Source organism: Plantactinospora veratri, assembly GCF_036421995.1.
GTDB classification, from domain to species: Bacteria; Actinomycetota; Actinomycetes; order Mycobacteriales; family Micromonosporaceae; genus Plantactinospora; species Plantactinospora veratri.
Genome location: NZ_JAZGQL010000012.1, coordinates 57,672 through 393,316 on the forward strand (window position 1 = coordinate 57,672; position 335,645 = coordinate 393,316).

A 335,645-nucleotide genomic window follows, 5' to 3' on the forward strand; every position below is an offset into this window, starting at 1 on the left:
CCAGAACCCGGCGGTGTCGTGCACCGGGATGCCCTCGGTGAGCACCACGGCCAGGCCGAGGCGGGCGTCGACCGCCTCCACCACGGCCGCCTTGGCGAACCGGGGCGGTACGAAGACCACCGTGACGTCGGCGCCGGTCGCCCTGACCGCCTCGGCGCAGTTGTCGAAGACCGGGATGCCGTCGACGTCCCGGCCGCCCTTGCCCGGGGTGACCCCGGCGACGATGTTGGTGCCGGCGGCGACCATCCGGCGGGTGTGTCTGGTGCCCTCGGTGCCGGTGATGCCCTGGACCAGCACCCGGCTCTTCTCGGTGAGGAAGATTGCCATCGTCGTCACGCCCCCTTGCCGGCGAGTTCGGCGGCGAGCCGCGCCGCACCGTCCATCGTGTCCACCAGCCGTACGCCCGGCAGCGCCGCCTCGGTGAGGATCTGCCGCCCCTGCGCGGCGTTGTTGCCGTCGAGCCGGACGACCAGCGGCTTGCTGATCGTCTCGCCCCGGCCGGTGAGCAGCCCGACCGCCGCGACGATGCCGTCGGCGACCGCGTCGCACGCGGTGATCCCGCCGAAGACGTTGACGAAGACGCTGCCTACGTCGGGATCACCGAGGATGATCTCCAGGCCGTTCGCCATCACCTCGGCCGAGGCGCCGCCGCCGATGTCGAGGAAGTTGGCCGGCCTCACCCCGCCGTACTGCTCGCCGGCGTAGGCGACCACGTCGAGGGTGCTCATCACCAGACCGGCGCCGTTTCCGATCACTCCGACGGAGCCGTCCAGCTTGACGTAGTTGAGGTGTTTCTCGGCGGCCCTGGCCTCCAGCGGGTCGGTGGCGCTGACGTCGACGTACTGCGGGTGCCCGGGCTGGCGGAACCGGGCGTTGTCGTCCAGCGTCACCTTGCCGTCCAGCGCCCGTACGCTGCCGTCGGCCAGCCGGGCCAGCGGGTTGATCTCGACCAGGGTGGCGTCCTCGGAACGGAACACGTGCCAGAGCCGGACGAGCACCCGGGCCACGTCCTCGCGTACCTCGTCGGGCAGGCCGGCGTCGGCGGCCAACCGGCGCGCGCTGTCCAGGTCGAACCCGTCGCCCGGGTCCACCCGGGCCCGGGCCAGCGCCGCCGGGTTCTCCGCCGCCACCTGCTCGATCTCGACGCCGCCCTGCGCGGAGGCGAGGGCCAGGAACGACCGGTCGGACCGGTCGAGCAGGAACGACACGTAGTACTCGTCGACGATGTCGCTGGCCTCGGTGACCAGTACCCGGTGCACGGTGTGGCCCTTGATGTCCATGCCGAGGATCCGGGTGGCGACCTCCCGGGCCGCGTCCGGTCCGTCGGCCAGTTTGACTCCGCCGGCCTTGCCCCGGCCGCCGGTCTTGACCTGTGCCTTGACCACCACCCGGCCACCGATCTCGGTGGCGGCGGCGTGTGCCTCGTCGGGGGTGCTGGCCACCCGGTTGCGGCTGACCGGTACGCCGTGCTTGGCGAAGAGTTCCTGTGCCTGGTGCTCCAACAGGTCCACCGGGCCTCCCTTCTTCTCGACCTTCGGTGGGTTGCCTCCGACGGCCCGCCGGTGGCTGCCGGCCGGGCGGGCGGAGAGACGGGGGAGTGGAGAACGGACCGGGTGTGGAGATCGGACCGGGGTTGGGGTGCCGGGGAGCGGATCGGGCTCTGGCCCGCGCTGATGAACCGGGGGGTCGCACCGCCTGGGCCTCGCTGACTTCGGCGGAAAACGTCCCGCTACCCCCTAGACACCCCGCTGTTACATGCGCCACGATATTGCCTACCCCATACGGTATGCAATCCCGAGGAGGGGCGGACCGGGTCACCGGTCCACGGCAACCGCTACGGCAGGGCAACCGAGGCATCAGCTCCACGGCCGGCAGTGCCGGGCGGGGCGCGCACAGGAGGTTGGAATGGGTAAGGCGCTGGAGGGCGTACGGGTCCTCGACATGACACACGTACAGTCCGGCCCCTCGTCCACGCAGATCCTGGCGTGGCTGGGCGCGGACGTGATCAAGTTGGAGGCACCGGGCCAGGGTGACATCACCCGGACCCAGCTACGTGACATCCCGGACGTCGACAGCCTCTACTTCACCATGCTCAACGGCAACAAGCGCAGCATCACGCTGAACATGAAGCACGAGCAGGGCAAGGAGGTCTTCACCCGGCTGGTCTCCGGAGTGGACATCCTGGTGGAGAACTTCGGCCCCGGCGTGGTGGAGCGGTTCGGCTTCCCCTGGGAGCGGCTACAGGAGATCAACCCCGGCCTGGTCTACGCCTCGATCAAGGGCTTCGGGCCGGGCCGATACGCCAACTTCAAGGCGTACGAGGTGATCGCCCAGGCGATGGGCGGTGCGATGAGCACCACCGGCTTCGAGGACGGGCCGCCGACCGCGACCGGAGCGCAGATCGGCGACTCCGGCACCGGCATCCACCTGGTCGCCGGCATCCTCGCCGCGCTCTACCAGCGCACCCACACCGGGCGGGGCCAGCGGGTGCAGGTCGCCATGCAGGACGCGGTGCTCAACCTCTGCCGGGTCAAGCTGCGCGACCAGCAGCGGCTGGCGCACGGCCCGCTGGGGGAGTACCCGAACGAGACCTTCGGCGACGAGGTGCCGCGCTCCGGCAACGCCTCCGGCGGCGGCCAGCCCGGCTGGGCGGTGCGCTGTGCCCCCGGCGGGCCGAACGACTACATCTACGTGATCATCCAACCGGTGGGCTGGAAGCCGCTCTGCGAACTGATCGGCAAGCCCGAGCTGGCCGACGACCCCGCCTGGAACACCCCGCAGGTGCGCCTCTCCAAACTCGACAAGGCGTTCGCGCTGATCGAGGAGTGGACCGAGCGGCACACCAAGCAGGAGGTGATGGAGAAGCTCAACGCGTACAACATCCCGTGCGGGCCGATTCTGTCGACCAGGGAGCTGATCGAGGACGAGACCCTCGCCCAGCTCGGCTCGGTGGTCGAGGTGGCACACCCCGCGCGGGGGGCGTACAAGACCGTCGGCAACCCGATCAAGCTCTCCGACTCGCACGTCGAGGTGGAGCGCTCGCCGCTGCTCGGCGAGCACACCGTCCAGGTCCTCGGCGAGCTGGGCTACTCCGAGGAGCAGGTCGGGGAGCTGCGCGCCGCCGGCGCCGTCTGAGCGGCCGGGCGCCGCGCCGACGGCGCCCGGCCACCCGCACCGCCACCACCGCTCGCGTCCGACCAGAACCCGCACGTTCCCGGCCCGCCGGCCCCGCCGGCACCGGCGTTGTTGAAGGAGACGACGTAATGCCAACCAACGACAGCAGCTACGACCGCGAGGCAGTGCGGCGGGTGCTGGACCAGGCCGCCGCGGAGGGCCGCAGTTCGCTGACCGCCCCCGAGGGGCGGCTGGTGGTCGAGGCGTACGGGATCGCCACCCCGGGTGAGGGTCTGGCCGGCAGCGCCGAGGAGGCGGTGGCGCTGGCCGAGCGGATCGGCCTGCCGGTGGTACTGAAGATCGTCTCACCGGACATCCTGCACAAGACCGAGGCCGGCGGCGTGCTGGTCGGCCTGCGCACCGCCGAGGAGGTGGCTTCCGGGTACGACACGATCCTCGGAAACGCGCGGGCGTACAAGGCGGATGCCAAGATCGTCGGGGTGCAGGTGCAGCAGCAGCTCGACTCCGGCCACGAGGTCATCGTCGGTACGGTCACCGACCCGACCTTCGGCAAGGTGGTCGCGTTCGGGCTCGGCGGCGTACTCGTCGAGGTGCTCAAGGACGTCCAGTTCCGGCTCGCCCCGACCGACACCGACACCGCGCTGTCGATGATCGACGGGATCGCCGCGGCCGAGATCCTGCGCGGCGTACGCGGCGCCGAGCCGGCCAACCGGGAGGTGCTGGCCGACCTGGTCGTCCGGCTGTCGAACCTGGTCACCGACTTCCCCGAGCTGGCCGAGGTGGACCTGAACCCGGTGCTGGCCACCGCCGCCGGTGCGACCGCGGTCGACGTGCGGATCCTGGTCGACCCGGCCGCCGCCGTGCAGCCCGAGCGGTTCACCGACGAGGAGATCCTGGCCAGCATGAACCGGATCATGCGGCCCGCCTCGGTCGCCGTGATCGGTGCCTCCGCCGAGGCCGGCAAGATCGGCAACTCGGTGATGAAGAACCTGGTCAACGGCGGCTACCAGGGCGAGATCTACCCGATCAACCCGAAGGCCAGCGAGATCCTCGACCGCAAGGCGTTCAGGAGCATCGCCGACGTGCCCGGCCCGGTCGACGTGGCGGTCTTCGCCATCCCGGCCAAGTTCGTGCCGCAGGCGCTGGCCGAGGTCGGCGCCAAGGGCGTGGCCGGGGCGATCCTGATCCCGTCCGGCTTCGGCGAGACCGGCAACCACGAGTTGCAGGCCGAGGTCGTCAGGATCGCTCGCGAACACGGGGTACGCATCCTCGGGCCGAACATCTACGGCTACTACTACACCCCGGAGAACCTCTCGGCGACATTCTGCACCCCGTACGACGTCAAGGGCGGGGTGGCGCTCTCCTCGCAGAGCGGCGGCATCGGGATGGCGATCCTCGGCTTCAGCCGGGCCGCCCGGATGGGCGTCTCCGCGATCGTCGGGGTCGGCAACAAGGCCGACATCGACGAGGACGACCTGCTGACCTTCTTCGAGAGCGACCCGAACACCCAGCTCATCGCCATGCACCTGGAGGACCTCAAGGACGGCCGCTCGTTCGCCGACACCGCCCGCCGGGTCTCGAAGACCAAGCCGGTGGTGGTGCTCAAGGCGGGCCGCACCGACCAGGGCGCCAAGGCGGCCAGCTCGCACACCGGCGCGCTGGCCGGCAACGACAAGGTCTACGACGACATCCTGCGCTCCAACGGCGTGATCCGGGCCCCCGGCCTGAACGACCTGCTGGAGTACGCCCGGGGCATCCCGCTGCTGCCCACCCCGCAGGGCGAGAACGTCGTCATCATCACCGGCGCCGGCGGTTCCGGGGTACTGCTCTCGGACGCCTGCGTGGACAACAAGCTCACCCTGATGGAGATCCCGCCGGACCTGGACGAGGCGTTCCGCAAGTTCATCCCGCCGTTCGGCGCGGCCGGCAACCCGGTGGACATCACCGGCGGCGAGCCGCCCTCCACCTACCGCAACACCATCGCCCTGGGTCTGTCCGACCCCCGCATCCACTCGCTGATCCTCGGCTACTGGCACACCATCGTCACCCCGCCGATGGTCTTCGCCGAGCTGGTCGTCGACGTGGTCGAGGAGTTCCGGGCCAAGGGCATCCACAAGCCGGTGGTCGCCTCCCTCGCCGGGGACGTCGAGGTCGAGGAGGCCAGCGAGCACCTGTACCGGCACGGGATCGTCGCCTATCCGTACACCACGGAGAAGCCGGTCGCGGTGCTCGGCGCCAAGTACCGGTGGGCACGTTCCGCCGGTCTGCTGGGCGGCCAACCGGACGGCCGCTGAGCGATGCACGACAGTTCCACCCGACCGGGCAGTTGGAGGGGCCACTAAGCGACACGGCGACCCGCTCCGCGGCCAAGGGTCAACGGACACAAGCGTCGGAACCGGCCCGTCCTCCGGTTCCGTACGACGTCACAGTCCCCAGGAGGTCCAGCGTGGACGCTTCGAACAGCCCTTACCCAACTCAGCCGACAAGTACCACCCCGGCGGCCGGCACCGCCCACCGAGGAACGGGTGTGGCGGGCCGGAAAACTCGAACCGATGCCGATCCGGGAGCTGCCCAAGGCTCCGCCCTCGGTCCACCTGCTCGGCCCGACGGTGTTCCTCGTCGCGCTCGGCGTGGGCATGGGCGAGTCGTACATGTGGCCCCGGCTGGTCCTGATCTTCGGACCGGAGATCCGGTGGCTCTTCCTGATCGGTGTCACCCTGCAGGCCTTCGTGATGCTGGAGATGGCCCGGTACGCGATGGCCACCGGAGAGAGCATCTTCTTCGGGGCCGCCCGGGTCTTCAAACCACTGATGTGGTTCTTCTTCAGCGTGGCGATCCTGGTCTACATCTGGCCCGGACACCTCTCCACCGGCGCCGCCGCCTTCGAGGAGGTGACCGGAATACCCTGGACGGTCAGTGCCTGTGTCGGGCTGATCCTCGTCGGCGTGGTGTTCAGCCTGGCAAAGGTGATCTACCCGCTGCTGGAGAGCCTGCTCGGTCTCCTGATCGGCGTACTCGTGGTCGGCACCTCGGTGGTCGCCTCGATCGTCGGTCAGTGGAGCGACGTCACCTCGACCCTCGCCGGGATGTTCCACTTCGGCTACCTGCCCAGCGAGGCGATGTCGGCGGCCTGGTTCCCGGTGATCGTCGGTGCGATCGCCTTCGCCGGCCCGTCCGGGATGCAGCAGATGTGGTACACGCTGCACCTGCGGGACTCCGGTGCCGGCATGGGCGCGCACATCCCGAAGATCCGCGGCCTGCGGCACGCGGGTGAGCAGGAGGAGATGCCCTCCCGCGGCTTCATGTTCGACACCGACAACCCAGAGGAGATGAAGAAGTGGAAGGGCTGGCGGCGCTGGGTCACCTTCGACGCCCTGCTGCTCTTCTGGGGCGTCACGATGCTGGTCACCATCTCCTTCACGGTGCTGGCCCAGACCGCCGTCCGGGAGAACCCGGGCGTCGGGGACGTGATCCGCGACGGTGAGCGGGAGGCGGCGCTGACCGCGATGGCCGACGCGTTCGCCTCGGCCGGAGCGCCGGTGCTGCACGGGGTCTTCCTCGGGTTCATCGCGCTGATCGGTCTCAACGCCACGCTCGGCCTCTTCGACTCGTTCTCCCGGGGCCAGGCGGACATGACCTACCACTTCGTACCCGGGGCCAAGCGGTTCAGCATGTCGAAGCTGTACGCCGGGTTCCTCTGGGGCGTCATCACGTTCGGCATCCTGATCCTGAACTTCGGTCCGGCGGACGGCCCGGGGGCGATCCTCGACGTCCTGGCCTTCCTCTCCACCTTCGCGATGGGCGCGTACTGCGTCGTCCTGCTGCTGGTGAACAACCGGATGTTGCCGAAGCCGATCCGGCCGGGCATCGTGCAGAACGCGGTGATCGGGTTCGGCGCGGTGTTCTATCTCGGCATGCTGATCTACAGCCTCGTCCGGTTCGGCGTGGTCATCGACTGAGGTGGCCGGGAGGAGTTGTCATGACCAAGCGGATTGAGAGGACGCCATGACCGGCGGCAAAGTACGCCACCTCGGTGAGCTCGCCCTGCCGGGAGCCGGCATCGGGGCGACCGCCGGGGTGGCGGCCGGCGGGCTCGCCCTGCTCGCCGGCCAGCCGGTCGGCTGGGCCCTGGCCACCGGCCTGGGGCTCGGCCTGCCGCTGGTGTTGCTCGGCGGCGGCTTCGGGCTGCTGCTGGGCAGCGGAGTCGCCTCACCGGGCGTCTTCGCCCCGGCGGCGCTCTACTGGTTCATCGGGTTCCCGGTGGCCCGGGTCACCCACGAGATGCTGGTCGGCCTGATGGTCGTCGGCCGGCCGGCGCTGCCGCCGGACCTGCCCGGCTTCCTGGCCTACCAGGCGATCGTGAGCCTCGGCTTCGCGATCGGGTTCAGCTGGCTGCACGAGCGGATCGCACCGGGCTGGCTGCGCCGGATCCGGCACCGCAACCCGGCCGCCGACCGGTTGTACGCCTTCTACCTGCGGCACGCCGAGGCGCAGTGGAAGGCCCGGGAGAGTCGTCGGCGGGCCCGGGCCGCCGGTCGGGGTAACGGCCGACCGGCCCTGATCCGAGCAAAGGGAGAGTCATGAACCTGCCGGTCTGGGTATGGGCCGTGACGATCGTCGGCTTCCTCGCGATGATCGCCTTCGACTTCTACCTGGTCGCCCGCAATCCGCGCGAGCCGGCCTTCCGGGAGTGCGTGGCCTGGGTGAGCTTCTACGTGCTGGCCGCGATCGCCTTCGGGTTCGTCGTGATGGGGACGGCCGGGGTCAGCTACGGAGGGCAGTTCTTCGCCGGCTGGCTCACCGAGTACTCGCTCAGCGTCGACAACCTGTTCGTCTTCATCATCATCATGAGCCGGTTCGCGGTGCCGGTCCGGTACCGGCAGAAGGTGCTGCTGATCGGCATCGTGCTGGCGCTGCTGATGCGGGGCATCTTCATCGCGGCGGGCGCCCAGGCGGTTGCCCGGTTCGACTGGCTCTTCTACCTGTTCGGCGCGTTCCTGATCTACACCGCGATCAAGTTGGTCGGTCCGCAGCAGGAGGACGAGTTCTCCGAGAACCTCGCCCTCCGTACGGCGAAGCGGATCCTGCCGACCACGGAGTCGTACCGGGGCGCGTCGGTCTTCGTCCGGGTGAACGGTCGGCGGATGGTGACGCCGATGTTGATCGTCATGATCGCCATCGGCACCACCGACCTGCTGTTCGCGCTCGACTCGATCCCGGCGATCTTCGGCCTGACCCAGGAGCCGTACCTGGTCTTCACCGCGAACACGTTCGCGCTGATGGGCCTGCGGCAGCTCTACTTCCTGCTCGGTGGCCTGCTCGACCGGTTGGTGTACCTCAGCAAGGGCCTGGCGTTCATCCTGGCCTTCATCGGCGTCAAGCTCGTGCTGGAGGCGGCGCACCACGACGGGGTCTCCTGGGCACCGTCGGTGCCGATCGCCGTCTCGCTCGGGGTCATCGTCGGTACGCTGCTGGTCACCACCGTGGCGAGCCTGGCGAAGTCCCGGCGGGACGAGTCGCGACGGCTGTCCGCCGCCACGGAGGGGGTGGGGGCCGAGGCCCCCGATGCCCGCGACACCGTGACGGCGGACCGGGACGGGCTCTGACCGGTCGTCAGACCTTGATCAGGTCTTCGTCCGAAGCGGAGCCACGGAGGAAGCGCTCGATCTCCTCGTCGCTCGGCCGGGCGGCCCGACGCTGGTTCTCCAGCGCGGCCGCCAGGCCGAGCCCGAGGGAGCGGCCGTCAGCCGGGAATCCGGTCGGCAGGGCCAGCCGGTCGGAGAGTCGGGTCAGGGAACGTGCGAACGTTCGCCAGGTGGTCATGACAGCATCACTCCTGCTTGTCGGTCTTCCCGGGAAACGACGCTTCCCGGGACCGTGCGCACCGGACCGGACGGCTTGAGACCGTCCGGGACGGTGGTCCGGCAGGACACCCGGGTGTGCCTGGTGGGGCCGGGCACACCCCGGGTCGCCGGATCTTCGCCGTCACGCCTCGTCGCGTGGCGGCCGGTTCTATGTCTGTCGCCGGAGCGATGACCGGCGGGGGTCGCCCGCGGCGGCCGTGCGGGGCCGCAGCCTGGCGGCCCGGTCGGTGGTGAGAACGGTATGCCGGCCTCTCCTCTGTGGAGCTACCCGGTGCCGTATCACCACAAACCCTCTGCTCGTCCTGTCCGGCGACAGGTCCTTGTTCGACGGTTCCAGGATACCGCCTTCGGTATACAAAAAACCGATCCAGTGACCAAAGCCACCGCGTCGCCGCCCGGTCCACGACCGCCAGCTCGACGCCGGTACGGGCCGGGCTGCCCGGAAAACGTCTCTGCCACCCCTAGACACCCCGCTGTCACATGGTCCACGATTATTGCCTACCCCATACGGTATGCACTTCTCGGGACGGCGAGGGGAAGGACGTCGCTTCCCGCGCGCACGACGATGATGGAGGACTCTGATCATGACCATCGCTTCCCTCCGGGAGTCAGAAGCCGACGGCCTGGTAAGTGCCAAGCAGCTCACCGACGGGATCCACCTGGTCGTCGACGCGCTCAAGCTCAACGAGGTTGACGCCATCTACGGCGTCGTCGGCATCCCGATCACCGACCTGGCCCGCCTGGCGCAGGCGTCCGGCATCCGCTTCATCGGCTTCCGGCACGAGAGCGCTGCCGGACACGCGGCGGCGGCGGCCGGGTTCCTGACGAAGAAGCCGGGAATCTGCCTGACGGTCTCCGCTCCGGGGTTCCTCAACGGGCTGGTGGCCCTGGCCAACGCCACGGTGAACTGCTTCCCGATGGTGCAGATCTCCGGCTCCAGCGAGCGGCACCTCGTCGACCTGCAACGGGGCGACTACGAGGAGATGGACCAGCTGGCGGCGGCGCGGCAGTTCGCCAAGGCGGCATACCGGGTACACCGGGCGGAGGACATCGGCCGCGGCGTGGCCCGCGCGATCCGCACCGCCGTCTCCGGACGACCGGGCGGGGTCTACCTCGACATCCCGGCCGCGGTCCTCGGCGAGGTCATCGACGCGGACCTGGGCGCGGCGTCGCTGTGGCGGGTCGTCGACCCGGCACCGCGCCAGGTGCCCGAACCCGCGGCCCTGGACCGGGCGATCGAACTGCTCGCCAGCGCGGAGCGGCCGCTCGTCGTGCTCGGCAAGGGCGCCGCGTACGCGCAGGCGGACGAGCAGATCCGGCAGTTCGTCGAACTTACCGGCGTGCCCTACCTGCCCATGTCGATGGCGAAGGGCCTGCTGCCGGACGACCACCCGCAGTCGGTAGCCAGCACCCGGTCACTGGCCCTGCGCCGGGCCGACGTCGTGCTGCTGGTCGGTGCGCGCCTGAACTGGCTGCTCGGACACGGCGACGCACCGCAGTGGAACCCGGACGCCAAGTTCATCCAGGTGGACATCGCCAGCACCGAGCTGGACAGCAACCAGCCCATCGCGGCGCCGCTCGTCGGTGACGTCGGCTCGGTGATGCAGGCTCTGATCGACCGGACCAAGCCCGGCCAGATCGCCGTTCCGGCACAGTGGCGGGACGAGCTTTCGGCCCGCTCCGCGGAGAACGTCGGCAAGATGGCCAAGCGCCTCAAGGCCGCCGAGACGGCACACCCGATGAAGTTCCTCGGCGCCTTGCAGGCCATCCGGGACGTCCTGCGGGAGAACCCGCAGACGTACGTGGTCAACGAGGGCGCGAACGCGCTCGACCTGGCCCGCAACACGATCGGTATGCAGGTGCCGCGACACCGCCTGGACAGCGGCACCTGGGGCGTGATGGGCATCGGCATGGGGTACGCGATCGCCGCCGCGGTCGAGAGCGGAGATCCGGTCGTCGCCATCGAGGGCGACAGCGCGTTCGGGTTCAGCGGCATGGAGCTGGAGACGATCTGCCGCTACGGCCTGCCCGTCGTCACGATCGTGCTGAACAACAGCGGCGTCTACCGCGGCGACGAGGGGTCGACCTCCGCGGACCCGGCACCGACCGCGCTGCGGGCCCGGCACGATCTCATGATCGCCGCATTCGGCGGGAAGGGCTATCGGGCGACGACGCCGGCAGAGGTCACCGCCGCCCTGCGCGAGGCCCTGGCGCTGGGCAAGCCCGCGCTCATCGACTGTGTCATCGACCCCACCGACGGAACCGAGAGCGGCAACATCGCCCACCTCAACCCCAAGGGCATCACGGTACAGCGGTGAGGACGAGCGCCACCCCCGCACCGCACGGTGCGGGGGCGACGACTGGGCGGCACCGTACCGCCCCGGCCGCCGACGAACGTCCCGCTCGGCTGCCTCGGCCGGCTCACGCATCCTGAGCAACGACAACTCCAGCCACCGCTCCGACGAACCCGCGGCGTGGGTGGGCGCCCCGCCGATGCGCGATCGCGTACTCGCCGTGGCGCGGAGGGCGTCCCCGCATCGTGGTCGGGCCGCCCGGCGAACCGCCGCCCGGATGCCGACCGCCCGTGCCGATCCGTACGGGCGGCCGGCGAAGCCTCGCATCCGGCAAGCCTGTGCACAGCATGCAGGCGTAATCACAGAGTGTCCCGGCACAGCGCTGGTAGAGAACGGAGGCGTGGATCCCTATGTACACAGTTACCGACCCGGCGACAGGTGAACTGATCGAGAAGATCGAGAACGCGACCGAGGCGGAGGTGCGTGCGGCGATCGAGCGCGTCCACCGTGGGTACCTGGCGTGGCGGCGCCGGCCGGTCGCCGAGCGGGCCAGCATCGTGTCCCGGGCGGCGGACCTGTTCGCCGAGCGCGCCGACGAGCTGGCGGCGACGATGACGCTGGAGATGGGTAAGCGGGTCAACGAGGGCCGCGGTGAGATCGGCGTCGTCGTCGACATCTTCCGGTACTACGCCGACAACGGTCCCGCGCTGCTGGCCGACGAGCCGCTGGAGATCAAGGGTGGCAGGGCCGTCATCACCAAGAACCCCATCGGGCCGCTGCTCGGCGTCATGCCGTGGAACTTCCCCTGCTATCAGATCGCCAGGTTCGCGGCACCGAACCTGGTCCTCGGGAACACGATCCTGCTGAAACATGCCTCGATCTGCCCCCGGTCGGCCGTCGCGATCGAGCGGATCCTGCACGACGCCGGGGTGCCCGAGGACGTGTACGTGAACATCTTCGCGTCCAGCGCGCAGGTCCCGCGGATACTCGCGGACCCCCGCATCCAGGGGGTTTCGCTGACCGGCAGCGAGCGGGCGGGCATCTCGGTCGCCGCCGAGGCCGGGAAGAACCTGAAGCGGGTCGTCCTGGAGTTGGGTGGTTCCGACCCGCTGATCCTGCTGGACACCGACGACATGGAGCAGACGGTGCGGGCCACCGCGACCGCCCGGATGCGCAACTGCGGGCAGTCGTGCAACTCGCCGAAGCGGATGATCGTGCTCGCCGACATCTACGAGGAGTTCGTCGAGCGGCTGACCGCGCATGTGGCCGAGACCTATCTGCCGGGTGACCCCGGCGATCCCGCCACGAAGTTGCCGCCGCTGGCCTCGGTCGCGGCGGCCGACGAGGTCGCCGGTCAGGTCGAGAAGGCGGTCCGGCAGGGCGCGACGCTGCGTACCGGTGGACGTCGCATCGACCGCCCCGGCGCCTATCTCGAAGCCACCGTACTCACCGACGTGACCCGCGACATGGACGCCTACTACGAGGAGATCTTCGGCCCGGTGGTGCTGGTCTTCCGCGCGGAGACCGAGGAGGAAGCGGTCGCGATCGCGAACGACTCGCCGTTCGGGCTCGGCGCCAGCGTCTGGGGTACGGATCCCGAGCGGTTGCGCCGGGTTGCCGGGCAGATCGAGTCCGGCATGGTGTATCTGAACAGCGCCGGAGGGTCGCAGGCCGACCTGCCGTTCGGCGGGATCAAGCGCTCCGGGATGGGCCGGGAACTCGGCCCGGCGGGCATCGAGGAGTTCATGAACAAGAAATCCATCCGGCTGTGAAAGGGTGCCGGCCGGGTTAGGACACCGGCCACCGCCCAGACAGCGGTCCGCCGGAAACGCCGCACGTCCCGTCGGGAGTCGACGGGACGTGCGGCGCGACTGTGCGGGGGAGCGGGTCAGCCCAGCGCTTCCCGCTCGGCGGCCTCCTTGCGGCGCTGGTGGTAGCTCTCCCGGGTGCGCTCGGTGTGCTTGCGCATCAGCTCGCCGGCCCGCCGGCCGTTGCGGCTGGCGATCACCTCGATCAGCTCCGCGTGCTCGTCCCAGGCCTCCCGGCCCCGGGACCGGGCGATCGGGGAGTAATACCACCGCACCCGCCGGTCGACCATCGCGATCAGTTCGGCGAGGACCTTGTTGCCGGACATCTCCACCACGTACGCGTGCAGCGCCGCGTTCGCGTCGACCAGCTCCACCTGGTCGTCGTCGTGCAGCGCCTTCTCGCCGGCGGCCTGCAGCTCGCGCAGCCGCTCGATCTGCTCCGGCGTGGCCTGCCGGGCCGCCAGCCGGGCCGACTCGGATTCCAGCAGGGTACGGGTGGCGAGGAGCTGGTCGGCCTCCTCCTCGGTCGGCACGTGCACGAACGCGCCGAGCGCCGGGCGCAGGTCCACCCAGCCCTCGCTCTGCAACCGTTGCAGCGCCTCCCGGACCGGTTGCCGGCTGACCCCGAGCTGGGCCGCGAGTTCGTTCTCGACCAGGTGCTCGCCGGGCCGCAGCTCGCGGTTGATGATCATCTCAGCGATGACGTCGTAGACCGCCTGGCGCAGCGGTGCGGGCCGTTCCAGGGGCTGCCGGGCGGCCCGTGGCTCGCGACGGGCCGAGGCGAGCCGTCGTCGACCACCATTGCCGCCGGCGGGCGAGGCCGAGCCTCCCCATTCGGTCATGGACTACCTCCGGCTGCGAGAATCGATCGGGCGCTGGCGCCCCATTGTGGGTTATAGCATACAGTAGTCCAGATGCACTTCTCTGTCGGCAAGGTGCATTGACCGGCAGCGATCTGATTCCGTGATCCGGCCGACGGGGTGGTTCGGGGGATCGGGCAGCAGACCTGACCGGTCGGACCCGACCGCGACCGCCGCTACGGCAAGCGCGCCCCGACCGCAGGCCGGGACGCGCTTGCTCCGCTCCGCCACAGGTCCCGCTCCCGGGACCACCGGGCCGGCTCAGCCCGAGACCGCGTCCCGGTACTCGACCTCCGGCACCGGCTCGAACTCGTTGACCTGCGCGATGGAGAGCCCGTGCGCGGTGTTCGCCTCCCGCTCGATCATCACCTCGACCAGCACCGGACGGCTGGTCCGCCGGGCCTCCTTGCTGGCCCAGGCCAGGGCGTCGGCGATCTCGTCGGGCCGCAGCACCCGGCGGCCGGCGCAGCCGTACGCCTCCATGATTTTGACGTTGTCCGTGCCGTACTCGTCGTAGTGGATGTCCACCTCGTAGTTCATTTCGTAGCCGATCTCCGCCTGCCGGATCAGCCCGAGATACTCGTTGTTCAGCATCACCAGTACGAAGGGGATGTTGTACTGCGCGGCGACCGCGAGTTCCTCGACCAGGAACTGGAACGAGTAGTCGCCGACCACCCCGACCACCTCGGCGTCGGGTCGGGCGGACTTCACCCCGATCGCCGCCGGGATCTCCCAGCCCAGCGGGCCGGCCTGGCCGCAGACCTGGTAGTGCCGGGGCTTGAAGACCTGCTGGAACTGCCCGGACCAGATCTGGTAGAGGCCGATCGCCGTGACGAAGTAGGTGTCCGGGCCGAAGAACTCGTTGATCTCCTTGAAGACCCGGGGCGCCTTGACCGGTACGGAGTCGAAGTCGTCCCGGCGGACCAGCGTCTCGCGCAGCTTGCGGACCAGCGAGACCCATTCGGCACGGTCCCGCCGCACCCCCCGGCGCCGTACGGCGTCGAGCAGCGCGGCGAGGAAGGCACCGGTGTCCGAGACGATCCCGAGGTCCGGGCCGAACACCTTGCCGAGCTGGGTCGGTTCGATGTCGACGTGGACGAACTTGCGGTCACCCCGGTAGGTCGGCAGGTCCCCGGTGTGCCGGTCGCCGAACCGGGCGCCGAGCGCGAGCACCAGGTCGGATTCCAGGAAGGACGCGTTGCCCCACCGCTGGGTGGTCTGGATGCCGGTCATCCCGGCGAAGAGGTCGTGGTCCTCCGGGATCGCGCCCTTGCCCATCAGGGTGACCTGGACCGGGATGTTCAGCGTCTCGGCGACCTCCCGGAGCAGGTCGGTGGCCTCGCCGATGATCACTCCGCCGCCGGCCAGGATCAGCGGTCGCTCGGCGGCGAGCAGCATGTCCAGGGCCCGCTCGACCCGGGGCAGGTGGGGTTCGACCCGGGGCACCGGCAGCGGGGCGTCGATCGAGGCGTCCCACTCGATCTCCTGCCGCGCCACGTCGATCGGCAGGTCGATCAGTACCGGTCCGGGGCGCCCGGAGCGGGCGATCCGGAACGCCTCCCGGAAGATCCAGGGCGCCTGGGCGGCCTCCTTGACCTGGACCGCCCACTTCGTCACCGGCTTGGCGATCTCGACGATGTCGACCGCCTGGAACGCCTCCTGGTGCAGCTTGCTGGTCGGCGCCTGGCCGGTGATGCAGACCATCGGGATCGAGTCCGCCTGTGCCGTGTAGAGGCCGGTGATCATGTTGGTGCCGGCCGGGCCGGAGGTGCCGATCGCGACGCCGACCCGGCCGTTGGTCCGGGCCCAGCCGTCGGCCATGTGGGTGGCGCCCTCCTCGTGCCGGACGATCAGGTGCCGGATGTCGCTGCGCCGCAGCGCCGCGTAGAGCGGCAGGATCGCGGCGCCGGGGCAGCCGAAGGCGATGTCCACGCCCTCCGAGGCGAGCACCGAGACGACCGCGTCCATGCAGGGAATCTTGGCCATGCGTTCAGACCTCCGGGTAGTGGCGTAGGTCGGGAAGTTGTCCTGTGGATTGGCGAGATCGCCGGGCCGGGACGGGGATCGGTGCGTCCGGTGCGTCCCCTCGGCTGACCGGCACCGGATCCCGGTGCCCGGCAGGACCGTCAGGAGGTCTGCATACAGTATTCTGTCGGCAGTACCAGTGCAATACCTGCCCGGCGTCTCGCCGGTACGCCGGTGGTGGTGGCGTACCGGTCAGGCCGCCGTCGCGCTGGGGGTCGGCGCCGGCCGGGCCATGGTCTTGGCCAGCAGCTCGGTCGCGGCGTAGATGGTGCGCAGCGTGGGTGCCGGCGCACCGGTGATGTCGGCGATCTCCACCACGGCGGCGACGACCGCGTCGAGTTCCATCTCCTTGCCCGCCTCGAGGTCCTGCAACATCGAGGTCTTGTGGTGGCCGACCCGCCGGGCGCCCTCGACCCGCTTGCTGATCGAGATCTCCGGCGTGCTGCCGACCCGGTTGGCGATGTCGAGCGTCTCGGCCATCATCTGCTCGACCACTCGGCGGGTGCCCGGGCTCTCGCAGATCTCCGCCATGGTTGCCCTGGTCAGGGCGCTGATCGGGTTCAGCGAGACGTTGCCCATCAACTTGATCCAGATATCGTCCCGCAGCCGCGGCTCGACCGGACACTTCAGCCCGCCGGCCACCATCGCGTCGCTGAACCGCTGGCACCGCTGCGAGATTGTGCCGTCCGGCTCCCCGATGGAGAACCGGGTCCCCTCCAGGTGCCGGATCACCCCGGGCGACTCGATCACGGTGGCCGGGTAGACCACGCAACCGATCGCCCGTTCCGGGGCCATCACCGCCGAGGTCGCCCCGCCCGGGTCGACGGCCTCGATCCGCTGGCCCTGGTACGGCCCCGGGAGCTTGTGGAAGTACCACCACGGGATGCCGTTCTGCCCCGCGATGAGGGCGGTCCCCGGGCCGAGCAGCGGTTCGAGCAGCGGCCCCGCCGAGGCGTAGGAATGCGCCTTGAGGCCGAGGAACACGTAGTCCACCGGGCCGACCTCGCGCGGGTCGTCGGTGGCGTGCGGGTGCGCCGAGAAGTCTCCCCGGGGGCTGTGCACCCGTACCCCGTGTGCCCGCAGCGCGGCCAGGTGTGCGCCGCGGGCGATCAGTTGGACGTCCACCCCGGCCCGGCACAGGGACGCACCGACGTACGCGCCGATGGCGCCGGCTCCGAGCACTGCAACTCGCACGGGCTGCTCCCTTCTCGTACGACGTCCGCGCGGCGCCGAGGCGACGCGGCAGCGGCGTGCCCTTCCGTATGCGTTATGCTGACTACAGTATGCAATCTGGGTTCGGGCTGACAAGCCTCGAGGGTGCCTGGGAGGCCATCCGGCCAACGCTCTATCCGGTGAGCGAAGCCTGGAACTGATCATGAGGACGGCTGAGAAATGGACCTGACCACCGCCCCGAACTGGCGCAAGTCGACTCGCAGCGACAGCGGAACCTGTGTCGAGGTGGCCGACAACCTTCCCGGCCGGGTCCTCGTCCGGACAAGCAAGGACCCGCGCGGGCCGGTCCTGACGTTCACTCCTCGACAGTGGTGCGGCTTCGTCGACCTGGACACGCAGCCAGACGTCAATCCCGGCCGCTAGTCGGCGGAGCAAGCCGGTGTCAGGCCGGCGCGATCCGGGGGATCGTCGGGGCGTCGTGGTTGACGTCCGGGCCGAAGAACTTGAAGACCACCAGATCCCCGTCGCCGGTGTTCTCCACCAGGTGCGGCGCGGTCGCCACGTCGTGCGAGACGAGCAGCTCGTCCCGGTCGGCGTCGCCGCCGCGTACGTCGTGGCCGCAGTACCGTCCGTCACCCGACCAGACCAGGATCGAGTACACCCCGCGCTCCGTCGACCGGTGGGTCCGTCCCGGCGGCACCACGAGCTTCTTGCCGCTGAACTTCGGCGTGTTGTAGAAGATCCACCACTCCTGGCCGCCGTCGGCCGCGCCGGTCGGCTCGACCGGGCGCGGTGCCAGGTGGTTGTGCTCGTAGAAGTACGGGTCACCGTTGAGTTCCCACTCGACGAACCCGAGCGGGACCCGCTCGCCCTGCGCCTGCCGGTCCTCGGGCCGGACGTCCTTGAAGAGCAGTTCCTTGGAGATGATCCGGCCGGCGTTGAGCGCCTGGAACATGGCGAAGACGTCGGAGTCCTCCTGTAGCTCCACGGTCAGCGCGGTGCCGGGACCGTGCAGCACCCCGGACGGTACCTGGAAACCGTCGTCGGGCACCTGGAGGTAGGCCCGGGAGTGCCGGAGGATCAGGTCACTGTCCCAGTCGACCAGGTACGGCAGCAGCACGTCGTACGCCCGCTCCCGGACGATCCACGGATGCACCCCGAAGAACGTCTCCGGGTGCGGGCCGGTCTCCACCCCGGCGGGGAAGTAGTAGGCCTCGTCCTTCGAGCGCCGCCCGACCAGCTCGGCGAAGCGTTGCGGCGGATGGATGTGGTACGGGATCCGCGCGCCGTAGTCGAGCAGCTTGGCGAGCCGGCCGAGCCCCTCCGGATGGCTCGCCGCGTAGGCCGTACCCATGATCGCGGCCGGGTCGGCCCGTACCGCGTCCCGCAGCGTCAGCCGGGGCCGCCCGTCCCGGTCGACGACGTGGCCGAGCCCCTCGTCGGGCGGGCCGATCCGGTTGTCGGCCCGGGTGGTCGAGCCGAGCCAGCGTTCGCAGACGAAGCCCCGCTCGCCGAGGTCGTAGGCGTCCCCGGCGAGGCCGAGCCGCCGGCCGGGCGGGACCAGGTCGCGGGCGACGAAGGCCGGCGCGAGCCGGAGCACGCCGTTGCCGTCGCCCAGGAGTTCCTCGACCAGCGCCCTGGTCGCGCCGTTCTCCGCCCCGGTCGGGCCGCTGCCGTTCTCGGTCATCCTTTTAGTCCGCTCATCGATATGCCCTGGATGAACCGGCGTTGGAACACCAGGAAGGTCACGATCATGGGCAGGGTGGCGACGACCGAGCCGGCCATCAGCAGGTTCCAGGATGTCCGATTCTTCACGACGAACAGGGCCAAACCGAGCGGAGCGGTGTATTTGTCGGAGCTGGAGATGACGATCAGCGGCCAGAGGAAGTCTTCCCAGGCGTAGGTGAAGGTGAAGATCGCCGTGGCGGCGAGGGCGGGGCCGCAGAGCGGCAGCACCACCCGCCAGAAGACCCGGAACTCGCCGGCACCGTCGATCCGGGCCGCGTCCAGCAGTTCGTCGGGGATCGCCAGCATGTACTGGCGGAGCAGGAAGATGCCGAACGCGCTGACCGCCCCGGGCAGGATCAGCCCCCAGTACGAGTCGAGCCAGCCGTGCCCGCCGGCGCCGAGCGCGTCGTTGCCGCCGAAGAACGGTATGTGCTTGAGCACCAGGTAGTTCGGGATCAGGGTCACCTGCGGCGGCACCATCATGGTGGCCAGGAAGAGCAGGAAGATCGCGTCCCGGCCGGGGAACTTCCGCTTCGCGAAGGTGTAGGCGGCCAGCGAGTTGAAGAACAGTTGCAGCAGGGTCACCGAGGTGGCCACGAAGGCACTGTTCAGGAACCAGCGCCAGGCGCCCTCGCTGCCCTGGGCCAGCTCGCCGGCCTTGCCGATGCCGAAGAAGCCCTTGTAGCCGTCGAGGGTCGGATTCTCCGGGATCCACTGCGGCGGCCAGGAGAAGATGTCGCCGACGTGCTGGAACGAGGCGCTGACCAGCCAGGCGAAGGGCGCGACGAAGAGGATCGCCCCGGGTACCAGGATCAGGTAGCAGACGGCGAGCCAGAGCCGGCGTCCGAGCACCGGCCGGCGGGCCGGTCCGGAGGCCGGGCTCGGGACCCGGTCCGGTCCGGTCGGGGCGGGTGGCGGGTCCTGCACGCTGGTGGTCACGACGGCTCCTCGGTTTCCTCGACTCACAGGTCCGCCTTCCGGTAGAGCCGGAGCTGGATCGCCGTGAAGACCAGCAGGAGTACGAACAGCCCGTAGGCGAGGGTGCTGGCGTACCCCATCTCGTAGAACTTGAAGGCGGCCTCGTAGATGTAATAGACCATCGTGGTGGTCCGGTTGACCGGGCCGCCGCCGGTCATGATGTAGATCTGGGTGAAGACCTGGAACGAGCCGATGATGCCCATCACCATCAGGAACAGCGTCGAGGGGGCCAGCATCGGCAGCGTCACGTAGCGGAACCGGGCCCACGGCCCGGCGCCGTCGATCCGGGCCGACTCGTAGAGCTGGTGGGGGATGGCCTGTAGGGCCGCCAGGTAGACCACCATCGAGAAGCCGGTGCTGGCCCAGACGCTCATCAGCACCACGGCCGGCATCGCCAGGTTCTTGTCCGAGAGCCAGACCAGCGGCTCCCTGATCAGGTGGGTCTTCAGCAGGTAGAAGTTGATCGGGCCGAAGTCACCGTTGTAGAGCCACTTCCAGACGATCGCCGCCACCACGAACGGGGTGATGTTGGGCAGGAAGTAGAGGGTACGCAGCAGGCCCCGACCCCGGATCGGCTGGTTGAGCAGCAGGGCGACGCCGAGCCCGACGGCCATGCCGAGCGGCACCGAGGCGCCGGTGAAGTAGGCGGTGTTGATGATAGAACGGCGGAAGTCCTCGTCCTGCACCATGTCCCGGTAGTTCTGCAGGCCGACGAAGGGCTTCTCCGGCTCCAGGATGTTCCACTCCCGGAACGTCAGGTAGAAGGCGAAGCCGAGCGCGAAGACGGTGAAGACGGAGAAGAGGATCAGGCCGGGGGCCAGGAAGGCGTACGCCGACCGCTCCCGCCAGGCCCGCCAGAGCGTTCCCCGTACGCCGCGTCGCCGTCGGCCGGGTCCCGGGCCGGGCCGACGGGTTTCCCCGTTCCGGTCCGGAGCCGGGGTCCGGGATGCGGTCAGCGCCGCCATACCGTTGCCACCACCATTCCTCGCTCGCCCTCCCTGCCCGAAGAGTTGCCGGGCCGGCCGCGCAGGGCGGCCGGCCCGGTTCCTCACCTGATGATCTTCTCGGCCTCCGCCGCGGCCGCGTCCAGTGCCTGGTCGGCCGTCTGCTCGCCGTACATGGCCTTGGCGAGCTGCTCGTTCAGGGCCTCCTCGATCTTCGGCCAGTCGGGGTTGGCGACCACGTTGCTGACCCCACACGGCATGGCCTCGGCGAAGCCCTTCAGCACCGGCTTGGTCGCCACCAGGTCGGGCGACTCCAGCAGGCTGGTGATCGGCGGGAGGGTGGTGCCGTCCTCGGACTTGTAGGTCCACTGCGCGACGTTGTCGGGCTTGGAGAGGAACTCGATGAACTTCCAGGCGGCGTCGGTCTGCTTGCTCTGGCTGAAGATGACCAGGGCGTCACCGGCGATGGTGGTGCCGCAGCCGGCCGAGCCCTTCGGCAGCGGCGCCGTGGCCCACTTGCCCTCGATCGCCGGGAACTCGTCGGCGAGGGTGCCGGCGAACCACGAGCCCGCGACGTACATCCCGACCTGACCGTTGGCGAAGGCCTGGCGGCCGTCGTACGAGTTGGAGTTGAGGTAGTCCTTGGGGGCGTACTTCGCCAGGTTGACGTAGAACTCGGCGGCCTTCTTCCCCTCGGCCTTGTTGAACAGCACCTCCTTGCCGTCGTCGGAGAGCAGGTGGCCGCCGTTCTGCCAGAGCCAGGGATACCAGTAGTACGCCGCCTCGGGCGAGCTGGCGAACATCGCGTGCCCGTAGGTCCGCTTCGCCGGGTCGGTCAGCGCCTTCGCCGCCGCCTCGTACTGCTCCCAGGTGGTGGGCGGGCCGCTCAGCCCGGCGGCGGCGAAGAGGTCGGTCCGGTAGAAGAGCGCGGTCGACTCGCCGTCGAAGGGCAGCCCGTACATGCTGCCGTCGTAGGTGGTGAAGGTCTTGAACGCCGGTACGTAGGCGTCGGCCTTCACGATCTCGCTGCGCCGCAGGTAGTTGTCGAGGTTGACCAGCGCCTTGCGGGAGGCGAAGTTGGCCGTGGTGCTGGCGTCGATGAAGGCCACGTCCGGCGGGTTCCCCCCGGCGATCTGCGCGGTCAGCTTCTCGTTCGCCTCCTCGGCGGGTACGTTCTGTAGTTCGATCTTGATGTTGGGATGCTCGGTCTGGAACTGCTGGACCAGCTTCTTCATCTCCGGCTGCTCGCCGACCCAGGAGGCGAACGAGATGGTGACCGGCGCGGTCGGCTCGGGGACCGGTCCCTCGCCGGCACCGTGGTCGGTGGCGGACGAACCGCCGCTGGAACAGCCGACCAGGGCCGAGGCGGCGATGGTGGCCGTCGCGACCACCGCCAGGATTCCGCGGGGCGAGCGATGCTTCATCGGATCAGCTCCCTATGTCGTTGCCGCCAATGTGGTGGGGTCACGGCTACCTAGGTGCAAAACGTTTGGCATGCTGCGGCTAGGGTCATCCGCCCGGCCAGGGATGTCAAGAGATCTCGGGTAACAAACGCAACGGGTTGGTAATCGGTGGTTAACCGGCCACGGTCAGCCCGGATCGGGCGACCCCGGCTCGCCCGGCGGTGACGGTCTCGGGTTACGCCCGGCCGACGGCGCCTGACCGAACCGGCGCCGGTACGCCCGCCCGAAGTGCGACGGGCTGTTGAAGCCGGCCGCGTGGCAGATCTCGGTGACCCCGAGATCCGTCGAGGCGAGCAGCGACCGGGCGAAGCGCAGCCGGCGAGCCTGCAGATAGGACTGGAAGGAGACCCCGACCACCTGGCCGAACCGCTCGCTGAAGTAGTTCGGCGACAGGTGCACGTACCCCGCCACCTCGGCCAGGGTCAGCGGCTCGCGGAACCGTCGCTCGATGTACTGCACCGCCCGCCGGATGTCGCCGCCGGCCGGATCGGCACCGCCGCGCGGCTCCGGACCGGACTCCGCCGCGACCGGCTCCGCGCAGCGCCGGGCGAGTTCGATCAGGATGCAACCGAGCACGGCGTCGGCCAGCGCCGCCGCTCCCGGCCGCCGGCCGGCGGAGGACTCGCGCCAGAGCCGGTCGAAGTCGGGGCCGAACGACGGGTCGTCGGTCAGCCAGGGCGGCCCGGCGACCCCGGCCGGGACCGGCAGGGCCCGGTCCAGCCACCGCTCCGCCACGTCCGGCTCGATCACGACGTTGTAGCAGCTCAGCGGCGTGGCCGAGGAAACGTGCAGCTCGTGGAAGTCGGTGGGGGTGAGCAGGAAGACGCCGCCCGGCCGGAGCGGCCGGGACACCCCGTTCACCACGTGCCGGGCGGTCCCGTCGAGGACGTAGCCGAGTTCGTAGTAGTCGTGCCAGTGCGCCGGCACGTCCCGCAGGTCCGGGCGCATCACCTGTACGCCGGAACCGCCCGGGACCAGCCCGTCGGCGACCAGCCCGTCGATCATGTACCGGTCGAGGAGTCGGGTCATCCGGGTTCCTCCGTCGATCCCGCAGGAAAACGTTTTGCTACGGTACGGACCGACACCGCAGCGGTCAACGACGCGAGAGGGCGAGGTCGATGTCGCAGACACGGCCGCCGGCACCCGGTCCCGACGAGACCCGGGTGACCCTGGTCCAGGTGGCGAAGCTGGCCGGGGTGAGTCCGACCACCGTCTCCCACGTGCTCTCCGGCAAGCGCTGGGTCGCCGAGGCCACCCAGGAGACCGTCCGGGAGGTGATCCGACAGCTCGGCTACCGCCCCAACAACGTGGCCCGGAGCCTGCGTACCCGGCGGTCCCGGATGGTCGCCGTGGTCGTACCGGACATCACCAACCCGTTCTACGCGGTGCTCACCCGAGGGCTCGCCGACGCGGTCGACGGCGCCGGCTACGGCAGCTACGTCTGCAACACCGACGGCGTCCCCGAACGCGAGGACGCCTTCCTGGCCGACGTACGCGACCGGGGGGTGGACGGGGTGGTGATGGCGGCCGGCGACGTCACCGCCGAGCTGCGGACCGGCCCGGCCGGCCTCGGCATCCCGGCCGTCTGCGTCGGCGGCGCCCTCGACGACGACCCGCACGTCGACCTGGTCACCCCGGACGACGGCGTCGGCTCGCACGCCGCCGTGAGCCACCTGATCCGGCGGGGCGCCCGCCGGATCGGCATGATCGAAGGGCCGGAGGCGACCGGCTCGGCCCGTGACGAGGGATACCGGCGGGCCCTGCGCGAGCACGGGTTCACGGTCCAGCCGGAGCTGATGGTGCGCGGCGACTGGACCCGGCCGGGTGGCCGGGCCGCGATGGACCGGCTGCTGGCGCTGCCGTCGGACCGCCGTCCGGACGCGGTGTTCTGCGCCAACGACCTGACCGCGATCGGTGCCATCGACGCCGTACACGAGCGGGACCTGACCGTGCCGGACGACATCGCCGTGGTCGGCTTCGACGACGTGGACGCCGCCACCATCGTCAACCCGCCGCTCACCACCGTGCGCAACCCGGCGTACCAGACCGGGCAGAGCGCCGGTGAGCTGTTGCTCAGCCGGATGACCGGCGAGTACACCGGGGAGGGCCGGACCATCGTGCTGCCCTGCCCCCTGGTGGTCCGGCGCTCCGCCTGAGCGATCAGCGACCCGCTTCGAGCAGGCAGTGACCCGCTTCGAGCAGGCAGTGACCCGCTTCGAGCAGGCTCAGTCGAACGTCACCGTCGCCTTCGCGAAGCCCGGCGGCTTCTCCCGGGCGGCCCGGAACGCGGCGTCGACCTCCGCCAGCGGGAACCGGTGCGTGACCAGGCCGCGCAGCGAGACGGCCCCGGAGACGAGCAGCCGCATGCCGACCGTCATCCCGCGCATGATGGTGCCGACGTCCCGGTAGTGCGCGTTGACGATGCCGAAGGCCATCCAGTTCCAGTGCGCCAGGTTGATCTGGCGCGGCGCCCCCTGGTGGAAGCCGACCAGCACGATCCTGCCGCTCATCCGGGTCACCTTGCCGACCGCGTCCAGCGCCGCCTGCCCGCCGGTGCACTCGAACGTCAGGTCGGCGCCGCGCCCGCCGGTCAGCTCGCCGACCACCTCGGCCAGCGACTCGTGCCGGACGTCCACCACCCGGGTCGCGCCGAGCGCCCTGGCCCGGTCCAGCGCGTCCGGCCGGGTGTCGGCCACCACGAGCTGCCGCACCCCGCGCAGCCGGACCAGCGACTGCACCAGGTTGCCCATGAAGCCGGCGCCGATCAGCACCACGTCGTCGCCGAGCCGCACGTCGGCCTCCTCCACCGCGTTGACCGCGCAGGCCAGCGGCTCGGCCAGCACCTCGGCCAGGGGTACGTCGCCGGCCGGCCGGCAGTGCGCGGCCTTCGCCGCCACGTACTCGGCGAAGCCGTGCGAGGTGACCCAGACCCCGACCGGGTCACCGACGGCGAACGAGTCGACGTCGGCGCCGACCGCGGCCACCGTGCCGCTCACCTCGTGGCCGAGGTGGCGCGGGTAGTCGACCGGCGGATCACCGGCCCAGGTGGCCAGCTCCGACGCGCAGACCCCGCTGGCCGCGACCCGGACCAGCAGCTCGTCCGGGCCGATCTCCGGCGGCGGTACCTCGGCGATCTCGAACCGCTCCGGACCGGTCAACACCGCTATCCGCATCCCTGCACCCCCCTGCTCAGTCCGCTGCGAAGACGACGACGGCGTACGGGCCGAGCGCGTCGAGCCGTACCGCGTGGAACCCGGCGCCGTCGACCCGTACGTCGAGCGGGGTGACCGTGCCGTCGCAGCCGTACGCGGTGGCCGCCGGCAGCCGCTCCGGCAGCCGTACCCGAAGCTCCAGGTCGGCGACCGGGCGTACCCGGTCGTCCTCGCTCCGGTAGTCGTAGTTGACCAGGTGGACGGCGGCCGACCCGTCCGCCAGGCCGGCGATGTTGGCCGCGACCGAGCCGGTGCCGGCGGGCGCGGCGAGTTCGACCTGCCGGCCGTGCGGCAGCAGCGTCGCCAGGTCGTCCGAGGTCGAGCCGGTCAGCCCCGGATGGCCGAGCAGCGCCGCCCGGTCCGCGTCGCCGAGGTTGTCGCCGAGCCCGCCGACCCGGACCACCCGGCCGCCGCCGTCGAGGTAGCCGCGCACCGCCGCGAGCTGGGCCGGGGTCAGGTGGGTGCAGGCCGGCAGCAGCACTGTGGCGTAGCGCCGCAGCACGTCGGCGGTGAGCCGGTCCGGCGCCGTGCGGTCGTCGGGGAAGAGCAGCACGTCGAAGGGTACGGCGGCGCCGGCCAGCGCCGAGGTCACCTCCCGGTACGGCACCCGCACGCTCTCGTCCCGGGCGTTGCGCAGGTTGTCGCCGATGTCGGCCCGGGCCACCAGGTCCCGGTTGCTCTCCACGCTGTAGACCACCGCCACCTCGTTGCGGCTGCCCCGGGCGAAGAGCCGCTCGCGGTCGGCGAGGAAGCCCTGGATCTCGGCCGCCAGCTCGTGCGGGGCGTAGAAGGAGTCCTCGATCGTCGCGCCCATCCAGGAGCCGTACGGCACCGCCATGTTCACCCCGAACGCCGCCGCCTCGTAGCAGGAGAGCCGCAACAGGTCGTGCCCCCGGCCGTTCTTCAGCAGCTCGACCAGCTCGGGCACCACCCCGCCGTACGGGTTCTCCACCACGATGACGTCCTTGTCCCCGGCGAAGCCGGCGACGTAGCGGTACCACTCCGGCTGCCGGTACGTGGTGTTGCGCATCTCGGTGACGATCACGTCGACGTCGTCGGCGAGCCCGAGGTACTGCGGGTCCATGTTGAAGAAGTTGCCGGAGACCAGCACCTTCCGTCCCCTGCTCGCCGCGTAGGACCGGGCGTGCGCGGCCAGCTCGGCGAAGTGCCGGCGGATCGCGTCGCACTGGAACCGGTAGTACGCCCCGAACAGCGGTGTCGCGTCGTGCCGGTCGGTGAAGTCGTAGCCGCGCTCCAGCAGCCAGTCGCCGTAGTGGAAGGTGTCGAGGTCGACCCCGTCGAGCAGCGGGTCGCGTTCGGCGGGCGGCAGCGCGGCCAGGTACGCCCGGAAGCCCTTCATGCAGTCCTTGCAGAAGCAGCCGCCGTACTGGAGTGAGCCGAGCGGCAACTCCGTCTCGTCGAGCTGTACCCCGTCCACGCCCGCGTCGATCTGGATCCGGATGACCGCCTTGAGGTACTCCCGCCAGACCGGGTTGTTCCGGTCCATGTAGAAGCACTGGTGTTCGCGGTCCGGGCACTCGACCCAGCGGGCGTGCAGGGCGGTCTGCCGGATGTCCCGGGCGCAGCACTCCTCGATCAGGTCGGTGACCGGTTCGCCGTCGCTGTTGACCAGGCCGCCCGGGAAATAGTGCTCGACCGGCTTCCAGAGCAACGGGTAGCGGTTCTGGCCGAACTCCCGCAGCCCGAGCCAGTCCCGGTGCCCGACCCCGCGCAGCTCGTTGAGGGCGAGGATCTCGTCCTCGGAGGCGGAGAGTTCGACAGGGAACTCCCAGCCCTGCGCCTCGAAGATGATCCCGAAGACCTTGATCCCCCGGGCCTGGGCGGCGGCGATGAACTCGCTGTCGTTGACGAAGCCGTAGAACCGGGCCCGCGCGTCGACCGGGCCGAACGCCTCCTGTTCCAGGTAGGGCAGCGAGATCGAGCCGCCGCCGAGGGAGGCCCAGACCAGGGTGGTGGCCCGGTAGTCGACCAGGTCGTCGATCATCCGGAGCCGTCGGGGTGGCAGGCTCGGGTGGTAGCAGTGCTGTCGGGGGAACCAGGCGTCGAAGTACACGCCACGTTGCATGCCTCGGGCTCCTTGCGCTGGGGTGGGGGGGGGTGGGTGCGGTGCCGGCGGTCCGGTCTCAGGCGACCAGCAGCGGGTTGAGGGTGCGTTCGGCGATCACCAGGCCCTGCCGGACCCGTTCCGGCGTACCGGACCAGACCGGGTCCTCGTGTTCCACCGAGACGAAGCCGGAGTATCCGCCCTCGTAGAGGACGTCGACCAGCCGGCGCCAGTCCACCTCGCCGAGGCCGGGGACCCGGTACCGCCACCAGCCGCTGCTCCACGCCGACGGCTTGCCGACGAGCTGGCCGAAGACCCCGAACCGGTTCCGGGCGGCGGGGTCGACCTGGACGTCCTTCGCCTGCACGTGCCGGACCAGGTCGAGGTGCCCGGTCAGCGCCGCGACCGGGTCGATGCCGAGCCAGACCAGGTGGGACGGGTCGAAGTTGAGGAAGAGGCCGAGCCCGCCCAGCCAGTCCCACAGCTCCGGCGAGTACGCCAGGTTGGCCGGGTAGCCGTCCGGGTGCCAGCCCTCCATCGGGCAGTTCTCCACGACGAGCCGTACGCCCCGGTCCGCCGCGTACGCCACCAGCGGCGGCAGCACCTCCGCGCCGAGCCGCAGGTTCTCGGTCACCGTCCGGGTGACGTCCCGGCCGACGAAGGTGCCGACGTGTTCGCAGCCGAGCAGCGCGGCGGCGTCCACGCAGCGGCGCAGGTGCCGGTGCACCCGTTCCCGGGTGGCCGGGTCGGCGTGCAGGTTGTTCTCGTAGTAGGCGACCGCCGAGACGGTGAGGCCGTGCCCGTCCAGCAGGGCGCGGACCCGCTCCGCCGCGCCCGCGTCGAAGCCGTCGACGTCGAGGTGGCTCGCCTGCCACGGCCGGTCCGGCTCGCGGGGCCAGGCGGCCACCTCCAGCCCCCGGTAGCCGTGCCCGGCCGCCCACCCGGCGATCGCGTCGAGCGGTTCGCCGGGCAGGCAGGCGGTGAGCAGCCCGAGCCTCACCGCGGGTCCGGCTGGTAGGTGTTGCCGGCGCTGTCCCGGCCCCGGGCCAGCCAGATCTGCCAGCCCTCGTTCTCCGGCACCGGCAGCACCTTCACCGAGGCCGGGAAGTACCGCATCGTGTAGCCGGTCCGGCGGACGTCGCTGGTGTTCGGGCGGGCGCCGTGGATGATCCGCCCGTCGTGCAGCGAGCACTGCCCGCGCTCCAGCTCGAAGTAGACCGCCCGGCTCTCGTCGACGCCGGGGATCTCGGCGTGGAAGGTCTGCACGGTCTTGTCGGTCGGCACGTACTCGGAGAAGCCGCCGCCGTCGTGACTGCCCGGGATGACCCGCATGCAGCCGTTCTCCCGGTTGCTCGGGCCGAGCGCGAGCCAGACGGTGACGATCCGGTCGTACTCGCTGAGCCGGCCGTTCCAGTAGGCGCTGTCCTCGTGCCAGGGGGTGGCCCGGCCGACCAGCGGGTCCTTGGAGATGAAGTGGCTGGTCCAGAGCGCGATGTCCGGCCCGACCAGCGGCTCGACCAGGTCCAGCACCTCGTCGGCGAGGAGGAAGTCCAGCAGGCGGGGGTCGCGGAAGTGCGGGGTGTCCAGCTCGTCGGAGAGCTTCTCCCCCCTGTCGGCGAGATGCTCGGTGAAGATCTGTTCGAGCGCGTCCAGCTTCTCGGCGGAGAAGAGCTGGTCGCGGTTGAGGTAGTAGCCGTTGGTCTGGTAGAAGTCGACATCCTGTGCGGTCAGCACACCGAACACCTCCTGTTTGCCGTCGGTCGCCCGGGGGTGGCGACCGGTCGTGGCCGCCGTCTCGGGCGGTGACCTCGTCGGATCCGACGCTAGGCGAGTGGCCGGGACCGGCGCGGCGACTATCCCCGGCGGGACTCGACCTATCTTCGGCTCTGCCTCACGGCCGGCTCTCCGGCTGGGCCGCCATCACCCGGATCAGCTCGGCGAAGAGTTCCAGATCCTCGACGAAGTCCTCCGGTCCGGTCTTCGGCTGACCGCCCCTGGTGACGATCTCGTGGAAGTACTCCAGCTCGTGCGTGTAGGGGTCCTTCAGGTGCGGGCGGGACACCGACCGGTGCAGTCCGTCGCCCCGGGTCTCCTCGATGACCAGGGTGGTGGGGAAGTGCCGGACGTACGGGGTGTCGTACTGCACCCGCATGCAGGCGTGTTCGCCGTAGACCTCGATGTGCGCGTCGAACCGGAGCTGGGAGTCGACGCCGGTCTCGTAGGTGACCAGGAAGTCGTCGTACTCCAGCAGCGCGGCGAGGAAGCGGCCGTCCCGCCACTGCCGGGCGGCGGCCACTCCGCGCGGGCGGCCGAGCAGCTCGCGCATTGCCGAGAGGTCGTGGCTGCCCAGCCCGCAGAGCAGCCGGTACGCCCCGGCGAGCACCTCGGGCACCTCGCCCAGCGCGTCGGCGACCAGGGCCCGGCCCCTGGCCCAGCGCGCCTCGACCGCCGAGCGGGGGATGTCGGTCGGGCGGTCGACCCGCACCGTCTGGTCGATGATCAGTTGGTTGCGGCCGATGATGTCGTGCACCCGGACGTAGTTGATCTGGCCCAGTTCGCCGATCCGGCGGGTCGCCTCGACGAAGGCGGGGGCGAACCGCCGCATGTAGCCGACCATGACGCATGCGCCGGAGCGGTCCCGGGCGGCGATGATGCGCTCCGCCTCCCGCGGGCTGAGGCACATCGGCTTCTCCACCAGCACGTGCACGCCCCGGTCGAGCGCCGCGACCACCGCCTCGGCGTGGTACTCGTCGCTGTTGAGCACGAGTACGCAGTCCAGGTCGTTCCGGTCGAGCATCTCGGTGAAGTCGGCGTGCCGGTGCGGTACGCCGTATGCGCCGCCGACCCGGTCGAGCAGGCCGGGGGAGATGTCGCAGACGGCGGTGACGTCGTAGAGCTCGGGCAGCGACCGCAGGACCGGGAGGTGGACGACCTGGGCCACCTCACCCAGTCCGATCACCCCCAGGGAAAGCCGACTCACGCTGGACCCCTTCCGGTATGCAAAACGTTTGGCTACGGGTCGCGGGCAGCGTAACCGGTCGTCGACGAGCCGGGCAACAGATCCGCTGCCGGTCCCTTGCCGCCACTGCGGGCCGGCCGTAGGCTCCTGCCACACGTCGAACAAATCGTTTTGCAACTCCCGAGGCACCGTCCCAGCACCGTCCCTGCGAGGAGGGCAATCCCATGAACGACACCACCCTGTCCCGCCGATCCCTGATCCTCGGCGCGGCCGGAGCCGCCGGCCTGGCCAGTGGTGCCCTCGGCGTCACCGGCCCGGCCTCCGCCGGACCCGGCAGCCGACCCCGCGCACCCCACCCGCCACTGTGGAAACTCGCCAGGCCGAACGGCCTCGCCTTCGGCACCTCGCTGGCGACCTGGCACATGCCCGACACCGACTACCTCGACCTGGTCGGCCGGGAGGCGACCCTGCTCTTCACCGAGGACGACCTGCTCTGGTACCGGCTCAAGCCCACCCCGGACGCCGAACTCGACTTCAGCTACGCCGACCAGATCATCGGGTACGCCGAGAGCCAGCGGATGCGGGTCTTCGGCGCACACCTGGTCTGGGACGAGGGCTTCGGCGAGGGCTGGACCGAGGACGACCTCTGGGGCATGGGCGAGCAGCAGGCCCGGGAACTGCTCTTCGGCACCGCCGAGGCGGTGGTCAAGCGCTACCGTGGCCGGGTCGACGCCTGGAGCGTGGCCAACGAGGTCACCAGCCCCGAGGGGCAGCGCGGATTCCGCACCGACGTGCCGTGGTGGGAGACGATCGGGCCGTCGTACGTCGCCGAGGCGTTCCAGGTCGCGCACGACGCCGACCCGTCGGCGGTGCTCGTACTCAACGAGTTCGGCTTCGAGACCGTCAACGAGTACGGCGACGAACCCGGCCCCCGACGCCGGGCCACCCTCCAGGTCATCGACCGGCTACTCGCCGACGGCGTCCCGGTGCACGCCCTCGGGGTGCAGGCACACCTGCTCGCCGACCGGTTCGCCGACCGCTTCGCGGCCCGGGCCTACCTGAACTGGTTCTCCGAGGTCGCCGACCGGGGACTGGACATCCTCATCACCGAACTGGACGTACTCGACGACGGCCTGCCCGCCGACGTCACCGTCCGGGACGCCGCCGTCGCCGACGTCTACCGGCGATACCTCGACGTGGCGCTCTCGCACCGCGCGGTGAAGGCGGTGATGGCGTTCGGACTAACCGACCGCTACACCTGGCTGGAGGAGGACTACCCGCGTGAGGACGGTGCGCCCCGCCGGCCGCTCGCCTACGACGACGAACTCGCGGCCAAGCCGGCGTACCGGGCCATCGCGAACAGGCTCGACGCCGCACCCCGACGCGATCCACTCTGGACAGTGCCGGCCTGACCGTCGACCACCGCCCCTGCCGGGGGAGTGCTCAGCCGGCGGCGTCGACCACCTCGAAGTAGTGGTCGAGGGCGGCCCGCGGGCGTACCTCGACGGCGACCTCGTGCGGCGCCGACCCGGCAGCCGGGCTGTTCCCGCCGGCCGCCGGCCGGAAGGTGGTGTTCCCGGCGGCCGGCCCGCCGCCGGTGTCGACGGCGACCCCGCCCGGGGCGAAGGTGCACAGCGCCGGTGCGAAGAGCGTCATCGCGGCCAGCGGGTCGTGGAAGGTGACCTCCGGCCGCTCCGCGAACCAGGACGCCGCCATGTCGGCGACCGGCCGCAGCAGCGGGTTGGCGCACCGCTCCAGGAACGCGTCGGCGTCCATCCGCACCCGGGTGGTGACGTCCAGGCCGACCGAGCGGTGCACCGGCACCGGTGTGGCGTAGACCCGGGCGGCGGCGTACGGGTCGCAGTGGATGTTCCACTCCGGGCCGGGTACGGAGGTGAAGGCGCCGCCCATCAGCACCAGCGAGCGCAGCAGCGCGGGAACCTCCGGGTCGACCGCGAAGAGCAGTGCCACGTTCGTCAGCGGGCCGATCGCCAGCAGGGTCACCTCGCCCGGATGGGCGCGGATGGTCTGCCGCAGGAACTCCACCGCCGCGCCGGTCGGAAACGAGGTCTCGTGCTCCCACCGGGCCAGCGCGGCGGCCTGCGGCGGCGGGCCCTGCACCGGCGGACTCGCGAGCGGCTCGGCGGCTCCGGGGTAGATCGGCACGCTTCGTCCGGCCGCCCGGCACAGTGCGCTGGCCAGCGCCGCCCGGGCCGCCGGTTCGGCGCTGACCGTGGTGATGCCGAGCAGGTCGCAGTCGGGCTGCGCGAGCAGGTACGCGAGGCAGACGGCATCGTCGATGTCGTTGCCGATGTCGGTGTCCAGCAGGACGAGGCTTCGTTCGGCCATGATCGGTCCATTATCCAGTTCGTCCGGCCGTCAGCGCAGGGTGGAGCCGGTGACGGTGGGGTTGCGGGCACCGAGGAAGAAGATGCCGGGCAGACCACGTGTCTCGAACCCGTCGCTGGGATTGCGGCGCAGCGTCGAACTTTCGATCCGCATCGTCCCGGTCCGGTCGTTGCTGACGAAGAAGACCGCTCCGCCGCCCTCGTTGGCCCGGTTGTCCGTCACGACGCTGCCGGCGATCGTCACGGCGAACCGGTTGCCGTCGGTGTAGATGGCGCCGCCGCTGCCGCCGCCGGGCGTACCGCCCCGGGCCGGGTTGGCGCCCCGGCCGACGGCCCGGTTGTGGGTCAGCACGCTGTTGAGCACCACCCAGGAAACCCCGATGCTGCTCAGCGCGCCCCCGTTGGCGCAACTGCCGCCCTGTCCGGCGGCGCCGCCGAAGGTGCTGTTGACGACGTACACCGGCAGGCCCCTGTGCTGGCTCAGTACCCGGATCGCCGCGCCGCCCAGGTCCGGGCCGGTCTGGTCGCAGCGGTTGCGGACGAACCGCGAGTTGACCACCTTGAACCGCCCGCCCCGGACGAAGATGGCACCGCCACCGCCGCCCTCGGTCCGCTCACCGGTCGAGTTGCCGTCGGCGAAGGTGAGGTTCTGCACGGTGAGCTGCGGGTGATCCTGGTCCTGGCAGTGCGAGGTGGTCCAGCCCTGTGCCTGGTCGCAGGTGTTCATGTAGAGGATCCGGCGCTTGCCGCCGCCGCTGAGCGTGACCTTGCGGCCGCCGTCCAGCACGATCCGGGGCCCGGTCGAGTTCCGGATCTTCGCGGTCGCCTTCATCGTGATGGTCACCGGGGCCGGACCGCAGGAGAAGGTGATGACGCCGCCCTTGGCGACCGCCGCCACCACCGCCTCGGAGGTGCAGCTCGCCGGGGTACCGGTGCCGATCACCCGGGTCGGCTTCGCGGTGTTCACCGCGCGGGCCTCGGCCGGGACGCTGGCCCGGCCCTTCGGGTTGCCCGGTCGGGGCAGCGCCGGCACCGGCCGGCCCGAGGCGGACGGCCGCGCGGTCGGCGACCCGGTGGGCGAGGCGGACGGTGGCGGTGGCGCCGAACCCGTGCCGGCGGCCGTCGGAGCCCACTGCGGGGCGGCCGACTGCTCGGCCGGCGACGAGCCGCAGCCGGCCAGCCCGACGGCGGCCACCAGCGCCGTCGTGATCAGCGCGGAGGTGAGCCTGGTACGCACCGGCAGATCGTAGGTCCCGGCACCCGGTAGGCCGAGGTCGGGCCGGTCGGCTTGAGGAACTCTTCAGACCGGCGCAGCCGTCGGCGTCAACCACCCACGATCCTGGCGTCAGGTAGGACGAACCCGGCCGAGTCCCTCGGGTTGGATCAGGTCCTGTCGGGCGTCTCTCCCGAGGTGAGTGCGTCGGCGAAGTGGTCGTGGAACAGCCGGGCGACGAGGTCGCCGCGGGATGCGCTGCCTGATTTCGTGAAGATCGATTTGAGGTGGTCCTGCACGGTGTAGGCGGAGAGGTGCAGCCGATCGGCGATCTGCTTCGTCGACAAGCCCTGGGCCACCAGTTCGGTGACTCGGCGCTCCTGTGTGGAGAACCCGTAGGCATCGGCCATCAGCGGCGCCATCTCGGCCTGCCGGGCCTCCTCGATCAGCACCGCGACCGGCGCGTCCGGGGCGGAACCCAGCACCGAGCCGCGCACGATCAGCCATTCGCCCGACGCGGTGCGCACGCGGGCCCGGGCCGGCCGGGCCTCGGTCGGTCCGGGTGCCAGCCGGGACAGGGCACGGGCCTGGCGGGCGACGGCGGGAACGACCAGCGGCAGGCGGGAGCGAGGGCGTTCGCCGGTGCCCAACGCGTCGAGCCAGCGCTGCGCGGAGGGGTTCGCCATGCTCACCTCGTCGGCAGCGTCCAGGACGAGCATGCCGATATCCCCGTCCCCGCGCCGTGCCTCCCCGAGCAGCATCGCCCGCCGCAGCCCGTCGGCGACGAGCCCGGCGACCGACGACACGAGGTGCACGTCGTCGTCGACGAAGAAAGGGCGCCGAGCCGCGCGGAACAGCGTCAGCTGGCCCCACGTACCCGTGCCGCTGGCGAGGACCACCCGGAGTTCGTCGGCGAAGCCCCCTGGCCGCCGGATCTCCCGCTGGCGCAGACTGCGGTCCAGGTCGCCCGCGGTGACGTCGCTCAGACTGGCCGCCGGGCACTTCGGAGCCAGGTGTACCCATTTGTTGTAGTCCGGCTCACGCAGTTCGATGTCGATCATCCGCAGCAGCGTCGGCGCCGGCAGGCCGTTCTCCACGAACTCGGCCGTCGGGAGCATCGTTGCCGGGTCGACGGTCATCAGGCAACTACCCTCGGCCGCGACCGCCCGGCTCAACGTCGCACCGACGAGCCGCGCGTACTCGGCGACCGACAACCCGCGGTGGGCGAGGCGCACGATGTCGCCACGGAGGCGCTCGCGCGTCAGCCCGGGGTGAATCATCAGCCGACGATACCGCTGTCGGTGCGAGGTCCCCAGGATTCTGGGATAGCCCGCCGCGCCCACATCGTGCAGGTTGGATGAATGCCGTCAGGACTGCACAGACCATCAGCGGGTAGGGCCTCATGACCAAGATCGTGTTGTACATGTCGATGTCGGTCGACGGCTTCATCGCCGGACCGGACGACTCGATGGAACACGGGCTCGGCGTCAACGGTGCGCGGCTACACGATTGGCTGCGCGACGGCGACGGCTCTCCCGGCTCACATCGGCCGACGACCGGCCCCAGCGTGGACGCCTTCGACGAGGCGATGGGCACCGGCGCGGTGATCGTCGGGCGGCGCACCTTCGAGTTCGCGCAGGGCTGGGGCGGCGACCACCACAACGGCGTGCCCATCTTCGTCCTGACCCGCAAGGCACCGGCCGAACCCGCACCCGGGCACGCCCGCTACGTCGTCGACGGCATCGAATCCTGCGTCGCGCAGGCACGATCGGCCGCCGGCGGCCGCGACGTCCTCGTGCACGGTGCCGCGACCGGACAGGCGTTGCTGCGCGCGGGCCTTCTCGACGAGTTGCAGCTGCATCTCGTGCCGGTGCTGCTCGGACAGGGCCGGCGGCTGTTCGACGACTCCCCGGCCGAAACCATCGAGCTGGACCCGGTACGGGCCGTGGAAGCGCCGGGCGTACTGCACCTTCGTTATCGCGTGAAGAAGGAGCGCTGACACATGGGGAACATCCGACTGGACATGAGCGTCTCCCTCGACGGTTTCGTCGCAGGCCCTCGGGACAGCAGGACCGATCCGATGGGTATCGGTGGATTTCGGCTCTTCAACTGGCTTGACCACCGTGACGAGCCGGGCCCGCACCGCGAGGTGTACGCCGAGCACGTAGCCACCCGCGCGTTCATCTCCGGCCGCCGCACCTACGAGCTCGCCGACCACTGGCAGGGCGACCACCACGACGGTGTCCCGATCTTCATCCTCACCCACGACGTCCCCGACGAGCCGCCGCCGGGCACCGTCCGCTTCGTCACCGACGCGCGCGAGTGCGCCGAACTGGCCCGCGCGGCCGCCGGTGACGCCGACATCTCGGTGCACGGGGCAGGCGCGGCCCGGTCACTGCTGCGCGCCGGCGAACTCGACGAGTTGCAACTGCATGTCGTGCCCGTCCTGCTGGGTACGGGACGGCGGCTGTTCGACCACCTGTCCGCCGATCACGTCGAACTCGAGCTGGTACGCCGGTTCAGCACCCCGGAGGTCACGCACCTGCGTTACCGGGTCACCGGCGGGATCCGACGGTGACCCAGAGGACCTTCGACGGAACGACTTCCGACGTTGGCGTGGTCGCGTGGCCGAGGCTCACCGGATCCGGGCGACCGCGCCGTACATGCAGATGTCGACCGGGTCCGGTGGCTGGCTGCCGGGTGCCGGCCGCCAGTTGGCGATCGGCACGACCCCCGGGGCGACCAGGTCCAGCCCGGTGAAGAACCGGGTGAACTCGTCCCGGCTGCGGGGCCGACTGAGCCCGCCGGTGGCGGCGTTCGCCTCCTCCAGCCTCGTGACGGCCTCCGCCGGCAGCCCGTCGTAGGTGCCGTGTGACATCACCAGGTAGCTGCCGGAGGGGAGTGCGGCGACGAGCCGGGCGACGACGCCGTACGGGTCCTCGAAGTCGCGTACGAAATGCAGGATCGCGACCAGCGTCAACCCGACCGGCTGCCGCAGGTCGAGGGTGGCGTGCAGTTCCGGGGCGTCCAGGATGGACTCGGGCTCCCGCAGGTCCCGTTCGATGTAGGCGCTCCTGCCCTCCGGCGAGGAGGTCAGCAGGGCTCGGGCGTGCGCCATCACCAGCGGGTCGTTGTCCACGTAGACGACCCGGGACTCGGGTGCGATCCGCTGGGCGACCTCGTGGGTGTTGTCGGCCGTCGGCAGCCCGGTGCCGATGTCGAGGAACTGCCGGATGCCGGCCTCGCCGGCCAGGAACCCGACCGCACGGCGCAGGAACCCGCGGTTCTCCTGGGCGGCCCGCTTCACCGTCGGGAAGACGGCGGCCACCTGGTCGCCGGAGAGCCGGTCGGCGGCGAAGTTGTCCTTGCCGCCCAGCCAGTAGTTGTAGCGGCGGGCGGGATGCGCCACGTTCGTGTCCAGCTTGCCGACCGGACTGGTCGTGTCGCTCACGGCACCTCCGAGGAGTCGGGCACCGGTCGGATCGGTGGGACGGCCGAGGCCGTCGATCCGGCGCGGATGGAGGTGCCGCCGTACGGCACCGCACCGATTATGGACCAAGCGATCGCTTCCATGTCCCGCAGCGGCTGGTTGACGGTGCTGAGTGGTCGGGGCGGCGCTCAGCCCGGGCTGCCCGCCGGGACGGGTAGTCCCCAGCCCTCCGGCACCGCCAGCCCGGCCGCCCGGCGAGCCAGGATGGCCGCACCGACCTGGGCCGCCTGGGCGCCGAAGGCGGAGGGCACCACCTCGGGCGCGGCCCGCCAGGCCAGCGCCGCACGCAGCGCGTCGCGTACCGGGTCGAAGAGCTGGGCACCGGCCTCGGCCAGGCCACCGCCGAGCACGATCCGGGCCGGGTCCAGGGTCAGGGTCAGGGTGGCGAGGGCGATCCCGAGCGCCTGGGTCGCGGTGTCCCACACCGAGCCGGCCAGCGGATCGGTCGACGCGGCAGCGGCGATGCCCCGGCTGTCCAGCCCCGGGGTGCCGCCCAGCCGGGCGTAGCGTCGGGCCAGTCCACCGGCCGACGCGTACACCTCCAGGCAGCCGCGCTGGCCGCAACTGCACGGCTCGCCACCCGGGTGTACCGGCATGTGTCCGACCTCCCCGGCCGACCACGCGGTACCCGGTACCGGCTCGCCGTGCAGTACCACGGTGGCGGCGATGCCGGTGCCGAGCGGCAGCAGCACGAAGTTGGCGAGTCCCCGGCCGGCTCCGGCCACCGCCTCGGCGACACCGGCCGCCCGGGCGTCGTGTCCGATCGCCACCGGCAACCCGAGGTCGTCCTGCACCAGCGCGCGCAGCGGTACGTCCCGGAACCGGATGTTGGAGGCGTACCGCACCAGGCCGGCGGCCTCGTCGACGATGCCCGGGGTGACCACGCCGATCCCGGCCGGCTCGACGCCGTCGTCGAGGGCGGTGTCGTGCAGCCGCCGGCACAGCTCCCGGAGCGCGCCGACCGGGTCGCCGTCGGCCCGGGACGGCACCACGACCGAGTGCCGGACCTGGCCGTCCTCGCCGAAGACCGCACCCTTCATGGTCGTCCCGCCGACGTCGACCGCGAGGACGCAGCGACCGGTGGACGGTCGCGCGGGAGGCGAGGTGCCGGACCGCGCGCTGGCGACGGGCGGAATCACCGGGTCGCCACGGTCAGGTCCGCGACGAAGTCGCGGTCCAGCGGGAACACCGGCCGCAGCAGGTGCCGGTACGGCAGCCGCTCGATGTCCTGGTCGACCCCGCCCGGGGTCAACGCCAGCAGCCAGTCCCCGGCCGCCTCGAACAGCTCCGGTTCGAGATAGCCGATCTTCACCACCACCAGGTCGACGTCGTGCACCCGCACGCCCAGCCGGGCGTACGAGGCGAGTTGGCGGTACTGCATCCGCCGCGAGGTGACGAAGACGCTCAGCCCACCCACCCGTACGCTCACGCACCGCCCGCCGTCGGGGTCCTCGGCGACCGCCTCCAGTACGCCGTCGAGGCGTACCGGACCGGGGTCCCGGGTGTCGATCCGGCCGCCGACCGGGACGCTGACCGGGGTGCCGGTCGGCTGGTCGGCGACCCGCGCCACGGCGTCCGGGTCGACCAGCGAGGCGTACACCGCGCGGACCTCGCCGTGGCGGATCTGCGGTCGGGCCAGCATCCGGGCCAGCGCGTAGGTGACGTCGTCGGCGCCGCCGGCCCCCGGGTTGTCACCGGAGTCGCTGATGAAGAAGGGGCGCCGGGCCGACTCGGCGACGGCGGCCAGTGCCGTGTCGAGGCACTCGTCCAGGCTGCCGGTCGGTGCGACGAAGGCGAACTCGTCGCGGGCCGCCCAGAAGTGCTCGCCGAGTTCCCGGGCCGCCCCGCTCGCGGCGGCGGCGTCGGTGCCGGTGACCACCACCGCACCCCGGCAGCGGGGCTGGTCGGCCCAAGCGAAGCCGATCCAGATCGCGGCGTCCACGATCCCGTCCCGGGCCTCGATCTCGGGAATCCGGGCGTAGAGGCCGCGGGCCGGTTCGACCCGGGTACTCGTCATCTCGCCGGGCAGCAGGATCGGCACGTGCACCAGGGCCCTGTGCGGGCGCTGCCCCCGGCGCAGCGCCTCGACCAGGTTGCGGGCCGCCCGCTCGCGGGTTTCCCAGACGTCGACGTGCGGCGCGGTGCGGTAGCAGGTGAGCAGGTCGCAGCCGGCGAAGAGTACCGGCGAGACGTTGCCGTGCAGGTCCATCGCGGCCGAGACGTACGGCCGCGGCCCGATCACGGACCGGATGGCGGTGACCAGGTCACCCTCGGCGTCCTCGCGGCCGACCACGCTCATCGCGCCGTGGATGTCCAGCAGTACGCCGTCGACCGGGCCGAGCCGGGTGAGCCCGTCGACGATCTCGGCCGTCCAGGCGTCGTAGCTGGCGGCGTCGACCGCCCCGCCGGGCAGCGCCCGGGCGTGTACCAGCGGCAGCCATTCGACGTCGGCGGCCCACGGCTGGGTCGGGGAGAGCCAGGCGTAGCGGGCCAGCAGCGCGTCGCCCCGGGTGACCTCGAAGTCGTCGGCGGTGCTCAGGTGCGGCGAGAAGGTGCTGGACTCGATGTGGATGCCGCCGATGGCGATCCGCAGGGGACGGTGCACGGGTGGAGCTCCTCAGGCGGGTCGGGCGTCGGCCGCGGCGCGGACCAGATGCCCGAGGCCGACCAGGCCGGCATCCGGGCCGGCGACGCTGGCCTCGATGGAAAGGGACTGGGTCATCGACGGCAGACACCGTTCGTAGAGCATGCCCCGGGCCGCCGCGACGTAGACGTCGAGGCTGGAGAGGGCTCCGCCGATGACCACGGCGTCGGGGTTGAGGAAGTTGACCAGTCCGGAGAGGGCCACCCCGAGCAGCCCGCCGGCCCGGCGTACCAGCGTCACCGCGGCCGGCTCGGCGTCGACGACCGCGCCGATCACGTCCCGGGTGCCGGTGATCGGTCGGCCCTGCTCGGCGAGTTGGGCGGCGAGCGCGGCGCCGCTGGCGACGGTCTCCAGGCAGCCCCGGCTGCCGCAGGAGCACTGCCGCTCGCCGCTGTCCGCCACCCGTACGTGGGTGACGTCGCCGCTGAGTCCACGGCCGCCCCGGTAGACCTGACCGCCGCTGACCAGGCAGCCGCCGATGCCGGTACCGGCCTTGACGTAGATCATGTCGCCGGTGTCCCGGCCCCGGGTGACGTACTCGCCGATCGCCGCCGCCTTGGCGTCGTTGTCGACCACCACCGGTACGTCGAAGCGGGCCCCGAGTTCGGCCTGGGCGTCGACGCCGCTCCAGCCCGGCATCCGGGCGGGGCCGACCAGCCGGCCCCGGGGGAACTCGACCGGGCCGGGCATGGCGGCGCCGATGCCGAGCAGCGCCTGACCGGGTGCGGCCGCCGTGCGGAGCCGATCGAAGGCGGTGCCGACCACCTCGAAGACCTCGCCGGGGCCGGCGGCGATGTCGATGGCGACCTCCTCGGTCGCGAGCAGCCGGCCGTTCGGGGTGCTGAGGCCGACCCGGGCGTGCCGGGCGCCGAGTTCGGCGACCGCGAAGACGCCCGACGGCTCCCGCAGTCGGAGGATCCGGGGCCGCCGCCCGCCGGTGGACCGGCCGACGCCCTCCTCCAGGATGGCGCCCTCCTCCAGCAGCCGGCGCACCACCCCGGTGACGGTCGAGGGCGCCACCTGCAACGCCTCGACGAGGTCGGCCCGGGAGGTGGCCTCGCCGCTGGCCAGCAGGTTGAGCGTCTGGTCGCGCAGGGTGGCGGAGATCGACGGGTCCGACATACCTCTCCTTCTTCCAGCCGGATCGTCCGGGTTCCCTCGCGGCTACCGCCAGGCACGGGACGGGATCACCGCGAAGGGTAGCGGTCGGCGAACTGTCGACGATGCTTCGGCGGCTTTGATCCTATCCTGAAGAAAGTCTTCGAAGGAAGTGGGTTAGTTTCGTTGACGCGAAACTTAATCGCCTATACATTCTCCGCATTGATCGCTCGGGAAGCGCAGGCTGGACGCGCGCCGCTCACGCCCGGCGACGCGGGCACGTGCACATTGATCGAGGAGACTCATGAGGAGCAGATTCCACCGGGGCGCACTGCGCGGCACCATCGCCGTGGCCAGTGCGCTCGCCCTCGGGTTGGGCCTCGCCGCCTGCGGCGGCGACGACAGTTCGTCGGGGAAGGGCGGGAGCCAGGGCAAGGACACCGCGACCGTCGCCTTCCGGACCCCGAACTGGATCCTGCCCATCTCGGCCCCCGGCTTCACCCAGGGCGAGAACGCCATCTTCGGCAACGCCCAGTACCGGCCGCTCTACCAGTACAGGCTCGACGGGTCGGCGAAGTACAACATCGACACCGAGCGCTCGCTGGCCAACCCGCCCGAGCTGAGCGACGGCGGCAAGACCCTGACCATCACGCTGAAGGACAACACCTGGTCCGACGGCAAGCCGATCACCACCCGGGACATCGACTTCTGGTGGAACGTCGTCACGGCGAACAAGGACAAGTGGGCGTCCTACCGCAAGGGCGGCTTCCCGGACAACATCGCCGCCTGGACGATCAAGGACGCCAAGACCTTCTCGGTGACGACCACCCAGGTCTACAACACCGCCTGGTTCGTCGGAAACCAGCTCAACCGGATCGTCCCGATGCCGCAGCACGTCTGGGACAAGGACTCCGCCACCGCGAGCGTCAGCGACCTGGACAAGACCCCGGAGGGGGCCAGGAAGGTCTTCGACTTCCTGGTCGCGGCCTCGAAGGACCCCAAGACGTACGCGACGAACGACCTCTGGAAGGTCAACAGCGGTCCGTGGAAGCTGGAGAAGTACGTCCCGAACGGCGAGGTCGTGCTCGCCGCCCAGCCGACCTACTCCGGTACCGACAAGCCGAAGCTGTCGAAGGTCGTGCTGCGGCCGTTCACCAGCGACGACGCCGAGTTCAACGTGCTCCGGGCCGGTGAGATCGACTACGGCTACGTGCCGGCGGCCAACCTCTCCCAGAAGTCGTACCTGGAGTCCAAGGACTACAGGGTCGCGCCCTGGTACGGCTGGTCCGTCACCTACCTCCAGCTCAACTTCAACAACCCGAAGACGGGCGTGCTCTTCAAGCAGGACTACCTGCGCCAGGCGATGCAGATGCTGATCGACCAGCCGACCATCAACAAGGTCATCTGGTCCGGCATGGCCGAGCCGACCTGCGGCCCGGTGCCGCTCAAGCCTGGCACCGCCGGTTCCGCCGAGAACGGCTGCGTCTACTCCTTCGACCCGACCAAAGCGAAGGAACTCCTGGAGAGCCACGGTTGGAAGGTCGCCCCCGACGGGCAGACCACCTGCCAGACGCCGGGCACCGGGGCGAACCAGTGCGGCCAGGGCATCGCCGCCGGTACGCCGCTGGCCTTCACGGTCACCAGCCAGAGCGGCTTCGCCGCCACCACCAAGATGTTCGCCGAGATCAAGTCCCAGATGGCCAAGCTCGGCATCGAGCTGACCATCAAGGAGGTGCCGGACTCGGTCGCGGTCACCCCGGCCTGCAAGCCGACCGAGGCGACCTGCTCGTGGGACATGTCCTTCTTCGGCTCCCAGGGCAGCTGGTACTACCCGGCCTTCGCCAGCGGCGAGCGGCTCTTCGCCACCGACGCGCCGGTCAACCTGGGCAGCTACAGCAACCCGCAGGCCGACCAGCTCATCGAGGCGACCCAGTTCAGCGGCGACGACACCGCGCTGAAGGCGTACAACGACTTCCTCGCCAGGGACCTGCCGGTGCTCTGGATGCCGAACCCGGTGTTCCAGATCTCGGCGTACAAGTCCGGTCTGCAGGGCGTCGAGCCGCAGGACCCGATGAACAACATGTACTTCCAGGACTGGTCCTGGAAGTAGTCGGCAGTCACTGACCGTCCGGCTCCGGCGGTGCCCCCAGCGGGTGCCGCCGGAGCCCCCGACCGGGGAGGGATCCGCCGGTGGTCCGGTACCTCGTCACGCGCCTGGGCCAGGCACTCATCGTCGTCGTGCTCGTCACCGTGATCGCGTTCGTCCTGCTGCACCTGCTGCCCGGCGGTGCGGCCCGGGCGACGCTGGGCAAGGAGGCGACGCTGGAGCAGTTGGCCGCGTTCAACCACGAGATGGGCTACGACCGGCCCTGGATCCAGCAGTACGGCATGTACGTGCAACGCCTGCTGCACGGCGACCTCGGCTACTCGTTCCAGCTCAACCAGTCGGTCACCGAGGCGATCACCCAGCGGTTGCCGAAGACCATGGTGCTGTCGCTGCTCTCCACCCTGCTGGCGATCGTGGTGGCGATCCCGCTCGGGGTGGTCCAGGCGGTACGCCGCAACCGCTGGCCGGACTACACCATCACCTCGCTGTCGCTGCTGGCGTACGCCACCCCGATCTTCTTCATGGGCCTGATGCTGATCATCCTCTTCTCCCAGGTCTGGCCGATCCTGCCGCCGGAGGCGCCGCAGGGCTTCACCGTCGGCGAGGTGCTGGCCGATCCCGCCGGGCTGGTGCTGCCGACCGTCACCCTGGCGATCGTCACCATCGCGGTCTACTCGCGCTACGTCCGCTCCTCGATGGTCGACAACCTCAACGAGAACTACGTCCGGACGGCCCGCAGCAAGGGCCTCTCCGAGCGGCGGGTGGTGGTCCGGCACACCCTGCGCAACGGGCTCTTCCCCGTCATCACCCTGCTCGGGATGTACCTGCCGGCACTGTTCAGCGGTGCCCTGGTGGTGGAGTCGCTGTTCAACTTCCCCGGCATGGGACAGCTCTTCTGGCAGGCGGCGCTCAAGCGTGACTTCCCGATCCTGCTCGGGGTCACCCTGATCATCTCGGTGGCGACGGTGCTCGGCGCGCTGATCGCCGACCTGCTCTACGCCGCGGTCGACCCGCGGGTACGACTCCGGGGGAGCACGTCGTGACCACCCTGACCGAACTGGCCGCCACCCCACCGGTGGGCGCACCGCAGCCGGCCGCCCCCGACGACGCCCCGGTACGCGGCCTCTGGCGGCAGGGCGTGGCGGTCTTCTGCGAGAACCGGCTGGCCCTGGTCGGCCTCGGCCTCTTCGTGCTGCTCGCCGGGGTCTGCTTCCTCGGACCGATCTTCTACCACACCGACCAGGTGCACACCGACCTCACCCAGGTGCACCTGGCACCGGGCGCCGGGCACCCGCTCGGCACCGACGGGGTCGGCTACGACCAGCTCGGCCGACTGATGCTCGGCGGGCAGACCTCGATCGTGGTCGGGCTGGCGGCGGGGATCCTCGCCACCTTCCTCGGCACGCTCTGGGGCGCCGTCGCCGGGTTCGTCGGCGGCTGGGTGGATGCCGCGATGATGCGGGTGGTCGACGCGATGATGTCGATCCCGTCGCTCTTCCTCTTCATGCTGCTGGCCGCGATCGTGACGCCGAGCGTACCGATGCTGATCCTCATCATCGGCGCCTTCGCCTGGCTCGGCCCGGCCCGGCTGGTCCGGGGCGAGGCGCTGACCCTCCGCTCCCGGGAGTACGTCCAGGCGATGCGGGCGATGGGCGGCACCGGCGGCCGGGCGGTACGCCGGCACATCGTGCCGAACGCCATCGGCACGGTGATCGTGAACGCGACCTTCCAGGTCGCCGACGCGATCCTCTACGTCGCCTACCTCTCCTTCCTCGGCCTCGGCGTCCCGCCACCGGCCGCGAACTGGGGCGGGATGCTCTCCGACGGGCTGGCGGACACCTACAGCGGTCACTGGTGGCTGCTGTATCCGCCCGGAATCGCCATCATCCTCATCGTGCTCGCCTTCAACTTCATGGGCGACGGGTTGAGGGACGCCTTCGAGGTCCGCCTCCGGCGACGCTAGGGGGAGTGGGGGAATGAGCGCACCGATCGACTCGACCGTCGCCACGGCAGGGGCGTCCGGGGAATCCGGCCCGCTGCTGGAACTGCGGCACCTGCGTACCGACATCGCGCTGCGGCGCGGCGTCGTGCACGCCCTGGACGACGTCAGCCTGGAGGTCCGGCCGGGGGAGACCCTCGGCATCGTGGGCGAGTCGGGCAGCGGCAAGACGATGACCGCGCTGTCGGTGATGGGCCTGCTGCCGTCCGGCGGCGAGGTCGTCGGCGGGGAGATCCTCTTCGAGGGCCGCGACCTGCGGTCGCTGCCACCGCAGCAGGTACGCCGGATCCGTGGCGTCCGGATGGGGATGGTCTTCCAGGACCCGCTGACCTCGCTGAACCCGACGATGCGGATCGGCGTCCAGGTCGCCGAGCCGCTGCGGGTGCACCAGGGGGTCGGTAAGGCCCAGGCCCGGGAGCAGGCGATCGACATCCTGCGGCGGGTCGGGATGCCCCGCCCGGACAAGGTGGTCGACAACTATCCGCACGAACTCTCCGGCGGGATGCGGCAGCGGGTCGCCATCGCGATGGCGCTGGTCTGCTCGCCCCGGCTGCTCATCGCGGACGAGCCGACCACCGCGCTCGACGTGACCACCCAGCGGCAGATCCTCGAACTCATCGACGACCTGCGGGAAGACTTCGGGATGGCGGTCGTGCTGGTCACCCACGACCTGGGTGTGATCGCCGGTCGGGCCGACCGGGTCGCGGTGATGTACGCCGGCCGGGTGGTCGAGACCGCCACCACCGGCGAGCTGTTCCGGTCGCCCCGGCACCGCTACACCGAGGCGCTGATGGAGGCGCTGCCGGAGTCGGCGACCCGGGAGCCGGACGCCCGGCTCTACAGCATCCCCGGCCTGCCGCCGGACCTGTCCCGGCCGCTCACCGGCTGCCGGTTCGCCCCCCGGTGCCGGTACGCCACCGAGGAGTGCCGGACCACCGAGGTCGCCCTGACCGCCGGCCGGCACCAGTACGCCTGCCTGCACCCGGTGGCCCTGCCGACGGTCACCCCGAACGGTGTCCCGGCGGACCGGGCCGAGCCGCTCGCCGGGTCCGGGTCCGAGCCGGTCGAGCCGGCCGCTCCGGTCTCCGTCGAGCTGAGCGCCGCTGGCTCGGGCGAACCCGTCGCGGCCTTCGCCGAGCCGGTCACCCGGGCTCCGGTGGCGGCGCCGCGACCGGTCGAACCGGCCGGGGCAGCCGACTCCCGGTCGGCCGCACCGGAGCCGATCCTCTCGGTCCGCGAGCTGGTCAAGGACTACCCGGCGGGCGGTGCCGGGTTGCTGCGCCGGGCCGCCGGGCAGGTGAGCGCGGTTGCCGGGGTGTCGCTGGACGTGCACCCCGGCGAAACCTTCGGTCTGGTGGGCGAATCCGGGTGCGGCAAGTCGACCGTGGGTCGGCTGGTGGTCGGGCTGGAGCGGCCGACGGCGGGACAGATCGTGCTGGACGGTACCGACATCGCGACCCTCGACCGGCGGGAGCGGCGCCGGATGCACCGGCAGGTCCAGCTGATGTTCCAGGACAGCTACGCGGCGATGAACCCCCGGATGCGGGTCGACGCCATCCTGGCCGAGCCGCTGGAGATCCAGCAGGTGGGCGACGGGGCGGCCCGGCGGGCCCGGATCGCCACCCTGCTCGACCAGGTCGGGCTCTCCCGGCGGGTACTGGAGCGCTATCCGCACGAGTTCTCCGGCGGTCAGTTGCAGCGCATCGGGCTGGCCCGGTCGCTGGCCCTGCAACCCCGGTTGATCGTCGGGGACGAGCCGGTCAGCGCGCTCGACGTGTCGATCCAGGCGCAGGTGCTCAACCTGATGCGGGACCTGCAACGCGAACTCGGCCTGGCGTACGTCTTCATCAGCCACGACCTCTCCGTCGTCGACTACATGTCGGACCGGATCGGGGTGATGTACCTGGGCAAGCTCGTCGAGGTCGGTCCGGCCCACGACGTGGTCCGGTCGGCCCGGCACCCGTACACCCAGGCGCTGATCGACGCGGTCCCGTCGGCCAGTCCCGATGCTGCCGCCACGGACCGGGAGAGCATGACGATCCGGGGTGAGCTGCCGAGTGCGCTGAATCCGCCGACGGGGTGCCGGTTCCGTACCCGCTGCCCGATCGCGGCCGAGATCTGTCGGACGGAGCCGCCACTGGCCGGCGACGTGCATCAGGTGGCGTGCCACTTTCCGCTGCGCCCGGAGTCGAGCGCCGCGCCCGCCCGGGCCGGCGCGGCCGGATAGCCGGAGCCGGGAGCCCGCCCTCGCGGGGGTTCTCCGGCCGCCGGGTTCAGCCGTCCCGGTGCCGGAGTCCTCCGGGGTTCGGTCAGGTGCTGGGAAAGCCGTACCGGGCGGCGTGCTCGGGGTCGGCGGGGTCGATCTGCCGGATCCCCTCGTCGGCGAGCCGCTTGTTCACCTCGTCGAGGTGGTCGCGCACCAACCGCGCCTCTTCCTCGGTGACCCGGCCCCGGTGCGGCCTGCCGGCGTGCTCCAGGGTGGCGTAGTCGACGCGGTCCCGGTTCGCCTTGGCCGGACGTACCCGTTCGGCGGTCCGCAGCAGCTGGGCCATCGGCACGTCGGTGGCGAGCGAGTCGAACTCGCTGGCGGTGAGCACCACCCGGCGGGGAGCCTCGCCCGGCCGGCCGTCGTGGATCTCCACGACCGCGACGTCGAGCGCGGCGTCGTCGATGCCCTCGACCTCGGTCGGCTCGGCCTCCAACTGCACCGGCCCGGCGACCAGGTCGGGGTGGTCCAGCACCACGATCCGGACCACCTCGTCGGCGGACTGGACCACCTTGCCACTGAAGTCGGAGACGTGAACCGTCCGCTTACCCATACCTGCGCTATCTCCTGTCCGGGCGGGGCCGCCTGGCGCCAGCTCCTCGGCGGGCGACGGCCAGCCACTGAAATTACCCGACAGGTGTGCGAACTGCCCGGCTGGGGCGGGGGGCGTGTCGGGCGCAAATGCCTGGTCTGGGGGGATCTCCGTCGACTGTGCGGACTCCGGTGAATGTCCGCCCCGCTCGCTCTCCCCGCGGCCCGGTGGGGAATATCTGTACTCCGTATAGCGTACAATGTAAGGAGATACTCGACCGCCAGGGAGCCGCTTGTGAAAATCACCTCCTCCGCCGTCTCGCTGAACGTGGCGGACGTCGTCGCCTCCAGCCGTTTCCTCGTCACCCACTTCGGGTTCCGCGAGGCGATGGCCGCCGACGGCTTCGCGTCGCTGACCAGGGACGACGTCGGGATGAACGTCGTCTTCCTGCGTCAGGGCCTGCCGACGCTGCCGGCCGACCAGCGTGACGAGCACGCCCGTGGGCTGATCCTGGCCTTCGTCGTCGACGACCTGGAGGGCGAACTCGCCCGCCTCCAGGCCGAGGGCGTGACGATCACCATGCCGCTCACCGTCGAGGAGTGGGGCGAGCGGGCCTTCCAGGTCCGCGACCCCAACGGCGTGATCGTGCAGCTCGTCGACTGGAACGGTGCCGCAGAGTAGACCGCGCCCCGCCCTACGGTGGCCCGTCGACCCGGTCGGCGGGCCACCGTACCCTCGGCGACTCGCCCGTCGGGCCGGCGGTCAGTTCCCGGCTCCGCCCCGGGTGCGGCCCCGGGAGACGATCGGCGCGCTGTAGAGGCCGCCACTGGTGAAGCCGTAGAACGCCGGCAGGAGGATGAAGATCACCAGGCTGGCCAGCGGCGTGACCAGGGCGCCGAGCAGACCAGCCACGGTGTACAGCACCAGCCCGATCACCGCCCGAAACCGTTCGCTGGGAAAGAACCGCTCGTCGACCCCGTCCACCAGCAGGTCCCGGTGAGTGGCCAGATAGTGGTAGAACGCCAGCCAACTCGCGGAGAGCAGCGCCCCGACCAGCGCGTACAGCGCGGCGGCGACCCGCTGGTCGGCAAGGTCGTGTTCCTGTAGTGCCCGCGAGAGAACCGAGGTCGGAAACGGCAGCAGCGCGGTACTGAACAGGACGAGCAGGTTCATCCAGTACAGCCCTCGATCGGCCCGGCGGACCCGGCCGAAGGTGGCCTTGTGGTTCAGCCAGACGACGGCGATGTACAGGTACGACGCCACGTACGCCGCGTAGCTGGGCCACTGCTCCAGCAGTTCGGCGAGGAGCCGGCCAGGCTCGACCTCCGGCATCCGCAGGTCGAGCACGAGCAGGGTGATGACGATCGCGAGCACGCCGTCGCTGAAGCCCTCGGCGCGGCCGGTGTCCGTCTCTGCCCCGATGTCGCCGGTTGGCCCGCCCACGGCGACCGGCTACCCAGGAGCGGTACCGGTAATCGCCGCCGCCGCGCCCCGTCCGCTCCCGGCACCCGGCCGGCTTCGGACGAACCGGCGGAGACGACCTCGGGACGCCCTGCCGGCGACCGGTCCGGGCGGGACCGGCCGCCGCCTCCGGGTCGTTTCAGTTCAGGCCGCGCGGGATCCGCCAGAAGGCGAACCCGGCCAGCAGCGCGGCGAGCGCCAGGTACAGCCCGAGCTCCAGCCACTGGAAGGTCCAGTACCGGTCGGCGGGCTGGTACGACAGGACCATGTGGAAGCCCTTCGACTCCACGCACGCCTTGTGCGCGTCCGGCGAGGTGTGCGGGCAGTCCTCGAACTGCTCCCGGCTCGCCGGCTTTCCGGAGGCGTCGAACAGTTGCGGGTCGCCGGTCAACACCCAGGCGCCGGGTACGGCGAACCCCTCGGTCCGGACCTCGCCCGCCCCGTTGAGCTGTAGCCCCCTGGCGTTGGCGGCGGTCCAGGCGACGGTCTCGGTGACGGCGGGTTGCAGGTACGGGCGGACCGTGGTCGGGATCAGGATCTGCAACAGGACGAAGCCGGCGAGCAGGATGGCCATCGCGGGGAGGGTCCGGCGGACCAGCAACCCGACGGTGATCCCGGCGACGACCGCGAAGACGGCGTAGCCGAGCGGGGCGATGTTGCGGGTGGGGAAGAGCAACGGGTCGAACCGGCCTTCGAAGAGCTTGTCGTACGGGCTGGCGGCCCAGGTCAGCAAGAGGCTCAGCGCACCGGTGAGGATCACCCCGGCCAGGGTGACGAAACCCAGTTTGACGGCGAGCCAGCGGGTGCGGGTGACGCTCTGGTTCCAGACCAGACGGTGGGTGCCGGTCTCGAACTCGCGAGCGAGCAGCGGCGCGCCCCAGAACGCCCCGAGGATGCCGGGCACCAGCACGACCAGGAAGCCGGTCAGCAGCAGCGGCGTGAAGTAGGCGTTCTCGAGGGCGTGCTTGGCCGCCTCGACGTCGCACCCGGCGCAGCCGGCGTTCACCTCGTAGGCGTCGCGGATCCGTAGCCCGAGCACGACCAGGTAGGTGGCGAGGGCGACCAGTACCGCGACGGCGGCCAGGGCCTGGCCGCGGAACTGACGCCAGGTCAGCCAGATCATCGGGAGACCTCCAGGGGCTGTGCCGGGGGCAGGGTGCCGGCGGGTTCGGCGGCCCGGACGAGGTAGGCGAGGACCATCTCCTCCAGGTCGAGGTGTTCGGCGGCGGGCAGGCGGTCGGGCAGCGTACCGGTGGTGTCGCGGACGATCAGCGTGGTCTGCCGGGCCGTGTGCGTCGCCTGGATGACCTCGGTCCCCGGCGGCGGTGGATCGAGGTCGGCGCGCGTCGCGACCAGCCGGTAGTGGGCGGCGAGCAGTTCCTCCACGTCGCCGGCGAGCTGGACCCGGGAGGCGGCCAGCACGATCAGGTGGTCGCAGACCCGTTCCAGGTCACCGAGCAGGTGCGAGGAGAGCACGACACTGACCTCGAGTTCGGCGACGAACTCCATCAGGCTCTGCAGGAAGGTCCGCCGGGCGAGCGGGTCGAGGGCGGCCACCGGCTCGTCGAACATCAGCAGTTGGGGCCGCTTGGCGGCGGCGAGGGTCAGGGCGAGCTGGGCGCGCTGGCCCCCGGAGAGCCGACCGGCCTTCTGGGTGGGGTCGAGGCCGACCTGGCTGATCCGCTGCTGTGCCAGCCGGTCGTCCCAGCCGGGGTTCAGCCGGGCGCCCAACCGCAGGTGGTCGCCGACGGAGAGGCCCGAGTAGACCGGGGTGTCCTGGGCGACGAAGCCGACCCTGGCCAGTTGTGCGGTGTTGGCGGCGGGTCGCGATCCGAGCACCTCGATCGTCCCTGAGGTCGGCGCGATCATGCCAGAGGCGAGGTTGAGCAGGGTGGACTTGCCGGCGCCGTTGGGACCGACCAGGCCGACCACCCGCCCGGCGGGGATGCTCAGGGTCACGTCCGTGAGGGCTGGGCGTCGACCGTAGCGCTTGCCGAGTGCGTCGGTCCGCAGGACCGGGGTCATGGTTTCACCTCTGTGGCCTTTCGGAATGTGGTCATGAAGAGGGCTTCGATGCTTTCCGCGTCCAGGCCGGCGCGCTGGGCCCGGGACAGCCACTCGACGAGGTCCGCCCGGAGTGACTCGTGCGCGGCGAGGGAGTCGTCGGTCAGCGTCCGGGTCACGAACGTCCCCACCCCCGGGCGGGGTGAGACCAGACCCTGGTGCTCCAGCTCCCGGTAGGCCTTGAGGACCGTGTTCGGGTTGATCGCCAACCGCGCCACGACCTCCTTGACCGTCGGGAGCTGGTCGCCGGTGGAAAGCAGGCCGAGTCGCAGCGCCTGCTGGACCTGCTGGACCAGTTGGAGATACGGCGCGAGGCCCGAGCGGCCGTCCAGGTGGAATTCGATCACTGCTACCTCTATTTATCTAGTCTCCTAGCACTATAGGTGTACGGCACTGACGGTTGTCAAGGAGGACACCGACCGGCGCGCCGACCCGGACGACGTTCGGGCGTACGCCCGGAAACCGCCGTTGGTCCGATAGGCACATCAAGCGACGCTGATCTAAGTTCGACGGCAGTGGGCGCCGCACCGGATCACCCGCGCGCGGCGGCTGGTGGACGGAGGGCGGGGGGCGCTCGTGCGGATTCAGCTGCTCGGTCCGGTGCGGGCCTGGCGCGACGGCGAATCGCTCGACCTGGGGCCGGCGGCCCGACGGGTGGTGCTCGGCCTGCTGGCGCTGGCCGGCGGCAAACCACTGCAACGCGCCGAACTGATGAGCGGCCTCTGGTACGACCGGGAACCACCGACCAGCGCGGCGAACGTCATCCAGACCCACGTCAAGCACCTGCGCCGGCTACTCGAGCCGGAGCGGCGACCCCGGGACCAGGGCACCGTGCTGCGACTGGTCGGCGACGGCTACGCGCTGCACCTGCCCGACGCCGGGCTGGACGTCACAAGGTTCCGGCAGCGGATCGACGCCGCCACGACCGCGCAACGGCGTGGGCAACTGGACGCGGCGGCGGAACTGCTCGGCGAGGCACTGGCGCTGTGGCACGGTGCACCGCTGGCCGACGTACCCACCCTGGCCAGCCATCCGAAGGTGGTCGCGCTACTCGGCGAGCGGCAGTCGGCACTCGGCCGGTACGGCGAGGTGATGATCGCCGCCGGCCGGGCGGCCGAGGGACTGCCGATCCTGGCGGAGGCCGCGGTCGCCGCGCCACTGGACGAGGCCGCGCACGCGCGGCTGATCCGGGCGTACCACGCGGCCGGGCGGCGGGGGCAGGCGTTCGCCGCGTACCACGAGGTGCGCCGCCGGCTCGCCGACGACCTCGGCGTGGCCCCCGGGCCGGCGCTGGCGGCGGCGCACGCGGCGCTGCTGCACGACGAGGAGCCGACCGGCCGACCGGCCCGGGCGGAGACCGTGACCCTGCCGGCGGCGGCCCGCAGCGCCCCCAGGCCGGCGCAGCTTCCGGCGGACCTGACCGAGTTCACCGGCCGGACCGCCGAGCTGTCCCGGCTCGACGGTCTGCTGGACCGGGCGACCCGGCCGCCCGGACCGGGCGCGACGGTGATCGCCGTGGTCTCCGGCACGGCCGGGGTCGGCAAGACCACCCTGGCGGTGCACTGGGCGCACCAGGTGGCGCACCGGTTCCCGGACGGCCAGCTCTACGTCAACCTGCGCGGCTTCGACCCCGCCGGCCCGGCGGTGGATCCGGCCGAGGCGGTGCGGCAGTTCCTCGACGCGCTCGCGGTGCCCGCCAGGCGGATCCCGACCGACCTGGACGCCCAGGCGGCGCTCTACCGCAGCCAGATGTTCCACCGGCGGATGCTGGTGCTGCTGGACAACGCCCGGGACGCCGCCCAGGTCCGCCCGCTGCTGCCCGGCGGTCCCGGCTGCCTCGCCGTGGTCACCAGCCGGGCCCGGCTGGCAGACCTGGTCGCCATCGAGGGTGCCGGACCGGTACCGGTCGAACCGCTGCCGGCCCGGGAGGCCCGCGAACTGCTGCTGCGTCGAATCGGCGGGTCCCCGACCGGTGACGAGCCGCAGGCGGTGGCCGAGATCCTGGCCCGGTGCGCCGGGCTGCCGCTGGCGCTGGCGATCGTGGCCGCCCGGGTCGCCACCAGCCGGAACCTCTCCCTCGGCGAGCTGGCCGGCCAGTTGCGCCGGGGTGCCGACCGGTTGGACGCGTTGAGCACCGGTGACCCGACCACCGACCTGCGGGCGGTCTTCTCCTGGTCGTACCGGTCGCTCAGCCCCGCCGCCGCGCGACTCTTCCGGCTGCTCGGCCTGCACCCCGGGCCGGACCTCTCGGCCGCCGCCGCTGCCAGCCTCGCCGGCCGGCCGCTCGCCGAGACCCGCGAGACGCTGGCCGAACTGACCCGGTCCAACCTGGTCGGACAACGGTCCAACGGCCGGTACGCCCCGCACGACCTGCTGCGGGCGTACGCGGCCGAGGTGGCCGAACGGGTCGACTCGGAGCGGCGGCGCCGGGCCGCCGTCGACCGGCTGCTCGACCACTACCTGCACAGCGGGGACGCCGCCGACGCCCTGCTGCGGACCGAGCCGGCGCCCCTTCCGCTCGGCCGGATCCGTCCCGGGGTCACCCGGGAGCAACCGGTGGACCACCAGCGGGCGCTGGACTGGTTCGCCACCGAGCGTCTCGTGCTGCTGGCCGTCCTCGAGTACGCCGCCAGCACCGGGCGGGACGCCCGGACGTGGCAGCTCGGCTGGATCCTCGCCACCTATCTGGACCGCAGCAGCCACTGGTACGACCTGGTCGCCACCCAGCGCGCCGCGGTGACCGCCGCGCGCCGGCTGGCCGACCCGGCGGCCGAGGCCGTCGCACACCGGTTTCTCGCCCGGGCCTACACCCGGTTGGCCCGGCTCGACGACGCGGATGCCCAGCTCCGCAACGCGCTGGAGCTGTACGGCGATGCCGGTGACCAGGTCGGGCAGGGCCACACGCACCTGAACCTGGCGCTGATGTGGGAACGGCGGGGTCGGCTCTCCGAGGCGCTCGACCACGCCCGGCGGGGGCTCGGACTGCTCGAGGCGGCCGGCAATCGGCACGGGGAGGCGCGGGCGCGCAACGCGGTCGGCTGGTGCCTCACCCTGCTGGACGACCACTCCTCGGCACTGGCCTACTGCGAGCAGGCCCTCGCCCAGCTCCAGGAACTCGACGACCGCAACGGTCAGGCCAACACCTGGGGGAGTCTCGGGCGGGCGCACCACCACCTCGGCCACCGGGACCGGTCGCTGCGCTGCTACGACCAGGCGCTGCGGCTCTACCGGGCGATCGGTGACCGCCACCTGGAGGGCATCACGCTGTCGCATCTCGGCGACACCCACCACGCCTTCGGTGACCTGCGCGCCGCCGCCGACGTCTGGCGGGAGGCGCTGGAGGTGCTCGGCGAGGTCGACCACATCGAGGCGGGGGAGGTGCGCAGCAAGCTCGCCAGGCTCGACCATCCGGGCCAGGTCGTCGGGACCGTCGTCGGCGCCGAAGGGGCGGCCCACCGGTGGTGAGCCGGCCGTCGCCGGTGGTTCCGGCTCGGGTGCCCGGACCCGGAACCCGCCGGGCGCACCGGCCCGACCGCCCCCGAGCGGGTGCCCCGGACCACCCACGGCGCGGCCAGGGTTTCCGGCGCCGCCGGCCGGGTAGCAAACTCCGGCTCTGCCGCCCGCGCGACCAGCGCCGGCCGGTGGTGGTGCAGTGCCCGGCGTACCCGTCCGGGCAGGATCCGGGCAAGGAGGACTGGTGGTGTCGAAGGAGTACCGCAAGGACCCGGAGGCCATTTCCCGGCTGTCCGAGCAGCAGTACCACGTCACCCAGGAGAGCGGCACGGAACCGCCGTTCCGGAACGCCTACTGGGACACCAAGGAACCCGGCATCTACGTCGACGTCGTCTCCGGCGAGCCGCTGTTCGCCTCCGTCGACAAGTACGACAGCGGCACCGGCTGGCCGAGTTTCACCGCGCCGATCGAACCGGCGAACGTGGTGCAGATCGACGACACGACTCTCGGGATGGTGCGTACCGAGGTGCGGTCGGCGCACGGGGACAGCCACCTCGGCCATCTCTTCGACGACGGCCCACGGGACCGGGGCGGGATGCGGTACTGCATGAACTCCGCCTCGTTGCGCTTCGTACCGCTGGCCGACCTCGAACGCGAGGGCTACGGCGAGTACCGCCGACTCTTCGACGGCGCCGACGGGAGCTGACCCGCGCCGGCAATGGGCCGACGGGGTCGTCACGGCCAGCGGGGCGCGGACGGGACCTGATAGTGTCCGCCGCCGTGACTCTGCCGAGCGACATGAACCTGGCCTGGTCCGACCCGGTGCTGCAACACGCGGTCGACGCCCTGGCCTCCGGCGACCCGATCCCGGCGTACCGGGCCCTGGCCGAGAGCGCCGGTGGCCCGGAACGCCGTGAACTCTACGTCGACGTACTGGGCGACGCCGGGATCGCGCAGCTCGGCACCCTGCGGGCCGAGGCGGAACGGGCCGCCGACGACCCGCACTGGTGGCTGTTGTCCGGCTCGGCCATGCGCTCCGCCGCGTGGGCCGCGCGCGGCGCGGCTCAGCTGAAGTACACCTCGGAACGGCAGGTACGCGGATTGCTGGAGCTGTCCCGCGAGTCCCGGGACATGTTGCGACTGGCGGCGAAACTGGCGCCGGACGACCCGGCGCCGTGGACGGTCATGCAGAGTGTCGCCAAGGCGGCCCCGATCCACCCGGACGAGCCGCACGCGATCTGGAACCGGCTGCTCGCGCTCGCTCCGGACTCGTTCCTCGGCAACCACCAGCGGCTGAGCATCCTGTGCCGCAAGTGGTACGGCAGCACCGACCAGATGCTCGGCTTCACGCGTGAGCGCCGCACCACCCTGCCGGACGGGCACCCGCTGTGGTCGCTCGCGCCGCAGGCGTACATCGAGGTCTGGGTCGACGGCTGGATGGTCGGCAACCTGGCGACGCGGATGTACCGGGTGATGACCAGCGGCCCGTTGAAGAAGCGCGGCGCGCGGGCCGAGGTCGACGCGGCGTCGGACCGGTTCCTCGCCGGTGCCGCCGCCTACGCCGACCATCCCTGGCTGATGGTGGCGCACCAGATGTTCGGCGCCTACTACAGCAGGGCGGGAGTACGCGACCGGGCCCGGACCCACCTGGAGCGCGGCGGCGAGCGGGCGTCGTCCTGGCCGTGGGGCTACTTCCCGGGGGAGCAGCAGGCCGCGTTGACCAGTGCCAGGCGCTCGGTGGGGCTCCAGTAGGCCCGCGTCGCCCCCACATCTGCTCGGCCCGGGTGCCGGCTATCGACCCCGGCCGGACGGCCGGCGGCGGGCCCGCCAGATGGCGAATCCGCCGACCGCCACCAGGAACAGCAGGGTCAGTGCGACCGCGCCGACGAACCGGCCGGTCACCTCCTGGCTCGACTCCGCCGCCCGGTCCCGGTCGAGACGAGTGTCGTCCGGCGACGCCGGGGCGGCGGCACCGGCCGACGAGGAGGGCTTGGGCTCCCGGTTCGCCAACGGATAGCGCAGCAGCACCGGGTCGGCGGCGGACTCGCCCTCGGCCTTCTCCGAGAGGGTCAGCAGGGTCGTCCCGTCCGGGCCGTACGTCACCGTCTCACCCTGCGGTTCGTCGGGCAGCGGGATGATCCGGGGCGTCCCCTCGGTGACGGCGCGGACCACGTCGCCGTCGGTGACGTCGAACTCCAGGGCGTCGGCGTAGGTGCGCAGTACCACCCGGCTGCCGTCCGGGGCGACCGCGCCGCCGGTGACGAGCTGCCGGCCGAAGATCGAGAAGGGGTTGCTGGTGCTGCTCCTCGGCAGGGTGAACTGGCCGACCTTGCGCAGCGGGGTGGTCTGTCCGGCCCGCAGGCTCCGGGCCGGGGCGTAGAGCCCCGGGGTGCCGGAGTCCTTGGTGACGATGATCGGGGTGCCGTCGCCGGAGAGCAGCAACGCCTCCGCGTCGTGCGCGCCGTCCGGATAGCTGACCCGGTGCAGTACCGGCGACCGGGCACCCGGGGCCAGTTTCCAGAGCGCCACCGTCTCGCGTACCCGGTCGTTGTCGCCGATGTCACCGATCCAGATCGTGCCGTCCGGCGCCCGAACCAGGTCCTCGGTGTCCCGGGGGCGCGACGGGTAGCGGACGGTGCGGGTGACCGAACAGTCCCGGTCGAGGAAGAAGATCCGTCGCCGACTGTCCACATCGGAGCTGTCGTTGACCACCACGTAGCCGTCGTCGGTGGCGGCCAGCCCGGACACCTCGGGCAACCGCTCGTCGTCGACCGTGCAGACCGGGGTGCCGGCGGTGGCCCGGCTGCCGGCCGGCACCTGCCCGGCGGCGGCCGGCTCGCCCGCCGCGCCCCCCGCCGGAAGCGCCAGCACCGCCGCAGCCACGAGGATCACCAGGCGCCGCATCCGGCAAGTGTGGCACGGGGTTTCACGTTCCGGGCCGGTACCCGGCGGGGTCAGCCCATCGCGGGACCGCCGCCCGTCACACCACCTCCTGCGGTACCGGAAGGGTCTCCTCCCGTCCTGCCGGGGGCACCTGGCCGGTGCCTGGCTGCGGTCGTGTCCCGGCCGGTCCGGTGGCCCCGCCGGGCAGCCGTGACCCGTCGGCGGAGCCGGTGACGGTCGATCCGTTCCGGGGCGCGGCACCCGGGGCCGGGCCGGTGCCGGCGGCGCCGCGCGGCACGACGTAGGTTCCGTTCTCGTTCTCGCTCTCGGCGTGGTGGACGAAGTCGACCACCCGGCGTACGACCTCGGGATCGGCCAGGATGCGTGCGTGCCCGAGCCCGGTGGTGCGGTGCAGCCGGCCGGGCCAGGCGGTGGCCATGGTGACGCCGTCGGCCGGGTCCACCTCACGGTCCTTGCGGTCCTGCACGACCAGCAGCGGCGGCAGTTGACCCGCCGCGCGGGCCCGCGCTCCGAGGTCGTAGTCGGCGATCGGCCGGTCGACCAGCGACTCCATCCGGGCGATGAGCCGGGCACCGACCCGCGGGCCGATGCCGAGCGTCCGCTGGAACGCCTGGATGTAGGGGAGGGGGTCGGCCATCGGCGCGACCATCACCAGCCGGCGTACCGGCAGCCCGTCGAGGACGGCGAGCCCGGTCGCGCTGGCACCGAGCGAGTGGGCGATCACGGCGTGCGCCGGACCGTGGGCCCGGACGACCGCCACCAGCGCGTCGGCGAACTCGGCGAGTGTGCTGCGGTGTGGGCCGAGCGCGCCCGGTCCGGACCGGCCGTGGCTGGGCGCGTCCCAGGCGACCACCCGGTATCCGGCCGCCACCAGCGTGGGGACGAAGCCGTGCATCTGGCTGGCCGAACCGCCCCAGCCGTGTGCCAGGTAGACGAAGGGGCCGCTGCCCCAGGCCCGGCCGGTGACCGTACCGCCGGTGACGTCGACGGTGAAGGGGGCGCCGTCGTACGGGCCGGTGAAGGTGGCGGCTCCGGCGGGTCCGGCCGGCAGGGTGGGTGCGGTGGTGCGGCGGCGGGGCGGGGTGCACCAGAGCCGCAGCGCGAGCCGGCCGCCGGCCTCCGGCGCGAGGTGTTCGAGGTGTTCGAGGTGTTCGAGGGTACCGAAGAGGGCCCGGAACGTACCGACGACGGCGGCTCGGCGAAAGGAACGAACGATCGTGCTTTTTTTGCTCCGGACGTGTGGACTGGGCATGACGGCTCCTCGGGGTTGTGGTCGTTCAGCCGGACTTCGGTCGTGCGGCGTCGAGCAGGGCCTCGAAGGCCTGCCGGGTCCAGGTCTCGGTGCGCGGGTCGTTCAGCAGGCGCTGCGCGTGGAAAGCGCCGAGCATGACGCTGTGCAGGTCGTGGGCGAACCGCTCCGGATCGGCGGCCTCGTCGAACTGGCCCTCGGCGATCCCGGTCCGGAAGATCTGCGCGATGACGTCGGCGAGGTCCTTGTGGTCGGCGACCAGTTGGTCCCGGACCGCGCCCGGCTGGTCGTCGAACTCGGTGGAGGCCGAGACGAAAAGGCAGCCGGCGGCGACATCGACGCTGTTTATCCAATTCTCGAAGAGGGCCCGCAGTCGGGCCTCTCCCCGGGGGGCGCGCAGCGCGGGACGGACCACCTCGGCGCTGAAGGCGTCCCGGGCGTAGGCGAGCACCTGGAGGTGCAGCGCCTCCTTGGAGCGGAAGTGCGCGAAGAGCCCGCTCTTGGACATGTCGAGCCGGGCGGCGAGCGAGCCGATCGTCAGGCCGCCGAGACCGAGCCGGCTGGCGACCTCGGTCGCCTCCGCCAGCACCGCCTGTCGGGTGGCCGCACCCTTGCTCACCCCGCATTGATAGCACGGTCGTTCGCCTTCCGCCAAGGGTTTCCACAGGGAAGGACTCGCCCTGCCGGTCCGCGCGGCGCCGGTGGCGCGATATATCCAAAACCCCATCGGCTTAGTAGGTTGTCGGCGCCGGCTCGCCGTCTTCGACATCGTCGAAGTCACATCGTTGTTTAGCTGCTGTTACACGGATAAGGCCACGAGCGTTACCGATGTTTCGCGCCTGGTGCCCGTCCCGCTGACGGCTCGACTACGGTCGATTCTCACACTCTGGAAGGGCGTTGACCGGTTCCTGAGGGCGCCGCAGGATGGATCACATGCAGCGGCGATTCATCCTCCACCTCGTCAGCCGGCTGCACATCGACCTGGCGCGTCACGCCAGCGCGGGCTGTCCCCGCTGACCTCGACCCCCCGGCTCCCCGCCGGTCGCGGCGCCGGGCCGCCCGCGCATCCCGCCGCCCGCTGATCCGTCGCACGTCACCCCGCCGCACACCGTCGTGCGGGCGACCGCGCGCTGGCCGGCCCGGCGGCTGCCGGGTCTGCTCCGGCCGCGCCGGCTGAGCACCACACGCCCTCGCACGCCCTCGTGCGCCGATGCACACCTGCACGCACCACCGCACATCCCTTCCGGCCACCCGATGTCGGTACCACCCTCCGGAGTGGACCAGCAGCGGGGATGGTCGCTGCCCATCTGCCGCCGTCGGCGGCCGGACGGCTAGGAGAGACGTCATGACAATCACCCACGCGACGCCGATCGACGTACCTGCGCACAGCCCGATCGACGGGACGCGGTTCCGGGCACTGCTGCGCCGGCAGGCCGCCGCGGTGACCGTGGTGACCGCGGCCGGAGAACCACCGGTCGGCTTCACCGCCACCTCGTTCACCTCGGTCTCGCTGCACCCGCCGCTGGTCTCCTTCTGCCTGTCCCGGACGTCGTCGAGCTGGCCGACGGTGGCCCGTACCGGACACGTCGCCGTACACCTGCTGGCGCGTGGGCAGCACGAGGTGGCCCGTACCTTCGCGACCAGCGGCATCGACCGGTTCGCCCAGCATCCCGGCTGGCGACCCGGCCCGTACGGCGTGCCGCTGCTGGACGGGCCGGTGGCCTGGCTGGTCTGCCGGGTCGCCGAGCGGGTGGTCGCCGGTGACCACGCGATCGTGCTGGCCGAGCCGCTGGCCGGTGCACACACCGAGGACGGCGACGCGCCGCTGCTCTACCACATGGGGCGTTACGCCTCCCTCGCCGCCTGAACACCCCGCCGCCCCACCTTCGATCCAGTCCGCCGGCCCGACCGGGCCCGTCGCGCAGGAGTCCGCCATGCCATCTCCGCCCCATCCCGCCCTCCTCCGCCAGGGGCCGCCGGTACTCCGCCGGCGTACCCTCCTCGGCGCCGCCCTCGGGGTGGCCGCCGCCGGGCTCGCCGGCTGTGCCGGCGACGACGCCCCCACGGTCCGGCTCGCCTTCGACGCGCCCCTGCCCGCCGAGGTACCCGACGGCACGGTGCTGCGGGTCGGCGACAAGGAGATCCAGAAGGCGATCGAGTTCTCCGGCGAGGCGGAGAGGTTCAGCTTCGAGGTCTCCTGGGCGAACCTCAGCGGCGGCCCGGAAACCCTGGAGGCGTTCCGCGCCGACGCGCTCGACGTCGGCGCGGTCGCCGACATCCCGCCGATCCACGCCGCCTGGACCGGGCTGCCGACCCGGATCGTCGCGGCCAAGTTCCGGCAGGACCCGGTCAACCACCCGATCTACCAGCTCGGCGTCGCCCCCGGTGCCGGCGTCGGCAGCCTCGCCGACCTGCGCGGCAAGCGGATCGCCTACAGTCCCGGGCAGGCGCAGGGCGCGCTGGTGCTGCGGGTGCTGCACCGGGCCGGACTGGCCAGGGACGACGTCAAGCTGGTGGAACTGGCCAGCACCGGTGACGTGTACCCGACCGCGCTGGCCAGCCGGCAGGTCGACGTGGCGCCGATCGGCGGCATCAACATCAAGCGCTACCTGTCGAAGTACGGCAGGGACGGCGCCACCGCCATCCCGCACGGCCTGCGCGACGACCCCGGCCACCTCTACGCCCCGGAGCGGGTACTCCAGGATTCCGCGAAGGCGGCGGCGATCCGCGAGTACGTGCAGCGCTGGGCGCGGGCCTGGGTGTGGATCGCGCAGAACCCGGACGAGTGGATCGACCGGTACTACGTCAGGGACCAGGGACTGTCCGAACAGGACGGACGATGGCTGGTCGAGAACGCCGGGGTGCCGGAGATCCCGGCCGGGTGGTCCGAGGTGATCGCCCGGCACCAGCAGACCGTCGACCTGCTCGCGAAGGAGACCGGAAACAGGCCGCTGGACGCGGCCGACCTGTACGACCGGCGCTACGAGCCGCTCGGCGCCGCCGCGTTCCGGGAGGGAGTGAAGTGACCACCCAGGTTGATCCGGTGACCACCCGACCGGGTCCGGCGACGGTCCGCAGACCGCGGCGCAGGCCGTCGGCTCCCGCCGTACCCCGATCGGAGGCCCGTCGTCGACGCCGGCTCGGACCGGGCCGGCCGATCCCGTTCGGCGCGGCCGTCGGACCGCTGCTGCTGCTCGCGGTCTGGTCGGTCGGGTCGCTGACCGGCCTGCTCGACGAGCGGACCCTGTCGGCGCCGTGGACGGTGCTGGCCACCACCGGCGACCTGATCGCCAGCGGTCGGCTCCAGGAGAGCCTGCTGATCTCCACGCAGCGGGCCGGACTCGGCCTGGTCTTCGGGGTGCTGATCGGCACGGTGCTCGCCCTGGTCGCCGGGCTGAGCCGGTGGGGCGAGGCGATCATCGACGGGCCGGTCCAGATCAAGCGGGCCATCCCCGCACTCGCGCTGCTGCCGCTGCTGATCCTCTGGCTCGGCATCGACGAGCGGATGAAGGTCGTCACCATCGTGCTCGGCGTCCTCGTACCGGTCTACATCCACACCCACAACGGACTGCGCGGCATCGACGCGCGCTATGTGGAACTGGCCGAGTCGCTGCGGCTGCGCCCCGCCGAGTTCGTCCGCCGGGTGGTGCTGCCGGGCGCGCTCCCCGGCTTCCTGCTCGGGCTGCGCTTCGCGGTGGTCTCCGCCTGGCTCGCCCTGGTGGTGGTCGAACAGATCAACTCGACCAGCGGGATCGGCTACCTGATGGAGCTGGCCCGACAGTACGGCCAGACCGACATCATCATCGTCGGTCTGGTGCTCTACGGCATCCTCGGACTGCTCTCCGACGGCGCCGTCCGGCTCGTGCAGAGGAGGGCACTGTCATGGCGACGCACCCTGGCGGACTGACCGTCGACACCCGGGACGATCCCGGTACCCGGCGGGTGGTCCGGGTGCGGGGCCTGAGCCGGCGCTTCGGCGGGCGTACCGTGCTCGACGGGCTCGACCTGGAGATCGGCGAGAACGAGTTCGTCGCCCTGCTGGGCCGCAGCGGCTCGGGCAAGAGCACCCTGCTGCGGGCGCTGGCCGGGCTCGACCCGGACGTGTCCGGTGCCGGAGAGGTCGACGTACCGGCGAACTCCTCGGTGATCTTCCAGGACGCCCGGCTGCTGCCCTGGCAGCGGGTACTGGCCAACGTGGTCCTCGGGTCGAGGGGCGCGGCGGCGTACCGGCGCGGCCGGGAACGGCTCGCCGAGGTCGGGCTGGCCGGCCGGGAACGGGCCTGGCCCAACCAGCTCTCCGGCGGCGAGCAGCAGCGGGTCGCGCTGGCCCGCGCGCTGGTCGGCGAGCCGAGGCTGCTGCTCGCCGACGAGCCGTTCGGCGCGCTGGACGCACTGACCCGGATCCGGATGCACCGCCTGCTCCGGGAACTCTGCCAGCGGCACCGGCCGGCGGTGCTGCTGGTCACCCACGACGTGGACGAGGCGGTCGCGCTCGCCGACCGGGTACTGGTGCTCGAGGAGGGCCGGATCACCGTGGACATCCCGATCGATCTGCCGGCGCCGCGCCAGCACCGGCACCCGCGTTTCCTGGAACACCGCGAGCGGCTGCTCGCCGCCCTGGGCGTCACCTCCACCGAGGAGGGCCCCCGATGAGTCGACGGCCGGGCACCCTGCACCTGAACGCGTTCCTGATGGGGGTCGGGCATCACGAGGCGGCCTGGCGGCTGCCGGAGAGCGACCCGTTCGCGCACACCGACGTCCGGCACTTCCAGGAACTGGCCCGGATCGCCGAGCGCGGCAAGCTCGACTCGGTGTTCCTGGCCGACAGCCCGGTGCTGTGGAACAACGTCGGCCGCCGGCCGTCGGGGGCGCTGGAGCCGACCGTACTGCTCACCGCGCTGGCCGGGGTGACCGAGCAGATCGGACTGATCGCCACCGCGTCCACGACCTACAACGAGCCGTTCAACCTGGCCCGGCGGTTCGCCTCGGTGGACCACGTCAGCGGCGGCCGGGCCGGCTGGAACATCGTCACCACCGCCGGTGCGGACGCGGCCCGCAACTTCAACCTGGACGAGTTGCCCGCACACCGGGACCGCTACGAGCGCGCCGCCGAGTTCATCGAGGTGTCCCGCAAGCTCTGGGACAGCTGGGCCGACGACGCCGCGCTGGGCGACAAGGCGGCCGGGGTCTGGGGCGACCAGGACCGGATCTTCCCACCCGGGCACGTCGGGCGCTTCTTCAAGGTGGCCGGGGCGCTCAACGTGCCGCGCCCGCCGCAGGGCTATCCGCTGCTGGTCCAGGCCGGCTCATCCGCCGACGGCAGGGAACTGGCCGCCCGGTACGCCGAGGCGGTCTTCACCGCCCAGCAGACCCTGGCCGAGGCGCGCGCGTTCTACGCCGAGCTGAAGGCCCGGACCCGGGCGCTGGGGCGGGACCCGGAGGGGATCAAGATCCTCCCCGGCATCGTGCCGGTACTCGGCGGCACCGAGGCCCAGGCGCACGCCCTGGCGGACGAGCTGGACCGGCTGATCGTCCCGGAGCACGCCAGGCGGCAGCTCGCGATCACGCTCGGCATCTCCCCGGACGACCTGCACCTGGACCGGGAACTGCCGGCAGACCTGCCGGACGAGGAGCAGATCGAGGGGGCGAAGAGCCGCCGTGCCCTGATCGTCGCGCTGGCCCGCCGGGAGCGGCTGACCGTACGCCAGCTCATCGGTCGGCTCGGCGGTGGTCGCGGGCACCGCACCTTCGCCGGTACGCCGGAGCAGGTCGCCGACGCGATCGAGGAGTGGTGGCAGCACGGGGCCGCGGACGGCTTCAACGTGATGCCGCCGGTGCTCCCCTCCGGGCTGGTCGCCTTCGTCGAGCAGGTGGTGCCGATCCTGCAACGGCGGGGGCTGTTCCGTACCGCCTACCCCGGTCGTACCCTGCGGGACAACTACGGCCTGCCCCGCCCCGCCAACCGGTTCCGCGCCGGGGCGCTCGCGGGCGCCGTCCCGCCGGACTGACCCCGGTTCCGTCGCCGACCGGCTCGGCCCGCCGCTCCGGCACTGCCTGGCCGGGCGGCGGGAAGCTGGAGTGCTGTTCCGGTGGCGCCGCCGCGTCAGGGCGTGCGTCGGGCGACGAAGACGAACTCCCGGCCGGGACGGTCCGGTGCGTCGCGCACGTCGAGGACCCGGTAGCCGTTGGCGGCAAGGCTCGCCGTCACCTCGTCGCGCTGCCGGAACCGGAGGGTGGAGTCCGAGGTGACGACCGTGCCGTGCGCCAGGAACCGGTAGACGTACCGGAAGGAGACGAACGGAAGGCTGACGTCGGTGACCTCCAGGCGCCGCTGCACCGGACCGGTGCCCGGGATTTCCAGGGTGACCGGGTGCACCGTGCCCGCCGACTCCTGCCAGGCACGGCGTTCCGGCCGCCGGGTCTCGAAGACGAGGTGGCCGTCCGGGCGGAGCGCGGCGTGGATGCCCTGGAGGGTCCGCGCCCAGTCGTCGTCGGTCAGGAAGACCTGGGCGACGTTACCGGTCATCGTCGCCAGATCGGCCTCGATCGGTGGCAGCGCCGTGCAGTCACCGTGGATCCAGCGGACCTGTCCCGCCCGGTCCTTGCTTCGCGCGACCCGCAACGACGCCTCGGCCGGGTCGACGCCCACCACCGAACGGCCGTGCCGAGCGAGCAGGATCGCCAGCGATCCGGTGCCGCAACCGACGTCGAGCACCGTACCCGCGGCCAGCTCGTCGGCGATCGCGAGATAGCCGGGCAGGTCGTCGCGGTCTCCGTCGAAGGCGTCGTAGACGGGTGCGAGCAGCGGGTGGGCAAAGATCGCGTCCGGCATCCGGCGACGGTATCGGCCGTCGTGCCGGCCGGGTAACGCCCACCTCGGCCGCTCTTGGTCAACGATCGGTTGCCGAGTGTGAGGTCCGGGTGTGGCATCGGCGCCGGGTTGCTCCGCCCGGTGCTCCGGTGCAGGTCGCGGCGGTGAGATCCGTCATCCCGGTTAGGCGCGCCAGGTCGGGAATCGTAAGGTTAGCCGAACCTAATTCGAAGGGTGCGGGGAAACATCGTGACGACGGTAGCGGCCGAGGTCACCAGGACCGGAACCCGGCCGAGCCGCCGGGTCGGCCGGCGCGTCGCGGTCACCGGTGCGGTGGGCGTACTGCTGGTCCTGACGGTACTGGCCAGTCTCGCACTCGGCAGCAAGCCGCTCGCACCCGCCCAGGTGTGGCACGCGCTCATCGCACCGGACGGCGGCGAGGCGAGCACCATCGTCCGGGAACTGCGCGTCCCGCGTACCCTGCTCGGCCTCGTGGTGGGTCCCGCGCTCGCGCTGGCCGGGGTACTGCTCCAGGCGCTGACCCGCAACCCGTTGGCCGAGCCACGGATCCTCGGGGTCAGCGCCGGCGCGTCCCTCGGCGTGGTGCTCGCCATCGCGGTGTTCGGGGTTGCCAGCCTGGCCGGGTACGTCTGGTTCGGTGTCGTCGGTGCACTCCTCGCCGGCCTGCTCGTCTTCGGCATCGCCAACCGGGCCCGCGAGGGTGCCAGCCCGGTGACCCTGGCCCTGGTCGGCGTCGCCCTGGACGCCAGCCTCGGCGCGACGGTGATCGCCCTGCTCACCGTCGACGCCCGCACCTTCGAGGAGTACCGCTTCTGGGTCGTCGGCGGTCTGACCGGCCGGGACGCCGCCGTCGCCGGCCAGGTCGCACCGTTCGTGGTCGCCGGCGTCCTGCTGGCCCTCTTCGCCGCCCGTGGCCTCGACGCGCTCGCGCTCGGCGACGACGTCGCCCGCGGGCTCGGCCACCGGATCGGGCTGGTCCGGCTCGCCGGGGGAGCGGGTGCCGTACTCATGATCGGGGCGGCGGTCGCCGCGGCCGGGCCGATCGCGTTCGTCGGGCTCGCCGTGCCGCACCTGGCCCGCGCCCTGGTTGGCGCCGACCATCGCTGGACCCTCGCGGTGGCGGCACTGCTCGGGCCGGCGCTGCTGCTCTCCGCCGACGTCATCGGCCGGCTCGTCGCGCCGCCCGGCGAGGTCCCGGCCGGCATCGTCACCGCGCTGCTCGGCGCGCCGCTGCTGGTCGTGCTGATCCGTCGGGCCCGGGTGGTGACCGCGTGACCGGCCGGAGCGAGACGACGACGGCGGTGCCGCTGGGGCGTACCCAGCTCCGGCTCGGCCCCACCCGGCTGGTCGTACGGCACCGGCCGCTGCTGGTCGGCGGGGTCCTGGTCGTGCTGCTCGCCGCCGCCGTGGTGCTGGCGCTGTCGCTCGGCACCCCGTACGTCGCCCCGCAGGACGTACTCGCGTCGCTGCTCGGTACCGGCACCCGCTACGACCTCGTCGTCCTCGAACTGCGGCTGCCCCGGGTGGTCCTGGCGGTGGCGGTCGGGGCGGTCTTCGGCATCGCCGGCACGCTGATCCAGACCGTCGCCCGCAACCCGCTGGCCAGTCCCGACGTCATCGGCGTCAGCCAGGGGGCCGGACTCGCCGCCACAGTGGCGCTGACCACCGGGGCGAGCGCCGCACTGATCGCCCCCGCCGCGCTCGCCGGTGGACTCCTCGCGGCGGTCGCGGTGCTGCTGCTCGGTCTGCGGCACGGGCTCGCCGCACAGCGGTTCGTGCTGGCCGGGGTCGCCGTCGCGGTGGCGCTGCGGGCGCTGACCGAGGTGGTGATGCTCTCGGCGGACCCGATCGACGGGATCCGGGCGCAGATCTGGCTGGTCGGCACGCTGGCCGGCAAGGGCTGGACGGAGGCGGCGTACCTCGGGGTGACCCTGCTGGTGCTGCTGCCGGTGCTGGCCTGGGCCGGCTGGGCGCTCAACGGCAGCGCACTCGACGACGACACCGCGCGGGGAATCGGGCTGCGCCCGGTCGCCCGCCGGGTCGGCCTGGCCACCACCGGGGTACTGGCCGCCGCGATGGTCACCGCGCAGGTCGGCGCGGTGGACTTCGTGGCCCTGGCCGCCCCGCAGATGGCCCGGCGGCTGGTCCGGGCCGAACGGCCGCCGCTGTTCTGCGCCGCCCTGGTCGGGGCTCTGCTGGTGGTCCTCGCCGATCTCGCCGGCCGCCGGCTCTTCGCCCCCACCCAGCTTCCGGCCGGGGTACTGACCGCCGCCCTCGGCGGGCCGTACCTGATCTACCTGCTGCTCCGTGGCCGACGGAAGGTCTCCTAGATGCTCTCCACCCGCGATCTCACGGTCGGGTACGAGGACCGGACCGTCCTCGACGGTCTCGACCTGGAACTGCCCGCCGACGCGTTCACCGTCATCGTCGGACCGAACGCCTGCGGCAAGTCGACGCTGCTGCGGACCATGGCCCGGCTGCTCACCCCGCGCCGGGGTGCGGTGCTGCTCGACGGGGAGGCGATCCGGGACCTGCCGACCCGGGCGGTCGCCCGCCGGCTGGGCGTACTGCCGCAGAGCCCGCTGGTGCCGGAGGGGGTGACCGTGCTCGACCTGGTCGGCCGGGGGCGGCAGCCGTACCAGCGGTGGTGGCGGCAGTGGTCCCCGGAGGACGAGGTCGCGGTCCGCGAGGCGATGGTGCTGGCCGACGTCGCGGCGCTGGCGCAGCGCCCCGTGGACACCCTCTCCGGCGGGCAGCGGCAGCGGGTCTGGATCGCCATGACGCTGGCCCAGGACACCGAGGCGCTGCTGCTCGACGAGCCGACCACCTTCCTCGACCTGGCCCATCAGGTGGAGGTGCTCGACCTGCTGCACCGGCTGCGTACCGAACGCGGCCGGACCGTCGTCGCCGTCCTGCACGACCTCAACCAGGCCGCCCGGTACGCCGACCACCTGGTCGCGATGCGGGACGGCGCGGTGGTCGCGGCCGGGCCGCCCCGGCAGATCCTCACCGCGGACCTGGTCCGCGACGTCTTCGGGCTCGACTGCGTCGTCGTGCCCTGCCCGGTGACCGGGGCGCCACTGGTCGTCCCGGCCCTGGGCACGCTGTCCCTGCAGAAAGGTTCCTCATGCGCCGCACAGTCATAACCCTGCTCACCGTCGCCGCCCTCGGCGCCGGCCTGGCCGGCTGCACCAGCAGCGACCCGGTGGTCGGGGAGGAGGCCGGGGCAGCCACCCGGACCGTCACCCACGCGATGGGCAGCACCGAGGTGCCGGCGCAGCCGAAGCGGGTCGTCGTACTCGACTCCGACAAGATCGACACCGCTCTCTCGCTCGGGGTGGTGCCCATCGGCGCCGCGCAGGCCGGCGAGGTGGCCGGCTGGCCCTCGTACTTCGGTGCGGAGAAGGTCGCCGGGATCAAGCAGGTCGGCCTGCTCACCGAGCCAGACCTGGAGGCGATCACCGCGCTCCAGCCGGACCTGATCCTCGGCAGCAAGTTCCGGCAGGAGAAGTTCTACGACGAGCTGTCCGCCATCGCCCCGACCGTCTTCACCGAGCGGGTCGGGATCACCTGGAAGGAGAACTTCCTCCTCGACGGGCAGGCGCTCGGCAAGGAGCAGGAGGCCAAGGACCTGCTGGCCGCGTACGAGAAGCGGGCGAAGGACCTCGGTGCCAAGCTCGGCGACCCCGCCGCCCGGAAGATCTCGATCGTCCGTTTCCGGCCCACCGAGATCCGGGTGTACGGCCCGGAGTCCTTCTCCGGCCTCGTCCTCGGTGACGTCGGACTGGGCCGGCCGGAGCGCCAACTGCTGGCGAACAAGGAGGACAAGCGGTTCGACAAGGTGAGCCCGGAACGGATCTCCGAGGTCGACGGGGACATCATCTTCGTCACCGCGTTCGGCGAGAAGGCCGCCGCCGAGCAGGCGAAGGTGACCGGCGGCAGCCTCTGGAAGAACCTCCCGGCGGTCAAGGCCGGCAAGGCGTACGTGGTGGCCGACGAGACCTGGATGACCGGGATCGGTGTCACCGCGGCCGGCAAGATCCTCGACGACCTGGAGAAGCACGTCCCGGCCGCCTGACCCCGACCGCCCGGCCGGGACCGTCGCCCGGCGACAGCGCGGATCCCGGTGACGCGCGTACGATCAGCGACATCGACAAGCTTCAGGACGTCCTCCGCCGCCCGCTCGACCCGATGGCGGCGGCGGAGGGCGGGCGCCCCGGCGTACACCCGCCGGAGTGACCCGGACCCCGGCCGACGGATGGGACCGATGTGGCTCGTGACGCTCGCGCTGCTGGCCGGTGGTTTCACCGGCGCGGGTCTGATGGCGCTGCGCGGCCGTCGCAGCCGCGCCCGGCTCCGGGCCGAACTCGTCGAGTTGGAGCAGTCGGTGCAGCGGCGGGCCGACCAGGTGACCTCGCTCAGCCACGAACTGCGAACCCCGCTCAGCATGATCAAAGGGGCGGTGGACCTGCTCCGAGAGGGGATGCCGGGTCCGCTGACTCCGGCGCAGGGCCGGCTACTCCAGGTGCTCGACCACCAGTCCACCCAGGTGATCGGGCTCTGTGAGAGCCTGCTGACCCAGGCGAAGATCGAGGCGGGGCTCTTCGTCCCGAAACTGGAACGGGTGGACCTGTCGGTGGTCGCCCGGGACGTCGTCACCGCGATGCGTCCACTCTGCGCGCAGCGGCAACAGCGGATCAGCCTGGACGCCCCGCAGGTGACGCCGAGGATCGAGGCCGACCCGATGCTGCTGGCCCAGGCCATGACCAACCTGCTCTCCAACGCCAGCCGGTTCACCACCACCGGTGGCAGCATCGACGTCAGGGTGACGCCGATCGACACCGGGATCGCCGTCTACGTGACCGACGACGGGGCCGGGATGAGCCGGGAGGAGCGGCACCGGCTGTTCCACCGGTTCGCCACCGGCCGACCGCTGGCCGACGGGACCGGGCTCGGCCTGGTCATCACCAAGACGATAGTGGAGCTACACGGAGGCGAGATCATGGTGCACACCGCGTCGCAGCGGGGAACCACGTTCCTCTTCACCCTGCCCCGGACCGCGCCGGCCGGTAGCGGGTCGTGACCGCTCCGGTCGAAGCCGGGTCCGATCGTTCGGGCCCGACGGCCCTGGTCGTCGACGACGAACCGCAGATGACGGTGATCGTCGAGTTCGCCCTGCAGACCCAGGGGTTCTCCGTGCTCGTCGCGCACGACGGCGCGACCGCGCTGCACCTGCTGCGGACCCGGCCGATCGACCTGGTCGTGCTGGACGTGCTCATGCCGACCATGGACGGGTTGAGCCTCTGCCAGCGCATCCGCGCCCGGTCCGAGGTCCCGATCATGCTGCTCACCGCCCTCTCCCAACAGGACGACGTGATCGCCGGGCTGGAGCACGGAGCCGACGACTACGTGACGAAGCCGTTCCACCCCCGGGAGGTGGCGCTGCGGGCCCAGGCGCTGGTACGCCGCCGCCGCGACACCGGCTCCGCTATCCGGGTCGACAAGCTGGTGGTCGACCTGACCAACCGGACCGTCGTACTCGCCGGTCGTCAGCTCGACCTGCCGTACACCGAGTTCCAGCTGCTCGCCCACCTCGCGGCCCGACGCGGCACCCCGCAGTCCTGGCAGGACCTGCTCCGCGAGGTGTGGGGGACGACCGACCTGATCGGCGGCCGGGACGTGGTCAAGTCCACCGTCTACCGGCTGCGCTCCCGGTTGGCGGCGACCCCGGACGGAGCGGGATACATCCGTACCCTGCGCGGTGTCGGCTATCTGATGCCGGACTCCCTGGGTGACACCCTCGGGGGCGGATCCGGGTAACAGCGGTGTCACCAGGGCTCACGGACGTGTTACCGGAGTCGCTGCCGCCCGCCCCTAACCTGGCCGCAACACTGCGACAACCTGGGAGGTCGGGCTCCGATGACGAGTCGATTTCGGCGCGGCGTGAGCTGGCTGGGGTGCGCGGCGGTGCTCGTCCTGGCCGCCGGCTGCGCCCGGGAGCCGGGCAACGGCTCCGGTGGTACGACCGACGGCGGCGTCGTGCACGTCGTGTGCGGCGGGACGGAGGAGTGGTGCGCGGCGACCACGGCCCGGTTCAGCAAGACGACCGGGCTCAGGGCCGACTTCGTGCGGCTCTCCAGCGGCGAGGCGCTGGCCCGGATCAAGGCCGGTAGGGGCAACGCCGAGTTCGACGTCTGGTACGGCGGCCCGGCCGACGGCTACGCGGCCGGCGCTGCCGAGGGGATGCTGGAGGCGTACGTCTCGCCGAACGCCGGGGCGATCCCGGCCAGGTACAAGGACGCGTCCGGGCTCTGGACCGGCGTCTACGTCGGGGCGCTCGGGTTCTGCGCCAACCCGAAGCTGCTGCGAGAGGCCGGGGTCGAGGTGCCGGACTCCTGGGCCGACCTGCTCGATCCGTTGCTCGCCAAGGACATCGGTATCGCCCATCCGTCCACCTCGGGCACCGCGTACACGGCGCTCTGGACCCAGGTGCTGCTTGCCGACGGCGACCAGGGCAAGGCGCTGGAGTACATGCGCCGGCTGCACCCGAACGTGTTGCAGTACACCAAGTCCGGTGCGGCACCCGCCCAGATGACGGCCCGGGGCGAGGTGGCGGTCGGGGTCATCTTCTCCCACGACTGCGTGGCGGCCAAGGAGGCGGGCTTCCCCGACCTGGTGGTCTCCTTTCCGGAAGAGGGAACCGGCTACGAGACCGGTGGGGTGGCGTTGGTCGGTGGCGCCAAGAACCCTGACAGCGGCCGGAAGTTCATCGACTGGGCGCTGACGGTCGAGGCACAGGAGATCGGGCCGACGGTGAAGTCGTACCAGTTCCCGACCAATCCGGGCGCGAAGGTCTCGGACAGGGTCGTCGACCTCAGCACGATCAGGCTGGTCGAATACGACCCGGGGGCGGCGGGCGCGGCGAAGACCGCGCTGAACCGGCGGTTCGACGCCGAAGTGGCCCAGGCGCCGAAGTCATGACCACCATGATCCACGATCCGGAGCTGGCCCCCGGCCCGGCGGCGCCACCGCGTCGCCGGCGGCGGCGGCTCGACCTCGGCATCCGGCTGCTGCTCGTCGCCTGCGTCGGGCTGGTGACCATCGGCAGCGTCGTCCCGCTCGTCGCCGTCCTCGCGGCGGCGTTCGGTCCGGAGGCGTTGCCGCGCTACGCACGCTTCCTCAGCTCCCCGGTCGACCTGGCGATCCTGCGCAACACGCTGGTCCTGGGCGTACTGGTCGGGTTCTGCGGGACGGCGCTCGGCTTCCTCTTCGCCTTCGTCCAGACCCGCCTCGCCGTACCGGGCAAGCGGATCCTGCACGTGGTGGCGCTGGTGCCGATCGTCAGTCCGCCGTTCGCGGTCGCCACCGCAACCGTCGTGCTCTACGGCCGGCGGGGCGTGATCAGCAACGGCCTCCTCGGCCTGGAGTACGACATCTACGGGCTCGACGGACTGGTCTTCGTGCTCTCCCTGTCGCTCTTCCCGGTGGCGTACCTCGGTCTGCTCGGCATGCTCCGCGGGTTGGACCCGGCGCTGGAGGAGGCCGCGATGAACCTCGGGGCCAGCCGGTGGCGGACCCTGCGCACGGTCATCCTGCCGCTGCTGGCACCGGGGCTGGTGGCGCCCTTCCTGCTGCTCTTCGTGGAGGCGATCGCCGACCTGGCCAACCCGCTCGTTCTGGGCGGCGACCACACGGTGCTGGCCAGCCGGGCTTACCTGGCGGTCACCGGCGAGTACGACACCACCAGCGCCGCCGTCTACTGTGTCATCCTGCTCGTGCCCTCGTTCGGGTTGTACGTCGCGCAGCGGTACTGGCTGAACCGCAAGGTCCGGACCACCATCACCGGGCGGCCGTCGGGCCGGGTACACCTGATCGACAACTGGGTACGGTGGCCGATCTTCGGTCTCGCGCTGCTGGCCGCGGCTCTCATCGTCAGCGTCTACGGCACGATGCTGCTCGGTTCGGTGACCCGGGTCTTCGGGGTGGACAACACGTTGACCCTGGAGTACCTCCGGGAGGTGGTCGCCGGGGTGGGGCAGGAAGCCGTGCGCGACACCGTCGTGTTCGCGGCTCTCGCCACCCCGGTCGCGGCGGTCTTCGGGCTGGTCATCTCCTGGCTCGTGGTCCGGCACCTGCGCCGGGCCGCCGGGCTGCTGGACTTCGCCGGCACGCTCGGGGTCGCCGTACCCGGCACGGTGCTGGGCATCGGTTTCGTGCTCGCGTACCGGCCGGAGCGGTGGCTCGGCCCGGTCGAGGTCTTTCCCAGCCTGGTCGGCGGCAGCGCCGTCGCCGGTGGGGCGGCGGCGATCGTGGTCGCGTACGTCATCCGGAGCCTCCCCGCCGGCCAGCGCACCGCGGTCGCGGCCCTGACCCAGATCCACCCGCAGATCGAGCAGGCCTCGACGGACCTCGGAGCGGGCCCGCTGCACACCTTCCGGCGGGTGACCCTGCCGCTGATCCGGCCCGCGCTGCTGACCGGCCTGAGCTACAGCTTCGCCCGCAGCATGACCTCGATCTCGACGATCGTCCTGCTGGTCACACCGGAGACGAAGATCATCACCTCCCAGGTGCTGAGCGCCGCCAGCACCGGCCGGTACGGGGTGGCCTTCGCCTACTGCACCGTGCTGACCGCCATCGTGCTGGCGGCCTTCGCGCTCATCCGTCTCGTCGTCGGCGCGGGGGCCAGCCTGAACCGCGTCGCCACCGACACCGAAAGGCCGAAACGATGACCACAGTGGTGCCCGACCTGGCCGTCGCCGCGCCCGCCGGTGCCGGCAGCGGACGGCTGCGCCTGGCGGCGCTGACCAAGACGTTCGCCAGCCGTACCGGCCCGGTCACCGCCGTCGAGGCGGTCGACCTCGATGTCGCGCCGGGCGAGTTCATCACGCTGCTCGGGCCGTCCGGGTGCGGCAAGACCACCACGCTGCGGATGGTCGCGGGCTTCGAGGACGCCACCGGCGGGCAGATCCGGCTCGACGACAAGGTGATCGACTCGATGCCACCGCAGCGGCGCCCGATGGCGATGGTGTTCCAGAGCTACGCGCTCTTTCCGCACCTCACGGTCGGCGAGAACATCGCGTACGGGCTCAGGTTGCGGCGACGCAGCCGCCAGGAGGTTGCCACCAGCATGCGGATGGCGCTGACCAGCATGAATCTGGTCGGTCTGGAGGACCGGAGCCCGCACGAACTCTCCGGCGGCCAGCAACAGCGGGTCGCCCTGGCCCGAGCCCTGGTCGTGCAGCCGAAGGTGCTGCTCTTCGACGAACCTCTGTCCAATCTGGATGCCAAGTTGCGGGGTTCGATGCGCGCGGAGATCCGGCGCATCCAGCGGATGTTCGGGATCACCAGCATCTACGTCACGCACGACCAGGACGAGGCGATGAGCATGTCGGACCGGATCGTGGTGATGAACCGGGGACGGGTCGAGCAGGTGGCCGTGCCGGGAGAGATCTACCTGCGCCCGGCGAGCGTCTTCGTCGCGGACTTCATCGGGCGGGCCAACTTCGTCGAGGTGGTGCCGGAGAGTGTCAGCGACGGCCGGGCGGTGGTGCACGCCCTCGGGCAGCGGTTGACCGCGGCGGCCCACCCGGCAGTGTCGGCGAACGGCGACAACACCTATCTGATGGCCCGGCCGGAGACCATGAGGCTGACGCCGGTCACCGACGGCGGGACCGGCATCGGCCTGGTGCTCCGCTCGACGTTCCACGGACCGGCCGTGGACTACGAGATCGAGACCACCAGCGGCACGTTGACCGTGACCGATCCCGGCGCCGACCCCCGGGAGGCTCTCGCCGAGGGCACCAGCGTCAACGTGCGGATCGACCCGGATCGGGCCTATCTGCTGACCCGGGACTGAGGTGGCTCATGGCCGAACCCGAACCGATCCTGATCAGCCGCCGTCCCGGCGCCCCGGTAGCCGGTCTCGACCCGGTCTGGTACGCCGCGTACGGGTCGAACCTGGACGCCGACCGGTTCGGCTGCTACCTCGGTGGTGGCCGACCGGTGGGCGGTCAGCGTGACCATCCAGGGTGCCGGGACGGCAGCCCGCCCCAAGCCGACCGCCCGGTTCTGCTTCCCGGCGCGATCTACTTCGCGCTCGAATCACGGACCTGGTCCGGTGGGATGGCCTTCTACGACCCGGGGCTGCCCGGTGTGGTCGCGGCCCGGGCGTACCTGCTCTCCGCCGACCAGTTCGCGGACGTCGCCGCGCAGGAGATGCACCGGCTGCCGAAGGGTCCGCTGGACCTGGTCGCCGCTGCCGTCGCCGCCGGTCGGGCCAGTGCCGGGCCGGGCCGGTACGAGACGGTGATCTGCGCCGGCATCCTCGACGGGCACCCGGTGCTCACCCTCACCGCGCCCTGGCGGGCCGGGGACGTGTCGTCGAACCCACCGGCCCCGGCGTACCTCGCCACCATCGCCCGTGGCCTGCGGACCAGCCACGGCTGGACCGACGAGCAGATCTCCGGCTACCTGACCGGTTGCCGGGGCGTCGGTGGCCGGGCGGCGGAGGACCGGCTGCGGGCATAATGCCCGGGTGTCGCATGCCGATCTCACGTTGTCCGCCTGGTTGGACCTCTCCGACGAGGGTGCCGGCCGTACCGCCGCCGCCATCGCCCGGAGCACCGACGCCCGGCTCACCGGCACCGCCCCGCACGGGTACGCCGGCCGTACCGGCCGGGTCGCCTTCTTCGACCGCGACGGTATCCGCTACGCCCTGGTGCCGGGCGGTACGGTGCAGCTCGGCCATGACGCGGAGCGCCTGCGCCCCACCGCCCGGCAGCTCGCCGACTTCGCCGAGGCTGCCGACGAGTACGGGCTGACCGGGCCGCTCCAGAGCTTCGTCGCCGAGAGCACCTCGCCGCCGCGTCGGGTCTCCGTTCCGGCTCGGCTCGTCGCCGTGCGCTCGGTGGAGACCGGGACGCTGCTGGCGGTCGACGACGAGGCCGATCCCGACGACGGCGAGGGGGAGTACGACCACGCCTGGCTGATGGCCGGGCTCGCCCGCCGGGGCCTTCGACCACCGACCCCGGACGAGTGGGAGTACGCCTGCGGCGCCGGAGCCGCCACCCTGTTCCGCTGGGGCGACGAGTATCCCGAGGGCGAGCCGTACGGCGAGGTGCCGCTGATCCAGGAGCCGAACCTGTTCGGTCTGGTCATCGGCGACGACCCGTACCGCTCCGAGTTCACCACCGAGCCGGCCGTGCTCTGCGGCGGTGACGGCGGCTCGGCGCTCTGCGGCGGGTACGGCAGCTTCCTGAGCTGGCTCACCCTCGCCACCGCCTACCGGGAGGCGGAGCTGGCCGAGGTCGTCTACGACGGCGGCCTCACCGACGAGACCCCGGTGCGACCGGTGCTGTCGATCCCCTGACCGCACGTCGGCCCGGGTGTCGACAGTGGACCATCGGCGGCCGGAGGCCGTGCACCGGCGGCCCGGCGGCCGGGGCGTTCAGTTCGCCGGTCGGTAGTGGCCGGTGAGCCGGCCGAGTTTCAGCGCCAGGTGCAGGCAGAGCCGCTCGTTGCCGTCCTTGAGGTCGGTCTCGGCGAGCTGCTCCACCCGGTGCAGCCGGTAGTAGAGCGTGGTGCGGTGCAGCCGTAGCTGCTCGGCCGTGGCGTGCGCGTTCCCGGCCAGGTCGAGGTACGCCTCCAGCGTCTCCAGCAGCACCTGGTTGGAGTCGTCGCGCAGCAGTCGCTCCAGCCCGGGATGCACGCCCGCGACGTCGAGGTGCTGGCCGTTCATCCGGGACAGCATCCGGTAGATGCCGAGGTTCGACCAGGCGATGATCGGGCCGAGCGCGGAGAGCTGCCCACCCACCCGGGCGGACTGGAGCGCCTCGTCGTAGGCGTGCACCACGTCGGCCAGCCGGGGTCGCGGCTCGCCGATCCCGACCACCACCCGGGCCACCGAGGGCAGGCTCCGGGTCGCCTTGTGCAGCGCCTCGCTCAGGTGCCTCGCGGTCGCCTCGGCGGACGGCCGGCCGGCACCCTGGGCACCGCAGGTCAGCAGTACGCCCTGGTCGTGCCGGACCAGGTGCAGCGCCTCGCGTACCCCGACCCAGCGGCGGGTGGCCACCAGCACCTGTTCCAGGGCGATCCGGGCCACCTCGTCGAGTACCTGCCCCCGGGCCGGCACGAGCTGCGCCACCACCGCGTTGGCCGGCCCGTCGGCCGCGACCACCCCCTCGGCGAGCAGCGAACGGACCGCCTCGGCGCGGATCTCCGGACTGTCCACCAGCAGTGTCCGGGCCGCCTCCGCCTCCCGCTGCGAGGCCAGCTCGCCGAGCAGGTTCTCCCGGTAGAGGGCCAGGGAGAGGTCGGACATCGCCCGGGTCACCGCCTCGATGTCGGCGTCGGTCATGCCGCCGTCGGCGTCGATGAACCAGACGAAGCCGAGCAGCAGGTCGTGGTGGGTGATCGGCACGCAGAGCCGGGGCAGCAGGTCCAGCTCCGGGCAGGCCGGGGTGCGGACCGGGGTACGGGCCTTCATGATGCCGACGTCGTGGAACCAGGAGATGACCTCGGGCGTGGTGTGCCGGCGCAGGATGGAGGTCCGGCGTACGTCGTCCATCAGTCCGGTGTGCTCGCTGTACACGACCACCCGCTGCCGGCGGTCCTCGATCAGCGCCGGCCGGCCCACCCGGGCCGCCACCGCGTCGACGATCCGTTGCAGCTCCGTGTGCATGCCTTCCCCTGATCCTCCCCCGTGGCCGGCCGGCGGCCCACCCCGCCGGATCGCCGACGTGGTGCACCACCGGTCCTCACCCTCCGACGGCACCGGCCCGGTACGCAAGTGCTTCGGGGCGTACGGCACAAGTCCCGACAGAAGTCCTGATCCGCCCAGCGGGCTTCCTGCATCTGTCCGAAGACCCGGAAACGTCGATGTCCTTACCGTGCTTGCGACATCCGCCGACCGTGGCGCGACCTCCCGCGCCCCGGCCGGTCCGAACACCCCGGCCGGTCCGAACACCCGAGCATCCCGGCAGCCGAGCACCCCGACCCGAAGGAGATGCGTTGCGCCGCGCCACCCGCACAGACCAGCTCCGCAGGGCGTTCGCCGCGGTCGTCGCGGTCGTCGCCGCGTCCGCCCTGCTGCCCGGCCCCGCGGCCGGACCGGCCCAGGCCGGCCCGGGCACCGCAGCCGCGTCACTGGACCCGGTCGACCCGCAGACCTGGCAGGACCAGGAGACGATGACCTGGGACGACTACCGGGCGGTGCCCGGCGCGAACTGGGCCGACCCGGGCCGCCAGCCGAGCCGGCGCAAGCTGCGGATCGCCCTGGTCGCCGCCGACCATCCCGACCAGTCGTTCGTGATCACCCAGAACCGGGGCTCGGACCCGTTCCGCAACCCCCAGGTCAACCCGGTGGCCAGGGCCGACGTGGCCCGGTTCTACGCCGACTTCTGGGGTACGCCGAGCGCGCTCAACCACGGCCACACGGTGCACGAGTACTGGATGGAGCAGACCAACGGGCGGGTCGGAGTCGAGTTCACCCCGTTCGGGCCGTACCGGCTGCCCCGCAAGCAGTTCGAGTACGGGCTCAACGACATCGGGCAGAACGGCAGCGGCTGCCCGGCCGGCTCCACCTGCAACGGCAATCTCGACGCCGACGTGGACGCGCTGTGGCGGGCGGCGGAGGGAGCCGACGTACGCAACCGGTTCGACCTGGTGCTGCGGGTCTACGCCGGCTACGACGAGACGTCGGTCTGGCAGGAGTTCGGCGAGATGATGTTCCAGACCCGCGAGGACGTACCGGACGCCTGGGGCCCGCCGGACCCGAACCTGCCGAACTGGGTGCGGTCCCGCTATGTCGACTGGACCTCCTGGAAGGCCGGCTCCCAGCTCTGGGGCTCGTCCAGCATGCGGCAGGGCGAGAGTTCCGGCACCATCACGCACGAGATCGCGCACACCTTCGGGATCGCCGACAACAACAACAATCCGTACGTGTCGCCGTACCGGCGGGTCGGGTCGGGGACCTGGGACGTGATGGACCGGGGCTCGTTCAACGGCCCGGGCGGCCCGCACAACCGCTGGGTGGTGCCGGCGGCACAGGGCGCGGCGATGCCGGCCGGGCAGACCCTGCGCAGCAAGCTCAAGCTCGGGCACATCGACGAGGCGCAGGTGCTGCGGCTCTCCCGGGAGGCGCTGCGGACCACCGGTGTCGCGGTGGTGACCGTCAAGGCGCGTACGGCGGTACCGGCGGCCCGGGACATCCAGGGAGTCCGGATCGGGATGGACCGGGACCTCACCCCGGCCTGTGACATCAACGCCGACCCGCTCTGCCCGGGCACTCCGGTCTACAACTGGTACAGCCTGGAGACCGTGCAGCGGATCGGCGCGGACTCGTTCACCCCGGACAACGGGGTGTTGCTGGCCAAGAACAAGGACGCCGAGACGAACACCTGCGGCTACACCTGCTTCACCTGGGTCGTCGACGCCAACCCGCAGGACATCGACATGGTCGACTACTACCGGCCGGACGGTACCCCGGTGAAGCGGACGATCGCCGACTACCGGCAGCTCAACGACGCGCTGTTCCACGCCGGCACCCGCTCCGGCAGCGAGTACGAGTACGTCGACACCGCCAACCGGCTGCACTTCTACGTCATCGACCGGAGGGTCGGCGCGGACGGTGTGCTGTCGTACACCCTGGGCGTGCGGCACCTCGACGGGGCCGGCAGTTCGGTGCGCGGCGTCGGGGCCGCCGCCTCGGGCAGCCCCACCGGCAGCCCGACCGCCGGGGGCGCGACCTGCACCTTCGCCGTCACCAACACCGGCCGGTACGTCGCCGGTGGCCAGGCACATCCGGAGGACGCCTCGGCATACCTGCGCGCGGACGTCTACCGGCTCTCCGCCTCGGTCAACGGGGCGGGCTGGACGGTCACCCTGCCCAACGCCTTGACCACGGCCGAGTTCGGCCGGACCGTGAACGTGCCGGCGGTGGCCACCGCCACCGCCGGGGCGACCCAGGTCGGCCGGATCACCCTGACGGCCCGGTCGGAGAGCGATCCGAGCCGGACGGCGACGGCCACCTGCCGGGTGAACCGGTAACGGAACGGACCGCCGGACCACCTCCCGCGCCCGACCGGCGTGCGGGAGGTGGTCCGGCCGGGCGACGGAGGGAAGGGCATGGCGGGCAGCTTCGACGTGGTGGTGGTCGGCGCCGGTGTCGTCGGCGCGGCCTGCGCGTACGCCTGCGCCCGGCGGGGGCTGGCCGTCGTCGTACTGGAGCGGGCCGGCCTGCTCGCCGGTGCCACCGGTTCCGGCGAGGGCAACCTGCTGGTCTCGGACAAGCTGCCCGGCCCGGAACTGGAGTTGGCGCTCTTCAGCAACGCTCTCTGGCGGCGCTGGACGGCCGAGCTCGGCGACCGGTACGGCGACATCGAGCTGGAGCCCAAGGGCGGCCTGGTGGTCACCGGGGTGGGTCCGGGCGCCGACGGCGCGGCCGGGCTCGCCGCACTGCGGGCGACCGCGCGGGCGCAGGCGGGCGCGGGCGTACTGGTCGAGCTGCTGGATCCGGCCGGGGTGCGCGAGCGCGAGCCGGCGATCACCCCGGAGCTGGCCGGCGGCCTCTTCTACCCACAGGACATGCAGCTCATGCCGGCGAAGGCGACCGCCGCGCTGCTGGCCGCCGCCCGGGAGCGCGGCGCCGAGGTGCGGCTGCGCACCGAGGTCACCGCGATGCTCCGGGACGGTGCCGGCCGGGTGGTCGGGGTGCGGACCGGTGCCGGTCCGGTGGCCGCCGGACACGTGGTGAACGCGGCCGGCGCCTGGGCCGGCCGGCTCGCCGGGCTGGCCGGCGCCGACACCCCGGTCGCGCCGCGCCGGGGCTTCATCCTGGTCACCGAGCCGGTCCCGCCGCTGGTCCGGCACAAGGTCTACTCGGCCGACTACCTCGACAACGTGGCCAGCGGCGACGCCGGATTGCAGACCTCGACGGTCGTCGAGGGTACCCCGGCGGGCACCGTCCTGATCGGCGCCAGCCGGGAACTCGTCGACTTCGACCGGCGTCACAACGCCGAGGCGGTCCGCCGGCTGGCGCAGGGCGCGGTACGGCTCTTCCCACCGCTGGCCGCGGTCCGGGCGATGCGGGTCTACCACGGCTTCCGGCCCTTCTCCCCGGACCACCTGCCGGTGATCGGCGCCGACCCGCGGGTCCCCGGCCTGGTGCACGCGCACGGGCACGAGGGTGCCGGCATCGGGCTGGCGCCGGCCACCGGGCACCTGGTCGCCCAGGTGGTGACCGGCGAGCCGCCCGACCTGCCCCTGGACCCGTTCGACCCGGCCCGCTTCTCGTCCGATGTGGAGACCGCCGGTGCCGCCGCCTGAACCCGCCGACGGCCGGGCCGGCGGTCCGGACGGCTTCACGATCAGCGTCGACGGCGAGGACGTACCGGTGCGCAGCGGCCAGACGCTGGCGGCGGCGCTGCTGGCCGCCGGTCGCCGGACCACCCGGCGGACCAGGTTCGCCGGCCGGCCGCGCGGCGTCTTCTGCGGCATCGGGATCTGCTTCGACTGCCTGGTCGTCTGCAACGGCGAGCCGGGCGTGCGGGCCTGCCTGCGCCCGGCCGAGCCCGGCGACGTCGTGCGGGCCGGCGAGGTCGTGCGGGCCGGCGGCGTGCCCGACGACGTCGTGCGGGCCGGCGAGGTCGTGCGGGCCGGCGGCGTGCCCGGCGCGGAACCCGGGGACGAGCCCGGAAGCGGTGCCGGGGAGGGAGTCCGATGAGCGGCGGCGGAACCGGTCGGCTGGCCGTGGTCGGCGCCGGCCCGGCCGGACTCGCCGCCGCGCTCGCGGCGGCGCAGGCCGGTGCCGAGGTCACCGTGGTCGACCTGGGCCAGCGAGCCGGCGGGCAGTACCTGCGCCAGCCGAGCGTGCCCGGGGTCCGGCCGGCCCGGCAGCCGGCCCGCTTCGCCGACCTGCTGCGCCGGGCCGGCACCCATCCGCGGATCAGCGTCCGCTCCGGCGTCCAGGTCTGGTCCGCCGAACCGGGCGGCGGTGCCGCCGGTGGGGCGACGCTGCGGCTCTCCGGCCCGGCCGGGCCGACCACCCTGGCGGCGCCCGTCGTGGTGCTGGCCCCCGGCGGGTACGACCGGGTGGTGCCCTTCCCCGGCTGGGACCTGCCGGGCGTGGTCACCGCCGGCGCCGCCCAGGCGCTCGCCAAGGGGCAGGGCGTGCTGGTGGGCCGGCGGGTGCTCCTCGCCGGTACCGGCCCGTTCCTGCTCGTCGTCGCCGCCGGGCTCGCCTCGGCCGGCGCGGAGGTCGCCGGGGTGGTCGAGGCGGCACCGCTGCGCCGCTGGTACCGGCATCCGCTGGCGGTCGCCGGGGCACCGGGCAAGCTCGCCGAGGCGGCCCGGTACCTCGGGGCGCTGCGCCGGCACCGGATACCGCTCTGGCGCGGCCAGGCGGTCACCGAGGTGGTCGAGGACGGCACCGGGCTGCGCGCCACGGTGCGTCGGGTGGACGCCGACTGGCGGGCCGGCGAGGTGACCCGGAACGTCCCGGTCGACGCGGTCTGCGTCGGGTACGGCTTCACCCCGTCGGTCGACCTCGCCGTCGCGCTCGGCTGCGCCACCCGGACCGACCCGGCCGACGGCAGCCTGGTGGTCGCCGTGGACGAGCTGGGCCGCAGCGGCGTACCAGGGGTGCTGGTGGCCGGGGAGGCGACCGGGATCGGCGGTGCCGACCTCGCCGTCGACGAGGGCCGGCTGGCCGGACTCGCCGCCGCGCACCGGCTGGGGCTGCTCGACGACGCCGGGCTGGCCCGGGCCACCGCGCCGGTCGTACGCCGCACCGCCCGGCAGCGCCGCTTCGCCGCCGCCATGCACCGGGTGCACCGGGTCCCGGACGGCTGGACGGAGTGGCTGCGCGACGAGACCGTGGTCTGCCGGTGCGAGGAGGTCACCGCCGGCCGGATCCGCGCCGACGTCGCCGGCTACGGCCTGGACGACATCCGCGCGCTGAAGCTCGTCACCCGGGTCGGGATGGGGCTGTGCCAGGGCCGGGTCTGCGGCCGGGCCGCCGCCCGCCTGCTCGCCACCGCCTGCGGCCGGGAACAGCCGCTCGAAGACTTCGCCAAGCGTCAGATCGTCATGCCGGTACCCCTGGGTGCCGTCGCCGAGGAAGGACCAGCCCAGTGACAGCTCGCAAACCATGGCAGGGTGTCGTCGTCGCCATCCCAACCCCGTTCCGCGACGACCTCTCCGTCGACTTCGACCGGTTGCAGGAGCACGTCCGGTGGCTGGCCGAGGAGGGCTGCCACGGCGTGACCCCCTGCGGTTCGCTGGGGGAGTACCAGAACCTCTCCGACGCCGAACGGGCCGACGTGGTACGCGCCACCGTCGAGGCGGCCCCGGACGGCTTCTCGGTGGTCCCCGGCGTCGGCGGGTACGGCAGCCGGCAGTCCCGGCACTGGGCCGAGCAGGCACAGGCGGCCGGCGCGCACGCCGTACTGGCGCTGCCGCCGAACACCTACGCGGCCCGGGACGTCGACGTGCTCGCGCACTACCGGGAGGTGGCCGCGGTCGGGCTGCCGGTGGTGGCGTACAACAACCCGTTCGACACCAAGGTGGACCTCACCCCGGAACTGCTGGCGGCGGTCGCCGAGACCGACGGTGTGGTGGCGGTCAAGGAGTTCAGCGGGGACGTACGCCGGCTGCACCGCATCCGCGACCTCGTCCCGCACCTGGACGTACTGGCCGGCGCCGACGACGTACTGCTGGAGTTGGTGGTCTGCGGGGCCACCGGCTGGATCGCCGGTTTCCCGAACGCGCTGCCCCGGCTCTCGGTACGCCTCTACGAGCGGTGCCGGGCCGGCGACCTGGCGGCGGCGCTGCCGCTCTACACCGAGCTGCACCCGATCTTCGGCTGGGACTCCAGGCCGGAGTTCGTCCAGGCGATCAAGCTCGGCATGGAGCTGGCCGGCCGGTACGGCGGCCCGTGCCGGCCGCCCCGGGGCGCCCTCGCGGAGCCGGTCCGGATCCAGGTGACCAAGGACATGGAGCGGGCGTTGAAGGCCGACGCCGATGCGTAGCCGGCTGGTACTGCACGCCGTCGACTCGCACACCGAGGGGATGCCGACCCGGGTGATCACCGGTGGCGTCGGGGTGCTGCCCGGCGACACCATGCTGGAGCGCAAGCGGCTCTTCGAGCGGGACCGGGACGGGCTGCGCCGGCTGCTGATGTCCGAGCCGCGCGGCCACTCGGCGATGTCCGGGGCGATCCTCCAGCCGCCGACCCGGTCGGACGCCGACGTCGGGGTGCTGTTCATCGAGGTATCCGGCTGCCTGCCGATGTGCGGGCACGGCACCATCGGAGTGGCCACCGTGCTGGTCGAGACCGGGATGGTGCCGGTGGTCGAGCCGGTCACCACCATCGCGTTGGACACCCCGGCCGGGCTGGTCAGCGTGGACGTCGCGGTCCGGGACGGCCGGGCGACCGGGGTGACGCTGCGCAACGTGCCCTCGTTCCTGCTCGCCGCCGACCGGAAGGTCGAGGTTGGCGGGGAGATCGGCACCATCCGCTACGACATGGCCTTCGGCGGCAACTTCTACGCCATCGTGGACGCCGTCGACCTCGGGCTGCCGGTCGAGCCGGCGGCGGTGCCGGAGCTGATCGCGCGCGGGCTGCGGATCATGGACGCGATCAACGAGCAGGCGCCGCCCCGGCACCCGACGATCCCGGCGATCGACGACTGCCGGCACGTCCAGGTGGTGCAGGACGGCACCGACGGTGCGGACGCCCGCAACGCGGTGGTGATCCACCCCGGCTGGGTGGACCGGTCACCGTGCGGCACCGGTACCTCGGCCCGGATGGCCCAGCGGCACGCGCGTGGCCTGCTCGGGCTGGAGATGCCGTTCGTCAACGAGTCGGTGATCGGGACCCGGTTCACCGGCCGGCTGGTCGGGACCACCACGGTCGGCGACCTGCCGGCGGTGGTGCCGACGGTCACCGGCCGGGCCTGGATCACCGGTACCGCGCAGTACCTGCTCGACCCGGAGGATCCGTTCCCGGAGGGCTTCCAGATCTGACCCGACCGGTCCCGGCCGTCCGATCTGGTCGGTCCGGAGCGGACGGCTTCGGCAGGTGTCGGAACCGGTCGGGGTACCCGCCGACATCTGTAGGGTGACGCTGCGAGCCGTGGCGCATAGATTCGCGTCGGCAAGATCACGGATGCTCACGCCAGAGGTGTTAGGAAGGGCCCCCGCATCTACAGAATGCGATAAGAAGGGGCCCTTCCTTACGAACGAGAGGTGACTGGATGCACCTACTGTCCACCAGACACACCGCGTGGCGGTCGGCGCTGGCGGCGACGCTCGCGGCGGCACTGGTCGCCGGTGTCGCCACGACGCCGGCCTCGGCCGCACCGGGCAACCCGGCTGGCGGCACCGGCCCGTTCGACGTACTCGACCCGCAGGCCTGGGAGAACCCGGACGGCATGACCTGGGACGACTACGTCACGCCGCCGAACACGAACTGGGCCGACCCGACGGTCGGCGGTTCGGTCCGCAACTTCAAGATCGCTCTGGTCACCCTCGACTACCCGGACCAGCCGTTCGTGGTCACCCAGCGGGCCCGGTCGACGGTCTTCGGCAACCCCCAGTCGACGGCGGCGAACATCCCGCGCGACCAGGTCGCGACCTTCTACACCGACTTCCTGAACAAGCCGAACGAGCTGAACAGGGGCCACACCCTGCACGAGTACTGGATGCAGGACTCGAACGGCCGGTACGGGGTGGACCTGACCGGCTTCGGCCCGTACGAGATGCCGGCGAAGTCCTACCAGTACGGCATCGACAACGGCTTCAACCCGGGCGCCTGCCCGAGCGGCGAGCAGTGTGCGAAGAACATCCGCACCGACGGGCTGGGCGCCTGGCGGGCGGCGGTCGGCGACGAGGTGGCCGACTCGTTCGAGTTGGTCTTCATCCTCTCCGCCGGGCAGGACGAGTCGTCCACCTGGCAGGAGTTCGGCCAGATGATGTTCCAGACCAAGGAGGACGTGCCGGACGCCTGGGGCCCACCGGACCCGAACCTGCCGAACTACGCGCGTACCCGGTATGTCGAGTGGACCTCCTGGAAGGCGGCGTCGACCATCTGGCCGAACGCCGGTGGCGGCTCCTCGACCCAGGCCGAGAGCTCCGGCATGGGCGTGTACGCGCACGAGCTGAGCCACCTGCTCAGCATCGGCGACAACTACAACAACCCGTACGGCACACCGCTGCGGCGGGCCTACACCGGCATCTGGAGCATGATGTCGCGCGGCTCGTTCAACGGGCCCGGCGGTCCGCACACCCGGTGGCAGATCCCGCCGGTGAACGGCGGTTCGATGGGTTCGCTGCACACCGTCCGGGACAAGATGAAGATCGGTCTGCTCGGTGAGGAACACCTGCTGCGGCTGAGCCGGGAGGCGCTGGCCACCTCCGGCATGGTGGTGGCGACGGTGACCGCCCGGGCGGTGGACGCCGGTCCGAAGGGGCTCACCGGGATCAACATCGCGATGAACCGGGACCGGTCGCCGGGCTGCGACACCAGCACCGACCCGCTCTGCGACGGCGGCAACTTCAACAACTACACCGTCGAGGTCGTGGACCGGATGGGTGCGGACTCGTTCACCCCGGACAGCGGCGTGCTGCTCTCCAAGACGAAGAACGCCGACAGCGCTCCCTTCGTCTGGGTGGTCGACGCCAACCCGCAGGACATCGACATGATCGACTTCTACCGGCCGGACGGCACCCCGCAGAAGATCACCATGGGGGACTACCGGCAGCTATCCGACGCGCTGTTCCACGCCGGCACCCGGTCGGGCAGCGAGTACGAGTACGTGGACGAGGCCAACCGGCTGCACTTCTACGTCCTCGACCTGAAGCGCAGCGGTGACGGCGTGCTGTCGTACACGGTGGCGGTGCGCTCGCTCGACGGCGCCGGACCGAGCGGTCACGGCGTGGCGCTTACGGCCGGCGAGGTGACCACCGCGACCCGGCCGACCAACCGGGGCGTCACCTGCTCGTTCACCCTGACCAACACCGGCGCCTTTGCTGCCGGCGGCCAGGCGCACCCGGAGAACGCGACGGCCTACCTCAAGTCGGACGTCTACCGGCTCTCCGCCGAGGTGAACGGCAAGGGCTGGCGGGTCGAGGTGCCGAACGCGCTGGCCACGGCCGGGTTCGGCAAGTCCACCCCGGTCCGGGTCTCGGTCGGGGCGACCCCGTCGGCCACCCAGACCGGCGTCGTCAAGCTAACCGCCACCTCGGAGAGCGACCCGACGAAGACCGTCACCAAGCAGTGCCGCGTCCAGAAGTCCTGACGCGCCCGGCGGTACGCCCGGGAGGTGGTGCGCCCCGCGCCACCTCCCGGGCACCTCGCTCCGACCACCCGAGGAGGGGAAGATGCGGCGGGTCCGCTACCGCCACCTGCCGGCGGTACTGCCGCTGCTGCTGCTCGCACCGCTGGCCGGCTGCGGCGCCGACGAGGAATCACGTTCCGCGCTGACCGTCCGGGTGCTGGTCCGGGACATCAACATCCGGCCCGAGGGCGTCGAGTGCGCCGGCACCGGGCCGTACACCCACTTCCACAACAGGGCGGCCTACCGGGTGGTGGACGGTGACGGCGAGACCCTGGCCGAGGGCGAACTGCCGCCCGGCACGTCGGTCCGGACCTTTTCCGAGGACCTCGAAGTGCAGCGCATCCCGACCTTCTGCGAGTTCGCCGTCCCGGTCTCGGTGGCCGACCGGAACGCCTACCGGCTGATCGTCGACGACCGCCGGCCGATCCCGTTGACCAGGGACGACAGCGAGGGACCCGCGCTGGTCGCGGTGGTGCCGTCGTGACCGCCCGGAAACCTCCCGGGCCTGCCGTCGCCGTGCCGCGCCGGGCCGGTCGGCCGCGCCGGGGCCGCCTCGCCGCCCTCCTCGGGTTCGCCGTCACGGTCGCGGTGCTCGCCGCCGGCTGCACCGGCGACGGCGCGGATTCCGAACCGGCCCCGCCGGTGGCCGGCGGTGCTGCCGTACTGCCCGGTCCGGTGCCGGCCGACCTGACGCTGCGACCGGCCCCGACCGGCCTGCCGGGCGCGCCGAAGGTCACGGGTACGCTGACTGACGGCAGCTCGCTGGCGGTGGCGGAGCTGTGGGCCGACCGGCCGGTGGTGCTGACCTTCTTCAGCTCCTGGTGCAACACCTGCGCCGAACGGCAGGACGGCCTCGGCGAGCTGGCCCGCGACCTCCGCGACCGGGTGGTCTTCGTCGGGGTGGCCGGCGAGGACGAACCGGACGCCCTCCAGGACTACCTGCGCCGGCACCGGGTGGAATATCCGGTACTGGTCGACGGGGACCAGCGCATCGCGCGGGCGTACGCGGTCCGGGAGCCACCGGCGGTGGTCGTCGTCGCCAAGGGCGGCACGCTGCTGCGGGGTTGGCCCGGCGGGGTGGACGCCGCCACCCTCGACAGCATGCTGCGGAAACTGGTACTCGCCCCGTGACCCACACTGGACCGACGGAGACTGGCATGGACACCGACCAGCCGATGAACCCCTACACCGGCGCGCCGACCGGTCATCCGGTGCCGCACACCGGTACCGACGGACTGGACGCGGTCTGCCGACTGGCGGCCGCCGCCGCACCCGCGTACGCGGCGCTGCCGCTGACCACCCGCGCGGACCTGCTCCGCCGGATCGGCGTCGCGCTGGAGGGTTCCCGGGACGAGATCGTCGCGCTCGGCGACGCCGAGACCGGCCTCGGCACCGCCCGGCTGCACTCCGAGCTGACCCGGACCCGGGTGCAGTTGGAGATGTTCGCCGACGCCGTGGCGGAAGGGTCGTTCCTGGAGGCGGTGATCGACCTGCCCGATCCGGACGCGCTGCCGGCGCCCCGGCCGGACCTGCGCCGGATGCTGGTCCCGGTCGGCCCGGTGGCGGTCTACGCGGCGTCGAACTTCCCGCTCGCCTTCTCGGTGCCGGGCGGCGACACGGCCAGCGCGCTGGCCGCCGGCTGCCCGGTGGTGGTGAAGGCGCACCCCGGCCACCCCGGACTCTCCGACCTGTGCGGCGCGCTGGTCGCCAACGCGCTCGCCGAGGGGGGTGCCCCGGTCGGCACCTTCGCCGTGGTCCGGGGGATGGAGGCCGGCCGGGCCCTGATCACCCATCCGGCGATCGCGGCCGGCTCCTTCACCGGCTCCGCCACCGGTGGCCGGGCGCTGGCCGACCTCGCCGCCGGCCGCCCCGACCCGATCCCGTTCTACGGTGAACTCGGCTCGCTGAACCCGACCGTGGTCACCCCGGCGGCGTTGGCCGCCCGGGGCAACACGATCGCCGAGGCGTTCGTCGGCTCGGTCACCCTCGGTTCGGGGCAGTTCTGCACCAAGCCGGGCCTGCTCTTCCTGCCCGCCGGCCACCAACTGGAGGGGGTACTCGGCAAGGCGGTCGGCGCGGCGTCGTTCGGCCCGCTGCTCAACGCCCGGATCCGCGACGCGTACCAGGACGGGGCCGCCGCCCTGGCCGAGGTGCCCGGGGTACGGACGGTCGTCCCACCCGCCCCGGTCGACGAGCCCGGATACCGGGCCGGTGCCCAACTGCTGGCGGTCTCGGCCGGTGACCTCGTCCGGCATGCCGAACGGCTGCTGGAGGAGTGCTTCGGCCCGGCCGCCCTGCTGGTCGAGTACGCCGACGAGGCGGAGCTGCTGGCGGCGCTGGCCGTCGTACCCGGCGCGCTGACCGCCACCGTGCACGGCGAGGGCGCCGACGATCCGGTGGCGGCCCGGGTGGTCGACCTCGCGGCCCGGCGGGCCGGCCGGGTGATCTGGAACGGCTGGCCGACCGGGGTCGCGGTGACCTGGGCGATGCAGCACGGCGGGCCGTGGCCGGCCACCACCGGCTCGCTGCACACCTCGGTCGGGGTGACCGCGGTGCGCCGTTTCCTGCGTCCCGTCGCCTACCAGGGGATGCCCGACGAGCTGCTGCCGGCGGCGCTGCGGGCGGCCAACCCGCTGCGCATTCCGCGCCGGGTCAACGGGGAACTGCTGACCTGACCCTCGGGGCCGGCGCGGCCGCGACGGACCGTTCGATGATCGCGGCGAGCCGGGTGGCGGCGGCCGTGCTGTCGAAGAGTGCCACGGCGCGGCGTCGGGCGTTGGTACCCCGGGCCGCGAGGCGTCCGGCGAGGAACTCCTGCCCGGCGGTGTCGAGCGCCGATTCGAGTGCGGTGGCGTCGTCGGCCGGGACCACCCAGCCGGCGTACTCGTCGACGGTCTCGGGTAGCCCCCCGGCGTCGCTGACGATGCTCGGTACCCCCATCGCGCTGGCCTCGACGACCGCGCCGTGGCCTTCGGAGAGCGACGGGCTGACGCTCAGGTCGGCGGCGGCGTACACCTCGCGGACCTCGGTGACCGAATCGGTCCAGGTGACGTCGGCGCGCTCCGCCACCCGGAAGCGCCGGATCAGTTCGGCCCGGTGCGCCCGGCCGGCCTGGTTCCAGCCACCCCCGACCAGCAGCAGGTGGGAGCGCGGGTGGCGGGCGTGGAACCGGTCCCAGGCCGTCAGCAGGATGTCGTGCCCCTTGATGCCCCGGCCCCGGTGGACCAGGTGGCGCGGCGGGTAGACGAAGGCGACCATGACGACCAGCAGCACGTCCTCGGCCACTCCGAGTTCGGCGCGGACCTTCCTGCGCAGCTCCGTGTGTGCCGGCCGGTGTGTGGGCTGGCCGCGCTCGCGCAGCAGGTGGTCGACGCTGAACCGTTCGGTGTCCACCCCGTAGGTGACCACCGGTCGCCGGCCCGGGGGGCAGCCGAGTCGCCCGTAGAGCCGGGAGGTGAACTCGGTGCCGCAGACGACGAGATCGTCCGTCCGCCAGAGGAGTCGCTCGACCCGCCGGATGATCGGCGATTCGAGGAAGAGCGGTCCGGCGACCATGTGGACCTTGCGGACTCCCAGTCCGGCGGCGGCGAGCCGGGTGGCCATCGCCGAGGCGTACAGGTGGTAGTGGACGACGTCCGGGCGTAGGTCGCGCAGCAGCCGGCGCAGCCGCCACAGTGCCCGCAGTACGCCGGGCGTCGGCCGGAACCGGAAGTCGAAAGGGGAGGGAAGCACCTGGAAGCCCCGGGCCGCGAGTTCCGCCGTCAGCCGGCCCTGGCCGGGTGGGAGGACGATCCGCACGTCGTGGCCGCGTGCCCGGAGGGCCTCGACCTGCGGGACGGTCCAGAGACCGCCGGTGTTCGTCTTCAACACCACGACGATGCGCAGCCGCGCTGACGCGGCGGGTTCGTCGGTCACGGACGTGCTCTCCACCGGCGACCTCCTCAGGCTATCGTTGGACCATAACGGACGTATATGCGGCTTCCGTGCTAAGGTGGACATAACTGGGCGCGTCGCGTCCGATCGGTTCGATGCCGGCGTGCTCGCCAGGACCAGGAGGGGCCGCAGTGACAGTGCGGGTGGCGCACGTCGTCGGTTCCCTGGACCGGGGTGGCGCCGAGACCGTCTCCCTGGACATCTGCCGTGCGGTGCCCGCCGACGAGTTCGCGCAGACCTTCGTCACGCTGGGCGGCACGGAGGGCAGCCTCGCCCACCTGTTCCGGGTCGCCGGGGCGCAGGTCAGCCAGTGTCCACTGCGGCCCGCGCGGCTCTTCCTGCCGAGACTCTGGCGCTGCCTGCGAACGCTGCGCCCCGACGTCGTCGTCGCGCACGTCAGCCTCAGCAGCGCCGTCGTGCTCGGCGTGGCCCGGGTGCTCGGCGTCCCGGTCCGGGTGGCCCGGATGTGGAGCGAGGGTGACGGCCGGGCCGACCGGGCGGGCCGCCGGCTGCGCCGGGCCGTGCTGCGACTCCTGCTGCGCCAGGTCAGCACCGACGTGGTCGGGGTGACCGAGGCGGCTCTCGCGTTCGCCGGGCCCCGCCCCGGCGACCGCCGCTACCGGGTGCTCTACAACAGTGTGGACGTCACCCGTCTGGCCGGCGGCGACCGGGCCGCCGCCCGCCGCCGGTGGGGAATCGCGCCGGAGACACCGGTACTGCTGCACGTCGGCCGTGCGGCCGAGGCGAAGAACCGGCCGTACCTGGTCGAGATCCTCCGCGCGGCCCGCCGGATCCGCCCGGACAGCACACTGCTGCTGGCCGGCCCGGGCGGGATCGCCGATCTCACCTCGGCGTACCCGGAGTGCCCGGCCGAGCCCGGGATCGTCCTGGCCGGCGAGGTCGACGAGGTGACCGAGGTGCTGGCCGCGGCCGACGTCTTCGTGCTGCCGTCCCGGCGGGAAGGGCTGCCCGGCGTGGTGCTCGAGGCGCTGGCCCTCGGCCTGCCGGTGCTGGCCAGTGACCTGGCGTGCCTGCGCGAGGTCGGTGACCAGGTGGACGGCGTCACGCTGCTGCCGCTGGCCGCCGGGCCCGAGCGGTGGGCGCGGGGCGCGCTGGACCTCGCGGAGATCTCCGCGACGCAGCGGCACCGCATCCGGCACAGCCTGCTCGGTTCACCCTTCGTACTGCCCCGCGCGGTGGCCGAGTGGACCCGGATGTGGGCCCGCTGAACCGGCTGCGCTCCTCCCCGCTGGTCGGGCTGACCAGTTTCGGCGCGCTGCGCGCGGCGCTGGTGGCCGGCGGTGCGGTGGTGGCGACGTGGCTGCTCGGCCCGCACGACCGGGGGCTGATGGTGCTCGGGGTGACGTTCGGCAGCGTCGCCGCCCTGCTGGTCGGGATGGGCACCGGGTCGGCGCTGCGGTCGCGGGTCCCCGGCGCGGACGCCGGTGGGCGGCAACTCCTGGTCGCCTCGTTCGCCTGGTGGACGCTGCTGTCGGCCGGTGCCGCCGGGACACTGGCCGTGCTGCTCTGCGCCCTCTCCGCCCCGTTGATCGGTCCCGAACTGACCGGCCCGGCCCTGCTGGTCGGCGTCTTCGTCAACGCCGCCGGTCAGGTCGCGCTCACCCAGTTGCCCGACGCCTGGTACGCGGGCGGCCGGTTCCGCGCCGGCAGCGGTTGGGCGGCGCTGGTCGCATTGACCGGCGCGCTCGGCGTGGTCGGTGCGGCCGCCCTGGACCGTACGGCCTGGGCGCTGCTGCTCGGCCAGGGGCTGCTGATGGCGGTGGCCGGTGGTTGGCAGGCCGTGCACCTGCGCAGGGTCGGGCTCTTCGCGCTCCCGCCGCTGCCGTGGCGCCGCCTCCTGGAGCTGCCCGGCGCCGGCGTGCGCGCCCTGGGCATGACCCTGGGGCTGGTGGTCGTGATGCGGCTGGACCGCTACGTGCTCGGTGCCGTCACCGGCCCGGCCGACGTCGCCGTCTACTCGCTGGCGGTGACGATCAGTGGACTGCCCGCCCTGGTGCCGGCTGCCATGGGGCAGCTCGCGCTCCGGGAGGTGGCGGCGGGTCGTGGCCTGGACTTCGTCCGGCGTGCCGCGTGGCGGGCGGTCCGCTGGGCGGCCGCGTTCAGCGTGCCGGTGGCGGTGGCCGGCTGGGTGCTGGTCGTACCGGTCTTCGGTCCGGAGTTCGCCCCGGTGCGGGTCCTGCTGCCCGTACTGCTGGGCGCGGGGGTGATCCTGGCGCCGTTCGAGGTGGCGAGCCGGGGACTGCTCGGTGGCGGCTGGATGGGTACCGCCGGGTTGCTGGGTGCGGCCGGCTGCGTGCTGGCGGTGCTGGCGTACACCTCGCTGGTCACAGTGCTCGGGCTGGCCGGCGCGGCGCTGGCCTGCTGCGTGTTGTACGCGGCACTCTCCGCCGGAGCCTGGACACTGTTGCGGTGGCGGCTGGTACGACGAGCAGCCGACGAGGCGGAGAATAGTATAAACATGCTCAAAATCACCGTAAAGGGTTAATGACGACGGTAGCCTGACGTCGTCAACGCTGCCGCTCCCGGTACCTCACCCCTCCGTCCGGGAGCCGGAGACCGAGCGCACCCGTCCAGCGGTGCCGCGCCGGTGGAGTGGGAGGGGGCCGTGCGATGCGACTTCTCGTGACCGGCGGAGCCGGATTCATCGGGTCCAACCTGGTCGAGGCCGCACTCGCCGATCCGGCGATCACCGACGTCCGGGTCATCGACGACCTCTCCACCGGCCGGGCAGGCAACCTGCACGGCCAGGACGTCGAACTCGTCGAGGCGTCCATCCTCGACCCGGCGGCGCTGGACCGGGCGACGGCCGGCCGGGACGCCGTCGTGCACCTGGCGGCCCTGCCCAGCGTGCCGCGTTCGGTGCGGTACCCGCTCGACTCGCACGCCGCCAACGCCACCGGGACGGTGATGGTGCTGGAGGCGGCCCGCCGGCACGAGGTCGGCCAGGTGGTCGTCGCCTCCTCCTCCTCGGTCTACGGGGCGAACCCGGGACTGCCCAAGAACGAGCTGGACTGGACCAGACCGCTGAGCCCGTACGCGGCGAGCAAGCTCGCCACCGAGGCGTACACGCTGGCCTACCAGGCGTCGTACGGGCTCGCCGCGCTCGCCTTCCGGTTCTTCAACGTGTACGGCCCCCGGCAGCGGCACGACCACCCGTACGCCGCGGTGATCCCCCGGTTCGTCCACGCGGCACTCTCCGGCGAGCCCGTGCTCTTCTACGGCGACGGCAACCAGTCCCGCGACTTCACCCACGTGGACACGGTCTCCGCCGTCCTGCTCGACGCCGTCCGGCGCGGCGTGCGGCACGACCAGCCGGTCAACCTCGCCTTCGAGACCCGGACCAGCCTGCGTGACCTGGTCGCGGCCCTGGAGACCGTGCTCGGCCGGCCGATTCCCCGACAGGTCGCCGCGCCGCGCCCGGGGGACGTGCGACATTCCCAGGCGGACAGTGCGCTGCTCCGCGAACTCTTTCCCGGCGTCGAGCCGGCACCGCTGCTCGACGGGCTGCGCTCGACGGTGGCCTGGTTCGAGATCGAACTCGCGGGCGGTCGGGGTGTCGCCCCGGCGGCACCGGTGCTCGTGCCGGCGCAGGGCGCGGCTGGTGGACAGGGGGCGACATGCATGTAGTGATCATGGCGGGCGGCAAGGGTGTCCGGCTGCGGCCGTACACGACCGCGCTGCCCAAGCCGCTGGTGCCGATCGGGGACAGCTACGCCGTACTGGAGATCGTGCTGCGGCAGCTCGCCGCGCGCGGCTTCACCCGGGCGACGCTGGCGATCAACCACCTGGGTTCGCTGGTCCGGGCCTTCGTCGGGGACGGCTCCCGGTTCGGCATCGAGGTGGAGTACCTCGAGGAACACGTGCCGCTGTCGACGGTCGGCCCGCTGTTCATGATGCGCGACCGGCTGCCGGAGCACTTCCTCGTGATGAACGGCGACATCCTGACCGACCTGGACTACGCCGACCTGCTGCGGGTGCACGCCGGCTCCGGCGCCCCGCTCACCGTCGCCACGTTCCGGCGTACCGTCAAGATCGACTTTGGGGTGCTCGCCACGGAGCACGGCCGGGTGGTGCGGTTCGAGGAGAAGCCCACCCTCGACTACCGGGTCAGCATGGGCGTCTACGGCCTCTCCGCCGCCGCGATCGAGTCCTACCCGGCCGGACTCGCGTTCGGGTTCGACCAGCTCATGCTGGACCTGATCGCCCAGGAGCGGCTCCCGGCCAGCTACGACTTCGACGGCTACTGGCTGGACATCGGCCGGCCCGAGGACTACGACGAGGCCAACCGGTCGTTCGAGATGCTCCGGCCGCTGCTGCTGCCCTCGACCGTGCCGGAGCCGGTGTGAGCACCGTACTGCTCTTCGGGGCGTCGGGGTTCGTCGGGCGGCAGGTCCGGGCCGTACTCGCACCCGATGCCGAGCTGCGCTGCCCGGGACGCGCCGACTGCGACCTCGGCACCGTCGAACTCCGGGAGCTGACCCGGCTGGTCCGGGCGGTCGCACCGGACGCGGTCGTCAACTGTACGGGTGCGCTGGACGGCACCGACGACGAACTCGTGCTGGCCAACACGCTGGTGACGGCGAAACTCGTCGAGGCGGTCGCCGCCGGCGCGCCAGGCGCCCGGCTCGTCCGGATCGGCTCGGCCGGCGAGTACGGCCCGATGCCACCGGGTGAGGCGGCCGACGAATCCGCGACCGGCCGCCCGACCGGCGCGTACGGCGTCAGCCACCTGGCCGGTACCCGGCTCGTCGAGCTGGCCTGCCGGGCCGGCCGGGTCGACGGGGTGGTGCTGCGGGTCTTCAACCCGGTCGGCCCCGGCCTGCCCACCGGCAACGTCCTCGGCCGCGCCGCCCTACTGCTGCGTCAGGCGCTGGCCCGGGGCGAGGACCGGATCGTACTGGGCAGCCTCGACGCCCACCGCGACTTCGTCGACGTGCGGGACGTGGCGCTCGCGGTCCGGGCCGCGGTCCGGATCCGCGCCCTGCCGGAACGGATCTTCAACATCGGCAGCGGTCGTGCCGTGCCGACCCGGACCGCGGTGCAACTGCTGGCCCGGGCCGCCGGTTTCACCGGCCGGATCGTGGAGGAGGCGGGCCCGCCCGGCACCTCGCGATCGGGCGGCGTCGCCTGGGCGTGCGCCGACATCCGCGCCGCCGCCGACCTGCTCGGCTGGCGGCCCAGCTACGACCTCCCGGCCTCCGTCTCGGCGCTGTGGTACGCCACCGCCGGCATCCAGCTCCCGGACCGGGGCGTGGTCCCGTCCGTCACCCCGCCAGCACAGCCAAAGGAGTCGGCGTGTATCCAAGAATCGGCGTCGTAGGCCTCGGTTACGTCGGGCTGACGCTCAGCGCGGTCCTGGCCGAGCGGGGCTACCGGGTCTGCGGCGTGGACGCGAACCCCGAGGTGCTGGAGTCGCTGCGACGCGGCCGGCTGCATCTCTTCGAGCCCGGCCTGGAACGGATCCTCGGCGCCGCGGTCGGCGACTCGCTCACCCTGCGGACCGAACCCGATCCCGCCGTCGACGCCGTCATCATCTGCGTCTCCACCCCGGTCGACCCGCACACGCACCGACCCGACCTGACGAACCTGGCCCGGGCGGCCGCCGACGTCGCCCGCACCTGCGCCCCGGACACGCTGGTGGTGGTACGCAGCACCGTGCCGGTCGGGACGTGCCGCCGGGTGGTGCTGCCGGCGCTGACCCGCAGCTGGGGGACGGCCCGCCTGGTCATGGCGCCGGAACGCACCATCCAGGGGCAGGCGCTGCGCGAACTCGTCGAACTGCCGCAGGTGGTCGGCGGGCTCGACGAGGAGAGCCTGAAAGCCGGCCAGGACCTCTTCGCCGGAATCGTCCGGCAGCTCGTGCCGGTCTCCAGCCTGGAGGCGGCCGAACTGGTCAAGCTCGCCAACAACTGCCACACCGACCTGATCTACGCCTACGGCAACGAGGTGGCCCTGGTCGCCGAGCGGCACGGGCTCGACCCGCTGGAGGTGATCCGGGCCGCCAACCTCGACTACCCGCGCCCCGACCTCGCCCGGCCCGGGTACGTCGGCGGCGGCTGCCTCTCCAAGGACCCGTACCTGATGGTCGCCAGCGCCGGGGACGCGCCGCCCTTCCTGGTCGGTGCGGCACGCCGGCTCAACGAACGGCTGCCCGGGCACGTGGCCGAGACGGTGGTGGAGCTGCTCCGCCAGGAGCGGGGACAGACCGCCGGTGCCCGGTTGGCCGTGCTGGGTTGGGCGTACAAGGGCTGGCCGCCCACCGACGACATGCGCGGCGCTCCGATCGACACCATGATGCCGATCTTCCAGGCCGCCGGGCTGACCGTCTCCGGACACGACGCGCTGGTCCCGCCCGAGGTCATCCGGCGGCACGGCGGCGAGCCGGTCAGCCTGGACGAGGCGTTCCGGAACTCCGACGCCGTGCTGGTGCTGACCGATCACCCGGACTACTGCGCCATCCAGGTCGAGAAGCTGCTCGGCGAGGTCCGTCCGGCGGTGGTCTACGACTCGTGGCGGATCCTGGACGAGGCGGCACTCGTCGCGGCCGGTGTCCGGTACGCCGGGATCGGCTACCGGCCGGCGCGCGAGCGGGCCGGCGTCCGGACGCTGCCGGCGGTGTCGTCATGAGCCGTGCTCTCGTGCTCGGCGGAGCCGGGTTCATCGGACTGCACCTGGCCCGCCGGCTCGTCGCCGAGGGCCACGAGGTGACCTGCGTCGACGACTTCTCCCGGGGACGCTGGGACGACGAGTTGGCCGAGGTGGTCTCCTCGGCCGGCGTCGAGGTCGTCTCGGCCGACCTGACCCGCCCCTCGGCCTGGGCCGCACTGCCGCACGGGTACGACCAGATCTACCTGCTGGCGGCGGTCGTCGGCGTACGCAACGTCGCGGCGGACCCGAGCCGGGTGGTCCGGGTGAACACGTTGACCGCGCTGCACCTGCTGGACTGGCTGGCCCCCGGTGACCGGGTCTTCTTCAGCTCCACCAGCGAGGTCTACGCCGGCGGGGTGACCGCCGGGGTGGTGCCGGTGCCGACCGACGAGCGGGTGCCGGTACTGGTGCCGAACGTGGCCGCACCGAGGTTCGCGTACGGGATCAGCAAGCTGCTCGGCGAGACCGCCCTGCTGCACGGCGCCGCCGCGAAGGGCTGCCACCTGGTGGTGGGCCGCTTCCACAACGTCTACGGCGCACGGATGGGTGCCGACCACGTCATCCCGGAGATGGTGCTGCGGGCGCTGGGTGCCGAGAACCCGTTCCGGGTCTGGGGCGCCGACCAGTCGCGGGCCTTCTGCCACGTCGACGACGCGGTCGAGGCGGTGTTGCGGCTGATGCGGCTGCCGGAGGCACCCGGCGTGGTCAACATCGGCAACGACGCCGAGGAGACCAACATCGCGGACCTGGCCAAGCTGGTGCTGCGGATAGCCGGGGTCGACACCGCGCTGGCCGCGCTGCCCGCCCCGGCCGACTCGGTCGCCCGGCGCTGCCCGGACCTCACCCTGCTGCGTCGGTTGACCGGCTTCGAGCCGGAGGTGCCGCTGGAGGAGGGCGTCCGCCGGACCTTCGAGTGGTACCGCGACCACGTCGGGGCGTCCGCCGGTCCGACCCGACCGGGGCTGGACCGATGAGCCTGCGGAGTCGGCTGGGCGGCATCGTCCGGACCGGGCTGGACCCCCGGCTGACCGCGCTGATCGGCTCCGGCTACCTGTCGGTCCGGGCGGGTGGCCGCTGCGTGCTGCGCCACGACGACGGCGACTGGATCCACCGGTACCGCGACGGGGTGCTGGTGAACACCCGGGTCGGTGGCCCGACACCGGCGATGCAGGACCGGGCGACCACCGACGTCTTCCTCCACGACTACCAGCCGCGACCCGGCGACACGGTGCTGGACATCGGCGCCGGGGTCGGCGGCGAGGTGCGGCTCTTCTCCCGGCTGGTCGGTCCACGGGGTCGGGTGGTCAGCGTCGAGGCGCATCCGCGCACCTTCCGCTGCCTGGCCCGCACGGTGACGGAGAACGGGCTGACCAACGTGACGACGCTACAGTGCGCGGTGGTCGGCCGGCCGGGGCCGGTGCTCATCGAGGACGATCCGGAACTGCACATCCGCAACGGCCTGACCTCGGACCCGGCCGCCGGGGTGCTGGTGCCCGGGCGGACCCTGGAGGAGATCCTGACGACGCTCGACGTGCGGCGGGTCGACCTGCTCAAGATGAACATCGAGGGGGCGGAGGCGGCCGTGCTGGCCGGCTCGACCGGGGCGCTGGACCGGGTACGCCACCTGGTGGTCTCCTGCCACGACTTCCTGGCGGATCTGCCGGGGCGGAGCTGGCAGCGCACCTTCGACGAGGTCACGGCGCTGTTGAGCGCGGCCGGGTACACCATCCGGACCCGTCCCCGGGACCCTCGGCCGTGGATCCCGTACTACGTGTACGCGTCCCGGCCGGAGCCGTCCGCGCTCGTCCCGCCAGCGCGCGGTGTCGCGGCGGAACCCGAACCGAGCGGTGGACCGTCGTGAGCGGCCGCGTGTCGCGGGGACGGCCCGGCCGCGGTCGTCGTCCCGGCGGCCCGGCGGCGACGGCCCGGCAGTGCCGGACGTCGTGGTCCCGGTGATGCCCGGCGGCGTGCGGCGGGCCGCCTCCGACCTCCAGGGCGACCTGCTGCTCGCCGCCGCCCTGGTGGGGACGATCACCGCGGTACTGCTGGCCGTCGAGCCGCTGCTCTGGCATCCGTTCGTCGTCCCGGTCGCCCTCTGCGGGGTGCTGGTCGGCGTGGACGTCGCGGCCTGGCTGCGCCGCCGGCTGGACATCTTCGACCCGCGGGCGATGCTGGGCCTGCTGGGGTTCCACTTCTTCTTCCTGGCCCCGCTGCTGCACGTCATGCTCGACTACTGGCCGGCGATGGTGCAGCCGCCGACGAGCTGGCGGGACGCGCTCGGCGCGATGGCCGTACTGAACTGCATCGGGCTGCTGCTCTACCGGATCGTCCTGGTGCTGCCGGCATACCGGCAGCGCCGGGCCGGGGGCGCGCGGTTCCGGGTGGACGAGAAGCGGCTGGTGCGGGTCGTGGCCGTCGCCGTGGCGCTCGGGGTGCTGGCCTTCGGTGTCGAGATCGTCATGTTCGGCGGGTTCGGCGGCTATCTGAACGCGATGACCGGTGAGCGCGGCGTTCTCTCCGGGACGGGCTGGCTGCTGATCCTGGCCGAGTCGTTCCCGCTGCTGACCTTCCTGCTCGTGCTGCTGCGCTGGCGTCGTACCCTCGCCGGCCGGCCCGCCGTGGTGGCGCTGCTGCTGGTCGGGCTGGCGGTGGTGCAGTTCCTGGTCGGTGGGCTGCGCGGCAGCCGGAGCAACACGGTCTGGCCGGTACTGCTCGGCCTGATCCTGGTGCACCTGCTGGTCGTCCAGGTCTCCCGCAAGGCGCTGGCGATCGTCGCACTCTTCTTCGTCTGCTTCATGTACCTGTACGGCATCTACAAGAGCGGCGGTACCGAGGCGGTCGACGCGGTCCGCAGTGGCCGCAGCGTCACGCAGCTCTCCGCCGAGACCGGCCGGGACGTGCCCACGCTGCTCCTGGGCGACCTGGCCCGGGCCGACATCCAGGCGGTACTGCTGGATCGCAAGCACCAGGGCGTCGGTGAACTCGGCTACGGCCTGTCCTATCTCGGCGACCTGACGACGGTGATTCCCCGGGCGCTGCTGCCCGAGCGCGTGCCGAGCAAGATCGATTTTGGTACCGAGGTGATCGCCGGCCCGGGGACGTTCGACTACGAGTCGGGACGGTGGGTCAGCCGGGTCTACGGCATCGCCGGGGAGGCGATGCTGAACTTCGGTCCGGCCGGCGCCATCGCCTCGTTCCTGGTGCTGGGCCTGCTGATCCGCGGGGTCACCGCGCTCTACCTGCGGGCCCGGGACAGCGACCGGTTGGCACCCAGGATCCTGGCGCCCTCGTTGTGCCTGGCGGCCGTACTCATGCTCAGCAGCGATCTCGACAACATCACCATCGTCCTGCTCACCCGCTTCGCGCCGGTGGGCCTGGCGGTGCTGTTCGCCACCACGGTGCTGCGGGCGACGCCCGGTCCGGCGGTCGCCGCCGCTCAGCGTCCGCCCGAGGCGGCGAGGTCGACGGCGTCCCGGACCTCACGGTAGAACCCGTCACGGCGGCGGGTGAGTTCCTCGTCCAGGTAGGCCCGGGACCGGGCGAGGTTGCGGGCCGAGGCAATCGACATCCGGTCGGGTCGGGTCAGGTGGGCGCCGATCAGCCGGGCGAGGCCGGCGACGTCGTCCGCGGCCACCAGGTCCTCCGGGGGGAGCAGTTCGGGGATGCCACCGACCGAGGTGGCGACGGCGGGCAGTCCCCGGGCCATCGCCTCGATGAGGGCCTTCGGCAGCCCTTCCGTGCGGGAGGGCATGACGAAGAGGTCGGCGGCGTCGAGCTGTCGGCGTACCTCGGTGGCGGCGCTGATCGTGCCGGTGAAGTGCACCTGCCGGCGTACGCCGAGGTCGGTGGCGAGCCGTTCCAGCCGGGGCCGGTACCGGCCGTCGCCGAGATGCACCAGCCGTACCGGCGGGCCGGCGGCGGCGAGCGGGGGAAGTGCCCGGATCAGGGTGTCGATCCCCTTGTACATCTGCTCCAGCGAACCGACCGAGATGAGTGTGCGGGCCTGGCGGCAGCGGTCGACGCCGCGCGGCGCGGGCACGTACGCCTCGGCCGGTAGGTCCACGCTGGAGTAGCTGGCGGTGACGGCGCCGGGGGCGGCCGGATAGCGGGCCTGGAGGTACGCCTCGGTCACGTAGGCCACCCCGGTCGCGGTGGCGCAGTGCTGGCGCATCGCCGCCACGTACCGGCGGCGGAGCAGCGGTCGCAGCGGGTGCTCCACCACTCCGGGAGCGAAGACGTCGAACGGGTCCCCCACCACCTCGATCGCGTACGGCGAGCCGATCCGTCGGCGGGCCGAGACCAGCAGGGTGCCGATCGGCGAGGGTGCCCGGACGATCACCGCGTCGGCGCTGGCGGCGGCCTGCCGGACGGCGCGCAGGATCGCCGCCCGACGGCGCAGGTACTGCCGGGGGCCGACGTAGTACGGCACCGGGCAGACCGAGATGCCGTCGCCGTCCACCCGGCGGGCGTCGTCCGGGGGAGCGGTCACCTCGGCGACCCGGGCCAGCACCCCTACCTGGTCGAAGCTGGAGAGGTAGCGGGCGAAGAATCGCCGTGTCGGACCGTCGTGGGTCCAGACGGCCCCGTCCGGGGTGCGGACGAACCGGGATTCGGTGGAGACGATCACCTTCACTGGCAGTTCCTCGCTGTCGCGGCCCAGCCGTGCCGGCTCTGATACGAGCAGAGCCACTTTACCGCGTTTGTCGTTTTTGAGACTCTCTATGGTGCCGACGGTCCACCGGGTCCGACCCCGCCTCCCGCCCGGGGTCGACCGCTCAGCCCGGCCGGCGCGGTCGGGGCCGCCACCGCCACCGGGACGGCCTGGAGCGCGGCCCGCAGGTTCGGCAGCGGCCCGATCCGCTGGGCGGTGTCGCCACCCTGCGGGGTACCGGTGCTCCTCAACAGGTTGCTCACCGCCGAGGCGGTCAGCACCGGTCGACCGGTCGCCTTGAGATAGGACTGGATCGCCACCACCGCACCGGTGACGATCGGCCCGGCGCCGGAGGTGCCGCCGAACGACCGGGTGTAGCGGATGTCGCGGTTCGCCGGGCTGGTGCCGCCCTGGAGGTTGCCGTTGCTGCCGGTGGTGGTGATGTTCTGTCCCCAGCCCTGGAGGTCGAGCCGGGAGCCGTAGACCGAGAAGTTCAGCCGGGACCGGTTCGTGGAGGAACCGGCGCCGACCATGATCGCCCCGGAGTCCCGTACCGAACGGTCGAACCGGCCCTGGAACTCCGGCGCGTCGAGGTTCTCGCCCCCGTTGCCGCCGGTCGCCACCACCACCGCACCGAGCTGGGTGAGCAGCAGCGTCGCGTCGAAGACCGACTGCACCCACTCGGCCGGCACGTACCGGGTACCGCCGTTCGGGCCGGAGGTCTGCTGCTCGATCAGCACCGCGTCGCCGGGCCGGAGGAACTGGGCGAGGTGCGACAGCGCGGCGGCCGGCCGGTAACTGGTCTGGCCGCTGCTGAGCCGCTGCATCGGCGAGATGCCGAACATCTCGGCGTCCGGTACGCCACCGGTCACCCCGTACCCGTTCTGCCGGGCCACGAGTTCGCCGAAGACCGCCGTGCCGTGCTCGTCGGCGAAGCTGGTGTTGCGGGGGAACTGGCTGCCGCCGAGGTCGCTGGACCAGTCGAGCTGAAGGTCCTCGTGGAAGGGGTTCCAGTCGTATTCCAGGTCGACGATCCGGATCCCCGCTCCCCGGGCCCGCGGGTCCTGCCGGGCGTGGTCGGCATCGACCCCCTGCGGCGCCGGCCGCTGGTAGCCCTGCATCGCGGTGAAGTCGGGGGTGGCCGGTGGCGGTGCAGGCTCCGGTGCCGGATAGGCGTACGCCACGTCGGGCAGGGCCCGCAGGTCGCGCAGTGCTGCCGACACGTCCGCCCCGGCGGGCAGGGTCAGGTGATACCAGGAGGCCATGTCCGGAGTGGCCCGACCGGAGCGGGCTCGCGCCGTCGCCGCCGCACCGGCGACCCGGGCCAGGGTCTGCGCCGGCAGCAGCGGGCTGAGTTCGACGGCCCGGTGCCGGTCCAGGACGGTCCGGACCGGGGCGAGGTCGCGACCCCGCTCGCTGCGCAGGGCACGGTCCGTGCCGCGTACCGCCGCCGGCTCCGCGAACTTGACCTCGAGTACGACGCCGGGCGCCACGCTGTCCGAGCCGCGCACCTGCCGGCCGTCGGGGAGCCGTCCGGTGACGGTCAGCGCGGTGGTGGCGGCGCTGAGCTGCCCGCCGTCCCGCAGCACCTCCTTGTCGAAGAAAAGCCTCAGGTCCGGCCGGCCGTCGGCGTTCACCTCGGCCACGGTGCTGAGGAATCCACCGCCGACCCACCGGGCGACCGTGGCGCCGTCACCGGCGTCGACCGACCCGGTCGGGCCGAGCCGTACGCTGCCGGGGTCGATCCGGCTGGCGTCCACGCTGGCGGTACTGAACAGGGTCACCGCGAGTTGTCCCTGGCCGGCGAGATTGGGGGTCTCGGGCGCGGCCATCGGGATGACGACGGTGCCGGCCGGGGGACCGTCGGCATGTGCGGCGGTGCCGACCCCCTGACCCGTTACGACGAGGGCGCCCACGAGAAGCGCGGTCAATCGCCTGGACATGCCGAACCTCCGAGACAGACCGATGGGGCAGCAGTGAAAAGCTACCGACGACAGTGAAGTCGGTCTATCTACAGGTGTCGTGACATCGACGATCCGGGGTCGAACTCCTGTCGGAGGCACCGCTGGTCGGGCTCGCCGACCAGCGGTGGTCAGCCCCGCTACGACCCGACGGACCCGGGTGGCGTCCGCGGTTCCCGCACCCGGGAGAAGTGCGCGGCCAGCAGGAAGACCGCGAAGATGACCAGGTTGAGCATCCAGCGAGGGTCGTCGACGTGCAGGGCCGAGCCGAGCCGCTCGCGTTCCGCCTCGGTCAGCGGCGTCGTCGAGCGCTCCGTCTCGGCGAAGTCCAGTCGGTCCGAGGAGAAGACCAGATAGGTCCAGATTCGGTGTACGAAGTACAGCGCCGCGGCGGCGAGGATGAGGATCCGCCGTCCCCCCGGTCGCCATCCGAGGACGAGCAGCACCGGAATGACGAGCAGTTCCGTCGGGACGTTCCCCATGATCGCCACCGGGATGCTCGGCAGGAACATCAGGACCAGGGTCTGTCCGGTCAGCGTGGGACTGTCCAGCGCGGCGTCGAGCATCAGGAGTCCGGCCGCGCCGCCGAAGGCGAACAGCGCCATCGTCACGACGCCGAGGGCGACGAGGCCATCCTCCAGCCAGGCAGCCAGCGTCGCCCTGCCGCGCGGCCAGACGGCGAGCAGGCCGATGCCGATCCCCCAGCCGACCGCGACGAGCAGGGCGACCGGCAGCGGTAGGAACTCCACCAGGGACAGTCCCTCGACGACGGCGACGAACCCCACGGCCAGCGCGAGCGGTCGCAGCGATTCCCGGGTACCCCTGGCGAGGGTGACCGGCCTCATCGTGGTTCTCCCGACCCGTCTCCGGGTGGTGGCGCCGACCCGGCGGCGACGGTCCCGCCGCCCGGTGACCCGGGCGCGGCGGGTACGGCGGCGGGGCGCCCGAAGGTCTCCGGTGGGCGTGCGGGGTGCTGGCTCGGCTCGGTATCGCATCTCATGGTGGCGGCAGGGCTCCTTGTCTTCCGGTCGCCCGGAGCGGTCGCGATCCGCCTCGGCGGACCGTGCTCCGGTGGGATCGAACGGAGGGGCCCGAGGTTAGGCAGCCGTCGGGGTGCGCGGCCTCTGCCGAATGGCCATGTCGGGGGTTTAGCGGGGGTTTATCTTTCCGTCGTCGACCCCCTCGAGCAGGCCCGCCTGCCGGGCGTGCAGGACCGCCTGGAGTCGGCTCGCGGCCTCCAGCTTGCGGAAGATGCGGTTGAGGTGTGCCTTGACGGTGCCGGGGGCGACGTACAGGGCGTTGGCGATCTCCCGGTTGGATCGGCCGGCGGCGAGTTCGGCCAGCACCTGTAGTTCCCGGCGGCTCAGCGGCTCGACCGGCAGCCGGCCGGACGAGCCGTCCGGCGGTACCGGTGCGGCTGCCGGCGCCTGGGCGGAATCGCCGTCGGTCCCGGCCGCCGGCACGCCGGTCTCTTCGGCCGGTGCGGCCTGGCCGTGCCGGACCGACGGCGCCGCCGAGGGCCGGACCGGCCCGGAGGGCCGGGTGGTGGACCGGGCAACGGTCGGGACGGCGCGTACGGCGGCCAGCGCGACCACCGGGACGAGCAGGCCGAAGGGGAGCATCAGCCACCAGTGCCGCGCGCCGTGTTCGACCAGGGCGAAGGAGAATCCGACCACGGCCATGGCCCAGGCGAAGCAGCCGCTGAGTACCGCGCTCACCAGTACGGCCCGCCGGACGCTCGGCACCCGGAGCCATCCGGCGATCCGTCCGCCCGTGCCCCGCCACCGGGAGCGACCTGTCGTCTCGAACACCGACGCCCACCCTCGTTCCGTCGTCTGGTCCGGCCGTCCCCGAAGCGACCCGCCGGAACGCCCCGCACCACGACAACCCGGGGGAGGGGCGCGGCGGTCGGACGACGGGCCCGGCACCGGACCGGTCGTCGCCTGCGCCACACATCATGCCGAGCGCGACGGGCACCGGGTAGCGCGACCGGCCCTCGCCGCCCGCGCCGCCGTCGAGTACCGGACCGGCCACTTCCTGATTAGTTACTTATGCCAGATTTGTGCCGATTAGAATCGTCGCAGTGCGGAGCAAATGGGTGGTGCCACGGTCGGCGAGCAGCGGACCCGGAAGACCGACCGTGCTGATCATCGCGGCAGCGGGGCGGCCGTGAGCGGCCCGAGCGTCTCGGTGTTGCTGGTCAACTGGAACAGCCGGGACGAGACCCGTCGCTGCCTGGACGCGCTCTGGGCCGCCCGCACCGATGCCGTCCCGGTGGAGGTGGTGGCGGTCGACAACGCGTCGACGGACGGGTCGGCCGAGATGCTGGCCGGTGACCCCCGGGTACGGCTCATCCGCAACGAGCGCAACGTCGGCTACGCGGCGGCGGTGAACCAGGCGTACCGGCAGTCCGACGGGGAGCTGATCCTGCTGCTCACCAGCGCCGTCAAACTCCGTCCCGGCGCACTGGACATCATGGTCGACTTTCTCCGTGACCGCGCAGACGTGGCCGGGGTCAGCCCGCGCTGTCCACACCCGGACGGTGCGGCGCGGCAGCACTACCTCCAGGTGCCGAGCTTCCCCGCCGTACTCGCCCGGTGCACCTCGGCAGGTCGGCTCCCGGGTTTCCGCTCTGCGTCCGACCGGTTCGGGCCGGGTGCCGACGACCTGTCCCGGGCCCGGCCGCTCGCCACCCGTGGCTGCCTGCTGGTCCGCCGCGAGGTGCTGGAGCCGGACCGGGTCCTCGACGAGCGCTTTCCCCTCTACGGGCACGACCTGATGCTCGCCCGCTCGCTGTGGGACGCCGGGCACCAACTCCGGCTGGTCCCCGAGGCGGTCGCCAGCCGTGCCCCGGGCGACTCCGGCCGGCTGCTCGGCACCCCGTCACGCACCCGGCACCGCATCGGTGGACTGGTCCGCTACCTGCGGTCGACCGAGCCCCGGCACCGCCTGGCGGTGTTCCGGCTCGTGCTGCTGGCCGACCATCTCGGCCGGCGGATCGCCCGTCGTCGGACAGCCCTCGGCCTGCGCGAGCTGGGCGCGGCACTGCGCGGCGACGTCGGCGTACTGCCCGACGGCGACGTGCGGCCGTGGTCGGTGCTCTCCGGTGACGGCCAGTGGGCCGCCGAGCACTACTTCCGGATAGTCACCGGCCAGCGGGTGCCCGACCAGCGGATCCTGCTGGTGCACCGGCCACGCCGGTTGCGCGGCCGGCGGCTGCGCGTCCAGTTCGACGGCTCCTCGGTCTGGCACGCCACGCCACCGGTCCTGCTGCCCCTCGGTTGGAGTCTGGCACCGGTACGCCGGGTCAACCGGTGGTTCGCCGCCGCCACGGTACGGCGCTGGCTGCACGACCGGCCCGGGGTCCGGGTGCTGCGGCTCGACGACACCAGCCGGTACCTGCTCGGCCGGATCGGCGAGGACGAGGTCGTCTCCGCGACGCCGCCCCGGTTGCCGGCGCTTCCCGCCGACCGGCCCGGGCGGCTCCCTGGGCACGCCCCGCTGTCGGGCGCCGAGGACGCATTGCCCTCTGCCCTGACCTGAGCGGCCCCGCGCCTTCCCGGCCGACAGTCCGTGCCCGGCTCACCTTCAGCAGGACGTGGCACTGTATGGTTTGCGCACCCGCTGGCAACCCCGGGCCGGCACGCCGAGACGTCGAGGGTGACATGGAGTTCTTGAGCAGCCCCGAGCTGTGGGTGGCGTTCGCGACGCTGCTGCTGCTGGAGGTCGTACTGGGCATCGACAACGTGGTGTTCATCTCGATCCTGGCCGGCCGGTTGCCCGAGCACCAGCAGGCGCGTGCCCGCACCATCGGCCTGTCGCTGGCCCTGGTGACCCGGCTGTTGCTGCTGGCCTCACTGTCCTGGGTGATCGGACTGACCGCACCGCTCTTCACGGTGCTCGGGCAGGAGATCTCCGGCCGTGACCTGATCCTCTTGCTCGGTGGGCTGTTCCTGCTCGGCAAGGCGACCTACGAGATCCACGAGCACCTGGAGGGTGCGGAACACGGCCGCTCGGCCCGGGCCACGTCGTCGTTCGCGGCCGTGATCACCCAGATCCTCATCCTCGACATCGTCTTCTCGCTCGACTCGGTGATCACCGCGGTCGGCATGGTGGACCAGTTGTTCATCATGGTGGCGGCGGTGGTCGTCGCGATGGTGATCATGCTGATCTCGGCCGGTGCCGTCAGCCGGTTCGTCAACACGCACCCGACGGTCAAGATGCTGGCCCTGTCGTTCCTGCTGCTCATCGGTGCCAGCCTGATCGCCGAGGGCTTCGACCAGCACATCCCCAAGGGATACGTGTACGGCCCGATCGCGTTCTCCATCTTCGTCGAGTTCCTCAACCTACGGGTACGGGCCCGTCAGCAGCGGAGCGGAGCGCGGCCGGTGCACCTGCACCCCACCTACGTCAAGTCGTCCGGGACGGACGAGAACACGCCCGCGTCGAACGGCTGAGTACGCCGCCCGTGGCCGCCGGTCAGCGGATCTCGCCGGTCGGTTCCGCCTGCCGCTTGTACAGTTTCCACAGTGCCGGACGAGGCTAGGAGGTGCACCGTCGACGCGACCTTGTTGCGGATCGGGGAGGTGGCCGCGCAGGCTGGCGTCTCGCCGCGCACCGTCGACTTCTACACCAGCCTCGACCTCATCGCCCCCGCTGCCCGCTCCGGCGGGAACTACCGGCTCTACCACCCGGAGGTGATCGAGCGGATCGCCACGGTCCGTGCCCTGGAGGCGCACGGTGTGCCGTTGCAGGAGATCGCGGCGGCGCTGCGTCACCCCGTGGCCGAGGACCTCGACGCCAAGCTCGACCAACTCGACAACGCTCTGCACGCCCTCCAGGCTGCCGCCCGGCACAGCGACGAACACGCCCACGGCCTGCTCACCGCGCTCACCGCCCGCGCCCACGCCCTCATCGCGACCGCCCTCGACCTCACGTCCGGGCTACCCCCGGTCTGACCGGCCGGTCCACCGCGCCGCGAGGCGGCCGACGATCCGCCGGCCTGGACCGGGCGGCCCGGACCCCTCGCCGGACCGTCGGTTGGTTGTCGTCGTCGGTCGACTGTGCACAGGCGGAGGCGGGAACGCGCGCGGAAAAGCCGGCGGCGATCCGTGACCCGCCCGCTAGCGTGGGGCGATGAACCTTGACCCGGTGATGCACAACCGAGCCGCGTGGGACCGGCAGGTCGAGAAGGGCAACGAATGGTCCCGCCCGGTCTCGGCGGAGACCATCGCCAGGGCGCGGGCCGGGGACTGGTCCGTCGTACTGATCGGCTACCAGCCGGTCGACCGGGCCTGGTTCCCGGCCGACCTCGCGGGCACGGACGTGCTGTGCCTGGCCTCCGGTGGCGGGCAGCAGGGCCCGACGCTCGCGGCCGCCGGAGCCCGCGTCACCGTCTTCGACAACTCACCACGCCAGCTCGAACAGGACGCGACGGTGGCCGGCCGGGACGGCCTCGCGCTGCGGACCGTCCTCGGCGACATGCGCGACCTGTCGGCCTTCGCCGACTCCTCCTTCGACCTGGTCTTCAATCCGGTCTCGAACCTGTTCGTACCCGAACTCGCCCCGGTGTGGCGGGAGTGCTTCCGGGTGTTGCGTCCGGGCGGCGCGCTGCTGTGCGGCTTCGTCAACCCCGACGTCTTCCTCTTCGACCACGAGGCGTTGGACGGGCGCGGTGAGCTGGTGGTACGGCACCGGTTGCCGTACAGCGATCTCACGCACGTACCGGCGGAGGAGCGCGAGCGGCTCTGGGGAACGGACGCCCCGTTGGAATACAGCCACACGCTGGCCGAGCAGATCGGCGGACAGCTCGCCGCCGGATTCGTCGTCGTCGGGTTCGCGGAGGCACCGCACCACTCCGACGCCACCGCCGGCTGGCTGCCCGGCTACTTCGCCACCCGGGCGGTCAAGCCGGCCCCGCGCTGACGAGGTGCGGACGGGACCCGGCAGGTCCGCCCACCCGACCCGACGAACCGGGCACCGACGGTAGCCGCCCCGGTCCGCCTCAGGGATTGGTGGCGAGGAACAGGAACGCGGCGCAGACGGAGACGTGCACGGCGCCTTGCAGCACGGTGGCCCGGCCGGGCATCACGGTCAGCACGCTGACGGCGGCGGTCAGCGCCAGCAGGACGATCTGGGTCGGGCCGAGGCCGAGCAGAAGTGGGCCGTCGAGCCAGATCGAGGCGATCGCGATGGCCGGGATCGTCAGGCCGATGCTGGCCATCCCGGAGCCGAGGGCGAGGTTGAGGCTGATCTGGACCCGTCTGCGGTGGGCGTTGCGGGCCGCGGCGATGGTCTCCGGCAGCAGGATCAGCAGGGCGATCAGCACCCCGACGACCGCGTGCGGCAGGCCGGCGCCGGTGACGGCGCTCTCGATGGTGCTGGACTCCACCTTGGCCAGGCCGACCACGGCGACGAGGGCGGCGATGAGCAACCCGAGGCTGGCCAGCGTGGTACGCGTGGACGGTGCGGCCGCATGCTCGTCGTCCGGCTCGGTGTCGTCCGGCTCGGTGTCGTCCGGCTCGGTGTCGGCGACCGGCGGCACGGGCTTGCGGCGCCGCTGGGTGGGTACGTCGTCCACCGGCAGGAAGTAGTCCCGGTGGCGGACGTTCTGCACCACGACGAAGAGCGCGTAGAGGACCAGCGACGCCACTGCGGCGAACGCCAGTTGGGCGCCGGTGAACTCCGGCCCCGGCGTGCTGGTGGTGAAGGTGGGCAGCACAAGGCTGAGTACGGCGAGCGTGAGGACGGTCGCCAGCGCCGCGCCGGTACCCTCGGCGTTGAACGCCGTCACCCCGCCGCGCGCGGTGGCCACCAGCAGCGACAGCCCGACGATGCCGTTACAGGTGATCATCACAGCCGCGAAAACGGTGTCCCGGGCCAGCGAGGCCGTACCCGGACCTCCGGAGATCATGAGCGTGATGATCAGGCCCACCTCGATGACGGTCACGGCGACCGCCAGGATCAACGAGCCGAACGGCTCGCCGACCCGGTGTGCGACGACCTCCGCATGGTGCACCGCGGCGAGCACCGAGCCGGCCAGCAGGAGCACCACGACGACCTCGACCGCGGCCGGCAGGTCACGCCCCCAGACCGCGACCAGCGCCACCACCGCGAGCAGCGGGAGAGCAATGGCCGAACGGTTGATCGACGTACCCGACGTGGTGGCCGGTGGCGGTGTCAATGCAGTCCCTTCCGGTGGCGGTCGACGGCCGCTTGTGCCGGCACGACGGCCACTTTACCCGGTGGCCTCGGTGGCCATGACCAGCACGGACCTACCTCCTGGAGATCGATTGGCGGACCGACGACTCCGGGACGGCCGGTCGTCCGCACGGGTTCGAGGTGCCGGTCGAGCGGACGCGGACGCGGTGACTTCCGTCGTCCGTCCACTCGGCCGCCCCGCGCGGCATGCCCCGGCCGGGCGGGCGTCCCGGGCTATTACGTGCGCTGGAGGAGAGCGTCGCGATCAGTACGCCGTACCGCCCACCTGGCTGACCACGGTCCCGCCGCTTCCCGACCAGGCCCAGCGCGATGCCGATGGCCAGGGCCACGATGACGCCGGTCTGCCACGGACCGCTGCCCAGGACGTAGAGCAGGACGTCGGCCGGGGCGCCACGGCGCCTACTACCCCTCCGTGACCGGACCAACCCATTGGCCCGCAACGGCATCCGCCGCAACGACACTGCCCCGCTGACGTGTTTGGCCGGTGGCGCAGCGGGTAGGCGGCGGCACCGGCTGGCGACCCGCTGTCGTCAGCACGGGTTCGCACGCTTTCCCGGGAGGCCCAGGTGACCGTCGTGATGCCCGCGATCACGCTGCCGTCGGGCCGGACGATGCCGGTACTCGGTCAGGGGACGTGGTATCTGGGGGAGAGCCCCGGGAAGCGGCAGGACGAGATCGCGGCGCTGCGTACCGGGTTGGACCTCGGGATGACGATGATCGACACCGCCGAGATGTACGGCGGCGGCTCCGCGGAGGAACTCGTCGCGGCGGCGATCGCCGGGCGTCGCCACGAGGTCTTCCTGGTCGACAAGGTGCTGCCGGTGAACGCCACCCGCCAGGGCACGGTACAGGCGTGCCGGCGGAGCCTGCGACGGCTCGGCACCGACCACATCGACCTCTATCTGCTGCACTGGCGCGGCAACCATCCGCTGGCCGGGACGATCGAGGCGTTCGCCGAGCTGGTGGAGGCGGGCGACATCGGGCAGTGGGGGGTGAGCAACTTCGACCTGTCGGACATGGTCGACCTGATGGCGGCGGGTGGCGTCGACTGCGCGGCGAACCAGGTCCTCTACAACCTGACCCGGCGCGGTCCGGAGTACGACCTGCTGCCGTGGCTGGCGGAGCACCGGGTGCCGGTGCTGGCGTACTCGCCGATCGAGCAGGGCCGGCTGCTGGGTGACGGCCAGCTCTCGGAGATCGCGGTCCGGCACCAGGTCACGCCGGCACAGGTGGCGCTGGCCTGGGTGCTGCGGCAGGAGTCGGTCGCCGCCATTCCCCGCTCGTCGGATCCGGGGCACACCCGGGAGAACGCCGGGGCGCTCGAGCTGCGTCTCGGCGACGAGGACCTGGCCGTCCTCGACACGGTCTTCCCGCCGCCGAGCGGTCCGCAGCCGTTGGAGATGCTCTAACCGCCGCCGCTCAACGCTTCCACTGGGCCGACCCGGCGTCCCACTCGGTGTACGTGTACGGGTTGTCCCGCACCTTCGTCTCCGGCACGTCCGGGTTCATGCCCTTCGCCCAGGCGTCCTGCCCCATCGACTCGACCAGGTACTCGACGGTGCGCTCCACCGCGCGCCGCGCCTGGTCGAGGTCGACGCCGACCAGCCGGTGCCGGTGTTTGACGAGCCGGCCGTCGACCAGGACGGTGTGCACGTCGCCGCGCTGCGCCTGGAAGGCCACGTGGCCGTACGGGTGGAGGATCGGGAACATCACCGGCGAGTCGTCGTTCTTGATCAGTACGATGTCCGCCTTCCTGCCCGGTGTCAGGCTGCCCACCCTGTCGTCCAGGCCGAGGGCGCGGCTGCCGCCCCGGGTGGCCCACTCGACCACCTGCTCGGCGCGCAGGTGGCAGTGCGTGATCGTGTCCTGCCGGCCGTGCGCCTCCAGGTGTTCCCGGGAGCGGTCCGCGCCCAGGGTGGCGCGCATGGCGGTGAAGAGGTCGCCGCTCCACCAGACGCTGGTGTCCATGGAGAGCGAGACCGGGATGTCGTGGTGGCGTAGCTGCCAGGTGGGCGGGTAGCCCTGGCCGGCGCTCTGTTCGCTCTCGGTGGAGACCGAGACCGATCCGCCGGTGGCGGCGATCCGGTTGTACGAGTCCCGGGTCAGGGTGGCCGCGTGCACGTAGACGGTGGTCGGGGTCATGAAGCCGTTCTCGTGCATCAGCCGGATGCCGTCGTCGTTGGTGGCCCCCCAGACCCCGGCGTGGGTGGTGACCGGTACGCCGAGTTCGCGGGCGACCTCGAAGGCGGCCCGCTCCGGAAAGGCGGGGTCGCCGGTGACGTCGAAGGCCATCTGGAAGCCGAGCATGTCGCCCTTGCCGGTGATGCGGCGCTCGACGAAGTCGCGGAACTCCGGGCTGGTCGCCCACTCCCACGGCCCCTGCTGGATGTTGCCGTAGGCGAGGACGAAGCGGCCGGGTACCGCCTCCAGGGCGTCGACGGCGGCGTCGGCGTGCTGCGGGGTCTGTAGCCCGTGCGACCAGTCGACGGTGGTGGTGACCCCGGCGTCGATCGCCTCGATGGCGGCGAGCAGGTTGCCGGCGTAGATGTCCTCGGGCCGGAAGAGCTTGCCGGACTCCAGGTAGTACCAGACGAAGTACTGGGTGAGCGTCCAGTCGGCGCCGTAGCCGCGCATCGCGGTCTGCCACATGTGCCGGTGGGTGTCGATCATTCCGGGCATCACGATGCCGCCGCTGGCGTCGATCTCCAGCGCGCCGTCCGGAGCGGTCAGCCCGACGCCCACCTCGGCGATGCGGTCGCCGATCACGAGTACGTCGCCGCCGGCCAGCACGGTGTGCGCGTCGTCCATGGTCAGCACCAGCCCGTCGCGCAGCAGCACCGGGCGGTCGGACTCGGTCGTGGCCATCGCCAACTCCTATCGGCGGAGCGATCTACGTGGACGTTCGTCCGTATAGCGGGCGCAACAGGTGGCGCAATTATTGTCCCGGCGTTTCGCGCCTGTCAACGAGCAGTATTCGTTCTCTGCTGGTTGACAGCGGTGGTGACCGCGAACAGACTGTCGATGACGGACAAACGTCCGCGAGACGGACGGAGGCAGGAGCATGGCGGATCAGCCGGGTGCCGGTGACACGCCGGGACCGCTGGCCGGGCTGGTGGTGGCGGACTTCTCCCGGATCCTCGCCGGCCCGTACGCCACGATGCTGTTGGCGGACCTCGGCGCCGACGTGATCAAGGTGGAGGGACCGGCCGGGGACGACACCCGCACCTGGATGCCGCCGGTCCGGGACGGGGTGGCCACCTACTACCTCGGGATCAACCGGAACAAGCGGTCCATCACCCTGGACCTGCGGTCGCCGGAGGACCTCGCCGTGGCCCGCGCCCTCGCCGCCCGCGCCGACGTCATGATCGAGAACTTCAAGCCCGGCGGCATGCGGCGGTTCGGCCTCGACTACGAGTCGGTGGCGGCGGAGAACTCCGGCATCGTCTACGCCTCGATCAGCGGCTTCGGCACCGGAGCCGGCGCCTCGCTGCCCGGCTACGACCTGATGGTGCAGGCGATCTCCGGACTGATGAGCCTCACCGGCGACCCGGACGGCTCGCCCTACCGGGCCGGCATCTCGGTCTTCGACGTGATGGCCGGGATGCACGCCAACATCGGCATCCTGGCCGCGCTGCACCACCGGACGGCCAGCGGTCGGGGTCAGCACGTCGAGGTCAACCTGCTCTCCTCGGCGCTGTCCGGGCTGGTCAACCACAGCAGCGGCTACGTCGCCGGCGGGGTGGTGCCGTACCGGATGGGCAACGCCCACCCGAGCCTCTTCCCGTACGAGCCGCTGCCGGTCGCCGACGGCGAACTGATCGTCATCGCCGGCAACGACGGCCAGTTCCGCAAACTCTGCGAGGTGCTGGGGCTGCCGGAACTGGTCGACGACCCCCGGTTCGGGCGCAACCAGGACCGCACCGCCAACCGCGAGGAACTCCGCCCGCTGCTGGTCGAACGGCTCCGCACCCGGACCCGGGACGAGTGGTTCGCCGACCTGATCGCCGCCGGGGTGCCGTGCGCGCCGATCAACACCATCGACCGCGGGGTCGCCTTCGCCGAGCAGGTCGGCCTCGACCCGGTGGTGACGCTGGGGGAGGGGACCGACGCGGTGCCGATGGTCCGCAACCCGATCACCTTCTCGGCCACCCGGCCCCGGTACGACCTGCCCCCACCGGGGCTCGACGAGCACGGCGAGGAGATCCGCGCGTGGCTGACCAAGAACTGAGCTTCCCCACCTCGATCGGCACCTCCGACGCCGACACGATCCGGCTGCTCGGCCACGACCTCGCCACCGAGCTGATCGGTCAGGTGGGCTTCGGCGAACTCGCCTTCTGGCTGGTCGCCGGGCGCCGCCCCACCCCGGCCCAGGTACGCGTCTTCGAGGCGGTCCTCGTCTCGCTCGCCGACCACGGCTTCACCCCGACCGCGATCGCCGCCCGGGTCACGTACCAGAGCGCGCCGGAGGCGTTGCAGGGGGCGCTCGCCGCCGGGCTGCTCGGCGGCGGCTCCCGGTTCCTCGGCGTCACCGAGGACTGCGGCCGGTTCCTCGCCGACACCCTGGCCGAGTCGACCGAACTCACCGAACTGACCGAGCTGCCGACCGACGACGCCGGCTGGGACACCCTCGCCCTGGCCGCCGTCACCCGGGCCCGGGCCGAGCGCCGGCTCGTCCCCGGACTCGGGCACCCGGTGCACAGGGTGCACGATCCGCGTACCCCGGTGTTGATCGCGCTCGCCGAGCGGGAGGGGCTGCGCGGCCCGCACCTGCGGCTATTCGAGGCGATCGGCCGGGTCCATCCCCGGGTGCTCGGTCGTACCCTGCCGTTGAACGGTGCCGGGGTCTGCGGCGCCGCCCTGGCCGACCTCGGGCTGCCGCCGGAGCTGCTGCGCGGCTTCGCGCTGCTGGCCCGGGCCGCCGGGCTGCTGGGCCACCTGGCCGAGGAACGCCGCACCGGCGTCGGGATGGAGATCTACCGCACCGTCGACCGCAACGCCCGCTACACACCCCCCGACCCCGCCTGAGAGGAGCCGCGATGGCCACCATCGCCGCGGTGATCGCCTCCACCCACCATCCGTTCTACTACCGGGCCAGCACCGCACAGGGCGAGGACCGGCCACCCTTCGCGGACGAGTGGGTACGCAAGATCCTGGCCTTCCGGGAGACGCTCACCCGGGCCAACCCCGACGTGCTGGTGATGGTCGGCTCGGACCACTTCCACCAGCTCTGGCTGGACAACATGCCGCAGTTCCTGATCGGCAAGGCCCCGTTCTACGACGCGAACTGGTACAACGAGGAACGCGAGTTCGGGCTGCCCCGGATGCTGCTGCGGGGCCAGGAGGAACTCTCCGCACACCTGCTGCGCGAGGGTCTGGACGCCGGCTTCGACCTGGCGTTCAGCAACGAACTGCGGATCGACCACAGCATCACCTGCCCGATCATCACGCTGCGTCCGGAGGCGGACCTGCCGATCGTGCCGATCTACACCAACATCTTCGCGCCGCCGCTGCCGCAGCCGAAGCGGTTCGTGCAGCTCGGCCAGACCGTCCGGGAACTGGTCGAGTCCTGGCCGAGCGACCTGCGGGTGGCGATCGTCGGCACCGGCCACCTGTCGCTGGAACTCGGCGGCCCCCGCCAGTTCGGGCCGCACGGCCCCGATCCCGAGTTCGACCGGAAGGCGGTGGAGTGGATCGCCACCGGCGACCTGGAGCGCTGCCTGGCCGAGGTGACCCTGGAGAGCCTGCACTCGCCCGGCAACGCCACGCACGGCTTCATGGACTTCATGCTGATGATGGGGGTGGCCGGGGCGGGCGCCAAGGCGGACCACGTCGACACCCTCGACCTGTTCCACACCATGGAGGCGTACTTCACCTGGTATCCGAACGGCGTACCGGGCGGGACGGGGGTGGCGTCGTGAGCAGGTACCTGCTGAACAAGTTCCTCTACACCGTGGACCGGGACGCCGAACTCGTCGAGCGGTACCGGGAAGACCCGCGCGGCACCGTCACCTGGTGGGAGGCGGAACGGGCCAACGCGGTGCTGAACTGCCACACCGGCGAGGCGAGTACCTGGCTGCGCTTCACCGACACCGAGCGGGAGGCGCTGGCCAGCCACGACTACGTCAAGCTCTTCGAGCTGGGCGCGCACCCGTTCCTGACCCTGACCCTGTTCATCGCGATGTTCGAGCGGGACCACCCCGAACCGCTCGCCTTCCAGAAGCACTACGCTGCCCGGCTGGCGCACTTCGCACTGCCGTACCCGGACATCGCGACCTGAGCCCCGGCGCCGCCGCCCGGGTCAGTGCCGGGCGGCGGTGGGTCAGTGCCGGGCGGCGGTGGCGGCGTCGGCCACCTCGACCTGCGGCCGGGACTGCCAGCGGGCCCAGTCGGCGCTGATCGCGCTGGCCGCCCGGATGAGCTGGGGCAGATGCTGCTCGACCAGCACCTTGACGCTGGTCTCGGCCGAGTTGACGGTGACGTTCATCGCGGCCCGGACCGTGCCCTGGCCGTCCCGGATCGGCACCGCCACCGAGCGGATGCCCGGGGCGAGTTCGTCGTCGGCGAGCGCCCAGCCCCGGGCCCGGACCTCCCGGAGCATGGCGTCCAGCGCGGTCCGGGTGTGCCGGACCTTCGGCTGGACCCCCGAGCGGCTGGGCTGGGCCAGCGCCGTGCCGAGCGCGTCCGGGTCGAGCGCGGCGAGCAGCACCTTGCCCTGCGAGGTCACGCTCGCCGGGAACCGGGTGCCGATCTGCACCCGCAGCGCGATGATCTTCGGTACCGCGACCCGGGCCATGTAGACGATGTCCGAGCCGTCGAGCTGGGCCATCGAGCTGGATTCCCCGGTGGCGGCGACCAGGTCCTGCATGTGCGGGCGGGCGATGTCCCAGAGCGAGAGCGCCCCGACGTACGCCATGCCGAGTTCCAGCACCCGGGGCGTGAGTTCGTAGCTGCCGGCCTCGGCCCGGACGTAGCCGAGTTCCTCCAGGGTGAGCAGGAAGCGCCGGGCGGTGGGTCGGGCCAGTCCGGCCGCGGCGGCGACCTCGCTGAGGGTCAGTCGGGGATGGTCGGCGTGGAAGACGGTGATGACCTTCAGTCCTCGGGCCAGGGCCTCGATGAAGTCGGGTCCTTCGCCACGCTGTGCCATCGTCCGCCTCTATCCGTCGTCGCCGTCTCGGTCCCACCCCCGGGTCGCCGTACCGGCGGGCGGGCGCCCACAAGTTCACCATGCGGCCCACCGGGGTGCCGGAAAGGTGCCCCCGGCCCGTCCGGCTCGGGTGTGGTGGCGTCGTCCGGGTGCCGGCTCCCGCCACCATCTGACCGTCAAGCGAACACCAGTCCGGACTCAGGTGCAAATGTTTCCAGCTTGAGTCTTGACATCTTTCAGGCACGGGCGGAGATTGTGATGTGCGCCGCGTCCGTGTAGCGGACGGGCGTCCGCAAATGTGGACGCTCAGGGCTCAGTCCTCGGAGGAGCAAGTTATGGCGCCGCCGACCGCAGTCCCAGATCACGCTTCCACCGGTCCCGTCCAGACCCGACGGTCCGCCGGCCGCGCTGCCCGGTCGGCGTCCACCGCCCGGTCGGCCCCGGCCACCTGGTGGGTCCCCGCCGCCCGGACCGGCCGGCCGTCGGCGCCGGGTTGGGCAGGTGCGGCGTGAACCTCGGGCTGCTGCTGCTCCGGCTGCTCCTCGCGGGGCTGCTCTTCGGCCACGCCAGCCAGAAACTCTTCGGCTGGTTCCGCGGCCAGGGTCCCGCCGGCACCGGCACCACCTTCCACACCTGGGGCTTCCGGCCCGGCCGGCAGATGGCACTGCTGGCCGGCGTCGCCGAATTGGTCGGCGCGGCACTGATCGCGCTCGGCCTGGCCACCCCGCTCGGCGCGGCGATCGTCCTCGGCACGATGGTGGTGGCCGCCTCGGTCAACCTGCCGAACGGGCTCTGGGCACACCTCGGCGGCTGCGAGGTCGCCGCCGTCTACGGTGCGCTGGCCGTCGTGCTGGCGTACACCGGGCCGGGTGCCTGGTCCCTCGACCACCTGGTCGGGCTGGACGGGTTCGCCGGCTACGGCTGGGGCACCCTCGCCCTGGCCGTCGGGCTGCTCGGCAGCGTACCGCCGTTGCTGCGGCGCCGCCGGGTCCTCGCCGCCGGCGACTGACCGCCCTCGACAGACCTCGACCGACCGGACCGCACCACGGGCGCCGATCCGGCGCCGGCCGCCACCCGCGGCCGACAACCAGGTCGGCGACCCCGGCCGTACCCGCGCCGACCGTCCCGCGACGCTACGAAAGGTACCCGACAATGCGCAGGCGCTCCCTCGCCGCCGTCGCCACCGTGATGGCGCTCGGCACGGCGGCCACCGGATGCGGCAACGGCTCCGGATCCGGCTCCACCGACGGCCCGATCGTGGTCGGCTCGACCCTCTCCCTGACCGGCGCGTTCGCCGCCACCGGGCAGATCCACAAGATCGCCGGTGAGGCGTACGTCGCCCGGCTCAACGCCGCCGGTGGACTGCTCGGCCGCCAGGTCGAGTGGAAGGTCGTCGACGACCAGTCCGACCAGTCCAAGGTCAGCCAGCTCTACGAGCGGCTGATCAGCCAGGACCGGGTCGACCTGGTCATCGGCCCGTACGCCACCCCGAACATCCTCTCCGCGATGGCGGTCGCCCAGCGGCACGGGTACGTGATGCCGCAGCACACCGCCGTACTCGCCCCGCAGCTCACGTACGAGTGCCAGTTCCCGGCCTGGTCGATCGGGCCCACCCCGAACCGGTTCATCCCGACCCAGCTCTTCGACGCGCTGGCCGCCCAGCCCCGGCCGCCGAAGAGGGTCGCCGTGCTGACCAGCCAGAGTGGATCGGCCGCCTTCGTCTCCGACGGCTACGGCGCGGACAAGTCCGGTGCGCTGAGCATCGCCCGGGAGCGTGGCCTCGACGTGGTGGTCGACGTGCACTACCCGCCGACGACCACCGACTGGGCGCCGATCGCCGCCCAGGTACGCGACGCCGACCCCGACCTGGTGATCAACAACGGGCTCGGCGTGGACGCGGTGAACATCCTCCAGGCGATGGCGCAGCTCAACTACCGGCCGAAGCGGCTGTTCAGCCTCTTCCCGGCGCCCGGACCCCTGCTCGACCTCGGCGAGGTCTCCGAGGGCGTGCTCTCGGTGTCGATGTTCGAGCCGAACAAGCCGACCCTGGACCGGCTCGGCCCGGCGGCCACCGAGATCGTGGACGACTTCACCGCGCGGGCGAAGGCGACCAAGCTGCCGTACCCGGTCTTCGAGACCCAGGCCGCCGCCTCGTGGAACGCCTGGGAGATCCTGACCGCCGCCGTCCGGGACACCGGCGGCACCGACCACCGGAAGATGTGCGACTCCCTGCACGGCAAGGGCGCCGACACCACGTTCAGCGGGCACCTCAGCTTCGACCCGAAGGTGCGGAACTTCTGGCCGACCACCCAGGCCATCAAGCAGATCCAGCAGGGCGACTGGGTCACGGTGTGGCCGGCCGACCGGGCCGCCGCGCCGTTCGCCCCGGCCCGCTCCTGACCGCGCGTCCGGGCCCAGGCGCCCCCGTCCGGGCCCGGACGCGCCCACCCCCTGACCGCGTCGTCGCGCCACCCGGCCCGCCGCCGGGTGGCCCCGCCGACCCGACCAGACAGGCGATGCCCCGCATGAACGTCATCCAGGCCGCCCTCACCGGAGCGCTGATCGGTGGCCTCTACGCCCTGATGGCCACCGGCCTCTCCGTCACCTGGGGGGTGTTGCGCGTCATCAACCTGGCCCACTTCGGCCTGATCCTCCTCGGCGCGTACCTCACCTTCCAGATCGCCACCTCGTGGCGGCTCGACCCGATCCTCACCCTGGTGGTGACGGTGCCGCTGATGTTCGTGGCCGGCGCCGCGATCCAGTGGCTCTTCGACCGGCTGCGGCTGAGCGAGTTCAACTCGCTGCTGGTCAGCTTCGGACTGCTGAGCATCACCATCCAGGTGGTCAGCAACGTCTGGAGCGCCGACTTCCAGCGGATGCCGGCGACGGTCAACCCGTACGCCACCGGGTCGGTCGCGCTCGGCCGGCTGGTCTTCCCGGTCACCACCCTGCTGGCGTTCGGCCTCGCCGTGGTGGTGGTGGTCGGCGCGCACCTGGTGCTCCGGCGTACCTTCGTCGGCCGGGCGATGCGGGCGATCGCCCAGGACCGGGCGGTCGCGGGTGCCTTCGGGGTCGACCACCGCCGGCTCAGCGTCCTGCTCGGCGGGGTGGTCGGGGCCACCGCCGCACTGGCCGGGATGGTCTTCGCACTGTCGAACGCGCTCACCCCGGAGACCGCGTACGAGTGGTTCGGCACCGTCTTCGCGGTGGTGATCCTCGGCGGGATCGGCGAGGTGGTCGGCACCTTCGCCTCCGGCATCCTGGTCGGGGTGCTCTCCGGCGTCGTCTCGGCGGTCTGGTCCCCGGCGGCCGCGCCGTTCGTGCTCTTCTCGGCGATCATCCTGGCCCTGCTGCTGCGGCCGCAGGGACTCTTCGCCGTCGGGGGCGTCCGGTGATCCGCCGGGGCGGCGTCGGGCTGCTGGTGGCGTTCCTGGTGCTCGCCGTGCTGGGCGCCTCCGCCGACCAGCTCGGGATCGGGTCGTTCTATCTGGTGCTGCTCGGCTCGGTCTGCTTCTGGATCGCCCAGGCGACGAGCTGGAACCTGCTCTCCGGGTACAGCGGCTACTTCAGTTTCGGCCAGGCCGCGTACGTCGGGATCGGCGCCTACACCACGGCGGTGCTCAGCGGGCGGCACGGCGTCGACTTCTTCCTCACCCTGCCGATCGCGGCGGTGCTCTCCGGACTGCTCGCCCTCGGGGTCGGCGCGGTGGCGTTCCGGCTGGGGTCGCTGCGGGGTGAGATCTTCGCGCTGCTGACCCTCGCCGTGCCGTTCATCCTGGCCGCGTTCGCCCGGATCAACCGGTCGATCGACGGGGGACAGGGCGCGAGTGTGCCGGTGCCCGAGCTGCCCGGGCCGGTCAGCTCCTTCCAGCAGTTCCAGTTCCTGCTGGCGCTGCTGGTGGCGACGCTCGCGGTCGCGGTCGCCTACGTCGTCCAGCACACCCGATCGGGTTCCGCGCTCGCCGCGATCCGGGACGCCGAGGACGTCGCCGAGGTGACCGGGGTGGCGACGTTCCGGTACAAGATGCTGGCGATGCTGCTCAGCGGCGTGCTCGGTGGGGTGGCGGGGAGCGTCTACGCGCTCCAGATCGGCTTCGTCACCGTGGAGAGCGTCTTCGGGCTGACCATCCCGCTCTTCGTGATCGTGATGGGGGTGCTCGGCGGCCGGAGCCACTGGCTCGGTCCGGTGATCGGCGCGGTGCTGATCGTGACGCTCCAGGACCGGCTCTCGTCGTACGGCCTGGACGCGTACAACATGATCATTCTGGGTGGCATTCTCGCCCTGCTGGTCGCGCTCGCCCCCGACGGCCTCTACGCGCGGCTGCGGGCCCGCCCGCTGGTCGCCCTCGGCACCCTGGTCGGGGTGAGCGGCGCCCTGGCGGTGCTCCGGGTCTGGGGCGAACTGCTGGACTGGCTGGTCGTCGGGATGCTCGCCGCCAGCCTGGTCGCCATCGTGCTCGGCTCGCCCCGGATCTCCGCCCGACTCGGACTGCGCCCACCCGGCCACCGGACGGAGGCGGCGCCCCGGACCGAATCGGCGCCCCGGACGGAGGCGGCGCCCCGAACCGCTTCGCCGGACCCCGCGCCCGATCCCGCTTCGCCTGCCTCCGCTTCGGCTGACGTCGCGCCGCCCGAACCCGTTCCGGCCGATGCCGCCGCGACCGGCTCCGCCGCGACCCACCTGCCGACCGTCATGGACACCCGCCGGGTTCCGGTCCAGGTCGCCGGGCCGCGAGCGGGCGAGTCCGGCGCGGTACTGGTCGAATGCCGTGGCGTGGCCCGGTACTTCGGCGGGGTGCACGCGCTGGAGGACGTGACCCTGGAGATCCGGGAGGGTGAACTCGTCGGGCTCGTCGGCCCGAACGGATCCGGCAAGACCACCCTGGTCAACCTGCTCTCCGGGACGATCCGACCGACCAGGGGCACGATCCGGATCGGCGGGCGGGACACCACCCGGCTGGCGCCGCACCGCATCGCCCACGTCGGGATGGCCCGGACCTACCAGATCCCCCGGCCGTTCGACTCGATGACCGTCCGGGACAACGTGGCGATGGCCATCATGTTCGGGCGTACCCCGATGTCGCTGCGCCGGGCCCGGCCGATCGCCGAACGGCACCTGGAGACGGTCGCGCTCGGGCACCTGGCCGACGCGTACCCGAATGGTTTGAACCTGCACCAGCGGCAACTGCTGGAGATGGCCCGGGCGGTCGCCGCCAACCCCCGGGTGCTGCTGCTGGACGAGGCGCTGGCCGGGCTGAACCCGGCCGAGGTGGACAACGCGGTCCAGGTGGTCCGGCGCATCCACGACAGCGGGATCACCATCGTGATCGTCGAGCACCTGCTGCGGGTACTCAACCAGCTCGCCACCCGGCTCGTGGTGCTCGACCGGGGCAGTTGCCTGGCCGACGGCGACCCGCAGACCGTGCTGAACGATCCGGCCGTGGTCCGCGCCTACCTGGGGAGGCAAGCCCATGTCTGAGCCGCTGCTGCGGGTCCGCGACCTCGAGGTGCGCTACGGCGACGCGCAGGCCCTCTGGGACGTCACGCTGGACGTGCGCCAGGGGGAGACGGTCTGCGTCGTCGGCCCGAACGGGGCTGGCAAGTCCACTCTGGTCAACGCGGTGGCCGGGATCCATCCGGCGCACCGGGGGCAGATCAGCGTCGGCGGTACCGACATCACCCGGCTGCGGGGCCACCGGGTCTGCACGCACGGGGTCGCGGTCGTCCCGGAGGGACGGCGGATCTTCCCCCGGATGACGGTGCTGGACAACCTGATCCTCGGCGCCTACCGGCGGGAGGCCCGTCGGGAACACCGGGCCACCCTGGCCGAGGTCTACGAGATCTTCCCCCGGCTCGCCGAACGCGCCGGCCAGGGCGCCGGCAGCCTGAGCGGGGGAGAGCAGCAGATGCTGGCGATCGGCCGGGCGCTGATGGCCCGGCCGCGCCTGCTGCTGCTCGACGAGCCGTCGCTGGGGCTCGCGCCGGTCCGGGTCGACGAGGTGTACGACGCCATCGTGCGGATCAACGCGGGCGGGGTGAGCGTGCTCGTGGTGGAGCAGGACGTGCAGCGGGCCTTGGACGTGGCGAGTCGGGCGTACCTGCTCGGCGAGGGGCGGGTGGTGTTGACCGGCTCGGCCGACGAGTTGCGGGACAGCGCCGAGGTACGGCGCAGCGTACTGGGGTTGTGAGGCGGGGCCAGGCCCGGATCGGCGCCGCTCGGCACCGATCCCACGGCCGCCGGGTCATCCCACTCGCTCCACGGCATCTGCCGGAGTACGCCGGTACGCGAGCCAGCCCATCGCCACGAACCAGGCGTGCAGTTCGAGTATGCCGATCCGCTGTACGAGCCCGGCGACGCCCTGCTCGGCCCCGTCGGCGGTCGGCTGGAACGTGGCGAAGAAACCGACCAGCAGGATCAGCGTCAGCGGGCTGCCGAGCAGCAGCCAACTGCCGAACCGCCGCCAGCCGGGTACGCCCCGGAAGTAGTGACCGGCGACCAGGAAGCCGGCGACCGGTGCGCCGATGGCGAGGACGAAGCCGAAGGTGTGCGGCAGTACCGCCTCCAGGTTGAAGATCCCGCAGACGGCCTGCCCGATCCCGCTGCATCCGAGCAGTACCACCGACCAGCGGCGCAGGGCGGGCCGGCCGGTGGGAACCGCGCGGAACACCGCGACCACCCCGACGAGCAGGATCAGCCCCGTGACGACGAAGGCGCTGTTCATGTACGGCGCGGTCGCGCCCATGCCGAGCCCGCTGATCGGCTGGCTGACCGGCGAGTAGTCGGTGAACCGGTGGCCGAAGAGGGTGTACCCGTCGCTCACGGCGCCGAGGACGAGCCAGGCGAGGGTGAAGAGCGCCGGCCCGACGACGGCGCCCAGGGCGAGCCGCCGGGCGAGCGGGTGTCCGGGCTGGACGCTGGGCTCTGTCCCGGAACGAGTGGCAGGAACGGTACGAGGGGACGTGGTCATAAACTGACTATACATCTTATGGCTAATCCGAAGGTCTGGATAGGCTCGGTACGTGCCCGAATCACGCCGATCCGTCCTTGCGATGGCCGTGCTGTCGATGCTCACCGAGGAGCCGATGCACGCGTACCGGATGCAGCAGTTGATCAAAACGCGCCGCAAGGACGACGTGGTCAACGTCAGCCAGCGCAACAGCGTCTACCAGACGATCCAGCGGCTGGTCCGGGACGGGCTCGTCGCCGTCGCCGCGACCGAACGCGCCGAGAACCGGCCGGAGCGCACGACGTACCGGATCACCGATTCCGGACGGACGACCCTGGCCAACTGGCTCCGCACGATGCTCGCCAGCCCGACCGCGGAGTATCCCGAGTTCCCGGCCGCGCTGTCGTTCCTGCCGAACCTCTCCCCGGCCGACGCGGTCGAGGCGCTGACGCTGCGGGTGGCCCGGCTGGAGGAGCGGCTCGCCGCCCTGGACCGGGAGATCGCCGAGGTCGCCACGTTCCTGCCCCGACTCTTCGGGATCGAGACGGAATACCGGCGCCAGGTCGTCGACGCGGAACTGCGCTACGTGCGCGACCTGGTGGCCGACCTGCGGGCGGAGCGGATCACCTGGCCGTTCGTCGACGGCGCACCCGGCCGCTTCGGCTGAACCTCGGCGTTGCCGACCGGGTGCCCCTGCCGGCCGCCGCTGCCGCAGGGAAACCGCTCAGGACCGCTGGCGCAGGGAAAACCGGTCAGGACCGGCGGCCCCACTGTCCTCGGTGGATCACCTCGTCGCGGTCCCGGCGGCGTCCGGCGATGGTGGGATTCTGCGGCGGCAGGTCGTCGGCGCGGTAGCCGACACAGATGCCGCCGATCGGCGAGTACTCGTCGGGGATGCCGAACTCCGCCTTGAACGCGGCCGTGTGCGCGGGAACGTCCACCACGGGATCGAAGTCGTCGCCGGCCATCGGCATGATGCCGAAGAAGCAGGCGCCGAGCCCCTCGTCCACCGCGGTCAGCAGCATCATCAGGGTGGCCATCCCGGTGTCGACGTACCAGTACGGTGCCGACCAGCGTGCCTCGGAGCGGTCGGTCCAGCCCTTGTCGGCCTCGGCGTACCGGGCGAGGTACGCGGCCTTGTGTGCGAGCGGCACCACGACCAGCGGCGCGTCCTGCATGGTCGGGGTCTGGGCGACCCGGGTGGGGACGAAGGGCCAGAACCTGGCCCGGTCGGCCGGGTCGGTCAGCGCGAGGAAGGCCCAGCCCTGCGAGAATCCGGCCGACGGTGCGCGCAGCGCACTGGCCAGGATCCTGTCGACGACCTCGGGACTGAGCGGCCGGTCGGCATAGTGGCGCACCATCCGGCGGCGGCGGATCACCTCGGCGAACTCCATGGGCGTAGATCCTGCCACCCGTCGAGCGGTCAGGCCGAGTTGACCTGCGTCGAGTACGGGCCGGTGGGGTCGGAGGACTCCCGGCCTTCCCGAAGCGACAGTCGGCGGGCCAGGATGGTGGCGCCGGCGAGCGCGGCCAGCACGATGGCGATCTCCGTGATCACGACCTCGGGTGCCGTGCTGTAATCCGTCAACGAGGCGAACCACATGGTGAGCGGCGTGACGAGCAGACCGGCGACCGGCAGCAGCAGCCCCATCATCCGCGACGTCCTCCTGATCTGCGGCACGTCGGGCATCCCCAACCGGACCGCGACGACCGCGCCGGTCACCACGACAGCGGCCGGCACGCCGTAGAAGACGGCGACGGCGAGCTGGACCGGTATCTCGATCGAGCGGGGTATGTCCACCGCCTGCACGAACACCGGATGCAGCAGGGCCAGGACGGCGTAACCGAGCAGGCTGCCGAGCACCGCACCGATCAGCGCGGTGCCGAGCAGCGGGCCGTAGTGCGGGCGTACCCGTTGGACGCCGGCCTCGTCGGCGAGCCGCCGGGCGAACCCGGTCACGTCGCCGCCGAGCAACTGTGCCGGGTCGCCGCCGTCCGCGGCCGCGGCCTCCAGGTCGAGGCGGAGGTCGGCGGCGAGTGTGGCCCGATCGGCCGGGCCGACCCCGTAGGCCTGCCAGGCCCGCTCGGCTTCGGCCATGACGCTGTCGATGGTGTCCACGGTCAACTCCTGCTGGGGTCGTGGTCGGCTGGGCCGAGGAGGGCGCCGACGGTGTCGGCGAAGTGGTTCCACTGCTTCTGCCAGGCGTCCAGGTGTGCCCGGCCGAGGTCGGTCAGCGCGTAGACCTTCCGGGGCGGGCCGTTCGGGCTCGGCTGCTGCTCGTTGGCGACCAGGCCCAGTCGACGCATCCGGGTCAGCAGCGGATAGATGGTGCCGTAGCTGATCGCGCCGAGGTCGGCGGTCTCCATCCGGCGGACCAGCTCGTAGCCGTGGGCCGGTTGCCGGGCCAGGAGTGCCAGCAGGCACATGTCGAGCACCCCGCGCAGCAGTTGGGTGTGCCGGTCGTTGTCGTCGGTCGGCTGGTGCTCCGCCGCTATCATGCGGAACATAATACCAAGCTATTTGGTCGAGCGATATACCGAATCCGTGATCAGGGAGCGGCCGCCACCCGCCCGGCCCGCCAACAGGACCGGACCAGGAAGGGGTACGGGGATGAGCGGGTCTATCCGGCCCGCGCGACGTGACGGCGCAGCAGATAGGTGTCCATGATCCAGCCCTTGCGCTCCCGCGCGGCCCGGCGTACCTCGACGATCTCCGGGCCGACCTCGGCGAGCGGGCCGGCGACCAGGATCTCGTCGGCGGTACCGAGGTAGGCACCCCAGAAGATCTGCACGTCGGGCTCCTCCACCCGCAGGAACGTGCAGTGCGCGTCGAGCATCACCACCAGGTCGTCCACCCCGGCCGGCCAACCCTGGGCCAGCAGCCGGCCGGTGGTGACCTGGAACGGCCGCCCGACCCGGTTCAGCCCGATCCGGTGCCGGGCGGCCAACGTCGACACGCTGCTCACCCCCGGGATCACCGCGTAGTCGAACTCGACCGACCCGTCCGCCAGCATCTCCTCGATGACCCCGAGCGTGCTGTCGTAGAGCGCCGGATCGCCCCAGACCAGGAAGGCGCCGCAGCCGTCGACCGGCACCTCGTCGCGGACCAGCGCCCGCAACAGCTCGGCCCGGCGGCGACGCCACTCGTCCACCGCGTGCACATAGTCCGGTGCGCTCCGGTCCCGGTCCGGGTCGCGTACCTCGACCACCCGGTGTCCCGGTTTCGTCGGGTGCCGGCGCAGGATCTCCTGCCGCAGCCCGAGCAGGTCCTGCTTCGCGGCGCCCTTGTCCAGGACGAAGAAGACGTCGACCCCGGCGATCGCCCGGACCGCCTCCAGGGTCAACTGGGCGGGATCGCCCGCCCCGATGCCGATAACCAGGATCTTCCGCACGACCGGCCGCCCCCTAGCGCTTCGCCGACCGGTCACGGCCGGCGGAGTAGAGGTGGGAGTCCGGGAAACCCTCGGCGGCCAGCACCCGGCCCACCACGATCACGGCGGTCCGGCGTACCCCGGCCTGCTCGACCTGGTCGGCGATGTCGGCGAGGGTACCGCGCAGCACCAGCTCGTCGGGGCGGCTGGCCCGGGCCACCACCGCGACCGGACAGTCCGCGCCGTAGTGCGGAACAAGCTGCTCGGCCAGCTCTCGGGTCCGGCCGACCGCCAGATGCAGCACCAGGGTCGCCCGGCTGGCGCCGAGCACGGCGAGATCCTCGGTCTCCGGCATCACCGTCGACCGGGCGCGGACCCTGGTCAGCACCACCGTCTGACCCACCGTCGGCACGGTCAGCTCCCGGCCCAGCGTCGCGGCGGCGGCGGCGAAGGCCGGCACCCCGGGCACGATCTCGTACGGTACGCCCGCCTCGTCGAGCCGGCGCAACTGCTCGGCCACCGCGCTGTAGATCGACGGGTCGCCGGAGCAGAGCCGGGCCACCTCGTGGCCGGCCCGATGGGCGTCGACCATCCGGGCCACGATCTCGTCCAATGTGAGGTCGGCGGTGTCCACCAGTTCCGCGCCCGGCGGGCACGACTCCAGCAGTTCCGCCGGGACCAGGCTGCCGGCGTAGAGGCAGACCTGGACGCGGGCCAGCACCCGCTGACCGCGTACGGTGATCAGGTCGGCGGCGCCCGGTCCGGCGCCGATGAAGGTCACCGGCACGGCTTGACCACCGCCCACTGCACCAGGGAGCGGGCCGGCTTCCACGCGGTGAAACCGCCCAGCGGTGCGGCCCGCTCCACGCCGAGCCGGGTCAGGTCGCCGCCGAGGCGATCGGCACGGATGGTCAACTCGCGTTCCCCCTCGATCGTCACCGCGTGCGCGACCAGCCGGCCACCCGGGGCCAGCGCCGCCCAGCACGCGTCCAGGACACCGTCGGCGGAGAGTCCGCCGCCGACGAAGACCGCCGTCGGGGTGGGCAGCCCGGCCAGTACCGCCGGAGCCCGGCCGACCACCACCGCCAGCTCCGGTACCCCGAGCGCCGACGCGTTGCCGACGATCCGCTCGGCCCGGTCCGCCCGCGCCTCGACCGCCACCGCCCGAGCAGTCGGCTCGGCCCGCAGCCACTCGATGCCGATGCTGCCCGAACCGGCGCCGACATCCCAGAGCAGCTCGTCCGGGGCCGGGGCGAGCCGGGCCAGCGCGAGCGCCCTCGCCTCCCGCTTGGTCAACGCCCCGTCGTGCGCGTACGCCTCGTCGGGCAGCCCCGGCACCGTCGACCGGAGTACGGCGTCCGGTCCGGCCGTGGCGTGCACCGCCACCACGTTCAACGGATCAGCCGGCGGATGCGACCACTCCTCGGCCGTCCCGTCGAGCCGGTGCTCCTGCCCGGTGCCGAGAGACGAGAACACGACCAGTGGGCTCGTTCCGTAGCCGGCGTCGGTGAGCAGGGCGGCCAGGGCCGACGGCGTGGACGCGTCCGCGCTGAGTACCAGGATCCGCCGGCCGGGGGCGAGCACCCGGCGTACCCGGGCCAGGTCACGGCCGACCGCGCTGACCACGGCGACCCGCTCGACCGGCCAGCCGAGCCGGGCACAGGCCAGGCTGATCGACGACGGGTGCGGCAGCACCCGCACCCGGTCCGGGCCGACCAGTTCGACGATCCGCGCCCCGATCCCGAACCACATCGGATCGCCGCTGGCCAGGACGGCGAGCCGGCGTCCGGCGTACCCGTCGAGCAGGCCGGGCAGCGCCGGCAGCAGCGGACTCGGCCAGCTCACCCGCTGCGCCGGCAGCTCCGCCGGAAGCAGGTCGAGCTGCCGGCGTCCGCCGAGCACGACCTCGGCGTCGTGTAACGCGCGCCGGCCGGCCTCGCCGAGCCCGACCCAACCGTCCGCGCCGATGCCGACCACGGTCAGCCCAGGTCTGGCACTCGTCGCGGTCACGAGCCGGAACGTTAGCCGACCCGCCGCCGCCGGCGCGCCACCGGGTGAGCCGGGTCATCGCCGGACGCGCCCCGGCGTTCCCCCGTCGCCGACGCGCCACCGGGTGAGCCCGGTCATCGCCGGACCTGCCGGGTCCGGCTGCCGACCGTGCCCGGGCGGCCGGGCTGTGTCATCATCGGCGGCGACGGTGCGGCGAGGAACACCGGTGGGTCGGTCCGACAGGACCGGCGACTCCGGGGCGGTCCCGCCACTGTGACCGGCCGACGGCCGGGAGCCAGACACTCCGCCCCCGTCCCGGGTCGGCCCTCCGGGCGGCCCGGTACCGGACCGGTCGCGGGCGTGGACACCCGCGAGGCAGGAGGTTGGCCCCGTGCGGTCGTACCCGTTCTCCGCCGTCGTCGGAATGGACGACATGGCCCTCGCCCTCACCCTCAGCGCCGTCTCGCCGGCCATCGGCGGGGTGCTGATCCGGGGCGAGAAGGGGACCGCGAAGTCCACCATCGTCCGGGCGCTGACCGCACTGCTGCCACCGGTGACCGTCGTCACCGGCTGCCGCTTCTCCTGCGATCCGAGTGCACCGGACCCGGACTGCCCGGACGGGCCGCACGATCCGGCGGCACCGTCGACGACCCGACCGGCCCGGCTGGTCGAGCTGCCGGTCGGCGCCACCGAGGACCGGGTACTCGGCGCCCTGCACCTGGAACGGGCGCTGCGCGACGGCGTCACCGCGTACGAGCCGGGGCTGCTCGCCTCGGCGCACCGTGGACTGCTCTACGTCGACGAGGTCAACCTGCTGCACGACCACCTGGTCGACGTACTGCTGGACGCGGCGGCGATGGGCCGGGCCACGGTGGAACGGGAAGGCGTATCGATCGCCCACGCCGCCCGGTTCGTGCTGGTCGGCACGATGAACCCGGAGGAGGGGGAACTCCGCCCGCAGCTGCTGGACCGGTTCGGCCTGACCGTCGAGGTGGCGGCCAGCCGCGCCCCGGCGGTACGCGCCGAGGTGACCCGGCGGCGACTCGGCTACGAGGCCGACCCGGACGGGTTCGCCGGCCGGTACGCGGCGGTGGACGCCGAGCGCGCCGCCCGGATCGCCCGAGCCCGCCGACTCCTCCCCGAGGTACGGCTCGACGACGACACCCTGTACCGGATCGCGATGGTCTGCGCCTCGTTCGAGGTGGACGGGATGCGCGCCGACCTGGTGACCGCGCGGACCGCGATGGCGCACGCCGCGTGGTGCGGGCGTACCACCGTCACCGGGGTGGACATCCGCGCCGCCGCCCGGCTGGCGCTGCCGCACCGGCGTCGGCGGGACCCGTTCGACCCGCCCGGCATCGAGCAGGAGCGGCTCGACCAGGCGCTCGCCGACGCCGGGCTCGACCAGCCGGCCGAGCCGCCGCCGGACGGCGGCCCGCCGCCGCGGGGCCCCGGCCCGGACGAGCCCGACCCGGGTGGGCCGGGCGGTGCGCCGCCACCCGACGACGGCCCGGCGCCGGGGAGCCCGCCGGGCACCGGTCCCGCCCCGGAGGCCGGTGCCGCGCCGGACGGCACGGCCGAGGGCACCGGATCCGAGCGACCGGGCCGGGTCCCGGTGCCGGCCGCACCGCACGGCTCGGCGGCACCGGACGGACCGGCGGGCGGGGCGCCCGGTGGCAGCCGGACCCTCGCCGCCGGGCGGCCGTACCGGGCCCGGCTGCTGGTCGTACCGGGCGTCGGGGCGGGCGTCGCCGGGCGCCGCTCACCGGCGGTCACCACCGTCGGGCAGACCATCCGGACCACGCCGGCCGGAGCGGCTGCCGGCGGCCGGCCGCACCTGGTCGCCACGCTCTGGGCGGCCGCACCGCACCAGCGGGTACGCGGGCGGCGCGGCCCGGGGCTGGAGCTGCGGCCGCAGGACCTCCGGGTGCCGGTACGGCAGGGCCGGGAGGGGAACCTGATCCTGTTCTGCGTCGACGCCTCCGGCTCGATGGCGGCGCGGCAGCGGATGCGGGAGGTGAAGACCGCCGTACTGTCACTGCTGCTCGACGCCTACCAGCGGCGGGACAAGGTGGGCCTGGTGACCTTCCGGGGCAGCGCTGCCGAACTCGCGCTGCCACCGACCTCCAGTGTGGACGTCGCCGCCACCCGGCTGGCCGGGCTGCCGACCGGTGGCCGTACCCCGCTGGCCGAGGGACTGCTCCGGGCCGGTGCGGTGCTGCGGGTGGAACGGATCCGGGACCCGCGCCGCCGCCCGCTGCTGGTGGTGCTGACCGACGGCCGGGCCACCGCCGGCCCGGACGCGGTCGCCCGCTCCCGGTACGCCGCCCGGCTGCTCGCCGCCAGCGGTGTCCGCTCGGTGGTGGTCGACTGCGAGGCGGGACGGATCCGGCTCGGCCTCGCCGTCGAACTCGCCGAGGTGCTCGGTGCCGAACACCTGCCGCTGGAGCGGGTCGCCGCCGCCACCCTGACCGGTGCGGTACGCGACCGCACCGGTACGCGTACCCGAAACGACCTCGGCCCGGACCGCTCCGGCGGCGTCGGGAGCCGGTGGGGGAGGGCCGCCTGATGCCGCAGGGACAACCGGAGACGGTACCCGCCGACGGGCTGACCACCCGGCAGCGCCGCAACCGCCCACTGCTGATGGTGCACACCGGCGCGATGAAGGGTAAGTCGACGGCCGCCTTCGGGCTGGCCATGCGGGGCTGGCACCAGGGCTGGTCGATCGCGGTCTTCCAGTTCGTCAAGTCGGCCCGCTGGCGGGTCGGCGAGGAGTCCGCGCTGCTCGCGCTCGGCCGGCTGCACGAGCAGACCGGTGAGGGCGGCCCGGTGCAGTGGCACAAGATGGGCGCCGGCTGGAGCTGGAGCCGCCGGCCGGGCAGCGAGGCCGACCACGCCGCCGACGCCCTGGAGGGCTGGCGGGAGATCCGGCGCCGGATCGCCGAGGAACGGCACCAGCTCTACGTGCTCGACGAGTTCACCTATCCGATGAAGTGGGGCTGGGTGGACGTGGCCGAGGTGGTCGACACCCTGCGGAACCGACCCGGCCACCAGCACGTGGTCGTCACCGGCCGGGACGCCGACCCCCGGCTGGTCGAGGCGGCCGACCTGGTGGTCGAGATGACCAAGGTGAAGCACCCGATGGACACCGGCCAGAAGGGACAGCGGGGGATCGAGTGGTGACCCGGCTGCCCCGGGTGGTGATCGCCGCGCCCGCCTCCGGGCAGGGCAAGACCACGGTGGCGACCGGGCTGATGGCGGCGCTGCGCGCCCGGGGCCTGGCGGTCAGCGGTCACAAGGTCGGTCCCGACTACATCGACCCCGGCTACCACGCGGTGGCGGCCGGCCGGCCGGGCCGCAACCTCGACCCGCACCTACAGGGTGAGGAGCGGATCGTCCCGCTGCTGCGGCACGGCGCGAGCGTCCCGGTGCCGGCCGAGATCGCGGTGATCGAGGGCGTGATGGGGCTGCACGACGGCGCCATCGGCCGGGAGGGCTTCGCCTCCACCGCGCACGTCGCCCGGCTGACCCGCAGCCCGGTGCTGCTGGTGGTCGACGTCTCCGGCGCCTCCCGCAGCATCGGCGCGCTGGTGCACGGCTTCGCCGGCTACGACCCGGAGCTGACCGTCGCCGGGGTCATCCTGAACAAGGTCGGTTCGGAGACGCACGAGGCGGAGGTGCGGCAGGCGGTCGCCCGGACCGGCGTACCGGTGCTCGGGGCGCTGCGCCGGGACGCCGCCCTGGACACCCCGAGCCGACACCTCGGGCTCGTACCGGCCGCCGAGCGCGGGGCGGCGGCCCGGAGTACGGTCGACGCGCTCGCCGCCCGGCTGGCCGAAGCGGTGGACCTGGACGCCGTGCTCGCCGTGGCCCGCCAGGCACCGGAGCTGCCGGCCGGACAGTGGCGACCCGTCGAGGAGGTGCCCCGGCTGCCTCCGGTGACGGTCGCGGTCGCCGGTGGTTCGGCGTTCACCTTCCGGTACGCCGAGACCGACGAACTCCTGGCGGCTGCCGGCGTCCGGGTCGTACCCGTCGATCCGCTGCGGGACGAGGAGCTGCCGCCGGACTGCGCGGGCCTCTACCTCGGCGGCGGCTTTCCCGAGGTCTACGCGGCCGAGCTCTCCGCCAACGCCCGGCTGCGCGACGCGGTCGGCCGGGCGGCCCGGGCCGGGATGCCGGTGGTCGCCGAGTGCGCCGGGCTGCTCTACCTCTGCCGGGACCTCGACGGCCATCCGATGACCGGGGTGCTGGACGCCTCGGCCCGGATGACCGGCCGGCTCACCCTCGGCTACCGCGAGGCGGTCGCGGCCGGTGCCAGCCTGCTGGCCGGGGCGGGAACCGTGGTGACCGGGCACGAGTTCCACCGCACCCGGATCGATTACGCCGCCGGGCGGGTGCCGGCGTGGCGGTTCCGGCCCCGGCCCTCTCGCCCGCACGGGCTCGACGCGGCGGTCGAGGAGGGCGCGGTCGACGGTAACGTGCACGCCTCCTACCTGCACGTGCACTGGGCCGGACATCCGGCGCTGGCCGGCCGGTTCGGCGCGGCGGCGGCCCGGTACGCCGGAGCGCCGACCGGGCGGCCCGTCACCCGGTAGGCCCAGAGCGCGGTCCGGCCCCGGCTGATGTGCCATGAGCACGACGGCCACCCGCCTGCCGGACCGGCGACGGCAGCGAGCCGGAGCCTCTGGTGCCTACTCCCGCGCGTTCACGGGTTGAGGTAGGCGAGGACGGCGAGGACCCGGCGGTTGTCGTCGTCGGAGGGCGGCATCTCGAGTTTGGTGAGGATGTTGTTGATGTGCTTGCTCACGGCTTTCTCGGTGATCCGGAGTTTGGCCGCGATGGCGGCGTTGGAGCGGCCCTCGGCCATCACGCCGAGCACCTCGCGCTCCCGGGCGGTGAGCACCGCGAGTGGCTCCTGGCGGGCGAGTAGTTGCGAGATCACCTCCGGGTCCATGGCGGTGCCGCCTCCGGCGACCCGGCGGACGGCGTCGACGAACTCGCCGACGTTCGACACGCGGTCCTTGAGGAGGTAGCCGACACCGCCGTTCGGGGTGCCGAGCAGTTCGCGGGCGTAGAGGGGCTCGACGTGCTGGGAGAGCATGAGGATCGGCAGGCCGGGGATCTGGGCCCGAGCCGCGACCGCGGCCTGCAACCCTTCGTCGGTGAACGTCGGCGGCAGACGGACGTCGATGACCGCCACCTGCGGCCGGTGCGTGATCAGGGCGGGCAGCAGCGCCGGGCCGTTGTCGACCGCCGCGACCACCTCGAAGTCGAAGGCCTGTAGGAGGCGGGTCAGTCCGTCACGGAGGAGGGCATGGTCCTCGGCGATGACAACGCGCACGGCACCTCCATGGTGACGACGGTGGGCCCTCCGGGCGGGCTCGACAGCGTGATCGTGCCATCGAACGCGGCGAGGCGGCGTTCGATGCCGCGCAGACCCGTGCCGGAGGCCGGGTCGGCACCTCCCGCGCCGTCGTCCGTGACGACCATCGCCAGGAGACCGTCGGTGTGCCGTAACGATACCGATGCGGTGTGCGCGCGGCTGTGCCGGATCATGTTGGTCAGCGTCTCGGCAACCGCGAAGTACGCCGCGGACTCCACGGGTGTGTCGGGCCGGCCGGAGAGGTCGGCATCGACCGTGATCGGTATCGGAAGGCTGAGCGCCAACGCGCGGACCGCGCCGTCGAGGCCGCGTTCGGCGAGCACCGGCGGGTGAATGCCGCGGACCAGGTGCCGCAGTTCGACGAGGGCTGTTCCGCTGGACTCACGCGCTTCGGCGAGCAGTTGGTGAGCCGCCACCGGGTTGTGGTCGATCAACTCGTCGGCCAGGCCGATCATCATGCCCAGCGAGACCAGGCGCGCCTGGACGCCGTCGTGCAGGTCGCGTTCGATGCGGCGCAGCTCCGCCGCCTGGGCACCCACGGTGTCAGCACGCGTCTCCGTCAGCTGGGTGACGCGCAGCCGGAGCTCGGCAGCCCTGGTCGGTGCGAGGAAGAGTCGGGCGAAGTACGCGTCGACGCGGCCCAACCACGGCGCGGCCCACAGGCCGCCGGCGAAGATGACGGCGCCTTGCGGCAGGCAGAGCAGCGCCGCGCTGAGCGTGTCGACGGACCAGATGACGCCGTAGCCGTACCAGCCGGTGCCGAGCCAGATCCACAACGGCGTCAGTGTCAGGCCCACGAGCCCGTACAACGGCAGGACCACCCGGATCGTCCCGAGCGCGAAGCCGACGAGCGCGCCGGGCAGGAGCCAGGCAAGATCGCGCCAGGTGGCCGGGTCCGTGACGATCCACCGGAAGCGCCGCCAGCCACCGGCCAAGGCGCCGTCCGGAGGCGGATGGTACGGCCGCGTCACCAGGACACCGGTCCGTGAGGCACGTCTGCGCTCGAGATCGGCGCGCATCCGGACCAGCGTCATCGTCCAGGGCACCAGCGCCAGACCGAGGAACGGCACCGGAGTCAGGGCCAGCACGACGACGGAGACGGCGAGCAGCGGCACGTTGGTCAAGGCCAGCCCGGCCCCGGCCATGCCCGACAGCACGGAACGCAGCCCATCTCGGACCCATCGGCCCAACCGCTCGCCAGTCCCGGCCACGTCCACGGGTCCTATTGTGCCCGCGGATTCACAGCTCAATCGTGGTGCTAGCACCTCCGTGCTGGAGGACGTAGCGCTCCTGACTATCCGGACGCCGCACGGTTTGATAGAAGCATGACGATCACCATGACGCCGTCGCGGACAACGACCGGCAGCGACTTCGCCGTCCTGTCCCGGCGGATCAGCGGCGAAGGGCTGATGCAGCGCCGGCCCGCCTACTACATCGTCCGACTGACTGTCGTCGCGCTCATGCTCGTCGGCGGTTGGACCGCCTTCTTCGTCATCGGCTCCTCCTGGTGGCAGTTGCTGACGGCCGCGTTCCTCGCCGTCACGTTCACCCAGGTGGCGCTCGTGGCGCATGATCTGGCGCACCGCCAGGTGTTCCGCACCAAACGCCCCGGCGAATTCGCCGGACGGCTGGCCGGGAACCTCGCGGTCGGGATGAGTTACGGCTGGTGGATGGATAAGCACACCCGCCACCACAACAACCCCAACCACGACGATCTCGACCCGGACGTGGCGCCCGAGGTGCTCATCTGGGCCACGGAGTCGGCCATCGGCCGGCGCGGGCTGAAGGGCTTCATCACCCGGCACCAGGCCGCGCTGTTCTTCCCGCTCCTCACGCTGCTCGCCGTCGATCTGAAGGTGTCCAGCATCAAGGCGTTGCGCAACGGCACCGTGAAGCGCCCCGCCCTGGAAACCACGCTGCTGATCCTGCACGCCGTCGGCTATCTCGCGGCACTGCTGATCGTCCTCTCGCCGCTGCAGGCCGTCGCCTTCCTGCTGGTACACCAAGCACTGTTCGGCGTCTACCTCGGCATGACATTCGCACCCAACCACAAGGGCATGCCGCACCCGACCGGTGAGGAGGACTACCTCCGCAAGCAGGTGCTCACCTCCCGCAACGTCCGCGGCGGCTGGCTGACCGACGCGGCACTCGGTGGCCTGAACTACCAGATCGAGCACCACCTCTTCCCCGGCATGCCGACCCCCAACCTGCGCAAGGCCCAGCCGATCGTGCAGGCGTACTGCGCCGAGATCGGCGTCGGCTACGAACAGACCAGCCTCGTCACCTCCTACCGCCAGGCCCTGCGACACCTGCACGAGGTGGGCGCACCGGCCCGCGCCGAACACGCGGCACGTTGAGCCAGCCTCGGCAGAGAACCGGGCGCCGCAGCCGCCTGGCGGAGGACGGGTGCCAGTTCGCGTGACGGGAGCGCACCGCGAGGACGCGGTCGCCGGTTACCCGGGCCGCTCCGGCTCCGCGCCGAAGGGGGATTTTGGGTGTAACCTCGAGGTAGCCGCGCCGCACGGACGTGCGCAGCTTGTCGAGCCTGCAACGGCCACCGATTCCGACACAGGCGTTGCTTCCCGGCCCAGGGCCCAGCCCTCGCCCGCACTTCGAGCGATTCCTGCCTGTAGTTGATCTGAAGGAGCACCATGGCTCCCAATCTTTCGCCTGTGACCGCGCTCACCCGGCTATCCGTCGACACACGTTACCCGCAGCCAGCGACGGCCCGGGTCGGCGTGGCCGGAGAGATCGACCTGGCCACCGCGCCGGTACTCCGGGACAAGCTGCTCACCCTGCTGTGGGATCAGACTCCCACGGTTCTCCTCGTGGACTTCGCCGGGGTTGCCTTCCTGGACTGCGCCGGCATCGGCGCGCTCCTCGCGGTACGCAACGCCGCCGGCGAGGCCGGGTGCGAGATGCGGATCGTTGATCCGCAGCCCTTCGTCCGTCGCGTCCTGGAGGTGACCGAGTTGCTGGGGATCTTCACCGCTCCCATCGAGCAGCCGCAGCGCCTCCGCCCGAGATCGGCGTACCTGTCCGGGACGAGGGCCGCCCCGGCGATCGCGGCGGAGCCACCCGGCGTGGTGGCTGCCGCCTGACGGGCGCCTCCGCTGTCGGTGGCAAAGGCTCAGGGAATCACCCGGATTCCTCCAGGTCACCCTCGAGCTGGAGGTACGTCTCCCGCAGCGCCGCCATCGTCGCCGGGTCGGGCTTCGCCCACAGTCCCCGGTCGGCCGCCTCGGAGAGCCGCTCGATGATGTTCCGCAGCGCCCACGGGTTGGACCGGCGCAGGAACTCCTGGTTCTCCGCGTCGAGGGCGTACGTCCGCGCCAGGTCCTCGTACATCCAGTCGGCGACGACGCCGGCCGTGGCGTCGTACCCGAAGAGGTAGTCCACGGTGGCGGCCAGCTCGAACGCGCCCTTGTAGCCGTGCCGGCGCATCGCCGCCAGCCAGCGCGGGTTCACCACCCGGGCCCGGAACACCCGGGCGGTCTCCTCGGTCAGCGAGCGGGTCCGCACCGCGTCCGGGGTCGTGCTGTCCCCGATGTACGCCCGGGGCGCCTGCCCGGTCAGCGCCCGCACCGTGGCGATCATCCCGCCGTGGTACTGGAAGTAGTCGTCGGAGTCGGCGATGTCGTGCTCCCGGGTGTCGGTGTTCTTCGCCGCCACCGCGATCCGCCGGTACGCGTCCTCCATCTCCTCCCGGGCCGGCCGGCCGTCCAGCCCGCGCCCGTAGGCGAAGCCGCCCCAGACCGTGTAGACCTCGGCCAGGTCGGCGTCGTCCCGCCAGTTGCCGCTGTCGATCAGCGGCAGCAGTCCGGCACCGTACGCGCCCGGCTTGGAGCCGAAGATCCGGCTGGTTGCCCTGCGCTCGTCGCCGTGCCGGGCGGCGTCGGCCCGGACGTGTGCGCGGAGGAAGTTCTGCTCCTCCGGCTCGTCGAGCGCGGCCACCGCCCGGATCGCGTCGTCGAGCAGCAGCACCACGTGCGGGAAGGCGTCCCGGAAGAAGCCACTGATCCGTACCGTCACGTCGATGCGCGGCCGGCCCAGCTCGGCCAGCGGCACCACCTCGAAGCCGTTGACCCGGCGGGACGCCTCGTCCCAGGTCGGTGTCACGCCGATCAGCGCCAGCACCTCGGCCACGTCGTCCCCGGCGGTCCGCATCGCCGAGGTGCCCCAGGCGGAGAGCCCGACCGAACGCGGCCACTCCCCGGTGTCCCGCCGGTAGCGCTCGACCAGCGAGGTCGCCATCGCCTGCCCGGTGGCGTACGCCAGCCGGCTCGGGATCGCCTTCGGGTCCACGGTGTAGAAGTTCCGGCCGGTCGGCAGCACGTTGACCAGTCCGCGCAGCGGCGACCCGCTCGGCCCGGCCGGAACGTAGCCGCCGTCGAGGGCGTGCAGCAGGTGGGACAGTTCGTCGGTGGTCCGGGCCAGCCGGGGCACCACCTCGGTGGCGGCGAACTCCAGCACCGGGCGTACCGCCGAGGCGCGCGGGTCGTCGTCGCCGAGCACGTCGCGCAGCACCGCCGGTACCGCCCCGACCGCCCAGTCCCGGGCCTGGAGCGCCTCGACCAGCGCTCGGGCCACCGCCTCGACCCGGTCCACCTCGGCGGTGCCCTGCTCCTCGCCGCCCTCGGTCAGGCCGAGCGCGGCCCGCAGCCCGTCGACGGCACCGGCCCGCCCGCCCCAGACCTGCCGGGCGCGCAGGATCGACAGCACCAGGTTCAGTTGCGCCTCGCCGCTCGGCGGTTCGCCGAGCACGTGCAGGCCGTCGCGGATCTGCGCGTCCTTGACCTCGCAGAGCCAGCCGTCCACGTGCAGCAGGAACTCGTCGAACTCGGCGTCGTGCGGGCGCTGCTCCAGACCGAGGTCGTGGTCGAGCCGGGCGGCCTGGATCAGCGTCCAGATCTGTCCCCGGATCGCCGGCAGCTTGGCCGGGTCCATCGCGGCGATGTTGGCGTACTCGTCGAGGAGCTGCTCCAGCCGGGCGATGTCGCCGTAGCTCTCCGCCCGGGCCATCGGCGGCACCAGGTGGTCGACGATCACCGCGTGCGCCCGCCGCTTCGCCTGCGCTCCCTCGCCCGGATCGTTGACCAGGAACGGATAGACCAGCGGCAGCGAGCCGAGCACCGCGTCCGGGCCGCAGGAGGCGGAGAGCCCGACGGTCTTGCCGGGCAGCCACTCCAGCGAGCCGTGCTTGCCCAGGTGCACCACGGCGTCCGCGCCGAACTCCTCGTCCAGCCACCGGTACGCGGCCAGGTAGTGGTGCGTCGGCGGCAGGTCGGGGTCGTGGTAGATCGCGACGGGGTTCTCACCGAAGCCGCGCGGCGGCTGGATCATCAACACCACGTTGCCGGCCCGCAGGCAGGCGAGCACGATCTCGCCGTCCGGGTCCCGGGAGGTGTCGACGTAGAGCTGCCCGGGCGGCGGCCCCCAGTGTGCGACCATCGCCTCGCGCAGCTCCGCCGGCAGCGCGTCGAACCAGCGCCGGTACCGGGCCAGTGGGATCCGCGCCGGGTTGGCGGCGAGCTGCTCCTCGGTCAGGAACTCCTGGTCCTGGCCGCCGGCCGCGATCAGTGCGTGGATCAGCCGGTCACCGTCGGGCAGCCCGGCGTCGGGTGAGCCGGCGTCGGGTGAGCCGGCGTCGGGGGAGCCGACGTCGGACCGGGATTCGCCGGGCCGGGGCGGGACGAGTCCGGGCAGCGCGTCCGGGCCGTCGACCGGGCCGACGTCGTAGCCGAGGTCGCGCATCGTCCGGAGCAGGCGTACCGCGCTGGCCGGGGTGTCCAGCCCGACCGCGTTGCCGACCCGGGCGTGCTTGGTCGGATAGGCCGACAGCACCAGGGCGATCCGGCGCCGCTCGGCCGGGGTGTGCCGGAGTCGGGCCAACCGGACGGCGGTGCCGGCGACCCGGGCGGCCCGCTCCGGGTCGGCGACGTAGCGCGGCAGCCCGTCGGTGTCGGTCTCCTTGAACGAGAACGGCACCGTGATCAGCCGCCCGTCGAACTCCGGCACCGCCACCTGGGTCGCCGCGTCCAGCGGGGAGAGGCCGTCGTCACTGTCCGACCAGGCCGTCCGGGAGGAGGTGAGGCAGAGCGCCTGGAGGATCGGCACGTCCAGCGCGGCCAACGCCCCGACGTCCCAGGCCTCCTCGGTGCCGCCGGCGGCGGCGTCCGCCGGCCGGGTGCCGCCGGCAGCCAGCACCGTGACCAGCAGCGCGTCGGCCGCACCGAGCGTCGCCAGCAGCTCCGGTTCCGGGGTACGCAGGCTGGCGCAGAAGACCGGCAGCGCCCGGCCGCCCGCCTCCTCGACGGCGGCGGCGAGCGCGTCGACGAAACCGGTGTTCCCGCTGAGCTGGTGCGCCCGGTAGTAGAGGATCCCGACCACCGGCCCGGTCGCCGGGCCGGCCGGGCGGGGCCGGACGCCCCAGTTCGGCTGCGCGACCGGCGGGGCGAAGCCGTGCCCGGTCAGCAGCACCGTGTCGGAGAGGAAGGCGTGCAGTTCGCGCAGGTTCTCCGGCCCGCCCTGGGCCAGGTAGGCGTGCGCCTGCGCGGCGGTGCCGGCCGGCACCGTGGAGCGGGCCATCAGCTCCGCGTCCGGGGTCTGCTCGCCGCCGAGCGCCACCACCGGCCGGGTGCCGGCCCGCAGCGCCGCCAGCCCCTCGGCCCACATCCGGGCGCCGCCGAGGATCCGCACCACCACCAGGTCGACGCCGTCGACCAGGTCGGCCAGCTCGGCCGGGTCGATCCGGGCCGGGTTCGCCAGCCGGTACGCCGCACCGCTGGCCCGGGCGGAGAGCAGATCGGTGTCCGAAGTAGACAGGAGCAGGATGGTGGCAGCGTCCGCCGCAGGCATGGGTGGCTCCTCCCCGGGTCCGCGCCCGTGGTCGTGGTCCGTGTCGACGGTGCTCCGGAGTGTCTGGCTCCCGACCCGTACGCAGGTCGGTGACAGTGGCGGGACCGCCCCGGACTCGCACCGGGTTCCTCCGGGTCCACCGCGTGATGCTTTTCTCGCCGCCGGCCGGCGCCGAGGACCACGACTCTACGATGAGCCCGTGTCCGCCCTCGCCACCCCGTCCCCCCGGCCGCCCGAGGACCGCTGTCCCGGTGCGCTGCGGGCGCATCAGGCGGCCGACGGCCTGCTGGTGCGGGTACGGCTGCCCGGCGGTCAACTGCGCCCCGGCCAACTGCGGGTCCTCGCCGACCTCGCCCGGGTCGAGTCCGACGGCGCGCTGGAGCTGACCTCCCGGGCGAACCTCCAACTCCGCCGCCTCGCCGACGACGCCTCGGTACGCCGGGTCGCCGACCGGGTCGCCGAGGCCGGGCTGCTGCCCACCGCCACCCACGAACGGGTACGCAATCTGCTGGCCTCCCCGCTGAGCGGGCGGGACCGGGCCGGGCGGCTCGACGTACGCCCGATGGTGCGGGACCTCGACGCGGCGCTGCGTGGCGCCGCCGACCTGGCGTCGCTCAGCGGGCGGTTCCTGTTCGCCCTCGACGACGGCCGGCACGACGTCGCCACCCTCGGTGCGGACCTCTGCTGGACCGGCGGCTCGCAGGTTCTGTGGCTGGCCGGCACCGACACCGGGTTGCGGGCCGGCCCGGACGACGCCGTCGCGCTGCTGATCGCGGCCGCCCGCGCCTTCCTGCGGCTACGCGGCGACCGCCGGGACCTGTGGCGGCTGGCGGACCTGCCGGACGGGCCGGCCCGGGTGACGGCCGCGCTCGACCGCCCCACCGCCGCTGTGAACGGTTCGGACCTCCTGCACCGGACGGCGCAGGACGGGGCACCGGCCGAGCGGGCCCCGGTCGGGACATCCGATGTCGGCACCGTGCCGGGTCGTCGTCCCGAGGCGGGGGCACCGGTGGTCGGCCTCCACCCGAACGGCGTGCTGGTGGCCGGGACCCGGTTCGGCCGGTTGACCGCCGACCAGGCAGACCTGCTGGCCGATCTCGCCGGCACGGACGAGATCGTCGTCACGCCGTGGCGCAGCCTGGTGCTCGACGCCGAGGGACCCGATATCGTCGGCCGGCTGGCCACGGCCGGCCTGCTGGTCGACCCGGACTCGCCCTGGCTCGGCGTGACCGCCTGCACCGGCCGGCCCGGCTGCGCCAGCGCGCTCGCCGACGTACGGCGGGACGTCACCGAGGCGCTGGCCGACGCCGGTACGGCGGGCGGGGCGGCCCTTCCGGTGCACGTGGTGGGTTGCGAGCGGGGCTGCGGCCGACCGGCCGGACCGGCCGTACTGGCGGTCGCCACCGGCACCGGGTACCGGATCGAGGCCGGCGGCACCAGTCGACCGGGCACCCCGGCGGCGGCCCTGGCCGCACGGGCAGGAAGGCAGAAGTGAGCTACGAGTACATCCGCGACGGTGCGGAGATCTACCGGCGGTCGTTCGCGACCATCCGGGCCGAGGCCGACCTCTCCGCGCTGCTGCCGGAGCTCGCGCCGGTGGTGGTCCGGATGATCCACGCCAGTGGCAGCGTCGACCTGGTCGACGACGTCGAGGCCGCGCCCGACCTGGTCCGCGCCGGTCGGGCCGCGCTGCGGGCCGGTGCGCCGATCCTCTGCGACGCGGTGATGGTGGCCGCCGGCATCACCCGGGCCCGGCTGCCCCGCGACAACGAGGTGCTCTGCACGCTGCGCGACCCGGAGGTGCCCGAGCTGGCCCGCCGGCTCGGCACCACCCGCAGCGCCGCCGCCCTCGAACTGTGGCGGGACCGGCTCGACGGTGCCGTGGTGGCGATCGGCAACGCCCCCACCGCGCTGTTCCGGCTGCTGGAGATGATCGACGAGGGCGCCGCCCGGCCGGCGGCGGTCGTCGGGGTACCGGTGGGTTTCATCGGGGCGGCCGAGTCGAAGCAGGCGCTGGCCGGGCACGGCGCCGGCATCCCGTACCTGGTGGTGCACGGCCGGCGCGGCGGCAGCGCCGTCACCGCCGCCGCCGTCAACGCGATCGCGAGCGAGGTCGAATGAGCGCGACCGAGTTGGCCGGCGGGTCGACCGGGACCGGTGGCCGGGTGGGGACGCTCCGTGGCGTCGGCGTTGGTCCGGGCGACCCCGAACTGGTGACGGTGAAGGCGGCCCGGGTGATCGGCGCCGCCGACGTGGTCGCCTACTACTCGGCCCGGCACGGCCGGAGCATCGCCCGGTCCATCGCCGCGCCCTACCTCCGGGACGGCCAGCTGACCGAGCCACTCGTCTACCCGGTCACCACCGAGACCACGGACCATCCGGGCGGCTACGAGGCGGCGATCACCGAGTTCTACGACGCCAGCGCCGAGCGGCTCGCCGCGCACCTGTCGGCCGGTCGGGACGTGGTGGTGATCTGTGCCGGCGACCCGATGTTCTACGGCTCCTACATGTACCTGCACGAGCGGCTCGCGCACCGGTTCCCCGCCGAGGTGGTGCCGGGAGTCACCTCGATCAGCGCCGCCACCGCCGTACTGGGCCGGCCGCTGGTGGAGCGGGACGAGGTGCTCACCGTACTGCCCGGGACGTTGCCGGCCGACGAGCTGACCCGCCGGCTGGCCGACACCGACGCCGCCGCCGTACTCAAGCTGGGGCGGACGTTTCCGCAGGTACGGGCGGCGTTCGCCGATGCTGGGCGGCTGGCCGACGCCTGGTACGTCGAGCGGGCCACCACGCCGACCGGCCGGGAGCTGCCGCTGGCCGAGGTCGACCCGGACGGGGTGCCGTACTTCTCCCTGGCCGTGCTGACCAGCCCGACCGGCGACGCCGTGGCGGCCGGTCTCGGCGCGGAACCCGGCGCGGCGGCGGAGCCCGGCCCGATGGCGTCGACCGGCCCGACGGCGCAGCCCGGGGGCGGGGCACCGGCCGGCGGGGTGACCGTGGTCGGCCTCGGTCCCGCCGGCACCCGCTGGCTCACCCCGGAGACCAGCCAGGCGCTGCGCGAGGCGGAGCACCTGGTCGGCTACGGCCCGTACGTCGACCGGGTGCCGCACCGCCCCGGACAGCACCGGCACACCTCCGGCAACCAGGTCGAGATCGACCGGGCCCGGCACGCCCTGGAACTCGCCCTGGCCGGCGCCCGGGTGGCCGTGGTCTCCTCCGGTGACCCGGGAGTCTTCGCGATGGCCACGGCGGTGCTGGAGGTCGCCACCACCGACGAGCGGTTCGGCGCCGTACCGGTACGGGTGCTGCCCGGGTTGACCGCGGCGCAGGCGGCGGCGAGCCGGATCGGTGCCCCGCTCGGCCACGACTTCGCGGTGCTCTCGCTCTCGGACCGGTTGAAGCCGTGGGCCGTGATCGAGCAGCGGCTGGCCGGTGCGGCCGCCGCCGACCTGGTGCTGGCGCTCTACAACCCGGCCTCGGCCAGCCGGCGGTGGCAGGTCGAGGCGGCCCGGAAGGTCCTGCTGCGGCACCGGAGCGCCGACACGCCGGTGGTGATCGCCCGGGACGTGGGCCGGCCGGGGGAGCGGATCACCGTGGTACCGCTGGCCGAACTCGATCCGTCCGATGTGGACATGCGCTGCCTGCTGATCGTCGGCTCCTCCACCACCCGGACCGACCGGCGGGCGGACGGTTCGACCGTGGTCTGGACACCGCGGACCTACCCCGGCTGAGCACCGCCGGCCCGGCCAGGCTCCCGGCCCGCTCCGGGCCGGCTAGCCTGCCGGCAGCGCCCGCTCCAGCCAGGCCAGCGCGGTGGCCACCTCGCCGACCGTCGCCGGCAGGGCGACCGGCGCCGGCCGGTCCACCAGCACCACCGGCAGCCCCAGCTCGCGGGCGGCGGCCAGCTTCGCCATCGTGTACGTCCCGCCGCTGTCCTTGCTGACCAGCACGTCGATCCGGTGCGCGGTCAGCAGTTCCCGCTCCGTCGCCACCTGATAGGGCCCCCGGTCGCGGAGCAGGGTGACGTTGCCCGGCAACGGGACCGTCGGTTCGTCGACCACCCGGACCAGCAGCCAGGTGCCGGTCAGGTGCAGGAAGGCGCCGAGTCCCTGCCGGCCGGTGGTGACGAAGGCCCGGCGGCCCAGCCGGGGCAGCAGCTCGGCGGCGGCGGCGAGATCCGGTACCCGGTGCCACCGGTCCCCGGGGCCTTCCGTCCAACCCGGACGCTCCAGCCGCAGGTACGGCACCCCGGTCGCCTCGGCCGCCTGCACCGCCGACGACCTCATCCGGGCCGCGTACGGGTGCGTGGCGTCGACGAGTACGTCGATCCGGTGCTCTGTCAGCCAGCGGGCGAGTCCGGCCGGTCCACCGAACCCGCCGATCCGCACCTCGCCGACCGGCAGCCGGGGATCGGCGACCCGCCCGGCCAGCGAGGAGACCACCACGGTGTCGGGGCGGCCGGCCAGCGCGGCGGCCAGTTCGCGCGCCTCGGCGGTGCCGCCGAGCAGCAGCACCCGGGTCGTCACGGGCGCGACGGTATCGGCCGACCCTGGCCGGCACAACCGGACGGTGCTCCGGCGGTGACCTCCGACACCCGGAGCGGGCGGTACGCCGTACCGGCCGACCGTGGGCGGGCCGCCGCACCGGTGCCCCGGTTGACCGGCGGGTACCACCCGGTTACGGTCGACTGGCCATCTGCGGCGGTACGAGGGAAGCCGGTGAAAGTCCGGCGCGGTCGCGCCACTGTGAGCGGTCCCGACCCGGTCGGGGTCCCGCGAGCCAGGACGCTCGGTCGTCGCAGCCTGTCGACGGGGACGCGTCATCCCCGAGGAGGTTCTACGCGCATGTCCAGCCCTGTTCCGGCCCGTCCGCTCTCCCACCCGGTCGTCTCCGTCCGGCTACTGTGGACCGCCCTTGCCGTCGTCGCGCTGCTCGCCCTGCTGGTCTACCTGGTCGCCTTCGACCAGGGGGCCGTCTCACGCAGCGGCACGTACCTGCACGAGCTGATGCACGACGGTCGGCACCTGCTCGGCGTCCCCTGCCACTGATCGACTCGACGCCGTGCCGACGTTCCTGTCCGTACTGCTGCGTGGCCTGCTCGCAGGCCTGGTCGCCGGTCTGGTCGCCGGGACCTTCGCCTATTTCGTCGGCGAGCCGCGGATCGACGCCGCGATCGCGATCGAGGAAGCGGCGACCCACGGCACACCCGGGGTCGAGGCCGACCACCACGCCGAGGAACTGGTCGGCCGGGACGGTCAGCGCGCCGGGCTCTTCCTCGCCACCGGACTGTTCGGTGCCGCGATGGGCGGCCTGCTTGCCATCGGGTACGTCCTGCTGCGCCGTCGACTGCACAGCACCGACGACGGCCGGGCGGCACTGCTGCTGGCCGGCGCGGCACTGCTCGGGGCGGTCGTCGTGCCGTTCGGCAAGTATCCGGCGAACCCTCCGGCGGTCGGCAACCCGGACACCATCGACCAGCGGACCGGCAGTTACCTGCTGCTGGTGGTGCTCGGCCTGGTGGCCGTCTGGGCCGGTGCGCTCGCCCACCGTTCGGTCGCCCCGCACACCCCGTACGCGCTGCGGGCAGCGGCGGCGGTCGGCGGCTTCCTGCTGGTAACCGTGGTCGCCTACATCGTGCTGCCGTCGTACCCGGAGGTGCCGGACGGCTTCCCGGCGACCCTGTTGTGGGAGTTCCGGCTCGCCTCGCTGGGTACCCAGGTGGTGCTCTGGACCGGGATCGGCCTGCTCTTCGCCGTGCTGCTCGGCTGGCGGGGCCGGGAGCGGCGGCGGCCTGTCGATGGTGGGCCGGGGCAGTCCGCCGGGACGCCGGACGGTGCCGGGGTCCCGGCCGGACGGTGAGCCCGACCAGTCTGCACCTGGTGGCCCACGCGCACACCGCCGCCCTGCGCCGGACGGTCTTCGGCGGCGGCGACGAGAGCCTGGATCGCGCCGGTCTGGCGGCGGCCCGCGCCCTGGCCCACACCGGGTCGGGTCGGCGCGGGCCGTTCGGCCGGGTCGACGCCTGTCTCAGCACTCCGGCCGAGGCGGGCCGGCAGACCGGGTACGCGCTGGGCCTGCGGCCGACCGCCGTGCCCGAGCTGGCCGACTGCGACTACGGGCGGTGGACCGGGCTGTCCCTGGCCGAGGTCGCCGCCCGGGAGCCCGACGCGCTGCGGGACTGGCTCGATGTCACCGGGGCGGCCCCGCACGGCGGCGAGTCCGTCGAGGCGCTGCTCGACCGGGTCGGCCGCTGGCTGGCCGGAGAGCGCGACCGGGGTGGCCGGATCGTCGCCGTCACCCATCCGGTGGTGGTCCGGGCCGCGCTGGTCCGGGCACTGGGGCTGCCGGTCGCCACCTTCTGGCGGCTTGAGGTGGCGCCGCTGGCGGTGGTGCGGCTGACCGGGCGCGGCCCGGGGTGGCAGCTCCGGCTCACCGCGCCCGGCGTCGGGCCCGACGGTGCCGAGCCGGAGTAACCGGCGGGCCGACCCGGTTGCCCGGGTATACTTGACGCGTCAACGAGACGGGGGAGGGTCGTGCGGACACAGCGGGGTCTGATCCGTCGGCACGCTCCCGCCGTCGCCGCCGTGCCGGTGACGCGGCCGGAGCGCCCCCGTCGGGTGCCGGCGGCTCTCGCCGCGAGGACTTCCCGATCATGAACGGTTCGGCGCTGCCCCGGATCGCCGTACTCGGTGCCGGACACGTCGGCCCGGTGATCGCCCGGGTCGCGCTCGCGGCCGGCCATCGGGTGACGATCGCCGCCTCCGGTGACCCCGAGAGGATCGCCCTGATCACCCAGATCCTGGTGCCGGGCGTCGAGCCACGGTGGGCCGCCGACGCCGTACGCGACGCCGACCTCGTGGTACTGGCGATCCCGCTGCACCGGTTTCCGGACTTCGACCCGGGACTCGTCGCCGGCAAGCTGGTCGTGGACACGATGAACTACTGGCCGCCGACCGACGGCGTACAGGAGATGTTCGAAGACCCCCGGTACGGCAGCAGCGAGATCGTGGCCCGGCGGCTCGACCGCTCGACGGTGGTGAAGACGTTCAACCACGCCGGCTACCACCAGATCGAGGAGGAGCGCCGACCGGCGGGGGACCCGGACCGGCGCGCGCTCGGGGTCGCCGGCGACGACAGGGCGGCGACGAACCTGGTGGCCGGGGTCGTCGAGCGGATCGGCTACGACGCCGTACGGCTGGAGAGCCTCGCCGCCGGGCGGCTGCTCGAACCCGGCGGCCCCGTCTTCGGCGCCTCGCTGCGCCGCCCCGAGTTCGAACTGGCCGTCCGGGGCGTACTGCGGTAGGTCGCCCCCGCCGGGACTACGGGGCGTGCTCCGGCGACCGGCCGGTGTCGTCGGGAACCGCGATGGTCACCCGGTCGAGCCGGTCCCGGTCGCCGATCACGTCGACGGCGCAGATCCGCCCCGCCTCGACGGTCAGCCGCAGCACGGCGCTGAGCCGACCGCGCGGAGCGATCACGATCCCCGGGCTGCCGTCGACCCAGGCGGTACCACCGAGCCGGGCCCGCGCGGCGAAGTGCCGGGTCTCCTCCGCCACCGCCCGCGCCCCGCGCAGTTCGGTCGGCATCCCGGCGGGCAGCAGCACCGGATCGGCCCTGCGCACGACATCGGGTGCCAGCAGGTCGAGCAGGGTGTCCAGATCGCCGCCCCGGGACGCGGCGAGGAAGGCCGCCACGAGCGGGAGGTGCCGGGCGGCGAGCCGGCGCTGTCTGGGAGCCGGCCCGCGCACTCGCTCCCGCGCCCGGCTCGCCAGCTTCTTCGCTGTCGCCGGGGAGCGGTCCAGCACCCGGCCGACCTCCTCGAACGGTACCGAGAAGAGGTCGTGCAGCACGAAGGCGACCCGCTGCGCCGGTGAGAGCCGGTCCAGTACCACCAGCAGCGCCAGCCCCACCGACTCGGCGAGCAGCACCTCCTCCTCCGCGGTCCGTTCCGGGGCGGTCAGCGGGGTCGCGCCCGGTGCCGGGAACTCCGGGTCGGGGAGGGCGACCTCGGCCCGGCGGCTCCGGGCCCGCAGCATGTCCAGGCACTCCCGGGCGGTGACGGTGGTCAGCCAGCCGCTCAGGTTGCGTACCTCGCGCAGGTCGGCCTGGTCGGCCTTCAGCCAGGCCCGCTGTACGGCGTCCTCCGCGTCGGGCAGCGAACCGAGCAGGCGGTAGGCGACCGCCCGCAGGTGCTGCCGGTCGCGGGCGAACCGGTCGGCGAGGAATTCGTCGGGGCTCACGGGTCACCTTCTCCAGGCATCAGACGTCATGGGGGTGACCAGCCCGAGACGACCGTGTCCGTGAGAGCCGAGGGGAGCGACCCCGTGAGACTACCGATGGTGCCCCGCGCCAGCCGCCCGGCCCTGCCCGTCCACCGGCAGCCCGCAGGTGCGCCGTGCTGACCGCGTACGTCGTGGTGGCCCTGCTGACCATCGTGGCCTGTGCCTGGAGTGCCGCCGTCGACCTGGCCCGGACGGAGTTCGTGCTCGCCAACTCCGCCCGGGTGGGTGTGCCGCCGTCCTGGCTGCCGCCGCTCGCCGCGCTCAAGGCCGCCGGGGCGGCCGGGCTGCTGCTCGGCCTGCTCGGGGTGCCGGCGGTCGGGCTCGCCGCGGCGACCGGCCTGGTGCTGTTCTTCGTCGGGGCGGTGACCGTGCACCTGCGGGCCCGGGTCTTCGGCACCGTTGGTTACGCCGGCAGCTTCCTGGCGCTCGCCCTCGCCTGCCTGGTGCTGGAGATCGCGGTGTCCGGCTGAAACGCCGCCGTTCGGGGCGGGTGCGACCTTGACAAGCCGGCCCGGGATCCAGAATTCTCAGTGGGTTGTATCGTTTCAGCCCGGTCGCGTTCGTCCCACCGGCAGGATCGGGTCGGACCCACATTGGAGACCCATGAGATCTCGAACCAGGGGCGGCCGGAGATTCGCCTCGCTGTCGCGGGCGGCCGTCGCGGCCCTCTCGGTGACCGTGTTGCTGGTCGGCAGTCCGGCGGCGGTCTCCGCCGGCCAGGGCGGCGGCGGACACGGCGCCGGACCCCACCTCGAACGCCTCGACCGCGGGCTCGTCGCGGTCGCCACCCCCGACGGGGTGTTCCTCAGCTGGCGACTCCTCGGCGCCGAGGCGACCGGCCGGAGCCGTACCGGCCTGACCGGGGCCGACTTCGCCGTCTACCGGGACGGGCGGCGGATCGGCACCGTCACCGACAGCACCAACTATCTCGACCGGGCCGGCACCGGCACCGCCGCCTACCAGGTCGCGGCGGTGGTCCGGGGCCGGACGGGCGCCCGGAGCGCGGCCGTGACCCCGTGGGCCGAGGGCCACCGGGACCTGCCGCTGCGCAAGCCGGCCGACGGGGTGACCCCGACCGGTGAGGCGTACACCTACTCGGCGTCCGACCTGAGCGTCGGCGACGTCGACGGCGACGGGCAGTACGAGTACGTGGTCAAGTGGGATCCGTCGAACTCCAAGGACGTCTCCCAGGTCGGCTACACCGGCGAGGTCTACCTCGACACCTACGAACTCGACGGCACCCTGCTGCACCGCGTCTCGCTCGGGGTCAACATCCGGGCCGGGGCGCACTACACGCAGTTCCTGGTCTACGACTTCGACGGCGACAACCGGGCCGAGATGATGCTCAAGACGGCCCCCGGCACCAAGGTCACCCGGTACGACCGGCAGGGCCGGATCGTCTCGGAGCGGTACGTCACGATGCCCCGCGAGGACGTCCGGGCCGGGTACGCGCACACCGACGACTACCGGCTGACCCCGGAGAAGTACCGGCAGAAGCTCGTCGACCTCTTCCTCGGCTGGCACCGGCACCCCGAGGTGGTCGCCGGGCGGTGGCCGGCCACCCTGGAGCAGGCCTTCGGACTCGCCCCGACCTACACCTACCCGCTCTCCCGGCCGGACGCCGAGGCGCTGGTCGACCACTTCCTCGACGTCTACGCCCCGGCGCGCAGCGCCCGCAACGCGCTGCGGGCGTTCCAGGGCTTCATCGTGGACGGGCCGGAATACCTGACCGTCTTCGACGGGGGGACCGGCCGCGAGCTGCAGACCATCCACTACAAGCCCGGCCGGCACGACGACGGGCTGATGTGGGGCGACTACGCGATGAGCCGGATCGAGCCGGGCAACCGGGTGGACCGGTTCCTCGCCGGAGTGGCCTACCTGGACGGCCGGCACCCGTCGGCGGTCTTCGCCCGGGGCTACTACACCCGGGCCACGCTGGTCGCCTACCGCTGGGACGGCCGGCGGCTGCGCGAGGGCTGGTACGTCGACAGCGGCTGGGTACCGATGAGCAACCCGTTCAACGACGGCCCGCACGGCCGGGAGGGCACCGACCCGGAGTACGGCACCCTGACCACCCAGGGCGCGCACTCGCTCAGCGTCGCCGACGTGGACGCCGACGGCAAGCAGGAGATCGTCTACGGCGGCGCCACCATCGACCACGACGGCAGCCTGCTCTACAGCTCCTACGGCATCCTGCCCCCGGGCAGCGCCAACCCGGGTGCCCGGGCCAAGGTCGGGCACGGCGACGCCCTGCACGTCACCGACATCGACCCGGCCCGTCCCGGGCTGGAGATCTTCATGGTGCACGAGGGCGCGACCGGTGCGCCGTACGGCTACGCGCTGCGGGACGCCCGTACCGGTGAGGTGATATACGGCGGTTACACCGGCGTGGACACCGGACGTGGCATGGTCGGCGACGTCGTACCCGCCGAGCCGGGCCTGGAGACCTGGGCGACCGTGGTCGGCGGCCAGCCGGACGGGCCCGGTCTGCGTACCGCCGACGGCGACCTGCTCGGCACCGTCATCCCGGGCACCAACCAGAGCATCCGATGGGCGGCCGACATGACCACCCAGATCGTCAACGGTGCCCAGGAGGTGACCCCGACCATCGACGACTGGCAGCGGGGCCGGCTGCTCACCGCCGAGGGAACCCGGACCAACAACGGGACGAAGGGCAACCCGGGCCTGGTCGCCGACGTCCTCGGGGACTGGCGTGAGGAGCTGCTCGTCCGCACGGTGGACAGTTCGGCGATCCGGATCTACCTGAGCACCGAGCTGACCGACCGCAAGCTCTACACGCTGATGCACGATCCGCAGTACCGGGTCGAAGTGGCCCGGCAGCAGACGACGTACAACCAGCCGTCGTATCCGAGCTTCTATCTGGGCTCGGACATCGACTGGTCCCGGGTGCCGCTGCCCGGCCGCTGACCGGCGGCGGGACCACCGCGCGACGCCGGACGGACCCGGCGCTCCACCCGGAGTGCCGGGTCCGTCGGCGTCCGGGGACTTTCCGGCGTACCGGCGGGGCCGGGAACCGGGCGGCGGGGACGCGGCTCGTCCTCGGTGGAGGTGGTCAACGATGCGCACCCGTCGCATGCTCGCCGCCGTCGCCGCGACCCTGGTCGCGCTGGCCGGCACCCTACTGCTCGCCCCGACGCCCGCTCAGGCCGGCAACTGGGCGGCCACCCTGCTGGACCCGCTGCCGGAGCGGCTGGAACCGGGCCGGGGCTACACGATCGGGCTCTGGGTGCTCCAGCACGGTTTCCACCCCTACGAGGGTGATCTCGGCCGGGTGGCGTTGCGGCTGGAGGACGGAAAGGGCGCCTCACTGTCGTTCCCGGCTACGGCACTGCCGGAGCCGGCGCACTACGCGGCGGCCGTCGCGGTACCGCACGCCGGTGCCTGGACGGTGACCGCCGTACAGGGCCGGTTCACCGACTACCGGATCGGCACCCTCACCGTGCCCGGCGGGCTGGCGCTGCTCGGCGTGCCGGCGCCGCTCCAGGCGGCCGAGACCGAGAAGTACTGGCCCGGCGCGATCCGGCCGCCGACGGTCCCGGTCGACCCGGACCGGAACCCGTTCGAGGTGGCGGCCGCCCCGGCACCGGTCGACGACCGGAGTGCCGCGGCCGGGCCGGCCGGCTCGGAAGCGGCGCCGGATCAGGCGACGAGCACGTCCCGGCGGGCGTTGCTGGTCGCCGGCACGCTGCTGGTCGTGGCGCTCGCCGGGCTCGGACTCGTCGCCGGATACCGGTGGCGGCGGCCCCGCCGTGCCGACCGACCCAGCACCGTCTGAGCGGATCCGGACGATCCCGCGCCCGCTCCGGGTCCGGGTGCGTCCGGTGCGACGGACGGTCGGCCCCCGCGCGGCTCAGTCCGGGTCGGGGAGCAGGCCCTGCTCGCGCAGTTGCTGGCAGTGCAGCTCCGGCGGCGGCTCCGGATCCCAGTCGGAGGGTCGGGGACCCTCCGGGCCGTCCGGGCCGACCCGGACGAACCGCTCGACCCGGGTCACCCGGCAGCGGACGCCCCGGATCTCGAACTCGTCCGTACGGGGTGCCTCGAACTCCTCCAGCGCCCGGGTGTACGCGGCCCGGATCTCCTCCAGCGACGCGTCCTCGTGCGGGACGATGTCGCTGAACCGGAAGGCGGCCGAGTCGCGGGCGGCCTGCGGTGTCGGGTACGTGCTGAACGACCGGGGTTGCCAGCTCCCGCGCACGTACTCGCCGATGGTGAAGCCGACCGGCAGCAGCACCACGTTCGGGTGGGTGACCAGCGCCCGGCGGGAGTCGGCCCGGACGTCGTCGGGGACGATGCCGGCCTTGTAGAACGCGGGGACCATCTCTATCCGCAGTAGCCCGTCGGAGAGCCCGGTGCTCGCGGTCGGGTCGATGACGAAGCCCTCCTCCTGGGACCGGACGCCGCGCGTCTTGCCCGGCGGGTACGGGTCCGGGTCGGTGGGTCGGGGCGGTTCGGGCCCGTCCGGCCCCATCCGGATGAACGGCTGGGCGCGGATGATCCGGTAACGCCGCCCGTGCACGGTGAGATCGTCGACCACCTCCCAGTCGAGCAGCCGGATCGCCTCCCGGTACTCGCGGCGTCGCGTCGCGTGTCCGGCGGTCTCCGGCGTCTCGCTGAGCAGCCGGCGGAAGTGCGAGCCGAGCCCGTCCCGGCTGCCCTGCGGCTGGTCGCCGCCGAGGCTGAGGATCCGCCACCGGCCGGCCACCTCCTCGGCGTACCCGAAGACCGGTGCTCCCCACATCAGCTTCGGATAGGCGAGCGACCGGCGCCGGGCGTCGTCCTCGGAGACCGCCGATACCGGATCGTTCCGTTGGGTGATCCGGATCAGCAGATGATCCGGCACCTGCCTACCGTGATGAGTCATGCACGCAGTGTGCCCCGGTCGTACCTGATCCGCAGCCCACCGCGCTCGTACCGTTCTGGTACAGATGCCGGCGGCGCCGGGTGGGAGCGCGACCCGTCGACACGGCGGGCGGAGGGCCAGCCGAGCGGACCTTCGCCGTACCCGCGACCGTCCACCAAGGTTGTCCTAGGATGCTTTACGGGGAGTGCGACACGCCATCCTGCTGGCTCGGCCACCTGCCCGAGCCGGGGACATCCCTTCGGGGCGAACACCGATGTGGACACATCGACCGGCTTCCTAGGGTGGGGCCAGGTGGTCGGAGGGGGAGGAGACCAACGTGTCCAGAAAGCTCGGTCGAGGCACTCGGCGCCTGACGGTCGCGGTGTTGGTGACCGCGATGCTCGGCGTCGCCGTCGCGCCACCGGCGTCCGCGTCCGTATCCGTCAACAGTGGACGGTGGTTGCGGGTCGGCGTGACCGACCTGCACGCCCTCGGCATCGCCGGGGTGCAAGGGCTGGCCCGGGACGGCGTACGCGACAGCTATGCCCGGGCCGGAACGGCAGACCTGGCCACGGGTGCGCCGGTACCCCGGGACGGGTATTTCCGGATCGGCAGCAACACCAAGACCTTCGCCGCGGTGATAGTGCTGCAACTGGTCGGCGAGGGTCGGCTCCGGCTCGACGACACCGTCGACCGCTGGCTGCCCGGCGTGGTGGCGGGCAACGGCAACGACGGCCGGCGGATCACCGTCCGGCAGCTCCTCCAGCACACCAGCGGCCTCTACAACTACACCCGGGATCTGCCCGGACTCGCCTCCGCCGAGGGGTACGCCCGGCACCGGTTCGACCACCACGAGCCCGAGGAACTGGTCGCGCTGGCCATGGCGCACCCGCCGATGTTCGCCCCCGGCACAAGCTGGGACTACTCGAACACCAACTACATCCTCGCCGGGATGCTGATCGAGCGGGTGACCGGCCGGAGCTGGGCGGCCGAACTGCGGGACCGCATCCTGCGGCCGCTGCGGCTGACCGAGACCTCCACGCCGGGGGACCGGGTGCACCTGCCGGGGCCGCACGCCAGGGGTTACCAGCAGTGGGAGCCGGGCGGGCCGCTGGACGACACCACCCTGTTCAACACCACCATGGCCTACACGGCCGGTGACCTGGTCAGCACCCCATCCGACCTGGTCCGATTCTGGCAGGCCCTGCAACAGGGCCGGCTGCTCGCCCCGGCCCAGCTGGCCGAGATGCGCCGCACCGTGCTCGCCGAAACCGTCCAGGACTACCTGCCGGGCGCCCGTTACGGGCTCGGCATCATGTGGAGTCCGAACGCCTGCGGCGGCTACTGGAGCCACGGCGGCGACGTGCCCGGGATGAGCACGATCAACGGCGTCACCACGGATGGCCGGCGGGCGATCGTGCTCTCCCTGACCACCCAGTTGGCCGGGGACGAGGCCGCAACGGCGGTGCTGCGCCGCGCGGACGGGATCGTGGCGGAGGCGCTCTGCGGCAGCGCCGGGTAGCCGCGCCGCGATCGCGCCGGTAGCCGGCGTACCCCACCCGCCCCGTGACCGCCGGTCGCGGGGCGGGTGGCTGTGTGTCGGGCCGGTGGCCTTTCCCGGTACCGGCATCGATCGGGGTGGAAGCGTTGACGCGCCGGTAGCACGCCGGTAACCTTTGGCCAACCTCCTGCAAGAACAGAACAGATAGCTGCTCTGTTTAACACTGACAGGCGGAACTTTCATACAGGCCGCTCCTCCTGCTGGTGGTCCGGCAGCACTTCACCCCCACCTCCACCGCGCTGACCCGGCAAACCGATCCGGCCGCCACCGACCCCGACGCGGCCGGACCGCCGCCCACCCCCGCCGCCGCGACCGTGGCCCCCGCCACCCGTGGCACCGTCCCTCAGCGAAAAGGACAGTGATGAGACGCTCCGATCTGGTCCCGGCGACGGCGACGACGGTCGCCGCCGCCGTGATCGCCACCCTCGCGTTGTGGGTGCCCGCCGCGCACGCGGCCGGCCCGGCGCAGCTCACCCACCAACCGACCGTCGCGGCCGACCCAGTGGCCCGGCCGAACCCGGCCGCCGCCCCGGCCGAGGGGAACCTCGCGCAGGGCCGCCCCACCCAGGAAAGCGGCCACGCCGATGTCTACGACTCGTCCCGGGCCGTCGACGGCAACCAGGGCAGCTACTGGGAGAGCGTCAACAACGCCTTCCCGGAGTGGCTCCAGGTCGACCTCGGCTCGGCCGTCCCGGTCGACCGGGTCGTACTGAAGCTGCCGACCGCCGGCTGGGGCACCCGTACCCAGACGCTGAGCGTGCAGGGAAGTACCAACGGCTCGTCCTTCGGCGACCTGGCCGCGTCCCGGGCGTACACCTTCAACCCGGCGGTCGACGGCAATTCCGTGACGATCACCTTCGGGCAGACCAGCACCCGCTACGTCCGGATCACCATCACCGCGAACAGCGGCTGGCCGGCCGGGCAGATCTCCGAGCTGGAGGTCTACGGCCCGGACGGCGGCGGCACCGACACCACCCCGCCGGGCGTGCCCGGCACGCTCTCCTACACCCAGTCCGGTACGACGATCGCGCTGAGCTGGGGTGCCGCCACCGACAACCCCGGCGGCAGCGGCCTGGCCGGCTACAACGTCTACCGCAACGGCGCACAGGTCGCCTCGCTCGGCAACGTGACCAGCTTCAACGACACCCAGCCGACCGACACCACCGTCTCGTACTTCGTCCGGGCCCGCGACGTGGCCGGCAACCTCTCCGGCAACAGCAACACCGTCACCCGGACCGGCAGCCAACCGCCCGGCTGCGTCAACGTGGCCCGGGGCAGGCCGGCCACCGCCAGCGGCTCCACCTTCACCTTCGTGCCGGCGAACGCCGTCGACGGGTCGCTCGGCACGTACTGGGAGGGGGCGCCCGGATATCCGCAGCACCTGACGGTGGCGCTCGGCGCCAACCACGCGATCACGGCGGTGCGGGTGAAGCTGAACCCGGATCCCGCCTGGGGCACCCGTACCCAGAACTTCCAGGTGCTCGGCCGGGACCAGGCGGCGACGACCTACACCAGCCTGGTGCCGGCGGCGAACCACCAGTTCGTGGCGGGCAGCAACGCGGTGGTGATCCCGGTCAGCGCGACCACGGCGGACGTGCAGCTCCGGTTCAACTCCAACACCGGTGCCCCGTCCGGCCAGGTCGCCGAGCTGGAGGTCTGCGGCACCCCCGCGCCCAACCCGGACCTGGTGGTCACCTCGACCGGTTGGACGCCGGCCGCGCCGAGCGAGACCACCCCGGTCACCCTCTCGGCCACGGTCCGCAACAACGGCTCGGCGGCGGCCGCCGCGACCACGGTCAACATCAGCCTCGGCGGCACGGTCGCCGGCAGCGCCCCGGTGCCCGCGCTGGCCGCCGGTGCCTCGACGACCGTCACGGTGAACGCCGGCACCCGGCCGATGGGCAGCTACCCGGTCGTCGCGGTGGTCGACCCGACCAACACGATCGTCGAGCAGAACGACGCCAACAACAGCTTCACCGCGCCGTCGCCGCTGGTCGTGGGCCAGGCACCCGGCCCGGACCTCCAGGTGACCGGCATCGCCTCGAACCCGCCGAACCCGGCGGTCGGGGCCGCGGTGACCTTCACGGTGTCGGTGCAGAACAGGGGTACCGCCGCGACCGGCGCGACCACGGTCACCCGGGTCACGGTCGGCGGCACCACGCTGAACACCAACACCCCGTCGATCGCGGCGGGTGCGACCAGCACCGTGGCGATCAGCGGAAGCTGGACCGCCACCAGTGGCGGGGCCACCATCACCGCCACCGCCGACGCGACCGGTGTGGTCGCGGAGACGAACGAGGGCAACAACGTACGCACCCAGTCGATCGTCGTCGGGCGCGGTGCGGCGGTGCCGTACGTGTCGTACGAGGCGGAGGCCGGTCGCTACCAGGGCACCCTGCTGGAGGCCGACCCGCTGCGTACCTTCGGGCACACCAACTTCGGCACCGAGTCCTCGGGGCGCAGGTCGGTCCGGCTGAACAGCACCGGCCAGTTCGTCGAGTTCACCTCGACCAACGCGGCGAACTCGATCGTGGTGCGCAACTCCATCCCGGACGCGCCGGGCGGCGGCGGCATCGAGGCCACCATCAGCCTGTACGTCAACGACACCTTCCTGCGGAAGCTGACCCTCTCCTCCCGGCACAGCTGGCTGTACGGCAACACCGACGACCCGGAGGGGTTGTCGAACAGCCCGGGTGGCGACGCGCGGCGGCTCTTCGACGAGGCGAACGCGCTGCTGGCCCAGTCGTACCCGGCCGGCACCCGGTTCCGGCTCCAGCGGGACGCGGGCGACACGGCCGCGTTCTACATCATCGACCTGGTCGACCTGGAGCAGGTTGCCCCGGCGGCGAGCCAGCCGGCCGGCTGCACGTCGATCACGCAGTACGGCGCGGTGCCGAACGACGGTCTCGACGACACCGCCGCGATCCAGCGGGCGGTCACCGACGACCAGAACGGTGTGATCGGCTGTGTCTGGATCCCGCCGGGCCAGTGGCGCCAGGAGCAGAAGATCCTCACCGACGACCCGCTGAACCGGGGCCAGTGGAACCAGGTCGGGATCAGCAACGTCACCATCCGGGGTGCCGGGATGTGGCACTCGCAGCTCTACACGCTGACCGAACCGCACCTGGTGGTCGGCGGGATCAACCACCCGCACGAAGGCAACTTCGGCTTCGACATCGACGCCAACACCCAGATCTCGGACATCGCCATCTTCGGCTCGGGCCGGATCCGGGGCGGGCCGGGCGGTGCCGAGGGTGGCGTCGGGCTCAACGGCCGGTTCGGTGTCGGCACCCGGATCAGCAACGTCTGGATCGAGCACGCCAACGTCGGCGTCTGGGTGGGCCGGGACTACGAGAACATCCCGGCGCTCTGGGGTCCCGGTGACGGGCTGGAGTTCACCGGGATGCGGATCCGCAACACGTACGCCGACGGGATCAACTTCACCAACGGCACCCGGAACTCGCGGGTCTTCAACTCGTCGTTCCGGAACACCGGTGACGACGCCCTGGCGGTCTGGGCCAGCCGCTACGTCCGGGACACCTCGGTCGACATCGGCCACTCCAACGCCTTCGTCAACAACACGATCCAGCTGCCGTGGCGGGCCAACGGCATCGCCGTCTACGGCGGGTACGGCAACCGGATCGAGAACAACCTGATCTACGACACGATGAACTACCCCGGGATCATGCTCGCCACCGACCACGACCCGCTGCCGTTCTCCGGGCAGACGCTGATCGCGAACAACGGGCTCTACCGCACCGGCGGCGCCTTCTGGGGCGAGCAGCAGAAGTTCGGAGCGATCACGCTCTTCCCGGCGACCCGGGACATCGTCGGGGTCACCATCCGGGACACCGAGATCGTCGACTCGACGTACGACGGCATCCAGTTCAAGACCGGTGGCGGCAACATGCCGGGCGTCGTGATCAGCAACGTCCGGATCGACCGGTCCAACAACGGCGCCGGCATCCTGGCGATGAACGGGGCGCGCGGCAGCGCGACGCTGTCGAACGTGACCATCACCAACTCGGCCACCGGCAACATCGTGGTCGAGCCGGGGTCGAGTTTCACCATCACCGGTGGGCAGCCGGCCCTCCGGCAACCGCGCAAACCGGCCGTCGACTGAACCTGCGCCGAGGTATCGGCTCCGGGCCTGACCGGCCACGGGCGTACCTCCCGGGCACCGGGAGCCGCCCGTGGCCGGTCGGCGCATCTCCTCCGGCCGGCGGCGGGGCGGTGTCCGCGCCCCGGGCCGGTCGGCGGAGCCGTAACCTGGGCGGGTGATCCGCACCCTGGCCGTGCAGAACTACCGGTCGCTGCGCAGCCTGGTCGTGGAGTTGGGCCGGCTGACGGTGGTGACCGGGGCGAACGGCACCGGCAAGTCGAGCCTCTACCGGGCGTTGCGGCTGCTGGCCGATTCGGCCCGCAACGGGGCGGTCGCGGCGCTGGCCCGGGAGGGCGGGTTGCCGTCGACGCTCTGGGCGGGGCCGGAGACGATCGGCCGGGCGGTCCGGGCCGGTGAGCATCCGGTGCAGGGTACGGTCCGGCGCGGCCCGGTCAGCCTGCGCCTCGGCTTCGCCGGGGACGATTTCGGCTACGCCGTCGACTTCGGGCTGCCTCCGCCGTCGCAGAACTCGGCCTTCACCCGGGATCCGGAGGTCAAGCGGGAGGCGGTCTGGTCCGGGCCGCTGCTGCGCCCGTCGACGCTGCTCGCCGAACGCGCCGGGACCGCGCTGCGGCTCCGCGACGGCGGCTCGTGGCTGGCGGTGCCGGACGCGGTGCACCCGTTCGACAGCATGCTCAGCGAGTACACCGATCCGCAGCGCGCTCCGGAGCTGCTCACCGTACGCGAGCGGATTCGCTCCTGGCGCTTCTACGACCATCTGCGTACCGACGTGGCCGCACCGGCCCGGCAGCCGCAGGTCGGTACCCGGACCCCGGTGCTCGGCCCGGACGGCGCCGACCTGGCCGCCGCGTTGCAGACGATCCGGGAGACCGGTGACGCCTCGGCGCTGGCGTCCGCCGTGGACACGGCGTTTCCCGGCACCGAGCTGGCGATCGGGGTCGAGTCCGGGCGGTTCGAGGTGCGGCTGCACCAGCCGGGCCTGCTGCGCCCGCTCGGCGGTGCGGAACTCTCCGACGGCACGCTGCGGTACCTGCTCTGGGTCGCCGCGCTGCTCAGTCCGCGACCTCCGGCGCTGCTGGTACTCAACGAGCCGGAGACGAGCCTGCATCCGGAGCTGCTGCGGCCGCTGGCCGGGCTGATCCTGGCGGGCTCGGCACGTACCCAGGTGGTGGTGGTCAGCCACTCCCGGGCGTTGACCGGCGCGCTGGAGCACGACGCGGCCGAACTGAGCACGATCGAGCTGGTGAAGGAGTTCGGCGAGACCCGGGTGGCCGGGCGGGGGCGTCTGGACGAACCGGCATGGCAGTGGCCGAAGCGCTAGGCAGCGGGCGTTTTCCCGCAGGGGTGGGGAGGTGACGACGTGTCGAGGCGCGGCACCGCGAGCTATGCCGGGGTGACCGGGCTGCCGCCGATCGTGTCGGCGGCGGTGGCGCTCGCCGAGGAGCTGGGGTTCGGGTGCTCGTGCCGGCTGGAACAGGGGCGGTTGCTCTCCGCGCTGGCGGCCGGCGCGACCACCGTCATCGGCGAGACCGGTACGGGCTGCGGCGTCGGGTTGGCCTGGCTGGTCGCCGGCCGGCGGCCCGGGGTCCGGGTGGTCAGCGTCGAGCGGGATGCCGAGCGGGCCGAACGCGTGGCCGGGCTCTTCGCCGACGTCCCGGAGGTCGAGGTGGTCTCCGGTGACTGGACCCGCATCGAGGCGTACGGCCCGTTCGACCTGCTGGTCCTCGACGGTGGTGGCAACGGCAAGCAGGGTGTGGCGGCGGATCCCGAGCGGCTGCTCCGGCCGGCCGGGTCGGTGGTGGTCGACGACTTCACGCCGCTGACCGGGTGGCCGCCGATGCTCGGTCCCGCGCCGGACGCGGCCCGGCTGGGCTGGCTCGACCATCCGGCGCTGCTCGCCACCGAGGTCCGGCTGGCGCCGGATCTCTCGACGGTGATCGGCACCCGCCGCCCCTGACCGGCCTCCGCCGACCGGCTGTGTGGGGGGCCGGCGCCATCCGGTCCGGGCACGCCGACCCTGGCGCGACCACTATCTCGTCTGCTTATCATAAGAGTTAGTCGATGTCTTCGACGAGCATCAGCCGCCGCCGGGTCCGCCGGGATGCCGGCCACGAAGGGTCTAGAGTTTCGCCGTGAAGCGCACCTCCAGGGACATCCGGATCGCCAACCGTTTCGAGGTGCTGCGCCGGATCATCGGCGTACCGATGGTGTCGCGGCAGCAGATCGCCCAGGACACCGGGCTCAGCCTCGCCACCGCGGCCAACCTGATCGGCGAGTTGCTGGAGCTGGGGCTGCTGGTCGAGGTGGGCTACCAGGACTCCGGCGGAGGGCGGCCCCGGGGTGTGGTCTCGGTCAACCCGGCCGGCGGCGCGCTGGTCGGCGTCGACGTGGCCGAGACGTACGTGCACGTCGACCTCTTCGACGCCGGGCTGGGAGTGCTGGCCAGCGTCGAGGAGGAGTTGCACCCGACGGAGAATCGGCCCGAGCAGGTGGTGACGCACATCGCCTCGGCGGTCGGCGCGGCGTTCGCCGAGGGCGGCGTCGACCCGGATCGGGTACTCGGGGTCGGGGTCAGCGTGCCCGGCCAGGTCGACCGCGAGGGCGGGGTCTCGGTGTACGCCCCGAACTGGGACTGGCACGACGTACCGCTGCGCGACCTGCTCGCCGGTTCGCTGGACCTGCCGCTCTATCTGGACAACCCGCTGCGCGCCTGCGTGGTCGCCGAGCTGTGGTTCGGGGCCGGCCGGGGGCGCGACGACGTGGTGGTGGTCAACCTCGGCACCGGGGTCGGCGCCGGCCTGGCCTTCGGCGGGACGCTCTACCGGGGCGCCACCAACAGTGCGGGGGAGTGGGGGCACACCACGCTGGTGGTCGACGGGCGGCTCTGCCACTGCGGCAGCCGTGGCTGCGTCGAGACGTACGTCGGGGCACCCGGCATCATGCAGACGCTGCGCGACCTGGCGCCGGACAGCGCGCTGCTGCACCCCGAGGACCAGACCTCGACCATCGAGGCGCTCGCCGCCGGGGTCGCCGCCGGAGATCCGGTGGCCGCCAAGGTGGTCACCGAGACCGCCCGCTATCTCGGCGTCGCCGTCGCCGACCTGGTCAACCTGGTCAACCCGGAGGTGATCGTGCTCAGCAGCTGGGTCGCGGCCCGGCTCGGCGAGGCGTTGCTGCCGGAGGTACGGGCGGTGGTGACCCAGCACGCGCTGAGCCGCCCGCTGGCGGCGACCGAGATCACGCTCTGCCGGATCCCCGGCAACCCGGTCAGTCTCGGGGCGGCGACCTTCGCCCTCAAACGGTTCCTCGCCGGCATCGGCACCACCGCCGGCGGCCTCATCCGGCAACGCTGACGTCCCGGCGGCGGATCTGCGCGCCCGATTGCTCGCCGCGTTCGACCGGGTCGACGCCACTACCTGCCACAGAGCCGCGTCCGTATATTCCCTGGGGTGACCTCACCCCTTCCCAGCACCGGCAACCAGCCTCCCCCGTTCGACCCACGCCGCGATGTCGGCCCGGTCTGGCTGCTGATCGGGCCGGCACTCGCCGCGTCGCTGGGTGCCTTCATGCTCGCCGTCATCATCGGGCCGGCATGGATCGCGATCCAGCGGGACATGGATCTGCCGGCGTCGGTACCACTCTGGATCTTCGTCGCCTACCTGCTGCCGGCGGTGCTGGCGGTTCCGGTCGGTGCCCTGGTCGGCCGGCGCTGGCCGACCGCCGTCACGTTGCCCGCGATCGTGCTGCTGACTTCCGGATCGCTGCTGACGGCGCTGGCCCCGGGGAGCGGTCCGCTGCTGGTCGGCCGCGCGGTGACCGGGTTCGGGGCCGCTCTGGCCTGGGGTGTCACGGCCGCACTGGTTGCGCGGGTGCGGGCACGGCGGGCGTGGACGGTGCCACTCGTCGCCGGCGCGGTGGTGGTGGGGCTGGCTCTCGGACCCGTGGCTGGGGCGCTGCTGGGCCAGACGCTCGGTTGGCGGTGGCCTGTCATGTTGGCCGTGCCGTTCGGGGCGGCGGCGTTGCTGGCCACCGCGGTGAGCGGGATCGTCGTGCTGGTGCGGCACGCGTCCCCGCCGGCTCAGCCGCCGGCCGTACCGTTGGCATGACGAAACGGGCGGTGTAGGGCAGTCCGGCCAGACCGATGGAACCGCTCGATCCGGCGATGCAACCGGCGCCGCTCGGCGGGCCACCGCTCAACGTCGACATTCGCCACCGGCTGTCCGAGGCACCCGAGCACCACTCGACGCGCCCGGTGCCGTCGCGGCGCTAGCCGGCCCGGAGCACGGCGAAGCCGCGCGGGGGGATCCGGACGCCGCCCGGCACCGGCTCGGCGCCGCGCAGCACCCGGCCGTCGACGGTCACCTCGACCGGGCCGTCGGTGTCGTTGGCCAGAAAGGTGTAGCGGCGGCCGTCGGGATGCCGGCGCTGGACCGCCTCGACCCCGGCCGGCGGGGCGGCCAGCACCGGCACCACGCCGGCCCGGCCGGCGAGCCGGGTCAGCAGCCGCCCGAGGTCGGCGTCGGCGAGGTGGGTACCGAGGTAGTGGGCGGTGCCCAGGCCGTGCCGCCGCCGGGTCAGCGCCGGAGCGCCGGCCAGCGGTCCGGCGGCGTACGTCAACAGCACCTCGGCGGTCTGCGCGGTGGCCAGCTCCGTCCAGAGTCGACCGTACGTGCCGTCGTCGAGCGGTACCCGCTGGCCGTCGTCGAGCGGGAAGAACTCCTCGACCCGTACGCCGAGCAGTTCAGCCCAGGCGCCGTACCCGCCGAGCCGGATCCGGTCGTCGGGGTCCACCACCCCGGCGTACGGGCCGATGAGCACGGTGCCGCCGTCGGCGACGTACCGGGCCAGGTTGTCGGCGTCGGCGTCGCTGACCAGGTGCAGCGCCGGGACCAGCACCAGCCGGTACCGGCGCAGGTCGCCGCCGGGCCGGGCGAAGTCGCAGGTGACGGTGGCGGTACGCAGCACCCGGTGCCACTGCTCCAGCAGCGCCACCGGTTCGGCGTCCACGCTGGGCTGGCTGGGATGCTGCTGGGCCCAGATACTCGACCAGTCGAGCAGTATGGCGACGTCGGCGACGACCTCGCTGCCGACGATCTCGGCCAGCTCGTCGAGTTCGGTGCCGAGCGCGACCACCTCGCGCCAGACCTTGGTGTCGGTGCCGGCGTGCGGCACCATGCCGGAGTGCCACTTCTCGGCCCCTGACCGGGAGGCCCGCCACTGGAAGTAGAGCACCGAGTCGGCGCCCCGGGCCACGTGTGCCAGCGAGTCCCGGCGCAGCCGTCCGGGCGGCTTGGCGAGGTTGCGCGGCTGCCAGTTGACGGCACTGGCGGCGTGCTCCATCAGCGCCCAGGGCCGGCCGCCGGCCAGCGACCGGGCCAGGTCGGCGATGAAGGCGAGATCGGCGTACGGGTCGGCGCGGTCGGCGCTCAGGTAGTGGTCCATGGCGACCACGTCGACCTCGCCGGCCCAGGCCCAGAAGTCCACACTCCAGCGGTCGACGAGGAAGTTCGTCGTCACCGGTACGCCCGGACTGAGCCGGCGCAGGACGTCGCGTTCGGCCCGGTAGCAGGACAGCAGTTCGGCCGAGGAGAAGCGGTGGAAGTCGAGCTGCTGGGTGGGGTTGGTGAAGCTCGGGGTCTGCCGGGGCGGGAGGATCTGCGCCCAGTCGGTGTAGCGCTGCGACCAGAACGCGGTACCCCAGGCGGTGTTGAGCGCGTCCAGGGTGGCGTACCGGTCGCGCAGCCAGCTCCGGAACGCCTCGGCCGAGGTGTCGCACCAGCAGCGGGCGACGTGGCAGCCGTACTCGTTGTTGACGTGCCACATGGCCAGTGCGGGGTGGTCGGCGTAGCGGGTGGCGAGCCGCTCGACCAGCGCCACCGCCGCCGCCCGGTACGCCGGTGAGCTGGGGCAGAACGCCTGCCGGCTGCCCCACCAGAGCCGACTGCCGTCCGGGCCGACCGGCAGCGACTCCGGGTGGGCGTGGCTGAACCAGGGCGGCGGGGCGGCGGTGGCGGTGGCCAGGTCGGCGGCGATGCCGTGCCGGGCGAGCAGGTCGAGCAGGCGGTCGAGCCAGTCGAAGTCGTAGCGGCCGGGCTCGGTCTCCAGCATCGCCCAGGCGAAGACGCCGACGGTGACCAGGCCGACCCGGGCGTCCTTCATCAGCCGGACGTCGGTGGCCCAGACCTGCTCCGGCCACTGCTCGGCGTTGTAGTCGCCGCCGAAGGCGAAGCCGGGCAGGGCCGGGAGATCGAAGGCCATGGCTAGATCGTCCGACCTGGACGCCGGGGCCGTCAACCGACCACAGAGGCTTATTCTTTGTCCTTGACGAAGTAGTTGCAGAAGCCTAGGCTACGGCTCACCCCAGCGACGCCATCCACCAGCTCCAATGCCCGCGCCGTTGCCGCGCGAGAAGGAGGGCGCACCATGAGCGGTACCCGTTCCGGCCTGTCCCGACGGCGCTTCCTCGGCGGCTCGCTGCTGGTCGTCGGCGGCGCCGTACTGCCGGCCTGCCAGTCCGACCCGACCGGCGGCGGGGGGTCGGCCAAGGTCACCCTCAACCACTGGTACCACGAGTACGGCGAGCAGGGCACCCGGGAGGCCGCGCTGCGCTACGCCGCCGACTACACCAAGCAGAACCCGGACGTCGCGGTCAAGGTGACCTGGGTGCCGGGCGACTACAAGACGAAGTGGCAGTCGTCGGTGCTCACCCCGGAGGGCCCCGACGTGTACGAGATCAACGAGGTCACCCCGGACATGGTGGCGCAGCAGCAGGTCGCCGTCCTCGACGACATCCTCGGCCCGGCCAAGGCGGAACTCAACCCGCACGCGCTCAGCCCGCTCACCCACGGCGGCAAGGCGTACGGCGTACCGATGATCATCGACGTGATGCTGCTCTACTACCGCAAGAGCCTGCTCGCCGGGGCCGGTCTCGCGGCACCGGCCACCCTCACCGACCTGGTCGCCGCGGCGAAGGCGCTCACCAAGGGCAAGACCAAGGGCATCTTCGTCGGCAACGACGGCCTCGCCGGGATGCGCGGGGTGCTGCCGTTCTCGGTCGGCCAGGCCGTGCTCACCGACCGGAAGGTCAGCTACGCCACCCCGGAGATCGCCGACGCCTTCGCCGTCGCCCGCCGGATGTTCACCGAGAAGTCGATGCTGCTCGGCTACGCCACCGAGTGGTACGACCCCGGCGCCCTGATCACCGGCGCCACCGCGATCGCCTGGGGCGGGCTCTGGGCGCTGCCCCGGATCAGCAAGGAACTCGGCGACGACTTCGACCTCGTCCCGTGGCCGGCGCACGGCCCGACCGGCAAGCCGGTGGTGATCCTCGGCGGCTGGTCCCAGGTGGTCAACGGCAAGAGCAAGCACGTCGACGAGGCCAAGAAGTACGTGCAGTGGCTCTGGTTGCAGAACAACGAGGTGCAGCAGGACTGGGCGCTGAGCTACGGCTTCCACGTGCCGCCCCGGGCCGGCCTGGCCGCCCAGGCCGAGCCGTTGCGGACCGGGCCGGCGAAGAAGGTGGTGGACCTGCTCAACCAGTACGGCACCCGGACCACCGCGCTCTGGGCGCCGACGGTCAGCAAGCCGTACGACGATGCCGCCTCCGACATCATCCGCAAGAACGCCGACCCGCTGGCGACGCTGACCGCCGCGGCGGGCCGCTCCCAGGAGGCGCTCGACAAGCTGCCCACGGTCTGAGGCCCGGTGTCCGTGCGTACCGGTCCACTCCAGACCGACACCGGGCCGGCGGCCCGGCCGGCGCCCGCGCCGGCCGGGCGCCGCCGGGTCGACTGGTCGGCCTGGCGGGCCTTCGTGCTGCTGACCGCGCCACTGGTGGTCGGGCTGCTGCTCTTCAGGTACGTCGCGATGGGCTGGGGACTGCTGCTCAGCTTCAGCAACGCCCGGGGCACCATCGCGCTCGGCGACTGGGCCGGGCTGGCGAACTACCGGACCCTCTTCGGCGATCCGCGGTTCCGCACCTCGCTGTCGATGATCGTGGTCTTCACCCTGGTGATCGTGCCGCTGACCTTCGCGATCGCGCTCGGGCTGGCCGTACTGGTCAACCGGCTGCGCCGGGGTCGGGCACTGTTCCGGACCACCTTCTTCCTGCCGGCCGCCGTCTCCTACGTGGTCGCCTCGCTGATCTGGAAGATGAGCCTGTTCAGCGGCGTACCGTCCAGCGCGGCCAACTCGCTGGCCGCCCTCTTCGGCCAGGAGCCGACCGCGTGGATCGCCACCGTCGACCCGCCGCTGTACTGGATCGTGCTGATCACCGTCCGGCTCTGGTTGCAGATCGGCCTCTACATGATCCTGTTCCTGGCCGGCATGCAGGAGATCCCCGGCGAGCTGTACGAGGCGGCCCGGGTCGACGGCGCGGCGGGCGAGTGGCGGCTGTTCCGGCACATCACCTTCCCGCTGCTGCGCAACACCTCGGTCGCGGTGACCCTGCTGCTGGTGATCGCGGCATTCCAGGCGTTCGACGAGTTCTACAACCTGCTCAGTACCGGCCTGGCCGGCGCGCCCGGTCCGGACGGCCGCCCGCCGCTGGTCTACCTCTACGACGTCTCGCTGGTGCAGCAGGACTACGGCCTGGGCTCGGCCGGCGCGTTCGTGGTCACCCTGCTGATCGTGCTGGTGACCCTGGTGCAGGGCCGGCTGGTCGGCTTCGGCCGGAGGGACGGATGATGAGCGACGACCGCCTCCCGCGCCGCCGTACCGCCCGTCCGATCGGCCGGGCCCGGATCGGCAGTTACCTGGCGGCCGTCGTCTTCGCGGTGCCGTTCCTGCTGCCGTTCTATCTGCTGCTGCGCAACTCGTTGATGACGCAGGCCGAACTCGGCGCCCTGGAGTGGCGCTGGTGGCCGGAGCGGATCGACCTGACCGGCTTCACCGACGCGTTCACCAACAGCAGCGCCCCGCTGGGCCGGGCACTGCTCAACTCGGCAGTGGTCGCGATCGTCTCGGCGCCGATCTCCACGCTGTTCGCCTCGATGGCCGGCTACGCGGTGGCCCGGATCCGGGTCGCCGCGGCAAGACCGGTCTTCCTGCTGGTCGTGGCAACCATGATGGTGCCCGGCGCGGCCACCTTCGTGCCGACCTTCGTGGTGGTCGGTTCGCTGGGCGGGGTGAACACGCTGTGGGGACTGATCGTGCCGGGGCTGTTCAACGCCCTCGCCGTGCTGCTCTTCCGCGGCTTCTACCTGCGTTTCCCACAGGAGATCGAGGACGCCGGCCGGATCGACGGGCTCGGCCACCTCGGCGTCTACCTGCGGCTGGCGCTGCCCAACTCGGCGGGGCTGCTCGCCGCGCTCGGCGTACTCTCCTTCATCGAGCACTGGAACTCGTTCCTCTGGCCGCTGGTGATCGGGCAGGACCCGGCACTCTGGACCGTCCAGGTGGCGATGTCGACCAACCTGACCGCCCAGGCGATCAACCTGCCGGCGCTCTTCGCCAGCGCGGTCGTCTCGGTCGTCCCGCTGGCCCTGGTCTTCCTGGTCGCCCAACGCTGGATCGTGCGCGGGATCATGGCGACCGGGATCAAGGGCTGACCGACGCCCGGCCCACCAACTCCCGGGGCATGGGGATCGGCATCACTTCGATGTCGGGAAATGTGTGACGGCAGGCCATGTCGGCGGATCGTCTGCGGGTCGTAACGTCGCGGCAACTTCCACCGTGATCCAGCCCACACCGCCGCCGGAGGTCCACCATGCGCCACAGATCCCGTCCTCGCCGCAGACCTCTCCTGGCCCGCCTGGTGCGGGCCGCCCTGGTGCCCGTACTGGCCGCGGTCGGCGTACTCGCCGCCACCGGACCCGCCCAGGCCGCCACCTTCGGCCAGGTGACCGGCTTCGGCTCCAACCCCGGCAACCTCACCATGTACGCGTACCGGCCGGACAACCTGCCCGGCAACGCTCCCGCGGTGGTGCTGCTGCACGGCTGCGCGCAGAACGCCAACGGCTACTTCGGCAACTCGGGCTGGCGCAAGTACGCCGACCAGTGGGGATTCGCGCTGATCGTGCCGGAGCAGAAATCGGCGAACAACTCGACCTCCTGCTTCAACTGGTTCGAGCCGGGTGACACCGCCCGGGGCCAGGGCGAGGCGCTCTCCATCAAGCAGATGGTCGAGCACGCCCGGAGCAGCTTCGGCATCGCCGCCAACCGGGTCTACGTCAGCGGGCTCTCCGCCGGTGGGGCGATGGCGGCGACGATGCTCGCCACCTACCCGGACACCTTCGCGGCCGGGTCGATCGTCGCCGGCATCCCCTACCGCTGCGCCACCAGCATGGTCAACGCGTTCAGCTGCATGAACCCGGGCGTCGACCGGAGCCCGGCCCAGTGGGGCGACCTGGTCCGGCAGGCGTACCCGGGCTACTCCGGCGCCCGGCCGAAGGTGGCGATCTGGCACGGCACCGCCGACTACACGGTCGGCACCGCCAACGCCACCGAGTCCCGGGACCAGTGGACCAACGTACTCGGCCTCCCGCAGACCCCGACCGGCACCTCGACCCTGCCCGGCGGCACCACCCTGGAGACGTACGGCGCCGACCAGGTACGCCTCTACCGGGTCGCCGGCATGGGGCACGGCACCCCGGTCGACCCGGGCTCCGGGGCCGAGCAGTGCGGCACCGCCGCCGCGTACTTCCTGGACACCATCTGCTCGGCATACCGGGACGCGCTCTTCTTCGGCCTCGGCACCGGTACCGACCCCGGCGACCCGGGGGATCCGGGAGATCCCGGTGACCCGGGCGAGGACCCGGTCTGCGTCACCGCCAGCAACTACGCGCACGTCCAGGCGGGGCGCGCCTACCAGTCCGGCGGGTACGCCTACGCGCTCGGCTCGGGCGCCCGGATGGGCCTCTACAACGTCTTCGCCACCACGACCCTGCGGCAGACCGGTCCCGCCCACTGGGTGATCGGCTGCTGAACGGACCCGTCCGGCGTCCTCCCCTGGCGGCGCCGGACAGCCGGTGGACTCCGGCCGGTCGGACACCTCGGCCGGAGCCACCGGGCCGGCGACTCAGCCCGCCGGGTCGGTCTCGCCCAGCTCCTGGGTCAGGTTGACCATGTTGCCGTCCGGGTCGTGCAGGTGGACCACCCGCTGGCCCCACGGCATGTCGTTCGGCGGACCCAGCACCCGCCCGCCGAGCGGCGCCACCTCGTCCAGCAGCCCGTCGACGTCCGGCACGGCCACGCTGAGGGCGATCCTCGACGGGGTCGAAAGGTCGACCTCCGCCTCGCTGACCACCCCGAGGTCGGAGTCGCCCAGTCGCAGGGAGACGTAGAAGACCGGCCCCTCGTCCGGGAACCGGCGTACCTCCACCGCGCCGAGCAACCCCTGGTAGAAACGCAGCAGGCGGGGCAGGTCGGGGGTGACGACGATCGGCTGCACGGTGGTCATGTCAGTCTCCTCGGGATCCGTCGTAGCACTCTCATCGAGAGGTACGGGGCGGAACGCCGGAACTCATCGGTCGACCGGCGGCACCTCGGCCGGCTGCCCGAAGAGGGTCACCAGCCGATCGGCGTCGAGGAACGTGGTCACACCCGTCACCAGCCCGTCGGCCACGTCGAGCAGGACCAGCCCGAACGGCCGGTACCCGCCCTCGGGAGCCGGCCGGAGCTGCCAGAACGCCGGGGAGCCGTTCGCCGCGACCGGGACGAGCCGGGCACCCGCGCACGACGCGGCCGGATCCAGCAGGGCCAGCCGGATCTGGTCCCGGCCCCGCAACCAGAACCGGACCGGCGGCATCGACATCGTGGCGTCCTCGTGCAGCAACGCCACCATCGCCTCGACGTCGTGGCGCTCGAACGCGTCGCAGTACCGGGCGAGCAGGTCCCGCTGGCCCGGGTCGGCCGGCCGGAACGGTTCGCCGGGGGCCCGGTCCACGGTCCGCAGCGTCGCCCTCGCCCGCTGCAACGCACTGGTCACCGACGCGACCGTGCTCTCCAGCAGTTGGGCGACCTCCTCGGCCCGCCAGCAGAGCACGTCGCGCAGGATCAGTACCGCCCGCTGCCGGGGCGGCAGGTGCTGCAACGCGGCCACGAACGCCAGCCGGATCGTCTCCCGGCGTAGCGCCAGATCGGCGGGATCGCCCTGCATCGACAGCGCGACACCGTCCGGGACCGGCTGGACGAAGACCCGCTCCGGTGCCGGTGCGCCGATGCCCGGCCCGTCGGCGGCCGGCCCGAGGTCCATGGCCAGCGCCCGGCGTTGCGGGCTGCGCAGCATGTCGAGGCAGATGTTCGTCGCGATGCGGTAGAGCCAGGTCCGCAGCGAACCGCGCCGCTCGTCGTACCGGTCGAACGACCGCCAGGCCCGCAGCATGGTCTCCTGGACGGCGTCCTCGGCCTCGAACCCCGAGCCGAGCATCCGGTAGCAGTAACCGGTCAGCTCCGTCCGGAACGGCTCCAGCCGGGACGTCTGCGCGTCCAGCCGGGATGTGCCCACCGGCGTCGTCTCCACCACCGGTCCGACCATACCCACCCCGGCCCGCACGGCCACCCGGAGGAACTGCCCGGGGACCGATGAGTTTCCCGCGCCCACCTCGTATCACCGGTAGGAGCGCCGGGGCGATGCGGCCGGACTGGAGGAGAGTTGATGAGTGAAGATCATTTGTGGGCCGAGGTACGGGCGGAACGCCAGGAACAGGTGGAACTGCTCGCCACGCTCCGCCCGGAGCAGTGGGACGCCTCCACGCTCTGCGCCGGCTGGCGGGTACGCGAGGTCGTCGCACACACCACGTTGCCGTTCCGGAACTCGTTCGGGCGTTTCGTCGTGGACCTGGTCAGGGCCCGGGGAAGCTTCGACCGGATGGCCGACCGGCGCGCCCGGCGCGACGCCGCCGAACTACCCGCCGAGCACCTGCTCGGATCGCTGCGGGACAACGTCGCGCACACCTGGACACCACCCGGCGGCGGCGTGCACGGCGCGCTGTCGCACGACGTGATCCACGGACTCGACATCACCGTCGGACTCGGGCTGGACCGCCGGGTACCACCGGACCGGGTCGGCCTGGTGCTGTCCCGGATGCGGCCGAGAAACATCCGGTACTTCGGAGTGGACCTGCGCGGGGTGGCGCTGCACGCCACCGACCTGGACTGGAGCTACGGCACCGGCAGCCCGCTCCGGGGTCTCGCCCAGGATCTGCTGCTGGTGATCTGCGGGCGTCGGCTGCCACCCGGCCGGCTCGACGGCGAGCACGCGGCCCGGTTCTCCGCGCAGCCCACACCCCACTGACCCGCCCCCCGCCGGGACGGTGCCGCCGTCGACCAGGGCCACCGGTGCTGGATTGGCCCGGCCGGCAACCGGTCGACCGTCGGTAGCATCGGGCCTCCCGCCGGTGGCGCGAGATCACCACCGAACCGCATCCGACCAGGGAGGAAACCCTCGTGCGTGACGCCTTCGCCGAGCTGTCAACGCCGTTGGTCGCCGACGCCTGCGTACGCCTCGGTGTGCCGCTGCGGATCGCCCCGCCCGGCATCGCCGCCGTCGTACCCGGGCAGCGGCTCGCCGGACGCGTACTGCCGGCCCGGCACTACGGCAGCGTCGACGTGTTCCTGGAGGCTCTGGAGGCTGCCGACCGGGACGACGTCCTGGTCGTCGACAACGGCGGACGGGCCGACGAGGCGTGTGTCGGTGACCTGGTGGTGCTGGAGGCCCGGGCGGCCGGGCTGGCCGGTCTGGTGGTCTGGGGCCTGCACCGCGACACGCCGGACCTGGTGGAGATCGGTCTGCCCGTCTTCAGCTACGGCAGCTACCCGGCCGGTCCGGTACGCCTCGACGAACCCGAGCCGGCGGCCCTGGCCAGCGCGCGCTTCGGTGCGCACTCCGTCGGCGCGGCCGATGCCGTCTTCGCCGACGACGACGGGGTGCTCTTCGTCGCCGTCGACCGGACCGAGGAGGTGCTGACGACCGCGCGGCAGATCCGGCGGACCGAACGCGACCAGGCCGCGCGGATCCGGGCCGGGCGGTCCCTGCGCGAGCAGACCCGCTTTGCCGACTATCTGGCCCGGCGGGCCGCCGATCCGGCGTACAGCTTCCGCCGGCACCTGCGCCGGATCGGCGGCGCCATCGAGGAGTAGGTCGATGGGGGAGTGGGCCCACCAGGGTCGGGGTCGGTCGGCGAGCCGGACGGCCCGAGGGGTCGGACCCCGCCAGGCGGTCGCTGTTGCGACGGGTTGGCACCTGCTGCGTTGTCGCGTGCGTACATGAGCACGTAATCTCGGCGGAGACGCCCGTACCGGGCCGCCACCGCAACCGGCCAGCCCGGCCGACAGGGAGGCAGCGGCGGATGACCGACAGCCACGACCACGGTCGCGACCACCTCCAAAGCCACCGCCACCATCCCGACCACGGCCACGGCCACGGCCACGGAGGCCGGTGGCGGGGGCTGTGGCACCGCCTCGGTCACCTCCTCACCCCGCACGCGCACGACACCGCGGACAAGGTCGACGGCGCCCTGGAGACCTCCCGGGCCGGCCTGCGGGCACTGTGGATCTCGCTGGCCGTCCTCGGCGTGACCGCCGGGTTGCAGGCGCTCGTCGTGGCGATGTCAGATTCGGTGGCGCTGCTCGGCGACACCCTGCACAACGTCGCCGACGCGCTCACCGCCGTACCCCTGGGCATCGCCTTCCTCCTCGGCCGACGCGCCGCGACCCGCGCCTACACCTACGGCTACGGCCGGGCCGAGGACCTCGCCGGAATCGCCATCGTCGCGACCATCGCCGCCTCCGCCGCCTTCGCCGGGTACGAGGCCGTCCGTCGGCTGCTGGATCCGCAGGACGTCCGGCACCTGCCGTACGTCGCCGCCGCCGCGCTCGTCGGCTTCCTCGGCAACGAGCTGGTCGCCCGCTACCGGATGGCCGTCGGTCGGCGGATCGGCTCCGCCGCGCTGGTCGCGGACGGGTTGCACGCCCGCGCCGACGGCTTCACCTCGCTGGCCGTGTTGCTCGGCGCCGGTGGTGCCGCGCTCGGCTGGCGGTGGGCGGACCCGGTGGTCGGACTGCTGATCACCGCCGCGATCCTGCTGGTGCTCAAGGACGCCGCGCGGGAGGTCTACCGGCGGCTGATGGATGCCGTCGACCCGGTTCTGGTCGACCGGGCCGAGGCGACCCTGCGGGCCGTGCCGGGCGTCCGGCAGGTGACAGCGGTACGGATGCGCTGGATCGGCCATCGGCTGCACGCCGAGGCGACCCTCGTGGTCGACGCCGACCTGACCCTGTTGCAGGCCCACGAGGTCGCCGCCGACGCCGAACACCAGCTCGGACACGCCGTACCACGGCTCGGTGGTGCCACCGTGCACACCGACCCGGCCAGCCACCCCGGCGACCATCACCATGCCGAGCTGTCACACCGGCGGCGCGGTCAGGACGGCCGCCCGAGCATGGCCAGCCGATCCGGGGACCCGGCCGCCTCGGGCACCCCGAGCATCCGGTAGAGGGCGTGGGCGGCATCCCAGTGCGTCTCGGCCCGCCCGTCGTCACCGGCCGTCCGGTACGCCCGGCTGAGTCCGGCGTGCGCCCGGGCCTGCTCGTACGCGTCCCCGATCTCGGTGGCCAGGCTGAGCGCGCTGCTGTGCTGCACCCGCGCCGGGTCGGGCCGGCCCAGCCGGTGCAGGATCTCGCCGAGACTGTTCGTGGACGAGGCCTCGCCGGCCCGCTCACCGACCCGACGCAGCAACGTGAGCGCCTGCTCGACCAGCTCCAGTGCGGACTCGTGGTCTCCCTGCCACAGGCGTACCCGGCCGAGCCCGTCCAGCGCGAGCGCCCTGCCGGCCTGGTCGCCGACCGCCTCGAACAACGCCAGTGCCCGCCGGTGCCGGCCGGCGGCGGTGAGCAGCCGTCCGGCGCGCAGGTGCAGCTCGCCGAGACTGGTCAGCGCGTACGCCTCGCCGGTCGCGTCGGCGATCCGCCGGCAGAGCACGGCGGCGGTACGCAGGTGCACCCCCGCCTCCCGGTAGTTGCCCTGGCGCAGCAGTACGTGCCCCAGGTTGCCGCCGGCCCGGGCTTCGCCGGCCGGGTCGGCGGCCCGTCGGCAGAGCGGCAGCGCGGCGCGCAGTGCCTCGGCCGCCTCGTCGTACCGGCCCTGCCGCTGCTGGACGTGGCCGAGGTTGCCCAGCGCCCGCGCCTCACCCGCACTGTCGCCGTTCTCCCGGCTCAGCGCCACCGCCTCACGTAGCCGGGCGATCGAGGGCGCGTACCGGCCCTGCTGGGCGTACATCACGGCGAGCCCGGTCAGCAGGTGCGCCTCGGTGACCCGGTCACCGTCCTGCCGGGCCGCCGCCAGGGCGTGCGTGTGCATCCGTTCGGCGTCGGCGAAGTATCCGCCGCTCTCCAGATAGCGCAGCAGGGTCAGGGTCAGCCGTACCGCGTGGGCCGACCGGCCGCGTTCGGCGGCCCGGACCGCCGTCGCCACCAGGGTGGGCCGTTCCGCGTCCAGCCAATCCCGGGCCGCCTGCGGGTCCGGCATCGGCGGTGGCGGGACCGGCGGCCGGTGCACCGGTGCCCGGCGGTGCCGTTCCGCCGGATAGAGCGTGTCGATCGCCGCCGTCGCGGCGGCCAGTTCGTAGTCGAAGAGGCGGTCGGCGGCGGCGTCGGCCGCCGAGGCCGGCTCGTCGGCGGCACAGCGTTCGGTCGCGTACGCCCGGAGCAGGTCGTGGAAGGTGTACCGGTGGTTGCCCGCCGTCTGCACGAGGTTCGCCCGGGCGAGCGTGTCGAGCAGGTGCCGGGCCTGCTCCGGCTCGGTGTCGAAGAGCGCCGCCGCGGCGTACCGGTCGACGTCCGGTCCGGGATGCGGCCCGAGCATCCGGAAGGCCCGGGCGGCGGCGGACGGCAGTTGCTGGTACGACCAGGAGAGCACCGCTCGGACGCCGGTACGCGGGTCGCCGCCGGCGTCGAGCAGCCGGAGCCGGTGCTGCTGGTCGGCCAGCTCGGCGACGAGGACCGCCAGCGGTGCGGTCGGCCGGGTGAGCACGAGTTCGGCGGCGACCCGCAGCGCCAGTGGCAGGTGGGCGCAGCGCTCGGCGAGCGCTGCGGCGGCCGCCGGTTCCCGGGCGACCCGCTCGCCGAGGGTGCGCCAGAGCAGCTCGACCGAGTCGGCGCTGGAGAGCAGGCCGAGTTCGATTCGCTCGGCGCCGTCCCGGGCGACCAGCCCGGCCAGGGTGTCCCGGCTGGTGACCAGCACCGCGCAGGAGGCGCTGCCGGGCAGCAGCGGCCGGGCCTGCGCCACCGAGGCGGCGTTGTCCAGCACGATCAGCATCCGCCGGCCGTCCAGCGCGCTGCGGTAGCGCGCCGCGCACTCGTCGAGCTCGAACGGCACCTCGGTGCCGGGCACCCCCAGCGCGCGGAGGAACCCGGCCAGCGCCTCCTGCGGCGGCATCGGCCGGTCGACGTCGTAGCCGCGCAGGTTGACGTAGAGCTGCCCGTCGGGGAACCGGTGCCGGGCGTGGTGCCCCCAGCGCAGTGCGAGGGCGGTCTTGCCGACTCCGGCGGTGCCGGCGAGCACGACGACGGGGACGGTCGACGGGTCCGGCCGGGTGTGGTGATCGGAGCGCACCAGCAGCCTGTCCAGCCTGGCGAGTTCGGCCGAGCGGCCGCAGAACCCGGGTACGTCGGCGGGGAGCTGCGCGGGAACGGCCGGCGACTCGTCCGGCGCGCCGCCGGTACCGGTCGGGATCGCCGGTGCCGCTGTCTCGGCGGCCCGCAGCGCGTCCCGGTAGGCGCCGGCCAGCTCGGGGCCGGGTTCGACTCCCAATTCCTCGACGAGTCGCCGACGGGCCGTGCGGTAGACCGTGACGGCCCGGTCCCGGCGTCCGAGCGCGTGGTAGGCCCGGATCAGCAGTGCCTGGGCGGTCTCGTCCAGCGGGTTGCCGGCAGCGAGTTCCTCCAGCGCCGGGAGCACGTCGGCGGCCCCGCCGGCAGCGATCATGACCTCGCCGTACCTGCGTACCGCCGCGCGGCGTTCCTCGGCCAGCGCGACGACCTTGGGGTGCCGGGCGAGTGAGGGGACGTCGACCAGCGGTTCGGCCCGCCACAGCGCGAGCGCCCGCTGCCAGAGCCGGACCGAACCGGCCAGGTCGTCCCGGCGGTACGCGTCGGACGCCGCGCCGGCGAGTTCCCGGAACACGCAGAGGTCGAGGTTGCGGGCGGGTACGCCGACCGCGTACCCGTCGCCGACCCGGGGCAGGACGGCGCTGGCGGTGTGCGTGCGCCGGTCGGGTTCGAGCAGTCGGCGAAGGTTCTTGACGTGCGTCTGGATCACGTTGGTGGCCGTCGCGGGCGGCGCGCTGTCGTCCCAGAGCACGTCGATGATCTCGGATCGGGTCATCGGCCGGCCGGCGGCGAGCGCGAGCAGGCCGAGCACGGCCCGCTGCCCGGGTGAGGAGAAGGCGATCTGTTGCCCACCGCGCCAGGCCCGCACCGAGCCGAGGATCTCCAGCCGTACCGTGTCGACGCCGCCGTCGCCGGACTCCCCGAAAGCGCTGACACCGTATGCGCTTTCGTGAGCTACGACCATGCCGCCCCCATGTCTAACAGGGTGGCGTGCGGACGAAACCCAGGCAAGGGCCCGAATGCCTGAAGCGGTGATCCGACACGGGAGGTGAACCGCGGAGTGGCCGGTCCGCCGTACCGGCCATCCGATGTTCAGCGGTAGACGCGTACGTAGTCGACGAGCATCCGGGACGGGAACGGCGTACTCGAGTCGACCGGTCCGGGGAAGTCACCGCCGACGGCGAGGTTGAGGATCAGGTAGAAGGGGTGGTCGAAGACCCACGGGCCGCGGGTCGTCTCCACCGTCTCCTTGCTGGCGTAGAAGACCGTCTGGCCGTCCACCTTGAACGTGATGCCCCGGCTGTCCCACTCCGCCGCCCAGACGTGGAAGCCGGCGGCGAAGTCGACCCCGCCCGGCGCGGGATACTTCTGCCCGTAGCCGCCACCGCCGTTGTACTGCGGTGCGTGCAGCGTCGAGTATCCCTCCAGGGTGTTCCGGCCGAGCACCTCCATGATGTCGATCTCCCCGTTGTACGGCCACGGCCGCCCGGCGAGGAAGTCGGCGCCCATCATCCAGAACGCCGGCCAGAGGCCGTTGCCCTTCGGCACCTGGATCCGAGCCTCGATCCGGCCGTACTGGACGTGGAACTTGTTGCCGGTGTTCATTCGGTGCGAGGTGTAGTCGCGTCCGCCGGCCGTCTCCCGACGTGCCTCGATCACCAGGGCGCCGGTGCCGTTCATCGAGGCGTTGTTGTTGTTCGTGTAGTACTGGATCTCGTTGTTCTGCCCGGTGCCCGGGTCGATCGTCCACTTCGCCGGATCCGGCTTGCTGCCGGCGGCGCCGTTGAACTCGTCGCTCCAGACGAGGTTGTTGGCCGGGAAGGTCGGGTCGGGCGGCATCGCCGGTGGCGCCGTCGGGTTGCCCCCGGTGCCGTAGACCTTGAACTCGTAGAGCGAGTAGCCGTACGGGCCGACCCGGGCGGTGCCGTACATCCGGACGTACCGGCCGGTGCCGGTGACGTTCAGCGTCTCCTTGAAACCCCGGCCACTGGTGGTGGAGTAGATCGGGGTCCAGGTGCTGGCGTTCGCGGAGACCTGGATCTGGTAGGCGGTCGCGTAGGCCGGGTCCCACTGCAACACCACCTGGGTGATGCTGGCGGTGGCGCCGAGGTCGACGTAGATCCAGCCGGGGTCGACCCATCCGGTGGTGGTGCTGGTCGCCCACCGGCTGGCCGGGTCGTTGTCGAAGGCGCGAGCGGGCAGGCACTCGAAGCAGGTGCCGTCGTTCTGGTTGCTGGAGGCGACCGCCGGCTTCTGGTAGGAGAGCAGCACGCTGCCGCCGGGCGGCGGGGTGGTGGTGGGCGGGGGAGTGGTGGTCGGCGGGGTGGTCGGGCCGCTGCCGGTCCGCACCGCCAGTTCCCAGAGCGAGTAGCCCCACCCGGTCGCCCGGGCGGTGCCGTACATCCGGACGTACCGGCCGGTGCCGCTGACGGTCAGGTTCTGCGTTCCGCCCGTGCCGGTGGTGCTGGTGTGCACGGTGGTCCAGGTCGAGCCGTCGGTCGAGGTCTGGATCTGGAACGCGGTGGCGTAGGCGGCCTCCCAGACCAGGGTGATCCCGCAGATCGACCGGGTGCTGCCGAGGTCGACCCGGAGCCACTGCGGGTCGGCGGCGGCGCTGGCCCAGCGGGTACCGCTGTTGCCGTCGACCGCGGCCGAGGCCGGGTAGGCGGCGGATTCGGTGGAGGAGGCGGTCGCCGGCCGGCCCTGGGCGGCGTTTCCGGTGTCGCAGGCGGTGGTGCCGGTCTCGCCGTACACCTGGAACTCCCAGAGCGACACCCCGTACGCGGTGCCCCGCTGGGTGGCGTGCAGCCGGACGTACCGCCCGGTGCCGGTGACGCCGATCTCCTGGTTGCCGCCGGTGCCGGTGGTGCTGGTGTGCACGGTGGTCCAGGTCGAGCCGTTGGCGGAGGTCTCGATGGTGAAGGCGCGGGCGTAGGCGCCCTCCCAGTTCAGCACGATCCGGCTGACCGGGGTGACGGCGCCGAGGTCGACCTGTATCCACTGCGGGTCGGCGGCGGCGCTGGACCAGCGGGTGCCGGTGTTGCCGTCGACCGCGGCCGAGGCCGGGTAGCTGGCGGACTGGGTCGAGGAGGCGGTGGCGGGCCGGCCCTGCGAGAGCAGGGTCTCGGCGGCGCCGGCCGACGTACCGGAGATGGCGAGATAGCCGGCGAGCAGCGCCGGGATCGCGACGGCCGAGCCGGCCAGGACGCGCCAGCGGCGGGCCCGGGATGGTCGGCGGCGGGGTGGGGACAGAGCGCTGTCCATCAGTGCTCCCTGAGGTGAGGCCCGCGACGGTTTCGGGCCGGTTGCGGGCGGGTGACGATCGGATGAGAGAGCGCTCTCCCGATACTGTGAATCAATCAGCGAGAGCTGTCAATGTCGCCCGGATCGCCGGCTCCGTCGCGGGTCTGTCGCGATCCGGCGGCGCCTGAAGTGTAAGGACTCTTTACAGTTGTGCTCTCCGGTCCCTATCATTCGGCGGACGCACCTTCGTCGATGACCCTGATCCGTGGCGATCGCCCGCCGTCCGCGCCCGCACCGCCCCGGGCCACCGGGGACGAGCCGGTGCCCGGCGGGCGCCCGCCCCAGCCGCAGCAGGAGGGCGTGACAATGCAGAGGCCGGACCCGTCGACACCACCACCCCGCGACAGGCGTACCGCAGCCAGGGGCCGGGCCCGGCTCGGCCGGGCCGCCCTCGGGATAACCCTCGTGGCCCAGAGCCTCGTGCTGGCGGGTCTCGGCACCCCGGCCGCCCGAGCGACCGCCGCGCCGAGTGAGGCCGCCCAGGTCCCGGTGGCCGGCCAGGTCGTCCCGGTACCGGTCAGCGCGGTCCCGGTGCCGGGGGAGACCTTCACGCTCGGCCGGGAGAGCCGGATCGTCGTCGCCCCGGGCGGCGGCGCCGAGACCAGCTCGGTGGCCGACGGACTGGCCGCGCTGTTGCGGCCACCCACCGGCTATCCGATGCCCGTCAGCGTCGCCGCGCCACGCGTCGGCGACATCGAACTGCGGCTGGTGGCCGCCGCCGAACTCGGCGCCGAGGGCTACCGGCTCGACGTCACCACCGCCGGGGTACGCCTGGCGGCGGCCCGACCGGCCGGGCTCTTCTACGGGGTACAGACGCTGCGGCAGTTGCTCCCACCGTGGATCGAGAGCCGGACCCTCCGACCCGGACCGTGGACGGTGCCGGGGGTGCGGATCGAGGACGTCCCCCGGTACGGCTACCGGGGCGTGATGCTCGACATCGCCCGGCACTTCCAGTCGCCGGCCGTGGTCAAGCGGCTCATCGACCAGGCCGCGGCATACAAAATCAACACGCTGCACCTGCACGTCGGCGATGACCAGGGCTTCCGGATCGCCATCGACGGCCGCCCCGAACTCACCGAGATCGGGGCGCAGTTCTCCATCAACAACGACCCGGGCGGCCACTGGACCCAGGCCGAGTACGTCGACGTCGTCGACTACGCGGCGGAACGCTTCGTGACCGTCATCCCCGAGGTCGACACGCCCGGCCACACCAACGCGATCATCATGTCGTACGCCGGCCCGGAGGCGGACCCGGTGCTGCCGGACGTCAACTGCAGCAACCGTACGCCGCCGGTGTGGAACCTCAGCACGGACGTCGGCTACAGCGCGCTCTGCCCGGAGAGCCCGAACACCTGGGCGATCCTCACCGACATCGTCGCGCAGCTCAGCGCACTGACCCCCGGCCCGTACTACCACTTCGGCGGCGACGAGGTGCCGGCCTCCATCCTCTCGCACGAGCGCTTCGTCGACTTCGTCGACCGCAAGGCCGACCTCGTCGCGGCGCACGGCAAGACCGCGATCGGCTGGGCCGAGATCTCCCAGGCGAACTTCGACCGGCCCGGTGCCGCCCCGGCCATCGCCCAGTTCTGGAACAACGGCAACCCGGCCGGTGCCGGCGGCGACACCGCCCGGCGGGCCGTGCAGAAGGGCATGAAGGTCGTGATGTCCCCGGCCAACCACACCTACCTGGACATGCGGCAGTGGCCAGGCAGCCCGCTCGGGCTCGGCTGGGCCGGCATCCTGGACGTGTCGCACTTCTACCACTGGTCCGGCACCAGCAGCGACCCGGGCAGCTACATCCCGGCCCGTACGCTCAACGGCGAGACCCTGCCGGCGGTGACCGACGAGCACATCCTCGGGGTCGAGGCGCCGATGTGGTCGGAGACGCTGCTCACCGGCGCCGACATCGAGTTCCAGGCGTTCCCCCGGATGCCGGCGACGGCGGAGATCGGCTGGTCGCCGAACGTCCACCCGGAACGCAGTCTCGACTCCTTCGTGCACCGGCTGGCCGGGCACGGCCTGCGCTGGCAGCTTCGGGGACAGAACTTCCACGCCTCGCCGCAGGTGCCGTGGCGGGTCGACGTGACGGCCCCGGACGTCGCCCGCGACACGCGTACCGTCGACGGCGCGCTCGCCACGATCTCCGCGCCGGGTGTCGCCCCCGATCAGGTGACCGCGACCGTCGACTGGGGCGACGGCACCACCTCCCCGGCCACCGTCAGCGGCACGGCCGGCAGCGTCACCAGGATCAACGGCCTCTACACCGCCACCGCCAGCCACCGGTACGCCCGGGACGGCGTCTACCGGGCCACCGTCACCGCGACCCGGCCGGGCGGTGTCACCAGCAGCGCCGAGTTCACCGTCACCGTCGACACCTGCACCACCCGGGTCTCCGGCCAGCACCGGGGCGCCCTGGTGGTCGGGGCCGGCGTGACCTGCCTGGCCGGCGCCACCGTCACCGGCCCGGTCACCGTACGGCCCGGCGGCTCGCTGATCGCCACGGCGGCCTCGGTGCGCGGGCCGGTACAGGCCACCGGTGCGGCCACCGTGGAACTGCTCGGTGGTTCGGTCGCCGGCCCGGTGAGCCTGACCGGCACCACCGGACAGCTCGTCGTCGAGGGCGTACGGGTCGGCGGCCCGCTCGTGGTCACCGGCACCGGTACCGCCCCGGCACCGGTGATCGCCGGCAACACCGTCGGCGGCCCGCTGGTCTGCACCGGCAACACCCCGGCACCGGTCGACAACGGCGTACCGAACACGGTGCGGGGCCCGGCCACCGGGCAGTGCCGGGGACTCTGACCCGCGAAGCCGGCCCCCGGGCGTGTCCCGGGGGCCGGTGACGTCGACCGGTCGGGCGGCGATCTCCGACATACCGCCCAGCGGACGCGATCCGGCCGTGCCTGGCCCGGACGTCCCGGCCGCCCCGGACGGGCGGAGCGCGCCCACGGACGACAGGGTGGTCGTCCGGTACCAGTCCGGCCGGTTCAGCCCGCCGGGCCCGGCCGACCTGCGGCGCCGGCTCGGCATGAGCCGGGTACGCCGGGGTAGGTCAACAGTCGGGACGTCGAGAGGAGACCGCGATGAGCAACATCCAGCAGCCGGAGATGCGCCGCAGCGGCGAGACGGCGACGACCAAGCAGCGGATTCAGGACGCCAACCCGACCGACCCGCCGGGCGGCAGCCACGACAAGACGGCGAAGCGTCCGGTACCGAAGGGGCAGACCTCACCGTACGGGCCGGGCGGCAAGGTGGCCGACGACGAGTCCTGACGACGACGCGCGCCGGGGAGGGCCGCTTCCGGCAGCGACAGCTTCGAGTCGCGCCGGAGGGGCCCTCCCCGGCACCAGATGGGTCGTCCGGCGGGGTCGTCGGAGGCAGACGGGCCGGCTCGGCCGCTCCGCTACCCGCCGCCAGGGCTGACCAGGCCGGTCTCGTAGGCGACGACGACGGCCTGAACCCGGTCCCGGAGCCCGAGTTTGCCGAGGATGCGGGCGACATGGGTCTTGACGGTCGCCTCGGAGAGGTGGAGGCGGGCGGCGAGTTCGGCGTTGCTCAGCCCCTGGGCCAGCAGTCGCAGCACCTCGAGTTCACGTGGCGTCAACGTGGACAGGTCGCGGTGCGGTGCGGCCGGGTCGGCGCTGCGGCTGGCGAACCGCTCGACGAGCCGCCGGGTGATGGCCGGGGCCAACAGCGCGTCGCCGGACCGGACCATCCGGACGGCGGCGACCAGATGCTCCGGAGTGACGTCCTTGAGCAGGAAGCCGCTGGCACCGGCGGAGAGCGCCGCGTAGACGTAGTGGTCCAGGTCGAACGTGGTCAGGATGATCACCTGTGGATCGCCGGTGGCACCGGTGAGGATGCGCCGGGTGGCCTCCAACCCGTCCATCTCCGGCATCCGGACATCCATCAGTACGACGTCCGGCAGGGTACGCCGGACCGCGTCGACGGCCTCGGTCCCGTTGGTCGCCTCGGCCACCACGTCGATGCCGTCGGCAGTCAGAATCATCCGGAAACCGGTACGGACCAGCGCCTGGTCGTCGGCGACGACGACCCGCAGCGGTGCGGTCATGGCGCCTCCAGCGGAATCCGCGCGGTGACCGAATAGCCCCCGCTGAGTCGTCGTCCGGCCTGCAGGGTGCCACCGTAGACGGCCAGCCGCTCGCGTAGACCGATCAGACCGTGCCCGTCGCCGGTCGCCGCGGCGACGCCGGGGGTGCCGCCGGTGTCGGTCGCCTCGACCCGCAGCTCGTCGGTGCCGTACTCGACGAGGACCCGGGCGGTCGCCCCGGTGGCGTGTTTGACCGTGTTCGTCAGCGCCTCCTGGATCACCCGGTAGGCGGTCAGCTCGATTCCGGAGAGCAGGGGGCGGGGCTCGCCGGTCACGGCCAGCTCGACCGGTATCCCGGTGTCGCGTACCCGCTGCACCAGCGCCTCGACCCGGTCGAGGCCCGGCTGCGGGGTCAGTCCGCTGGTGGCCGCCGGGTCGGCGCCGTCGCTGTCCATGGTCAGCAGCCCCATGACGTGCCGGAGTTCGGCCATCGCGGCCCGGCCACCGGCCTCGACGGAGAGCAGCGCGTCCCGGGCCTGGTCGGGATCGGCCCGCATCACCTTACGGGCGGCGCCGGCCTGGATGACCATGACGCTCACGTTGTGCGTCACCACGTCGTGCAGTTCGCGGGCGATGCGGGCGCGTTCGTGCTCGGCGGCCCGGCGCAGCGCCTCGGCCTGCTCGTGTTCCAGCGCGGCCAGCCGGGCCCGGTCCTCGTCGGCACGCCGTTTCCACCGCCGCAGTCCGTTGGCGGCGAGGACGATCGGGATGAGGATCAGGAACGGGACGGCGTTGTCCGGCACGGTGGGCACCGCCGGCTCCCGGAGCTGGGTGTAGATGAACGCCGCCACCGGCAGGCTGGCCAGCGCGGGCAACCGGTACGGGCTGTAGACGGCGGCCGTGTAGGCGGCGATGACGCAGGCGTAGAAGGAGACCCGCAACGCGGCGTTGAAGTCGCTGGCCAGCGGAGCCGTGGCGAGGACGACCCAGAGTACGGCGAGCGGGTACCGGCGGCGGAGGACCAGCGGCACCACCACCACGAGGAGCATGAGGATCGTCCCGGCGATCTCGTAGTCCTCGATCGGCAGGAAGGGCTCGGGCACTTCCCGGCGCCGGAACGGATCGGGCGGGATCGGCGGCAGATCCGGCTCGGGTGGCGTCGGGGGTGGAAACGGCTCGGAGCGGTCCCGGTGGTCGAACCCGACGACCGACGCCTGCCCGCCCCGGTCCTGACTGTCACCCTCGACGATCGCGGCGAGGAGGAGGCCCAGCGCCAGCAACCCGTCGAAGATCTGGCCGCGCCAGGAGAGGGTCGGCAGCGGACCGGACGGCTGTAGCAGCAGCCTGACCCGGGCCCAGAGCCGGCTGGGCAGCGCTCCGCTCCTCACCGGGTCATTCTCACCCACCGTCTCCGGCCCGCGATATCCGCCGAGCTGACCACCCGGCTACCTCCGTCGACTACGTCGCAGGGATGACCCCGGGTCCGCTCATCCCGGGGCGGTACCGGATTTGCCTCCGGCGGCCGACGCCCGCGATCCCGGGCCGGACCTAGCGTCGACCGGCCAGAGGCGCAACGAGCAGGAGAGGATTCACCATGACGGCACCGGTGATCGAGCTGAACGACGTGAGCCGCAGGTACGACGAGGGTCCGCCGGCCCTGGACGCCGTGTCGCTGCGGATCGCGGCCGGGGAGGCGGTCGCGATCCTCGGTCCGTCCGGCAGTGGCAAGTCCACCCTGCTGAACCTCGTCGCCGGGCTGGACCGGCCGAGCAGCGGCACGGTGACCGTGGACGGTGTCCGGGTCGACGAGTTGGGTGAGGCGGGCTCCGCCCGCTACCGACGGGCGAAGATCGGCATGGTCTTCCAGTTCTTCAACCTGCTCGACGACCTGACCGTGGTGGACAACGTCATGTTGCCGGCGCAACTGGTCGGCACGGCCCGTACCGCCGCGCGGCGTCGCGCGATGGACCTGCTCGGCCTGCTCGGCATCGACCGGCACGCCGCCGCCTACCCCGGCCGGCTCTCCGGCGGTGAGCGGCAGCGGGTCGCGGTGGCCAGAGCGCTGATGAACCGACCGGCGCTGCTGCTCGCCGACGAACCGACCGGCGCGCTGGACACCGCCTCCGGAGAGGAGGTCCGGCACCTGCTCACCGCCCTGCACGCCGAGGGCCAGACCATCGTCCTGGTCACCCACGACCTGACCCTGGCGCAGTCCTGCGCCACCCGCACGGTCCAGCTCGTCGACGGCCGGATCGCCGCCGACAGCAGGATGGAGCCGGTCCGATGAGTGCGCTGGGCGGGGTGATCCGGTCCGGGGTGGGGCGTCGGCGGGTACAGACGGTGGTGATCGGGCTGGTGGTGATGATCGCGGTGACCGCCGCCGTGCTCGGCGGATCGCTGATGGTGGCCTCCACGGCACCGTTCGAGCGGGCCTTCACCCAGCAGCGCGGCGCGCACCTGACCGCACAGTTCGACGGGACCCGGAGCACGGCGGCGCAACTGTCGGCGTCCGCGCAAGCGGCCGGGGTGACCGCTGCCGCCGGCCCGTTCCCGACCACGACGATCACGCCGGCCGAGGACCGGGGACCGGTACGACCGATCACGGTGGTCGGGCGGGACGATCCCGGCGGACCCGTGGACGCCGTCACGCTGACCGCGGGGCGGTGGGTGACCGGCCCCGGCGAGATCGTGGTGCAGGGCGACATCCGGCGTCCGCCCAGCATGCAGCCGCGGGTCGGTGACGTGCTGTCGCTGCCGGACCTGCCCGGTGGCCCGACCCTGACCGTGGTGGGGGTGGCCCGCTCGGTCAGCGAGACCGCCGGCGGCTGGGTGGTCCCGGAACAGATCGCGGCGTTGACCGCGCCGGGCGCGACCGCCGACTACCAGATGCTCTACCGGTTCGCGGCGAGCGGCACCGCCGCGCAGGTCGACGCCGGCCGGGCGGCGGTGCAGGCGAGCGTGCCCGCCGAGGCGCTGACCGGAGCCCGGTCCTGGCTCACCACCAGGACCAACAGCGCCGGCAGCACCGTGCTGTTCGTACCGTTCCTGCTCGCGTTCGGGGTGCTCGGCGTACTCATGGCGGTGCTGATCATCGGCAACGTCATCGCCGGGGCGGTCGGCACCGGTACGCACCGGATCGGCATCCTCAAGGCGCTCGGGTTCACCCCGGGCCAGGTGGTCCGGGCGTACACGGTCCAGGCGCTGGTTCCCGCCGTGGCCGGTGCCGTTCTCGGCGTCGCCGCCGGCAACCTCCTGGTCCTTCCGGTGCTGGCGCAGACCAACGAGGTCTACGGCACGACCGACAGCGGGGTCTCCCCGTGGGTCGACGCCGTGGTGCTCGCCGGGGCGCTGGCCCTGGTCGCCGGGACCGCGTGGGCGGCGGCGTCCCGGGCCGGACGGCTGCGCACCGTCGAGGTGCTGGCCGTCGGCCGTACCCCGGGGCCGGGGCGGGGTCAGTGGGCGGCCCGGCTGGCCGCCCGGCTGCCACTGCCCCGGCCGGTGACCCTCGGTCTGGCCCAGCCGTTCGCCCGCGCCCTCCGGTCGGCGACCGTGGTCGCGGCGATCGCGTTCGGCGCCGCCGCCGCGACCTTCGCCGTCGGCCTGGGTGCCTCCCTGAACGAGGTCCGGGCCACCGAGAAGCACGGCGACGTCGTCATCCATCCGGGTCACGCGATGTCCGGGCCGCCGCCCGAGGGTGGGCGACCGGCAGAGGGCGGGCCGAGGGTCGCGCCGGGGCCGCCGCCCGCACCGGACCCGGTCGCGGTCGTCAACGCGATCACCGCACAGGCCGGTACCGACGGTTACAGCGGTGTCGCGCAGACGGAGGTGACCACCCCGGGGCTGACCAGCTCCCTGGAGATCCTCGCCTTCACCGGCGACGGCTCCGCGCAGAGCTATCAGATGATCTCCGGTAGCTGGTTCAGCGGGCCCGGGGAGATCGTGGTGGCCACACCGTTCCTGACCGCCACCGGCACCCGGGTCGGCGACAGCATCGTGCTGACCGACCACGGTACGCAGATCCCGGTCCGCATCGTCGGTGAGGTCTTCAACATCGAGTCCAGAGGCATGCAGGTGCTCACCGCCGCCGCGACCCTCGCGGCCGCCCAGCCGGACCTGCGGGCCCTCGAGTACCACATCACGCTCACCCCCGGCACCGACCCGGCGGCGTACGTCGAGGCGCTGAACACCGCGCTGGGGTCGGTGGAGGCGACCGCGGAGGTCGTCGAGCAGGAGGCCGAGGAGGTGATCATCGTGATCAACACGCTCACCACCCTGCTCACCCTGATGCTGGTCACGGTGGCCGCACTGGGCGTACTCAACATGGTCGTGCTGGAGACCCGGGAACGCGTGCACGACCTCGGCGTGCACAAGGCGCTGGGCATGACCCCACGGCAGACCGTCATGATGGTCATCGCCTCGGTCGTCGTGACGGGGCTGATCGGCGGCGCCGTCGGCGTACCCGTCGGCGTGCTCATGCAGAGGGTGATCGTCGGTGAGATGGGCCGGGTCACGGGCTTCACCATGCCGGCCTCGGTCCTGGACATCTACCACCCCGCCGAGCTGGTGCTCTTCGGCCTCGGCGGCCTGCTCATCGCCGTGCTCGGCGCGCTGCTGCCGGCCGGCTGGGCCGCCCGTACCCGTACCGCCACCGCACTGCGCACCGAATAGTCTGCAAGGAAGGGCCCCCTCTTATCGCTTTTTGTATAAGAGGGGGCCCTTCCTTGCACCTGTGGCGGGGTCAGCCGGGGGCTGGGCCGGTCGAGTCGCGGATCACCAGCGCGTGTCCCGTCGGCCGGCGCCGTGGTCGCTTCGACCTGGGCCTGAGGGCCAACTCCAGGGCCATCCGACCCATGTCGGTCATCGGCAGTCGGACCGTGGTGAGGCCGGGCGCCAGGTCCGCGGCGACCGAGACGTCGTTGAAACCGACCACCGAGACCCGCTCCGGTACGCCGACCCGGTGCGCCCGCAGCGTCGAGAGCACTCCGATCGCCATCGAGTCGTTCAGCGCCACGATGGCCGTGCTGTCCGGGTGGTCCCGCAGGATCCGTTCGGCGGCGATCCGGCCGCCGTCGCGGGTGAAGTCGGTGTGTACGACCGGCAGATCGTCGAGGGCCAGCCCGTGCCGGCGCAGTGCCGCCGCCACCCCGGCGAGCCGGTCGATGACGGTGGTGAGCCCGCCGGTGGCGGCGACGACCGAGATCCGGCGGTGCCCCAGCGCCAGCAGGTGTTCGCCGAGGGCCCGCCCGCCGGCCTGGTTGTCCGGCAGCACCGCGTCCACCCCGAGGGGATGCCGGCCGATCACCGCGACCCGGCCGCCGAGGCTCTGGTATGCCGCCAGTTCCCGCCGCGCCTCGGCCTGCACGCGCGGGTCGTCGTAGCCGGAGCCGGCGATCAGGATGATGCCGACCCGCTGGGCGATGAGGTGCCGCAGTTGCCGCAGCTCGTGCTCGGGGTCGCGGCCGGAGTGGCAGATCTGCACCAGCAGGCCCTGTTCGTCGGCGACCCCGATGACCCCGCCGGCTATCTCGGAGAAGTACGGGTCGTCGACCTGGTGCACGACGAGTCCGACGGTCGAGCTGACGCCCCCGGCCAGGGTGCGGGCGTACGGGTTGGCCACGTAGCCGAGTTCCCGGGAGACCTGCCGGACCCGGTCGGCGACGGCTGGGCTGACCCCGTCGCGGCCGGCGAGTGCCCGGGAGGCGGTCGCCAGCGACACACCGGCCTGTTCGGCGACGTCGACGAGGCGCAACCGCCCGCCAGGCTTCGGCATCGACAACTCCCGGAACAACATCAACTACCGCGGCGGTACCTATTGCGAGTGACGCAGGACACAGCCTATGGTACGAAAGCGCTTACGAAAGCGCTTTCCTCACCCTCTGCAGAGGAGCGTCAGGAATGACATCCCGAGCGACACGTGCACGACGGGCAACGGCCCTCGGTGCGGCGGTGGCACTTCTGCTGGCGGGCTGCGGCGACGACGGCGGGTCGGGCTCCTCCGACGATCCGATCGTCGTCGGGATCTCGCTCCCGCTGACCGGGGACTTCTCCGAGCCCGGCAAGGGTGTGCAACGCGGCTACGAGGCCTGGGCCAAGATCACCAATGACAACGGCGGACTGCTCGGCCGGCAGGTCGAGCTGAAGATTCTCGACGACCAGTCCAGCGCCGACCGGGTGGTCGCCGACTACGAGCAGTTGATCGGCAAGGACAACGTGGACATCGTGGTGGGTCCCTTCTCGACCCGCCTCGTCGTCCCGGCCGCCCGGGTGGCCGAGGAGTACGGCATGCTCTTCGTCGAGCCGGCCGGCGCGGCGAAGGAGGTCTTCGCACAGGGCTTCAAGAACCTCTTCTACGCGGCACCGGCGGTCGCCGACGACCACTACAACCACCTCGCCGAATACCTGCTGGCCCTGCCACCCGGCCAACGGCCGACGACCGTCGCGTACGCCGCGATGGACGACCCGTTCGCCCAGGGCACCGCGTACGGGCTCAAGGCGAAGCTGGAGGCGGGCGGGGTGCGTACCGTCGTCGACGAGGTGTACCCGCCGAACACCACCGACTTCGGCACCATCGCCGCCAAGATCGCGGCCTCCAGGGCGGACATGGTGGTGGGCGGCTCGCAGTACCAGGACGGCGTGAACCTGATCGTCGCGCTGCAACAGCTCAGGTACCAGCCCAAGCTGGCGGCCTTCTCGACCGCGCCGACCAGCCCCGAGTTCGCCGCCGCGATCGGCAACAAGACCGAGGGCATCCTCGCGCCGACCGGCTACACCCAGAAGGCGCCCTACCCGAGCAACGTCGAGTTCGTGCAGAAGTACACCGCCCAGTTCGGCTCGCCACCGGAGGAGGACGAGGCGAACGCGTACACGACCGGCCAGGTGGTGGCCGCCGCCGTCACCGCGGTCGGCTGCGCCGAGCAGGGGGAGTGCCAGCAGAAGCTGGTCGACTGGATCCGCGGCAACAAGGTGGAGACCGTCGTCGGGCCGCTCACCTGGGACGCCACCGGCAAGCCGCAGGGCGCGCACATGATCCAGCAGTGGGTCGGCGGGCAGATCCAGATCGTCCTGCCCACCGAGGCGAAGGAAGTCGACCTCGTCTACCCGAAGCCGGCGTGGTGAGGTAGCGGATGCCGTCCGGCGCCCTGCTCTTCCAGAGCGTCATCCTGGGCCTGCTGCTGGGTGGGCTGTACGCCCTCCTGGCGGCGGGCCTGACCCTCTACTTCGGCATCATGCGGGTGGTGATGATCGCCCACTCGGCGTTCCTCATCCTCGCCGCCTACCTCGCCTGGTGGTCGCACGCCAGGCTGGGCGTCGACCCGCTGCTGTCGATGGTCGTCACCGTCCCGCTCTTCTTCGGCCTCGGCGTGCTGCTGCAACGGCTGCTGCTGGCCCGGCTGCGCCCGGTGACCCTCACCATGATGTCGGTACTGCTCACCTTCGCGATCGCCGTACTCATCGAGGGGCTGCTCGGCTACGCCTTCACCGGTACCCAGCGGCGGATCCAGCTCGGCTACGGCTCGGCCAGCCTCGGCCTCTTCGGCGCCCGGATCGCGGTGGTCAAACTGATCGCCTTCGGGCTCGCCGCGGTCGCGCTGCTCACGCTCTACCTGCTGCTCAAGCGGACCAGGTTCGGCTGGGCGCTGCGGGCGACGATCCAGCACCCCGACGCCGCCCGGCTGCTCGGGATCGATACCGACCGGGTCGCCGGCTTCGGCTTCGGTGTCGGGCTGGCCACCGCCGCCGTCGGCGGTACGGCGCTGGCCCTGGACACCACCATCTACCCGTCGCTGCACTGGCACTGGATCGGCCCACTGATGGCGATCATCGTGGTCGGCGGGCTGGGCAGCGTACCGGGGGCGGCCGTCGCCGCGATGCTGCTCGGGCTGGTGCAGAGCCTGTTGCAGATCCCGCTCGGCACCACCTGGGCACAGACGACCTTCTATCTGGCCCTTTTCGCGACGCTGGCGTTCCGCCCGCAGGGATTCTTCGGAGGCCGGCTTGCCCAGCGCTTCTGAGCTTTCACCGGCACCGGCACCGGCCCCGGCCCCGGCCCCGGCCCCGGCACCGGCTACGGCTACGGCCCCGGCACAGCGGTTCGCCGGGCCGCTCCGGGTGGTCGTGATCGTGGCCCTCGCCGCCGCCGTACTCTCCTTCCCGTCCTGGGCGCCGAACCCGTACATCCTCTCTGCCGGCATCGTGGTGCTGAACTACGCGGTGCTCTCGACGGCGTGGAACTTCGTCGGCGGCTTCACCGGGTACATCTCGCTCGGGCACGGCGCGCTGGCCGGGCTCGGCGGCTACGCCACCGGCCTGCTGGTGGTCCGGGCCGGACTGCCGAGCTTCGTCGCGCTCGCCGTGGCGACGCTGCTGGTCGCGGCGTTCGCGGTCCCGGTCGGGTACGCGGCGCTGCGGGTGCGCGGTGCGTCGTTCGTGATCGTGTCGATCGCCCTGGTGCTGATCCTGCTGCTGGTCTTCCAGAGCTGGGCGTCGTTCACCGGCGGGTCGCGCGGGCTGGTCGTGCCGCGCCCGTTCCCGGGACTGCTCCGGCCGGAGCACCACCGGGTCTTCTTCTATCTGTTCGCCGCCCTGCTCGCGGTCGCGCTGCTGGTCTGGTGGCTGGTCGACCGGTCCCGTTTCGGGCTCGGCCTCAAGGCGATCCGGGAGGACGAGGACAAGGCGGAGTCGCTCGGCACCCCGACCTTCGGGTACAAGCTGGTGGTCTTCGTGGTCTCGGCCGGCTTCACCGGCCTGGCCGGCGGCCTCTACGCGCTCTGGTTCGGCGACCTCGACCCGGTCTTCCAGTTCTCCATCCTGACCGGCGCCTACCTGGTGCTGATGGCGCTGCTCGGCGGGGTACGCCACCTCTTCGGCCCGCTGGCCGGCGCACTGATCGTCGGCATCGGACTGGAGTACTTCAAGGTGGAGTTCGGCAACACCCCGCTGCACCTGGTCGCCACCGGACTGCTGCTGGCCCTGGTGGTGATGTTCATGCCCGACGGGGTGCTGCCGGCGGTGGGCGCCCTGCTCGACCGGTTCCTGCGGCCGGCGCAGAGTTCGATCCGCGAGGTGACGGCTGCCGAGTTGCGCGACCGCGCCACCAGCGGCCCGGGCGGTGGCCCGGCGACGGACCCGCCGGCCACGGTTCCGGTCGGTGCCCCCGACGACCGGGCGAGGGAGGAGCGGCCGTGACCGGAGAGCAGACCGGGCCGACGGGTCCCGCGACGAGCGGCACGTCGAGGGCGGAGCGGGCGGGCGGCCCGGAGAGCCTGGCCACCGTCGGGCTGACCAAGGCGTTCGGCGGGGTCACCGCGCTGGACGCGGCCACCGTGGCGTTCCGGCACGGGCAGGTCAACGCGCTGATCGGGCCGAACGGCTCCGGCAAGACGACCTTCTTCAACTGCGTCACCGGGATGATCCGGCCGGACAGCGGGCGGACGTCGTACCGGGGCGAGGAGATCACCCGGCGGAGCCCGCACGCGATAGCCCGGGCCGGCATCGGTCGTACCTTCCAGCTCTGCCGGGTCTTCCCCCGGATGTCGGCGCTGGACAACGTCCTCGCGGCGGCCCGCCCGGTCGGGTTCCTCGGCCAGCTGCGGGGGGCCCGGCGCCGGGCCGAACTGGACCGGGCCCGGGGCTGGCTGACCCGGCTCGGCATCGAGCACCTGGCCGACGTCGAGGCCCGGAACATGTCCTGGGGGCAGCAGAAACTCCTGGAACTCGCCGGGGTGCTGATGAGCGGCCCGGAGACCGTGCTCCTCGACGAGCCGGCCGGCGGGGTCAACCCGGCACTGCTGGACCGGATCGGCGCGCTCGTGCGCGAGCTCAACGCCGAGGGGAGGACCTTCGTGATCGTCGAGCACAACATGGACCTGGTGATGGGCATCAGCGACCACATCGTGGTCTTCGACCGGGGACGGCCGATCGCCGAGGGACCGCCGTCGGTGATCCGCTCCGACGAGCGGGTGCTGGGGGCGTACCTTGGCGTCTGAGATCGAACTCGTCGACGTCCAGGCCGGGTACGGGCGGGCGGCCCCGGTGCTGCGCGGGCTCTCCGTCTCGGTCGAAGCCGGCTCGATCGTCTGCCTCGTCGGTCCCAACGGCGCCGGCAAGTCCACGGTGCTCAAGGTGGCCAGCGGGCTGCTCAAGCCCCGGTCCGGCCGGATCCTCGTCGGCGGGGTCGACGTCACCGGCCAGGGGCCGCAGCGGATGCTCGCCGCCGGGGTGGCGCACGTGCTCCAGGGGCACAGCGTGTTCCGGGAGATGACGGTGGCCGAGAACGTGCTGCTCGGCGGCTACACCCTGCGGGACAAGGCGCTGCTGGCGCGGCGGGCCGACTTCGTCCGGGACGTCTTCCCGGTGGTCGCGCAGCGCTGGGGCAGCCTCGCCGGACTGCTCTCCGGCGGGCAGCAGAAGCAGGTCGAGTTCGCCCGGTCGCTGATGGTCGAACCCCGGGTGGTGCTTCTCGACGAGCCGTCGATGGGGCTGGACCCGAAGGCGACCAGCACGGTCTTCGAGCAGGTCATCCGGATGCGCGACGCCGGCACGGCGGTGCTGCTGGTCGAGCAGAACGCCCGGCGGGCGCTGGAGGCCGCCGACCTCGGCTGCGTGCTCGACCTCGGCCGGGTGCACATCGCCGGCCCGGCGGCCGAGCTGCTGGCCGACCCGCAGCTCGGCGACCTCTACCTCGGCGGCCGGCCCGGCGAGTCGCCACCCGCCGTCGGCACGGCGGCCCGCAGCTCCACCGACCAGGCGGGTGACGACGGCACCGGCGACCCCACCGGTTAGGGCTGGCGCGGAACCGACCCGCCGGCGTCAGCTCGCCGCGACGCACAGAGAGGTGTACGCGATGTCGAGACCGAAACGTACCGTCGTGGCCGGCACCGCCGCCGTCCTGGCCGCGCTGCTGGTGGCGACCGGCACGGCGACACCGGCCCACGGGTACGGCGACCGCCACCGCGCCGTCCACCCCGAACTGCGGCACCGGCTCGTCGCGCACTACGACTTCGACCACCCGCTGCGCGGCGACCCGGCCCGGGAACGCGACCTCGGCCGTTCCGGCACCACCCTCGACCTGGTCAACGGGGGCGCCGCGATGCGGGTGCCGGACCGGGCCCACCGGGGCAGCGGCCGGGCGGTGCAGACCCGGCAGGTCGCTCCGGCGGTGGCCGGCAACGACGACTGGAAGGCCGGCGTCTACGCGCCGACCGGGCTGCCCAGCCTGCACGCCTTCAACGGCGCCGCCGGGGCGAGCGTGCTGGGCTGGTTCAAGATGCTCGGCGACGGGCCGGCGCCGAACTCCAACACCGCCGACCCCGGCGACCGGTTCAACGCCGTCGGGCTGGCCGGGATACTCACCGGCGACTCGGACGGGCACGCCGTCCGGGCGCTGCTCGAACTCATCACCGTCGACGGTGAACTGCGGCTGGTCGCCCTCGGCCGGCGGCTCGACGGGGGCGAGTCGCAGACCTTCGCGGCGGCCGCGGACTGGCGGACCCTGCTACCGGTCGGCGAGTGGGTCTTCCTCGCCGCCACCTTCGACTTCACCGACGGCAGCATGGCGCTCTATCGCAACGGCCGACCGCTCGACGGCTTCTACACCCGTACCGACGACCCGTGGCAGGTCGCCGGCCCGGGGCGGCACCGCAGCACCGCCACCGACCCCCGGGGCATCAAGATCGGCGGCAGTTTCCCGCAGGACACCCGGGAGCAGAACCCCTGCGACTGCCGGATGGACTCGCTGATGTTCCTCGACCGCGTCGTCCCGGCGCGCCAGGTCGAGAAGCAGTACCGCCACGTGACCGGAGGACGTTGACCCCCATCCGCCGAAGTTCCCTCCCGAGAACGGAGTGACCCCGCGTGCGTACTTCCACCCGTCGGCTCCGCAGGCCGCTCGGCACCGCCTCGCTCGCCACCGCCGCGCTCGTACTCTCCACCCTGGTCGGTGCGGCACCGGCCCGGGCCGCCGACGCGGTCTACGATCCCGTACCCGAACAGCAGATCCAGTCGCGGCTCGGGCTGGTCCTGACCGAGTACGCGGCGTTCCCGAAGTCGGAGCCGACGCCGGCACCCACCGATCCGCGGTTGATGCGGCAGGCCCGGATCAACACCATCATGGAGCTGCCGGACGGGTCGGGCCGGCGGGCGGTACCCGACCTCAACGGCAGCCTCTATCTGGTCTCCGACGGCGTGCCGCACGTCTACCTCGACGTGGCCGGCACCTTCGCGCCGCGCTTCTTCTCCGGTCAGGGCCTCGGGCAGGGCTTCGGATACGTCGCCTTCCACCCTGACTTCGGGCGCAACGGCCGGTTCTACACGGTGCACACGGAGTCGGCTCCGTCGACGACGGTGGTGCCGGACTACAGCCAGCCCGACACCGTCTTCCACGGGATCATCACCGAGTGGACCGCCGTCGACCCGGCCGCCGACACCTTCGCCGGCAGCCGGCGCGAGGTGCTGCGGATCGGTTTCGGCGGTCGGGTACACGGCATCCAGGAGATCAACTTCAACCCGACCGCCCGGCGCGGCGACGCCGACTACGGCCTGCTCTACATCGCGGCCGGCGACGGCGGCGTCGGGGTGCGCAACACCGACCCGCAGAACCTGGCGATGCCGCACGGCAAGCTGCTCCGGATCGACCCGGCCGGCAGCAACGCCCCGAACGGCCGGTACGGCATCCCGCCGTCGAACCCCTTCGTCGGCCGGGCCGGCGCGCTCGGCGAGATCTACGCGGTCGGCATGCGGGATCCGCACCGGTTCAGTTGGGACCGGGCCACCGGCAGGATGTATCTCGGGCACATCGGCGAGCACGCCATCGAGGCGATCTACGAGGTGCGGGCCGGCGACAACTTCGGCTGGAGCGAGCGCGAGGGCGCCTTCGTCTTCGACCGGACGCCGGCCGACCCGTGTGACCGGATCTTCCCGCTGCCGCCGGACGACGCCAGCTACGGCTACACGTACCCGGTCGCCGCCTACGACCACGAACCGGCACCAGGCTGGAACTGCACCTCGGACATCGGCGTCGCAGTGGCCGGCGGTTTCGTCTACCGGGGCCGGGACGTACCGGCGCTGCGCGGCAAGTACGTCTTCGGCGACCTCGTCGACGGCCGGGTGCTCTACACCGAGGTCGACCAGATGCGGCGGGGTGCCGACCTGGCGCCGATCCACCGGCTCGCCCTCTTCGACGCGGCCGGCACCCCGGTGCGGATGCAGGACCTGTCCGGTCCCGGTGCGCCCGGTGACCCGAACCGGGTGGACCTGCGGTTCGGCACCGACACACAGGGCGAGTTGTACGTCCTGGCCAAGGCCAACGGGAAGATCTGGAAGGTCACCGGCACCCGGGAGTACGCCGGTGGACCGGTCGGCACCACCAGGGTCCGGGACACCATGCGGCCGACCAACTGGGCTCCGGTCACTCCGGAGAAGTGGCGGTTCACCGGCAGCCAGGTGATCCTGGCCGAGGCGGGTGCCCAGCGCCCCGGCCCGCGCCGCCCGTACGAGTACGCGGTGCTGACCGCCGGGCCCGAGTTCGGCGCGGTGGAGGTCAACGCGGAGGTACGCCTCGACACGCCGGTCGAGGAGCCCAACCGGGACGTGATCATCGTCTTCGGCTGGCGGTCGGACGCGGAGTTCTACTACGCGCACCTCTCCACCGACAACACGATCTATCCACACAACGGCATCTTCAAGGTGGACAACGCCGACCGGGAGCGGATCGACCACCAGTGGAACGGGCGCTCCGAAGGGGCTGCCCCGGCGATCACCGACGACCGCTGGCACCGGGTCCGTCTGGTCCACCGGCCGGCGACCGGTGAGATCGCGGTCTATCTCGACGGTTCCCGGGATCCGCTGATGACCGCTGCGGACCGCACCTTCGGCTCCGGCCGGGTCGGCTTCGGCTCGTTCGACAACGTCGGCCGGCTGCGCGACCTGACCGTACGCGGCACGCCCCGCTGATCCGCCCGGCGAACCCCCTCCGGCCGTTCCGGTAGCGCGGGAGGGGGTCCGCCGGCCGGCGGACCGGGCATGGTCGCCGGCCGAACCGGTCCGCCGGATCAGCCCCGAGGGCCTAGACTGCCGGGATGACCGAGCCTTGGACGCCGTCCGACCCGGGTGTGCTGCGCCTCCCGTCGGGTCGGCTGGTGCGCGGGCGCGGCCTGCGCCGGCCCCTGCCGCCCGGACCCGTGCCGACGTTCGGGGTGTACCTGCTGGGCGACACCCCGCCGGAGACCCCGTGGCAGAGCCGCTGGGTGCGCTGGCCGGACTTCTGGCTGCCCCGCGACGGCGCGGGGTTCCAGGCCACTCTCCGGGAGGCGTGGGAGCGGGCGGCGGACGAGCGGGTGGAGTTCGCCTGTGGTGGCGGCAAGGGCCGGACCGGCACCGCGCTGGCCTGCCTCGCCGTGCTCGACGGCGTACCGGCCGAGCAGGCGGTCGCCTTCGTGCGCCAGCACTACGCCCGGGGCGCGGTCGAGACGCCGTGGCAGCGCCGCTACGTCGCCCGGTTCGCCCCGATCCCGGCCTGACCGGGCTCGCCGAGGAGCGGACCGCCGCCGACGTCAGCCGCTCTGCCTCCGGCACCGGGCCGCGGATCCTGCTGGCGGTGGCGATCCTCGGCGCCACCGGCAACGCCTGAGCCGCCCTGGAGCCGGGCCCGCACCGAGGGCTCGGCTCCCGGGCATGTGAACGCTAACGAAGCAGAGGACGCGATCGCCGCATGGTTGACAGCCAATAACGATCTATCTATGTTAACGCTCATCCATGTCGGCCGCCGCCTTGACGCGGCGGGCGGCTACCGGGCCGACCGGCAGCGGACGGAGGAGCGATGTCCCGATCCCGCCCGACCCGTGCGCTCGCGGGCGCCCTGGCGCTGACCGGTGTGCTCGGCACCGTCCCCGCCGCCGCCTCCACCGCCTCGGCCGCACCCGGCACCGGCTACACCGTCGAGGTCGACGCCGCGGGGACCGGCCCGGCGATCTCCGACACCATGTACGGGGTGTTCTTCGAGGACATCAACCGGGCCGCCGACGGCGGGCTCTACGCCGAACTCGTACAGAACCGGTCCTTCGAGTACGACCCGGCGGACAACGCCGCCTACACCGGCATGACCTCCTGGGCCCCGACCGCGCCGGACGGGGTCCGGGGCACCGTGGCGGTGGTCGACGACACCGGACGGCTCAACGAGCGCAACCGCCGCTACCTGCGGCTGGAGCTGCCGGCGGGCGGCCAGAGCTACGGCGTGGTCAACGCGGGATACAACTCCGGCATCCGGCTCGACCGGCAGCGGTACTACGACTTCTCGCTCTGGGCCCGTACCAGCGCCGCCGCCGGCACCCCGCTGACCGTCCGGCTCACCGACCCGGGCGGCGCCGACCTCGCGGCACCGCTGCGGATCGTGGTCCGGGGCGACGGCTGGACGAAGTACACCGGCAGCTTCCGGGCCAGCGTGACCAGCGGCACCGGCCGGCTGGCGGTGACCGGGACCGGCGGCGGCACCGTACGCCTCGACATGGTCTCGCTCTTCCCCCGGGACACCTTCAAGGGCCGGCCGAACGGGATGCGCCGCGACCTGGCCGAGAAGGTCGCCGCGCTGCGCCCGGGATTCCTGCGCTTCCCCGGCGGCTGCCTGGTCAACACCGGCAGCCACTACGGCTACACCGCGCCGGACTACGAGCGGCGCCGCTCCTACCAGTGGAAGGACACCGTCGGGCCGGTCGAGGAACGGGCCACCAACGCCAACTTCTGGGGCTACAACCAGTCCTACGGCCTCGGCTACTACGAGTACTTCCAGTTCGCCGAGGACATCGGCGCGATGCCGCTGCCGGTGGTGCCGGCGCTGGTCACCGGCTGCGGGCAGAACCGGGCCACCGAGGACCCGGAACTGCTGCGCCGGCACATCCAGGACACCCTGGACCTGATCGAGTTCGCCAACGGCCCGGCGACCTCGCGGTGGGGCGGCCTGCGGGCCCGGATGGGTCACCCGGCGCCGTTCGGGCTGACCCACCTCGGGGTCGGCAACGAGGAGAACCTGCCGGACGAGTTCTTCATCCGCTTCCAGCAGTTCCGGGCGGCGATCGAGGCCGCGTACCCGGAGATCACCGTGATCAGCAACTCGGGGCCGGACGACGCGGGCGGCACCTTCGACCGGCTCTGGCAGCTCAACCGGGATGCCGGGGTCGAGATGGTCGACGAGCACTACTACAACAGCCCCGAGTGGTTCCTCCAGCACAACGACCGGTACGACTCCTACGACCGCAACGGTCCGAAGGTCTTCCTCGGCGAGTACGCCTCGCAGGACAACCGGTTCTACAACGCGCTCGCCGAGGCGGCGTACATGACCGGGCTGGAGCGCAACGCCGACGTGGTGAGACTGGCGTCGTACGCGCCGCTGCTGGCGAACGAGGACTACGTGCAGTGGCGGCCGGACCTGATCTGGTTCAACAACAACACCTCCTGGCCGTCGGCGAGCTACCAGGTGCAGAAGCTGTTCATGACCAACGTCGGCGACGAGGTGGTGCCGAGCCGCGCCTCCGGGACACCGGGCACCACGGTCCCGATCACCGGTGCGGTGGGTCTGTCGACCTGGGCCACCAGTGCGGCGTACGACGACGTCACGGTCACCTCCGCCGACGGCACCACCCTGCTCCGGGACGACTTCTCGGGCGGCGCCGGGCAGTGGAGCCACCCCACCGGGCGGGGCTCGTGGTCTGTCGTGGACGGCGCGTACGTGCAGTCCGACGAGGTCGCCGAGGACACCATGGTGACGGCCGGCGACCCGGGCTGGCGCGACTACGACCTGCGGGTCACCGCCACCAAGCGGTCCGGCCGCGAGGGCTTCCTGGTCGCCTTCGGGGTGCGGGACACCGGCAACTTCTACTGGTGGAACGTCGGCGGCTGGAACAACACCCAGACGGCGGTGGAGAAGGCCAGCGGCGGCGGCAAGCAGACGATGATCGCCAAGCCCGGCAGCGTCGAGACCGGCCGCGCCTACGACCTGCGGATCTCGGTCCGGAACCGGACGGTGACCCTCTATCTGGACGGTCAGGAGTGGGGCAGCTTCACCGACGACCGGGTCGCCGAGCCGTTCCGTCAGGTGGTCACCCGGGACCGGTCCACCGGCGAACTGGTGCTGAAGGTGGTCAACGCGCAGGCGTCCGCGGCGGCGACCCGGATCGACCTCGGTGACCGGGTGCGGGTCGCCGGCACCGCCCGGGTGACGACCCTGACCGGCGGGCCGGACGACGTCAACACCGCCTCGTTCACGCCGATCCAGCCCCGCGAGTCCCGGCTGACCGGCGTCCGGAACACCTTCGCGTACACCTTCCCGGCGTACTCGGTGACGTTCATCCGGCTCGGCGTCGCGGAAGCAGGAACCGGAAGCGGAGCGGTGGAGAGGACAGCGCGGTGAGCACTGACGGAGTCAGCCGGCGTGGACTGCTGCACGCCGCCGGGAGCGGCCTGGTCGTCGCCGGAGCGGCCGGTGCACTGCCGCTGGCCGCCGGGGACGCGGCCTGGGCGGCGCCCGACACCGGCCCGGCACCCGGCACCGACCGGCGGGCCGAGTCGGCCGGCCTGACCACCCGGAACCCGCTGGTCGCCCAGCGCGCCGACCCGTTCATCACCCGACCGGTACGCGGCATGTACTACCTGACCGGCTCGGTGCCGGAGTACGACCGGATCGTGGTGCGCGGCGCGTCGACGCTGGACGGGCTGGCCGACGCGCGGGAGCGTACCGTCTGGCGGCGCCCGGCCGCCGGCCCGATGGGTGGCTACATCTGGGCGCCGGAGCTGCACCACATCGACGGGCGCTGGTACATCTACTTCGCCGCCGGAGACTCCGACAACCCGTTCCGGATCCGTACCTACGTGCTGGAGTCCGCCGAGCCCGACCCCCGCACGGCGGCCGGCTGGGTGCTGCGCGGCCAACTCGTCACCGCCTGGGACACCTTCACCCTGGACGCCACCACCTTCGCGCACCGTGGGGTCCGCTACCTCCTCTGGGCGCAGAGCGAGCCGGGGATCGCCACCAACAGCAACCTCTACATCGCCGCGATGGCCTCCCCGCTGGCGATCCAGGGCGACCCGGTGCGGATAGCCGTGCCGACGCTGCCCTGGGAGGTGCAGGGTTTCCGGGTGAACGAGGGTCCGGCGGTGCTGGTCCGCAACGGCCGGGTCTTCGTCACCTTCTCGGCCAGCGCCACCGACGCCCGCTACTGCATGGGGCTGCTCACCGCCGACGAGAACGCCGACCTGCTCGACGCCCGCTCGTGGACCAAGTCGGCGCAGCCGGTCTTCGCCACCAACGAGAACACCCGCCGGTACGGCCCGGGGCACAACTCGTTCACCGTCGCCGAGGACGGCGAGACGGACGTGCTCGTCTACCATGCCCGGGACTACCGCGACATCACCGGCGACCCGCTCTTCGACCCGAACCGGCACACCCGGGTGCAGCGGCTGTACTGGAACACCGACGGTACGCCCAGCTTCGGGGTACCGGTCGGGGACGGCGGGCCGGTGCTCCGGTTCTCCCCGCTCGACGCGCCGGAGGCGTACGTCCGGCACTTCGGCTATCTGCTCCGGGTCGAGGGCGGGGTGCGGGACGTCGCCGACACACAGTTCCGGCTCGTGCCCGGGTTCACCGGTCCGGACCGGGTGGCGGTGCAGTCGGTCAACTTCCCCGACCGGTACGCCCGGCTCGACGGCACCGTGCTGCGGATCGACCCGTACGAGGACAGCGACGCGTACGCCGCCGCGGCGAGCTTCGTCAGAGTGCGTGGGCTCGCCGACCGGGGGGCGGTGTCGCTGCGGCTCGCCGAGGACCCCGACCGGTACGTCACGCACGACGGCAACGGGCGGCTGACCGTCGGCCGGCCCGGCAACCGCCGCGCCGACCGGGAACGGGCCACGTTCCGGATCAGGTGACCGGCGGTGACGGCTGCGGTTGCCCGCCGCCGCGAGGCGACGAGGTCCGGGTGCTCCGCTCCGACCGCCACCCGGCCGCTCAGCCGACCAGCAGCGGCAGCAGGTTCAGCGAGTTGACCGCCGTGTGCAGTGCGACGATGGCCCAGACGTTGCGGTGGCGGGCCCACAGATAGCCGGCGAGAAGGCCGAATCCGCCGTTCCAGGCGAGCATCACCGCGACCATCTCCCACAGTGGACCGTCACCGATCCGGTGCACGTGCATCGCGGCGAAGAGTAGCGAGGTGGCGACGATCGCGGGCCAGCGTCCGTACAGCGCCTCCAGGCGGGTCTGCAACAGCGCCCGGTAGAAGATCTCCTCGGCGAGGCTCGCGGTGACGAAGGTCAGCAGGGTGGCGGCGAGCAGGTAGATCCGGTCGTACTGGCGGTAGCCCGACATGTCCTGGCTGCCGGCGAGCGGGCTGTAGTAGAGCAGGTACGCCCAGCCGACCAGGGCGGGCAGCGGTCCGAGCCAGTACCAGCGGCTCGGCAGGACGCGTCGGTGTGCCCGGCCGCCCCGCCACTCGGTCGGCCAGCACCTCAGCACCAGCGCGGCGCCGCCGAAGAAGAGGAGGAGCTTGATCGGCGCGTACCAGATGCCGGGGTCGACGGCGAGCACCACGGCGGGGAGCAGCAGGGCGATCCCGACCAGTCCGATCGCCTGCCGGCCGAGTGCGGGCCGCTCGGCGGCCCCGGCGGCCGGCATGGCCGGTAGCCGGAGCGGGACGAGCCGGACCAGCAGCAGGCCGACCAGGGTGGCGGCGACGATCCCGGCCAGCGGCTTGGCCGGGGCCTCGGCGTCGGCGGAGGTCCGCACCTCCGCCCCGCTGAACAGGGCCAGTGCCACCGGGGCGGCGATCAGCAGTGCGACACCGACGCCGGTGAGGATCCGTCTGGGCATGGTGCCAGCGTGCCGACCGGCTCGGTCTTTCTCCTCGCCCGCCATGACGATTCGTCGCTACATCCTTTGATCCATGCTGTCGCCCGCGCCGCGCTCGCCGGGCGTTCCGCCGTGCGCGCTGTCACCTCGACGTCGCGCGGTCATCCGGACGCCGGCGATCATCCAGACGGCGTGCGGCCTGCTCAGCGGCGTCCCGGCCGGGGACAGCGGGCTGGGCGCCGCCGTTCGGCCCGGGAAATGTCGGAGGTGCCGACGACAATGGCGCAGGGCTCCCGGTCAGGGGACCCAGGCTGGTCCGCCGACCCTGGGCTGGTCCGCCGACCCGGGGCTGGTCCGCCGACCCGGACGGTGACGGGGCCGGCGGGTTCGGGCAGTGACATCATCGAGCGGTCGTGACACGAGGGGGACGGGGATGGACGGCGCCACGGGGGAGAGCCAACCGGGCTGGCTGCGCGGGCCGCTGCGCCCGTTCCGCAACGGGCAGTACCAGCTCCTCGCCGGTGCCCTGACGATGTCGCTCTTCGCCGCCGGGGTGTGGATGATCGCCGTCGTCTGGCAGGTCATCGAGATGGACGGCGGGCCGGGCGAACTCTCCTTCGTCTCCGCCGCGATGGCGGCCGGCATGCTGGTCACCACGCTACTCGGCGGGGTACTGGCGGACCGCGTCCCGCAGCGCCGCATCCTGCTGGCGGTGGCCGGCGGCCGTACCGTCGCGATCGGCCTGGTCTCGGTGCTGGCCGTGACCGATCAGCTCCGGCTGTGGCAGCTCGCGGCGGTGGCGCTGCTGATCGGGGTCGGGAACGGCTTCCACTTTCCGGCATATTCGGCACTGCTGCCCTCGATCCTGCCGCCCGAGGACCTGATGCCGGCCAACGGTGTCGAGGGGATGCTGCGGCCGACGATCATGCAGGCCGCCGGGCCCGCCCTGGCGAGCGTGCTGATCGCCGCCTGGTCACCCGGTGCCGCGCTGCTGGTGGTGACCGTGCTGGAGGTCGTCGGTGTGGCGTTCCTGCTGGCGTTGCGTCCGGTGCCGCTGCGGCACCACCAGGCCGCACCGGCGGCCCATCCGGTCCGCTCGACGCTGATCGACCTGCGCGACGGCTTCGCCTACATGGGCCGTACTCCCTGGCTGCTCGCCACGCTCCTCTACGCCTCCATCCTGATCCTGCTGATCATGGGGCCGATCGAGGTGCTGATCCCGTTCGTGATCAAGGACCGGGCCGGTGGCGGCCCCGGCGACCACGCGTTGGTGATGGCCGCGTTCGGCATCGGCGGCGCGATCGGCTCACTGGGGATGGCCGCGTTCCGGATGCCCCGGCGGTACCTGACCATCATGAACCTCCTCTGGGGGCTGGGCTGCCTGCCGCTGGCCGTGGTCGGCGTCGCCGGCCAGGTCTGGGTGATCGCCGTGGCGGTCTTCGCCGTCGGGATCTGCTTCTCCGCCCCGATGGTCATCTGGGGCACCCTGCTCCAGCGCCGGGTTCCGCCGCACATGCTCGGTCGGGTCTCCAGCCTCGACTTCTTCGTCTCGCTGGTCTTCATGCCGCTGTCGATGGCCGTCGCCGGCCCGGTCAGCACCGGCATCGGCCTCGGTACGACATTCGCGCTCGCCGGCCTGCTGCCCGCCGCGCTCGCCGGGCTGGCGATCGTGCTGGCCCGGATGCCGCAGGACGAACTGGCGCACCCACTCGACGTACCGACGGAGCCGGTCGACGTACCGGCAGAGTCGCTCGACGTACCAGCGGAGCCAACCGGTGCGGCGACGGGGCCGGCCGACCCCGCCATCCCGGAGCCGGTCGTCCGGGTCTGACCAGCCCTGCCCCGCCGTCGTCCCGCGCTGGCCTGTCGCCGCGCCCCGCCCCGGGTGCCCCGGCCCGGCCCCGGGGCGGCGCGTCACCCGGACCAGATCCCGGTCGCGGCGGCCCGCCGGGCGAAGTCGCGGAAGTCCCGGGGCTCGCGGCCGAGCGCCCGCCGCACCCCGTCGCCCAGCCGCGCGTTGCGCCCGTCCAGCACCTCCACGAAGAGGTACGTCAACAGTGCTGCCACCTCCGCCGGCAGCTTCTGCTCCGCCAGCATTGCGGCGTACTCCTCGACGGGGATCGTCCGGAACCGGATCTCCCGGCCGGCCGCCTCGGCGATCTCGGCGACGGCCTCGGCGAAGGTCAACAGCCGGGGGCGGCCAGCTCGTAGAGCTGGCCCACGTGACCGTCCCCGGTCAGCGCCGCCTCGGCCACCTCGGCGATGTCGTCGGCGTCGACGAAGGGCTCTCCGACGTCACCGACCGGCAGCAGGAGTTCGCCGTCGCGCAGCGGCGCCAGCAACTCGCCTTCGTCGAAGCTCTGGTTGAACCACACGCCTGCGGCGGTCGGCCGTCAGCGGTCGTCGAGCTGGTCGTCGAACGGGTCGTGCCCGAGGAGTTCGAGGAACGCCTCCCGGACGTCGATCCGGGTCGACTCGCCGCGCGCGGCATGGTCGCGGAGGCGCTGGAACAGCGGCATCAACTGGCGGATCTCGTCGGCCGAGACGACCGTCACCAGCGGAGCGAGGTGCTCCGCGCGGTCGATCTCGATGCTGACGATGCCGGTCGCGGGGATCGCCGAGAACCGGAACGGGCCGAGCCGGTCCACCGTCACGGCGGGGGTACCGCTGCCGGTGCGCGCGGCCCGCAGCGCGGCGATCCGCTCAAGCTGGTACCGGGCCAGCTCCCGGAGCGTCGTCGACTTCTCCGGGTCGTCCCGGATCGCGCGTAGCCGGCGCTCGACGTCGTCGAGTTCGGCCGAACCGTCGTCTTCCCGCGAGCCTCGCATGACCGAAGGCTATCGATCCGCCAGGTGCGGCAGTCGCACACGAGGTGCGAAGCCGTTCGGATAGGAAAGCGCTTGCCCACGCAGTGCGGGTCGCCGACGACCCGCCGGTGCCTAGAGCGCCGCGACGATGCGGTCGGCGGTGATCGGCAGGTCGCGTACCCGGACCGAGAGCGCGTCCGCGACCGCGTTGGCGATGGCGGCCGCCGTCGGGCCCTGTGCCGCCTCGCCGGCGCCGACCGACGGCTCCGACGGGCGATCCACCAGGTGTACGTCGACCTGCGGCACCTCACCGAAGCGCAGGATCGGATAGTTCTCCCAGTCCGCGCTGGTGACCCGCCAGCGGTCGAACCGGACCCGTTCCTTCAGCGTCCAACTGGTCGCCTGGACGGCACCCCCCTCGATCTGGTTACGGACCCCGTCCGGGTTGACCACCCGACCCACGTCGACGACCAGCGTCAGCCGGCGTACCCGTACCTCGTGCCGGGCCTCCACCTCCGCCAGCACCGCGCAGTACGCACCCCGGTCCTTGTAGCGGGCGAAGCCGATGCCGTAGCCGACACTCTCCTCCGTACCGCGTCGCTGCCAGCCGCCGAGCGCGGCGGCGGTGGAGACCACCTCCCGGGCCCGGGGGTCGACGAGCTGGGCCAGCCGGTACGCCACCGGGTCCGTACCGGCCGCCAGGGCCAACTCGTCCATGAAGGACTCGATGGCGAAGACGTTGGTGAACGCGCCGAGCGAGCGCAGCGACGAGGAGCGCAGCGCGGTCCGCAGCACCCGGTGGCCGTGAATCCGGCGCTCCGGGAAGGTGTAGATCGGCCAGGCGTTGCGGGTCGTCCCGCCGCCGCCCCAGGCCGGTGGATCGGCCGCCGGTGGCGTCGGGCGGGACCGGTCCCGGTGCGTGGAGGCGAGCAGTCCGGGGCTGCCGGCGTAACCGGGCCGAGCCGTGTGCCCCTGACTCCACACGTCGTAGCTCCAGGTCAGCACCGTACCGTCGGCGCCGACACCGGCCTGGACCTCGGCCACCATCGCCGAGCCGAACGGTGCCCAGGTCAGCTCGTCGCGGCGGCTCCACCGCACGTGCACGGGCCGGCCGGGAACCGCCCGGGCGAGCAGTACGGCGTCGAAGGCGGCGTCGTCCGCGCCGTTGTGGCCGTAGCTGCCGGCGCTCTCGACGTGTCGCACGTCGACCCGGTCGGCGTCGAGTTCCAGGGCCGCGCCGATCGCCCGACCCAGCCCGTGGATGCCCTGGCTGTGGCTCCAGACGGCGACCGCCGTACCGTCCTCGGCCCAGCGGGCGGCACCGCAGCTCGGCGCCATCGACGCGTGGGCCAGGAACGGCCGGCTGTAGCTCGCCCGCAACCGCCGGACGACCGGCCCGCCGGCATGTCCTACCGCTGCGCCCTGCCGGGCGGCGCCGCCGGGCTCGGGTACCGGGATCGACTCGGCCGGACCCTCCCGGAGGAAGTTGGAGATGTCGTCCTCGTCCGGCAGGGTCGGCTCCTCGTGCCAGCGCGCCCCCTCGGCAAGTGCCGAGGCGGCCCGTTCGGCGTTCGCCTCGCCCTCGGCGACCACGCCGAGGAAGTCGCCGTCCCGGACCACCGCCTGCACGCCGGGCAACTCGCGGGCGGCGGCGGTGTCGACCTCGACCAGGGTCGCCGCCGGTGACGGCGGCCGCACCACCCGGCCGGAGAGCTGCCCCGGCAGGGCGAGATCCTGGATGAAGCGTGGCCGGCCGGCGAGCTTGTCGGGCAGGTCCAGCCGGGGCACGCTGGTACCCGCCCAGCGGGCCTGCCGCACCGGCTTCGGCCGGACCGCCCCGGTCGCTTCCCGAGCCAGGTCGACCCGCTCGGACAGTTCCCCGTAGGACGTGCGTCGTACGCCGGCCGCGTCGGTGATCACCCCGTCCTGGACCGTGACGGTCTCCGGATCGAGGGGGAGGGTCAGCACCGCCTCGGCGACGAAGCGGGCCCGTACCTCGGCACACACCTGGCGGACCGCGGCACCGGAGTCGGCGACGGAGAGGCTGCCGGCGGTGAGTCCCTCGTCCGGCCCCTCGGCGGTGCTGGCCGCCGCCATCCGGACGGCGGCGATGTCGACGTCGAGTTCGTCGGCGGCGAGCTGGGCCAGCGCGGTGAGGATGCCCTGGCCGACTTCGACCTTGCCGACCCGGACCGTGACGGTACCGTCCCGGTGCACGGTGATCCAGCGGGCGAGCCGTGGGTTGGCCAGCACCCCCCGGGGCAGCGGTGGCAGGTCGGGGGCGACCTCCGGACCGTCGGCGCTCACCGTTGGGCCGCCGTTCCCGTCGGCGCTCATCGCTCGACCGCCGTTGCCGCCACCCCGTCGCCTCGGTCAGCAGGATCCGCCCCGGTGCCACCGGCGTCGCCCGTGCCTGCCTGGCTGGTGCTGGTCCTGTTCGCGGCGGAGCCGTCGACCATGGACTGTCCGGCCCGGACCACGGCGCGGATCATCCGCCGCTGGGCGCCGCAGCGGCACAGGTGTCGGTCGAGCGCGGCGGCGACCGTCGCCTCGTCCGGCTGCGGCTGCGCGGCGAGCAGGGCCGCCGCGCTGACCAGGATCCCCGAGACGCAGTATCCGCACTGTGCGGCCTGCTCGTCGAGGAACGCCCGTTGGACCGGATGCGGTACGTCGCCGTCGGCGAGCCCTTCGACGGTGGTGACCGCTCGGCCGGCGACCGACCAGAGCGGGGTGTCGCAGGACGGCACGGGGCGGCCGTCCAACAGGACGAGGCAGGCGCCGCAGAGGCCCTGACCGCAGCCGAAGCGGGAGCCCTTGAGGCCGAGTACCTCGCGCAGCACGTGCAGCAGGGAGCTGTCGGCGTCGGCGTCGACCTTCCGGCGTTCGCCGTTGACGGTCAACTCGAATGTCTGTTCCATGCCCCAGGCTTCCCGGCGTCTCGGGTGTCCCGCACACCCTCGGGACGATGATCCACAATCGGTTGCAGCAGCCTCGCCTACGTCGGGGCGGACGTCAACCCGGCCACCGCCGGTCCGCCCGCCGCGGATCGGATTGTGCGAACGTGGCCGGTATGGGTTTCTTCGACCGTCCGGCCGTCGCACCGGATCCACAGCCGGAACCGCCCGCGCCACCCCGTCCGGCCTGGATGAAGCCCGAGGCCGTGTTTCCAGGCGTCGTGGCCGAGCATCGCCTGCTGGCACACACCGACAGCGCCGCGATCGCGATCACCGGCCTGCTCGCGTACCCCGAGGGCTTCGAGTTCACCGTGACCGCCGTGCTCCGGACGCCGGATCGCCGCCCCGGCCTTCGACAGTGTCCGGTCCACTTGAAGCTGGCACCGTCCACGGTTGTTGGCACCAGCGGTGGCACCGTCCGGATTGTGTTGGCACTGGTCTCCGGTCTCCGACATCTGGCGTCTGTCTCGCTGTAGCTGGTGACGGCCAGAGCGGTGTCAAACCTCGAAGGTGGGTGCTCGGTTCACCGAAGTTGGCTTGGAGACTGGTAGCGTGCGCGGCTTCCGAGACCTACGCGTCCGCGCCAGTTCATGAGGAGGAGCCGAACGATGACGGATACCGGAACGCGGTTGGAAGGCGGCGGCACTTCTGGGTCACGGAGCAGGCGAGCGGACGACTGGTTGGCAGACATCCGGATCTCCTACGACACGGTCGCCGACAGCTACTCCGACTACACACGGGTGGCTTTGGCTGGGGAGCCCTATCTGCTCGCGGCGTTGGCGTTGTTCGCCGATCTGGTCCACGCCGCCGGCGGTGGCCCGGTGGCGGACGTGGGCTGCGGACCAGGCCATGTCACTGCCCACCTGCATAAGCTGGGCGTCGATGCCTTCGGCGTCGATTTGTCACCCGCGATGATCGACATCGCTCGGCGGGAGCACCCCGACCTGCGGTTCGAGGTGGGTTCGATGACGGACCTACAACTCGCTGACGCCTCGATCACTGCCCTGCTCGCCTTCTGGTCGTTGATCCACATCCCCGACGACGAGATCCCGGCGGTTCTTGGCCACTTTCGGCGGGTGCTGCGTCCCGATGGACCTCTGTTGCTCGGCTTTCACGTCGGAGATGAGTCACGGCTGAAGACGGAAGGCTACGGCGGTCATCCGATGAAGGTCTACGTGCACCGCCGTCAGCCGGACCGGATGGCGACCTGGCTGCGCGATGCCGGATTCACGGTCAAGGCCCAGATGCTGCTCGGCCTCGACGAGAGCCTTCCAGGAGCGGTCCTCTTTGCACACCGCCGGCCCTAGCATCCCGGCCAAGTCCACTGACCCAGGCATCGGTGGTGATGCCGTTCGGATGTAGTTGGCACCGGTTTCGGTAGGGTGCCGGGGTGCTGCACGTGGTACGAGATCTTCACGGTCGGCTGGCGGCTGAGTTCGGGGTTGGGGCTGACGGCGCCGAAGGAGCGCCGGTCTCGACCGGATGACGGCTGATGGAGGCGGCTCCCGGCAGGGGCGGAACCGGCAGCGCTTGTCCACGGGTCGTCAGCGTCGGGTGAGTGTGCGGCTCGGCGAGGACGAGCACGACGATTTGGTTGCTGCGGCGCGGTTGGCGGGTTTGACGCCGACGGGGTACGTGGCGCAGGCGGCTGCGCGGGGGCGGCGGCCGAGTTGGGCGAGCCGGTGGTGGAGGGTGTGAGCCGGGCCGAGTTGGCGCAGGTGCAGCGGGAGTTGTTCGCGGCTCGGACGGCGGTGAATCGGCTTAGCGCGGACCTGGATCAGACCGTGGCGGACGGCGGGCCAGCGACGGACGGCGTGATCGGGTTGTGCGTGCGGTCGGTGCAGCGCTTGGACGATGCTGCTGTCGTGCTCGATCGGCTGCTACGTCGGGTCGGGAGGCGGGGCTGATCCCGAAGGTGCACCGGCGGGGGACGTCGGTGGGTTGGTTGCTGCGTTACCTGTTCGGCCCCGGTGAGAGTGGGGATCATCGGGATCCGCGTCTGGTGGCGGCGTGGGCCTTCGCCGGGGACCTGGCGGGGCTGCGACCGGTCATGGACGCTGCGGGCCGGCGTGAGGTGCGGCGTTTGATCGGGCTGTTGGAGCAGCCGGTGCACGCGGGGGTGAACCCGCCACCGTTGCCGGTCTGGCACTGCTCGGTTCACAACCACGGTGACGACCCGGTTCTGTCGGACGGGCAGTGGCGGGAAATCGCTGCCGAGATCATGGCCGGGGTCGGGCTGGCGCCGCACGGCGACGAGGCCGCGGTGCGGCGGGTGGCGGTGCGGCACGCCGAGAACCACGTGCACTTGGTGGCGACGTTGGTGCGGCAGGACGGTCGGACGGAGTGGGGGTGGCATGACCATGTGCGGGCGCAGGCGACCGCCAGGGATCTGGAGAGGCGGTTTGGGCTGCATCGGGTGGCGCCCAGGGGGCATTCCGCCGGGCGCCCTCCTGAGCCGGCGGAGCTGAACAAGGCGGCACGGCAGGGACGGGAGGAGGTTCCTCGGGACCGGCTGCGGCGAGAGGTCCGGACGGCGGCGGGTTTGGCCGTGGACGAGGCGAGCTTCTTCGACCGGTTGCGGGTGGCAGGGCTGCTGGTCCAGCCGCGTCGTGGTCGGCGCGGCGGGCCTGACGGGTACGCGGTGGCGACGGCGGATCACCGCAGCGCGGTCGGTGCCGTGATCTGGTACGGCGGGGGCCGGTTGGCGCGGGATCTGACTCTGCCGGCTTTGCGGCGCCGGTGGCGTGGGTCAGCGGGTTGAGGCTGTCGGCTCGGTACGGTGCCGGGGTGCTGCGTGTGGTGCCGGGCTCGGGCGACCGGTTGACTGCTGAGTTCGAGGTGGCGTTCGTCGATGGGGACGGGGTGGAGGTTCGGGCGTCGCTGGCGGACGCGGCGGGGGTGCCGTTCGAGGCGGTCGCACCGGTACGCCGGTTTCCCTCCTACAAGCGGCAGCGGCACTTTCCGGGGCTTTGGTGGTCGTCGAGCACCGGTGGACACGTCGGCTACGAGTCCTGGTTGGAGCGTGACCACCTGATGATGCTGGACTACGAGTCGGCGGTGGTCGGGCTCGCGTCGCAGCCGCTCTGGCTGTTCTGGGAGCACGAGGGACGAACCCGTTCGCACGCCCCGGACTATTTCGCCCGGTTGGCCGGTGGTGGTGGGCTAGTGGTCGACTGCCGGCCGGTGCGGCGGATCAAGCCGCGGGACGCGGTCGCGTTCGAGGCCACTCGGCGGGCGTGTGAGCTGGTCGGGTGGGAGTACCGGCTGGTCGGGGCGTTGGACCCGGTGCTGGCGGCGAACCTGCGATGGCTGGCCGGTTACCGCCATCCCCGCCACGAGTTGCCGGAGATGGCGGCGGCGTTGCGGGCGGTGTTCGCGGATCCGACGCCGTTGATGGCCGGAGCGGCGGTGGTGGGCGACCCGGTGGCGGTGCTGCCGGTGTTGTTCCACCTGCTCTGGCGCCATGACCTTGTCACCGATCTGTCCACGCCGCTGAGTGGGGACACGACGGTGGCCACGGCCGGGGCGGTGTGATGGGCGGGCGTCCGCCGGTGCTGCGGGTCGGGGACTGGGTGCGGTTCGACGGCGGCGAGCACCAGGTGGTGGCGTTGGCCGGTACGTCGGTGCGGCTGGTGGCCCGCTCGGGCGTCTCGCAGGTGGTGCTGCTGCCGTTCCTGCTCGCCGCTGCGGACTTCGCGCTGGTCGACGGGCCAGCGCCGGTGGGGGTGGAGCCGTTCGGGCTGCTGGACAGTTTGCCGGCGGAGACGGTGGCCCGTGCCCGGGAGTGGGAACGGCACCTGGTCGAGGTGATCACCGGGCTGCCGCCGGACCCGGCGCCGGGAGCCTTCCCTCGGCCGGGGTTCGACCCGGCGTCGACCACGATGAAGCAGCGCGACGCGGCGAAGGCCGAAGAGCTGACCGCTGGCGGCAAGCCGGTGTCCGCCCGCACCGTGATGCGGATGCGGGTGCGGTATGCCGAGCAGGGGTTGTGGGGGTTGGTTGACCAGCGGGCGGCCCGGGGCGGGGAGCCGACCGGGCGGGCGGATCCACGGCTGGTCGCGGCGATCCGCGCCGAGCTGGACGCGCAAACGCACGTCTCGACCGGCACCCGGGAGCGGCTGATGCGCAAGGCCGTCGCCGCGGTGGAGGCCGAACACGGCGCCGGGGTGGTGCCGCTGCCAGGCCGCAGCGCCTTCTACAAGCTGATCGGCGCGTTGTCGGCGGGGCGGCACTCGTTCGGGGCGGCGACGACCCGCCGGTCGCTGGCCAACCGTCCGGACGGGCCGTTCACCCCGACCGTCGCGGCCCGACCCGGCGAGCTGGTGCAGATCGACTCCACCCCGTTGGACGTGATGGTGCTGCTCGACTCCGGGGTCGTCGGCCGACCGGAGTTGACGATGGTGGTTGACGTCGCCACCCGCACGATCGCGGCGGCAGTGCTGCGCCCGGCCGGGACGAAGGCGGTCGACGCCGCATTGCTGCTGGCCCGGATGCTCGTTCCGGAGCCGATGCGGCCGGGCTGGTCGCCGTCGCTACGGATGTCGGCCTCCCGGCTGCCGCACGCCCGGCTGGTCGACATCGACACGCGGCTGACGCTGGCGGCGGCCAAGCCGGTGATCGCGCCGGAGACGATCGTGATCGATCACGGGAAGGTGTTCGTCTCCGAGGTGTTCCTGCGGGCCTGCGCCACGCTGGGCATCTCGGTCCAGCCGGCCCGGCCGCACACCCCGACCGACAAGGCGATCGCGGAACGCACCTTCTCCTCGATCAACACCCTGTTCTGCCAGTACGTCGCCGGCTACACCGGCGGCAACGTCACCCGACGGGGCGACCGGGTCGCCGACGAGGCGGTCTGGAGCCTGGCCGAGTTGCAGGACCTCCTGGACGAGTGGATCGTCGCCGGCTGGCAGTCCCGCCCGCACGAGGGCCTGCACGACCCACACACCCCCGGCCGGCCGCTGTCGCCCAACGACGCCTACGCCGCCATGATCGCCACAGCCGGCTACCTGCCGATGGCCCTGTCCGGCAACGACTACCTGGAACTCCTGCCGGTCCAGTGGCGGCAGATCAACGACTACGGCATCCGCATCGAGCACCGCACCTACGACAGCCCGGACCTGGCCCCTGGCGTCGGCAGCACTCAGGGGTGACCGCCCGACGCGGGCTCTGGGAGGTCCACTACGACCCCTACGACCTGTCGCACGTATTCGTCCGCACGCCGGACGGCTGGGTCACCGCCACATGGACCCAACTGCCAATGATCTCCGCCCCGTTCGCTGACTTCATCTGGCGCCACGCCCGCCGCCTCGCCGCCGACCAGGGCCTCGACCCGACCAACGAAACCGAGGTCGCCCGCGTCCTGGACGACCTGCTCACCCGCGCCGGAACCGGACCAGCACCAGACCGGAGCACCGCCCGGGTCGTCGCCCGCACCCGCGCATCACGCCCGGCCGTCCCCGACGCGCAGGTCATCGAGCTGCCAGTCCAGGAGCCGGCCGCCGACGCGCCGGTGGTCGCGTTCGGGATCTTCGATGCCGACGCCGAAGCCGAAAGGTGGCCATGACCGACCCCGCGCCGCAGCACCTGCGCATCGGCCCCGACATCGACGACCAGGACAAGGCGGCCGACCACCCGCTGACCACCAAGGAAGGCTGGGGACGGTTCGTCAACCACCGCCCGACCCCACCAGCCGGCGACGACGACGCCCGCATCGACTACCTGTCCGAGCTGGTCATGGTCAACACCCCGACCGTCGCCGAGGTCATCGCCTGCGCCCGTCGTCTCGTGTTACTCAACCGCCGGCAGGTCTCCGCCCGACGCGGGCTGATCGTCACCGGCGTCCCCGGCACCGGCAAGACCACCGCCATCACCGCCCTGGGCCGCGCCCACGAACTCGCGGTCCGCCGCCGCCACTCCCATGAACGCGACCGGCTGCCGGTCGTCTACGTCACCGTCCCACCCGCCGCCACCCCGAGATTGCTCGCCGTCGAGTTCGCCCGCTTCCTCGGCCTGCCCGCCGCGACCAACCGCGCCAACAACCTCACCGAGGTCGTCAACGCGGTCTGTGTCACCGCCACCAGGGTCGGCGTCGACCTGGTCCTCGTCGATGAGGTGCACAACCTCAACCTCGCCACGCGATCCGGCGCCGAGGTCTCCGACCAGCTCAAATACTTCGCCGAGCGGCTACCCGCGACGTTCGTCTACGCCGGCGTCGACGTCGAACGCGCCGGCCTGTTCGCCGGCCCCCGGGGCCGGCAGATCGCCAGCCGGTTCACCAGCATCCCCGCCGCCGGCTTCGCCTACGGCAGCCCCGACCAGCGCACCGCCTGGCGAGCCCTGGTCACCGGCCTGGAAGCCACCCTGCCCCTGCGTCAACAGATCCCCGGCAGCCTCGCCAAGCACGACGAATACCTGCACCGTCGCACCGCCGGGATGATCGGCAGCCTGTCGCACCTGGTCCGCGGCGCGGCGATCGATGCGATCCTCGACGGCACCGAACGCATCACCCGCTCCCACCTCGACGCCATCCGGCTCGACCACGCCGCCGAGTCCTACCACGCCACCCGACCCGCAGCAGCACGGCAACGGCCCAGCACGGCCAAGATCGGATGACGCAGCCCCTGCCGCCCCGGCTGCCGATCCGGATCCGTCCCGCCCACCACGAAACGCTCAACTCCTACGTCGCCCGCCTGGCCGCCGTCCACGGCCTGCGCTACGAAGACCTCTGGACCAACCTCAGCGCCCGGCGGCTATCAGGCACGCGACGGCTGATCGTGCTCAACCGGATCGCCGCCGCCACCGGCCACCCCCGGCAGGCACTCGAACGAGCGCTGCCGGAACTATCCGACCCGGCACCCGACTGGCAACAACTCCGCCACTACCCACAACACGCCTGCCCGGCCTGCACCGCCGGACACCCGGGCGGCCCGGTGCGCAGGCTCCACCGCCACCACCAGTTCCTCTGCACCCGCCACGGCTACTGGATCGGCCCGGCCTACCTCTTCGACAACCCACCACGACGACTCGCCACACAGATCCCCGAGCTGGTCCACAGCCAACGTCGTCACGACCGGCTGGTCCGCCGCCACGGCTGGCGCACCACCTACAACGCGATCTCCCGATCGTTCGTGTTCACCATCGACCTGCACTTCTACGGCGGCGCGTTCACCCCAGGCAACCCGCACGACCCGCGCATCTACCGACTCTTCCCCACCGGGCAGCCATTCATTACCACCCACTACATCGCAGCCTTCTACCCCGAGATCGTCCGCCTCGCCGAACTGTTCTGCACTACGCGTTGGCGCCCCGCCGCCGAACAAGCCCTCCCGTGGTTCCGCCGCCCCCTGGACTCGCCAGAGCCAACCAACGCCACCAGCCGCGACGCCGTCATCGCAGCCATAGCCACAGCAATCCGCTGCTCACCTGACCTGATCAGCCACCCCGACCACAGCCTGCGCATGGCGAACTGGCTCGAAAACATGATCGACGGGCCACGCCTCGTCCCCGACAAGACCTTCCCCGACACCCGCGTCCCCACCACCCTCGACGGCACTCCCAGCACCGACAACCAAGACGAACTGAAACGCGTACGCCAGGCAAGGCGACAATTCCAGACCAACGGGCCAATCGTCTCCTGGCTCCTCCCGACCAACGACCGAACCGAGCCAGACACAACGGCAGCACGGCACTGCACCACCCGAGGCCCTCACTGGATCAAGCTCGACGAGGACGACATCGCCGCGCTCGGCCACCCCGCTCAAGAAGGTGCCAACTAAACCTGGACGAAAACGCTTCCGCCGTCCGCACCTAGTTGGCACCGCAACTGCTCAAGCGCGACGATTAGTGCCACCTTCACGTGGACCGGACATACGGCGTTCCCGAGTCACGGGTGCAGCTCGACGGCCGCTTGATACTCGACGCCGCCGTCCGGGCGGTCCGGCTCTGGCCCCCCGCCGACAGGACGCCCGACTGACCGGGTCAGTCGTCGGCGCCGGCCGCCGGATCGGTCGCGCGCCGGAACCGATCGCTCCACTCCCGGAGCTGGTCGGTCAGCTCGGGCGGGGAAAGCACCTCGAACTCCGCGCCGAGCGCGCCGAGCGCCATGGTCGGCCAGTCCAGGGTGTCGGTGGTCATCACCATCCGGCAGTGCCGCTCGTCGACGTACTCGATGGTGGCCCAGCGGGACAGCCGCTCCTGCACGACGGCCAGCGGTGCCCGGACCAGCACCTCGACCCGGTACGGCGCGGGCAGGTTCTCGATGCCGGCCCGGACGAACGTGGCGGCGTCCTCGGCGGGGAGTTGCCGGGGATGGAACCGGGCGCCGGTGCCGCGCGGCTCGTGCAGCCGGTCGAGCCGGAAGCTGCGCCAGTCGTGCCGGGTCAGGTCGTAGCCGACCAGATACCACCGCCGGCCGAGCGAGACCAGCCGGTACGGCTCGACGTGCCGTTCGGTCCGCTGCCCGTCCCGGGCGGTGTAGCCGAAGTGCAGCCGTTCGGTGTCCCGGCAGGCCTGGGCGACGGTGGTGAGGACCGCCGCCTCGACGGTCGGCCCGCCACCGTCGCCCCAGAACGCCGGTACGGTCATCGCGCGCAGCGCGTCGACCCGACGCCGCAGCCGGGCCGGCATCACCTGGACGACCTTGGTGAAGGCCCGGATCGACGACTCCTGGATGCCGGCGACCGCCCCGTGTGCGGCGGCCTGCAACCCGACGGCGAGTGCGACGGCCTCCTCGTCGTCGACCACCAGTGGGGGCAGGGCGGCGCCCGGGGCGAGCTGGTATCCGCCGTCGACGCCACGGTGCGCGTCGACCGGGTAGCCGAGTTCGCGCAGCCGGTCGACGTCGCGGCGGAGGGTACGGACCGAGACGCCGAGTCGGTCGGCGAGTTCGGTGCCGGGCCAGTAGCGGTGGGTCTGCAAGAGGGAGAGCAGGCGGAGGGTCCGGGAGCTGGTGTTCGCCATGCCGGCAAGTCTGCCCGACATTCAGGCCAGAAAGTGGCCGCTATGCGACCTAGCGTTTCGGGCATGACAGAACCGATCCTCCGACCGGGGGAGCAACCGATGATCGACGCCCGCTCGCTCACCCGGGATTTCGTCGTGAGCAGCACCCAGACCGTGCACGCCGTCCGGGGCGTCAACCTGCGGATCGAACCCGGCGAACTGGTCGCGCTGCTCGGCCCGAACGGCGCCGGCAAGACGACCACGATGCGGATGCTCACCACGCTGATCGCCCCGACCTCCGGCACCGCCACCGTCGCCGGCCACGACGTGGTACGCGACCCGGGCAAGGTCCGCCGGCACATCGGGTACGTCGGCCAGGGCAACGGGGCCGGGCACAGCCAGCGGGTCCGCGACGAGTTGCGTACCCAGGGCGCGATCTACGGCCTGGACCGGCGTGCCGCCCGGCGACGGGCCGACGAGCTGCTGGACAACCTCGACCTCGCCGACCTCGCCGACCGGAAGGTCTCGGCCCTCTCCGGCGGGCAGCGTCGCCGGCTGGACGTGGCGATGGGCCTGGTGCACGCGCCGTCCCTGCTCTTCCTCGACGAGCCCTCGACCGGGCTGGACCCGCAGAACCGGGCGAACCTCTGGGAGCACATCCTGCGGATGCGCGCCGAGGCCACGATGACGGTGGTGCTCAGCACGCACTACCTCGACGAGGCGGACTCGATGGCCGAGCGGGTTGTCATCGTCGACCACGGCGAGATCATCGCCGACGAGTCTGCGGCGGCGCTGAAGGCGAAGCTCGCCGGGGACCGGATCGTGGTCACCGTCGCCGGGGACGACGCCGCGCCACTGGCCCGGCTCGTCGACCGGCTCCCCGGCGCCCGGGACGTGGTCCGTGCCGGATCCCGGGTCGAGGCGCACGTCGCCGACGGGCCGGCGGCGCTGCCGGAACTGCTCCGGGCCGCGGTCTCCGCAGGGGTACCGGTCGGCACCGCCCAGGCGCACCAACCCACCCTCGACGACGTGTTCCTCACCCTCACCGGCCGCAGCCTGCGCGAGGCCGCGCACGACACCCCGACCGCGCAGGACGGCCCGCAGGACCCGCAGACCCGGAAGGACCTCCCATGACCGCCATCGGTGCCACCGCCCCCTCGCCGATCCCGGTTCCGGCGGAACGCCGGACGGGTCCGGCCGGCCTGCTCCGGGACACCGGCATCGTGCTGGCCCGGGAACTGCGTCCGCTGCGGCACGACCCGTTCTCGCTCATCTTCGGCATGGTGCAACCGCTGGTCTTCCTCGGCCTGTTCGGGCCGCTGCTGGTCGGCTCGCTCGGCGGCCAGGCCGGTACCGCCCTCGGCGCCGGTGGCGTGTGGCAGTGGTTCGTACCGGCCATCCTGGTGATGACCGCCCTGTTCGGCACCTCGGCCACCGGAGCGAACCTGCTCTTCGAGTTCCAGACCGGTGCGCACGAGCGGATGCTGGTCACCCCGCTGTCCCGCCCGTCGCTGCTGGTCGGTCGGGCGCTCAAGGAGATGGTGCCGCTTGCCGGGCAGGCGGCGATCATCGTCGCGGTGATGATCCCGTTCGGCTTCCGGCTCTATCCGGTCGGCGCGCTGGTCGGGTTGGCACTGCTCGCGGTCTTCGGCGTCGGGCTCGGCGCGCTGAGCTACTCGCTCGCGATCGCCGTACGCAAGCAGGACTGGATGTTCTGGGCCGTGCAGCAGACCCTGATCTTCCCGCTGATGCTGCTCTCCGGGATCCTGCTGCCGTTGGAGACCGGCCCGGGGTGGATGCGGGTCGCCGCGCACTTCAACCCGTTGGCCTATCTGGTCGACGCCGAGCGCGCGCTCTTCGCCGGTGAGATCGGTTCGTCGACCGTGCTCTGGGGCTGGGTCGCGGCGCTGGTCACCGCCGCCGTCGGCCTGGCCGTCGGGGTACGGGCGATGGCCCGCAGCGCCGGCTGAGCAGACTGGCCCGCCGGGGCGGGTACGGCGGTCGCACGCCACCCCGCCCCGGTGGAGGCCGCCACTGCCGAAAGGTCGTACCGCCACCGCCGGACGTCCACGTTGGATGCGCCACCGCGGCCCTGTCCAGGGCTCCGTCCGGGCGCGGCGGAAAATGTCGCCGCGCCCGTCTATCTTCTCGGGGCATCGAACGAGAAGGGCGGGGGTCGTGGGAACGATCGAGGACGGGTGGGAGCGGCGCAGTGTCGCCCGGGTGCTGCCGGCGGTGCGGCCCCGCAAGCTGGCGAAGGTCCCCTTCGTCGAGTTGGCGGACGGTCGGTTGCAGGGTGTCGTGTCGAGCGGTTCGGACATCGAGCGGGTCTACGTCTCGTCGATCGTCGCCGGCAGCCACGCCTTCAACTGCAGCACCAACAACAACCGCCCCTGCGGCGGGTTGCGTGGCGCGCCCTGCAAGCACCTGCACGCGCTGCTGGACGAGGCCACCGTGCAGTACGGCGTCGAGCGGGTCGCCCGCTATCTGCGGATCGACGCGGCCGACGGGGCGTCCTCCGGTGCCGACCTGGCGGCCCGGCTGACCGGCGGTCCCGAGCCGACACCGGCGGCCGTGGTCTTCAGCCGGTTCCTCCGGCACCTGGCCTATCTGGAGGTGCCGGGCAGCACCGAGCCGCTGCCCGAACTGCACTGGTTTCCGGCGATGGGGACGGTCGGCTGATGCTCGCCACCCAACTGGCCGGGCTCGCCACCGTCGAGCCCGGGGTCGAGGAGGCGCTCGACCTGGTCGGCGGCTTCGACGACGGTTTCAGCCACGGTTTCACCCGGCTGGGTGAGCAGCCCCGGGCGGCGCTGGCCGCGCTGGCCGACACCCTCACGGTGACGCCACTCGGCGAGCGGGTCCGGGAAGCCGTGGCGAAGGTGGTGGCGGGTTCTCTCGCCGACGAGCACCTGACCGCGCTGGCCGGCGGACGTGCCGCACTGCTCGGCGCGGTGCACGACGCGCTGCTCGCCCGGCTGGACAGCGCGCTCGGCCGCACCCGGGCGGACCGGACGGCACCCGAGCCGGCCGGCACCGCCGGGTCCGTGCCCGACAACGTGCTGGCCGGATGCCGGTCCTGGCTGCGGGAGCTGGCCATCGCGGGCTGGCGCGGCGTCGACCACGACCTGGTCGCCGCCGCGGCGCCGACCCTCGACGCGGCGCTGGCCGTGCCGGCGCTGCGCCGGCTGGCGGTACTCCTCGACGGCCTGGCGGCCGAGCTGCGCGGCTGCTGCCCGGTGTCGACAATGGACCGGCTGCCGGCCCGGCGCTGGGCGGACCTGTGGACCCGGGCCCTGCTGCTGGCCCAGCCCGGTGCCCTGCCGGACGGGCCGGTCGCCGGCACGCCGGTCTCCGGACGGCTGCTGCCGCTCGGTGCCGACGTGCACGAGCACGGCACCGCGATCCAGGTGCAGGTGCACGCCGTACTCGAACCGGCCGGCGGTGCGCCGGCCCGGCTGGTCCGGACGAGCGTCTCGGCCGCGAAGGTGGAGACCATCGTCGGCCCGGCGGTCTGGCGACTGCTCGGCAGCCACCGGGTGCTGCTCGGCGCGCTCGCCCAGCGGCACGCCGTGGAGGTCACCGACCTGCCGCTGCTGCCCGGTGGCGACCTGGTCTGGCGGGACGACCAGGCCCGGCCGGCCGAGCCGGCCGACCCGTTCGCCACCGCCCGGCTGCGGCTTCCCGAGGCGGTCGCCCCGGCGGTCGCACCGCTGGACCGCCATCCGGTACGCATCGCCGAACCCGTCCTCCTGGAGGGCTATTCCGCCACCGCCGACGACCGGGGCGGAGTCACCCTGGAACTCGGTGGGCAGTCCCTGCCGGTCGACGTGTCCCGGCTGCCCAGCTGTGCGCCGCTGACCCCGGAGCTGGTCGCCAGGTCGTCGGCCTGTCTCGGCCTGCTCCGCTGGGACGCCGGCCGCTGGCTGTTGCAACCGCTCGCAGTGCGACACACCTCGAAACGCGCGACGGCGGAGGCGCACACCGGTGACTGGGCGCTCGGCCCGACCGATCCCAGGGTGGTCAAGGCGGAGGCGAAGTCCGGCGACGCGGTGGCCGTACTCCGCGAGCGGGCGGGACGGTTGCTGCGGCGATGAGCGGGCAGAGAGCAGAGTCGAGCGGCGGTGCCCGAACCCACGCCAACCGGCGGCAGGTGCTCTACTGGCGCCTGCTGGCCAGGCTTTTCGACGGGGACGAGCAGCCGGCGCTGGAGTCGGCCAGCGTGGCGATCGTCGACGACCTCGGCCTGCCGGCGGCACTGCTGGATCCGGCGGTCTCGGTCGACACCATCGTGCAGCGCTTCCCCGAGCTCGCCGCCGACCTGCGGGACCTGATGACGGCGCCACCCGCCGAGGAGGACTCCACCGGCGCTCCGGCGTCGCCCGGCGGCTCCGACGAGCAGGTCGGCAACGCGGAGGTACGCCGGGCCGCCCTGGTGTCGAAGTTGCTGCTCAACGTCTTCGCGACCGGTACGGGCAACGTCACCGCCACCGAACTGGCCCGCTGGCAGTCCGACGCCGGCTGGTTCGAGCAGGCGCTCGGGCTGGAGCCGGGGCAGCTGCGTGGCGGTCGGCCAGGCGCCACCGGCGGGCCCGGCGTCGGGACCCAGCCCGGCACCGGCGAACTGGCCGGGGTGCTGGCCGGGATCGAGGGCGACCTGGTGCGCCGGATGCGGTTGCGCGAGGTGCTCGGCAACAGCGCGCTGGCCAGCAAGCTGACCCCGAGCATGTCGCTGATCGAGCAACTGCTGCGGGACAAGCACAACCTGTCGGGTGTGGCGCTGGCGAACGCCAAGGCGCTGATCCGGCGCTTCGTCGACGAGGTCGCCGAGGTGCTGCGTACCCAGGTGCAGCAGACCAGCGTCGGCACCATCGACCGCTCCGTGCCGCCGAAGCGGGCGTTCCGCAACCTCGACCTGGAACGCACCATCTGGAAGAACCTCACCAACTGGAACCCGGAGGACCAGCGGCTCTACGTCGACCGGCTCTACTACCGGCAGACCGCCCGGCGGACCACCCCGGCCCGGTTGATCGTGGTGGTCGACCAGTCCGGGTCGATGGTCGACGCGATGGTGAACTGCACCATCCTGGCCTCGATCTTCGCCGGGCTGCCCAAGGTCGACGTGCACCTGGTGGCGTACGACACCCGCGCGCTGGACCTGACGCCGTGGGTGCACGACCCCTTCGAGGTGCTGCTGCGGACCAAGCTGGGCGGCGGGACGGACGGCACCGCCGCGCTCACCCTGGTACGACCGAAGATCGCCGAGCCGCGCAACACCGTACTGGTGTGGATCTCGGACTACTACGAGGCGAATCCGCAGGGCGTCTTCGACGGCCTCGCGGCGGCGCACCGCAGCGGGGTACGGGTGATCCCGGTCGGCTCGGTCAACAGCGGCGGCCAGCAGAGCGTGAACCCGTGGTTCCGGCAGCGTTTCAAGGATCTCGGTGCGCCGGTCCTCTCCGGGCACATCCGCAAGCTCGTCTTCGAACTCAAGAACTTCCTCAGCTAGGAGACCCACCGAATGACCGACATGTTGCGTGCCCCCGCCGAGGTGAAGTACGCCGAGGAACTCGACTGGCTGGAGTCGGTCGACGACGGACCCAGGCCGTTCTCCTGGCGGCTCAGCCCGCGGATGGTCCGGCTCTTCGTGCTCGGCTCCGAGCGGGCCGACGGCCTCGACCGGGAGATCTCGCAGAAGTGGTTCGGCGACCGGAGTTTCGTCGAGCGCAGCATCGTGACCCTGGCCTCGGACCGGGGCCTGCTGCTGATCGGTGACCCCGGCACCGGCAAGAGCTGGCTCGCCGAGCTGCTCGCCGCCGCGATCTGCCGCAACTCCACGCTGGTGGTGCAGGGCACCGCCGGCACCACCGAGGACCACATCAAATACTCGTGGAACGTCTCGATGGTGATCGCCCGGGGCCAGTCCCGGGAGTCGATGATCCCGTCGCCGATCATGACGGCGATGGAGCAGGGGGTGATCGGGCGGTTCGAGGAGCTGACCCGGTCGACCAGCGACGTCCAGGACGCGTTGATCTCCATTCTCTCCGAGAAGTACGTCTCCATCCCGGAGCTGGACGACGACAACATCGTCTTCGCCCAGCCGGGCTTCTCGATCATCGCCACCGCGAACAGCCGGGACCGGGGCGTGAACGACCTCTCCTCGGCACTCAAGCGCCGGTTCAACTTCGTCCGGATCCCGGTGGTGACGAACAAGCGCAGCGAGGCGGAGATCGTCCGGTTCCGTACCACCGAACTGCTGCGCCGGCACCGGATCGAACTGGACGTGCCGCCGACGCTGCTGGACATCCTGTTGCAGAGCTTCGCGGACCTGCGGGCGGCGGCGGCCGCGGCCGGCAGCGACGACGAGAAGTTGGAGTCGGCGCTCTCCACCGCCGAGCAGATCGGTGTGCTGGAGGACGCGATCCTGCACAGCCACTTCTTCGGCGACCGGACGCTGCGGGCCGGCACGCTGGCCGGCTCACTGGTCGGCTCGCTGGCCCGGCGTGCACCGGAGGACCTGGCGATCCTGAACAAGTACTGGCACGGCGTGGTCGAGCCGCGCAGCAAGGCCGACGGCGGGTCGTGGCCGGAGTTCCTCGAGGGCGGTCGCGAGGCGATCGCGACGCTGTCGTGAGCGGGCGGGTATCCGTTCCCCCGGACCGGTCGGCGGGCACGTTCGCCCCGCTGCGCGCGCAGCTTGAGGCGGCGGCGACCACGTTCGCCGGTGGTCCGGGCGCGGTGGCCGAGATCCTCACCGGGATCGTCGACGACGTCGACCGGGCACTGGGGGAGGAGTTGGAGATCTTCCCGGTCTGCCACCACTCACCCGCCTCCGCGCTGGCGATGGCCCGCCGGCTCCGCGAGAAGCAGCCCGCCGTCATCTACCTGGAACTCTGCGAGGACCTGCGACCGCTGCTGGAGGAGCTGCGCAACTGCCGGCTGCCGGTGGCGTTGCAGGCGTTCGCGTCCGATCTCGACGGGTTCCCGTCGGCCTGGGCACCGCTCAACATCGTCGCCCCGATCAGCGAGGCGTCGGCGGAATACCAGGCCATCGCGTACGCGCTGGACACCCCGGGCGTCGAGCTGGTCCTGGTGGACCGGTCGGCGGACCACGTCTTCCAGTGGACGTCGACCGATCCGGCATCCGGCGTCGGGCCCGAGTCCGGCGACTCCGATGCGACCCCGGACGGATCCGGCGGGCAGCCGGCGGAGGAGGCGGCCCTGCACGGGGAGGCGGTCGGGATCGGCATCGGCGACCTGCGTCCCCGGTTCGCCGAACTCCGCTCCTACCTGCTGCACCACGGTAGGGTGCGGCACTGGTCCGAGTGGTGGGACCAGTACGTCGAGCAGCCGCTCGCCGACGCCGACTACGACACGTACCGGCAGGTCATGGTCCTGATCGGCAGCCTGTTCCGGCGACTGCGTCCACCGGCCGACCCCGGTCACGACGACCGGGACTCCGACCGCGAGCGCCACATGTGGACCCGGATGCGCCAGCACCTGGCGGCCACCGGCGTCGACCGGTCCCGCTGCCTCTACGTCTGCGGCGCCTTCCACGCGGCCAGCCCGGTCGAGGAGTTCGGCACCGCACCCGGCACCCCCGACTGGGAGATCAGCCCACCCACCGCCACCCGCTGGCTGTACGGGCTCATCCCGTCCAGCCACTCGGCGATCGAGCGGCAGTTCGACCTCGCTCCCGGGTCGGTGTCGATCGCCCAGGCCGGCTGGGCGAAGGCGGTGGGCCGGGGCGGTGTCACGCCGTACCAGCTGGCGGGGCAGCAGGCGGGCCGTAAGCGGGGAAGGGCGAAGAAGCAGCCTGCGGCGGCGCCGGCACCGGTCACCGACCGGCTCTCCGGGTTTCTCTCCCGGCCGCCGGTGCTGGACGAGGTCGACGAGGCGGAGTTGCTCGGCTGGTGCGTCGACATCGTGCGGCTGGCCCGCCGCAACGGCTACCTGGCCAGCACGGCCGACGCGATCGCGGTCTTCGAGACCTCGATCCTGCTGGCCGGGATCCGCAACCGGGCCCGACCGACGCCCTACGACTTCTCGGACGCGGCGGTCACCTGTATCGAGAAGGACGTCGTCCCCGGCCGGCGGGACGTACGCCGGCTCTGCGAGATCCTGCTCGGCGGCGACCGGATCGGCCAGGTCGGCTACGACGCGCTGCCGCCGCTGGCCCGGGACGTCTTCGACCGGCTCGCGCCGCTGGGGCTCGCCCTGGAGACCCGCACCATCCAGCGGGCCCTGCTGGACCTGACCGCCCGCCCTGAGTTGGCGCCCTGCTCGGATCTGCTCTGGGTGCTGCACCGCCTGCTGCCCGACGGCGTCGTCCGGCCGATCATGGGGGATCGGCGGCTCGGCGAGCGTTCCATCCAGGAGAGCTGGGATCTGGGGCTGGGCCGGCACCAGCGCGCGGTGATCGAGCTGGGCTACGAGGGCATCACCGTCGAACAGGTGCTGGAGAAGCGGCTGCGTCGCTCGGTCTGGGCTCCGGACGCCACCGCCGCGGTCGCGCTGGCGGCGGTGGAGGACGCGATCCTGTTCCTGCCCAGCCGGCGCTTCGTCGACGAACTCGGCTGCCGGGCCGTCGAACTGCTCTCCGCCGAGCGCACCCTGGACGAGGCGCCGGAGGTGCTGCGCCGGATCCGCCGGCTGCTGGCGCACCACCGCACCACCGAGCCGGAGCTGCCGGCCTGGTGCGAGTCCTTCGTGACGACCGGGTACGCGCACTACTGCACCCTGCTGCCGACCGCCTTCACCGACGACGAGACCGGGGTACGCCAGGTCGGGGCGATGCTCGGCTTCCTCTTCTCCATGGAGAGCCTGGCGTTGTCCCTCGGCTGCGACCGTGCCCAACTGGAGCTGGCGGTGCGCCAGTCGCACCCGGAGGCACCGGCGAAGGTGGCGCTGCTCTGGGCCGCCCAGTCCCAACTGGGGCTGCTGTCGATGGCACAGCTCCGGTCCCGCTGTGCCGAACTGTTGACGAATCCGCTCGTCGTGCCGGCGTTCCCGCACTACCTGAGCGGCTTCGTACAGGCGCTGGAGCCGGTGCCGTCACTGGCCTCGTTCGTCGTGGAGGTGATCTCCGAGGCGTTCGCCCGGCTGCCCGATCCGGTGCTGCTGCCCTGGCTGCCCAAGCTGATCACGACGCTGCGGGAGCAGGCCTGCGAACTCGTCCCGCTGCTGGTCCGGGAGGCGGGCCGGACCTTCCCGGCCGGTCTCGCCGCGCTCGATTCCTGGGTGCCGCCCTGGGCGTCCGACCCGACCGCCTCGCCCGCGCCGGATGCCCTGGCTGGTAGCCCGGTGTCGTCGTCCGGGCCTGCGGTCGGGTTGCTGCGTGAGCATCCCGCCGCCTGCGACGCCGTTGCCGAACTGCTCGGCTGCGACGCCGGTTGGCAGCCGGCCGGGGCGGGCGGGGGCGAGTCACCGCCGAGCGGGCCGGCGTTGCTGCTACGCGCGCATCCGGCGACCGCGGCTGCCGTCGTCGAGTTGCTCGCCGAGACGGCCGGCTCCCGGTGAACCGGAACCGGGCGACCGCCCCGGGGCTGCGGCGTGGATCCTCCCCACCAGGGACGAGCGCCGGCCGGACCGCCACCTGTACCGGCGCTGTAGCTGCTTCTGGAGGTGGCGTCCGTACCCTCGCGCAATGATCAGCATCGCCCGGACCGCCCGGGCCGTCGCGGTGGTCTGGCGGTCCGGGCGGGCCAACCTGGCGGCGTACGTGCTGCTCGCGCCGATCGCGGGCGCGTTGCCGGTACTGGCGGCCTGGCTCACCAAACTCGTTCTCGACCGGATCGCGAACGCCTCCGGCGGCCCGATCCTCGGGGTGGCGAGCGCGTTGGCGGGAGTCTCCGTCGGCCTCGCCCTGGTGCCGCACCTGATGAACTACCTGCGGGCGGACCTCGGCCGCTCGGCCGCCATCGTCGCGCTGGACCAGCTGTATGCCGCCACCGACCGCCTCGCCGGCCTGCGCCGGCTGGAGGAACCGGCCTTCCAGAACACGCTCCGGCTCGCCGAGCAGGCCGGGCGGGACGGGCCCGGCCGCTGCGTCGACGGGCTGCTCGGCCTGGTGCAGGGCACGGTGCTGCTGACCGGCTTCATCGGCACCCTCGTGGTGATCAACCCGGTGATGGCCCTGCTGGTGGCGGCCGGCGGCGTACCGGCGCTGGTGGCGGAGGTCCGGCTGAGCCGCCGCCGGGCGAACCTGCTGTGGGAGATCGGGCCCGGCGAGCGGCGCGAGATGTTCTACGCCAGCCTGCTGACCAGCTTGTCCGCGGCCAAGGAGATCCGCCTGCTGCGACTGGGCGGGCTGTTCCGGCGCCGGATGCTCGCCGAGCTGGGTACCGCGAGTGCCGCCCGCCGGTCCCTCGAACGCCGGGAGGTACGCGTCCAGGCGCTGCTGGCGATACTGAGCGCGACGCTCTCCGGCGGCGGCCTGGTGTGGGCCGTCGCCACCGCCCGGTCCGGCGGGCTCACCGTGGGCGACGTGGCCGTCTTCGTCGCCGCCGTCGCCGGGGTGCAGAGCAGCCTGACCACCCTGATCGACCACATTGCCGGCATCCACCAGGCGATGCTGCTGCTCGCCCACTACGAGCAGATCGTCACCTGCCCGCCGGACCTGCCGGAGCCGACCCGGCCGCGACCGGTACCGCCGCTGAAGCGGGGCATCGAGTTGCGCGACGTCTGGTTCCGCTACGGTCCGGACCATCCGTGGGTGCTGCGGGGCGTGCACCTGTTCATCCCGGCCGGCCAGGCGGTGGCCCTGGTCGGCCACAACGGCGCCGGCAAGAGCACCCTGGTCAAGCTCCTGTGCCGGTTCTACGACCCGACCCGGGGTGCGATTCTCTGGGACGGCCTCGACCTCCGCGAGCTGCCGGTAGCGGAGCTGCGGGCCCGGATCGGCGCGGTGTTCCAGGACTACATGACCTACGACCTGACGGCCGCGGAGAACATCTGGCTCGGCGACGTCGACCCGTCCGGCCCGGACCAGGTGCCTGCCGAGGATGTCGCCCGGATCGCCGACGCCGCCCGCCGGGCCGGCATCCACGAGACCATCGAGGCCCTGCCCCGGGGGTACCAGACGATGCTGTCCCGGGTCTTCGAACTGGACGGCGATCCGGCGGACGCCGGCGTCCTGCTCTCCGGTGGGCAGTGGCAGCGGGTGGCGATCGCCCGCTCGGTGCTGCCCCCGGCGCGGGACCTGCTGATCCTCGACGAGCCGAGTGCCGGCCTGGACGCCGAGGCCGAGCGCGACATCCAGCTCCGGCTGGGCCACTACCGGGCCGACCGGACCAGCGTGCTGATCTCGCACCGGCTGGGTACGCTGCGGGATGCCGACCTGATCGTGGTGCTGTCGGGCGGGCGGGTCGTCGAGGCGGGCCGGCACGGGGAGCTGTTGGCGGCCGACGGCACCTACGCCACGCTGTTCCGGATGCAGGCGTCGGGTTACGCCCCGGCCGAGGTGGAGGCGGAGGCGGAGACGACACCGGCCGGCTGACCCGGGCCGACCAGGAACGTTTCGAGTACGCCGTCCCGCTGGCCGGGCAGGTCGGCGAAGAGCAGGTTGGCCCGTCGGGCGTACCCGTCCGCCGCCGCCCGCTCGCCACGGCGCTCCCGTACCCGGCCGAGCTGCCGGAGCGCTGCCGCCTCGCCGTACCGGTCGCCGGCCGCCCTGGCCAGGGTCAGCGCCTCCTCGCCGTCCTGGTGGGCCAGCGCCACGTCGCCGATCCGCAGGTACACCTCCGAGCGGCTGAGCAGCGCCTCCCACTCGTCCTCCCGGTTGCCGGTCCGCCGGCACAGTCGCAGCCCGGCGGTGAGCGCCGTGAGCGCGTCGGGATGCCGCCCGAGTTGGCTCTGCGTCCGGCCGAGCGCGACCAGCGTGATCGCCTCGCCGACGGCGTCGCCGTCTTCGCGCCGCATCGCCAGGCAGCGGGTGAGGTGCAGTCCGGCGGCCGGGAAGTCGCCGAGTTCGAACTCGATCTCCGCCAGGTTGTGCAGTGCCATGGCGAGCCATACCGGCTTCGCCTCGGCGAGCAGCCCGACGGCCGCCCGGACGAGTTCCGCCGCCCGGCGGGGCGAACCCGTCCGGTGGTGGAACCAGCCGAGGTTCTGGAGTGCCCGCCCCTCGCCCTCGCGGTCACCCAGCCGGCGCCACAGCCCCAGCGCCGACTCCAACGCGCCGCACGCCGCCTCCGGGGATCCGGTACGCCAAAGCAGCGTCGCCCGCAGCGGAAGCACGGTGGCCCGGGCGGCGTCGTCCCGGGTCAGGCCCGCCGCCTGCTCGCAGACGGTGACCAGCGCATCGGCCTCCGCCCAACGGTTGTGCTTCTGCAACCACACCGCCACCGACGGAATCGCCTCCACGCAGAGCCGGCTCAGCGGTGGCGCCGCGTCGCAGGCCTGACGTGCTGCGGCGATGATCCCGGCCAGCTCGCCGTCGACCCAGCGCACGGCGTCGTCGAGCGTGCCAAGTTCGGTGATGGTCGGCCCGGCGGCGAGTTCGGCCACCCGCTGCGGGCGCAACAGTTGGCCCGCGCGCAGCACCGTGGTCAGATACGCGGTGAGCCCGCGCCGTACCGCGCGTTGCCGCTCGGCGGCCGGATCCACCTCCTCGGCCAGCTCCGCGCCGAAGAGCCGGAGCAGGTCGTGGAAGCGGAACCGGGCCGGCCCGACCGCGTCCAGCAGGTGCGTCTCGGTGAGCCGGTCCAGCAGGGTCAGGGCGCGCCGTTGCGGGACACCGATGGTGACCGCCGCGAGCGGCAGCGGCAGTTCCGGCACCCGCAGCAGCGACAGCGACCGGAAGGCGGCTGCCGCCGTGCGGTCGTCCGGATCGGCGCTGTCCAACAGTTGGCGGTAGGTGTTCCAGAAGCTGGACCGGATGGCGAGGTCCTCCGCGCGGAGTTCGTCCAGGCGCTCCCGCTCGTCGTCCAGCCGGTCCGCGAGTATCGCGACGGACCAGTCGGGGCGGGCCGCGAGCCGGGCTCCGGCGATGCGCAGCGCCAGCGGGTGCCCGTCGCAGAGTGTCACGAGCTGTTCGGTCGCGTCCGGGTCGACCGCCACCCGGCCGTCCCCGCAGAGGGTGTCGAGGAGTTGCCGCGCCTCGGCGTCGCTGAGTCGATCCGGCCGCAGCCGGAGGGCGTCGAGGGTGCTCGCCGGCCGGCGGCTGGTGACGAGGACCGCGCAGTCCCGGCCGGCCGGCAGCAGGGGCCTGATCTGCGGCGCCCCGGTCGCGCCGTCCAGGAGGATCAGCAACCGCCGGGCGGCCGTCTCGGACCGGAACCGCGCGGCCGCCTCGCCCAGTTCGAGCGGTACGTCCCTGGCCGGTACGCCGAGCGCGCGCAGTAGCTGGCCGAGCGCCGACAGCGGGTCCAGACCGGGCATCCCGGGAGCCCCGCCCTGTAGGTCGAGGTAGAGCTGCCCGTCGGGGTAGTGGCCCGCGAGCAGGTGCGCGGCGCGTACCGCCAGGGTGGTCTTGCCCATCCCGCCGGGGCCGTGCAACACCACCACCGACGGACCCGTCCGCGGCCCGTTCCCGGTGGTGCAGGCCCGCTCGATGGCACGCAGTTCGTCGACCCGACCGACGAACGCGGCCGGGTCCGGCGGCAACTGCCGGGGCGGCCCGGGCGGATCGCCGGGCACGGCGGCCGGTGGCGGGTCGACGGGTTCCGTGCTCGCGTCCGCCGTGGACAGCTCCGGGGCCCGGCGCAGGATGGCCTGGTGCAGCCGGGACAGCTCCGTGCCGGGTTCGAGGCCGAGCTGGTCGGCGAAGACCGCGCGGGTCTCCGCGTACGCGGCCAGCGCCGCCGGGGCGTCGCCGGACCGGTACAGCGCCAGCATGAGCTGGTGACGCAGCCGCTCCCGGTACGGGTGGACGGTGATCAGCAGCCGCAGTTCGCCGGTGACCGAGGCGTGCTCGCCGCGCGCCAGGCGTACCTGGATCAGATCCTCGACCAGCGACAGGTGCTGCTCCTCGAGCAGGGTGATCCGGGCGGCCAGTTCCGGCCCCGGGCGGACGTCCTCGGCCGGCCGGCCCCGCCACAGCTCCAGCGCCGCCCGCAGCCGTGCGGTGGCGGTGGCGTGGTCGCCCCGGGCCAGCGCCGCCCGGCCCAGCTCGATCGCGCTCTGGAAGCGGTGCAGGTCCAACTCCTCCGGGTCGACCCGCAGCCGGTACCCGGCGGCACCGGCGACCAACCGGTCGTCGTCGGCGGGTCCGCCCTCCAGCTCGGCCAGCAACCGGCGCAGCCCGCTGGCATAGGTGCGCAGGTTCGCCACCGCCGAGCGGGGCGGCTGGTCCCACAGCTCGCCGACGAGGCGGTCCAGCGAGACCCGCTCGTTGGCCGACAGCAACAGGATGGCCAGCATCGCCCGCTGCTTCTGCGGGCCGACCGGCACGGCCCGACGGGCGGCGGTGATCCGGAGTGGGCCGAGTAGCTGGAATCGCAGGCTCAAGGCACCTCTACCAGTTTGTATCGATGTTGTAGGTCGCCGTGTAGCACGGCCGGCTACCGTCCGCGATCAGTCTAGAGATCCAGATTGGAGGTACGCGATGACCCGTCACGTCGGCACCCTGGCGGACCGGTTCCTGGCGCTGATGCTGCCCAGGACCACCGCCTCGGCGGTCTGCCAGCCGCTCTGCAGCAACGTCCCGATGTGCTGCCGGTTCACCAACACCCGGTTCAAGTGGCGCACCTGTAACAGCCAGTGCCAGTGCTGGTGGGGTACCGAGTGCTGAAGTAACCGCCCGTGAGAGCGTCGCGGCCGGACACCCCCCCGGCCGCGACGCGCTCGTGCCATTCCCGTCAGGAGCGAAGCCATGTCCATCGTCGTCGCCGTACTCGTCGTCCTCAGCACACTCACGCTGCTGAACCTGCTGCTCACCTTCGGCGTCGTCCGGAAGCTGCGCGAGCACACCCAGGAGTTGGCCGCCGTCCGCCCGCCGGCGACCCTCACCGTCGGCGCGCAGGTGCCGGACTTCACCGCGTCGACCGCCGGCGGCGAGGTGGTCTCCGTCGCCTCGCTGCGCACGGCGGGCGCCCTGGTGGCGTTCCTCGCCCCCGACTGTGCGGGATGCCGGGAGCAGCTTCCCTCGGTACGGTCGACGCTCGCCGAGGCGCTGGAGACCCCGGCGGCGGTGCTCGTCGTGCTCACCAGGCTGCGCCCGGAGCAACCGGACCGGGAGGAGCGCGAGCGCGCCGAGCTGGTGGCGGCGCTGGGCGTGCTCGACACCCGGGCGGCGATCGTCCACGAGCCGCTCGACGGGGCGCTCCAGTCGACCTTCCAGGTCGCCGCCTTCCCCGCGTTCTACCTGGTCGGCACCGACGGGCGGGTGACCGGGGTCAGCAACAGCGCCGCCCAGCTAGCCGAGCTCCTGCCGGGACGCGACGTCGTGCCCGCCGGACGATGACTCCACGGCGGACCGCAGCCGTCGGATGACCACGCCCCGGACCAGCTCCGGTGCGAGCGCGCCGAAGGCCCGGGAGTCGAGGCTGTGTCGCGGCGCGTCACCGAGGACGTAGACCTCTCCCTCCGGCAGCGCCGCCACCCGCTTGACCATCAACTGCGTGGCGGCGTCGACGTCGCCCGAGGTGATCCTGACGCCGGGCGGCGGCAGGCAGACGACGACGGCGCCGACCCGCAGCCGGCGCCGGAATCCCCGCCGTAACACGAGGAGCTGGTCGCCGTCCCGGTACGTCGGGGTCATGCTGTCGCCGTTGACCCCGACGACCTGGAGCAGGGCACGGGCAACCAGGACGGCGATCGCGAGCGTCACGAACACGAACGAGCCGGCGACGATCAGCAGCGTGGGTCGAGGCACCGCGCCACGGTAGCCCCTCGCGGGGCGGGCGGTGACAGGAGGCGGGAGAGGATGTCGTACGCGTTGGAGTTCAGCCGGTGGTTGCTCGTACTGGTCTTCCTGGCCTCGGCCGGCAGCAAGTTGCGCGGGCGGGCCTCGTTCCGGGCGTTCGCCGACTCGTTGCGGGCGATGGCACTGCTGCCGTCGCGGGTGGTCGGGCCGGTGGCGGTGGCGGTGACGACGGCCGAGGCGGCGGTGCCGGTGCTGCTGGTACCGCTGCCCGTGGCCGGGCTGACCACGGTCGGGTTCGCGCTGGCGGCGGCCCTGTTGGCGGCGTTCACGGTGGCGGTCGCGGCGGTGCTCCGCCGTGGTACCCCGGTCTCCTGCCGGTGCTTCGGGGAAGCCGCCGCGGCCCCGTTCGGCCGGCATCACCTCGCCCGCAACGTCGTGCTGACCGCGCTCGCCGGTGCCGGTGGGTACGCCTCGCTCGGTGGTCCCGGCACGACGGTCGGGACCGTCGTGCTCGCCGTGCCGCTGGCCGTGGTGGGGGCGCTCGTCGTCGTCCGGCTCGACGACATCGCCGCGCTGTTCCGGCCCGGCACCCCGGCCGGGCAAGCGGCCCGGCGCGGTACCGCCGTCCGGGGCGGCCGTCCGGGCGGCTGAGCCGGCCGGGCTCGGAACGAGGTGGATCTCGGGTCCGCACGTAGTCTTCGCCGGGTGAGGGAGATCGTGACGTATCTGGAGATGACCGCCCGCGACCAGCTCGTCCCGGCCGATCCGGTGCCCGGCCTGGCGTTGCAGCCGTTGGACCGGGACTCGCCGTTGGTCGTCGAGTTGCAGGTCGAGATCGGTGCTCCGCACGGGTGGCCGTGCGCGCGCCGCACCGGGGACGACTGGACCGCGTGGTTCGCCCGGCATCCGGACCGGGTGTTCTGGCTGCTCTCCTTCGACGGCGAGCCTGCGGGACTGGTGGCCTACGATCTCCATCCCGGCGACGAGGTGGAGATCGAGACCTTCGGGCTGGTGCCGAGGTTCGTCGGCCGGCGCCTGGGCGGGTACGCGTTGACGCTCGGGGTCCAGCGGGCCTGGGAGCTGGCGCCCACGGTACGGCGGATCTGGCTGCACACCTCGTCGGTGGACCACCCGCACGCCCTGCCCAACTATCACCGCCGAGGTTTCCGCACCTTCCGGACCGAAGAGGGCGAACGCGGCTGAGCCGCCGCTCGCAATCTCGACAATCGAACGATCCCCGTGACATCGTCGGTGTCCGCCACCATCCGGGGCTGCCGGGCTCCGGGGGGAGGAGACGGAGAGACGATGTCCGCGCTCAGCTTCCTCGCTCGCCGTCGGCGTACCGCTGACGGCACCGTCCACACCGGTCGGCTCGGCCGGCGGAGCCGCTCCGTCCCGCCCGCCGGGGCCGGTGGCAGGTCCGCCGGATCCCGTGTCCGCCGGGGCCTCACCGGTGGGCTCGGGATCGCCCTGACCGCCGTACTCGGCGCCGGACTGGCGACACCGGCCGCCGCCTGGACCGGCGGTGCCGGGCAGCGGCTCGACATCGAGGTCCTCTCCAGCCGGGCCGATCAGGTCACCGGGGGCGACGCGCTGGTCCGGGTCACCGTCGACGGCCGGATCGACCCGCGCGCGGTCCGGGTCACCCGCAACGGCGCCGACGTCACCCGCGCGTTCCAGGTCGACGGCCGGGCGCTGCGCGGCGTCGTCGACGGGCTCCGGGACGGCGCGAACCTGCTCCGGGCGGGCGCCCGGTCGGCGCGTACCGCGACCCTTGCCGTACGCAACCATCCGATCTCCGGTCCGATCTTCTCCGGGCCGCAGCAGTATCCGTTCCTCTGCCGCACCGAACAGAACGGGCTCGGCGCACCGCTGGTGGACAACCAGGACGGGCAGGGGATGCGGGTGCCCGGCCCGGACGGCGCGATCACCGGCTGGAGCCGGGACTGTGCCGCCCCGACCGTCGTCGACCGGCTCTACCGGGCCGCCGACGGCACGTTCAAGCCGATGCCGCCGGACGGCACCCGCCCGGCCGACCTGACCACCACCCGCACCCTGGACGGCCAGACCGTCGACTACGTCGTACGCCGGGAACGCGGCACCATCAACCGGTTCGTCTACTCGATCGCCGTGCTGGAGGGGAACTGGAACCGCCGGGTCGTCTACCGCTTCGACGGCGGGGTGGCGATCGGACACGACCAGGGCCGGCTCCCCGGCGGGCATCTCTACCACGAGGGTCTCTCGCTCGGTTACGCCGTCCTCTACTCCACCGGCACCCGCACGGCCACCCACTACAACCTGGTGCTCGGCGGCGAGACCGCGCTGATGCTGAAGGAGCACTTCGTCGAGGAGTACGGCGTTCCGCTCTACACGGTCGGGGTCGGCGGCTCCGGCGGCGGCATCCAGCAGTACGTCTACGGCCAGAACCACGGCAACCGGGTGATCGACGCGGCGATCCCGCAGTACTCGTACCCGGACATGGCCACCCAGACGATCCACGTCGGCGACTGCGAACTGCTCGAGTACTACATGGACGTCACCGACCGGGCGAACCCGAAGTGGCGGGACTGGGAGAACCGGACCTGGCTGATCGGCATGAACGCCAGCGCCACGGTGCCGAACCCGTACCTCGGCGGTGCGCCCGGCTCCACCGAGTGCATCGAGGGCTGGCGCGGCCTGACCCCGCTGGCGTTGAACCCGCGCTGGTTCCCCGGCGACCCGCTCTGGGACCGGATGGACCCACCCGGGGTGGCCGGGACGGTGCAGTGGTCGCACTGGGGCGACCTGGTGAACATCTACGGCACCGGCCCGGACGGGTACGCCCGGTCCACCTGGGACAATGTCGGCGTCCAGTACGGCCTGTCGGCGCTGACCTCGGGCCGGATCACCCCGGCCGAGTTCCTCGACCTGAACGCCCGGGTCGGCTCCTGGAAGCCGCAGCCGGAGATGGTGCAGGAGGGCTGCCCGTTCACCCCGGCGGCCTGTGCCGACCCGGCCCAGTTCGACCCCTGGTCGTCGCGGAACATGCGACTGTCGCCGGACGGCGGCCGGACGCCGGCGCCGCGTACCACGGGCGACCGGCGGGCGATCCGGGCCGCGTACGAGTCGGGGATCGTCTTCACCGGTGACATCGACATCCCGATCATCGACTGGCGGCACTACCTCGAAGAGCAGCTGGACATGCACAACTCGCACCAGTCCTTCGCGTCCCGGCAGCGGATGCGCGAACACGACCGGGACGCCGGCAACCAGGTCATCTGGTTCACCGACGCCCGGCCGGCCGAGGCGTTCGACCAGACCCCGGAGGCGCTCGCGGTGATCGACGACTGGATGGCCAACCTGCGGCTGCGGCCGTGGCGGGGCGTGCAGGGCAACAGGCCGGCGCTTGCCGTGGACCGCTGCTTCGACACCGCCGGTACGGAGATCGCCCGGGGGGACCACGTCTGGGACGGCATCCTCGACAACCGGGCCGACGGCGCATGCACCCGACAGTTCCCGCTCTACGGGACGTCCAGGACGGTCGCCGGTGGACCGATCGAGGGCGGCGTCTACGCCTGCGACCGGCAGCCGGTCCGGGTGGCGATCGCCCGGGGACTCTACGGATCGTGGCGCCCGACCGACGCCGAGCGGCGGCGCCTGGAACAGATCTTCCCGACCGGGGTCTGCGACTACCGCTGACGCACCGCCGGCCACGGGCCGGCGCCCGACCGGCAGGCCGGGCCGAGCGGACCGCCTCACGTCGAAACTGTCGTGGTGCGGCCGAGCGGCCCGGCTGCCGCCTGTCCGGGAACCGCTCCGGGCATCGCCAGCGAGAATTCCGTTTCCGGAAACGCGGTCACATATCAGGGTGCACGGCCGTCCGGGTCGCAAGCGTTGAGTCGGCAATCCAACCAATTGACACCGCCGACCAATTCTGCCGTGTCCCGGACGTCGTTCTCCGGTTGGACGTACCGACATCCCACAGCCCCCGGTCCTGGTCAGCGGCGGCGGCCGACCAGGTCGCCGGGCGCGGCCCGGAAGGAGCGATGACGGTGCGCGGAGCGGCGGGCGCGGAGGAGAACCTGATTTTCGAGCGTCGGGAATCGGCGGTACGGAGCTACTGCCGCCGATTCGACTGCGTATTCGACACGGCGGAGGGGAGCGTGGTCCGGGACGTCACCGGCCGCGACTATCTCGACTTCGTCGCCGGTGCGGGTTCGTTGAACTACGGGCACAACGACCCGGACATGCGGAAGGCGTTGATCGTCCACCTGGAACAGCGGGGGATGTCGCACAGCCTCGACCTGTCCAGCTCGGCCAAGAGCGCCTTCCTCACCGCGTTCGAGTCGATCGTCCTGCTGCCCCGGGAGCTGGACTACCGGGTGCAGTTCACCGGGCCGACCGGGGCGAACGCCGTCGAGGCGGCACTCAAGCTGGCCCGCAAGGTGACCGGGCGGACCAACGTCGTCGCCTTCACCAACGGCTTCCACGGCGTCTCGCTGGGCGCGCTGGCCGCGACCGGGAACCGGCACCACCGGATCGGCCCGCAACTTCCGCTGCCCGGCGTGACCCGGATGCCGTTCGACGGCTACCAGGGCGACGGGATCGACACCGCCGACCTGCTGGAGCGGATGTTGCGGGATCCGTCCAGCGGGCTGGACGCCCCCGCCGCGATCCTGCTGGAGACCGTGCAGGGTGAGGGCGGCCTGAACGTCGCCTCGGCCGCCTGGTTGCGGCGGATCGCCGAGCTGGCCCGGAGCAGCGGGGCGCTGCTGGTCGTCGACGACGTGCAGGCGGGCTGTGGGCGTACCGGCACGTTCTTCAGCTTCGAGCCGTACGACGTCGTCCCGGACCTGGTCGTGCTCTCGAAGTCGATCTCCGGGTACGGCCTGCCGATGGCGCTGCTGCTGATCCGCCCCGAGTACGACGTCTGGCAGCCCGGCGAGCACAACGGGACGTTCCGCGGCAACGTGCACGCCTTCGTCACCGCCCGGGTGGCGCTGACGAAGTTCTGGGCCGGCACCGGGTTCGCCGCCGACGTGGCCCGCCGCGCGGACCTGCTGGCCGCCCGGCTGGCCGAGGTGGCCGAGACCGTTCCGGGCGCCGTGGTGAAGGGGCGCGGGATGATGCGTGGCGTCGACGTCGGCTCGGGCGAGTTGGCCGAGGCGATCAGCCGGCGCTGCTTCGCCGACGGACTGATGCTGGAGACGGCCGGCTCGTACGACCAGGTGGTCAAGGTGCTGGCGCCGCTGACCACTCCGGACGACCTGCTCGACGACGGCCTCGACATCCTGCTGGCGGCGACCCGGGCCAGCGCGCCGGCCGGCGCCGTCGGGCCGGGGTCGGGCGGCGGGTCGGCGCGGGACGCGCGGGGCTCCTCCGGCCTGGTGCCGGCGTGACCGGGCCGACACCGGTGGCGCCGGGCGCCGCCGCACCCACCGTCGCGCCCCGTACCCCGACCCGGGTCACCCGGCCCGACGCCGGCCTGGTGCTGGCGGCGCGGGGCGTGGACAACCGGATCCGCTGGCGACCGGGTGAGCGCCTGCACCACCTCTTCGAGGAGCGCTGCGACCGGTTCGCCGTCGAGGGCGATCCGGGGCACCTGGCCGTGGACGACGGCGAGCACCGGCTGACCTTCGCCGAGCTGGACGCCCGGGCGAACCAGTTCGGTCGGCTGCTGTCGGCCCGGGGGGTACGGCCGGGAGATCGGGTCGGACTGCTGCTCGACCGGTCGGCCTACGCCTATCTGGCAATGCTCGCGGTGTCGAAGATCCATGCGGTGTACGTCCCGGTGGACGCCAACTTTCCGGCCGACCGGCTCGGCTTCGTGTTCGCCGACGCCCGGGTCGGGACGGTCGTCACGCTCTCGACGCTGGCCGACCGGCTCGACGGCGTCGCCGGCACCGTGATCCTGATCGACACCGACCCGGATCTCGACCGGTACCCACGGCACCGGATCGGACCGGACGAGCGGGGACCGGCCACGGACGAGCTGGCCTATCTCATCTACACCTCCGGCAGTACCGGCCGGCCCAAGGGCGTCGCCATCGACCAGGCGAACATCTGCAACTTCGTCCGGGTAGCGGTGGAGTGTTACGGGCTGCGCCCGGACGACCGGGTCTACCAGGGGATGACGATCGCCTTCGACTTCTCGGTCGAGGAGATCTGGGTGCCGCTGGTCTCCGGCGCGACGCTGGTGCCGAGCACCGCCCCCGGTGCGCTGGTCGGCAGCGACCTCGCCGGCTTCCTCGCCCGGCACCGGGTCACCGCGCTCTGCTGCGTACCGACGCTGCTGGCCACGATCGAGGAGGAGTTGCCGGAACTGCGGTTCGTGCTGGTCTCCGGCGAGGCGTGTCCGGCACACCTGGTGCAGCGGTGGCACCGGCCGGGCCGCACGCTGCTCAACGTCTACGGGCCGACCGAGACGTCGGTCACCGCCACCTGGACCCGGTTGGAACCCGACCGGCCGGTGACGATCGGGGTGCCGCTGCCGACGTACTCGGTGGTGATCCTGGACTCCGGGCACCGGCTCCTGCCGGCCGGTCAGACCGGGGAGATCGGCGTCGCCGGGGTCGGCCTCTCCCCGGGGTACGTCAACCGGCCCGACCTGACCGAGCGGGCCTTCATCCCGGACCCGGTCGGCATCCCGCACAACCCGTCGGGACGGATCTACCGGACCGGGGACCTCGGCCGGGTCACCCCCGACGGGCAGCTCGAATATCTGGGCCGGATCGACAGCCAGGTCAAGGTGCGCGGGTACCGGATCGAGCTGACCGAGATCGAGTCTGTGCTGCTGCGGCTGCCGGAGGTGGCCCAGGCGGCGGTGACGACGTACCAGCCGGAGCCCGGCGTCGTCGAACTCGCCGCCTTCTACACCCGGCGGGCCGGTGCGGCGGCGCTGGACCACGCGGCGGCGCTGGCCGCGCTGCGGACCCGGCTGCCCGGCTACATGGTCCCGGCCTATCTGGAGGAGCTGCCGGAGCTGCCGACGCTGCCCAGCGACAAGGTGGACCGCAAGCGCCTGCCCGCGCCGCGGTCACGTGCGCTGCCGACGACGCCGGTGGTCGCTCCGGTCGGGCCCACCGAGTCGGCCCTCGCGGACCTCCTCGCCGAGCTGCTGCGGGTGGACCGGGTCTCGGTCCGGGACGACTTCTTCACCGACCTCGGCGCCGACTCGCTGGTGATGGCCCGGTTCTGCACCCGGCTGCGGGAGCGGCTCCGTGCCGACGTCTCGATCAAGGACGTGTACCTGAATCCGACCGTCCGCGACCTCGCCACCGTCGTCGGGGCGGAGACCCCGCAGGCGCCGCCCGAGCCGCCGCGCCCGGTCCACCGCGTGCCGAGCAACCTGGAGTGGTACGGCTGCGCGGTCTTCCAGACCCTCTTCGGCCTGGGCTTTCTGGTCCTGCTCGCCGCGGTGGCACTGGCCGGGTACACCTGGATCTCCGACGGTGCCGGCGCGGTCGACGTCATCCTCCGGTCGCTGGGCTTCGGGGCGGCCTGGTTCGCCGTGCTGGCGGTGCTGCCGGTGGCACTGAAGTGGCTGCTGGTCGGGCGGTGGCGGGCCGGCACCTTCCCCATCTGGGGGTGGCGATACCTCCGGTTCTGGGTCGTCAAGCGGATGATCCGGGCCAACCCGCTGGTGCTCTTCGTCGGGTCGCCGGTCTACAACCTCTACCTGCGCGCGCTCGGCGCGAAGATCGGCCCGGGTGCCCTGCTGCTCTCCCGGTCGGTGCCGGTCTGCACCGACCTGATCGAGATCGGCGCCGGCACCGTCGTCGGCCGGGGCACGAGCTTCCTCGGCTACCGGGCCGAGGCCGGCTGGATCACCACCGGCCCGGTCCGGCTCGGCCGGGACGTCCAGGTCGGCGAGGGCAGCGTGCTCGACCTCGACACCGTACTCGGTGACGGCGCCCAGCTCGGGCACGCCTCGTCGCCGCGTGCCGGGCAGGTCGTACCGGCCGGGGCCCGCTTCCACGGTTCACCCGCGGTGCCCGGCGGGAGCGGCAATCCCGCGGCGGAGCCCCGGCACTGCTCGACGGCGCGCCGGGGGGCGTACGGCGCCGCTCAACTCCTCGGCCGGGTGGTGGTCGACACCCAGTTGCTGGTCGTACTCGCCGCGGTGGCCCTCGCGCTGGACGTCAGCACGGTCCCCGGGTCGCTGCTGCTGTACTTCGGCGCCGTGCTGCTCGGCGTGCTGCTGGTGCTCGCGGTGCCCCGGCTGGCGAACCTCTTCCTGGCCGCCGACCGGGCGTACCCGCTCTACGGCTGGCGCTGGATCTGCTTCCAGACCGTCTCCCGGTTCAGCAACGTCCCGTACTTCAACCTGCTCTTCGGAGACAGCTCCTACGTGGTCGGCTATCTCCGGGCCGTCGGTTGGCGGTTCCACCAGTTGCGCCAGACCGGGTCGAACTTCGGCTGCGGGCAGCGGCACGACACGCCGTTCCTCTGCGAGGTGCGCGGCGGGGTACTGGTCTCCGACGGGCTCTCCATGGGCAACGCCCGGTACTCGTCCTCCTCGTTCGCGCTGTCCCGGGTCACCATCGGCGCGGAGAACTTCCTCGGCAACCGGGTCGTCTTCCCGGCCGGGGCGCGGGTCGGCGACAACTGTCTGCTGGCGACGAAGGTGATGGTGCCGGTCGACGGGCCCGTCCGGTCCGGCGTCGGGCTGCTGGGGTCACCGCCGTTCGAGATCCCCCGGTCGGTACGCCGGGACGCCGGCTTCGACGAGCTGCGGACCGGGGACGAGTTCCGCCGCCGGCTGGCCCGGAAGAACCGTTCGAACCTGCACACCATGGGCTGGTACCTGCTCAGCGGCTGGCTGCTCTTCCACCTCTCGATCCAGATCGTGGTGCGGGTCGAGGGCATCCACGACGGTGCCCGGCCGAACCTCTGGACCTTCAGCGCCGGGATCCTGCTCGCCCTGCTGCTGATCGTCGGCTACTCGGCCCTGGTGGACTGGCTCTGCCTCGGCTTCCGCCGCCTGCGGCCGCTCTGTTGTTCGATCTACGACCCCCGGTACTGGCGGCACGAGCGGTACTGGAAGCTCACCGGGGTGGGGCACCTCGGCCTGTTCAACGGCACCCCGCTGAAGCCGCTGCTGCTGCGCCTGCACGGCGTACGGGTCGGCCGGCGGGTCTTCGACGACGGCTGCGGGATGCCGGAGCGGACCCTGGTGCGGATCGGCGACCACTGCACGCTGAGCGAGGGGTCGACGCTGCACTCCCACTCGCTGGAGGACGGGACGTTCAAGACGGACCGGATCCGGCTGGGCCGCGGCTGTTCGGTCGGTACGGGCGCACTGGTGCACTACGGGGTCGAGTTGGCCGACGGGGTGGTGGTGGCGCCCGACTCGTTCGTGATGAAGGGCAGCAGCCTGCCGGCCGGCACCGTCTGGCGGGGCAACCCGGCCCGCCGGGTGTCGACCGGCGTCGCCGTCGCGGACGGCGAGCGGCGGGCGGAGTAGCCGGAACGCCGACCGGCCGCCGGTGGACGTCGCCGTGGCCGGTCGTGCGGTCGCCGGTCCTGTTCGGAGGGCGTTGACAGCCTATACATAACCGTTAAGCTCTAACCGTTATGTATAGGCGGCCGGGGTTCGCGCACGGGCCGGCACCGCCGCGCCAGGGGGAGGGGCGACCCATGACCGAGCACGCCGTCCAACCGGCCGCGACCGCCGCGCCGCCGGACGTACCCGAGCCGGCCGCGACCACCGACGGCGGGCGGCTCGCGCCGCCCCCGCTCGCCTGGCGACCGCTCGGCGCCGTCGCCGCCCTGGTCGCCGCGCTGCTGCTGGCCACCAACGGCGGCTACGGCTACCACCGCGACGAGCTCTACTTCCTGCTGCTCCGCCCCGACTGGGGCTACCGGGACCAGCCGCCGCTCACCCCGGCGATCGCCCGGCTGGCCGACGCCATCTCCGGGGGCTCGCTCTGGGGGCTGCGGGTGCCGGCCACCCTCTGCGTACTGGCGGCACTGCTGCTGGCCGCCCTGCTCGCCCGGGAACTCGGCGGCGGCGCGCTCGCCCAGACCCTGGCCGCGTTCGGCCTCGGCACCGGGGCGGCCACGCTGATCTTCGGACACGTGCTGCTCACCGCCGGGTTCGACCTGGTGGTCTGGCTCGGCATCGTCCTCTGTGCCGCCCGGGCGCTGCTGCGCGACCAGCCGCGCTGGTGGCTGGCCGCCGGGGCGGTGCTCGGGATCGGGCTCTACAACAAACTGCTCGTGGCGCTGCTGCTGGTCGGGCTCGGCGTCGGGCTGCTGGCGGTGGGGCCGCGCCGGGTCCTGGCCAACCGGTGGCTCTGGGCGGGCGTGGCCCTCGCCCTGCTGGTCGGCGCGCCCAACCTGGTCTACCAGCTCGGCCACGAGCTGCCCCAGGCCGACATGGCCGGCGCGATCGCCGAGAACAAGGGCGCCGAGTCGCGGAGCACCTTCGTGCCCTTCCAGTTCCTGCTGATCGGGCCGCCACTGGCGGCGGTCTGGCTCGCCGGCCTGGTCGGGCTGCTGCGTCGCCGACCGTGGCGACCGGTACGCGCGCTCGCCGTCGCGTACCTGGCGGTCTGCGTACTGGTACTCGTCTCCGGCGGCCAGCCCTACTACTCGTACGGATTGCTCGGCGTGCTCTTCGCCGCCGGCTGCGTACTGGTCGCCGAGTGGCTGCGGCGGGGGCGACGGCGGGTCCGCGCGGTCGTGGTCGGCGCGGCGTACCTGCTCAACGCGGTGACGAGCGCGGTGATCGCGCTGCCGCTGCTCCCGGTCGAGGTGCTCGGCGGCACACCCGTGCCCGGGATCAACATCACCGCCGCCGACTCGGTCGGCTGGCCCCGCTACGTCGACCAGGTGGTCCGGGCGTACGACGAACTCGCGCCCGCCGACCGGGCCGCGGCGGTCGTGCTGACCGCCAACTACGGCGAGGCCGGTGCGCTCACCCGACTCGGTGCCGACCGGCTGCCGCCGATCTACAGCGGACACAACGAGCTGGGCTACTACGGACCGCCGCCGGAGTCGGCGACCGTGCTGATCGGGGTCGGCGTGGGGGAGGCGGCGGACCTGCACCGCTACTTCGGCACCTGTCGGACCGCCGGACGGCTCGACAACGGGGTAGGGGTCGACAACGAGGAGCAGGGCGTGCCGATCGTGGTCTGCCAGGACCGGCGGCCGGCCTGGGCCGAGCTGTGGCCCCGAATCCGGCACTTCGACTGATGCCCCGGCAGAGCGCCGGGCGGCGGGCGGGACAATGCCGGTGCGGCCGTTCTGGTTTGATACGGCGGTAGCGGTGCGGACCACGCACACCGCCACCTTGCCGGTTGTTCGTCGCGAATCATCCGTCCCAGAGGCAACCGATGACCGGCAGGGTGCGTCTTGTCAAATGTCGGTCCAGGACTACGTCGGTGAGGGGTGCCGGTGCGAAGGCGACTGCTGCTGCGTTCGTGCGTGCTCGTGTTGCTCGTCGGTGCGGGTGCCGCTTGCAGCGAGTCGGATCCGGAGGCCGAGACCCCCGGACTGGCGGCCCGGGGCACCACCATGACCACGGCGAAGCCGGCCCGACAGAATCTCGACAACCGGGTCAGCCTGACCGGCAGGGTCACCATGAACCCGGTCTTCGGCGTGGTGGCACCGGTCGCCGGGCAGATCCGCTACCGCGACGTCGACCCGCCGCAGAGCACGCCGACCAAGGCGACGCGGGTGGCCAGCGTCTGGGCGAAGGGCAAGTCCCACCGGGTCGACGTCCCGGCCGGTGCCGTCTTCGCCGGTCGGCTGGTGGACGACCGCTCCAACGTCACCGCCGGGATGCCGGTGGTGTCGGCGAAGCGCATCGGGTACGGGCTGGTCGCGGAGATCGACGGCGCTCAGGCGTACCAGATCTCGGATTCGCTGGCGACCGTGCAGGCCCAGATCAAGAACGGTCCCGGCCCGTTCGCCTGCAAGGTCCTCGGCACCATCGCCGCGCTCCCGGCCGGGACGATCCCGGACCCGCCGGCCCCGGAGCCGTCGACCGACCCGTCCGCCGGCCCGGGTGCGCGCCCGGTCGTACCGGTCGGCCCGCCACCGGACCCGAGGCAGCCGGTCGAACCCTCCGAGCCGACCGGCATGCGGCTGGTCTGCACGGCGCCCGCCAACGTCAAACTGATCAACGGTGCCACCGCCACCCTCCAGGTGGTGACCGCCCGGGCGAAGAACGCACTCGTGCTCCCGGTCGAGGCGGTCGCCGGAGGTCAGGGCAGCGGCAAGGTGGACGTGGTCGGCCCGGACGGCAACCGGGAGACCCGGGACGTGGTACTGGGGCTCAGCGACGGCAAGGTCGTGCAGATCAAGTCCGGGCTGACCGGTGACGAGACGGTCGCCGTACCCGGCCCCAACCTGCCGCCGGCGAAACCGGCGCCGGGACAGCCCGGCGGCCCGGCCGACCCGATGGGCGGGAAATGACGGCGCTGCTGGAGTTGCACGGCATCACCAAGACGTTGAAGGGGCAGCGCACGCCACGGACGATCCTCGACGGCGTCGACCTCACCGTCGCCGAGGGGGAGAGCGTGGCGATCCTCGGCCGGTCCGGCTCCGGCAAGAGCACCCTGCTCAGCCTGATCGGCCTCTTCGACCGTCCGGACGGCGGCCGCTATCTGCTCGGCGGCCGGGACATCACCCGGCTGCCCGAACGCCGGGCGGCCGCCCTGCGCAGCGCCGAGTTCGGCTTCGTCTTCCAACGGTTCTTCCTGCTGGGGCACCTCACCGCCGCCCAGAACGTGGCGATGGCCCTGGTCAACGGGCAGGGCTGGCTACCGCGCCGCAAGCGCCGGGCCCGCACCATGGCCGCGCTCGACCAGGTCGGCATCGCCCATCTGGCGAAGCACCGCCCGGCCCGGCTCTCCGGCGGCGAACAGCAGCGGGTGGCGGTGGCCCGGGCCCTGGTCCGGGAACCCCGCCTGCTGCTGGCCGACGAGCCGACCGGCGCGCTCGACACCGAGACCGGCAACCTGGTGATCGAGGTGATGCGCTCGGCCACCGAACGGGGCTGCGGGCTGATCCTGGTCACCCATGACCGGGACCACGCCGACAAGATGCGCCGGGTGCTGCGGCTGCGCGACGGGGTGCTCGAACCGGCGACCTCCACCGCGGACCCGGCGTGGAGCACGCAACCCGCCCAGTCCGAGTCCGCCCGGTCCGAGTCCGCCCAGTCCGAGACCCTGCCGTTCGGGGCGGTTGCGGCGCCGGAAGGGGCGAGCCGGTGATCCGGCTCTCCGGGCGGTTCCGCTCCGCGCTGATCATCGGCGCCCAGGGCATCCGGGCCCGCAAGATGCGTACCTTCCTGTCGATGGTCAGCCTCTTCCTCGGCGTACTGGCCGTGGTGGTGGTGCAGGCCGGCGCCGAGACCCTCGAACAGGCCCAACTGACCAACCTCGCGCTACAGGTGGGCAAGGACGGCACTCGGCAGGCGTACCTGCCGGGCGGCCGGGAGGCCGTCCGGGCCAGCTCGGAGACGCTGGCGAACCGGCCGGACGCGGTCGCGATCGTCACCCGGCAGGCGACCGTCGGCGAGCCCGGAGTCGCCCCGGTCAACCCCGGCGGGGCCCCGTTCGACCAGGCCGGCGGCTACGGCGGCCCAGGCGGCCCGATGTACTGCGACCAGTACGGCTGCCGCCCGATCTCGCCGGGCGGTGACGGCGGGACACCGGTGCCCGGTCAGGCGATCGAGTTGACCCTGACCACGTTGACCGGCGACATCCGCCAGTTCAAGCCCTTCCGGGAGGTTTCCGGGGAGTGGCTCGACTTCACCTCGGCGCCCTCCCTGGCACCCCGGCTGGTGCTCAACCTGGAGGCGGCGAAGGGCTTCAACCGGCACCAGGTGCCGGCCGAGATGCGCATCGACGGGGCGACGGCCAACCCGACGCCCCGAATCATCGGTGTGGTCGACGACGGCAGCCCGCAGCCGGTCGCCTACTCCCGGGCCGACGAACTGGCGACCTGGATGGCTCCGGCGGCCGAGTCGAGCGAGTTCGGGCCGGGCCTCCAGGTGATGATGGCCCCGACGGCGGGCGAACTGGAGCGGCTGCTGGTGCTCCGGCTCACCGCGACCGGGATACCGGCGGACCAGATCCACTTCGAGACGATCGAGGCCCGTCAGCAGATCGCCCGGGACCTGGCCCTGATCCGCTGGATCTTTCTCGGCATGGCCAGCCTGGTCCTGCTGATCGGGGTCGCGGGAATCCTCAACGTCGGGCTGGCGACGGTGGGGGAGCGGGTCGAGGAGTTCGCGCTGCGCCGGGCGGTGGGCACCTCGCGCCTGCTGCTGGCCGGCATCGTCCTCGCCGAGACCCTGCTCACCGGCCTGCTGACCGCGGCCGCCGCCATCGGGGTGTCCGCGCTCGCCCTGAACGTGGCCGGCACCCTCTTCGCCGACCAGGCGCCGTTCCTGGCGGACACGGTGTTCCCGTGGCGCGCGGGAGTCGCCGGAGTCATCGCCGGCCTGGTGGCCGGGCTGCTCGGCGGTCTCATTCCGGCCATCCGGGCCGCCCGCATCCCGATCGCGACCGTCATGCGCGCCTGACGAAGGCGCCGGGCCGGGCCGAGCCGGGCAGCCGGTCGACGTCGGCCCGGACGTCCGGTAGACGGCTATACCCCGGCCAGGCTGCTCCAACCCCTGTTCCCGGCCGGCACTCGCCGCAGCGGCGGCTGGCGGACGCCGCCCCGGAGAGGTCTACCCGAGATCCCTTCCGGTCCGGCCGCATGTCTTGCCGTCGGCCGGGAACCGCACACGCACCGGACGACCGGGCGGGACGACTCGGCAGCGAGGGTGGTGGGGATGGGCGCGAAGAGGCGACCGGCGGACCAGGATCCGGGCGGACAGCTCCGGCCGGCCGACGCCGACGGCGGTCAGGCGGCCCCGGACGGGCAAAACCGTGGACCGCAGTCGGTCGGACCGTGGGGGACCACCGGCGGTACGGAGGATCGGGACGCGCCGTGGGGCGCGGCCGAGGACTCGCCGCTGGACGAGGGAAGCGAGGAGGCCGGCCTGCCACCCGCGCGACGTGCCGAACGGCGGGCCGACGCGCAGCCGCCCCAACCGTGGCCGCAGGGGGCGGGCAGACACGGGTTCGGTTCGGTCGAGCCGAGCCGTACCCCGGAAGCGGGACCCGGTGGCGCACCCTCCGACCCCGGGCCGGGCCGCCGGTTCTTTCCCGACGACACCGCGCTCGACGACCTCCGCAACAACCCGCTGGAGGAGGAGACCGGCATGCACTCCGAGGGCGTCAGCCGGCACGAGTAGCGCGACCCCGGCCGCACCCCCGCCCGGCCGCCCCGGGGACCGGAGGAGGGGTCAGGGCGTCGGGCCGGGCTCGGTGAGGGTCAGGGCCTGGCTGGGGCAGATCCGGACCGCTTCGTGTACCCGGCGGACCGTTTCGGCGTCCTCGGGTGCGGCACGGAGGATGATCACGGTGCCGTCGTCGTCGCTCTGGTCGAAGACGGCGGGTTCGGTGAGTACGCACTGGCCGGCACCGACGCAACGCTCCAGGTCGGCTGTTATCCGCATCCCGCCGCCTACCAGGTGACCGGGAGCGAGTGCAGGCCGTAGACGGTGGAGTCGTCCTTGAAGGACAGCTCGTCGACCGGCACGGCCAGCTTGAGGTCGGGAATGCGGGCGAAGAGACTGTCGAAGACGATCTGGAGTTCGACCCTGGCGAGGTTCTGCCCCAGGCACTGGTGGGCACCGAAGCCGAACGCGATGTGGTGGCGGGCGGCGCGGTCGATGTCGAAGGTGTCGCCGTCGGTGAACGCCGCCGGGTCCCGGTTCGCCGCGTTGGCGAGCGTGACGACGCCCTCGCCGGCCCGGATGAGCACCCCGCCGATCTCGACATCCTCGACGGCGATCCGCGAGGTGACGTACTCGGCGATCGTGAAGTACCGGAGCAGTTCCTCGACGACCTGCGGTGTGACGGCCGGGTCCCGTTTCAGCGCGGCCAGCGCCTCCGGCCGCTCCAGCAGGGTCATCGTGCCGAGCGAGATCATGTTTCCGGTGGTCTCGTGCCCGGCGAGCAGCAGCAGGAAGCCTAGGCCCGCCAGGTCCTCGTGATCGGCTCCCCTGCCGAGCTGCCGGCTGAGCAGGTCGTCACCGGGTGTCTTCGCCTTCTCCGCGATCAGCGTGGCCATGTATTCGCGGATCTCCTGGGCGGCGGCGAAACGTTCCTGCGCCGGGGCCGACCGGAGCAGCAGGTTCGCCGAGCGGCTCTGGAAGAAGTCGTGGTCGGCGTAGGGCACGCCGAGCAGCTCGCAGATGACCAGCGACGGTACCGGCAGAGCCAGCGTCGACACGAGGTCGGTCGGGCGCGGCCCGGCGAGGATGGCGTCGAGGCAGTCGTCGACGATCTGCTGGATGCGCGGGCGCAGCGCGTTCATCCGCTTGATGGTGAACTCACCGACGACGGCGCGACGGGCCGTGCCGTGCTCCGGCGGGTCGAGCTCGATCAGCACCGGCCGTTGATTGGCACGCTGCTGTCCGGGGGACTGCAACGGATAGCCGTCGCGTTGCCGGTCGGAGCTGAACCGTGGGTCGGTGAGCATGGCGCGGATGTCTTCGAGCCGGCTCAGCGCCCATGCCGTCGAGCCGTCCGGCAGGGTCACCCGGGCCACCGGCTCCTGCTGTTGCAACCGCAGGTGTTCGGCGGGTGGCGCGTACGGGCAGGTGCGCTTCAGGGGGAGTATCGGAGAAGCGGTCATCGTGTCCTCTCCCATCGCAAAGGATGATCAAGCAGACGAACTTCCTCCGCCGCAGCGAGCGTACCGTGATCCGTGGGGCCGCTGTCCACCGTGGTGGGTACGGCCCCACGGTCTCAACCGGCCGGGCCCATGGTGACGACGATGTTGCCGTACTTGCCACGGTCCAGGTGGCGGTGCGCCTGCGCGATCCGCTCCAAGGGATAGCGGTCCGCGATGACCGGCCGGAGCGCGCCGGCCTCGGCCAGCTCCCGCACCAGCAGCAGGTCGCGGGTCTTCTCCGCCGCCTTCCGCAGCCCGGTGAACGAGACGACCGCCTTCCGCCGGCCGAACGCGGCCGTCCACGGTGTCAGGAGCAGCAGGCTCGGCGACGGTACCGGGCTGAGGTAGCGTCCGGCCGGGTTGAGTATCCGGCGGCAGCGCCCGAACGTACTGGTGCCGGCCACGTCGAAGACGACGTCGTAGGTCTGGCCGGTGCGGGTGAAGTCCTCCCTGGTGTAGTCGAGCACCGTCTCGGCGCCGAGTTCGCGTACCAGGTCGAGGTGGGGTGTGCTGCACACCCCGGTGACCCGGGCGCCGAAGTGTCTGCCGAGTTGCACGGCGGTGCTCCCGACGCTCCCGGAGGCGCCGTTGACCAGGATCGTCTGGCCGGAGCGCAGCCGGGCCCGGTCGCGCAGGAACGCCAGCGCGGTGCCGTCGATCAGCGCGACCGCCTCGGCGAAGTCGAGGTTGGCCGGCTTGGGTGCGAGGGCGCCGTCCTGGCGGACGCGGACGTATTCGGCGTGCGCGCCGAAGTCCGGCCCGGTGACCCCGACCACCTCGTCGCCGACCCGCAGCCGGGTCACGCCCGCCCCGACCGCCGAGACCACACCGGCGAAGTCGGATCCCAGCACGTTCCACCTCGGGCGGCGGAGCCCGAAGAAGAGCCGGGCGTAGCCCGGTGAGCCGCGCCGGGCGGTACCGTCGGTCACGCCGAGCGTCGCGGCGCGGACCTGGACGACGACGTCCTGGTCGCCGGGGACGGGGGTCGGGACCTCCTCGACCCGGACCACGTCCGGTGGGCCGTACGTCCGGTACACCGCTGCTCTCATGGCTGCTCTCCTCCGGAGTCGGGGTACTGGAACACCTCGTCGAGCGGCACCGCGAAGACCCGGGCGATCTGGAACGCCATCTCCAGTGACGGCGAGTATCTGCCCTGCTCGATCGCGATGATCGTCTGGCGGGTCACCCCGATCCGCTCGGCGAGCTGGGCCTGCGTCATCTCGCCGGCGGCGAAGCGCAGGGCGCGGATCGAGTTGGTGACCCTGGTGGGCTTGACCACGGCTAGATACCCCTGCGGTAGGCGCGGAGCTTGACCACGGATCCGACCACCGAGGAGGCGACGAAGCCGAGATAGAGCACGTTCGCGATCCAGAAGTGCTCGGCCTCGAAGAGCGCCAGGCCGAGTGCCCCGAGCGCGGCGGTCATCAGCAGCCGCTGTCCCACGCGTTCACCGAACCAGTGGATCTCCCTGTCCCGGACGTCGCCGGAGTGGCTGTCGCTGGGGCGGGCGATCTCGACCGCGATGCGGGCCACGATCGACGCGACGATCGAGACGCCGATGGCCAGCAGCAGGGCCGGCACGTATGCCACCGCTGCCACGGGCGTGCCGGCCAGCCGGCCCAGGACGACCGCGAGATAGCCGAGGTAGACGGTGACGCCGACCGTCAGGGCCACCCAGGTGCCCTTTTCCTCGTACGACATGGTTGCCGCCTTCGAGAGGTAAAGAATTCTTGACACAGCGAAGAGTAAAGAGCCGTAGACATCATGTCAAGTTTTCTAGACACGGTGCGGCCCGGCGTCCCGATGGCGTGCTGCTCTGGTGGGCGTGGCCTGCGGGCCTTGGCCTACGGGCCTTGGCCTACGGGCCTTGGCCTGCGGAGCCGCCCGGCCCGACCGCACCGCTGCCGGCGCGGCGCCTCAGCGCGGTAGCGGCCGGTTGGTGTAGACCGTGATGCCGTAACCGGTGCCCTGCCGGATCCAGCCCACCGCGTCGTAGAAGGCGGTGGCGCCGGCGACCTGCGGAACGGTCAGCAGCCACGCCGGCCGGTCCTCGGTGAGCGCGGCCAGCAGGCGCCGGCCGAGTCCGGCCCGCCGGGCCGCCGGACGTACGGCCAGCTCGGCGACCTCCAGCCAGCCGGAGAGCGCCTCCGTGGCCGGCCCGAGGAGCCGGCGTACCTGCCCGTAGGCGCGGTCGGCGGGGAACGGGTGCCCAGTGGTGAACCCGAGCGCGAAGGCGGGAACCGTCCCGTCGTCGGCACCGGATCCGGCGGGTCCGGCGTCGTCGGCCAGGACGGCGACGAAGCCCGGCTGCCCGGCCCACTCGGCCAGCAGTTCGCCGAACCGGGCGGCCCGCTCGGGAGAGTCGTTCCACGGCGGCGCGCAGAACACCGCCGCGTACGTCTCGACCAGCCGGTCACGCAGCACCAGCGCCTCCGGCCCGGTCAACCGGCGCAGTACCGGGGTGCCGGTCGGCTCCCGGCCGGTCATGCGGCCGGCCGGTGAAGTTCGGCGCTCCGGGGCGGATTCGTCGCGGCGTAGCGGCGGTCCGGGCCCGAGGCGTCCATGATCCGGCAGCCTACCCGCCGTCGGTGGCGCCCTCGGCCCGGCCGGCCCACGGATCCGCCGCCCGACCGGGTGCGCGGGAGTGGTTTCGCGCGGTCCCGGCCGGGGTCAGCCGGGCGTAGACGTCGCCGGACCGGCCCAGCGGGCGGAAGCGGTCGAGCAGGCTCACCAGGCCGGAGGCGTCCAGCCAGCGCTCGCTGGCGAACCGCATCGTCTCGACCGGCGAGTAGTTGTAGCGGTACCCGCCGACGGGCGCACCCAGGTCGTCCACGATGTCCAGTGCGGTGAGTGCGGCGTCGTGCGCCGACGGAAGGTACTCGAACGACAGCGCGGCCAGCGGTCGGCCGAGTCCGGCGAGGACGTTCGCCTCGAAGCCCTCGACGTCGATCTTGCAGAACGCCGGTACGCCGTACGCCCCGATGAGTTCGTCGAGGGTGGTCACCTCCACCTGCACCGCCCGGTCCCATCTCACCCGCGCGAAGCCGCGGTCCGTGGCCACCGACCGGATCCAGTCGGCCGACATCGTCGACACCGTCGGGGTGGCGGTGGAGAGCGCCATCGTCGCCCGACCGGATCGAGCGCCGAGCGCCGCCGGGACGATGGTGACGTCGTGGTCCCGGCGGAACGCCCAGCGCAGCAGGCGTAGACAGTCCGGCTGTGGTTCGACGGCGACGACCCGGGCGCCCAGCCGCCGCCAGATCCGCACCCGGCCGCCCACGTGCGCGCCGATGTCGAACCCGACGTCTCCCGGGCGCAGGAACTGCCCGTAGAGTCGCGCGGCCCGGCGCTGGGTGGCCGGCCGGCAGTGGTAGAGCAGCAGGGACCGGGCGATACCTCTGGCCCGGATGAACATGTTTTCAACCTAGCAGCGGCAATTGTCCCTCCGCTTCCGTTCGGCGGTGCCGGACAGCTCCGGTTCAGGCGCTCGACGGAGGTGGAACCCGTATCCGGCTGGGGCGATGATCGCGCGTTCGGTAGGGTGGGAGCCGGTGTGCCGGGAAGTCTGGTCGGCGGTTCATTCGTCGACCCACCGGAGGCACACTGATGGCCACCCCCGGCAGCCGCATGCCGAACCTCTTCTCCCGGGGCAGTTGGCCCGAGGTTCGGCGCATCGGTGACATCCTGCGTGCCGAGACCGTCGGTGGGGTGTTGCTGCTGGCCGCCGCCGTAGTCGCGCTGGCCTGGGCGAACTCGCCGTGGTCCGGGGCGTACCGGTCGCTCGGTGACCTCAAGGTCGGCCCCGCCGCCCTGCACCTGGACCTCTCCCTGGCGACCTGGGCGGCCGACGGCCTGCTGGCGATCTTCTTCTTCGTCGCCGGGTTGGAACTCAAGCGCGAGTTCGTCGCCGGGGACCTTCGGGAACCCCGCCGGGCGGTGCTGCCCGTCGCGGCCGCCGTCGGCGGCATGGCGGTGCCGGCCCTGATCTACGCCGCGTTCAACCTCCGCACCGGGGACGGGGCGCTGGCGGGTTGGGCGATCCCGACCGCCACCGACATCGCGTTCGCGCTCGCCGTACTGAGCGTGATCAACACCCACCTGCCGGCCGCGATGCGGACGTTCCTGCTGACCCTCGCGGTCGTCGACGACCTGCTGGCGATCATGATCATCGCGTTCTTCTACACCAGCGCCCTGCACCTCGGCTGGCTGCTCCTGGCACTGGTCCCGCTGGTGCTGTTCGGCCTGCTGGTCCAGCGACGGGTCCGGTCCTGGTGGCTGCTGCTCCCGCTCGCGGCGGTGACCTGGGCGCTGGTGCACGCCTCCGGAGTGCACGCCACGGTCGCCGGGGTGGCGCTCGCCTTCACCGTACCGGTGTCGCGGCGCAAGCCGGGGCCCGGACCGGGGCTGGCCGAGCACTTCGAGCACCGGTTCCGGCCACTCTCCGCCGGGATCGCGGTGCCGGTCTTCGCGTTCTTCGCCGCCGGGGTGTCGGTGGTCGGCGCGGGTGGTCTGGGTGCCTCCCTCACCGACTCGGTCGCCGTCGGGGTGGTGGTCGGGCTGGTCGTGGGCAAGGGCGTCGGGGTCTTCGGCGCGACCTGGCTGGTGCAGCGGTTCACCCGGGCCAGGCTCGCCGAGGGGCTGAGCTGGTGGGACGTGTTCGGGCTGGCGCTGCTGGCCGGGATCGGCTTCACCGTGTCGTTGCTGATCGGCGAGCTGGCGTTCGGCGCCGGCACTGAGCGCGACGACCACACCAAGATCGGCGTACTGCTCGGCTCACTCATCTCGGCGCTGCTGGCCGCGGTCGTGCTCCGCGCCCGCAACCGGCACTACCAGCGGCTCCGCACGGTGGAGGAGCACGACGGCGACGGCGACGGGGTGCCGGACGTCTACCAGGAGAAGGACCAGAGCCCCCGGGGATGATCCGGGCCCGCCGCTCCACCCCGGCCGGGACGTGCGACCCTCGACGCCGCAACCCGAGCGCCGGCTACGGCGGCAGGTCCGGTGCCAGCGCGGCGGCCAGCCGGTCGAGCCAGGGCGTCGGGTCGACCCCGGCCGGCGGATGCCGGTCGGCCAGGTCGGACCAGTCCACGGCCCAGCCCCGGACCGCCGCCGGTCGCAGCAGCTCCGGGTCGGGGATCCGGCGCAGCACAGTACGGAGCAGCCGGGCCGAGAGTCTCACCTCGGGCAGCTCGGCGAGCAGCACCGCGTCGTAGAGGTCCTTTCCGGCGCAGTGCCCGTCGGTCGCCTGGTCGGTGCAGAGCCACTGGAGTTTCCAGCCGAGCGAGAGCTGTGGCGTCGCCGCCCACAGCACCGTCGGCGGGTCGGTGCCGTCCTGCCGGGGCACCGCGAGCAGTCGGGGTGGCTCGGGCAGCCGCTCGTCGTACGCGAAATCGAGCCGGACCGTGCCGGCGAGCGCGTCGCCGGCCCGCCAGGGCACGACGAGCCGGCTTCCCCCGCCGCCCTCCCCGGCGGGGTCGCGGTAACCGGAGTCGTACGAGTAGCCCCAGGTGCTGTCCTCGACGATGCCGTCCGGGTCGACCCGGAGGTCGCCGACGGCCGTGGGATGCCGGCGCAGCAGTTCGACGACGTCCCGGTGCGGGCTCGGCAGCAGCGCGGTCTCGGCGGCCTCGACCCAGTGCAGCCCCTCCGGCGGCAGCCGCGCCGGCAGCCCGCCGGTGTCGAAGTCCTCGAACATCCAGGGCTCGTCCCGGGGCACCCCGTGCACCGCCTCCGGCCAGAGCCGGACCGGGTCGAGGCGGTCGAGGTAGGGGTGCGGGTGCAGGTCGTCCAGCGGGACCGGTGCGCCGGGCCGCACCACCCAGTCGAGGTCGCCCGGCTCGCGTGCCCGGTCACCGACCCAGGACCGCATCGTCATGCTGCCGCGCAGCACCAGGGCGTCGCCGCAGGGTGCCGCCGCGACCAGCGCGAGTATGTGGTCGAGCACGGCAAGCCGGGCCGCCCGCTCGTCGGTCAGCCCGGGGCCGGCCCCCGCAGGGCTGTTCACGCCGGGCAGGCTACCGGGCCGGTGCGACGCCTACCGCCCGCCCGTCCAGGTCCGCCGGCTCCGCCCGGGAGCGTCGGGCCGAAACCGGCGGGTGCGGACCGGTCAGGCCGGTCGGCGGTGCGGCCGCTCGGCCAGGGCGCGGAGCCGGTCGTCGAGGGCGTCGAGATCCGGTACGAACCAGATGTGGTCGGCCCGGTTCGACTCCTCGACCAGGGCGCGCAGCGCGGAACTGGTCGCGAGGGGCCCGGAGATGTCGCCGACCACCGCCAGCCGCAGCCGGTAGTTGACGAACTTCTGCATGACCTCACCGGCGAAGCGGGTGCCGAGGGTGAAGAAGCTCGGGTCGAGCCGGCTCGCCGGCACCGCCACCACCGTGGCGCCGAGGAAGGCCGCGCCGATCAGGTCCAGCGCGTCCTGCTCGGTGCTGATCGGCGGGCCGGCCGGGTCGCAGACCAGCACCGACTCGCCGGCTCGGTCCTGGATCTCGTCAGGCATCCGACACCTCCCCGCTGAGCAGGCCGTTGTCGCCGTGCAGTACGGCGTCGAGCAGGCGCAGCAGCTCGGCGGTGGCGGCGGCGTCGCCGAGTATCACGATCTTCATCCGGTCTCGTTCCTCGTCGTGGACGATCTGCACCCGCAGCGGATGCCCGGGAGCGTGGTTGGTGTTCGCCCCGGCGAGCAGGAGGGTGCCGAGCCGGTCGACTCCGGACCGGTCGATGCCGTCGACCTGCACGATGCTCGACACCTCGACCGTGGCGCGGCCGGCGGGCCGGGCCGGGCCGGCGCCGCCGGTCAACGCGTCGAGGTCGGCCCGGGCGATCCGGTACTGCTTGCCGATCCGTACCGCCCGGAGCCGGCCGGAGCGGATGTAGCCGCGTACGGTCCGGACGTGCAGGCCGAGCCGCTCGGCCACCTGCTCGACCGAGTACATCTCCTCACTCATCGGCACCTAACCTACCCTCGATAGGGAGTGATAGGGAAGTTTGTTGCCGACGTCACCTCTGCGAGTTGACCCCGGTCGAGCGGAGACGCCTCGATCATGCGGGGGTGAGGACGAGGCTCGCGGTGCGGTTGCGGGCCGGTTCGCGGAACGGGCCCTGCGACTGGTCGGCGGAGCGCAGGGTGAACGCGGTCAGTGGCAGGTCGCCGGCCTCCGCCAGCTCCCGCGCCGCGACCCGGGCCCGGCTCAGTGCCGTACCCGAGCCGCCGCTGGTGCGTCCGCCCGGCACCGGCACGCTGTGCCCGACCACGGTCACGGCCACGTCGAGGTCGGGCAGGCGGCGGCCGACGTCGGCGAGCACGTCGGCGCCGTTCGCGGTCAGCCAGGCGTCGCGGCTGAACAGACCCCTCCGGAAGTAGACCTCCACCGCATCCGGCCGGCGCTTCACCACGACGCCGGGCAGGGTGACGCCGCGCGCTATCGCGTCGAGCCGGGCGGCCAACGCCCGAGCGGCCGCCGCCTGCTCCGCCTCGATCTGCGCGAGCCGGCCCTGCAACTCCGCGGCACGGCGCCGCTCCGCGTCCAGCGCCGCCGCGTCCGGCGTCGGGGTGGTCACGGACGCGGCCGGCCTGGCGGGCGGCGACGCTGACAGCGACGGGAGCACGACCACGGTACCGGCGACGACCGCGACCACCACCGCGCCGGCCGCCGCGAGGCGCACCGGCGGAGCGACCGGGCGTGCCCGGCGGTCACCGGCGAGGATGGCGGCGACCGCCCGCCGGCCGGCGGCGGCGCCCTCGTGGCCCGGGTCGATCGCCTGGACCGCCGCCCAGCACTCGTCCGCCTCCCGCCAGCGCCCCTGCTGGGCACGGATCCGGGCGAGCAGGTCGAGGACGGCCGGCTCGTCGCCGTCCAACGCGACCAGAGCCTCGGCGGCACCGTCCAGATCGCCGCGCCGAGCCGCGGCCGTGGCCCGGCTCAGCGCCAGGTCGGTGCTCAGGGCCGGCGCGGTCACCGGCCGACCAGCCCGATGATCTTCGGCTGCTCGTCGCGCGGCAGCAGCCGGACCAGCCGCGAGTTGACCGCGTCGAGCGCGCGCTCGTCGCCAGCGGCCAGCGCCTCCTTGCCCTCCCGGACGAGCCCGCGGGCCTCACCGGACGGCTGCATCCGGCCCTGCTGCTCGCAGAGCGCGTAGAAGAGGCGTACCGACCAGCCCGGCTGCCGCCGTTCCAGCTCGATGAGGAACTCGGTGACCCGCTCGGTCTCCGCCTTGATCCGCGCCGAGCTGCCGCTCTCGATGGCCTCGTTCGCGCGCTGCTCGAACTCGGCCAGCGCCGACCGGTCGGCGGGGTGCCCCACCTCGGACACCAGCCGACCCGTCTCGGCGAGCAGGTCACGCAGCTCCCGTACCAGCGCCGGCCGGTCGGCCGCCTCCTCGATGTCGTCGAGCTGCGCCTGCACCTCACGTAGCCGGTCCTCGGCGGTGGCGGCCGCGCCCGCGTCCACGCCGGCGGCCCGGACCTGTTCCCGCGCGGTGGTCAGCGTGCCCTCGTCGTCGAGCCGCGCAAGCTGGTCGCGCACCTCCGGTACGTCCGACGCGCGCGACTCCCGCAGCGCGGCCATCCGCTGCTCGGCCTCGGCCAGCGCGGTCGCGAGTTCGGCCGGCTGTGGCGTGCGGACCTCGTCGAGGTTGATCTCCGCCTCGAACTGGGCCTGGATCAGCGGCACGTCGGCGACCACGGTGACCAGGCTGGAGGTGTCCACCTCGAACGTCACCTCGACCTCGGCTCCGGCCGGCAGGTCGATCCGCACGTCCAGCGGGCGGATCTCCAGCATGCCGACCGGCCGGTTGCGGTCGGCGCGGTCCCGTTCGCCCTGCACCACCGGGATCCGGACCACCGCCTCGGTGTCCGAGCGGCGCAGCGCGGCGGCGGTACGGAACACGTCGCGCGCCCGGGTCGGCAGCGTCGCGCCCTTGCGCAGCAGCGGCGCGAACGCCCGGTCGGCGAGCTGGATGCCGAGCGAGTGGGTCAGCCGGGCACCGCCGAACTCGACATCCCGGTGCGTGATGGAGAGCGAGTCGGGGGACACCTGCTGCGGCACGCCGGACCCGTCGGTGAGTTCCACCGTGAACCGCGACGTCCGATGCGGATCCACCGCGACCTCGGTCAGGAAGGCGCCCTCGGCGTTCAGCTCGACCCGTCCGGTGCGGAACGGCGGCTGCCCGTCCGGGTTGCGCAGCGTCACGCCGTACCCGGTCCAGTCCATCGGTGCGGCGGCGTGCACCTTGCCGGCGACCACCGGCGTGGTGGTCGTGACGCTCGGCTCGTACGCGAGTTGCAGGGCGAACTCGCCGGCTGCCGGTTGGAACGACGGTGGGTCGGGGCGCCGGACGGTACTGGCGAAGATGGCGGCACCCCGGGCGACCACGGTGGTCGGATCGAGGCTGGTGTCGAGCACGATGCCGAGACCGTCGCGGCTGTCGGCGAGGCGCTCCCGCAGACCGGGCGCGAGGGTGGTGCCGCCGACGAGCAGCAGTCGGTCGATGTCGCCCGCGTCCAGTCCGCCGTCGGCGAGCGCGCTGCGGCACAGGTTCATCGCCCGGGCGTAGAACGGCTCGGCGACCCGGTCGAGCTCGTCCCGGCGGAGCGTGTACTCGAACGTCTCGATGTCACCTCCGACCGTCAGTTCCACCACCAGCTCGATCGCGTTCCGGCGGGAAAGCTCAATCTTGCCCTCCTCGGCGAGCCACTTCAGCTTGGCGAAGTGCACGCGCCACTCGGGGTTGTCGCGGCGGAAGTCGGCGAAGCCGAACTCGGCCGCGGCGGCGGGGGCCAGGACCCGCTCCACCACCGCCCAGTCGATGAGCTTGCCGCCGAGGTACGGGTCACCGGCGTGGTTCAGCACCCGCAGGTCGCCGTCACGCTTGCTCACCACGGCCGCGTCGAACGTGCCGCCGCCGAAGTCGAACACCATCCAGTACGCCCGGTCGTCGGCGTCGTGGAAGCCGTACGCGAAGGCCGCCGCGGTGGGCTCCTGGACGAGCGGGCAGGCGGCGCTGAGCCCGGCGAGCGCCGCCGCCTCCAGGGTCGCCTTGTTCTGGTTGAGCGAGAAGGCGGCCGGCACGGTGATGACCGCCGCCTCCGGTGGGCTGCCGCTGTGGTGCGCGGCGTCCGCCCGCAGCGACTTGAGCACCTCGGCGGAGAGCTGCGGCGGCGTCAGCGTCGTGCCGGCCCGGCCGAACCGCTTGCCGGCGTCGGCCAGTCCCATCTCCAGCTTGAATTCGGCGGTCGCGTTCTCCGGGTCGCTCTGCACCCGCTCGCGCGCCCGGCGCCCGACGTGCACCACACCGGGCTTCGGAATCCACACCGCCGAGGGCGTGATGTCCCAGCCGTCGTTGTTCTTGATGACGGCGACGCCGCCGTCCTCCTCCACCACCGCGATCGCGCTGTTGGTGGTGCCGAGGTCGATGCCGAAGTCGATGGTGTCACGCATGGTCGTTCCCTCCGTCAACGGGCTGGGTGGGGGTGCCGACGATGACCTGCCCCACCTGGATGAGCCGCCCGTGCAGATAGACGGACGGCCGTACGGTCTCGATGACTGTCTCGGCGGTCAGGGCGGGGTTCTCCTGGTACACCAGGACTTCGAGTTCCCGCCCCGCGTCGAAGACGTCGTCGTCGTGGTCCTGGACGACCAGGCCGGCGTCGGCCAGCGCCTCGGTGGAGGTACGCAGGTAGCGGCCGGCCTGCCGGTCCCGGGGCGACGGCCGCTCGCCGGTCGCGGCGAGCTTCCGCTGGGCCCGCCACAGGTTCGTCACGGCTGTCGCCAGGGCCGCCTCGTCCGGCTGGGCGGGCGGCGCTTCCTTCTCGGCCGGCGACGCTTCCTTCTCGGCCGGCTTCGCGTCCCGGACCGCAGTCAGCAGCTCCTCCAGGCGGGCCCGCTGCGCCTCCGTCCACATCGGAGGCGGGATCCGGAACTCCCGATGGTGCCGGCGCTGGCGAAACTCCTCGCGCAGTCTGGTCATGCGGTTCACATCGTCACCCCTCGTCGCCACAGGTTCAGCTTGGGCAGGTAGCGCGCGCGCAGCTCCGGCGACAGGTCCAGCGCCTGCGCCATGAGACCCGCCGCACGGTCGAGTTGGCCGGCGTGCCGGGCCAGCGCCAGCGCCTGGTCGGCAAGCCGCCGGGCCCGGGCGTCGGCCGGCTCGCCCCGGCTGGGGGCGGAACCGCCGCCGAGTCGTCGACCGCGCAGTTCGGCGGCCAGCACACCCGCGGTGGCCGGCCGGTTGGCCGGGTCCGTCTCCAGTGTGGACAGGAGGATCCGGTCCAGCTCCGGGTCCACCTCGGGGTGGTAGCGGCTCGGCGGCAGCGGTACCCGGGCGAACCGGCCCGGCGAGTACGACGACAGGGGTGCACCGTCGTCGTAGGGCAGGCGGTTGGTCAGCAGCAGGTACACGATGGTGCCCACCGACCACACATCGCTGGCCCGGGAGTACCCTTCGCGGCGCAGCACCTCCGGTGCCATGAAGGCGAACGTGCCCTGGGCGCTGGCCAGCATCGTGAACGGGTCGGCGCGCTTGGCCAGCCCGAAGTCGCTGATCCGGATCCGCAGGCCGCTGCCGTCGTATCCGACGAGGATGTTCGCCAGCGTGAGGTCACGGTGCAGGATCGGCGGGTCCTGTTCGTGCGCGGCGGTCAGCCCGGAGGCGATCTGCTCGGCCACCTCGACCGCCAGCTCGACCGGAATCGTGGGGCCGTGTGCGCGGATCAGCCGCTCCAGGCTGCCCCCGGCCACGTACTCCATGGTGAAGAACCCCCGGACCCCCTGCGGTGTCCGCACGGTGCCGGCGTCGAACACCCGGACGATGTTCGGGTGACCCAGTGTGGACAGCAGTCGGGCCTCCTCCAGCAGGGTCCGGGTCTCGTCGAGCGAGGCGACCCGCTTGAAGACCTTCATGGCCTGCCAGCCGAGGTACTCGTGGCGCACCCGGTGCACCTCGGCGAACGCGCCCTCCCCGAGCAGCCGGTCCACCACGAGCGTCTCGGTGACCCGGTCGCCGCTCTCCAGCAGGCTCACGAGTCGTCCTCGGGGTTCGTGACGTTGAGCCGGTACCCGATGCCGGTGATGGTCTCCAGGATGCGCGGCGCGGACGGGTCCGCCTCGATGGCGCGACGCACCGCGCGTACGACGCCGGCCAGGTCGGCGCGGGTGTAGGCACGGCCCGCCGGCCACTCCTCCCGGGGCCCCCAGAGCGCGGTGACGAGTTCCTCGTGCCCGCAGGCGACCGCCGCACCGGCGCTGCTGCGACCCACCATGTACCGCAACAGTTGGTGCCCCTGCGGCCGCAGTCCGCTGACCGGGGTCTCACCGTGCTCGTCGACGCGGTACGCCCGCGCGGCCACCCAGTCGTACCGCAGGGCCGCCCCGCGCGTCGGCACCGGCGGTGGCGGCTCGAACGGCGCGGCCTGGGTGGTGTGCGGGTCGAGCAGCGTCAGTTCCCAGTACAGCGGTTCGCCGTCCGGGGACATGTCGCCGAGGATCAGGAGCGTGTCGCCGTGCCGCAGGCGGCGGCTTCCCACCAGGCGCTGGGTGCGCCCGTCCAGGCAACGCAGCAGCGTGCCGTTGACACTCGCGTTGTCGGTGACCGCCCAGCCACCGTCGCTCAGGTCCAGGGTGCAGTGTAGGCGACCGACCCAGCGCTGTGGGTCCGGCTCCAGCGCCACGTGCGGCGCGTGGTCCGGCGCGGTCCGTCCGACCGTGACGGGCCCGTCCGTCAGCTCGACGCCCCGGGTCCGCCCCTCCGGGGAAGTGATGCGCAACGTCACGCTCCCGTCGGCTCGGGTCTTCTCACCCACCGTCGACTCCTTGTCCGGCGTCATGTGCCCGGCTACCGGGCTCGCCCGTCGAAGGGCTGGTGGTCCTTGCGGTGTGCCACGCAGGCCGCGTACATCCGCTCCTGACTCTGCTCGGTCCACCATTCGGACGGGATCGCCGAGATCGAGAACGTGTCGGGCACCCGTAGCTCGCTCGCCAACTGCCGGCACGCCCGGCCGGCCTCCTGCACGAGCCGCTCCCGGGTCGTGTCCGCCGTGGGCCGCGCACCGGGCGGGGGCCAGGCCAGGCGCTGGTAGCCGAGGATCTCGGCCCAGTGCGGGTTGTCGCAGCGCACGATCGGCCACACGTTGTCCGCACCGTCGTGCTCCTGTCTGTGTTCCACGCAGTATCCGGCCGGTGCGTTGTGGTCCCGGCCCTCCCGGGACGTCAGCGGCCGCGGTACGGGGAGCTGGGCCCCGGTCTGCCGGACGGCCGCCCGGAACGACCAACGCTCGACGTCGGTACGCCGAACCAGGCATGTCGCGTAGTTGGACGGTGAATCCGCCCGCATGATGATGTCCGGGGCGGGCAGGATGACGTCGGTCGTGTACCTGCTGCTCGCCGACAGGCCGAAGTGGTTCGCCTGCTCGCCGCAGCTGAATCGGGCGAGGCCGGCCAGGTAGTCGTAGTCCGCGCCCCGGTCGGAGACCGCGCTCTGCAACCTCAGATAGGCGATCACCTCGGCGGCGTGCTCCTGCCCGCAGTCCACCTCCACCACCGTCGAGTCGCCGTCGCGCCAGTCGTCCGCGCTCCGGACGCAGATGATCTCCTGCGCGACGTCGTTGTAGTCGGCCGGGTGGATGTCGACCCCGCTCTCGTCCGGGCCGGTCACGGCGTTGATCAACATCACCAGCGCCACGACCACGACCGCGCAGGCGACGAGGGTGGCCACCGCCCGGCGGCGTTGCCGCCTGACCTGAGCCTCCCAGTCGGACAGCTCGAGCCGAGAGCCGTACCGGACCGACCGCTTGGGTGTGCGGTACGAGATCGGCGCGCCCTCGTCCAGATCGGAGAGCATCTCGCGGACGGCCGCCAGGAGCGCCTCGTCGGTCGCCTCGGAGAGGATGCTGCGCAGGAACGCCGCGGCCGCGTACCGCCCGCGGTTCCGCCGGATCTCGTCGACCCTGAACCGGAGCTGGTTGAGCGCCTCGTCCGCCTCGTCGAAGCCCCGCAGGTTCTCCCGGACCCGACGCCGGGTCTCCGGATCGGTGGCGAGCTTCGCCGCTTCCGCCAGCCAGCCCTTGACCTTGCCCTCGTACTGCCCGGTGGCCCGGTTCCGGGCGAGTGCGCAGTTGTTGAGCAGCACCGCGACCTTGTCGCGGGCGGCGTCCGTGCGGCGGTGCTCGTCACGCGGCGCCAACCCTTCCAGCCGGGCCAGCAGCGGATTCACCCGGGCGCGCATCTCGGTCACGATCTCGTCGGCGTCGCCGGAGTCCAGCCGGGTGTGCAGGTCGCGCACGGCGGACTCCAGCTCCGTGTACAGCGGCTCGGCGGCCTCCTCGATCAGCCGGTCGCGTTCCCGGGTCGGCACCGGCCACTCGGCCAGGTTCTTCCGGATCGGCGCCGGATAGGCGGCGGAGGCGGCCAACCGCAGCAGCGGGCGCACCAGCGCCACCGGCAGTTCCGCGCGCAGCGCATCCACGGCGGACACGTCGAGTTGCCTGTCGTCCAGCCGCTGCACGCGGTGGTGCAGGTGCCGCCAGAACGACGCCGATCGCAGCGTCTTCGTCCAGGCCGCCGCCGCCGCCGTCCACTGGCCCGGCAGCGCGCCGGAGATGGTCGAGGCCAGCAGGTCGGTCGGGCCGACGTCGAGCGCCCCGGCGTGCGCGCGTACGGCGGCGTCGTGGTCGTGGTGCACACCCGCCGGACATTCGCAGCCGTCCGGCGGGCCCCACTCGGCGAACACCTCGTGCACCAGGCGGCGGCGCGGATCGCCCAACACGTCGAACGCGGCGCGCACATCCTCGGTGGTCGCCGAGGAACCCTGCCAGTCCACGTCGGCGCCGACCCGCAACGCCGCCGTCAACTGGTGCTGCCGCGCTCGCGCGGTGCGCCGGTCCACGTCCACCGGCAGGCCGGTGACCCGGAAGGCGTTGCGCCGGTAAAGGTCCGGCCCGGCCAGCTCCCGCAGGCTGGCGATCGCCACCTCACTCACTCGAGCTCCCCAGGACGACGCGAGTCCGAATCAGGTCAATCTGGCTTCCAGGATCGTCGCGGCACGCGCCGCACACCACAGAAGACAGTTGGAAATTGGATGTACGGCCTAGGACAGATCCCCGCGGATCGGATCTTCGCCGACGCGCTTCAGGTAGTCACCCGGATTGGTGATGGGTCGCCCCTGGTCTCGGTATTTCTGCCGGACCCGTTCCAGGTGGGTCTTCACGGTGCTTTTCTCGATGCCGAGCCGTCGCGCGATGGCGGCGTGCGTCATGCCCTCCGCCACCCCCAGCAGGATCTGCCGTTCCCGGGGTGTCAGCGACGGACCGCGCCGGTCGTCGTCGCTGAGCAGGAACGCGTGCTCCGGCGAGGTCGGTGTCTCCCCGCGGTGCACCGCCCGGATCGCGCCCGCCAGATCGTTGAGGTCGCGCTCCTTGGGGATGTAGGCCACCGCGCCGGCCTCGGTCGCGGAGACCACCCAGCGGCGGTCCTTCACCACCGAGATGACGATCACCTGGCGGCCGGTGGCGGTCAGTTGCGCGACGTTGTGCGCCGGGTCGGTGAAGTTGCCGAGGTCGAGATCCAGCAGCACGATCGTCGGCGCGTCGGGTCCGGCGAGATACTCGTCCACCGAGGCGGCCAGCGCCGTCAGACGGATGTCGGGCGTGCTGCCGAACCAGTTCGCGAACGACTGGAGCAGCATCTTCTCGTCGTCGATCGCACCGATGGTTATGACGGTTTCCATGTGATCTCCACGGTGGTGCCCTCGCCGGGCGTACTGGTGATGTCGCACTGGCCGCCGACCTCGACCACGCGGTGCCGGATCGAGCCCAGCAGGCCGTAGCCGGCCCGCGCGGCCGCGGGCACGAAGCCGGCGCCCCGGTCGACGACGGTGATCCGCACCCCGCCGGCGCCGTCGCAGCGGCTCGTCAGCCACGCCTGCCCGGTGCCCGAGTGCTTGCGGGCGTTGTTGAGCGCCTCCCGGGTCGCGCCCAGCAGCGCCTCGGTGACGTGCCCGGGCACGCCCGCCGGCAGTTCCGCCGCGTTGTGGTCGATCCGCAGCCCGAGAGCCGCCAGGTCGCGCACGACGCGCCCGAGCCCGGTGCCGAGGTCCGTCGACACCGCGTCGTCCGACCCGGTGATCAACGAACGCAGGTACCTCGCGTCGCGTTCGCACTGGCTGCGGAACTGCTCGGTGTTGAGGTCGATCTGCCCCATCGCGCCCACGGTCAGCGTGGACAGCACCGTGTCGTGCAGGTTCCGGTACTGTCGCCGCCGCTCCCAGTCCCGGGCCTCGACCGACGCCATCCGGGCGGCCGCGTCGGCTGCCTGGCGCTGGGCCGCCAGCGCCGACGCGTGCGCCTCGTCCGCGACCCGGGCCGACGCGCGTACCCAGGTCGCGGCGAGTCCGGCGGCGACGGTGAACAGGACCAGCGAGCCGATGTTGCCGGTCACCGACGCGAGGAGCGAGGAGTCGGCGGCGAGATCCCGCCACACGCCGACGAGGTAGCAGCCGGACAGCAGCAGGATCGACGGTACGGCCAGCCAGCCCGGGCCGAACACGACGGCGAGTACCCCGGCCGCGTTCGCCGGCGCGACGGTCCAGTTCGCCCACCCGATCGCGTGGCCGGGCGCGGTCAGCCGGCCGATGACAACGAGCGCGACCCCGATCAGCAGGAGGTCGGCGACGACGGCGACCCAGGTGATGCGCCGTCCCCGCAGCGCGCCTCCGTAGAGCAGGAGCGACCAGACGGCGGCGACGGCGTAGAAGCCGAACACGACGCCCGGCCGCAGGTACGCCGACCGGTCGGTGGTAACGGCGGCTACCCCGGCCGCGGTGTACTGCGCGAGGCGTACCGCCCCGAATCCGCGGACCAGCACGCGCTCGGCCTGCTCTCGCCCGTTGACCGCCGACACGCTCCCAACATTCCAGAACCCGGGGATACCCGGAAGTCCGCTCTGCGGCGGACCTCCCACGATCAGGAGGGGGCCACGGCCGGCAGGTCGAACGCCGCGACAACGCCGCCGTGCAGGCTGCCCAGCCAGACGGTGTCACCGTGCCGGCGTACTCCGGTGACCATCGAGAAGCCCGGGGCGGTGGCCTGGAGGTCGTACCGGATCCGGCCCTCGGCGTCCAGCGCCTGCACCCAGGCGGTGTTCGCCGGCTTCGGTTGCAGGAGGTCCGGCAGGGCCCAGACCACCCGCCGCACGGCGGGATGCCACGGCGAGACCCGGTCCAGCAGCGCGTTGCGGGGCGAGCCCATCGCGATCCAGAGCAGCCCGTCGTCGTCCCGGGCGAGGTTGTCGGGGAAGGCCGGCAGGTTGTCGGCGAGCCGGTCCACCTCGCCGGTACGCGGCCCGGCCAGCCACCGCCGGGTCAGCCGGTACGCTCCGGTCTCGGCCACCACCACGTACGACTCGTCGGCGGCCAGCGCCACCCCGTTGGCGAAGTGGAGCCCGGTCAGCACCTCCTCGGTTCGCCCGTCCGGACACCACCGGAGCAGGCGCCCGGTGCCGGAGTGTTCGAGCAGGTCCGCCTTCCAGTGCGCCAGGGCGAAGCGCTGGGACGAGTCGCTGAACCAGATCGAACCGTCGCCGGCCACCGCCGCGTTGTTGCAGAGCCGCAGCGGTGCCGAGCCGACCGGCGTGCCGGCGGCGACCAGGGTGTCGATCCGGCCGGTGTCGGGTTCGACCCGGAGCAGCCCGCGCGCGGCGTCGCAGACCACGAGTCGGTCGGCGCGGTCCACCTCGATGCCGAGTGGCCGGCCGCCGGTCTCGGCGACCACCCGTGCTCCGGCGCCGTCCGCCGCCAGCCGCACCAGCCGGCCGTCGGCGAGGCCGGTGTGGATCCGGCCGGCGGAGTCGACCGCGACGTCCTCCGGCCCGTGGCCGGGCACAGGGTGCAGGCGTACCGGTGGCATCGGGTGGCTGCCGCTGCGCTGGCGGGCCCGGGCCGGTGCCCGCTCCGGCCGCCACACGACGGGGTCGATCCGGGGTCTGGCCATGGCCCATGCTATCCATCCGGATCGCTGCCGGCGCCGGTCCAGCTCCGTCCACGATGGACGGCAGCTCGGGCGGGTCGGCTTGACGCCCCCGGCCGGGCCGCGGTATAAACCATCTGGTTATAGAACTGAAAGGTTACGAAACATGAGTGCGGATCTGCTCGACGCGACCTTCGCGGCCCTGGCCGACCCGACCAGGCGGGCCATCCTCGCCCGGCTGGCCACCGGCGAGGCCAGCGTCACCGAGCTGGCCGCGCCGTTCGCGATGAGCCAGCCCGCCGTCTCCAAGCACCTCAAGGTGCTGGAACGGGCCGGGCTCGTCTCCCGGGGCCGGGACGCGCAACGCCGGCCGTGCCGGTTGGAGGCCCGGCCGCTCAAGGCCGCGCTGGACTGGCTGGAGAACTACCGCGACTACTGGGCCGAGAGCTACCAGCGGCTCGACGGACTGCTCGCCGAACTCCAGGCCGAGGGCGGCGAGGGGCGCACCCGGTGAGCGGCGGCGGCCGGGAGCTGACCGTCACCACCCCGACGGACCGGGAGATAGTGCTGACCCGGGCCTTCGACGCCCCGGCCGGGCTGGTCTTCGACGCGCTCACCCGCCCCGACCTGCTCCGCCGCTGGTTCGGCGCGCGGGGCTGGCAGCTCGTCGACTGCCAGCTCGACCTGCGGGTCGGCGGCGCGTGGCGGTTCGTCTCCCGGGGCCCGGGAGACGAGGAGATGGCACACGGCGGGACCTACCAGGTGATCGAGCCGGCCCGACGGCTGGTCTACACCGAGCGGTACGACGACCAGTCCTATCCCGGCGACACCCTGATCGACCACCGGCTCGTCGAACGGGCCGGGGTGACCACCCTGACCAGCACGATCCGGTACGCGACCCCGGAAGGCCGGGACCGGGTGCTCCGCTACCCGATGCGGCGCGGCGTGACCGAGGGCTACCGCCGGCTCGACCACCTGCTCGCGGAGCGGGTCGAGTCCCCCTGACCGCCGATCACCACGGTGCCCGGCGATCGTCCCGGCACCGGCCGGACACCGATCTCCACCTAGGCAGAGAGGCAACAACCGTGAACTGGACCCTGGAAGTGGTGGTGGTCCCCGTCTCCGACGTGGACCGGGCCAAGACCTTCTACGCCGACCAGCTCGGTTTCCACGTCGACCACGACACCCGGGTCGGCGACCAGGTACGCATCGTCCAGCTCACCCCGCCGGGCTCGGGCTGCTCCATCGTGATCGGCACCGGAGTCGTACCGGACATGCCGCCGCCCGGGTCGCTGCGCGGGCTGCAACTCGTCGTCGCCGATCTGGCCAAGGCGCGGGCGCAGCTCGTCGAGCGGGGTGTCGAGGTCAGCGAGATCCAGGTGCTCGGCGAGAACCCGAGGCCGGTCCCGGAGCCGCTGGACAACGTCGGATTCGTCTTCTTCAGCGACCCGGACGGCAACGGCTGGGCCGTGCAGCAGATCTCCTCCCGGGGCTAGTAGCCCAGCCGCACCAGCGGGCATTGGGATCTCCGCAGGTGGTGACAGCACAGAGGTGGCACGGCGACCCCGGCCGCCGTGCCACCTGTGCTGAAGGATCGCCTGTCGAGCACCCGGAGTGTGCCGGTGGAGCCGAATATCGTTGTTACACGGACCGACGTCCGACGCGAATCAGCGAGGACTGGTTGTCACGGTTCATGCGGCGGGACCGCAGTGATGAGCGGGACTGTTGGTGTTCGTCAGGCAGGCCCGGACGTACAGGCTGTTGATACTGGTGAGTGTCATCCCGCCGGCCTCGGTCTCACCGTATTCCCAGGCGCGCATGTGGTTTTCCGGGACTCTGTAGTGCTTCCTGTCGTTGAAGTCCAGCCATTCAAGTCGAATGGTGGCTCCGGCGCCGTTGGCGGCGTTATCGGTGATCCGCCAATAGGTGTAGGTGTGGTACATTCCCGGGCTGCCGCCGAGCGGCTGCCAACACAGGGTTGCGGCGAGGTGGGCGCCATTGCCGTTCTTGGCGTTGTTGGTGGAAACGTAGCGGCCGTTGGTGAAGCCCAATCCCGTGCAGAGGGAGGGCGGTGCTGCGGCGGCGGGATTGGCGACCGTGACGATGCCGACGGCGGCAAGCGCCACCGTCAGCAGGTAACTCAGGAAACGACGGCGTCTCATGTAATACAGCCTCCCCAGATCTGTCCACTGTGGCTAAAAGAAGTTGATCTTCGTGTCCAAACCGGTGGGAAGCAAGGGAACCGTGGCGTCTAGGCCACCTGCATGTTTATCACCACCGGGCGGTGATCCGACAGCCGGGTGTCCAGCACGTCGCCGCTGGTCACCGTAACGGCGCGAGAAAAAACGAAATCGATGCGTGCGGTGCCCAGCGTGGGTTCGTTGGCGTACCGGCCGCCGGTGTCCAGGAAACCGGCACCAACGAACCATCTGTGGATGGTGCTCCCCGGCACGTCGTTGATGTCACCGGTGAACAACAGCGGCCCACTCTGCGAGAGGTAGTCCACGACGGTGCGGGCCTGCTGCTGGCGCAGCGCCACCGCGGCGGCCGAGTGACCGGGCGTGAAGTGCGAGGTGAAGACCCGGATCGTGCGGTTGCCACCGAGGTCAAGTTTGACGCCGGCCATCGAACGCCGGACGGGACAGTCCTGGTTGACCGGCGACAGCGGCTTGGTGACCCGCTCGGCGATCCGGAACGAGGTCAGAATGGCGTTGCCGGCCTGGCCCTCCCACTCGTCGTCGCACGGTCCCGGGCTGTCAGCAGGTCCGAAATGGACGTTGGTGGTGAGCTGCCACCCCAACTCGTCGGCGAGCTGCTGCACCTGGTCCCGGGACGGCCGGCGGTGGACCTCCTGGACCGTCAGCACGTTCACGCCGTTGGCTTGGACGAAGTCGGCGATGGCGGGGATGTCAGCGCTCTCGCCGTGGATGTTCCACGTCATCACCCGCAGGTTCACGGGCGCGAGAGGGGCGGAACCGGCGTGGGCGGAACCCGCGTCGGCGGAGGTGGCGAAGGATGCCACGAGCACCGGCGTCAGCGCCAACGCCACGGCGTACCGCTCAAGGGCATTTAACATCATCGAAGACTAGTACTCCGGTCGCACCTGAGCGCGTGGGTGTTACCGCAACGTACGGCAGCAGGATCTGCTACGCGGAGAAGCATCGCTCCCCGGATGTCGGTAGGGCCACGTAGCATCCGCTGCCGTGACCGCCGTCCAGACGTACCGGTATCTCGGCCCCTCCGCGCTCCGAGCCGATGGTCTCGCCCTACAGACCAGCGGCGGGCCGGCGGCCAACCCCCGGTTCTTCTCCGGGTTCCTGACCACGCCACGGGCGGCCGCCGCCGGTCTGCTCGCGGTGGCCGAGGTCGCCCGCAGCCGCTACTACCGGCCGGCCGATCCGGCCAGCCTCGACCCGGTGGTGACCGGCGGCCGCGACCGGTTGCGCTTCGAGTCCTTCTCCGGCTGCTGCGGTGTCTACGCCCGGTTGGACGCCCTGCCGGCCGGGATCGACGGCGAGATCCTCGCGCACGGCACCACCAACGTCGACGTCAACCCGCCGCTGCGGGCGGCGCTGGCCCGGGTCGGCGGGCTCGACCCGCTGCACCTCTCGGTCGGGCCGGACGACCTCACCGTCTCCACAATGGACGGGTCGGTGGTGGAGCGGAAGGTCCCGCTGCCGGGGCGCTGGCTGCGCGGTTTCGCCGAGGTGCACGTGCTGGCGGCGGCCTTCGAGCCACGGGCCGAGATACCGGCCGCCGAGGCAGCCGCCTTCCTGCGCCGGCTGCCCGGCGCCGGAGACCGGTCGGTGCTCTGGGCGGTGCCGGCCGGGCGGTCGTTGCGACTGACCGGGCGACCGGTGCCGGGCGCGGTCTGCCTGGCCGGGGCCGACCGGCTGGCGACGCTGCGCGGTCTGCTGCGCCACGCGAAGACCCTCCGGGTGTACGGCCCGACCGCCGCGGCCGGCGCCCCGCCGCTGCCGAGCAGTTGGGAACTGGACACCGGTGAGTTGCGACTGTCGCTGACCCTCTCGCCGGAGCCGTATCGGGGCTTCTCCGGGGAGGGGGCGAGCCTCGCCGCGCTGGCCGGCGACGATGTCGTGGACGACGCCGAGCTGGTCGGCGCGCTGCTCTCCTGGGACCCGACGATCGACGTCGACACCCTCGCCGAGGGGGCCGGAATCGGCACCGGCCGGGTTCGTGCCGCGCTGGCCCAGCTCGGCACCGCCGGTCGGGTCGGCTTCGACGTGTCGCAGGCGGCGTACTTCCACCGCGTGCTGCCGTACGAAGCCGGCCGGGCCGAGCGGGACAACCCCCGGCTGCTCGGCGCCCGGGCCCTGGTCGAGGCGGGTGCGGTGCAGGTCGACGGCTCCACCGCGACCGTGTGCAACGGTGCGGAGGTCTACCGGGTGCGCAGCCACCCGGGCGGCCGGTACACCTGTTCCTGTCCCTGGTGGGCCCGGCACCGGGGCGAGCGCGGGCCGTGCAAGCACGCCCTCGCCGTGTCGATGGTCGGCGCGCGGGCGGAGGTTCCGGCGTGACCGAGAGCATCTTCGACCTGATTCACAAGCGCGCGGTCGAGGCGGTCGCCGACGCGCTCGCCGGGCTGCCCGAGCCGGACCGCCGGCAGCTCGGCGTCGAACTGGTCGCCTTCGTCCGCCGGCTCAAGGACAACTGGTGGGCCGGCCGGGAGGCGGCGGCGCTCGCGGTGGCGGTGGTCGGTTGCCTGCCCAGCGCGGCGAAGGCGGCCGAGATCCTCGGGCGGCGCGCGGTCGAGCTGGACATGGCGGCCGGGCCACCGGTGGTGGCGGCGGCGCGGGACCGGGGCATCGACTGGCTGCCCGACCTCGCCCGGCGGCTGGCGGACCGGCTCACCGGGACTCCGCCGCGCAGCTGGGGTCTGGTCGCCTACCTCTTCGCGGAGGAGAAGCTGACGCCGCCGACCGGAGACCGGTTCGTCGAGGGGTGGCTCGACGAACTCTCCTGGGCGTCCGGCGGGCGGCAGGCACCCCCACTGCCTGACCGGTTGCGCGCCGACCCGTTCCTCGACACGTTGCTGCCGCGACTCTTCGAAATCGACGGGCTGGGCAGCAGGGTCGGCTTCGAGGACTACTACACGGAGACGGCGATGGCCCTGCCGCACGCCCTCGTCCAGCTCGCCGCCGAGGGCCGGGTGGACCGGGCGGTGCTGCTCGGCGGCTGCGTCGACCGGCTGGTCCGGGGCGACCGGGCGGCCGCGCTGCGCCCGTTCCTCGTCCTGCACGACCTGCTCGCCCCGACTCCGGCCGAGCGCGCCGACCGGGCCGGCGACTACCTCCGGCTGCTCGCCGACGGCCCGGGTCCGGTGGCGTCGATGGCGCAGAAGGCGCTGCGTGGTGCCGCAGATGTCGAGCTGGAGGAGCTGCTCGACACGTCCAGGGCGGTGCTGATCCGCCCCGAGAAGGGGCTGGTACGCGCCCAGCTCGGCTGGCTGGACCAGCTCGCCCGGCAGCGACCCGAGGCAGCGGCGGAGATCGCCGACGTGTTCGGCGCGGCGGCCGAGCACCCGGCGGTGGAGCTGCGGGACCGGGCCGCCGCACTGGCCGCCAGGCACGGCGCGGCACCGGCGCCGGTCGGTGTGGTGGTGCGCTCCGGCGACGAGCTGCCGCCCGTGCCCGCGCCGACGCCCGTCCCGGCCCCGATCACGGATCCGGACGAACTGGCCGAGGAGGTCGCGGCGCTGCTCAGCACCGGGATCACCGCCCTGCCGCTGGAGCGGGTGCTGGACGCGGTGGTCCGGTTGACCGCCACCGACCAGCCGGGCCTGACCCAGGCACTGGCACCGGTACTGGACCGGCACGGCTCCGGCGAGCACCGCTGGTCGCCGTCCTGCCTGCACGGCCCGTTAGAGGACCTGCTGCGCGCGGCCGCCGGTCCGGCCCAGATCGGTGTGCTGCGCCGGTGGTGGGTGGGTCTGCTCTCGGCCGCGCACAGGTCCCAACTGGCCAGTGACCCCCGGGTCGCCCCGGCGCACCGGCTGCTCCGGGTCCGGCTCGCCGAGATCGGCACCTACCTCGGCCGGTCCCAGAGCGCGGGGCTGCTCGCCGCACCCACCTCGACGAACGGCGCGCTCGACCCGTCCGCGCTCTACGACCGGCTGGCCGCGCTCGGCGAGGCACATCCGTGGCGCTGGGACCTGACCCAGGCGCTGCTGCGGCTGCCGCCCGGCGGTGACGACGCCTTGGCGGGACGTGCCTCGGCACTGGGCACCCCCGGTGGGGACCGGCTCGCCGCCTGGCTGCGCTCCGGTGGGCTGCCGCGGCCGACGTTCCGGCCGGTCAGGGTGAGCTTCAGGCAGGCCCCCTCCTACCACTCCGGCCAACCCGGTACCTCCATCGAGCGGGTGCAGGTCGAGGTCGGCGCGGCGCAGGAGGCCGGGGCGGAGCGGTTCGAGGATCCGCTCGGGCTGCTCACCGGTCGGGTGGCCCGGTTCGACAACCACTGCGCGCGATGGTCCCGCCTCTGGCCGTCGGTACTGCCCGGTCACCGGGGGTTGGTCGCCGCGTACGCGTTGAACGACATCGCCGGCTCCGCCGACCAGGATCACCGGGGCGGCGCCGAGCTACTGCCACTGCTCGCCGAGAGCACCGGAGAGGGTGGGGTGGCGCTCGACATCGCCCTGGCGTACGGGCTCGGCGCCCGGCACCGGGCCGACCGGGTGGCCGCCGTCGACGCCCTGCTGGCACTCGCCGCCGCCGGTGAGCTGGACGCCGCCTCCGTGGGTCGGCAACTCGGTGAGCTGGCCTCGGGCGGGATGGTCACCCTGACCCGGACGGTCGAGCCGCTGCGGGACCTGACCCTGGCCGGTGCCCGGCTCAGCACCTGGCGACTGCTCGCCGCCGCCCTGCCGGCCCTGCTGACCGCGCCGAAGCCGCGCCCCGGGCTACCCGATCTGCTGACCCTGGCGGCGGAGACGGCGGCCGCCACCGGCGTCCCGATCGTCGTTTCCGGGCTGGCCGAGGTGGCGGCCCGCCGGGGGTCGAGTCGGCTGACGACCGAGGCCCGCCGCCTCGTCGCCGCGCTCGACAACCCGGCCGCCGCACTGACCGGATAGCCCCGCCCGCGCGCCGGGGGCGCTGCTCGAGGCACGCCGCACTGACCGGATAGCCCCGCCCGCGCGCCGGGGGCGCTGCTCGAGGCACCCGCTCCGGCACGGCGAGCCTCGAGCCGGACTGCCTCCGGCCTCGGCTGCCGGGCGGATCCCGGTTACTGCTCCTCCGCCCGGCACCGCCGGCAGGCCGGTCAGTCCTTCGGGCTGCCCTTGGGAGCGGTGTTCCACTCCGGGTTGCCGAGCGTGGTGACCCAGCTCCGCACCTGGGCCACGTCGGCCGGTGCGAAGGCGAGACTGAGCATCAGCAGCAGCCGGGCCTTCTGCGGCAGCAGGTCGTCCCCGGCGATGATCGGCGAGGTGGTGCTGCCGCCGTAGACGGAGCCGGAGCCGGTCCGGGTGGTGCTGACGAAGAGGACTCCCTTCGCCGCCGCCGCGCTCCGGGCGCTGCTCTGCGCCGAGGAGATGCCGCCGGCGCCGGTACCGGCGGTGACGATGCCCCGCACCCCGGCGTCCGCGAAGGCGGTGATGGCCTCCCCACCGGCCTGCTGGTAGCCGTAGACCACCTCGACCCGGGGCACCGAGGTCGGCGCGATCTTCGACAGGTCGAACGGGGTCAGCCAACGCTTCTTCGCGTCACACTCCTCGACCCGGGCCGGTGCCCGGCCGACCTTGATGTTCGGTCCGTCGACCCAGCCCAGTACGCCCAGTTCCCGGGACTGGAAGGTGTCCATCCGGTAGGAGCTGGTCTTGGTGACGTCCCGGGCGGCGTGGAACTCGTCGCCGAGCAGCAGCACGGTGCCGTAGCAGTAGGTGGACTGGCTGGCCGCCAGCACGATCGAGTTGTAGAGGTTGGCGGGTCCGTCGGCGCCGATCACCTGCGGCCCGTCCGGGGTGCCGGCCGCCCACGGTCGCATGGCACCGGTGAGCACCACCGGCTTGCGGCTCTGCACGGTCAGGTCCAGCCAGTACGCGAACTCCTCCATCGTGTCGGTGCCGCTGGTCACCACCACCGCGTCCGACTTCGTCAGGGCAGCTTCGACAGCCAGGGTGAGGGCGTGGAACTCGGCGATGGTGTAGCCGCCGGAGCCCTTGTTGCCGAACTGCACCGTCGAGACGTCGGCGACCTGGCCGATCTCCGGCTGGAGCCGGGCGACCAGGTCGCCGATGGCGATCCGGCCGGACTGGTAGTCGGTGAAGCTGCTCCGCGAGGTGGCGACGCCGGAGATCGTGCCGCCGGTGCCGATCACGGTGACCTTGGGCTTCTTCGCCTTGGCCCCGGCGACCGCCTGGGCGTACGCGACGCTGCGGATCTCGGTCGGTCCGGTGACCCCGGAGACCGCGCCGCTGATCGGGGGGAGCGCCATCGCCGTCGGCTCGGGGGCGCGGTTGAGCACCGAGACGACGGTGGCGGTGAGTGCCGCGGTGAGGACCGGGACCAGTACGGCGGTCAGGCGCCGAGGTGTCGGCCGGAGTCGACCGGGAAGGCTGGACAATGCGACCTCCAGTTGCGGGATGGGGGTGACGGCGATGGTGCGAGTTCCGGTTTTCCTCGGCGTTACAAGATCATTTCCCGTTGCCGCCTTTCGGAGCGGATCCGGTCGATCGCCGATGTCGATCAATCTTCCGGGGTGGTAACTGCCGGTTCGACCGCCTTCGCCGCCGGATTCGGTAAAGCCTGCTGTGACGAGCGGCACATTCCGCACCGGGACGTGAACCCGGGCGGGTCGGGCGGCTACCCAGGACGGGATGAATGACGTCGACCACGGGCTGTTGCAGCGGGTGGCCGCCGGTGACCAGCGGGCATTCGAGGAGCTGTACACCCGGCACGGCCAGCCGCTGCTGGCGTACGCCGAGGGGTTGCTCGGCGGCGACCGTGGGCGGGCCGAGGAGGCGCTCCAGGACACCTTCCTGGCCACCTGGCGGGGTGCCGGCTCGTTCGAGGGACGGTCCTCGGTGCGTACCTGGCTCTTCGGCATCTGCCGACGGCAGGCGCTGAGCCGGATGGACGGACGCCGGCCGGCGCCGCTGCCGATGGAGGCCGCCGCCGAGGTACCGGCCGGCGAGCCCGGTCCGGAGGCGGTGGCCCTGGCCCGGGCCGACGCCCGGGCGGTGGCCGTCGCCCTGGCCGAGCTGGCTCCGGCGCACCGGGAGGTGCTGGACCTCGCGTTCGGCGCCGGGCTCGCGCACGCCGAGATCGCCGAGGTACTCGGCATCCCGGTCGGCACCGTGAAGAGTCGGCTGTTCCATGCCCGGGCGGGGCTCGCCCGGGCGCTGCCCGACGACGCCGAGGCGGTCGGGCTTTCCGGACGGGAGGCGGGACGATGACCCACCCGGGTGACCTGCTGGCGGCCTTCGCCGCCGGCACGCTCGCAGACGACCGGGCCGACCAGGTGGCCCGGCACGTCGCGCAATGCCCCGGCTGCGCCGCCGAACTGGCGGCCTGGCGGCGGGTGGCCGACGCCGTCGGGGACCGCGTCGCGGCGGTCGCGGCACCGCCGGCCAGACTGCGCGACACGCTGCTGTCCCGGATCACGTCGGCCCGGTCGGTGGTCGGCGCGTCGACCGTACCCCGGTATGCGGCACCGATCGGCGGCGCCGCCGGGCGCCGCGCAGCGCGGATCCTGGCCGCGCAGCGACGCCTGGTCGACCGGCGGATCTGGCTGGTCGCCGCCGTGGTGCTGGCGGCCGGCACCGGCGTCGCCGGCTGGGCGCCGCCGGGAATCTCCGAGCAGGTCCTGGCCATCGTGGTACCCCTGGTCGCGGCCCTCGGCGTGGCCGGCGCCTGCGGCAGCGGCGCCGATCCGGCCGGCGAACTGGTCGCGGCGAGCCTGACCGGGGTACGCGCGGTGCTGCTGGCCCGGCTCACCCTGGTGCTCGGGGCGATCTTCGGCGCCTCCTCGCTCGCCTCCCTCGGCCTGGTCTGGGTCGACGCCGGAGCGCCGCTGGCGCTCTTCGCCGCCTGGCTCGGACCGATGGCGCTGCTCTCGGCGGTCAGTTTCGCACTCTCGGTGCTCTGGCGACCGGCGGTCGGGATCGGGGTCGCCATGGGCCTCTGGGTGCTCCGGCTGCTCGCCGGCTCCAGCGCCCTGGACGGGACCGTGGACCGGCTGGTCGAACCGCTCTGGCGGACCAGCGGGCCGTTGCTGCTGGTGGCGGCGCTGCTGATGGCCGGCACCGTCGTACTGCTGCCGCACCTGCCGGCCGGAGTCGGACGCCGCGCGTCACTGCGGTGACCGACCCCGGAATGTGGTCCGGGTCACCGGCCGCAGCGTGAACCCCGGCGGCCCGCCGGCCCACCCAGTTGCGTGATGGCCCAACATTCCTGGCACGTTCCCCTGCGGCGGGCCGAGTCCCGCCAACTGTGGCGGTACGAGGCGCGGCGAGCCGGCTGGGCGGCCGCCGCCACGCCACCGGCGGCACTGCTGGTCGCGGTGACCATGGCACTGCTCGCCGGCAACGGCGGGGCCGGGCGGCGGCAGGTCGGCGACCTGCTGCTCACCGGCCTGGAGGCCGTGCTGCCGCTGGCCGTGGCGATGAGCGCGGTGACCCTGGTCGCCCGGGACGGCTGCCGCGAACTGCAACTCGCGCTCCCCACCCGGTACGCCCGCACGCTCGGCCGCCGGCTCGGGGTACTGGCGCTGGCCACCGCGCTCTCCGCGCTGGTCTACTCCGCCGGGCTCGGCCTCACCGGCTGGTGGACCGGCCCGCACCTGCTCGCCTCGGCCCTGGTCTGGGCCCCGCCGACGCTCTGGCTCGCCGCCCTGGCGGTGCTGCTCGCCGTACTCGGCCGCAGCGTCGTACTCGCCACCAGCGCGGTCGCCGGGCTGTGGCTCTGCGAGCAGGTCCTCGCGAGCCTGCTGGTCGGTTACGAGTGGAGCCGTCCGCTCTACCTCTTCACCACCAGCCGGGTCGGTACCGGGGAGGGCTGGCTGACGAACCGGCTGGCGCTGACGCTCACCGGGCTGCTGCTCGCCGGTGCCGTCGCGCTGCTGCTGCGCCGGCCCCATCTGCTGTTGTCCGAGGAAGAGGAGTGAGCGGGATGTCGGAACTGTTCGCGGTCGGCCGGTACGAGTTCCGGATGCAGGCCCGCAAGCGGTCGCTGTGGCTGGCGACGCTGCTCCTGGCGGCGGTGATCACCCTCTTCCAGGGGCCGCGCGGGCCCCGCTACCTGCCGGCGGACGCCACGGCGCCGGAGGTGATGGCCGGCTGGGCGCTGCTGTTCGGCATCGTCGTGCCGCTCGGCTTGGGCATGGTGCTGGCGGACCGGCTGGTCCGGGACCGTCGGCTCGGCACCGCCGCGCTGCTGGAGAGCCTGCCGGTCCGGCCGGGACTGCTGCTGGCCGGGAAATACCTCGGCGGGCTCGCCGCGACCGCGCTGCCGGCGCTACTGGCGATGGTGGTCGCCGGAGGGTACGAGACCGTGCACCGGGGCGATCCGCTGATGCTCGGCTGGGCGGTACTGGCGTTCGCCGTGATCATGCTGCCCGGACTCGCCTTCGTCGCCGGGTTCGCCCTCACCTGCCCGCTGGCGATCTCCGCGCCGCTGTTCCGGGTGCTCTTCGTCGGCTACTGGTTCTGGGGCAACATGCTCGCCCCGGACTTCCTGCCCTCGCTGACCGGCACGCTGATCACACCGATCGGCGACTACCAGGCGAGCTGGCTCTCCGGCGAGCTGGCGTTCTTCGCCGGCGTACCCGGTTGGCTCTCCTTCCTGCGCCCCGAGCCCGGCGCCGGTAGCGCGCTGCTCAGCGTCGCCCTGCTCGTCCTGCTCGGCGTGGCGCCCCTGCTGGTCACGCACACCCTCCTGTCCCGTCGCCGGCACGCCGCCTGACGCGTCCGCCTGTCGAAAGGCTCACCTCGCATGGACATCCAGACCACCGGTCTGACCCGCCGGTTCGGCAAAGTGACCGCGCTGCACTCGGTCGACCTCGACATCCCGGGCGGCATGTACGGCCTGCTCGGCGCGAACGGTGCCGGCAAGACCACGCTGATGCGGATCCTCGCCGGAGTACTGCCACCCAGCGGCGGCCGGGTGCGGGTCGGCGGGCAGGACCTGACCACCGGCGCGGGGCGGCTGGCGGTGCAACGCCGGCTCGGCTACCTGCCGCAGGACCTCGGTCTCTATCCCGACCTGTCACCTCGGGAGTTCCTGGACTACGTCGGGCTGCTCAAGGGACTCGACGACACCCGGGCGCGGCGGCGGCAGGTCGACGAGCTGCTGGAACTGGTGGCGTTGACCGACGTCGCCGGCCGGCGGATGAAGGGCTTCTCCGGTGGCATGCGACGCCGCGTCGGCATCGCGCAGGCGCTGCTCGGCGACCCGGCGCTGATCGTCGTGGACGAGCCGACCGCCGGGCTGGACCCCGAGGAGCGGGTACGCTTCCGGACCCTGCTGGCCGGGCTGGCCGGGCATCGTACGGTGCTGCTGAGCACGCACATCGTCGAGGACGTGGCGCAGACCTGCCAGCACGCGGCGGTGATGGCGGCCGGTCGGGTGGTCTACACCGGGATGGTCACCGATCTGGTCCGGGTCGGTGAGGGTGCCACCTGGGAGGTGACCAGTTCCGGTCCGGCGCCGACGGTCGGGGTGGTGGTCTCGGCGATCGGCCGGACCGACGGCACGCACTACCGGGTGGTCAGCCCGACCCGGCCGAGTCCGGACGCGACGCCGGTGGCGCCCTCCCTTGAGGACGGTTATGTCGCGCTGATGCAGCGGGCCACGGTGTTGTCGACCACGACCGCTGCCGGCTGACGTCCGGCCGGGTCGCCGGTCATCGTGGCGAGGGCCCGCAGCATCGGTGGCATGGTCGGGTCCACGCCGGCCTCGTCGAGCAGGTCGAGTCGTTCCAACTCGTCGAGGACGGCCGTCAGATGCTCGGCCGTCGGTGTCCCCGGCCGTGGGTGATTCCGCTCCACCAGCAGGTCCGGCAGGAGGTGCCGTAAGAGCTGGGCCAGCTCCCGATCGACGTCCTCGTGCCGACCCAGCCACACCCGGACGCAGCGCAGGTACGGCTCGGGCGGCAGCGGGCGCGCCTGGAAGTACCCCTGGCGCGCCTGCCCCGTCGCGCTGGAGAGGATCGTGGCCGCGACCGGCGCCGGTAGGCCGGTGTCGGCGGCGAGCCGCTCCAGCAGCAGCGTCAGCGGCAGCGTTTCGAAGGGCCGGAACTCGCACACCCGGAGCCACCGCTGGTACACGGAGAGACGCTCCGTCGGGGTGGTCTCGGAGAGCGGGGTCAGCAGGAGCGCGACCAGCTCGTGCGCCTCGGAACGCAACTGCGCTGCGGGCCCGACCCTAGCCACCTTGACGGCGTCGGGTTGGCGGGCGATCAGCGGGTCGAGCGCGTGTTGGGTCATGTCCTCGCCGACCCCGCAGAGCAGGTTGACCTCCCGGGCACCCCACCGGAAGGTGACAACCCGGGGGACATGCTCCGGCTGCTGGTCGGGCCAGGCCTGGCCCATCGTCCAGCCGAGATCGATCGGTGGTGGCGTCTCGTCCGGTCCGGCCAGCCGCAGCTGGATGTCCCGGTTCTCGCCGATACCGATCCGGTCGAGCGCGATGGTCCGGACAAAGCTGGTCCAGTCGGCCGAGAGCAGTTGCGAACGCCACAGCAACACGTGCCGGTGCCAGGACGGCACGACGCTGGTGCCGACGCCGTACAGGGTGCTGCCGGGGAGCGTACCGGCGGCGCAGACGGTGAGCAGCAACAGGTTGACCGAGTATGCCGCGTGCCGGGCCGGCACCGGCACCGGACGGGGCTGGTACCTGTCGTACCGGTGTTCGGCGCGCGCCCAGTTGGCCGCCCGGAACAGGCCGATCAGTAGCTCGACCAGGCAGTCCCGGCGCTGCTGATCCACAGTGGACATCATTCCCGCCAGGAATTCGACCACCGGCGCCCGGCCGCACAGCGCGGCCCAGGAGGTGAGCGCGTGCAGTCGGCCGTCGTCCACCGGCTGCGGGTCGCCGAACGGCATCCCGAAGGGCGCGACGGCCGCCGCCTGCCGAGCGGCCACCATGCCAGCCAAGACGTGCCAGACGAGGCGGGCCACCAGATATTCGCCGAAGGTCGCGTGCAGAAACTCGTACGTCTCCAGCTCGTCGTCGCCGGCTGTCGCGTTGTCGGCCACCCGGGAACGGTGCACGAAGAAGAACCGACCGAGCACGATCTCGGCCGGGCGCAGCGGAGCGCGCCGGTGCTCGGTGGGTGGGCTGGACGGAGCCGGGCCGAGCAGCGCGCCGAGGTCGTCGTCCAACTCCTTCTTGGTGACCCACTGCGCGCCCCGGTTGAAGAGCGCGAACGCGACCACCGACAGCCGGTACAGCTCGGCCGCGACCGCCGCGTCCAGCTCCGACCGGTCCAGTCCCGCCCGGTGTTTGGTCACCTCGCGGCGGGCGAACCGGTCCAGCAGCCGCTCGTACAACTCGTCGCGGCGGAGTTGGCCCGCGGCGCGCAGCGCGTTGCCGTCCGCGTCGTAGAGCGCGAGCATGAGCAGCAGCAGGGGTTGCTCGGCCAGCCTCCCGTGCGCGAGCACGGTGTCGGGGGCCAGCGGTGCCACGCCGCGCCGGGCGAAGTTCTCGGCGTTCACGGCGTTCCACACGTCCAGCCAGGCCGACACCCGTTCGGCGTCGAACGGCTCCAGCCGGACCGCGACCGTACCGTCCGGCGGCACCGCCCGGTCCGCCACGCTGGTCCGGCTGGTCACCACGACGACCGCCGGCCGGCCCTGGACCGCTTCCCGGCGCTGGAACCGGGCCACCCGGTCCAGATAGTCGGTCTGGCTGATCCCGGTGGCCTGCAACAGTTCGTCGAAACCGTCGAGCAGCACCACCGGCAGGGCACCGCCGGCCGCGCCGGCCAGCGCCGGCCAGTCCATCCGCTCACCGGTGACGTCCCGGACCGCGCGCTCGATCTGGTCCTGGAGGTCGGTGAGGGCCGACACGTTCCGCAGTTCGACCCGGACCACCAGGAAGTCGGCGGCCGGCAGCCGTGCCGCGAGCGTCCGGGTCAGCACGGACTTGCCGGAGCCGGGCTGGCCCAGCACCAGCAGCGGCGTCCGGGTGGCTCGCGGCGAGGTGAGGTAGCCCAACAGGAACTCCGGCAGGTCGTCCCGGACCGGCTGCTGCGTCCACCACCACTCGTCGCTGGGCCTGGCGTCGTCACCGACCAACTCCGCGACCCGACACAGCGGCGGCACGTACGCCTGGCCGAGGGCGGGCACCGAGAGCCAGTCCGGCACCTCACCGGACTCGACGACGGAGTCGTCGAGGGTGTCGGTGTAGGCGCGACGCAGGGCCGCCGGCAGGTCGGCGGCGGTCCGGCCGGCCGCGATCCGGGCGAGCGCCCGTTCCAGCCCGGCGAGCGAGATGCCCAACTCCCGTACGTCGGCCCGCGCGTCGCGCAGCACCGCCAGGACCCCGCGCACCTCGGCCCGGGTCCCCTCGTGCTCGCGGAGCTGCGACCAGAACGCCACCTCGGGGAAGTCGGTCGCGAGCTGCCCGAACAGCTCGTCGTACCGGCGCATCGCCCGCTCGGGCAGCGGCTCCACGCCCATCAGGAAGGCGGTCCGAGCCGAGGGTCGCAGCCGCTCCCAGGCGGCGAGACCGGGCAGGAAACCCACCAGTCGTACCGTGACAGCCTCGTACATCAGGCGGAGCGGGCCGCGGAATTCCCCGTACGGTTCGTGCGGTGCCGGCCGAGGCACCGGAGAGGCGAACAACGCCGTGAGCGGTGAGCGTACGGCGCCCTGGATCTTGTGACCGGTGAGGAGCAACTGCTCGTCGCGGGTCAGCTCCAGCTCGGCGAAGGAGATCGGCAGGTCGAGTTCGGCCAGCGCCTCGAAGTAGGCGGTCACCACGAGCACGGAGTGCGCGGCAGCCAGCCGCTCGGTACGGTCGTACCTGCCCAACCGGTGCCACTGCTCGCTGGCCTTGCTGACGAGTTCCCGGCTCAGCCGGGCGAACTCCGCCTTGGCATCGAAGAGCGCGAGCAGTCCGGGCACCAGCAGCGACCCGCCGAGCAGCAGCCCGCCGGCCAGATTGTCCAGGGCGGTGACGACCCGGCTGCGCCCGCCGCCGAGCAGACGCACGGCGTCGGCATACGAGAACGTGTCAGCCACCGGGCCATCATCGTCGAACGGACAGCCGGACGGGTATCGCCGGGGTGTCCCGAACCCGTCAGTCCGGCACGGTTACCGGTGTGCCAGGCCATGACTGCCCAGCTCCCACAGCACGTGGTCATCCGGATGGCCAGTCGCTCACCGACGTATGCAGATAGCCCGCCGTTCCGTCGGTGAGGGCAGTCAGTGCCCGATCGAGCCGCTTCCAGACGTACGGCCTGAGTAACGTCGCCGCCTGGTCCACGGAGACGAATCCGAAAGCCCTGATCTCCGGATCCGCCACGTGGAGCGAAGTGATCTGTCGATCGTCGAGGACTCCGCCGTCGAAGACGAACATGAGGCTGTCGTCCCAGGGACCGTGCGGCGCGACCCAATCGACCACCAGCACCGTGTTGAGCGAAAGCTCCAAACCCAACTCTTCCCGCAGTTCACGCTCAGCAGCCTGGTGCGGCGGTTCGTTCTGCTCGGCCATGCCGCCCGGCAGATCCCAGTCTGGTTTGTAGCTCGGATCCACCAGCAGGATCTCACCCCGACCGTTCCGGATGAGGGCGTCCGCGCCGACCCGTTTGCGGGCCTGCCTGGAGTTACCCTCGGCGAGGTGCTCACGCCAGGCTGCCCGGTCGCGTTCGTACAGTGGCCGTTCTTCGCTGGTCATCGCGGCCGACGTACTGCTGGTGGCTCGTGCAAGGCCCCGGTGGTGCCGATCCACGCGCGGTCGAGCACAGCTTGTCGAAGCCGCTCGATCAACTCCGGAACGTCGCCGCACTGCCCGGTTTGGGACCTGAGCAGCAACGCCACATGTTTCAGCCGGTCGAGGAGTACTGCCGAGCCGAGGTTCGTGGTGTTTGCGAGCACCTCGCGGACAAGAGCACACGCCTCGTCCGGCCGCCCTTGGCCAAGCAGGGCGGTGGCAAGCGTGATCTGGGCGAGAGCACGGCTACGTACGTGACCGTGCTTGCGACCTGCGAGGGCCTGGTGTAGTTGTCGGGCCGCCTCAGCGAAGTCGCCTATCTGGAGAAAACACCGGGCCGCCTCCGAGGCGAGGGATGCTTCGTCGAATGGGCTCAACCAGGGTGAGGAGGAGACAACTGTGCCCTGGAATGCAGTCTCGGCGGCCATGACCGCCGCTACGGCGTCGACGGGGCGGCCACCTGCCGCCAACCCGGACGCGCGGACTGCCTGTAGCCGAGCTTCAAGAGGGCCGTGTGGTGGTCCCTTCCGGAGATGTACCAGCCCGGCGTCGGCGTGTGCCACCGCATCCTGCGCGTTGCCATCCTGGCGAGCGAAGTGACTGAGACTCGCACAGACCTGGGCAGCGAGTTGGCTGTCACCGCTGGCGACGGCGTTGGCAACCGCGTAGGACAGATGCCGGTGGGCCATCGTCCTGGCGCCGCTTTCCAACGCCATCCAGGCCGCCATTTCGGCAAGGGACGCCACGGATTCTGATCCGGGGTGCGTTCGTGAACTCGCACCGGTCGATGGAAGCGCGGACGGGTACTGAGCGAGGTGGGCCGCGACTGTTGCGTAAAGGTGAGCGCCGCCGACCTCTCGATCGACGGCACGGAGCACGTGCACGAAGGGAAGCGCGATGCCGTCCGGTCCAGGCTGGGACTGTGCTGGTGCACTGCTGGGCAGCGCGAACCACAGTATCTCTGCGGGCATGCCGAGTAGCAGCGCCCAGTCGACCAGCCGATCGAGGTCGCGTAACGCTGGCCCGTTTTCCAGACGGCTGAGCTGAGCCTGCGACAGGTTCATCCAGCCAGCGACGAGGTCCTGGGGCAGCGGTCGTGGTCCGTGGTGGGGATGATGCCGGTAGGCCCTGATCACGTGGCCGATGTGGCGCTCGGAAAAAGCGTCGCGTAACTCCCTGGCCCGCCAGAACCCGGACGGCAATGGTGGCGGAGCGAAGAGATAACCACTGGCCTCGCCGCCGCATCGCCGACAGACGTTCGTGCGATTGTCTTTCGCCAGCCGCGTGCCACACCGGCCACAGATTGGCGGGGCTTTGCTGGACATGTCAGGACCCCCACGAGGGTTGCCGGTTCGCGTCGGACAGATACCGACGAGGTTATCGAACCAATGAGCTTTGCGTATATGTCGTACCAACGTTGCGTCATTCTGGCGGGGTGCGTCCTCCGTACAGGATCCACTCACGGCCCGGGGCGGGTGCTGTGGCCACCGGTCTCCGCGATGTACGTCCTTCCGACCGACCCCGCCCGCCTCGGTGCCGATCCAGTCGACAGGTGCGGACGACGTCGGGAGGGCACAGGTGTCTTGGTCTGCGAGAGCCGCCCGGAGGGCGGGGTGGGGTGGTGTTGCGGTTGGGGCGCTGGTCGGCGTACCCGGTCGAGCTGGTGGTGGTCGGCGGTGACGGATCGACCGGTCGATCGGCCGTCTGCGGCCGTCGAGGTCTCCGACGAGATGGCGGCGCACTTCCGGGACACGATGCGGACGCACGCCAACGATCCCGACCTCGGGGTCTGCGTGCGCTGTGGCCGGAGCCGGTGCGACGAGTGGCGGTGGGCATACGAGCGGCTGGTCCTGGCCGGCCGGCTCGACGACCTGCCCCGACCCGCTTGGCCGGGTGATGGTGGGGCGTCCTCGGCGGATGCGGGAGCCGCCGGGTGATGGTGGCGGTGGGGTGGGGGCTGGGCAGCTGGCGAGCGGTGGGCGACGCCGCCGAGTTGGATGCCCTGCTGGCCGGACTGGCGGTGATCTCGACCGGGCCACAGGTGGTCGGGCTGTATTCGCCGAGGTTCCTGGAGCCGGGTTTCCGGCCGGGCAGGCCGCCGGGGCTGCCGTCGTTGCAGCTCGGGCTCGGGCATCCGGTGCGAGGATTGCTCTACTGGACCGGGCCTCACCCCAGTCTGGGCTATGAGCCGGAGTTGCCGTCGTGGCCGGCCGAGGTGGAACGGATCGAGTTCGACTACGGCGGCGATCCGATCGCCTGCGGTCCGAAGCTCGCCAGCGTGACCCCGGGCGCGGTCCGCGACGCTGCCCTGGAGTACGCGGCCACCGGCGCCCGCCCGACCCGGGTCCGCTGGCGCGACAGCTAGCCCGGGGAGGTGCTCGCCCGGACGAGAACGTCGATGATCCCGAGCCGTCTGCGACGATACCCGGCAACCGTGTCGTCAATGCCCCGGTACTGACCCCATTGGAGTGCCTATGCCGAGCGGTAGACCTCTGCTGACCGCGACGTTGATGGTCATGGCGCTGTCGGGTTGCTCCGGCAGCGGAGAGCAGACGTGCCATCTGATTGGAGTCCCCGAGGGGATCGGCCTCACCGTCGACGCGGCGATTGCAGGACGGGTGGAAACAGGGGAGTTGACGCTGTGCTGGAGCGGCTCCTGCCAGACGCGGCCGGTCACGCTACGGCCGAGTTCCCGAATCGCGGACGAAGCCTGTACCGGGAACGAGTCTGACTCCGTCTGTGCCGCACGCGCAGAGCCGACGGGCGAGGAATCGGGCTTCGTCGACATTCCCGACATGCCGTCCGGCCCGGTCGAGGTGACCGTGGACCTGAAAGATCCGGCAGGGAGCCGGATAGTCAACCAGACCCTGACGGTTGACACGAAGATGGTGGACTCTCCCGGGGAGTGCGGGGGAGTAAGGCCGCAGGGCCGGATCGCGGTCGGCGCCGATGGGAAGGCGTACGCGGTCGGCTAGGCGGTCGAGCGCATCGCGGCTCGCCTCCGGCGCCGCCAGCGCAGCAGCACCAGGACGGTGGGCAGCAACCCGACGGCGAGAGCGGTGACCAGCCACGGCGGCGCGGCGAACGGGGAGGGACGCGGATCCGAACCGCGGAACGCGGCCCGGACCAGCAGGTCACCGGGTACCTCCAGGTCGCTGACCCCGGCCGGGGCGGTCAGCAGGACCTGCTCCGGACCGCCTGCGGTGACCGCCGCGAGCGCCGTCTGTCGCTTCTCGTGGTCCGCTTCCGGCGACTGCCGCTCCACCACCGGGTCCGCGCCGCGCCAGGAGACCAGTTCGGTGGCCGAGCCGGTGACCGGGACGGGGTCGCCCACCGGGCGGCCGGTGGTGGCGTCGAGGAACTCGATTCGCCAGGAGCGGCGGAGCGTCTCGGCGGTGTCGGCGCAGCGGGTCGTGCAGCCGTCGTGGGTCAGCAGGGCGATCCGCCGGCCGTCCGGGGTCCAGGCGGCCCGGCCGGCCAGCCGCTGCCGCTCGCCCAGCTCGACCCGCCAGCGCACCGCGGCACTGATCGGATCAAGCACCGTCAGCCACTCCCGCTCGGCCAGTTGCGCGGTCGGGTCCACCGGCCCGGTCACCGCCAGGGACGAGCCGTCGGGCGACCAGGCCGCCGCACTGTGGCTGGCGAAGACGCCGACCGGCAGTACCCGCTCCACCCCGCTCCACGGGTCGACGACGAGGAGGTCGTCCGGCTTCGCCGGATCGTTGAGCTGCTGGTTGTCCGGCCCGTACGTGATCACCTGGTCGTCGTTGTTCCGGGTGGCGACCACCGACCTGCCGTCCGGGGACCAGGCCAGCGGGCGGGACCCCGGCCGGTGCGTACGCCGTTGGTCGCCGCTGCGCAGGTCGAGCAGGAGGCCGGTGCCGGGACGCAGATACCAGCGGCCGTCCGGTGAGAGCAGCCCATGCCCCTCGCCGACGTTGATCGGCAGCAGCCGGTAGCCGCCGTCGCGGCCGACCACGACACCGGTGGACTCGAGATAGCGGGTGTTCGCGGTGAAGAAGAGCACCGAGGCAGGTCCGACCGGATGTTGGCCGACGGTCGCCTGCCAGAGCCACGGATTCCGTACCTGGCCAGGGACGATCTCGGCCGGGGCGGCGTCGCGGCGCGCGGCGAGCCAGCCGGGCGCCTGCGCCGCTACGGCGAGGGCAGCGGCGGCGGCGAGATACACCAGGACTCGGGTACGGCGCGTCGGCACAGGACCATTAAAGCCGAACCGGGGTGGCGAGCGAGTCCTCTCCCGCTGTGCCGCGATGACAGCGAGCCCGCCTCCGGCAGCTGGCCGGGGGCGGGCTCGCGGCGTGCGTCGGCTCCGGATCCGCTCCGCCTCGCCATCGAGCGGCGCGTCGGGCTCCAGCCCGCGCAAGCCGGCACTCTTCAGGAGAGGAAGGCGCCGTACCGTCCGCTGAGGATCCTGTCCTTCTGCGCCTGGCTGAAGTGCGTGTTCGGGTAGTTGTAGAAGGACGCCGACATCGGTGTGCCGTCGGTGTAGGTGGAGTCCGGCAGGCCCAGGGCGTGACCGAGTTCGTGCACCATGCCGCCGTACCAGCGGTTCATGTTGCCGTTGATCCCCGCCGCGCCGTCGGCGTCGTGGCCGCTGAGGATGACCCAGCCGTTGCCGCCGCCGCCTCCGGCGCCCTCGCCTTCGGCGCTGATCTCACCGACGTTGATCCAGCGGTTGTCCGGTGCGCCCAATCCGAACTTGCGCCTGAGTTCGGCCTGCATGTTGCAGACGGTCCACCAGTATTTCGCGCCGCAGGCCGGGGTGTTCTCGTACCAGGTGCGCAGCTGGTCCCCGGTGACGACCTCGACCACCGGATCGTTCAGCCGGAACGTCCGGCCCAGTTCCTGCCGGTAGTACCGCTGGGCCTCCCGCATCACGTTCGCGATGCCGTCCGGATAGCGCTGGTCGTACGCCACGTCGGCGGGCTTTAGCCAGAAGACCCGTACGGTTCCGTTCGGCGGGGCGGCGGACGCGGCCGGTGGTGCGACGGTGGCCGCGGCGAGGACGGTCGCCACCACCACACCGATCGTCAGGCCGATGCGCCAGCCACGGCGTCTCGACCGTGCCGGTGGTCGCCTCTGTTCGGTTGCCATCTCGGTCGTCCTTCCGTTGTCCGGGCCGGAGGTGGCGGAGGCGGGCCGGTGTGGAACATGCGCCTCGACACTCCCCGGCGTACTGGAGCCCGGCGATCGGGCACCGACGGCGGGACGGTCCGATGGGGGCGGTCAGCGGCCTGTGTCGTCGTCGGGGCGCTGTCGGAACCGGCGGTCCGGAGGGTGTGGTCGCGGGGCTCACATCACACCATGGCGGACGAAAACCTTTTCGGCAATGCTTCGAGCAATATCAATGTCTTGCTCAGCTCATCAACCTGAGCAGTGGAATCGACAACCGGCCGCACCGAAAAGGTTAGCGGTCGAGCTTGTCCCGGACCGTCCCGGCCTCCGGACGGCCGAGGCGGTCGAAGATCGCCAGCGCCGCCCGCCACGCCAGGCGGGCTTCGGGTACGGCTCCGGCGGCGTACTGGGCGTCGCCGAGGCGGTGCAGGGATTCCGCCTCCTGCGTCCACTGGCCGAGTTCCCGGCACAGCTCGACCGCCTGCCGCAGATAGCCGACCGCCGCCGCGTGGTCGCCGAGGAGGTGGTGGGCGTAGCCGAGGCTGTCCAGGGCACTGGCCTCGCCGCCCCGGTTGCCGTTCTTGCGGTGCAGCAGCAGCGCCTGTTCGCAGTGCTCGATCGCCTCCCGGTGCCGGCCCAGCAACGCCTGGCACCAGCCGACCGAGTTGAGTGCACTGGCCTGGCCGTCCAGGTGGCCGACCTGCTGGAACAGCCGCAGCGCCCGCAGGTCGGCGCGGAGCGCGCCCGCGGGATCGCCCTGCCGTTCGGCCAGCCAGCCGAGGCTGCGATGGGTGAACGCCTCGCCGACGGTGTCACCGAGTTCGCCGAAGAGGTCCAGCGCCCGCCGGTACGCCGCCCGCGCGTCGTCGTGGCGCCGCAACCGCACGTACGCGGCGCCGAGGAGCCGGTGCGCGTGTGCCTGGGCGGACCGGTCACCGAGGCGGTCGAGCGCCGGCATCACCCGACCGACGGTGGCCAACCAGTCGTCCCAGTGTCCACGATGGTCGAAAAAGTTCACCAGGGTCCAGGCGAGCTGCCAGGCGGGGGCGTCGGAACCGGTGTCGACAGCCCGGGCCACCACGTCCAGCAGTACGGCGTGTTCGGCGGCGAACCAGGCCAGTGCCGACTGCTGGTCGACGAGCCGTTCGGCGACCACACCGTCGCAGGGCGGCGCGATGGCGATCGGGTCCCGCTGCGGCCAGAGCAGCCGGTCGGCGGCGCGGGCCGTGTGCAGGTAGTGGTCGAGCAGCCGGCGTTCGGCGGCCTGCCGTTCCTCCGCCGGATCGCCGCCGGCCAGCTCGACCGCGTACGCCCGCAGCAGGTCGTGCCAGGCGTACCGGCCGGGCGCCACCTCGGCGACCAGGTGGGCGGCGGCCAGCTCGGCGAGGGCCGGCCGGAGCCGGTCCGCCGGCTCGGCGGCGAGACTGGCCGCGGCCGGTGCGGTGATGCTGGGGCCGGGCGTCAGGGCGAGCAGCCGGAACAGCCGGGCCGCCGCCGGGCTGAGGGTGTGGTAGGACCAGGAGAAGACGGTACGGATGTTGGTGGCCGGGCTGCCGGCCCGGAACCCGTCCAGGCCCTGATCGGCGTGGCGCAGCTCGGCGGCGAAGGATTCGAGCGGGAAGCGCGGGTTGCCGGCGGCCCGGGCGGCCACGATCGCCAGCGCCAGCGGGAGCCGACTGCACCGGTCCACGATCTCCGCCACCGCCACGGGTTCGTCGGCCACCCGCTGGTCGCCGAGGCGACGAGCCAGCAGCTGCCGGGCCTCCGGCTCGGAGAGCAGATCCAGGCCGAGCGGGTGCGCTCCCTCGGCGGCGACCAGGTCGGCGAGCTGGTTGCGGCTGGTGACGAGTACGGCGCAGCCCGGCGACCCGACGAGCAGTGGGCGTACCTGGTCGGCGTCGCGGGCGTTGTCCAGCACCACCAGCATCCGCCGGCCGGCCAGCCTCGCCCGGTAGAGGCCGGCCTGGGCCGCCTCGGTCACCGGAAACTGCTGCTGCGGTACGCCGAGCGCGTCGAGGAACCCCCGGATCGCCTCACCGGGGCCGAGCACCGAGCCGGTCTGGTCGAAGCCGCGCAGGTTGACGTACAACTGGCCGTCGGGAAACCGGTCCGCCACCGCGTGCCCGGCCCGGATCGCCAGGCTGGACTTGCCCACCCCCGGCGGCCCGGTGATGACCAGGGTTTCGGCCCGGTCGGTCAGGTCGTCGAGCCGGCGCCGGATGTCGTCGAGTTCCGCCTCGCGGCCGACGAAGCGGGCCGGGTCCGGCGGCAGCAGGTGCGGCGCGACCGACCCGGCCGAGACCCGTTCCCCGCTCCCGCCACCGGTCTCGATTCCGCTGGCCGTGCCGGGCGGGGTGGCCGGAGTTGGTGCCGGTCCGGTCGCGGCGGGCTCCGGGACCACGGCAGCGGTGCCGGCGGCGCTGCCCGGCGGCCGGTGCAGCGGCACGTCACGCCGCAGGATCTGGCGCTGCAACTCCTGAAGTCCCGGGGCGTCGATGCCGCGCTGGCGGAGCAGGAGCAGACCGGCCCGGCAGAGCCCGGCGGCCTCGTCCACCCGCTGCTCGGCATAGAGGGCGACAGCGAGCAGCCGGCGCAATCCCTCGTCGTACGGCTCCTCGGCCACCACGCCGGAGAGTTCGACGACCACCTCGCCGTACCGGCCGAGCGAGGCGAGCGCCTCGGCGTGGGCGAGCCGGGCCGAGCGGTGCAGTGCGCCGAGCCGGGCGACCTCGTTCAGCGCGAACGGCCGGTCGGCCACGTCGGCGAAGGCCGGGCCGCGCCAGAGCCCCAGGGCGTCGTGCAGGACGGTCACCGCCCGGGCCGTCGCCTCGGCGTCGTTCGCACCCAAAAGTTGGCGGGCCTGCGCGTACTCCTGCTCGAACCGGTGCGCGTCGAGCCGGTCCGGAGCCAGGTCCAGCCGGTACCCCCGGCCCGAGGCGTTGCCGGCGCCACTGATGATGGCGGAGGCGCCGGGGGAGTCCGGTCGCAGGGCCCGGCGTAGGTGCGACACGTGGCTGCGCAGCGTGGCCGGTGCCCCGGGCGGAACTCCGTCGCCCCAGAGCAGGTTCACCATCCGGTTGGCCGGCACCGACGTACCCCGGTTGAGCAGCAGGATCGACAGCACCTCGACCTGTCGCGGCCCGAGCCGGACCGGGATGCCGTCGCGCAGCACCCGCAGCGGTCCCAGCACCGAAACCAACAGCATCCCGACCTCGCACTTCGAAGGCTTCTCGGCCCGGCAGTGGAACTTGTTGATGTTACCGGGGCGGCTCCACGTCCCTTCCACGCTTCTTCCACGCCCCCGGTGTGATCCTTAACGGACGGTGCTCTGCGGCAACGGGGGAGGGAGCGGTCGCGATGGAACTCGCGGTCGGACTGTTGGGGCCGTTGGACATCCGTCAGGACGGGGAGCCTGTCACAGCGCCGGTCGGCAACCGGCGCCGCATCCTCGCCCTGATGCTGCTCGACGGCGGCGCCGTGTCACGTACCAGGTTGGTGGCCGAACTGTGGGGCCGGGAGGCACCACGGTCGGCAGCGGCAAACCTGCGCACCTACCTGTCCGGGCTGCGGGCGTGGCTGGCCGACCGCGCCGACCTGGTGCGTGACGATTCCGGATGGCGGATCGTCCCGCCGTCCCGGGTCCGCTTCACTCTCGACGTGACGAGCTTCCGGGCCGCGCTGGCGCAGGGGCGGCGCGCGGCCGAGGTCGGTGATCTGGCGGGGGCGGGCGGAGCCCTGCGGTGTGCTGTCGGGTACTGGCGGGGAGCGCCCCTGGAGGACGTGTCGCAGGGTGGCCCGCTGGCCGCCCGTGCCGCCGTACTGGAGGCGGAGCGGTTCGCCGCCACCGAGGAGTACGCGGACGTGCTGGTCCGGGCGGGAGAGTACGAGGCGGCCCGGGCGCTGCTGCACGAGTTCCTCGGCGACCATCCGCATCGGGAGCGCGCCTGGGGGCAGCTCATGGTCGCCTGCTACCGCAGTGGTGACCTGGCGGGGTCGCTCGCCGCCTACCGCAGCGCGCGGGTCGCGTTGATCACCGGGTACGGGATGGAGCCGGGCGACGAGCTGACGGCCCTGCACCGCGCGATCCTGCAACGCAAGCTGCCCGTTGAGGCGGCCCAGCCGACTCCGTATCCGCCTGAGCAGTTGCCACACCGCCATCCGGTGCGCGTGCCAGCCCGGATCGTGCGTCGCCGGGCGGCGGCCGGGTCGGTGGAACGCTCCTGACCCGGCGGTCCATCGTGAGCCCACGTCCGCTCTGCTCTGCGTCCTGGCAACCGTGGCGAACACGTCTGCATGGCCGGCTTCGCAACTGTTGCCGCGAGAAGCGAGGAGGAAAAGTATTACGGTTCGACGGTGAGCGCTTCAGTTCCTGTGGTTCCGCATGTCGCGTACGGGCCTGGCGGGCTCGTTGCAGTGCGCGTGCAAGTCGAGGCGGCAGTGAATCAGCGCCCATAGTCGCGACGCTCAGAATCGCGGCGGAGCAAGAACGGACGCACGCTGTTCTCCCAGACCTGATATGCAATGAACGAGGTCAAGACAAGGCCAACCGACCAAACGATCAGGAGACCCACGCCTTGAGCCTTGGAGGACTCCACTAGTTCCTCAAATATCGCGGGTGTCGCAGCCGTGAGTGCCAGTGCCGATATTCCTGGGAACGCAATGAAAGTTGGCTGCAGAAGGCCCACCGAACTCCTTCGAGAACGTAGCCGGTTGAACTCTTCCCAGTTGAGGCCGCCGGGCGCCCGAGGGGAGAGCTCGGTTTCGATGTATCGGCCGAGGCGAGCAATATCTCGCCTCATAAGCACATACCGCGAATACAGCAAGTATGTCGAGACGGGTAGGATTAGCAAGAGGGTCGTCCGGTTCGCGCCGGATAAGGCGAATCCGAAAAGTGCCCCCGCTGTCGTGATCTGGTAGATGAGCAGATTGTGTCGTTGGGCGCTGAGATCAAGGATCTCTTGTCGTAGTGCGGCGAATTCAGCTAAAAGTGCTTGCAGATTCGAATCGCTGCCGCTGTCGTCGGACATGCAATCAGGATAGTGTTCCAGTGCAACGGGGTTTCCAGTGAATCAATGGTCGCGGTCGACCTTTTGATGGATCTTGACACGGTAGGACCCCATGCACAACCTTGATCGAGGCCGTCGGTGCATTGATCTCGGCATGAGCGGGCGCTGCAGGAATGACTAGCCCGTTAGATGTGCGGCCCGAGGCGTTACGGCGCGTAACAAGCCTGATCTGCCCCTGGTATTACTGGATCATAGTTGCGGCGCGGCGGTCAGCGGGGAGGACGCCGGTCTTGACTCCGACGACGAAGGCGGACCAGGCGTACGGCGGGAAGGCGAGGACCGGTCCGACCTCGTCCTTGCTGTCGCGCACGGCGACGACGCCGGTCAGGTTGTCAGCGACCTCGACGCACTCGCCACCGTTGTCGCCGCTGCGGGTGCTCTCGCGCCACTGAACACCGGTCATGTTAACCATGATGGACCTCGCCGGCGAGCGACCCCGCCGACCCTGGCCGGAGCGATCGCATACGCCCTCGATCATCTGCCGAGTGCGCTGGCCGAGGCGGTACCCGACGACCCCGCACGACCACTCGGCGCGTCGCAGGCGGCGATCGGGGAGCCGATCGCCGATCCGGAGCCGATGTTGTTCCGGCCTCGCCGCGCACCAGCCCGGCGAGTGGGTGACCGGGCGTTTCGACGCGGCCGGCCGTCGGGTCGAGCTGTGCGAGTGCGGCATCCGTCATCTGGTTGGCGCCGCCGACTTCGCCACCGCGCTCGGCGTTCTCGGCCTGGCAACCCACTGACCTGCTGGTGGGTGTGGCTGCCGCGCCCGCCCGCGTGCCGGCGGTGCAATCATGATGCGGTGGTCGTCTGGCTGCCCACCCCGCTCGATGCCGGCCCCGTGCTTCTCCGTCGGCCCGCTGCCGAGGATCTGGCCGGGCTGACCGGGCTCTACACGGATGGTGAGGTGCGGCGTTTCCTCGGTGGAGCGCTCGACCCGGCGACCGCGGCGTCGAGGGCCGCTCGGCTCCTGGCCGAACGGGCCTGGGGGCGGTTCGTGATCATCGACCGGTCCACCGGCGAGTTGGCCGGCAGCGGCGACCTGGCTCGCAAGCGCGGCCCCTGGGAGATCTCCTACCAGCTGCGGCCGGCCTTCTGGGGTAGGGGCCTGGCGTCCGCGACGATCAACGCCTTGGTCGGCTGGTTCTTTTCGCAAATGGAAGAGGAGATCCTGATCGCGGTGACCCAGGACGCCAACGAACGCTCGACGAGGCTTCTGGAGCGCAACGGCGCGACGCTTCAGCACCGGTTCGTGGAGTACGGAGCACTCCAGCGGCAGTACGAGTTCCGGCGCACGTCCCGCCGACCGGGTGACCGTCAGTAGCGGACGAGGTGCGGCCAGCGGGCGCGGCCGTGGTCCGGGAGGTAGGGTCGAACGGTCGTCGCGTCGAGATCCTCGCCGTGGCGGGTCGGGTCGGATGCTCCCGGTGATGGTGGTCGTCGCCCGCGACCTGGGCTTATGTCGAAGGCGTCGTTGTTTGCCGGATCGCCACAGACCGTCGCAACCCGACAGACTAGGCTGCACTAGCGGCGACTCCGGCGAACTGGACCCACGGCGGCACTAATAGACGATCGTTGATATTTCGTTTCGTAGCTGTAATACTTCTGGAAGCGCTCCCAGACCGATCTTGAGCGCCGATGAAGGAGGATGTACAGTGCGTTCACACCACCACGACCAGTCCGGCCGGCGACCCCGGTCCGCCGCCCACCAGTCCCTCCGAGCGCTCGTCCTGGTGCTCGCCATGGTGGCCGGCTCGCTGGCCTGGACCGGCGCGGCCCAAGCTCACGGCACGATCGTCAACCCGGCATCTCGCGCCTACAAGTGCTGGCAGGCATGGGGAAGCAACCACACCAACCCGGCCATGCAGCAACAGGACCCGATGTGCTACCAGGCGTTCCAGGCCAACCCCGACACCATGTGGAACTGGATGAGCGCGCTGCGGGACGGCCTGGGCGGCAACTTCCAGGGCAGTACCCCCGATGGCCAGCTGTGCAGCAACGGCCTCTCCAGGAACAACAGCCTGAACCAGCCCGGAGCGTGGAAGACGACCAACGTCGGCCGCAGCTTCACCGTCCAGCTGTACGACCAGGCCAGCCACGGCGCTGACTACTTCCGGGCCTACGTCACCAAGCAGGGGTTCAACCCGGCCACCCAGCGCCTCGGTTGGGGGAACCTCGACCTGATCACCACGACCGGCCGGTACGCGCCCGCCCAGAACATCTCGTTCAACGTCTCGACCTCGGGACGCACGGGACACCACATCCTCTTCGTGATCTGGCAGGCGTCGCACCTCGACCAGGCCTACATGTGGTGCAGCGACATCAACATCGCCTGATCGGCACGACCGACAGTCGAGTCTGAACCGGCCCAGGACATCGTCCTGGGCCGGTTCGGTTTTTTCCGGAACGTTGCCGCGCCGGGCGGGAACCGAGCGAGCTGACGGAGCGTAACCGTTCCTCTGTGGTCGGTGATTGACAAGACGATCACGACAGCTTCAAGATTATCCAGCCCGGGCAGTAGGCAACGATCGCCGCCGGTCCCGGCGGCTGTTGCATCCTGCGTGTCATCCAGCGGTCCGCCGTCTCCCCGGCGGCCGGTCCCACAAGGGGAGAACTGCGCAGAAAGGGTTGCAACGCGATGTCAGATCTTCCTGGCCCCGGCTGGCGACGCCGCGTCGTCGTCGCGGCATCGGCCGCCCTCGCCGGCCTGCTCCTGGTCAGCCCGGCCACGGCGGGCGCGCCGACCCCGACCCCATCCGGATCCGACACCAGCGGACACCCCGATCTCGGCCGGCTCGCGGGCGAGGCGACGAGCGTGGTGGAGGTCCTGCTCGCCGACAGCGACGAGCTGGACAGGCTGGTCGCCACCGGCGTCGACCTCGACCACCACGTGAGCCGGACCGCGAGCGGCATCGTGGTGCACGCCGTCGTCACCCCGAACGAGGTCGCCACGTTGCGGGCGAGCGGCTACCGGCTCGGCGAGGTGCTCTTCACCCCCGCCGACTCGGCCCGACGGATCGCCGAGCGTGACGCGACCATCGCCGCCCACGCGGCGGAGAACGAGGCGCTGCGCGAGACCCAGTCCCGCCGGGGCGCCCAGGCACCCGCCGACGTCAAAATCATCCGGGCCGACTACTACACCTCCGGCACCGACCAGGTGTTGTCGGTGGAGGCGAAGTGGGCGCAGGGGCAGACCGCCACCGACGCCCTCACCGTCACCCGGGACAGCGGTCCCGGCACCCCGATGGGCTCCGGCGGCACCCAGACCATCTCCCGCTTCGTGGATGCCGGGGTGTACCTCTACCACCGTGGCGCCTCGACGGTGACGGCCCGGCCGAACTACATCCAGATCACCAGCCCGAGCGGCGACGTGGCGGTGGCCAAGGTGAACCAGTGGCTGCCCATCCCGAGGGAGAACCCGGAGGGTCCCGGCTACCAGAAGGACTTCGTCTCCAGCTACCTGACCCCGACCGAACTCTACGACCGGATCCACCAGCTCGCCGAGCAGTACCCGAGACTGGCCGAGATCGTCGAGTTGCCGCACAAGACGAACGGCTACCGGCGTAAGGCGCAGGCGGTGCTCGGCGCCGCCAACTCGAGCCGGGTCGCGGTCGACTCCAAGGCGTGGGGGCACGAGGGCGGCAACGACATCACCGTCGAGTTCGCCGACCCCGGCGCCGCCGACCAGGCGCTGTCGGTGCAGGTGACCGGCAACGCCATCCGGGTCAGCCTCGGCACCGACGCCTCCGGCGCGGTGACCAGCACCGCCGCCGAGGTCGTCGCGGCGCTGAACGCCACCGCCGGATCGCTGGTCGTCGCGTACACCTATCGGGGCGACACCGGCGGCGGTGTGGTGGCGCCGGCCGCGTCGACGCCGCTGACCGACGGCCTGAGCGCGCCGGCCAGCGTCTCGCGTGACCCGCACCCGGTGTACGCGATCCGGATCGGCAAGCACCGCAACAGCTCCAAGCTGGGTGTCCTCGCGTACGCCCAGGAGCACGCCCGGGAGTGGGTGCCGCCGCTGGTCACGATCGAGACCGCCGAACGGCTGCTGCGCAACTACGGCCACGACCGCCGGACCCGGGACCTGCTGGACAACCTCGACATCTGGATCGCCCCGTCGATCAACCCCGACGGCGGGCACTACTCGTTCTACGACTTCAACTCGCAGCGCAAGAACATGACGAACCACTGCCCGCAGACCGGGTCGGCGGACGCGCTCGGCCGCAACTCCTGGGGCGTGGACAACAACCGGAACTACACCGAGTACAGCCTCTTCGACGGCTACTCGGGCGCGTCGCCGAGCTGCACCAGCGGCACCTACGCGGGCCCCGGCGAGCTGTCCGAGCCGGAGAACCGGAACCTCGACTGGCTCGCCTCCCGACCGAACATCAAGTTCTCGATGAACCTGCACTCCTCCGGCAACTACTTCATGTGGTCGCCGGGCGCGTACGCCACACCGGGCCGCATCTCGGCGCCCCGGCCGACCCTCGGCGAGGAGTCGTTCTTCTGGGGCGCCTCGTCGCGGATCCTGACCTCGATCAAGCGGCACCGGAACATGGCGGTCACGCCGGCCCGTACCGGCCCGATCTCCGACGTGCTCTACTCGGCCGCCGGGAACTCCGGCGACATGCTCTGGTACAAGTACGGCATCTACGCCTGGAACTTCGAGGTCGGCACGTCGTTCCAGCCGGAGTGGGCCGAGGCGCACGACGAGACGATGGAGTTCGCCAACGGACTCGTCGAGCTGATGCGGGTGGCGCGGGACTTCGACACCGACCGCAGGCGACCGGAGAGCGGCCTCTCGGTCACCCGCAGCGCCACGCCTGGAATGGTGGACGTCAGGTTCGAGGTGAGCGAGCCGGCGGCGGTCTTCTACACCCTGGACGGCCGCAAGCCGACGTACTCGTCCACGCTCTACGGCTCGGCCGGCATCCGGGAGGGCGGCGAGACCCTGACCGTGCGCTACGGGACCAGGATCCACTGGTTCTCGGTGGACGCGGCCGGCAACGTCGAGAACAACTACCGTCCGGACGGCCGGGGCAAGAACTACCGCAAGGGCGTTGCCATCCCGCCCCGGCGGTGACGACGGCTCCGACACGACCACGTGGCGGCCGCGGCTCCTCCGGGTGCCACGGCCGCCGCGTCGCGTCGGGCGGGTGTGCTGCGGTTCCGGACGCTGGCGCGTACCGGTGCGGTCGCGGCGGGGCTGTCGATCACCTGACGGACCGGGCGAGCAGGTCCGCCACGGCGGCGCGTACCGGGTCGGGGTCCGCCCAGCTCCAGTTGGGGTGGGCCCGGTTGGTGAGCAGGGCGAGCACGAGTTTGCGGGCGGGGTCGACCAGCAGCGAGGGGCCGGCGAAGCCGGTGTGGCCGAAGGTGTGCGGGGAGGAGAGCCCGCCCATGAACCAGGGCTGGTCGAGGACGACGCCGAGGCCGTGCGCGGAGGTGCGGTGCGGGCGGTCGGGGTCGACCGCGGGTTTGCCGGCGTTGTGGTTGCGCAGCATCCGGGCCACGGTCTCGGCGGCCAGGATCCGGGTACCCCGGTAGGTGCCGCCGCCCAACAGGAGTTGGCCGATCGCGGCGACGTCGGTGGCGGAGGCGAAGATGCCGGCGTGTCCCGCGATCCCGCCGAGGTGGTTGGCGACGTCGTCGTGCACCGTGCCGCGCAGCAGACCTCGGGAGGATCGGGCGTCGGTGGCGACCAGCCGGGTGGATCTGGCGGTGGCGGAGAGCCAGGTGTTGGGGTTGAAGCCGGTGTCGCGCAGGCCGAGCGGCCCGGTGAGGTTGGTCTTCAGGGCCTGGTCGAGGCGCTGGCCGGTGACCTTCTCCACGATCTTGCCGGCGACCATCAGGCCGACGCTGGAATAGCGGAACGTGTCGCCGGGTGTCGCGCCGGCGAGCAGCGGGGTGCTCAGCACGGCGTTCCAGCGGGCGGTGTTGTCGGGCAGGCCGGTGACCTTGGCGCCGACCGGGAGGCCACTGGTGTGGGTGAGCAGCATCTCGACGGTGACCCTGTCCTTGCCGGTACCGCTGAAGTCCGGCAGGTAGCGGCGGACCGGGGCGTCGAGGTCGACCCGGCCCTGGTCCACCTGCTGGAGCAGCAGGATGGCGGTGTAGACCTTGGTGACCGAGGCGAGGTCGAAGATCGAGTCGGGGCGCATCGGGACCCGTTGACCAGCCGGGAGAAGCTTCGGCCCGGCGCCGTAGCGCAGCGCCTCGCCGACCGCGGTGTGCACGGTGGCGACCCCTCGGACCAGGACCGTGGCGACCGCGCCGGGGAAGCCGCTGTGCTGGAAGGTGTTCGCGGTGGCGGGTAGCTGCCGCTTGAGCAGGGCGGTCACGTCCGCCGCGTAGCCGAGGCGGTTGCCGGGCACCGGTTCCGGCGCGCTCGCCGGCCCGGGGGCGCCGCCGGGGGTCGACGTACCGGTCGGCGCGGTGCCGGCGGCCCCTCCGCTCCCGCCTCCGGTCGTGCGCGTCCTGCTGCCGGCGCCGCCCCACGCCGCGTCCGACCCGGCCCCGTCGGGGCGGTCGCAGCCGGCGAGGGTGGCGGTGGCGGCGGCGAGACCGGCGCTGACCAGGGTACGACGGGTGATGCCCATGGCGGTGATCCTGACAGCCGGGGATGCTTTGCACCACCGACCCGCCGGCCCTCGGTGACGAGTCCGCCCGTTGCCGGGTCGGCGCACGACGGCGAGGCGGGTTCGCGGGGCCCGGGGAAACTCCCGCAATGAGATTCACATATTTAGATGTATCTAGTACGATCATCGCGGGAGCCACCCCGCCGCCGCAGGCAGCGCAGTCGTCCTGCCCGCGGTTCCGAGATCAATGACGTTGGTGTCGGCGCGTGTTTCCTCGTGGGCCAGGGCATCCCGTCGAGCGACACAGGCGTCGGCGGAATGCTGGAGCACAGATGAAAGCTGCACGAAGAGCCCGCCGTCTGATATTCGGTGCGGTCGCTGTCCTCGTCACCGGGCTCACGATGGTCGTGGTCAACCAGGCCGGCCCGGCCTCGGCGCACGGATCGGTCACCAACCCGCCGTCCCGGAACTACGGGTGCTGGGAGCGCTGGGGTGACGACCACCTCAACCCCAACATGGCGCAGACCGACCCGATGTGCGCCCAGGCCTGGCAGGCCAACCCGAACACCATGTGGAACTGGAACGGCCTGTTCCGGGAGAACGTCGGCGGCAACCACCAGGCCGCCGTCCCGGACGGGCAGCTCTGCAGCGGCGGTCGTACCCAGGGCGGGCTGTACGCCTCGCTCGACGCGGTCGGCGCATGGGTCGCGAAGCCGATGCCGAACAACTTCACGCTGACGCTGACCGACGGGGCCCGGCACGGTGCCGACTACATGCTGATCTACATCACCAAGCAGGGCTTCGACCCGACCACGCAGCCGCTCACCTGGGGCAGCCTGGACCTGGTGCTGCGCACCGGCAGCTACCCGACCACCGGGCTGTACGAGGCCCAGGTGAACGCGGGCAACCGCACCGGGCGGCACGTCGTCTACACGATCTGGCAGGCGAGCCACCTCGACCAGCCGTACTACCTGTGCAGTGACGTGATCTTCGGCGGTGGCGGCAACCCGACCAACCCGCCGCCGACCACCCCACCCCCCACGAACCCGCCCCCGACCACCCCGCCGCCGACCACCCCGCCGCCGTCGGGCAACGGCGGCTGCACCGCGACGTACGCGAAGACCAACGAGTGGTCGGGTGGCTTCGGCGCCCAGGTCACCGTTCGGGCCGGCAACGCCGCGATCTCCGGATGGACGGTGAACTGGACCTGGCCCAACAGCCAGAGCATCACCAACTCGTGGAACGCGACGATAACTTCGTCGGGGTCGTCGGTGACGGCCACGAACGCCGGTCACAACGGCGCGCTGAGCGCCAACGGCAGCACCAGTTTCGGGTTCAACGGTTCCTGGAACGGCACGAACACCGCACCGACCCTGACCTGTACGGCCAGGTAGCAGCAACCGCGACGGGGGTGGCGCCGACCGGTGCCGCCCCCGTTCCGCTGCCCCGGATCAGCCGACCATGCGGTCGCACATCCGCCACAACCGGTCGGCCTTCTCCGGGTCGATCGCGTAGTCGGCGACGGACGAGGCGAGTTCCGCCTGGTCGGTGGGCGGGACGCTGACCGGCCTCGCCTCGGCGCAGTCGTTGAAGTAGCGGCCGGTGACGCCGGAGAGCAGCGGTGAGGTGGCCAGCAGTACGGAGGTGGCCGCGCCCTGCTGCGGGCTCTTCTGTAGATCGACCGGAACACCCAGGTCGCCGCCGATGTACTGCTGAAGTCCGGTGGCGATCGCGCCCGGGTTGAGGGCGTTGGCGGTTATCCCCAGCCGGGCCCAGCGACTGCCGGCGCCGACGGCGAAGAGGGCCACGGCGGTCTTGGCCTGCCCGTACGCCTGTTGCGGGTGGTAGGGGCGGGAGAGGTAGTGGATGTCCTGGAATACCACGGGGGAGAGGTGGTGGGCAGCCGAACTGACCGACACGATGCGGGCGCCCTCGGCCCGGGCCAGCGCGTCACGCAGTCCGACGGCGAGCAGGTGGTGGCCGAGGTGGTTGACGGCGAACTGTTCCTCCCAGCCCTGCGGTGTCCGGTGCAGTTCGGGCAGGGCCATGATGCCGGCGTTGTTGACCAGGATGTGCAACGGTCCGTCCCAGTCGTCGACGAAGGTCCGGATCGACGAGACGCTGGTCAGTTCCAGGGGTACCACCCGCACGTCGGGGTTTCCGGTCGACGCCGCGATGTCGGCGGCGGCATGGGCGGCGTTGTCGTCCCGGGCCGTCACCGTCACCTGCGCCCCCGCGCCGGCCAGCGCCCGCGCCGTCTCCAGACCGATGCCGGAGACGCCTCCGGTGACGACGGCTCGGCGTCCGGACAGGTCGATCCCGGCGATGACCTCCTCGGCGGTGGAGTGCCGCCCGTACGGTGTGACGATCCGTGCCATGATCCGTCTCTCGGTTGGTTCACTCCTGGGTGGTTTCGCCCGGCAACCGTCCGCACCCGCCGCAGCGCGCTCCCCGTGCGCCGCGCGGCGGGCAGTCCGCGCGGTGCTGCCGGTACCGGTCGCGCTCACGCTTCGCTCGTCATGATCGTCCGCCTACCGGCCCAGCATTCCCGCCCGGCACCACTTCAAGCGCTGGTCGGCGGCGCTGCTTCGCCGGCCGACTCTTTGGCGACCGGCCCGCGGGGACGAGGAGATTTCGACTCCGGGCCCGGAAAGGGACTACCTGACCGGATCGGCCGCTCTCGTCGGGTACGCGGTTGCCATATGACAGATCAGCCCGCTGCCGTCATATTTCCTTCCTATTGTGGCAACTGTGGTGGCCCGCAGACCGTCCGGGTGGCGGTGATGAGCACCCGGCGGGTCCGGAAGTTTCGCGGCGCGCTGGTCGAACGGTGGCGCCAACTGCGGGCGATCGAGGTGGTCGTGGTGCAGAGCGCCGTGGCGGCGGCGCTGGCCTGGTTCCTGGCCGCGGAACTGGTCGGCAACCCGCAGCCCGTGTTCGCCCCGATCGCGGCCATGGTCACCCTGGGGATCTCGTCCGGCCAGCGCCTGCGCCGGGCGGTGGAACTGGTGCTGGGGGTGACCGCCGGCATCGCCGTCGGCGACGGGCTCATCTATCTGATCGGCACCGGTTCGTGGCAGATCGGCGTGGGGGTCGCCCTGGTCATGATGGTGACGATCCTGGCCGGCGGGTCGGCGGGTGTGGTCTCCCAGGCGGCCACCTCGTCGGTACTGGTGGCCACGCTGCGGCCGCCGACCGAGGGCATCTACTTCACCCGGCTGATCGACGCGCTGATCGGCGGCACGGTGGCTTTGGCGGTGATGGCCCTGCTCCTGCCGGTGAATCCGGTGACCGTGGTGTCGCGGGTGGCTCGGCCGGCTCTCGACGTACTCGTCGACAGCCTGACGGGGACGGCGCGCGGCCTGGCGGAGCGCGACCAGGACCGCGTGCAGGAGGCGCTGGCCGCGTTGACCCGTGGTGAGGAGAAGCTCGACGAGTTCTACGACGTCCTGCCCGAGGGTCGGGAGGCCGCCACCATCGCACCGCTGCGCTGGCGGTCGCGGGCCGCGTTGCAGCGGTACGTGAAGGCCGCCGAATACCTCGAACGGGCGGTACGCAACGCCCGGGTGCTCACCCGGCGGGCGGTGACGCTGCTCCGCGACGACGAGCCGGCGCCGGCCGAACTCGTGGCCTCGCTCTGCGGGCTGGCGGAGGCGGCGAGGGTGGTGCAACGCGATCTCCGCCGTGGGTCGCTGCCGAAGGCGTCGCACCTGGTGTGCCAAGCCGTCGAGCAGGCGAGCGCCGCCTACCGGCAGGGGCTGGGCTTCTCCGGGAGCGTGGTGGTCGCACAGGTCCGCGCGATCGGCACCGACCTGCTCGGGACGACCGGGCTGCCACACGACGACGCGGAGCGGGAGGTACGCCGGGCCGGCGGCAGGCCGGGAGACAGCTTCGAGGCCACGAACTCCGCCGGTGGTGCGGCGGACCCGTCCGGTGCCGACCGGCGTCCCGACGGCGGCGGCACCGGCTGAGCGGAGCGCCGTGCCCGGCCGGCGGGGTGGTTGAGGGTGCCGACATGACACTCCTGGAGCCGTCGGTTCCACCGCCGCGTCGGGCAGCGCCGATGGAATCGCCGCACGATACGATTGGCCGTTGGTGAGCGCATCGTCGCGGTGGGCTATCCGAGAGGACGCGGAGACCCGATGTCGGGGACGTCGCTTGGGATCGGCTTCGTGCTGGTGCTGCTCGCGTTCGTCGGCTGGACCGGATACCGGGCGGCCAGCGTTGGTGGCACCTGCCTGCTCCTGGCCGGTGTCGGACTGGTCCTTGAGGAAGCCGTCGGATGGATGCCCGCCGACCAGGAGGCGGTGCTGACCTATCAGCTCGGGGTCGTCGTCGTGGCGGCGGCCGTCGCCATCCCGTTCGGCCTGCGTCGCCGCCTCGACGGTGCCGGCGGCATCGTGGTCGCCCTGGTGTTCGCGCTGACGTCGCTCGCGGCATCCCGGTTCGCCGACCCCGACTCGGCACTGCGGATCGTACTGGGGGCGTTGACGGCCGCCCTGGTGCTGATCGCGCTGCACATCCTCGCCGACCTGTGGGTGCTGCGACCGTACGTCGCCGTGGGGACGTACCTGCCGATCCGGCGGTTGTGCCGGGGGGTGATGCTGACCGCGCTGGCGGGAATCCTGGTCAATGCCGCGAGTCTCCTGGTGCCATGGCTCTGGCCCGCGCTCGGCCTGCTGTTTCTCAGCTTCACCTGCTTCGTCGTCGCGCTGCAACTCACGACCTTCGTGGTGATCCTCGTCCGCAACGGCCCGTTCGCGAAGGCGTGGGCCCGGCGGTGGTCGCGGACCAGGCGAGCGGCCAACGTCGAACTGGTCGGCTGGGGTGCGGCGGGCGCCGGTGCGTTGACGTCGCTGGGGATTCCGGTCGCGATCCCGGATGTTCTCCGGCCACCCGCGCCGGTCACGGTCGCGCTCCTCGTCCTCGGCGCGGGCTGCGTGGTGGCCGGCGGCGAGATGCTGCGCAGGGTGCTGGACCGGGCCGCTTCGCACCGGTACCGCCCGGAGCCGCCGGAGAGCCCGCACGTCGCCTCGGCGCTGCGCGGACTCGTCGAGTCGGAGCCGGTCTACCGGCTGCTGCCGGGCATCGTACGGAGGTGGTGAGGGTCGTGCGGGACGCGATTCAGACCGGCACGCTGGTGCTGGTGGCGTGGCTGCTCGTGGGCGCCCTGTTCCGTGGCGACGCCGTCGTGCAGGCCGCGCTGTCGCTGGCCCTGGTCACCGGTGGACTGCTCTGGGAGTCGGTCTCGCCCTGGATGCCGCCGGACCTGCGGCCCGCGCTGCTGAACTCCGCCGTGACCCTGGTGGGCTCGGCGGTGGTGGCGATCATGATCAGCGTGCGCAGCGACGACCGCTGGCGCGCCTGGGTGGCGCTGCTCGGCGCCGCGGCGGTCACCGGTGCGGTGCTGCGATACGACGTCGGCGAGCATCAGTCCTCGCTGATCATGACTGCGACGGTGCTCGCCGTCGTGGCGGCCGGGGTGGCCGTGCACATCCCGCTCGTGCGACACGTGCTGCGCCGCGAAGAACCGCAGGCGGCGAGGAGTGTGCACGGGCTCTGGACGACCGGGATGATGTGGGCCGTGCTGCTGGCCGTCGGCGTCGTCGCGCTGTGGCGGCAGACGATGCCGGGCTGGGCGGTGTCGCTGCTGGCGACCGGGTCGACCGCTGCCGGGATCGCGGCGTTGACGATCGGCCACACCATCGCACTGATGTGGCGCCACCCCGGGTTCGCCGGGGCGTACGCGGTGCCGATGTCCCAGACCCGGATCGACGTCCGGGCCGTCCTGCTCGGTGGCGTCCTGCTCTTCTCCCCGATAGTCGCCCTGCCCGGCCTCGTGCGGGCCCTGGGCGGCGGTCCCGAGTGGGCGGACGCGCTGAGTTGGACGGGCGGAGCGGTCGTGCTGGGCGGGGTGTCGAACGTCATGCGGGTGATCCGGCGCGAGGCGCTCCGACAACACCGGAACGCGCTGGCCGATCGGGGCTCCGCCGCCGTCCGGGACCGGGCGCTGGAGGAACCCGTCTACCGGCTGCTGCCCGGGTTGGTGAGCGAACGCGACTGAGGCCGGTTCAGAGTCCCTGCAACGCGGCCTGTACGGCGCGGCGGTCGGCGACCGGTAGGCCACGCTTGCGCAACATCCCCCTGAGTACGCTGCGCGCCTGATCGGCGTACCCGTGACCGGCGAGCTCGGCCACCGCGGCGGTCTGGGCCTGCACCGGCAACCCGCTCGCGGACAACCAGATCGCCATCATCAGTCCCCACAGCGCATCCGGGTCGTCGGTGCTGCCGACGTCCCAGGAGTCGACGAGTTCCGCCGCCCAGATCCGGTTCTCCGCCACCAGCGAGCTGAACTCGCGCATCCTCTTCAGCACCTGGTGCAGATCACCGTCGACGCCGAGGTCGCGGAGTGTCTCCAGGGCGCTTCCGGTCTCGCCGAGGTGGTCGAGTTCGGCCGCCATCCGCAGCCGTGCCAGCGCCGGCCAGCGCCGGTCCCGGGCGGCCTCGCGGAGTACGAACCGGTCCCGACCCTCCTCGCCGGCCCGGCGTACCAGGAGGTCGACGTGCCGGAACGGATCCCCCTGCGGACCGGTGGACGGTGACACCGGATCGGCGCGGAGGTAGGCGGCGTTGTGCACCAGCGCGAGGTCGCTGGCCGTGTCGCTGTGCACCTGCCTGGGTGCCGGCAGGCCGCTGCCGCGCATCCTGCGCAGCAGGTGCCGGTATACCGCGTCGACCGACAACAGCGGGGCCCCGTCGGGGATGCCGTTTCGCAGGGTGGCGATCAGCTCCCCGGTGAAGACGGTGTAGCGCTCGCCCTCGTGGAACAGCGCCTGGAGGTCGCCCGGCACCGAGGCGAGGGTGTAGGTGCCGGAGACCTCCACCTGGCCGAGCAGGTCGGCGTCGGCACCGCCGAGGGCCCGGATCGCCCGTCCGGAGTAGCAGCAGTCGAGGACGAGCACCCTGGTCCGGGCCGGGCTCGCCTGTACTGCCTTACGCAGCAGGCCGATCGGCAGCGCGGTGTACTCGGCCATTTCGGGATCGGTGTCGGCGCAGGCGAGCAGCAGTTCGCCGTCCTCGCCGACCAGGCCGTGCCCGGAGAAGTAGACGACGAGCACGTCGTCGGCTTCCCGGCACCACGCCGCGACCTGCCGGATCGCGAGGTCCTTGCTGGGGTCGACCAGGGTGTGGCAGCTCTCCTCGCCGAGTCCGCCCAGCCGGGGGTCGCGGAAGACCCGGGCCAGACCCTCCACGTTGCCGGTCACCGGCGGGATCTCCGGCAGCCCGTACCGGTAGTTCGCCGTACCGACGAGGATCACCCGGGACCGGTCCGGGTCGGCGAGCCGGAGTTCCCTGCTCGGCATCGTTCGGCTCAGCCCTCGTCCAGGGTGCGGGAGAACTCCGCCACCATCTCCTTCAACTGGGCGAGGTCCGCCGCCCGGACCCGGTCCGCGGTGATCGTGACGCTCCGGTTGCCCTTCTTGACGGTCGCGGTGATCTTGGCGTTACGGTGGCGCATCCACACCGACATCGTGCCGAGCAGAGCGGTCACCGCACCGCCGCCGCCCGCGGCGATCGTGATCGTGTCGAGCACCGCGCCCATCTGCCCCGGCCCCGGTTCGTGCCGCAGCAACCGCGTCCGACCGGCGAAGTCGTCCTGCTCGCCGAGCCACCGCTGTAACGACAGCACCTCGTCGAGGCTGCCGTCCACTGTCACCCGCAGGTCGGTCGGATCGTCAACCGTCACGGTGTCTGACGCTAGCAGCCGGTCGGTGGGCCAGTCACCGACCGGCAGCTCGGTCGATCGCCGTCGGCCGGTGCGCCGTCGGCGTCAGTTCCGGCCGCCGGAGCAACCCGGCTGGCAGCCGCACGCGTCGCCGGTGGTGGCGACGACGGCCCGGTCGGTCCCCGGCGGCGCGCTGAACGGTACGGCGCAGCAGGTGTCGCCGCGCCAGGCCTCCCGTCCCTCCCTGACCGCGACGGCGGCGATGACCAGCGCGGCGACCGGGTCGGCCCAGGACCAGCCGAAGAGGCTGTTCAGGCCGAGCCCGACCAGGAGTACCGCCGACAGGTAGGTGCAGAGCAGGGTCTGCTTGGAGTCGGCGACCGCCGAGCGGGAGCCGAGTTCCCGGCCGGTGCGTCGCTGCGCATAGGACAGCAGTGGCATGACGGCCAGCGAGAGCGCGGCCAGGACGAGACCGATGGTGGAGTGCGCTGCCTCGGCGCCACCGACGAGGGCGCGTACCGACTCGACCGTGACGTAGCCGGCGAGGGCGAAGAAGGAGATCGCGATGATCCGCAACGCGACCCTCTCCCGGGACTGCGGGTCCCGGCCGGCGAACTGCCAGGCCACGGCCGCCGCCGAGGAAACCTCGATCACCGAGTCCAGACCGAATCCGATCAGGGCGGTCGACGAGGCGAGCGTGCCGGCGGTGATCGCCACCACCGCCTCGACGACGTTGTAGGTGATGGTCGCGGCGACCAGCAGCCGGATCCGCCGGGCGAGCAGGGCGCGGCGGGCCGGTGCCGGGCCGGCCGGCTGCGACCGCAGCGGCGCGGCCATCAGCAGCAACCCCGGGTCGCGGCGTCGGGACAGGTGGCCGGGTCCACCGCCAGCACCAGGCCGAGCAGGTCGCCGAGGGCGTGCGCCAGCCGGGCGTCGGCCAGCTCGTAACGGGTCCGGCGGCCCTCCGGTACGGCGACCACCAGGCCGCAGCCGCGCAGGCAGCCGAGGTGGTTCGACAGGTTCTGTCGGCTGGTGCCGAGCAGGTCGGCCAGTTCGGCCGGGTAACCCGGGCCGTCGCGCAGGGCCAGCAGGAGTCGTGCCCGGGTCGGATCCGACAGTGCGTGACCGAATCGGGCCAGCACCTGTCCATGCGTGAGTGTCTCCACGACGCGATAGTACATTCACCGCTGTACTGTGGGCGGCCCAACCGAGGTACCCGCTGGGTGAACGCCGCAGGTACCCGCAGTGGCGGCCCGGTGTCCACTTGGCGCCATGTCGCCTCTGCGGCACCGCAGGGTGCTGACCGGGCAAATGCTCCGGCCACAGACTCCGACTGTCGCCGTTGACGGCGTCTTCGAAAGAGTCGAAGGAGACCCCGCCATGTCATCTCCGCTGCGCCGTACCGCTGCCGTGCTGGCAGCCGTACTCGCGCTCACCGCCGCCGGGCCGCCGCCGGCGAGCGCCGCGCCGCCGTCCGCCCCGGCGACCGGGCCGGTGGCCGCGCCCGGTACGGCCGGCGCAGGGTCGCGGGTCACCCTGGTCACCGGCGACGTCGTCGAGGTCTCGCCGGCCGGCGACGGCCGGTACGCGGCCTCGGTCCGCCCGGCGGCCGGACGTGAACGGATCACCTTCCACACCCAGGAGGTGGACGGCGGGCTGCGGGTACTGCCCAGCGACGTCGTGCCGTACGTCTCGGCCGGCATCCTGGACGAGGACCTCTTCGACGTGCAGGAGCTGATCGTCGACGGGTACGCCGACGGCGCGACGGCCAGCCTGCCGCTGATCGTCCGCTACCAGGACCCGACAGCCGACACCGTCCGCGCCCTCGCCGGTACGACCGACGCCCGGCCGCTGCCCAGCATCGGCGGCGCCGCGCTGGCCGCCGGGAAGGACTCGCTGGCCGGTCTCTGGCGGACGGTCGCACCGGCCGATCCGGGCTCGGCCCGCTCCGCAGCCGCCCTCGGTGGCGGGATCAGCCGGATCTGGCTGGACGGCCGGGTCCGGCCGGTACTCGACCGCAGCGTCGCCCAGATCGGCGCCCCGACCGCCTGGCGGGCCGGCCTGGACGGTGCCGGGGTGAAGGTCGCGGTGCTGGACACCGGGGTCGACCAGACGCACCCGGACCTGACCGGCCGGGTGACGGCGGCCCGGAACTTCAGCGACAGCCCGGACCCCACCGACCGGCACGGCCACGGTACGCACGTCGCGGCGACCGTGGCCGGCACCGGCGCGGGATCCGGCGGCACCCGCCAGGGGGTGGCCCCCGGCGCGAGCCTGCTCGCCGGCAAGGTGCTCGGCGACGACGGCAGCGGTTACGACTCCTGGATCATCGCCGGGATGGAGTGGGCCGCCGAGCAGGGCGCGGCGGTGGTCAACCTGAGCCTCGGCGGCGGCCCGACCGACGGCACCGACCCGCTCAGCGAGGCACTGGACCGGATCACCGCAGACACCGGCACCCTCTTCGTGGTCGCCGCCGGTAACGAGGGCGCGGACTACACCGTCGGGACGCCCGGCGCGGCCCCGTCCGCGCTCACCGTCGGTGCGGTGGACCGGGACGAGTCGCTCGCCGAGTTCTCCAGCCGGGGCCCGCGACTCGGCGACGAGGGACTGAAGCCGGAGATCACCGCCCCGGGCGTGGGTATCGTGGCGGCCCGCGCCGCCGGCACCACCATGGGGCGCCCGGTCGACGAGCGGTACACCGCCGCCTCCGGCACCTCGATGGCGACCCCGCACGTGGCGGGCGCGGCGGCGCTGCTGGCCCAGGCCCATCCGGACTGGTCGGCGGCACGGCTGAAGGACGCGCTGGTCAGCACCGCCCGGAGCAACCCGGAACTGTCGGTGTTCGAGGAGGGCACCGGCCGGGTGGACGTCGCCCGGGCGACCGGCCAGCGGGTGTACGCCAGCGGCCAGGTCGACTTCGGCCTGCACACCGACCCGGACGGCGCCGCCACCGCCCGGGCCGGTACGGCGGCGGTGCCGGTCGGCAAGGTCGTCACGTACACCAACGACGGGCCGGCGCCGGTGACCCTCGACCTCGCCGTCGAGCTGGAGAACGTCACCACCGAGGTGCCGGAGACCGATGCCGTCACGACCGGTTCCCGCACCGTGACCGTGCCGGCCGGAGGCTCGGTGCAGGTGCCGGTCACGGCCGACCTGGCGAAACTGGACCGGGGACTCTTCGGCGGCTGGATCACCGCGACCGGCCCGGGCGGCATGCTCGTCAGCACGGCGGTGGGGATCAGCCTGGACGGCCCCCGGCACCGGGTCACCCTCCGCGCGGTCGGCCGGGCCGGCCAGCCGGTGTCGGTGCCGGTCGTCGCGCTGATGGGTGACAGCTACCGCTGGGACAACCTGAACTTCCTGTGGGAGGGGGAGACCAAGACCATCGAGGTCGGCGAGGGTACCTACCTGCTGCACGCGCTGATCGAGGACGGCGGCGTACTCGACGAGCAGGCCACCCTGATCACCGACCCGGAACTGCGGGTCGACCGGGACCTCGAGGTACTGCTCGACGCCCGCCGGGGCACCCCGATCCGGATCGAGACACCCCGACCGGCCGAACAGCAGTCGGTACTGAGCTACTACTCGCACCGGGTCACCGGCACCGGTCGGCAGATCAGCCACGGCACCATGCACTTCAGCACGGTCCAACAGGTCAACGTCACCCCGACCAGGAGACTGACCAGCGGCCGGTACGAGTTCTCGTCGCGGTGGCAGCTCGTCGCGCCGATGGTGCGTGCCGAGGTCGCCGGAGTCGCCGGCCCACTCGACGTCAACCTGACCGGGCAGTCCCCGGCGTACGACGGCACCCGCCGGTTCCCGCTCGTCTACGCCGGCCGGGGCACCCCGGAGGAGTTGGCCGAGGCGAAGGTGCGCGGCGCGGCCGTACTCGTCGAGTCGGCCAACGAACCGGGCGGCGAGGACGCGCCGAGCGAGAGCGAGGTGACCGCGGCGGCGGCCCGGGCCGGTGCGGCGGCGACCCTGATGGTGCGTCCGGCGGACTGGTCGGCGTGGACCGTGTGGCGGCCCACCGGTGACCGGGAGCCGATCCCGATGCTGGCGGTGGCGAACGACGACGGCCGGCGGCTCATCGGGCGGGCGCAGCGCGGCGGGGCGACGCTGGCCCTGACCCTCACCACCTCCAGCCCCTACCTCTACGACGTACAGCACGTGGAACGGAACCGGATCCCGGACCGGATCGTCTACCGGGTTACCCCGGCCAACTCGACACGGATCACCACCCGGTACGCCGACAACGGCGGATTCCCCTGGGCGAAGGAGCAGCGGTTCGGATGGCGCCCCTGGCAGACCTATGCATGGAACGACACGTCCCGGTTCGTGGCGACACCGAAGGAGCGCGAGGAGTGGGTGACCACCGGCGACTCGGTCTGGCAGCACCGGGTGAGCCACGAGTGGCCGTGGAACGACTTCGGCGCGCTACAGAGCGGGATGGCCGAGCGGCCCACCAGCTACCGTGCCCGTAGCGCCGAGCAGACCTGGCTCGCCCCGGTGGTCCGCCCGGCCTCGCCGCGCGGGATACCGGAGCTGGTCTCCACCCGCACCGGTGACACTCTCGGGCTGCGGGTCCCCGAGTTCGTCGACGCCGAGGGCCACTACACGATCGGCGAGGCGTCCCGGGTCGGTGCCACGCTGTGGCGCGACGGGAAGCTGCTCGCCGAGCTGCCCGACGCCCGCCGGGACGTACCCACCACCGGGCCGGACGCCGGCTACCGGCTGGCCCTGACCACCGAGCGCACCGGCGAGGAGTGGGTCTGGGGCACCCGTACCGAGACGGTGTGGCAGTTCCGTTCCGGTCAGCGGCCCGGCGACGAGGCTCGACCGCTGCCGTTGTTGCAGGTCGACTACGCCGCGCCCGTCGACCTGACCGGACGGGCCAGCGGCCGGCCGCACACCGTCGGGCTGACCGTCCGGCACCAGGACGGTCACGCCACCGCGAAGGGGACCAGCCTGACCGCCGAGGTCTCGTTCGACGAGGGCGCCACCTGGCGGACCGTCCGGGTCACCGGGCACGGCAACGCCTACCGGGCGAGCGTTCCGGCCGGGAAGGGCACGGTCTCGCTGCGGGTCCGGGCCGCCGACCGGTCCGGCAACGCGGTCACCCAGACCGTGATCCGGGCGTACGGCCTGCGCTGAGCGGGTTCCGGGCGGGACGGCAGGGTGCCGTCCCGCCCCGGACCGGTCAGAGCCAGCCCCGGCGGGCGGCCTGGAAGGCCAACCCGGTGCGGGTGTCCACCCCGGCCAGTGCCATCAACCGCTCCAGCCGGCGCTGCACGGTCCGCCGGCTGACGCCGAGCTGCGACGCGATCGACTTGTCGGGAAAGCCGGCCACGAAGAGCGACAGCAGGAAACGCTCGCCGTCCTCCAGGGCGTCGTCGGGTGCCGCGTCGGCGAGTCCACCCCGGTCGGCGTCCCAGCGGATCGGCGTGGCCCGGTCCCAGTGGCTCTCGAAGAGCGCCAGCAGGGCATCCAGCAGCTCGCTGCGCCGGATCAGTGCGGCGGTCGGCTCCCCGACGTCGCGCTCGTCGTCCGGCACCAGCGGGCAGATCGCGGTCGACCGGTCGGCGATGGCGATCCGGACCGGCAACGTCGGCAGGGTACGGGCCTCCTCACCGGCGCGGACACTCTCCGCGATGCTCTCCAGTTCACCGGGTGCCTCCAGCAGGGCTCGCTCGTAGATCGCCCGGTAGCGCACCCCACGGGCCAGCGCCCCGGACTCCTCGGCGTTCTCCGAGCCGGACATCGCCAGCGGATTGGCCCGGCAGAACCAGAGGATCTCCTCCCGGGCCGAGTCCTGGAGGTCACGCAGCCGGTCACGCAACGCGGCCGCACCGACCACCACCTCGACCAGATGGTCGGCGTTGCGGCGCCGGGCGCTGCTCCGGTACTCCTCGGTCAGCGCCGCCACCGCCTGGCGGGCGCTCTCCAGCGACTCCTGCCGGCGCAGCAGGGTGTTGCCGAGCGCGACGTCCGGCGGCAGCGGCTCGAACACCGGGTCCGGGCCGGGTCGGGCCATGGCCAGTCCCTTGCCCCGCAGGCCCTCCAACACTCCGGTGGCCTCGTCGAGCGGCACGTCGGCCAGTCGGGCGAGATCGGCGGGCCGGGCCGCGGAGAGGCGCAGCAGCAGCCGGTACGCCCGCTCCTCCTGCGGTCGCAGCAGTCCGGTGTCGTCGAACATGCCCGTCTCCCCACTCCCCGTCGACTGCGAAGACTCTACGAAGCCACGGCCCGGTCGGCTGGCGTGGTGGCACGGGGACGTCATGGTCGTCGACGCCACCTGACTACGGTGGTGTGATGGCGAACCGGCTGAAGGTGTTGATCTCCGCCGACCTGGAGGGTGTCTCCGGGATCGTGCATCCCACCGAGACGAACCCGGGCGGCTACGACTACGAGCGCGGACGGGCGCTGATGACGGCCGAGGTGAACGCGGCGATCGCCGGGGTGCTGGACGCCGAGCCGAGCGCCGAGGTCCGCGTCGCGGACTCGCACGGCCCGTTCCGCAACCTGCTGCCCGAGGAACTCGACCGGCGGGCCCGGCTGATCCGTGGCAAGCCGCGCCCGCTGGGCATGGTGGCCGGGCTCGAAGCCGGGGCGGACGCGCTGCTCTTCGTCGGGTACCACGCCCGCGCCGGTGCCGGGCCGGCCGTGCTCGGCCACACCATCAGCGACGCCGTACTCGACGTGCGGCTCGACGGAGGGTCGGTGGGCGAGATCGGGCTCAACGCCGCCGTGGCCGGCCACTACGGCGTACCGGTGGTGCTGCTCAGCGGCGACGACGCGGCCTGCGCCGAACTCCGGGACCTGGTGCCGGAGGTGGTCACCGTCGAGGTCAAACGGGCGCTGGGCCAGGCGGCGGCGGAGACGCTGCACCCCCAGGAGGCCCGGGACCGGATCCGCCGGGGTGCCGCCGAGGCGGTCCGGGGGCGCCAGCGGGTCCGCCCCGTGCCGACCCGCACTCCGGTACGGGTGGAGCTGGACCTGTACGGCCCGTACACCGTCGACCTGGCCACCCTGGTGCCCGGCGTCACCCGGGCGGCCGGTGGCCGTACGCTCGCCTTCACCGCGCAGGACATGGCCGAGGCGTACCGGCTGGTTCAACTCCTGGTGCAGCTCGCGCAGATCAAGCCCGGCTGACCGGTCCGGCCGTCGAGGGTCGGGGTTCAGTCGGTCGGCAGGAGCGGACGCATGAAGGTCCGCTCGTACCGCACGACACAACCGGATTCGTCGCGGATCCGGTCCGCCGCGACGAACTCCGGATCGACACCGAACCGCGCCCGGTAGCGTTCGTAGGCGGCCAGGCTCTCGAAGCTGAACAGGGCCTCGGCCCGGTCGCTGGCCCCCTCGGCGGGCAGGAAGTAACCGTGGTGCACACCTCCGTGCTCGGCCACGAGCCGCATCCACGCGCGGGCGAAGCGTTCGAACGCCTCGATCTGCGCGGGGTCGATGGTGTAGTGCACGACGCAGGTGATCACGGCACCCACCGTACGGGCCGACGCCGGATCGCGGCTGGCCGTCAGCGCCGGAGCTGCCCGGTGATGGTGGGGTCGGTGATCTGGGTGTCCTTCGCGAGCATCAGCGCCTTGCTGAGGATGACGGCGAGCACCCGGTCCCCCTCGAACGGCAGGAAGACGTCGCCGGTCGAGGAGCCGGCGGTCTGCTTCGGCACGATGCAGAGATATTGGTCGTTCGGGCTCATCAGGATGTTGCCCGAGCCGAGGTGGATCTTGTAGGTGCGCAGGTCGCCCCGGACCACCAGGAAACGGCCCTCCACCTGCGCCCGCTCGGCGACGGCCAACCGGGGGACGAGGCGTTCGAGCATCTCCCGACGGGTCTGCGCGGTGCCGCTGAGTTCGCCGAAGCTGTAGGACGCCCAGTATTCCCGGAACCGTCCGCCGGGCCCGCCGTCCTGCCAGGTCGGGTCGTTGCCGACGCTGGCGACGCCGACGAACAGGTCGACGTCGCGGAGAATCTCGCTGAGCACCAGCGGCGGAATCTCGGCCAGCGGCACCGGGTCGGTCGGCTGCGCGTCCTGGGACACCCACTGCTCGTAGCCGCCGCCACCGGCGTGCGCGTAGTGCTCGGGTGCGCCGATCGGATAGAACCGGACCTGGTCGGTGGCGATCCGCAGGTATGCCCCCGACTCGGTGGTGTCGTCCTGCCACTCGTCGCCGATGCCCTCGATCCAGAACTCCGCGCGCAGCCCCCACTGCGGCAACTCGCGGGTGGCCGGCTCGTACGCGTCGTCGACCATCATCCGCAGCCTGTTGCGCCAGCCCCGGGCCGCGGCCAGGGCGTGGAACTGGTGCTGGCGCAGCACGTGCGCGGCGTACCGGTTGGAATAGACCCGGGTGTTCTCCTCGGCGGCGGTCAGCAGGTAGACCTCGCGGTGTGCCTGCTTGAACGGCTGGGTGACCCGGTGGGTCTCCAGCCAGGCGCGCCAGGCGAGCACCTCGGCCACCTCGCGGCCGATCGGGTGCCAGAGCCGGACCGTCTCGCCGGCCACGATCTCCTTCTCCTCGTGGGTGCGCAGGGCACCGTCGGCGAAGGCACACGGCACGTCGTCGACGAGCCAGATCAGCCGGCGGGCCAGCGTACCGACCAGTGGGTGGTCGAGGTAGCGGGCGCGCCAGGCGCCGAACGGCCAGACCCGCTGGGCGAGAAGCTGGCGGTCGAGGCGTTCCGCCTGGGCGGAGAGCATCTTCTCGACGTCCTTGACGGCGGCTTTGAAATCGGCGAGTTCCTCGGGGTGGGCGGACCGCACCGAGGCCGGTACCGCCTTGACGGTCTTTCCGGCGGCGTTGCGCCAGGTGACCGTGACCGTCCCGGAGGTGGCGTCCAGGGTCGCCGAGGCGTCGCCGAAGTGCGCGACGCGCACCCCCACCTCGGTCAGCCCGTACGCCGGCACGGCGAGTTCCTCGACCTCGTCCCGGGTCAACCCCAGCGCCGCCGCCCGGGCGTCGAGTGCCGAGTTCAGCTCCTTGAGGGTGCCCTTGAAGGTGACCCGGGCGGCGAGCCGGGCGATCTGGGCGAGCGCCTCCTCGGTCGGAATCCGCGACAGCGCGTGGACCGCCGCGTTGGCGATCTTTGGGCTGCGCGGGCCGAGCCCGGCGACCTTGCGCAGCGACGTCTCGACGAGCGCGCCGAGCAGCCGCGCGGTCTCGGGGTGCTCGGGCAGGAAGGAGAGCAGCCAGACCAGTCCACGCAGCGGCGTCGTGTTGAACTGGTCGAAGGACTCGTTGACGTCGTGTTCCCACTGGGTGCGGTTGAGCCGGAGGGTGCGCGGCTGCCCGACCAGCGCGAGCCAGCGCCGTAGCCGGGCACCGGGCTCGGCCAGCCCGTCGAGCAGTTCGCGGGCCGCCGCCTCCCATTTCTGCGACGGTCTGGCGCTCGTCGCGGTCGCCGCGCGCCGGAACAGCACGTGCCAGCGACGGGCCTGGTCCGCCTCGAGCGAGGCGACGTCGGCGAGGGCGCGGTCGGCCCACGCCTCGCCGGGGTTGAGCGCCGGTGCGTCGAGCTTGTCGAGCAGCGGCTTGAGCGCGTCGGCCGAGCCCCAGTAGCCGTGCGCGACGGTCCGGCGCATCACGGCGACGACCTCCGGCGGCAGCGACCGCCCGGTTTCGCGCAGGAGTTCGGCCATCTGCCGCAGCTCGTCGCCACCGAAGAAGGCGGTGTGCCGGGCGGCGAAGGCGAGCGCGACGGCGGCCGATTCCGGGCTGTCGATCTTGCCGTAGGGCTTGACCAGGATCTTCAACAGCTCGTTGGTGACCCGGCGCTGCTCGGCTTCGCTGACCAGGCAGCAACGGTCGAGGATCGCCATCAGCAGCTCGGGCTTGCGCTCGGGCGCGACGAGACCGAGCGCGTCGGTGACGTGCCGGCTCTCCCTGCCCCAGTCGCCGGTGTAGCCGGCGGTGTAGGCCATGGTCTCGTCAACGAGGCCCTCGACGTCACCGCGCCGGGCCAGCTCCGCCATCCGTTCGCCGGCTTCGGTCGCCGGCCGGTCCGGTCCGCAGTGGAGCATCGGCACCGGCATCAGCCACCGACCAGCGGTACGAGCTTGAGGAAGGTGATCCGGGTGCCCCGGGCCAGCTCCACCACCGCGTCCAGCTCGTCGACCTGCCGGTCGTCGACGAGGACGATGAAACCGTTGCGGGAGAACGCCTCCAGCGCACGATCGGCCTGCTCGTCCGGGTCGATCCGCCGGGGCTGCCGGAGCTTGAAACCGTTGAGCGTCCGCTCGGTGTCGGTCGGCTGCACCAGACCCCGGAAGAGGTCGCCGCCCTTCGCGTTGTGCTCGGCGACCTCCTGGAAGACGCGTCGCCGGATCACCTCCCGCAGCGGCAGGCGCTCCTCGAAGATCTCCAGGTGCCATGCGGCGCCGCGCTCGCCCGCGGTCGTCTCGTCGACGAAACTCACCATCGCCATGGCGCCGCAGTCTAGGGCCGCCCACCGACAGCGTGTCGGCGGTGCGGCCCACCGGAGCACCGGACGGTCAGGAGGTAAGGACGTTCGGCGGCGGGACGAGGCGCCGGAAGGACTCGGCCGCCCGGGCGATCTCCACCCCGGCGCCGGTCAGCACCGGCTCGCCGTGGCCGGGGAGCAGTACGTCGACCCGGTGCCCGGCGAGTGCGACCACCGTCTCGGCGTACCGGTCGAGCCGGCAGTCGTGGATCGCCTGCATGCTCACCCGCCCACCGGCGAAGAGGCAGTCCCCGCTGAACAGGATGGTGCGGCCGGCGCGCCGCAGCAGTACGACGAGGTGGCCGTCGCAGTGCCCGGGTGCGTCGACGATCCGGATGTCGAGGTCGCCGGCCCGGACGACGTCACCGCCGGCCAGCACCCGGTCCACCGTGGCCGGCGCGAGCCGGTAGTCGGACGGGTAGACCCCGGCCGCCCGGGCCACCGCCAGGGAACTGCGCGACTCGTCGGCGGTGGCGAGCGCGGCCGAGGTCTCGGCGCTGGCCAGCAGGGGCAGCCCGGCGGCCCGCGCGGCGGCGGCGCCGCCGGCGTGGTCGGCGTGGTAGTGCGTGACGACGACGCCGGCCAGGGCGGCCGGGTCGCAGACCTCGGCGACGGCGGCCAGCCAGGCCCGCGCACCCAGGCCGGTCCCGGTGTCGACCAGTACGCCGCCCGTGCCGTCCCAGATCAGGTAGCAGTGGCAGTCGTGCGGGTCGGTGCGGGCGTCGGGATGGCTGCCGCTGCCGACCAGCCAGACGGAGTCGACCAGGGGGACGGCGCCCATCGTGCTCAGCTCGCCCGCGTCGGGTCGCGGCGTACGGCCACGACGTCGATCTCGACCAGGATCCCGGCGAGGGTGCTGCCGACGGTGGTCCGTACCGGGTAGGGCGGCCGGAAGCGCCTGGCGTACACCTCGTTGTAGGCGGCGAAGTCCCGGTCGAGGTGTTGCAGGTGCACGGTCGCCTTCACGACGTCGCCGAGGCCCAGTCCGACGGTGCGCAGCGCGTCCTCGACGTTGTCGAGCACCTGCTCGGTCTGCGCGGTGATCCCCTCCGGTACGACGCCGGTGGCCGGGTTCTGCGGTCCGAAGCCGGCGGTCCAGACCAGCGTGCCGGTGTCGACGACGTGACTGTAGGGTCCGGCCGGTTCGGGCAGGTCGGGGCTGGTGTGGGCGGTCCAGGTCACTTGGCGGTCTCCCTCGGTTCGCTGCTGGGGCGGTGCAGGTCGGACATGACCTCGTAGCGGTCGTGGCGGTAACGGGACCGGGAACGCTGCGCCGGGCGGCGGTTGGTGTCGTAGAAGACGTCGACGATCTCCAGTGCCGGGGCGTGTTCCGGCAGGCCGAGCAGTTGGGCGTCGCGTGACGGTGCGGGTACGGCGCGTACCCGGCGTCGGGCCGCCGCGACCACCACGCCGGCCCGGGCCAGCACCTCGTGCAGCGACCCCTCCAGTTCGGCGGCTTCCAGGATGCGCTGGAACCGGGCCGGCAGGTGGGCGTCCTCCAGGCACATCGGCTCGTCGTCGGCGAAGCGGAGCCGTTCCAGCCGGATCACCGGGCTCTCCACCTCGACCCCGAGGTCGAGGGCGACCTCGGGGGAGGCGGCGACCTCCTCGATCGCCACGAGGCGGCTGCTCGGCCGCAGCCCCCGGGAACGCATGTCCTCGGTGAAGGAGGAGAGGTTGGGGCCCATGGCCACGGTGGGCCGGCGGACGAACGTGCCGAGGCCGGGAACGCGTTCCACCCGTCCGTCGGTGGCCAATGCGTCGAGCGCCTGCCGGACCGTCATCCGGCTGACCTCGAAGCGCACGGCGAGATCCTTCTCCGAGGGCAGCCGGGACCCGACCGGCAGGTTCCGGCACTGCTCGCGGAGAGCGTTCGTGATCGCGACGTGTTTCGGCGTTGACATGAAGTGAGCATCCCGTATCTCCGGCTGGCGGCCGTACCCGGCCAGGTCGGGTCCAGACCCGGTTCTCCCTTGCTCTTGACTGGTCTAGACCGCCTCGGTATGGTCCGGAACATTATTCCAACACCGCTCGGTCCGTCTAGTCCGCAGCGTCGTCGTCAGCCGCACGAAGAGTCGTGACGATCCGGAAGCTCGCGGAACACCTGAAGGCCGTGAGAGGAGTACCAGCTCATGAGGTACGGGAAGGTCAAGCGGCTGACCGCTGTGGCCGTGGCCGCGGTGGTCGGGCTCTCGGCCGCCGCGTGCGGCGGTTCGAGTGGGCCAGCCGGTGACGACAAGACACTGATCCTGTGGCACATGGAACAGCCACCGAACCGGGTCGAGGGGTTCCAGAAACTGATCGACGGCTACAACGCCACGAACCCGGAATACAAGGTCCAGGCGCAGGTCCAGGACTGGAACCAGATCTACACGAAGATCTCGGGCGCGGTGCAGTCGAAGACGCAGCCCGACATCCTCTTCACCATCCCCGACTTCACCACCTACGTACGCCCGCTCGGCGCGGTCCGGCCGGTGACCTCGCTGGTGGAGGAACTCGACAAGGCACACACCTTCGGCGAGGCGGCCAAGGCACCCTACCGGGACGACGACCAGTACTGGGCCGTCCCGCTCTACGGCATGGTGCAGATGCTCTGGTACCGCAAGGACCTGCTGGCCAAGGCCGGCATCAACGAACCGCCGAAGACCACCAGCGAACTGCTGGCGGACGCCCAGAAGCTCACCCAGGGCAACCAGAAGGGGATCGCGCTGCCGGCCGGCAAGAACCTCGCCACCGACCAGGTGCTCTACAGCCTGATGCTGACCAGCGGGGCCGGGAACTTCTTCACCCCCACCGGTGAGATCAACTTCAACACCCCGGAAACCGTCCGGGCCCTCACCCTCTACCGGGACCTGCTCAAGCAGTCGCCGTCGGACAGCGGCAACTACTCCTGGGGCGAGCCGCAGGCGGCGTTCAACAGCGGCGCGGCGGCGATGGCGATCGAGAAGGGGCAGTACCTGGCGCCGTTCGAGTCCGAGTCGGGCCGTCCGGCGAGCGACCTGGGCTGCGCCCCGATCCCGGTCGCGGACTCCGGCGGCAAGCCGGGCAGCATCTACTACTCCAACGCCGCCATGGTGATGTCGGGCGACGACGCCAAGGCCGCCGGTGCGGAGGCGTTCCTGAAGTACGTCCTCCAGCCGGAGAACTACGGCACCCTGCTCAACTCCGAGCCGGGCCTGTTCCTGCCGCTGACCGCCGACGGTGCCACCGCCGAGTCCTGGACCAGCAACGAGGTCATCCAGAAGTACCGGGGCTGCGTCGACGCCATGCTCGAACAGTCGAAGACCGGTGCCCTGTTCGGTTTCGTCGACGGCCAGTACGTCGACTCCGTCGGCAAGATCTCCGGGCAGAACATCCTGGCCCAGGTCGTGCAGCGGATGTACAGCAGCGGAGAGTCGCCGGAGGCGGCGGCCAAGTGGGGTGACGAGCAGATGCGTGCGGCGGTCGCCAAGTGAGCAGCCGCAGCGCGGCGCCGGGTACCGGGGAGGTCATCCCCGGTACCCGGGCGGCCGGGCGGCCGGCGACGGCCGCCCGCCGTCGCCGGCCCTGGCACACGCACCTGCTCGGGTACGGCCTCGTCGCGCCGCTGGTGCTGCTCATGCTCGGCGTGATCGGCTATCCGCTGCTGAACACGGTGCTGCTCAGCCTCCAGGACCAGGGCGTCGTCGGCAGCAGCTCGAACTTCGTCGGCCTCGACAACTACACCGAGGCGTTCGGCGACGGCGCGTTCTGGGCCTCGATCGGGCGGTCCGGAATCTGGCTGGCCGGCAACCTGCTGGTGCAGACCCTCATCGCCTTCGGCACCGCGCTGCTGATCGGCCGGTCCGGGCGCTGGGCCCGGGCCTCCCGGACCTGGGTGCTCATCCCCTGGGTGATCCCGACCGTCGCGGTCGCGGTCATCTGGCAGTGGCTGAGCAACAGCAACTACGGCATCGTGCCGAAGCTCGCCGCCGCGGTCGGGATCGACGGGCTGGGCAGCCCGTTCGGGGACAGCGCGCTGGCGATGCCGGCGCTGATCCTGATGAACAGCTGGCACTGGTTCCCGCTCGGCGCGGTCGTCATCTTCGGCGCGCTGCGGACGATCCCCGGCGAGATCTACGAGGCCGCCCGGGTGGACGGCGCCGACGCCTGGCGGATCTTCTGGCGGATCACCTTCCCGCTGCTCCAGCCGGTGCTCTTCGCGCTCGGGCTGGTCGGGTCGCTCTGGTCGTTCAACATCGTCGACTCGATCTACCTGGTCACCAAGGGCGGGCCCGCCGACGCGACGACGACGGCCCCGATCTTCATCTACAACAAGGCCTTCAACCAGTTCCAGGCGAGCGACGCCGCCGCCGTCAGCGTGATCACGATCATCCTGCTGGCCGCCCTCGCCTTCTTCTACATCCGCGTCGCGAAGCCGAAGGAGGACTCGTGACATCCGCGCCGCCGGTGACGTCCCGGCTGTCCTGGGCGCGGCTGCCGCGCCTCGTCACCTGGACCGTGCTCACCGCCATCGTGCTCGGCCCGCTCTACTGGATCACGATCTCGGCGTTCAAGGACCGTGAGGAGATCCTGCGTACGACGCCGACGCTGATTCCGACCAACCCGACCCTGGACAACTTCCGGCAGCTCTTCACCGCGACGGACTATCCGAGCTATCTCACCAACAGCTTCGTCATCGCGCTCTCCACCGCGCTCTGCACCGTACTGGTGTCGTTCGCGGCGGCGTACGGGCTCTACCGGCTGCGCATTCCGGGCGGCAACAAGCTGGCCGGGGCGATCCTGGTGGCGTACATGATCCCCGGGACGCTGCTGCTGGTGCCGCTCTACCAGGCGTTCGCGGCGGTGGAGCTGATCGACACCAGGAACGCGCTGGTGATCGTGAACGTCGCGTTCACCGCACCGTTCTGCACCTGGCTGCTGCGCGGCTTCTTCTTCGCGATCCCCCGGGACATCGACGAGGCCGCCGCCGTCGACGGGGCCGGCCCGGTCCGGATGATGCTGCGGATCGTCCTGCCGCTGCTCGCGCCGGGCATCTCGACCGTCGCCGTCTACGCCTTCGTCTTCTCCTGGACCGAGTTCGTGTTCGCCTCGCAGCTCATCGTCAGCGACCAGCTCAAGACCCTGCCGATCGGGCTGAGCGCGATCATGGGCCAGTACACCGTGAACTGGGGGCTGCTGATGGCCGGTACGGTCTGCACGGTCATTCCCGCGATCGTCCCGTTCCTCTTCGCCGGCCGCTACTTCGTCGGCGGCCTGACCGCGGGAGCGGTCAAGTGAGCGGCACGGCGCCCGCCGGGGGCGCGGCGTGGTCGGCACAGGAGGTCACCGCCGCCGGGTACGCGGCCCGCGTGCAGGAGGTCCTCGGCCGCGCCCTGGCCGAGGAACTGCCGGCGGTGCGACGGGCCGCGGAACTGGTCGCCCGGTCGTGGGCCGCGAAGGGCCTCTTCTACGTCTTCGGCAGCGGACATTCGCACATCTTCGGCGAGGAGGCGTTCTACCGGGCCGGCGGCGCGGTACGGGTCTGCCCGATCCTCAAGCCCGCGCACATGCTGCACGAGGGCGCGGTACGCAGCACCGTGCTGGAACGGGAGCACGGGCACGCCGAAGCGGTGCTGGCGGGGTACCGGCTCGACGGCGACCGCGACGTCCTGCTGGTCGTCTCCAACTCGGGCGCGAACCCGCTGCCCGTCGAGGTCGCCCGGGCCGCGAAGGCGCGCGGCCTGCCGCTGATCGCGATCACCTCCCGCCGGTACGCCTCGGCGATCTCCCGGCCCGGTCCACGGCTGCACGACATCGCCGACGTGGTCGTCGACAACCACTGCCCGCCCGGCGACGCGCTCGTCGAGCTGGGCCCCGGGCTGCCGTCCGCCGGCCCGTCGTCCAGTGTGGTCGGTCTGGCCCTGCTCGACGCGATCATCGTCGAGGCGCTCGGCATCCAGATCCGGCGCGGCGAGACGCCGGAGGTCTTCATGAGCGCGAACATGCCCGGCGCCGCCGAGCACAACAGCGAGGCCGCGCGGCGGATGTCCGACATCGTCCCGCACCTGTAGCCCGTCGCACACCTGAGGAAGGGAAGAGACCCGGTGAAGATCAGTTTTGAGGTCTGGCCGAACATGCCCTGGGGCCGGCTGGAGGCCGCCGGCCCGGCCTGGAACTCCTGGGGGGACAAGCCGGCGACCTGGTGCGTGGAGCAGACCGCGAAGTACGGCTACGACGGTGTCGACTTCATCTTCGCGAAGCTGCTGGAGGCGCCGAAGGCCGAGTACGACCAGCAGTTGCGGGACGTGCGGGCCACGGCGGAGCGGGTCGGCATCGACATCGGCTACCTCGGCCACCACACCACGTTCGTCAGCCCCCGGGAGTTCGACCGGGAGCGCGGCATCGAGTCGTTCAAGAAGGCCCTCGACGCGGCGGCCGTACTCGGCGCGAAGTCGGTCTGCACGCTGATCGGCGACGGCTACTACGACCCGCCGCTGAACGTCCTGCTCAGCCGCAAGGACGCCTGGCGGCAGTGCCGGGAGGCGATCACCGAGGTGGCGGCGCACGCGTCGACGCTCGGGCTCAACGTCAGCATCGAACTGTTGCAGGGCACCATCCTCAACCGGGTCGAGCTGATCGAGCGGATGTTCGACGAGGTCGGCGCGAGCAACCTGCGGATGACGATGGACACCGGGGCCTTCTACGTCGCGGTGAAGCCGTTCATGAACGTCAAGCAGGCGATCAAGCGGCTCGGCCCGTACATCGACATCGTGCAGATCAAGGACGAGGTCGGGCTGCCGACGATCGTGCACTGCAACCACATCTGGTTCGGCGGCGGGCTGGTCGACTTCCGGGAGACGTACGAGGCGCTCGCGGAGATCAACTTCGACGGGTACGTCAGCGTCGAGTGGGAGGGCTGGCAGGTCGGCGGCAACATCGGCGTCGGCGAGCCGGCCGGGGTGGGGCTCGCCGACTTCGACCGGGTCGCGGAGGAGTCCCTCGAATACCTGATGGAGTTCGGCTTCGTCCCCCGGCGCAGCCGTTGACCGGCGCCGTACCGGGCAACGCCCTGCTGGTCGGCATCGACCTGGGTACCACCGGGGTGAAGGTGGTGGCCGTCGACGCCGCGACCGGCGCCACGGCGGCCCGGTCCTACCGGGACTACCCGTCGGACACCGGCCGGCCGGGCCGGCACGAGCAGGACCCGGCCGACTGGTGGCGCGCGGCGGCCGGCGCGGTCCGGGAGGCGCTCGCCGACCTCGACCCCGGCGCGGTGGCCGGGGTCGGGCTGAGCGGCCACATGCACGCGGTGGCGCTCTTCGACGACCGGGACCGTCCGGTACGGCCGGCGATGACCTGGGCGGACCGGCGGGCCGTCGCCGAGGTGCGGGACCTGCGCGAGCGCGGGGACCTCTTCGGCGAGCTGACCGGCAACCCGGTGGTCGAGGCGTTCAGCGCCCCCAAGCTCGCCTGGCTGGTCCGGCACGAACCCGAGGCGGTACGCCGGGCCGTCCGGATGGTCCAGCCGAAGGACGTGCTGCGGCACCACCTCACCGGCGACTGGGGCACCGACCCCACCGACGCGGCCGGCACCCTGCTCTACGACGTGGGTCGGCGCCGGTGGGAGCCCCGGTTGTGGGCCAGTTGCGGGGCAGACGAGCGGCTGGCGCCCCGGGTGCAGGGCTCGGCGGAGATCGTCGGGACGGTCCGACCCGAGGCGGCCGAGGCGACCGGACTGCCCGCCGGTACCCCGGTGGTGGCCGGCGGCGGCGACGTCTCCTGCGCCGCGCTCGGTGCCGGGGCGGTCGCCGACGGCCGGGTCTACGTCAACGTCGGCACGGCCGCCCAGATCGTCACCCCGGTAGCCGAGCCGCGGGCCGGCGTCGACCGGTTCGTCTTCGCCCGGGCCGGCGAGGACGGCTTCCTCGGCATGGTCTCCTCGTACGCGGCCGGACTGGCGATCCGCTGGGCCGAGCGGAACCTGCTCGCCGGTGGCGCCCCGGAGGTGCCGGACGGCACGGCGGACCGGCTGGCCCGGGAGAGCCGCCCCGGCGCCGCAGGACTGACCTTCCTGCCGTACCTGCTCGGCGCCAGCGCCCCGATCCACGACCCGGCGGTCCGGGCCGCGCTGCTCGGTGCCGCTCCGGAACACGGACCCGCCGACATCGCCCGGGCCGCGCTGGAGGGCGTCGCGTACGCCTGTGCGGCGGCCGTGGCGCAACTCCTCGACGGCGCCGGTGCCGCGACCGAGATCCGGGTCGGCGGCGGGGTGACCCGCTCGCAGGTCTGGTGCGAGGCGTTCGCCGCCGCCTGCGACGCGCCGGTACGACGGCTCGGCCAGGACGCCTCGCCACGTGGCGCCGTCGCGCTGGCCGGGATCGGCGCCGGGATCTGGCCGGACGTCGCCGCCGCCTGCGCGGTGCTCGACGACAGCGCGCCGCTGACCGCCCCGGACGAGCACCGTGCCGCCTACCGGCAGGCCCGGCACCGCTACACCGCCGCCTCGGCGGCCGTCGCCGAACTGCACCGCGACCCGGCCCTCACCGGTGGTGCCGCATGATCGGGCGGATCGACCCGGAAGCGGTGCTGGCGGAGGCCGCCCGGCTGATCGCGATCGAGGGCCACCAGGACCATCCCGGGCAGGAGCGCGCGGTCGCCGACTACCTCGCCGACCGGCTGCGCGGCTGCGGCGCCGAGGTGCGGCTGCAACCGGTGCGGGGCGACCGGGCGAACGTGATCGCCCGGGTACCCGGCACCCGCCCCGGCCCGACCCTGATGCTCAACGCCCACCTGGACACCGTGCCGCCGTACGGCATGCCGGACGCGCTGCGGCCCAGGGTCGCCGACGGCCGGCTCTGGGGCCGGGGCGCCGTCGACATGAAGGGCGCGCTCGCGGCGATGATCGCCGTCGTCGAGCTGCTCGCCGCCCCGGACGTCACGTTCGACGGCGAACTGCTGCTGACCGGGGTGGCCGGGGAGGAGAACGGCAGCCCGGGAATGCGGGCGCTGGTGGAGGCCGGCGTACGCGCCGACTTCGCGATCGTCGGCGAGCCGACGATGCTGCGGGTCGGGCGGGCGCACAAGGGCGCGATGTGGGCGCAGGCGACGTTCCGGGGCGTCGCCACGCACGGCAGCGTGCCGCAGGACGGGGTCAACGCCGTCTACCACGCGGCCCGGTTCATCGCGGCGGTCGAGCGGGACCTGGTACCCCGGCTCGACCGGCGCCGTCATCCGCTGCTCGGGCCCGCGACCGTCAACGTCGGGGTGGTGGCCGGTGGCGACCGCCCGCCGATGGTTCCCGCCTCCTGCGTCGTGCAACTCGACCGCCGGTGGCTGCCGTCGGAGCGGCACGACGAGATACTCGCCGAGCTGCGCGAGGTCGTGGCGGAGCTGCGCCGGGCGGACTCCCGGGTGGACGCGACGGTCGAGGAGATGGCCGGTACGTCGACCTTCGTGCACGCCCCGCTGGACTGCCCGCCCGACGACCCGCACCTGCGGATGCTCTGCGCCGTCGCCGCCGACCCCGAGCCGGTCGGGTTGCAGTTCTGGACCGATGCCGCGCTGCTCGCCGCCACCGGCACTCCGGCGGCGGTCTGCGGACCGGGCGACATCGCCCAGGCACACTCCCTGGCCGAGTGGGTGCTCGTCGACCAGCTACGCGGCGCGGCCGAGGTCTACTGTGCTATGGCGCAGCGGATGCTGTCGGTGCGCCCGCTGGAGACCGACGCCGGGATGAGGGCATGAAGATGGTCAACAACGAGCGGAAACCCGACGGTCTGCGGGCGGTCGAACGGACCGTGGCGGTGCTGGCGGCGCTGGCGGAGAGCCCCTCGGGGGCGTCGCTGACCGAACTCGTCAAGGCGACCGAGATTCCGGCCACCACCCTGCACCGGATGCTCGGTGTGCTGCGCGGCACCGCGCTGGTCCGGGAGACCGCCGACGGCCGGTACGCGCTGGCCGCCGGCACGATGACGCTGGCCCGCTCCTATCTGGACGGGCTCGACCTGCGGCAGGAGGCGCTGGGGGTGATGCGGCCGCTCTCGGCGCTTACCGGCGAGACCTGCCACCTCGGCGTACTCGCCCTGGTGCACGTCGTCTACATCGAGAAGATCGACAGTCCGTCCCGGGTCCGGATGCACAGCCGGGTCGGCCAGACCAACCCGGCGCTGACCACCGCGATCGGCCGGGCCATCCTCGCCCACTCACCGGCGCACGTCGTGGACGAGGTGGTCGACGCGCACCAGCGGCTCTCCGGCGAACGGCTGGACCGTGCCGAGGTCGACGCGCTGCTGGCCGGGGTACGGGTCGACGGCTACGCCCGGGACATCCAGGAGAGCGAACTCGGCATCTGCTGCGTCGCGGCCCCGGTCTTCGACCACACCGGCCACGTCGTCGCCGGGCTGAGCATCTCGGCCCCGGCGACCCGGTTCGACGCCGGGGCCGC

Annotated in this window: 287 protein-coding genes, 1 pseudogene and 2 riboswitches (1 of these 290 only partly in view); of the genes and pseudogenes, 175 read left to right on the forward strand and 113 right to left on the reverse strand. The window is 72.4% G+C overall.

Annotated features, from left to right (window positions below):
- Positions 1-327 carry the 5' end (the start) of a succinate--CoA ligase subunit alpha gene (gene sucD, locus V1634_RS17100; protein ID WP_331209118.1) on the reverse strand. The gene continues 549 nt to the left of window position 1, outside the view, so the window shows 327 of its 876 coding nt (coding positions 1-327); it begins with the start codon at positions 325-327; its stop codon lies beyond the left edge, outside the window.
- A 5-nt stretch (positions 328-332) separates the two neighbouring features.
- Positions 333-1,511 (reverse strand): ADP-forming succinate--CoA ligase subunit beta, encoded by a 1,179-nt coding sequence (gene sucC, locus V1634_RS17105; RefSeq protein ID WP_331208824.1) that lies wholly within the window; start codon positions 1,509-1,511, stop codon positions 333-335.
- Positions 1,512-1,905: 394 nt separating this feature from the next.
- Between sucC and frc the strand changes: the two genes are divergently transcribed.
- From frc to V1634_RS17130, 5 genes are all read left to right on the forward strand, one after another.
- Entirely contained in the window at positions 1,906-3,135 is a 1,230-nt protein-coding gene (frc, locus tag V1634_RS17110; protein WP_331208825.1) for a formyl-CoA transferase, read from the forward strand.
- Positions 3,136-3,263: 128 nt separating this feature from the next.
- Positions 3,264-5,429 (forward strand): acetate--CoA ligase family protein, encoded by a 2,166-nt coding sequence (locus V1634_RS17115; RefSeq protein ID WP_331208826.1) that lies wholly within the window; start codon positions 3,264-3,266, stop codon positions 5,427-5,429.
- 258 nt (positions 5,430-5,687) lie between these two features.
- Entirely contained in the window at positions 5,688-7,094 is a 1,407-nt protein-coding gene (locus V1634_RS17120) for an Nramp family divalent metal transporter (protein WP_331208827.1), read from the forward strand.
- Positions 7,095-7,140: 46 nt separating this feature from the next.
- Positions 7,141-7,719 (forward strand): hypothetical protein, encoded by a 579-nt coding sequence (locus tag V1634_RS17125; protein ID WP_331208828.1) that lies wholly within the window; start codon positions 7,141-7,143, stop codon positions 7,717-7,719.
- Positions 7,716-8,741, forward strand: a complete 1,026-nt coding sequence (locus V1634_RS17130; protein ID WP_331208829.1) for a TerC family protein — start codon at positions 7,716-7,718, stop codon at positions 8,739-8,741. The genes V1634_RS17125 and V1634_RS17130 overlap by 4 nt, the downstream gene beginning before the upstream one ends.
- Before the next feature lie 7 nt (positions 8,742-8,748).
- On the opposite strand, the gene V1634_RS17135 is transcribed toward V1634_RS17130, so the two are convergent.
- A complete protein-coding gene (locus V1634_RS17135) occupies positions 8,749-8,958 on the reverse strand; it encodes a hypothetical protein (protein ID WP_107257106.1) in 210 nt (69 codons plus the stop codon).
- Between the two features lie 625 nt (positions 8,959-9,583).
- On the opposite strand from V1634_RS17135, the gene oxc reads away from it, so the two are divergent.
- On the forward strand, positions 9,584-11,317 hold the full coding sequence (oxc, locus tag V1634_RS17140; protein ID WP_331208831.1) for an oxalyl-CoA decarboxylase: 1,734 nt from the start codon (positions 9,584-9,586) through the stop codon (positions 11,315-11,317).
- Positions 11,318-11,703: 386 nt separating this feature from the next.
- Positions 11,704-13,065 carry an NAD-dependent succinate-semialdehyde dehydrogenase gene (locus V1634_RS17145; protein ID WP_331208832.1) on the forward strand — a complete coding sequence of 454 codons (1,362 nt, stop codon included), beginning with the start codon at positions 11,704-11,706 and terminating at the stop codon, positions 13,063-13,065.
- 116 nt (positions 13,066-13,181) lie between these two features.
- Here the strand turns inward: V1634_RS17145 and V1634_RS17150 are convergent, their stop codons facing one another.
- From V1634_RS17150 to V1634_RS17160, 3 genes are all read right to left on the reverse strand, one after another.
- Positions 13,182-13,943, reverse strand: a complete 762-nt coding sequence (locus tag V1634_RS17150) for a GntR family transcriptional regulator (protein WP_331208833.1) — start codon at positions 13,941-13,943, stop codon at positions 13,182-13,184.
- Between the two features lie 279 nt (positions 13,944-14,222).
- Positions 14,223-15,947, reverse strand: coding sequence for a glyoxylate carboligase (gene gcl / locus V1634_RS17155; protein WP_331208834.1), 1,725 nt, complete (start codon positions 15,945-15,947; stop codon positions 14,223-14,225).
- Positions 15,948-16,178: 231 nt separating this feature from the next.
- A complete protein-coding gene (locus V1634_RS17160; RefSeq protein WP_331208835.1) occupies positions 16,179-17,180 on the reverse strand; it encodes a 2-dehydropantoate 2-reductase in 1,002 nt (333 codons plus the stop codon).
- Between the two features lie 198 nt (positions 17,181-17,378).
- On the opposite strand from V1634_RS17160, the gene V1634_RS17165 reads away from it, so the two are divergent.
- Entirely contained in the window at positions 17,379-17,582 is a 204-nt protein-coding gene (locus tag V1634_RS17165) for a DUF397 domain-containing protein (protein WP_331208836.1), read from the forward strand.
- 19 nt (positions 17,583-17,601) lie between these two features.
- On the opposite strand, the gene V1634_RS17170 is transcribed toward V1634_RS17165, so the two are convergent.
- The 5 genes from V1634_RS17170 to V1634_RS17190 all read right to left on the reverse strand — a co-directional run bounded on the left by V1634_RS17170 (position 17,602) and on the right by V1634_RS17190 (position 23,301).
- Entirely contained in the window at positions 17,602-18,846 is a 1,245-nt protein-coding gene (locus V1634_RS17170; protein ID WP_331208838.1) for a hypothetical protein, read from the reverse strand.
- Complete coding sequence (locus V1634_RS17175; RefSeq protein WP_331208839.1) at positions 18,843-19,826, reverse strand: carbohydrate ABC transporter permease; 984 nt, start codon at positions 19,824-19,826, stop codon at positions 18,843-18,845. Before V1634_RS17175 ends, V1634_RS17170 begins: the two co-directional genes overlap by 4 nt.
- A gap of 23 nt (positions 19,827-19,849) precedes the next feature.
- On the reverse strand, positions 19,850-20,830 hold the full coding sequence (locus V1634_RS17180) for a carbohydrate ABC transporter permease (protein WP_331208840.1): 981 nt from the start codon (positions 20,828-20,830) through the stop codon (positions 19,850-19,852).
- Between the two features lie 83 nt (positions 20,831-20,913).
- Complete coding sequence (locus V1634_RS17185) at positions 20,914-22,233, reverse strand: ABC transporter substrate-binding protein (protein ID WP_331208841.1); 1,320 nt, start codon at positions 22,231-22,233, stop codon at positions 20,914-20,916.
- 165 nt (positions 22,234-22,398) lie between these two features.
- On the reverse strand, positions 22,399-23,301 hold the full coding sequence (locus tag V1634_RS17190; protein WP_331208842.1) for a helix-turn-helix transcriptional regulator: 903 nt from the start codon (positions 23,299-23,301) through the stop codon (positions 22,399-22,401).
- 89 nt (positions 23,302-23,390) lie between these two features.
- Here V1634_RS17190 and V1634_RS17195 point away from each other — a divergent pair, with 89 nt between their 5' ends.
- On the forward strand, positions 23,391-24,428 hold the full coding sequence (locus tag V1634_RS17195; RefSeq protein ID WP_331208843.1) for a LacI family DNA-binding transcriptional regulator: 1,038 nt from the start codon (positions 23,391-23,393) through the stop codon (positions 24,426-24,428).
- Positions 24,429-24,497: 69 nt separating this feature from the next.
- Here the strand turns inward: V1634_RS17195 and V1634_RS17200 are convergent, their stop codons facing one another.
- From V1634_RS17200 to V1634_RS17220, 5 genes are all read right to left on the reverse strand, one after another.
- Positions 24,498-25,445 (reverse strand): zinc-binding dehydrogenase, encoded by a 948-nt coding sequence (locus V1634_RS17200; RefSeq protein WP_331208844.1) that lies wholly within the window; start codon positions 25,443-25,445, stop codon positions 24,498-24,500.
- Positions 25,446-25,461: 16 nt separating this feature from the next.
- A complete protein-coding gene (locus V1634_RS17205) occupies positions 25,462-27,570 on the reverse strand; it encodes a hypothetical protein (RefSeq protein ID WP_331208845.1) in 2,109 nt (702 codons plus the stop codon).
- 58 nt (positions 27,571-27,628) lie between these two features.
- Complete coding sequence (locus V1634_RS17210) at positions 27,629-28,549, reverse strand: sugar phosphate isomerase/epimerase family protein (RefSeq protein WP_331208846.1); 921 nt, start codon at positions 28,547-28,549, stop codon at positions 27,629-27,631.
- Positions 28,546-29,283, reverse strand: a complete 738-nt coding sequence (locus V1634_RS17215) for a phytanoyl-CoA dioxygenase family protein (RefSeq protein ID WP_331208847.1) — start codon at positions 29,281-29,283, stop codon at positions 28,546-28,548. The genes V1634_RS17210 and V1634_RS17215 overlap by 4 nt, the downstream gene beginning before the upstream one ends.
- A gap of 157 nt (positions 29,284-29,440) precedes the next feature.
- On the reverse strand, positions 29,441-30,529 hold the full coding sequence (locus V1634_RS17220) for a Gfo/Idh/MocA family protein (RefSeq protein ID WP_331208848.1): 1,089 nt from the start codon (positions 30,527-30,529) through the stop codon (positions 29,441-29,443).
- Positions 30,530-30,732: 203 nt separating this feature from the next.
- Here V1634_RS17220 and V1634_RS17225 point away from each other — a divergent pair, with 203 nt between their 5' ends.
- Complete coding sequence (locus V1634_RS17225; RefSeq protein ID WP_331208849.1) at positions 30,733-31,920, forward strand: endo-1,4-beta-xylanase; 1,188 nt, start codon at positions 30,733-30,735, stop codon at positions 31,918-31,920.
- A gap of 31 nt (positions 31,921-31,951) precedes the next feature.
- On the opposite strand, the gene V1634_RS17230 is transcribed toward V1634_RS17225, so the two are convergent.
- From V1634_RS17230 to V1634_RS17240, 3 genes are all read right to left on the reverse strand, one after another.
- On the reverse strand, positions 31,952-32,857 hold the full coding sequence (locus tag V1634_RS17230; protein WP_331208850.1) for a nucleoside hydrolase: 906 nt from the start codon (positions 32,855-32,857) through the stop codon (positions 31,952-31,954).
- Positions 32,858-32,887: 30 nt separating this feature from the next.
- Complete coding sequence (locus tag V1634_RS17235) at positions 32,888-34,093, reverse strand: hypothetical protein (protein WP_331208851.1); 1,206 nt, start codon at positions 34,091-34,093, stop codon at positions 32,888-32,890.
- A 146-nt stretch (positions 34,094-34,239) separates the two neighbouring features.
- Positions 34,240-35,349 carry a helix-turn-helix transcriptional regulator gene (locus V1634_RS17240; RefSeq protein WP_331208852.1) on the reverse strand — a complete coding sequence of 370 codons (1,110 nt, stop codon included), beginning with the start codon at positions 35,347-35,349 and terminating at the stop codon, positions 34,240-34,242.
- Between the two features lie 122 nt (positions 35,350-35,471).
- Between V1634_RS17240 and V1634_RS17245 the strand changes: the two genes are divergently transcribed.
- Both V1634_RS17245 and V1634_RS17250 read left to right on the forward strand, forming a co-directional pair.
- Positions 35,472-36,068, forward strand: a complete 597-nt coding sequence (locus tag V1634_RS17245; protein ID WP_331208853.1) for a dihydrofolate reductase family protein — start codon at positions 35,472-35,474, stop codon at positions 36,066-36,068.
- A gap of 3 nt (positions 36,069-36,071) precedes the next feature.
- Positions 36,072-36,647 (forward strand): dihydrofolate reductase family protein, encoded by a 576-nt coding sequence (locus V1634_RS17250; RefSeq protein WP_331208854.1) that lies wholly within the window; start codon positions 36,072-36,074, stop codon positions 36,645-36,647.
- 57 nt (positions 36,648-36,704) lie between these two features.
- On the opposite strand, the gene V1634_RS17255 is transcribed toward V1634_RS17250, so the two are convergent.
- From V1634_RS17255 to V1634_RS17270, 4 genes are all read right to left on the reverse strand, one after another.
- The gene (locus tag V1634_RS17255) at positions 36,705-37,520 is read right to left on the reverse strand and encodes an SAM-dependent methyltransferase (RefSeq protein WP_331208855.1); all 816 of its coding nucleotides are present in this window, start codon (positions 37,518-37,520) and stop codon (positions 36,705-36,707) included.
- Between the two features lie 167 nt (positions 37,521-37,687).
- Positions 37,688-38,695 (reverse strand): ROK family protein, encoded by a 1,008-nt coding sequence (locus V1634_RS17260; RefSeq protein ID WP_331209119.1) that lies wholly within the window; start codon positions 38,693-38,695, stop codon positions 37,688-37,690.
- Entirely contained in the window at positions 38,695-40,164 is a 1,470-nt protein-coding gene (locus tag V1634_RS17265) for a M81 family metallopeptidase (protein WP_331208856.1), read from the reverse strand. The genes V1634_RS17260 and V1634_RS17265 overlap by 1 nt, the downstream gene beginning before the upstream one ends.
- Positions 40,165-40,176: 12 nt before the next feature.
- Positions 40,177-41,325 carry an ROK family transcriptional regulator gene (locus tag V1634_RS17270; RefSeq protein WP_331208857.1) on the reverse strand — a complete coding sequence of 383 codons (1,149 nt, stop codon included), beginning with the start codon at positions 41,323-41,325 and terminating at the stop codon, positions 40,177-40,179.
- Positions 41,326-41,605: 280 nt separating this feature from the next.
- Here V1634_RS17270 and V1634_RS17275 point away from each other — a divergent pair, with 280 nt between their 5' ends.
- The 4 genes from V1634_RS17275 (at position 41,606) to V1634_RS17290 (ending at position 47,634) form a co-directional block, all read left to right on the forward strand.
- Positions 41,606-43,411: a peptide ABC transporter substrate-binding protein gene (locus tag V1634_RS17275; RefSeq protein WP_331208858.1), complete on the forward strand. Its 1,806-nt coding sequence runs from the start codon at positions 41,606-41,608 to the stop codon at positions 43,409-43,411.
- Between the two features lie 80 nt (positions 43,412-43,491).
- Positions 43,492-44,451, forward strand: coding sequence for an ABC transporter permease (locus V1634_RS17280; protein WP_331208859.1), 960 nt, complete (start codon positions 43,492-43,494; stop codon positions 44,449-44,451).
- Positions 44,452-44,483: 32 nt separating this feature from the next.
- Positions 44,484-45,371, forward strand: coding sequence for an ABC transporter permease (locus V1634_RS17285; protein WP_407951808.1), 888 nt, complete (start codon positions 44,484-44,486; stop codon positions 45,369-45,371).
- Positions 45,372-45,384: 13 nt separating this feature from the next.
- Positions 45,385-47,634, forward strand: coding sequence for a dipeptide ABC transporter ATP-binding protein (locus V1634_RS17290; RefSeq protein ID WP_407951805.1), 2,250 nt, complete (start codon positions 45,385-45,387; stop codon positions 47,632-47,634).
- 82 nt (positions 47,635-47,716) lie between these two features.
- On the opposite strand, the gene V1634_RS17295 is transcribed toward V1634_RS17290, so the two are convergent.
- A complete protein-coding gene (locus V1634_RS17295) occupies positions 47,717-48,226 on the reverse strand; it encodes a hypothetical protein (RefSeq protein ID WP_331208861.1) in 510 nt (169 codons plus the stop codon).
- 273 nt (positions 48,227-48,499) lie between these two features.
- On the opposite strand from V1634_RS17295, the gene V1634_RS17300 reads away from it, so the two are divergent.
- Complete coding sequence (locus tag V1634_RS17300; RefSeq protein WP_331208862.1) at positions 48,500-48,886, forward strand: VOC family protein; 387 nt, start codon at positions 48,500-48,502, stop codon at positions 48,884-48,886.
- An 81-nt stretch (positions 48,887-48,967) separates the two neighbouring features.
- On the opposite strand, the gene V1634_RS17305 is transcribed toward V1634_RS17300, so the two are convergent.
- From V1634_RS17305 to V1634_RS17320, 4 genes are all read right to left on the reverse strand, one after another.
- On the reverse strand, positions 48,968-49,648 hold the full coding sequence (locus tag V1634_RS17305) for a TMEM175 family protein (protein ID WP_331208863.1): 681 nt from the start codon (positions 49,646-49,648) through the stop codon (positions 48,968-48,970).
- Between the two features lie 157 nt (positions 49,649-49,805).
- A complete protein-coding gene (locus V1634_RS17310) occupies positions 49,806-50,789 on the reverse strand; it encodes a hypothetical protein (RefSeq protein ID WP_331208864.1) in 984 nt (327 codons plus the stop codon).
- Positions 50,786-51,691, reverse strand: a complete 906-nt coding sequence (locus V1634_RS17315) for an ABC transporter ATP-binding protein (RefSeq protein ID WP_331208865.1) — start codon at positions 51,689-51,691, stop codon at positions 50,786-50,788. The genes V1634_RS17310 and V1634_RS17315 overlap by 4 nt, the downstream gene beginning before the upstream one ends.
- On the reverse strand, positions 51,688-52,077 hold the full coding sequence (locus tag V1634_RS17320) for a GntR family transcriptional regulator (RefSeq protein ID WP_331208866.1): 390 nt from the start codon (positions 52,075-52,077) through the stop codon (positions 51,688-51,690). Before V1634_RS17320 ends, V1634_RS17315 begins: the two co-directional genes overlap by 4 nt.
- A gap of 229 nt (positions 52,078-52,306) precedes the next feature.
- Between V1634_RS17320 and V1634_RS17325 the strand changes: the two genes are divergently transcribed.
- From V1634_RS17325 to V1634_RS17335, 3 genes are all read left to right on the forward strand, one after another.
- Positions 52,307-55,195, forward strand: coding sequence for an AfsR/SARP family transcriptional regulator (locus V1634_RS17325; RefSeq protein ID WP_331208867.1), 2,889 nt, complete (start codon positions 52,307-52,309; stop codon positions 55,193-55,195).
- 232 nt (positions 55,196-55,427) lie between these two features.
- Complete coding sequence (gene msrB, locus V1634_RS17330; RefSeq protein ID WP_331208868.1) at positions 55,428-55,889, forward strand: peptide-methionine (R)-S-oxide reductase MsrB; 462 nt, start codon at positions 55,428-55,430, stop codon at positions 55,887-55,889.
- A gap of 74 nt (positions 55,890-55,963) precedes the next feature.
- Complete coding sequence (locus V1634_RS17335; RefSeq protein WP_331208869.1) at positions 55,964-56,935, forward strand: hypothetical protein; 972 nt, start codon at positions 55,964-55,966, stop codon at positions 56,933-56,935.
- 39 nt (positions 56,936-56,974) lie between these two features.
- Here the strand turns inward: V1634_RS17335 and V1634_RS17340 are convergent, their stop codons facing one another.
- The 3 genes from V1634_RS17340 to V1634_RS17350 all read right to left on the reverse strand — a co-directional run bounded on the left by V1634_RS17340 (position 56,975) and on the right by V1634_RS17350 (position 59,955).
- Positions 56,975-58,087, reverse strand: a complete 1,113-nt coding sequence (locus tag V1634_RS17340) for an SdiA-regulated/phytase-like domain-containing protein (RefSeq protein ID WP_331208870.1) — start codon at positions 58,085-58,087, stop codon at positions 56,975-56,977.
- A gap of 76 nt (positions 58,088-58,163) precedes the next feature.
- The gene (locus tag V1634_RS17345; protein WP_331208871.1) at positions 58,164-59,339 is read right to left on the reverse strand and encodes an alpha/beta fold hydrolase; all 1,176 of its coding nucleotides are present in this window, start codon (positions 59,337-59,339) and stop codon (positions 58,164-58,166) included.
- 25 nt (positions 59,340-59,364) lie between these two features.
- Positions 59,365-59,955, reverse strand: coding sequence for a TetR/AcrR family transcriptional regulator (locus V1634_RS17350; RefSeq protein WP_331208872.1), 591 nt, complete (start codon positions 59,953-59,955; stop codon positions 59,365-59,367).
- 726 nt (positions 59,956-60,681) lie between these two features.
- On the opposite strand from V1634_RS17350, the gene V1634_RS17355 reads away from it, so the two are divergent.
- The 5 genes from V1634_RS17355 to V1634_RS17375 all read left to right on the forward strand — a co-directional run bounded on the left by V1634_RS17355 (position 60,682) and on the right by V1634_RS17375 (position 65,344).
- A complete protein-coding gene (locus tag V1634_RS17355; protein WP_331208874.1) occupies positions 60,682-61,203 on the forward strand; it encodes a flavin reductase family protein in 522 nt (173 codons plus the stop codon).
- 67 nt (positions 61,204-61,270) lie between these two features.
- A complete protein-coding gene (locus tag V1634_RS17360; protein ID WP_331208875.1) occupies positions 61,271-62,362 on the forward strand; it encodes an ABC transporter substrate-binding protein in 1,092 nt (363 codons plus the stop codon).
- Complete coding sequence (locus V1634_RS17365) at positions 62,359-63,243, forward strand: ABC transporter permease (protein ID WP_331208876.1); 885 nt, start codon at positions 62,359-62,361, stop codon at positions 63,241-63,243. The genes V1634_RS17360 and V1634_RS17365 overlap by 4 nt, the downstream gene beginning before the upstream one ends.
- Complete coding sequence (locus tag V1634_RS17370) at positions 63,219-63,989, forward strand: ABC transporter ATP-binding protein (RefSeq protein ID WP_331208877.1); 771 nt, start codon at positions 63,219-63,221, stop codon at positions 63,987-63,989. Before V1634_RS17365 ends, V1634_RS17370 begins: the two co-directional genes overlap by 25 nt.
- Entirely contained in the window at positions 63,986-65,344 is a 1,359-nt protein-coding gene (locus V1634_RS17375) for an LLM class flavin-dependent oxidoreductase (protein WP_331208878.1), read from the forward strand. The genes V1634_RS17370 and V1634_RS17375 overlap by 4 nt, the downstream gene beginning before the upstream one ends.
- Positions 65,345-65,439: 95 nt before the next feature.
- Here V1634_RS17375 and V1634_RS17380 read toward each other — a convergent pair whose 3' ends face one another.
- Positions 65,440-66,168 carry a class I SAM-dependent methyltransferase gene (locus tag V1634_RS17380; RefSeq protein ID WP_331208879.1) on the reverse strand — a complete coding sequence of 243 codons (729 nt, stop codon included), beginning with the start codon at positions 66,166-66,168 and terminating at the stop codon, positions 65,440-65,442.
- A 228-nt stretch (positions 66,169-66,396) separates the two neighbouring features.
- On the opposite strand from V1634_RS17380, the gene V1634_RS17385 reads away from it, so the two are divergent.
- The 11 genes from V1634_RS17385 to V1634_RS17435 all read left to right on the forward strand — a co-directional run bounded on the left by V1634_RS17385 (position 66,397) and on the right by V1634_RS17435 (position 77,536).
- Positions 66,397-67,443 (forward strand): FecCD family ABC transporter permease, encoded by a 1,047-nt coding sequence (locus V1634_RS17385; RefSeq protein ID WP_331208880.1) that lies wholly within the window; start codon positions 66,397-66,399, stop codon positions 67,441-67,443.
- Complete coding sequence (locus V1634_RS17390; protein ID WP_331208881.1) at positions 67,440-68,498, forward strand: FecCD family ABC transporter permease; 1,059 nt, start codon at positions 67,440-67,442, stop codon at positions 68,496-68,498. The genes V1634_RS17385 and V1634_RS17390 overlap by 4 nt, the downstream gene beginning before the upstream one ends.
- Positions 68,499-69,314, forward strand: a complete 816-nt coding sequence (locus V1634_RS17395) for an ABC transporter ATP-binding protein (RefSeq protein WP_331208882.1) — start codon at positions 68,499-68,501, stop codon at positions 69,312-69,314. It begins immediately after the preceding gene.
- Entirely contained in the window at positions 69,296-70,246 is a 951-nt protein-coding gene (locus tag V1634_RS17400; protein ID WP_331208883.1) for an ABC transporter substrate-binding protein, read from the forward strand. The genes V1634_RS17395 and V1634_RS17400 overlap by 19 nt, the downstream gene beginning before the upstream one ends.
- 189 nt (positions 70,247-70,435) lie before the next feature.
- Positions 70,436-71,251, forward strand: a complete 816-nt coding sequence (locus V1634_RS17405; protein WP_331208884.1) for a sensor histidine kinase — start codon at positions 70,436-70,438, stop codon at positions 71,249-71,251.
- Entirely contained in the window at positions 71,248-71,988 is a 741-nt protein-coding gene (locus tag V1634_RS17410; protein ID WP_331208885.1) for a response regulator transcription factor, read from the forward strand. The genes V1634_RS17405 and V1634_RS17410 overlap by 4 nt, the downstream gene beginning before the upstream one ends.
- A gap of 99 nt (positions 71,989-72,087) precedes the next feature.
- Positions 72,088-73,149, forward strand: coding sequence for an ABC transporter substrate-binding protein (locus V1634_RS17415; protein ID WP_331208886.1), 1,062 nt, complete (start codon positions 72,088-72,090; stop codon positions 73,147-73,149).
- Complete coding sequence (locus V1634_RS17420) at positions 73,146-74,897, forward strand: ABC transporter permease (RefSeq protein ID WP_331208887.1); 1,752 nt, start codon at positions 73,146-73,148, stop codon at positions 74,895-74,897. Before V1634_RS17415 ends, V1634_RS17420 begins: the two co-directional genes overlap by 4 nt.
- Positions 74,894-76,024, forward strand: coding sequence for an ABC transporter ATP-binding protein (locus tag V1634_RS17425; RefSeq protein WP_331208888.1), 1,131 nt, complete (start codon positions 74,894-74,896; stop codon positions 76,022-76,024). The genes V1634_RS17420 and V1634_RS17425 overlap by 4 nt, the downstream gene beginning before the upstream one ends.
- Before the next feature lie 8 nt (positions 76,025-76,032).
- The gene (locus V1634_RS17430) at positions 76,033-76,695 is read left to right on the forward strand and encodes a histone deacetylase (RefSeq protein ID WP_331208889.1); all 663 of its coding nucleotides are present in this window, start codon (positions 76,033-76,035) and stop codon (positions 76,693-76,695) included.
- 7 nt (positions 76,696-76,702) lie between these two features.
- Entirely contained in the window at positions 76,703-77,536 is an 834-nt protein-coding gene (locus V1634_RS17435; RefSeq protein WP_331208890.1) for a hypothetical protein, read from the forward strand.
- Positions 77,537-77,614: 78 nt separating this feature from the next.
- On the opposite strand, the gene V1634_RS17440 is transcribed toward V1634_RS17435, so the two are convergent.
- A complete protein-coding gene (locus tag V1634_RS17440; protein ID WP_331208891.1) occupies positions 77,615-78,847 on the reverse strand; it encodes a PucR family transcriptional regulator in 1,233 nt (410 codons plus the stop codon).
- Positions 78,848-79,176: 329 nt separating this feature from the next.
- On the opposite strand from V1634_RS17440, the gene V1634_RS17445 reads away from it, so the two are divergent.
- The 10 genes from V1634_RS17445 (at position 79,177) to V1634_RS17490 (ending at position 91,177) form a co-directional block, all read left to right on the forward strand.
- Positions 79,177-81,213, forward strand: a complete 2,037-nt coding sequence (locus V1634_RS17445; protein WP_331208892.1) for a metallopeptidase domain-containing protein — start codon at positions 79,177-79,179, stop codon at positions 81,211-81,213.
- A 78-nt stretch (positions 81,214-81,291) separates the two neighbouring features.
- On the forward strand, positions 81,292-82,491 hold the full coding sequence (locus tag V1634_RS17450) for an NAD(P)/FAD-dependent oxidoreductase (RefSeq protein WP_331208893.1): 1,200 nt from the start codon (positions 81,292-81,294) through the stop codon (positions 82,489-82,491).
- Complete coding sequence (locus V1634_RS17455) at positions 82,478-82,888, forward strand: 2Fe-2S iron-sulfur cluster-binding protein (protein WP_331208894.1); 411 nt, start codon at positions 82,478-82,480, stop codon at positions 82,886-82,888. Before V1634_RS17450 ends, V1634_RS17455 begins: the two co-directional genes overlap by 14 nt.
- The gene (locus tag V1634_RS17460) at positions 82,885-84,300 is read left to right on the forward strand and encodes an FAD/NAD(P)-dependent oxidoreductase (RefSeq protein WP_331208895.1); all 1,416 of its coding nucleotides are present in this window, start codon (positions 82,885-82,887) and stop codon (positions 84,298-84,300) included. The genes V1634_RS17455 and V1634_RS17460 overlap by 4 nt, the downstream gene beginning before the upstream one ends.
- Positions 84,297-85,193, forward strand: coding sequence for a dihydrodipicolinate synthase family protein (locus tag V1634_RS17465; protein WP_331208896.1), 897 nt, complete (start codon positions 84,297-84,299; stop codon positions 85,191-85,193). The genes V1634_RS17460 and V1634_RS17465 overlap by 4 nt, the downstream gene beginning before the upstream one ends.
- Positions 85,186-86,190 (forward strand): proline racemase family protein, encoded by a 1,005-nt coding sequence (locus tag V1634_RS17470; protein WP_331208897.1) that lies wholly within the window; start codon positions 85,186-85,188, stop codon positions 86,188-86,190. The genes V1634_RS17465 and V1634_RS17470 overlap by 8 nt, the downstream gene beginning before the upstream one ends.
- Before the next feature lie 230 nt (positions 86,191-86,420).
- On the forward strand, positions 86,421-88,463 hold the full coding sequence (locus tag V1634_RS17475) for a M6 family metalloprotease domain-containing protein (protein WP_331208898.1): 2,043 nt from the start codon (positions 86,421-86,423) through the stop codon (positions 88,461-88,463).
- An 82-nt stretch (positions 88,464-88,545) separates the two neighbouring features.
- On the forward strand, positions 88,546-88,986 hold the full coding sequence (locus V1634_RS17480) for a hypothetical protein (protein WP_331208899.1): 441 nt from the start codon (positions 88,546-88,548) through the stop codon (positions 88,984-88,986).
- The gene (locus tag V1634_RS17485; protein ID WP_331208900.1) at positions 88,983-89,633 is read left to right on the forward strand and encodes a TlpA family protein disulfide reductase; all 651 of its coding nucleotides are present in this window, start codon (positions 88,983-88,985) and stop codon (positions 89,631-89,633) included. The genes V1634_RS17480 and V1634_RS17485 overlap by 4 nt, the downstream gene beginning before the upstream one ends.
- Positions 89,634-89,659: 26 nt before the next feature.
- A complete protein-coding gene (locus tag V1634_RS17490) occupies positions 89,660-91,177 on the forward strand; it encodes an aldehyde dehydrogenase (NADP(+)) (protein WP_331208901.1) in 1,518 nt (505 codons plus the stop codon).
- On the opposite strand, the gene V1634_RS17495 is transcribed toward V1634_RS17490, so the two are convergent.
- Positions 91,155-92,432: a glycosyltransferase family 4 protein gene (locus V1634_RS17495; protein WP_331208902.1), complete on the reverse strand. Its 1,278-nt coding sequence runs from the start codon at positions 92,430-92,432 to the stop codon at positions 91,155-91,157. The genes V1634_RS17490 and V1634_RS17495 overlap by 23 nt on opposite strands.
- A 134-nt stretch (positions 92,433-92,566) precedes the next feature.
- Here V1634_RS17495 and V1634_RS17500 point away from each other — a divergent pair, with 134 nt between their 5' ends.
- The 9 genes from V1634_RS17500 to V1634_RS17540 all read left to right on the forward strand — a co-directional run bounded on the left by V1634_RS17500 (position 92,567) and on the right by V1634_RS17540 (position 102,592).
- On the forward strand, positions 92,567-93,664 hold the full coding sequence (locus V1634_RS17500; RefSeq protein WP_331208903.1) for a glycosyltransferase: 1,098 nt from the start codon (positions 92,567-92,569) through the stop codon (positions 93,662-93,664).
- Complete coding sequence (locus V1634_RS17505) at positions 93,640-94,941, forward strand: lipopolysaccharide biosynthesis protein (protein ID WP_331208904.1); 1,302 nt, start codon at positions 93,640-93,642, stop codon at positions 94,939-94,941. The genes V1634_RS17500 and V1634_RS17505 overlap by 25 nt, the downstream gene beginning before the upstream one ends.
- 125 nt (positions 94,942-95,066) lie before the next feature.
- Positions 95,067-96,083, forward strand: coding sequence for an NAD-dependent epimerase/dehydratase family protein (locus V1634_RS17510; RefSeq protein WP_331208905.1), 1,017 nt, complete (start codon positions 95,067-95,069; stop codon positions 96,081-96,083).
- The gene (locus V1634_RS17515) at positions 96,074-96,802 is read left to right on the forward strand and encodes a sugar phosphate nucleotidyltransferase (RefSeq protein ID WP_331208906.1); all 729 of its coding nucleotides are present in this window, start codon (positions 96,074-96,076) and stop codon (positions 96,800-96,802) included. The genes V1634_RS17510 and V1634_RS17515 overlap by 10 nt, the downstream gene beginning before the upstream one ends.
- Complete coding sequence (locus tag V1634_RS17520) at positions 96,799-97,776, forward strand: NAD-dependent epimerase/dehydratase family protein (protein WP_331208907.1); 978 nt, start codon at positions 96,799-96,801, stop codon at positions 97,774-97,776. Before V1634_RS17515 ends, V1634_RS17520 begins: the two co-directional genes overlap by 4 nt.
- A complete protein-coding gene (locus V1634_RS17525) occupies positions 97,752-99,083 on the forward strand; it encodes a nucleotide sugar dehydrogenase (RefSeq protein WP_331208908.1) in 1,332 nt (443 codons plus the stop codon). The genes V1634_RS17520 and V1634_RS17525 overlap by 25 nt, the downstream gene beginning before the upstream one ends.
- Positions 99,080-100,078, forward strand: coding sequence for an NAD-dependent epimerase/dehydratase family protein (locus V1634_RS17530; RefSeq protein ID WP_331208909.1), 999 nt, complete (start codon positions 99,080-99,082; stop codon positions 100,076-100,078). The genes V1634_RS17525 and V1634_RS17530 overlap by 4 nt, the downstream gene beginning before the upstream one ends.
- Positions 100,075-100,965: an FkbM family methyltransferase gene (locus V1634_RS17535; protein WP_331208910.1), complete on the forward strand. Its 891-nt coding sequence runs from the start codon at positions 100,075-100,077 to the stop codon at positions 100,963-100,965. The genes V1634_RS17530 and V1634_RS17535 overlap by 4 nt, the downstream gene beginning before the upstream one ends.
- A 70-nt stretch (positions 100,966-101,035) precedes the next feature.
- A complete protein-coding gene (locus V1634_RS17540) occupies positions 101,036-102,592 on the forward strand; it encodes a hypothetical protein (RefSeq protein WP_331208911.1) in 1,557 nt (518 codons plus the stop codon).
- Here V1634_RS17540 and V1634_RS17545 read toward each other — a convergent pair.
- From V1634_RS17545 to V1634_RS17560, 4 genes are all read right to left on the reverse strand, one after another.
- Entirely contained in the window at positions 102,541-103,737 is a 1,197-nt protein-coding gene (locus V1634_RS17545; protein ID WP_331208912.1) for a glycosyltransferase family 4 protein, read from the reverse strand. The genes V1634_RS17540 and V1634_RS17545 overlap by 52 nt on opposite strands.
- Positions 103,738-103,823: 86 nt before the next feature.
- Positions 103,824-105,698 carry a S8 family serine peptidase gene (locus V1634_RS17550; RefSeq protein ID WP_331208913.1) on the reverse strand — a complete coding sequence of 625 codons (1,875 nt, stop codon included), beginning with the start codon at positions 105,696-105,698 and terminating at the stop codon, positions 103,824-103,826.
- Positions 105,699-105,856: 158 nt separating this feature from the next.
- On the reverse strand, positions 105,857-106,561 hold the full coding sequence (locus V1634_RS17555) for a hypothetical protein (protein ID WP_331208914.1): 705 nt from the start codon (positions 106,559-106,561) through the stop codon (positions 105,857-105,859).
- A 303-nt stretch (positions 106,562-106,864) separates the two neighbouring features.
- Positions 106,865-107,527, reverse strand: a complete 663-nt coding sequence (locus V1634_RS17560; RefSeq protein WP_331208915.1) for a helix-turn-helix transcriptional regulator — start codon at positions 107,525-107,527, stop codon at positions 106,865-106,867.
- Positions 107,528-107,885: 358 nt separating this feature from the next.
- On the opposite strand from V1634_RS17560, the gene V1634_RS17565 reads away from it, so the two are divergent.
- From V1634_RS17565 to V1634_RS17580, 4 genes are all read left to right on the forward strand, one after another.
- Entirely contained in the window at positions 107,886-109,259 is a 1,374-nt protein-coding gene (locus tag V1634_RS17565; RefSeq protein WP_331208916.1) for a glycosyltransferase family 2 protein, read from the forward strand.
- Positions 109,260-109,381: 122 nt separating this feature from the next.
- Positions 109,382-110,173 carry a TerC family protein gene (locus tag V1634_RS17570; RefSeq protein WP_331208917.1) on the forward strand — a complete coding sequence of 264 codons (792 nt, stop codon included), beginning with the start codon at positions 109,382-109,384 and terminating at the stop codon, positions 110,171-110,173.
- Positions 110,174-110,245: 72 nt separating this feature from the next.
- Positions 110,246-110,674, forward strand: a complete 429-nt coding sequence (locus tag V1634_RS17575) for a helix-turn-helix domain-containing protein (RefSeq protein ID WP_331208918.1) — start codon at positions 110,246-110,248, stop codon at positions 110,672-110,674.
- 178 nt (positions 110,675-110,852) lie between these two features.
- A complete protein-coding gene (locus V1634_RS17580; RefSeq protein ID WP_331208919.1) occupies positions 110,853-111,641 on the forward strand; it encodes a class I SAM-dependent methyltransferase in 789 nt (262 codons plus the stop codon).
- A 79-nt stretch (positions 111,642-111,720) separates the two neighbouring features.
- Here V1634_RS17580 and V1634_RS17585 read toward each other — a convergent pair whose 3' ends face one another.
- Positions 111,721-112,899, reverse strand: coding sequence for a calcium:proton antiporter (locus tag V1634_RS17585; RefSeq protein WP_331208920.1), 1,179 nt, complete (start codon positions 112,897-112,899; stop codon positions 111,721-111,723).
- A 604-nt stretch (positions 112,900-113,503) separates the two neighbouring features.
- On the opposite strand from V1634_RS17585, the gene V1634_RS17590 reads away from it, so the two are divergent.
- Positions 113,504-114,346 carry an aldo/keto reductase gene (locus tag V1634_RS17590; RefSeq protein WP_331208921.1) on the forward strand — a complete coding sequence of 281 codons (843 nt, stop codon included), beginning with the start codon at positions 113,504-113,506 and terminating at the stop codon, positions 114,344-114,346.
- A 10-nt stretch (positions 114,347-114,356) separates the two neighbouring features.
- Here V1634_RS17590 and V1634_RS17595 read toward each other — a convergent pair whose 3' ends face one another.
- Entirely contained in the window at positions 114,357-115,802 is a 1,446-nt protein-coding gene (locus V1634_RS17595) for an amidohydrolase family protein (RefSeq protein ID WP_331208922.1), read from the reverse strand.
- Between the two features lie 196 nt (positions 115,803-115,998).
- On the opposite strand from V1634_RS17595, the gene V1634_RS17600 reads away from it, so the two are divergent.
- Genes V1634_RS17600 through V1634_RS17615 form a run of 4 tightly spaced genes read left to right on the forward strand, consistent with a single transcriptional unit; the run spans position 115,999 to position 119,214 of the window.
- A complete protein-coding gene (locus V1634_RS17600; protein ID WP_331208923.1) occupies positions 115,999-117,165 on the forward strand; it encodes a CaiB/BaiF CoA transferase family protein in 1,167 nt (388 codons plus the stop codon).
- Entirely contained in the window at positions 117,147-117,962 is an 816-nt protein-coding gene (locus V1634_RS17605; protein ID WP_331208924.1) for a citryl-CoA lyase, read from the forward strand. Before V1634_RS17600 ends, V1634_RS17605 begins: the two co-directional genes overlap by 19 nt.
- Before the next feature lie 11 nt (positions 117,963-117,973).
- Positions 117,974-118,855, forward strand: coding sequence for a DODA-type extradiol aromatic ring-opening family dioxygenase (locus V1634_RS17610; protein ID WP_331208925.1), 882 nt, complete (start codon positions 117,974-117,976; stop codon positions 118,853-118,855).
- Positions 118,852-119,214: a hypothetical protein gene (locus tag V1634_RS17615; protein ID WP_331208926.1), complete on the forward strand. Its 363-nt coding sequence runs from the start codon at positions 118,852-118,854 to the stop codon at positions 119,212-119,214. The genes V1634_RS17610 and V1634_RS17615 overlap by 4 nt, the downstream gene beginning before the upstream one ends.
- Before the next feature lie 42 nt (positions 119,215-119,256).
- Here V1634_RS17615 and V1634_RS17620 read toward each other — a convergent pair whose 3' ends face one another.
- Positions 119,257-120,081, reverse strand: a complete 825-nt coding sequence (locus V1634_RS17620; RefSeq protein WP_331208927.1) for an IclR family transcriptional regulator domain-containing protein — start codon at positions 120,079-120,081, stop codon at positions 119,257-119,259.
- 508 nt (positions 120,082-120,589) lie between these two features.
- On the opposite strand from V1634_RS17620, the gene V1634_RS17625 reads away from it, so the two are divergent.
- From V1634_RS17625 to V1634_RS17645, 5 genes are all read left to right on the forward strand, one after another.
- Complete coding sequence (locus V1634_RS17625; RefSeq protein WP_331208928.1) at positions 120,590-121,090, forward strand: DoxX family protein; 501 nt, start codon at positions 120,590-120,592, stop codon at positions 121,088-121,090.
- A gap of 143 nt (positions 121,091-121,233) precedes the next feature.
- On the forward strand, positions 121,234-122,481 hold the full coding sequence (locus V1634_RS17630) for an amino acid ABC transporter substrate-binding protein (protein WP_331208929.1): 1,248 nt from the start codon (positions 121,234-121,236) through the stop codon (positions 122,479-122,481).
- A gap of 125 nt (positions 122,482-122,606) precedes the next feature.
- Positions 122,607-123,476: a branched-chain amino acid ABC transporter permease gene (locus tag V1634_RS17635; protein ID WP_331208931.1), complete on the forward strand. Its 870-nt coding sequence runs from the start codon at positions 122,607-122,609 to the stop codon at positions 123,474-123,476.
- The gene (locus V1634_RS17640; protein ID WP_331208932.1) at positions 123,473-125,560 is read left to right on the forward strand and encodes a branched-chain amino acid ABC transporter ATP-binding protein/permease; all 2,088 of its coding nucleotides are present in this window, start codon (positions 123,473-123,475) and stop codon (positions 125,558-125,560) included. The genes V1634_RS17635 and V1634_RS17640 overlap by 4 nt, the downstream gene beginning before the upstream one ends.
- Positions 125,553-126,269 (forward strand): ABC transporter ATP-binding protein, encoded by a 717-nt coding sequence (locus V1634_RS17645; protein WP_331208933.1) that lies wholly within the window; start codon positions 125,553-125,555, stop codon positions 126,267-126,269. Before V1634_RS17640 ends, V1634_RS17645 begins: the two co-directional genes overlap by 8 nt.
- Before the next feature lie 54 nt (positions 126,270-126,323).
- Here the strand turns inward: V1634_RS17645 and V1634_RS17650 are convergent, their stop codons facing one another.
- Positions 126,324-127,049 carry a DUF998 domain-containing protein gene (locus V1634_RS17650; protein ID WP_331208934.1) on the reverse strand — a complete coding sequence of 242 codons (726 nt, stop codon included), beginning with the start codon at positions 127,047-127,049 and terminating at the stop codon, positions 126,324-126,326.
- 52 nt (positions 127,050-127,101) lie between these two features.
- On the opposite strand from V1634_RS17650, the gene V1634_RS17655 reads away from it, so the two are divergent.
- On the forward strand, positions 127,102-127,695 hold the full coding sequence (locus V1634_RS17655; protein ID WP_331208935.1) for a PadR family transcriptional regulator: 594 nt from the start codon (positions 127,102-127,104) through the stop codon (positions 127,693-127,695).
- An 85-nt stretch (positions 127,696-127,780) separates the two neighbouring features.
- Here V1634_RS17655 and V1634_RS17660 read toward each other — a convergent pair whose 3' ends face one another.
- From V1634_RS17660 to cbiE, 6 genes are all read right to left on the reverse strand, one after another.
- Complete coding sequence (locus V1634_RS17660) at positions 127,781-128,422, reverse strand: nitroreductase family protein (RefSeq protein ID WP_331208936.1); 642 nt, start codon at positions 128,420-128,422, stop codon at positions 127,781-127,783.
- 29 nt (positions 128,423-128,451) lie between these two features.
- Positions 128,452-129,147, reverse strand: a complete 696-nt coding sequence (locus tag V1634_RS17665; RefSeq protein WP_331208937.1) for a hypothetical protein — start codon at positions 129,145-129,147, stop codon at positions 128,452-128,454.
- Positions 129,148-129,149: 2 nt separating this feature from the next.
- Positions 129,150-129,536: a PadR family transcriptional regulator gene (locus tag V1634_RS17670; RefSeq protein WP_331208938.1), complete on the reverse strand. Its 387-nt coding sequence runs from the start codon at positions 129,534-129,536 to the stop codon at positions 129,150-129,152.
- 113 nt (positions 129,537-129,649) lie between these two features.
- The gene (gene cobF / locus V1634_RS17675; protein ID WP_331208939.1) at positions 129,650-130,420 is read right to left on the reverse strand and encodes a precorrin-6A synthase (deacetylating); all 771 of its coding nucleotides are present in this window, start codon (positions 130,418-130,420) and stop codon (positions 129,650-129,652) included.
- 13 nt (positions 130,421-130,433) lie between these two features.
- A complete protein-coding gene (gene cobM / locus V1634_RS17680; RefSeq protein WP_456238618.1) occupies positions 130,434-131,180 on the reverse strand; it encodes a precorrin-4 C(11)-methyltransferase in 747 nt (248 codons plus the stop codon).
- The gene (gene cbiE / locus V1634_RS17685) at positions 131,177-132,409 is read right to left on the reverse strand and encodes a precorrin-6y C5,15-methyltransferase (decarboxylating) subunit CbiE (protein ID WP_331208941.1); all 1,233 of its coding nucleotides are present in this window, start codon (positions 132,407-132,409) and stop codon (positions 131,177-131,179) included. Before cbiE ends, cobM begins: the two co-directional genes overlap by 4 nt.
- Positions 132,410-132,779: 370 nt before the next feature.
- Between cbiE and V1634_RS17690 the strand changes: the two genes are divergently transcribed.
- The 3 genes from V1634_RS17690 to V1634_RS17700 are packed head-to-tail and all read left to right on the forward strand — an operon-like array spanning position 132,780 to position 136,983.
- Positions 132,780-134,957 (forward strand): magnesium chelatase subunit D family protein, encoded by a 2,178-nt coding sequence (locus tag V1634_RS17690; RefSeq protein ID WP_407951806.1) that lies wholly within the window; start codon positions 132,780-132,782, stop codon positions 134,955-134,957.
- On the forward strand, positions 134,957-135,571 hold the full coding sequence (cobO, locus tag V1634_RS17695) for a cob(I)yrinic acid a,c-diamide adenosyltransferase (protein ID WP_331208942.1): 615 nt from the start codon (positions 134,957-134,959) through the stop codon (positions 135,569-135,571). The genes V1634_RS17690 and cobO overlap by 1 nt, the downstream gene beginning before the upstream one ends.
- Positions 135,568-136,983 carry a cobyrinate a,c-diamide synthase gene (locus tag V1634_RS17700; protein ID WP_331208943.1) on the forward strand — a complete coding sequence of 472 codons (1,416 nt, stop codon included), beginning with the start codon at positions 135,568-135,570 and terminating at the stop codon, positions 136,981-136,983. Before cobO ends, V1634_RS17700 begins: the two co-directional genes overlap by 4 nt.
- A 110-nt stretch (positions 136,984-137,093) precedes the next feature.
- On the opposite strand, the gene V1634_RS17705 is transcribed toward V1634_RS17700, so the two are convergent.
- Together V1634_RS17705 and V1634_RS17710 are read right to left on the reverse strand one after the other, a co-directional pair.
- Positions 137,094-137,729: a response regulator transcription factor gene (locus V1634_RS17705; protein ID WP_331208944.1), complete on the reverse strand. Its 636-nt coding sequence runs from the start codon at positions 137,727-137,729 to the stop codon at positions 137,094-137,096.
- A complete protein-coding gene (locus V1634_RS17710) occupies positions 137,681-138,916 on the reverse strand; it encodes a sensor histidine kinase (RefSeq protein WP_407951809.1) in 1,236 nt (411 codons plus the stop codon). The genes V1634_RS17705 and V1634_RS17710 overlap by 49 nt, the downstream gene beginning before the upstream one ends.
- A 180-nt stretch (positions 138,917-139,096) precedes the next feature.
- On the opposite strand from V1634_RS17710, the gene V1634_RS17715 reads away from it, so the two are divergent.
- Both V1634_RS17715 and V1634_RS17720 read left to right on the forward strand, forming a co-directional pair.
- Complete coding sequence (locus tag V1634_RS17715) at positions 139,097-140,128, forward strand: fatty acid desaturase family protein (protein ID WP_331208946.1); 1,032 nt, start codon at positions 139,097-139,099, stop codon at positions 140,126-140,128.
- Positions 140,129-140,422: 294 nt separating this feature from the next.
- Positions 140,423-140,872, forward strand: a complete 450-nt coding sequence (locus V1634_RS17720) for an STAS domain-containing protein (protein ID WP_331208947.1) — start codon at positions 140,423-140,425, stop codon at positions 140,870-140,872.
- Positions 140,873-140,909: 37 nt separating this feature from the next.
- On the opposite strand, the gene cobN is transcribed toward V1634_RS17720, so the two are convergent.
- Complete coding sequence (cobN, locus tag V1634_RS17725; protein ID WP_331208948.1) at positions 140,910-144,629, reverse strand: cobaltochelatase subunit CobN; 3,720 nt, start codon at positions 144,627-144,629, stop codon at positions 140,910-140,912.
- A gap of 57 nt (positions 144,630-144,686) precedes the next feature.
- Positions 144,687-144,760: riboswitch (cobalamin riboswitch) on the reverse strand.
- Between the two features lie 68 nt (positions 144,761-144,828).
- On the opposite strand from cobN, the gene V1634_RS17730 reads away from it, so the two are divergent.
- The 3 genes from V1634_RS17730 to V1634_RS17740 are packed head-to-tail and all read left to right on the forward strand — an operon-like array spanning position 144,829 to position 148,360.
- Positions 144,829-146,124 (forward strand): precorrin-3B synthase, encoded by a 1,296-nt coding sequence (locus V1634_RS17730; RefSeq protein ID WP_331208949.1) that lies wholly within the window; start codon positions 144,829-144,831, stop codon positions 146,122-146,124.
- Positions 146,121-146,750, forward strand: coding sequence for a precorrin-8X methylmutase (locus tag V1634_RS17735; protein ID WP_331208950.1), 630 nt, complete (start codon positions 146,121-146,123; stop codon positions 146,748-146,750). Before V1634_RS17730 ends, V1634_RS17735 begins: the two co-directional genes overlap by 4 nt.
- Positions 146,747-148,360, forward strand: coding sequence for a precorrin-2 C(20)-methyltransferase (locus V1634_RS17740; RefSeq protein WP_331208951.1), 1,614 nt, complete (start codon positions 146,747-146,749; stop codon positions 148,358-148,360). Before V1634_RS17735 ends, V1634_RS17740 begins: the two co-directional genes overlap by 4 nt.
- Before the next feature lie 42 nt (positions 148,361-148,402).
- On the opposite strand, the gene V1634_RS17745 is transcribed toward V1634_RS17740, so the two are convergent.
- Entirely contained in the window at positions 148,403-149,155 is a 753-nt protein-coding gene (locus tag V1634_RS17745; RefSeq protein ID WP_331208952.1) for a cobalt-precorrin-6A reductase, read from the reverse strand.
- A 141-nt stretch (positions 149,156-149,296) separates the two neighbouring features.
- A riboswitch (cobalamin riboswitch) is annotated at positions 149,297-149,439 on the forward strand.
- A 34-nt stretch (positions 149,440-149,473) separates the two neighbouring features.
- On the opposite strand from V1634_RS17745, the gene V1634_RS17750 reads away from it, so the two are divergent.
- The 4 genes from V1634_RS17750 to V1634_RS17765 all read left to right on the forward strand — a co-directional run bounded on the left by V1634_RS17750 (position 149,474) and on the right by V1634_RS17765 (position 151,932).
- Entirely contained in the window at positions 149,474-149,677 is a 204-nt protein-coding gene (locus V1634_RS17750; protein WP_331208953.1) for a CbtB domain-containing protein, read from the forward strand.
- A 13-nt stretch (positions 149,678-149,690) separates the two neighbouring features.
- Positions 149,691-150,488, forward strand: coding sequence for a CbtA family protein (locus tag V1634_RS17755; protein ID WP_331208954.1), 798 nt, complete (start codon positions 149,691-149,693; stop codon positions 150,486-150,488).
- Entirely contained in the window at positions 150,485-151,102 is a 618-nt protein-coding gene (locus V1634_RS17760) for a histidine phosphatase family protein (protein WP_331208955.1), read from the forward strand. Before V1634_RS17755 ends, V1634_RS17760 begins: the two co-directional genes overlap by 4 nt.
- Before the next feature lie 179 nt (positions 151,103-151,281).
- Entirely contained in the window at positions 151,282-151,932 is a 651-nt protein-coding gene (locus V1634_RS17765) for an NADPH-dependent F420 reductase (protein WP_331208956.1), read from the forward strand.
- A 16-nt stretch (positions 151,933-151,948) separates the two neighbouring features.
- Here V1634_RS17765 and V1634_RS17770 read toward each other — a convergent pair whose 3' ends face one another.
- Positions 151,949-152,869: a sigma-70 family RNA polymerase sigma factor gene (locus V1634_RS17770; protein ID WP_331208957.1), complete on the reverse strand. Its 921-nt coding sequence runs from the start codon at positions 152,867-152,869 to the stop codon at positions 151,949-151,951.
- Positions 152,870-153,024: 155 nt separating this feature from the next.
- Here V1634_RS17770 and V1634_RS17775 point away from each other — a divergent pair, with 155 nt between their 5' ends.
- The 3 genes from V1634_RS17775 to V1634_RS17785 all read left to right on the forward strand — a co-directional run bounded on the left by V1634_RS17775 (position 153,025) and on the right by V1634_RS17785 (position 156,707).
- Positions 153,025-153,381 carry a DoxX family protein gene (locus tag V1634_RS17775; protein WP_331208958.1) on the forward strand — a complete coding sequence of 119 codons (357 nt, stop codon included), beginning with the start codon at positions 153,025-153,027 and terminating at the stop codon, positions 153,379-153,381.
- A gap of 133 nt (positions 153,382-153,514) precedes the next feature.
- Positions 153,515-155,839, forward strand: a complete 2,325-nt coding sequence (locus tag V1634_RS17780) for a rhamnogalacturonan lyase (protein ID WP_331208959.1) — start codon at positions 153,515-153,517, stop codon at positions 155,837-155,839.
- A 151-nt stretch (positions 155,840-155,990) separates the two neighbouring features.
- Entirely contained in the window at positions 155,991-156,707 is a 717-nt protein-coding gene (locus V1634_RS17785) for a hypothetical protein (protein WP_331208960.1), read from the forward strand.
- 75 nt (positions 156,708-156,782) lie between these two features.
- On the opposite strand, the gene V1634_RS17790 is transcribed toward V1634_RS17785, so the two are convergent.
- Positions 156,783-157,772, reverse strand: a complete 990-nt coding sequence (locus V1634_RS17790; RefSeq protein WP_331208961.1) for a DUF5954 family protein — start codon at positions 157,770-157,772, stop codon at positions 156,783-156,785.
- 337 nt (positions 157,773-158,109) lie between these two features.
- Here V1634_RS17790 and V1634_RS17795 point away from each other — a divergent pair, with 337 nt between their 5' ends.
- From V1634_RS17795 to V1634_RS17820, 6 genes are all read left to right on the forward strand, one after another.
- A complete protein-coding gene (locus V1634_RS17795; protein WP_331208962.1) occupies positions 158,110-159,294 on the forward strand; it encodes a serine hydrolase domain-containing protein in 1,185 nt (394 codons plus the stop codon).
- 400 nt (positions 159,295-159,694) lie between these two features.
- A complete protein-coding gene (locus V1634_RS17800; protein ID WP_331208964.1) occupies positions 159,695-163,456 on the forward strand; it encodes a CARDB domain-containing protein in 3,762 nt (1,253 codons plus the stop codon).
- Positions 163,457-163,610: 154 nt separating this feature from the next.
- On the forward strand, positions 163,611-164,777 hold the full coding sequence (locus V1634_RS17805; RefSeq protein WP_331208965.1) for an AAA family ATPase: 1,167 nt from the start codon (positions 163,611-163,613) through the stop codon (positions 164,775-164,777).
- Between the two features lie 39 nt (positions 164,778-164,816).
- Positions 164,817-165,413, forward strand: a complete 597-nt coding sequence (locus V1634_RS17810; RefSeq protein ID WP_331208967.1) for an O-methyltransferase — start codon at positions 164,817-164,819, stop codon at positions 165,411-165,413.
- A 175-nt stretch (positions 165,414-165,588) separates the two neighbouring features.
- On the forward strand, positions 165,589-166,809 hold the full coding sequence (locus V1634_RS17815; protein WP_331208968.1) for an ROK family protein: 1,221 nt from the start codon (positions 165,589-165,591) through the stop codon (positions 166,807-166,809).
- Between the two features lie 96 nt (positions 166,810-166,905).
- A complete protein-coding gene (locus V1634_RS17820; RefSeq protein WP_331208969.1) occupies positions 166,906-167,562 on the forward strand; it encodes an MFS transporter in 657 nt (218 codons plus the stop codon).
- 160 nt (positions 167,563-167,722) lie between these two features.
- Here V1634_RS17820 and V1634_RS17825 read toward each other — a convergent pair whose 3' ends face one another.
- Complete coding sequence (locus tag V1634_RS17825) at positions 167,723-169,714, reverse strand: beta-galactosidase (protein ID WP_331208970.1); 1,992 nt, start codon at positions 169,712-169,714, stop codon at positions 167,723-167,725.
- A gap of 165 nt (positions 169,715-169,879) precedes the next feature.
- On the opposite strand from V1634_RS17825, the gene V1634_RS17830 reads away from it, so the two are divergent.
- From V1634_RS17830 to V1634_RS17845, 4 genes are all read left to right on the forward strand, one after another.
- Positions 169,880-171,154 (forward strand): ABC transporter substrate-binding protein, encoded by a 1,275-nt coding sequence (locus tag V1634_RS17830; protein WP_331208971.1) that lies wholly within the window; start codon positions 169,880-169,882, stop codon positions 171,152-171,154.
- A gap of 6 nt (positions 171,155-171,160) precedes the next feature.
- Positions 171,161-172,141 (forward strand): carbohydrate ABC transporter permease, encoded by a 981-nt coding sequence (locus V1634_RS17835; RefSeq protein WP_331208972.1) that lies wholly within the window; start codon positions 171,161-171,163, stop codon positions 172,139-172,141.
- Positions 172,141-173,004, forward strand: a complete 864-nt coding sequence (locus V1634_RS17840) for a carbohydrate ABC transporter permease (RefSeq protein ID WP_331208973.1) — start codon at positions 172,141-172,143, stop codon at positions 173,002-173,004. Before V1634_RS17835 ends, V1634_RS17840 begins: the two co-directional genes overlap by 1 nt.
- Before the next feature lie 158 nt (positions 173,005-173,162).
- Positions 173,163-174,380, forward strand: a complete 1,218-nt coding sequence (locus V1634_RS17845; protein WP_331208974.1) for an extracellular catalytic domain type 1 short-chain-length polyhydroxyalkanoate depolymerase — start codon at positions 173,163-173,165, stop codon at positions 174,378-174,380.
- 93 nt (positions 174,381-174,473) lie between these two features.
- On the opposite strand, the gene V1634_RS17850 is transcribed toward V1634_RS17845, so the two are convergent.
- The gene (locus V1634_RS17850; protein WP_331208975.1) at positions 174,474-174,854 is read right to left on the reverse strand and encodes a VOC family protein; all 381 of its coding nucleotides are present in this window, start codon (positions 174,852-174,854) and stop codon (positions 174,474-174,476) included.
- A 63-nt stretch (positions 174,855-174,917) separates the two neighbouring features.
- On the reverse strand, positions 174,918-175,919 hold the full coding sequence (locus V1634_RS17855) for a sigma-70 family RNA polymerase sigma factor (RefSeq protein ID WP_331208976.1): 1,002 nt from the start codon (positions 175,917-175,919) through the stop codon (positions 174,918-174,920).
- Positions 175,920-176,051: 132 nt separating this feature from the next.
- Between V1634_RS17855 and V1634_RS17860 the strand changes: the two genes are divergently transcribed.
- The 3 genes from V1634_RS17860 to V1634_RS17870 all read left to right on the forward strand — a co-directional run bounded on the left by V1634_RS17860 (position 176,052) and on the right by V1634_RS17870 (position 178,890).
- Positions 176,052-176,690 (forward strand): maleylpyruvate isomerase family mycothiol-dependent enzyme, encoded by a 639-nt coding sequence (locus tag V1634_RS17860; RefSeq protein WP_331208977.1) that lies wholly within the window; start codon positions 176,052-176,054, stop codon positions 176,688-176,690.
- Positions 176,691-176,842: 152 nt separating this feature from the next.
- Positions 176,843-177,535 carry an RraA family protein gene (locus V1634_RS17865; protein WP_331208978.1) on the forward strand — a complete coding sequence of 231 codons (693 nt, stop codon included), beginning with the start codon at positions 176,843-176,845 and terminating at the stop codon, positions 177,533-177,535.
- A 209-nt stretch (positions 177,536-177,744) separates the two neighbouring features.
- Entirely contained in the window at positions 177,745-178,890 is a 1,146-nt protein-coding gene (locus tag V1634_RS17870; RefSeq protein WP_331208979.1) for a cation diffusion facilitator family transporter, read from the forward strand.
- Here the strand turns inward: V1634_RS17870 and V1634_RS17875 are convergent.
- On the reverse strand, positions 178,818-181,967 hold the full coding sequence (locus V1634_RS17875) for an AfsR/SARP family transcriptional regulator (protein WP_331208980.1): 3,150 nt from the start codon (positions 181,965-181,967) through the stop codon (positions 178,818-178,820). The genes V1634_RS17870 and V1634_RS17875 overlap by 73 nt on opposite strands.
- A 128-nt stretch (positions 181,968-182,095) precedes the next feature.
- Complete coding sequence (locus V1634_RS17880) at positions 182,096-184,267, reverse strand: discoidin domain-containing protein (RefSeq protein WP_331208981.1); 2,172 nt, start codon at positions 184,265-184,267, stop codon at positions 182,096-182,098.
- 345 nt (positions 184,268-184,612) lie between these two features.
- Between V1634_RS17880 and V1634_RS17885 the strand changes: the two genes are divergently transcribed.
- Complete coding sequence (locus V1634_RS17885) at positions 184,613-187,105, forward strand: family 20 glycosylhydrolase (protein ID WP_331208982.1); 2,493 nt, start codon at positions 184,613-184,615, stop codon at positions 187,103-187,105.
- 281 nt (positions 187,106-187,386) lie between these two features.
- Positions 187,387-187,575 (forward strand): hypothetical protein, encoded by a 189-nt coding sequence (locus V1634_RS17890; protein ID WP_331208983.1) that lies wholly within the window; start codon positions 187,387-187,389, stop codon positions 187,573-187,575.
- Between the two features lie 131 nt (positions 187,576-187,706).
- Here V1634_RS17890 and V1634_RS17895 read toward each other — a convergent pair whose 3' ends face one another.
- Entirely contained in the window at positions 187,707-188,375 is a 669-nt protein-coding gene (locus V1634_RS17895) for a response regulator transcription factor (RefSeq protein ID WP_331208984.1), read from the reverse strand.
- A complete protein-coding gene (locus V1634_RS17900) occupies positions 188,372-189,742 on the reverse strand; it encodes a sensor histidine kinase (protein ID WP_331208985.1) in 1,371 nt (456 codons plus the stop codon). The genes V1634_RS17895 and V1634_RS17900 overlap by 4 nt, the downstream gene beginning before the upstream one ends.
- 206 nt (positions 189,743-189,948) lie before the next feature.
- On the opposite strand from V1634_RS17900, the gene V1634_RS17905 reads away from it, so the two are divergent.
- Positions 189,949-190,641, forward strand: coding sequence for an ABC transporter ATP-binding protein (locus V1634_RS17905; protein WP_331208986.1), 693 nt, complete (start codon positions 189,949-189,951; stop codon positions 190,639-190,641).
- Positions 190,638-193,022: an ABC transporter permease gene (locus V1634_RS17910; protein ID WP_331208987.1), complete on the forward strand. Its 2,385-nt coding sequence runs from the start codon at positions 190,638-190,640 to the stop codon at positions 193,020-193,022. Before V1634_RS17905 ends, V1634_RS17910 begins: the two co-directional genes overlap by 4 nt.
- 70 nt (positions 193,023-193,092) lie before the next feature.
- Here the strand turns inward: V1634_RS17910 and V1634_RS17915 are convergent, their stop codons facing one another.
- The gene (locus tag V1634_RS17915) at positions 193,093-194,124 is read right to left on the reverse strand and encodes a LacI family DNA-binding transcriptional regulator (protein WP_331208988.1); all 1,032 of its coding nucleotides are present in this window, start codon (positions 194,122-194,124) and stop codon (positions 193,093-193,095) included.
- Between the two features lie 176 nt (positions 194,125-194,300).
- On the opposite strand from V1634_RS17915, the gene V1634_RS17920 reads away from it, so the two are divergent.
- The 11 genes from V1634_RS17920 (at position 194,301) to V1634_RS17970 (ending at position 207,266) form a co-directional block, all read left to right on the forward strand.
- A complete protein-coding gene (locus V1634_RS17920; RefSeq protein WP_331208989.1) occupies positions 194,301-195,470 on the forward strand; it encodes an amino acid ABC transporter substrate-binding protein in 1,170 nt (389 codons plus the stop codon).
- 8 nt (positions 195,471-195,478) lie between these two features.
- The gene (locus V1634_RS17925) at positions 195,479-196,366 is read left to right on the forward strand and encodes a branched-chain amino acid ABC transporter permease (protein ID WP_331208990.1); all 888 of its coding nucleotides are present in this window, start codon (positions 195,479-195,481) and stop codon (positions 196,364-196,366) included.
- Positions 196,350-197,540 carry a branched-chain amino acid ABC transporter permease gene (locus V1634_RS17930; RefSeq protein ID WP_331208991.1) on the forward strand — a complete coding sequence of 397 codons (1,191 nt, stop codon included), beginning with the start codon at positions 196,350-196,352 and terminating at the stop codon, positions 197,538-197,540. The genes V1634_RS17925 and V1634_RS17930 overlap by 17 nt, the downstream gene beginning before the upstream one ends.
- Positions 197,537-198,340, forward strand: a complete 804-nt coding sequence (locus V1634_RS17935) for an ABC transporter ATP-binding protein (RefSeq protein WP_331208992.1) — start codon at positions 197,537-197,539, stop codon at positions 198,338-198,340. Before V1634_RS17930 ends, V1634_RS17935 begins: the two co-directional genes overlap by 4 nt.
- Complete coding sequence (locus tag V1634_RS17940; protein WP_331208993.1) at positions 198,330-199,136, forward strand: ABC transporter ATP-binding protein; 807 nt, start codon at positions 198,330-198,332, stop codon at positions 199,134-199,136. Before V1634_RS17935 ends, V1634_RS17940 begins: the two co-directional genes overlap by 11 nt.
- A 61-nt stretch (positions 199,137-199,197) precedes the next feature.
- Complete coding sequence (locus V1634_RS17945) at positions 199,198-200,163, forward strand: hypothetical protein (RefSeq protein WP_331208994.1); 966 nt, start codon at positions 199,198-199,200, stop codon at positions 200,161-200,163.
- Positions 200,164-200,207: 44 nt separating this feature from the next.
- Positions 200,208-202,304, forward strand: coding sequence for a PQQ-dependent sugar dehydrogenase (locus tag V1634_RS17950; RefSeq protein WP_331208996.1), 2,097 nt, complete (start codon positions 200,208-200,210; stop codon positions 202,302-202,304).
- A gap of 125 nt (positions 202,305-202,429) precedes the next feature.
- On the forward strand, positions 202,430-202,870 hold the full coding sequence (locus V1634_RS17955) for a protein-tyrosine phosphatase family protein (RefSeq protein ID WP_331208998.1): 441 nt from the start codon (positions 202,430-202,432) through the stop codon (positions 202,868-202,870).
- Positions 202,825-202,980 (forward strand): hypothetical protein, encoded by a 156-nt coding sequence (locus tag V1634_RS17960; protein WP_331208999.1) that lies wholly within the window; start codon positions 202,825-202,827, stop codon positions 202,978-202,980. Before V1634_RS17955 ends, V1634_RS17960 begins: the two co-directional genes overlap by 46 nt.
- 189 nt (positions 202,981-203,169) lie before the next feature.
- The gene (locus V1634_RS17965) at positions 203,170-205,752 is read left to right on the forward strand and encodes an alpha-L-arabinofuranosidase C-terminal domain-containing protein (protein ID WP_331209000.1); all 2,583 of its coding nucleotides are present in this window, start codon (positions 203,170-203,172) and stop codon (positions 205,750-205,752) included.
- The gene (locus V1634_RS17970; RefSeq protein WP_331209001.1) at positions 205,749-207,266 is read left to right on the forward strand and encodes a family 43 glycosylhydrolase; all 1,518 of its coding nucleotides are present in this window, start codon (positions 205,749-205,751) and stop codon (positions 207,264-207,266) included. The genes V1634_RS17965 and V1634_RS17970 overlap by 4 nt, the downstream gene beginning before the upstream one ends.
- Before the next feature lie 79 nt (positions 207,267-207,345).
- On the opposite strand, the gene V1634_RS17975 is transcribed toward V1634_RS17970, so the two are convergent.
- On the reverse strand, positions 207,346-208,203 hold the full coding sequence (locus tag V1634_RS17975) for a CPBP family intramembrane glutamic endopeptidase (RefSeq protein ID WP_331209002.1): 858 nt from the start codon (positions 208,201-208,203) through the stop codon (positions 207,346-207,348).
- A 412-nt stretch (positions 208,204-208,615) separates the two neighbouring features.
- Between V1634_RS17975 and V1634_RS17980 the strand changes: the two genes are divergently transcribed.
- Positions 208,616-210,013 carry an MFS transporter gene (locus V1634_RS17980; RefSeq protein ID WP_331209003.1) on the forward strand — a complete coding sequence of 466 codons (1,398 nt, stop codon included), beginning with the start codon at positions 208,616-208,618 and terminating at the stop codon, positions 210,011-210,013.
- Positions 210,014-210,096: 83 nt separating this feature from the next.
- Here V1634_RS17980 and V1634_RS17985 read toward each other — a convergent pair.
- From V1634_RS17985 to V1634_RS18000, 4 genes and pseudogenes are all read right to left on the reverse strand, one after another.
- Positions 210,097-210,554, reverse strand: a pseudogene (locus V1634_RS17985) (NmrA family transcriptional regulator); the annotation flags it as partial.
- 21 nt (positions 210,555-210,575) lie between these two features.
- Complete coding sequence (locus V1634_RS17990; protein ID WP_331209004.1) at positions 210,576-211,010, reverse strand: hypothetical protein; 435 nt, start codon at positions 211,008-211,010, stop codon at positions 210,576-210,578.
- Between the two features lie 111 nt (positions 211,011-211,121).
- Complete coding sequence (locus V1634_RS17995; protein ID WP_331209005.1) at positions 211,122-213,326, reverse strand: xanthine dehydrogenase family protein molybdopterin-binding subunit; 2,205 nt, start codon at positions 213,324-213,326, stop codon at positions 211,122-211,124.
- On the reverse strand, positions 213,323-213,907 hold the full coding sequence (locus V1634_RS18000) for a (2Fe-2S)-binding protein (protein ID WP_331209006.1): 585 nt from the start codon (positions 213,905-213,907) through the stop codon (positions 213,323-213,325). The genes V1634_RS17995 and V1634_RS18000 overlap by 4 nt, the downstream gene beginning before the upstream one ends.
- A 152-nt stretch (positions 213,908-214,059) precedes the next feature.
- Here V1634_RS18000 and V1634_RS18005 point away from each other — a divergent pair, with 152 nt between their 5' ends.
- The 8 genes from V1634_RS18005 (at position 214,060) to V1634_RS18040 (ending at position 221,718) form a co-directional block, all read left to right on the forward strand.
- Positions 214,060-214,419 carry a hypothetical protein gene (locus V1634_RS18005; RefSeq protein WP_331209007.1) on the forward strand — a complete coding sequence of 120 codons (360 nt, stop codon included), beginning with the start codon at positions 214,060-214,062 and terminating at the stop codon, positions 214,417-214,419.
- Between the two features lie 132 nt (positions 214,420-214,551).
- On the forward strand, positions 214,552-215,250 hold the full coding sequence (locus V1634_RS18010; protein WP_331209008.1) for a class I SAM-dependent methyltransferase: 699 nt from the start codon (positions 214,552-214,554) through the stop codon (positions 215,248-215,250).
- Positions 215,251-216,026: 776 nt separating this feature from the next.
- A complete protein-coding gene (locus tag V1634_RS18015) occupies positions 216,027-216,704 on the forward strand; it encodes a relaxase family protein (RefSeq protein WP_331209009.1) in 678 nt (225 codons plus the stop codon).
- Between the two features lie 26 nt (positions 216,705-216,730).
- Positions 216,731-217,477, forward strand: coding sequence for a TnsA-like heteromeric transposase endonuclease subunit (locus tag V1634_RS18020; protein ID WP_331209010.1), 747 nt, complete (start codon positions 216,731-216,733; stop codon positions 217,475-217,477).
- On the forward strand, positions 217,477-219,093 hold the full coding sequence (locus V1634_RS18025) for an integrase (protein ID WP_331209011.1): 1,617 nt from the start codon (positions 217,477-217,479) through the stop codon (positions 219,091-219,093). Before V1634_RS18020 ends, V1634_RS18025 begins: the two co-directional genes overlap by 1 nt.
- The gene (locus V1634_RS18030; protein ID WP_331209012.1) at positions 219,090-219,506 is read left to right on the forward strand and encodes a hypothetical protein; all 417 of its coding nucleotides are present in this window, start codon (positions 219,090-219,092) and stop codon (positions 219,504-219,506) included. Before V1634_RS18025 ends, V1634_RS18030 begins: the two co-directional genes overlap by 4 nt.
- Positions 219,503-220,555 carry an ATP-binding protein gene (locus V1634_RS18035; RefSeq protein ID WP_331209013.1) on the forward strand — a complete coding sequence of 351 codons (1,053 nt, stop codon included), beginning with the start codon at positions 219,503-219,505 and terminating at the stop codon, positions 220,553-220,555. Before V1634_RS18030 ends, V1634_RS18035 begins: the two co-directional genes overlap by 4 nt.
- On the forward strand, positions 220,552-221,718 hold the full coding sequence (locus V1634_RS18040; RefSeq protein ID WP_331209014.1) for a TniQ family protein: 1,167 nt from the start codon (positions 220,552-220,554) through the stop codon (positions 221,716-221,718). Before V1634_RS18035 ends, V1634_RS18040 begins: the two co-directional genes overlap by 4 nt.
- Before the next feature lie 202 nt (positions 221,719-221,920).
- Here V1634_RS18040 and V1634_RS18045 read toward each other — a convergent pair whose 3' ends face one another.
- Entirely contained in the window at positions 221,921-222,901 is a 981-nt protein-coding gene (locus V1634_RS18045) for a helix-turn-helix transcriptional regulator (protein WP_331209015.1), read from the reverse strand.
- 63 nt (positions 222,902-222,964) lie between these two features.
- Between V1634_RS18045 and V1634_RS18050 the strand changes: the two genes are divergently transcribed.
- The 8 genes from V1634_RS18050 (at position 222,965) to V1634_RS18085 (ending at position 234,377) form a co-directional block, all read left to right on the forward strand.
- Positions 222,965-224,014: an ATP-binding cassette domain-containing protein gene (locus V1634_RS18050; RefSeq protein WP_456238619.1), complete on the forward strand. Its 1,050-nt coding sequence runs from the start codon at positions 222,965-222,967 to the stop codon at positions 224,012-224,014.
- Positions 224,011-224,850, forward strand: a complete 840-nt coding sequence (locus V1634_RS18055) for an ABC transporter permease (protein ID WP_331209016.1) — start codon at positions 224,011-224,013, stop codon at positions 224,848-224,850. Before V1634_RS18050 ends, V1634_RS18055 begins: the two co-directional genes overlap by 4 nt.
- Positions 224,851-225,058: 208 nt before the next feature.
- Positions 225,059-225,562, forward strand: coding sequence for a hypothetical protein (locus tag V1634_RS18060; protein ID WP_331209017.1), 504 nt, complete (start codon positions 225,059-225,061; stop codon positions 225,560-225,562).
- Positions 225,562-226,977 carry a hypothetical protein gene (locus tag V1634_RS18065; protein ID WP_331209018.1) on the forward strand — a complete coding sequence of 472 codons (1,416 nt, stop codon included), beginning with the start codon at positions 225,562-225,564 and terminating at the stop codon, positions 226,975-226,977. Before V1634_RS18060 ends, V1634_RS18065 begins: the two co-directional genes overlap by 1 nt.
- The gene (locus V1634_RS18070; RefSeq protein WP_331209019.1) at positions 226,974-228,389 is read left to right on the forward strand and encodes a VWA domain-containing protein; all 1,416 of its coding nucleotides are present in this window, start codon (positions 226,974-226,976) and stop codon (positions 228,387-228,389) included. The genes V1634_RS18065 and V1634_RS18070 overlap by 4 nt, the downstream gene beginning before the upstream one ends.
- Positions 228,390-228,401: 12 nt before the next feature.
- Complete coding sequence (locus V1634_RS18075; RefSeq protein ID WP_331209020.1) at positions 228,402-229,514, forward strand: ATP-binding protein; 1,113 nt, start codon at positions 228,402-228,404, stop codon at positions 229,512-229,514.
- A complete protein-coding gene (locus tag V1634_RS18080) occupies positions 229,511-232,399 on the forward strand; it encodes a DUF5682 family protein (protein ID WP_331209021.1) in 2,889 nt (962 codons plus the stop codon). Before V1634_RS18075 ends, V1634_RS18080 begins: the two co-directional genes overlap by 4 nt.
- Positions 232,400-232,526: 127 nt before the next feature.
- Entirely contained in the window at positions 232,527-234,377 is a 1,851-nt protein-coding gene (locus V1634_RS18085) for an ABC transporter ATP-binding protein (protein WP_331209022.1), read from the forward strand.
- On the opposite strand, the gene V1634_RS18090 is transcribed toward V1634_RS18085, so the two are convergent.
- On the reverse strand, positions 234,326-237,328 hold the full coding sequence (locus V1634_RS18090) for an AfsR/SARP family transcriptional regulator (protein ID WP_331209023.1): 3,003 nt from the start codon (positions 237,326-237,328) through the stop codon (positions 234,326-234,328). The two genes, V1634_RS18085 and V1634_RS18090, sit on opposite strands and share 52 nt — an antisense overlap.
- A gap of 97 nt (positions 237,329-237,425) precedes the next feature.
- Between V1634_RS18090 and V1634_RS18095 the strand changes: the two genes are divergently transcribed.
- A complete protein-coding gene (locus V1634_RS18095) occupies positions 237,426-237,611 on the forward strand; it encodes a hypothetical protein (protein WP_331209024.1) in 186 nt (61 codons plus the stop codon).
- 81 nt (positions 237,612-237,692) lie between these two features.
- Positions 237,693-238,283 carry a peroxiredoxin family protein gene (locus V1634_RS18100; RefSeq protein WP_331209025.1) on the forward strand — a complete coding sequence of 197 codons (591 nt, stop codon included), beginning with the start codon at positions 237,693-237,695 and terminating at the stop codon, positions 238,281-238,283.
- Here V1634_RS18100 and V1634_RS18105 read toward each other — a convergent pair.
- Positions 238,236-238,694 carry a S26 family signal peptidase gene (locus V1634_RS18105; RefSeq protein ID WP_331209026.1) on the reverse strand — a complete coding sequence of 153 codons (459 nt, stop codon included), beginning with the start codon at positions 238,692-238,694 and terminating at the stop codon, positions 238,236-238,238. The two genes, V1634_RS18100 and V1634_RS18105, sit on opposite strands and share 48 nt — an antisense overlap.
- A 51-nt stretch (positions 238,695-238,745) precedes the next feature.
- Between V1634_RS18105 and V1634_RS18110 the strand changes: the two genes are divergently transcribed.
- From V1634_RS18110 to V1634_RS18155, 10 genes are all read left to right on the forward strand, one after another.
- Positions 238,746-239,336 carry a MauE/DoxX family redox-associated membrane protein gene (locus tag V1634_RS18110; RefSeq protein WP_331209027.1) on the forward strand — a complete coding sequence of 197 codons (591 nt, stop codon included), beginning with the start codon at positions 238,746-238,748 and terminating at the stop codon, positions 239,334-239,336.
- A 54-nt stretch (positions 239,337-239,390) separates the two neighbouring features.
- On the forward strand, positions 239,391-239,888 hold the full coding sequence (locus V1634_RS18115) for a GNAT family N-acetyltransferase (RefSeq protein ID WP_331209028.1): 498 nt from the start codon (positions 239,391-239,393) through the stop codon (positions 239,886-239,888).
- A gap of 102 nt (positions 239,889-239,990) precedes the next feature.
- Complete coding sequence (locus tag V1634_RS18120) at positions 239,991-242,363, forward strand: DUF6351 family protein (RefSeq protein WP_331209029.1); 2,373 nt, start codon at positions 239,991-239,993, stop codon at positions 242,361-242,363.
- A gap of 347 nt (positions 242,364-242,710) precedes the next feature.
- Complete coding sequence (gene ectB / locus V1634_RS18125; RefSeq protein ID WP_331209030.1) at positions 242,711-244,063, forward strand: diaminobutyrate--2-oxoglutarate transaminase; 1,353 nt, start codon at positions 242,711-242,713, stop codon at positions 244,061-244,063.
- On the forward strand, positions 244,060-248,130 hold the full coding sequence (locus V1634_RS18130) for a Pls/PosA family non-ribosomal peptide synthetase (protein ID WP_331209031.1): 4,071 nt from the start codon (positions 244,060-244,062) through the stop codon (positions 248,128-248,130). The genes ectB and V1634_RS18130 overlap by 4 nt, the downstream gene beginning before the upstream one ends.
- A gap of 173 nt (positions 248,131-248,303) precedes the next feature.
- A complete protein-coding gene (locus tag V1634_RS18135) occupies positions 248,304-249,863 on the forward strand; it encodes a glycosyltransferase family 39 protein (protein WP_331209032.1) in 1,560 nt (519 codons plus the stop codon).
- A 201-nt stretch (positions 249,864-250,064) separates the two neighbouring features.
- Complete coding sequence (locus tag V1634_RS18140; protein WP_331209033.1) at positions 250,065-251,087, forward strand: efflux RND transporter periplasmic adaptor subunit; 1,023 nt, start codon at positions 250,065-250,067, stop codon at positions 251,085-251,087.
- Positions 251,084-251,887: an ABC transporter ATP-binding protein gene (locus V1634_RS18145; protein ID WP_331209034.1), complete on the forward strand. Its 804-nt coding sequence runs from the start codon at positions 251,084-251,086 to the stop codon at positions 251,885-251,887. Before V1634_RS18140 ends, V1634_RS18145 begins: the two co-directional genes overlap by 4 nt.
- Positions 251,884-253,203, forward strand: a complete 1,320-nt coding sequence (locus V1634_RS18150) for an ABC transporter permease (RefSeq protein WP_331209035.1) — start codon at positions 251,884-251,886, stop codon at positions 253,201-253,203. The genes V1634_RS18145 and V1634_RS18150 overlap by 4 nt, the downstream gene beginning before the upstream one ends.
- Before the next feature lie 255 nt (positions 253,204-253,458).
- On the forward strand, positions 253,459-253,923 hold the full coding sequence (locus V1634_RS18155) for a hypothetical protein (RefSeq protein ID WP_331209036.1): 465 nt from the start codon (positions 253,459-253,461) through the stop codon (positions 253,921-253,923).
- 51 nt (positions 253,924-253,974) lie between these two features.
- On the opposite strand, the gene V1634_RS18160 is transcribed toward V1634_RS18155, so the two are convergent.
- The 7 genes from V1634_RS18160 to V1634_RS18190 form a co-directional block, all read right to left on the reverse strand.
- Positions 253,975-254,187 carry a ferredoxin gene (locus tag V1634_RS18160; protein ID WP_331209037.1) on the reverse strand — a complete coding sequence of 71 codons (213 nt, stop codon included), beginning with the start codon at positions 254,185-254,187 and terminating at the stop codon, positions 253,975-253,977.
- A gap of 8 nt (positions 254,188-254,195) precedes the next feature.
- Positions 254,196-255,371 (reverse strand): cytochrome P450, encoded by a 1,176-nt coding sequence (locus tag V1634_RS18165; protein ID WP_331209038.1) that lies wholly within the window; start codon positions 255,369-255,371, stop codon positions 254,196-254,198.
- 113 nt (positions 255,372-255,484) lie between these two features.
- Entirely contained in the window at positions 255,485-256,459 is a 975-nt protein-coding gene (locus tag V1634_RS18170) for an NAD(P)-dependent alcohol dehydrogenase (protein WP_331209039.1), read from the reverse strand.
- A complete protein-coding gene (locus V1634_RS18175; protein ID WP_331209040.1) occupies positions 256,456-256,689 on the reverse strand; it encodes a helix-turn-helix transcriptional regulator in 234 nt (77 codons plus the stop codon). Before V1634_RS18175 ends, V1634_RS18170 begins: the two co-directional genes overlap by 4 nt.
- A 2-nt stretch (positions 256,690-256,691) precedes the next feature.
- Entirely contained in the window at positions 256,692-257,111 is a 420-nt protein-coding gene (locus tag V1634_RS18180; RefSeq protein ID WP_331209041.1) for a hypothetical protein, read from the reverse strand.
- A 216-nt stretch (positions 257,112-257,327) separates the two neighbouring features.
- Positions 257,328-257,897, reverse strand: a complete 570-nt coding sequence (locus V1634_RS18185; RefSeq protein ID WP_331209042.1) for a GNAT family N-acetyltransferase — start codon at positions 257,895-257,897, stop codon at positions 257,328-257,330.
- An 88-nt stretch (positions 257,898-257,985) separates the two neighbouring features.
- A complete protein-coding gene (locus V1634_RS18190) occupies positions 257,986-258,825 on the reverse strand; it encodes an FkbM family methyltransferase (RefSeq protein ID WP_331209043.1) in 840 nt (279 codons plus the stop codon).
- 191 nt (positions 258,826-259,016) lie between these two features.
- On the opposite strand from V1634_RS18190, the gene nhaA reads away from it, so the two are divergent.
- The gene (gene nhaA, locus V1634_RS18195) at positions 259,017-260,330 is read left to right on the forward strand and encodes a Na+/H+ antiporter NhaA (protein WP_331209044.1); all 1,314 of its coding nucleotides are present in this window, start codon (positions 259,017-259,019) and stop codon (positions 260,328-260,330) included.
- Positions 260,331-260,394: 64 nt separating this feature from the next.
- Here nhaA and V1634_RS18200 read toward each other — a convergent pair whose 3' ends face one another.
- The 12 genes from V1634_RS18200 to V1634_RS18255 all read right to left on the reverse strand — a co-directional run bounded on the left by V1634_RS18200 (position 260,395) and on the right by V1634_RS18255 (position 273,390).
- Positions 260,395-261,414 carry a nucleotidyl transferase AbiEii/AbiGii toxin family protein gene (locus V1634_RS18200; protein ID WP_331209045.1) on the reverse strand — a complete coding sequence of 340 codons (1,020 nt, stop codon included), beginning with the start codon at positions 261,412-261,414 and terminating at the stop codon, positions 260,395-260,397.
- A gap of 102 nt (positions 261,415-261,516) precedes the next feature.
- Positions 261,517-261,909 carry a DUF4180 domain-containing protein gene (locus V1634_RS18205; RefSeq protein ID WP_331209046.1) on the reverse strand — a complete coding sequence of 131 codons (393 nt, stop codon included), beginning with the start codon at positions 261,907-261,909 and terminating at the stop codon, positions 261,517-261,519.
- Positions 261,902-262,357, reverse strand: coding sequence for a helix-turn-helix domain-containing protein (locus V1634_RS18210; protein ID WP_331209047.1), 456 nt, complete (start codon positions 262,355-262,357; stop codon positions 261,902-261,904). The genes V1634_RS18205 and V1634_RS18210 overlap by 8 nt, the downstream gene beginning before the upstream one ends.
- Positions 262,358-262,451: 94 nt before the next feature.
- Positions 262,452-263,369 (reverse strand): tetratricopeptide repeat protein, encoded by a 918-nt coding sequence (locus V1634_RS18215; RefSeq protein WP_331209048.1) that lies wholly within the window; start codon positions 263,367-263,369, stop codon positions 262,452-262,454.
- Positions 263,366-265,849 (reverse strand): Hsp70 family protein, encoded by a 2,484-nt coding sequence (locus tag V1634_RS18220; RefSeq protein ID WP_331209049.1) that lies wholly within the window; start codon positions 265,847-265,849, stop codon positions 263,366-263,368. The genes V1634_RS18215 and V1634_RS18220 overlap by 4 nt, the downstream gene beginning before the upstream one ends.
- A complete protein-coding gene (locus tag V1634_RS18225) occupies positions 265,842-266,378 on the reverse strand; it encodes a hypothetical protein (protein ID WP_331209050.1) in 537 nt (178 codons plus the stop codon). The genes V1634_RS18220 and V1634_RS18225 overlap by 8 nt, the downstream gene beginning before the upstream one ends.
- 5 nt (positions 266,379-266,383) lie before the next feature.
- Entirely contained in the window at positions 266,384-267,430 is a 1,047-nt protein-coding gene (locus tag V1634_RS18230) for a serine/threonine-protein kinase (RefSeq protein WP_331209051.1), read from the reverse strand.
- Positions 267,427-268,209 carry an FHA domain-containing protein gene (locus V1634_RS18235; protein WP_331209052.1) on the reverse strand — a complete coding sequence of 261 codons (783 nt, stop codon included), beginning with the start codon at positions 268,207-268,209 and terminating at the stop codon, positions 267,427-267,429. Before V1634_RS18235 ends, V1634_RS18230 begins: the two co-directional genes overlap by 4 nt.
- A gap of 32 nt (positions 268,210-268,241) precedes the next feature.
- Positions 268,242-270,383: a hypothetical protein gene (locus V1634_RS18240; RefSeq protein ID WP_331209053.1), complete on the reverse strand. Its 2,142-nt coding sequence runs from the start codon at positions 270,381-270,383 to the stop codon at positions 268,242-268,244.
- Between the two features lie 108 nt (positions 270,384-270,491).
- The gene (locus tag V1634_RS18245; protein ID WP_331209054.1) at positions 270,492-271,130 is read right to left on the reverse strand and encodes a response regulator transcription factor; all 639 of its coding nucleotides are present in this window, start codon (positions 271,128-271,130) and stop codon (positions 270,492-270,494) included.
- Positions 271,115-272,302, reverse strand: a complete 1,188-nt coding sequence (locus tag V1634_RS18250) for a sensor histidine kinase (RefSeq protein WP_331209055.1) — start codon at positions 272,300-272,302, stop codon at positions 271,115-271,117. The genes V1634_RS18245 and V1634_RS18250 overlap by 16 nt, the downstream gene beginning before the upstream one ends.
- A gap of 62 nt (positions 272,303-272,364) precedes the next feature.
- On the reverse strand, positions 272,365-273,390 hold the full coding sequence (locus V1634_RS18255) for an SMP-30/gluconolactonase/LRE family protein (RefSeq protein WP_331209056.1): 1,026 nt from the start codon (positions 273,388-273,390) through the stop codon (positions 272,365-272,367).
- A 142-nt stretch (positions 273,391-273,532) separates the two neighbouring features.
- Between V1634_RS18255 and V1634_RS18260 the strand changes: the two genes are divergently transcribed.
- The 3 genes from V1634_RS18260 (at position 273,533) to V1634_RS18270 (ending at position 274,862) form a co-directional block, all read left to right on the forward strand.
- Complete coding sequence (locus tag V1634_RS18260; protein ID WP_331209057.1) at positions 273,533-273,880, forward strand: ArsR/SmtB family transcription factor; 348 nt, start codon at positions 273,533-273,535, stop codon at positions 273,878-273,880.
- Complete coding sequence (locus tag V1634_RS18265) at positions 273,877-274,371, forward strand: SRPBCC family protein (RefSeq protein ID WP_331209058.1); 495 nt, start codon at positions 273,877-273,879, stop codon at positions 274,369-274,371. Before V1634_RS18260 ends, V1634_RS18265 begins: the two co-directional genes overlap by 4 nt.
- Positions 274,372-274,451: 80 nt before the next feature.
- Positions 274,452-274,862, forward strand: a complete 411-nt coding sequence (locus V1634_RS18270) for a VOC family protein (RefSeq protein ID WP_331209059.1) — start codon at positions 274,452-274,454, stop codon at positions 274,860-274,862.
- 195 nt (positions 274,863-275,057) lie between these two features.
- Here V1634_RS18270 and V1634_RS18275 read toward each other — a convergent pair whose 3' ends face one another.
- Positions 275,058-275,528: a hypothetical protein gene (locus tag V1634_RS18275; protein ID WP_331209060.1), complete on the reverse strand. Its 471-nt coding sequence runs from the start codon at positions 275,526-275,528 to the stop codon at positions 275,058-275,060.
- Positions 275,529-275,617: 89 nt separating this feature from the next.
- The gene (locus V1634_RS18280) at positions 275,618-276,442 is read right to left on the reverse strand and encodes an endonuclease/exonuclease/phosphatase family protein (RefSeq protein WP_331209061.1); all 825 of its coding nucleotides are present in this window, start codon (positions 276,440-276,442) and stop codon (positions 275,618-275,620) included.
- 127 nt (positions 276,443-276,569) lie between these two features.
- Between V1634_RS18280 and V1634_RS18285 the strand changes: the two genes are divergently transcribed.
- Both V1634_RS18285 and V1634_RS18290 read left to right on the forward strand, forming a co-directional pair.
- Positions 276,570-277,904, forward strand: coding sequence for an SWIM zinc finger family protein (locus V1634_RS18285; protein ID WP_331209062.1), 1,335 nt, complete (start codon positions 276,570-276,572; stop codon positions 277,902-277,904).
- Complete coding sequence (locus V1634_RS18290) at positions 277,901-280,456, forward strand: hypothetical protein (protein ID WP_331209063.1); 2,556 nt, start codon at positions 277,901-277,903, stop codon at positions 280,454-280,456. The genes V1634_RS18285 and V1634_RS18290 overlap by 4 nt, the downstream gene beginning before the upstream one ends.
- A gap of 188 nt (positions 280,457-280,644) precedes the next feature.
- Here V1634_RS18290 and V1634_RS18295 read toward each other — a convergent pair whose 3' ends face one another.
- Positions 280,645-281,946, reverse strand: a complete 1,302-nt coding sequence (locus V1634_RS18295) for an asparaginase (RefSeq protein ID WP_331209064.1) — start codon at positions 281,944-281,946, stop codon at positions 280,645-280,647.
- A gap of 253 nt (positions 281,947-282,199) precedes the next feature.
- Here V1634_RS18295 and V1634_RS18300 point away from each other — a divergent pair, with 253 nt between their 5' ends.
- The 5 genes from V1634_RS18300 (at position 282,200) to V1634_RS18320 (ending at position 286,205) form a co-directional block, all read left to right on the forward strand.
- Positions 282,200-282,778, forward strand: coding sequence for an RNA polymerase sigma factor (locus V1634_RS18300; protein WP_331209066.1), 579 nt, complete (start codon positions 282,200-282,202; stop codon positions 282,776-282,778).
- A complete protein-coding gene (locus V1634_RS18305) occupies positions 282,775-283,686 on the forward strand; it encodes an anti-sigma factor (protein ID WP_331209067.1) in 912 nt (303 codons plus the stop codon). Before V1634_RS18300 ends, V1634_RS18305 begins: the two co-directional genes overlap by 4 nt.
- Before the next feature lie 75 nt (positions 283,687-283,761).
- On the forward strand, positions 283,762-284,487 hold the full coding sequence (locus V1634_RS18310; RefSeq protein WP_331209068.1) for a hypothetical protein: 726 nt from the start codon (positions 283,762-283,764) through the stop codon (positions 284,485-284,487).
- A 5-nt stretch (positions 284,488-284,492) separates the two neighbouring features.
- Entirely contained in the window at positions 284,493-285,284 is a 792-nt protein-coding gene (locus tag V1634_RS18315) for a hypothetical protein (RefSeq protein ID WP_331209069.1), read from the forward strand.
- Positions 285,285-285,314: 30 nt separating this feature from the next.
- A complete protein-coding gene (locus V1634_RS18320) occupies positions 285,315-286,205 on the forward strand; it encodes an ABC transporter ATP-binding protein (RefSeq protein ID WP_331209070.1) in 891 nt (296 codons plus the stop codon).
- Here V1634_RS18320 and V1634_RS18325 read toward each other — a convergent pair.
- The 3 genes from V1634_RS18325 to V1634_RS18335 all read right to left on the reverse strand — a co-directional run bounded on the left by V1634_RS18325 (position 286,148) and on the right by V1634_RS18335 (position 291,583).
- On the reverse strand, positions 286,148-289,567 hold the full coding sequence (locus tag V1634_RS18325; protein ID WP_331209071.1) for an NACHT domain-containing protein: 3,420 nt from the start codon (positions 289,565-289,567) through the stop codon (positions 286,148-286,150). The genes V1634_RS18320 and V1634_RS18325 overlap by 58 nt on opposite strands.
- A 118-nt stretch (positions 289,568-289,685) precedes the next feature.
- Positions 289,686-290,222, reverse strand: a complete 537-nt coding sequence (locus V1634_RS18330) for an NUDIX hydrolase (protein WP_331209072.1) — start codon at positions 290,220-290,222, stop codon at positions 289,686-289,688.
- A complete protein-coding gene (locus V1634_RS18335; RefSeq protein ID WP_331209073.1) occupies positions 290,219-291,583 on the reverse strand; it encodes a helix-turn-helix domain-containing protein in 1,365 nt (454 codons plus the stop codon). Before V1634_RS18335 ends, V1634_RS18330 begins: the two co-directional genes overlap by 4 nt.
- Before the next feature lie 351 nt (positions 291,584-291,934).
- Between V1634_RS18335 and V1634_RS18340 the strand changes: the two genes are divergently transcribed.
- The 3 genes from V1634_RS18340 (at position 291,935) to V1634_RS18350 (ending at position 293,233) form a co-directional block, all read left to right on the forward strand.
- Entirely contained in the window at positions 291,935-292,195 is a 261-nt protein-coding gene (locus tag V1634_RS18340) for a hypothetical protein (RefSeq protein ID WP_331209074.1), read from the forward strand.
- The gene (locus V1634_RS18345; protein ID WP_331209122.1) at positions 292,195-292,623 is read left to right on the forward strand and encodes an Imm1 family immunity protein; all 429 of its coding nucleotides are present in this window, start codon (positions 292,195-292,197) and stop codon (positions 292,621-292,623) included. Before V1634_RS18340 ends, V1634_RS18345 begins: the two co-directional genes overlap by 1 nt.
- A gap of 109 nt (positions 292,624-292,732) precedes the next feature.
- Entirely contained in the window at positions 292,733-293,233 is a 501-nt protein-coding gene (locus V1634_RS18350) for a hypothetical protein (RefSeq protein ID WP_331209075.1), read from the forward strand.
- Here V1634_RS18350 and V1634_RS18355 read toward each other — a convergent pair.
- The 3 genes from V1634_RS18355 to V1634_RS18365 all read right to left on the reverse strand — a co-directional run bounded on the left by V1634_RS18355 (position 293,230) and on the right by V1634_RS18365 (position 298,680).
- Positions 293,230-294,447: a TolB family protein gene (locus V1634_RS18355; RefSeq protein WP_331209076.1), complete on the reverse strand. Its 1,218-nt coding sequence runs from the start codon at positions 294,445-294,447 to the stop codon at positions 293,230-293,232. The two genes, V1634_RS18350 and V1634_RS18355, sit on opposite strands and share 4 nt — an antisense overlap.
- Before the next feature lie 206 nt (positions 294,448-294,653).
- Positions 294,654-295,373 carry a hypothetical protein gene (locus V1634_RS18360; protein WP_331209077.1) on the reverse strand — a complete coding sequence of 240 codons (720 nt, stop codon included), beginning with the start codon at positions 295,371-295,373 and terminating at the stop codon, positions 294,654-294,656.
- Between the two features lie 313 nt (positions 295,374-295,686).
- Positions 295,687-298,680 (reverse strand): AfsR/SARP family transcriptional regulator, encoded by a 2,994-nt coding sequence (locus V1634_RS18365; RefSeq protein WP_331209078.1) that lies wholly within the window; start codon positions 298,678-298,680, stop codon positions 295,687-295,689.
- 71 nt (positions 298,681-298,751) lie between these two features.
- Here V1634_RS18365 and V1634_RS18370 point away from each other — a divergent pair, with 71 nt between their 5' ends.
- Positions 298,752-299,618 (forward strand): AfsR/SARP family transcriptional regulator, encoded by an 867-nt coding sequence (locus tag V1634_RS18370; protein ID WP_331209079.1) that lies wholly within the window; start codon positions 298,752-298,754, stop codon positions 299,616-299,618.
- Positions 299,619-299,836: 218 nt separating this feature from the next.
- Here the strand turns inward: V1634_RS18370 and V1634_RS18375 are convergent, their stop codons facing one another.
- Together V1634_RS18375 and V1634_RS18380 are read right to left on the reverse strand one after the other, a co-directional pair.
- The gene (locus tag V1634_RS18375; RefSeq protein ID WP_331209080.1) at positions 299,837-300,421 is read right to left on the reverse strand and encodes a hypothetical protein; all 585 of its coding nucleotides are present in this window, start codon (positions 300,419-300,421) and stop codon (positions 299,837-299,839) included.
- Positions 300,422-300,641: 220 nt separating this feature from the next.
- On the reverse strand, positions 300,642-300,863 hold the full coding sequence (locus V1634_RS18380; RefSeq protein WP_407951807.1) for a DUF397 domain-containing protein: 222 nt from the start codon (positions 300,861-300,863) through the stop codon (positions 300,642-300,644).
- A 214-nt stretch (positions 300,864-301,077) separates the two neighbouring features.
- Between V1634_RS18380 and V1634_RS18385 the strand changes: the two genes are divergently transcribed.
- The 4 genes from V1634_RS18385 (at position 301,078) to V1634_RS18400 (ending at position 305,543) form a co-directional block, all read left to right on the forward strand.
- Positions 301,078-301,200, forward strand: a complete 123-nt coding sequence (locus tag V1634_RS18385) for a hypothetical protein (RefSeq protein WP_331209082.1) — start codon at positions 301,078-301,080, stop codon at positions 301,198-301,200.
- A gap of 59 nt (positions 301,201-301,259) precedes the next feature.
- Entirely contained in the window at positions 301,260-301,781 is a 522-nt protein-coding gene (locus V1634_RS18390) for a GNAT family N-acetyltransferase (RefSeq protein ID WP_331209083.1), read from the forward strand.
- A gap of 331 nt (positions 301,782-302,112) precedes the next feature.
- Entirely contained in the window at positions 302,113-302,793 is a 681-nt protein-coding gene (locus V1634_RS18395; RefSeq protein ID WP_331209084.1) for a lytic polysaccharide monooxygenase auxiliary activity family 9 protein, read from the forward strand.
- Positions 302,794-303,095: 302 nt separating this feature from the next.
- On the forward strand, positions 303,096-305,543 hold the full coding sequence (locus V1634_RS18400; RefSeq protein ID WP_331209085.1) for a M14 family metallopeptidase: 2,448 nt from the start codon (positions 303,096-303,098) through the stop codon (positions 305,541-305,543).
- A 130-nt stretch (positions 305,544-305,673) separates the two neighbouring features.
- Here the strand turns inward: V1634_RS18400 and V1634_RS18405 are convergent, their stop codons facing one another.
- Positions 305,674-307,059, reverse strand: coding sequence for a serine hydrolase domain-containing protein (locus V1634_RS18405; RefSeq protein ID WP_331209086.1), 1,386 nt, complete (start codon positions 307,057-307,059; stop codon positions 305,674-305,676).
- A 311-nt stretch (positions 307,060-307,370) separates the two neighbouring features.
- On the opposite strand from V1634_RS18405, the gene V1634_RS18410 reads away from it, so the two are divergent.
- Positions 307,371-308,432, forward strand: a complete 1,062-nt coding sequence (locus V1634_RS18410) for a lytic polysaccharide monooxygenase auxiliary activity family 9 protein (protein WP_331209087.1) — start codon at positions 307,371-307,373, stop codon at positions 308,430-308,432.
- Positions 308,433-308,489: 57 nt separating this feature from the next.
- Here V1634_RS18410 and V1634_RS18415 read toward each other — a convergent pair whose 3' ends face one another.
- Positions 308,490-309,416, reverse strand: coding sequence for an SDR family NAD(P)-dependent oxidoreductase (locus V1634_RS18415; RefSeq protein ID WP_331209088.1), 927 nt, complete (start codon positions 309,414-309,416; stop codon positions 308,490-308,492).
- Between the two features lie 405 nt (positions 309,417-309,821).
- Here V1634_RS18415 and V1634_RS18420 point away from each other — a divergent pair, with 405 nt between their 5' ends.
- From V1634_RS18420 to V1634_RS18430, 3 genes are all read left to right on the forward strand, one after another.
- Complete coding sequence (locus tag V1634_RS18420; RefSeq protein WP_331209089.1) at positions 309,822-311,009, forward strand: FUSC family protein; 1,188 nt, start codon at positions 309,822-309,824, stop codon at positions 311,007-311,009.
- Positions 311,010-311,180: 171 nt separating this feature from the next.
- The gene (locus tag V1634_RS18425) at positions 311,181-312,143 is read left to right on the forward strand and encodes a hypothetical protein (protein ID WP_331209090.1); all 963 of its coding nucleotides are present in this window, start codon (positions 311,181-311,183) and stop codon (positions 312,141-312,143) included.
- Between the two features lie 5 nt (positions 312,144-312,148).
- Complete coding sequence (locus tag V1634_RS18430; protein WP_331209091.1) at positions 312,149-313,102, forward strand: hypothetical protein; 954 nt, start codon at positions 312,149-312,151, stop codon at positions 313,100-313,102.
- 7 nt (positions 313,103-313,109) lie between these two features.
- Here the strand turns inward: V1634_RS18430 and V1634_RS18435 are convergent, their stop codons facing one another.
- From V1634_RS18435 to V1634_RS18450, 4 genes are all read right to left on the reverse strand, one after another.
- Positions 313,110-314,402: a caspase family protein gene (locus V1634_RS18435; RefSeq protein WP_331209092.1), complete on the reverse strand. Its 1,293-nt coding sequence runs from the start codon at positions 314,400-314,402 to the stop codon at positions 313,110-313,112.
- Positions 314,403-314,410: 8 nt separating this feature from the next.
- Complete coding sequence (locus V1634_RS18440; protein ID WP_331209093.1) at positions 314,411-314,785, reverse strand: effector-associated constant component EACC1; 375 nt, start codon at positions 314,783-314,785, stop codon at positions 314,411-314,413.
- Between the two features lie 84 nt (positions 314,786-314,869).
- Positions 314,870-315,601 carry a cation transporter gene (locus V1634_RS18445; RefSeq protein ID WP_331209094.1) on the reverse strand — a complete coding sequence of 244 codons (732 nt, stop codon included), beginning with the start codon at positions 315,599-315,601 and terminating at the stop codon, positions 314,870-314,872.
- Positions 315,601-315,945 (reverse strand): ArsR/SmtB family transcription factor, encoded by a 345-nt coding sequence (locus V1634_RS18450; RefSeq protein WP_331209095.1) that lies wholly within the window; start codon positions 315,943-315,945, stop codon positions 315,601-315,603. Before V1634_RS18450 ends, V1634_RS18445 begins: the two co-directional genes overlap by 1 nt.
- 199 nt (positions 315,946-316,144) lie before the next feature.
- Here V1634_RS18450 and V1634_RS18455 point away from each other — a divergent pair, with 199 nt between their 5' ends.
- The gene (locus tag V1634_RS18455) at positions 316,145-319,918 is read left to right on the forward strand and encodes a S8 family serine peptidase (RefSeq protein ID WP_331209096.1); all 3,774 of its coding nucleotides are present in this window, start codon (positions 316,145-316,147) and stop codon (positions 319,916-319,918) included.
- 46 nt (positions 319,919-319,964) lie between these two features.
- Here V1634_RS18455 and V1634_RS18460 read toward each other — a convergent pair whose 3' ends face one another.
- The gene (locus V1634_RS18460; RefSeq protein WP_331209097.1) at positions 319,965-320,960 is read right to left on the reverse strand and encodes a helix-turn-helix domain-containing protein; all 996 of its coding nucleotides are present in this window, start codon (positions 320,958-320,960) and stop codon (positions 319,965-319,967) included.
- Between the two features lie 116 nt (positions 320,961-321,076).
- On the opposite strand from V1634_RS18460, the gene V1634_RS18465 reads away from it, so the two are divergent.
- The gene (locus V1634_RS18465) at positions 321,077-321,916 is read left to right on the forward strand and encodes a M55 family metallopeptidase (protein ID WP_331209098.1); all 840 of its coding nucleotides are present in this window, start codon (positions 321,077-321,079) and stop codon (positions 321,914-321,916) included.
- A gap of 26 nt (positions 321,917-321,942) precedes the next feature.
- Here V1634_RS18465 and V1634_RS18470 read toward each other — a convergent pair whose 3' ends face one another.
- The 6 genes from V1634_RS18470 to V1634_RS18495 form a co-directional block, all read right to left on the reverse strand.
- On the reverse strand, positions 321,943-322,254 hold the full coding sequence (locus tag V1634_RS18470) for an NIPSNAP family protein (RefSeq protein ID WP_331209099.1): 312 nt from the start codon (positions 322,252-322,254) through the stop codon (positions 321,943-321,945).
- Positions 322,255-322,295: 41 nt separating this feature from the next.
- Positions 322,296-324,800 (reverse strand): DUF4132 domain-containing protein, encoded by a 2,505-nt coding sequence (locus V1634_RS18475; protein ID WP_331209100.1) that lies wholly within the window; start codon positions 324,798-324,800, stop codon positions 322,296-322,298.
- 11 nt (positions 324,801-324,811) lie between these two features.
- Complete coding sequence (locus V1634_RS18480; RefSeq protein WP_331209101.1) at positions 324,812-325,204, reverse strand: hypothetical protein; 393 nt, start codon at positions 325,202-325,204, stop codon at positions 324,812-324,814.
- 67 nt (positions 325,205-325,271) lie between these two features.
- A complete protein-coding gene (locus tag V1634_RS18485) occupies positions 325,272-326,021 on the reverse strand; it encodes an MBL fold metallo-hydrolase (RefSeq protein ID WP_331209102.1) in 750 nt (249 codons plus the stop codon).
- Positions 326,022-326,026: 5 nt separating this feature from the next.
- Entirely contained in the window at positions 326,027-326,422 is a 396-nt protein-coding gene (locus V1634_RS18490; protein WP_331209103.1) for a RidA family protein, read from the reverse strand.
- Complete coding sequence (locus V1634_RS18495) at positions 326,419-327,144, reverse strand: GntR family transcriptional regulator (RefSeq protein WP_331209104.1); 726 nt, start codon at positions 327,142-327,144, stop codon at positions 326,419-326,421. The genes V1634_RS18490 and V1634_RS18495 overlap by 4 nt, the downstream gene beginning before the upstream one ends.
- A gap of 228 nt (positions 327,145-327,372) precedes the next feature.
- On the opposite strand from V1634_RS18495, the gene V1634_RS18500 reads away from it, so the two are divergent.
- From V1634_RS18500 to V1634_RS18535, 8 genes are all read left to right on the forward strand, one after another.
- Positions 327,373-328,695: an ABC transporter substrate-binding protein gene (locus V1634_RS18500; RefSeq protein ID WP_331209105.1), complete on the forward strand. Its 1,323-nt coding sequence runs from the start codon at positions 327,373-327,375 to the stop codon at positions 328,693-328,695.
- Positions 328,692-329,654, forward strand: a complete 963-nt coding sequence (locus V1634_RS18505; RefSeq protein ID WP_331209106.1) for a carbohydrate ABC transporter permease — start codon at positions 328,692-328,694, stop codon at positions 329,652-329,654. The genes V1634_RS18500 and V1634_RS18505 overlap by 4 nt, the downstream gene beginning before the upstream one ends.
- Complete coding sequence (locus V1634_RS18510; protein WP_331209107.1) at positions 329,651-330,499, forward strand: carbohydrate ABC transporter permease; 849 nt, start codon at positions 329,651-329,653, stop codon at positions 330,497-330,499. Before V1634_RS18505 ends, V1634_RS18510 begins: the two co-directional genes overlap by 4 nt.
- Positions 330,496-331,272: an SIS domain-containing protein gene (locus V1634_RS18515; protein ID WP_331209108.1), complete on the forward strand. Its 777-nt coding sequence runs from the start codon at positions 330,496-330,498 to the stop codon at positions 331,270-331,272. The genes V1634_RS18510 and V1634_RS18515 overlap by 4 nt, the downstream gene beginning before the upstream one ends.
- A gap of 33 nt (positions 331,273-331,305) precedes the next feature.
- Positions 331,306-332,247, forward strand: coding sequence for a sugar phosphate isomerase/epimerase family protein (locus tag V1634_RS18520; RefSeq protein ID WP_101365630.1), 942 nt, complete (start codon positions 331,306-331,308; stop codon positions 332,245-332,247).
- On the forward strand, positions 332,244-333,761 hold the full coding sequence (locus V1634_RS18525; RefSeq protein WP_331209109.1) for a xylulokinase: 1,518 nt from the start codon (positions 332,244-332,246) through the stop codon (positions 333,759-333,761). The genes V1634_RS18520 and V1634_RS18525 overlap by 4 nt, the downstream gene beginning before the upstream one ends.
- Positions 333,758-334,945 (forward strand): M20 family metallopeptidase, encoded by a 1,188-nt coding sequence (locus V1634_RS18530; RefSeq protein ID WP_331209110.1) that lies wholly within the window; start codon positions 333,758-333,760, stop codon positions 334,943-334,945. Before V1634_RS18525 ends, V1634_RS18530 begins: the two co-directional genes overlap by 4 nt.
- Positions 334,942-335,645, forward strand: a 704-nt coding sequence (locus V1634_RS18535; protein ID WP_331209111.1) for an IclR family transcriptional regulator, incomplete at its 3' end; no start/stop codon positions are given. The genes V1634_RS18530 and V1634_RS18535, both read left to right, overlap by 4 nt.

Coding starts and splice junctions, on each gene's coding strand:
- frc (WP_331208825.1), top strand. CDS start 1,906: ATGGGTAAGGCGCTGGAGGGCGTACGGGTCCTCGACATGACACACGTA.
- V1634_RS17115 (WP_331208826.1), top strand. CDS start 3,264: ATGCCAACCAACGACAGCAGCTACGACCGCGAGGCAGTGCGGCGGGTG.
- V1634_RS17120 (WP_331208827.1), top strand. CDS start 5,688: ATGCCGATCCGGGAGCTGCCCAAGGCTCCGCCCTCGGTCCACCTGCTC.
- V1634_RS17125 (WP_331208828.1), top strand. CDS start 7,141: ATGACCGGCGGCAAAGTACGCCACCTCGGTGAGCTCGCCCTGCCGGGA.
- V1634_RS17130 (WP_331208829.1), top strand. CDS start 7,716: ATGAACCTGCCGGTCTGGGTATGGGCCGTGACGATCGTCGGCTTCCTC.
- V1634_RS17135 (WP_107257106.1), bottom strand. CDS start 8,958: ATGACCACCTGGCGAACGTTCGCACGTTCCCTGACCCGACTCTCCGAC.
- oxc (WP_331208831.1), top strand. CDS start 9,584: ATGACCATCGCTTCCCTCCGGGAGTCAGAAGCCGACGGCCTGGTAAGT.
- V1634_RS17145 (WP_331208832.1), top strand. CDS start 11,704: ATGTACACAGTTACCGACCCGGCGACAGGTGAACTGATCGAGAAGATC.
- V1634_RS17150 (WP_331208833.1), bottom strand. CDS start 13,943: ATGACCGAATGGGGAGGCTCGGCCTCGCCCGCCGGCGGCAATGGTGGT.
- gcl (WP_331208834.1), bottom strand. CDS start 15,947: ATGGCCAAGATTCCCTGCATGGACGCGGTCGTCTCGGTGCTCGCCTCG.
- V1634_RS17165 (WP_331208836.1), top strand. CDS start 17,379: ATGGACCTGACCACCGCCCCGAACTGGCGCAAGTCGACTCGCAGCGAC.
- V1634_RS17170 (WP_331208838.1), bottom strand. CDS start 18,846: ATGACCGAGAACGGCAGCGGCCCGACCGGGGCGGAGAACGGCGCGACC.
- V1634_RS17180 (WP_331208840.1), bottom strand. CDS start 20,830: ATGGCGGCGCTGACCGCATCCCGGACCCCGGCTCCGGACCGGAACGGG.
- V1634_RS17185 (WP_331208841.1), bottom strand. CDS start 22,233: ATGAAGCATCGCTCGCCCCGCGGAATCCTGGCGGTGGTCGCGACGGCC.
- V1634_RS17190 (WP_331208842.1), bottom strand. CDS start 23,301: ATGACCCGACTCCTCGACCGGTACATGATCGACGGGCTGGTCGCCGAC.
- V1634_RS17195 (WP_331208843.1), top strand. CDS start 23,391: ATGTCGCAGACACGGCCGCCGGCACCCGGTCCCGACGAGACCCGGGTG.
- V1634_RS17200 (WP_331208844.1), bottom strand. CDS start 25,445: ATGCGGATAGCGGTGTTGACCGGTCCGGAGCGGTTCGAGATCGCCGAG.
- V1634_RS17205 (WP_331208845.1), bottom strand. CDS start 27,570: ATGCAACGTGGCGTGTACTTCGACGCCTGGTTCCCCCGACAGCACTGC.
- V1634_RS17225 (WP_331208849.1), top strand. CDS start 30,733: ATGAACGACACCACCCTGTCCCGCCGATCCCTGATCCTCGGCGCGGCC.
- V1634_RS17230 (WP_331208850.1), bottom strand. CDS start 32,857: ATGGCCGAACGAAGCCTCGTCCTGCTGGACACCGACATCGGCAACGAC.
- V1634_RS17240 (WP_331208852.1), bottom strand. CDS start 35,349: ATGATTCACCCCGGGCTGACGCGCGAGCGCCTCCGTGGCGACATCGTG.
- V1634_RS17245 (WP_331208853.1), top strand. CDS start 35,472: ATGACCAAGATCGTGTTGTACATGTCGATGTCGGTCGACGGCTTCATC.
- V1634_RS17250 (WP_331208854.1), top strand. CDS start 36,072: ATGGGGAACATCCGACTGGACATGAGCGTCTCCCTCGACGGTTTCGTC.
- V1634_RS17270 (WP_331208857.1), bottom strand. CDS start 41,325: ATGTCGGACCCGTCGATCTCCGCCACCCTGCGCGACCAGACGCTCAAC.
- V1634_RS17275 (WP_331208858.1), top strand. CDS start 41,606: ATGAGGAGCAGATTCCACCGGGGCGCACTGCGCGGCACCATCGCCGTG.
- V1634_RS17290 (WP_407951805.1), top strand. CDS start 45,385: ATGAGCGCACCGATCGACTCGACCGTCGCCACGGCAGGGGCGTCCGGG.
- V1634_RS17295 (WP_331208861.1), bottom strand. CDS start 48,226: ATGGGTAAGCGGACGGTTCACGTCTCCGACTTCAGTGGCAAGGTGGTC.
- V1634_RS17310 (WP_331208864.1), bottom strand. CDS start 50,789: ATGATCTGGCTGACCTGGCGTCAGTTCCGCGGCCAGGCCCTGGCCGCC.
- V1634_RS17315 (WP_331208865.1), bottom strand. CDS start 51,691: ATGACCCCGGTCCTGCGGACCGACGCACTCGGCAAGCGCTACGGTCGA.
- V1634_RS17340 (WP_331208870.1), bottom strand. CDS start 58,087: ATGCGGCGCCTGGTGATCCTCGTGGCTGCGGCGGTGCTGGCGCTTCCG.
- V1634_RS17345 (WP_331208871.1), bottom strand. CDS start 59,339: ATGCCCAGTCCACACGTCCGGAGCAAAAAAAGCACGATCGTTCGTTCC.
- V1634_RS17355 (WP_331208874.1), top strand. CDS start 60,682: ATGACAATCACCCACGCGACGCCGATCGACGTACCTGCGCACAGCCCG.
- V1634_RS17360 (WP_331208875.1), top strand. CDS start 61,271: ATGCCATCTCCGCCCCATCCCGCCCTCCTCCGCCAGGGGCCGCCGGTA.
- V1634_RS17370 (WP_331208877.1), top strand. CDS start 63,219: ATGGCGACGCACCCTGGCGGACTGACCGTCGACACCCGGGACGATCCC.
- V1634_RS17375 (WP_331208878.1), top strand. CDS start 63,986: ATGAGTCGACGGCCGGGCACCCTGCACCTGAACGCGTTCCTGATGGGG.
- V1634_RS17380 (WP_331208879.1), bottom strand. CDS start 66,168: ATGCCGGACGCGATCTTTGCCCACCCGCTGCTCGCACCCGTCTACGAC.
- V1634_RS17395 (WP_331208882.1), top strand. CDS start 68,499: ATGCTCTCCACCCGCGATCTCACGGTCGGGTACGAGGACCGGACCGTC.
- V1634_RS17400 (WP_331208883.1), top strand. CDS start 69,296: ATGCGCCGCACAGTCATAACCCTGCTCACCGTCGCCGCCCTCGGCGCC.
- V1634_RS17405 (WP_331208884.1), top strand. CDS start 70,436: ATGTGGCTCGTGACGCTCGCGCTGCTGGCCGGTGGTTTCACCGGCGCG.
- V1634_RS17415 (WP_331208886.1), top strand. CDS start 72,088: ATGACGAGTCGATTTCGGCGCGGCGTGAGCTGGCTGGGGTGCGCGGCG.
- V1634_RS17420 (WP_331208887.1), top strand. CDS start 73,146: ATGACCACCATGATCCACGATCCGGAGCTGGCCCCCGGCCCGGCGGCG.
- V1634_RS17425 (WP_331208888.1), top strand. CDS start 74,894: ATGACCACAGTGGTGCCCGACCTGGCCGTCGCCGCGCCCGCCGGTGCC.
- V1634_RS17430 (WP_331208889.1), top strand. CDS start 76,033: ATGGCCGAACCCGAACCGATCCTGATCAGCCGCCGTCCCGGCGCCCCG.
- V1634_RS17440 (WP_331208891.1), bottom strand. CDS start 78,847: ATGCACACGGAGCTGCAACGGATCGTCGACGCGGTGGCGGCCCGGGTG.
- V1634_RS17450 (WP_331208893.1), top strand. CDS start 81,292: ATGGCGGGCAGCTTCGACGTGGTGGTGGTCGGCGCCGGTGTCGTCGGC.
- V1634_RS17460 (WP_331208895.1), top strand. CDS start 82,885: ATGAGCGGCGGCGGAACCGGTCGGCTGGCCGTGGTCGGCGCCGGCCCG.
- V1634_RS17470 (WP_331208897.1), top strand. CDS start 85,186: ATGCGTAGCCGGCTGGTACTGCACGCCGTCGACTCGCACACCGAGGGG.
- V1634_RS17475 (WP_331208898.1), top strand. CDS start 86,421: ATGCACCTACTGTCCACCAGACACACCGCGTGGCGGTCGGCGCTGGCG.
- V1634_RS17480 (WP_331208899.1), top strand. CDS start 88,546: ATGCGGCGGGTCCGCTACCGCCACCTGCCGGCGGTACTGCCGCTGCTG.
- V1634_RS17490 (WP_331208901.1), top strand. CDS start 89,660: ATGGACACCGACCAGCCGATGAACCCCTACACCGGCGCGCCGACCGGT.
- V1634_RS17510 (WP_331208905.1), top strand. CDS start 95,067: ATGCGACTTCTCGTGACCGGCGGAGCCGGATTCATCGGGTCCAACCTG.
- V1634_RS17515 (WP_331208906.1), top strand. CDS start 96,074: ATGCATGTAGTGATCATGGCGGGCGGCAAGGGTGTCCGGCTGCGGCCG.
- V1634_RS17530 (WP_331208909.1), top strand. CDS start 99,080: ATGAGCCGTGCTCTCGTGCTCGGCGGAGCCGGGTTCATCGGACTGCAC.
- V1634_RS17535 (WP_331208910.1), top strand. CDS start 100,075: ATGAGCCTGCGGAGTCGGCTGGGCGGCATCGTCCGGACCGGGCTGGAC.
- V1634_RS17550 (WP_331208913.1), bottom strand. CDS start 105,698: ATGTCCAGGCGATTGACCGCGCTTCTCGTGGGCGCCCTCGTCGTAACG.
- V1634_RS17555 (WP_331208914.1), bottom strand. CDS start 106,561: ATGAGGCCGGTCACCCTCGCCAGGGGTACCCGGGAATCGCTGCGACCG.
- V1634_RS17570 (WP_331208917.1), top strand. CDS start 109,382: ATGGAGTTCTTGAGCAGCCCCGAGCTGTGGGTGGCGTTCGCGACGCTG.
- V1634_RS17580 (WP_331208919.1), top strand. CDS start 110,853: ATGAACCTTGACCCGGTGATGCACAACCGAGCCGCGTGGGACCGGCAG.
- V1634_RS17595 (WP_331208922.1), bottom strand. CDS start 115,802: ATGGCCACGACCGAGTCCGACCGCCCGGTGCTGCTGCGCGACGGGCTG.
- V1634_RS17600 (WP_331208923.1), top strand. CDS start 115,999: ATGGCGGATCAGCCGGGTGCCGGTGACACGCCGGGACCGCTGGCCGGG.
- V1634_RS17610 (WP_331208925.1), top strand. CDS start 117,974: ATGGCCACCATCGCCGCGGTGATCGCCTCCACCCACCATCCGTTCTAC.
- V1634_RS17620 (WP_331208927.1), bottom strand. CDS start 120,081: ATGGCACAGCGTGGCGAAGGACCCGACTTCATCGAGGCCCTGGCCCGA.
- V1634_RS17630 (WP_331208929.1), top strand. CDS start 121,234: ATGCGCAGGCGCTCCCTCGCCGCCGTCGCCACCGTGATGGCGCTCGGC.
- V1634_RS17635 (WP_331208931.1), top strand. CDS start 122,607: ATGAACGTCATCCAGGCCGCCCTCACCGGAGCGCTGATCGGTGGCCTC.
- V1634_RS17645 (WP_331208933.1), top strand. CDS start 125,553: ATGTCTGAGCCGCTGCTGCGGGTCCGCGACCTCGAGGTGCGCTACGGC.
- V1634_RS17650 (WP_331208934.1), bottom strand. CDS start 127,049: ATGACCACGTCCCCTCGTACCGTTCCTGCCACTCGTTCCGGGACAGAG.
- V1634_RS17660 (WP_331208936.1), bottom strand. CDS start 128,422: ATGGAGTTCGCCGAGGTGATCCGCCGCCGCCGGATGGTGCGCCACTAT.
- V1634_RS17670 (WP_331208938.1), bottom strand. CDS start 129,536: ATGTTCCGCATGATAGCGGCGGAGCACCAGCCGACCGACGACAACGAC.
- cobO (WP_331208942.1), top strand. CDS start 134,957: ATGCCGCAGGGACAACCGGAGACGGTACCCGCCGACGGGCTGACCACC.
- V1634_RS17710 (WP_407951809.1), bottom strand. CDS start 138,916: ATGGCCGGGGCCGGGCTGGCCTTGACCAACGTGCCGCTGCTCGCCGTC.
- V1634_RS17715 (WP_331208946.1), top strand. CDS start 139,097: ATGACGATCACCATGACGCCGTCGCGGACAACGACCGGCAGCGACTTC.
- V1634_RS17720 (WP_331208947.1), top strand. CDS start 140,423: ATGGCTCCCAATCTTTCGCCTGTGACCGCGCTCACCCGGCTATCCGTC.
- cobN (WP_331208948.1), bottom strand. CDS start 144,629: ATGCCTGCGGCGGACGCTGCCACCATCCTGCTCCTGTCTACTTCGGAC.
- V1634_RS17740 (WP_331208951.1), top strand. CDS start 146,747: ATGAGCGCGACCGAGTTGGCCGGCGGGTCGACCGGGACCGGTGGCCGG.
- V1634_RS17750 (WP_331208953.1), top strand. CDS start 149,474: ATGTCCAGCCCTGTTCCGGCCCGTCCGCTCTCCCACCCGGTCGTCTCC.
- V1634_RS17765 (WP_331208956.1), top strand. CDS start 151,282: ATGAACGGTTCGGCGCTGCCCCGGATCGCCGTACTCGGTGCCGGACAC.
- V1634_RS17780 (WP_331208959.1), top strand. CDS start 153,515: ATGAGATCTCGAACCAGGGGCGGCCGGAGATTCGCCTCGCTGTCGCGG.
- V1634_RS17785 (WP_331208960.1), top strand. CDS start 155,991: ATGCGCACCCGTCGCATGCTCGCCGCCGTCGCCGCGACCCTGGTCGCG.
- V1634_RS17800 (WP_331208964.1), top strand. CDS start 159,695: ATGAGACGCTCCGATCTGGTCCCGGCGACGGCGACGACGGTCGCCGCC.
- V1634_RS17825 (WP_331208970.1), bottom strand. CDS start 169,714: ATGGCCTTCGATCTCCCGGCCCTGCCCGGCTTCGCCTTCGGCGGCGAC.
- V1634_RS17830 (WP_331208971.1), top strand. CDS start 169,880: ATGAGCGGTACCCGTTCCGGCCTGTCCCGACGGCGCTTCCTCGGCGGC.
- V1634_RS17840 (WP_331208973.1), top strand. CDS start 172,141: ATGAGCGACGACCGCCTCCCGCGCCGCCGTACCGCCCGTCCGATCGGC.
- V1634_RS17845 (WP_331208974.1), top strand. CDS start 173,163: ATGCGCCACAGATCCCGTCCTCGCCGCAGACCTCTCCTGGCCCGCCTG.
- V1634_RS17850 (WP_331208975.1), bottom strand. CDS start 174,854: ATGACCACCGTGCAGCCGATCGTCGTCACCCCCGACCTGCCCCGCCTG.
- V1634_RS17860 (WP_331208977.1), top strand. CDS start 176,052: ATGAGTGAAGATCATTTGTGGGCCGAGGTACGGGCGGAACGCCAGGAA.
- V1634_RS17870 (WP_331208979.1), top strand. CDS start 177,745: ATGACCGACAGCCACGACCACGGTCGCGACCACCTCCAAAGCCACCGC.
- V1634_RS17875 (WP_331208980.1), bottom strand. CDS start 181,967: ATGGTCGTAGCTCACGAAAGCGCATACGGTGTCAGCGCTTTCGGGGAG.
- V1634_RS17880 (WP_331208981.1), bottom strand. CDS start 184,267: ATGGACAGCGCTCTGTCCCCACCCCGCCGCCGACCATCCCGGGCCCGC.
- V1634_RS17885 (WP_331208982.1), top strand. CDS start 184,613: ATGCAGAGGCCGGACCCGTCGACACCACCACCCCGCGACAGGCGTACC.
- V1634_RS17890 (WP_331208983.1), top strand. CDS start 187,387: ATGAGCAACATCCAGCAGCCGGAGATGCGCCGCAGCGGCGAGACGGCG.
- V1634_RS17895 (WP_331208984.1), bottom strand. CDS start 188,375: ATGACCGCACCGCTGCGGGTCGTCGTCGCCGACGACCAGGCGCTGGTC.
- V1634_RS17905 (WP_331208986.1), top strand. CDS start 189,949: ATGACGGCACCGGTGATCGAGCTGAACGACGTGAGCCGCAGGTACGAC.
- V1634_RS17910 (WP_331208987.1), top strand. CDS start 190,638: ATGAGTGCGCTGGGCGGGGTGATCCGGTCCGGGGTGGGGCGTCGGCGG.
- V1634_RS17915 (WP_331208988.1), bottom strand. CDS start 194,124: ATGCCGAAGCCTGGCGGGCGGTTGCGCCTCGTCGACGTCGCCGAACAG.
- V1634_RS17925 (WP_331208990.1), top strand. CDS start 195,479: ATGCCGTCCGGCGCCCTGCTCTTCCAGAGCGTCATCCTGGGCCTGCTG.
- V1634_RS17945 (WP_331208994.1), top strand. CDS start 199,198: ATGTCGAGACCGAAACGTACCGTCGTGGCCGGCACCGCCGCCGTCCTG.
- V1634_RS17955 (WP_331208998.1), top strand. CDS start 202,430: ATGACCGAGCCTTGGACGCCGTCCGACCCGGGTGTGCTGCGCCTCCCG.
- V1634_RS17965 (WP_331209000.1), top strand. CDS start 203,170: ATGTCCCGATCCCGCCCGACCCGTGCGCTCGCGGGCGCCCTGGCGCTG.
- V1634_RS17975 (WP_331209002.1), bottom strand. CDS start 208,203: ATGCCCAGACGGATCCTCACCGGCGTCGGTGTCGCACTGCTGATCGCC.
- V1634_RS17980 (WP_331209003.1), top strand. CDS start 208,616: ATGGACGGCGCCACGGGGGAGAGCCAACCGGGCTGGCTGCGCGGGCCG.
- V1634_RS17990 (WP_331209004.1), bottom strand. CDS start 211,010: ATGCGAGGCTCGCGGGAAGACGACGGTTCGGCCGAACTCGACGACGTC.
- V1634_RS17995 (WP_331209005.1), bottom strand. CDS start 213,326: ATGAGCGCCGACGGGAACGGCGGCCCAACGGTGAGCGCCGACGGTCCG.
- V1634_RS18000 (WP_331209006.1), bottom strand. CDS start 213,907: ATGGAACAGACATTCGAGTTGACCGTCAACGGCGAACGCCGGAAGGTC.
- V1634_RS18005 (WP_331209007.1), top strand. CDS start 214,060: ATGGGTTTCTTCGACCGTCCGGCCGTCGCACCGGATCCACAGCCGGAA.
- V1634_RS18010 (WP_331209008.1), top strand. CDS start 214,552: ATGACGGATACCGGAACGCGGTTGGAAGGCGGCGGCACTTCTGGGTCA.
- V1634_RS18025 (WP_331209011.1), top strand. CDS start 217,477: ATGGGCGGGCGTCCGCCGGTGCTGCGGGTCGGGGACTGGGTGCGGTTC.
- V1634_RS18035 (WP_331209013.1), top strand. CDS start 219,503: ATGACCGACCCCGCGCCGCAGCACCTGCGCATCGGCCCCGACATCGAC.
- V1634_RS18040 (WP_331209014.1), top strand. CDS start 220,552: ATGACGCAGCCCCTGCCGCCCCGGCTGCCGATCCGGATCCGTCCCGCC.
- V1634_RS18045 (WP_331209015.1), bottom strand. CDS start 222,901: ATGGCGAACACCAGCTCCCGGACCCTCCGCCTGCTCTCCCTCTTGCAG.
- V1634_RS18050 (WP_456238619.1), top strand. CDS start 222,965: ATGACAGAACCGATCCTCCGACCGGGGGAGCAACCGATGATCGACGCC.
- V1634_RS18055 (WP_331209016.1), top strand. CDS start 224,011: ATGACCGCCATCGGTGCCACCGCCCCCTCGCCGATCCCGGTTCCGGCG.
- V1634_RS18065 (WP_331209018.1), top strand. CDS start 225,562: ATGCTCGCCACCCAACTGGCCGGGCTCGCCACCGTCGAGCCCGGGGTC.
- V1634_RS18070 (WP_331209019.1), top strand. CDS start 226,974: ATGAGCGGGCAGAGAGCAGAGTCGAGCGGCGGTGCCCGAACCCACGCC.
- V1634_RS18075 (WP_331209020.1), top strand. CDS start 228,402: ATGACCGACATGTTGCGTGCCCCCGCCGAGGTGAAGTACGCCGAGGAA.
- V1634_RS18085 (WP_331209022.1), top strand. CDS start 232,527: ATGATCAGCATCGCCCGGACCGCCCGGGCCGTCGCGGTGGTCTGGCGG.
- V1634_RS18095 (WP_331209024.1), top strand. CDS start 237,426: ATGACCCGTCACGTCGGCACCCTGGCGGACCGGTTCCTGGCGCTGATG.
- V1634_RS18100 (WP_331209025.1), top strand. CDS start 237,693: ATGTCCATCGTCGTCGCCGTACTCGTCGTCCTCAGCACACTCACGCTG.
- V1634_RS18110 (WP_331209027.1), top strand. CDS start 238,746: ATGTCGTACGCGTTGGAGTTCAGCCGGTGGTTGCTCGTACTGGTCTTC.
- V1634_RS18120 (WP_331209029.1), top strand. CDS start 239,991: ATGTCCGCGCTCAGCTTCCTCGCTCGCCGTCGGCGTACCGCTGACGGC.
- ectB (WP_331209030.1), top strand. CDS start 242,711: ATGACGGTGCGCGGAGCGGCGGGCGCGGAGGAGAACCTGATTTTCGAG.
- V1634_RS18135 (WP_331209032.1), top strand. CDS start 248,304: ATGACCGAGCACGCCGTCCAACCGGCCGCGACCGCCGCGCCGCCGGAC.
- V1634_RS18145 (WP_331209034.1), top strand. CDS start 251,084: ATGACGGCGCTGCTGGAGTTGCACGGCATCACCAAGACGTTGAAGGGG.
- V1634_RS18155 (WP_331209036.1), top strand. CDS start 253,459: ATGGGCGCGAAGAGGCGACCGGCGGACCAGGATCCGGGCGGACAGCTC.
- V1634_RS18160 (WP_331209037.1), bottom strand. CDS start 254,187: ATGCGGATAACAGCCGACCTGGAGCGTTGCGTCGGTGCCGGCCAGTGC.
- V1634_RS18165 (WP_331209038.1), bottom strand. CDS start 255,371: ATGACCGCTTCTCCGATACTCCCCCTGAAGCGCACCTGCCCGTACGCG.
- V1634_RS18170 (WP_331209039.1), bottom strand. CDS start 256,459: ATGAGAGCAGCGGTGTACCGGACGTACGGCCCACCGGACGTGGTCCGG.
- V1634_RS18180 (WP_331209041.1), bottom strand. CDS start 257,111: ATGTCGTACGAGGAAAAGGGCACCTGGGTGGCCCTGACGGTCGGCGTC.
- V1634_RS18185 (WP_331209042.1), bottom strand. CDS start 257,897: ATGACCGGCCGGGAGCCGACCGGCACCCCGGTACTGCGCCGGTTGACC.
- V1634_RS18190 (WP_331209043.1), bottom strand. CDS start 258,825: ATGTTCATCCGGGCCAGAGGTATCGCCCGGTCCCTGCTGCTCTACCAC.
- nhaA (WP_331209044.1), top strand. CDS start 259,017: ATGGCCACCCCCGGCAGCCGCATGCCGAACCTCTTCTCCCGGGGCAGT.
- V1634_RS18205 (WP_331209046.1), bottom strand. CDS start 261,909: ATGCCTGACGAGATCCAGGACCGAGCCGGCGAGTCGGTGCTGGTCTGC.
- V1634_RS18210 (WP_331209047.1), bottom strand. CDS start 262,357: ATGAGTGAGGAGATGTACTCGGTCGAGCAGGTGGCCGAGCGGCTCGGC.
- V1634_RS18220 (WP_331209049.1), bottom strand. CDS start 265,849: ATGCGTGACACCATCGACTTCGGCATCGACCTCGGCACCACCAACAGC.
- V1634_RS18225 (WP_331209050.1), bottom strand. CDS start 266,378: ATGACCAGACTGCGCGAGGAGTTTCGCCAGCGCCGGCACCATCGGGAG.
- V1634_RS18245 (WP_331209054.1), bottom strand. CDS start 271,130: ATGGAAACCGTCATAACCATCGGTGCGATCGACGACGAGAAGATGCTG.
- V1634_RS18255 (WP_331209056.1), bottom strand. CDS start 273,390: ATGGCCAGACCCCGGATCGACCCCGTCGTGTGGCGGCCGGAGCGGGCA.
- V1634_RS18260 (WP_331209057.1), top strand. CDS start 273,533: ATGAGTGCGGATCTGCTCGACGCGACCTTCGCGGCCCTGGCCGACCCG.
- V1634_RS18275 (WP_331209060.1), bottom strand. CDS start 275,528: ATGAGACGCCGTCGTTTCCTGAGTTACCTGCTGACGGTGGCGCTTGCC.
- V1634_RS18280 (WP_331209061.1), bottom strand. CDS start 276,442: ATGTTAAATGCCCTTGAGCGGTACGCCGTGGCGTTGGCGCTGACGCCG.
- V1634_RS18300 (WP_331209066.1), top strand. CDS start 282,200: ATGAATGACGTCGACCACGGGCTGTTGCAGCGGGTGGCCGCCGGTGAC.
- V1634_RS18305 (WP_331209067.1), top strand. CDS start 282,775: ATGACCCACCCGGGTGACCTGCTGGCGGCCTTCGCCGCCGGCACGCTC.
- V1634_RS18310 (WP_331209068.1), top strand. CDS start 283,762: ATGGCCCAACATTCCTGGCACGTTCCCCTGCGGCGGGCCGAGTCCCGC.
- V1634_RS18315 (WP_331209069.1), top strand. CDS start 284,493: ATGTCGGAACTGTTCGCGGTCGGCCGGTACGAGTTCCGGATGCAGGCC.
- V1634_RS18320 (WP_331209070.1), top strand. CDS start 285,315: ATGGACATCCAGACCACCGGTCTGACCCGCCGGTTCGGCAAAGTGACC.
- V1634_RS18330 (WP_331209072.1), bottom strand. CDS start 290,222: ATGACCAGCGAAGAACGGCCACTGTACGAACGCGACCGGGCAGCCTGG.
- V1634_RS18335 (WP_331209073.1), bottom strand. CDS start 291,583: ATGTCCAGCAAAGCCCCGCCAATCTGTGGCCGGTGTGGCACGCGGCTG.
- V1634_RS18345 (WP_331209122.1), top strand. CDS start 292,195: ATGGTGGCGGTGGGGTGGGGGCTGGGCAGCTGGCGAGCGGTGGGCGAC.
- V1634_RS18350 (WP_331209075.1), top strand. CDS start 292,733: ATGCCGAGCGGTAGACCTCTGCTGACCGCGACGTTGATGGTCATGGCG.
- V1634_RS18360 (WP_331209077.1), bottom strand. CDS start 295,373: ATGGCAACCGAACAGAGGCGACCACCGGCACGGTCGAGACGCCGTGGC.
- V1634_RS18370 (WP_331209079.1), top strand. CDS start 298,752: ATGGAACTCGCGGTCGGACTGTTGGGGCCGTTGGACATCCGTCAGGAC.
- V1634_RS18375 (WP_331209080.1), bottom strand. CDS start 300,421: ATGTCCGACGACAGCGGCAGCGATTCGAATCTGCAAGCACTTTTAGCT.
- V1634_RS18380 (WP_407951807.1), bottom strand. CDS start 300,863: ATGACCGGTGTTCAGTGGCGCGAGAGCACCCGCAGCGGCGACAACGGT.
- V1634_RS18400 (WP_331209085.1), top strand. CDS start 303,096: ATGTCAGATCTTCCTGGCCCCGGCTGGCGACGCCGCGTCGTCGTCGCG.
- V1634_RS18405 (WP_331209086.1), bottom strand. CDS start 307,059: ATGGGCATCACCCGTCGTACCCTGGTCAGCGCCGGTCTCGCCGCCGCC.
- V1634_RS18410 (WP_331209087.1), top strand. CDS start 307,371: ATGAAAGCTGCACGAAGAGCCCGCCGTCTGATATTCGGTGCGGTCGCT.
- V1634_RS18415 (WP_331209088.1), bottom strand. CDS start 309,416: ATGGCACGGATCGTCACACCGTACGGGCGGCACTCCACCGCCGAGGAG.
- V1634_RS18420 (WP_331209089.1), top strand. CDS start 309,822: ATGAGCACCCGGCGGGTCCGGAAGTTTCGCGGCGCGCTGGTCGAACGG.
- V1634_RS18425 (WP_331209090.1), top strand. CDS start 311,181: ATGTCGGGGACGTCGCTTGGGATCGGCTTCGTGCTGGTGCTGCTCGCG.
- V1634_RS18435 (WP_331209092.1), bottom strand. CDS start 314,402: ATGCCGAGCAGGGAACTCCGGCTCGCCGACCCGGACCGGTCCCGGGTG.
- V1634_RS18445 (WP_331209094.1), bottom strand. CDS start 315,601: ATGGCCGCGCCGCTGCGGTCGCAGCCGGCCGGCCCGGCACCGGCCCGC.
- V1634_RS18450 (WP_331209095.1), bottom strand. CDS start 315,945: ATGTACTATCGCGTCGTGGAGACACTCACGCATGGACAGGTGCTGGCC.
- V1634_RS18455 (WP_331209096.1), top strand. CDS start 316,145: ATGTCATCTCCGCTGCGCCGTACCGCTGCCGTGCTGGCAGCCGTACTC.
- V1634_RS18460 (WP_331209097.1), bottom strand. CDS start 320,960: ATGTTCGACGACACCGGACTGCTGCGACCGCAGGAGGAGCGGGCGTAC.
- V1634_RS18465 (WP_331209098.1), top strand. CDS start 321,077: ATGGCGAACCGGCTGAAGGTGTTGATCTCCGCCGACCTGGAGGGTGTC.
- V1634_RS18475 (WP_331209100.1), bottom strand. CDS start 324,800: ATGCTCCACTGCGGACCGGACCGGCCGGCGACCGAAGCCGGCGAACGG.
- V1634_RS18480 (WP_331209101.1), bottom strand. CDS start 325,204: ATGGCGATGGTGAGTTTCGTCGACGAGACGACCGCGGGCGAGCGCGGC.
- V1634_RS18485 (WP_331209102.1), bottom strand. CDS start 326,021: ATGGGCGCCGTCCCCCTGGTCGACTCCGTCTGGCTGGTCGGCAGCGGC.
- V1634_RS18495 (WP_331209104.1), bottom strand. CDS start 327,144: ATGTCAACGCCGAAACACGTCGCGATCACGAACGCTCTCCGCGAGCAG.
- V1634_RS18500 (WP_331209105.1), top strand. CDS start 327,373: ATGAGGTACGGGAAGGTCAAGCGGCTGACCGCTGTGGCCGTGGCCGCG.
- V1634_RS18530 (WP_331209110.1), top strand. CDS start 333,758: ATGATCGGGCGGATCGACCCGGAAGCGGTGCTGGCGGAGGCCGCCCGG.